This window comes from Burkholderia latens (assembly GCF_001718795.1).
GTDB classification, from domain to species: Bacteria; Pseudomonadota; Gammaproteobacteria; order Burkholderiales; family Burkholderiaceae; genus Burkholderia; species Burkholderia latens_A.
This window is the reverse complement of record NZ_CP013438.1, coordinates 980,163-1,441,535: the sequence shown is the minus strand read 5'-3', so window position 1 is coordinate 1,441,535 and position 461,373 is coordinate 980,163. Positions and strand designations below refer to the sequence as shown.

Annotated in this window: 395 protein-coding genes, 9 pseudogenes and 1 riboswitch (2 of these 405 running past the window's edge); of the genes and pseudogenes, 180 read left to right on the top strand and 224 right to left on the bottom strand. The window is 67.2% G+C overall.

Going from position 1 to position 461,373, the window contains the following annotated elements:
* From WK25_RS25730 to WK25_RS25710, 5 genes are all read right to left on the bottom strand, one after another.
* Positions 1-1,064, bottom strand: partial view of an NAD-glutamate dehydrogenase gene (locus tag WK25_RS25730; RefSeq protein WP_069243108.1) — the beginning only. It extends 3,778 nt beyond the left edge of the window; the window shows 1,064 of its 4,842 coding nt (coding positions 1-1,064); the start codon lies at positions 1,062-1,064; its stop codon lies beyond the left edge, outside the window.
* Positions 1,065-1,213: 149 nt separating this feature from the next.
* Positions 1,214-1,435 (bottom strand): hypothetical protein, encoded by a 222-nt coding sequence (locus WK25_RS25725; protein WP_069243107.1) that lies wholly within the window; start codon positions 1,433-1,435, stop codon positions 1,214-1,216.
* 243 nt (positions 1,436-1,678) lie between these two features.
* Positions 1,679-1,867 carry a 4-oxalocrotonate tautomerase gene (locus WK25_RS25720; RefSeq protein WP_014898956.1) on the bottom strand — a complete coding sequence of 63 codons (189 nt, stop codon included), beginning with the start codon at positions 1,865-1,867 and terminating at the stop codon, positions 1,679-1,681.
* A gap of 53 nt (positions 1,868-1,920) precedes the next feature.
* The gene (locus WK25_RS25715) at positions 1,921-2,697 is read right to left on the bottom strand and encodes a class II aldolase/adducin family protein (protein ID WP_069243106.1); all 777 of its coding nucleotides are present in this window, start codon (positions 2,695-2,697) and stop codon (positions 1,921-1,923) included.
* Positions 2,672-3,565: an urea transporter gene (locus WK25_RS25710; protein WP_069243105.1), complete on the bottom strand. Its 894-nt coding sequence runs from the start codon at positions 3,563-3,565 to the stop codon at positions 2,672-2,674. Before WK25_RS25710 ends, WK25_RS25715 begins: the two co-directional genes overlap by 26 nt.
* A 443-nt stretch (positions 3,566-4,008) precedes the next feature.
* Here WK25_RS25710 and WK25_RS25705 point away from each other — a divergent pair, with 443 nt between their 5' ends.
* Positions 4,009-4,563 (top strand): putative glycolipid-binding domain-containing protein, encoded by a 555-nt coding sequence (locus tag WK25_RS25705; RefSeq protein WP_069243104.1) that lies wholly within the window; start codon positions 4,009-4,011, stop codon positions 4,561-4,563.
* Here WK25_RS25705 and WK25_RS25700 read toward each other — a convergent pair.
* The 10 genes from WK25_RS25700 to WK25_RS25655 form a co-directional block, all read right to left on the bottom strand.
* Positions 4,524-5,435: an alpha/beta fold hydrolase gene (locus WK25_RS25700; RefSeq protein WP_069243542.1), complete on the bottom strand. Its 912-nt coding sequence runs from the start codon at positions 5,433-5,435 to the stop codon at positions 4,524-4,526. The two genes, WK25_RS25705 and WK25_RS25700, sit on opposite strands and share 40 nt — an antisense overlap.
* A 4-nt stretch (positions 5,436-5,439) precedes the next feature.
* A complete protein-coding gene (locus WK25_RS25695; protein WP_040140189.1) occupies positions 5,440-6,345 on the bottom strand; it encodes a metal-dependent hydrolase in 906 nt (301 codons plus the stop codon).
* Positions 6,342-7,277, bottom strand: coding sequence for an SDR family NAD(P)-dependent oxidoreductase (locus WK25_RS25690; RefSeq protein WP_069243103.1), 936 nt, complete (start codon positions 7,275-7,277; stop codon positions 6,342-6,344). The genes WK25_RS25695 and WK25_RS25690 overlap by 4 nt, the downstream gene beginning before the upstream one ends.
* 21 nt (positions 7,278-7,298) lie before the next feature.
* The gene (locus tag WK25_RS25685) at positions 7,299-8,882 is read right to left on the bottom strand and encodes a flavin-containing monooxygenase (protein WP_069243102.1); all 1,584 of its coding nucleotides are present in this window, start codon (positions 8,880-8,882) and stop codon (positions 7,299-7,301) included.
* A gap of 246 nt (positions 8,883-9,128) precedes the next feature.
* The gene (locus WK25_RS25680; RefSeq protein ID WP_069243541.1) at positions 9,129-9,800 is read right to left on the bottom strand and encodes a lysoplasmalogenase; all 672 of its coding nucleotides are present in this window, start codon (positions 9,798-9,800) and stop codon (positions 9,129-9,131) included.
* Positions 9,801-9,979: 179 nt separating this feature from the next.
* Positions 9,980-10,393 (bottom strand): VOC family protein, encoded by a 414-nt coding sequence (locus WK25_RS25675; RefSeq protein WP_040141184.1) that lies wholly within the window; start codon positions 10,391-10,393, stop codon positions 9,980-9,982.
* 286 nt (positions 10,394-10,679) lie between these two features.
* Positions 10,680-11,660 carry a sulfonate ABC transporter substrate-binding protein gene (locus WK25_RS25670; RefSeq protein ID WP_069243101.1) on the bottom strand — a complete coding sequence of 327 codons (981 nt, stop codon included), beginning with the start codon at positions 11,658-11,660 and terminating at the stop codon, positions 10,680-10,682.
* A 123-nt stretch (positions 11,661-11,783) separates the two neighbouring features.
* The gene (locus tag WK25_RS25665) at positions 11,784-12,623 is read right to left on the bottom strand and encodes a MerR family transcriptional regulator (RefSeq protein ID WP_040140180.1); all 840 of its coding nucleotides are present in this window, start codon (positions 12,621-12,623) and stop codon (positions 11,784-11,786) included.
* Between the two features lie 9 nt (positions 12,624-12,632).
* Positions 12,633-13,193: a GNAT family N-acetyltransferase gene (locus tag WK25_RS25660; RefSeq protein WP_069243100.1), complete on the bottom strand. Its 561-nt coding sequence runs from the start codon at positions 13,191-13,193 to the stop codon at positions 12,633-12,635.
* 80 nt (positions 13,194-13,273) lie between these two features.
* On the bottom strand, positions 13,274-14,230 hold the full coding sequence (locus WK25_RS25655; protein ID WP_069243099.1) for a LysR family transcriptional regulator: 957 nt from the start codon (positions 14,228-14,230) through the stop codon (positions 13,274-13,276).
* Positions 14,231-14,313: 83 nt separating this feature from the next.
* Between WK25_RS25655 and WK25_RS25650 the strand changes: the two genes are divergently transcribed.
* Positions 14,314-15,312 carry a quinone oxidoreductase family protein gene (locus tag WK25_RS25650; RefSeq protein ID WP_069243540.1) on the top strand — a complete coding sequence of 333 codons (999 nt, stop codon included), beginning with the start codon at positions 14,314-14,316 and terminating at the stop codon, positions 15,310-15,312.
* 84 nt (positions 15,313-15,396) lie between these two features.
* Here WK25_RS25650 and WK25_RS25645 read toward each other — a convergent pair whose 3' ends face one another.
* Entirely contained in the window at positions 15,397-16,911 is a 1,515-nt protein-coding gene (locus tag WK25_RS25645) for an MDR family MFS transporter (protein ID WP_069243098.1), read from the bottom strand.
* Between the two features lie 229 nt (positions 16,912-17,140).
* Between WK25_RS25645 and WK25_RS25640 the strand changes: the two genes are divergently transcribed.
* Positions 17,141-18,700 carry a methyl-accepting chemotaxis protein gene (locus tag WK25_RS25640; protein ID WP_069243097.1) on the top strand — a complete coding sequence of 520 codons (1,560 nt, stop codon included), beginning with the start codon at positions 17,141-17,143 and terminating at the stop codon, positions 18,698-18,700.
* A 61-nt stretch (positions 18,701-18,761) separates the two neighbouring features.
* Here WK25_RS25640 and WK25_RS25635 read toward each other — a convergent pair whose 3' ends face one another.
* The gene (locus WK25_RS25635; protein WP_040140163.1) at positions 18,762-20,429 is read right to left on the bottom strand and encodes an ATP-dependent helicase; all 1,668 of its coding nucleotides are present in this window, start codon (positions 20,427-20,429) and stop codon (positions 18,762-18,764) included.
* A gap of 117 nt (positions 20,430-20,546) precedes the next feature.
* Positions 20,547-21,401, bottom strand: coding sequence for a helix-turn-helix domain-containing protein (locus tag WK25_RS25630; RefSeq protein ID WP_040140161.1), 855 nt, complete (start codon positions 21,399-21,401; stop codon positions 20,547-20,549).
* A gap of 531 nt (positions 21,402-21,932) precedes the next feature.
* Here WK25_RS25630 and WK25_RS32370 point away from each other — a divergent pair.
* Both WK25_RS32370 and WK25_RS25620 read left to right on the top strand, forming a co-directional pair.
* Positions 21,933-22,142, top strand: a complete 210-nt coding sequence (locus tag WK25_RS32370; RefSeq protein ID WP_034195215.1) for a hypothetical protein — start codon at positions 21,933-21,935, stop codon at positions 22,140-22,142.
* A 157-nt stretch (positions 22,143-22,299) separates the two neighbouring features.
* On the top strand, positions 22,300-22,542 hold the full coding sequence (locus WK25_RS25620) for a hypothetical protein (protein WP_040140157.1): 243 nt from the start codon (positions 22,300-22,302) through the stop codon (positions 22,540-22,542).
* A 157-nt stretch (positions 22,543-22,699) separates the two neighbouring features.
* On the opposite strand, the gene WK25_RS32200 is transcribed toward WK25_RS25620, so the two are convergent.
* Complete coding sequence (locus WK25_RS32200; protein WP_226208954.1) at positions 22,700-23,014, bottom strand: hypothetical protein; 315 nt, start codon at positions 23,012-23,014, stop codon at positions 22,700-22,702.
* A gap of 635 nt (positions 23,015-23,649) precedes the next feature.
* On the opposite strand from WK25_RS32200, the gene WK25_RS25610 reads away from it, so the two are divergent.
* The 3 genes and pseudogenes from WK25_RS25610 to WK25_RS25600 all read left to right on the top strand — a co-directional run bounded on the left by WK25_RS25610 (position 23,650) and on the right by WK25_RS25600 (position 26,066).
* Entirely contained in the window at positions 23,650-23,967 is a 318-nt protein-coding gene (locus WK25_RS25610) for a co-chaperone GroES (protein WP_040141180.1), read from the top strand.
* A gap of 80 nt (positions 23,968-24,047) precedes the next feature.
* Positions 24,048-25,670 (top strand): annotated as a pseudogene (groL, locus tag WK25_RS25605) (chaperonin GroEL).
* Positions 25,671-25,787: 117 nt separating this feature from the next.
* On the top strand, positions 25,788-26,066 hold the full coding sequence (locus WK25_RS25600; RefSeq protein ID WP_040141178.1) for a hypothetical protein: 279 nt from the start codon (positions 25,788-25,790) through the stop codon (positions 26,064-26,066).
* 27 nt (positions 26,067-26,093) lie between these two features.
* Here WK25_RS25600 and WK25_RS25595 read toward each other — a convergent pair whose 3' ends face one another.
* The gene (locus tag WK25_RS25595) at positions 26,094-26,612 is read right to left on the bottom strand and encodes a ferritin-like domain-containing protein (protein ID WP_040141177.1); all 519 of its coding nucleotides are present in this window, start codon (positions 26,610-26,612) and stop codon (positions 26,094-26,096) included.
* Between the two features lie 63 nt (positions 26,613-26,675).
* A complete protein-coding gene (locus WK25_RS25590) occupies positions 26,676-27,581 on the bottom strand; it encodes a manganese catalase family protein (RefSeq protein WP_069243096.1) in 906 nt (301 codons plus the stop codon).
* Between the two features lie 252 nt (positions 27,582-27,833).
* Here WK25_RS25590 and WK25_RS25585 point away from each other — a divergent pair, with 252 nt between their 5' ends.
* Complete coding sequence (locus WK25_RS25585) at positions 27,834-28,334, top strand: low affinity iron permease family protein (RefSeq protein ID WP_156789100.1); 501 nt, start codon at positions 27,834-27,836, stop codon at positions 28,332-28,334.
* A 92-nt stretch (positions 28,335-28,426) separates the two neighbouring features.
* Positions 28,427-29,710: an Nramp family divalent metal transporter gene (locus tag WK25_RS25580; protein WP_040140152.1), complete on the top strand. Its 1,284-nt coding sequence runs from the start codon at positions 28,427-28,429 to the stop codon at positions 29,708-29,710.
* Between the two features lie 173 nt (positions 29,711-29,883).
* Here the strand turns inward: WK25_RS25580 and WK25_RS25575 are convergent, their stop codons facing one another.
* Positions 29,884-30,159, bottom strand: coding sequence for a hypothetical protein (locus WK25_RS25575; RefSeq protein WP_040140150.1), 276 nt, complete (start codon positions 30,157-30,159; stop codon positions 29,884-29,886).
* A gap of 399 nt (positions 30,160-30,558) precedes the next feature.
* The gene (locus WK25_RS25570) at positions 30,559-31,206 is read right to left on the bottom strand and encodes a hypothetical protein (protein ID WP_059547269.1); all 648 of its coding nucleotides are present in this window, start codon (positions 31,204-31,206) and stop codon (positions 30,559-30,561) included.
* A gap of 231 nt (positions 31,207-31,437) precedes the next feature.
* On the opposite strand from WK25_RS25570, the gene WK25_RS25565 reads away from it, so the two are divergent.
* The 9 genes and pseudogenes from WK25_RS25565 to WK25_RS25525 all read left to right on the top strand — a co-directional run bounded on the left by WK25_RS25565 (position 31,438) and on the right by WK25_RS25525 (position 43,155).
* Positions 31,438-32,772, top strand: coding sequence for an NAD(P)/FAD-dependent oxidoreductase (locus WK25_RS25565; protein WP_069243095.1), 1,335 nt, complete (start codon positions 31,438-31,440; stop codon positions 32,770-32,772).
* A gap of 60 nt (positions 32,773-32,832) precedes the next feature.
* The gene (locus WK25_RS25560) at positions 32,833-33,927 is read left to right on the top strand and encodes a potassium channel family protein (RefSeq protein ID WP_040140144.1); all 1,095 of its coding nucleotides are present in this window, start codon (positions 32,833-32,835) and stop codon (positions 33,925-33,927) included.
* 443 nt (positions 33,928-34,370) lie between these two features.
* A pseudogene (locus WK25_RS25555) lies at positions 34,371-38,045 on the top strand (filamentous hemagglutinin N-terminal domain-containing protein); the annotation flags it as partial.
* 25 nt (positions 38,046-38,070) lie between these two features.
* Entirely contained in the window at positions 38,071-38,433 is a 363-nt protein-coding gene (locus tag WK25_RS25550; RefSeq protein ID WP_040140142.1) for an immunity 8 family protein, read from the top strand.
* Between the two features lie 105 nt (positions 38,434-38,538).
* Positions 38,539-38,994: a hypothetical protein gene (locus WK25_RS25545; protein ID WP_156789099.1), complete on the top strand. Its 456-nt coding sequence runs from the start codon at positions 38,539-38,541 to the stop codon at positions 38,992-38,994.
* Between the two features lie 68 nt (positions 38,995-39,062).
* Positions 39,063-39,387, top strand: a pseudogene (locus WK25_RS32300) (hypothetical protein).
* A gap of 105 nt (positions 39,388-39,492) precedes the next feature.
* Positions 39,493-41,253 (top strand): ShlB/FhaC/HecB family hemolysin secretion/activation protein, encoded by a 1,761-nt coding sequence (locus WK25_RS25535; protein ID WP_069243092.1) that lies wholly within the window; start codon positions 39,493-39,495, stop codon positions 41,251-41,253.
* Between the two features lie 210 nt (positions 41,254-41,463).
* Complete coding sequence (locus WK25_RS25530; RefSeq protein WP_059547261.1) at positions 41,464-41,688, top strand: hypothetical protein; 225 nt, start codon at positions 41,464-41,466, stop codon at positions 41,686-41,688.
* 219 nt (positions 41,689-41,907) lie between these two features.
* The gene (locus tag WK25_RS25525; protein WP_174554699.1) at positions 41,908-43,155 is read left to right on the top strand and encodes an MFS transporter; all 1,248 of its coding nucleotides are present in this window, start codon (positions 41,908-41,910) and stop codon (positions 43,153-43,155) included.
* A 143-nt stretch (positions 43,156-43,298) separates the two neighbouring features.
* Here WK25_RS25525 and WK25_RS25520 read toward each other — a convergent pair whose 3' ends face one another.
* Positions 43,299-45,374 carry a putative bifunctional diguanylate cyclase/phosphodiesterase gene (locus WK25_RS25520; protein WP_069243091.1) on the bottom strand — a complete coding sequence of 692 codons (2,076 nt, stop codon included), beginning with the start codon at positions 45,372-45,374 and terminating at the stop codon, positions 43,299-43,301.
* Between the two features lie 379 nt (positions 45,375-45,753).
* Between WK25_RS25520 and WK25_RS25515 the strand changes: the two genes are divergently transcribed.
* The gene (locus WK25_RS25515; RefSeq protein WP_069243090.1) at positions 45,754-47,232 is read left to right on the top strand and encodes a sensor domain-containing diguanylate cyclase; all 1,479 of its coding nucleotides are present in this window, start codon (positions 45,754-45,756) and stop codon (positions 47,230-47,232) included.
* Between the two features lie 342 nt (positions 47,233-47,574).
* Positions 47,575-47,919, top strand: a complete 345-nt coding sequence (locus tag WK25_RS25510) for a cupin domain-containing protein (protein ID WP_040140128.1) — start codon at positions 47,575-47,577, stop codon at positions 47,917-47,919.
* A 5-nt stretch (positions 47,920-47,924) separates the two neighbouring features.
* Here the strand turns inward: WK25_RS25510 and WK25_RS25505 are convergent, their stop codons facing one another.
* On the bottom strand, positions 47,925-48,683 hold the full coding sequence (locus tag WK25_RS25505) for an SDR family oxidoreductase (RefSeq protein WP_040140126.1): 759 nt from the start codon (positions 48,681-48,683) through the stop codon (positions 47,925-47,927).
* A gap of 116 nt (positions 48,684-48,799) precedes the next feature.
* On the bottom strand, positions 48,800-49,744 hold the full coding sequence (locus WK25_RS25500; protein WP_059547252.1) for a LysR family transcriptional regulator: 945 nt from the start codon (positions 49,742-49,744) through the stop codon (positions 48,800-48,802).
* Between the two features lie 182 nt (positions 49,745-49,926).
* On the opposite strand from WK25_RS25500, the gene WK25_RS25495 reads away from it, so the two are divergent.
* Entirely contained in the window at positions 49,927-51,141 is a 1,215-nt protein-coding gene (locus WK25_RS25495) for an FAD-dependent oxidoreductase (RefSeq protein ID WP_069243089.1), read from the top strand.
* Between the two features lie 243 nt (positions 51,142-51,384).
* Here WK25_RS25495 and WK25_RS25490 read toward each other — a convergent pair whose 3' ends face one another.
* Together WK25_RS25490 and WK25_RS25485 are read right to left on the bottom strand one after the other, a co-directional pair.
* A complete protein-coding gene (locus WK25_RS25490; RefSeq protein ID WP_040140121.1) occupies positions 51,385-52,785 on the bottom strand; it encodes an LLM class flavin-dependent oxidoreductase in 1,401 nt (466 codons plus the stop codon).
* Complete coding sequence (locus WK25_RS25485) at positions 52,782-54,050, bottom strand: acyl-CoA dehydrogenase family protein (RefSeq protein ID WP_069243088.1); 1,269 nt, start codon at positions 54,048-54,050, stop codon at positions 52,782-52,784. The genes WK25_RS25490 and WK25_RS25485 overlap by 4 nt, the downstream gene beginning before the upstream one ends.
* A gap of 290 nt (positions 54,051-54,340) precedes the next feature.
* Between WK25_RS25485 and WK25_RS25480 the strand changes: the two genes are divergently transcribed.
* Complete coding sequence (locus WK25_RS25480) at positions 54,341-55,579, top strand: SfnB family sulfur acquisition oxidoreductase (protein WP_069243087.1); 1,239 nt, start codon at positions 54,341-54,343, stop codon at positions 55,577-55,579.
* Between the two features lie 123 nt (positions 55,580-55,702).
* On the opposite strand, the gene WK25_RS25475 is transcribed toward WK25_RS25480, so the two are convergent.
* Positions 55,703-56,647, bottom strand: coding sequence for an alpha/beta hydrolase (locus WK25_RS25475; protein ID WP_069243086.1), 945 nt, complete (start codon positions 56,645-56,647; stop codon positions 55,703-55,705).
* A gap of 61 nt (positions 56,648-56,708) precedes the next feature.
* Entirely contained in the window at positions 56,709-57,812 is a 1,104-nt protein-coding gene (locus tag WK25_RS25470) for an OpgC domain-containing protein (RefSeq protein ID WP_040140112.1), read from the bottom strand.
* Between the two features lie 378 nt (positions 57,813-58,190).
* Between WK25_RS25470 and WK25_RS25465 the strand changes: the two genes are divergently transcribed.
* Entirely contained in the window at positions 58,191-59,345 is a 1,155-nt protein-coding gene (locus WK25_RS25465; RefSeq protein WP_040140110.1) for a porin, read from the top strand.
* Between the two features lie 50 nt (positions 59,346-59,395).
* Here WK25_RS25465 and WK25_RS25460 read toward each other — a convergent pair whose 3' ends face one another.
* Complete coding sequence (locus tag WK25_RS25460; RefSeq protein ID WP_059547234.1) at positions 59,396-60,307, bottom strand: LysR family transcriptional regulator; 912 nt, start codon at positions 60,305-60,307, stop codon at positions 59,396-59,398.
* 144 nt (positions 60,308-60,451) lie between these two features.
* Here WK25_RS25460 and WK25_RS25455 point away from each other — a divergent pair, with 144 nt between their 5' ends.
* A complete protein-coding gene (locus tag WK25_RS25455; RefSeq protein ID WP_069243085.1) occupies positions 60,452-61,468 on the top strand; it encodes an aldo/keto reductase in 1,017 nt (338 codons plus the stop codon).
* Between the two features lie 200 nt (positions 61,469-61,668).
* On the opposite strand, the gene WK25_RS25450 is transcribed toward WK25_RS25455, so the two are convergent.
* The 3 genes from WK25_RS25450 to WK25_RS25440 form a co-directional block, all read right to left on the bottom strand.
* A complete protein-coding gene (locus WK25_RS25450; RefSeq protein ID WP_069243084.1) occupies positions 61,669-63,828 on the bottom strand; it encodes a hypothetical protein in 2,160 nt (719 codons plus the stop codon).
* Positions 63,829-64,298: 470 nt separating this feature from the next.
* Complete coding sequence (locus WK25_RS25445) at positions 64,299-64,685, bottom strand: ester cyclase (RefSeq protein ID WP_040140102.1); 387 nt, start codon at positions 64,683-64,685, stop codon at positions 64,299-64,301.
* A 53-nt stretch (positions 64,686-64,738) separates the two neighbouring features.
* Positions 64,739-65,635 (bottom strand): LysR substrate-binding domain-containing protein, encoded by an 897-nt coding sequence (locus WK25_RS25440; protein WP_069243083.1) that lies wholly within the window; start codon positions 65,633-65,635, stop codon positions 64,739-64,741.
* Positions 65,636-66,138: 503 nt separating this feature from the next.
* Between WK25_RS25440 and WK25_RS25435 the strand changes: the two genes are divergently transcribed.
* The 3 genes from WK25_RS25435 (at position 66,139) to WK25_RS25425 (ending at position 69,057) form a co-directional block, all read left to right on the top strand.
* Entirely contained in the window at positions 66,139-66,990 is an 852-nt protein-coding gene (locus WK25_RS25435) for a peptidoglycan DD-metalloendopeptidase family protein (protein WP_069243082.1), read from the top strand.
* A 197-nt stretch (positions 66,991-67,187) separates the two neighbouring features.
* Positions 67,188-68,087 (top strand): class A beta-lactamase, encoded by a 900-nt coding sequence (gene bla / locus WK25_RS25430; protein WP_069243081.1) that lies wholly within the window; start codon positions 67,188-67,190, stop codon positions 68,085-68,087.
* Positions 68,088-68,184: 97 nt separating this feature from the next.
* On the top strand, positions 68,185-69,057 hold the full coding sequence (locus WK25_RS25425; protein WP_040140094.1) for a LysR substrate-binding domain-containing protein: 873 nt from the start codon (positions 68,185-68,187) through the stop codon (positions 69,055-69,057).
* 26 nt (positions 69,058-69,083) lie between these two features.
* On the opposite strand, the gene WK25_RS25420 is transcribed toward WK25_RS25425, so the two are convergent.
* From WK25_RS25420 to sapR, 9 genes are all read right to left on the bottom strand, one after another.
* Positions 69,084-69,419 (bottom strand): hypothetical protein, encoded by a 336-nt coding sequence (locus WK25_RS25420; protein ID WP_040140092.1) that lies wholly within the window; start codon positions 69,417-69,419, stop codon positions 69,084-69,086.
* A 362-nt stretch (positions 69,420-69,781) separates the two neighbouring features.
* Complete coding sequence (locus tag WK25_RS25415) at positions 69,782-70,036, bottom strand: GlsB/YeaQ/YmgE family stress response membrane protein (protein ID WP_040140091.1); 255 nt, start codon at positions 70,034-70,036, stop codon at positions 69,782-69,784.
* 138 nt (positions 70,037-70,174) lie between these two features.
* Positions 70,175-70,936, bottom strand: a complete 762-nt coding sequence (locus WK25_RS25410; RefSeq protein WP_040140089.1) for an ABC transporter ATP-binding protein — start codon at positions 70,934-70,936, stop codon at positions 70,175-70,177.
* Entirely contained in the window at positions 70,933-71,847 is a 915-nt protein-coding gene (locus WK25_RS25405; RefSeq protein WP_069243080.1) for an ABC transporter ATP-binding protein, read from the bottom strand. The genes WK25_RS25410 and WK25_RS25405 overlap by 4 nt, the downstream gene beginning before the upstream one ends.
* 1 nt (position 71,848) lies before the next feature.
* Positions 71,849-72,763, bottom strand: a complete 915-nt coding sequence (gene nikC, locus WK25_RS25400; RefSeq protein WP_069243079.1) for a nickel transporter permease — start codon at positions 72,761-72,763, stop codon at positions 71,849-71,851.
* Between the two features lie 66 nt (positions 72,764-72,829).
* Positions 72,830-73,900 (bottom strand): ABC transporter permease, encoded by a 1,071-nt coding sequence (locus WK25_RS25395; protein WP_040140085.1) that lies wholly within the window; start codon positions 73,898-73,900, stop codon positions 72,830-72,832.
* 10 nt (positions 73,901-73,910) lie between these two features.
* Complete coding sequence (locus WK25_RS25390) at positions 73,911-75,512, bottom strand: ABC transporter substrate-binding protein (RefSeq protein WP_069243078.1); 1,602 nt, start codon at positions 75,510-75,512, stop codon at positions 73,911-73,913.
* A 64-nt stretch (positions 75,513-75,576) separates the two neighbouring features.
* Positions 75,577-76,140 (bottom strand): D-alanyl-D-alanine dipeptidase, encoded by a 564-nt coding sequence (ddpX, locus tag WK25_RS25385; protein WP_069243077.1) that lies wholly within the window; start codon positions 76,138-76,140, stop codon positions 75,577-75,579.
* A gap of 17 nt (positions 76,141-76,157) precedes the next feature.
* Positions 76,158-77,045 carry a sap1 transcriptional regulator SapR gene (sapR, locus tag WK25_RS25380; protein WP_040140079.1) on the bottom strand — a complete coding sequence of 296 codons (888 nt, stop codon included), beginning with the start codon at positions 77,043-77,045 and terminating at the stop codon, positions 76,158-76,160.
* A gap of 335 nt (positions 77,046-77,380) precedes the next feature.
* Here sapR and WK25_RS25375 point away from each other — a divergent pair, with 335 nt between their 5' ends.
* Both WK25_RS25375 and WK25_RS25370 read left to right on the top strand, forming a co-directional pair.
* Complete coding sequence (locus WK25_RS25375; RefSeq protein ID WP_040140077.1) at positions 77,381-78,637, top strand: oxalate decarboxylase family bicupin; 1,257 nt, start codon at positions 77,381-77,383, stop codon at positions 78,635-78,637.
* A 72-nt stretch (positions 78,638-78,709) separates the two neighbouring features.
* The gene (locus WK25_RS25370) at positions 78,710-80,017 is read left to right on the top strand and encodes an Nramp family divalent metal transporter (protein ID WP_069243076.1); all 1,308 of its coding nucleotides are present in this window, start codon (positions 78,710-78,712) and stop codon (positions 80,015-80,017) included.
* 76 nt (positions 80,018-80,093) lie between these two features.
* Here the strand turns inward: WK25_RS25370 and WK25_RS25365 are convergent, their stop codons facing one another.
* The 4 genes from WK25_RS25365 to WK25_RS25350 all read right to left on the bottom strand — a co-directional run bounded on the left by WK25_RS25365 (position 80,094) and on the right by WK25_RS25350 (position 85,240).
* Positions 80,094-81,683 carry an ABC transporter substrate-binding protein gene (locus WK25_RS25365; RefSeq protein WP_069243075.1) on the bottom strand — a complete coding sequence of 530 codons (1,590 nt, stop codon included), beginning with the start codon at positions 81,681-81,683 and terminating at the stop codon, positions 80,094-80,096.
* Between the two features lie 136 nt (positions 81,684-81,819).
* A complete protein-coding gene (locus WK25_RS25360; protein ID WP_040140071.1) occupies positions 81,820-82,152 on the bottom strand; it encodes a sugar ABC transporter ATPase in 333 nt (110 codons plus the stop codon).
* A gap of 243 nt (positions 82,153-82,395) precedes the next feature.
* Entirely contained in the window at positions 82,396-82,725 is a 330-nt protein-coding gene (locus WK25_RS25355) for a hypothetical protein (protein ID WP_069243074.1), read from the bottom strand.
* A 190-nt stretch (positions 82,726-82,915) separates the two neighbouring features.
* Positions 82,916-85,240: an FdhF/YdeP family oxidoreductase gene (locus WK25_RS25350; protein WP_069243073.1), complete on the bottom strand. Its 2,325-nt coding sequence runs from the start codon at positions 85,238-85,240 to the stop codon at positions 82,916-82,918.
* A gap of 160 nt (positions 85,241-85,400) precedes the next feature.
* Between WK25_RS25350 and WK25_RS25345 the strand changes: the two genes are divergently transcribed.
* A complete protein-coding gene (locus WK25_RS25345; RefSeq protein WP_059547202.1) occupies positions 85,401-86,822 on the top strand; it encodes a PLP-dependent aminotransferase family protein in 1,422 nt (473 codons plus the stop codon).
* Positions 86,823-86,946: 124 nt separating this feature from the next.
* Here WK25_RS25345 and WK25_RS25340 read toward each other — a convergent pair whose 3' ends face one another.
* The 6 genes from WK25_RS25340 to WK25_RS25315 form a co-directional block, all read right to left on the bottom strand.
* Positions 86,947-88,368, bottom strand: coding sequence for a DHA2 family efflux MFS transporter permease subunit (locus tag WK25_RS25340; protein WP_069243072.1), 1,422 nt, complete (start codon positions 88,366-88,368; stop codon positions 86,947-86,949).
* On the bottom strand, positions 88,365-88,928 hold the full coding sequence (locus WK25_RS25335; protein WP_069243071.1) for an isochorismatase family protein: 564 nt from the start codon (positions 88,926-88,928) through the stop codon (positions 88,365-88,367). Before WK25_RS25335 ends, WK25_RS25340 begins: the two co-directional genes overlap by 4 nt.
* Positions 88,929-88,995: 67 nt before the next feature.
* Positions 88,996-89,451, bottom strand: coding sequence for a MarR family winged helix-turn-helix transcriptional regulator (locus WK25_RS25330; RefSeq protein ID WP_040140059.1), 456 nt, complete (start codon positions 89,449-89,451; stop codon positions 88,996-88,998).
* 158 nt (positions 89,452-89,609) lie between these two features.
* Positions 89,610-89,846 (bottom strand): DUF7661 family protein, encoded by a 237-nt coding sequence (locus WK25_RS25325; protein ID WP_040140057.1) that lies wholly within the window; start codon positions 89,844-89,846, stop codon positions 89,610-89,612.
* A gap of 56 nt (positions 89,847-89,902) precedes the next feature.
* The gene (locus WK25_RS25320; RefSeq protein ID WP_040140055.1) at positions 89,903-90,979 is read right to left on the bottom strand and encodes a serine hydrolase; all 1,077 of its coding nucleotides are present in this window, start codon (positions 90,977-90,979) and stop codon (positions 89,903-89,905) included.
* A gap of 195 nt (positions 90,980-91,174) precedes the next feature.
* Positions 91,175-91,411 carry a hypothetical protein gene (locus WK25_RS25315; protein ID WP_052110979.1) on the bottom strand — a complete coding sequence of 79 codons (237 nt, stop codon included), beginning with the start codon at positions 91,409-91,411 and terminating at the stop codon, positions 91,175-91,177.
* A 93-nt stretch (positions 91,412-91,504) separates the two neighbouring features.
* On the opposite strand from WK25_RS25315, the gene WK25_RS25310 reads away from it, so the two are divergent.
* Complete coding sequence (locus WK25_RS25310; protein ID WP_069243070.1) at positions 91,505-92,380, top strand: LysR family transcriptional regulator; 876 nt, start codon at positions 91,505-91,507, stop codon at positions 92,378-92,380.
* A gap of 70 nt (positions 92,381-92,450) precedes the next feature.
* Positions 92,451-92,735: a transcriptional regulator gene (locus WK25_RS25305; protein ID WP_040141169.1), complete on the top strand. Its 285-nt coding sequence runs from the start codon at positions 92,451-92,453 to the stop codon at positions 92,733-92,735.
* Positions 92,736-92,788: 53 nt separating this feature from the next.
* Here WK25_RS25305 and WK25_RS25300 read toward each other — a convergent pair whose 3' ends face one another.
* The 4 genes from WK25_RS25300 to WK25_RS25290 form a co-directional block, all read right to left on the bottom strand.
* On the bottom strand, positions 92,789-93,016 hold the full coding sequence (locus WK25_RS25300; RefSeq protein ID WP_069243069.1) for a hypothetical protein: 228 nt from the start codon (positions 93,014-93,016) through the stop codon (positions 92,789-92,791).
* A 77-nt stretch (positions 93,017-93,093) separates the two neighbouring features.
* Positions 93,094-95,874 carry a magnesium-translocating P-type ATPase gene (gene mgtA / locus WK25_RS25295; RefSeq protein ID WP_083253080.1) on the bottom strand — a complete coding sequence of 927 codons (2,781 nt, stop codon included), beginning with the start codon at positions 95,872-95,874 and terminating at the stop codon, positions 93,094-93,096.
* A gap of 47 nt (positions 95,875-95,921) precedes the next feature.
* Positions 95,922-96,080, bottom strand: coding sequence for a hypothetical protein (locus WK25_RS31860; protein WP_167432674.1), 159 nt, complete (start codon positions 96,078-96,080; stop codon positions 95,922-95,924).
* A gap of 507 nt (positions 96,081-96,587) precedes the next feature.
* Positions 96,588-98,240 (bottom strand): S8 family peptidase, encoded by a 1,653-nt coding sequence (locus WK25_RS25290; protein WP_069243068.1) that lies wholly within the window; start codon positions 98,238-98,240, stop codon positions 96,588-96,590.
* Positions 98,241-98,865: 625 nt separating this feature from the next.
* Here WK25_RS25290 and WK25_RS25285 point away from each other — a divergent pair.
* A complete protein-coding gene (locus WK25_RS25285) occupies positions 98,866-99,762 on the top strand; it encodes a glutamate/aspartate ABC transporter substrate-binding protein (RefSeq protein ID WP_069243067.1) in 897 nt (298 codons plus the stop codon).
* 99 nt (positions 99,763-99,861) lie between these two features.
* Here the strand turns inward: WK25_RS25285 and WK25_RS25280 are convergent, their stop codons facing one another.
* A complete protein-coding gene (locus tag WK25_RS25280) occupies positions 99,862-100,401 on the bottom strand; it encodes a hypothetical protein (RefSeq protein ID WP_069243066.1) in 540 nt (179 codons plus the stop codon).
* Positions 100,402-100,752: 351 nt separating this feature from the next.
* Here WK25_RS25280 and WK25_RS25275 point away from each other — a divergent pair, with 351 nt between their 5' ends.
* Positions 100,753-102,000: a multidrug effflux MFS transporter gene (locus WK25_RS25275; protein WP_069243065.1), complete on the top strand. Its 1,248-nt coding sequence runs from the start codon at positions 100,753-100,755 to the stop codon at positions 101,998-102,000.
* A gap of 97 nt (positions 102,001-102,097) precedes the next feature.
* On the opposite strand, the gene WK25_RS25270 is transcribed toward WK25_RS25275, so the two are convergent.
* The 3 genes from WK25_RS25270 to WK25_RS25260 form a co-directional block, all read right to left on the bottom strand.
* On the bottom strand, positions 102,098-102,790 hold the full coding sequence (locus tag WK25_RS25270) for a hypothetical protein (protein ID WP_069243064.1): 693 nt from the start codon (positions 102,788-102,790) through the stop codon (positions 102,098-102,100).
* A 187-nt stretch (positions 102,791-102,977) separates the two neighbouring features.
* Complete coding sequence (gene pbpC / locus WK25_RS25265) at positions 102,978-105,230, bottom strand: penicillin-binding protein 1C (RefSeq protein WP_069243063.1); 2,253 nt, start codon at positions 105,228-105,230, stop codon at positions 102,978-102,980.
* Positions 105,231-105,240: 10 nt separating this feature from the next.
* Positions 105,241-111,276, bottom strand: coding sequence for an alpha-2-macroglobulin family protein (locus tag WK25_RS25260; protein ID WP_069243062.1), 6,036 nt, complete (start codon positions 111,274-111,276; stop codon positions 105,241-105,243).
* A gap of 304 nt (positions 111,277-111,580) precedes the next feature.
* Here WK25_RS25260 and WK25_RS25255 point away from each other — a divergent pair, with 304 nt between their 5' ends.
* The 5 genes from WK25_RS25255 to WK25_RS25235 all read left to right on the top strand — a co-directional run bounded on the left by WK25_RS25255 (position 111,581) and on the right by WK25_RS25235 (position 116,740).
* Positions 111,581-112,087 (top strand): sugar dehydrogenase complex small subunit, encoded by a 507-nt coding sequence (locus tag WK25_RS25255; RefSeq protein WP_040140039.1) that lies wholly within the window; start codon positions 111,581-111,583, stop codon positions 112,085-112,087.
* Positions 112,087-113,706, top strand: a complete 1,620-nt coding sequence (locus WK25_RS25250) for a GMC family oxidoreductase (protein ID WP_069243061.1) — start codon at positions 112,087-112,089, stop codon at positions 113,704-113,706. The genes WK25_RS25255 and WK25_RS25250 overlap by 1 nt, the downstream gene beginning before the upstream one ends.
* A 2-nt stretch (positions 113,707-113,708) precedes the next feature.
* Positions 113,709-114,986, top strand: a complete 1,278-nt coding sequence (locus tag WK25_RS25245) for a cytochrome c (protein ID WP_040140035.1) — start codon at positions 113,709-113,711, stop codon at positions 114,984-114,986.
* Positions 114,987-115,153: 167 nt separating this feature from the next.
* The gene (locus WK25_RS25240; protein WP_069243060.1) at positions 115,154-115,573 is read left to right on the top strand and encodes a DoxX family protein; all 420 of its coding nucleotides are present in this window, start codon (positions 115,154-115,156) and stop codon (positions 115,571-115,573) included.
* 63 nt (positions 115,574-115,636) lie between these two features.
* Positions 115,637-116,740, top strand: coding sequence for a porin (locus tag WK25_RS25235; RefSeq protein ID WP_069243059.1), 1,104 nt, complete (start codon positions 115,637-115,639; stop codon positions 116,738-116,740).
* A 248-nt stretch (positions 116,741-116,988) separates the two neighbouring features.
* On the opposite strand, the gene WK25_RS25230 is transcribed toward WK25_RS25235, so the two are convergent.
* The 3 genes from WK25_RS25230 to WK25_RS25220 all read right to left on the bottom strand — a co-directional run bounded on the left by WK25_RS25230 (position 116,989) and on the right by WK25_RS25220 (position 120,320).
* Positions 116,989-117,531, bottom strand: a complete 543-nt coding sequence (locus tag WK25_RS25230; protein WP_059547162.1) for a cysteine hydrolase family protein — start codon at positions 117,529-117,531, stop codon at positions 116,989-116,991.
* Between the two features lie 235 nt (positions 117,532-117,766).
* Positions 117,767-119,092 (bottom strand): MFS transporter, encoded by a 1,326-nt coding sequence (locus WK25_RS25225; protein ID WP_069243058.1) that lies wholly within the window; start codon positions 119,090-119,092, stop codon positions 117,767-117,769.
* Between the two features lie 43 nt (positions 119,093-119,135).
* Positions 119,136-120,320 carry a M20 aminoacylase family protein gene (locus WK25_RS25220; RefSeq protein WP_040140025.1) on the bottom strand — a complete coding sequence of 395 codons (1,185 nt, stop codon included), beginning with the start codon at positions 120,318-120,320 and terminating at the stop codon, positions 119,136-119,138.
* 191 nt (positions 120,321-120,511) lie between these two features.
* Here WK25_RS25220 and WK25_RS25215 point away from each other — a divergent pair, with 191 nt between their 5' ends.
* Together WK25_RS25215 and WK25_RS25210 are read left to right on the top strand one after the other, a co-directional pair.
* Positions 120,512-121,414 carry a LysR substrate-binding domain-containing protein gene (locus tag WK25_RS25215; RefSeq protein ID WP_040140023.1) on the top strand — a complete coding sequence of 301 codons (903 nt, stop codon included), beginning with the start codon at positions 120,512-120,514 and terminating at the stop codon, positions 121,412-121,414.
* Between the two features lie 198 nt (positions 121,415-121,612).
* Complete coding sequence (locus tag WK25_RS25210; RefSeq protein ID WP_040140021.1) at positions 121,613-121,933, top strand: pyrimidine/purine nucleoside phosphorylase; 321 nt, start codon at positions 121,613-121,615, stop codon at positions 121,931-121,933.
* 81 nt (positions 121,934-122,014) lie between these two features.
* Here the strand turns inward: WK25_RS25210 and WK25_RS25205 are convergent, their stop codons facing one another.
* The 4 genes from WK25_RS25205 to WK25_RS25190 form a co-directional block, all read right to left on the bottom strand.
* Positions 122,015-122,347 (bottom strand): hypothetical protein, encoded by a 333-nt coding sequence (locus WK25_RS25205; protein ID WP_174554698.1) that lies wholly within the window; start codon positions 122,345-122,347, stop codon positions 122,015-122,017.
* 494 nt (positions 122,348-122,841) lie between these two features.
* Entirely contained in the window at positions 122,842-124,629 is a 1,788-nt protein-coding gene (locus WK25_RS25200) for a chloride channel protein (protein ID WP_069243057.1), read from the bottom strand.
* A 31-nt stretch (positions 124,630-124,660) separates the two neighbouring features.
* Positions 124,661-125,074, bottom strand: a complete 414-nt coding sequence (locus WK25_RS25195) for a MarR family winged helix-turn-helix transcriptional regulator (RefSeq protein ID WP_040140017.1) — start codon at positions 125,072-125,074, stop codon at positions 124,661-124,663.
* Between the two features lie 118 nt (positions 125,075-125,192).
* Positions 125,193-126,368, bottom strand: a complete 1,176-nt coding sequence (locus WK25_RS25190) for an HPP family protein (RefSeq protein ID WP_069243056.1) — start codon at positions 126,366-126,368, stop codon at positions 125,193-125,195.
* 358 nt (positions 126,369-126,726) lie between these two features.
* Between WK25_RS25190 and WK25_RS25185 the strand changes: the two genes are divergently transcribed.
* The gene (locus WK25_RS25185; RefSeq protein WP_040140014.1) at positions 126,727-127,695 is read left to right on the top strand and encodes a LysR family transcriptional regulator; all 969 of its coding nucleotides are present in this window, start codon (positions 126,727-126,729) and stop codon (positions 127,693-127,695) included.
* Positions 127,696-127,735: 40 nt separating this feature from the next.
* Here the strand turns inward: WK25_RS25185 and WK25_RS25180 are convergent, their stop codons facing one another.
* Together WK25_RS25180 and WK25_RS25175 are read right to left on the bottom strand one after the other, a co-directional pair.
* Positions 127,736-129,121 (bottom strand): MFS transporter, encoded by a 1,386-nt coding sequence (locus WK25_RS25180; protein ID WP_069243055.1) that lies wholly within the window; start codon positions 129,119-129,121, stop codon positions 127,736-127,738.
* A gap of 70 nt (positions 129,122-129,191) precedes the next feature.
* Positions 129,192-130,130, bottom strand: coding sequence for a 2-hydroxyacid dehydrogenase (locus tag WK25_RS25175; RefSeq protein WP_040140010.1), 939 nt, complete (start codon positions 130,128-130,130; stop codon positions 129,192-129,194).
* A 113-nt stretch (positions 130,131-130,243) separates the two neighbouring features.
* Here WK25_RS25175 and WK25_RS25170 point away from each other — a divergent pair, with 113 nt between their 5' ends.
* Entirely contained in the window at positions 130,244-131,152 is a 909-nt protein-coding gene (locus tag WK25_RS25170) for a LysR substrate-binding domain-containing protein (protein ID WP_040140008.1), read from the top strand.
* Positions 131,153-131,287: 135 nt separating this feature from the next.
* On the opposite strand, the gene WK25_RS25165 is transcribed toward WK25_RS25170, so the two are convergent.
* Entirely contained in the window at positions 131,288-132,376 is a 1,089-nt protein-coding gene (locus WK25_RS25165; RefSeq protein ID WP_040140007.1) for a calcium:proton antiporter, read from the bottom strand.
* Between the two features lie 39 nt (positions 132,377-132,415).
* Positions 132,416-132,754, bottom strand: a complete 339-nt coding sequence (locus WK25_RS31440) for a hypothetical protein (protein WP_156789098.1) — start codon at positions 132,752-132,754, stop codon at positions 132,416-132,418.
* A 164-nt stretch (positions 132,755-132,918) separates the two neighbouring features.
* Here WK25_RS31440 and WK25_RS25160 point away from each other — a divergent pair, with 164 nt between their 5' ends.
* The 4 genes from WK25_RS25160 to WK25_RS25145 all read left to right on the top strand — a co-directional run bounded on the left by WK25_RS25160 (position 132,919) and on the right by WK25_RS25145 (position 137,502).
* Entirely contained in the window at positions 132,919-134,475 is a 1,557-nt protein-coding gene (locus WK25_RS25160; protein WP_069243054.1) for a 3-hydroxyacyl-CoA dehydrogenase, read from the top strand.
* A 58-nt stretch (positions 134,476-134,533) separates the two neighbouring features.
* On the top strand, positions 134,534-135,856 hold the full coding sequence (paaK, locus tag WK25_RS25155) for a phenylacetate--CoA ligase PaaK (protein WP_069243053.1): 1,323 nt from the start codon (positions 134,534-134,536) through the stop codon (positions 135,854-135,856).
* 41 nt (positions 135,857-135,897) lie between these two features.
* On the top strand, positions 135,898-136,698 hold the full coding sequence (locus WK25_RS25150; protein ID WP_040140002.1) for an enoyl-CoA hydratase-related protein: 801 nt from the start codon (positions 135,898-135,900) through the stop codon (positions 136,696-136,698).
* A 129-nt stretch (positions 136,699-136,827) separates the two neighbouring features.
* Positions 136,828-137,502, top strand: a complete 675-nt coding sequence (locus tag WK25_RS25145) for a MarC family protein (protein WP_040140000.1) — start codon at positions 136,828-136,830, stop codon at positions 137,500-137,502.
* 12 nt (positions 137,503-137,514) lie between these two features.
* Here the strand turns inward: WK25_RS25145 and WK25_RS25140 are convergent, their stop codons facing one another.
* The 4 genes from WK25_RS25140 to WK25_RS25125 form a co-directional block, all read right to left on the bottom strand.
* Positions 137,515-138,381: a CPBP family intramembrane glutamic endopeptidase gene (locus WK25_RS25140; RefSeq protein WP_069243052.1), complete on the bottom strand. Its 867-nt coding sequence runs from the start codon at positions 138,379-138,381 to the stop codon at positions 137,515-137,517.
* Positions 138,382-138,477: 96 nt separating this feature from the next.
* Positions 138,478-139,134 carry a VC0807 family protein gene (locus WK25_RS25135; protein ID WP_040139996.1) on the bottom strand — a complete coding sequence of 219 codons (657 nt, stop codon included), beginning with the start codon at positions 139,132-139,134 and terminating at the stop codon, positions 138,478-138,480.
* Between the two features lie 194 nt (positions 139,135-139,328).
* On the bottom strand, positions 139,329-140,393 hold the full coding sequence (locus tag WK25_RS25130) for a 2,3-butanediol dehydrogenase (protein ID WP_069243051.1): 1,065 nt from the start codon (positions 140,391-140,393) through the stop codon (positions 139,329-139,331).
* Between the two features lie 415 nt (positions 140,394-140,808).
* The gene (locus WK25_RS25125; protein ID WP_069243050.1) at positions 140,809-142,008 is read right to left on the bottom strand and encodes a GNAT family N-acetyltransferase; all 1,200 of its coding nucleotides are present in this window, start codon (positions 142,006-142,008) and stop codon (positions 140,809-140,811) included.
* A 163-nt stretch (positions 142,009-142,171) separates the two neighbouring features.
* On the opposite strand from WK25_RS25125, the gene WK25_RS25120 reads away from it, so the two are divergent.
* Complete coding sequence (locus tag WK25_RS25120; protein WP_040139989.1) at positions 142,172-143,644, top strand: PLP-dependent aminotransferase family protein; 1,473 nt, start codon at positions 142,172-142,174, stop codon at positions 143,642-143,644.
* Positions 143,645-143,764: 120 nt separating this feature from the next.
* On the opposite strand, the gene WK25_RS25115 is transcribed toward WK25_RS25120, so the two are convergent.
* The gene (locus tag WK25_RS25115) at positions 143,765-145,018 is read right to left on the bottom strand and encodes an MFS transporter (RefSeq protein WP_069243049.1); all 1,254 of its coding nucleotides are present in this window, start codon (positions 145,016-145,018) and stop codon (positions 143,765-143,767) included.
* Between the two features lie 156 nt (positions 145,019-145,174).
* Between WK25_RS25115 and WK25_RS25110 the strand changes: the two genes are divergently transcribed.
* The 3 genes from WK25_RS25110 (at position 145,175) to WK25_RS25100 (ending at position 148,429) form a co-directional block, all read left to right on the top strand.
* Complete coding sequence (locus WK25_RS25110; protein WP_040139985.1) at positions 145,175-146,047, top strand: LysR family transcriptional regulator; 873 nt, start codon at positions 145,175-145,177, stop codon at positions 146,045-146,047.
* 245 nt (positions 146,048-146,292) lie between these two features.
* Positions 146,293-146,532, top strand: coding sequence for a hypothetical protein (locus tag WK25_RS25105; protein WP_069243048.1), 240 nt, complete (start codon positions 146,293-146,295; stop codon positions 146,530-146,532).
* A gap of 268 nt (positions 146,533-146,800) precedes the next feature.
* Entirely contained in the window at positions 146,801-148,429 is a 1,629-nt protein-coding gene (locus tag WK25_RS25100) for a trypsin-like peptidase domain-containing protein (RefSeq protein ID WP_069243047.1), read from the top strand.
* A gap of 276 nt (positions 148,430-148,705) precedes the next feature.
* On the opposite strand, the gene WK25_RS25095 is transcribed toward WK25_RS25100, so the two are convergent.
* The 8 genes from WK25_RS25095 to cobA all read right to left on the bottom strand — a co-directional run bounded on the left by WK25_RS25095 (position 148,706) and on the right by cobA (position 154,822).
* Entirely contained in the window at positions 148,706-149,404 is a 699-nt protein-coding gene (locus WK25_RS25095; RefSeq protein WP_069243046.1) for a fumarylacetoacetate hydrolase family protein, read from the bottom strand.
* A 129-nt stretch (positions 149,405-149,533) separates the two neighbouring features.
* Positions 149,534-150,475, bottom strand: a complete 942-nt coding sequence (locus tag WK25_RS25090) for a helix-turn-helix transcriptional regulator (RefSeq protein WP_040139982.1) — start codon at positions 150,473-150,475, stop codon at positions 149,534-149,536.
* A gap of 146 nt (positions 150,476-150,621) precedes the next feature.
* Positions 150,622-151,416, bottom strand: a complete 795-nt coding sequence (locus tag WK25_RS25085) for a YkgJ family cysteine cluster protein (RefSeq protein ID WP_069243045.1) — start codon at positions 151,414-151,416, stop codon at positions 150,622-150,624.
* Between the two features lie 30 nt (positions 151,417-151,446).
* Positions 151,447-152,046, bottom strand: a complete 600-nt coding sequence (locus WK25_RS25080) for a uracil-DNA glycosylase family protein (protein ID WP_069243044.1) — start codon at positions 152,044-152,046, stop codon at positions 151,447-151,449.
* Between the two features lie 142 nt (positions 152,047-152,188).
* Positions 152,189-153,232, bottom strand: a complete 1,044-nt coding sequence (locus tag WK25_RS25075) for a CmpA/NrtA family ABC transporter substrate-binding protein (RefSeq protein ID WP_069243043.1) — start codon at positions 153,230-153,232, stop codon at positions 152,189-152,191.
* Positions 153,233-153,237: 5 nt separating this feature from the next.
* Complete coding sequence (locus tag WK25_RS25070; protein ID WP_040139974.1) at positions 153,238-153,831, bottom strand: ANTAR domain-containing response regulator; 594 nt, start codon at positions 153,829-153,831, stop codon at positions 153,238-153,240.
* Positions 153,828-154,049, bottom strand: a complete 222-nt coding sequence (locus WK25_RS25065; protein WP_069243042.1) for a hypothetical protein — start codon at positions 154,047-154,049, stop codon at positions 153,828-153,830. The genes WK25_RS25070 and WK25_RS25065 overlap by 4 nt, the downstream gene beginning before the upstream one ends.
* Positions 154,050-154,060: 11 nt before the next feature.
* Positions 154,061-154,822: a uroporphyrinogen-III C-methyltransferase gene (gene cobA / locus WK25_RS25060; RefSeq protein WP_059547460.1), complete on the bottom strand. Its 762-nt coding sequence runs from the start codon at positions 154,820-154,822 to the stop codon at positions 154,061-154,063.
* Positions 154,823-155,496: 674 nt separating this feature from the next.
* Between cobA and WK25_RS25050 the strand changes: the two genes are divergently transcribed.
* The 7 genes from WK25_RS25050 to WK25_RS25020 all read left to right on the top strand — a co-directional run bounded on the left by WK25_RS25050 (position 155,497) and on the right by WK25_RS25020 (position 168,807).
* Positions 155,497-156,822 (top strand): MFS transporter, encoded by a 1,326-nt coding sequence (locus WK25_RS25050; RefSeq protein ID WP_069243040.1) that lies wholly within the window; start codon positions 155,497-155,499, stop codon positions 156,820-156,822.
* Positions 156,823-156,843: 21 nt separating this feature from the next.
* Entirely contained in the window at positions 156,844-159,405 is a 2,562-nt protein-coding gene (gene nirB / locus WK25_RS25045; RefSeq protein ID WP_069243039.1) for a nitrite reductase large subunit NirB, read from the top strand.
* Positions 159,406-159,443: 38 nt separating this feature from the next.
* Complete coding sequence (gene nirD / locus WK25_RS25040; RefSeq protein ID WP_040141159.1) at positions 159,444-159,788, top strand: nitrite reductase small subunit NirD; 345 nt, start codon at positions 159,444-159,446, stop codon at positions 159,786-159,788.
* Positions 159,789-159,804: 16 nt separating this feature from the next.
* Positions 159,805-163,992: a bifunctional nitrate reductase/sulfite reductase flavoprotein subunit alpha gene (locus WK25_RS25035; protein ID WP_069243038.1), complete on the top strand. Its 4,188-nt coding sequence runs from the start codon at positions 159,805-159,807 to the stop codon at positions 163,990-163,992.
* Between the two features lie 88 nt (positions 163,993-164,080).
* A complete protein-coding gene (locus tag WK25_RS25030) occupies positions 164,081-164,515 on the top strand; it encodes a hypothetical protein (protein WP_040141158.1) in 435 nt (144 codons plus the stop codon).
* 423 nt (positions 164,516-164,938) lie between these two features.
* On the top strand, positions 164,939-167,533 hold the full coding sequence (mprF, locus tag WK25_RS25025) for a bifunctional lysylphosphatidylglycerol flippase/synthetase MprF (RefSeq protein WP_040139961.1): 2,595 nt from the start codon (positions 164,939-164,941) through the stop codon (positions 167,531-167,533).
* Positions 167,530-168,807 carry a virulence factor family protein gene (locus WK25_RS25020; RefSeq protein ID WP_069243037.1) on the top strand — a complete coding sequence of 426 codons (1,278 nt, stop codon included), beginning with the start codon at positions 167,530-167,532 and terminating at the stop codon, positions 168,805-168,807. Before mprF ends, WK25_RS25020 begins: the two co-directional genes overlap by 4 nt.
* Positions 168,808-169,175: 368 nt before the next feature.
* On the opposite strand, the gene WK25_RS25010 is transcribed toward WK25_RS25020, so the two are convergent.
* Complete coding sequence (locus tag WK25_RS25010; RefSeq protein ID WP_059547081.1) at positions 169,176-169,565, bottom strand: hypothetical protein; 390 nt, start codon at positions 169,563-169,565, stop codon at positions 169,176-169,178.
* A gap of 298 nt (positions 169,566-169,863) precedes the next feature.
* On the opposite strand from WK25_RS25010, the gene WK25_RS25005 reads away from it, so the two are divergent.
* Together WK25_RS25005 and WK25_RS25000 are read left to right on the top strand one after the other, a co-directional pair.
* Complete coding sequence (locus WK25_RS25005; RefSeq protein ID WP_069243036.1) at positions 169,864-170,988, top strand: extracellular solute-binding protein; 1,125 nt, start codon at positions 169,864-169,866, stop codon at positions 170,986-170,988.
* On the top strand, positions 170,985-172,760 hold the full coding sequence (locus WK25_RS25000; protein WP_069243035.1) for a sensor domain-containing diguanylate cyclase: 1,776 nt from the start codon (positions 170,985-170,987) through the stop codon (positions 172,758-172,760). The genes WK25_RS25005 and WK25_RS25000 overlap by 4 nt, the downstream gene beginning before the upstream one ends.
* Positions 172,761-172,856: 96 nt before the next feature.
* On the opposite strand, the gene WK25_RS24995 is transcribed toward WK25_RS25000, so the two are convergent.
* Both WK25_RS24995 and WK25_RS24990 read right to left on the bottom strand, forming a co-directional pair.
* Positions 172,857-173,156 (bottom strand): DUF4148 domain-containing protein, encoded by a 300-nt coding sequence (locus WK25_RS24995; RefSeq protein ID WP_069243034.1) that lies wholly within the window; start codon positions 173,154-173,156, stop codon positions 172,857-172,859.
* Between the two features lie 248 nt (positions 173,157-173,404).
* Positions 173,405-173,665 carry a hypothetical protein gene (locus tag WK25_RS24990; protein WP_006760082.1) on the bottom strand — a complete coding sequence of 87 codons (261 nt, stop codon included), beginning with the start codon at positions 173,663-173,665 and terminating at the stop codon, positions 173,405-173,407.
* A gap of 219 nt (positions 173,666-173,884) precedes the next feature.
* On the opposite strand from WK25_RS24990, the gene WK25_RS24985 reads away from it, so the two are divergent.
* Both WK25_RS24985 and WK25_RS24980 read left to right on the top strand, forming a co-directional pair.
* Positions 173,885-174,781, top strand: a complete 897-nt coding sequence (locus WK25_RS24985; RefSeq protein WP_040139946.1) for a LysR family transcriptional regulator — start codon at positions 173,885-173,887, stop codon at positions 174,779-174,781.
* 131 nt (positions 174,782-174,912) lie between these two features.
* Entirely contained in the window at positions 174,913-175,545 is a 633-nt protein-coding gene (locus WK25_RS24980; RefSeq protein WP_059547068.1) for a LysE family translocator, read from the top strand.
* A 95-nt stretch (positions 175,546-175,640) separates the two neighbouring features.
* Here the strand turns inward: WK25_RS24980 and WK25_RS24975 are convergent, their stop codons facing one another.
* Positions 175,641-177,326 (bottom strand): purple acid phosphatase family protein, encoded by a 1,686-nt coding sequence (locus WK25_RS24975; protein ID WP_069243033.1) that lies wholly within the window; start codon positions 177,324-177,326, stop codon positions 175,641-175,643.
* A gap of 320 nt (positions 177,327-177,646) precedes the next feature.
* Between WK25_RS24975 and WK25_RS24970 the strand changes: the two genes are divergently transcribed.
* The 8 genes from WK25_RS24970 (at position 177,647) to WK25_RS24935 (ending at position 183,839) form a co-directional block, all read left to right on the top strand.
* Complete coding sequence (locus tag WK25_RS24970) at positions 177,647-177,946, top strand: YXWGXW repeat-containing protein (RefSeq protein ID WP_069243032.1); 300 nt, start codon at positions 177,647-177,649, stop codon at positions 177,944-177,946.
* Positions 177,947-178,165: 219 nt separating this feature from the next.
* The gene (locus WK25_RS24965) at positions 178,166-178,909 is read left to right on the top strand and encodes an RNA polymerase sigma factor (protein WP_083253077.1); all 744 of its coding nucleotides are present in this window, start codon (positions 178,166-178,168) and stop codon (positions 178,907-178,909) included.
* On the top strand, positions 178,906-179,325 hold the full coding sequence (locus WK25_RS24960) for a hypothetical protein (RefSeq protein ID WP_069243031.1): 420 nt from the start codon (positions 178,906-178,908) through the stop codon (positions 179,323-179,325). The genes WK25_RS24965 and WK25_RS24960 overlap by 4 nt, the downstream gene beginning before the upstream one ends.
* Positions 179,322-179,825 carry a periplasmic heavy metal sensor gene (locus WK25_RS24955; protein ID WP_059547057.1) on the top strand — a complete coding sequence of 168 codons (504 nt, stop codon included), beginning with the start codon at positions 179,322-179,324 and terminating at the stop codon, positions 179,823-179,825. Before WK25_RS24960 ends, WK25_RS24955 begins: the two co-directional genes overlap by 4 nt.
* Before the next feature lie 168 nt (positions 179,826-179,993).
* A complete protein-coding gene (locus WK25_RS24950; protein WP_069243030.1) occupies positions 179,994-180,839 on the top strand; it encodes a GNAT family N-acetyltransferase in 846 nt (281 codons plus the stop codon).
* 148 nt (positions 180,840-180,987) lie between these two features.
* Entirely contained in the window at positions 180,988-182,382 is a 1,395-nt protein-coding gene (locus WK25_RS24945) for a DUF1800 domain-containing protein (protein WP_069243029.1), read from the top strand.
* Between the two features lie 2 nt (positions 182,383-182,384).
* Positions 182,385-183,548 (top strand): DUF1501 domain-containing protein, encoded by a 1,164-nt coding sequence (locus tag WK25_RS24940; RefSeq protein ID WP_069243028.1) that lies wholly within the window; start codon positions 182,385-182,387, stop codon positions 183,546-183,548.
* A gap of 72 nt (positions 183,549-183,620) precedes the next feature.
* Positions 183,621-183,839 carry a YXWGXW repeat-containing protein gene (locus WK25_RS24935; RefSeq protein ID WP_040141154.1) on the top strand — a complete coding sequence of 73 codons (219 nt, stop codon included), beginning with the start codon at positions 183,621-183,623 and terminating at the stop codon, positions 183,837-183,839.
* A 94-nt stretch (positions 183,840-183,933) separates the two neighbouring features.
* On the opposite strand, the gene WK25_RS24930 is transcribed toward WK25_RS24935, so the two are convergent.
* Positions 183,934-185,127 carry a tyrosine-type recombinase/integrase gene (locus tag WK25_RS24930; protein ID WP_069243027.1) on the bottom strand — a complete coding sequence of 398 codons (1,194 nt, stop codon included), beginning with the start codon at positions 185,125-185,127 and terminating at the stop codon, positions 183,934-183,936.
* Positions 185,128-185,394: 267 nt separating this feature from the next.
* Here WK25_RS24930 and WK25_RS24925 point away from each other — a divergent pair, with 267 nt between their 5' ends.
* Positions 185,395-185,775, top strand: coding sequence for a DUF4377 domain-containing protein (locus tag WK25_RS24925; protein ID WP_069243026.1), 381 nt, complete (start codon positions 185,395-185,397; stop codon positions 185,773-185,775).
* 28 nt (positions 185,776-185,803) lie between these two features.
* On the opposite strand, the gene WK25_RS24920 is transcribed toward WK25_RS24925, so the two are convergent.
* Positions 185,804-187,192, bottom strand: a complete 1,389-nt coding sequence (locus WK25_RS24920; RefSeq protein WP_069243025.1) for a DHA2 family efflux MFS transporter permease subunit — start codon at positions 187,190-187,192, stop codon at positions 185,804-185,806.
* A 181-nt stretch (positions 187,193-187,373) separates the two neighbouring features.
* Between WK25_RS24920 and WK25_RS31435 the strand changes: the two are divergent.
* Both WK25_RS31435 and WK25_RS24915 read left to right on the top strand, forming a co-directional pair.
* Positions 187,374-187,514 (top strand): annotated as a pseudogene (locus tag WK25_RS31435) (LysR family transcriptional regulator); the annotation flags it as partial.
* Between the two features lie 155 nt (positions 187,515-187,669).
* Entirely contained in the window at positions 187,670-188,053 is a 384-nt protein-coding gene (locus tag WK25_RS24915) for a hypothetical protein (RefSeq protein ID WP_040139921.1), read from the top strand.
* 819 nt (positions 188,054-188,872) lie between these two features.
* On the opposite strand, the gene WK25_RS24905 is transcribed toward WK25_RS24915, so the two are convergent.
* Positions 188,873-190,099 (bottom strand): acyltransferase family protein, encoded by a 1,227-nt coding sequence (locus WK25_RS24905; protein ID WP_069243023.1) that lies wholly within the window; start codon positions 190,097-190,099, stop codon positions 188,873-188,875.
* A gap of 224 nt (positions 190,100-190,323) precedes the next feature.
* Between WK25_RS24905 and WK25_RS24900 the strand changes: the two genes are divergently transcribed.
* The 7 genes from WK25_RS24900 (at position 190,324) to WK25_RS24870 (ending at position 195,692) form a co-directional block, all read left to right on the top strand.
* A complete protein-coding gene (locus tag WK25_RS24900) occupies positions 190,324-191,562 on the top strand; it encodes a glycosyltransferase family 87 protein (protein ID WP_069243022.1) in 1,239 nt (412 codons plus the stop codon).
* Between the two features lie 219 nt (positions 191,563-191,781).
* Positions 191,782-192,018, top strand: coding sequence for a FitA-like ribbon-helix-helix domain-containing protein (locus WK25_RS24895; protein ID WP_069243536.1), 237 nt, complete (start codon positions 191,782-191,784; stop codon positions 192,016-192,018).
* The gene (locus WK25_RS24890; protein ID WP_226208959.1) at positions 192,005-192,421 is read left to right on the top strand and encodes a type II toxin-antitoxin system VapC family toxin; all 417 of its coding nucleotides are present in this window, start codon (positions 192,005-192,007) and stop codon (positions 192,419-192,421) included. The genes WK25_RS24895 and WK25_RS24890 overlap by 14 nt, the downstream gene beginning before the upstream one ends.
* Positions 192,422-192,824: 403 nt before the next feature.
* Positions 192,825-193,028: a cold-shock protein gene (locus tag WK25_RS24885; protein ID WP_006483056.1), complete on the top strand. Its 204-nt coding sequence runs from the start codon at positions 192,825-192,827 to the stop codon at positions 193,026-193,028.
* Positions 193,029-193,487: 459 nt separating this feature from the next.
* On the top strand, positions 193,488-193,751 hold the full coding sequence (gene infA / locus WK25_RS24880; RefSeq protein WP_006483034.1) for a translation initiation factor IF-1: 264 nt from the start codon (positions 193,488-193,490) through the stop codon (positions 193,749-193,751).
* A gap of 430 nt (positions 193,752-194,181) precedes the next feature.
* Positions 194,182-195,447 carry an alkaline phosphatase family protein gene (locus tag WK25_RS24875; protein WP_069243021.1) on the top strand — a complete coding sequence of 422 codons (1,266 nt, stop codon included), beginning with the start codon at positions 194,182-194,184 and terminating at the stop codon, positions 195,445-195,447.
* Positions 195,444-195,692, top strand: a complete 249-nt coding sequence (locus tag WK25_RS24870; RefSeq protein ID WP_069243020.1) for a hypothetical protein — start codon at positions 195,444-195,446, stop codon at positions 195,690-195,692. Before WK25_RS24875 ends, WK25_RS24870 begins: the two co-directional genes overlap by 4 nt.
* Positions 195,693-195,802: 110 nt before the next feature.
* Here the strand turns inward: WK25_RS24870 and WK25_RS24865 are convergent, their stop codons facing one another.
* Positions 195,803-197,182, bottom strand: coding sequence for an MFS transporter (locus tag WK25_RS24865; RefSeq protein WP_069243019.1), 1,380 nt, complete (start codon positions 197,180-197,182; stop codon positions 195,803-195,805).
* Between the two features lie 390 nt (positions 197,183-197,572).
* Here WK25_RS24865 and WK25_RS24860 point away from each other — a divergent pair, with 390 nt between their 5' ends.
* From WK25_RS24860 to WK25_RS24845, 4 genes are all read left to right on the top strand, one after another.
* Positions 197,573-197,821, top strand: a complete 249-nt coding sequence (locus tag WK25_RS24860; RefSeq protein WP_069243018.1) for a hypothetical protein — start codon at positions 197,573-197,575, stop codon at positions 197,819-197,821.
* A gap of 217 nt (positions 197,822-198,038) precedes the next feature.
* Positions 198,039-198,683 (top strand): DUF1326 domain-containing protein, encoded by a 645-nt coding sequence (locus WK25_RS24855; RefSeq protein ID WP_040139899.1) that lies wholly within the window; start codon positions 198,039-198,041, stop codon positions 198,681-198,683.
* A 50-nt stretch (positions 198,684-198,733) separates the two neighbouring features.
* The gene (locus WK25_RS24850; RefSeq protein ID WP_264162586.1) at positions 198,734-199,471 is read left to right on the top strand and encodes a DUF2182 domain-containing protein; all 738 of its coding nucleotides are present in this window, start codon (positions 198,734-198,736) and stop codon (positions 199,469-199,471) included.
* Positions 199,472-199,507: 36 nt separating this feature from the next.
* Positions 199,508-199,858 (top strand): copper-binding protein, encoded by a 351-nt coding sequence (locus WK25_RS24845; RefSeq protein WP_040139894.1) that lies wholly within the window; start codon positions 199,508-199,510, stop codon positions 199,856-199,858.
* A gap of 163 nt (positions 199,859-200,021) precedes the next feature.
* On the opposite strand, the gene WK25_RS24840 is transcribed toward WK25_RS24845, so the two are convergent.
* Complete coding sequence (locus WK25_RS24840; RefSeq protein WP_040139892.1) at positions 200,022-200,432, bottom strand: VOC family protein; 411 nt, start codon at positions 200,430-200,432, stop codon at positions 200,022-200,024.
* Positions 200,433-200,496: 64 nt separating this feature from the next.
* A complete protein-coding gene (locus WK25_RS24835) occupies positions 200,497-200,958 on the bottom strand; it encodes an Lrp/AsnC family transcriptional regulator (RefSeq protein WP_040139890.1) in 462 nt (153 codons plus the stop codon).
* A 115-nt stretch (positions 200,959-201,073) separates the two neighbouring features.
* On the opposite strand from WK25_RS24835, the gene WK25_RS24830 reads away from it, so the two are divergent.
* Positions 201,074-201,712, top strand: coding sequence for a LysE family translocator (locus WK25_RS24830; RefSeq protein WP_069243016.1), 639 nt, complete (start codon positions 201,074-201,076; stop codon positions 201,710-201,712).
* A 58-nt stretch (positions 201,713-201,770) separates the two neighbouring features.
* Here WK25_RS24830 and WK25_RS24825 read toward each other — a convergent pair whose 3' ends face one another.
* From WK25_RS24825 to WK25_RS24805, 5 genes are all read right to left on the bottom strand, one after another.
* Positions 201,771-203,699: a TonB-dependent receptor domain-containing protein gene (locus tag WK25_RS24825; RefSeq protein ID WP_069243535.1), complete on the bottom strand. Its 1,929-nt coding sequence runs from the start codon at positions 203,697-203,699 to the stop codon at positions 201,771-201,773.
* Between the two features lie 343 nt (positions 203,700-204,042).
* Positions 204,043-204,235: riboswitch (cobalamin riboswitch) on the bottom strand.
* Between the two features lie 145 nt (positions 204,236-204,380).
* The gene (locus tag WK25_RS24820) at positions 204,381-204,614 is read right to left on the bottom strand and encodes a hypothetical protein (RefSeq protein WP_069243015.1); all 234 of its coding nucleotides are present in this window, start codon (positions 204,612-204,614) and stop codon (positions 204,381-204,383) included.
* A 130-nt stretch (positions 204,615-204,744) separates the two neighbouring features.
* Positions 204,745-205,719 carry a threo-3-hydroxy-L-aspartate ammonia-lyase gene (locus tag WK25_RS24815; protein ID WP_069243014.1) on the bottom strand — a complete coding sequence of 325 codons (975 nt, stop codon included), beginning with the start codon at positions 205,717-205,719 and terminating at the stop codon, positions 204,745-204,747.
* A 56-nt stretch (positions 205,720-205,775) separates the two neighbouring features.
* Positions 205,776-206,414 carry a helix-turn-helix transcriptional regulator gene (locus tag WK25_RS24810; RefSeq protein WP_040139882.1) on the bottom strand — a complete coding sequence of 213 codons (639 nt, stop codon included), beginning with the start codon at positions 206,412-206,414 and terminating at the stop codon, positions 205,776-205,778.
* Positions 206,411-206,941 carry a YbaK/prolyl-tRNA synthetase associated domain-containing protein gene (locus WK25_RS24805; protein ID WP_040139880.1) on the bottom strand — a complete coding sequence of 177 codons (531 nt, stop codon included), beginning with the start codon at positions 206,939-206,941 and terminating at the stop codon, positions 206,411-206,413. The genes WK25_RS24810 and WK25_RS24805 overlap by 4 nt, the downstream gene beginning before the upstream one ends.
* Positions 206,942-207,346: 405 nt before the next feature.
* On the opposite strand from WK25_RS24805, the gene WK25_RS24800 reads away from it, so the two are divergent.
* Together WK25_RS24800 and WK25_RS24790 are read left to right on the top strand one after the other, a co-directional pair.
* Positions 207,347-208,933: an isocitrate lyase gene (locus tag WK25_RS24800; protein WP_040139878.1), complete on the top strand. Its 1,587-nt coding sequence runs from the start codon at positions 207,347-207,349 to the stop codon at positions 208,931-208,933.
* 745 nt (positions 208,934-209,678) lie between these two features.
* Positions 209,679-211,544, top strand: a complete 1,866-nt coding sequence (locus tag WK25_RS24790; protein WP_069243013.1) for a phosphoenolpyruvate carboxykinase (GTP) — start codon at positions 209,679-209,681, stop codon at positions 211,542-211,544.
* Between the two features lie 159 nt (positions 211,545-211,703).
* On the opposite strand, the gene WK25_RS24785 is transcribed toward WK25_RS24790, so the two are convergent.
* The gene (locus WK25_RS24785; RefSeq protein ID WP_069243012.1) at positions 211,704-213,368 is read right to left on the bottom strand and encodes an acid phosphatase; all 1,665 of its coding nucleotides are present in this window, start codon (positions 213,366-213,368) and stop codon (positions 211,704-211,706) included.
* 404 nt (positions 213,369-213,772) lie between these two features.
* Between WK25_RS24785 and ftsH the strand changes: the two genes are divergently transcribed.
* Entirely contained in the window at positions 213,773-215,740 is a 1,968-nt protein-coding gene (gene ftsH / locus WK25_RS24775) for an ATP-dependent zinc metalloprotease FtsH (protein ID WP_059546992.1), read from the top strand.
* A 145-nt stretch (positions 215,741-215,885) separates the two neighbouring features.
* The gene (locus WK25_RS24770) at positions 215,886-216,353 is read left to right on the top strand and encodes an OsmC family protein (RefSeq protein WP_069243011.1); all 468 of its coding nucleotides are present in this window, start codon (positions 215,886-215,888) and stop codon (positions 216,351-216,353) included.
* A 28-nt stretch (positions 216,354-216,381) separates the two neighbouring features.
* Here WK25_RS24770 and otsA read toward each other — a convergent pair whose 3' ends face one another.
* The 3 genes from otsA to WK25_RS24755 all read right to left on the bottom strand — a co-directional run bounded on the left by otsA (position 216,382) and on the right by WK25_RS24755 (position 222,214).
* Entirely contained in the window at positions 216,382-217,788 is a 1,407-nt protein-coding gene (otsA, locus tag WK25_RS24765; protein WP_040139869.1) for an alpha,alpha-trehalose-phosphate synthase (UDP-forming), read from the bottom strand.
* Positions 217,789-218,078: 290 nt separating this feature from the next.
* Positions 218,079-219,704, bottom strand: coding sequence for a methyl-accepting chemotaxis protein (locus tag WK25_RS24760; protein ID WP_069243534.1), 1,626 nt, complete (start codon positions 219,702-219,704; stop codon positions 218,079-218,081).
* A 431-nt stretch (positions 219,705-220,135) separates the two neighbouring features.
* Entirely contained in the window at positions 220,136-222,214 is a 2,079-nt protein-coding gene (locus WK25_RS24755; protein ID WP_069243010.1) for a TonB-dependent receptor, read from the bottom strand.
* A 409-nt stretch (positions 222,215-222,623) separates the two neighbouring features.
* On the opposite strand from WK25_RS24755, the gene adhP reads away from it, so the two are divergent.
* Positions 222,624-223,652, top strand: coding sequence for an alcohol dehydrogenase AdhP (adhP, locus tag WK25_RS24750; RefSeq protein ID WP_069243009.1), 1,029 nt, complete (start codon positions 222,624-222,626; stop codon positions 223,650-223,652).
* 64 nt (positions 223,653-223,716) lie between these two features.
* Here the strand turns inward: adhP and WK25_RS24745 are convergent, their stop codons facing one another.
* From WK25_RS24745 to WK25_RS24735, 3 genes are all read right to left on the bottom strand, one after another.
* Entirely contained in the window at positions 223,717-225,171 is a 1,455-nt protein-coding gene (locus WK25_RS24745) for a sialidase family protein (protein WP_069243008.1), read from the bottom strand.
* A gap of 490 nt (positions 225,172-225,661) precedes the next feature.
* Positions 225,662-226,093: a MarR family winged helix-turn-helix transcriptional regulator gene (locus tag WK25_RS24740; RefSeq protein ID WP_069243007.1), complete on the bottom strand. Its 432-nt coding sequence runs from the start codon at positions 226,091-226,093 to the stop codon at positions 225,662-225,664.
* On the bottom strand, positions 226,090-227,007 hold the full coding sequence (locus tag WK25_RS24735) for a serine aminopeptidase domain-containing protein (RefSeq protein WP_069243006.1): 918 nt from the start codon (positions 227,005-227,007) through the stop codon (positions 226,090-226,092). Before WK25_RS24735 ends, WK25_RS24740 begins: the two co-directional genes overlap by 4 nt.
* A 274-nt stretch (positions 227,008-227,281) precedes the next feature.
* Between WK25_RS24735 and WK25_RS24730 the strand changes: the two genes are divergently transcribed.
* The 3 genes from WK25_RS24730 to WK25_RS24720 all read left to right on the top strand — a co-directional run bounded on the left by WK25_RS24730 (position 227,282) and on the right by WK25_RS24720 (position 230,160).
* Complete coding sequence (locus tag WK25_RS24730) at positions 227,282-228,250, top strand: ABC transporter substrate-binding protein (protein WP_069243005.1); 969 nt, start codon at positions 227,282-227,284, stop codon at positions 228,248-228,250.
* 52 nt (positions 228,251-228,302) lie between these two features.
* Positions 228,303-229,397, top strand: coding sequence for an LLM class flavin-dependent oxidoreductase (locus WK25_RS24725; RefSeq protein WP_069243004.1), 1,095 nt, complete (start codon positions 228,303-228,305; stop codon positions 229,395-229,397).
* 115 nt (positions 229,398-229,512) lie between these two features.
* Positions 229,513-230,160, top strand: coding sequence for a hypothetical protein (locus WK25_RS24720; RefSeq protein WP_156789097.1), 648 nt, complete (start codon positions 229,513-229,515; stop codon positions 230,158-230,160).
* A gap of 45 nt (positions 230,161-230,205) precedes the next feature.
* On the opposite strand, the gene WK25_RS24715 is transcribed toward WK25_RS24720, so the two are convergent.
* The 9 genes from WK25_RS24715 to WK25_RS24670 form a co-directional block, all read right to left on the bottom strand.
* Positions 230,206-231,141 (bottom strand): ABC transporter substrate-binding protein, encoded by a 936-nt coding sequence (locus WK25_RS24715; protein ID WP_069243002.1) that lies wholly within the window; start codon positions 231,139-231,141, stop codon positions 230,206-230,208.
* A gap of 31 nt (positions 231,142-231,172) precedes the next feature.
* On the bottom strand, positions 231,173-232,960 hold the full coding sequence (locus WK25_RS32310) for an amino acid ABC transporter permease/ATP-binding protein (RefSeq protein WP_083253075.1): 1,788 nt from the start codon (positions 232,958-232,960) through the stop codon (positions 231,173-231,175).
* A gap of 69 nt (positions 232,961-233,029) precedes the next feature.
* Positions 233,030-234,388, bottom strand: coding sequence for an LLM class flavin-dependent oxidoreductase (locus WK25_RS24700; RefSeq protein ID WP_040139860.1), 1,359 nt, complete (start codon positions 234,386-234,388; stop codon positions 233,030-233,032).
* 7 nt (positions 234,389-234,395) lie between these two features.
* Positions 234,396-235,454, bottom strand: a complete 1,059-nt coding sequence (locus tag WK25_RS24695; protein WP_069243001.1) for an LLM class flavin-dependent oxidoreductase — start codon at positions 235,452-235,454, stop codon at positions 234,396-234,398.
* Positions 235,455-235,494: 40 nt separating this feature from the next.
* Entirely contained in the window at positions 235,495-236,436 is a 942-nt protein-coding gene (locus WK25_RS24690; RefSeq protein ID WP_069243000.1) for an ABC transporter substrate-binding protein, read from the bottom strand.
* An 86-nt stretch (positions 236,437-236,522) separates the two neighbouring features.
* Positions 236,523-237,083, bottom strand: coding sequence for a GNAT family N-acetyltransferase (locus WK25_RS24685; RefSeq protein ID WP_040139857.1), 561 nt, complete (start codon positions 237,081-237,083; stop codon positions 236,523-236,525).
* Positions 237,084-237,404: 321 nt separating this feature from the next.
* Positions 237,405-238,439, bottom strand: a complete 1,035-nt coding sequence (locus WK25_RS24680; protein ID WP_059546967.1) for a succinylglutamate desuccinylase/aspartoacylase family protein — start codon at positions 238,437-238,439, stop codon at positions 237,405-237,407.
* 244 nt (positions 238,440-238,683) lie between these two features.
* Positions 238,684-238,959, bottom strand: coding sequence for a hypothetical protein (locus WK25_RS24675; RefSeq protein ID WP_040139855.1), 276 nt, complete (start codon positions 238,957-238,959; stop codon positions 238,684-238,686).
* A 338-nt stretch (positions 238,960-239,297) separates the two neighbouring features.
* On the bottom strand, positions 239,298-240,848 hold the full coding sequence (locus tag WK25_RS24670; RefSeq protein ID WP_069242999.1) for a sensor domain-containing diguanylate cyclase: 1,551 nt from the start codon (positions 240,846-240,848) through the stop codon (positions 239,298-239,300).
* Positions 240,849-241,348: 500 nt separating this feature from the next.
* On the opposite strand from WK25_RS24670, the gene WK25_RS24665 reads away from it, so the two are divergent.
* From WK25_RS24665 to WK25_RS24655, 3 genes are read left to right on the top strand one after another with little or no spacing between them, the layout of a single operon-like run.
* Complete coding sequence (locus WK25_RS24665; RefSeq protein WP_069242998.1) at positions 241,349-244,225, top strand: xanthine dehydrogenase family protein molybdopterin-binding subunit; 2,877 nt, start codon at positions 241,349-241,351, stop codon at positions 244,223-244,225.
* Entirely contained in the window at positions 244,222-244,923 is a 702-nt protein-coding gene (locus WK25_RS24660; protein WP_040139851.1) for a (2Fe-2S)-binding protein, read from the top strand. The genes WK25_RS24665 and WK25_RS24660 overlap by 4 nt, the downstream gene beginning before the upstream one ends.
* The gene (locus WK25_RS24655) at positions 244,920-246,182 is read left to right on the top strand and encodes a cytochrome c (protein ID WP_069242997.1); all 1,263 of its coding nucleotides are present in this window, start codon (positions 244,920-244,922) and stop codon (positions 246,180-246,182) included. The genes WK25_RS24660 and WK25_RS24655 overlap by 4 nt, the downstream gene beginning before the upstream one ends.
* A 103-nt stretch (positions 246,183-246,285) precedes the next feature.
* Here WK25_RS24655 and WK25_RS31855 read toward each other — a convergent pair whose 3' ends face one another.
* The 3 genes from WK25_RS31855 to WK25_RS24645 all read right to left on the bottom strand — a co-directional run bounded on the left by WK25_RS31855 (position 246,286) and on the right by WK25_RS24645 (position 248,668).
* The gene (locus tag WK25_RS31855) at positions 246,286-246,447 is read right to left on the bottom strand and encodes a hypothetical protein (RefSeq protein ID WP_040139849.1); all 162 of its coding nucleotides are present in this window, start codon (positions 246,445-246,447) and stop codon (positions 246,286-246,288) included.
* 194 nt (positions 246,448-246,641) lie between these two features.
* On the bottom strand, positions 246,642-247,130 hold the full coding sequence (gene pal / locus WK25_RS24650; RefSeq protein WP_069242996.1) for a peptidoglycan-associated lipoprotein Pal: 489 nt from the start codon (positions 247,128-247,130) through the stop codon (positions 246,642-246,644).
* A gap of 284 nt (positions 247,131-247,414) precedes the next feature.
* Positions 247,415-248,668 carry a porin gene (locus WK25_RS24645; protein ID WP_413464095.1) on the bottom strand — a complete coding sequence of 418 codons (1,254 nt, stop codon included), beginning with the start codon at positions 248,666-248,668 and terminating at the stop codon, positions 247,415-247,417.
* Positions 248,669-249,091: 423 nt separating this feature from the next.
* Between WK25_RS24645 and WK25_RS24640 the strand changes: the two genes are divergently transcribed.
* Complete coding sequence (locus WK25_RS24640) at positions 249,092-261,562, top strand: LWXIA domain-containing protein (RefSeq protein WP_069242995.1); 12,471 nt, start codon at positions 249,092-249,094, stop codon at positions 261,560-261,562.
* Positions 261,563-261,615: 53 nt separating this feature from the next.
* Here the strand turns inward: WK25_RS24640 and WK25_RS24635 are convergent, their stop codons facing one another.
* A complete protein-coding gene (locus WK25_RS24635) occupies positions 261,616-263,217 on the bottom strand; it encodes an AAA family ATPase (protein ID WP_069242994.1) in 1,602 nt (533 codons plus the stop codon).
* Between the two features lie 230 nt (positions 263,218-263,447).
* Here WK25_RS24635 and WK25_RS24630 point away from each other — a divergent pair, with 230 nt between their 5' ends.
* The 5 genes from WK25_RS24630 to WK25_RS24610 all read left to right on the top strand — a co-directional run bounded on the left by WK25_RS24630 (position 263,448) and on the right by WK25_RS24610 (position 266,120).
* Positions 263,448-263,918: a universal stress protein gene (locus WK25_RS24630; RefSeq protein WP_069242993.1), complete on the top strand. Its 471-nt coding sequence runs from the start codon at positions 263,448-263,450 to the stop codon at positions 263,916-263,918.
* Positions 263,919-264,022: 104 nt separating this feature from the next.
* Positions 264,023-264,298, top strand: coding sequence for a DUF1488 domain-containing protein (locus WK25_RS24625; protein WP_040139843.1), 276 nt, complete (start codon positions 264,023-264,025; stop codon positions 264,296-264,298).
* Positions 264,299-264,475: 177 nt separating this feature from the next.
* A complete protein-coding gene (locus WK25_RS24620; protein WP_040139842.1) occupies positions 264,476-264,910 on the top strand; it encodes an Hsp20/alpha crystallin family protein in 435 nt (144 codons plus the stop codon).
* A gap of 268 nt (positions 264,911-265,178) precedes the next feature.
* Positions 265,179-265,829, top strand: a complete 651-nt coding sequence (locus WK25_RS24615) for a BON domain-containing protein (protein ID WP_069242992.1) — start codon at positions 265,179-265,181, stop codon at positions 265,827-265,829.
* A 51-nt stretch (positions 265,830-265,880) separates the two neighbouring features.
* Positions 265,881-266,120 carry a hypothetical protein gene (locus WK25_RS24610; protein WP_040139840.1) on the top strand — a complete coding sequence of 80 codons (240 nt, stop codon included), beginning with the start codon at positions 265,881-265,883 and terminating at the stop codon, positions 266,118-266,120.
* A gap of 37 nt (positions 266,121-266,157) precedes the next feature.
* Here WK25_RS24610 and WK25_RS24605 read toward each other — a convergent pair whose 3' ends face one another.
* The 4 genes from WK25_RS24605 to WK25_RS24590 all read right to left on the bottom strand — a co-directional run bounded on the left by WK25_RS24605 (position 266,158) and on the right by WK25_RS24590 (position 268,856).
* Positions 266,158-266,352, bottom strand: coding sequence for a hypothetical protein (locus tag WK25_RS24605; protein ID WP_226208967.1), 195 nt, complete (start codon positions 266,350-266,352; stop codon positions 266,158-266,160).
* A gap of 171 nt (positions 266,353-266,523) precedes the next feature.
* On the bottom strand, positions 266,524-267,465 hold the full coding sequence (locus WK25_RS24600) for an LOG family protein (protein ID WP_080294500.1): 942 nt from the start codon (positions 267,463-267,465) through the stop codon (positions 266,524-266,526).
* Positions 267,466-267,487: 22 nt separating this feature from the next.
* Positions 267,488-267,823, bottom strand: coding sequence for a c-type cytochrome (locus tag WK25_RS24595; RefSeq protein ID WP_069242991.1), 336 nt, complete (start codon positions 267,821-267,823; stop codon positions 267,488-267,490).
* 25 nt (positions 267,824-267,848) lie between these two features.
* Positions 267,849-268,856 (bottom strand): Acg family FMN-binding oxidoreductase, encoded by a 1,008-nt coding sequence (locus WK25_RS24590; RefSeq protein ID WP_069242990.1) that lies wholly within the window; start codon positions 268,854-268,856, stop codon positions 267,849-267,851.
* Positions 268,857-269,029: 173 nt separating this feature from the next.
* On the opposite strand from WK25_RS24590, the gene WK25_RS24585 reads away from it, so the two are divergent.
* Positions 269,030-270,019 carry a zinc-dependent alcohol dehydrogenase family protein gene (locus WK25_RS24585; protein WP_069242989.1) on the top strand — a complete coding sequence of 330 codons (990 nt, stop codon included), beginning with the start codon at positions 269,030-269,032 and terminating at the stop codon, positions 270,017-270,019.
* Positions 270,020-270,044: 25 nt separating this feature from the next.
* Here WK25_RS24585 and fnr read toward each other — a convergent pair whose 3' ends face one another.
* From fnr to WK25_RS24570, 3 genes are all read right to left on the bottom strand, one after another.
* On the bottom strand, positions 270,045-270,818 hold the full coding sequence (gene fnr, locus WK25_RS24580) for a fumarate/nitrate reduction transcriptional regulator Fnr (protein ID WP_040139835.1): 774 nt from the start codon (positions 270,816-270,818) through the stop codon (positions 270,045-270,047).
* A 325-nt stretch (positions 270,819-271,143) separates the two neighbouring features.
* Positions 271,144-271,791, bottom strand: a complete 648-nt coding sequence (locus WK25_RS24575; RefSeq protein WP_040139834.1) for a response regulator transcription factor — start codon at positions 271,789-271,791, stop codon at positions 271,144-271,146.
* Positions 271,788-273,782 (bottom strand): PAS domain S-box protein, encoded by a 1,995-nt coding sequence (locus WK25_RS24570; protein WP_069242988.1) that lies wholly within the window; start codon positions 273,780-273,782, stop codon positions 271,788-271,790. The genes WK25_RS24575 and WK25_RS24570 overlap by 4 nt, the downstream gene beginning before the upstream one ends.
* 244 nt (positions 273,783-274,026) lie before the next feature.
* Between WK25_RS24570 and WK25_RS24565 the strand changes: the two genes are divergently transcribed.
* The gene (locus tag WK25_RS24565; protein ID WP_069242987.1) at positions 274,027-274,491 is read left to right on the top strand and encodes a universal stress protein; all 465 of its coding nucleotides are present in this window, start codon (positions 274,027-274,029) and stop codon (positions 274,489-274,491) included.
* Positions 274,492-274,542: 51 nt separating this feature from the next.
* Here WK25_RS24565 and WK25_RS24560 read toward each other — a convergent pair whose 3' ends face one another.
* From WK25_RS24560 to WK25_RS24545, 4 genes are all read right to left on the bottom strand, one after another.
* The gene (locus WK25_RS24560; RefSeq protein ID WP_069242986.1) at positions 274,543-275,376 is read right to left on the bottom strand and encodes a universal stress protein; all 834 of its coding nucleotides are present in this window, start codon (positions 275,374-275,376) and stop codon (positions 274,543-274,545) included.
* Positions 275,373-275,876 carry a universal stress protein gene (locus WK25_RS24555; protein WP_040139830.1) on the bottom strand — a complete coding sequence of 168 codons (504 nt, stop codon included), beginning with the start codon at positions 275,874-275,876 and terminating at the stop codon, positions 275,373-275,375. Before WK25_RS24555 ends, WK25_RS24560 begins: the two co-directional genes overlap by 4 nt.
* A gap of 69 nt (positions 275,877-275,945) precedes the next feature.
* Entirely contained in the window at positions 275,946-277,145 is a 1,200-nt protein-coding gene (locus WK25_RS24550; protein WP_069242985.1) for an acetate/propionate family kinase, read from the bottom strand.
* A gap of 8 nt (positions 277,146-277,153) precedes the next feature.
* Complete coding sequence (locus tag WK25_RS24545; protein ID WP_059546928.1) at positions 277,154-277,993, bottom strand: universal stress protein; 840 nt, start codon at positions 277,991-277,993, stop codon at positions 277,154-277,156.
* Positions 277,994-278,182: 189 nt separating this feature from the next.
* Between WK25_RS24545 and WK25_RS24540 the strand changes: the two genes are divergently transcribed.
* From WK25_RS24540 to WK25_RS24520, 5 genes are read left to right on the top strand one after another with little or no spacing between them, the layout of a single operon-like run.
* Positions 278,183-278,722, top strand: a complete 540-nt coding sequence (locus tag WK25_RS24540) for a hypothetical protein (protein WP_040139827.1) — start codon at positions 278,183-278,185, stop codon at positions 278,720-278,722.
* Complete coding sequence (locus WK25_RS24535; protein WP_040139826.1) at positions 278,712-279,458, top strand: beta-ketoacyl-ACP reductase; 747 nt, start codon at positions 278,712-278,714, stop codon at positions 279,456-279,458. Before WK25_RS24540 ends, WK25_RS24535 begins: the two co-directional genes overlap by 11 nt.
* Positions 279,455-281,275, top strand: a complete 1,821-nt coding sequence (locus WK25_RS24530) for a PHA/PHB synthase family protein (RefSeq protein WP_069242984.1) — start codon at positions 279,455-279,457, stop codon at positions 281,273-281,275. The genes WK25_RS24535 and WK25_RS24530 overlap by 4 nt, the downstream gene beginning before the upstream one ends.
* Positions 281,272-282,303 carry a bifunctional enoyl-CoA hydratase/phosphate acetyltransferase gene (locus WK25_RS24525; RefSeq protein WP_069242983.1) on the top strand — a complete coding sequence of 344 codons (1,032 nt, stop codon included), beginning with the start codon at positions 281,272-281,274 and terminating at the stop codon, positions 282,301-282,303. The genes WK25_RS24530 and WK25_RS24525 overlap by 4 nt, the downstream gene beginning before the upstream one ends.
* Positions 282,300-283,340: a zinc-dependent alcohol dehydrogenase family protein gene (locus WK25_RS24520; protein WP_040139823.1), complete on the top strand. Its 1,041-nt coding sequence runs from the start codon at positions 282,300-282,302 to the stop codon at positions 283,338-283,340. The genes WK25_RS24525 and WK25_RS24520 overlap by 4 nt, the downstream gene beginning before the upstream one ends.
* Positions 283,341-283,461: 121 nt before the next feature.
* Here WK25_RS24520 and WK25_RS24515 read toward each other — a convergent pair whose 3' ends face one another.
* The 7 genes from WK25_RS24515 to WK25_RS24485 all read right to left on the bottom strand — a co-directional run bounded on the left by WK25_RS24515 (position 283,462) and on the right by WK25_RS24485 (position 292,194).
* Entirely contained in the window at positions 283,462-284,865 is a 1,404-nt protein-coding gene (locus tag WK25_RS24515; protein WP_069242982.1) for an MBL fold metallo-hydrolase RNA specificity domain-containing protein, read from the bottom strand.
* A 116-nt stretch (positions 284,866-284,981) separates the two neighbouring features.
* Entirely contained in the window at positions 284,982-285,170 is a 189-nt protein-coding gene (locus WK25_RS24510; RefSeq protein WP_040139821.1) for a DUF2964 family protein, read from the bottom strand.
* A gap of 155 nt (positions 285,171-285,325) precedes the next feature.
* Complete coding sequence (locus WK25_RS24505) at positions 285,326-286,456, bottom strand: ABC transporter permease (protein WP_413169801.1); 1,131 nt, start codon at positions 286,454-286,456, stop codon at positions 285,326-285,328.
* The gene (gene rbbA / locus WK25_RS24500) at positions 286,453-289,254 is read right to left on the bottom strand and encodes a ribosome-associated ATPase/putative transporter RbbA (protein WP_069242981.1); all 2,802 of its coding nucleotides are present in this window, start codon (positions 289,252-289,254) and stop codon (positions 286,453-286,455) included. Before rbbA ends, WK25_RS24505 begins: the two co-directional genes overlap by 4 nt.
* Complete coding sequence (locus WK25_RS24495; protein WP_069242980.1) at positions 289,251-290,324, bottom strand: HlyD family secretion protein; 1,074 nt, start codon at positions 290,322-290,324, stop codon at positions 289,251-289,253. The genes rbbA and WK25_RS24495 overlap by 4 nt, the downstream gene beginning before the upstream one ends.
* Positions 290,324-291,823 carry an efflux transporter outer membrane subunit gene (locus WK25_RS24490; RefSeq protein ID WP_069242979.1) on the bottom strand — a complete coding sequence of 500 codons (1,500 nt, stop codon included), beginning with the start codon at positions 291,821-291,823 and terminating at the stop codon, positions 290,324-290,326. The genes WK25_RS24495 and WK25_RS24490 overlap by 1 nt, the downstream gene beginning before the upstream one ends.
* A gap of 182 nt (positions 291,824-292,005) precedes the next feature.
* A complete protein-coding gene (locus WK25_RS24485) occupies positions 292,006-292,194 on the bottom strand; it encodes a DUF2964 family protein (RefSeq protein WP_040139817.1) in 189 nt (62 codons plus the stop codon).
* 282 nt (positions 292,195-292,476) lie between these two features.
* On the opposite strand from WK25_RS24485, the gene WK25_RS24480 reads away from it, so the two are divergent.
* Both WK25_RS24480 and WK25_RS24475 read left to right on the top strand, forming a co-directional pair.
* A complete protein-coding gene (locus tag WK25_RS24480) occupies positions 292,477-293,124 on the top strand; it encodes a BON domain-containing protein (RefSeq protein ID WP_069242978.1) in 648 nt (215 codons plus the stop codon).
* A 421-nt stretch (positions 293,125-293,545) separates the two neighbouring features.
* The gene (locus tag WK25_RS24475) at positions 293,546-294,493 is read left to right on the top strand and encodes a 1-phosphofructokinase family hexose kinase (RefSeq protein ID WP_040141134.1); all 948 of its coding nucleotides are present in this window, start codon (positions 293,546-293,548) and stop codon (positions 294,491-294,493) included.
* A 198-nt stretch (positions 294,494-294,691) separates the two neighbouring features.
* Here the strand turns inward: WK25_RS24475 and WK25_RS31850 are convergent, their stop codons facing one another.
* On the bottom strand, positions 294,692-294,892 hold the full coding sequence (locus WK25_RS31850; protein ID WP_167432672.1) for a hypothetical protein: 201 nt from the start codon (positions 294,890-294,892) through the stop codon (positions 294,692-294,694).
* Positions 294,893-294,917: 25 nt separating this feature from the next.
* Here WK25_RS31850 and WK25_RS24470 point away from each other — a divergent pair, with 25 nt between their 5' ends.
* The 4 genes and pseudogenes from WK25_RS24470 to WK25_RS30845 all read left to right on the top strand — a co-directional run.
* Complete coding sequence (locus tag WK25_RS24470) at positions 294,918-295,310, top strand: DUF1924 domain-containing protein (RefSeq protein ID WP_226208969.1); 393 nt, start codon at positions 294,918-294,920, stop codon at positions 295,308-295,310.
* Between the two features lie 12 nt (positions 295,311-295,322).
* Positions 295,323-295,844: a diheme cytochrome c gene (locus tag WK25_RS24465; RefSeq protein WP_069242977.1), complete on the top strand. Its 522-nt coding sequence runs from the start codon at positions 295,323-295,325 to the stop codon at positions 295,842-295,844.
* On the top strand, positions 295,810-296,547 hold the full coding sequence (locus WK25_RS24460; RefSeq protein WP_069242976.1) for a cytochrome b/b6 domain-containing protein: 738 nt from the start codon (positions 295,810-295,812) through the stop codon (positions 296,545-296,547). Before WK25_RS24465 ends, WK25_RS24460 begins: the two co-directional genes overlap by 35 nt.
* A gap of 32 nt (positions 296,548-296,579) precedes the next feature.
* Positions 296,580-296,774 (top strand): annotated as a pseudogene (locus tag WK25_RS30845) (cation transporter dimerization domain-containing protein); the annotation flags it as partial.
* 35 nt (positions 296,775-296,809) lie between these two features.
* Here WK25_RS30845 and WK25_RS24450 read toward each other — a convergent pair.
* A complete protein-coding gene (locus WK25_RS24450) occupies positions 296,810-297,427 on the bottom strand; it encodes a hypothetical protein (RefSeq protein ID WP_069242974.1) in 618 nt (205 codons plus the stop codon).
* Positions 297,421-297,654 carry a hypothetical protein gene (locus WK25_RS24445; RefSeq protein WP_059546900.1) on the bottom strand — a complete coding sequence of 78 codons (234 nt, stop codon included), beginning with the start codon at positions 297,652-297,654 and terminating at the stop codon, positions 297,421-297,423. Before WK25_RS24445 ends, WK25_RS24450 begins: the two co-directional genes overlap by 7 nt.
* On the opposite strand from WK25_RS24445, the gene WK25_RS24440 reads away from it, so the two are divergent.
* Positions 297,653-299,944: a heavy metal translocating P-type ATPase gene (locus WK25_RS24440; protein WP_069243530.1), complete on the top strand. Its 2,292-nt coding sequence runs from the start codon at positions 297,653-297,655 to the stop codon at positions 299,942-299,944. The two genes, WK25_RS24445 and WK25_RS24440, sit on opposite strands and share 2 nt — an antisense overlap.
* 12 nt (positions 299,945-299,956) lie before the next feature.
* On the opposite strand, the gene WK25_RS24435 is transcribed toward WK25_RS24440, so the two are convergent.
* From WK25_RS24435 to WK25_RS24425, 3 genes are all read right to left on the bottom strand, one after another.
* Complete coding sequence (locus WK25_RS24435; protein ID WP_069243529.1) at positions 299,957-300,907, bottom strand: universal stress protein; 951 nt, start codon at positions 300,905-300,907, stop codon at positions 299,957-299,959.
* Positions 300,908-301,116: 209 nt separating this feature from the next.
* The gene (locus WK25_RS24430; RefSeq protein ID WP_069242973.1) at positions 301,117-301,683 is read right to left on the bottom strand and encodes a cytochrome b; all 567 of its coding nucleotides are present in this window, start codon (positions 301,681-301,683) and stop codon (positions 301,117-301,119) included.
* Between the two features lie 43 nt (positions 301,684-301,726).
* A complete protein-coding gene (locus WK25_RS24425) occupies positions 301,727-302,002 on the bottom strand; it encodes a cytochrome b562 (RefSeq protein ID WP_231748546.1) in 276 nt (91 codons plus the stop codon).
* Between the two features lie 262 nt (positions 302,003-302,264).
* Here WK25_RS24425 and WK25_RS24420 point away from each other — a divergent pair, with 262 nt between their 5' ends.
* The 4 genes and pseudogenes from WK25_RS24420 (at position 302,265) to WK25_RS24405 (ending at position 306,810) form a co-directional block, all read left to right on the top strand.
* Positions 302,265-302,927: a response regulator transcription factor gene (locus WK25_RS24420; protein WP_040141126.1), complete on the top strand. Its 663-nt coding sequence runs from the start codon at positions 302,265-302,267 to the stop codon at positions 302,925-302,927.
* 194 nt (positions 302,928-303,121) lie between these two features.
* Positions 303,122-304,600, top strand: coding sequence for an IS21 family transposase (gene istA / locus WK25_RS24415; RefSeq protein WP_249181359.1), 1,479 nt, complete (start codon positions 303,122-303,124; stop codon positions 304,598-304,600).
* Positions 304,593-305,390, top strand: a complete 798-nt coding sequence (istB, locus tag WK25_RS24410) for an IS21-like element helper ATPase IstB (protein ID WP_069240801.1) — start codon at positions 304,593-304,595, stop codon at positions 305,388-305,390. The genes istA and istB overlap by 8 nt, the downstream gene beginning before the upstream one ends.
* Positions 305,391-305,444: 54 nt before the next feature.
* Positions 305,445-306,810 (top strand): annotated as a pseudogene (locus WK25_RS24405) (ATP-binding protein).
* A gap of 38 nt (positions 306,811-306,848) precedes the next feature.
* Here WK25_RS24405 and WK25_RS24400 read toward each other — a convergent pair.
* Complete coding sequence (locus tag WK25_RS24400; RefSeq protein ID WP_069241414.1) at positions 306,849-308,387, bottom strand: IS3 family transposase; 1,539 nt, start codon at positions 308,385-308,387, stop codon at positions 306,849-306,851.
* A 264-nt stretch (positions 308,388-308,651) separates the two neighbouring features.
* On the opposite strand from WK25_RS24400, the gene WK25_RS31845 reads away from it, so the two are divergent.
* Together WK25_RS31845 and WK25_RS24395 are read left to right on the top strand one after the other, a co-directional pair.
* Complete coding sequence (locus WK25_RS31845; RefSeq protein WP_167432671.1) at positions 308,652-308,867, top strand: hypothetical protein; 216 nt, start codon at positions 308,652-308,654, stop codon at positions 308,865-308,867.
* A 205-nt stretch (positions 308,868-309,072) separates the two neighbouring features.
* Positions 309,073-309,891: a hypothetical protein gene (locus tag WK25_RS24395; protein ID WP_156789096.1), complete on the top strand. Its 819-nt coding sequence runs from the start codon at positions 309,073-309,075 to the stop codon at positions 309,889-309,891.
* A 123-nt stretch (positions 309,892-310,014) separates the two neighbouring features.
* Here the strand turns inward: WK25_RS24395 and WK25_RS24390 are convergent, their stop codons facing one another.
* The 8 genes from WK25_RS24390 to WK25_RS24360 form a co-directional block, all read right to left on the bottom strand.
* The gene (locus tag WK25_RS24390; protein WP_069243528.1) at positions 310,015-310,914 is read right to left on the bottom strand and encodes a rolling circle replication-associated protein; all 900 of its coding nucleotides are present in this window, start codon (positions 310,912-310,914) and stop codon (positions 310,015-310,017) included.
* A 501-nt stretch (positions 310,915-311,415) separates the two neighbouring features.
* The gene (locus WK25_RS24385; protein ID WP_226209074.1) at positions 311,416-312,609 is read right to left on the bottom strand and encodes a type II secretion system protein GspD; all 1,194 of its coding nucleotides are present in this window, start codon (positions 312,607-312,609) and stop codon (positions 311,416-311,418) included.
* 146 nt (positions 312,610-312,755) lie between these two features.
* Positions 312,756-313,820: a zonular occludens toxin domain-containing protein gene (locus WK25_RS24380; protein WP_069242969.1), complete on the bottom strand. Its 1,065-nt coding sequence runs from the start codon at positions 313,818-313,820 to the stop codon at positions 312,756-312,758.
* Between the two features lie 4 nt (positions 313,821-313,824).
* Entirely contained in the window at positions 313,825-314,118 is a 294-nt protein-coding gene (locus tag WK25_RS24375) for a DUF2523 family protein (protein WP_069242968.1), read from the bottom strand.
* 9 nt (positions 314,119-314,127) lie between these two features.
* Positions 314,128-315,507 carry a hypothetical protein gene (locus WK25_RS31430; protein ID WP_156789095.1) on the bottom strand — a complete coding sequence of 460 codons (1,380 nt, stop codon included), beginning with the start codon at positions 315,505-315,507 and terminating at the stop codon, positions 314,128-314,130.
* A gap of 165 nt (positions 315,508-315,672) precedes the next feature.
* The gene (locus WK25_RS24370) at positions 315,673-315,915 is read right to left on the bottom strand and encodes a hypothetical protein (protein WP_069242967.1); all 243 of its coding nucleotides are present in this window, start codon (positions 315,913-315,915) and stop codon (positions 315,673-315,675) included.
* 46 nt (positions 315,916-315,961) lie between these two features.
* Positions 315,962-316,237, bottom strand: a complete 276-nt coding sequence (locus WK25_RS24365) for a hypothetical protein (protein WP_156789094.1) — start codon at positions 316,235-316,237, stop codon at positions 315,962-315,964.
* The gene (locus WK25_RS24360; RefSeq protein ID WP_069242965.1) at positions 316,234-316,581 is read right to left on the bottom strand and encodes a hypothetical protein; all 348 of its coding nucleotides are present in this window, start codon (positions 316,579-316,581) and stop codon (positions 316,234-316,236) included. Before WK25_RS24360 ends, WK25_RS24365 begins: the two co-directional genes overlap by 4 nt.
* 424 nt (positions 316,582-317,005) lie before the next feature.
* Here WK25_RS24360 and WK25_RS30835 point away from each other — a divergent pair, with 424 nt between their 5' ends.
* Positions 317,006-317,425: a Cro/Cl family transcriptional regulator gene (locus tag WK25_RS30835; RefSeq protein WP_083253073.1), complete on the top strand. Its 420-nt coding sequence runs from the start codon at positions 317,006-317,008 to the stop codon at positions 317,423-317,425.
* A 174-nt stretch (positions 317,426-317,599) separates the two neighbouring features.
* On the opposite strand, the gene WK25_RS24355 is transcribed toward WK25_RS30835, so the two are convergent.
* The 9 genes from WK25_RS24355 to WK25_RS31425 all read right to left on the bottom strand — a co-directional run bounded on the left by WK25_RS24355 (position 317,600) and on the right by WK25_RS31425 (position 327,393).
* Positions 317,600-319,045: an NAD-dependent succinate-semialdehyde dehydrogenase gene (locus WK25_RS24355; protein WP_059546893.1), complete on the bottom strand. Its 1,446-nt coding sequence runs from the start codon at positions 319,043-319,045 to the stop codon at positions 317,600-317,602.
* 159 nt (positions 319,046-319,204) lie between these two features.
* Positions 319,205-320,533, bottom strand: a complete 1,329-nt coding sequence (locus tag WK25_RS24350; protein ID WP_069242964.1) for a c-type cytochrome — start codon at positions 320,531-320,533, stop codon at positions 319,205-319,207.
* A gap of 15 nt (positions 320,534-320,548) precedes the next feature.
* Positions 320,549-322,768, bottom strand: a complete 2,220-nt coding sequence (locus WK25_RS24345) for a xanthine dehydrogenase family protein molybdopterin-binding subunit (protein ID WP_069242963.1) — start codon at positions 322,766-322,768, stop codon at positions 320,549-320,551.
* 1 nt (position 322,769) lies between these two features.
* Positions 322,770-323,225 carry a (2Fe-2S)-binding protein gene (locus WK25_RS24340; protein ID WP_040139806.1) on the bottom strand — a complete coding sequence of 152 codons (456 nt, stop codon included), beginning with the start codon at positions 323,223-323,225 and terminating at the stop codon, positions 322,770-322,772.
* A gap of 134 nt (positions 323,226-323,359) precedes the next feature.
* Positions 323,360-323,659: a putative quinol monooxygenase gene (locus WK25_RS24335; RefSeq protein ID WP_040139805.1), complete on the bottom strand. Its 300-nt coding sequence runs from the start codon at positions 323,657-323,659 to the stop codon at positions 323,360-323,362.
* A 113-nt stretch (positions 323,660-323,772) separates the two neighbouring features.
* Positions 323,773-324,831, bottom strand: a complete 1,059-nt coding sequence (locus tag WK25_RS24330; protein WP_069242962.1) for an NADP-dependent oxidoreductase — start codon at positions 324,829-324,831, stop codon at positions 323,773-323,775.
* Between the two features lie 214 nt (positions 324,832-325,045).
* Positions 325,046-325,666, bottom strand: coding sequence for a TetR/AcrR family transcriptional regulator (locus WK25_RS24325; RefSeq protein WP_040139803.1), 621 nt, complete (start codon positions 325,664-325,666; stop codon positions 325,046-325,048).
* Between the two features lie 123 nt (positions 325,667-325,789).
* Positions 325,790-326,818: a DNA-binding protein gene (locus tag WK25_RS24320; RefSeq protein WP_069242961.1), complete on the bottom strand. Its 1,029-nt coding sequence runs from the start codon at positions 326,816-326,818 to the stop codon at positions 325,790-325,792.
* A 122-nt stretch (positions 326,819-326,940) separates the two neighbouring features.
* Positions 326,941-327,393, bottom strand: a complete 453-nt coding sequence (locus WK25_RS31425) for a hypothetical protein (RefSeq protein WP_156789093.1) — start codon at positions 327,391-327,393, stop codon at positions 326,941-326,943.
* Between WK25_RS31425 and WK25_RS24315 the strand changes: the two genes are divergently transcribed.
* On the top strand, positions 327,392-327,805 hold the full coding sequence (locus tag WK25_RS24315) for a helix-turn-helix domain-containing protein (protein WP_059546882.1): 414 nt from the start codon (positions 327,392-327,394) through the stop codon (positions 327,803-327,805). The genes WK25_RS31425 and WK25_RS24315 overlap by 2 nt on opposite strands.
* 2 nt (positions 327,806-327,807) lie before the next feature.
* Positions 327,808-329,142 (top strand): type II toxin-antitoxin system HipA family toxin, encoded by a 1,335-nt coding sequence (locus WK25_RS24310; protein ID WP_069242960.1) that lies wholly within the window; start codon positions 327,808-327,810, stop codon positions 329,140-329,142.
* Positions 329,143-329,260: 118 nt separating this feature from the next.
* Here the strand turns inward: WK25_RS24310 and WK25_RS24305 are convergent, their stop codons facing one another.
* Positions 329,261-330,388, bottom strand: a complete 1,128-nt coding sequence (locus WK25_RS24305) for a 4-hydroxyphenylpyruvate dioxygenase family protein (RefSeq protein ID WP_069242959.1) — start codon at positions 330,386-330,388, stop codon at positions 329,261-329,263.
* A gap of 357 nt (positions 330,389-330,745) precedes the next feature.
* Between WK25_RS24305 and shiA the strand changes: the two genes are divergently transcribed.
* The 3 genes from shiA to WK25_RS24290 all read left to right on the top strand — a co-directional run bounded on the left by shiA (position 330,746) and on the right by WK25_RS24290 (position 334,641).
* Positions 330,746-332,053, top strand: a complete 1,308-nt coding sequence (gene shiA, locus WK25_RS24300) for a shikimate transporter (RefSeq protein WP_069242958.1) — start codon at positions 330,746-330,748, stop codon at positions 332,051-332,053.
* A gap of 198 nt (positions 332,054-332,251) precedes the next feature.
* Complete coding sequence (locus tag WK25_RS24295) at positions 332,252-333,553, top strand: UDP-N-acetylglucosamine 1-carboxyvinyltransferase (protein WP_040139797.1); 1,302 nt, start codon at positions 332,252-332,254, stop codon at positions 333,551-333,553.
* A 314-nt stretch (positions 333,554-333,867) separates the two neighbouring features.
* Entirely contained in the window at positions 333,868-334,641 is a 774-nt protein-coding gene (locus WK25_RS24290; protein ID WP_040139796.1) for an IclR family transcriptional regulator domain-containing protein, read from the top strand.
* A gap of 33 nt (positions 334,642-334,674) precedes the next feature.
* Here WK25_RS24290 and WK25_RS24285 read toward each other — a convergent pair whose 3' ends face one another.
* From WK25_RS24285 to WK25_RS24270, 4 genes are all read right to left on the bottom strand, one after another.
* Complete coding sequence (locus WK25_RS24285; protein WP_069243527.1) at positions 334,675-336,975, bottom strand: ATP-dependent DNA helicase; 2,301 nt, start codon at positions 336,973-336,975, stop codon at positions 334,675-334,677.
* Positions 336,972-338,669: a VRR-NUC domain-containing protein gene (locus WK25_RS24280; RefSeq protein WP_069242957.1), complete on the bottom strand. Its 1,698-nt coding sequence runs from the start codon at positions 338,667-338,669 to the stop codon at positions 336,972-336,974. The genes WK25_RS24285 and WK25_RS24280 overlap by 4 nt, the downstream gene beginning before the upstream one ends.
* A gap of 127 nt (positions 338,670-338,796) precedes the next feature.
* A complete protein-coding gene (locus WK25_RS24275; RefSeq protein WP_040139794.1) occupies positions 338,797-339,675 on the bottom strand; it encodes a MipA/OmpV family protein in 879 nt (292 codons plus the stop codon).
* A gap of 206 nt (positions 339,676-339,881) precedes the next feature.
* Positions 339,882-340,193: a hypothetical protein gene (locus WK25_RS24270; protein WP_040139793.1), complete on the bottom strand. Its 312-nt coding sequence runs from the start codon at positions 340,191-340,193 to the stop codon at positions 339,882-339,884.
* Positions 340,194-340,730: 537 nt separating this feature from the next.
* Here WK25_RS24270 and WK25_RS24265 point away from each other — a divergent pair.
* The 3 genes from WK25_RS24265 (at position 340,731) to WK25_RS24255 (ending at position 342,306) form a co-directional block, all read left to right on the top strand.
* Positions 340,731-340,979, top strand: coding sequence for a hypothetical protein (locus WK25_RS24265; RefSeq protein WP_069242956.1), 249 nt, complete (start codon positions 340,731-340,733; stop codon positions 340,977-340,979).
* 339 nt (positions 340,980-341,318) lie between these two features.
* Positions 341,319-341,750, top strand: a complete 432-nt coding sequence (locus WK25_RS24260) for a CBS domain-containing protein (RefSeq protein WP_040139791.1) — start codon at positions 341,319-341,321, stop codon at positions 341,748-341,750.
* 67 nt (positions 341,751-341,817) lie between these two features.
* On the top strand, positions 341,818-342,306 hold the full coding sequence (locus WK25_RS24255; RefSeq protein WP_040139790.1) for a PRC-barrel domain-containing protein: 489 nt from the start codon (positions 341,818-341,820) through the stop codon (positions 342,304-342,306).
* A 32-nt stretch (positions 342,307-342,338) separates the two neighbouring features.
* On the opposite strand, the pseudogene WK25_RS24250 reads toward WK25_RS24255, so the two are convergent.
* The 4 genes and pseudogenes from WK25_RS24250 to WK25_RS24235 form a co-directional block, all read right to left on the bottom strand.
* A pseudogene (locus WK25_RS24250) lies at positions 342,339-342,911 on the bottom strand (DUF4142 domain-containing protein); the annotation flags it as partial.
* A 116-nt stretch (positions 342,912-343,027) separates the two neighbouring features.
* Positions 343,028-343,573, bottom strand: a complete 546-nt coding sequence (locus tag WK25_RS24245; RefSeq protein WP_059546874.1) for a hypothetical protein — start codon at positions 343,571-343,573, stop codon at positions 343,028-343,030.
* An 81-nt stretch (positions 343,574-343,654) separates the two neighbouring features.
* Positions 343,655-344,065 carry a BON domain-containing protein gene (locus WK25_RS24240; RefSeq protein WP_069242955.1) on the bottom strand — a complete coding sequence of 137 codons (411 nt, stop codon included), beginning with the start codon at positions 344,063-344,065 and terminating at the stop codon, positions 343,655-343,657.
* A 35-nt stretch (positions 344,066-344,100) separates the two neighbouring features.
* Positions 344,101-346,083: a hybrid sensor histidine kinase/response regulator gene (locus WK25_RS24235; protein ID WP_069242954.1), complete on the bottom strand. Its 1,983-nt coding sequence runs from the start codon at positions 346,081-346,083 to the stop codon at positions 344,101-344,103.
* A 424-nt stretch (positions 346,084-346,507) separates the two neighbouring features.
* Here WK25_RS24235 and WK25_RS24230 point away from each other — a divergent pair, with 424 nt between their 5' ends.
* Positions 346,508-347,485: a sigma-54 interaction domain-containing protein gene (locus WK25_RS24230; RefSeq protein WP_236857850.1), complete on the top strand. Its 978-nt coding sequence runs from the start codon at positions 346,508-346,510 to the stop codon at positions 347,483-347,485.
* A gap of 51 nt (positions 347,486-347,536) precedes the next feature.
* Here the strand turns inward: WK25_RS24230 and WK25_RS24225 are convergent, their stop codons facing one another.
* Both WK25_RS24225 and WK25_RS24220 read right to left on the bottom strand, forming a co-directional pair.
* Complete coding sequence (locus tag WK25_RS24225) at positions 347,537-349,336, bottom strand: methyl-accepting chemotaxis protein (protein ID WP_069242953.1); 1,800 nt, start codon at positions 349,334-349,336, stop codon at positions 347,537-347,539.
* Positions 349,337-349,513: 177 nt separating this feature from the next.
* Positions 349,514-349,771, bottom strand: a complete 258-nt coding sequence (locus tag WK25_RS24220; RefSeq protein ID WP_069242952.1) for a DUF3562 domain-containing protein — start codon at positions 349,769-349,771, stop codon at positions 349,514-349,516.
* Positions 349,772-350,359: 588 nt separating this feature from the next.
* Here WK25_RS24220 and WK25_RS24215 point away from each other — a divergent pair.
* Positions 350,360-350,776 (top strand): hypothetical protein, encoded by a 417-nt coding sequence (locus tag WK25_RS24215; RefSeq protein ID WP_069242951.1) that lies wholly within the window; start codon positions 350,360-350,362, stop codon positions 350,774-350,776.
* A 482-nt stretch (positions 350,777-351,258) separates the two neighbouring features.
* Here the strand turns inward: WK25_RS24215 and WK25_RS24210 are convergent, their stop codons facing one another.
* The 6 genes from WK25_RS24210 to WK25_RS24185 form a co-directional block, all read right to left on the bottom strand.
* A complete protein-coding gene (locus WK25_RS24210; RefSeq protein WP_069242950.1) occupies positions 351,259-352,194 on the bottom strand; it encodes a universal stress protein in 936 nt (311 codons plus the stop codon).
* Positions 352,195-352,655: 461 nt separating this feature from the next.
* Positions 352,656-353,534 carry a hypothetical protein gene (locus WK25_RS24205; RefSeq protein WP_069242949.1) on the bottom strand — a complete coding sequence of 293 codons (879 nt, stop codon included), beginning with the start codon at positions 353,532-353,534 and terminating at the stop codon, positions 352,656-352,658.
* A 266-nt stretch (positions 353,535-353,800) separates the two neighbouring features.
* Positions 353,801-354,313 (bottom strand): hypothetical protein, encoded by a 513-nt coding sequence (locus tag WK25_RS24200; protein ID WP_069242948.1) that lies wholly within the window; start codon positions 354,311-354,313, stop codon positions 353,801-353,803.
* Positions 354,314-355,073: 760 nt separating this feature from the next.
* Positions 355,074-356,099: a DedA family protein/thiosulfate sulfurtransferase GlpE gene (locus WK25_RS24195; protein ID WP_040139780.1), complete on the bottom strand. Its 1,026-nt coding sequence runs from the start codon at positions 356,097-356,099 to the stop codon at positions 355,074-355,076.
* 153 nt (positions 356,100-356,252) lie between these two features.
* On the bottom strand, positions 356,253-356,759 hold the full coding sequence (locus WK25_RS24190; RefSeq protein WP_040139779.1) for a cupin domain-containing protein: 507 nt from the start codon (positions 356,757-356,759) through the stop codon (positions 356,253-356,255).
* 349 nt (positions 356,760-357,108) lie between these two features.
* The gene (locus WK25_RS24185; RefSeq protein WP_059546856.1) at positions 357,109-357,582 is read right to left on the bottom strand and encodes a universal stress protein; all 474 of its coding nucleotides are present in this window, start codon (positions 357,580-357,582) and stop codon (positions 357,109-357,111) included.
* A gap of 318 nt (positions 357,583-357,900) precedes the next feature.
* Between WK25_RS24185 and WK25_RS24180 the strand changes: the two genes are divergently transcribed.
* Both WK25_RS24180 and WK25_RS24175 read left to right on the top strand, forming a co-directional pair.
* Entirely contained in the window at positions 357,901-360,012 is a 2,112-nt protein-coding gene (locus WK25_RS24180) for a PAS domain S-box protein (protein ID WP_040139777.1), read from the top strand.
* Entirely contained in the window at positions 360,009-360,656 is a 648-nt protein-coding gene (locus WK25_RS24175; RefSeq protein WP_040139776.1) for a response regulator transcription factor, read from the top strand. Before WK25_RS24180 ends, WK25_RS24175 begins: the two co-directional genes overlap by 4 nt.
* 72 nt (positions 360,657-360,728) lie before the next feature.
* Here WK25_RS24175 and WK25_RS24170 read toward each other — a convergent pair whose 3' ends face one another.
* The 7 genes from WK25_RS24170 to WK25_RS24140 form a co-directional block, all read right to left on the bottom strand.
* A complete protein-coding gene (locus tag WK25_RS24170; RefSeq protein ID WP_069242947.1) occupies positions 360,729-361,133 on the bottom strand; it encodes a lysozyme inhibitor LprI family protein in 405 nt (134 codons plus the stop codon).
* Positions 361,134-361,416: 283 nt separating this feature from the next.
* The gene (locus WK25_RS24165) at positions 361,417-361,746 is read right to left on the bottom strand and encodes a DUF4148 domain-containing protein (protein WP_069242946.1); all 330 of its coding nucleotides are present in this window, start codon (positions 361,744-361,746) and stop codon (positions 361,417-361,419) included.
* A gap of 304 nt (positions 361,747-362,050) precedes the next feature.
* Entirely contained in the window at positions 362,051-362,926 is an 876-nt protein-coding gene (locus WK25_RS24160; protein WP_069242945.1) for a PilZ domain-containing protein, read from the bottom strand.
* Positions 362,927-363,004: 78 nt separating this feature from the next.
* Entirely contained in the window at positions 363,005-365,572 is a 2,568-nt protein-coding gene (locus WK25_RS24155; protein ID WP_069243526.1) for a penicillin-binding protein 1A, read from the bottom strand.
* Positions 365,573-365,768: 196 nt separating this feature from the next.
* Positions 365,769-366,776, bottom strand: coding sequence for a trans-3-hydroxy-L-proline dehydratase (gene lhpH / locus WK25_RS24150; RefSeq protein WP_069242944.1), 1,008 nt, complete (start codon positions 366,774-366,776; stop codon positions 365,769-365,771).
* A gap of 56 nt (positions 366,777-366,832) precedes the next feature.
* Positions 366,833-367,954, bottom strand: coding sequence for a branched-chain amino acid ABC transporter substrate-binding protein (locus tag WK25_RS24145; RefSeq protein ID WP_069242943.1), 1,122 nt, complete (start codon positions 367,952-367,954; stop codon positions 366,833-366,835).
* A 130-nt stretch (positions 367,955-368,084) separates the two neighbouring features.
* On the bottom strand, positions 368,085-368,822 hold the full coding sequence (locus WK25_RS24140) for a FadR/GntR family transcriptional regulator (RefSeq protein ID WP_040139770.1): 738 nt from the start codon (positions 368,820-368,822) through the stop codon (positions 368,085-368,087).
* A 264-nt stretch (positions 368,823-369,086) separates the two neighbouring features.
* On the opposite strand from WK25_RS24140, the gene lhpI reads away from it, so the two are divergent.
* From lhpI to WK25_RS24125, 3 genes are all read left to right on the top strand, one after another.
* Positions 369,087-370,022: a bifunctional Delta(1)-pyrroline-2-carboxylate/Delta(1)-piperideine-2-carboxylate reductase gene (gene lhpI, locus WK25_RS24135; RefSeq protein WP_069242942.1), complete on the top strand. Its 936-nt coding sequence runs from the start codon at positions 369,087-369,089 to the stop codon at positions 370,020-370,022.
* A 208-nt stretch (positions 370,023-370,230) separates the two neighbouring features.
* Entirely contained in the window at positions 370,231-370,638 is a 408-nt protein-coding gene (locus WK25_RS24130) for a response regulator (protein ID WP_040139768.1), read from the top strand.
* 17 nt (positions 370,639-370,655) lie between these two features.
* Positions 370,656-371,429, top strand: coding sequence for a helix-turn-helix domain-containing protein (locus WK25_RS24125; protein WP_040139767.1), 774 nt, complete (start codon positions 370,656-370,658; stop codon positions 371,427-371,429).
* A gap of 18 nt (positions 371,430-371,447) precedes the next feature.
* On the opposite strand, the gene WK25_RS24120 is transcribed toward WK25_RS24125, so the two are convergent.
* The 6 genes from WK25_RS24120 to WK25_RS24095 form a co-directional block, all read right to left on the bottom strand.
* Complete coding sequence (locus WK25_RS24120) at positions 371,448-371,786, bottom strand: hypothetical protein (RefSeq protein WP_040139766.1); 339 nt, start codon at positions 371,784-371,786, stop codon at positions 371,448-371,450.
* Positions 371,787-371,958: 172 nt separating this feature from the next.
* Complete coding sequence (locus WK25_RS24115) at positions 371,959-372,198, bottom strand: hypothetical protein (RefSeq protein ID WP_040139765.1); 240 nt, start codon at positions 372,196-372,198, stop codon at positions 371,959-371,961.
* 16 nt (positions 372,199-372,214) lie between these two features.
* Positions 372,215-372,505 carry a DUF1488 domain-containing protein gene (locus tag WK25_RS24110; protein WP_040141116.1) on the bottom strand — a complete coding sequence of 97 codons (291 nt, stop codon included), beginning with the start codon at positions 372,503-372,505 and terminating at the stop codon, positions 372,215-372,217.
* A 125-nt stretch (positions 372,506-372,630) separates the two neighbouring features.
* Positions 372,631-373,029, bottom strand: a complete 399-nt coding sequence (locus tag WK25_RS24105; RefSeq protein WP_069242941.1) for a DUF488 domain-containing protein — start codon at positions 373,027-373,029, stop codon at positions 372,631-372,633.
* A gap of 145 nt (positions 373,030-373,174) precedes the next feature.
* A complete protein-coding gene (locus WK25_RS24100; RefSeq protein WP_069242940.1) occupies positions 373,175-374,377 on the bottom strand; it encodes an amino acid aminotransferase in 1,203 nt (400 codons plus the stop codon).
* 52 nt (positions 374,378-374,429) lie between these two features.
* Positions 374,430-375,815, bottom strand: coding sequence for an amino acid permease (locus WK25_RS24095; protein WP_040139762.1), 1,386 nt, complete (start codon positions 375,813-375,815; stop codon positions 374,430-374,432).
* Positions 375,816-376,133: 318 nt separating this feature from the next.
* Between WK25_RS24095 and WK25_RS24090 the strand changes: the two genes are divergently transcribed.
* Entirely contained in the window at positions 376,134-376,607 is a 474-nt protein-coding gene (locus WK25_RS24090; RefSeq protein ID WP_069242939.1) for an Lrp/AsnC family transcriptional regulator, read from the top strand.
* Positions 376,608-376,911: 304 nt separating this feature from the next.
* On the opposite strand, the gene WK25_RS24085 is transcribed toward WK25_RS24090, so the two are convergent.
* On the bottom strand, positions 376,912-377,823 hold the full coding sequence (locus tag WK25_RS24085) for an EamA family transporter (protein WP_069243525.1): 912 nt from the start codon (positions 377,821-377,823) through the stop codon (positions 376,912-376,914).
* Between the two features lie 351 nt (positions 377,824-378,174).
* Between WK25_RS24085 and WK25_RS24080 the strand changes: the two genes are divergently transcribed.
* Together WK25_RS24080 and WK25_RS24075 are read left to right on the top strand one after the other, a co-directional pair.
* Positions 378,175-379,848, top strand: a complete 1,674-nt coding sequence (locus WK25_RS24080) for a phospholipase C (RefSeq protein WP_040139759.1) — start codon at positions 378,175-378,177, stop codon at positions 379,846-379,848.
* A gap of 107 nt (positions 379,849-379,955) precedes the next feature.
* Positions 379,956-381,371: a cytochrome-c peroxidase gene (locus WK25_RS24075; protein ID WP_040139758.1), complete on the top strand. Its 1,416-nt coding sequence runs from the start codon at positions 379,956-379,958 to the stop codon at positions 381,369-381,371.
* A gap of 46 nt (positions 381,372-381,417) precedes the next feature.
* On the opposite strand, the gene WK25_RS24070 is transcribed toward WK25_RS24075, so the two are convergent.
* The gene (locus WK25_RS24070) at positions 381,418-382,149 is read right to left on the bottom strand and encodes a class I SAM-dependent methyltransferase (RefSeq protein WP_069242938.1); all 732 of its coding nucleotides are present in this window, start codon (positions 382,147-382,149) and stop codon (positions 381,418-381,420) included.
* 190 nt (positions 382,150-382,339) lie between these two features.
* Here WK25_RS24070 and WK25_RS32365 point away from each other — a divergent pair.
* A pseudogene (locus tag WK25_RS32365) lies at positions 382,340-382,528 on the top strand (MFS transporter); the annotation flags it as partial.
* A gap of 106 nt (positions 382,529-382,634) precedes the next feature.
* On the opposite strand, the gene WK25_RS24065 reads toward WK25_RS32365, so the two are convergent.
* The 4 genes from WK25_RS24065 to WK25_RS24050 all read right to left on the bottom strand — a co-directional run bounded on the left by WK25_RS24065 (position 382,635) and on the right by WK25_RS24050 (position 387,488).
* Positions 382,635-383,957: a TIGR00366 family protein gene (locus tag WK25_RS24065; RefSeq protein WP_059546850.1), complete on the bottom strand. Its 1,323-nt coding sequence runs from the start codon at positions 383,955-383,957 to the stop codon at positions 382,635-382,637.
* Positions 383,958-384,196: 239 nt separating this feature from the next.
* Positions 384,197-385,531: a chloride channel protein gene (locus WK25_RS24060; protein ID WP_069242937.1), complete on the bottom strand. Its 1,335-nt coding sequence runs from the start codon at positions 385,529-385,531 to the stop codon at positions 384,197-384,199.
* Positions 385,532-385,699: 168 nt separating this feature from the next.
* A complete protein-coding gene (codA, locus tag WK25_RS24055) occupies positions 385,700-386,950 on the bottom strand; it encodes a cytosine deaminase (RefSeq protein WP_069242936.1) in 1,251 nt (416 codons plus the stop codon).
* A gap of 73 nt (positions 386,951-387,023) precedes the next feature.
* The gene (locus tag WK25_RS24050) at positions 387,024-387,488 is read right to left on the bottom strand and encodes a VOC family protein (RefSeq protein ID WP_069242935.1); all 465 of its coding nucleotides are present in this window, start codon (positions 387,486-387,488) and stop codon (positions 387,024-387,026) included.
* 310 nt (positions 387,489-387,798) lie between these two features.
* Between WK25_RS24050 and WK25_RS24045 the strand changes: the two genes are divergently transcribed.
* Both WK25_RS24045 and WK25_RS24040 read left to right on the top strand, forming a co-directional pair.
* On the top strand, positions 387,799-388,941 hold the full coding sequence (locus WK25_RS24045) for a porin (protein ID WP_040139753.1): 1,143 nt from the start codon (positions 387,799-387,801) through the stop codon (positions 388,939-388,941).
* A 225-nt stretch (positions 388,942-389,166) separates the two neighbouring features.
* Positions 389,167-389,469, top strand: a complete 303-nt coding sequence (locus WK25_RS24040; RefSeq protein ID WP_040139752.1) for a DUF4148 domain-containing protein — start codon at positions 389,167-389,169, stop codon at positions 389,467-389,469.
* A 103-nt stretch (positions 389,470-389,572) separates the two neighbouring features.
* Here the strand turns inward: WK25_RS24040 and WK25_RS24035 are convergent, their stop codons facing one another.
* On the bottom strand, positions 389,573-390,520 hold the full coding sequence (locus WK25_RS24035) for a LysR family transcriptional regulator (protein WP_069242934.1): 948 nt from the start codon (positions 390,518-390,520) through the stop codon (positions 389,573-389,575).
* 189 nt (positions 390,521-390,709) lie between these two features.
* Here WK25_RS24035 and WK25_RS24030 point away from each other — a divergent pair, with 189 nt between their 5' ends.
* Positions 390,710-392,893, top strand: coding sequence for an FUSC family protein (locus WK25_RS24030; protein WP_069242933.1), 2,184 nt, complete (start codon positions 390,710-390,712; stop codon positions 392,891-392,893).
* Positions 392,894-393,070: 177 nt separating this feature from the next.
* Positions 393,071-393,283, top strand: a complete 213-nt coding sequence (locus WK25_RS24025; RefSeq protein WP_059546830.1) for a hypothetical protein — start codon at positions 393,071-393,073, stop codon at positions 393,281-393,283.
* A 138-nt stretch (positions 393,284-393,421) separates the two neighbouring features.
* On the opposite strand, the gene WK25_RS24020 is transcribed toward WK25_RS24025, so the two are convergent.
* Together WK25_RS24020 and WK25_RS24015 are read right to left on the bottom strand one after the other, a co-directional pair.
* Positions 393,422-394,522 carry a P1 family peptidase gene (locus WK25_RS24020; protein ID WP_069242932.1) on the bottom strand — a complete coding sequence of 367 codons (1,101 nt, stop codon included), beginning with the start codon at positions 394,520-394,522 and terminating at the stop codon, positions 393,422-393,424.
* A gap of 56 nt (positions 394,523-394,578) precedes the next feature.
* Entirely contained in the window at positions 394,579-395,985 is a 1,407-nt protein-coding gene (locus WK25_RS24015) for an APC family permease (protein ID WP_059546824.1), read from the bottom strand.
* 129 nt (positions 395,986-396,114) lie between these two features.
* On the opposite strand from WK25_RS24015, the gene WK25_RS24010 reads away from it, so the two are divergent.
* On the top strand, positions 396,115-396,915 hold the full coding sequence (locus WK25_RS24010) for a helix-turn-helix transcriptional regulator (protein ID WP_040139746.1): 801 nt from the start codon (positions 396,115-396,117) through the stop codon (positions 396,913-396,915).
* A 24-nt stretch (positions 396,916-396,939) separates the two neighbouring features.
* On the opposite strand, the gene WK25_RS24005 is transcribed toward WK25_RS24010, so the two are convergent.
* Positions 396,940-397,317, bottom strand: a complete 378-nt coding sequence (locus WK25_RS24005) for a nuclear transport factor 2 family protein (protein ID WP_040141113.1) — start codon at positions 397,315-397,317, stop codon at positions 396,940-396,942.
* A 488-nt stretch (positions 397,318-397,805) separates the two neighbouring features.
* Between WK25_RS24005 and WK25_RS24000 the strand changes: the two genes are divergently transcribed.
* Complete coding sequence (locus tag WK25_RS24000; protein ID WP_069242931.1) at positions 397,806-398,180, top strand: hypothetical protein; 375 nt, start codon at positions 397,806-397,808, stop codon at positions 398,178-398,180.
* A gap of 131 nt (positions 398,181-398,311) precedes the next feature.
* On the opposite strand, the gene WK25_RS23995 is transcribed toward WK25_RS24000, so the two are convergent.
* Positions 398,312-399,829, bottom strand: coding sequence for a CoA-acylating methylmalonate-semialdehyde dehydrogenase (locus WK25_RS23995; RefSeq protein ID WP_040139744.1), 1,518 nt, complete (start codon positions 399,827-399,829; stop codon positions 398,312-398,314).
* A 49-nt stretch (positions 399,830-399,878) separates the two neighbouring features.
* On the bottom strand, positions 399,879-401,237 hold the full coding sequence (locus WK25_RS23990) for an aspartate aminotransferase family protein (protein WP_040139743.1): 1,359 nt from the start codon (positions 401,235-401,237) through the stop codon (positions 399,879-399,881).
* A gap of 105 nt (positions 401,238-401,342) precedes the next feature.
* On the opposite strand from WK25_RS23990, the gene WK25_RS23985 reads away from it, so the two are divergent.
* Entirely contained in the window at positions 401,343-402,308 is a 966-nt protein-coding gene (locus WK25_RS23985; protein ID WP_069242930.1) for a LysR family transcriptional regulator, read from the top strand.
* A gap of 181 nt (positions 402,309-402,489) precedes the next feature.
* Positions 402,490-403,005, top strand: coding sequence for a 2,4'-dihydroxyacetophenone dioxygenase family protein (locus WK25_RS23980; RefSeq protein ID WP_040139741.1), 516 nt, complete (start codon positions 402,490-402,492; stop codon positions 403,003-403,005).
* Positions 403,006-403,121: 116 nt separating this feature from the next.
* Here the strand turns inward: WK25_RS23980 and WK25_RS23975 are convergent, their stop codons facing one another.
* Together WK25_RS23975 and WK25_RS23970 are read right to left on the bottom strand one after the other, a co-directional pair.
* On the bottom strand, positions 403,122-404,270 hold the full coding sequence (locus tag WK25_RS23975) for an epoxide hydrolase family protein (RefSeq protein ID WP_069242929.1): 1,149 nt from the start codon (positions 404,268-404,270) through the stop codon (positions 403,122-403,124).
* Positions 404,271-404,348: 78 nt separating this feature from the next.
* Entirely contained in the window at positions 404,349-405,311 is a 963-nt protein-coding gene (locus WK25_RS23970; protein WP_069242928.1) for a GlxA family transcriptional regulator, read from the bottom strand.
* Between the two features lie 142 nt (positions 405,312-405,453).
* Between WK25_RS23970 and WK25_RS23965 the strand changes: the two genes are divergently transcribed.
* Positions 405,454-406,254 carry an SDR family NAD(P)-dependent oxidoreductase gene (locus WK25_RS23965; protein WP_069242927.1) on the top strand — a complete coding sequence of 267 codons (801 nt, stop codon included), beginning with the start codon at positions 405,454-405,456 and terminating at the stop codon, positions 406,252-406,254.
* Positions 406,255-406,367: 113 nt separating this feature from the next.
* On the opposite strand, the gene WK25_RS23960 is transcribed toward WK25_RS23965, so the two are convergent.
* From WK25_RS23960 to WK25_RS23950, 3 genes are all read right to left on the bottom strand, one after another.
* Positions 406,368-407,717 carry an MFS transporter gene (locus WK25_RS23960; RefSeq protein WP_069242926.1) on the bottom strand — a complete coding sequence of 450 codons (1,350 nt, stop codon included), beginning with the start codon at positions 407,715-407,717 and terminating at the stop codon, positions 406,368-406,370.
* A 90-nt stretch (positions 407,718-407,807) separates the two neighbouring features.
* Positions 407,808-409,175 (bottom strand): MFS transporter, encoded by a 1,368-nt coding sequence (locus WK25_RS23955; protein WP_069242925.1) that lies wholly within the window; start codon positions 409,173-409,175, stop codon positions 407,808-407,810.
* Positions 409,176-409,346: 171 nt separating this feature from the next.
* Positions 409,347-410,306: an MBL fold metallo-hydrolase gene (locus WK25_RS23950; protein ID WP_069242924.1), complete on the bottom strand. Its 960-nt coding sequence runs from the start codon at positions 410,304-410,306 to the stop codon at positions 409,347-409,349.
* Between the two features lie 177 nt (positions 410,307-410,483).
* Between WK25_RS23950 and WK25_RS23945 the strand changes: the two genes are divergently transcribed.
* Positions 410,484-412,142, top strand: a complete 1,659-nt coding sequence (locus WK25_RS23945) for an IclR family transcriptional regulator (protein WP_069242923.1) — start codon at positions 410,484-410,486, stop codon at positions 412,140-412,142.
* Positions 412,143-412,404: 262 nt separating this feature from the next.
* Positions 412,405-412,548, top strand: a complete 144-nt coding sequence (locus WK25_RS30815) for a hypothetical protein (protein ID WP_226209086.1) — start codon at positions 412,405-412,407, stop codon at positions 412,546-412,548.
* 437 nt (positions 412,549-412,985) lie between these two features.
* Here the strand turns inward: WK25_RS30815 and WK25_RS23940 are convergent, their stop codons facing one another.
* A complete protein-coding gene (locus WK25_RS23940) occupies positions 412,986-413,468 on the bottom strand; it encodes an Lrp/AsnC family transcriptional regulator (protein WP_069242922.1) in 483 nt (160 codons plus the stop codon).
* A gap of 283 nt (positions 413,469-413,751) precedes the next feature.
* Here WK25_RS23940 and WK25_RS23935 point away from each other — a divergent pair, with 283 nt between their 5' ends.
* The 3 genes from WK25_RS23935 (at position 413,752) to WK25_RS23925 (ending at position 417,199) form a co-directional block, all read left to right on the top strand.
* Positions 413,752-414,399: a LysE family translocator gene (locus WK25_RS23935; RefSeq protein WP_069242921.1), complete on the top strand. Its 648-nt coding sequence runs from the start codon at positions 413,752-413,754 to the stop codon at positions 414,397-414,399.
* Positions 414,400-414,490: 91 nt separating this feature from the next.
* On the top strand, positions 414,491-414,922 hold the full coding sequence (locus WK25_RS23930) for a YqaA family protein (protein WP_069243524.1): 432 nt from the start codon (positions 414,491-414,493) through the stop codon (positions 414,920-414,922).
* 294 nt (positions 414,923-415,216) lie between these two features.
* Positions 415,217-417,199 carry a methyl-accepting chemotaxis protein gene (locus tag WK25_RS23925; protein WP_069242920.1) on the top strand — a complete coding sequence of 661 codons (1,983 nt, stop codon included), beginning with the start codon at positions 415,217-415,219 and terminating at the stop codon, positions 417,197-417,199.
* A gap of 44 nt (positions 417,200-417,243) precedes the next feature.
* Here WK25_RS23925 and WK25_RS23920 read toward each other — a convergent pair whose 3' ends face one another.
* Complete coding sequence (locus WK25_RS23920) at positions 417,244-418,896, bottom strand: acyl-CoA synthetase (protein ID WP_040139730.1); 1,653 nt, start codon at positions 418,894-418,896, stop codon at positions 417,244-417,246.
* A gap of 168 nt (positions 418,897-419,064) precedes the next feature.
* Between WK25_RS23920 and WK25_RS23915 the strand changes: the two genes are divergently transcribed.
* The 7 genes from WK25_RS23915 (at position 419,065) to WK25_RS23885 (ending at position 428,849) form a co-directional block, all read left to right on the top strand.
* On the top strand, positions 419,065-419,829 hold the full coding sequence (locus WK25_RS23915; RefSeq protein ID WP_069242919.1) for a Crp/Fnr family transcriptional regulator: 765 nt from the start codon (positions 419,065-419,067) through the stop codon (positions 419,827-419,829).
* A 228-nt stretch (positions 419,830-420,057) separates the two neighbouring features.
* Positions 420,058-423,225 (top strand): efflux RND transporter permease subunit, encoded by a 3,168-nt coding sequence (locus WK25_RS23910; protein WP_069242918.1) that lies wholly within the window; start codon positions 420,058-420,060, stop codon positions 423,223-423,225.
* 36 nt (positions 423,226-423,261) lie between these two features.
* Positions 423,262-424,494, top strand: a complete 1,233-nt coding sequence (locus WK25_RS23905) for an efflux RND transporter periplasmic adaptor subunit (RefSeq protein ID WP_069242917.1) — start codon at positions 423,262-423,264, stop codon at positions 424,492-424,494.
* A 5-nt stretch (positions 424,495-424,499) separates the two neighbouring features.
* A complete protein-coding gene (locus WK25_RS23900; protein WP_069242916.1) occupies positions 424,500-425,999 on the top strand; it encodes an efflux transporter outer membrane subunit in 1,500 nt (499 codons plus the stop codon).
* A 21-nt stretch (positions 426,000-426,020) separates the two neighbouring features.
* Positions 426,021-426,716 (top strand): heavy metal response regulator transcription factor, encoded by a 696-nt coding sequence (locus WK25_RS23895; RefSeq protein WP_040139725.1) that lies wholly within the window; start codon positions 426,021-426,023, stop codon positions 426,714-426,716.
* A complete protein-coding gene (locus WK25_RS23890; protein ID WP_069242915.1) occupies positions 426,713-428,158 on the top strand; it encodes a heavy metal sensor histidine kinase in 1,446 nt (481 codons plus the stop codon). The genes WK25_RS23895 and WK25_RS23890 overlap by 4 nt, the downstream gene beginning before the upstream one ends.
* Positions 428,159-428,252: 94 nt before the next feature.
* Entirely contained in the window at positions 428,253-428,849 is a 597-nt protein-coding gene (locus WK25_RS23885) for a LysE family translocator (RefSeq protein ID WP_040139723.1), read from the top strand.
* A gap of 145 nt (positions 428,850-428,994) precedes the next feature.
* Here the strand turns inward: WK25_RS23885 and WK25_RS23880 are convergent, their stop codons facing one another.
* Positions 428,995-429,843 carry an AraC family transcriptional regulator gene (locus tag WK25_RS23880; protein ID WP_069242914.1) on the bottom strand — a complete coding sequence of 283 codons (849 nt, stop codon included), beginning with the start codon at positions 429,841-429,843 and terminating at the stop codon, positions 428,995-428,997.
* A 159-nt stretch (positions 429,844-430,002) separates the two neighbouring features.
* Here WK25_RS23880 and WK25_RS23875 point away from each other — a divergent pair, with 159 nt between their 5' ends.
* Entirely contained in the window at positions 430,003-430,797 is a 795-nt protein-coding gene (locus WK25_RS23875) for an SDR family NAD(P)-dependent oxidoreductase (RefSeq protein WP_040139722.1), read from the top strand.
* A 39-nt stretch (positions 430,798-430,836) separates the two neighbouring features.
* On the opposite strand, the gene WK25_RS23870 is transcribed toward WK25_RS23875, so the two are convergent.
* From WK25_RS23870 to WK25_RS23850, 5 genes are all read right to left on the bottom strand, one after another.
* Positions 430,837-431,211 (bottom strand): hypothetical protein, encoded by a 375-nt coding sequence (locus tag WK25_RS23870; protein WP_040139721.1) that lies wholly within the window; start codon positions 431,209-431,211, stop codon positions 430,837-430,839.
* 220 nt (positions 431,212-431,431) lie between these two features.
* Positions 431,432-432,502: an AI-2E family transporter gene (locus WK25_RS23865; protein ID WP_040139720.1), complete on the bottom strand. Its 1,071-nt coding sequence runs from the start codon at positions 432,500-432,502 to the stop codon at positions 431,432-431,434.
* Positions 432,503-432,661: 159 nt separating this feature from the next.
* Positions 432,662-433,771 (bottom strand): NADH:flavin oxidoreductase/NADH oxidase, encoded by a 1,110-nt coding sequence (locus tag WK25_RS23860; protein WP_069242913.1) that lies wholly within the window; start codon positions 433,769-433,771, stop codon positions 432,662-432,664.
* Between the two features lie 145 nt (positions 433,772-433,916).
* Positions 433,917-434,603, bottom strand: a complete 687-nt coding sequence (locus WK25_RS23855; RefSeq protein WP_040139718.1) for a type 1 glutamine amidotransferase domain-containing protein — start codon at positions 434,601-434,603, stop codon at positions 433,917-433,919.
* 410 nt (positions 434,604-435,013) lie between these two features.
* The gene (locus WK25_RS23850; RefSeq protein WP_069242912.1) at positions 435,014-436,048 is read right to left on the bottom strand and encodes a substrate-binding domain-containing protein; all 1,035 of its coding nucleotides are present in this window, start codon (positions 436,046-436,048) and stop codon (positions 435,014-435,016) included.
* Positions 436,049-436,219: 171 nt separating this feature from the next.
* On the opposite strand from WK25_RS23850, the gene WK25_RS23845 reads away from it, so the two are divergent.
* Both WK25_RS23845 and WK25_RS23840 read left to right on the top strand, forming a co-directional pair.
* Positions 436,220-437,800, top strand: coding sequence for a glycoside hydrolase family 68 protein (locus WK25_RS23845; protein ID WP_040139716.1), 1,581 nt, complete (start codon positions 436,220-436,222; stop codon positions 437,798-437,800).
* 220 nt (positions 437,801-438,020) lie between these two features.
* Positions 438,021-439,601, top strand: coding sequence for a glycoside hydrolase family 32 protein (locus WK25_RS23840; RefSeq protein ID WP_226209101.1), 1,581 nt, complete (start codon positions 438,021-438,023; stop codon positions 439,599-439,601).
* Between the two features lie 81 nt (positions 439,602-439,682).
* On the opposite strand, the gene WK25_RS23835 is transcribed toward WK25_RS23840, so the two are convergent.
* Positions 439,683-440,432 (bottom strand): SDR family oxidoreductase, encoded by a 750-nt coding sequence (locus tag WK25_RS23835; protein ID WP_040139715.1) that lies wholly within the window; start codon positions 440,430-440,432, stop codon positions 439,683-439,685.
* 145 nt (positions 440,433-440,577) lie between these two features.
* Positions 440,578-441,488, bottom strand: a pseudogene (locus WK25_RS23830) (LysR family transcriptional regulator).
* Positions 441,489-441,775: 287 nt separating this feature from the next.
* On the opposite strand from WK25_RS23830, the gene WK25_RS23825 reads away from it, so the two are divergent.
* The 3 genes from WK25_RS23825 to WK25_RS23815 all read left to right on the top strand — a co-directional run bounded on the left by WK25_RS23825 (position 441,776) and on the right by WK25_RS23815 (position 444,225).
* Positions 441,776-443,257 carry a PLP-dependent aminotransferase family protein gene (locus WK25_RS23825; RefSeq protein ID WP_069242911.1) on the top strand — a complete coding sequence of 494 codons (1,482 nt, stop codon included), beginning with the start codon at positions 441,776-441,778 and terminating at the stop codon, positions 443,255-443,257.
* Between the two features lie 94 nt (positions 443,258-443,351).
* Complete coding sequence (locus WK25_RS23820) at positions 443,352-443,789, top strand: carboxymuconolactone decarboxylase family protein (protein ID WP_040139711.1); 438 nt, start codon at positions 443,352-443,354, stop codon at positions 443,787-443,789.
* A gap of 10 nt (positions 443,790-443,799) precedes the next feature.
* The gene (locus WK25_RS23815; protein WP_040139710.1) at positions 443,800-444,225 is read left to right on the top strand and encodes a cupin domain-containing protein; all 426 of its coding nucleotides are present in this window, start codon (positions 443,800-443,802) and stop codon (positions 444,223-444,225) included.
* 120 nt (positions 444,226-444,345) lie between these two features.
* On the opposite strand, the gene WK25_RS23810 is transcribed toward WK25_RS23815, so the two are convergent.
* The gene (locus tag WK25_RS23810) at positions 444,346-445,542 is read right to left on the bottom strand and encodes a porin (protein ID WP_059546788.1); all 1,197 of its coding nucleotides are present in this window, start codon (positions 445,540-445,542) and stop codon (positions 444,346-444,348) included.
* Between the two features lie 497 nt (positions 445,543-446,039).
* Complete coding sequence (locus tag WK25_RS23805) at positions 446,040-447,104, bottom strand: phytoene/squalene synthase family protein (protein ID WP_040139708.1); 1,065 nt, start codon at positions 447,102-447,104, stop codon at positions 446,040-446,042.
* A gap of 346 nt (positions 447,105-447,450) precedes the next feature.
* On the opposite strand from WK25_RS23805, the gene WK25_RS23800 reads away from it, so the two are divergent.
* The gene (locus tag WK25_RS23800) at positions 447,451-448,596 is read left to right on the top strand and encodes a glycerophosphodiester phosphodiesterase (RefSeq protein ID WP_040139707.1); all 1,146 of its coding nucleotides are present in this window, start codon (positions 447,451-447,453) and stop codon (positions 448,594-448,596) included.
* A 55-nt stretch (positions 448,597-448,651) separates the two neighbouring features.
* Here the strand turns inward: WK25_RS23800 and WK25_RS23795 are convergent, their stop codons facing one another.
* Both WK25_RS23795 and WK25_RS23790 read right to left on the bottom strand, forming a co-directional pair.
* Positions 448,652-450,277, bottom strand: coding sequence for a rhodanese-related sulfurtransferase (locus WK25_RS23795; protein ID WP_069243522.1), 1,626 nt, complete (start codon positions 450,275-450,277; stop codon positions 448,652-448,654).
* Between the two features lie 148 nt (positions 450,278-450,425).
* Positions 450,426-450,992 (bottom strand): cysteine dioxygenase, encoded by a 567-nt coding sequence (locus tag WK25_RS23790; RefSeq protein ID WP_069242910.1) that lies wholly within the window; start codon positions 450,990-450,992, stop codon positions 450,426-450,428.
* A 74-nt stretch (positions 450,993-451,066) separates the two neighbouring features.
* Here WK25_RS23790 and WK25_RS23785 point away from each other — a divergent pair, with 74 nt between their 5' ends.
* A complete protein-coding gene (locus tag WK25_RS23785) occupies positions 451,067-451,990 on the top strand; it encodes a LysR family transcriptional regulator (protein WP_069242909.1) in 924 nt (307 codons plus the stop codon).
* A gap of 61 nt (positions 451,991-452,051) precedes the next feature.
* Here the strand turns inward: WK25_RS23785 and WK25_RS23780 are convergent, their stop codons facing one another.
* A complete protein-coding gene (locus WK25_RS23780) occupies positions 452,052-453,470 on the bottom strand; it encodes an acyl-CoA dehydrogenase family protein (RefSeq protein WP_069242908.1) in 1,419 nt (472 codons plus the stop codon).
* 223 nt (positions 453,471-453,693) lie between these two features.
* Between WK25_RS23780 and WK25_RS23775 the strand changes: the two genes are divergently transcribed.
* The 8 genes from WK25_RS23775 to WK25_RS23740 form a co-directional block, all read left to right on the top strand.
* Positions 453,694-454,779, top strand: a complete 1,086-nt coding sequence (locus tag WK25_RS23775; protein ID WP_040139702.1) for an LLM class flavin-dependent oxidoreductase — start codon at positions 453,694-453,696, stop codon at positions 454,777-454,779.
* A gap of 20 nt (positions 454,780-454,799) precedes the next feature.
* A complete protein-coding gene (locus WK25_RS23770; RefSeq protein WP_040139701.1) occupies positions 454,800-455,645 on the top strand; it encodes a class II aldolase/adducin family protein in 846 nt (281 codons plus the stop codon).
* Between the two features lie 35 nt (positions 455,646-455,680).
* Positions 455,681-456,715 (top strand): ABC transporter substrate-binding protein, encoded by a 1,035-nt coding sequence (locus tag WK25_RS23765; RefSeq protein ID WP_069242907.1) that lies wholly within the window; start codon positions 455,681-455,683, stop codon positions 456,713-456,715.
* A gap of 4 nt (positions 456,716-456,719) precedes the next feature.
* The gene (locus WK25_RS23760) at positions 456,720-457,826 is read left to right on the top strand and encodes an ABC transporter permease (protein ID WP_069242906.1); all 1,107 of its coding nucleotides are present in this window, start codon (positions 456,720-456,722) and stop codon (positions 457,824-457,826) included.
* A complete protein-coding gene (locus WK25_RS23755) occupies positions 457,820-458,626 on the top strand; it encodes an ABC transporter ATP-binding protein (RefSeq protein WP_040139698.1) in 807 nt (268 codons plus the stop codon). The genes WK25_RS23760 and WK25_RS23755 overlap by 7 nt, the downstream gene beginning before the upstream one ends.
* A 50-nt stretch (positions 458,627-458,676) precedes the next feature.
* Positions 458,677-459,861, top strand: a complete 1,185-nt coding sequence (locus WK25_RS23750; protein WP_069242905.1) for a c-type cytochrome — start codon at positions 458,677-458,679, stop codon at positions 459,859-459,861.
* Positions 459,862-459,898: 37 nt separating this feature from the next.
* The gene (locus WK25_RS23745) at positions 459,899-460,861 is read left to right on the top strand and encodes an ABC transporter substrate-binding protein (RefSeq protein WP_059546775.1); all 963 of its coding nucleotides are present in this window, start codon (positions 459,899-459,901) and stop codon (positions 460,859-460,861) included.
* Between the two features lie 123 nt (positions 460,862-460,984).
* Positions 460,985-461,373, top strand: partial view of an MOSC domain-containing protein gene (locus WK25_RS23740; RefSeq protein WP_040139695.1) — the 5' end (the start) only. It continues 478 nt past the right edge of the window; 389 of the gene's 867 nt are visible here — the first part of the coding sequence; its start codon is at positions 460,985-460,987; the stop codon falls past the right edge of the window.

The following is a 461,373-nucleotide window of genomic DNA, read 5'->3' as shown; positions in this document are numbered from 1 at the left end:
ACGATGTTCGCGCATTTGCGGCGCACGATCGGAATCTCGGTGTATGAGCCGAAATAGGCGGTCGACGTATAGAGCCCGATGAAGCGGCGCTCGCCGACGATCTTGCCGTCGGCGCCGACCAGCTTCACGCCGACGTAGTCGAGATAGCCGGGCCGGTGCACGGTCGCGCGCGAGTTCGCCTTGGTTACGAAGATCGGCCACGGGCCGGTGATGATCTCGGCCGCGGCGGGTGGCAGCGGCGTGACGTCAGGTGCGCCGGGCGCGCGCAGCGCTTCGCGCAGCAGCCCGAAGCCGGAACCTTCGACGCCGCGCAGCCCGAAGCCGGTACCGTCCGATACCAGCGAGTAGTCGCGCTGGCCGAGGAACGTGAAGTGATCGGCGACCATCCATTCGAGGAATGCGCGCGCCTCGATGTCCTCCGCGGTCGATTCCCGCGCTTTCATGTCCTTGATCGTCGCGCGGGCGATGTCGACGATCTTCGGCCAGTCCTCGACGGACGCACGCACGTCGCGCAGCACGTGTGCGATGTCGTCGCGCAGCGTGTCGAGCAGCGCGGCGTCGCCGCAGCGGTCGACTTCGAAATGGATGAACGATGCGAGTTGCGACTGGCCGTCGCCGGGCGTTGCGCCGCCGGCGTCGACGCGCTCGATCCCGCCGCTGTTGCCGCGCCAGATGCGGAACACCGGGTGCAGCGCCGAGTGCAGCGCGAGCCCGAGGCGGTTTACCGCCATCGTCACCGAGTCGACGAGGAACGGCATGTCGTCGTTGACGATCTCGATGACCGTGTGGTCCGAGTGCCAGCCGTGCTGTTCGAGGATCGGGTTGTACACGCGCAGCCGCTCGCTGCCGGGCACGAACTTCTGCGCGGTCTGCCAATGCGCCATCGCGGCGCCGTACAGATCGGCGATGCTGCGATTCTGCAGATCGTCGGCGTCGACGAAATCGTAGTAATGATGCAGGAACGGTTCGACGATCCGGAACGTGGCTTCGGGCAGGCGCTCGCGTGCGAATTCGACGACATCGGAGAGCAGGTGTGCGACGACTTCCTCGTTCTTCGCTTCCATGGCGGTCTCCTGGGCGGGTGGCCATCGGCTGCTGCGTCTGTGCCGCATTATATGCGCCCATTGCGTGACAACGCGATGTGCGGGCGCACAACGCGGCGCAGAGAATGAAAGCCGCGTGCGACGCCGGCGGCCGGCGTCGCGCGGGCGGGTCACGCGAGGTCCGGCGGCTTCAGGTCGGGGTGCCGCGCGTAGAGCGGATTCATGAAATCGAGCAGCATCTTGGTCAGCAGTTGCGACACGAATTCGCGGCAGGCGACGAATTCCGAATCCGGACACGACGCCTTGACGGTCAGCAGGGAGCGATCCAGATCGGCTCCCATTTGGAAGATCATGTCGTTAAGGACACTTGCGATTTGCTTGTCGGCGATCACTTTTTTGCCTCTTTAGCATCCCGCCCACGCGTTACAACTGCTGACGTATTTATATTGAGAAAATGACCGAGCGTGTGTGCGCTTACGAGAGCTAATTGCGGCGACGCCGATCGTCGGCGGCAATATATCAGGATGGCTGCCGGCTTCGGCATATTCGAATTGCCGGCGCCAATTTCGAGATGACAAACTGGCTCCAAGTAGCATGCGTCCAATGGCTGGACGCACACCGATCCCGGGAGCTTTTCAGCGCTCGTCGCTCCACAGCTTGCCGGCCGTCGCCCAATTCTCCTTTTTCACGTCGGCGAGAATGATGTCGACCGAGCCCGGATCGCAGCCGAGCGTCTCGCACGTGACACGCGTGATGGCTTCGACGAATGCGCGCTTCTGTTCGACCGTGCGGCCTTCGAACAACTGGATATTGAAAGTCGGCATGACTGGGTGCTCCGGTGGTTGAGGTGGGAAAGTTCGTCGGGCCGCGACCTGCGTCAGTCGCGATACGTCGGATCGATCCGGTCGAGGCGGCGCAGCAGCGCCGGCCATTCCAGTTCGCCCTCGATCGCGCCGCCGTCGCGCAGTTGTTCGGCTGTACGGTCGGCGACCGTCGGCTCGGGCAGCACGAGCGGTCCGCCGCTTGCCTGTGCGCGCACCTGGATGTCGCACGCCTTGATCAGCGTATCCATCAGAACATACGCTTCGGCGACCGTCCGGCCGACCGTCAGCGTGCCGTGGTTGCGCAGCAGCATCGCCGATTTCGCGCCGAGGCTCGCCGTCAGCCGTGCGCCTTCGGCGGGCGAGAACGCGAGCGCCTCGTAGTCGTGATACGCGAGATCGCCGTGAAACCGCAGCGCGTGCTGCGACGCCGGCAGCAGGCCGTCGCGCTGGATCGACACCGCGATGCCGGCCGTATTGTGCAGATGCATCACGCAGACGGCGTCCGGCCGCGCGGCGTGCACGGCCGCATGCAGCGCGAAGCCGGTTACGTTGACCGCGTATTCGCCGTCGCCGATCCGGTTGCCGGCGAGATCGATCTTCACGAGATTCGACGCACGGACCTCGTCGAACGTCAGGCCGAACGGGTTGATCAGGAAATGGCCCGGCTCGCCCGGCACTGTCGCGGACAGATGCGTGTAGATCAGGTCGTCCCAGCCGTTCAGCGCGACGAGGCGATAGGCGGCGGCGAGATCGACGCGCAGCCGGCGCTCGGCGTCCGAGATCGGGCCGCCTGGCTTTACGGTGTCAGGACGGTGTGCGAATGACGACATCGGTTTCTCCGAGGGTAACGCGGCGCGCGATGGCGACCGTGATCCACGACGCGAGCGCGAACGGCGCGGTGAGCGCGACGATGCCGGCCTGCATGGCGAGCCATTGGATCAGCGCGGCCAGTGCGGCGGCCGCGAGCGCGGCACGCGCGCCGCGCGACATCAGCGCGAGCGCGGCGAGTGCGCCGTTGAAGCCGAGCACGCCGTCGGCGAATGCGCCGCCGCTCGCGCCGAGCGCGATCAGCAATACGGTCGACACGATCGCGCCGCCGAGCGCGAATGCGGCGGCGCGACGCGACGCGATCGCGATGCCCGCCACGATCAGTGCGCCGGCCGACGCGCCTTGCGCGAACGTGGTTTGGGCGACGCCGGATAGTAGCGCTGCGGCGAACGTATCCAGCGAGAAGGTGGCACCCTGACCGCTGCCGGGGGCGTGTTGCACTGCGACAAGCGGCAGCCACAACGCGGTGGCTGCGAGGCACGGGCTCGAATACGGACACTGGCGCCATTTCGCGAGCGGGGCGCGCATCGCCCGCTGCACCAGTGCGGCGCCCGTCGCGGCGAGCGGCGCCAGCAACAGCGCGGCGAGGGGTGCGCGGGCAAACAGCACCGCCACCAGCGCAGCGAGCGCCCCGTTGAAGCCGTGCAGCCCTTGTTCGACGTCGCGGCGCGCCGCGCCGGTCAGCACCGCGGTGAAATTGGCGGCGGCCGCGCCGATGAGCGCCGCGCACGCGAGCCGCAGATCGGTCATTGCGAGTGCGGCGACCAGCAGCGCGCCGGTGAACGCGTTCGCCTGCAGCACGATCTGGCCGATGCTGCGCAGCAAAGTGCGCAGATCGACGGACGGCGAGGCGGAACGGGCGGTATGCATGGCGGCGGCGGAACGGGATGAGCCGCGAGCATAGGACACTCTGCGATGCACCGGAATAGGGAATTCTGGATAGTCGGGATTTGTGGTTGATGTGGGAATGGGGCGGCGGCGGTTCAGGAAGCCGTGCAGTTTGATTTGAGCGCGGCACTGAGCGAGTTGCGACTCGAGGAAGTTGTCGAGATGCCGAACCCGGATGCAGGCCGGATCATTCTCTCCGTCAGGGAAAACGGCTGGGCAAATCACGCGCAAGCTCAAACAGCAGTATCCGCAGTTGGAGGATCGGCGCCGGGCGGCGCGAATCGTGGCAGCTATCCGGTCGGCGTTCGACGGGCCGGACATGGACGTCGAAGCCAAATGACACGCGCCGGACTCGACGGTGGCATTTTCGGCAGCCGGAATGTGTGTGACGATGTGCGGAAGCGGGATACCAAGGAGGCCGGACAATGCACGAACTGCGCTGGACGTCGCTCGAAGGCGACGGAATCGAGCATCTGACGTTCGACCGGAGCGAATCCGGCATCGTCGTCGAGAGCGCCGTGGTCGGTCAGCGGTACGGCCGTGCGTACGGGCTCGCGTACCGGGTCGAGTGCGATCCGCAGTGGCGGGCGAAGTACGCGGTGCTCAGGGTGATGGGCGGCGGCAGGCTGGAACTGCACGGCGATGGCGCCGGGCGCTGGCGCGACGGCGCTGGCCGCGAACTGCGCGAACTGGACGGCTGCGTCGACATCGACATTGCGGCGACGCCGTTCACGAATTCGCTGCCGATTGGCCGCCTCCGTCTCGCGCGCGGCGAGCGCCGGCCGATCGACGTCGCGTACGTCTCGACGCCCGACCTGACCGTCACGCCGGTCAAGCAGGCATACACGTGCATCGAGCCCGGCCGCCGCTATCGCTATGAAGGCATCTTCCGGAACTTCACGGCGGAGATGGACATCGACGCAGACGGTCTCGTGATCGACTACGAAACGCTGTTCAAGCGCCTTCCGTCGTTGCGCTGAGCGGCCGGCGGCGGCGCCGCGACCGTGAGCCTTTCATGCGCAGCCGCGAACCGGTCGATCCGCGCCGCGATCAAATCCGGATTGCGTATCACGACCCAGTGCGCACCATCGAGCTCCTCGCGTACGTGCTCGCCGAGCCAGCGGTCGAGACCGACCGACATCTCGGGCGTCACGTAGCGATCGCGCACCGGCACCAGAATCTGCACCGGCGCCTGCGCATACCGCTCGCGCGGCTTGCGCGCCCGCGCGACGAAGTTCGCGCGGTAAAGCTGCATCCCGTTCAGCGCGTTCTTCAACTGCGCGGGGTCGCGCTCGGGCCGCACGCGTTCGGTCAGTTGCAGCCAGCGCGGCCACAGCGCGGCGCCGCCCAGCCGCCAGATCAGCGACGGCACGACCGGCAAGTGAAAGAACGCGATGTACCAGGACTTCAGGCTCTGCTTGAGCCGCATCTTCGCGCGGAACACGTGATCGAGGCAGGGGCCGGAGATCGACGTATACGACGCGATACGGCCTCGGAACGCAGGATCGGTCACGGCTTCCCAGCACTGGATCGATCCCCAGTCGTGGCCGACCAGATGAAACGGCCGGTTGCCGCAGGTGGCGTCGGCGACGGCCTTCAGATCGTCGGCGAGCCGCGCGAGCGAATAGTCCGCGCGGCGGCGCGGCGCATCGGATGCGCCGGCGCCGCGCACGTCGTATGCGATCACACGGTAACGCTGCGCGAGCCGCGCGCGCACCGGCGCCCACACCGCGGCGGAATCGGGATAGCCATGCACCAGGATCAGCGGCGGCGCGCGCCGCGAGCCGCTGACATAAACGGCGAGTTTCACGTCGCCGGAGCGGACGGTCAGCATCTCGCGGGCACGCGCCATGACGTCACGCCTGCGCAACCGGATGCAGCGGCACGCGCCGCGGAGCGGCTTGCGCGGCATAACGCGCGTTGGTCGCGTCGATGTTCGCGAGCAGCGTGTCGAGCCCCTGCAGGTACCGATGGTTGTCGTGGTCCCACGGATGGAAGCCCGGACGGAAATAGTCGAGCCATTCTCGCGCGATGCTCGGGAACACGCCGGTCCTCGGGCTGTACAGATACTTCACGAGGCGCCACATGCCGCCGAACCGGCCATGCTTGCGGCGGTGCGACAGCATCAGCCGCACGTGGAAGTCGAACACGATCGTCCAGAACATCACGGTGGTCAGCAGCATCGTGCCGGTGCGCAGCAAGTAGCTGCCGAGGCCGGGCTTCATCACGACGTTCCATACGTCGTACGACACCGCCTTGTGCTCGGTTTCCTCCATCGCATGCCACATCCACATCTGCTGATAGCCTTCGACCGACCCGTCGATCCGGTGCTCGTGGCCCGACAGCAGCTGGTTCGCGAGAATCGCCGTGTAGTGCTCCAGCGCGATCGTGATCGCGAGCTGCATCGAATGCGGCAGCGTCTTCTTGAAGAAGCCGAGGATCGTCCACAGCCGCTTGTCGAGCTTGTGCGCGGGCAGGCCGGCGGACTGCAGCAGGTCGTTGTACTCGATGTGTTCGCGCGTGTGCATCGCTTCCTGGCCGATGAAGCCGAGCACCTGCTTCTTCAGTTCCGGATCCTCGATGCGGTCGCGGTAGTTGCGCACCGAATCCATGAAGAAACGCTCGCCGGCCGGAAACAGCAGCGACAGCGCGTTCATGAAATGCGTGACCGGCACGCCCTGCACGTGCCAGTCCTTCGCGCGTTCTGGTGGCAGCGCGAAGCGGATGTCGCGCCGCACGGGCATCATGTGCGGTGTCGTCATGATTGTTCTCCCTGATTGCCTGCGTTGTTGTACGTTGCTTGCAGCGGCGCCGCCGGCGGCGCGCCGTAGCGGGCGGCCGCGCGGCGGGCCTTTGCGGCCTCGCGGCGCGTTGCCAGCACGACGAGCGCCTGGTATGCGGCCGGCAGCACGCGCGCCATCCAGTCGGCGGCCTTCGCATCGCGGCCGATCAGCACGCGGCGCTTGTTCCTGCGCACGCCGGCGAGAATCGTGCGCGCGGCGTCGTCCGCGGTCGTGATGAAGAACTTCTCGAAGCTGTCCTTGCCTTGCTGCTCGCTCTCGACGATGAAGCCGACCATGTTCTTCGCGACGCGGCTCGACTGCGCGATGTTCGTGCGGATGCCGCCCGGGTGCACGCATATGGCCGATACGCCGCACTTCATCATGTCGAGTTCCTGGCGCAGCGATTCGGTGAAGCCGCGCACCGCGAACTTGGTCGCGTTGTAGCCGCTCATCCCGGGCTGCGCGAAGATCCCGAAGATGCTCGACGTGTTGATCACGTGGCCTTCGCCCGACGCCTTCAGATGCGGCAGGAACGCCTTCGTGCCGTGCACGACGCCCCAGAAGTTGATGTTCACGATCCACTCGAGATCGCCGTAGTCCATTCCTTCGATCGTGCTCGACAGCGCGACGCCCGCGTTGTTGAAGATCAGATTGACCTTGCCGTGTTCTTTCGCGGTGTCGTCGGCCCACGCGAACATCGCGTCGCGATCGCCGACGTCGAGCACGCGTGTCGATACGCGCACCTTTGGCGAGATCGCGCGCACGATCCGTTCGGTTTCGGCGAGGCCGACGCCGTTCTTGTCGGCGAGCGACACGTGGCAGCCGGCCTGCGCGAGCTGTACCGCGAGCGCGCGGCCCATGCCCGAGCCTGCGCCCGTGATCGCGGCGACCTTGTTGGCGAAATCTCTCATGTCGATGGCTCCTTGTGTGGCTCAGGCCGCTTCGGCGGAACGGGTCGGGGAAGCGGCAGGCGTGCTGGCGGGCCGTGCGGTCGTGTCGTGGCGCGGTGCGCGATACGCGTGGTAGTCGGCGATCGAGAAGTGCGCGGTCGCCTGGCGGAAGCGCCACGTGAAGCCCGGCCATAGCGTCGTGTTCTTGCCGGTGCGCGGATCGAGATACCAGCTCTTGCAGCCGCCCGTCGACCAGATCGCCTTCTTCAGCTTGCGCTGCAGGTCGTTGTTGTACTGCGCCTCGACGAGCGGGCGCACCTCGATCGCATCCGCGCGTTCGCGATGCATCGCCTGCAGCGCGCCGAGGATGTATTCGATCTGCGACTCGATCATGAACACCATCGAGTTGTGGCCCAGCCCCGTGTTCGGGCCGACGATCATGAAGAAGTTCGGATAGCCGGGCAGCGTCGTGCCGAGATACGCATGCGCGCCGTCGCGCCACGCATCGACGATGTCAAGCCCGCCGCGGCCGACGATGGCGCCGCGCGGATACGGATCGGCGACCTGGAAGCCGGTGCCGTATATCAGGCAATCGACTTCATGGCGCCTGCCGTCGGTTGTCACGACCGCGTCGGCTTCGATACGGTCGATGCTGGTCGTGATCACGTCGACGTTCTTGCGCGACAGCGCCGGGTAATAGTCGTTCGAGATCAGCACGCGTTTGCAGCCGAGCGTGTAGTTCGGCGTGACGACCTTGCGCAGCTCCGGATCGGGAATCTGCTTGCGGATATGGCGCAGCGCGAGCTTCTGCACGTTCTTCATCAGCGACGGATGGATCGCGAAGCCGAGCACGCGCGATTCGAGCATCCAGTAGATGCCGCCGCGCACCGCCTTCTGCGTGAACGGCAGCGTGCGGAACAGCCATTTCTCGAAGCGCGTGAGGTTGCGGTCGGGCTTCGGCATGATCCACGGCGGCGTGCGCTGGAACAGCGCGAGCGACTTCACGCGCGGCGCGATCTGCGGCACGAACTGGATCGCGCTCGCGCCGGTGCCGATCACCGCAACGCGCTTGCCTTCAAGCGGATAGTCGTGATCCCACTGCTGCGAATGGAACGCGCGGCCCTTGAACGTCTCGACGCCGGGAATCGCCGGCAGCGCGGCGCGTGACAGGCCGCCCATCCCCGACACCAGCACGCGCGCCGACAGCCGCTTGCCGTTCGCGAACGAGAGGCGCCAGCGTTGTGCGGCCTCGTCGTATTCGGCACGCTGCAGTTCATGGTTCAGGCGCAGGTGCGGCCCGATGCCGAAGCGTTGCACGCAGTCTTCCAGATACGCGCGGATTTCCGGCTGCGGCGCGAACATGCGCGTCCAGCGCGGGTTCGGCGCGAACGAGAACGAATAGACGTGCGATTGCACGTCGCATGCACACCCGGGGTAATGGTTGTCGCGCCACGTGCCGCCGACCGACGCGGCCTTCTCGAGGACGACGAAGTCGGTGACGCCTGTCTGTCGCAGGCGGATGGCCATCCCGAGGCCGGCGAAGCCGGTGCCGATGATGGCGATGTCGATGGCTTCGTCCGGGCCGTCATGGTCGGGCGGGCCGAAAGGCAACGTGCGAGCATTCATCCGGGTGTCTCCGATTTGGCTCATTTTTGAATGTTACATTGTTCGATGTAACGATAGTAGGTGAACCCGGAAACCGCAAGAGCCTAGAAGCGGCGCTCTAAGGGCCGGAAGCCGCGCGGGAAAAGGCGGAGCGGGGTTTGGAACGGCATGGTTTCCGCATTGCGGAATGCCCGGAATGCCGCGTCGGCAGGGCGTCGAGGAATAGGGATCCGACCGCCGGCGCGCGGCCGCCCGTTTGAAACACAATCAGGGACCGATTGAACGGGCCGCCGTCTCATGGAAAACCCCGGCGACGATCGTGACCTGCGCGAGCGCGTACAGGGCCCAGATCAGATAGTCGATGCCGGGCAAGGCGCCGAGAAATCGGCCGACGCCGATCAGCGTGTCGGAGCCGACGAAGACCAGGCTGCCGGCGGCTATCAGCGGGCTGCGTGTGCGGGCGGCGAGCGCGAAGCTGGCCATGGCGCACAACACGAGCATGTAGACCGCGACGGGCACGAGCAACTCGCCGAGGTGCGGAAGGAATGCCGCGTAGAACGCCGGTGCGGCGATCCACAGGCCGATCAGCGCGACGATGCGCCAGCCATGCGGACGCGCGCGCCAGCGGACAAAGATCGCGCAGTAGCACAGGTGCGTGAGCAGGAATGCACCGAGACCCAGCACAAACGACAGCGGCCAGTCTGGCAGGGCGAGCAGCACGTCGCCGAGCACGGCCGCAGCGAGCGCCGCGCACAGCCACGCGCGTTCGCGCGGGGCCGCGCAGGTGCTGCAGGCCGCGAGCAGCAGGATGCCCATCGCGGCCTTCGCGGCGGCCTGGCCGGGATAGGGCGCAGCGACGAGCGACAGTCCGTACAGCAGCGCGGCCGCGACGGCGAGCGGCCAGAGCCGGCGATAGGTGGCGGGAAGCGTGGCGATCAACGCGAGGGTCTCCGGATTGTTTTTCTCTGCGATGGACGGCGCGCCGGCGACGGCGCGGGTGCAGGCCATTATCCGGAAGAACGGGCGCCCGAAAACCGGCGAATCCTTCTAGTCGGCGGCGGAGACGATGCCGCCGCGCGTGAATGCTCGCGCGCGACGCATGCGCGGTGCAGGTGCGCTCAACCGTGCGGCGGGGCGGCCTCGGGATCCATCCACATCACTTCCCAGATGTGTCCGTCCGGATCCTCGAAGCTGCGGCCGTACATGAAGCCGAAGTCCTGTACGGGTGTGGGGTCCGCGCGTCCGCCCGCGCCGCTCGCGCGGTCGACGAGTGTCGACACTTCGCTTCGGCTGTCGGCCGACAGGCACAGCAGCACCTGCGCGTCCGCATGCGCATCGACGATCCGCTTGCCGGTGAACTGGCGCCACTTGTCGTGCGTGAGCAGCATCGCGAAGATCGTCTCGGAGAACACCATGCACGCGGCGGTGTGGTCGCTGAAGGCGGGGTTGTTGACCGCGCCGACTGCCTCGTAGAACGCTTTCGAACGCTTCAGGTCGGTTACCGGCAGGTTGACGAAGATCTTCTTGCTCATCGTTTTGTCCTTTGCGTGTCGCGGCAGCACGATTGCCGCCACTATTCCTGTCGACGGATGAACACGGACAAAATCGACAAGCGCGGCAAATTTTTTTCAGCGAGCCGGCGGGAGGGGATTCGGCGGCGCGCATTCGCACGCGCGCGTCGAAGCTGCCGACCGCGGGCGCACGTTGCGGCGAACGGTGCCCGTTCATTTCGCGTTTCCTGCCATTCCCGCGGCAACGAAAAGGCCGACGAGCAGCGCGCCCGTCGGCCTTGTCCTTTCAGCACGTGCGCGACCGCCGTTACTTCGCGGCCAGCGCGCTCGCGACGCTTTTGTCGGTCCACGCGTTCTCCGCGACGTTCAGCTTGCGCGGAATCAGATTCGCGGCGTAAAACGCATCGGCGACGCCTTGCTGAACTGCGACGATTTTCTCGTCGACCGGCACCGCGCCGAACGGCACGCGTTTGATCCACGTTTCGACCAGCGGCAGCGGCAAGCCGACCTTCGGTGCGATCAGCGCGGCCGTTTCGGCCGGATGCCCGTTGACCCACAGGCCCGTCTCGCGCAACTGCTTTACGATCGCGCCGACCACGTCGGCATGATGCTCGGCGAACGCGCGCGTCGCCTCGTAGAAGTTGTTGGCGGGCGTGAGCCCCGTGTAGTCGGACAGCGTGCGGATTTTCAGCGAATTCTGGGCGGCCGCGTAATACGGATCCCAGACGGCCCACGCGTCGACGTTGCCGCTTTCGAACGCGGCGCGCGCGTCCGCGGGCGGCAGGTAGACGGGCCGGATCTCGTCGTAGCGCACTCCCGCCTTCTTCAGCGCTTCGAGCAGCAGGTAGTTCGCGCTCGAACCCTTCTGCAACACGACCTTCTTGCCGCGCAGGTCGGCGAGCGAGCGGATCGGCGAATCGGCCTTCACGAAGATGGCTTCGTTGTGCGGCGACGGCGGCTCCGCGGCGACGTACACGAAGCGCACGCCGGCCGCCTGCGCGAACACCGGCGGCGGCGCGCCCGTGTAGCCGAAATCGATGCTGTTCGCGTTCAGCGCCTCGAGCAGTTGCGGGCCCGCCGGGAATTCGAACCACTGGACGTCGTAGCCGAGCGGCTTGAGCCGCGCCTCCAGCGCGCCTTGCGTCTTGACGACCGCCAGCAGGCCGGCTTTCTGGTAGCCGATGCGTACGAGCTTGTCGGGGCTGCCCTGCGCGAACGCCGACGTGGCGGTGGCGGCGACGAGCACGGTCGCGGCAAGGCGGGTAATCCAGCGGGCGAAACGAATCATCGAACGGACTCCATGCGAAATGTCTTCGGAGAACGGCAGACGCCGCTCGGTTGGAAGAATCGTCGCATGGGCGCTCAGGCCCGCAAACGAAGCATTGCCGATATGAATATGACGGCGGCGATCCTATCGTTCGTCGCCGTTGCGGTGTGTGTCGGGCGCACCGGCCTGCCGCGCCGCTTCGTCACTGAGCTTCTTGTCGAGGATCGTCGCGACGCGGCCGCCCAGATACGCGCTCGCCGCATTCTCCAGCGCGCGGTTCGTCTCGCCTTCGACGAACACGGCCGCGAGCGGGCGCAGGCGCCAGATCGCATCGACGAGCGCCGGCACGTCGGTCACCGGCGGCAGCGTGCCTTCGTCGTAACGGTCGAGCCGCTTCACGACGAGATCGACGAGCAGCCGCGCGATCGCGTCGAAGTGCGGCCGTGCGAGGCTGATCACGTCGAGCAGTTCGCGCGGCGGAATGCCTTCCTTCGTCATCGCGGCCGCCGCTTCGAGCAGCGCGGGGCTTTTCGCGACGAACGACAGACCGTGCCGCTCCAGCAGCCCCAGCTCGGTGACACGCGACAGTTGCGACGCGGTCTGCGGCCCGAACATTTGCGCGAGCGCCGCGAGCGAATAGGTCTTCGGCAGTTCGTGCGACCAGCGGCCGCCGATCGCGGTTTCCAGCCCGAGGATCGAGCGCAGGTCATGGCCTTCGTCGATCGCCTTGATCAGGTCCTGGATGTTCGACAGCGTGTAGCCGCGTGCGAGCAGGTGATTGATCAGCTTCAGGCGCGCGACGTGCGTGTCGTCGTAGATGCCGACGCGCCCGCGCTTTTCGGGCGGCGCCAGCAGCCCGCGGTCCTGGTACGCGCGGACGTTGCGCACGGTCGTGTCGGACACGCGCGCGAGTTCGTCGACCGTGTACTCGTTGCGGGATTCCGCTGCGGCCTCGTCAGGCATGGTTCGAGTCTGTTTTGACATGCGGCCATTCTAGCGCGACGCGACAGGCTCGGGCGACGCGGGGAGCGTGCGTGCGCCGTCGCCGAGCGCGCGCTGCATCAGTGCGGTATCGATCCAGCGGCCGTGCTTGAAACCGACCGCTTTCAGCATGCCGGCCGGTTCGAACCCGAACGCGCGATGCAGCGACGTTGACCCGCCGGTGCCGCCGTCGGCGATCACCGCGACCATCTGCCGCCACGGGCCGGCGTCGCACCGTGCGATCAGCGCCGCCAGCAGCGCGCGGCCGATGCCGCGGCCGCGCTGCGCATCGTCGATGTAGATCGAATCCTCGATCGTGTGGCGGTACGCGCTGCGGGTGCGATACGGGGTGGCATAGGCGTACCCGGCCACGCGGCCGTCGCACTCGGCGACCAGATAAGGCAGCCCGTCGCGCAGCACCGCGGCGCGGCGCGCGCGCAGTTCGTCGACGTCGGGCGGTATCTCCTCGAACGACGCGACGCTGTGGCGCACATGGTGCGCGTAGATCGCGTGAATGGCGTCGAGATCGGCGTCGGTGGCGTCGCGGACGACGCAGTCGGGGGTGGCAGGCATGGCAGCGGAGCGGGTGAAGGAAATCGCTACTATGCCGGGCGCGGGGCGGCGCGGTAAAGACGTGTGCGGCGCCGGCTGGCTTACAGATGGCCGTCCGCGTCGCGTACCGCGTCAGCGATCGCATCGGCGACGCGCTGCACGCGCGGCGAGCGCCGCACGTCCGGGTGGACGACGAGCCAGATCTCCCGCTCGATGTCGCAACGCGGCACGGACGTCAGTTCGACGAGCCCGGCGGCGGCCGCAACCGGCGCACCGGCAGGAGCGGGCGTATCCGAGCCCAGGGACGTGGCCGGAACGTCGACGAGAAAGCGCGGCAGCAGCGCGATTCCCGCACCGGCGATGCATGCACGATGCAGCGCGGCCAGATCGTTCGCGATGAACGCAAAGCGACCGCCGGCCGCGAAGCGTTCTAGCCACTGCTGTTGCGGCATTTGCGCGAGCGCGTCGTCGTAGCCGACGAACGCCCACGTGTCGGGCGGCGCGGCGGCCCAGTCGGGTGACGCGCACAGCGCGAAGCGCATCGTGCCGAGCCGGCGTGCGGCGAGCCCCGCTTCGCTCGGCCGCGACAGCCGCACCGCGAGATCGGCTTCGCGCGCGTACAGATTGGCCGCGTGCATCTCGCCCAGCAGGTCGATCCGCAGCGTGGGCCACGCGCGTTGCGCGCGGGCGAGCCGCGGCGCGAGGAAGTGGCTCGCGAATACCGGCGACGCCGACACGCGCACGACGCCGTCGAGCGTCGCCGCTCCCTGCGCGGCGCGCGCGAACGCATGCACGTCCGCTTCGACGCGGCCTGCATGCTCGGCGAGATGCAGCCCTTCGTCGGTCGGCGGCCAGCCGCGCGGCAGCCGGTCGAACAGCCGGATGCCAAGCGCCGATTCGAGCGCGTCGATGCGCCGGGCGACTGTCGAATGCTGAACCTGCAGCGCGCGCGCCGCCGCCGACAGGCTGCCGCCGCGCATCACGGCGAGGAAATAGCGGAGATCGTCCCAGCTCGCCGGTTGACCGGAGCCAGGCGTCGAATCGGTCGAAATTTGCACAGTAGATGGGCGCGTAACGGGAATTCCGATCGATTATGCACGATGGGATGATCGTGTCACTTCATTCGATTGCGAGGAACGTCATGACCCGACCCGCTACCGCCATCCGCATCGGAATCGACCGCTACGGCGATGCCGGCGTGCTGCGCCGGATCGACGCGCCCGTCGCGCCGCCCGGCGCCGGCGAGGTGCTGATTCGGCAAACCGCCGTCGGCGTGAATTTCGTCGACATCTATTTCCGTACCGGCGCGCATCCGTTGCCGGCGCTGCCCGATACGCTCGGTGTGGAGGCGGTCGGCGTGGTGGAGGCCGTCGGCGCCGGCGTGACGGCGCTTATGGCCGGGCAGCGCGTCGCGTATGCGGGACTGCCGACCGGCAGCTACGCGAGCTTCCGCGCGGTGCCCGCGGAACGCGTAGTGCCCGTGCCCGACGGCGTCGGCGACGACGTGGCCGCTGCCGGGCTGCTCAAGGGCATCACGGTCTTCATGCTGATGCACCGCGTGCGTCAGGTCAGCGCCGGCGATACCGTGCTCGTGCATGCGGCGGCCGGCGGTGTCGGGTTACTGGCAACGCAGTGGGCGCGCGCGCTCGGTGCGCGCGTGATCGGTACGGTCGGCTCGGCCGCGAAGGCCGCGCTGGTGCGCACGCATGGCGCAGAAGCGGTGGTCGATTACCGGGAGGCGGATTTCGTGGCGGCGGCCCGCGCGTTCGGCGGCGGCGCCGGCGTCGATTACGCGATCGACGGCATCGGCGGCGACGTGCTGATGCGCACGCTGGGCGCGGTCCGGCCGTTCGGGACGGTCGCGAGCATCGGTCAGGTGGCCGCGATCGGCACTCGTCAGACGATCGATCTCGACGAACTGGGGCCGGCACGCTCGATCGCGCTGGCGCGCCCGAGCGTGCTCGGCTTCATCGCGCGCGACGTCGACGGTTACCGGGAGGCGGCGCGCGCGACGCTCGAACGGCTGGCGGGCGGCATGCACGTCGAAATCGGTGCGCGGCTGCCGCTCGAACGGGCGGCCGATGCGCATCGGCTGCTGGAATCGCGGCAGACGACGGGCGCAGTGGTGCTGGTGCCGTGACGATGGCGCGCGCGACGGCCGCCCACGCGGTATCGGAGTGCGGACGGCGCCACGACGCGCCGATGCCGGCCCGCCGGCAGACGGTCAGCGCCGGTTGCGCAACGGCGCGCTCTCGACGAACCACGCAAGCACGAACGCGATCGCGATCACGCCGGCCGCCGCCAGGTACACCACATGCAGCGACCCGGAGAACGCGCGCAGATACGCGTCGCGAACCGCATCCGGCAACTGGTGCACGGCAGCGGGCCCCAGCGCGGGCGGCAAATCCGTGCCGGCCGCGAGCGCCGGTGCGAGCCGCGCCTGCAGCCCGTGCGAGAACAGCGCGCCGAACGCGGCGACGCCGAGCGAGCCGCCGATCGAGCGGAACAGCGTCGCGCCCGACGTCGCGACGCCCATGTGCCGGAATTCCACCGTGTTCTGCACCGCGAGCGTCAGCACCGGCATCACCATGCCGAGTCCGATCCCGAGCAGTGCCATGTACGCATAAATCGTGTGCAGCGGCGTGTCGAGCGACAGCGTGGCCAGCAGCGCCATCGCGACGCCGCCGATGGCCGTGCCTGCGATCGGGAACGGCCGATACGTGCCGAGCCGCGAAATCAGCCGGCCGCTTGCGACCGACATCGCGAGCATCCCGCCCATCATCGGCAGCAGCTGGATTCCGGCTTGCGACGGCGTCGATCCCTTCACGACCTGCAGATAGAGCGGAATGAACGTGACCGATCCGAACAACGCGATGCCGACGACGAAGCCGATCAGGCTCATCAGCACGAACGTGCGCTGCCGGAACAGCGTGAGCGGCATGATGGGCTCGGCCGCGAGCCGTTCCTCATAGATGAAACCGCCCACCGCGACCACGCCGAGCACCAGCGTCATCCAAAGCTGCGGCGACGACCACGGCAGCAGCGACCCGCCTTCGCTGGTGAACAGGATCACGCAGGTGAGGGCGGTCGCCAGGAACGCGGCGCCCATGTAGTCGATCCGGTGCTTCACGTGCGCGGCATGCGGTCGGAACGCGATGCCGATCACCGCGAGCGCGACGAAGCCGAGCGGCAGGTTGATCGTGAAAATCCAGCGCCACGACAGATGTTCGACCAGGAAGCCGCCGAGCAGCGGCCCGACGATCGTCGCGAGGCCGTATACGCCGCCGAACATGCCTTGATAGCGTGCACGGCGATCGGGCGGCACGAGATCGCCGATCGCGGCCATCGTGACGACCATCAGTCCGCCGCCGCCGAGCCCTTGCAGCGCACGCAGCACGATCAGCTGCGTCATGTCCTGCGCGATGCCGCACAGCGCGGAGCCGGCGAGAAACAGCACGATCGCGGCTTGCAGCACGACCTTGCGGCCGTACAGATCGCCGAGCTTGCCGTACAGCGGCAGCACGACGGTCGACGATAAAAGGTACGCGGTGACGACCCACGACAGCCGGTCGAGGCCGCCGAGTTCGCCGACGATGGTCGGCAGCGCCGTAGACACGATCGTCTGGTCGAGCGCGGACAACAGCATCACGAGCAGCAGCGCGGCGACGATCAGGCCGGCTGGCGCGTCGCGACGGGCCGCGTCAGCCGCGGCCGGCACAAGGAGGGGATCGGTTCGCATTAAAGTATCTGCCATGGCAGGGAATTGCTGGAAATATAGGCGCGAATGATTGTCTGGTCAATTTCTGTCTGGCCTCTAATTGTTGCAGCGGTAACGGAAGATTGCCGCGAGGAAACATTGATCGCGATCAGCCAAAGGAGCGGACGGGCTCAAGTTTTTTGCAGGCAAACCGTAATCCAGAATGCCGCGGATCGATTGCCGCGGCACTTTTCATCGCTCACGTGCCGTCATGAACCTGAACGCCCTGTTTTCCCGTTTCTCGATCCGTACGCGGATTTTCTCCACGCTCGGTCTCGTCGCCGTGCTGCTCGTCGTATCGGGCCTGATCGGCCTTGCCGGCATGCAGAGCTCGAACCGTGCGCTCGACGAGGCGTATACGCGCCAGCTGGCCGCAAAGACGGCGCTGTCCGCCGCGAGTCTGAACCTGACGATCGTGCGCACGACGCTCGACCGCGCGATGCTGCATCCGGAGGCGCCGGACGTGCCGGATCTCGTCAAGAAGGCCGAGGGTTATCTCGCGAAGGCCGACGCCGCGTGGCGCACCTATGCGGCGATGCCGCACGACGGCGACGAAGGCCCGCTTGCGACGCGCCTGGACGCGGCGCGCCAGGCGCTGATCGGCCAGGGGCTGAAGCCGATGATCGACGCGATCCGCACCGGCCGCCGCGACGACGCTGACCGGCTGCTGATGACGGTCGCTCCGCCGCTGTCGGTCGCGCTCACGCAGGCCACCGATGCACTCGATGCATACCAGGCGGGGCGCGGCAAGGACGTGTACGACACCGCGCAGACGTATTACGGCTGGATGCGGGCGGGCGCGATCGCCGGCATCGCGTTCGGGCTTGCCGCGTGCCTCGGCTGCGCGATCGGCCTGCATTTCGCGATCACGCAACCGGTGAATCGGCTGCTGTCGCATTTCCGCCGTCTGTCGGACGGCGATCTCACGTCGGAAGTGCGCTGGTCGTCGCGCGACGAGATGGCCGAATTGGTCAAGGGCGTGACCGGCATGCAGCGCAGCCTCGCCGATACGGTGCGCCAGGTCAGCCAGGGCTCGGAAGCGATCTCGACCGCGACGCATCAGATTGCGGCCGGCAACACGGACCTGTCGCAACGCACGGAGGAGCAGGCGGCCGCGTTGCAGCAGACCGCCGCGAGCATGGAGCAGCTGACGGCGACCGTGAAGCAGAACGCCGATCATGCGGTCGAGGCGCAGGCATGCGCGGACACCGCGAGCGAGATCGCGACGCGCGGCGCGACGGTCGTCGGCGAAGTGATCGGCACGATGAACGAGATCGACCAGAGTTCGCAGAAGGTGGCCGATATCATCGGCACGATCGAAGGCATCGCATTCCAGACCAACATCCTCGCGCTCAATGCGGCGGTCGAGGCCGCGCGCGCGGGCGAGCAGGGACGCGGCTTCGCGGTCGTCGCGGGCGAGGTGCGCACGCTCGCGCAGCGGTCGGCGTCGGCCGCGAAGGAAATCCGTACGCTGATCGGCGAATCGGTCGAGCGCGTGGCGACCGGCTCGCGGCTCGTCAGCGTGGCCGGCGCGACGATGCAGGACATCCAGCAGGCGATCGGCCGCGTGACCGGCATCATGACCGAGATCGCAGCCGCGTCCAACGAGCAGCGCGACGGGATCGAGCAGGTAAACCGCGCGGTGTCGCAGATGGATCAGGTGTCGCAGCAGAACGCGGCGCTGGTCGAACAGGCTGCGGCGGCTGCCGCATCGCTCGAAGAGCAGGCGGAAGGGCTGCGCCGGGCGGTTGGCGCGTTCCGCGTGGCTTGACCGGCAGCGGGGCGGGCCGCGGGCGGGGACTGCCGCGTGACGGAACGGTCGCCCCGCCGCGTCAGCCGGCCGTGAGCTGCGCGGCCGCGCGCGCCGACGCAACGAGCAGCAGCTTCATCGTCGCACGCGTCGCGCCGACGAACAGCTTGCGGGCCGCGCGCGCATCGAGCGTGTCGAAGTCGACTTCGGTGAGGATCACGCATGGCGCCGATTGCCCTTTGAACCGGTAAATCGAATCGAGCAGCACGTCGCCTTCCCGATATTCAGGGTTGCCGAACAGGTCATACTTGCCGGTGAAGCGCTTGACGCGGTGCGGCCCGAGCTGGTCGAGCGGCGCAAGTACCGAGCTTTCGCGGCCGCGATACGACAGCACCGCGATGTCCTGCTTGCGAAAGCCGAGCGACAACGCGTGCGTGATCGCGCGCTTCGTCGCATCGATGCAGGCTTGCGCGAGCGCGTCACCCGATGCGCCATCTTCTCCATATGACGACACCGACGGATCCGAACCGTCGAACGGGCTGCCCGAGCGCAGTTCGGCCGCGAGCGGCTCGACACGGCCGACGACGTCGCGCACGAATTCGAGCAAGTCGCGCGGGCTGCGGTAGTTCGTCAACGCCTTCAGCGTGACCCAGCCCGGCAGCGCGACGGGCTCGCGCAGATAGAGGTTCTGCAGCGGATCCTCGAGCCACCACCATGCGCCGTCTGGCGCGAGCAGGCGCTCCAGCGCGGCCGCCCATGGCGCATGGAAATCCTGGCCTTCGTCGACGATCAGCACGTCGAACTTCCAGCGTTGCGTCACCGGCGTTTCCGCGAAGCGCGCCTCGAGCCGCTCGAATGCGCCGGGCGTATCGAAGTCGGGCGTATAGCCGCCGTCGCGCGCCACCCAGTCGCACAGCTGGTGGTAGTTCGCGATCTTCGCGCCGGGCGGCGCGATCCGCGCGATGTAATCGGCGAGCGGCCGGTTGAAGCACACGTACAGCACGCGCTTGCCGGCCGCGACCGCGTCGCGCATCGCCTGCACCGCGAGCTGCGTCTTGCCCGAGCCGGCGGTGCCCGTCACGCGCAGCCGGAACGGCGTGAACTCGAGCTGGCGCGCCCATGCGGCGAGCCCGCCCGACAGCCGCGTGACCAGCGTGCCGGCCTGGCCGACGAGCGCGCTCGTGTCCGGCGTGAGCGCGAGTTCGTCGGCGAGAAAATGATGCAATTTCGCCGCGTTCGGCAGCGGTTCTTCGTGCTCCGGCAGGATCTGCCGGATCACGTCCGCGAGCTGCGCCTTGCGCGACGCGTCGACGATGCGGTCGGCCGCGACGCCGGCGATTGCCGCGTCGCGGATCGAGTAGTCGGGGCAGTACAGCAGCGCATCGACGCCGTAGACGCCTGCGCCGAGCGCGGCCGTCAGGCGGCGGTGCAGCGTTTCCTGCGTGCGCGCGAGCTGGATCGCGACGTTGCGTTCCTTCTGCAGGTAGACCTTCACGAGCCCTTTCGGCGTCTCGCGCAGGAAGCCGGCCTTCTGCTCGATCAGCAGCACGCGGCCGGCCGCGCTCACGACGACGAACGCCGCTTCGCCGAACACCGAGTAGCCTTCGTCGGCGCGCGTCCAGTGCACGCCGTGATAGACGGTGTAGGTGTCCGGCAGCGCGTGTTCGAGCGCGGCGAGCGTCTCGCGCTCGCGTTCGGCCGCACCGGTGGCGGCAAGGCTTTTCCAGTCGTCGGGAATCAGGCGGGCCATGAAGTCGGGCGGCGGATGCCGGTCGTGAACGGTCCGGCTATTGTACTGACGAACCCGTGCACGGCCGCCGTGCGGCGCGCAGGCCGGCCGTCCGCCGGGGATGCCGGCGGACGCGGCTTAGCCGCGTGCGAGCCGTTTCGCGAGATCGGCGCTCAGGATCGCCATGCGCGCGGGCTTCTCGTAGCAGACGACGTCGAATGCGCGGATTACTTCGCTGATGTCCGCTTCGCTCGCGCGGCCGGTGAGCAGGTCGCCCGTCAGCACGAAGATCGGCGCGCCCGGATTGTCGGACGTGCGCACTGCCTTGATCGCGGTGGCGGCCGTGCTGTCGTCGAACAGCCATTCGGTGACGACCGCATCGAACGCCTGACCCTGCAGCGCATCGACGAACGGCGCGAGGCCGTCGAACGCGGCCGTCGCGAAGCCCTGCCGTTCGAGATAGCGGCACAGCTCGGTCGAGCTGACACGATCGGGATCGATCACCGCGACGACCAGCTTGTCGCTCTCCGCGCGGCGCGGATAGATCTCGATCTTGTGCACGTCGTACGCGTTCTGATACAGCACGCCGGTATGGCGCAGCACGCGCCAGCGGCCGTTCTGTTCGTACGCGACGAACTCGGGGCGTGCGCCGGCTTCGAGCGGCGCGCCGATCCATGCGGTGCACGGAATCTCGGCGACGCCGGCATAAAGCACGGCCTCCTGGGAATAGGCGCCGACCATGCCGGGGTCGAGCGTCTGCGCGCCGAACAATTGAGCGGCGGGTTCGCCGTACGCTTCGGCAACTTTCTTGATCTGCGCGAGCGTCCAGGGACTGCTGCCGCGCAGTTTGCGGTGACCCTGCGAAAAGCTCAGGTCGAGGATGCGACACAGCTCGGTGGTCTGCTGGCGCTTGCCGATGCCGTTGCGGGTCATCAGCTCGCGCACGCGCTCGGCAACCGCGAGTGAATCCGTGGTGATTGCTTCAGTGGTCATGCTGCGGGAACGGATCGTGACGTTCAGAGCGACGCCTTGCGGCAGTCTCGGCGGACAGTCTTGACGACGTCCAGGGGCGAGCCGACCGGCCACGCGCGGAAAAGATAACTTTACCGCAAAACGGCTGTCATTCCATGTCGCGAAAAGTGCGTTTCTGTGAAAGGTGTGTCACGAAGTTACGTCGGCGACAGCGGCCGACAGTAGGGCGGTGGCCCGTTCGCAACCGTCCGGCGCTTATCGCCAGGAAACGGCAGCCGATTGCTCGCGGGGCGGCGCGCAATCCGGGCGGGCGTCCGCGCGAATGCACCAAGGCAGGGCGCACCGACGGGTTTGCCGCCGGCGCATCGTCCGCCCGCGCACGCGACAAATTTTTACATGCCGCTGCGCGCGGGCCCGGGCGGTGCCGCATCTTATACGCGGATCGGCCGACGGTTTACTCTAATCGCCGATGACGCCGGCCGCCCTCCGGCGGCTGTGAAAGCCGCGGGGGCCCGTGCTACGATTTCGCCGTCTCAAAAATGCGTTGAAGCGATGCAGAAGAAATTTGTGATGCGCGGGTACGAGATGAACTGCGAACCGCGCGTGACGGAAAACGGCAAATACGCGGCCCAGGTCGAGGTCACGAAGCTGGGTTTCAGCCGCGAGGCGGCGTTCCGCAAGCTGGGCGAATTCGATACCGAGGCCGAGGCCGTCGCCTATGCGAAGAAATTTTCCGAAGAGTGGTTGAGCCGCTACGCGTAGTGCGTGTTCCGCCCGTGCAACGCGGGCGCCGGCCGACCGGCACATCAACGGACGGCGACGAGCGGCGCGGTTCCACGTCCACGAATCGTTCCGGTGACGAAAGAAGCGCGCCCGGCGCGGTAGCACACCTGTTGCTTCGGGGGGCGATCGATTCGTATTGATCCTTGCCGGTTGCGAATACTGGTGGAAGAGTCGTAGCACCCGAATCGACATCGTCGATGACGAAGCGGGCAGTCACCCGCGTCGCACGATCAGCATCGAACCGTATCTGAACGCGGGCATGGCGGGTGACGTGATCGCCCGGCATGCCCGCGAAGTCGTATCGATGTCGATCGAGCAGTTGGCACGGCTTCGGCCGTTCGATCGCGCGGCCGGCAGCCGCGCCCGCCACACCCGCTGATTCCGCTCGGGTCGGGGGCAATCCGGCGGCGGCGCACCGACTTTCCTCGTTCCGAAGCGGCTTGCTGGCCGGCAGGCCGTCGTCCGTTTCTACCCGCTGCGTGTCGCGTGTGTGCTTGTCGCGCGCGGCGCCGCATTGCGCGCGGATTGCCGACGCGTCAGGTTTGAGGCTGCGCGTCGCGCATCGTGTCCGCCGCCGCGACCACGGGCGGGGACTCAGCCTGCGCATAGCCGGCTTCGTGGCTGCGCTCGCGCGCCTTGACGCGCGTGCCGCCGTGGCTGCCGGAGCCGAACACATCGAGCAACGCGCGTCCTCTCGGCGTCAGATGCACGCGGCGGTGTCCGTGGGCGCGATGTTCGAGCATGATCAATTGCCGCTCGAGCAGCGCGTCGATTTCGGCACGGGTTGTATCGAGCTGATCCGGCGCATGACGGATCAGCATCAATGTCGCGAATTCGTGTGGACTCAGCATGGTCGTCTCTCATGGTCAATGCATTGGGCACACGGCAACACCACGCGCGACGAACCGGTGCGCGATCGTGCCGCAGCCTGCGTGGGCGATAACGCATCGAAACACGCAGCGCGGGACGCGCGACTGCGTTGAGCGACACCTAAAGTAGAACAGGCGATGCAAATTTCAAGGGGCCGTTCGAGACATCGCGAATGGAGACGTCGCCGCACTTTCGACATCGCGAAAGAGCAGACGTCGGCCGCGGCCCGCATCGCGACGAACTCATTCAGCTGGCGGCGCGCAACGCGTATGCGAGGGGGCTGTTTCGCCCGCCCAGGCCGGACTCCGGAGCGGGCTCGACAAGCCCGTCGACACACTCGACGCCGTGCCGCCCGGAGCCGCCGTGTCCGTTGCTTTGCCGCTTCGGGCGCGACGCCGTTCGCGCCGCGCGCCGTATCGTCTGCGCACGCTTCCCCGCACCCCGTTTCGTTGAAACATTTTGTTACATACGCGTCGCCATCTGCCCCTTGAAGCGCGCGGCGCCGCCACTATTTCGCCTTTCGCCAAACGATGGCACGGCCGCGCAGCGTCGTTTCGCACGTGCATGCGCCGCCGGATTCCCTTATTCAGGTGATCTCATCGCTCAGGAGATGAAAATGCAGATTCGTCCCCTCTACGACCGGGTTATCGTCAAGCGAATCGAACAGCAGCGGACGACAGCCTCCGGCATCGTCATTCCCGACTCCGCTGCGGAAAAGCCCGAACAGGGCGAAGTTGTCGCGGTCGGCAGCGGCCGGCTGCTCCAGGACGGCTCGCAGCGCCCGCTGCAGCTCAAGGTCGGCGACCAGGTTCTCTTCGGCAAATATGCAGGCCAGACCGTCAAGGTGAACGGCGAGGAATTGCTCGTGATGCGTGAAGAGGATGTCATGGGCGTACTCGAACCCGAATCGCAGCCCGCGCGGAAAGCGGCCTGACGTCGATTCGGCCGCGCGGCGCCGGCGTGCGCCCGGTGTGCGCGGCATTCCGTTCAACGACTTTATCCGGAGCAATCAAAATGGCTGCAAAAGACGTGAAATTCAGCGACGGCGCGCGAAGCCGGATCGTCAAGGGCGTGAACGTCCTGGCCGATGCCGTCAAAGTGACGCTCGGGCCGAAGGGGCGCAACGTGGTGATCGAGCGCAGCTTCGGCGCGCCGGTGATCACCAAGGACGGCGTATCGGTCGCGAAGGAAATCGAGCTGAAGGACCGCTTCGAGAACATGGGCGCGCAGATCGTCAAGCAGGTTGCGTCGAAAACCGCCGACGTGGCCGGCGACGGCACGACCACCGCCACCGTGCTCGCTCAGGCGATCGTGCAGGAAGGCATGAAGCATGTGGCGGCCGGCATGAATCCGATGGATCTGAAGCGCGGCATCGACAAGGCCGTCGGCGCGGTGCTCGACGAACTGCGCAAGCTGTCGCGGCCGATCTCGACCCACAAGGAAATCGCGCAAGTCGGCGCCATCTCCGCGAACTCCGACGAGGCGATCGGCAAGATCATCGCCGACGCGATGGAGAAGGTCGGCAAGGAAGGCGTGATCACGGTCGAGGACGGCAAGTCGCTCGACAACGAACTCGACGTGGTCGAAGGCATGCAGTTCGATCGCGGCTACGTCAGCCCGTATTTCATCAACGATCCCGACAAGTAGGCCGCGTACCTCGACGACGCGCTGATCCTGCTGCACGACAAGAAGATCTCGAGCATTCGCGATCTGCTGCCGATTCTCGAAGCGGCGTCGAAGGCCGGCAAGCCGCTGCTGATCGTCGCGGAAGATGTGGAGGCCGAAGCGCTCGCGACGCTCGTCGTGAATGCGATGCGCGGGATTCTGAAGGTCGCCGCCGTCAAGGCGCCGGGCTTCGGCGACCGGCGCAAGGCGATGCTCGAGGACATCGCGATCCTGACCGGCGCGACGGTGATTTCCGAAGAAACCGGCAAGCAGCTCGACAAGGCCACGCTCGACGATCTCGGCCGTGCGAAGCGCGTCGAGGTGCGCAAGGACGAGACGATCATCATCGACGGCGCGGGCGACGCGGCGCGCATCGACGCGCGCGTGAAGTCGATCCGGGTGCAGATCGACGAGGCGACGAGCGACTATGATCGCGAGAAGCTGCAGGAGCGTGTCGCGAAGCTCGCGGGCGGGGTCGCGGTGATCAAGGTCGGCGCGGTGACGGAAGTCGAAATGAAGGAAAAGAAGGACCGTGTCGACGACGCGCTCCACGCGACGCGTGCGGCGGTCGACGAAGGGATCGTGCCCGGCGGCGGGGTCGCGTTGCTGCGTGCACGCACGGCACTGTCGGACCTCAAGGGGGCGAACGCCGACCAGGACGCCGGCATCCGGATCGTGCTGCGCGCGCTGGAGGCCCCGCTGCGCGTGATCGTGGCGAACGCAGGCGAGGAGCCGTCCGTCGTGATCTCGAAGGTGCTCGAAGGCAACGGCAACTTCGGCTACAACGCGGCGACGGGCGAGTACGGCGATCTCGTCGAAGCCGGCGTGGTCGACCCGACCAAGGTCACGCGCACCGCGCTGCAGAATGCCGCGTCGATCGCCGGCCTCGTGCTGACGACGGATGCGACCGTCGCCGAAGCGCCGAAGGAAGAAAGCGCCGCGCCGGCGGCGTCGCCGGAACTCGGCTATTGATCCGCACCGCAGGCAACGCCTGCGGTGATCGATCCGCCGCTGGCCGGAGCGGCACTGTTCGGCGCGCGCGACAATGGGGCGCGCGCGCCGTTTTTTGCGTTGTTGGCGACACCGATCATGAAACTCGAACTGCTGATCGATTCCAGGCCGCTCGCGATCGAGATCGACGACGTGGTGGCCGGGCTGCTCGTGGCTCGGCTCGGGCTTGCGCCGGACGGCGATCATCGCGACGCGATCGCGCGTTACCTCGGCGAAGCAGCCGGGCCGTGGACGCTCGACGACGACCATATGCGCAAGCGCGTGATGCGCCGGCTGATTCTCGATGTTGCCGATCCGACGCTCGTGATCCAGTATCTGATGGCCGATCAGCCCGATTCCGGCGCTGCGGGCGCCTGACGCTTGCCCGTCGCGCCGGAAGTTCGGCTATCGCTTCGCCGGCGCGTCCGCCTGATCCCGCGCGAGATAGGTGCGCACCACGCCTGCCATGTTGTGCTCCAGCCAGGCGGCCATCGCCTGTTCCTCGGGCAGGATCCGTTCGCAGATCTCCATCGTCTCGCGGTCGCCGACGAATCGTGCGGCCTCGATCAGGTTGCGATATGCGGCGATTTCGAAGTGTTCGAACGTGTAGCTGGCCATCCCGCCCTTGACTATCTCGTCGGTCGCGAACATGCCGGCCAGGCCCTGCACCCATGCCATCGTCTTCGCGCCGACGTCCTTCATCGTCGACACCGAGCCGCCGCGCCGCTCGATGCACGTGCGCAGAAGTCGCGCCTGTTCGCGCGTTTCCTCGATGTGCTGCTCGATGCGCCGCTTCAGATCCGGATAGTGATCGATCCGGCCGGCCATCGACGTGAGCATCGTCTCGGCCTGTTCTTCCATGGCGTGCGCGTCGCGCAGCCAGTCCATCAGATGTTCATCGCCTGCAGTCGTGTCGCTGGTCATTGCGTTCTCCATTTGGGGACGAAGAGGCGCCCGTCTCGACGAGCAGGCGCCCGACGTTGACGTTCATGCGCCGTCCGGCTTGCCGGCGGCGCCGTTCTGCGGAATCGGCGCACCGGCGCCGAGTTCGGCGCCGGTTTTCGGATCGCTGTCCGGATCCGACGCGAGCCGCTGGGCCATCGCTTCGATCGCGTCCGCCTGGCGTTGCTCCAGCATGCCTTCCGGAATGCCGGTGCCGCCGTCGACGGCCGGTTCGGCCGGGCGGATCTCGAGGTCGCCGCCGTGGTTCCACGGACCGACCAGCGGCTGCGCGTCCGGCTGCATCCGGAAATACACGCGGTCATACGGCTCGACCGGCGGCAGCTTGCCCGGCGGGAAGTTCGCGGTGATCGCGTACAGCGCCTTCTCGAACGACTTCTGGTGCGACACCTCGCGCGTCATCAGGAAGCCGAGCGCGTCGCGGATGCCCGGATCGTCGGTCACGTTGATCAGCCGTTCGTAGATGATCTTGGCGCGCGCTTCGGCCGCGATGTTCGAGCGCAGGTCGGCCGTCGGTTCGCCGATCGTGTCGATGTACGCCGCCGACCACGGCACGCCGCCCGAATTCGTCAGCGGCGAACCGGCGCCGTACAGCAGTTGTGTCACGTGGCTGTCGTTGCCTGCACCGTGCAGCTTGCGGTAGAGCTCGGCCTGTTCGTCGACCGCCTCGGCGAGTTCACCCTTCGCGCCGCGGTTCAGCATCGCGACCAGCGAGCCGATCACCTCGAGGTGACTCAATTCCTCGGTCGCGATGTCGAACAGCATGTCCTTGCGGCCCGGATCCTCTTCGGTGATTGCCTGCGTGAAGTAGCGCATCGCGGCGGCGAGTTCGCCCTGCGGTCCGCCGAACTGTTCGAGCAGCAGGTTCGCGAGCCCGGGGTTCGGTGCGTCGACGCGCACCGTGTACTGAAGCCGTGTGTTGTGGATGAACATGGAATCTCCATAAAAGAGGTTGCGCGAAGTTCGCGGTGTCGAAACAGCACGACGCGATCAGCACGAAGCGGTCCCGCGCGCGAAGAACGGCGCGGTACGCGAATCGCGCGCCGCAGGCACGCGCGATGCTCGGCGCTCCGGGCGGCACGTGCGGGCGACACCGTAGGGTTTGCTTCGTCCTGTCGCGCAAGACGCGTGCGTCGGCGCACCACGGGCGCCGCGACGACTTTCGATTCCGGAGACGACATGCAAATGGACAACGAATCACGCGGCGGGGAGCCGAACCAGCAAGGTGCCGGCGGGACCGATGCGCGCGCAGCCGGGAATCCGGTGACGCGCGCATTCGAGCGCTTCGCGACTGGCGTGACCGCATGGGCCGGCTCGCCCGTCGCGTTCGGCTCGGCGGTGGCGATCACGGTCGTGTGGCTCGCATGCGGGCCGATCTTTCATTACTCGGATGCGTGGCAGCTCGTGATCAATACCGGCACGACGATCATCACGTTCCTGATGGTGTTTTTGCTGCAGCGTAATCAAAACCGCGACAGCGTCGCGCTTCATCTGAAACTCGACGAACTCGTCGCGGCAACGCGCTCAGCGAGCGATCAGCTGATCGGGATCGAGAATGCGTCGGAGGAAGAGTTGCGCCGTCTGGCGAACGCATATCTGGAACTCGCGAAGCGCGCAGCCGTCGACGGCCGCGCGGCGGCATGCGACGCACCCGATGCGGCGCACGAGCCGAGCGGCGTGTCGTGACCGGCGACACACGCTGCCGGGCTTACAAGCGGTTGTCATTTGGATTGCATCGGCCATGCCGCGGGCGACGCCGATTTCTCGACGGAGGGCGGATGACGACGCTCGACAGGAACGCGCTGACCGAGCGCACTGCGACGGGCATGCGCGAGGTGTTCGCGGGCAGACGACGCGGACCGGGTGCCGCGCTGCTGTTCGCCGGGCCGGCGGTCGTCGCGTCGGTCGCGTACATGGATCCCGGCAATTTCGCGACCAACATCCGCGCCGGTGCGCAGTTCGGTTACGCGCTGCTCTGGGTCGTGTTGCTGGCGAACGTCATCGCGATGCTGTTCCAGGCGCTGTCGGCGAAACTCGGCATCGCGACCGGCCGCAACCTGGCGGAACTTTGCCGCACGCATTTCCCGCGGCCGGTGGTCGTCGGGATGTGGGTCGCGAGCGAGCTGGCTGCGATGGCGACCGAACTCGCGGAATTTCTCGGTGGTGCGATTGCGCTTGCGCTGCTGTTCAAGCTGCCGACCCTTGCCGGGATGGGCGTGATGGCCGTCGCGACTTACGGCATTTTGCTCGCCGACCGCAACGGCTTCCGGCCGATCGAGATCGCGGTCGGCGTGCTCGTCGGCGTAATCGGCCTGTGCTATCTCGCCGAGATGTTCATCGCGCCCGTCGCATGGGCCGAGGTCGGGCTACACGCGGTCGTGCCGGAGTGGCCGCGCGGCGAGGCGCTGACGATCTCCGTCGGCATCGTCGGCGCGACGATCATGCCGCATGCGCTGTATCTGCATTCCGGGCTCACACAGCGGCGCGTGGCGGGACTCGACACGGAGCAGCGCCGGATGATGGTGCGTTTTTCCAATTGGGAAGTCGTCGTTGCATTGTCCGTTGCCGGCGCCGTCAACATGGCGATGGTCGTGATGGCGAGCGCGGCGTTTCACGCGGGCTATCGCGACGTCGCCGAAATCGGCACCGCGTACCGGACGCTGACGCCATTGCTCGGAGCGGCTGCGGCAACGTGCTTTCTCGTGTCGTTGATGAGCTCCGGCATATCGAGCTCCGTCGTCGGCACGATGGCCGGGCAGATGATCATGCAGGGGTTCGTCGGCTTCCGGATTCCGGTGTGGCTGCGCCGGCTCGTCACGATGGCGCCGGCATTCGTCGTCGTCGGGTTTGGCGTCGATTCGATGCAGGCGCTCGTGATCAGCCAGGTCGTGTTGTCGTTCGTATTGCCGGTGCCGATGCTTGCGCTCGTGTACTTCACCGGCCGCCGCGACATCATGGGCACGTTCGCGAACGGACGCGCGACGCGCTGGGCCGCCATCGGCGCGATGCTCGTCATTGGTATGCTGAATATCGTTTTGCTCGCGCGCGAACTGTCGCAGTGATGTTGTCGCAGCGACGGGGTATTTTCTCGAAAATCGAATAACGATTCGCGAGCCATTTGAATAAGCGGGCGGGCGGAAAATATTGCGTGCCGGCAACGAGGCGACATGTCTTTTTTGCCGCGGCCTATGAAAAAGAAGGGAGCAGGCCCGCGTGGGGCGGCGGGCCCGGGCGCTTAGCGCGCTTTCAACATTTCGTCCGCGAGGCGATACGCGCCGAGCGCGCGCTTGGATTCGTAGTCGGCGATTGCCGAGACGTTGCGGCCGGCGTCTCGCGACAGCAGTCCCTGCAGCGCTGCCGCAGCGAAGAAATCGCGCAGGCCGGGTAGCGGCTGCTCCGATTCCGGCGCGGCCGGGACCACAGGATCGGGCTTCCAGAACACCGGCGACGGCGGAGGAGCCTTGTGTACGGAGGCAGTTTTTTTGGTGCTCACATCCTGGGACAACGACATCTTTCTTCCCCTTCGATCAGGTGTCAGTTGGCGAAGCTACATGAGGTCCTCGTTTACATGGCCGGCATATTTTTTCGTGTTTTGAGAAGTACTAACGACAGATCGACGCGAATATTGGCCGGTAACATTTAATTCGTCAAAGGAAAAAATTGGTTCCAGCCGCTTGTGCTTATTGAGCACGATTTGTTCCCGGCACAATGAAAAGCAATGCTTGACGAGTAAAACGATATCGATGGTATGCCCGCGCAGGTGACGTTGTAATGACGCGCGCAATGTGCGATGGCGCACTGAAGGCTTGTCCGTTTTTGGTATGGACCAGAAGCGGCAATTGAATTGGATACCGAAGTATTACGCTCGCATTACCGAGACCATTCATTCGTCGCGGCGGACTCGCTCGCGTTACGCGGGCTTGTACGTAAAGGGTTCGCCGTCCTCACGCTCGACGGACAGCAGACGCTTCAGCTGATCGAGCGCGAACAGCTGGTTGCCGTCGGCCGCCGCTTCGGCGATCGCGGCGTCGACGAGCTTCCTCGCTCGCGCGAGGATCACCGATCGCTGACGCACGATCTCGAGCACCATGCGCTGTTCGATGCTCTGCCGGTTCGATTGCCTGTCGCTCAAGTGACGCCAGCGATCGCGAAGCTCCGCCCAGGTCACGCGTTGAAATTCCGGAATCGTGCCCGGCAGCGTGCCCGCGCAGGCCGGATCGGGCTGGGCGCGCAATTCGCAGCGCAGTGCGTTGCGCGCGCGCCATTCGTCAGAAAACGGCGCATAGACGTCGCGCGGGCGGCCGATCGGATTGGCGCGTTCGATTTCCTTTTCGAGCAGGTAGCTGAGCCGCCGAAGCGCGGAACCATGCGCGAGCATGTCCGGATCGAGCACGCGGATTCGCCGCGCAGCATCGGCGACGTGCGCACGCAATTCCCACAGCGTCAGTCGCAGGTGCTGCACTTCGAGGATCAGCCGCTGCACGTCTGCATAGGTGCACTTCGTCCACCATTCGGTGAGGTCGTTCAGCTTCGGAGGATCGAATGGGGGGAGAATCATTTTTGCTGCGCAGGCACTGTATGGATATACAGTTTATCGCGCGGTAACATAGCGCCGTCAAGCCGAAAAAATGGGGACGGCCGCGACGCACGATTGGCCGGTTGCGGCGCCGTGCCGCGCCCGTTTCCGTTCCCATTCGGCCGTATCCGGAACCTGACAGCCCAGATCGGGCGCCCGTCATCGCGCACGCCGACGGCGGCGCCCGACGTATCGCGACGCCAACAGAGAACAATGACGACAACTTATCCGCTGCATCATGCATTGACCGACGCCGGTACGGCGTTCCCGGCCGAAGCCGACATCGTGATCGCCGGCGCCGGCATCATGGGCTGCGCAGCCGCGTACTATCTCGGCCTGCGCGGCCTGAAAGCCGTCGTCCTCGACAAGTCGCGCATTGCCGGCCAGCAGTCCACGCGCGCATGGGGCTTCGTGCGCCAGCAGGGCCGCGAATCCGCCGAAGTGCCGTTGATGATGGCAGGCATGCGGATCTGGGAAGGGCTCGAGCAGGCGCTCGGCTTCGATCTCGAATGGCGGCAGGGCGGCTGCCTCTACATGGCGGACAACGAAGACGACTGGGCGTCGTTCCAGGCGTGGCTCGCCGTCGCGCGCGAGCACGGCCTCGATACGCGTACGCTGTCGCGCGCCGAGATCGACGAGCGCGTGCGCGGCTTGTCCACGAGTGCGCGCACGTTCGGCGGGCTGTATACCGCGACCGACGGGCAGGCCGAGCCGCGTCGTGTGGCCGCTGCGTTCGCCGCCCGCGCGGTCGAAGCGGGCGCACGTTTCTTCGAAGGCTGCGGCGTGACCGCGATCGAAACGGCCGGCGGTGCGGTCGCCGGCGTCGTGACCGAACGCGGCACCATCCGCACGCGACGCGTGATCTGTGCGGCCGGCGCGACGAGCTTCCGGCTGCTCGACGGCGTCGGCATCCGGTTGCCGCAACAGGCGGTGCGCGGCACCTGCATGCGTACCAACGTGCTGCCCGAAGTGTCGGCGGCGACGATCTGGGGGCACGGCCTCGGGATCCGTCAACGCAAGAACGGCGCGATCAATCTCGCGGACGACATGCAAGTCGACGTCGAGCTGACGCTCGGCCATTTGCGCGGCCTGAGCCTGTTCTGGCCGGAGTTCTGGTCGCAGCGCGAAAAATTCCGCCTGCGTCTGAATGGGGCCGCGTGGCGCGATGCGTGCATGCGCATCGGCGGCGGCATCGGGCCGATCGAGCCGCGCGATCCGCAGCCGCAGCCGAATCGGGCGCATGCGCCGCGGGCGCTCGCGAAGCTCAAGGCGATTTTTCCCACACTGAAGGACGCGCAGATCGTCGAGGCGTGGGCGGGCCTGATCGACGTGCTGCCCGACGGGATCCCGGTGATCGACGCGCCCGGCACGCCATCCGGGCTCGCGATCGCGACCGGATTCTGCGGACACGGGTTCGCGATGGGGCCGATCGTCGGCCGGTTGCTGGCCGAATGGGTCGATACGGGCGCGCCGTCGCTCGATCTGTCGGCGTTCCGCGCGCGGCGTTTCGTCGACGGGACGATGGTGCGGCCGCGCAGCATGCTGTAGCGCACGCGCGGCTGTGTTCGCGCCGTAGAATCGAGCCCGCATTCGTCAGGAGAATTTCCGTTGGCCACGCCTTCCGCCAAGCGCCGCTCGTTGCGCTTACGTCTACGCCGTGCGCGCGATCCTTGGCAGGCGCCGCGTGCACGCACGCTGTTCACACGGCCCGCGACGTCGCCGCGGCGCACGTTGTTGTTTCGCCTCGGCGTAGTCGTGCTGCTGTGCATGCTCGCGTTTCTGGTGTTGTATCTCGACCGCGACGGCCTGCGCGATTCGACCAAGAGCACGCCGATGAGCGTCGCCGATCTCGTGTACTTCACGATGGTTACGGTCGCGACGGTCGGCTACGGCGACATCGTGCCCGTTACCGCGCGGGCGCGCCTGATCGATGCCTTCTTCATCGTGCCGATCCGCATCGGCATCTGGTTCATCTTCCTGGGCACGGCGTATCAGTTCGTGATCCAGCGCGTCATCGAGGAATTCCGCATGAAACGCCTGCAGAAGCAACTGTCCGATCACATCGTCGTGTGCGGCTACGGGCTGTCGGGGTCGATCGCCGTGCGCGAGCTGCTCGAGAGCGGTGTCGATCCGTCGACGATCATCGTGATCGATGCGCAGCAGCAGGCGCTCGAAGCCGCGACGTCGCTCGGCGTGACCGGGCTGCTCGGCGATCCCGCGCACGAGGATCTGCTGCAGCAGGCGCAGGTGCGCGCCGCAAAGGCCGTGATCATTTCGGTGACCGACGATCCGACCGCGATCCTGCTGACGCTGTCGGTGCGCAGCATCGCGCCCGACACGAAAATCGTCGTGCGGATCCAGGAGAACCTGTATCAGCGGCAGTTGCGCCAGGCGGGCGCGGACGTGATCGTGTCGTCGACGAAGATCGGCGCGCTGCTGCTGGCCGATGCGGTGCATAGTCGCTACATCGTGCCGTTCGTCAACGACATGCTGTCGACGCGCGGACGCGCGACGCTGCTGGAGCGCGAGGCGCTGCCGCACGAAATCGGCTGCATGACGAACGTCGTGCCGGGGGCGATCGTCGTCGGGCTCGATCGCTGCGGAAAGATTCATTCGTTCTATGAGGATCCGCCGTGCCGGATCGAGGCGGGGGATACGCTTGTCGTGATTCAGTCCGCGAGGATTCCGGATGCGGATGTTTGATGATGCGTATGTTTGAACGAATAACTACGGCTGTCGTCGGCACGCGCGATGCAGTAAGCAAGTGTGAGACGAATGAATTGCTGTCGTACGGAGGATGTTTCAGACGCGTCTGATAGCTGACCTATTTTGAATGTAATTTCGATGGAAATTTCGGTCGATCACGGGCCTCGCGCGAATTTGATCTCGAAATTGTGCCGGCGAATTTCGAGATGACGGATGAGGTAATATTCGGCCGATTGTCGCGGGGCGAATACCATCGATGCTTCGAATAGCGAGATTGCCGATCGGCATACTCCTGTCCGGTTGTGCGGCGGGGAAGCCTTCGCACGTCACAATTCGTCGCTTCTCGGCAACGCTTGACACTTGTTGACGCTGTTCTATTAGATTTCGTGCGATGTTCGAGACCCGGGAGAGCGGATCGGGCGAATCGCGAGTAGACCAAAATCACGAATAAAAACAATTACCGGCTGGTATTCAGCCGCGTGCGCGGTATGTTGGTTGCGGTGGAGGAAACCTCCAGTGCGTCAGGCAACGCAGGGCGGGGCGAAATCGGTTTCGCCGTTCCGTCGCCGTACGCATTCGCAAGCTTCACGCTTCGTCATGTGGCACTCGCCGTACCCGTTGCGGCCGGTGTGATGCCGATATGGGCCAATGCGCAGGTTGTTGCGGGCGGCGCGCACGCCCCGTCCGTGATCCAGACACAGAACGGACTTCAACAGGTGAACATCAACCGCCCCGGCTCGTCGGGCGTGTCGATGAACACTTACAACCAGTTCGACGTACCCAAGCCCGGGATTATTCTCAATAACTCACCGATTAACGTCCGGACTCAACTGGGCGGCATTATCGGCGGCAACCCGAATTTCCAGGCCGGCGACGCGGCGCGTCTGATCGTCAATCAAGTCAACAGCAACAACCCGAGCTTTATTCGCGGCAAAGTCGAGATCGGGGGCGCAGCCGCGCAACTCGTGATCGCGAATCAAGCCGGTTTGGTCGTCGATGGCGGTGGCTTCATCAATACGAGCAGAGCCACGCTGACAACCGGCAATCCGAACTTCGGGCCTGACGGCTCGCTCGCGAGTTTCAACGTCAACCAGGGCCTGATTTCGGTTGTCGGCGCGGGACTCGACACGGCCAATGTCGATCAGGTGGATTTGTTGGCCCGTGCCGTACAAATTAATGCCAAGGCTTACGCGAAGACGCTGAATGTGGTCGCCGGATCGAACCGGATCGACTACAACAGCCTGAACGCCACACCGGTCGCGGGCAACGGCCCCGCGCCCACCATCGCGATCGATGTTAGCCAGCTCGGTGGTATGTACGCGAACAGGGTGTTTCTCGTTAGTTCCGAGAATGGAGTCGGTGTTGCGAACGCGGGCGACATCGCGGCACAGGCGGGTGATTTGACGCTGCAGGCAAACGGTCGTCTCGTGCTCTCGGGCCACACCAATGCGGCCGGCAACATGTCGCTGTCGGCCTCGGGTGGCATTCAGAACAGCGGCGTCACGTATGGCAAGCAATCGGTCACGGTCAACACTGGCGCTGCTGATCTGACCAACAGCGGCGCGCTGACCGCCCAACAAAACCTGACCGCTAACGTAGGCAGTCTCAACTCGACGGGCACGCTCGGCGCAGGCATCAACGTCGACAGCACGGTCGGCACGAGCGGCGATCTGAACGTCACGAGCAGCGGCCAGTTGACCGCGACGGGGACCAACAGCGCGGCTGGCAACGCGACCTTCACCGGTAGCGGCGTCGATCTGTCGAACAGCGCAACGGCCGCCAACGGCAACCTCGCGCTGACCGCGACGGCGGGCGATGTGAACCTGACTGGCTCGACCGCCAGCGCCAAGGGCGCCGTGAGCGCACAGGCGAGTGGCACGGTCATCAATGACCGGGGCAATCTGTCCAGCGGCGCGGGTATGACGCTTGGCGGCGGCAACCTGTCGAATCAGGGTGGCCGCGCCAATTCGCAAGGTCCACTGTCGGTGCAGATGGCCGGCACCGTGTCGAACCAAAACGGCATGCTCAGTTCACAGAGCACGGCCGACATTCGCGGGAGTGCGATCCAGAACAATGCAGGGCTGATTCAAAGCGCGGGCAAGCAAACGATTGCTGGCGCATCGGTCGACAATTCGGCAGGCCGGCTGATTTCCCTGAACGCAGACGGCCTGTCGGTGACTGCAACCGGCGCACTCACGAACGCGGCCGGCGCGAACGTGAGCGGCGATCCGGGCGGCGTCATCGGCGGCAAGGGCGACGTGACCGTACAGGGGAACACGGTCACGAACAGCGGCTCGATGTCGGCCGACGCGAACCTGCACGTGATTGGCCAGAGCGTCGACAACGGTAATGGCGCGCTGCACGCCGGACAGACCACCACCGTCGACGCCGGCAATCATTTTTCGAATGCTGGCGGCCGGGTTGAGGGGCAAAGCGCCGTGTTGAACGGCGCGACGCTGGACAACTCCCAAGGCACGGTCAATGCGGTGTCGGTCTCGCTGAACGGTTCGACGCTGCTGAACCATGGCGGTACGGTCACGCAGACCGGCACCGGCCCGATGACGGTCGCGATCACCGACACGCTGGACAACTCGAACAACGGTCTGATCCAGTCGCGCAGCACGGACTTGTCGCTCACGCCTGCGGCGCTGATCAACGACAACGGCGGTACGATCACACACGTCGGCACGGGCATGCTGACGGTTGGCAACGCTTCAGGCTCCGTCAGCAACAAAGCGGGCTCCATCGCCAGCAACGGCCGAACCGTCCTGCAAGGCAAGACGATCGACAACTCGGCCGGTTCCGCGTCCGGCCAAACTGGCCTGAGCGTCAACGCCGCCGACTCGGTTACGAATCTGGGCGGCAAGCTCACGTCGAACGCCAACGTCGACGTGACCGCAGGTGGCGCACTGGTCAACGACGGCGGTGAACTCGGCTCAAAGACGGCAGCGACGACGATTCAAAGCGCCTCGCTCTCGAATCTGAACGGCAAGATCGTCTCCCCCACGCTGACGGCCACTGTCGCCGGCTCGATCGACAATAGCCAGAACGGCGACATCGAAGCCAATCAGCTTGCGTTGACGGCCGCGAACCTGAAAAACCAGAGCGGCCACATTTCGCAATGGCAGAGCGGCCCGACCACACTCGCCGTCTCTGGCACGCTCGACAATTCGAACGGCGGCGTCATCCAGACGAACAGCACGGACCTGACGCTCGCGCCGGCCGTTCTGGACAACTCGAAGGGCACCATCACGCACGGCGGCACCGGCACGCTGACGCTCATGCCCGGCAACGGTGCGGGGTACTTGAGAAATATCGGCGGCACGATCGGCTCCAACGGACAGGCCATCGTGAAGGCCGGCAGTGTGGACAATGGTAGCGGCGTCATCGCTGCGAAACTGGGGCTCGCAGCCACGATCGCCGGGGCGATGAACAACGCTCAGGGGCTGATGCGCTCGAACGCGGCGCTGTCGATCGTCAGCAACGGGGCGCTGTCGAACCAGCAAGGGCACATCGAGGCGGGCACGGCAGGCGATATGAGCACGCTGTCGATTCAGGCCGCGTCGATCGACAACACCGATGGCGCGGTGCACGACTTCGGCACCGGCAAGATGAATGTTCAAGGCGTCAGCCAGATCGTGAACAGTCACGCGGGCGGTGTCGACGGCATGGGGCAGATGACCGGTCAGGGCGACGTGACAATCGGTGCGGCTTCGATCTCGAACACGCAGGGCGGCCAGTTGATGGGCGCGAACCTGCTGATTCAAGGCAATACGCTGGACAACTCCGGAGGACAGGTCGGCAACGTCGCGAACGCCACGGGCGACGTGAACGTCGCGATGTCGGGCGCGGTGACGAATACCAACGGGTCGATCACCTCAACGCGTGACCTGTCGGTAGCGGCTTCCACGCTGCTCGGCGGCGGCGCATACAGCGCGGCGCGCGATGCGACGATCAACCTGCAGGGCGACTTCACGACCTCGCCGCAGACACAATTCAACATCGGTCGTGATCTGACGTTCACGTTGCCGGGCATGTTCGCCAACAGCGCGAACCTGCAATCGGCGTGCAGGCTAATTTCGAATCGAAGCTCACGCCTGGTAGTAGGCCCATTAGCAACGGACACTTGAATATCACACCATGAAAGCCGAAATCAAATCGCTGCATTCCTTGCAGCTGGAAGACACGCTGATTAACTACCTGCCGGATGATGTATCGAACTTCGGTACTTGGATTCGAGCCTATATCGGTCCGCAAGGCGAGGCAGGTTCGGAGGCATTCGACATCGAGGTCTGCACACCAGAGTGGCTTAAATCACAATGTGCTATCAAGGGGGCAATGTGGGGGAGGCACATGCTGATTGTCGAAGCCTACGATTACGATGCCATCAAAGCGTTCATTGAACGCTACGTCGCAACTTGCCACGGCGACGATTGGGCTACGATCGCGACCAAGTTGAGTCGAATGGGCGCATGGGAGTTTGAAGATTATCAGGACCGATAGTACTCCCGAGCAAGCGATGGCCGGTTGCTGAAACAGCAGCAGAATTTCGAACGTCTTGTCTAATATGCGACCGCTCCGAAGGTTGCCGACGATCTTGTTGCGGGCATGTCGAAGCCAATGGTGGTGGATGGGGCACGGAAGGCGCAAAGGCTACTGCGCGCCTCTAAGCTCGGTGTCGTTGTGGCAAAAGCGATGATTGCATGGAAAGATTTTGTTGCCGATTCGATGAAAATAGAATCTATTCGATTGGCTAGAGATGAAGCTGTTGAGGACTGGGGAGAGGATATTCCACCCACACTTCTCTTCGGGAAGTTAGGAAAGAGGGTGGCCGAAAGATTCGATGAATATTCCCTCGAGGATCGTACCTATATCTTCGATACTATCGAGCGTGGTATGAGGTCGGAGAGCGTTGATCTGAAGACATTCTTTGCAACGGGCCTGCTGGAGTCTCCGTATACGCAAGCTCGTGGGCATTATGCCCTTCTGGCGCGTATGGATGTGCAACTAGGGAGCACGTCAAAAGCGTACTTGAGAGATTGGGGAATGTGGCATCAATCTTAATATTTAGTACTGGAAATGCTGGGCTTGGCTCTCTGGTGAGTATTTTGTTCAGTCGGGTGAGCAGGAAAATGGCGGGATCGATAGTTATTTCTAAAGAAGTGCGCGTCCCTGTGACTACGAGTCAGTTCGATTATTTGGTCAATCGAATCGGTGATCAATTTCACTCGTCCGACATGTGGATTAAGGATGACGTTTACCATCCTATGGAAGAGGGGGAGCTTTATCTCAACGGAATCGTTGAACTCTAAGGGGCTGTCGATTTTTCTGACGGTTGTGATGCGGGCTAGAGCCGCTTCTCAGGCTGCGGAATTCTTTTCCCTATACGAGAATGTATGGAATCAATTGGTTGAGAAGTTGCGGCAGGATGCGCGGCTCGGAGTTTCGGGGAATTGATTTAAACCTCAGTCATGGTGAGGCGCCGATGCGGATTGATGATCAGTGTTGTATCGATAACGGGGATGTTTGTTGTCTATTCCCGCCAATTCAAAACATAATTAAATGAAAAAGACCAGACGGCTGGCGGTTTTGCCAATCACTACTCTGATCACGCTTGCTGCACAAGCACAACAGGCGCCGTCTCTGAGCGACCAGGCAGCAGCTGCTCGCGCGAACGCCGAGCAGAATCAGCAGGCGCAACAGCGCCGTGACGCCCAGCAGCGCGACGCCACCGTGCAAGCGCCGGGCGTGCGCTCGGACGTGCCGCGCCCGGAAGCCTATCCGGTATTGCCGACCGAAACACCGTGCTTTCGAATCGATCATTTCGCGCTCGACGTGCCCGACTCGCTACCGGCCGCATCAAAGGCGCAAGGCGCGGCAGCCTTGCCGATGGACCGCTTCGCCTTTGCGCGCGACTGGCTTGCGCACTACGCCGGCCAATGCGTAGGTAAGCAAGGCGTCGACCTGATCGTAAAGGGACTATCGCAAGCCATCCTCGCACGCGGCGACATTACGACCCGCGTGCTCGTGCCTGAGCAAGATTTGTCCACCGGCACATTGAAGCTCGCCCTGATTCCGGGCGTGATCCGCCACGTGCGTTTCGCCGACGAGAAGTTGCGCGGCACGTGGAAGACCGCATTCCCGACTCGCGACGGCGAAGTGTTGAACCTGCGCGACATCGAACAAGGGCTTGAGCAGATGAAACGCGTTTCAAGCCAGGATGTGTCGATGCGGATCGCACCGGGCGACATGCCTGGCGAAAGTGATGTCGTGCTCGACGTGAGGCGCGGTAAGCCATGGACCGTTGTTGCGTCCATCGACAATTCGGGCACGCGCGCGACCGGCAAACTGCAAGGCAACGTATCGCTTGGCATAGACAACCCGCTGGGCCTGAACGACATCTTCAACGTCGGTTTCAACCAGGACCTGGAATTCGGCGACAAGCGCGTCGGTTCGCACGGCTGGAACGCGTTCTACTCGATTCCTTGGGGCTACTGGACCGGCACCCTGTCGGCCTATACCAGCACGTACTTTCAACCGCTCGCCGCCGTGAACCAGACGTTCGTTGCCAGCGGCAACATGAAGACGGTCGACTTCAAGCTCAACCGCGTGTTGTCACGCAGCCGAAATGATGTGTTCGGTGCGCAGGTTCGCCTAACGCGCCGCTTCGGCGACAGCTACATCGAAGGTACGACGATACCGTCGTCGCACCAGAACGCGACCTTTCTCGAATTCGGGCTGAACGACCGGCACTATTTCGGCTCGTCGCAATTCGACGGTTCGCTTGCCTATCGCCAAGGGCTCGGATGGCTTGGTTCAACCGACAGCATGTTCGCGGCAGAGGGTGGACAGACTTACAGGTTCAAGATGGTCGTGCTCGATGCGAATCTGTCGACACCGTTCGTCATCGGTACACGGCCGTTCAAATATGTGACGACGTTTCATGGTCAGTACACCGGCAATACGGTTTCATACCTCGATAGCGTCACGATCGGCAGTCGTTATACCGTGCGGGGATTCGACGGTGAAACGCTACTGGCGGGATCGCGTGGATTCTACTGGCGCAACGAATTGCAGGTTCCCATCGCACAGACCGGGCTATCGGCCTATGCTGGTCTCGACTACGGTCGGGTCTGGGGGCCAGAGCCGGTTGCCTTGGTTGGCACGCAGCTCGCCGGTGCAGTGATTGGCGTCAAGGGCAGTGTCACGACTCGGTTCGGCGGATACGGCTACGATCTTTTCGCGGGCACCCCCGTGTATAAACCTTCCGGATTTGAGACCGCGCGCGTCACACTCGGATTTCAGCTTACCGCGCAGTTCTAAGGGCGCGTGTAACAGTCAATCAACGCTCGTGCGCTGCGCCGTCAGGCATATGGATCGGCCGGCCGAAATTTGTTAGCGGAGGCGATGCAACACGCAGCGCGGGTGAGTCAGTAATTGCTGTCGTGGAGATTTCAATGCTGGAGAATGCATTGGCCGGAACCGAGGCTCTCTGAGGTCTGGTGGGGACTGGGTATTCCCACTGGAGCGGCCATGATGTTGATTAACGTCTGTGTCAGATACGTCGTTCGCCTGCAGACGCCGAATTTCTACATAATGCTGCTGCCCGGTGCGCAGATGGTATTGATCGCCGCGTGGGTGCGCACGGCCTGGATTTGTGCTCCGAATGTGAAGCACCGTTTATGGATGTATCTTGTGCGAATCTGGCTTGTGATCTGGCTGCTTGCACTTGTTCAACAAGCGTTGCGGCATGGGTAAGCGCTTGCCCGGCGCCATAGCGGAATTTGCCCACGCTCGTCGATCACGCACGCGAGACCATGCCGACTCCGTCGCACCGGATGAGCGGCGGGCGTAACGCGCGCTGCGAATCGTTCCGCAAGACTGTTCGACCAACCGAGCGCCAACGTGGCGACGCGTGGAGAAGCGGCGTCGCTTCGCAAGCGCGGTAGCCGGTACACCACTTGATCCCGTTCCACGATGATTGATCGCACCGACAGCGCACCGAAGGACACGGCTTCCGTATCGCCCGACCCGGCGAGAAGCCGCTGGATGCTCGTTCGCTGGGTCATCTCGTCCGCCACGCTGAACGTTCCGCAAGCCGCGGGCCCCATCGCCTTTTCGTTGCTCGCACTGAGCATGACCGGAAAGGCGAGCGGCGGCGCGGCGATGATCCTTGCGATGACGCTCGCTCAAGTCGCAGGCGTCATTCCTCTCACACGGTTCGGTGCGCAACGGCCGGCCGCGGCGTTTCTCAGAGTCCTGGTCGGCGCCCGCTCGCTCGCGTTGCTGTCGATTGCAGTCGGCGCGTGGTGTCGCGTTCCATTTTCGGTGGCCATCGGTCTCGCAGCGTGCGCCGGGCTGGTCAACGGTGCGGCGCACGGCTACGTGCGTGTGGTGCTCAATCAACTGGGACCGTCGATCAAGCTTCCGCGAGCATTGGGTATCGCGGCCACGCTCAATGAAGTGACGTTCGGATTGGCGCCGGTTGCTGCGTCAGGCCTCGGCCTCGTGTCGCCGTCGTTCGCGATCGTGGTGATCGCGATGTTGGGGGCGATACCGGCGTTGATGATCCCCGACACGGGTCTCCATCATGCGCGAAGCGCGAACGCCGCGACGAGAGGCAACGTGCTGACGATGTCGATCGCGTTATGGCTCATCTGCTCGACAGCGGGAGCGTCGGCCGTGGCCGCGGTCGAAATCGGTGCCGTGGCGCTTGCATTGAGATTCGGCCACCAGCCGGCGTTTGCGGTGTTTTTTACCGTCCCGCTTTGTATCGCGTCAGTGGCGGGCGGGGTATGGGTCAGCATTCGGAACCGCATGTCGACGCGGAATACGGTCGTCGTGCAATTGTCGGTGATGATGACGGGTTCGTTGCTGACGGCGCTCGGCATATCGGCCTGGACTACGGTGCTGGGCGCCGTGCTGATCGGTTCCGTCGTCGCGCCGTTGGGCACGCATTATTCGCTCGCCCTGGACGCATTGGCGCCGCCGCAGCGCAGGGCGGAGGTGTTTGCGTGGCTGCGCACGGCCAATGCGACGGGCGTCATATTGACCAGCGCGGTGTTGACGACGGTTCCGTTGTCGACGGCATTGGTCGCGGTGACCAGCCTGGTGATGGCGACCGTCGCCGTGGTGGCGTGCGTTTCAATCAGCGAACGGCTTCGACACGGGCTCGGAATACAACCGGCGAACGCTACGCGTGCTTCGCGTACCGAGCCCGAGTGACACGAGGTGCGAACGCATGATGCGCGTGGGGGCGCGAACGGTGGAGGAGGCGACGCACATGCCTGCTGTTCAATGGCTTTACACGCGGCGCATCGTATGGGCCGTACCGAGGTGCTGACAATCGATCAACCGCTGCCGATCGATCAAGCGGTCTGTACGTGCGCGCCGTTTCGCAGCAGCCTGCCGAACGCATCCGGCTCGAGCGGATGGCCGAGCAGGAATCCTTGTACCTCGTCGCACATCAATATCCTGAGTTGGGCAAGCTGCGCCGCAGTTTCGACGCCCTCGGCGACCACATCCATTTTCAGCGTGTGCGCCAACGCAATGATGGCCCGAACGATCGCATTCCCTTCGGGATTGTGCTTGTCGAGCCCTTGAGTGAAAAAGCGGTCGATCTTCAGCTGCTTGGCCCGAAACCGTTGCAGATAGCTCAGGCTGGAATAACCGGTGCCGAAGTCGTCGATCGCGACCTCGAAGCCATTGGCCTGGAATTCGTGAATCATGGCCGTCGTGTGCGCGGCGTCATGCATCGCGACGCTTTCCGTAATCTCGAACATGAGTTGCGCGGGCCTCACACGCTCGGCGCCCAGGATCCCGAGAAAATTCGAAACGAGGCCCGCCTCCGCGATCTGCCGCGGCGACAGGTTGATCGCGACCTGCAGAGCCGGCAATCCGTCTGCGTGCCAGCGATTCAACTGGCGGCACGTTTCCCGGACGACCCAGTAGCCGATTTGCACGATCTGCCCGGTGCGCTCGGCGATGGGGATGAACTCCCCGGGCATCAACGTGCCGAGTTCCGGATGGTTCAACCGCAATAGCGCTTCAGCCCCGGTAATCGCGCCGCTGCGACCGTGGAATTTCGGTTGAAAATGCAGTTCGAAGTAGCCCGCGACGACAGCGTCGTGCAACGCACGCTGAATCTGCAGCGTGCGGTTTACCGCCACGTTCATGTCGCCCCGGAAGAAGCGGTAGGTGCTGCGTCCGGCGCGCTTTGCTTCGTACATCGCAACGTCCGCATGCTTGAGCAGCACTTCGACGGTATCGCCGTCACGCGGGTAGAGCGCAATGCCGATGCTCGGCGTGACCTGCAGCGGCTGTGCGTCGTTCCACAGGCCCTCGCGCATTCGATTCAATACGTGTTCTGCCGTACGCTCGACGTCGTCGATCGACGAGACGTTTTCCAGCAGCACCACGAATTCGTCGCCGCCCAGGCGCGCGACGGTGTCGGTGGCGCGCACGCATTGCTGCAATCGGCGCGCGAACGCCTTCAGTACCTCATCGCCCGCTGTGTGTCCAAGCGAGTCGTTGATCGTCTTGAAGCCATCGAGATCCATGAACAGCACGGCAAACTTCGTTTCGGACTGCCGCTCCGTATGGATCGCGGCCTCGATTCGCTCCATCAGCGTGCGGCGATTCGGGAGGTCGGTCAGTTCGTCGAACTGCGCCATGCGAACGATCTCGCCGTTAAGCCGCGATATCACGCTCGCGAGCAACGACGTTCGCGCGCCGGAGCGGCTGAGTACGAGCGTCACGATCAGGATCGTCAGCGTGGATAGCGTCACGGCCGTGGCGAGCAACGGCGTCGCGATCTGTTGCGCTGCGCCGCAGACCGAACCCGGCAGGAACGTGGCCGCGGCATTCGCCGTGTAGTGCATGCCGGTTATCGCGATGCCCATCACGCAAGCGCCGGCGATGCGTTTGGCGTTCAACTGGCGTTGATTCGCGGCGTTGAGAAACTGCGTAATCCATAGCGCGGCACCGGACGCGACGATCGCAATTCCGATCGATGCGGCTACCAGCAGCGGATCGTAAATGATCGCCGGCTGCATCTTCATCGCGGCGTCTCCGGTGTAGTGCATGCCGGCAATGCCCAGTCCCATCAGGACAGCGCTGGTGACGACGTGCACCGGGGATAGAGACGCGCGGGAGATGACGTACAGCGCAAACCAGGACACTCCGATCGCGATGGCGAGCGACGCGCTTGTAATCGCGAAGTCGTAGCCCAGCGGAATGGGCAGCGAAAACGACAGCACGCCGATGAAGTGCATCGACCAGATGCCGATACCCATCGCCATGCCGCCGCCGGCAATCCACGCCTGGCGCACCCGGCCCTGGCTCAGCAACGCAATTCGGCCGGAGAGATCAAGCGCCGTGTAGGCCGCGAGTGTCGCGACGGCCAGAGACAATGCAGCAAGCCATGGGTTATAGGTGCCGTGCACGATGAATCTCCCCGTTTTCCGCTACCGATGACATGCGCGCTACCCGAGCCTGGATTTTGATTTGCCACGCATTATACGGGCCGTTGATTCGTGTTATCCGACCGGAATTTGCTTTCTTTCAGTTGCGTGACGATGCGGCCTCCGAACGGCTTTTCGCGCAGTGGGCCGTTGCGTCGTTCGAACCGACCGCGCGCCGTTCGACGAAGCTCGTCGTGCCCTCGCGATCCGGCTACTGCGACTCACGCGGATCGCGATGCGTCGCCCAATCGTCTGACATAATTGCATTCGACACGCCCATGTCGCGCCGTGGTCGACGCTACACCCGCTTGCCGTGCCGCCGCGCGTTTGTATCACGTCATCGAGGTCACTGAGGAGACACATGAAAAACAGGTCGGCGGCTCCGTACACCATCGTCGCGATCGGCATCGTCGTCGCGTGCGCACTGATGGGCCTCTGCGTGCTACAGCTGTTGCAGAGCCGCCATGACGCGCTGGAGCGGGCGAGCGAAACGTCGCGCAATCTCGGCCTGATCGCCGAGCGCGACATCGAACGCAATTTCGAACTCTACGATTTGTCGTTGCAGGCGGTGATCGAAGGCCTCAAACGTCAGGACGTAATGAATGCGCCACCGAGCCTGCGGCGCGCGGTACTGTTCGACAACGCGATGACCGCGCAATTTCTCGGCTCGGTGCTGGTGCTCGATGCCGGCGGCAACATCGTGCTCGACTCCGGCAACGACGTGCCGCGTCACGGCAATTTCGCCGATCGCAAGTACTTCACGGTCCACCGCGACGATCCGAACGTCGGGCTCTACATCAGCGATCCGTTCGCGTCGCGCCTGCGCGGCGGCACGCCGAGCATCGGGCTTACGCGGCGGATCTCGAACCCGGACGGTTCGTTCGCCGGCGTCGTGCTCATTGCGGTGAATCTCGAGTACTTTCACCAGCTGTTCGCCGGACTGTCGCTCGGGCAGCACGGTTCGATCTCGCTGATCGGCAACGACGGCTTGATGGTGATGCGTCAGCCGTACGACGTACACACGATCGGCCGCGACATCAGCCACGCGGCGACCTTCAAGCGATTCCAGGCCGCGAAGGAGGGCGTGTTTTCGGAAACCTCGTCGCTCGACGGCGTGCGTCGTCTTTACTATTTCCGGCATTTGCCGAAGCTGCCGCTGATCATCATGGTCGCGGAAGCGGAGCAGGACATCTATGCGGCATGGCGGCATCGGGCCATGACGATCGGTGCGCTGGTGGCGACGTTCGGCGCCGCGTTCATCGCGGTGTCGGTGATGCTCGGCACGCAGCTGCGGCGGCGGATGCGCGCCGAGTCCGAACTCGTATTGCTCGCGCGCACCGACGGTCTCACGGGCCTGAACAATCGCCGCAGTTTCGCTGAAGTGCTGGACCGCGAATGGCGGCGTGCACGGCGCGCGCGATCCGTGTTCTCGCTGCTGTTCGTCGACGTCGACCGCTTCAAGGCTTACAACGACACATACGGCCACCAGGCCGGCGACGACGCGCTCGCGGCGGTCGCGCGTTGCATCGGCGACAACATCCGCCGGCCGCTCGACACCGCGGCGCGCTACGGCGGGGAGGAGTTCGTCGTACTGTTGCCCGATACCTCGCAGACCGGCGCCGCGCAGATCGCCGAGCGTATTCGCGCGGCGATCGATCAGCTGGCGCTCGAGCATGCGGGCAGCGAATACGGGCACGTCACGGCCAGCATCGGCCTCGCGAGCTGGGTGCCGAAGGACGACGAAGAGGCCGGCACCGTGATCAAGGCCGCAGACGAGGCGCTGTACTACGCGAAGGCGACCGGCCGGAACAAGGTTGCCGCTTTTCAGCCTCCGGCGTGACGCGTGACGCGTGACGCTTGACGCGAAATGCGCCCGCGCCGCTCCATGTGCCGCGAGCTATCGGCCGTTGCGGCAGCGGACGTGCGGGATCGTCACGCACGATCGCGGCGCGGCAACTTCGTGACGTACGTCGAATAATTTGTCGGGTTGTATCGGTCGCGATCCGATGGACCGTGCCGTCGGACACGCGTGGGCCGGCTGCGCGCGATAGCGACGACGGGCCGGCCGCCGCGTGAACGGGAGTTCAGCGGGACCAGGCAACGCGTTCGCCGCACATGGCGGTCTTCGCGCTACAGTGTGCGTCAATCGCCTTCGACCGAAGGCGGACGCGAGGGTCGAACCATGCAACTGCAAACCGGCAACCTGTTCAATGTCGAACGCACGCGCGGCCGCGACGAACGGATCGACGTGCTCGTCACGGGCGCCCGTCTGAACGTCGAGCGGATCGTATCGATGGGGCACACGAGCCCCGACGGCTTCTGGTATGACGATCCGCGCGCCGAATGGGTCGCGCTGCTGTCGGGCGCGGCGGTGCTCGAGTTCGAGGCGGATGCGACATTGCACGACATGCGCCCGGGCGACTACGTGCTGATCGAACCGCATTGCCGGCATCGCGTCGCGTGGACGCATCCTGACGAACCGTCGGTCTGGCTCGCGATCTACCACGATGCCGAACCGCGAGCTTGACCGCGTTATCCGCGTCCGACGAACGGCATCGTGGTCGCCATGATCGTCATGGTCAGGATGTTCGTATCCAGCGGAAGGCTCGCCATCTGAACGACCGCGTTCGCGACGTGCGCGACGTCCATCCGCGCCTCGGGCGCCATGCGCCCGTCGGCCTGCAATACGCCTTCCGTCATCCGGTCGGTGAGCGACGTCGCCGCGTTGCCGATATCAATCTGGCTGCAAGCGATGTTGTACGCGCGGCCGTCGAGCGCGAGCGACTTGGTGATGCCGGCCACCGCATGCTTGGTTGCCGTGTATGCGATCGTGTTCGGGCGCGGCGTATACGCGGAGATCGAACCGTTGTTGATGATCCGGCCGCCCTGTGGCGTTTGCGCCTTCATCAGACGCCACCCGGCGCGCGCACACAGAAAGACGCCCGTCAGGTTGGTCGCGACTACGTCGTTCCACACGTCGAGCTCGTATTCGTCAAGCGGCACGGCCGGCGCGTTGCGGCCGGCGTTGTTGAAGAGCACGTCGAGCCGTCCGAACTGCCGTGCGATCTGCGTGAACGCATGGTCGACGGACGCTTCGTCGGTGACGTCGGCCCGCAACACGTGCGCCTCCCCGCCGGCGGCCGCGATCGTGTCCTTCGTTTCTTGCAGCGATGCTTCGTGGCGCCCGATCAGCGCGACGGTGAAACCGGCGTGCGCGAGTGCGACTGCCGCGGCGCGGCCGATGCCGGATCCGGCGCCCGTGACCGCGGCGAACTTCTTCGTGACTGACATGGCTTGATTTCCTGCGGATAGAAGTGAGGAAAGCGGCGACGATCGCCGGCGCTACGCGACGTGCGCGTGGCGAAACGCCATGCTACCGCGCACGCCCGCACTCGCGACGAAAGCGCCTACTTCCGGCGCGCAGGCGCGGTCTTTCGGCCGCGTGTGCCGGCATCCGAAAACAGCGCGACCACGACATCGCGCAGCCACCGGTTCCCTTCGTCCTGGTTCACACGCGCATGCCACAGCATGTGGATCGGCGCGCCCGGCAGCGTGACCGGCAACGCCCGCCAGCCGAGCGAGAACGGCGCGGCGAGCTGCAGCGCGAGATGCTCGGGCACGGTCGCGATCAGGTCGGTGCGCTGCAGGATGTAGCCGACGCTCATGAAATGCGGCACCGTCAGCCGCACGCGACGTTTTACGCGGCGCCGCTTCAGCCATTCGTCCACCTGCCCGTGGCCGGTGCCGGCCGACACGACGACCAGATGCTCGGCGTCCCGCCATGCGTCGACGGTCAGCGGCGCGTCCTCGAGCGGATGGCCGCGCCGGAACAGACACACGTACCGCTGATCGAACAGCCGGCGCTGATAGAACCCGCCCTGCAGTTGCGGCAGCAGGCCGATCGCGAGATCGACGCGGCCGTCGGCCATCTCGTCGGCGAGATTGACGCTCGTGTTGCGCACCGTATTGAGCGCGATGCCCGGCGCCGTACGCGACAGATGTTCGAGCAACGCCGGCAGGAATACGACCTCGCCGATATCGGTCATCCCGATCGTCATCGTGCGCGACGCACGCAGCGGATCGAAGCCGGTCTCGGGATTAAGCGCCGCATGCAGCGTCGACAGCGCGTGCGCGACAGGCTCGGCCAGGCGCAGCGCGAACGGCGTCGGAACCACGCCGCCGGGGCCGCGCACGAACAGCGGATCGCCAAGCAGGCGGCGCAGCTTCGCGAGCGCGTTGCTGACGCCCGGCTGGCTCATGTTCATCTGCTCGGCGACGGTCGAAACGCGCCGCTCCTGCATCAGCCGCTGGAACAGCAACAGCAGGTTCAAGTCGATCTCGCTGAGTTCCATGATTTCCCGGCGTCTCCCGTCATTCTTTTCAGTGATGAAGCAGATTCCCTGCATTTTATTGTGGGATGACGGGGCGCTGCTGACAATACCGTCATGGCGCCTGCCTTCGACCGGCGCGCTGGCAGGGCCCGCGCTGCGGTGCGTCGGACCATCACCATCTGAATATCGGAGACACGTTCATCATGCAGACGAATCTGAAGATCGCGATCGTCGGTGCCGGCATCGGCGGACTGACGCTGGCGCTTGCGTTGCGCGAGCAGGGCATCGACGCGCAGCTTTACGAGCAGACCGACGTGCTGCGCGAGGTCGGTGCGGCCGTCGCGCTGTCGGCCAATGCGACGCGTTTCTACGAACGGATGGGATTACGTCCTGCTTTCGACGCGGTGTGCGCGGAAATCTCCGGCCTCGTCTATCGCGACGGACGCAGCGGCGCGGTGATCGGCCATCATCGCGGCGAGCCCGACTATCGACGGCAGTTCGGCGGCTCGTACTGGGGCGTGCATCGCGCGGACCTGCAGGCGATCCTGTCGAAGGCGGTCGGCGCCGCGCAGATTCATCTTGGCCATCGGCTCGTCGATCTCGCGCAGCATCCCGATCGTGTGACGCTGAGCTTCGCCAACGGCGAACGCGTCGATGCCGATCTCGTGATCGGCGCGGACGGCGCGCGCTCGATCACGCGGCGCTGGATGCTCGGCTACGACGACGTGCTGTATTCCGGGTGCTCGGGTCTTCGCGGCGTGGTGCCGGCCGGGCGGCTGAGCCTGCTGCCGGATCCCGAAACGATCCAGTTCTGGATCGGGCCGCACGGGCATCTGCTGCACTATCCGATCGGCGACGACGGCGACCAGAACTTCCTGCTGGTCGAACGCCATCCGTCGCCGTGGCCGTCGCGCGACTGGGTGATGCCGGCGCGGGAAGGCGAACAACTGCGGCTGTTCGGGGACTGGCATCCGGCCGTCGTGCAGATGATCACTGCGGTGCCGATCAGCCAGCGCTGGGGGCTGTTCCACCGGCCGCCGCTCGGTTGCTGGAGCCGCGGGCGCGTGACGCTGATCGGCGATGCCGCGCATGCGCTGGTGCCGCATCACGGGCAGGGCGCGAACCAGTCGATCGAGGATGCGATGGTGCTGGCCGCGCAACTGGCGAAGGCCGGGCCGGGCAACTGGCACGAAGCGCAGAAAGCGTACGAGCGGCTGCGGCGCGGCCGCACGCGCAAGGTGCAGTACGCGTCGATCTCGGCGGCCGACGTGTTGCATCTGCCCGATGGGCCGGACGCGCAGGCGCGCAATGCGCGGCTTGCCGAACGCGACAGCGTGCTGCGTCACCTGGACTGGATTCACGATTTCGACGCGCTCGCCGATGAACCGAACGAGCGGCAGGGCGGCACGTGGCTTTGAGCGGTTGACGGGCGCAGCCATCGGTCGCCGTCTGAATGAAATTCGCCATCGTCGCGCGTTCGTTCACCGCCGACAGGTCGATCGTGCGGCCCGAATGCCGCCCGGGTGCCGCCTGCGGCGACGTGCATCGCGCGCGTGCGGCCGACGCGCTTCGCGTGTCGTGCCGGATGACGCGCGCGGCGCCTGCGCTTGCCTGCGCGGCAGCCCGCCGGCCAGCACGCAAGCCGGCCACCCGCATCGCCGTCACGCGTAGTCGGCCACCCGTTGCGCGTCGCGCTTGACCTGCTCGATGTCGCGAAACCGTGCGGCAGGATGCGTGTCCGGCAACTTCGCCGAGCCGCCGAACAGCTTCTCGCGCAGCGTGCCGGGCGCGTATTCGGTCGGATACACGCCGCGCCGCTGCAACTCCGGCACGAGGTAGCGCACGATGTCCTCGAAGGTTTCGTGCGCAACGGCATACGCGAGATTGAAGCCGTCGACGTCGGTCGCGGCGACCCATTCCTGCAGGATGTCCGCGACGGTCTGCGCGGAGCCGACGAACACCGGCCCCATCCCGCCGATGCCGCCCCATGCGGCCAGTTCCTCGATCGTCCACGCGGTATCGCCGCCGGCCAGATGCTCGACAGCCGACACGATCGCATTCGTCTCGACGCGCCTGACGGGGTCGGTCGGCGCGTACTGGCCGAAATCGATGCCGGTCCAGCCGGACATGAAAACGAGCGACCCGTCGTACGACACGTAGCGGCGGTACTCGTCGAACTTCGCGTGCGCTTTCTCGTCGGTTTCGTCGACGATCACCGTGACGAGGTTGTAGATCAGCACGTCGTGCGGGTCGCGGCCTGCGGCGACCGCCTGCGCGCGCACGTCGGCGACGTAGCGTGCGAGCTGCGCCCGCGTCGGCGCGGCGACGAACACGCATTCGGCGTGCTGCGCGGCGAACGCCTTGCCGGGCCCGGATGCGCCGGCCTGGAACAGCACCGGCGTGCGCTGCGGCGACGGCTCGCACAGGTGATAGCCGGGCACGTCGAAGAAGCGCCCGTTGTGGCCGATCTCGTGCACTTTCTCCGGATGCGTGAACACGCGGCCGTCGCGATCGCGCACGACCGCGCCGTCTTCCCAGCTGCCCTCGAACAGCTTGTACAGCACCTCGACGTATTCGGCCGCCACCGCGTAGCGGTCGTCGTGCGTGCGCAAGCCGCGGTCGCCGACATTCTTCGCGCCGCTTTCCAGATATGACGTGACGATATTCCATGCGAGCCGGCCCTTCGTGTGATGGTCGGCGGTCGACAGCCGGCGCGCGAACGTGTACGGATGCTCGAACGTCGTCGACGCGGTGATGCCGATCCCGAGATGCTCGGTCGCCATCGCGATCGGCGCGGCGAGCTGCAGCGGATCGTTGACCGGGATCTGCGCGGCCTGGTGCAGCGCGTGATAGTTGCTGCCCTTGTACACGTCGTAGTAGCCGATCACGTCCGCGATGAAGATCGCGTCGAAGATTCCGCGCTCGAGCACGCGCGCGAGGTCGGTCCAGTAATCGAGATCCTTGTACTGCCACGAACGGTCGCGCGGATGCGCCCACAGGCCGGGCGACTGGTGGCCGACGCAGTTCATCTCGAACGCGTTGAAGCGAATGGTCTTGCTCATCGCGCAGCCTCCGTCGCCGTGGCGTCGGAATCGGCAGCGGTGCCATTGCCGACGCGCCACACGAATGGCGGTGTGCGTCCGTTGATGACCCAGTCGCCGACGATCCGCGCCTTATAGACGAGCGGATTGTGCGACGACACCGTGCGCGCGTTGCGCCAGTGACGATCGAGCGCGGTGGTGCTGCGCGTCGCGGACGCGCCGAGCGCATCGAACAGGCGCGTCGCCGCGCGCAGCACGAGTTCCGACACGACGAGCTGGCTCTGTGCGGACTCGATTTCGGCGGCGACGTTCGCCGCGCGTTCGGCTTCGTCGTCGTTGCCGAAGCGCGCGAGATAAGCCTGCTGCAGCGGCTGCGCGGCACGCAGCGCGAGCGCATCGGCTGCGTACGCCCACGATGCGATCTCGCCGATCACCTGCTGAAGCTGCGCATCGTCGCCCGCGCGCGCGGCGTTGCCGTGGCTGTACACGCGCGTGCGGTTGCGTACCAGTTCGCCCGCATCGCGCACGATCGCATGGCCGATGCCGGCCAGCGTCGCGACGTGGAATAGCTGGTAGAACGCGGTCTGATACTTGAAGCGGCGTGCGAAGTCGATCACGTTATCCGTGTCGACCGCTGCATCCTCGAAGCGCGTCGTGCCGCTGCCGGTCGTGCGCTGCCCGAAGCCGTCCCAGTCGTCTTCGAGTATCACGCCGGGCTGTGCGGTTGCGACCGCGACGATCACGTCGCTGCCGTCGCGTTCGCGCTGCGCGAACACGTCGATCCAGTCCGCGAACAGGCTGCCCGTGCTGTAGAACTTCCGGCCGTTCAGCACGAGCCGGCCGTTCTTTTCCGATACCTTGGTGATGGTCTGGCCGAGCGGGACGTCGCCGGCTTCCGACCACGCATTGCCGACGAGCTGGCCGCTCGCGAAGCGGTCGAGCCACGTCGTGCGCTGCGGCCCGGGCGGTGCGTTGAGCCAGTCCTCGACGAACGCGAAGTGGCCGCGCAACGCCTGCGGCAGATTGGAATCGGCCGTCGCGAGCTCGGTGAGCAGCCGGAACAGCTGCGGCAGCGATGCGCCCGCACCGCCGTCGCGAACCGGCAGCCGGACCGCGCCGAAGCCGGCGGCCTTCAGCCAGCCGATCGCTTCGTGCGGCAGTTCGCGGCGGTGTTCGCGTTCCGCGGTGCCGGCGGCGATCCGGTCGAACAGCGGGCGAAACCGGCTCGCGAGCGCGTCGTAGTCGGTACCGGTGGAGAGAGCGTGATCTGCGTGCGACGAAGTCATGCGATGGTCCTCGAAGGGGGCATTTGCACCGGGAGACCAGTATAGGAAGCGCGACCGATGCGTTCCAATAACGGATTCGCAGATCGTTATCGTCGCTGCGCATTACGGAAACGGGCGAGCAGAAGCGGCGACGCTCGTGCATCGGTTGCGCTGCGCGAGTGCAGCGTCGAGCGGCTTGCCGTGTCAAGTCGTTTGCTATCCGAAGGAATATCGTTACGAGAATCGCTCGGTTTGCCGGCCCGCCGCGCGCTGCTAGATTGAATGCTTTCGTCATTCGACAGGAGAGCCCGATGTCAGATACGAGTGCGACGATTCAAGATCGGCCGGCCGATGCGAGGCCGCGGGCGGCCCGCGTGATTACCGACGACGCCCAGGCGATCGCGGCCGCGCATGCGCTCGCGCAGCGGCTCGCGGAGGGCGCGTCCGAGCGCGATCGCGCGCGTCGCTTGCCGCGCGACGAGATCGAGTGGTTCTCGCAATCGGGGCTGTGGGCGATCACGGTGCCGAAGGCCTACGGCGGCGCGGGCGTATCGAACCTGACGCTCGTCGAGGTGATCAAGATCGTCGCGGCGGCCGATGCGTCGCTCGGCCAGTTGCCGCAGAACCACTTCGGGCTCGTCGACGTGATCGCGCTGATCGGCACCGACGCGCAAAAACGCCATTTCTTCGCGGAGGTCTTGAGCGGCAAGCGCTTCGGCAACGGTTTCTCGGAGAAGGGCACGAAGCACGTGCTCGACCTGAAGACGCGCGTGCGGCGCGATGGCGACGATTACGTCGTCGACGGCACGAAGTTCTATTCGACCGGGGCGCTGTTCGCGCACTACGTGCCGGTGCTCGGCCTCGACGATGCGCAGCAGGCATGGCTCGCGTATGTCCCGCAGCCGACGCCGGGACTCAGCGTGATCGACGATTGGTCGGGCTTCGGACAGCGCACGACCGCCAGCGGCACGGTCGTGCTCGACGGTGTGCGCGTGCCGGCGTCGCATGTGTTGCATGCGCAGCGCGTGTCGGACGAGCCGACGCTCAACGGTCCGCTGTCGCAGATCATCCAGGCGGCGATCGACGCGGGCATCGCAAAGGCGGCCATCGCCGACACGGAGGCGTTCGTGCGCACCCGGACGCGGCCGTGGGTCGACAGCGGCGTGGCGCGGGCGACCGACGATCCGTTGATCGTCCGCGAGATCGGCCGGCTGCATATCCAGCTGCATGCGGCCGAAGCGCTGCTCGAACGTGCGGCGCGCACGCTCGACGAGATCGGTGCGCGCGGCGCGGTGACCGACGACGATGTCGCGCACGCATCGGTGGCAGTCGGCGAGGCGAAGGTGCTGACGACCGAGATCGCGCTGTTGGCCGGCGAGAAGCTGTTCGAACTGGCCGGCACGCAATCGACGCTCGCCGAACACAATCTCGACCGGCACTGGCGCAATGCGCGCACGCACACGCTGCACGATCCGGTGCGGTGGAAGTATCACCTCGTCGGCAACTACTATCTGAACGGCGTGCGTCCGGCGCGCCATGCGTGGAATTGAATCGAATCGCGCGCGTTTCCGGTGCGGGCGCCGACGTATGCGTCGCGCCGGGAACGGCGGATTGATCGAGCGCGAATCGTCAGGCAGCCGGCGCGCGGCTGCCGGCAGCCCTACGCAGGTGGGTTACTTCACGCACTCCAGCGTGTATTTCAACCCGTACCCGAGCAAGCCCCGCCACACGTCCCACGTATGGCCGCCATCGACGATTCGCAGTTCTGCCGGATTCTGCGCACGGCGCAGTTGCGTATACAGCAGGCTCGATTCGGCCTGGATCGTCAGATCGTCGTCGCCGGCCGCGATGAACATCGGCACGCGCCACGTGCGTGCGAAATAGCCACGCATCAGCGCCGGGTAATTGAGCTCGTGCCATACGCGCGGGTCGAACTGCCGGTCGCCGAACACACCGACGTAGCGCGCCGCGGAATTGAGCGGCGGCTCGTTCGCATAGATCGCGGGGCTCAGCAGCATCGCGCCGCAGAACAGGCCAGGCTCGAGCAGCGAGAAGCGCAGCGCGCCGAAGCCGCCCATCGATACGCCGCCGATCGCGCGCCCCGCGCGCTGGTTCGACACCGCGAAATGCGCTTCGACTTCCGGCAGCAGGTCGTTCACGAACGCGCTCTGCATCTTCTCCTTGCGATCGACGTACCAGTCGGTGCCGCCTTGCGGCATCACGATCACGACGGGCGGAATCTCGTGGCGCTCGATCAGCGTGTCGGCGGTTGCCTGCAGCCGGCCCTGCGTGATCCAGTCGTTCGCGTTGCCGGCGTTGCCGTGCAGCAGGTACAGCACCGGATAGCGCGCGCCCTCCGGGTTGTAGCCGGGCGGCAGATACACCGTGTATGACCAGTCGCGCTTCAGCGATGCCGACCGGAACGAACGCAGCACGATGCTGCTGCCCGGATTGACCGACGGCTCCTGCGCGGCAGGCGCGGCCGTTGCGGGCGGCGCGATCGCGGCTGCGGGGGCGGAGCCGGCCGGCGACAGCGCGGACCCGCCCGGCGCGGCATGGGCGGTGGCGAGGAAGCCGGCGAGCAGCGCGGCGGCGAACGGAAGGGCGAGTCGGCGCATGGCGAAGCGTTTCAGGGGTGGCGGCCGCTATCGTAGCAGCGGCGCATGACCGCGCGGCGCATCATCGCCGCGCGCGGAACGGGAACGGCAGCCGCGACACCAGCGGCGCGTAGAGCTTCGCGACGAGATACAGCAGCCCCATCGCGACGACGTCGGCGGTCAGGCCGAGCGGCACGTCCAGGTAGCCTTCGGTCGCCTGGTAAAGCAGCGAGTCCACCGCGAGCGAGATGCCTGTGCCGGCGACGAAGCAGAGCAGTCCCTGGCGTCCGATCGTACCGATCCATGGCATCGCATGCGCGACCTTCTTCATCCATCCGAGGTGTACGAGCTTGGCCGCGAGCCACGCGATCGCGAGGAAGTTCGCGAGCCGCAGCGCGCCGAGATTCTGCTTGATCGACGGATCGGTGGGGAACGGCTCGACGCGCAGCCGGTAATACGCGCCGGCCGCGACGATCGCGAGCGCCGCGGCCGTCAGCAGCCAGCCTTGCGGCTTCGGCGCGAGCGTCTGGTAGACGGGCTGGCAGCGCGCGATCACGCCGAGCACGAACAGGAACTGCCACGCGAACGGATTGAAGTCCCACGGCGCGCCTTCGACGGTCGGCAGGAAGCGCGCGGCGTGCGGCGCCGCGTACCACAGCGACGCACTGAACGCGAGCATCAGCCACGGCTGCGTGCGCGCGAGCGGCAGCGCGAGCGGCACGAGCAGCGCGAAGAACGCATACATCGGCAGCACCGACGCGAGATACGGCTGGCGGCGGAACAGCAGGATGTCGCGCAGCGCGGCGAGCGGCTTGTGCAGCAGGCCGTCGAGATCGTTGGTCGGCATGTTCGGGCCGTCGATCGCGAACGCGTTCAGCACGGCGGTGATCAGCAGCATCAGGCCGGCCGTCACGAGAAACGCACGGTAGATCTCGAACGCGCGCCGGATAAAGCGCTGGCGCGCGGCGGCCTCGTCGTGGCGTTCGGCGAGCGAGTTGTACGCGATGGCGGTCGCGAAACCGCCGAGGAACACGAACACTTCGGCCGCGTCGCACAGCGCGTACGCATGCAGCGTGACGCGCGACAGGATGCTGCCGCCGATATGGTCGACGACGATCACGAGCAGCACCAGGCCGCGGAAGAAATCGAGCTCGGCGTAGCGGCCGGCCCGGGCTGCGGCGGTCATCGGGCCGCCTCCCTGCGCGTGTCGCGGGCGCGGCCGGCACGTGCCGCGGGTGAGTCGGGGTGAAGCATGACTTCGTGAAAAAATGACGAACGGATGCGCATTGTGCCACCGATGCGACGCTACCCGGGGTTTACGCGGATGGCTAGCCGGGAGCCCGCGTCCGGCAAGGCTGCCCGGACGGCGATGCGGCCCCCAGTTGGAGCGGCGCAATGCTTTGCACGGCTCGCCCACGTGCCGATGGACGAGCGATTTGCGACGTGACACCATTTTGTCCTCGCGGCCGCACACCGCGTTGTCCGCCCTGCGGGCCACCGACATAAACAGACCAACGATCGCCGGGCGAATGACATGCCCGGCCCCCGGCTCCGGAGATTCGTCATGAAGCAGCACGTCATTTTTGCCGCCGCGCTGGCCGCCTTCGCCGCGCCGGCGTTCGCGCAGGATAGCGTCACGCTGTACGGCTTGATCGACGAAGGCTTCAACTACACGAACAACGTGAACGTAAATGGGGTCGGAAAAACCGACTACCAGCTCGCAAGCGGCTATGCGCAGGGCAGCCGTTGGGGCCTGAAGGGCAGCGAGGATCTCGGCGGCGGGCTGAAGGCCGTCTTTACGCTGGAAAACGGCTTCGACGTGAACAACGGCCGGCTCAACCAGGGCGGCCGCATGTTCGGCCGCCAGGCATTCGTCGGGCTGAGCGCGTCGCGCTTCGGTACGCTGAGCTTCGGCCGCCAGTACGACGCCGTCGTCGATTACCTTGCGCCGCTGACCGCGAACGGCAACTGGGGCGGCACGCTGTTCTCGCATCCGTTCGACAACGACAACACGGACAACTCGTTCCGCGTCAACAATACGGTCAAGTACGCGAGCGCCGACTGGAACGGGCTGTCGTTCGGCGGCACCTACAGCTTCAGCAACAGCACCGGCTTCTCGGCCAATCGGCAGTACAGCATGGGCGCGCAATATTCGCTCGCCGGGCTGCAGGTCGCCGCGGCGTACCTGCAGGCGAACAGTCCGGGCGTCGGCAACGCGGGCGCGATCGCGGCCGACGACGCGAATTTCGTCGCCGACCGGCTGCGCATCTTCGGCGGCGGGATCAACTACACGTTCGGCCCGGCGACGGTCGGGTTCGTCTATACGAAGACCGACGTGAAGAACCCGGTGTCGACCGTTTATCTGCCGGCGTCGACGTTCTCGGGCCTCGGGCTGAGCGCGACCAAGTTCCAGAACTTCGAGATCAACGGCAAGTATCAGCTCACGCCCGATTTTTACCTGGGTGCGCAGTACGTGTACACGGACGGCAAGTTCGACGCCGCGGCCGGGTCGTTCAAGCCCAAGTACCACACGGTCGGGCTGATGGCCGACTACAGCCTGTCGAAGCGGACCGACGTCTATCTGCAGGGCGCATGGCAGAAGGTCGGCGGCGACAAGACGGGCACCGCGGCCGACGGCGGCTACGTGGTCGGCACGGACGGCCCGTCGTCATCGTCGAATCAGTTCGCGGTGCGCGCCGCAATTCGCCACAAGTTCTGATGTTTTGACCAGCCGGCGCGGCGCGACGGATCGCGCGGCGCCGGCGGCCGTCATCCCGCCCGGCCCGGATCGCCGAGCGTGTCCGCAAGCCAGTCGACGAAAATCCGCACGCGCGGCGCCAGATGCCGGCCGTGCGGAAACACGACCGATACCGGCAACGGCGGCGCCTGCCATTCCGGGAGCACCTCGACCAGCGAGCCGCCGTCGAGCAGCGGCGCGAGTCCTTCGCGCGGCGCCTGGATCAGCCCGAGGCCCGCGACACAGCACGCGAGATACGCCTGCGAACTGTTGACCGCGACGACACTGCGCATCTTCACCGTCTGCAGCGCGCCCGTATCCATGTCCGTATATTCCCACTCCAGTTCGCGGCCCGTGCGGCTCGAGAAATAGCCGATGGCGACGTGGTCCGGCAGATCGTCCGGCGAGCGGGGCGTGCCGTGCCGCGCGAGATACTCGGGCGACGCGCAGTTGATCTGCGCGAGCTCGCCGATGCGGCGCGCGACCAGCGACGTGTCGGACAGCACGCCGACTCGCACCGCGCAGTCGATGCCGTCGGCGACGAGATCGACGAAGCGGTCCGTCGTGCCGAGCATGACGCGCAGGTCGGGATAGCGCGCGTGGAAATCCGGCAGCGCCGGAATCACCTGGTTCAGCGCGAAGCGCTCGGGCAGATCGACGCGAATCACGCCGCGCGGCGATGCGCCCGCGTCGTCGAACAGCGTCTCGGCATCGTCGAGATCGGCCAGCAGCCGCGTGCAGCGTTCGTAGTAGGTCGCGCCTTCGGCGGTCAGCGCAACGCGCCGCGTGGTCCGTTGCAGCAGGCGCACCTTCAGGTGCTTTTCCAGATACTGGACGGCGTTGCTGACCGTCGGACGCGGCAATTGCAGTTGCTCGGCCGCTTTCGTGAAGCTGCCGAGATGGGCGACGCGCGCGAAGATGCGCATTGCATGCAGATGGTCCATGCGGGGGCGGGAGCGTGGCGGATTGGAACAGGCTCCATTGTTAATCAGCGTCGAATGAATTGGTTGAGGGTTTCGCGTTTATTGCGCGCCACGATGCGTCCAGAATCCGGTTCATTCAGTTACCACCCCAAGGACACGGACATCATGGACAAGCGTCAACTGGGCCGCACGGGCCCGCAGGTTTCGGCGATCGGGCTCGGCTGCATGGGGATGTCGGATCTGTACGGGCCGGCGGATCGGGACGAAAGCATCGCGACGCTGCACGCGGCGCTCGACAGCGGGATCACGCTGCTCGATACGGGCGACTTCTACGGAATGGGCGACAACGAGATGCTGATCCGCGACGCGCTGCGCGGCCGTACGCGCGACCAGGTGCTGATCAGCGTGAAGTTCGGCGCGCTGCGCGATCCTGCCGGCGCGTTCGTCGGCTACGACGCGCGGCCGCAGGCAATCCGGAACTTCGTCGCGTATTCGCTGAAGCGGCTCGGCGCCGACCATATCGACATCTACCGGCCGGCCCGGGTCGATCCGGCCGTGCCGATCGAGGACACGGTCGGCGCGATCGCAGATCTCGTGAAGGCCGGCTACGTGCGGCACATCGGGCTGTCGGAAGTGGGCGCCGACACGATTCGCCGCGCGGCCGCCGTCGCGCCGATCGCCGATCTGCAGATCGAATACTCGCTGCTGTCGCGCGGGATCGAGGCGGATATTCTGCCCGCGTGCCGCGAACTGGAGATCGGCGTGACCGCGTACGGCGTGCTGTCGCGGGGGCTGCTCGGCGGCGGCTGGAGCGCGGCGCGACAGGGCGCACGCGATTTCCGTGCGGCCAGCCCGCGTTTCCAGGGCGAGAACCTCGTGCACAACCTCGCGCTGGTCGATGCGCTGCGCGCGATCGCGGACGACAAAGGCAGCAATCCCGCGCAGATCGCGATCGCGTGGGCGCTGTCGCGCGGCGACGACATCGTGCCGCTGATCGGCGCGCGCAAGCGCACCCAGCTCCAGGACGCGTTGTCGGCGTCCAAGTTGCAACTAACGGTCAATGATCTGGCTCGCATCGAAACGGCGGTTCCCGCCGGGGCGGCCGCAGGCGAACGTTATCCGGCAGCGCAGATGGCTCACCTCGACAGCGAGCAGGAACGGGGGCCGGCGCCGCGTGCGTGAGCGGTGAAGGCTGGCGCGCGTCCACCCCGGCTGATGCACGCCGCGAAATGGTTCATTGACGCTCGGGATCGGGTTGGAAGTGAACGCGGGTGGGGCTGAATGATCCCGAAGCCGGTTTCGGCAACCGGCTTCGGGAACCGTCCACGGGACCGCGATTACCATGCTCACGGCGCTTACGGCGCTCACGCCGCTCACGCCGCTTACGCGGGGTCTGCGTACTTCAGCGTCCAGCCGACCGTGCGGGTCGCGCCCGCGCCGAGCGCGAACGGCTTCGTCGTGCACGCGAAGTCCGAATGCAGCTGCCCGATCGGTGTCGTCGACAGCGGATTTGTCGTGCCGTTTGCCGTGTCGAAGGCGGACAGCGCGCAGTTGTCGAAGCCGGATGCCGCATAGCCCGTCGCGGCGCCGTTCGCGTACGTCACCGACACGCCGTCGCCATTGACCTGCGTCGACGCGAAATCCGCGAACGACGTGAAGTCCGTCTCGACCGCGAGATTGCCGGCGAGCGTGCCCGAACTCAACGTATCGCTGCGCGAAATCGTGCCGTGCGCGAACGTCAGCACCGTGTGTACCTGAAGGTCGAGATCCGTCGTGTACGCGGCATTCTTCGACGCGAGCCGGAACTTTGTCGTATCGAACGACACGATCACCTGGCCGTTGCTTTGCTGCACGTTCAGGTTCTTGTAGTACGTGACGGGAATGTAGGTCTTCGCGTTGTAGGTCACCTGCGGCAGCAGCAGCGCATAGCCGAGGTCGGTCGTGCCGTAGATCAGCTTGTCGGAGAACGGGACCGGGTAATACGGCGTGTACGAGTTGTAGTCCGGCGCCTGGCTCAGGTTCAGGTTGATCACGCGCCGGCCGTCGCGCACCGTGAGCAGCGCGGCGCTGTACGGATGCGCGGCGTCGCCCGGCTGGTTGTACCAGGTGAGCGTGTAGCGCGGCAGTGCGTCGAGCCACGCGCGGTAGTCCGCGTCGGGCATCGGCGCTTTTCCGCCGAAGCCGAGCTTGTTCCACCACGCGTTCACGTACAGGTACTGGTGCAGCAGGCTGAAGTTTTCGCCCATCACACGGGGCTTGCCGCGATACGTGTCGGTGCCGCGGCCCTTGACCCACATGTTCACGGACGGCGTCGGCAGCGACGGGTCATACCAGTACGTGTCGAACCGGCGCGCGGCCTGGTAGATGAACGCATACGCAACCTGCTTCTCCCGCTCGGTCAGCACGCCGGCATTGGCCGCGGCCGTCAGCACTTCCATGAACGCGGAATCGCCGTACGGGCCGATCGACCGGCCGTAGTTGAAGCCCTGGCCGTCCGTGTTCAGCTGCGGCAGGATCAAGTCGACCGACTTGCGAAGATAGCCCTTCAGCTCCGGCGTGAGATTCGCTTCGTTGCCCATCTCGAACGTACGCTCGACCACCTCGCCGATCAGCAGCGTACTGTAGCGGTCGAAGCGCGCCTGGTCGTAGTAGGTCGTGTGCGTGTTCGATGCTTCGTCGGAGAATCCGCCGGACGAGTCGTTGCGGATGTGGTTCGTCAGCGTGTACAGCAGCGCGTCGCGTGCGCCCATCGTCGCGACCGCCGGATCGGTCTTGGAGGCGAACGACGGATTGCTCCAGCCGAGCTTTTGGCGCAGCCCGGCGATTCCATAGGACACCGCATAGTAGTTCTGCGCGGTGTTGAGCGACGCGATATCGATCGGCGTGCCGGCGGCCGGGCACGTATTGGTCTTGCCACTCGCATCGGGGCCGAACATGTCGCAGAAGGTGAGCCGCTGCTGTAGCGTCGCGAGCATCGCATCGCTGAACACTTCGTTCAGCATCCCGTGCGCCTTGAGGTTGTTCAACGCGACGAGGTAGTAGTACTCGCCCCACGACGTGTTCGCATACGCATAGTTGGTGCCGGACTGCGCCATCATCGCGGTCGTGATCGTCTGGTATGTCGCAAGGTAACTCGCGTATTGCGGGTCGTTCTTCGACTTCATGTCGATCAGGATGTACGACAGGCCGAGCGCGAGCTTGCCGGGCAGGAATTTGTCGCCGGTGTTCGTATCGAGCACGTGGACGGGCGTGCCGTCGCCGAGGTCCATCACGACCTGCGTGAAGTCGGGCGATTTCCGGATCAGGTCGAACAGCGCGCGCATCTGGCCCATCATCGTGACCGGAATGCTCGCGCCGGCCGGCACGCTGGTGTCGGGTGCGCCGTAGACCAGCGCCTGCAGCGAATTCGACGCAAGTGCGGGCGATGACGAGGGGAGCGTTGACGGCGTGTCGGTCACGTCGTTGCCGCCGCAGGCGCTGACGAACAGGACCGAAAGAGCGCTGAGCGCGGCGCCGAGCGCGAATCTGCTGCGCGGATGCATGGTGTCTCCAGTTTCGAATAATGGTGAAGGACGGGCTGGTTTGGCCGAGGCCGCGCGGTGCCCGTAACAGGTTTCCGCCTTGCCGATGCTTGAGGACGGACGACCTGAATCACGAATCGAGCGAGCGAACGTTCCCCTGCGCGGCCATGACGGGCGCCGTGCTCATGCATTGGAAAACGTTTTCTTAATTTAAGCAGCGGTCGGCGCGATGTCAATGAACTTTCACATCCGATGCGGCGGTGGAAACCCGAATGCGGTGACGGAGGAGCGTGGAGGCGTAACGAAGATTATTGCGAAATGCCGGCCTATTTTAGTCTGTTGGCCGTTCGAGAGGACGGCTCGAAGCGATGCACGAGTGGACGGCACCGAAGCAATTTCAGGATGCCGGTCAAGAGAAAACGTTATCCCTATGAATCGCGGCGCATTGCGCGGCCGGCCGCCGCGTGCCATAACGCGCCGTTTCGACGACGCTACAGCTGCTTCTCGATCGCCGCCTTGTCGATCACCGACCAGACTTGCCGGATCTTGCCGTCGTGAAATTCATAGAACACGTTCTCGGCGAACGTGACCCGGCGGCCTTCGACGTCGAGCCCCATGAACGTGCCCTTCGGCGAACACGCAAAGCGAAGACGGCATGCGACACGCGGCGGCTCGCACACCAGCAGACGGATCTCGAAGCGGAGATCCGGAATGTCGCGGAAATCCTGTTCCAGCATCGCGCGATAGCCGGCAAGGCCGAGCGGGCGGTCGTTGTGGATCACGTTGTCGGCGACGTACTCGCCGAGCGACGCCCAATCCTGCCGGTTCAGACAGTCGATGTATGCGCGGTAGCGGATCGCGAGGTCGGATTCGGTCATGACTGCGGTGCCTCCTCGGTTCGTGCCCGGTCGTTCCGGACGATATGCGTTGTTCAGCGCGGCGGCGTGCCGCCCGACAGGTACGCCACGAACGCCTGCGTGTACTTCGGCAGCGCGTCGAACGAGCGCGCACACAGCGTCAGCCTGCGGTGGCTCCACGCATCGGACAGTTCGACGAGCCGTACATTCATCGTCTGCATCGCGCGCTCTGCCGCATGGCGCGACACGATGCCGATCCCCACACCGCTTTCGATCACGCGGCAGATCGCGTCGAAGCTCTTCAGCTGCACACGGTAGCGGATCCGCTTGCCGAGCGCGCGCGCCTGATCGGCGAGATGAACCTGCAGCGCGCTGCCGTCGGTGAGGCCGATGAACTCCGCGTCGACGATTTCGTCGAATGCGACCTTGTCGCGCGCGGCGAGCGCGTGCGCGGCCGGCACGACCGCGATCAGCCAGTCCTCGCGAAACGGCTTCTGTTCGAGCCCGGCAAGCCCGACCGAATCGGCAACGATGCCGACCTCCGCCGTCTTGTTGCGGATCGCATGCACGATCTCCTGGCTCGAACGCTCCTCGACGCTGATCGACAGATTCGGGTGATGCGGCAAATACGCGGCGAGCGCATCGGGCAGATACTCGCTCAGCGATGCCGTATTGCACAGCAGCCGGATATGCCCGCGCAGCCCCTGGCCGTACTGCTGGAGCTCGCCGCGCATGTGGTCGATCTGCTGCAGCACCGTACGTGCGTGGTGCTCGAGCGCGCGGCCGGCGTCGGTCACCTGCGCGCCCGACTTCGTCCGGTGCAGCAGCGGCACGCCGAGTTCGTCCTCCATCCCGCGGATGCGCTCGCTCGCGGCCTGCAACGTGATGTGGGTGCGCTCGGCGCCGCCGGTAATCGTGCCGGCCTCGCAAATGTTCAGGAAGAGCCGCAAATCGGTCAAATCGAAGCGCATGGCGGGCGCATGGACGCGGAAACTGGTATGGCCGATACGTTAGCAGGAACGGCCGCGCAGGTCTCAGGCGCAGCCTGAGACGCCGTTCGCCGGTTCCGCATTTTCGGGGCGCGATCGATGCCGGAAGATGCCTGCATTTGGGACGGGGGAGACTGTCATGCGTATCGATTCGTCATGGGGCGTGTCGTTCAAGATCGCGCTGCACGTGTTGTTCCTGTGCATCGGCATCGCGTGGGCGTGCGCCGAACTCGCCGACTGGCTGCGGTGAGCGCGACCGCGCCCGCACATTGAAAGCCGTTCGAAATATTGGCCCGCACCGGAATTATTTGCGCGATGCGCGCCGCAAACCGTCAAGTTTTTCCGGATTCGACCGTATTACCGGTAGCAAGTGTCCGCCGGCGCCCCGTTCGTGATCGTTTGTCATCAATGTTTGCATCCGGTTACACGGCGGCCGTCCCGTTTTTGAGATGCTTGAAAGATTGTCAAACCGGAGTCGATCGTCCATGAAACAGCGCGAGATTTACCGCCATGCGGCCTGGCTGTCCGGCCTGGCCGCCGTGCTCGTCATGGCCGGTTGTGCAAGCACGGAGTCCGCTCCGCCGAGCGACACGCTCGCGGGATCGCCGGCCGTCCAGCCTGCCGCCGCGCCGTCGGGCACGACCGCGGTACCGCAGCCGGCCCCCATACTCGTCGCGCAGAAATACGTGGTGAAGCGCGGCGATACGTTGTCGGGCATCGCGTCCGCGAACGGCTGCAGCGTCGCCGATCTGCGCACGTGGAACAAACTGGGCGCGCGCGGCCGGCTCCGCATGGGGCAGGTGCTGCGCATCGTTCGGCCGCAGCCGCTGCAGGCGGCAGGTGCGAGCGGCAACACGCAGGTAGCCGCACCGGCCGCCGTGGGCAATGCGGCGGGCGGCGCGCAAGCGAGCGCGCCGACGGCGAGCGACCGGCAGGTCGTGCAGGAAACGAAGCGGCATGCGAGCGCGGTATCGCTCACCTGGCCCGCGCGCGGCAAGATCGTCGACGGGTTCCGGCCCGGCCAGAATCGCGGCATCCAGATCGCCGGCCGGCCCGGCGACCCGGTCCGCGCGGCGGCCGACGGTCGCGTGATGTACGCGGGCACCGGCCTGAACGATTACGGCAGTCTGATCATCGTCCAGCACAACGCGGATTTCCTGACCGCGTATGCGCACAACCGCAAGCTGCTCGTGAAGACCGGCGACATCGTGCGCCGGGGCGATGCGATTGCCGAGATGGGCGATCTCGACAACTCGCGGGTCGCACTGCTGTTCGAGGTGCGGCGCGACGGCAAGCCCGTCAATCCGATGCCGTACCTGCCTTCATCGCAGGGCTGACGCATACGGCGCGGCTGGAACGCGGCCGCGCTCGCTGCTACGCTACGGTCTGTTCATGCGAGTCCCGCTGCGTGCGCGGCCGACGGTGTCTCCGGGAATGCGCGGCGCAGGCCGTCGCAAGCCGTTCGTCGGCGTGAACGTGCGCATCGTGGATGCGTTGCTTCGTCCCACCGATTCCGACAGAACGCCATTCATCCATGGAACATTCTCCGACACGCCGTTCGCTGTTGCTCGCTGCCGTCGCCGCGCCGTTCGTCGCCGCATGCTCGTCGGCACCCGTCGCGGACCAGGGGCGCGCCCATGTCGCGCAGGCCGAACTCGCCGCGCTCGAAAAGGCATCGAACGGCCGGCTCGGCGTCGCCGCGCTCGATACGTCGAGCGGCACCCGCATCGCGCATCATGCGCGCGAACGCTTCCCGTTGTGCGGCGCCTACGCCGTCGTCGCGGCCGCCGCGATCCTCGCACGCGGCTCGCTCGATGCGTCGCTGCTGCCGCGCCGCGTCCTGTATCGCCGCTACGAAGTCGTGGCCGGCTCGCCCGTGACGGAAAGCCATGTCGACACCGGGATGACGATCGCGCAGCTTTGCGCGGCGATGCTGCAGGCGGGCGACAAGGGCGCGGGCAACCTGGTGATGGGCGTGCTCGGCGGTCCGCAGGCCGTCACGTCGTTCGCGCACGAGAGCGGCGACACCACGTTCCGGCTCGATCGCTGGGAACCGGAACTGAACCGGGCCGCGCCCGGCGACGAGCGCGATACGTCGACCCCGCTCGCGATGGTCGACACGCTGCAGCGGCTGCTGCTTGGCGACACGCTGCGCGAGCCGCAGCGCGCGCAACTCACCGAATGGATGACGGGCGGCGCGCGCGGCGCGACCGGGATCGCGGCCGCCGTGCCGCCGGGCTGGCGCATCGCCGACAAGGCAGGCTCCGGCGGCCACGGCACGACGACCGACGTCGCGGTGCTGTGGCCGCCGTCGCGGGCGCCGATCGTGCTGGCCGTGTCGTTCACGCAGCCGGCTGCCGACGCGGCTGCCCGCGCGGACGTCGTCGCGTCGGCAGCGCGCATCGTCACGAGCGCGCTCACCGCGACCGCCTGAGGAGCCGGCACAACTCGCGCAAAGCCGGCGTTTGGCTTATCGTGTCGGTCAGCGTGCGCCGTCGACGGCGCACGATGTTCCGTTTACCCGCTCCGTCATGCGCCGACTTCCGCCCCTGCACGCGCTGCAGATTTTCTCGACCGTGGCCCGCCACCGCAGCTTCACGCGCGCGGCCGAGCAGCTGTGCCTCACGCAGGGCGCGGTGAGCCGGCAAATCCAGACGCTCGAAGCGCATTACGGTTTCCCGCTGTTCAAGCGGCATGCGAAGGGCCTCACGCTGACCGCCGAGGGCGAGCAGTTGCTGCCGGTCGTCGACGAGAGCTTCGCGCGGATCGAGGACATCTCGATGAAGCTCACGCGGCAGCGCACCGATCTCGCGTTGAAGGTGCCGACTTGCGTGATGCGCTGGATGCTGCCGCGCATCATGCGCTTTCAGGGCGAGCATCCCGATCTCCATGTGCAGATCACGACCGCGTGGCAGCACGTCGTCGATTTCTCGACCGAGCCGTTCGACGCGGCGGTCGTCTATGGGACGTCGCCGGGGCCGGGCGTGGTCGCGCTGCCGCTGTTCGACGAGCGGCTGACCCCCGTCTGCGCACCCGAGCTACGACACGCGGCGCCGCTCGACGCGGTCGGCGATCTCGCGCGCCATACGCTGCTGCACCCGACGCGCGACCATCGCGACTGGCGTGCGTGGCTCGATCACGCTGGCGTACGCGCGGTGGACGCGGAGCGCGGGCCGACCTTCGACACGCTCGATCTCGCGACGAACGCGGCAATGCAGGGCTTCGGCGTCGCGATCGGCGACGTGACGCTCGTCGACGACGACGTTGCCGCGCGGCGGCTCGAACGGCCGTTCGACATCGTGCTCGAGACCGGCGCGCGCTATTTCTTCGTCTATCCCGAAACCGTCGGCAGCCAGCAGAAGATCCGCGCGTTCAGCGACTGGATCGCGCGCCATCGCGACTGATGCGCGAACGTCCGCCGCAACGCGGGTTACCGGTAGGTCACGACGGCGATCATCCGCGTGCCCGTGTTGTCCGGGCGATCCGGTAAAACGATTGCGGGCGAAGCCTGCGTAAAGGTCGTGGTCTTGATCGTGCGCAGGCTCGCCGCGTCGACGAACGCGACCTGTCCGCTGGCCGGCCGCGGGCAGTCGGGGCGCACGCGCAGATGCGCGGCGTCCGCCGTGTCGAGCGTGAACGAGCACGGCGGCTCGACGATCATGCCGGTGAAGTGGATGATGCCCGACACATCGGCGGCAAACGAAGAAGACGAGGCCAGAAGCGAGGCAGCCAGGGCAAACGACGCGGCAAACGAGCGATGCTTCATGACAGGCTCCAGAGAGGAAGCGCATCGCAGCGAGGCCGCTCGAATGGCAGTCCGTCAACGCTGCGGTGCTGTATGCGTAAACGGCAATTTCATCGGACCTCTTAAGGAAAACAGCCGAAATACCGGCCATTGGCAAATCAGGCCGTACTCGTTAAATCAATTTATCTCAAATTTGTGCGCGCACAAGTCAGGGTATTGCCGGTGGTGTACGCGCGTCCCGCGCGCGTCAGTGCACGCCGCGTTTGCCGGTAAATCGTTGAGGACTCAACGAATCGGCGCGCCCGCGAACCGGTTCGCCAAAAGAAAACGGCCGCTCGTGCATGACGAGCGGCCGTGCGGCATTGAGGCGCGCGATGCGGCGGTCAGCTTGCGCGCTTGCGTACTGCGCCGACGATCACGAGCAGCACGATCGCGCCGATGATCGACGCGATCCAGCCGGCGCCCTGGCCCGGTGCATACCAGCCGGCGGCGCGGCCGACGTAGCCGGCGATCAGCGAGCCGACGACGCCGAGCACGACGGTCATCACGATGCCCATCTTGTCGTCGCCGGGCTTCAGTGCACGGGCGAGGAGGCCGACGATGAGCCCGACTACCAGGGTTTCGATGAATTGCAGCATGGATGCCTCCCTGTTGCTGTTGAGTTGTTGACGAAACGACATGGACCCGCGCAGCGCGCCAGGGTTCCATTGCTCGGCACCCCGACACACCGGCGTGCAAGCGTGCCGAGTATCGCACGCCCGCGCGTCGTGTACGTGTCAGGCGACCGGGTCGAGCCGGCGATAGCCTTCGGTCGCGCGCAGCAGCGTGCGCGTGTAGTCGCGCGCGACCTGTCCGGCACGCACGTCCTCGATGCGAAGCTGTTCGACGATCTCGCCATGCTGCATCACCGCGACGCGCTGGCACAGAAAGCCGATCACCGCAAGGTTGTGGCTCACGAGGATCATCGTCAGGTTGCGTTCGCGATGCAGCCGGCGCAGCAGGTTCAGGATTTCCGCCTGCACCGACACATCGAGCGCGGACGTCGGCTCGTCCAGCAGCAGCACGCGCGGCTCGACGATCAGCGCGCGCGCGATCGCGACGCGTTGGCGCTGGCCGCCCGACAACTGGTGCGGATAACGGAAGCGGAACGATGGACCAAGCCCGACTTCGGACAGTGCGCGCGCGATGCGCGCGTCGGCATCGTCGATTGCATGGATCGACAGCGGCTCGCGCAGCGTCTGGTCGACGGTGAAGCGTGGATGCAGCGACGCGTACGGATCCTGAAACACCATCTGCACGTGCCGCCGGAACGCACGCTCGGGTGTGCCGCCGGCGGGCCGGCCGTCGATCGACAGGCTGCCGCCCGCGATGGGCACGAGGCCCGTCAGCGCGCGCAGCAGCGTCGACTTGCCGGAGCCCGATTCGCCGACGAGACCGAACACCTCGCCGTCGCGCACCGCGAAGCTCGCGTCGCGCACGGCGTCGACATGACCCGTGCGGGTCGGAAAACGAATCGAGACGTGATCGACGTCGATCATCGTGCGGCCTCCTGGGATACGCGGGACGCCGGTGCGGGCGCAGCGGCGTCGAGCCACGCCGGATCGCGCCGCAGCACCGGCAGTTCGTCGGGCGGGTTCGCAAGCGGCGGGTTCGCCGCGAGCAGCCCGCGCGTGTAGGGATGCGTCGCGTTGCGCAGGTCGCGTGCGGCGCAGATTTCGACCACGCGGCCCGCATACATCACCGCGACGCGATCGCAGAACGACATCACGAGCGGCAGGTCGTGGCTGATGAACATCAGTCCCGTGTCGTGCCGCGCGATCATTGCGTCGAGCACCGCGAGCACCTGCATCGACACCGCGACGTCGAGCGCGGACGTCGGCTCGTCGGCGATCAGCAGGCGAGGGCCCGTCGACACCATCATCGCGATCATCACGCGCTGGCCCATGCCGCCCGACAGCTCGTGCGGATACGCATCGGCGACGCGCGCCGGATCGCGGATCTGCACGGCCGCGAGCGCGTCGACGATCCGCTCGCGCAGCGCGCGGCCGCGCAAGCCCGGCTCGTGCCGCCGGAACGCTTCACCCATCTGCTTTGCGACGGTCATCACCGGATTCAGCGAATACTTCGGGTCCTGCAGGATCATCCCCATCTGGCTGCCGCACAGTCGCCGGCGTTCGCCTGCGGACATCGCGAGCAGGTCCTGGCCCGCGAAGCGCATCGTGCGGGCGGTCCAGCGCGCGGCTTCGGGCAGCAGGCCGAGCAACGCGCGGCCCGTCAGCGACTTGCCGGAGCCCGATTCGCCGACGATGCCGAGCCGTTCGCCGGGCGCGAGCGTCAGCGACAGGTCGCGCACCGCGTTGGTGACGACACCGTCGTGCCCGCGAAAGCCGATCTTCAGGCCGTCGATCTCGCAGAGCGGCGCGGCGGCGTGGGAGGAATTCAATGACATGTCATGCTCCATGACGCGGATCGAAGACGTCGCGCAGCCCGTCGCCGAGCAGGTTGAACGCGAGGCTGACGAGCAGGATCGCCGCGCCGGGCAGCGTCGCGACCCACCATGCGTCGAGCAGCACGTTGCGGCCGGACGCGACCATGAAGCCCCATTCCGGGCTTGGCGGCTGCGCGCCCAGCCCGAGGAAGCCGAGGCCCGCGACGGTGAGAATGATGCCGGCCATGTCGAGCGTCGCGCGCACGATCACCGACGACATGCACAGCGGCACGATGTAGCGCAGCAGGATCCGCGGGCCCGATGCGCCTTGCAGCCGGGCCGCGTGGATGTAGTCGGCCTGCGCGATGCGGATCGTCTCGGCGCGAGCAAGCCGCGCATAGGCCGGCCACGCGGTGATCGAGATCGCGACCACCGCATTGACCACGCCGGGGCCGAGCGCGGCCGCGAACGCGAGCGCGAGCACGATCTTCGGGAACGCGAGCGCAATATCGGTGATGCGCATCAACACGCTGTCGACGAAGCCGTCGCAATAGCCGGCGGTCGTACCGATCAGCAGGCCGATCGGCACGACGATCACGACGACGAGCAATGCGATGCCGAGCGTGAGGCGCGAGCCGCCGATCAGCCGCGACAGGATGTCCCGGCCGAGCTGGTCGGTGCCGAGCCAGTGCGATGCGGAACCGGGCGGCAGCAGGCGGTCGGACAGCACCTGGCGCAGCGGGTCGTGCGGCATGATTAGCGGGCCGACGATCGCGACGACGATCAGCGCTGCCAGGATCGCAAGCCCGAACAGGTTCAGCGGATTGGTCGCGAAACGGCGCCAGCGGCGGTATGCGAGGCCGAACGCGGCTTGCGAGCGCGATGCGGGCGCATCGGAAAGCAGCCACGCGCGCAGTGTGAGACGTTCGGCATTCATGGTCGGGCGGCCTCAGGCATGGGTGGAACGAGATGCAGGATGGAAACGGTCATGTCGAAGCGGCCCTCAGCGCGCACGCGGATCGAACACGCGGTACAGCGCGTCGGTCAGCAGGTTGACGGTGATGAACATCACGCCGATCACGAGCGTCGCGCCGAGCACGGCATTCATGTCGGCGTTCAGGAGTGCGCCGGTCAGGTACGAGCCCAGCCCCGGCCATGCGAACACGATCTCGGTCAGCACCGAACCTTCGAGCAGGTTGCTGTACGTGAGCGCGATCACGGTGAGCAGCGGCACCGCGATGTTGCCGAACGCATGCCGCCAGATCACCCGCCGCTCGGACAGGCCCTTCGCGCGCGCAGTGACGATGTATTCCTGGCTCAGCTGGTCGAGCATGAACGAGCGGGTCATCCGGCTCAGGTACGCGACCGAGTAGTAACCGAGGATCGCGGCCGGCAGCGCAATGTGCGACAGCGCATTACGGAACACGTCCCACTCGCCGGCAAGCGCCGCGTCGAGCAGCAAGCTGCCCGTACGCGGATCGACCATCCCGTCGTAGACGGGATCGAGCCGGCCCGGGCCGCCGACCCAATGCAGTCGCGCATAGAACAGCAGCAGCCCCATCAGCCCGAGCCAGAACACCGGCACCGAATTGCCGATCAGGCCGACGAAGCGGGCGATGTGGTCGATCGGCCGGTTGTGCTTTACCGCCGCGGCGACGCCGAGCGGCACGCCGATCGCGATCCCGATCAGCGTCGCGATCGTCGCGAGTTCGAGCGTAGCCGGAAACACGCGTCTGATGTCGTCGAGCACGGGGTTCGACGTCAGCAGCGACATGCCGAGATTGCCGTGGAGGACGTCGCGCGCGTAGATCAGGAACTGCGTGACGAGCGGCTTGTCGAGGCCGAGTGCGATGCGCTCGGCCGCATACGCTTCGGCCGATGCGCGATCGCCGAGGATCGCGAGCACGGGGTCGATCGGCACCTTGCGGCCGATCACGAACGTCAGCGCGAGCAGCCCGGCGAACGTGACGGCGAGCGTGAGCGCCCAGCGCAGCACGCGCAGCATCCAGCGTACGGCCGGGCTCCGCGCGGGCAGCGTGCGCAGCGTTTCGAGGGAGGAGGCGGGAGTCGACATGCGGGGAACGTTATTGCTTCTTCAGGTTACGGTACGACACGAGATCGTTGATCGGCCCGACTTCGAGCCCGCTCACGCCGGGACGCGTCGCGACCTGCGCGACCTTCTCGAACATGATTACGAACGGCGAGCGCGCGAGCATCTCCTTCTGCATCGCCTGGTAGCGCTGCGCGCGCTGCGCGGCAGTCGGTTCGGCGAGCGCGGCGTCGGTTTCCTTCGTCAGTCGAGGAATGTCCCAGCTGTTGCGCCAGGCCAGCATCTTGTAGCTGGACTTGTCGGAATTGTCGGGATTCCATGCGAAGCCCTGCGCGTTGCTGTGCGGATCGATGTAGTCTGCCGACCATTCGCCGATGTAGATGTCGTGCTGACGCGCGCGGTATTTCGCGAGCGTCTGCTTGTTGTCGCCAGGGATCAACTGCACCTTGACACCCGCCTGGGCGAAGTTCGCCTGCACGGCCTGCGCGATCTCGGTGTACGGATAGTCATTGCGCACGTCCATCGTCACCGAGAAGCCGTTCGGCACGCCGGCTTTCGCGAGCAGCGCCTTCGCCTTTGCGACGTCGAGCTTGTACGGATTCGAATTCAGCGTGCCGAGGAAGCCTTCGGGCAGGAACGTCTGGTGCACCTTGTAGGTCGTCTTCACGACGTTGGCCTGGATTCCCGCGTAGTCGACCAGCCACTTCAGCGCTTCCTGCACGTCGGGTTTCGCGAGCGTCGGGTTCTTCGTGTTCAGGCCGAGATACAGCAGCGTCGCCTGCGGCGAGGCCGCGACCTTCGCCTTGCCGGATTTGACGACCGATGCGAGATCGTCGGGGCTCAGGTCGCGCGCCGCGTCGACGTCGCCGTTTTCCAGCAGCAGCCGCTGGCTTGCCGCCTCCGGCACGTGGCGCAGCACGATGCGCTTCATCGCGAGCGGCAGCCGGTAGCCGTCGAAGCGCTGCAGCAAGATGCTGTCGCTCGGCGACCACTTGACGAGCTTGTACGCGCCGGAGCCGGCTTCGTTGGTCTTCAGCCATGCGTTGCCGAAGTCGTTGCCCTGCTGGTGCGACAGCAGCAATTTCTTGTCGACCACCGACGCGGGCCACGAGCCGAGCACGTTCAGCACGAAGGTCGGCGCGTACTTGTGGTCGGTCGTGATCGACACCGTCTGGTCGTCGAGCTTTTTGACGTTCGCCGTGACGTTGGCCTTCGTGAGCCCGATGCCGGTCAGCACCGCGGCCGGGCCCTTGTCGAGCAGCACCGCGCGCTGGATCGACCATGCGACGTCGTCGGCCGTCAGCGGGTTGCCGGAGTGGAACTTGAGGCCCTGGCGCAGCTTGAACGTATAGGTCAGCCCGTCGGCGCTCACCGTCCACGACTGCGCGACGTCGCCGTTGAATTTCGACGGGTCGCGCAGATCGACGCGCACGAGCCGGTCGTACGTGTTCGCGACGTATTCCTCCGGCACGAGCTCGTAGATCTCGCCGGGGTCGAGCGTCGTGAACTCGTCGAGCAGCGCGGCCATCACGAACATGTCCTTCGGGGTTTCCGCGCGGGCGGCGCAAAGCGGAACGGCGGCGAGCACCGATGCGGCGGCCAGCGCCGCGATGAGCCGGGTGGTCGTTGATTTCATGGGCGCTTCTCCATCTGTCGTTTGAGTCGTTGAACGTGCAGGAAAAAGGGGGCGTGCAGCGTCGTCACATCATCTGCCACGGGCCGCTGGCCGTGTTGTCGATCGGCGGCAGCGCGCGCGAACCGGGCAGCTCGTAGTGCCACCACTCGCTGTCGATATGCGCGAAGCCGGCCGCATGCATCACGCCGAGCAACAGCAGCCGGTTGCGTTGCACGGGTTCCGGCAACCCCGCGTGAAAGTGGCCGGAAGCGGCCACCATCTCGTCAAAGCCCGTGCCCATGTCGAGCGGGTCGCCGTTCGCGTCGACGAGCGTCAGGTCGATCGCGGTGCCGCGGCTGTGGTTCGACCCGCGGCCGAGATCGGCGACGAAGTTCGGATCCGGCAGGAAATCCCACAGCACCTGCTGCGCCTGCGGCGGCCGGTACGCGTCGTAGATGCGCAGCACGAAGCCGGCTTGCGCGGCGATGTCGACCGCGCGGCGCAGCGCCGCTTCGGCCGGCTCGAGTAGCAGACAGTGTGCGTTGCGGTAGATCGGCTTGCCGGTCAGGTTGCGCTCGGTCGCGTAGACGAGATCGATCTCGACGCGATGCGTGGCGGGCGTGATTTCAACGAGGTGGTGACGGTTCATCGGTGGTCCGGGTTCACTCAGGATTCGAATTGGTCGAACGTGCGCTGCAGCTCGCGGTTGCGCGCGACGCGCCGGTCGATCGCGGGACCGAGGCGGTCGACCACGGCGGTGATCAGCAGGTTGAACAGGCAGGTGAGCGGCGCGAGCGAATCCCAAAACTGGCCGACGTCGGTCTTCACCTGCAGCAGGTCGGCCGGCCATTCGCGCGCCCACGGGCAATACAGATCGGTGACGAGCGCGAACGGCTGGCCGCGTTCGGCAGCGGCCTCGCAATAGCGGCGCGCGGTGCGCGAATAGGCGCGCGTGTCCGTGACGATGCAGTACGGCCGTTCGAACTCGGAATTCAGCGAATCGACGTATGAGCCCGACTGGCCGTCCGAATAGAACACACGCGGGCGCAGGTATTCGAGATAGCTGCTGAACGCGTTGCTGATCCCGCGGGTCGACTGGATGCCGAGGATGAACACGGCATCGGCCTGCGCGATCCGGTCCGCGACCTGCGCGAACACCGGACCTTCGGCGAGCCGGTACACGTGCCGAATCGCGTCGAGTTCGCGATCGAGCGACGACGCGAGCGTGCCGCTGCTGCGATCGCTGTCGCGCGCGCCGGCCGTCGTTTGCGTGGCGGCGGCGCGGCGGTACTCGTCGAGGCGGTCGGTGATCATCCACGGGCGATCGCTGCTCCCGCGCAGTTCGCGTTTCAGATCGTCGAGATTTCGGTAACCGACGCTACGCAGAAAGCGCCCGACCGAAATGCCGCTGGTGCCGGTCTGCTGCGCGATCTGATCGGCGGTTTCGAGACCGAGCCGATCGAGGTTCGCGAGCATGTAGCTGGCGATCCGCTTCGCGGTCGGCGTCAGCTCGGCAAAGCGTGATTCGACGGTATGGGCGAAGGCGCAGGTCATCGGATGTTAGATCGTTGTCATTGGATGGTTGGATGACATGTATCTAACAAAGCCAAAATCAGCGGCGCCAGCGAATAAAAACTATGGACTTGTGCGGAGCGATAGGGGGTGGCGACCCCGCTTCTGTTGTTCTCGCTGCGAGCGCCGCTGCCCTCGCAATCATTACAAAACGCCGACCGGATAAGATTAAATCATTAATTCAGGTTAATAATTCATTTAATTTTTAAGTCGACTTGTATTTAACTTGCGTCACGGTCTGCCGCTTTTCGATAAATGGGAAAGTGGTGAGTGTCCGGAGTGAATATTCGATTATTTGAAATGGTGAAGAGGGAACCATGACGAATCTTTCTCGACGCAAGATGTTGACGAGTACGGCCGGTGCGATTGCTGCCGCGGGTATTGCCGTCACGGCGAAAGCCGCTTCGTTCGGCAACCCGGACAGCCCGCCGGAAGGCGCGATAAACGCGCGCAACAAGCAGGGATTGACCGATCCGGGGCCGCAAAATCCCGCATTGGCGAATCAATTTCCGTCTTTTCAGGATCCGCCGGCTACCGATATAAACGGCATGCCGTTATTCTGGGCGTCGTTCAATAATGCTCATAAACGCATTCAAAATGGCGGATGGGCGCGCGAAGTCACGCAGGACGATTTCGCGATTTCGGAAACGATATCCGGCGTCAACATGCGGCTGACGCGTGGCGGCATTCGCGAGATGCACTGGCACCAGCAGGCCGAGTGGGCCATCATGCTCGACGGCCGCTGCCGGATTACCGTACTCGACGAGCTGGGGCGGCCGTCGGTGCAGGACGTGAAAACCGGCGATCTCTGGTATTTCCCGCCGGGCCTGCCGCATTCGCTGCAAGGCATCGGCACCGACGGCGCCGAATTCCTGCTCGCTTTCGACAACGGCCGCGCATCGGAATTCAACACGCTGCTGTTGACCGACTGGGTCGCGCATACGCCGCCCGACGTGCTCGCGCTCAATTTCGGCGTGCCGGCCGACGCATTCAGGAACATTCCGCTCGACAACCTGTGGATCTTCCAGGGCGACGAACCGGGGCCGCTCGCGGACGCGCAGCGCGCATCGGCGTCGTCGGCCGGCGTGCCGCCGCACCCGTTCATCTTTTCGCTCGGCGCAATGAAGCCGTTCAAGAAGACGCGCGGCGGCGAAGTGCGGATCGCCGACAGCACGAACTTCAACGTATCGCAGACGATCGCGGCGGCACTCGTCACCGTGCATCCCGGCGGCATGCGCGAACTGCACTGGCACCCGAATGCCGACGAATGGCAGTACTACCTGCAGGGCGAAGCACGGATGACGGTGTTCGACACGGGGCCGAAGGCGCAAACGGCCGACTTTCGAGCGGGCGACGTCGGTTACGTGAAGAAGAGCCTCGGGCACTACGTGCAGAACACCGGCCATACCGATCTCGTGTTCCTCGAAATCTTCAAGACCGACCGCTATGCGGAGGTGTCGCTGTCCGACTGGCTCGCGCACACGCCGCCGAAGCTGGTCGAGGCGCATCTGAACATTGCACCCGACGTGCTCGCGCGGTTTCCGCGCAACCGTCCGGACGTCGTACCGCTGTAACGCCGCAGCGACAGGCCGGCCGCCGAGGGCCGCTCCGCGGCCGGCCATTCCCATTTCAACGGAAACCCGACCATGATTCCCGTCCCGAGCAAAACCGGCAGCGGCTATGCGCTGCCCGATCTCTCCACCGAGCGCGCCGGCGGCGCGGCGCGCGCCGCGCTGGAAGGGCGCCGCACCGGCATCGCCGCGCTGCTGCCGTTCGTCGGCCCGGCCGTGATCGCCTCGATCGGCTACATGGACCCCGGCAACTTTGCGACCAACATTCAGGCAGGCGCCGCGTACGGGTACCGGCTGCTGTGGGTCGTGCTCGTCGCGAACGCGATCGCGATGCTGTTCCAGGCGATGTCGGCGAAGCTCGGCATCGTGACCGGCCGCAACCTCGCGCAACTGTGCCGCGATCATTTTCCCGCGCCGCTGGTGTGGGCCATGTGGATCGCATCGGAGATCGCCGCGATGGCGACCGATCTCGCCGAATTTCTCGGCGGCGCGCTCGCGTTCGGGTTGCTATGTCACCTGTCGCTATTCGCGGGGATGATCGCGACGGCGCTGGCGACCTGCGCGATCCTCGCACTCGAGAAACGTGGTTTCCGGCCGCTGGAAGCGGCGATCGCGGCGCTGGTCGGCGTGATTGGCGCGTGCTATGTCGGCGAGTTGGCGATCTCGCCGCAGGACTGGCATGCAGCCGCATTCCATTTGCTGGTTCCACAGATTCCCGATCATGCGGCACTGGCGATCGCGGTCGGGATCGTCGGCGCGACCATCATGCCGCATACGCTGTACCTGCACTCCGGTCTCACGCAGGATCGCATCGCACCGCGCGACGACACGGAGCGGCGCCGGCTCATGCGGTTCTCGAACCGGGAGGTCATCGTTGCGCTGGGCCTCGCCGGGTTCGTGAACATCGCGATGGTGATGATGGCCGCGTCGGCGTTCCATGCAAGTGCGCCGGGCATGACCGATATCGGCGACGCGTACCACACGCTGATCCCCGTGCTCGGGCCGGCGGCCGGTGTACTGTTTCTCGTCGCGCTGCTGACGTCGGGCGTGTCGAGCTCGGTAGTCGGCACGATGGCCGGGCAGGTCGTGATGCAGGGTTTCATCCGGCGTCGCATGTCGCTCTGGATCCGGCGTGCGGTGACGATCGCACCGGCGTTCGCAGTGGTCGCGTGCGACTGCGACGTCACGCGCGCGATGGTGGCGAGCCAGGTCGTGCTGAGTTTCGTGCTGCCGATGCCGATGATCGCGCTGCTCGTTCTGTCGGCGCGGGCGGACGTGATGGGGCGCTACGCGATGCGGATGCCGCTGCGGATCGTCGCCGGTGCAGCCACGATCGTGATCGTCGGACTGAACGCGTATCTGGTGTGGGCGGCGTTCAACTGAACGGCCGGCGCGGCGCAGGCGGTGTCGTACGACCCGCGCGGCAAGCCGGAGCCGGCGCGCGGGCAGGGTCGCGAGCTTACTTCTTCAGCGTCCGGTACGACACGAGATCGTTGATCGGCCCGATTTCCGGCCCCGTCGTGCCGGGGCGCGTCGCGACCTGCACGACCTTCTCGAACATGATGATGAACGGGGAGTTCGCAAGCACGGCCTTCTGCAGAGCCTCGTAGCGCTGCGCGCGCTTCGCGGGCGACGGCTCGACCAGCGCGGCCTCGGTGTCGTTCGTCAGCTGCGGGACGTCCCAGCTGTTGCGCCACGCGAGCATCTTCGTCTTCGACTGGTCGGAATTGTCCGGATTCCACGCGAAGCCGCGCGCGTTGCTGTTCGGATCCATGTAGTCGGGCGACCATTCGCCGATGAAGATGTCGTGCTGGCGCGCGCGGTACTTGCCGATCGCCTGCTTCGCATCGCCTGCGATCAGTTTCACGCGGATGCCGCCTTGCGCGAAATTCGCCTGCAGCGCCTGCGCGATCTCGACATACGGATAGTCGTTCGGCATGTCCATCGTCACGTCGAAGCCGTTGGTCAATCCGGCCTTCGCGAGCAGCGCCTTCGCCTTCGCGACGTTCTGCTTGTACGGATTCGAATTGAGCGTGCCGAGGAAGCCTTCCGGCAGGAAGGTTTCATGCACCTTGTAGGTCGTGCTGACGATATTGCGCTGGATGCCGTCGTAATCGACGAGCCACTTCATCGCCTGCTGCACGTCCGGCTTCGCGAGATTCGGGTTCTTCGTGTTCAGGCTCAGGTACAGCAGCGCGGACACCGGCCACGACGCGACCTTGATCTTGCCTGCCTTGGTCAGCGCGGCGAGGCTGTCGGGGCTCAGGTTGCGCGCGGCATCGACGTCGCCGTTTTCCAGCAGCAGCCGCTGCGCAGATGCCTCGGGCACGTGGCGCAGTACGACGCGCTTCATCGGATACGGCGCGCGGTACTTGTCGAAACGCTGCAGCACGATGCTTTCGTTCGGCGTCCACTTGACGAGCTGGTACGGGCCCGAACCGGCGTCGTTGGTCTTCAGCCAGCCGCTGCCGAAATCGTTGCCCTGCTGGTGCGACGTCAGCAGCTTCTTGTCGAGGACGGATGCCGGGCACGCGCTCAAGACGTTGAGCACGAAGCTCGGGGCGTACTTGCGGTCGGTTTCGAGCACGAAGGTTTGCGGATCGACCGCACGCACCTTCTGCATCACGTTCGCCTTCGTGAGACCGAGATCCGCGAGCACGCCGGCCGGACCCTTGTCGAGCAGCACGGTGCGCTGCAGCGACCACGCGACGTCGTCCGCGGTGACCGGGTTGCCGGAATGGAACGGCTGGCCGGCGCGCAGCTTGAACGTGTAGGTGATGCCGTCGGCGCCGACCGTCCACGATTGCGCGATCTGCCCGTCGAAGCGCGTCGGGTCCTTCAGGTCGACCCGCACGAGCCGTTCGTAGGTGTTCGCGACGTACTCGGACGGCACGAGTTCGTAGATTTCGCTTGGATCGAGCGTCGTGAATTCGCCGAGCTGCGTGGCGACGACGAAAATGCCGGGCGGCGTCGCGGCCTGCGCCGGCAGCGCCGGAACGAGTGCGACGAGCGCGGCGCTGACGAACAGCCGGGACAGCAGATGCTTCATGCGGGCTCCGTGGAAAAGGAATCGTGGTGCGATTCTCTCATCGACGGCAGCCCGGATGAAAATATTCGACCGGCGCGCAGCGTAGCGCCCGCGCCGATACCGTTTCGCGGCGCCGGGCGCCCGGCGCCGCGAAAAATCAGATCACGCAGCGCGCGATCGCGAAGCGCATCGCTTCCTCGGCCGGCTCGCTGCCGGAGCCGCGCACGACCTTGACGACGGAGCCGCTGCCCGACGGCGTGAGCGTGACGAAGTACGAGCGCGAGCCGACGGTGATGTCGGTCACGCCGTTGTGCTGCGACTGCTCGGTGCCGGACAGACGGCTGTCGAGACAGTTCGCGATTGCATGCGCGGGGCGCGTCGACGACACGTAGATCATCGGCGCCGAGCCGGACGCGGCCGAGTCGGACGAGGGCGCGGAACCGCAGGCAGCGAGCAGGGCGGCGGGAAGGAGCAGCAGGAATCGTTTCATGATCGGAGTCGTCGTGTGTGTCGTGTCGACGCTGTGGCGCGGGTATGCGAAACGCGGCGCTTCGCGACGAAACCGCCGGCATCGCGCCGTTTGCTGACGGCCGATGCGGGAGGCGGCTGACGTCGAAGTATACCTGCGGCCTCCGGCGCACGCGGCGCGCTGAAACGATTCGATACAACAAGCGCCCGCTGTCGCCGTGCGGCAGCGGGCGTTTCAACGATGGCGAATCGACGCTTGCCGGCGTTACGGGCCGATCTTGTGGCTGACCGCGTTTTCCTGCTGGTTCAGCACGTGCTTTTCGCTCTGCGTGATGTGGCCGTGATCCTGCGCGGCCATGTCCCGCTCTTCCCGGCGGATTCTGCGGTCGTCACGGTGCAGGCGCGCGGCCTGCGCGTGCGACATCTCGCCTTCCTTCACTTCGTGACGGATCCGGCGATTTTGAGCGGCGAGGCGCTGGTTCACCTCCTCGCGGCGCGGATGCGCGTGTTGCCACGGCGTGTCGGCGAACGCGGCGCCGGTCAGCACCGACATCAGCATGGCGGCGACTGCGACTTGTCGGGTAACGGCTCGCATGATGTTTTCTCCTGTCGTTGCGCGCCGCGAATCGGGGCGCTTGTCGAAAAAACGCCGTGCCCCGCCCGGATGTTGACGTTTCCGGCCGTATCGATTGCAAGTCTTTATTACGTTCGGGGTTGCGCGCGGGCTGGTGCAAGATTGGGCGTTCAATGCGCGCCCGCGGCCGAACGACGGTCGCGGCGCGCCGTTACGCCGCCGCCGATGCACGCGCGGGCGCGCGGTGCAGCAGCACCGGCACCGACTTCGACGTCGGTGTATTGCACACGTCGCCGACGCTGTCGAGCGGCACCAGCGGATTCGTTTCCGGGTAGTACGCGCCGATGCAGCCGCGAGGGATGTCGTATTCGACGAGCAGGAAACCATCTGCGCGCCGCTCGATGCCGTCGTGCCACACCGTTTCCATGTCGACCCATTCGCCGGCCTGCAGCCCGAGCATCGCGAGGTCGTCGCGATTGATGAACACGACGCGGCGCTGGCCGTACACGCCGCGATAGCGGTCGTCGAGCCCGTAGACGGTCGTGTTGTACTGGTCGTGCGAGCGCGTCGTCATCAGCGTCATCAGCCGCTTGCCGTGCAGCGCGCGGGCACGCTGGATCGGCGTGTCGGCCGGCAGCGCATGCGCGATGAAGTTCGCCTTGCCTGTCGGCGTCAGCCATTCGCGGTCGCGCGATGCGACCCGCAGATGGAAACCGCCGGGCCGCGCAATGCGCGCGTTGTAGTCGTAGAAGCCGTCGAACGTCGCCTCGATCGCGTCGCGGATCTTCGCGTAGTCGCGCTTGTACGCGAGCCAGTCGATCTTGCCGCTGCCGAACAACGCATGGCCGATGTGCGCGACGATCGCGGGCTCCGACATCAGGTTCGCGGACGCCGGCTTGTTCATTCCGTACGACACGTGGACCATGCTCATCGAGTCTTCGACGGTCACGCCTTGCGCGACGTTGTCCTGCAGATCGATCTCGGTGCGCCCGAGAGTCGGCAGGATCAGCGCGTCGCGGCCGTGGATCAGGTGGCTGCGGTTCAGCTTGGTCGTGATGTGCACCGACAGATCGCAGCGACGCATGCCTTCCCACGTGCGTGGCGTATCGGGCGTCGCCATCGCGAAGTTGCCGCCGAGGCCGATCAACACCTTCACGCGGCCCTCCAGCATCGCTTCGATCGTTTCGACGACGTCGTAGCCGTGGTGGCGCGGCGGCTCGAAGTCGAACACGCGGCCAAGCCGGTCGAGAAACGCCTGCGACGGCTTTTCCTCGATGCCGACCGTGCGATTGCCCTGCACGTTGGAGTGGCCGCGCACCGGACACAGGCCGGCGCCGGGGCGGCCGATGTTGCCGCGCATCAGCATCAGGTTGGTGAGCATCTGCACGGTCGCGACCGAATGCTTGTGCTGCGTAATGCCCATTCCCCACGTCGCGATCACGCGCTCGCTGCGCGCATACAGTCGCGCCAGGCCGTCGATCTGCTCGTACGGCACGCCGCTTTCGGCGGTCAGCGCGGACCAGCTTTCGTTGCGCAGATCGTCGGCGAACGCGTCGAAGCCGGCCGTGTGCGCGTCGATGAAAGCGGTATCGAGCACGCGCGGCGCGCCGGCGGCGCGTGCTGCATCGTCGAGTTCGAGCACGCGTTTCGCCATGCCCTTGATCAGCGCGAAATCGCCGCCGATCGGCGGCTGGATGAACGTCGATGCGATGTTTGTGCCCGACATCGTCAGCATCTCGAGCGGGCTTTGCGGATCGGCAAAACGCTCGAGCCCGCGCTCCTTCAGCGGATTGATCGACACGATCGTCGCGCCGCGCTTCGCGCATTCGCGCAACTCGCCCATCATTCGCGGATGATTGGTCGCGGGGTTCTGGCCGAAGATCAGCAGCGTGTCCGCGTGCTCGAAGTCGTCGAGCGTGACGGTGCCCTTGCCCACGCCGACCGACGCCGGAAGCCCGCGGCTCGTCGCCTCGTGGCACATGTTCGAGCAGTCGGGGAAGTTGTTCGTGCCGTACAGCCGCACCAGCAGCTGATACAGGAACGCCGCCTCGTTGCTCGCGCGGCCGGACGTGTAGAACGCGGCCTGGTTCGGGTCCCGCAGCGCGCGCAGGCGGCGCGCGATCAGCTCGAATGCGTCGTCCCACGCGATCGGCACGTAGCGGTCGGTTTCCGCGTCGTACACCATCGGGTCGGTCAGCCGGCCGTGCTGTTCGAGTTCGAAATCGGTCTGCCCGAGCAGTTCGCCAACCGTGTGCGCGGCGAAGAACGCCGGCGTCACGCGCTTGCTCGTCGCTTCGGCGGCCACGGCTTTCACGCCGTTCTCGCAGAATTCGAACGTCGACGCGTGCTGGCGGTCCGGCCACGCGCAGCCGGGGCAGTCGAAGCCGTCCGGCTGGTTTTGCCGCAGCAGCGTCCGGTAGTTGCCGCCTGCGACCTTTTCCTTGATCAGGTTGATCGTGACGGCTTTCAGCGCGCCCCAGCCCGCGGCCGGGTGGGTGTACGGTTCGATGCGCGCGGCGGCGGATTTCTTTTTCATGATGCTGCGATGCGGGTGTCGGGAGCGATGCACGCAGCGTACGCGCGGCGAGGCGCCCGCTGTGTGTACACCTTTTGTCTTGAAAAAAGAGTACAGTTTCGGCCAGTCAGGTCGTGCGGAGCGCAACTGTGTTGTTGAAGGGACGTTGAAAGGGAGGCGCGTGAAGCGTTACGAACAACTGGCCGACGATCTGCAGACGCAGATTGAACGCGGGGTGTACCGGCCCGGCGAGCGGATTCCGTCGGTGCGGCAGGCGAGCCGGCAGCAGCAGCTCAGCGTGACGACGGTGCTGCGCGCGTATCTCGTCCTGGAGAGCCGCGGGCTGATCGAGAGCCGGCCGCAGTCCGGCTATTTCGTGCGCGCACGGGCTGCGGCGCCCGTCGAGGCCGAGCTGAACATATCGGCGCCGGCCGCCGAGCCGTCGGCGGTGGATGTGAGCCGGCTCGTGCTGTCGACGCTGCGCTCGATCTCGCGCGACGATGCGGTGCCGCTCGGCTCGCCGTATCCCGACGCGTCGCAGTTCCCGGTACAGCGCCTCGCGCGCCATGCGCAGGCGATCGGCCGGCGCCGCACGCGCTGGGGCGTGATCGACGATCTGCCACCCGGCAACCAGGAGCTGATCCGCCAGATCGCGCGGCGCTACGCGGAGCGCGGAATCGCGGTCGAGCCGGCCGAGATCGTCGTGACGATCGGCGCGACCGAGGCGATCAACCTGTGCCTGCAGGCGGTCGCGAAACCGGGCGACACGATCGCCGTCGAATCGCCGACGTTCTACGCGATGCTGCACGCGATCGAGCGGATGGGCATGCGCGCGCTGGAAATCGCCACGCACCCGGGCGACGGCATCGATGTCGACGCGCTCGAGCGGATCCTGAAGCGCGAGCGGATCGCCGCGTGCATGGTGATGCCCAATTTCCAGAATCCGCTTGGCTTCCGGATGCCCGATGCGCGCAAGCGCGCGTTGGTCGAGCTGCTCGCGAAGCACGGTGTGCCGGCGATCGAGAACGACGTCTATCACGAACTGCATTTCGGCGACGCGACGCCGAGCGCGTTGAAGTCGTACGACCGCGATGGGCTCGTGCTGCATTGCGCGTCGTTCACGAAGAGCCTGTCGCCGCGCTACCGGATCGGCTGGGCGATGCCGGGCCGCTACCGCGACCAGGTCGAGAAGCTGAAATTCCTGAACACGCTCGCGACGCCGGCGATCGAGCAACTCGCGATTGCCGAATACCTGAAGTACGACGGTTACGATTTTCATCTGCGGCGGATGCGCAAGCTCTATGCGCAGCAGGCGAACCTGATGAGCGCGATGGTGCGGCGCTTTTTCCCGGAAGGCACGCGGCTGTCGCAGCCGCAGGGCGGCTACGTGCTGTGGGTGGAATTGCCGCGCCAGGTCGATGCGATGAAACTGTATGCGCTTGCGCTCGCGCAGCGGATCACGGTCGGGCCCGGCCACATGTTTTCGGCGACGAACGACTACCGGCATTTCATCCGGCTCAACTACAGCTATCCGTGGTCGCGGCAGATCGAGGAGGCGCTGAAGGTGCTGGGGCGGCTCGCGGCCGAGTGCGCGAGGCGCTGAAAGGGCGCGTGGCGTTGGCGCGAACGATCGTCTGTTCGCGGCGCAAGTGATGGCGAGTTTGTCGACGCGTGCGCGGTGCCGGCGCGCTGGTTCATCGCCGACCCATGCGCGATCACCCGTCCCGCTACCCGTTCGCCACGCTCGACCACCGCGGCAGCCGCAGCGCCGTCACGAAACTTGCCGCGTGCAGCGCGCACAGCAGACCGAACGCCGCTGCGTACGCGGCCCCACGTGTGCCGCCCGCCGGCATCGATTCAGCCTGCAGCCGCCACGCAAGAAACAGCGTGCACATCGTCGTGAACGTCGGACCGCCGAGGCGCTGGACGATATTGAGCGACGTCGTTGCCATCGGCAGGCTACGGCGCTCGACTGACGCATACGCGGCCGAAATCGACGGCGCGCCGATCGCGCTCTGGCCCATTCCGCGCAGAAACAGCGCGGGTACGAGCACGTACGGATCGTACCCGGCGAATGCAAGATACGCGAACGGCAGCGTTGCCGCGAGCGCGAGCAGTGCGCCGGCGGCAGCCAGCCTGCGCACGCCGAACCGGCTCGTCAGCGCGCCCATCGATGGATAGGTCACCAGCATGCCGAGGCCGAGCGGTGCGAGCAGCCAGCCCATTTCGCCAGGCGAACGTCCGCATGACTGGATCAGAAACACCGGGATCAGCATCTGGCCCGCGTAGATCGCGCCATTCGACAGGAACTGCGTGGCGGCCGCCGCGCCGAACGCGCGCGAGCGAAACAGCGCGAGATCGATCAGCGCACGCTCGCCGTGGCGCTGCTCGACGCGCAGGAACGCCGCGAGCAGCAGCGCCGACACCGCGATCGCGGCGATGCCGGGCGCCGCGGCGACCCGCTCCGCGCCATACAGGAACAGCACGAGCGCCGGCGACAGCAGCGCAAGGCCGATCCAGTCGAGTTCACGCCGCTGCGTGTCGTCGCGATCGCCGGGCAGGAACCACACGGCCAGCGCGAGCGCGAGCGCGCCGATCGGCAGGTTCACGAGAAACAGCCAGCGCCACGACGCGTGCTGCAGAATCGCACCGGCGACGACCGGCCCGAGGATCGGCGCGATCAGCACCGGCACCGCCGCATAACCGATCACGCGCGCCATCTGCTGGCCGGCGACGCGTGCGATCATCATCTGCGCCATCGGCGCGAGCAGCCCGCTGCTCACACCTTGCAGCACGCGGAACGCGATCAGCGACGGCGCGGACCACGCGAGTCCGCACAACGCTGACGTCAGCGTGAACGCGGAGAAGCACCACAGATACAGCGCCTTCGCACCGATGCGATCGACCAGCCAGCCGTTCAGCGGCAGCACGAGCGTGAGCGCGAGCAGATAGCCGCTCGTCACCCACTGGATCGTCGCCAGGCTGGCGTGCAGATCGGTTGCAAGACTCGACAGCGACACGTTGACGATTGTCGCGTCGAGCTGCGACAGCAGCGAGCCGAGCGTCGCGACCGCGCTGACTTTCCAGATCGACGGATCGAGCCGGCTCGCCGCGCGGCCCCGCGTCGGCGGGATGCGTTTGTCGTTCACGCGCCGCGCCGGTCGAGCAGCGTGAGGATCTCCTGCGTCGAACCCGTCTCGCCGAGGCGCGGAAACAGCCGCTCGACGCTATTCGTGTGCGCGTGCGCATTGAGATCGGTCATCGCATCGACCGCGAGCGTCACGTTGTAGCCGAGTTCGTGCGCCTGCCGCGCGGTCGACTCGACGCCGATGCTCGTCGCGACGCCGGTCAGCACGATTTGCGTGACGCCGGCCGACTGCAGGTATGCGTGAAGATCGGTGCCGGTAAACGCGCCCCAGGTCTTCTTCGTCACCGTGTGGTCGTTCGGCTGGCGGTTCAGTTCGGGCACGAGTTCGGCCCAGTGGGCGGGAAGCTGCGCGGTGCGCGGCGGTTGCTCGGTGCGGCCTGGTGCGACTCCCGCGACGTTGACCAGCACGACCGGCAAGCCGCGGCTGCGGAATGCATCGAGCAGTTCGCGGGTGCGCGCGATCACCGGTGCGATCGGGTATGCGGTCGGCAGTGCGACGATGCCTTTTTGGAGATCGATGACGACGAGTGCGGTGTTCGTGTCGAGACGGGTCGTGCTCATGATGCGGATGCTCCGTGAAGGGCAGGGGGGACGCGTGCGCGCGTAAGCCGCGCGGCACGCGGGCGGCTTACTGCTCGCCGATGCGGCGGATCAGCGGGATTGCCGCGGCGAGCGTGGCGATGTCTTGCGGATCGAGTTTTCCGATCGCGGCGCCCAGCCACTCGTGTTTCGCGGCGTGCCGCTTGCGTCGTGCGTCGAGGCCGGCGGCGGTGAGTTTGAACAGAATCTGGCGGCCGTCGGTCGGATGCGGCTCGCGCTCGACGAGCGCGTCTTCCTCGAGGCTCGCGAGAATCGCCTTCATCGACTGCGGTTTCATCGCTTCGGCGCGTGCGAGTTCGGCGGTCGTCATCGGGCCCTGTCGCTCGAGTCGCGCGAGCGCGCTCGTCTGCGACATGCCGAGCCCTTCGGAATCGATTTCGGAACGCAGGCGACGAATCAGCTGGCCGACCGCGAGGGTCAGGTCAGCTGCGACTGTGTCGGCAGAAACGCCGGATTTGCGTGGCGGTGTCATGCGGCGAATCATAGAACACAACAGGCAAACTTGCAAGTTTGACTGTTTAAATGATTGGCGCGACACGGCGCGAGGTTACCGGTGCAACCGGCGGCAGGGGCAATGAACGCTCGTGCCTGCGGCGAATCTGCGGGATGCGGCGGGCAGCGAACGGCGCCCGGGCGCTGGCGTTACACGCGCCGCGGCAGCGGGACCGGTACGACGCCGCTGCACTTCGGCGACGCGTTCTCGTGCAGCAGGTCGCCGAGATATTGCGCGAGCTCGTCCGCGGCCAGCGCGGGTGGAATGTGCAGATTCGCCGGCCGCCGCTTGCCGTCGGTGCCGAGGTCGAACACGTTCCAGCGGCCATTCGATCGTACGACCGCGAGCAGGCGGCCGAACGCATTGAAACGGTATTCGTGCAGCATCGCTTCACTCCGCCGTGGATGAATGGGGCCGCCGCACGCGTCGTGAGCCGGCGTGGTTACTGGATCGAGCAGCTCAACCAGCGATGGATCTTCAGTGCATCGCTCGACACGCCGGCGCGCGTCGGTGCACCGAGCAGCACGATCGTTTCGCGGCGGCCCTTCACGCGCATGCGCATGACGACGCCATGCCCGGATTCGTTGATGAACCCCGTCTTTTGCAGCCGGATCGGCAGGCGACCATAGCGCACGAGCGGATCGGAGTTCACGTACAGCAGCTCGTCGTCGCCGGCCTGCACGGTAGTCGACGTGTCCGTCGAGAAATAGCGGATCAGCGGATCTTGAGCGGCGGCGCCGACGAGCCGCGCGAGATCCTCGGCGGTCGACACGTTGTGCGGCGACAGGCCGGTCGCCTCGCGAAAATGCGTATGACGCATCCCGAGCTGGCGCGCTTTGCGGTTCATTGCCTTCACGAATGCCGTGCGGCCGCCCGGATAGTCGCGGCTCAACGCGGCCGCCGCGCGGTTTTCCGACGACATCAGCGCGATATGGAACATCTGGCGGCGCGACAGTTCGGCGCCGATCGGCAGCCGCGAACCGGTGAACTTGATCGTGTCGCGATCGTGTGCGGTGACGCGCAGCACGCCGTTCAGCGGGCGGTCCGCGTCGCGCGCGACGACCGCCGTCATCAGCTTCGAGATCGACGCGATCGGCCGCACGGTGCGCGCGTTGCGGGCGAGCAGCGGCGTGCCGGAGTCGACGTCGAGCACGTACGCCGCGCGCGAATTCAGCGAACGAAGCGCGCGCGGCGTGTAGCCGCAACTCGCCAGGAGCCGCGGTTTCGGGGCAGCGCGCGAGCGGACCGCGGTCGTATGTTTGGCGCGCCGGTGCGGCGCGGGCGCCGCGTGGCGCTTGACCGCATGATGCTTCACGCGCGGGCGGCGGTGCTTGACAGCCTTTTTCTTGCGATGAGCGGGTTTTTTCTTGACGACTTTTGCATGCGCTTGCGGCGCCGCCGTGCGATGCGGCTGCGTGTGCTGCGCGGACGCGTTCGTTGCGAACGCAAGTGTCAGGAAGGACAGGGCGATGATCAGGATGGTCCTGGCGCGCGGCAGACGCGCGATGAAGCCGGTCAAGCGAAAGTCTCCTTTTCACGCGCGTTGCAGCGGCGCGAAATGCGTGGGCGGGCAGCGGGTGCGGGAAATTATACGGTCGTTCGAGGTGCGATGGCGTTGGATGCGCACGCGATGATGTGCGATACCGGCCGGTTCGCGGGGCTTATTCGGATGATCGACGGCGGTCTCGCGATGGTGCGCGCGTGACGCACGGGGTCAGCGCGGCCAGTTCCGCCTCGACACGACCGCGAAGCTGATCGCGATCGAACCGGTGACGGCGCGCGGCGGCGCGTCGTCGAGCGCGTCGCCGAAGCGAAAGCGGCGGCTGCGTCCGTCGGCGCGTGCGGCGCGAGGTTCGGTCACCGGCAGGGCGGCCGCGGCGCGGCGTTCGTCGGCGGCAACCGTGTCGGACGGAACAGCGGCCACGCACGCGGCCTCGAGATCGACGGACATGACAGTGAATTCCGGGAGGGGGATGTCCGTATTGAACGCCGCGCCGTTCGATCAGTAAAATGAATGTTTCGATCGATATGATTCCTTTGAAGAATGGAATTGAAACTGCTGCGCACGTTTCTGACCGTCACCGAGCTCAGTCATTTCAGCCGCGCGGCCGACGCGCTGCATATGAGCCAGCCGGCGCTGAGCAAGCAGATCGGCGCGCTGGAGGCGAGTCTCGGCGGCAAGCTGTTCGAGCGCGGCCGGCACGGCGCGGAGCTGACGCCGTTCGGTGAACGTTTTTTGCCCGATGCGCAGGCGCTCGTCCGCGATGCCGACGAGATCCTCGCGCGGGCGCGCGAGGCGACCAGCGGGCAGCGCGGGCATCTGCGGCTCGGCATCTGCCTGTCCGTGCTGACGCTCGTCCCGAAACTGATCGCCGAATTCCGCCGGCGCAATCCGGGTGTCGCGGTGACGCTGAGCGACCTGTCGTCGGCCGAGCAGACGCGCCGCTTGCGCGCCGGCAAGCTCGACGCCGGTTTTCTGCGGCTGCCTTCCGAAGAAGGTTTGTCGTCGTTCAAGGTGATCGACGAGGGGCTCGCACTCGCGGTGCCGCCGCACCTGGGTTTCAAGCGCGTGCCGGCCGATCTCGACATGCTGAACGAGATCGGTTTCATCGCGTTGCAGCGCGCGCGCGGCCCCGGTCTCGCCGCGCAGATCGACCGATGGTGCGTCGAGCGGCGTTTCGTGCCGCACGTGACGCAGCAGGCGGAAGACGTGCAATCGGTGCTCACGTCGGTCGCGGCCGGGGTCGGCGTCGCGTTCATTCCGTCGCGCGCGCAGTATCTGCTGCGCGATGCGACCGTCCTGCCGCTCGCCGGCCGCGACGCGAAATGGCGTGTCGGCCTCGCGTGGCTGGCCGGTCGCGACGATCCCGTGACGACGCGTTTCGTGTCGTTCATGCGTGCGGCGATCAACGGCGTGTGACGCGCGTATAGTGTTTGCGTCCGCATCCCCGACGAATGGCGGCTTCCACGCCGGCTCACCGCCTGAACCGATGACTTCAGAATCCGATGATTCCCCGCTCGATCCCGCCATCGTGGCCGCGCTCGCGACGCTGAACGAAGCCGCGATCGATCCGTCCGGCAAGACGTGGTCGCTGCCGAAGATCGCGAAGCGATCGCAATTGCCGATGAGCACGCTGCGCCGTGTGCTGACGCAGCTCGATGCCGCCGGCTTGAGCGCGACGACGCTGAACGACGACGGCACAGGCAGCGCGGCATTGACGCAAGAAGGGCGCGCGGTCTGTGCGGAGCTCTTCGGCGCGAACGACGGCGGTTGAAAAAAACGGGCCGCCCGAAAGCGGCCCGTGCCCGTGCGGTTCGACAGGCGGCGTCACCACCGCGCCGTCGCGCCGCCCATCACGGAGTGACGGTCGCTCTGTTCGTGCCGCCCGTGTCGATCGCCGACGTCGAGATCGAGCCAGCGCGTCGGCGAACAGATCGCACTCGCGATCACGAACGTCGGGTTCGCGCCCGCCGTGCTTTCGGCACTGCGCGACATGCCGACGTCGGCCACGCGTTGCAGCTTGTCCGTCGCCTTGTAAGGCGCCGCGGCAGACACCGCCGATACCGGGCTGGCTCGTATCGTGTTGAAGGCGGCCGGTCCGTGCGGACCGGCACGCCAACGTTCGAAGGCGTTCAGAACCACTGCTTGTAGCGACGCACGTAGACCGTCTTCACGATCTGCGCGAGCACGATGTAGCCGGCCATCGTCGCCGCGAGCCACAGCCAGTAGGTGCCCGGCAGTTGCATGAAGCCGAGCGAATCGGCGAACGGCGAGAACGGCAGCCAGCAGCCGATCGCGATCGCGGTAAACGTTGACAGCAGCACCGGCAGCGCGGCCGTGCTCTGCAGGAACGGAATTTTCTGCGTGCGCAGCAGGTGCACGACCAGCGTCTGCGATACGAGGCTCTCGATGAACCAGCCGGAGTTCATCACGATCTGTCCGCCGAATCCGCCGTGCAGCTGATACATCGCTCCGGCGCCGAACACGGTCCACAGCAGCACGTAGGTCGTGATGTCGAACACCGACGACGTCGGCCCGACCCACAGCATGAAGCGCCCGATGTTGCCGGCTTCCCACTTGCGCGGTTTCTTCAGGAACTCGGGATCCATCCGGTCCCACGGCAGCAGCATCTGCGACGTGTCGTAGATCAGGTTCAACACGAGCAGCTGCGTCGCGAGCATCGGCTCCCATGGCAGGAACGCGCTCGCGACGAGCACCGAGAACACGTTGCCGAAGTTCGAGCTGGCCGTCATGTTCAGGTACTTCAGAATGTTGCCGAACGTTTCGCGCCCCTTGATTACGCCTTCCTCGAGCACCATCAGGCTCTTTTCGAGCAGGATGATGTCGGCCGTTTCCTTCGCGATGTCGGCGCTGCTGTCGACGGAGATGCCGACGTCGGCATCGCGCAGCGCGGGGGCGTCGTTGATACCGTCGCCGAGGAAGCCGACCGTGTGGCCGTTCGCCTGCAACGCCTTCACGATGCGCGCCTTCTGCAGCGGCGTGAGCTTCGCGAACACCGTCGTGCGTTCGACGGCTTGCGCAAGCGTTGCGTCGTCGAGTGTTTCGATCTCGGCGCCGAGCATCGGCTTGCCCGGTTCGAGCCCGACCTGCCGGCAGACCTTCATCGTGACCGTCGGGTTGTCGCCGGTGAGCACCTTCACGGTGACGCCGTTTTCGCGAAGTGCGGCGAGCGCCGGCGCGGCCGATTCCTTCGGCGGATCGAGGAAGGTCAGGAAGCCGCGCACGACGAGGTCGCGCTCGTCGGCGGTGCGGTATTGCCCGCGTTCGTCGCCGCGCGGAATCAGGCGCGTCGCGAGCACCAGCACGCGGAAACCGTCCTCGTTGTACGCGTTCGCCTGTTCGAGCAGCCGCTTGCGCGCGACGAAATCGAGCGGACGCACGCCGTCTTCGTGCTGAACGTGAGTCGACACGGCGAGCATTTCCTCGACCGCACCCTTGCAGATCAGCATGTGCGCGCCGTGGGTGTCCTCGACGACCACCGACAGGCGGCGGCGCACGAAGTCGAACGGCAACTCGTCGATCTTCTTGTAGCCCTGCGGCTTAACGCGATCGCCGATCGCATCGGCGCGCGCGACGATCGCGATGTCGATCAGGTTCTTTTGGCCGCTCTGATGAAAGCTGTTCAGCCAGCCGAGGCGGAGAATGTCCTCGTTCTTGTGGCCGGACAAGTCCAGGTGGTGTTCCAGGATGATCTTGTCTTGCGTGAGCGTGCCGGTCTTGTCGGTGCACAGCACGTCCATTGCGCCGAAGTTCTGCACGGAGTTGAGCCGTTTCACGACGACCTTGCGGCGCGCCATCGCGACCGCGCCGCGTGCGAGATTCGCGCTGACGATCATCGGCAGCATCTCGGGCGTCAGGCCGACGGCCACTGCGAGCGCGAACGTGAGCGCGCTCAGCCAGTCGCCCTTGGTCAGTCCGTTGATCATGAACACGATCGGCACCATCACGAACATGAACTTGATCAGCAGCCAGCTCACGCTCGCAACGCCACGGTCGAAGCTCGTCTCGATACGCTTGTAGCTCACGACGTTGCGCGCGAGCGAACCGAAATAGGTGTCCTCGCCGGTCGCGACGACAACGGCCGTCGCCGTGCCGCTCACCACGTTGGTGCCCATGAAGCAGACGTTCTCGAGATCGAGCAGCGACGTCGATGCACCGTTCGCCGCGCGGCGTGCGCCCGACGCATCCGCCATGCTGGTGCCGGCCGACTTGCCGGCGACTGCGCCAAGCGTGTCGTACTTCTCGACCGGCAGCGCTTCGCCGGTCAGCACGGCCTGGCTGATGAACAGGTCTCGCGACGCGAGCAGCCGCACGTCGGCGGGGATCATGTCGCCGGCCGACAGATGCACGATGTCGCCGACCACCACTTCGCGCATCGGCACCTCGCGGCGTGCGGGCTCCGACGTGTCGGTGACCGCGCGCTGCACGGTCGCCGTCGTGCGGACCATTGCCTTGAGCTTCTCGGCCGCGCGCAGCGACCGGAATTCTTGTACGAAGCGCAGCAACGCGCTGATCGTGACCATCGTCAGCAGGATCGTCATGCCGACGTAGTCGCGATCGTCGGGTGCCGCGAAGTAGACGTCGGTGAAGAAGCTGATCGCGGCGAGCACCAGCAGCACGTAAACGAACGGGTTGTGGAACGCGTGCAGCAGCTGGCGCGTCCAGTGCGGCGGCTTGTCGTGCGCGATTTCGTTCGGACCGTGGTGCTGCAGCCTGTCGGCGGCCTCGGCGCAGGTGAGGCCGCGCGCGGTGGTGCGCAGCGACTTGAAGGTGTCCTCGAGCGGGCGGGCTGCCTCCTGCGCAGCCCGTATGACATGTGGTTCGTTCTGCTGACCGGGGCCGGCGTTGATGAAGCCGCGCTGTTTCTTCTGCGATGTGTTTTGTTGTGCCATGAGTCGCTCCTTGCGCACGATGCGGGTGGCGGGGAGCGAGCGTGACGTTATCGACGCACGAGCGCTCCCGGCCGCGTCGCGTCGGGCGCGATCGGCTGTGGATCGGTGGTGGTGGGAACGCTCGCCGGCGCGTGGCGCATGGGCCGACTGTTGGCGCGCGGCATCGCACCGGCGAGCGGTAATCGACTACTGTCGTCCGGGTTCATCTGCACTCCTGTCGGTTGCGGGTGGGCGGCACGGGCGATCACGGCTGCGCACGCACGACGGCGCGCGGCCGGACGGCACGCGAACGGAGTATGCATGCAGCTCGCGCTGCGCGCAGCGCGAATGCACGCACGCGGCAGCGTGCGGCTGCACGGCGCGGGCATTCGGCGATATCGAAAAATCGGCGGGGGATTCTGGCCGGTCAGGCCGGAAGGGCGCCGCATCCTGCTTCCCGGGATGCGGCAGAAGACGAGGCTCTGCGCGGTTTCCTCAGGCAGCAGTCAAGTTGGTCGAGGACCAACTACAACTCGCATCGGTGTTCACAGAACACTCCATGTAATCAGACGGGGGCGATGGTAATGGGTCGTCGTGCGAAGCGTCAACCCTTTTGCGGCCCTTCTTCGCACATTGCTTGCCGAGCGATGGTGCTTCGACACTCGAACGGTGCTTGAGAAACCGCGCGCATGCCCGATGAGCATGCGCGCGGTTGCCGCGGTGGAATGTGACCGCTACTGCGCGGCTGCCGCGACGGCAGCACCCGCATCCGCAATGCCGGATCCCGCCGGCAATGCGGTGCACGACGTGCTGGCCGGCAGCATTGCCGCACGCGCCCCACCTTGCAGTTTCTGCTGGATCTGCGCGGGTGTCAGATTGCCGTTCACCGACAACATCAACCCGACGATGCCCGACACTTGCGGTGTCGCGAGGCTCGTGCCGCTCGCGGTGGCATACGTGTCCGCGCCCGGCGTCGTCGTGCCGCTGTTGGCCGTCGACAGGATGCTCACGCCCGGCGCGCTCAGCGCAACGTCGGCGCCGAAGTTGCTGAACGATGCGCGGCGGCCGGTCGCGTCCGTCGCGCCGACGCTGATCACGCCGCGGCAGTTCGCGGGCTGATCGAGCCCGGTCGACAGCCCGTCGTTGCCGGCCGCGACCACGACGGTTACGCCCTTCGCATTCACGTCGTCGATGGCCTGCTGGAACGTCGTGCTGCACGCACCGACGCCGCCGAGGCTCAGGTTGATGATCTTCGCCGGATTCGGGTTCGTCGGCGCGCCGTTGACGGGAATGCCGGCCGCCCACCGCATTGCGTCTGCGATGTCGCTCGTCGTGCCGCCGCACTTGCCGAGCACGCGCACCGGCAGGATGCGGCCGAGCCACGACACGCCGGCCACGCCGATGCCGTTGTTCGCGGTCGCGCCGATCACGCCCATCACGCGCGTGCCGTGCCAGCTGCTGTCGCTCGGTTCGCTCGCGCAGTGATAGAACGGGCCGCTGGCGTTGTCGAGTTCCTGCTGCGTGACCCAGTCGCCCGGATCGGTCGCGTCGCTGCTGCGCGTCTGGCCGTTGTTGCTGGTGCTGGCGTTCGAGATGAAGTTGTAGCCGGGCAGCAGGTTGCCGACGAGATCGGGGTGCGGCCGGTAGCCGGTGTCGAGTACAGCCGTGACGACGGTCGGCGCCCCCTTGGTCCGCGTCCACGCGGGCGGCGCGTTGATGCCGACGCTCGCGTCGGACAGGTACCACTGCTGGCTGTACGACGGATCGCTCGGCGTGTCGCGAATCCGCATCGGGTGATCCGGTTCGGCATAGTCGACGTCGGCGTCGGCGGCGAACGTCTGCGCGAGCGCGGCCGCGTCATCCGACGCGATGCGCTGGCCGATCGACAGCACGGCGGCGCCGTCCGACAGCGTTCGCTCGACCTGCACGTTCAATGGCGCCTGCGACGTCGTCGCGGCCGCATACGCGCGGGCGGCGCCCGCTGCGGTCGGGGCCGTCCAGCGGGTCATCGAACGCTGGATCACCGCGTCGAGCCGCGTGCCGGTGTCGAGGGCCGCCATCGCGCGCGCGCCCGCCGGCGTCTTCAGCTTGACGATCAGGTGATCGACCGGCGGCTCGGTCGACGCAGTGGTCTGAGCCGCCATCTGCACGGCGGCCTGCTGCGTCGCGCACGCGTTGCTGCCGTTGGTCGGGGCCGGCGTCGTCGGCGCGGGAGCCGGGGCGGGCGCAGGGGCCGGCGCTGCGTTGGAAGAAGACGGATTGCTGCCGTCGCCGCCACCGCCGCCGCAGCCTGCGAGCGGAAGCAGCGCGGCGGCAGACAGCATGCCGGCGAGCATGCGCACATGAGCGGGGCGTGCCAGCGGGAAGTTCGAACGTTTGGCTCTCATGGTGAAACTCGATCCTCGAAGATGGCCGTCGTGCCGGCGTCGTGCTCGGTCCGGCGAACACCGGACCTGCTCGTTTTCGTCTGACGGTCGACCCAATGGTGTTGCGACGCGCCATGCACTGGGTAACGGCCGAAGAGGCGGTTTCTTGAATATGTTTTGTGTGAAGACAACGAGAAACGCAAACGATTGCAATGTCGCAATGCAGCATCGCGGCCGGTTGGAGCGATTGGTGGGATTGGTGCGGTTGGTGCGAGCGTGCGATGCGGGGCGCGACGCGATCAATAGGCGCATGCGGCGCCCGTGCCTTTGCGCGCTGCGGCGATCGGCCCCGCCGACCGGGCGCGGCGGACGTCGGTTGCTTGTCCGAATTCATTCATTCCGCGTCTGCGGACGTGTTGCTGTCGTTCAGCCGCCGCACCGGCGTCGTTGGATCAAGTCGTACCAACGAAGCCGCGCTGCCTGCCGAGCCGGCGACGAGCGGCGCGCAACGATCGCCACGGCCGATACCCGTTCTTGCATTCCGGCCAGGCGGCCAGCGACGAAGCGATGCTGATTCATATGCTTTAATGCAGGCCACACCGCGAACATCAGCGGACCCTCATCCCCGTTTCGTCAGGAGAAAAGCATGGATCGCCGCTTCCGTTGGCTGGCCGTTGCGCTGACTTGCGCGCTGGCCGGCACCGCGCACGCGCAGGCTCTTACCGGCACGCTGAAGAAGATCAAGGACACGGGTGTCGTGTCGCTGGGTATCCGCGAATCGTCGGTGCCGTTCTCGTACTCGGACAACCAGCAGAAGAACATCGGTTATTCGCGCGACATCGCGGCGCGCGTCATCGATCAGTTGAAGGCCGAACTGAAGATGCCGAACCTGACGGTGAAGGAGATCCCGATCACGTCGCAGAACCGGATTCCGCTGCTGCAGAACGGCACGATCGACTTCGAGTGCGGGTCGACGACCAATACGCTGGAGCGGCAGAAGCAGGCCGCGTTCTCGAACAGCATCTTTCTTTACGGCATTCGCTTCAGCACGCGCAAGGACTCGGGCGTGAAGGACTTTCCGGACCTGGCCGGCAAGACCGTCGCGACGACGGCCGGCACGTCGGACGAGCGCCTGCTGCGCAAGCTGAACGAGGAGAAGGGGATGAACATGACGATCATCAGCGCGAAGGACCACGCCGAAGCGTTCATGAACGTCACGACGGGCCGCGCGGTGGCGTTCGTGATGGACGAGCCGCTGCTGTACGGCGAGATCGCGAAAGACCGCAACCCGGGCGCATATACGGTGACGGGCACGCCGCTCGTCCATGAAAACTACGCATGCATGATGCGCAAGGACGACCCGGCGTTCAAGCACGTGGTCGATGGCGTGATCGCGAAGATGCAGACCTCGGGGGAGGCCGAGAAGCTCTACGATCAATGGTTCATGCAGCCGATTCCGCCGAAGGGCGTGAGCCTCAACTATCCGCTGTCGCCGGAAATGAAGCAGCTGTTCAGGAATCCGACGGATCAGGCGCAGTACTGAGCGCTGCGCCGTAGCGGTGTTGCGTTGCAAACAAAAACCGCCGGCATGTGCCGGCGGTTTGACTTTGCAGCCAGGGCGCTCGTGCGCCGGATTGACGCGTCAGGCCTTGATTTCCGGCCCGCGCGCGGCCGGCTGGGCCGGTGCCGACGGTGCCGGCGCCACCGCACGCGCGGCCGGCTGCGCCGGCACGAGCACGACGACCGGTTCCGGCATCGCCCACATCGGCGTCGCGAACGCGACGGGTTGCGGCATCGGCATCGCGAACGCGTTGGCGAGCGCGACGTGCTGCAGCGCGATCATCTGCTGCTGCAGCGCGACCATTTGCGCATGGGCCGCCTGCATCTGATACTGCGCGGCTTGCAACTGCCGCAGCGCAGTGGCCGGCGGCATGCCGCCCGACGACGACGTCTGCATTTCGAAGCTCGCACCGCCTTGCGGGCTCTGCCAGCTCCACGTGCTGACCTTCGTCGGGCCGAGCGCCGTCTGGACGACGCGCGTTTCGGCTTTGACGGGCACGGCCTGCCCGTTGACGTTGACGAACATTGGTTGCGCGGACGGGGGCGTGTCGGCTTGCCCGGCCATCGCGAGCACGGGCATCAGCGCCAGCGCGCCCGCCGCCATATACGAACGGAATCGCATATTCGTATCTCCATCAAACGAAGAGTGATCCAATCGACAATGAATGAAGCGTGCGGCTCACGGAATGAGCCACCCGCCACTATGCGAGCGCTGGCTTAAAGCAGGATTAAAACGCGGCGAGCCCACGGGGACGAGGCTGCGGCCGAATCTCGAAGCCGGGGTGCGACCGGCGCCGGCGGCCATCCTGGCGCGTTTCCGAAAGGCGTCCGATCGGCATTCAACCGCGCGCGCGCCAGGGGCTTCCGGTCGGATGACGCAACAACAGGCACAATACGGCTTCGCCGCGCACCGCTGTTCGTCAATCGAACAAGCTGGCGCGTGCCGCCGCCGTCCGAATCCTTCCCGGTTGTCATGAACGCCTCGCTCACTGCCGCGCGCGAATCGAATTCGCCGCGTTTCCTGTTGTTCCTGATCTGCCTGTTCGCGTCCGCCGGCCAGCTCGCGATCGACATCTACGTGCCCGCGCTGCCCGACATGGCGCGCTCGTTCGCGACCACGCCGCAGGCGATCCAGTCGAGCGTGTCCGGCTATATGGCCGCCTATGCGCTGGGGCAACTGATCTTCGGGCCGGTCGCCGATGCGTACGGGCGCAAGCGCGTGCTTGCGTTCGGGCTGGTGATCTATACGATCGGCTGCCTGCTTTCGCTCGGCGCACCGAACCTCGAGACGTTCGTGCTCGCGCGCTGCCTGCAGGGCTTCGGGATCGCGACGACGAACCTGCTCGCGAAGGCGATCATCACCGATTCGTTCTCGGGCCAGGCGCTGCTGCATGCGTTCACCTACATGTCGATCGCATGGGGGCTCGCGCCGATCGTCGCGCCGGTGATCGGCGCGCACCTGCAGGAATGGTTCGGCTGGCGCGCGTGCCTCGTGTTCCTGCTCGTGTATTCGCTCGTGATGTGGGCGCTGCTGTGGCGCTACCGCGAGACCTTGCCGAAACCGGTCCATCTCGAGCCGCGCACGCTGATGACGAACGCGGGCAAGGTGCTCGCGAGCCCGGTGTTCCAGAGCTGTTTCCTCGCGCAGGGGCTGTGCTACAGCATCCTGCTCGTGTTCAATATCGTCGGGCCGTTCATGGTGCAGACCACGCTGCACAAGCCGCCGACCTTCTTCGGTTACCTGGCGCTCGGGATCGGGCTGATGTATTTCCTCGGCGGGTTGTCGAACCGGATCCACGGACGCGGGCTGCCGAGCGCCGAGCAGCGGCTGCGCATCGGCGCGCGCGTGATGGCCGGCGCGGCGGTCGTGATGCTTGCGCTGGCGCTGACCATCGGCCTGCGCGTATGGACGCTTGCGACGCCGGTGCTCGTGATGGGCTTCTGCGCGGGCGCGATGTATCCGACGCTGATGGCCAAGGGCAATTCGCTGTTTCCGCATATCGCGGGGCTGACGAGCGCGATTCTCGGGTGTGCGCTGTTGCTCGTGTCGTCCGCGATGATGGGCCTTGCCGGTTTCGTGTCGATTCACGTGCTGACGCCGCTCGCGGTGTTCTTCGTCGCGCTGTCGTTCATCGTCGTGTGGATGGTGACGAAGCTGCTGAGGTATCTGACGCAGCAGCAGGCCGCGCGTGTCGCGTGCGGGAGCGGGGAGGCGGCGTAAGCGCCGTGCACGGGACGGGCTGCCGGCCGGTATCGATACCGTTGCGGGAAGCGGCGCGGACTGCCGGTGTTCGCTGGGTTCAGGGCGACACGCGCTGCTAGAGCGGGTGCGCCGCGCCCGCCTGCGTCAGCAGGGAAACCGCTGACGGATCCGGCATCCCGTTCGAATCGATTGCGCCGGCCTTTGCGAGCGCGTCGAGATCGGCGTCCACGCCCGGCTGCCCGACGACGAACGGCGTGGTGAGGAACGCGGGCGCGGTCAGTGTCACCGAATAGCGCTGTTGCAGATTCGTCACCACTGCCGATTGCGCGGCCTGTACCGTGCCCAGGCTCCCCATTGCCTGCTGGAAGCGTGCGCTGCCCTGAAAAGTGCCGATCAGCCCGGCCGTGTTCGTGCCGAGTTGCGCGGCGAGGTAGGCGAGCAGCAGCTCGGTCTGCGGCGTCGTATTGAATGTGCCGCCTCCGTAAGCGAGCGAATGCAGGCTCGTGCCGCCCGATGCGACGGTGATCACGCAAGGCAGCGCGGCATTGACCGTCACGCGGTAATTGCCGCCGCCGTCGGTCAGCGTGGTTGCCGAGCCCTGCGCGCAACTGACCGTGACCGACGCGCTCGCGAGCGCGCGGCCCGTGGCCGCCGTGCCGGACAGCGCGACCGGCTGCGTGTTGTTGTCGTTGAAACAGACATCTACGCCGAAACACGCGTCGCCGTTGCAGCCGGCAAGCGACGCGAGCGCGGCGACGCAGAGCGTGCGCAGTGCGGGGCGGATCAGGCGAGGATGGCGAATGTTCATGGTCGCGGGCAATCGAAAGTGGAGACAACCGCCGTGCGCCGCATGCGGGGCGCCGCTCTTATTCTAGGTCTCGAATCGGTGCGTTGCTTGGCCGTTTTCCGGTGAAGCGCGGAGCGTGCTGCCGATGGCGCGGTTTGCGCTGCGCAGCCCGCGAGTGCGGGCGCAGCGACCCAGTAAGCTGCGGCGCTCAGGGTTTGCGCGCCGCCGGCTTCGCGAACGCGCCGCGCACTTCGAAGCCGATCGCGTCCGCAACGTTGCCGCGCGCGTCGACGAGCTCCAGCCGGTGCCGGCCCGGCCAAGGCATCCACGCGATGCGGTCGCCGTGCCCGATCACCTTGTCGTCGAGCCGCCACGCGAACCGCGCCGCGTGCCCCGACGATCGCTCGAACCAGATCCGCTGATTCTTCGGCGGAATGTCCGGATCGATCGCGAAGATCGTGCCGTCGGTCGGCGCGCCGATCATCAGCGGCGCGCGTGCGCCGTCATTGCCCGGCGCGACGGGCGCCGCGAGCCGGATCGTGTCGAGCGCCGTGCCCGCGATGAACCACTCGTTGCGTGACGGCTCGACGTCGCGCTCGAACGCGATCCGGCGCGTTTCGACGCCGGCGGGCGGGCGAGGCGCGCGGCTCGGCGCGTCGCGATGCAGGTAGCCGACGACGGCCGACCACACCGGCGACGCACCCGTGACCCCCGACACGTCCCACATCGGCGAGCCGTCGGCATTGCCGACCCACACGCCGACCGTATAGCGCGACGTGAAGCCTATCGTCCAGTTGTCGCGCATATCCTTGCTCGTGCCGGTCTTCACTGCGGAGAAGAAGCGCGTCGCGAGCGGGTTGTCGAAGCCGAACGTGCGCACGCGCGCGTTGTTGTCGGACAGGATGTCGGTGACGACGAAGCTGGCCGCTTCGCTGAACACACGCGTGCCGTCGTCCGCGCGAGTCGATCCCGACGATGCGCCGGAAGCGGGCACCGCCGCGGGCCGATCGACGACGTTGCGCACGACGCCGCCGTTCGCGAGCGCGCGATACGCATTGGTCAGCGACAGCAGCGTGACGTCCGCGCTGCCCAGCGCGAGGCTGAATCCGTAGTAATCGCCTTCCTGCGCGAGCGGCAACCCGAGCGCCGTCAGCGTGCGCGCGAAGCGATGCGGCGTGACGAGCACGAGCGTGCGCACCGCGGGCACGTTCAGCGAGCCGCCGAGCGCGCTGCGCACGCTCACCCAGCCCTTGAAGTCCTTGTCGTAGTTCTGCGGAATGTAGAGGCCGCCGCCGGCCGCGAGGTTGATCGGCGCGTCGTCGAGCAGCGACGCGGCCGTCAGCCGCTTCTCGTCGATCGCCTGCGCATAGAGGAACGGCTTGAGCGTCGAGCCGGCCTGGCGCGGCGCGAGCACGGCGTCGACGTCGCGTGCGCTCGACAACGCGCCCGACGAACCGACCCACGCGCGAATTTCGCCGCTCGCGTTGTCGATCACGACGACCGCGCCGTCCTGCACGTTGCGCCGGTGCGCGGGCGCGTTGAGCTCGGTCAGCGCGCGCGTGAGCGTGTCGCGCGCGAAGCGCTGCAGCGGCGCGTCGAGTGTCGTGCGCACCTGTGCGCCGGCTGCCGGCTTGACCTCGGCCGCGATTCGGCGCGCGAAGTGCGGGGCGAGGGCGGCGCCGTCCGCCGCGACGTCGTTACGCACGACGGTGGCCGGCCGCGCGATCACGAGCTGCACGTAGCCGTCGAGCGACGCGCACGCGTGCTCCGCACGCATGTCGCGCAGGATCCGGCACGCACGCTCGGCGACCTTCGCGGGCGCCGCATTGGGCGCACGCACGAGTGCCGCCGCGATCGCGGCCTCGCGCGCGTCGAGGCCGGACGGCGCCTTGCCGAACAGCACCTGCGACAACGCGCCGAGCCCAACCGTCTCGCCGCGGAACGGCACGAGGTTCAGATACGCCTCGAGAATCTGATCCTTGCGCCAGCCGCGTTCGAGCAGCAGCGCGTTCATCGCCTGCGTCGCCTTTTGCGGCAACGAGCGCTGGCCGGAGCGTCGCGGCGAATCGCTGAGCAGCCCGGCGAGCTGCATCGTCACGGTCGACGCGCCGCGCGTGCGCTCGTTCCACAGGTTGCCCCACGCCGCGCCTGCAATGCCGCGCCAGTCGACGCCGCTGTGCTCGTAGAAGCGCTTGTCCTCCGACACGACGATCGCTTCGCGGAACGCGGGCGACACGTCGGCGAGCGACACCCAGTCGCCGCGCCGCTCGGTGAGGTCAACGCGCATGCGCTGCAGCGGCGTGCCGTCGCGCGCGAGCAGCACCCAGTCCGAGCTGCGCCAGCTGCGGCGCACGTCGTCGTAGCCGGGCAGCGCATGCGCGACGAGCGGCGCGGCGAGCACGGCGGCGACGAAGATGCGGCCGGCGTAGCGCGCCGGCCGCCGCAATACACGATCGATCATCACATACCCGTTACTTGCCCGCGTCGGCCGGTTTCACGGTCATCGGCGGGTTCGGCCAAAGCCCGTACACGGACGGCGCATACAACGCCTCGACGCGCGTCGGTGGCAGCCCGAACGTGCCGACGTTGTTCAGCCGCACCGTGTACTCGACCGAGAATTTGCCCTTCGGCAGATAGTCGTAATACGCGCGGTAGCCGTCGAAATCGCGCTCGATGAACGCCGGCCATGCACCGTCCGGCGATTTCTCGCCCTGCGTCGCGGCCTCGGAGTCGCGGCCGAGGCCCGAGCCGAGGATCGTCGCGCCGGACGGAATCGGATCGTTGACGACGACCCACGTCATGTCGCTCTGCGCATCGATGTCGAGACGCACGCGCACGACGTCGCCGCGCGTCAACACACCGCCGACCGCAGGCGACACGGGCGTGACGGTTTTCGCGATCCGGTAGCCGGCCGCGAACGGCGCGCGCAGCGGCACGGCGGCGAGGCTTTCGACGGTCGCCCACGGGCGGCCCGTGCCGTCCTGCGTGACGGACAGCGTCGCCGCCGCTTGCGCAGCGCGCGGCCACGGCATCAGCACACTGCGCGCGGCGGAGGTGCGGGTCGCGGCGGTGGCCGACGCGGGCGTGTCGGCGGCCGCAGCAGGGGCTTGCGACCACGAGATCGCGCGCTCGTTGCTGCCGAGCGCGACCTTCGTCGTGCCGGCGACGGGCGTGCTCTCGTAAGTGCGCGAGAATCGCTCGATCGCGAGCTGGCCGAGTGCATTCGACGTCGTCGTCTGCCATGCGCCCTGGCGTTGCAGCGCGAGCAGACCGGTCGCGACGCGCGGCATCTCGTCCTTCCACGCCGGGTCGCCGGCGAACTCCAGCGCGAGACGCGCGGCGTTGGTTTCGTTGCTCGTCATCAACCACCACAGGTCGTCGTCGCGCGCGGTCGAGAACACCAGTTGCGTGCCCTGGTATGTGAGGCGCGCACGCAGGATCTGCTCGACCTGCGCGCGCTTCTCGTCGCGCTGCGGGATGTCCTTCACGCGCGTGAGAATCGCGTGATAGTCGATGACCGCCGACGTCGGCCACTGGTTCGGCGCGATCTCGATCGAGCCGAGCATCCGGCCTTGCGCGGCGCCGTAACGCGACAGCGCCTCGATCGCGGCGAGCTTGCGCAGATCGCGGTCCTGGCGCGGCGCCCATGCGTTGCGCTCGATGCGGCCGTCGATGAAGCGCGCGAGCCCCGCTTCGAGCCGCGTGCGCACGTCTTCCGGCAGCGCGAAACGCGGGTCGAGCCGGCTCGCTTCGTCCGATACGACGAGCAGATACGACGACAGTGTCGGGCTGCCGTAGTGCGCATCATCGGACGACGGCGGGAAGTAGTTCGCGAGGCCGTCGCTGTCGAGATACACGGGCATGCGGGCGACCAGCGCCTGCCATTGCGCGGCATCGTGCAGGCCGATCGCGCGCGACGTCTGCTGTTCGAGGCAGCGGTACGGATAGCGCTCGAACCAGCGCCGCACGCCGGGCAGCCCCTCCGCGAGCTTCGACTGCAGCGACACGGCAATCCCGCCGCGCGGCATCCCCTGCGCGTTGTTGACGGCGCCGGCCGGCGCGGCGACGGGCACCGTAAGCGTGCCGTCGACCTGGGCGAGCGTCGCCTGCTGCACGGTCACCGGCAGCGCGGGCACGACCTTTTGCGTGACGGCCAGTGCGTCGGACGCGCGCTTGCCGCCTTGCTCCGCCGCGTCGATGCGCCAGTTCAGCGCGCCGCCGGCGTCGAGCGCCTGCTCGGGCACGGTGATCGTCCATGCGACCTCGGCCGCCGCATTGGCTGCGAGCGACACGGATTGCGGCGCGACGTCGACGCCCGTTACGTGTGGCGTCACGACGACCTGCATCGCACGCTCGGTCGTGTTGCGCAGGGTGACCTGCGCGCGGAACGCGTCGCCTTCGCGCACGAGCGGCGGCAAGCCGGAGATCAGCTGCAGATCCTGCGTGCTGCGGATCGACGTGCTGCCCGTGCCGAAGCGGTCGGCGCCCACCGCCGCGATCGCGACAATCCGGAAGCGCGTGAGCGCGTCGTTCAGCGGCACCTCGACGGTCGCACTGCCGTTCGCGTCGAGCGTCACGCGCGGGTTCCACAGCAGCAGCGTGTCAAACAGCTCGCGCGTCGGCGCGCTGCCGCCGCCGCCGCCCGCCGGCACGGCCTTGCGGCCGAAGTGACGGCGGCCCACGATTTCCATCTGCGCGGTGGCCGTCTCGACGCCGTACGCGCGCCGCTGCAGCATGGCGTCGAGCAGGTCCCAGCTGTTGTTCGGCATGAGTTCGAGCAGCGCCTCGTCGACGGCCGCGACCGCGATCTGCGTGCCAGCGGGGGCGGGCTGCCCGTTCGGCAGCGTGACCTTGACGTGCGCCTGCGCCTTGCTGCGCACCGTGTAGCGCGTCGCGTCGGTCGTTACGGTCACGCCGAGACGGTGCACGCCGGTGCCGACCTTGATCTCGCCCAGTCCGTAGCGGAACGCGGGCTTGGACAGGTCGACGAACGCGGTCGGCGCTTCGTAGTGGCGGCCTTCGCGCCAGAACGCGCGCGCCCATTCGACCGGCGCCTTCCATCCCCACGTGAAGAACGAATACCACGGCACTTCGCGAATACGGCCGCGCAGCGCGAGCACCGACACGTATACGTTCGGCCCCCACGATTCGCCGACTTTCAGGTCGACGGTCGGGTTCTTGCCGTTCAGTTGCACCACGTGCGTTTCCATCACGCCGCCGCGCTCGACCGCGACGAGCGCGGTCGCGTAGCGGAACGGCATGCGCACCTGGAAGCGGGCCGTCTCGCCCGGTTCGTAGGACGTCTTCTCCGGAATCACGTCGATCCGGTCGGTGTTGTCGCCGCCGAACCAGAGTTCGTCCTCGCGCGTGACCCATACCGACGTCGACGCGTTCGACGTGCGGCCGTCGCCGTCCTTCGCGACCGCGATCAGCTGTACGTTGCCGGCCTGTTCGAGCGTCGCGTCGCACGCCATGCGGCCCTTGTCGTCGGTCTTGCCCGAGCACAGCACGCCGAGGTCGCGCGTGTCGCTCTTGTTGTCGTACGCGTAGAAGCCGCCGACCATCCGCTTGCGCGACGACGTCGTGATGTGCGCGACGCCCTTGATCTCGATCGCGACCGATGCGCGCGGCTTGCCCTGCAGGTCGAGCGCGAGCGCCTGCACCGGCACGCGCTGGCCGACCGAGACCCAGCGGCCTGCCTTGATGCCCGCGACCACCGCGGCCGGCCACAGGATCGTGTCGCCGCGAATCGTCTGTACTTCGCCGTTCGGGTCGGCGAACGTCGCCTCGAGCGCGATGCGTTTCGGCGCGTCGACGTCGGGCAGGCCCTTGAGCGTGACCGAACCCGCGCCGTTGCGGTCGAGCGTCAGCGGCAGCTTGTCAGCGATCAACTTCGTCGCGTCCGGATCGTTGTTCGCGGCCGACGCGTTGTCGCCGTCCTGCGCATCGTCGTCGGCGTTTCCGTCGCTGCGCTCGGGACGATACGGCGTGAAGCTGAAGTCCTCGAAGCGATCCGCGAACGGCGGCGACGCCCACTTCATCAGCGCCGATACCTGCACCGGCAGATTCGACGCGCCGCCGCCCGACACGTAGTCGATCTGCACCGCGAGCGGCGCTTCCTTGACCGCGACAAGCGGGCTCTTCTGCGCGTCGCGCGCGCTGATCGTCCCCTTGAGCACCGGCAGGCGGAACGCTTCGACGCGGAAGCTGCCGCTGTAGTAACTCGCGGTCGGCGCATCGTCCGGGCCGCCTTCGAGCGTGACGCTGTATTCGCCGAGCCTGGCCGCCGGCGGCAGCGTGAACTGCGTATCCGCGCTGTGGTCGGCGGACCACGCAAGCGGCAGCTTGTACGTCTGGTCGGAGCCGAGATGACGGATCGTCACGCGCGCCGGAAATTGCGCGGGGAACGCGAGGCTCTGCAGCGTCTCGGTGCGCAGGAAGTGCTTCATCGAAACGGTTTCGCCGGCGCGCAGCAGCGTGCGGTCGAATACGGTGTGTGCCCGCACGGTCGGTGCGCTGTCGGTGTCGGTCGGCACGTTGAAGCGCCACGACTCGATCCCGCGGTTCCAGTTCGAACTGACGAACGCCATGTCCGGGCCCGTCTTCGGATCGTCCACGCGCGCCGACACGAAATAGTCGTCGAAGCGCTCCGTCTGGCTGCATTCGTGCTTCGGCTCGAAGGCCCCGTCGATGGTGAGCAGCCCCTGCGCGTCGGTCTTGCCGGACGCAATTTCATCGCCGTTGCAATCGGACACGCGGATCTGCGCATTCGGCACCGGCTTGCCCTTGTCGAGCGTCGTGACCCACACGAGGTTGTTCTCGCGCCCCTGCTTCAGGTGCACGCCGAGGTTCGTGACGAGCACGGCGGTGCGCACGTACATGTTCGACGGTTTCGCGAGCAGCGAGCGGCCGAGCGCGGGCGACGCGAGTTCGAGCACGTAGAAGCCGGGCTTGTCGATCGGCACACCGACGACCTCGAATGGGCGCAGGCCCTTCGGATCGGCTTTCGGTAGCGTCAGCGCCTGCACACCGGGTTCGCCGGTCAGCAGCGACAGCGAGCGCACGTCGATGCGGCGGTTCTGCGGCGCCGGCATCTTCTCGCCGGCTTCGAGCGGCACGTAGACCGGATGCTGGCCTTTGCGTTGCAGCAGGCCCGGAATGCGCTCATCGATCGTGCCGGCCGTCATCGACCAGTTGTCGAAACGCTCGACGGTTCGCATCCATTGACGGATCGCAGTGTCGTTCTCGACCTTCAGGTTCGAAAATTGCGCGCCGCCCGCGTTCAGGCCTGCAATGTGCAGATCGGCTTCGACGTTGCGCAACGTGACCGGCACGAGCGCCGGTGTATCGGGTTCGGCGAAGCGCTCGACGATCCCGAACGTGCCGGACGAGAACTTTGCAAGCGGCGGCATCGGCGCGGTGCGCGTCGCGAGCGGGAACAGGTCGGCGTTCGACAGCGAGCGGTCGGTCACGTCGCGCAGGCCCGACGGCAGCTCGATCGTCAGATTCGCCTGTGCGGGCAGCGGCGCATCGAACTTGACGGTCGTCACTTCGTCGCTGTGGTCGTCGGCCGCGAATGCCGGCGAAAGCGAACCGTCGGGGCCGCGCAGCTTGATCGCTTCGGCGTTCTTGCGCGAGATCGGCGCATTGAACGACAGCGTCAGCGGGCGCAGCGGCGTGCACGGCGCCTTCGCGTTCTCGCGCTCGCACGAGAAACTCGCGGCGAACGGCGCGCGCACGGTGAAGTCGAAGCGGCGCTCGGTGTCGTTCGCGATGCCGCTCGGGCTCGCGACGCCCTTGCCGTACACGAGCTGCATCTTCGCGCTTGCAGGAAGAGCCTGCGCGCACGACAGCGTCAGCACGCGCGCGGAGTCCTTCTTCAGCCCGAAGTGATCGAGCAGCGCGTTGCGCGTCGCGTCGTCGGCGGCGGTGACCGGGATGCGGTTGCCAATCCCGGCCGCCTCGCACCAGATGTTCGCGAGCGCCGAACGCGGCTCGGCCGGGCCGTTCAGCTTCAGCACGAAAACCTGGCGTTCCTCGATCTCGCGCGAGCCGGGACGCACCGTGACCGGGAACGGGCCGCCAGTCTGAAACGTGAAGCGGCGCGGGCCGCTGACCGCATTGCCGGCGACCGAGCGCAGCGTGTCGTTGAGCGCGACCGAGCAACGCACGCCCGGCGGCAGGTCGTTCTCGAAGTCGTACACCCACGTCTTGTCGTCGAGCCAGCGCCCCTGGCCGCGTGCGGCAGCGGAATCGTTGCAGGTCAGACGCGCCGGGTTCGGCGCGGATGCCGACCCGAATGCGACCATTGCCTCGTCGAATTTGACGACGCTCTGCCGGACTTCGGTGACGGTGCCTTGCGGCGACACGCTCACGGTGCGCGCCGCGCCCGCGTGCAGCGACAGCGCGGTGGCGGCCCCGAGCGCGGCCACCGCGCCGATGCGCAAGAGCAGCCGTGTGGTGTGGTGGATTGAACGCGTGTTGTTGTGTTTGTCGTGCTGCTTCATCGCTCGATGCCCTCGGAGGGAAGCTTTCTGTTTGATTGCACGCGATTCTAACCGACGCGCATGCGAGCGAATGGCCGAAGGTTGCGTGTCGTCGGGTTGCGACACACCGGCATCCCGTTGCAGAATTGTCGCGTCGACGACACAAAGATGAAGCGAAATGTCGATTGTCTCGGATTGCGGAACATTTAATGGACTATAAAAGCATTGTCCGATCCGGTTTGTGCGCGTACATTGCAGGGCCGCGCGATAGTTTGAGAAATATCAAGCGTGGTTTTCCCGAATCCGGTGTTCGAGAGAAGGAAACATGCACAACGACAACACCCCCCACTCGCGTCGCGATAGCGACGCAGCCGCAACAGGCATCACGCGGCGTCAATGGCTGCAGGGCGCACTGGCGCTGACGGCGGCGAGTCTCACCGGCTCGCTGGCGTTGCGGGCCCTGGCCGACAGCCCCGGCACCGCGCCGATCGACGCGTTCATGACGCTCTCCGAAGCACTGACAGGCAAGAAAGGGCTGAGCCGCGTGCTCGGCGAACGCTACCTGCAAGCGTTGCAGAAGGGCTCGTTCAAAACCGCCGACGCGCTGTCGCAACTTGCGGGCGCGCTTGCGTCCGGCTCGTTGACGCCCGATCAGGAAGCCGCCGCGCTGTCGACACTCGGCGCGTGGTATCTCGGCATCGTCGACAACGTCGTGATTGCCTACGAAGAAGCATTAATGTTCAGCGTCGTGTCCGATACGCTCGTGATTCCGTCGTATTGCCCGAACAAACCCGGCTTCTGGGCCGAAAAACCGATCGAGAGGCAAGCCTGATGGCCGATACCGATACGCAAAAAGCCGACGTCGTGGTCGTCGGGTCCGGTGTCGCAGGCGCGATCGTTGCGCACCAGCTGGCGATGGCCGGCAAGTCGGTGATCCTGCTGGAGGCCGGCCCGCGCATGCGGCGCGGCGAAATTGTCGAGCGCTTTCGCAATCAGCCCGACAAGACGGACTTCATGGCGCCGTACCCGTCGAGCCCGTGGGCGCCGCATCCGGAATACGGCCCGCCGAACGACTACCTGATCCTGAAGGGCGAGCACAAGTTCAACTCGCAGTACATCCGCGCGGTGGGCGGCACGACGTGGCACTGGGCCGCGTCTGCGTGGCGCTTCATCCCGAACGACTTCAAGATGAAGACCGTGTACGGCGTCGGCCGCGACTGGCCGATCCAGTACGACGACCTCGAGCATTACTACCAGCGCGCCGAGGAAGAGCTCGGCGTGTGGGGGCCGGGTCCCGAAGAGGATCTGTACTCGCCGCGCAAGCAGCCTTACCCGATGCCGCCGCTGCCGCTGTCGTTCAACGAGCAGACGATCAAGAGCGCGCTCAACGGCTATGACCCGAAGTTCCACGTGGTGACCGAACCGGTCGCGCGCAACAGCCGTCCGTATGACGGGCGGCCGACCTGTTGCGGGAACAACAATTGCATGCCGATCTGCCCGATCGGCGCGATGTACAACGGCATCGTGCACGTGCAGAAGGCCGAGCAGGCGGGCGCGAAACTGATCGACAGCGCGGTCGTCTACAAGCTCGAGACAGGGCCGGACAAGCGGATCGTCGCCGCGATCTACAAGGACAAGACGGGCGCAGACCACCGGGTCGAAGGCAAGTATTTCGTGGTGGCGGCGAACGGCATCGAGACGCCGAAGATCCTGCTGATGTCCGCGAATCGCGATTTCCCGAACGGCGTCGCGAACAGCTCCGACATGGTCGGGCGCAACCTGATGGATCACCCGGGCACGGGCGTGTCGTTCTACGCGAGCGAGAAGCTGTGGCCGGGCCGCGGCCCGCAGGAAATGACGTCGCTGATCGGCTTTCGCGACGGGCCGTTCCGCGCGACCGAAGCGGCGAAGAAAATCCACCTGTCGAACATGTCGCGCATCAACCAGGAGACGCAGAAGATCTTCAAGGCCGGCAAGCTGATGAAGCCGGAGGAGCTCGACGCACAGATCCGCGACCGCTCCGCGCGCTACGTGCAGTTCGACTGCTTCCACGAGATCCTGCCGCAACCCGAAAACCGCATCGTGCCGAGCAAGACGGCCACCGACGCGATCGGCATTCCGCGCCCGGAAATCACGTATGCGATCGACGACTACGTCAAACGCGGCGCGGTGCATACGCGCGAGGTCTACGCGACCGCCGCGAAGGTGCTGGGCGGCACTGACGTGGTGTTCAACGACGAGTTCGCGCCGAACAACCACATCACGGGCTCGACGATCATGGGCGCGGATGCGCGCGACTCCGTCGTCGACAAGGACTGCCGCACGTTCGACCATCCAAACCTGTTCATCTCGAGCAGCTCGACGATGCCGACCGTCGGTACGGTAAACGTGACGCTGACGATCGCGGCGCTCGCGCTGCGGATGTCAGACACGCTGAAGAAGGAAGTCTGACCGTGCGGAAATCTACTCTCACCTTCCTCCTCGCGGGCTGTGTCGCGCTGCCGGGCCTCGTGCGCGCGGCCGATTCCGCGGATCCCGCGCAGATCAAGCGCGGCGAATATCTCGCGGTCGCCGGCGACTGCATGGCTTGCCACACCGCGAAGGGCGGCAAACCGTTCGCGGGCGGTCTCGCGATGCCGGTGCCGAAACTCGGCAAGATCTATACGAGCAACATCACGCCGGATCCGGATACCGGTATCGGCAAGTGGACGTTCGAGGACTTCGAACGCGCCGTGCGTCACGGGGTGTCGAAGAACGGCGACAACCTGTATCCGGCGATGCCGTACGTGTCGTACGCGAAGATCAACGACGACGACGTGCAGGCGTTGTACGCGTACTTCATGCATGGCGTCGAGCCGGTGAAGCAGGCGCCGCCGAAGAACGAGATTCCGGCGCTGCTGAGCATGCGCTGGCCGCTGAAGATCTGGAACTGGCTGTTCCTGAAAGACGGCGCGTACCAGCCGAAACCGTCGCAGAGCGCCGAGTGGAATCGTGGCGCGTACCTGGTGCAGGGCCTCGCGCACTGCAGCACGTGCCACACGCCGCGCGGTATCGCGATGCAGGAGAAGTCGCTCGACGAGACGGGCGGCAGCTTCCTGTCCGGCTCGGTGCTGGCGGGCTGGGACGGCTACAACATCACGTCGGACCCGAACGCGGGGATCGGCGGCTGGACGCAGCAGCAGCTCGTCCAGTACCTGCGTACCGGCAGCGTGCCGGGCGTCGCGCAGGCGGCCGGCCCGATGGCCGAAGCGGTCGAGCACAGCTTCTCGAAGATGACCGACGCCGATATCGGCGCGATCGCGACGTACATCCGGACGGTGCCAGCCGTCGCCAACGGCGATGCAAAGCAGTCGCGTTCGTCTTGGGGCAAGCCCGCGGAAGACGGGCTGAAGCTGCGCGGCGTGCCGCTCGCGTCGTCGGGCATCGACCCGGCCCGGCTGTACCTCGGCAACTGCGCGACGTGCCACCAGATGCAAGGCAAGGGCACGCCGGACGGCTACTATCCGTCGCTATTCCACAATTCGACGGTCGGTGCGCCGAATCCGACGAACCTCGTGCAGGTGATCCTGAACGGGGTCGAGCGTAAAGCCGGCAGCGAAGACGTCGGGATGCCCGCGTTCCGCAACGAGCTGACGGATGCGCAGATCGCCGCGCTGGCGAACTACGTGACGGGGCAGTTCGGCAATCCGGCCGCGAAGGTGACCGAGCAGGACGTCGCGAAGGCGCGTTGACGCGTGCGCAGTCGCCGCAGCACTGACAGGAGGAGCACAGCACATCGGTTGGCCCCGATGCCGGTTGTTGCAGAGCGCGGCGGGCGGCCCAGACGGCCGCCCGTCCTGGTTCATTGGCAATCCGGTGCGTGCGGTTGCTTGCGCGCATCGCTTTCGTTGATCACACCATGACACCGAATCAACCGTTTCTCGCGTCCCAGCGCGATGTGCTGCTGCTGTTGTCCCGAATCCTGCTCGTGATCCTGTTCGTGATGTTCGGCTGGAAGAAGATCGTCGACTTCTCCGGTACGATCGCGTTCATGGGAAGCGAGGGTGCGCCGGCGCCGATCGTTTCGGCGGCGATCTCCGTCGTGATGGAGTTGTTCGTCGGCATCGCGCTGCTCGTCGGCTTTCAGACGCGGCCGCTCGCGCTGCTGCTTGCGCTGTACACGATCGGCACCGCGGTCATCGGCCACCACTACTGGACGATGGCCGGCGGCGAGCAGATCAACAACATGATTCATTTCTACAAGAACATCGCGATCTCGGGCGGCTTGCTCGCGCTGTGCGCGGCGGGCCCCGGACGTTTTTCGGTCGATCGCGGGTGAACGGACTGCCGGCCCGTGCACAGCGCGCGGGTCGGACGGTCGAGACTCCGAGGGGGCATCATTTTGCGACTCAAATACTTCGCATGGCTGATTGCGGCCGCCACGCCGGCGGCTGCGTTTGCACAAACGAGCGTCACACTGTACGGCCGGATCGACGGCGGCATCGAATACCTGAACCACATCGCGACCCCGAACGGCAGTTCGACGCGCTGGAGCGCGGAAGGCGGCGACTGGGGCACGAGCATGTTCGGGCTGAAGGGTTTCGAGGATCTCGGCGGCGGGATGTCGACGGTCTTCAACCTGGAAACCGCGTTCCAGGTGATGAACGGCACGACGGGCGGCGGACGCATGTGGTCGCGCCGCGCGTATGTCGGGTTGAAGAGCGATACGTGGGGGCAGCTGCAGGCCGGCCGCAATCTGTTCATCGATAGTGACGGCGTGTGGGAATTCGACCCGTTCGTGCAACAGGCGTTTTCGTCCGCGTCGCTCGTGCGCGGCCGTAACTGGCAGCAGAGCAGCAACAACATCGAATATCACAGCCCGGTGATCGGCGGCTTCGACGTGCAGGCGCAATATGCGTTCGGCAATCAGTCGCGCGGTTTCAACTACGGCGCGGCCGACGACTTCGGCCGCTCGGACGGGATCATGATCTCGTACCATTCGCCGGTGCTCGACGTGCGCGGCATCTACGACGAGCTGCGCGACAACAACGGCAAGTTCAGCAACATTTTCACGGCTTCGCGAGAGTATTTCGTCGGCGCGAACGTGAAGGTGTCGAAGTTCAAGATCCAGGGCGCGTATACGCACTACCAGACGCCGGACAGTCCTGCCGGCGTGGCCGATCGCGCGGATCATTACTGGCTCGGTGCGACTTATACGGCTACGCCGCAGTGGGCCGTGACGGGCGGCGGGTATTACGTGAAGGTCGGCGACGGCGGCGGCGATGCGTCGCACGATCCGTCGGGGCACGCGATCATGTACGTGCTCGGGACGACGTACAACCTGTCGAAGCGCACGTTCCTGTATGGGACCGTCGCGTACGTGCGCAACGGCGGGAATTCGAACTTCTCGCTGCTCGCGTCGCCGCGGGATGCGACGTCGGGCACGAGCCCGATGACGGGCGAGTCGCAGACGGGTGCGTATGTCGGGATGATGCATACGTTCTGAGCGCGGGCTTGGTGCAGGCAACGCACGGTGAGGGCGGCCCGTGCCTTTCCCGCTTGCGGGGTTTGCGGATCGTCGCGGTATCGACGCGGCTCGGCGAATCCCTGTCAGCAGACACAATGCCTTCGATGACGATCGTTTCAGTCCGCGGCGCATCGTCAAGCATCGAAGCAATGCACGCGGCCGATCTTTGCTGACGAAGCGATCGCAACGTGCGCCCTCATGTATCGTGGTCCGGCCAGCGTCGTGCATCAGAACCCGCACGCGTCGGTCGTCGTCAACGTCGCAAAGGGTCCGCCAAGCGTCGCATTGTGATGCGCGATGATCCGCCCGGCCGGAAGGTCGGGCGTATCCATGCAGGTGTGCGCATCGGCGACGAGCACCGCGCGAAAGCCGAGATCGGCGGCCGCACGGCAGGTCGTGTCGATGCAGTACTGCGTCTTCATTCCCGTAATCGCGATTTCGCCGATCCCGGCCGCGTGCAGCCATTCCGCAAGCCGCGTGCCGGCGAAGCAGCTCGGCCGAGTCTTGTTGAACACGATATCGCGTGCCGTATCGATCGCGAGGTCCGGCAGCAACGCGGCCAGCGGCGCATCGGGCGCGCTCGGTGAGCCGTCCGGGCCGGTGTGACGCACGGCAAACACCGGAGCACCGGCGTCATGCGCGCGGCGAATCAGCCGGTTGATCCTGGCCAGCACGCGTTCGCCGTCATGTGGACGATCGGGGCCGTCGAACAGACCGACCTGCATGTCGATGACGAGCAGCGCACGTTTCGGGGAAGGGGCTTCGGACATTGCGTTTCTCCTGAAGGACTGGCACGGACGGAGAAACGACGAGACCCCGTCCGGAACCGGCGGGGCCTGTGGGAATCGGGACGCTACGACCTTGCGCGCGATCGCGACACCGGCCCGCCGAAGGCGGTCGTGCGCGTGGTCGTCGGAAGAGGCGTCGTTGCGTTGTGCATGGGACGATCATGCCCGATGCGCGTTTGGCGCGTCAACGACTGCCGCACAGCGCATCGCGCGCCAGTCAATCGAGCGCCTTCCCGGCCTTCTCGTCCATGCACCGAATCGCGAGCAGCGTCAGCGCGCCACAGCCGATCGCATACCACGCAGGCGCATTCGGATTGCCTGTCGCCGCGATCAGCCAGGTGACGAAGAACTGCGCGAAGCCGCCGAAGATCGCGACGCCCACGCTATACACCAGCGCACCGCCCGTCGCCCGCACAGCACGCGGAAACAGCTCTCCGAGCATCGCGCCCGTCGCCCCGATGTTGATTGCATGCACGATCGACAGCGCGGCGATGATCGAGAGCAGCGATGCAGCACCCGGCCACCGGTTCAGCGCGATGAACGACGGATAGATCGCGACCATCAGCACGATGCGCGTCCACCATACGATCCGGTTGCGGCCGAACACATCGGACAGATGCCCGCCGATCGGCGTCACGAGCATCAAAATCGCACCGGCGACGCAGCCGGCCGTCATTGACAGCCAGGTCGGCAGATGCAGCACCTGCACGCCGTAGATCGCCATGTAGAACACGATGATGTAGTGGATCGACGTGCCGCCGATCGTCACGCCGTGGCCCGCAAACACGGCCTTGCCGTGATGGCGCAGCACGTCGGCGAGCGGCAGCGATGCGACCTTCTCGCCGGATGCGTGTGCGGCGGCGGGTGTCGCGGCGGGCACCTCCTCGACGGTGCGGCGCAGCCAGTAACCGAGCGGCACGAACAGCGTGCCGATGACGAACGGCACGCGCCAGCCCCAGCTTTCGAGCTGGGCGGCATTGAGCGTCGACGTCAGCGCGACGCCGGTAAGCGCCCCCGCGAGCGCCGCGAGCCCCTGGCTCGAGAACTGGAACGATGCATAGAAACCGCGGCGATGCTGCGGCGCCTGTTCGAGCAGCAGCGTCGTCGACGCGCCCACTTCGCCGCCCGATGCGAACCCTTGCACCAGGCGTGCAAGCACGAGCAGCAGCGGCGCGGCGATGCCGATCTGCGCGAAGGTCGGCGCGACCGCGATCGTCGCGGTGCCGAGCGCCATCAGCAGCAGCGTGAGAATCATCGCTTTCTTGCGGCCCGCACGATCCGCGTACATGCCGATCACGAGGCCGCCGAGCGGGCGCGTGACGAAGCCGACGCCGAAGCTCGCGACCGCCAGCATCAACTGACCGAACGACGAATGCACCGGAAAGAACAGCTTGCCGATCAGGATCGCGAAGAAGCTGTAGACCGTGAAGTCGTAGAACTCGAGCGCGTTGCCGACGGCGGCCGCCGCGATCAGGCGGCGTTTCTTCGCGGCGGCGCGGGCATCGGCCGGCGAGCCGGACAACGGAAGGGCGGACGTTTCCATGAGGTTCCCCTGCTGAGGCGCGGAACTGCGTGATGAAGGGCCGTCAGGCCGCGAGCCAGGCTTCGGCGACGCGGACCCAGTAGCTCGCGCCGATCGCGAGAATGTCGTCGTTGAAGTCGTAGCCAGGGTTGTGCACCATGCAGCCGCCCTTGCTGCCGATCCCGTTGCCGATGAACGCATAGCAGCCGGGGCGCGCTTCGAGCATGAACGCAAAGTCCTCGCTGCCCATCAGCGGCGCGGCGTCGGTCTCGACGCGCTCGGCGCCGAGCATCTGGCGCGCGATGTCGGCGGCGAACGCGGTCGGCTCGGGATGGTTCACGAGGACCGGGTAGCCGTAGTCGTAATCCACTTCGGCCGTGACGCCGAAGCTCTCCGCCTGGCCTTTCGCAAGCGCTTCGATGCGGCGTGCGAGCAGCGTGCGCACGTCGGCATTCAGCGCGCGCACCGACAGCTTCATCACGACGGATTCGGGAATGATGTTGAAGGTTTCGCCGGCCTGCACGCTGCCGACCGTAATCACGGCCGCATGCTGCGCGTCGACCTCGCGCGCGACGATCGTCTGCAGTGCGACCATGATGCTGCCCGCGGCCGACATCGGATCGCGCGCGAAGTGCGGCATCGCGCCGTGACCACCGACGCCGCGCAGCGTGATCGTCACGCGGTCGGCCGACGCCATTGCGGCGCCGCTGCGGAACGCCATGTCGCCGGCGGCGCGGCCCGGCATGTTGTGGATCGCGAAAATCGCGTCGCACGGAAAGCGGTCGAACAGGCCGTCGTCCATCATCGACTTCGCACCGCCGAAATTTTCCTCGGCCGGCTGGAAGATCAGGTTCAGCGTGCCCGAGAACTGGCGCGTCGCCGCGAGATGGCGCGCCGCGCACAGCAGCATTGCCGTGTGACCGTCGTGGCCGCACGCGTGCATCTTGTTCGCGTGGCGGCTCGCGTAAGGCAGGCCGGTGGTTTCGGCGAGCGGCAGCGCGTCCATGTCGGCGCGCAGCCCGACGGTGCGTGCGCTCTGGCCTTCGCGCAGCACGCCGACGACGCCGGTCTTGCCGATGCCGCGATGCACTTCGTAGCCCCAGCCGGCGAGCAGCTCGGCGACGAGATTGCTCGTCAGCGTTTCCTCGAACGCGAGTTCGGGATGCGCGTGGATGCGGCGGCGCACTTCGATCAGGTCGGGGGCGATCGCGGCGATGCCGGGGATCACGGGGTTCACGGCTTGCAGCATGGTGTCTCCAGTGGGGCGGGTGTGGCTGGATGGACGTTTGACGCGGATATGACGGCCAAGCATATAAATTTCTGTCGGGTACCAGAAGCTGCTAAATTGCTTTGGTGCTCACCACCGGTTGCCGCTCGGGAATACCCTGAGCCGCCGCGTCTGGCCGGGCGTCGCGTTTCCACGATTCCAGGCATGCGGTCATGAAATACCATCAGCTGAAAGCGTTTGTCACCGTCGCGGAAGAAGGGAGCATCCGCGCGGCCGCGCGTCGCCTGAACGTGTCGCCGGCGGCGCTGACGAAAGCCGTCAAGGAACTGGAGATCGCGCTCGGCGTGTCGCTCGTGGTGCGCACCGCGCGCGGCGTGCAGCTTACGGCGTTCGGCCAGCAACTGCAGGTGCGGGCGCGGTTGATCGTCGCGGAAATGCAGCGCGCGCGTGACGACATCGAACAGGCGCAGGGCGCGATGACGGGCTCGGTCGCCGCGGCCATCACGCCGGCCGCTGCGGTGACGATCCTGCCCGACGCATTCCGCGCGTTCCGGCGGCGCTTTCCGGTCGCGCGCGTCAATCTGATCGAAGGGTTCCCCGGCGTCGCGCTGCCGCGGCTGCACGACGGCTCGCTCGATTTCGCGGTGGCCGTCGTGGTGCCCGAGCTGCTCGCGGCCGAGTTCGATCATGCAGAACTCTATGCGAGCCGGTCGCTGATCGTCGCGCGCAAAGGGCATCCGCTCGCATCGGCCACGTCGCTGGCCGATCTCGTCGAAGCCGACTGGCTGATGAATCCGTCGCCGGAAAGCTCGACGCAGGTGCTGTTCAATTCGTTCGTTGCGTATGGGTTGCCGGTGCCGCAACGGGTCGTCGAATGTCCGAGCTTCGGGCTCGCGCATAGTCTGATGACGGGCGCCGACCTGATCGCATCGATGCCCGAGCAACTGCTGCAAGGCGAGTGGGCGCGCGACAAGCTCGCCGTGCTGCCGATCCGCGAGCGGCTGCCGGCCGTATCGGTGCAGGTGATTACGCGCCGCGACAGTCCGCTCACGCCGGCCGCTGCGATGCTGCTCGACTGCCTGCGCGATTCCGCGCGCCGCAAGGGGCTGGGATGAGCCGGAGCAGGTGTGCCCCGCTGGTGGATCGAATCGCAATCCTGATTATCTGGCGAGCGCCTTCCGCGGGGATTGCGCGCGGCAAGCAATTGCGGCGCGCTCGCCGCGAGCCGGTATCATAACGGCCGGCCTGCCGCCCTGGCCGGCCGCCGACAACACGCCATCCGGCATCCCGCATCCAGCAATCAGAGGTATCACATGACCAGTGCAACCCAATTCGACAACGTATCGGTCGTCAAGCGCGCGAACGTCTATTTCGACGGCAAGTGCGTGTCGCATACCGTGCTCTTCCCGGACGGCACGCGCAAGACGCTCGGCGTGATCCTGCCGTGCGCGCTCAACTTCGGCACGGACGCACCCGAATTGATGGAAGTGCAGGCCGGCAAGTGCCGCGTGAAGCTCGACGGCAGCAGCGAATGGCAGACTTACGGCGCCGGCGAATCGTTCTCGGTGCCGGGCAAGAGCCGGTTCGACATCGAAGTGATCGAGACGCTCGACTACGTCTGCAGCTATCTGTAAGCGCGGCGCGTCGACCAGTAAAAAGCCCCGCCGAAGCGGGGCTCGTCGCATGCGGACGGCGCAATGCCGTCCGGCGCAGGCTTACAGGCAGGCGTTGATGTCGCCGGCTGCAGCCGCGTCACCGCGCATGCCGACCCACGTCTTCGCGTCCGGCTTCCACGACGGGCGAACCATCGCGGCCGCGCCATTCGGCGGTTGCTGGCCCGGTGCGTACACGTCGGTCGCGAGGCCGTTGGCGAGCACGTTTTGCGAAATCACCTGTTGCTGCGACTTGTCGGCCCAGGTCTTCGCGATGCAGGCCGAGACGTCCTGAGCGGATTTCTGGCTTTGTCCCACGTTCTGCACGGCCGGATCGGCAGCATGCGCAGAAATTGCCACGGTCAATGCGATGAGCGGTAAGTATTTCACGTTCACGTTTTATCTCCCTCGAGTCGTGATTGATTGAGTGGGATGCGCAGCAGAAAGCTGCGTGTCTGTGAGATCGCATCCGCCAAATGCGGTTCCGGCAATTCCGAAACAAGTTGTTAACGCGCTTGCCAAACGCCGATGCGGATGCATGCCGTTCTGCTGCATGGCAGCATGATCGAGTGGCGCGACCGCACGAGGTCGTTCGCCGAGTGGCCGACGCACTTGTCCGTGGGTGTGGTGGATTGCCGGCCGCGGCGTACTGCATGTGTCTGCATGTCGCGCCGCGACGCTCGTTGTTGGTTGTCGCGCTGGAATGGCTGAATGGTGGCCCCGTCGCATGAGAACCATGATGACAAACTTTCGTCCGGTCGACTGTCAACCAAGTTTAAACGCCGGATGCGGCGGAATGCGCAACGGCGCGCAGCGCGCGCACCGCTTCGCGACGTGACGGGTGCGACGCGAGATGGTGCGTGCGCTGCGCGCCGCGCACGCGGTAACGGTCAGCCGGCCTTGCGGTTGGCGGCGGCGCGAAGATTCACCGGCACGATCGGGCGGAAGCGCTCGCGCTTCTGTTCGTCGTCGAAGTGCTGGAGCGCGGGCTTGATCAGGTCGCTGCGCGACACGATGCCGATGAGGCGCAGCGATTGCGGATCGTCGACGACGGGCAGGCGCTCGAGGCCGAGCATCGCGAGCCGCGATGCGACCACGCGGCACGTTTCGTGAGCCTGTGCGACGGCCGGCGCGCGATCGGCGAATGCGCTCGCGAACGTCGCGCCGGAGCCGGCCTGAGCGCGATGCGCGTCGAGCGTCGCACGATCGACGAGACCGAGCAGGCGGCCGTCGTGCACGACCGGATACGCACGGTGCGTCTGCTTTGCGCCGAAGTATTGCGACTCGACCGCATCGAGCGTCATGGCGCCGTCGATCGCGACGAGCGCGTCGGCCGCCGTCATCACTTCGGCAACGTCATGCCGCTCTAGCGGATCGACGCCGTATTCGCGGTAGATGTGATAACCACGACGCGCGATCTTTTCGGTCATGATCGAGCGCTTCATCGCGATCGTCGCGAACCCGTGCGCGACGAGCGTCGCGGCAAGCAGCGGCAGCAGCGCGTTCGCGTCATGCGTGAGGCCGAACGCGAACACGATCGCGGTCAGCGGCGCACCGAGCGTCGCGCCGAGCGTGGCGGCCATGCAGACGAGCGGCCACAGTGCCGGGTCGCCGCCGGGCAGTACCGGCGACAGCACGGTGCCGAGGCCCGCGCCGAGCATTAGCAGCGGGGCGAGCACGCCGCCCGACGTGCCGGAGCCGAGCGCGATCACCCACATCACGGCCTTCACGATCAGCAGCGCGAGCGCGATTTTCAGCGCGATATGCTGATGCAGCAAGTCGCCGATCACGTCATAGCCGACACCGAGCGCACGCGGTTCGACCCAGCCGCCGACGCCGATCACGATCGCGCCGAGCGCCGGCCACCACATCCAGTGCACCGGCAGCTTCGCGAAGCCGTCCTCGATGCGATACAGCGCTGCCGACAGGCCGCATGCGAGCCCACCGGACAGCAGGCCCGCGACGATGCACGACAGCAGCGCGACCGGTGTCGGCGACGCGGTGGTGAGCGGGAACAGCGGCTCGACGCCGAAGAACACCGCACGCGCGAACCCGGCCACCGCGCATGCGAGTGCGACCGGCAGGAAACTGCGCGGGCGCCATTCGAACAACAGCAGTTCGACCGCGAGCAGCACCGCGGCGACCGGCGTGCCGAACACGGCGGTCATGCCGGCGGCCGCGCCTGCGACGAGCAGCGTCTTGCGCTCGGCGGCGGTCACGTGCACGCACTGCGCGATCAGCGAGCCGAGCGCGCCGCCGGTCATGATGATCGGGCCTTCGGCGCCGAACGGGCCGCCGCTGCCGATCACGACACCGGACGACAGCGGCTTGAGCACCGCGACCTTCGGCGACATCCGGCTCTTGCCGAACAGGATCGCCTCGATCGCTTCCGGAATGCCGTGGCCGCGGATCTTCTCCGAGCCGAAGCGCGCCATCAGCCCGACGATCAAGCCACCGATCACCGGCACGACGATGACCCACGCGCCTAGCGTGTTGTCGGCGGGCGAGCGGTCGACGAACGAGAACTGCTGGAAGAAGAACAGGTTCGTGAACAGGTGAATCAGGCTCAACAGCACGAACGCCGCCAGCGTGCCGAGCAGCCCAATGACGGCAGCCAGCAACGCGATCCTGGGCAGGCGTTCGTTGGTCGAGAAATCGCGTTTATGTGGAGCGTTCATCGGTGTGAGGGAAAGGTTGAAAAAGCGAGGGTCAGTAATCGATCTGCGGAACCTGGAACGTGCCTTTCAACGATTTCAGTTCCGCGCGATGCATGGCCGCAAGGCGCGCGAGCAGCGTTTCGCCGGCCTCTTCGAGATGCACTTCGACCTGGCGGCGATCCGCTTCGCTCGTCTTGCGCTTCACGAGCCCGAGCGCCTCGCAGCGCGTCACCAGCGCGACCACACCGTGGTGCTGTGCCTGCAGGCGTTCCGCCAGTTCGCCGATCGTGGCCCACTCGCGGTGCGGGTAGCCCTTGATGTGCAGCAGCAGCAGGTATTGCAGCGGCGTCACGCCTTCGCTTTGCGCAGCGCGTTCGGAGAAGCGCTCGAAGCGGCGCATCTGGTAGCGGAACTCGGACAGTTGCTGGAAATCGCTTTTGTTGAGCGCGCGGCGGGTATCGGTCATTGCGGTCGGTCGGATAGTCGGTTTCGGTAGCGAAAAAATATATCGCAACATGATATAAAAGAGCGATTTTACGAGAAAAATCTGCATTTCGCTATCCGTTACACGGCATGCGCCCGCGTTATGCGGCCTGGAGCATCTGCGTTTGCCGATACAGGCCCGTGACGAGATCCGTCTGCGTGATGATGCCGACCAGACGGTGCGACGCATCGACGACCGGAATGTGGTGATGGCCCGAATGCGTAAACAGCGGCACGAGCGCGGTGATCGGCATCGTTTGCTGCACGCATGCGACGTCGCGCGTCATCACGGTGGCGACGCTGGCGGGCTGGCCACCGAGCGACTGCGGCAGCCGCGCGGACAGCCGCTGCCACAGCGGAGTCGGCCGGCGCAGCTGGCGCGTGAGGTCCGCGCGGGTGACGATGCCGATCAGGCGATCGTCGCCGTCGACGACGGGCAGCGCCTTCACGCGATGGCGGTCGAGCAGCGTCAATGCGCCCGTCACCGGCGTCGACGGCGCGACCTCGATCGCATTCTTCGTCATCAGGTCCGCGCACGTGAGCTGGCCGAACGTGCGCGTATACGCCTGCATTTCGGTTTCGCGCAGCAGCATCTCGAGGTCATCCGGATCGACGTCGAGCCATTCGCCGCGACGCTTCAGCACCGCGTCGAGATCGGCGCGCGTGAAGCCGCCGCGCGCGGGCGCTGCGCTGCCGCCTTGCGGCTTTGCGTCCGGGCGCACGCCGCCGTGCGGATAGCGGTGGCCGGTCAGTGCATGGTATGCGAGCGCGACCGAGAGCAGGATCGCCGATTGCAGCGCAATCGGCTCGACCACGAAACCGAAGCCGAGCGCATGGATCGCCGGCCCGCCGAGCACCGCCGTCAGCGCGACGGCACCCGACGGCGGGTGAACGCAGCGCAGCGCGAACATGCCGCCGATCGCAAGTGCGACGGCGACCGCGGCGGCCGTGATCGGATCGGCGATCCATTGCGCACATGCGACGCCAACGGTCGCCGCCACCAGGTTGCCGCCGATGATCGACCACGGCTGCGCGAGCGGACTCGCCGGCACCGCGAACAGCAGCACGGCCGATGCGCCCATCGGCGCGACGAGCAGCGGCACGAGACCCGGTACGCCGGGCATCAGCCGCATCGTCACGCCGACCGTCGCGATGCCGACGAGGGCCCCCATGCACGAGCGCATGCGCTCGCGCCAGCCTAGCGTCATCGGATGGGGAACGAAGCTGTGCAGCCATTGCCGGAAGGTGCGGCGCGACGGGGAGGAGCCTGACGACATGAAGGTAAGCGCAAAAAATGGCAACGCGGACGAGGCCGCGCAAGAAAGCCGGAATTATATCGTGTTGTGATACAAATTGTCGCGCTGCATCAACGTGTTGCACGCGCGCGATGCACTTGTCTTGCAAGAACCTTTCGTCGGATGAAAGCCTGGGAGCCCTGCAGCGCGCATATTTGTCTGCGGCGGCGTACAATTCGGCCACCCAATTCCCCCGACATGCCACGACCACGCACGCGATGCCCGCTCTCCCGCCTGTTCCCCGGCAAGGTTATCGCCCGCGTGTGGCTCGCGCGCCCGCCCCGGTTCCCGTCTGAAGCGAGCGCCGCCGACGTTTCCCCATACTCCCGAAGCCAATCCAATGGACATGCTCGAAAACATGCGCCTGTTCGTGCGCGTTGTCGAAGCCGGCAGTTTTACCGCGGTCGCGAAAGAAATCGACGCGACCACCGCGCAGGTGTCGCGCGCGGTATCGAATCTCGAAGCGCACGTACAGACGCGGCTGCTGCATCGCACGACGCGCCACCTCGGTCTCACCGAAAGCGGCGAACGCTATTTCGAGCGCGCGAAATCGATTCTTGCCGAGATCGACTACGCGAACGCCGAAGCGCGCAACGCGCTGCTGCGGCCTAGCGGCAAGATGCGCATCCACGCGATGACGGGGCTCGGGCAGAGTCATGTCGTATCGTCGATCGTGCGCTATCAGGAAGACAATCCGGACGTGTCGGTCGAACTGACGCTCGCGCAGCGCATGCCGAACCTCGTCGAAGAAGGTTATGACGTGTCGATCGTGACCGCGTCGCAGCTGCCCGATTCCGGATACGTCGCGCAGACCTGCGGCACGAGCTGCAGCGTGCTGGTCGCGTCGCGCGAGTACCTGGCGCGCCACGGCACGCCGAAGACGCCGGACGACCTGCCGAACCACGTGTGCCTGCGCCTCGACACGCCGGCGTCGCCGGCAAGCGAATGGCGGCTCGAGCGCGGCGACGGCGAGGAGACGGTCTACGAGCTGCAGCCGGCGCCGTTCCAGGTCAACGTGCCGGATGCGCTGTGCGTGGCGGTGCGCGCCGGGCGCGGGATCGCGTGCGTCGCGCTGTACACGGTGCTCGACGACATCCGCGAAGGGCGGCTGATCCGCGTGCTGCCCGAGTACCGGCTGCAGACTGTCAGCGTGTATGCGGTCTATGCGACGCGACGCTATCTCGACGCGAAGATCCGCACGTTTCTCGACCATTTGCGTACGACGCTCACGCCCGCGCTGGAGAACGACCTGCGCGAACTCGACCGGCTCGCGGTCGAGCAGCCGCCGGCGAGTCGCCAGCGCGCGTGATGAGGGCCGACGCTCGCGCGTCCGGCGAGCACCCCGCGCGTTACGCGCGCCGCGTGACGCGAATCCGCTCGAAGCGGCCGGCCAGCCACGCGTAGGCGGCGATGCCGATCAGCCCGTGCGCGGCCACGAACCACAGCGCACCGGCGAACGAACCGGTGTGCGCGACGAAGTAGCCGATTGCGAGCGGCGTGACGATCCCCGCGATATTGCCGAGCCCGTTGAACACGCCGCCGCTCAGGCCGACCATCCCTTCCGGCGCGGTGTCGGCGAGTACGGCCCAGCCGACCGCCGCGAGCCCCTTGCCGAAGAACGCGATGGTCATCAGCGCGATCACGACCGCGTTCGACGACGCGCCGTTGGCGAGCACGAGCAGCGTCGCCATCGCCATCCCGACAATGAAAGGCGTCTTGCGTGCGCGCGACGGATGCACGCCGCGCCGGATCAGCCAGTCCGACAGCACGCCGCCGATCACGCCGCCCGTGAAGCCGCAGAGCGCCGGCAGCGCGGCGACCCAGCCGGCTTCCATGATCGTCATCCCGCGCCCCTTGATCAGGTAGATCGGGAACCACGTGATGAAGAAGTAGGTGAGCGCGGTGATGCAGTACTGGCCGATATAGATCGCCCACAGGTTGCGGTGGCGGAACAGGTGTGACGCGTCGTGCCACGACACGCGCGAGCGCTGCCCGATCCGGTTCGCCTCGAGATCGACGAGCGCACCGTGCGCGCGCAGATGGTCGCGTTCGGCGTCGGTCACGCGCGGATGGCCATGCGGCTCGCGATACCACGCGAACCAGAACACCGACAGCGCGATGCCGAGCATCCCCATCCACAGGAACACGTGTTCCCAGCCGAGCGCATGCGTGAGCCACGCCATCGCCGGCGTGAACAGCACGACGGCCATGTACTGCGCCGAATTGAACAGCGCCGACGCGGTGCCGCGCTCGGCAGTCGGGAACCAGCACGCGACGATTCGCGAATTGGCCGGGAACGCCGGCGATTCGACGAGGCCAAGCATGAAGCGCATCGCGAACAGCGTGAGCGTCGCGGTCGCACCGGACGCGGCGAACCAGCCCACCGTGCCTTGCAGCATCGTGAACACCGACCACAGCAGCAGGCTCAGCCCGTACACGCGGCGCGCGCCGAAGCGGTCGAGCAGCCAGCCGCCCGGGATCTGGCCGATCGCATAGGCCCACGCGAACGCGGAAAAGACGATGCCGAGCTGTACGGGCGTGAGCCCCAGATCATGCGCGACGCCGGTGCCGGCAATCGACATCGTCGCGCGATCTGCATAGTTGACGACGGTGACGGCGAAGATCAGCGCCAGTACCGAAAAACGGACGCGGCCGAGCGTGCGAGACGCGGTGGAGGAACCGGACGCGGTGGGCGCGGTGGCGACGGCGGCGCTGCCGCTGGATCGATGGGGCATGTTTGTCTCCTGGCCTCCGTCGTGCGGAGGCTTGTCGTTTGATGTCGTAAAGAGGCGGCGGCCGCGGCGCTCAGCCGGTGACCGTGGTCGGCGGGCGTTGGCCGGCGAAGCATGCGGCGAGGTTCGCGAGCACGATCCGTCCCATGGCTTCGCGTGTCTCGTGCGTGGCGCTCGCGCGGTGCGGCTGCACCACCACGCGGTCGAGCTCGAACAGTTCGCGCGGCACGTGCGGCTCGTCGACGAACACGTCGAGTCCGGCGCCGGCGATCGTGCCGTCCGCGAGCGCGCGAACGAGTGCGGTTTCGTCGACAAGTTTGCCGCGCGCGACGTTGATCAGGAATCCTTTGCTGCCGAGCGCCGCGAGCACGTCGGCGGTCACGAGAACGTTGCCGTGGTCGGCCGATGCCGCGAGCACGAGCACGTCGCTGTCGCGTGCGAGCGCGACGAGGTCGCTGACGTAGCGATAGCCGCTGTCGCGGTGCTCGCGGGGGCCGAAATAGCTGACGGGCATCCGGAACGCCTGCGCGCGCTGCGCGATCGCGCGACCGACACGGCCGAGCCCGACGATCCCGAGCCGCTTGCCCGTCACCTGCGTCGCGAGCGGCTGCGCGGTCTTCCCCCAGCGTCCGGCGCGTACGATACGTTCGCCGGCGCCGAGGTCGCGCAGCGTCATCAGGATCAGGCCCATCGCCATGTCGGCGACGTCGTCGGTCAGCACGTCGGGCGTCGTCGTCACGTGGATGCCGCGCGCACGCGCGCGCTCGAGATCGACGGCGTCGGTGCCGATGCCGCTGATCGCGATGATTTCGAGCGCACTCAACCGGTCCATCAACGCGGTCGGCAGCCCGGTCGCGCCGCCGGTGACGACGCCGCGGATGCGTGGCGCCACGCGCTCGAGCAGCGCATCGGGGTGGTCGGCCGCATACAGGCGATGCACCGCGTAGCGGTCGGTCAGTTCGGCGTCGATGGTGTCCGGAAGCGGCTGGGTGAGGAGGATGTCGATGGGCATGAAGGTCTCGGTCGTTGCGTGCGGCGCGGGCCGCGCATCAGGTGAAACCGAGTATAGGAATCGGATCGATATGCGTCTAACATCAAAAGACTATTGATTGATCCAAAAATTGAATGATTGAATTGAACCAGCTGCGCTGCTTCGTCGCGGTGGCCGAGGAATTGCATTTCGGTCGCGCGGCGAAGCGCCTCTTCATGACACAACCGCCGCTGAGCAGGCAGATCCAGTTGCTCGAACATGCGCTCGGCATTGCACTGCTCGAGCGCAGCAGCCGGCAAGTGCGGCTGACCGCGGCTGGCGAGCGCTTCCTGCGCGATGCACGGCACATTCTCGAGTTTTCCGCACGAGCGGAGCAGGCCGCGCAACGTGTCGCGCACGGCGGGGCGGGGCGCATCACGCTCGGCTTCACGGCCGTCAGTGCATACCGGATGATTCCGGTGCTGCTTGCGCATGCGGCGCATGCGCTGCCTGACGTCGATGTCGAGCTGCGCGAAATGGTGTCGACCGTGCAGATCGATGCGCTTGCGTCGCGCATGCTCGACGCGGGCTTCGTGCGCCAGCGCGCCGCGCGGCATCCGCTCGAGTACCGGCTCGTGCAGCGCGAGCCGATGCTCGTCGCGGTCGCACAGGGCGCACCGCTTGCCGCGTACGAACGGATCGGACCGGACGAGCTCGACCGGCAGCCGTTCATCGCGTATTCGCCGAACGAGGGGAAGTACTTCCACGACATGATCTCGGGCATGTTCGCGAGCGCCGGGCGGCTGCCGAACTACCTGCATTACGTCGGGCAGACGCACACGATTCTCGGCCTCGTGCGCGCGGGGCTCGGTGCGGCGCTGGTGCCCGCGTCGGCCCGCGAGCTGCATGTGGACGGCGTCGTGTTTCGGCCGCTCGCCGGTGTCGACGTGGCCGCCGAGTTGTACCTCGCATGGCGCGCGGACAACGACAACCCGGCGTTGCCGGTGTTCAACGCGATGGTCGAACGGTTTTTGACGGAAGGGGCGGACGGCGCGGTTGTTTAAGGCGCGGCGCGCACCGGCCGTAGTCGCCGGTGGGCGCGCCTGTGCGCATGCCGTTCCGAACGATTGTGGCGCGTGCGCGCTTTCTCCGGCGCGGGGCGTCGCGCAGCGGAGCCGCCATGCCCGCGCCCGTGCGCATCAATGCGTGACAGACAGGAACAGATAAGCCGCGAACAGCGCGAGATGCACGACGCCATGCAGCACCGTCGTGCGCCCCTGGCTGAGCGTCAGCGTGCTGACGAGCAGCGTCAGCGCGAGGAGTACGGTTTCCATCGGGCCGATGCCGAGCGTGAGCGGCTGGCCGATCCAGATGAACACCGCCGCGACGGTCGGGATCGTGAGCCCGATGCTCGCGAGCGCCGAGCCGAGCGCGAGGTTCATGCTGGTCTGCAGGCGATTCGCGCGCGCCGCGGTGACGGCGGCAAGCCCTTCGGGCAGCAGCACCAGCGCGGCGATCACGATGCCGACGGCGGCCTCGGGCGCGCCGAGCTTCATCACCGCGTGCTCGACGGCCGGTGACAGCAGCTTCGCGAGCAGCACGACCGATACGAGGCTCGCGAACAGCAGGATCATGCTGATGGCCGCGGTGCGGTTGCTCGGCGCCGCCGCGTGGACCGTTTCGTTCGCGCTGTCGTGCTCGGCGAGGAAGTAATCGCGATGGCGCACCGTCTGCACGAACACGAATGCGCCGTACAGCACGAGCGAGGCGACGCCGGCGAACGCGAGCTGCGATTTCGAAAAGAACGGGCCGGGTGCTGCGCTCAGGTAGTTCGGCATCACGAGCGACAGCACCGACAGCGACGCGAGCACCGCGAGCGCCTTGCTTGCGCCGCGTCCCTGGAAGTCCTGCTCGCCGTGCTTCCACGCACCGACGAGCAGGCACAGGCCAACGATCCCGTTGCAGATGATCATCACGGCCGCGAATACGGTGTCGCGCGCGAGGCCCGATTTTTCGGGACCGGCGCCGAGCATGACCGACACGATCAACGCGACCTCGATAACGGTCACGGCGACTGCGAGCACGAGCGTGCCGAATGGTTCGCCGACGCGGTGCGCGACGACTTCGGCATGGTGGACGGCGGCGAACACGGCGCCGGCGAGGGCGGCGGCGAACAGCGCGATGACGACGCCTTCGGCCGGCACGACGCGCGACAGCGCGAGTACCAGCCACGCGGCAAGCGGGGCCCAGAGGGTCCAGCGCGGGAGCTGGTTGGACGAGATCGGCATGGACGGTTTCCTATGCGAGTGGCGGCGCGCAGCGCGCCGTCACGGGTTGACGAAGCCCGGCCGGATATTCCGAACGAGGACGATGATACTGACGGGCGGCAGCGGGAAACCGTGCTGCCCGGGGGCGCCGCCGCGAGACGACGGCGGGCGCGGGCGGACCGATGCCTGCCGCGCGATGAAACGGTTCGATGTGACGGGGTGCGGAAAAAAGCACGTTGCCGCATGGCGATGGCCAGCCCGGGCGATTCCAGACGGCCCCGACAGCGTTGCGGACGGTGCGCGGCAGCGGCGCGGCACGCGGTTCCCCTTGAAATCCGGCAATTTGTCGAATTTTATCAGGCGATCCGGGGTCACTATCTCATATTCAAACCCTTTCATGGACCTTTCGGTTTACAAAAAGTGCCCCGATCTTTCGATTTTTGTTCTTTGCAGTTCTCGTAACGGTCTCTTGCACGACAAATTCGGGCTCGCCCTGACATAAATCTACCGACCGGTCGGTTTATAATCGCTTGCACCTCCACTTTCATGACGGATCGCAAGCGATGGCTGTTTCTTCTGCACATTCGGTGAACTCGGGCGCATTGGCGCCGTCGGCGGTCGTCGGCGTGATCGGCGCAGGCGCGATGGGCGCCGGTATCGCGCAGGTCGCGGCGGCGGCCGGCCATACGGTGCTGCTTCACGACCTGAACGAAGCCGCGTGCGACAAGGCGCTGGCGGGTATCCGTGCGCAGTTCGCGCGGCTCGCGGAGAAAGGCCGGATGGACCCGGTTCACGCGGACGCCGCGGGCAGCCGGATTCGCGCGGTGCGCGCGCTGGCCGATTTCGCAGGCGCTGCGTTGATCGTCGAAGCGGCTGCCGAGCGGCTCGACGTGAAGCGCGAAATCTTCGCGACGCTCGAACGCCATGTCGACGATAGCTGCGTGCTGGCGACCAACACGTCGTCGATCTCGATCACGTCGATCGCGGCCGGGCTGCGCGCGCCGCAACGCGTCGCCGGCCTGCATTTCTTCAATCCGGCGCCGCTGATGGCGCTCGTCGAGGTGGTCAGCGGGCTTGCGACCGCCCCGGAAGTCGCGCAGACGCTGTACGACACGGCCGCCGCGTGGGGCAAGCGCCCGGTGATGGCGAAATCGACGCCGGGGTTCATCGTGAACCGCGTCGCGCGGCCATATTACGCGGAGGCGCTGCGCGTGCTGAACGAGCAGGCCGGCACGCCCGCGTCGATCGACGCGGTGATGCGCGACGCCGGCGGCTTCCGGATGGGGCCGTTCGAGCTGATGGATCTGATCGGTCACGACGTGAATTTCGCGGTGACCGAATCGGTGTTCCGTGCGTACTTCAACGACCCGCGCTACACGCCGTCGCTGATCCAGCAGGAACTCGTGAACGCGGGCTTCCTCGGGCGCAAGTCCGGGCGCGGCTTCTATTCGTATGCGGACGGTGCGGCACCGCCCGCGCCGGAACTCGAGGCGCCGTGCGGCGCGCCGGCCGACGTCGCACTGTTCGCGCACGACGGCCCGGCCGCCGCGCTGCATGCGCGCTTCGTCGAACGCATCGCGAACGCGCGGCAGAACGGCGCGCATGCGGACGGACTGATCGCCGTGGCCGGGCGCGCGTCGATCGCGCTGACCGACGGCCGCACCGCGACGGTACGTGCCGCCCAAACCGGCGTGGCCGACCTCGTACTCGTCGACCTCGCGCGCGATTACGCGCAGGCCGGGCTGGTCGCGCTGACGCGCGCACTCCAGTGCAGCGACGCCGCGTATGCGGACGCGGTTGGCCTGTTCCAGCAAGCGGGTTTGCGCGTCGTCGGCATCGCCGACGTGCCGGGCATGATCGCGATGCGCACCGTCGCGATGCTCGCGAACGAGGCAGCCGACACCGTGAACCAGGGCGTGTGCTCGGCCGCCGATCTCGATCTCGCGATGGAGAAGGGCGTGAATTACCCGTGCGGCCCGCTCGCGTGGGCGGATGCGATCGGCATCGGCTACGTGCATCGCGTGCTGTCGAACCTCGCGGCGAGCTACGGCGAGGACCGCTATCGCGTGTCGCCGCGCATCGCCGCGCTGCACGCGGCCGGCCGCACGTTTCATTCGTAGCCGCCGCCGCATTACTTCGAATACGACAACGACATCACTCCACTGGAGGAGCACCCCGATGACTCACCCGACGCATCCTGCTGCCGCCCTCGACCCGATCGAGACCGCCAGCCGCGACGAACTGCAGGCGCTGCAGCTCGAGCGCCTCAAGTGGTCGCTGCGCCACGCGTACGACAACGTGCCGCACTATCGCCGCACGTTCGACTCGGCGGGCGTGCATCCGGACGACCTGAAGTCGCTCGCCGATCTCGCGAAATTCCCGTTCTCGACCAAGAACGACTTGCGCGACAACTACCCGTTCGGCCTCTTCGCCGTACCGCGCGAGCAGGTCGTGCGCGTGCACGCGTCGAGCGGCACGACCGGCAAGCCGACGGTGGTCGGCTACACGGCACGCGACATCGACACGTGGGCGAACGTGACCGCGCGCTCGATCCGCGCGGCCGGCGGCCGCCCGGGCGACACGCTGCACAACGCGTTCGGCTACGGACTCTTCACCGGCGGGCTCGGGATTCATTACGGCGCGGAGCGGCTCGGCTGCATGGTGGTGCCGATGTCGGGCGGGCAGACGGAAAAGCAGGTGCAGCTGATTCGCGATTTCGAACCGAAGATCATCCTCGTCACGCCGTCGTACATGCTGAACCTGATCGACGAGATGGTGCGGCAGGGGATGGACCCGGCGGAGTCGTCGCTGAAGATCGGCATTTTCGGCGCGGAGCCGTGGACGCAGGCATTGCGCGAGGAAGTCGAGATGCGCGTTGGAATCGACGCGCTCGACATCTACGGGCTGTCGGAGGTGATGGGCCCGGGCGTCGCGTGCGAATGCGTCGAGACGAAGGACGGCCCGGTGATCTGGGAAGACCATTTCTATCCGGAGATCATCGATCCGGTGACCGGCGAAGTGCTGCCGGACGGCAGCGAGGGCGAACTCGTGTTCACGTCGCTGACGAAGGAGGCGATGCCGGTGATCCGCTACCGCACGCGCGACCTCACCGCGCTGCTGCCGCCGACCGCGCGCGCGATGCGCCGGCTCGCGAAGATCACCGGCCGCTCGGACGACATGCTGATCGTGCGCGGCGTCAACGTATTCCCGAGCCAGATCGAGGAAATCGTCGTCGCGCAGACGAAGCTGTCGGGCCTGTTCCAGATCACGCTCTCCCGCGACGGCCACATGGACCGGCTCGACCTCGCGGTCGAGCTGCGCTCCGAAGCCGCGGCGGGGATCACCGACGGCGATCGCGCGGCGATCGCGCGCGAGCTGCAACACCGGATCAAGACGATGGTCGGCGTGTCGGCCGGCGTGACCGTGCTGCCCGCGGGCGGCATTCCGGCGAGCGCGACCGGCAAGGCCCGGCGCGTGATCGATCGCCGGCAGGCGGCCTGAGCGGCGCCGTTGCCGTTCTACTTTTCGAGGAAACCTTTTCGATGGATGAATTGAAGACCCTGGCCGTCGCCGTCGACGCGCGCGGCATCGCGACTGTCGCGCTGCAGCGCGGCGACGTGCTCAACGCGTTCGACGAGACGATGATCGCCGAGCTGACCGACGCATTCACGACGCTTGGACGGCGCGATGACGTGCGCGCGATCGTGTTGCGCTCGGACGGCCGCGCGTTCTGCGCGGGCGCGGACCTGCAGTGGATGCAGCGCGCGAGCGCGAACGACGCGGCCGCGAACCTGCGCGACGCCGAGCGGTTCGCCGCGATGATGCGCGCGATCCGGCAGTGCCCGAAGCCGACGGTCGCGCGCGTGCAGGGCCACGCGTTCGGCGGCGGCGTCGGCCTGTGCGCGGCATGCGACATCGTGATCGCGAGCGATCATGCGCGTTTTGCGGTCAGCGAAGCGCGGTTCGGGATTCTGCCGGCGGTGATCGGCCCGTATCTGGTCGAAGCGGTGGGCCAGCGCCAGGCGCGCCGGCTCGCGCTGACCGCGACGCAGCTCGCGGCCGCCGAAGCCGTCGCGATCGGGCTGATCCACCAGGCCGTGCCGCTCGATGCGCTCGATGCCGCACTCGACAAGACGCTCGCCGAGCTGAGCCGCAACGGCCCGAATGCGCTGATGGAGATCAAGCGCTTCTTCGACGCGATCGGCGAGTATCCGCCGTCGGACGAACGCGCGGCGTTCACCGCACAGACGATCTCGCGCGTGCGCGCGACGCCCGAAGCGAAGGAGGGCTTCGCGGCGTTCTTCGCGAAGCGGCCGCCGGCATGGGAGCCGGCCGCCGAATAAGGCGGTGGCGCGGCCCGCCGGGCGCGGGCCGCGATTTGCGTCGCGGGCGACGGCGCTTGCTCTACAATGCGTGACCCCCGGCCCGACCCCGAGCGTGGCCGGCCCAGCTCCGACCGTCTCTTCGCCCCGATGATCGTCAACCGTCTAATCTCCGAGATCCTGTTCGGCTTCACCGGCCTGATCGGCATCATCAACCCGATCGGCATCGCGTTCCTGTTCCTCGAACGCACGGAGGCGCTGACCGAGCACGAGCGCGACCTGCTCGCGAAGAAGGTCGCGTTCAACGCGTTCGTCGTGTTGCTTGTCGCGTTCTTCGCCGGCACGCCGGTGCTGCATTTCTTCGGGATCTCGATGGAAGCGTTGCGGATCGGCGGCGGTTTCGCAGTGGCCGTCGCGGGCTGGCAGATGCTCAACGAGCCGGACGGGCCGGCGGCCGGCGGCGATACGCCGATCAAGCCAATCGATGCGAACGCGATCATGACCCGCGCATTCTTCCCGCTGACCGTGCCGCTGACGGTCGGCCCCGGGTCGATCGCGACCGCGATCGCGCTGAACGCGAACCGCACGCACAAGCTGTCGGAGTTCATGCTGTCGAGCATCGTGTCGATTTCGGTATCGGCACTCGTTGCGGTCGTGATCTGGCTGACCTACAGCCGTGCCGCACTGCTGTCGCGCTATCTTGGCACCGAAGGCACGAAGGTCGCGAAGCGCGTGTCCGCGTTCCTGCTGCTGTGCATCGGCGTGCAGATCATGTTGACCGGCTTCTCCGAATTCCTGCAGCCGCTTGCCGACGGGATCAAGTAAGCCATTGCGCGTTCAGCGCGCGGCCGCGAGCATCGGGTACGTGAACAGTCCGAAGTGCACGAGGTTCAGTCCCGCGTGCGCGAGCGCGGCCGCGAGCAGCCCGCCGCGCCGCCACGCAAGCCCGTAACCGATGCCGGCCGCCGTCCCGAGCACGATCCACTGCCAGCCGCCGGATGCGTGCGCGGCGCCGAACAGTACCGCGCCGATCGCGAGCGCGGCCCACGGCCCCCAGCCGAACCGGCCGAGCACGCGCGTGAGCCCGCCCTGCACGTAGCCGCGGAACAGCGCTTCCTCGGCGAGCGTCACGAGCAGTACGTTGTTGACGAGCCAGATCCACCCCGACGCCGGCCATTTCGGCGCCCAGCCGACCATCCCGAACGCGAGCGCGCCGGCCAGGCACGCGGCGGCCGTCGCGGCCGCCGCCACGGCGCCGGTGCGCAGCGCCCGCGCCAGCGGGACGTCGGGCGCGACCCACGGCAACGCCCACAGCAGCCACAGGCCAACCAGCGGCTTGTCGAAATTCAGATACATCGTGAACGGCACGGCGTCCGGCGTGAAACGCGTCGGCTCGATCACGCGCGGATTATGGAAACCGGGAAGCAGATGCAGGCTGAGCGCGATCGCCAGCGCCGCGAATACGACATGCGACGCAATCCGCACCACGAGCGGGCGGCCGGGCGCGACGCCCCAGGCGGCAGCCGCTAGCAGCGCGAGCGGAGCGAGCGCGATCGGTTCGAGCTTGCCGAACGCGAGCGCGCCGGCATAGCCGAGCGTGGCGGCGGCGATGCTCAGGCCGTGCAGCGGGCGCTGCCATGCGAATGCGGCGGCCGCGAACAGCGCGAGCCAGATCGTGGCGCACGGAAGAAGCGAAAGAGACATGGACGATGCATCGGACAAACGAAACGCCGCGCATCATACCGCAGCGGCCGCGACACGGTGCCGACGCCGGCGGTGCAGGATGGACGTGCCGACCGGTCAGCGGCCGGCGGTTTCGGTGACGCCGTCGCGGGTCGGGATGTCGACGCTGTTGCGCTCGCGCATGCGACGCCGGTACCAGAACGTCCAGACCATCAGCGTGCCGAATACGGTGTAGCCCATGATCGGCGACACGACGAGCACGCGCTCGACGGGCCACGTGACGACCATCCACAGGCGCACGAGCATCTCGAGCGTCATGCACGCGCCCCACACGAACGTCATCAGCCGCAGCATCTGGCGCAGCCCCGGCTGCTCGGCCCACACTGTCTCGAAACGCGCGGCGCCGCCCGTCATTTCGCGGGCGACCGTCGCTCGGGCGAGATAGAAGATCAGCGGACGATCGAGGAACAGCGACAGCAGGAACAACACGCCGATCGTGCCGGACGCGAGCGATTCGCGCATCAGCAGTGTGCGTGTGCTGCCGCCGAGCGCCATGCCGGCGATCGACAGCGCGATGCCGAGCAGCACGACGGCGGCGACGGCATCGACGCGGCGCGAGCGGATGAATTCGACGACCGACCAGACGATCGGCGGCACCGCGGACGCGTACAGCGCGCCGGTTTCGCCGAAATACGGGTGCGCGACCCGATACGCGACCCAGGGCAGCAGCAGGTTGACGACGAGTTCGAGGATCAGGCCGGCTCGTGGTTTCACGGAAGCGGGCGCGCGGGCGGCGCGCGGCGGTAATGTCGCTACGAGTATATCCAAGTCCGAACCCGCGCGTCGCGGGCTGCGTCGTTGTACGCGCATCGAAAACGGCCGGCACGCGTGCCGGCTTTTGGGGGCCGCGTGCCGGGGCGCGCCGGCCCGCGCGGCCGGCCCCCGAGCTGCGCGTTACCTGGCCGTGGTCACGCGGCTGCCGGCTGGACGATGATCTTCACGTTCCGGTCCTTGTGGTTGACCAGCTCCTCGAACCCGTGCGTGACGATGTCGCCGAGCGCAATGCGTCCGGTGATCAGCGGCTGCACGTCGATGCGGCCGTCCGCGATGAAACGGATCACGTCCGCGAATTCGCCGTTGTATGCGAGCGAGCCGATCACTTCCTTCTCGGTCGACACGATGTCGAAGAAATTGAACGACGTCGGCTCCTCGAAGATGCCGACCATCACCGACTTGCCCGCCTTGCGGATGACGTCGATCGCGAGTTGCGCGGTGGCCGTGTGCCCGATGCATTCGAACGACACGTCGGCACCGTAGCTGCCCGTCAGCGCCTTGACTTCCGCGATCGCGTCGGACGCCTTCGGGTCGATCACGGCCGTCGCGCCGACCTCCAGCGCCTTCTGTTTGCGCGCGGCCGACATTTCCAGCGCGATCACGCGGCCGGCGCCCGCGGCCTTCGCGCACATGATGGTGCACAGGCCGATCGTGCCGGCGCCGACCACGACGACGGTCTGCCCGACGATGTTGCCGGCCTTCTTCACCGCATGCAGCCCGACCGCGAGCGGCTCGATCAGCGCGCCGGCCTCGGTCGGGAAGTCGTCGGGCAGCTTGTACAGCAGCTCGGCAGGCACGTTCACGTATTCGGCGAATGCGCCGTTGTTCATCAGCCCGGTGAACGCGAGGTTCTCGCAGATGTTGTACAGCCCGTGCCGGCAGTACCAGCAGGTGCCGCAATGCTGGCACGCGTCGGCCGTCACGCGATCGCCGAGCGCGAAGCCCGTCACGCCGGCGCCGAGCGCCGCGATTTCGCCGCTGAACTCGTGGCCGAGGATGCACTGGCCTTTCAGGCCCGTCAACGGATGCGGCGCGTCGACCGGGATGAACACGGGGCCGGCGACGTATTCGTGCAGGTCCGAGCCGCAAATGCCGCACCAGTGCACGCGAATCTGGACCCAGCCTGCCGGCGGTTGCGCCGGAACGGGAACCTGTTCGACGCGGATGTCGTTGCGGCCGTGCCAGACGGCGGCCTTCATGCTCAGAGCGGTGTTCGGTGCCGGTGTACTCACGTTGCTGTCTCCGTCAGGTTGTCGTCGGGCGCACGGCAGGAGCCGTCGAGCCCGTCGCGCGAATGCGCGACCGACCGATATGCAGGAACGGGGCCAGCCCGGATGCGCGATCGGGCAGCGACGAAGACGCGCACGCGGCGTGCGGTGCAGCAGGCCGCGTGGCATTGGAGGCGGAGGAGAGGGGCGCATGCGGCGCGCCGAAATTGCTGCGATTGCGCCAATCGATCGGGATGAGACGCCGGGACATTCGTCTCACGGTATTGAGACGGAAAGCGAGACGCATCGCGACGGCGCGGGGTTCGGTCCCCTGCGCCGTCGCGCGTCGGCCGCGCGCGCGGGCCATCGCGGCGATCGGCGTCGCTCGCCCGACCGGGTCGCCGCGTTACTTGAGATCCTTCCGGTACTGGATGAACCCCGCGTTGTTCGCGAGCTTGTCGTACAGCGCGCGTGCGGTCGTATTGGTTTCGTGCGTGAGCCAGTACACGCGGCTCGCGCCGGCTTCGCGGGCCCGCTCGTACACGGCCTCGATCAGCGCGCCGCCCGCGCCCTGGCCGCGCGCGTCGGCCGCCGTGAACAGGTCCTGCAGATAGCAGTAAGGCCCTTCGGTCCAGCATGAGCGGTGATAGATCGCGTGCACGATGCCAACCAGCGTACCCGACGCGTCGAACGCGCCGAGCGCGAACATCGGTTCGTCGGGATCCGTCAGCCGCGCCCATGTCGTCGCGAACACCGCGTCGCTCAGCGCGGTCTCGTAGAACTTCTGATAGTCCCGCCACAGCGGGCGCCATGCTGCTTCGTCTGCTGGCGTGAGCGCGCGGACCGCGACGCGCGTCGCGTCGTTCGCGGGGCTGGCCGCGCGGCGCACTTGCGACTGCGCATTGCGAATCGCGACGAGCGATTCGCGCTGCGCGCCATTCGCGTCGAAGTTCTCCGGCGCGAGCCATGCTTCGAACGCCGCACGCACGTCCGGCCATTCGCCGTCGACGATCGAGAACCATGCGGTGTCGCGGTTGCGGCCCTTGTAGACGATCGCCTGCCGGAACGTGCCTTCGTAACGGAAGCCGAGCCGCGCGGCCGCCTTGCGCGACGGTCCGTTCAGATCGTCGCACTTCCATTCGTAGCGCCGGTAGCCGAGCGTGTCGAACGCATATTTCATCAGCAGGTACTGCGCTTCCGTCGAGACCGGCGTGCGCTTGAGCAGCGGCGAGAACGTGACCGAACCGACCTCGATCACGCCGTTGGCCGGATCGATGCGCATCAGCGCGAGCGTGCCGACGGCGCGGTTTGTCGCGCGGTCGATCACCGTGTAGTGCAGCGGATCGGCGCTCGCCGCCGCAGCGCGTGCGTAGTCGCGGTAACTCGACTCGTCGGCATAAGGGCCGTGCGCGAGATAGGTCCAGTCGCTGCCGTCGGGCGCAAGCGCGTACGCGGCGTACAGATCGGCCGCGTGGCGGTCGGCGTCGAGCGGTTCGAGGCGGCAGTAGCGGCCTTCGAGCACGATGCGCTCGGGGCGCGGGCGTGCGGACCAGTCTGGAACGGGGCGGCCGATCGGCTGCCGGAAGTCGTTGGTGAGCGTGGACAAGGTCGATCTCGCTTCGGTTGGCGGCCGGCGACATGCCGGCATGCAGACGATCGTAGTCCCGGCGAGGTACCATGAGAAGTGCCAGAGTACTGAATATTCATGGTGCCACGCGCGTGCTGCGCCGGGGCGCCCCCGTGTCCAGATTCCATGCCGTGACGACCCGATGACGACTGCCATTTCCCCCGGCGCTGCGCCGCCGCTGCCGCTCGATGCGCCGCTCGCACGCTCGGCCGGTGCGCCATCGCTGCAGCGGCAGCTGCTGCGCCGCGTGCGCGATGCGATTCTGGGCGGCGCGATGCCGGCCGGCACACGGTTGCCCGGCACGCGCGCGCTGGCCGAGACGCTGGGCGTGTCGCGCAACACGACGGCAGCCGTCTACGAACAGCTCGTCGCCGAGGGCTTCCTGCAATCGGATCGTCGCGGCACGCGGGTAGTCGGGCTGTCGCGGCCGGCCGCGCCGCGCCGGCGGGCCGCGCCGCCGGCCGTCGCGCAGCGGCTCGGCCGGATTCGTCCGAGCCTGATCGGCACCGGCGAATCGGAAGGTTTCCGGCCGGGCGTGCCCGCGCTGTCGCATTTTCCGGTGGATGCGTGGCGGCACGCGATCGACCGTGCGCTGCGCCGCGCGGGCCGCGACCTGCTCGGGTACGGCGATCCGCTCGGCGAACGTGCGCTGCGCGAGTCGATCGCCCGCCATCTGGCCGTGACGCGTGGTGTGCGGTGCGAGCCCGAACAGATCGTGATCACCGAAGGCGCGCAGGGCGCGATCGCGCTGTGCGCGCAGTTGCTGACGAACCCGGGCGATACGGTATGGGTCGAGGAGCCCGGCTATCGTGGCGCCCGCAGCGCGATGCAGGCGGCCGATCTCGACGTCGTGCCGATGCCGGTCGATGCGGAGGGGCTGCGCGCGCACGAGGCGGACTGGCGCGAACGCACGCCGCGGCTCGTCTATACGACGCCGTCGAACCAGTTTCCGACCGGCGCGGTGCTGTCGATCTCGCGCCGGCTCGCGCTGCTCGATGCCGCACGCCGGCATCGCGCGTGGATCATCGAGGACGACTACGACAGCGAATTCCGTCACACCGGCGAGCCGATCGGCGCGCTGCACGGGCTCGCCGCCGATTCGCCGGTCGTCTATCTCGGCTCGTTCAGCAAGACGATGTTTCCGGCGCTGCGAATCGGGTTTCTGGTGCTGCCGGACGCGTTGCTGGCCGCGGTGCGGCCGGCGTTGCCGGAAATGCTGCGCGGCGGCACGCGCCACGTGCAGCTTGCGCTGGCCGATTTCATCGAGACCGGGGAGTACGGACGGCATCTCGGACGGATGCGCCGGCTGTATCGCGACCGGCGGCGATTGCTGCTCGCGGCGCTCGACGACGCGTTCACCGTGCCGCACCGGGTCGAGGGCGGCCCGTGCGGATTGCATCTGGCGTTGCGGCTGCCGGCGCGCTATCGCGACCGCGCGATCGTCGAAGCGGCGCGCGAGCACGGTATCGGACCGTTTCCGCTGTCGGGGTTTTCGATCCATCCGGCGTCCCCGACGAACGGGCTCGTGCTCGGGTTCGGCAATACGTCGGCCGACGCGTTCGCGCCGATGCTGCGGACGTTGTCGGCGATCGCGCGGCGTGTCGCCGGCGATTGAATCGTGTCGCGCCCGCCCGATATGCAGGCCGGCACGCGGCGAACCGCTGCAGCGATCAGTGCAGCGCGGCAGCGGCGCGGATGGCTGCTTGCGCGCCGATGCGATGCATCGTGACCGGCTTTACTGCACGCGTTCCGCGCGCATGATCGTACGCGCCGCCGCGAGACAGAGCGCGAGCAATACCGCCACGTATGCGACCACCGCGCCCCACGCGCCGTGCTGCCAGAACGTGCCGCCGACCGAGCCGAGCACGCTCGATCCGACGTAATACGCGAGCAGATAGAGCGACGCCGCATGCCCCTTCGCGGAACCGGCGAGTTGTCCGACCCAGCCGCTCGCGACTGCATGGGCGATGAAGAAGCCGATCGTGATCAGCACGATTCCGACGATGATCGCGACGAGCGAATGCGACAGCGTCAGCGCGAGGCCGGCCGCGAACACGAGAATGCCGCTGACGAGCACGGGCGCGCGCCCGAGCCGATCCGCCAGCGCGCCCGCGCTGGAAGACGACACCATCCCGAACAGGTACGCGCCGAAGATCAGTCCGCACGCGGTCGCGCTCAGATTGAACGGCGCGGCGGTCAGGCGGAAGCCGGCGTAGTTGTAGACGGTCACGAACGCGCCCATCACGAGGAAGCCGATCGCGAACACGAACGGCAGCCGAGCGTGCCGCAGTTGCGCATTCCACAGCCGCAGGTGGTGGCGCAGCGTCAGGTCGGTCCGCTTCACGAAGCGTCGCGACGGCGGCAGCAGCATCACGAACGCGATTGCCGCGACGAGGTCGACGACGCCGATCGTCAACATCGCGGTGCGCCACGAGAAATACTCTTCGAGCGCGCTCATCCCGATCCGCCCGATCATCCCGCCGAACGCGGTGCCACCGACGTAGAGCCCCATCGACAGCCCGAGTCCGTCGGCGGCGATCTCCTCGGCCAGATAGGCCATCGCAACCGCCGGGACGCCGCCGAGCGCGAAGCCTTCGAGTGCGCGCCACACCAGAAGCCCGTTCCAGTTCGGCGAAATCGCGGCCAGCAGGTTGAACAGCGCGGCCAGCGTCATGGACGCGAACATGAGTCCGCGTCGGCCGACGCGTTCGGACAGCGCGCCGGCGCACAGGATCGACACCGCGAGCATTCCGGTCGACAGCGACAGCGACAGCGAACTCGACGCCGCGCCCATACCGAATTCGCGCGCGAACGCAGGCAGCAGCGGCTGCACGCAGTACAGCAGCGAAAAGGTGGCAAAACCGGCGAGGAACAGCGCGAGCGCGATGCGCTTGTACGCAGCCGAGCGCGGCGACACGCCGGCGGGCAGCGCATCGGCGGCGCCGCCGCCGGTGCGGGTCTCGGCGGATGACATCGCAGGAGAAGACATGGCATGCACCCGTTGGGCAGGAGAATGTCCAAATTCTTGCGCACGCTCAAACATATGTCCAATATATGAAAAGAACCGTGGCGATATGTTTTGCCACTGGCCTGCGGCGGGCGCCGCAGCCATCCATCCCGCATCAAAGAGAGATCCCTGTCGCGCATGGAACTCCGGCATCTCCGATACTTTCTGGCCGTTGCCGCCACATCGAACTTCACGAAAGCCGCGGAAACGCTCGGCATCGGGCAGCCGCCATTGAGCCAGCAGATCAAGGCGCTGGAGAACGAACTCGGCGTGGAACTGTTCAAGCGAACCGCACGCGGCGCCGAGCTGACGGTGGCGGGCCAGGTGTTCGCTGACGAGGCGCGACGCGTGCTCGACGACGCGCAACGTGCGGCGCGAGCCGCGATGCGGGCCGCGCGCGGCGAAATCGGCCAGCTCCGCGTCGGCTTTACGGGCACGGCGGCTTTCAATTCGAAGGTCGCCGATCTGATCCGCCGGTTTCGCGAAGCGTTTCCCGATACGGAACTGACGTTGCAGGAGGCGACTTCCGGTGTGCTGCTCGAGGCGCTGGAGTCCGGGCGTCTCGATGTCGCGATCGTGCGCCCGGAGCGCCGGATCGCCGATACGCTCGTGGCGGCCGACTGGGACGAAGAGCCGATGTTCGTCGCGGTGCCTATCGCACATCCGCTCGCGCAGCGACGGCGGATCGACCTCGCCGCGCTCGCCGACGAGGCGTTCGTGCAGGTGCCGCGCGAAGCGGGCAGCGCGCTGTTCGACGATATCGTCGCGGCGTGCAATGCCGCCGGCTTCGAGCCGCGGATGGCGCAGCCCGCGCCGCAGATCGCGTCGGCGGTGATGCTGGTCGCAGCCGGGCTCGGCGTGTCGATCGTGCCGAAGGCGATCACGCAGGTGCAGGTCGCGGGCGTCGCGTATCGGCCGGTTGCCGGCGACGGACTGCGCGCGAAGCTCGCGATCGCGTCGCGGCGCGACGATCCGTCGGCGGTGGTGCGCAATTTCCTGTTGTTGGCGTAGTCCTGCGCATGCGGTGTCCGCGGAAGTCGCGCGGGTCGTGGTCGCATTGCGTTGCCGATGACGGCGTCACGGTTGCCGGCGGCAAACGCGACTTGCTCGACATACCGGCCGATGCAAGCAAGTCGAAAAGTACGCGGCAACGTTCGATTTACCGACAGGACCTCCAAAAGTGCGCGCTTATAAGTGAATTACGCCCGCCGTACCCGCGCATACTGAGTTCATTACTCAATGATCGGAGACGCACGATGGGCTCTTTGAGCATGTGCAGGGTCGTCGGCACGCGAACGGTCCAGATATTTTTGCCGGGAGGCGCGGATACGGCCAAGATCTACATCGTCGACGACGAATGCGGGTCCCGCCAGCCCCGGTCGGTGAACGTGCGCGCATATCTGGATTCCGGGATGACGGAAGAAGAAGTCGTGCGGCACGTGCTGAACGTCGTCTCGGCGTCGCTCGAGCAGGTCGTGCAACTGAATGCACATTGATTTGAACAAGCGTGCGGTGTGCGCGCAGCGGGCATGAATATCGGCACCTGAATCCGCCGTGCAGTGGATGTTCGGATTGACGAACCGCGTACTTTGTCCGAAAGGCGCATGGTCGCGGTTCGGCCGCCGCGTGGTTGTGCCGCGTCCGGGTTTCGGTTCGTATTTTCCCAACGCGGCGTGGTCTATAAATGGAGAGGTGTACCAGTGCTTGTCGGGCGTCCGCGCGTGTTGCGCCGGTTGACGCGTCGACTGCCCAGGGAGGTGCGCCGTGGTTCGCCAGACGCTTGCTCGCGCCGTGCTTCGCAGCGCGCTGATCGGGGGCGTGTTTGCGGTCTTGTGGTCGGCGCCGCCGCCTGCCGTTGCCGCGACCGCCGCAACCGCCGCGCCATCCGCCGCATCGCCGGTCGCCAAGGAGCGGCCGGTCGCGCCACGTTACTCGATGCCGGTCGACTTCCCGGCGATCGTCGAGCGCTACGGCCCGGCGGTCGTGACCATCATGACCGCCGCGCCCGATCAGCAGGCCGGCGGCCCGTCCTTCGCAATTCTCGATCCCGACGATCCGCTCGCCGCATTCTTCCGGCGCGGCGCGCCGCTGCCGACGATGCAGAGCTCGCCGGCGCCGGCGCCCGATACGTCGCCGCGCGCGATCGCGGGCAGCGGCTCAGGCTTCATCGTCAGCGCGGACGGGCTGATCCTCACATCCGCGCACGTCGTCGCCGATGCAACCGACGTGACCGTGCGGCTGGCCGATCGTCGTGATTTGAAGGCGACCGTGCTGGCCGTCGATCCGCAGAGCGACGTCGCCGTGCTGCACGTCGATGCGACGAGGCTGCCGGTCGTGCGCATCGGCGATTCGTCGCGCGTGCGCGCCGGCGAACCGGTGATGACGCTCGGCGCGCCGGACGGGTCGGGCAACACGGTCACGGCCGGTATCGTCAGCGCGACCGCCCATGCGTTGCCGGACGGCAGCGCGTTTCCGTTCTTCCAGACCGACATCGCGGTCAATCCCGACAACTCCGGCGGCCCGGTGTTCAATCGCGCGGGCGACGTGATCGGCATCGCGATGCAGGTCTACACCGGCGCCGAACGCTACGCGAGCACGACGTTCGCGATTCCGATCGCGCTCGCGATGAAGGTGCGTGCGCAGGCGCAGGCGCAGATGCGGGCCAATGCGCAGGCGCAGCGCGCGTCGTCAGGCAACGTATTGGGCGTCGACGTGCAGGATGTCGGCGCGGGGCTGGCCGCAGCGTTCGGCCTGCGGCGCCCGGCCGGCGCGCTCGTCAACGGCGTCGACCCCGGCTCGCCCGCCGCCGCGGCCGGCGTGAAAGCCGGCGACGTGATCGTGAAGTTCGGCGACAGGCCGATCGGCCGGTCGGCCGAGCTGAATGATCTGGCCGCCGCGCTGCCGGCCGGCGCGAAGGCGCCGCTGCGGCTGATCCGCAATCGCACGCCGATGGTGCTGACCGTCACCGGGGCCGGAACGGGCGATGCAACCGGCGACGCAATCGACAACGCAGCCGTCGCGGGCGCTGCGGGCGGCATCGGTAGCGTCGACGGCGTTGGCGCCGCCGGCGCGGTCGGCACCGCTGCTGCCGCCGGCGTCGCGATGGCCGCCACACGACCGGTCGACACCGGCGACCGGCTCGGGCTGACGATGCACGCGCTGAGCGACACCGAACGACGCTCGACGGGCCTGGCGGTCGGGATGATGGTCGATGCGGTGCACGGGCCGGCCGCGAGGGCAGGTATCCGGCCGGGCGACGTCGTTCTCGAGCTCAACGACACGCTGCTCGAAACGCCGGACGACGTGCCGATGCTCGAAGCGAAAGGCGGTGTGATCGCGGTGCTGATCCAGCGCGACAACGCGCGCAAGTTCGTGTCGGTGCGGGCGCGGTAGTGCGTCGACGGGGCGCTGCCGATTGTTCGCGCAATCGGCTCGTGCGCGGCAAGCCGTGATGATGTTGCCGGCGCTCGTCCGGTGGGCGGCCACGTGCGGGCGAGGTTTGATGCGCGCGAGCATGACGCTTGATCGACCGGCTCGGAAGCACAGCCGCGATACACGCGCGCAGCGTTCGGCGTGGCAACCGGCGGGGGGCAGCTGCAACCGGCGCCAATCGACACCACGCGACGGCCGCCGAATGAACGTCCCGCCGCGCGTGCGTGCACAACCGCCTTACGGCTTGGCCCCCACCACGAACTCGAACGCGGCCACGCCATCGACGCCGCCCGTCACGCGATCGCCCGGTTGCAGCGCGCCGACACCGGCCGGCGTGCCGGTGAAGATCAGGTCGCCTGCCTTCAGCCCGACCGAGCGCGACACATACGCGATCACGTCGGGCACCGGCCAGATCATGTCGGCGAGATCGCCTTGCTGGCGCGTGTCGCCGTTGACGGCCAGCCAGATCCGGCCGCTCGCCGGATGACCGGTCGCGCTGGCGGCGCGCAGCGCGGTCACGGGGCCCGACGCGTCGAAACCTTTCGCCCAGTCCCACGGGCGGCTCAGCTTCTTTGCTTCCGCCTGCAAGTCGCGGCGCGTGAGATCGACGCCGACGCCGTAACCCCACACGTGCGTCAGCGCGTCGGCCGGATCGACCGACCGGCCGTCCTTGCCGATCGCGACGACGAGCTCGATTTCATGATGGAGATCGCCGGTCAGCGGCGGGTACGGGACGGTGCCGGCGGCCGGCACGATCGCATCGGCCGGCTTCATGAAGAAGAACGGCGGTTCGCGGTCGGGATCGGCGCCCATTTCGCGCGCGTGGTCGGCGTAGTTGCGGCCGACGCAGAATACGCGGCGCACCGGAAAGCGCGCGGACGACTGCTCGACTTCAATGGAAGGACGCTCGGCGGCGTCGATCACGTATGCGGACATCGGATGGCCTCGTTCGACAAGTGGACGGATGCCGGCGCCCGCGCAACGCGCCGCGGGCCGGCATGGATGGAACGATATCCGACGCGCGTGCGCAGGAATGCGACGAAACTGCGTTTTAACGGGACAAAACTACGCGTCGTCGACGGCCGGCGTTTCCGGCGGCGCCGGCAGCGCGGCGTTGGCGTCCCGGTACGCCTTCGGCGACACGCCGACCCGCGCGCGGAAGCGTCGCGCGAAATACCCTTCGTCGCGAAAGCCGACGGAGCGCGCGATGTCCGCGATGCGCCGGCTCGTATGCGCGAGCAGCGACTGCGCGAGCGCGATGCGGCGCTCGGTCACGAGATCGGTGAAGGTGCTGCCGGTTTCCTTGCGCACCAGGTGCGCAAGGTAGTTCGGCGACAGGAACGCGGCCTCCGCGGTTGCCGCGAGCGTCAGATCCTCGCGGGTCAGGTTCGCACGCACGTGGCGCAGCACGCGCGCGAGCGCGTCGCGCCTGCCCGCGCGCTGGGCGCCGCGCTGCGCGAGCTTGTCGAGCGCACCGGCGTATTGCGTGCAGACGAGCCCGATCAACTGCAACAGGTAGCCGCGCAGCAGCGTGGTAGAGCCGAACGTGCGCACGCGGTCGGCGTCGAGCATGCACAGCGCGAGGCGGCGCGCCTCGTCGAACGCATCGCCGGTCAGGATGAAGTCGAGATGCTCCTGGAAGCGGAACGGCGTCAGCTCGGGAAAGCGGTGAGCGGGCACATCCTCGAGATCGAGCGGATCGACGTCGAGATCGGCGCGCAGGAACGCCTGGCTGAAGTTGATCACGATGAAGTGTGCGCCCGCAGGATGCGGAATCAGATGCTCGCGATGCGGCAGCACGAACGCGAGCGCGCCGCGCGGAAACGGCCGCGTGACGCCGCCGATGCGCTGCTCGGTGTCGCCGCCGAGGTTGAACTGGATCTGGAAATACGCGTGCCGGTGCGGCTCGGTGATCGCCTGGCGCGACGCCTGGTCGCGAATGTAGAAGTCGAGCCGGTCGCTGCGTTCGGGCATCCCGTACAGGCGCGGCGGGGCGGTGGAGGGCATGAAGGATTCTGCTGGTCGTGACGCGGTTGAGCCGCGATGGTACAGCGAACCGCGCGTGGCCGGAATCCGCCCCGCAATGCGCGGATGCCGGCCGCGGCGGCCAGCGATCCGCGCCGTCAGTGCGCGCAGGGCGGCCGACCGGGCAATCAGGCGGCCGGATGGAAACCCAGATAGCGGCCGCGCGCGCCGGCTTCGTCGGACGCGAGCCGGCTTGCCGCGCCGACCGATCGCAGCGTGTCGGCGGTCACGGTGCGATTCGTCAGCAGCGTCCACCCTGTCGGCGCGGGCTCGGGCTCGGCGGCCGCCGCCGCGTCACTGCCCGCGCCAAGCGCGTGCAGCGCGGCCAGCAGCGCGTCGGCCGGCGGCGCGTGAATCGCGAAGCCTTCGTTCGCAACAGCCGCCGTATCGATTCCGAGCGCCGCGGCAAGTCGCGCGCGCAATGGCGTTTCGGCCTCGCTCGCGGCTCTTGCGCGCGCGACGTTCTCGCGTGTAAGCGCATCGACGATCGTGCCGCCTCGCATCAGCGGCGCATGCTGCCACGCGTCGGACGGGCACGCCTTGCCGTCCGGCGTCAACGGCACGAACGGATTGACTTCGGCCGGATAGATCCGGCACACCAGCGGCCGTTCGTCGTAGATCCCGCAGCGCAGGTCGCCGAGCAGGTTCGGGCATGGCCCCGCATGCGACGCGGTGATGACGACGGTGACGCGTATCGGCAGCGTGCCGCTGAGCGCAGGCGACGAACGCGCGCGCTTGTACGCGGCGAATGCATCGTCCGGCGCGGGCTCGACAGGCCATGGCATCGCGTCGCACAGCAGTTCGACGCGGCCGCCGCCGCGCTGCACCCATGCCGTGGCCTCGGCCACCGTCAGCGGAATACGCAGGTCATGGCAGCATCGGCCGCAGCCGGTGCAGGCGAAATCGATGTCGTTTCGGGTCATTCGCGTGGGGAGTGTGCGCGATCGCGCTCGTCAGCGTGCGACCAGCGGCGCGACGCGCCGGCGCAGTTCGGGCACGACCTCGGCATCGAACCACGGATGATGTTTGAACCATGCCTGGTTGCGCGGAGACGGATGCGGCAGCGGCAGCACGCCGGGGCCGTAGTCGCGCCACGCGCCGACCGTGTCGGTCAGCGTGGCCTTGCGCGAGTCGCGCAGGAAGTACCGTTGCGCGTACTGGCCGATCAGTAGCGTGAGCCGGAGCGACGGCAGTTCGCCGAGCAGCCGCGCGTTCCACCGCGGTGCGCATTCGGGGCGCGGCGGGTTGTCGCCGCCCGCGCCGCGGCCCGGGTAGCAAAACCCCATCGGCACGATCGCGAAGCGCGTGTCGTCGTAGAACGTGTCGGCGTCGACGCCGAGCCAGTCGCGCAGCCGCTTGCCGCTCGCATCGTCCCACGGGATGCCGCTCGCGTGGACGCGGGCGCCGGGCGCTTGGCCGACGATCAGGATGCGTGCGTCGCGATGCGCGCGCACGACAGGGCGCGGGCCGAGCGGCAGGTCGGCTTCGCATGCGCGGCAAGCGCGGATTTCGGTGAGCAGCACGTCGAGTGGCGTGCGCGGTGGTTTCGGCATCGAATCTGATCGGGAACGGAGTGGCCGCACGACACGCAATGGCGTCGATGCGGCGCGGCGCGCCGGTGCGGGCCGCGGCGTGTCGGTGCCGCCCGCCGCGCCGGACGGGTGCTGCGTTGCGGGACCGGCCCGAGGGGCGGGATCACATGGCCGCAGCGCCGCCTTCGGCGACCGCAGCATCATACAACGCCGTTTGCGCGATTGCCGCGGCGATCGCCGCGTCGTCATGCGCGGCGTCGAGCATGCCCCAACGCCGGTATTGCGACAGGAACCACATGCCGTCGCGCGGATCGGGCCGGTTCACGGCGCCGCCATCGTGGAACCGGATCGGCAGCGGCGGCTGCACGAACGGCCCCGCGCCGTAGTCGCCGAGCAGGCGCGGCGCGATCAGCCGCGCCGGTACGCCGAGCGCATCCGGCGACGCGAGCCAGCCGGCGGCTTCACGGCGATGGGCGTCGTCGTCGAGCCATGCGCATGCATCGACGAGCGTGCGGATCAATGCGCGCGCGGTGGCCGGATAGAGCGCGACGAATTCGCGTCGCGCGGCCAGCACCTTCTCCGGATGATCGGGCCAGATCTCGCTCGTGACGGCGACGGTCCGGCCAGCGCCGCACGCGTCGGCGACCGCGTGCCACGGCTCGCCCGCACAGAAGCCGTCGAGTTCGCCGCTCGCGAGCGCCGCAACCATCTCCGGCGGCGGGATCACGACGCTGCGCACGTCGCGCAGCGGATCGATGCCGTGCGATGCGAGCCAGTAGTTGAGCCACATTGCATGCGTGCCGGTCGGAAAGGTCTGCGCGAGCAGCGGTTTGCGGCCGAGCGTCGCGAACGCCGCGCGTGCGTCGCCGCTCGCGCGATAGGCGTCGGCTAGCCCGCGCGCGAACGTGATCGCCTGGCCGTTGCGGTTGAGGACCATCAGCGCGGCCATGTCGGTCTGCGGGCCGCCGATGCCGAGCTGCAATCCGCATACGAGCCCGTACAGCGCGTGCGCGGCGTCGAGCTCGCCCGTCAGCAGCTTGTCGCGCACGGCGGCCCAGGACGGCTGGCGGCTCAACGCGAGCGTCAGGCCGTGGCGCGCGCCGAGGTTCAGCCGCTGCGCGACGATCAGCGGGGCCGCGTCGCTCAGCGCGACGAACCCGAGGCGAAGATGCGCGCGTTCCGGCGCGGCGGGAAATGGAGTATTCATGGCGGTCAATGAGGTGACGCGTCGACCAGTTGCCGCGCGACGTCGACGATGCGCAGCCCCTGGTCCATTGCGCGCTTGCGCAGCAGCGCATACGCATCGTGTTCGGACAGCCTGCGCCGATCCATCAGCAGGCGCTTCGCGCGATCGATCAGCTTGCGTTCGGCGAGTTCGCGCTCGACGTCGGCGAGGCGGCGGCGCAATGCATCGTCGTGCGAGAAGCGCGCGAGCGCGACTTCGAGGATGGGCGCGAGACGCTCGGCCGACAGCCCTTCGACGAGATACGCGCTCACGCCCGCGCCGACGGCCGCATGAATCAGCGCCTGGTCCGCATCGTGGCTGAACATCAGCACGGGGCGCGGCGCGGTCGCGTGCATCACGGCCAGTTGCTCGAGCGTGTCGCGCGACGGCGAATCGGTATCGATGATCACGACGTCGGGGCGCTGCTCCTCGACGGCGGCGGGCAGGCGCGCGGGCGTCGCGACGTCGTTCAGCATTTCGTAGCCGAGGCGCGCGAGCGCATCGCCGAGCTCGCCGATCGGCTTGTCTGTATCCGTGACGAGCAGCACGCGCAGGCGTGCGGACGGGGCGGACGAACTCATGACGCGAACGCGGACGGACGGGCTTCGGGGCAGCGGGTGAGCGACGCGAGCACGGCGCGGCCGGATGTCGGCGCACGCCGGGGAGCGCGTCCGGCTTGCTCGTAGCCCGAGCGAGCGCCGCTGCGGCCAATGGTGCGGGCGTGCGGCGGGTACGGCACGGCGTCGCGCATGACGTGCTGCATCGCGTTCGGCATGACCTTCGGCATGACGTTCTGCATGACGTTTGGCATTACGCGGCCCGCGACAGCATCGCGAGCGCGGCAGCATCGGTCTGCTGCACGGACGCTTCGCCGATCGCCGCGCCGACGAGCATCACGGCCGGGCTGCCGAGTCCGGCCGCGGCGACACCGTGCGCGAGACCGCCGAGCGTGCCGGTCCAGCGGCGCTCGCGCGGCGTGCCGGCCCATTGCACGGCGGCGGCGGGTGTCGCGGCGGGCAGCGCGGCGAGCAGGCCGGCCGCGATGTTGTCGACGCGGCTCATGCCCATGTAGATCGCGAGCGTGGTGCCGGTGGCGGCAAGCGCCGCCCAGTCCGGCTCGCCGTGATCCTGGCGGTGCGCGGTGACGAACGTCACGCCCTGACAGTGCTCGCGGTGCGTGAGCGAGATGCCGAGGCTCGCGGCAGCCGCGAAGCCCGACGAGATGCCGTTGACGATGTCGACCGGAATCGCGGCGGCGCGCAGCGTCGCAAGTTCTTCGCCGGCGCGGCCGAACAGCAGTGCGTCGCCGCCTTTCACGCGCACGACGTGCGCGCCGCGCAGCGCGTAGCGGCGCATCAGCTTCTCGATGAACGCCTGGGGCGTGGAGCGGCAGCCGCCGCGCTTGCCGACGCGGATCACGCGCGCGTGCGGTGCGAGTTCGACGATGCCGGGCGCGACGAGATCGTCGAGCAGCAACACGTCGGCTGCTGCCAGCGCCTTCGCGGCCTTCAGCGTCAGGAGATCGGGGTCGCCGGGCCCGGCGCCCAGCAGCGTGACTTTGCCTGTCGTCATGTCGTGTTCCAGTGCCGCCTGCATGGGGCGGTCGATTGCGTGTCGCTGCGCGGCGGCGGGCGGTCGCGGGGACCACGGCATCCGGCCGTGCATGCACGGGAGGACGTCGTTGTCCTGATTGCGGATTGGCTGCGCCCACCTGCGACGGCGGGCCTGCATCTGCGGGGACTGCCCACCGGCGCCGTTGCCGGTGTGTGCAGCGAATTCAGCAATATCCGGGCCAACTCGGCCGACCGGGGAGCGCGCGGCCTGCGGCGTGACGCGCCGGCGCGGCGGCGTCGGCCGTCGACATGCATGCAGCGGTGGCGCCGCTGCGCACGCAATGCCGCATCGCTGTGCATCGCGTCCCGTGAGCGCGCACCGCGAAGTCGCACGCCGGTAGTGCTGCAGCGCACCACATCTGTGCCTCGATGCATCGCGACGGATAGCGCGCGACGCAGCACTGCGGCGCGCCCGATGCGCGGTGCGCCTTGTACGGCGCGGCTCGCGGCGCGATGGACGCCGACATGGCACGTCGCTTGCGTTAGGTCGTTCGGGCGGGTCAATGGCGATCCGTCCGCAGTACCGAATACCGACGCGCCCGGCAACGGGCTTCATGGGCAACGGCGTCCTACGCATCGGGTCTCTCGACGAGACCGGGTGCGCAGGACGCCGTTTTTCGTTTGGCGGATGACATGACCGACAAAGCAACCCGTATCGATCTCTTCAGCTTCCGCACCGCGCCGATGCGCGCGTTCCACATGACGTGGATGGCATTCTTCGTGTGCTTCTTCGCGTGGTTCGCGTGCGCGCCGCTGATGCCGCTGATTTCACGCGAATTCCATCTCACCGCCGCGCAGGTCGCGAACATCAACATCGCCGCGGTGGCCGCGACGATCGCGGTGCGGCTGCTGGTCGGCCCGATGTGCGACCGCTTCGGCCCGCGCCGCGTGTATGCGGGCCTGCTCCTGATGGGCGCGATCCCCGTGTTCGCGGTGTCGTTCACGCACGACTACCTGTCGTTCCTGATCTGCCGCCTCGGCATCGGCGCGATCGGCGCGGGCTTCGTGATCACGCAGTACCACACGTCGGTGATGTTCGCGCCGAACGTGGTCGGCACCGCGAATGCGACGACGGCCGGCTGGGGCAATGCGGGCGCGGGCGCGACGCAGGCGATGATGCCGCTGCTCGTTGCCGCCGGCGTGATGCTCGGCTTCGGCGACGACGCGTCGTGGCGTGTCGCGCTGATCGTGCCGGGAATCGCGATGCTGGCGATGGCCTGGGCGTACTGGCGCTTCACGCAGGATTGCCCGCAAGGCGATTTCGTCGCGCTGCGCAAGCAGGGCGTGACGGTCGACAGCGGCAAGAAGGGCGGCTGGGGGAGCTTCTTCACCGCATGCGGCAACTATCGCGTGTGGATGCTGTTCGTCACATACGGCGCATGCTTCGGCGTCGAAGTGTTCATCCACAACATCGCCGCGCTGTACTACGTCGATCACTTCAAGCTGTCGCTGAAGGACGCCGGTTTCGCGGTCGGGCTGTTCGGCCTGCTCGCGCTGTTCGCGCGCGCGCTCGGCGGCTGGCTGTCCGACCGCATCGCCGCGCGCCGCAGCCTCGACGTGCGCGCGATGCTGCTGTGCGCGCTGATCGTCGGCGAAGGGCTCGGACTCATCTGGTTCTCGCATGCACAGGGGATCGGCATGGCGCTCGTCGCGATGCTCACGTTCGGCCTGTTCACGCACATGGCGTGCGGCGCGACCTACGCACTCGTGCCTTTCATCGATCGCAACGCACTCGGCGGCGTCGCGGGGATCGTCGGCGCGGGCGGCAACGTCGGCGCGGTAGCCGCGTCCTTCCTGCTGAAGGGCATGGGCGACGTGCAGTACACGCTGAGCATGCTCGGCCTGATCGTCACAGCGACCGCGCTGTGCGCGATGGCCGTGCGCTTCAGCGAAGAACACAAGGCACGCGAGGCCGCGCTGCGCGATCGCGCGCTGGCTGCCGCCAACGCCGCGAACTGATCGACCGAGGGAGACGTCACCATGAAACTCATCGTCATCGGCCACGGGATGGTCGGCCACAAGCTCCTCGAATGCGTGGCGACGCATGCAGGCGCGGCCGACCCGCTGCAGGTCACCGTGCTCGGCGAAGAGCCGCGCCCGGCATACGACCGCGTACATCTGTCCGAATTCTTCGCGGGCAAGTCGGCGGAGGATCTGTCGCTCGTCGAGCCGGGCTTCTTCGACACGCATCCGCAGTTCGATCTGCGCCTGAACACGCGCGTCGCATCGATCGATCGCGCCGCGCACACCGTCACGCTCGCATCCGGCGAAACGCTTGCCTACGACAAGCTGGTGCTCGCGACCGGCTCGCGCCCGTTCGTGCCGCCGGTGCCGGGCCACGACCGCACGGGCTGCTTCGTGTACCGGACCATCGAGGATCTCGAAGCGATGCAGGCCGCAGGCGCGCAGGCGAAGCGCGGCGTGGTGATCGGCGGCGGGCTGCTGGGCCTCGAGTGCGCGAAAGCGCTGCGCGACATGGGGCTCGATACGCACGTGGTGGAATTCGCGCCGCGGCTGATGGCCGTGCAGGTCGACGACGGCGGCGGCCGGATGCTGCGCGCGAAGATCGAGGCGCTCGGCGTGACCGTGCACACGGGCAAGAACACGCTCGAGATCGTCGACGGCGAAGACGGCGCGCACCGGATGGCGTTCGCGGACGGGTCGCATCTGGACGCCGACATGATCGTGTTCTCGGCGGGCATCCGCGCGCGCGACGAACTGGCCCGCGCGTGCGGGCTCGACATCGGCCCGCGCGGCGGCGTCGCGATCGACGACGCATGCCGCACGAGCGACGCCGACATCTACGCGATCGGCGAATGCGCGGCATGGAACGGGATGGTGTATGGCCTCGTCGCGCCGGGCTACGACATGGCGCGTGTGGTCGCGAAGCACCTCGCGGGCGACGCCGGCGCCGTGTTCGCCGGCGCCGACATGAGCACCAAGCTGAAGCTGATGGGCGTCGACGTCGCGAGCATCGGCGACGCGCACGGCGCGACGGCCGGCAGCCGCACGTACCAGTACGCGGACGAGCGCCGCCAGGTCTACAAGAAGCTGGTGGTGTCGGACTGCGGCAAGTTCCTGCATGGTGCGGTGATGGTCGGCGACGCCTCCGAATACGGCACGCTGCTGCAGATGATGCTGAACCGCATCGAGCTGCCCGAGCAGCCCGAATTCCTGATTTTGCCGTCGTCGGACGGCGCGGCGAAGCCTGCGCTCGGCGTCGACGCGCTGCCGGAAGGCGCACAAATCTGCTCGTGCAACAACGTGTCGAAGTCGCAGATCTGCGCGGCGGTGGCCGACGGCGCGACGAGCCTCGGCGCGCTGAAGTCGTGCACGGGTGCGGGCACGTCGTGCGGCGGCTGCGTGCCGCTCGTCACGCAGATCATGAAGGCCGAGATGAAGAAGCAGGGCCTGGCCGTCAACAACCATCTGTGCGAGCACTTCGCGCATTCGCGGCAGGAGCTGTTCCATCTGATCCGCGTCGAGCGGATCACGACGTTCGACGACCTGCTGCGCAAGCACGGCCGCGGCCTCGGCTGCGACGTGTGCAAGCCGGCCGTCGCCGGCATCCTCGCATCGTGCTTCAACGAATTCGTGCTGAAGAAGGAGCATGCGGGGCTGCAGGATTCGAACGACTACTACCTCGCGAACATCCAGCGCGACGGCACGTATTCGGTCGTGCCGCGGATGCCGGGCGGCGAAGTGACGCCGGAAGGATTGATCGCAGTCGGCCAGGTCGCGAAGAAGTACGGGCTCTACACGAAGATCACCGGCGGCCAGCGCGTCGACCTGTTCGGCGCGCGCGTCGAGCAACTGCCGTCGATCTGGGAAGAGCTGATCGCGGCCGGCTTCGAATCGGGCCACGCATACGGCAAGGCGGTGCGCACCGTGAAGTCGTGCGTCGGCTCGACGTGGTGCCGCTACGGCGTCGACGATTCGGTCGGCCTCGCGATCGACATCGAACACCGCTACAAGGGGCTGCGCGCGCCGCACAAGATCAAGTTCGGCGTGTCGGGCTGCACGCGCGAGTGCGCGGAAGCCCAGGGCAAGGACGTCGGCATCATCGCGACCGAGAAGGGCTGGAACCTGTACGTGTGCGGCAACGGCGGGATGAAGCCGCGCCACGCGGAACTGATCGCGTCCGACCTCGATCGCGACACGCTGATCCGCTACATCGACCGCTTCCTGATGTTCTACGTGCGCACGGCCGACCGGCTGCAGCGCACGAGCGTGTGGCGCGACAACCTCGAAGGCGGGCTCGACTACCTGATCGACGTCGTCGTGCACGACAAGCTCGGGATCGCGGCCGAACTCGAAGCCGACATGCAGCATGTGGTCGACACGTACGAATGCGAATGGAAGAAGGCCGTCACCGATCCGGACACGCGCAAGCGCTTCCGCCACTTCGTGAACAGCGACGCGCCCGACACGACCATCGCGTTCGTCGAGACCCGCGGGCAGATTCGTCCCGCGACGCCCGACGAGCGCGTGCGCGGCAAGCCTGTCGCGATTCCGGTCGTCGCCGAACCCGCAACCGTTTGATCCCGACCGATACGAGCAACTTTGCGAAGGAGCCCATCATGAACGACCGTCTTCCGCTGTCCTGGATCCGCGTGTGCCCGCTCGACGACATCGTGCCGAACACCGGCGTATGCGCGCTCGTCAACGGCGAGCAGGTCGCGGTGTTTCATGTCGCGCATCCCGAAGGCGGGGTGTTCGCGATCGACAACGTCGATCCTGTGTCGCAGGCGGCCGTGATGTCTCGCGGGCTGATCGGCAGCGTCGGCGAGCGCATCGTCGTCGCATCGCCGCTGTACAAGCAGCATTTCGATCTGCGAACCGGCGAATGTCTCGAATCGCCCGAGCAATCGGTGAGCGCGTATCCGTCACGCGTCGAGGACGGTTTCGTGTGGGTGGCGGCGTGACCGTCGAGGAACGCGCATGACCGCCACTTCCGTCAAGAGCGTGTGCCCGTACTGCGGCGTCGGCTGCGGGATGGTGCTGCACGTCGAGGATGGTGAGGTCGTTAAGGTGTCCGGCGACTCCGACCATCCGGCCAACTTCGGACGGCTGTGCACGAAAGGCTCGTCCGCGCACGTCGCGCTGCGCCGCTCGGGCCGGCTCGAGCGCGCGTTCGTGCGGCATGCGCGCGAGGACGACCTCGTGCCGCTGCCGGTTCGCGACGCGATCACGCAGACCGCGCGCCGGCTGCGCGCGGTGCTCGACACGCACGGGCCGGATGCGCTGTCGTTCTATGTATCGGGGCAGATGTCGATCGAGGCGCAGTATCTCGTGAACAAGCTCGCGAAGGGCTTCGTCGGCACCAACAACATCGAGTCGAACTCTCGGCTGTGCATGGCGAGCGCGAGCACCGGCTACAAGCAGTCGCTCGGCGCCGATGGCCCACCCGGGTCGTATCAGGATTTCGACCGCGCGAACCTGTTCTTCGTGATCGGCGCGAACATGGCCGACTGCCACCCGATCCTGTTCCTGCGGATGATGGACCGCGTGAAGGCCGGCGCGAAGCTGATCGTCGTCGACCCGCGCCGCACCGCCACCGCCGACAAGGCCGACCTGTTCCTGCAGATCCGGCCGGGCACGGATCTCGCGCTGACGAACGGACTCCTGCACCTGCTGCACGCGAACGGGCGCACCGATGCCGCGTTCATCGACGCGTACACGGAAGGCTGGGACGCGATGCCGGCGTTCCTCGCCGATTACACGCCCGAACGCGTCGCCGAGATCACGGGCCTCGAACAGGCCGACATCCTGACGGCCGCGCAATGGATCGGCGACGCGCAGGAATGGACGAGTTGCTGGACGATGGGGCTGAACCAGAGCACGCACGGCGTGTGGAACACCAATGCGATCTGCAACCTGCATCTCGCGACCGGCAAGATCTGCCGCCCGGGCAGCGGGCCGTTCTCGCTGACCGGCCAGCCGAATGCGATGGGCGGGCGCGAGATGGGTTACATGGGCGCGGGCTTGCCGGGCCAGCGCTCGGTGGCGTCCGACGAAGACCGGCGCTTCGTCGAGAACCTGTGGCGCGTGCCGGCCGGCACGCTGCGCCGGGAAACCGGCAACGGTACGGTCGACCTGTTCGAGCGGATGGCCGCCGGCGACGTCAAGGCGTGCTGGATCGTCTGCACGAACCCGGTTGCAACCGTGCCGAACCGGCAGAGGGTGATCGCAGGGCTGCAGGCCGCCGAGGTCGTGATCGCGCAGGACGCGTTTCTCGACACCGAGACGAACCGCTACGCGGACATCCTGCTGCCCGGCGCGCTGTGGGCCGAGGGCGACGGCGTGATGATCAATTCCGAACGCAACATGACGCTGATGCGCGCCGCGATCGCGCCGCCCGGCGACGCGCTGCCGGACTGGCGCATCGTCGCGGAAGTCGCGCGCGCGATGGGCTTCGGCGATGCGTTCGACTATGCGTCGGCGGCCGACGTATTTGATGAAATCGTGCGCTTTTCGAATCCGGCGACCGGCTACGACCTGCGCGGCGCGAGCCATGCGGCGCTGCGCGACGGCCCGGTGCAATGGCCGGTCGCGCCGGGCGCCGCGCGCGAGCGGCACCCGATCCGCTACCTGAACGACGGCGTGAGCCAGACGCCGCGCGCGGCGGCCGACGGGCACGACGCGCCGCGCGTCGCGTTCCCGACGCCGTCGGGCAAGGCGCGCTTCTTCGCACGGCCGCACGTCGCGCCGGCCGAACTGCCGGACGATACGTTCCCGATCGTGCTGAACACCGGGCGGCTGCAGCATCAATGGCACACGATGACGAAGACAGGCAAGGTCGGGATTCTGAACAAGCTCAATCCGCGCCCGTTCGTCGAACTGCATCCGGATGACGCGAGCGCGCTCGGCATCGCGACGAAAGACAGTGTCGAGATCCGCTCGGCACGCGGGCGCGCGGTGCTGCCGGCCGTCGTCACCGAGCGTGTGCGGCGCGGCAACTGCTTCGCGCCGATGCACTGGAACGACGTGTACGGCGACGATCTGTGCATCAACGCGGTGACCCACGATGCGATCGACCCGGAATCGCAGCAACCCGAACTCAAATATTGCGCGGTCGCGCTGACCCGCGTCGACACGGATGCGTTTGCGTCCGCCGACCACACAGCCGCGCAACCCGATGCGTCCGCGGCCGGCGCGCCGCTCGTGCCCGCGACGGTGTCGAGCGCGGCATCACAGGAAACCGACATGGCAGACCTCGACACTTTCGCGGCCGCGCTCGGCGTGGCCGATTTTGCGCCGCCGCCGCTGTCCGACGCGGAGCGTCTGTACGTGGCCGGCTTCGTCAGCGGGCTGAAGGCGAGCGCCGGGGGCCGCGAAGGCGGCGTACCGGTGCTGCCGGCCGGCGCGCCGCTTGCGCCGCCGGTGCGGCTCTGGCTCGACGGGATGCTCGCGGGGCTGTTCAGCCGCGCGGTGGCGGCGCACGGCGCGGATGGCGCGGCGCCTGCGCTGCCCGGCGACGCCGCCGCGTCCGGCGGCGTACGCATCGTGCGCGCGCGGCCGAAGGTCACGCTGCTGTGGGCGTCGCAGACGGGCAACATCGAATCGTTGACCGAGAATTACGCGACGCAGTTGATGAACGCGGGCTTCGAGATTCGTACCGCGTGCATGTCCGACTATCCGGTCGCGTCGCTGGCCGGTGCGCAGTACGTGCTGCTGATGACGAGCACGTTCGGCGACGGCGATCCCCCTGACAACGGCAGCGAGTTCTGGGAAGTGCTGCAGGACGGCAGCGCCGCGCGCCTCGACGGTGTGCACTTCGCGGTGCTTGCGTTCGGCGATCGCAACTACGACCAGTTTTGCGGACACGGCCGCCGGCTCGATGCGCGGCTGGCCGAACTCGGCGCGGCGCGGCTGTGCGCGCGCGTCGATTGCGACGTCGAATTCCAGCGCGACGCGGACCAATGGCTCGAACGCGTCGTCGCGCGGATCAAGGAGGCGGATGCGGCGCTGCACGCGGTGCCGGCCACCGGCTTGAGCGCGTCCGGACTGTTGCCGACCAAAGCGCACCCGGCGCCGTCGAGACTCGTCGCGAACCTGCGGCTGAATCGCCCGGGCGCCGCGAAGGACACGCGTTACGTGTCGCTGTCGACCGAAGGCGCGAACCTTGAATACGAAGCCGGCGACGCGCTCGGCGTGTGGCCGACCAACTGCCCGGAACTGGTCGACGAGTTGCTGTCGGTCACCGCGCTGAAGGCCGACGCGCCGGTCTCGGTCGCGGGCGTCGGCGACATGCGCCTCGCCGACGCGCTTGCACGCCACTTCGACATCACGCGCCCGCACCCGGATACGCTTGCGTTCATCGCGTCGCGCAGCGCGAACGGCGCACTGAACGCGTTACTCGCCGACGACCGCAAGGCCGACCTGAAGCAATGGTTGTGGGGACAACAGCTTGCGGACGTGCTGCATGAATTCCCGGTCGAGTTGTCGGGCGCGGAATTGGTCGGGATGCTGAAGCGGTTGCAGCCGCGCCTGTATTCGATCGCATCGAGCCCCAGCGCGCATCGCGGCGAAATTCATCTGACGGTGTCGGCCGTGCGCTATCACAACGGTCGTCGTGCGCGCAAAGGCGTCGCATCGACGTTCCTCGCCGATCGCGCGGACGATGGCCGCGTGCCGGTGTTCGTGCAGAAGTCCGCGCATTTCCGGCCGCCGGTGAACGGCGACGTGCCGGTCGTGATGGTCGGGCCGGGCACCGGCGTCGCGCCGTTCCGCGGCTTCCTGCACGAGCGGCAGGCACGCGGCGCGCGCGGGCGCAACTGGCTGTTCTTCGGCGAGCAGCACGCGCAGACCGACTTCTACTACGGCGACGAACTCACGGCGATGCGCGACAGCGGGTTGCTCACGCGGCTCGATCTCGCGTTCTCGCGCGATCAGGCCGACAAGATCTACGTGCAGGACCGGATGCGCGAGCAGGGCGCCGAGCTGTACAGGTGGCTGGAAGAGGGCGCGCACTTCTACGTGTGCGGCGACGCCGCGCGGATGGCGAAGGACGTCGACACAGCGCTGAAGGCGATCGTGGCCGAGCACGGCGGGATGTCCGACGAAGCCGCGAACGACTACGTCGCGCGGCTCGCGAAGGCGCGCCGGTACATGCGCGACGTGTATTGAGCGCGTGCCCGCATCGGCCGGTTCGCTGCAACGATCGATCCGGTAGCGCATGATGGCGGCTTCCGCCACCAAGCAATGGAGTCGCGCGATGATCCTGTTCCCGAATTTTCCGATTCGAACGCTCGTGATGGTCGCCGCGCTGGCCGCCGCCGCGATTCCCGGCGCACCGGCCATCGGCGAGACATCGACGGTGCCGGCCGGCTCGGCTGTCGCGACGCCCGACAACGCGGTACTGCTCACCGTGTTCCTGAAACACGACGAGTCGCGCCCGCTCGCGGAGCTGAACGCGCAGCTGGCGAAACAGGGGTTCTACAAGGCGTTTCCGCCGCCGGGCGTCGAGGTGGTGAGCTGGACGGTAACGATGGGAATCGGGCAAATCGTCGTGCTGCGGCTGCCGGCGTCGCGGTTGCGCGAGGTCAATCGCGTGCTCGAGGATACGGCCTGGGGCGTGTACCGGACGGAGTTCTACCCGACTTACGATTACAAAACGATCGGGTTGGGGGAGCATGAGCGCGCGAAGTGACGCGTAGTGACGTCCGTCCGCGTCGGCGCCGCGCCGGCGGGCCCATCGAATCGACCCGCCCCCATTCCGAAACGCGCGGCGCCATCGTGCTTTCCTCCTCGTTCCACGGGCGCGGCCCGGCAGATTTCTCCCAAATGCATCGCAAGTCATTCATCGGATGAAAAAACCGCGCGCGTTCCCGGTATGATGCGCACCGTGCGTCCGTGGACGCCCTTTCTTTATGCGATTTTGATACGCACGACATCACAAATCCGCACAAAGCGAATGTGAAACATTCTGTAATATAAAGTCCGTATACTTGTAATTTCTGATCCAGGCGTCGCCTGCCTCTGCTTTCGGCCGACCGCCCACGCAGAACAACCCGATTCGTCGCCGCCCGGCCGTCCCGCGCCGCGACATGCTATGCACCTGCACGAATAACCTATGTCTTCCCGTCGCCCTGGTCCGCCCGGCCGTGCCGCGTCGGCGATCGCCCGTGTTTCGGCGCTGATCCGCCACGAGCGCGTGCTGTCGCCGCTGCTCGCACTCGGCATCGGCTTGCTGCTGATCGTGGTTTTCCAGCACTTGTCCGAATCCGTCGACTACCGGTCGGTGATCCGTCAGCTTCGCCACATGACCGTCGGCGAGTGGGGCGCGTCGCTCGCCGCGACTGCGCTGAGCTATCTCGCGCTCGTCGCTCGCGATGCGGTCGGCCTGCGCTACGTCGGCGCGAAAGTACCGCGCGCCGCGCTGTGGATCGGCGCGATCGCCGGCTCGGCGCTCGGCAACGCGACCGGGTTCGGCGCGCTTACGGGCGGCGCCGTGCGCGCGCGCGTGTACGGCGTGTCGGGCGTCACGCCCGCGCAGATCGGCCGGATGACGGTGTTCACGAGCGGCACGCTCGCGCTCGCGATGGTGTTGATGACCGCGATCGGCATGGTTTGCGTGCCGCAGACGCTTGCTGCAATGCTGCACGTCGCGCCCGGCGTGCTCACGTGGGGCGGCGCCGCGCTGCTCGTCGTGCTGGCCGGCATGGTCGCGCTGTGCGGCCACACCGCGCGCCCGGTCGTCACGCGCTTCAAATGGCTCGCATTCGACGTGCCGGCGCGGCGCGATCTCGTTGCGCAGGTCGTCTACGCGGTGCTCGACGTCGTGGCCGCCGGCCTCACGTTGTGGGTGCTGTTGCCGGCCGCGCCGGTCGGCTTCCCGACCTTCATCACCGTGTACGCGGCTGCACTGCTGCTCGGGATGATCGGCCATACGCCGGGCGGGATCGGCGTGTTCGAAGCCGCGATGGTGTTCACGCTGGGCCGCGAGGTGCCCGCGCACGCGATGGTCGCCGCGCTGATCGCGTATCGCGCAATCTACTTCGGCGTGCCGCTCGTGCTGTCGGCCGGCCTGCTGGCTGCCTTCGAAGGGCGCGCGCTGCGGCGCCGGCTCGTGTCGCGGCAGGCTGCGCGCGTGTCGCAACTTGCGCCGCTGTTCCTGAGCCTCGTGACGTTCGCGGTCGGCGGGATGCTGGTGATTTCGAGCGCAACGCCCGCGTTCTGGCACCGGATCGCGATCCTGCGCAACATCGTGCCGCTGTGGGTGCTCGAAGGCTCGCAGGTGATCTGCAGCGTGCTGGGCGTCGCGCTGCTGTTCGTCGCGCGCGGGCTGCTGCGGCGCCTCGACGGCGCATGGTGGATGACCTTCGCGCTGACGCTCGCGAGTCTCGCGCTGTCGCTCGCGAAGGGGCTTGCGTTCGTCGAGGCCGGCGTGCTCGGCACGCTGCTGGTGCTGCTGCTCGTCAGCCGGCGCCGCTTCAACCGTCATTCGTCGCTGCTCGCCGAGCGCTTCACCGTGAGCTGGTTCGTGTCGGTGACGCTCGTGCTGATCCTCGCGGTGTGGGTGCTGTGCTTCGCGTTCCGCGACGTGCCGTACACGCGCGATCTGTGGTCGCATTTCTCGTTCGACGCACGTGCGCCCCGCGCGTTGCGGGCGACGCTGGCAGCCGGCGTGTTCGTCGCGATGTTCGCGCTGTGGCAATTGCTGCGGCCGGCGCCCGGCCGCTTCGTGAAGCCGGCCGAGCAGGATCTGCTCGACGCGGAGCGGATCATCCGCGCGCAGGAATGCAGCGATGCGGGCCTCGCGCTGATGGGCGACAAGTCGTTCCTGTTCTCCGAATCGCGCCGCGCGTTCCTGATGTACGCGAAGAACGGCCGCACGTGGGCCGCGCTGCACGATCCGGTCGGACCGCGCGAGGAATGGCCGGCGCTGATCAGCAAGTTCATTGCGCTCGCGCACGCACACAGCGGGCGCGCGGCGTTCTATCAAGTGCGTGCGAACGCGCTGCCGCTGTATCTCGATGCCGGGCTCACGCTGATGAAGCTGGGCGAGGAAGCGCACATCGCGCTCGACCGGTTCGACCTGAAGGGCTCGAACCGGTCACATCTGCGTTATGCGCTGCGCCGCGGCGACAAGGATGCGCTGTCGGTCGAGGTGATCGCGCCGGCCGACGTGCCGGCCGCGCTGCCGGCGTTGCGCGACATCTCCGACGGCTGGCTCGACAGCCGCGACGCGCGCGAAAAGAGCTTCTCCGTGGCCGCCTTCCACGAGGGCTATCTCGCGACCCAGTCGGTGATGCTGGTGCGGCAAGCCGACAAACCGATCGCGTTCGTCACGTTCATGACGACCGACCTCAACACCGAGGCGACGGTCGGCGTGATGCGTCATCTGCCGGAAGCGTCGCCGTATGCGATGGAGTATTTGTTTACGCAGCTCGCGCTGCATCTGAAGGAAGCGGGATTCCGCAAGCTGAGCCTGGGCATCGCGCCGTTCTCGGGAATGGGGGCGGCGAAGATGCCGTCGCCGTGGCACCGGTTCGGGCTGATGGTCTGGCGCTTCGGCGGCCGCTTTTACAACTTCCGTGGCTTGCGTGCTTTCAAGAGCAAGTTCGAGCCGCACTGGGAGCCGCGCTATCTCGCGGCCTCGGGCTCGGTCGGCGTGTTCGTCACGCTCGCGGATCTGTCCCTGCTGGCTGGAGGTCGGCGCTCATGATGGTGAAGAAGGGTATCGCGCGGGCGGCAGTCGCCTGCGCGGGAATGATGCTGGCCGGCGCCGCGCTCGCCGCGCAGCCGGCGACGCAACCGGAAACGGTGTCGGGCGGCCGCTACGGCCCCGTGATGGTGACGAAGCCGAACGGCCCGCTGCGCGGTTTCGTCGTGCTGTTCTCGCGTGGACGCGGGTGGGGCGCGGCCGACCAGCAGGCGGCCGACACGCTCGCGAAGGCGGGTGCGATGACGGTCGGCGTGGATTCGGAGCGCTATGCGGCGAACCTCGCCGCGAAGCAGGAAACCTGTCACCACCTCGACGGCGACGCCGAGGCGGTCAGCCATCAGCTCGAACGGCTGATGCAATCGGCGCGCTATTACACGCCGATCGTCGCGGGCGTGGGCCAGGGCGGTGCGATCGCGAAGCAGATCCTGTCGATGGCGCCGGAGAACACGATTGCCGGCGTCGTATCGGTCGATCCGGCCGCGAAGCTCGATGCGCGCTTCAAGCCGTGCCCGCCCGATCCGACGATCGTGCGCCGCGCGATGCCGGGCTTCGTCGAAACGGCCGCGGCCGGCGACGGCGCGAAGCTCGTGTCGCTCGTCACGTCGCATCTGCACGACACCAGCAGCAGCGACGAACTCGACGTGTCGGATCTGCCGCTCGTCGAACTGCCGGCGAAGGGCGGCACGGAGCGTCTTGCGATCGTGATCTCGGGCGACGGCGGCTGGCGCGATCTCGACAAGACGATCGCCGAGGCGCTGCAGCGCGACGGCGTGTCGGTTGTCGGCATCGACAGCCTGCGCTACTTCTGGAGCGAGAAGCCGCCGGCGCAGGTGAGCCGCGACCTCGCGCGCGTGATGCGCACGTACATGGCGCGCTGGCATGCGAACCGTGTCGCGCTCGTCGGCTACTCGTTCGGTGCGGACGTGATGCCGTTCGCGTACAACCGGCTGCCTGCCGATCTGCGCGACAAGGTTTCGGTGATGTCGCTGCTCGGCTTCGCGCCGGCCGCGGATTTCCAGATCCGCGTGACGGGCTGGCTCGGGATGCCGGCGAGCGACAACGCGCTGAAGGTCGCGCCGGAAATCGCGAAGGTGCCGCCGCAGCTCGTGCAGTGTTTCTACGGCGCGCAAGAGAAGGACACGATGTGCCCGGCACTCGCGAATACCGGCGCCGACGTGATCAGGACCGGAGGCGACCACCACTTCGGCCGCGACTATATCGCGCTCGAGAAGAAGATCCTCGGCGCGTTCGGCAAGTCCGTCGCGGCGCGCTGAGCGGTGGCGCCCGCGGCACGGCGGGCGCCGGATGTGCGATTCATCGGACGGGCGGCCCGGGTGACGGGCCGCCCGTTTTCATTTCTCGTCCGCGCGGTGTCCGGCCGCGTTGCGCTCGCGTTTCAGCACCACGTCGTGACAGTTGCTCGCCGTGCGCTGCTCGGCCGCGCCGCTGATCGCGGTCGCGAACTTGCGCGGCCCGAACGCAAATGTCGGATGCAGGATGGTCCTGCTGTCGTCTCACGTCGGCGCACGGGCGCACATCGTCGATGCCGTCCGCGCGACACTTGCGTGCGCGTTGCACGAAATGTCGGGGATTCATTGAATTGCGCGCGCGTGTTGCGCGGGCGCGTGCGTGCTGATAACGCTTATGCGTCGACGATCAGCGCGTGATCGAGCGCGCGGATCCGCTGGTCGATGAAGTAGCCGCCACCTTCCTGATAGCGCAGGAACAGGCGCGCGCACGATGTGCAGCGGCTGACGTTGCAGCGGTTGTACGGGAAGTGGCGTGGCGCGATCGGCGCGTCGTCGGACCAGTAGCGCGTGCCGGCCGGATGGTACTCGTCGTAGGCGGGCTCCGGCTCGCCGGGCGGCGCGAGCGTCGCCACTTCGACGAGCTGCGCGTGTTGCAACGACAGCGGCAGGCTTGTCCAGCCGGCGAGCGACGTTTTCGTGCAGACGCACGGCTGGTCGATGGCGGCGGCTTCGGCCGCGAGCGTCAGCAGCGCGGCGTGATCGAGGTAGGGCAATGCGCTCATGGATTGGGAGTACGCAGAAGGAGCAAAGGGGCTAGCAATGTAACGCGTGTAGGCGCCCGCTGCACGACGGCGCATGGCGCAACGTCGTCTCGATCGGCGTGCAAACGCTTTCACCTGATCATTGCCGGTTCGTGCGTCGGTATGCGTGCGCACGCGACGATACGCAACCGAATGCGTGCACACGCGCCGCGTTGGATGGCCGCGAACACGGTGTTCGTGCGGCTTGTTCCAATTGCGCGGCAAAATTTTTTATGGTCTTGTTGCACGATCTCGCTTCGACTCAAAAAAGGACAGTCGAATGCATTCGGGGAATTCGGCCGGGGACCGACTACTTATCGACATCCGCGCGTGTCGGCGTGCGCGCCGTGCCGTATGCGGGGTGCTCGTCGTGTTCGCACTGGGCTTGTCGGGTGCGTCCGCATGCGCCGCTTCTCCCGAGACCAACACTGACGTCGTGCTGCGTGTGCTCGCATGGCCGGGCTATGCGGATACCGACGTCGTCAATGCATTTGAGACGCAATTTCATGTGCGCGTCGAAGTGACGTTCGTCGATTCCGACGAAGCGTTGTGGACGCGCATGCATAGCGCGTCGCCGCCGCCGTATGACGTGCTCGCGGCGAACACGGCCGAGATCCAGCGCTACGCGCGCGAAGGGCTGCTCACGCCGATCGACCTGTCGCAGATCCCGAACCGGCGTCGGCAACTGCCGAACTTCCAGCAGCTCGCGACGATCGGCGGGCTCGTGCACAACGGCGCAGCGTACGGGATCCCGTTCACGTATTCGTCAATGGGATTGATCTACGATCGCACGCAGGTGCCGGCTGCACCGCACTCGATGCTCGAACTCTGGAATCCCCATTACCGTGGCAAGGTGCTCGACTTCAACAGCGCGCAACATAATTTTTCGTTCACCGCGCTCGCGCTCGGCTACGCCGATCCGTTCCATCTGTCGCCCGCGCAAACGCTTGCCGTCGCACACAAGCTGATCGACCTGCGGCGCAACCTGCTTACGTATTACACGCTTCCGGAAGAAGCGACCGCGCTGTTCGTCCAGCATCGCGCGGCGCTGATGTTCGGCAACTACGGCACGCAGCAGGTCGAGCAATTGCGCCGCGCCGGCGCGGACGTCGGCTATGTGATTCCGGACGAAGGGGCGCTCGCTTGGCTCGATTGCTGGGGTGTCACGCGCGGTGCGGAGCGCCGCGCGCTCGCGTTCGCGTGGATCAACTACATGCTCGAGCCGGCGATCGGCGCGCTGCTGACCGAACGCCAGGGGCTCGCGAATACGCTCCGGTCGCCCGCCGGTCTCGACGCCGCTCGCTCGCATCTCGTATGGATCCAGCCGGTCGAGGACATCGCGCGGCGCGAATCGCTGTGGAGCCGCATCGTGTCGGGCGACCGGCCGGCGCAGTTCGGCAAATGATCAGGCTCGGGCTTACGTCGAAGCTGTCGGTGCTCTTTGCATGCATCGGCGTGATCGCGTCCGGCACGACCGGCTATTACGCGTACCGTGCGAACCGGACGATGCTCGTGCAGGAGGCGCAGCACAGCCTGTTGATGTCGACGCAATTGCTCGCGCAGCGCTTCACGACCGCGCTGTCCGACGTGGCCGACGATGCACTCGTGCTCGCGCAGTTGCCGTCATCGGCGCTTGTTGCAGGCACCGACGCCCCCGATCGCGCGGCGCGTGCGCGGCTCGAGCAGGTTTATTGCAGCTTCATGCGCAACCACCCCGAGTATCTGCAGATTCGCCTGATCGCACGCGCGCACTTCGGGCTTGAACGGCTTCGAGTCGACCGTGACGCGCGCGGCATCGTCGTGCTGCCCGAGAGCGCGTTTCAGGAGAAGGGGCAGTTTCCTTACGTATTCGAGACGTTCGCGACGGCGCCCGGCTATATTTACCTGTCGCCGATCGCGATCAACCACGAGACGGGGGCGCATGCGGCCGAGGGGCTGCCGATCCTGCGCGTGGGCACGCCGGTTGTCGACGCGGCGGGCCGCGTTGTCGGCGCGCTGATCGTCGACATCGAACTGTCACGCGTATTCGATCGGCTCGAGCGCGATTTGCCGCCGGACTATGTGGTGTATCTCGCGAACAAGTGGGGCGACTTCATCGTGCATCCCGATCCGTCGCAGACGTTCGGTTTCGATCGCGGGCGGCGCGTGCTGATGCAGGAGAGCTTTCCCGCCACGCGGCTGCTGTTCACCGGTTCGCGCACGAACGTGACGCTCGACGGGCTGGCGCAACCCGACGATGCGCCGGGGCAGATGCTGGCGTTCGTGCGCACGCCGTTCGGCAAAAGCAAGGGCAACCGTTTCGTCGTGCTCGGCATGGCGCGCCCGCTCATCGACGTGCTGGCGCCCGGTGCGATTCTCGGCGAGCGGATCATCCGGATGGTGTTCCTGATGAGCCTGGCCGCGGTGATCCTCGCGATCCTGTTCGCTCGCGCGATCACCCGGCCGCTGCAGATGCTCGCGCGCGCGGCGACCCATGTGTTCGACGATCCGGCCGCCGAGCGGCTGCCGGTCGCGCGCGCCGACGAGATCGGCGTGCTGGCGCGCTGCTTCGACAGCATGCGCGTCGAGATTCGCACGCAGGTCGCGATGCTGCGCGCGAAGCAACTCGAGCTCACGCATCTCGCCGGCCACGATCCGCTGACCGGGTTGCCGAACCGCCTGCTGTTCATGGAGCATCTCGATGCCGCGATCCGGCATGCAGCCGCGGTGCGTGAGGGGTTGGCGGTGATGTTCGTCGATCTCGACCGCTTCAAGCAGATCAACGACCAGCACGGGCATGCGGCGGGCGACCGGACGCTCGTCGCGGTCGCGAAACGGTTGAACCAGGTGCTGCGCAGCGGCGACATGGCCGCGCGGCTCGGCGGCGACGAGTTCATCGTGCTGATTTCGGACGTGCGCTCGCCGGCCGTGATTGACGATATCGCGTCGCGCATCCAGAGCGTGATGGCCGAGCAGCTCGAGTTCGGCGAGCGGCAGCTGGCCGTCGGCGCGAGCATCGGCGTGAGCGAATATCCGGCCGATGGCGCGTCGGCGGAGGAGTTGCTCGTCAAGGCCGACGCGGCGATGTATGCGGCGAAAGCGTCCGCGCAGTGCGCGTGCGTGCGTTATCAGGAATTGCTCGGCGGCGGTGCTGCCTCGGACGCCGCCGCTCGGATCGCGGCGGGCGGCAGCCGGTGACGATGCGCGCCGCAAGCGTGCCGCACAAACGCCGCGAGCCCGTCGCGGGACGGGCTCGTGGCGGCTGCACGGCCGCGCGCGTGCGCGGCGGCGGACTTAGTGGCCGAAGTAGACCGAATCGCGGGCGTTCTGGACCTTGACTGCCGGCGCGCCGCCCTGGACGGCAGGAGCCGGCTGCGCACCGTAGCCGCTGTTGTCGGCCGCGTGCACGCGCGCTTGTGCGGCCTGGATGTCGGCCGGGTAGTACGGGCTCGACTGCGCCGGCGTGTAACCCGCGTTTTCGAGCTGGACGAGTTCGTTGCGCACCTGCGCACGGGTCACGGTGCTTTGTGCAAAAGCGCCGAACGAAGCGGAAAGGGCGACAGCGGCAACGACTGCGGAAACGAGCGACTTCATGATGACCTCCGATGTTTTGTTGACTTCGCTGGCGACACCGTGTCGTGAGCGATTGATTTCATCGTAGGCGTCGGTGCTTCTAGGGTAAACGTGGATTCGAGCGAAAGATTCTTGCGAACCAGACAATAATTCATGAATAAATGTGGTCTGTCCCCGCTCGGCGTTGCGGAAACGGCAACCTTCGCGAACGTGCGCGAGACGGCGTCGGCACGCGCAGGCGCAGGGGTGGACGGGCTTACGGTGCGGGATCAGACGCCGTCGGCGTCGTCGATTTCCTTGCGCTCGCGGCGTTCCTCGTTGCCGCGTCGCGCGCGAAGGCGCTGGCGCGACAGGACTGCGATCACCTGCTGAGTCGGCGCACCGGACGGCAGCTCGTTGCGGATGCGATCGGGCACCATCGGCAGGCCCGCGCGCTGCCGGCGCAGTGCCTTCGCGATCGCACGGCGGCATTCGTCGCCGTGGCAATCCCATTCATCGCGGATTCTCTGGCAATAACGGCATTGTTCCATCGCGACAGTCTAACGCGTCTCGCGGATCGCGGCTGAGCGGGCGGCTGCGGCGCCGCGCGGGCGTGGCGATGCGGCCGGTCTCGCCGGCGCGCGAGGCGGTGGGCGTCGCCTCGTCAATGCGCGGCGAACGTCCCCCGATACGGTTGCGTCTGTTCAATATCGTTCATGATGTGCGACGCTGTCATGTGAAAAGTACATGCGTCGAAGCAAGGAGGGGAAATGACGCTTGCGCAGTTGCAGGCCCTGGCGGCCGTGGTCGAACTCGGCTCGTTGAGGGCCGCGGCCGAGCGGCTCAACCGCAGCCAGTCGGCGATCAGTCACGCGCTGACCGAACTGGAGGATCTCACGGAGGTCAAGCTGCTGTTGCGCGATCGCCAGCCGGTCGTGCTGACCGCTGCCGGCGAGCGCCTGTGGCCGTACGTACAGAACGTCGTCCGCGAAGCGCAGACGCTGCGCCAGCAGTTCGGTTTGTCGCGGGGCAAGCTCGAAGGCCGGCTGGTCGTGGCGTCGCTGCCGAGCGTGTCGTTGGCCTTCGTCGTCCCCGCGCTCGAGGCATTGAAAGCCGCGCATGACGGCGTGACGGCGGTGCTGCTCGAAGGCACGGACGCGGAAGTCGAAGGCTGGCTGGAAGACGGCACCGCCGATATCGGCGTCGTCGCCGGCACGAAGACGTTCGCTCACAACCTGACGCTGCTCGACGAGGATTTCGTCGCGGTGGCCGCGGACGGGATGTTCGACGGCCGCAGCAGCGTATCGCCGAAACTGCTGTCGACGCTGCCGTTCATCTTTTCGAAGGCGGGATGCGGGCCGGTGATCGCGGATTACTTCGCGCGCAACGGTGCGTTGCTGCACGCTGCGTTCAATGTGGTCGAGATGCGGACGATTCTCGCGATGGCGGAGGCGGGGATGGGCGTGTCGATCGTCCCGCGTATCACGCTCACGTACACGCGGTTCGGCGGATGCGTATTGGAGCTTTCGCCGCGGCTGCGCCGCTCCGTGCGGCTGTCGTGGAACGCGACCGGCAACGCGGTGGCCGACGCATTCGTGAAGCTGGTCGACGCGCGGCGCACGAAGGCCGGAAAAGCACGCCGGCCGCGCGCGAAAAAGGACAGGTAATGCGCCGGGAGCGCAGAACGGCGCGTTGAATCCCGTGCATGCGACGCTTGCAACTTATTCATGCCGCGTGCTTCCAGCATGAAATATATTGTTCGCTACTCGTCCGACTTCATCGCCTGAAGGAGCTCGCCGTGCCTGCCTTGCCCACCCTCGTTGCCTTCGGACTCGTGTCGCTCGGCATGGTCGTCACACCCGGCCCGAACATGATCTATCTGATTTCCCGCTCGATCTGCCAGGGCCGGCGCGCAGGGCTGATATCGCTCGGCGGCGTCGCGCTTGGGTTCGTGTTCTACATGTTCTGCGCGGCATTCGGCATCACCGCGCTGGTGCTGACGGTGCCGTACGCGTATGACGCACTGCGGGTCGCCGGTGCGCTGTATCTGCTGTACCTCGCATGGCAGGCGCTGAAGCCCGGAGGCCGTTCGGCGTTTCAGGTGCGGCAGTTGCCGCACGACAGCGGCGCGAAGCTCTTCACGATGGGCTTCGTCACGAATCTCGCGAACCCGAAGATCGCGGTGATGTACCTGTCGCTGCTGCCGCAGTTCATTTCGCCCGGGCGCGGCAGCGTGCTTGCGCAATCGCTGGCACTCGGCTGCGTGCAGATCGCGGTCAGCGTCAGCGTCAATGCGCTGATCGCGAGCATGGCCGGGTCAATTGCCGGGTTTCTTGCCGATCGGCCTGCGTGGGCGCGCGTGCAGCGCTGGTTGATGGGCACCGTGCTCGCCGGGCTGGCCGTGCGCATCGCGCTGGACTCGCGGAACTAGACGGCGCTGCCGTTCCCGCGTCATGCGTGCGCCGATCGATATCGGCCCACCGCGGCCGCCCGTGGCGCGCCGAAGCGCCGCGGGCGGCCGTCGTATCAGCGTTCGCCGCGCTTCTTGCTGAGCTCGATCGTCTCGAACAGTTCGTACTGCGCGGTCGGATGCTGATCCGCGCCCGGCGCATGGTAGTAGCGCATCGTGATCGTCGTGTGGCCGCCGGGCTTGCCGGGGTCGTGGTCGAACACGGCGATCCCGTAACCCGTGCCCGTATCGCGGCGCGCGGACCAGATCGCATCCTCCAGCGCGTCGGCCGGCTTGCGCACGAACGTGTTCGGCGCGGCGCCGGGCACCGGCCGGTTCGGTTTCGTGAAGACCTTCGCCTGCGCGTAGCCGGTCGCCGGGTTCTCGCCGTATACGTCGAGCGGCGCGCTGGTGCCGCCGCCGCCGAGTATCAGATGGATCGTACCGTGGCTCGTGTCGAACGTCGTCCGGTTCGGATCGGTTGCGCCGACCGGACGCGGCTGCAACGTCTCGACGACTTCACCGGTGGACGCATCGACGCCCGCGCGATGATTGCAGCCGCGCACAGGGTAGCTGCGCTCGTAGTCGTGATCGTGGCCGCACAGCACGAGGTCGACGCCGTAGCGATCGAACAGCGGCAGCCAGGCCTCGCGAATGCCCTTGTCCGATCCGTTGCCCGTCTTCGACGAACTCAGCGCGTCCTGATGCATCTGCACGACGATCCAGTCGATGTCGTCATCGTGCGCCGCGTGACGCAGCGTGTGCTCGAGCCAGCGGGTCTGCTCGCCGTTGCTGTAGCCACGCACGTAGAACGACGTGCCTGGTTCGATCGGCGGCCGGCCCGTGCTCGCAGCCGGCACCAGCGGAGCGGGACCACCGACGAACGCGGCCGCGTCCTGGTACACCACATCGTCGGCATCGAGCGAGATGAACAGCACGGAGCTCACGCGAAAGCTGTACCAGCGGCCCGGAAAGCGGGTGCCGTTCTCCGGCAGCGTGTAGCGCGCGAGGTACGAGTCGAGCCCCTGCGGACCGTTGTTGAATTCGATCTCGTGGTTGCCGGGGCACGGCATCCACGGGCGGTTCGCGGCCGACGTCTGGTTGTTGTTGCCAAAGTCGCGCCACACTTCCGGCTGATGCGCCGGGTTCAGGTTTGCATAGCAGAGGTCGCCGTTCAGCAGGTGAAACAGCGGCTGGAACTGCTCGACGGCCTGCACCGCGAAGCGGCTTTGCGGCGACGACAGCACCCACGCGCCGTTCGGTGTCGCGAGGTCGCCGTAGCTCGTGAAGCGGAACGGTGCGCGGCCGCGCGGCGCCGTCGCAAACGTCGCGGTGAACGGCTGCGCGGCGTTGCTGTCGTTGTCGGCGGTAAGTTCGTAGCGATAGCGCGTGTCCGGCTTCAGGCCGTGCACGCGTGCGTGATATGTGAACACGGTCTCGCCGTTCAGGCCGTCGGTGTAGAGGCGCTGCACGCCGTGCACGGTGCGGGCCGGCTCGCCGTCGGCGACGATGCGCGCGCGCGGATTGACGGCCGGCGCGAGCGACGCCCACGAGATCACGACCTCGGACGCCGGGTCGTTGCCCCACGTCAGGTGCACCTGTTCGGGCGTGCCGTCCGGCGCCGACGCAGCGGCACGGGCGGTCGCGAGCCCGCTCGCGGCGGTCGCGAGGCCGGAGACGCCGGCCAGTTTCAGGAAGCCGCGACGCGAGACGGAAGCGGCCGGCTCGTTCGGCTCGGCAGGGAAGTTGTCCTGGTTCGACATGATCGTATTTTCGTTCGATGGTACGCGAGATGTGGAACCGCGCGGCCGCGCGCGAGCGCGTCCGGGGCGTGGGCCGGAAACGAGCGGGATCCCGGTGACGTGCATTGTCGAAGCGCAGTTTTGCCGGGTTGTGACAGACGGTAATCGGGCCGCACGCCGCGCAAGCCGTGCACGCCGCATGCAATGCGCGCGCGGTCTGCCGCCGCGCTGCGAAAATTTTCTGCCGATGCAGCGACGGATTCGGATCGCATGCGCCGTTTAACGGATGAACGGCCGCTTCCGGCCATGGACATTCGATCCACGATGCTTCGGAGTCTTTCATGAAACCTTCCATTTCATTACGGTTTGCCGCGGGATGCGCGGCCGCGCTCGCAACGTCCGCCGTGTTCGCGCAGACGATCGTCGTTGCGCCCGTCGCACCGCCGCCGCCCCGCGTCGAAGTGATGCCGGCGCCGCGCGCGGGTTATGTGTGGGACCAAGGTCACTGGCACTGGCGGCACGGCCGCTACGTATGGATTCCCGGGCATTGGCAGGCAGTGCGTGCCGGTTATCACTGGGTGCCGGGGCACTGGGTCGCGCGCGGTCCCGACTGGCGCTGGGTGCCGGGACACTGGGCGTGACACGCACGACGCCGTGCGATGCGCCGCGTTCGCGCGATCGCATGCCCTCACGTAACCTTGCGAGTCGACCCATGCCCGTCAGAACCGTGTTGATCGTAATAGCCGCGGCCGTCGTGCTGACAGGTTGCGTCGTGGTGCCGGCGCGTCCGGTGTATTACCGGCCCGCGCCGGTCGTCGTATATTGATCGCGCCGGCCGGCGCGCGATCGACGGAATCGACATGCCGCTCGGAACGGATATCGATGAGACCGACAATGCCGAGCCCGCGCGCGTCGCATCACACGCTGTCGACGCGCCGGCCCGACGCATGCAAGGAGAGTACGACGATGAGCATCAGGCGGATCGCGGACGTGTCCGCCGGCAGCCTGCCGCATGCGTGCCGCACGTTGCGGAGCCGTGCGCGTTGAGCGACGCCGATCCGGACGCGGAACTCGTCGCGCGAGTCGGTGCGCGCGATGCATCGGCCGTGCGCGTGCTCGTCGCGCGCAAGCTGCCGCGTCTGCTTGCGCTGGCAACACGCATGCTCGGCGACCGCAGCGAAGCGGAAGACGTTGCGCAGGAAACCTTTTTACGCATCTGGAATCATGCGCCGCGCTGGCGCGACGGCGAAGCCCGTTTCGACACGTGGCTGCATCGCGTCGTGCTGAATCTGTGCTACGACCGCTTGCGCGGACGGCGCGAGGAGCCGGTCGACACGCTGCCCGACGTGGCCGACACGCAACCCGAGCCGGCCGCGCACGCGGAACTGCGCTCGCGCGACGTGCGCGTGCGCGCTGCGCTTGCCGCGTTGCCGCCCCGGCAGCGGGAAGCGCTCGTGCTCCAGTACTATCAGGAGATGTCGAACGTCGAAGCGGCCAACCTGATGGGCATCACCGTCGATGCGCTGGAAAGCCTGCTCGCGCGCGCGAGGCGCAACTTGCGCGCGCAACTGGCCGGTGACTCACCTAGCGAGGACAAGCGATGACACCCGAACGATTCCGTACCATCGTCGCCGCGTACGGCTCGGATGCGCGGCGCTGGCCGCAAGCCGAACGCGCGGCGGCCGAAGCGTGGGCGCACGCGCATCCGCGCGACGCACTGGAAGCGCTCGACGAAGCCGCCGAGCTCGATGCATGGCTGATGCAGGACACGGTTGCGCCGCCCGCGCCGGCGCTGGTCGAACGCATCGTCGCGACGGCGCCGGCGCCGCAACGCGCGCGACGTCGCGGCAGAGCGTGGTGGTCGGGCGCCGCGTTCGCGGGCGTCGGGCTGGCCGGTGCGCTCGCCGGCGCGGTGGCCGTGTCGATGCTGATGCTCGGCAGCGCGCCGATCGTGCAACACGAGCCCGTCTATCTGACGACGACGTTCGGCGGCCCGAGCATCGACGGAGCGGACGAATGAGTGAACGCAACTGGAAATTCGTTCTCGTCGGCTCGGTCGTGTTGAACGTGTTCATGCTCGGCGCGATCGGCGGCGGCGCGTATCAGTGGTTCTCGACGCATCGCGACCTGCATGCGGCCGGCGGTCCCGCGCCGCGCACGGCCCTGCGTTTCGCCGCGGACGAATTGCCCGACGCGCGTCAGCGCGAGTTCGCGGCGGCACTGAAGGCGGCGCGCAAGGACGGCCGGGATTTCGCGCGGGAAGGGCGCGACGGGCGTATCACGGTGCTGGACCTGCTCGCCGCGCCGCAACTCGATCGTACGGCGATCGACGCGGCGCTGGAACGGACGCGAGCGGCCGACAGTGCATTGCGTGCGCAGGTCGAGCGCAGTGTCGTCGACTTTGCGGCGACGCTGACACCCGACGAGCGCGTGAAATTCGTCGACGGCTTGCGGCGCAGCGGCACCTGGCGGCTGCCGGCGAAGTTGCAGCAGAAACGCGGTGCGCCGGCGAATGAGTAAGAAGCGGTCGTCGCATGGCGGCACGCCGCGTTTGCGAGCCGGGCGCGACATACGTTGCGAGCGTCGCCCCTATCGGCCTGCGGGATTATGATGACCCGATCGGCAGCAGAGGCGATGTATCGACCGTAACGCAAGCGGCAATTGCGAGCGCCGCGACAGGGGCGAACCATGAATCGCAGCGAAGAGTTTCTCGTACGCACGATGTCGGCCGACGAGATCGCGATGTCGATCGAATGGGCGGCTGCAGAAGGGTGGAACCCCGGGCGGCACGATCCGCAATGCTTCAGCGTAGCGGATCCGGCGGGTTTTTTCATCGGCGTCTGGCGTGGCGAACCGGTCGCCAGCCTGTCTGCGGTCGCCTATGACGCGCACTTCGGCTTCATCGGTCTCTATATCGTGAAGCCTGCGTTTCGCGGCCGAGGCTTCGGCATCCGAGTCTGGCAGCACGGAATGCACTACCTCGGAAACCGCAACATCGGTCTCGACGGCGTCGTTGCGCAGCAGGCGAACTACGGGAAGGCCGGGTTCCGGCTCGCGTATCGCAACATCCGCTATCAGGGGCGCGTGGACGGCATCGCGGGCGCGGACGCGGTGGCCGCGGCCGACGTGCCGCTCGAGCAGTTGCTCGCGTACGATCGCCGGTGCTTTCCCGCGGCGCGCGAGCGTTTCGTTTGCGCTTGGATCGCCCAGCCGGATGCCGTTGCGCTCGCAACGATCGATGCCGGGCGCGTTGTCGGATACGGCGTCGTGCGCCGCTGCAAGACGGGCTGCAAGATCGGCCCGCTATTCGCCGATCACGCGGACGTTGCCACGGCGCTGTTTCGCGCGCTCGCGGCGCGCATGCCCGGCGAGACGATCGTGCTCGACGTGCCGGAAACGAATCCGGCAGCGGTCGCGCTCGCGGAGCGGCACGGCATGTCTCGTGTCTTCGAGACTGCACGGATGTATACGAAAGAAGCGCCCGCGATCGAGATCGGCCGCGTGTTTGGCGTGACGTCATTCGAGCTGGGGTGAGCGGCGCGAACCTGGCCGCGCCGCGATTGAAAGCAAACGGAAAGTGAAGCGGCTTCGCGGCCGCGAATCGAAAATATTTCGCAGTTCGCGCGACGGATTTCCCGGCATCTCCCGTTAAACACGGGTACGCACCGCGAGAACTCTCGTCATGGACCACCCGAACGCCATCTCACCGGCCGCGATCGCGCTGAACCGCTTCGGTCTGGGCGCGCGCGCCGACGAAGCGCCGCCCGCCGATCCGCAAGCCGCGCTGCTCGCCGAATTCGACCGTTACGACGCACGGCCGGCCGCATGGGCCGGCGAACCGGACGCGATCGCGCTCGCGACGCGCTTCGCCGCTGCACGCGATGCGATGACCAGCGACGACGCATCGGCGAAGCGTGCGACCGAACAGTCGATCCGCCGCAACGGCTACGACGCGTATCGCAGCGCGGTCACGGCACGACTGAACAGTGCGCTGAACACGCCCGCGCCGTTCGTCGAACGCCTCGTCCATTTCTGGGCAAACCACTTCGCGGTGTCGGTCGACAAGGGGCAGGTCGCCGCGTACGCCGGCGCATTCGAGCGCGACGCGATCCGCCCGCACGTGCTCGGCCGCTTCGAGGACATGCTCGTCGCCGTCGAGCAGCATCTGGCGATGCAGCTGTTCCTCGACCAGGCGCGCTCCGTCGGCCCCGACAGTCCGGCCGCGCTGCGCGCCGAAGCGCGCAATCCCGCCGCGCGACGCGGCCTCAACGAAAACCTCGCGCGCGAAATCATGGAGCTGCATACCCTCGGCGTACGCACCGGTTATACGCAAGCGGACGTGACGGAATTCGCGCGTGCGCTGACCGGCTGGAGCGTTGCCGGCGGCCGCGGCCGGCAGCCCGACGGTGCGGTGCCGGGCGCGTTCGTGTTTCGCCCGGCGCTGCATGAGCCGGGGACGCGTACGGTGATGAGCCGAACTTACGCGCAGCCGGGCGACGCTCAGGCGCGCGCGATCCTGAGCGACCTCGCGCGTTCGCCTGCAACGGGCCGGCATATCGCGTTCCAGCTCGCGCGCCATTTCGTCGCCGACAATCCGCCGCCTGCGCTCACCGAGCGGCTGGCCCGCGCATTCGATGCGAGCGGCGGCGATTTGCCGGCCGTCTATCGCGCGCTCGTCGATGCGCCGGACGCGTGGTCGCCGGTCAATCGCAAGTTCAAGACGCCGTGGGAGTGGGCCGTATCGTCGCTGCGCGGGCTCGGCTGGCGTGACACCGGTGATCTCAAGGCCGCGCCGCTGCTCGCGCAGCTCGGCCAGCCGGTATGGCGGCCAGGATCGCCGGCTGGTTATGACGACGTCGCCGCGAGCTGGGCCGCGCCCGACGCGCTGGTGCGCCGTGTGGAGATCGCGCAGCGGCTCGCCGCGCGCACGGGCGACCGGCTCGATGCGCGCACGCTCGGCAATGCGCTGCTCGCCGGCTCGCTGAGCGCACCGACGGCGGCCGCGCTGTCGCGCGCCGAAAGCGCGACCACGTCGCTCGCGCTGCTGCTCGTGTCGCCCGATTTTCAACGGAGATGAACATGGCCCGATCTGTTACCCGCCGGCAATTCCTGAGCATCGCCGCCGCGGGCGCTGGCGCGATCCTGGTCGCGCCGCGCATCGTGTTCGCGAACGTCGAAACCGACCGGCGCTTCGTGTTCGTGATCCAGCGCGGCGCGGCCGACGGACTGAACATCGTCGTCCCGTATGCGGAGCCTGCGTATGCGGCGCTGCGCGGCCCGCTCGCGATCGATGCGGATAAGGCCATGCGCGTCGACGGCACGTTCGCGCTGCATCCATCGCTCGTGCAGACCGCACAGCTGTATCGCGACAAGCAGGCGCTGTTCGTCCATGCGATCGCATCGCCGTATCGCGACCGCTCGCACTTCGACGGCCAGAACGTGCTCGAGACGGGCGGCCGCGCGCCATACCAGGTGAAGGACGGCTGGCTGAACCGGCTCGCCGCGATGTTGCCGGCCACGCGCGATCGTGCGATCGCATTCGCGCCTACGGTGCCGCTCGCGTTGCGCGGCAGCGTGCAGGCCGCGTCGTATGCGGCGTCCGGCTTGCCCGCCGCGCCCGACGATCTCCTCGCACGCGTGACGGCGCTTTACGAGGCCGATGCGCAGCTCGGTCCGCTATGGCAGTCGGCGATGGCCGCGCGCGGTCTCGCCGGCGATGCGCATGCGCGCCAGGATCCGGCCGGTGTCGGCAAGCTGGCGGCGACGTTTCTTGCGCGCGACGACGGCCCGCGGATCGCGATGATCGAAACCGGCGGCTGGGATACCCACAGCGCGCAGAACGCGCGGCTCGCGAACCAGCTGAAGGCGCTCGACACGATGCTCGCCGCTTTGCGCGACGGGCTCGGGCCGGCGTGGCAGCAGACCACGGTGCTGGTCGCGACCGAGTTCGGGCGCACGGCCGCGGTGAACGGCACCGGCGGCACCGATCACGGGCAGGCGTCGGTCGCGATGCTCGCGGGCGGCGCGGTTGCCGGCGGCCGCGTGATCGCGGACTGGCCCGGCTTGCGGCCAGGTGATCTGTACGAAGGGCGCGATCTCAAGCCGACCGCATCGCTCGATGCGCTGATCGCGGGCGCGGCCGCCGAAAGCCTGCGGCTCGATCCTGGCCGTACTGCGTCGGCGCTGTTTGCGGAAAGCGGCGCGACGCGTCCGATGACAGGTCTCATTCGCGCAATGGCTTGATGCGCGGCTGGCGCGAAAACGCGCATGCGTCAACGCGCAGTCGAATCGATTACAAGACAGGGAGAAATGAAGATGAAGATCCGATCCGCATCGCTTGCCGTCCTGGCAACCGCGACCGCAGCGCTGATGTCCGCATGTGTCGTCGAACCGGCGCGGCCGCCGCAGCCCGCCCCGCTCGTCGAGGTCGCGCCGCCGCCGCCCGCACCCGGATATCGCTGGGTCAAGGGCCATTACCGCTGGGCCGGCAATCACTGGGCGTGGGTGCCTGGGCATTGGGCGGCCGTGTATTGATCGGAACGCGCGCCGGCCCGTGCCGTGCGGCCCGCGGTCAACGATGGCCGAAGCGCGCCCGCAATCCGGATCGCGTTGCGCATTGCCTCTACGACTACCAACCGATCCGGTGCTTGTCCTCGGTTTCGCGGTGCCGCCAGTCGTCGTCGGCGTGGAGATACTGGCTCGTCGTCGTTAGCGACACGTGTCCGAGGTTGTCGCGCACCAGCCGTAGATCGACGCGCCCGTCGGCCATGTGAGAACCCGCGCTGTGGCGCAGCCAGTGCGCGGACGCCTGTTCGAGCACGCGTGCGTGTTCTTCGCCGCCATCCGGTTGCGCACGCAACCGATCGGCTGCGAACCGGAACACCTGCTTCACGATCCGATGCAGCGCCGCGCGCGTGAGCGGCTTGCGTGACTGACCCGCGGGCAGCACGAGCGGAGTCGCTTCCCCATTGGCCGGCAGCGCCGGAAGGCCGTGCGCGTGCCGGTAGCGCCCGAGCTCGGTCATCAGTTCCGCGGTAGCCGGCACGAGCCGCTGCCGGCCGCCTTTGCCCGTCACGTCGAGCCACCAGCGATCGCGTCCGTTCGTATCGCGTCGCGCGAAGAATTGCCCCATCGTCGTGTCGGCGGCCTCGGTGATGCGCAGGCCGCCGAGATACAGCAACGTGAACACCCAGCGCGCGCGGTGCGCATGGAACGCGGCACGCGCATCGTCGCGCGGCATCGCGGCGATCGCGTCCTTGACCGCCTGCCACAGCGGTGGCGCGAGATGGCGCGTGACGCGCGGTGCGGGCCGCCGTTGCCGCTGTCGCGACAGTGCAAGCGGATTGCCGGCCAGATAGCCGGCCTGCACGAGCCACGAGAACATCACGTTCAGGACCACCATCGCCTGCCGCTGGCTGGCCGCCGACAGCGGTCCGTAAAACGGCCGCCAGCGCGGGTCGCCGCGCGGATGCTTGCGGCCGCCGTTCGCGCACCACAGGTCGGCTGGCGCGGGTGCGAGCAGGAATTGCCGGTAGACGACGAGGTCCTCGTGCGTCAGCGACGACAGCGGCTTGCCGCACGCGATCACCGCCCACAGCAGCAACCGCTCGGCTTCCTTGCGATAATTCTGGAACGTGGTCGGCGTATCGACAAAGCGCGCGAGCCATGCGCGTACCGCATCGAGATCGTTGGTCGCGGCGATCTGCGGATGCGCGCTGGTCGAGCGGTTCGTGCCCGCGCGTCCGTCCAGCGCGGCCGGTACGGTCAGCGTATCGATCGGCAGCGGGCGCAGCGTAGCGTCGGGCGGCAAGGGTGAAGTCATGCGAGGCGGAGGGGGCGCGCGGCCGTGGCGGACGGTGCGGGCAGTGCAAAGCATACGGGGAAGCGCCGATGGTAATACACGATCGCCACGCGGTGAACCCGCGATCGATCGCAATCCATTGAACGGCGAGGGCGGCGCGTCATCGTTTCAGCTCGTGCGGGGCGTTTGTTGAACGAGCGGTGCGGCACGCGCGCTGTAAGCGATTCGTGAACTTTCGCATGCGCTGTCCGTCAAACCGCCCCGCCAACGCTTCCAAAGGAATACCCGATGAATCGCAACACCAGAACGCTGCTGGGCGCGGCCGTGATCGCGGCCGCCACGCTGCTCGCCGGATGCCAGACCGACGCCGTCGCGACCGCTGCGCGCGCGGCCCGCGCGTCCGACGGACAGCCCGTGACGAAGACGGTCTACGTCGCGCCGCAGACGGCGCGCTGCATCGGTGTTGCGCCGATGGACTGCCTGCAGGTGCGCAGCAGCCCGGCCGAGCGCTGGAGCCTGTGGTACGCGGGCATCGAGGGTTTTGCGTACCAGCCCGGCTATGACTATGTGCTGGAGGTCGATGAATATCGCGTCGCGCAGCCGCCGGCCGACGGCTCGTCGATCCGCTGGGTGCTCAGGCGCATCGTCGAACGCCGCGCAGCGAACTGACGGCCGCGCCCGTCGCTGACGAAGCCGCTTACGCGGAAGGCCGCGGCGCGACCGGTGTTGCCGGCGCGGCGGTATCGATCCGCCGGAACACGACTGACGACAGCAGCGTGACCGCGCCCATGCACAAGAACGACAGGATGAAGCCGTTCGCCGTCGAGCCCCAATGCGCGGCGAACAGGTTGACGAGTCCGCCGCCGATCGACACGCCGAGCCCCATCGCAAGCATCTGCATCATCGTGAACAGGCTGTTGCCGCTGCCTGCGTCCGCATGCGACAGCCCCTTCAGCGTCGCGGCGTTCATTGCCGCGAACTGCATCGAGTTCGCGGCGCCGAACACCACCAGCAATGCGATCTCCAGCGCCGGCGCCGGCCGTGCCGAAACCAGCGCGAACCCCGCGATCGCGCAGCCGACGATCCCTGTATTCACGACCAGAAAGTTCGCGTAGCCGAAGCGTTTCGCGAGCGGTGCGATCCAGCGTTTTGCGATGACGCCGGCAATCGCGGCCGGCAGCATCATCATCCCCGACTGCAGCGGCGTATAGCCGAGCTGCACCTGCATCAGCAGCGGAAGCATGAACGGCACCGCGCTCGTGCCAATCCGGCACAGCAGGTTGCCGAGCAGCCCCGAACCGAAATTCGGTTCGCGGAACAACCCGAGCCGGAACAACGGCTGCGCGCGGCGGCGCGCATGGGGCAGGTAAGCGAGCGCGCTCGCCGCACCCAGCATGGCCAGCCCGAGTGCCCAACCGGCGCGGTGCGCGGACATCGGCGGATCGATCGCGAGCGACAGCGCGATCATCGCGGCCGACAGCAGCGCGCAGCCGATGAAGTCGAACGGCTGCCGCTGCGTTGCCTGATCGTGCGGCAGGAAGCGCTGTACCGCGATGAAGCCGACCACGCCGACCGGTACGTTGACGATGAACACCCAGTGCCAGGAAATCGCCTGCGTGAGCCAGCCGCCGAGCGTCGGCCCGACGATCGGGCCGAGCTGGCCGGCAATCGACACGAATGCGATTGCCGCGACGTACTGTTCGCCCGGCACGCGGCGCAGCACGGCGAGTCGGCCGATCGGCAACAGCATCGATCCGCCGATACCCTGCACGGCTCGCGCGACGACGAGTTGTCCGAGCGTGTGCGACGCCGCGCAGCCGATTGACGCGAGCGAAAACACCAGGATGGCGACGGAGAACACGCGGCGCGTGCCGAAGCGGTCGGCGAGCCAGCCGGACGCCGGCGTGAGCATCGCCATCGTCAGCGTGTAGACGACCACGACCGGCTGCATCGCGAGCGGCGAAGCGTGCAGGCTTTGCGCGATCGACGGCAGCGCGGTGTTGACGATCGTCGTGTCGAGCGACTGCATGAAGAACGCGGCGGCGACGATCCACAGCAGCGCGGAGTGAGAGGGTTCGCGGGGCATGACGAAATGGAAGGGCGGGTGACCGGAGCGGCGGCATCGCGCGCGGGCCGGGGCCACGTAAGTCTACGAGCATTCGATGGTACCGATTCCGCCGGTCGTCGGGAAGCTGCCTGAACGCATTGACTGTCATCGGAAGCGCCGATGACAATGCGGGATGCTCAATCCCGTCTGGCTAAAGACGCCGCCGGTGAACGGCGCCGCGCTGCCGGCGCTGCCCGACGTCGAATTCATCGCGCTCGCCGCGAAGCGGCTCAGCCAGCCGGCCGGCACGCTGCTCGAGTTGCTGGAGACGAGCGGCCTGCGCGCGGGCGCGGCGGCATGATGCGCCGAGCGTGCTTCGCTGGCATGATGCAGCCGCTGCGGCGGATTACGTGCTCGTGGGGCCGGGAAAATTGCGTCGATTGCCCCGTCCGGATCTCCCGCGCAATGCAGGCAGGACCCGTGCGATGATGCGCGACCACCAACATGAGGGATGCCATGACCATGACATTCGATGACGCGACGACGGCGGCGATCGACGCGTTTGCGCACCTGGATTTCTACACGGCCGTGCAGGCGATGCGCGCCGAGGCGGATTACGACCGCGAACTGGACCAGTGGATCTCGCGCTATATCGACGAGCACGGCGGCGGCGAGGACGACGCCGCATACGACGCGTTGCACGCGCAAGCGCAGGCAACACCGGAATACGCGCAGTTCGTCGACACGGTTCGCCGGGAGATTCGGGAATACTTCGGCGTGACCGACGATCAACTGGATTGGATGGTCGTGCTGCGCAATGACGACAGTGACGAGCTTTGGGCCGAAGTCAACCGGCGGCGCAGCGCGCTTGGAACCGGCGAAGTGCGCGGCGATCTCTGATCGGTTGCTTGCGGTCGGCCGCGCGGCCGCTCGATCGGGAGCAATGGGCCGATCCGCGGCGTGGATCATCCCGCATCGTCTGCATCAAAGCGCACGGGCATCCCGCTCGCTGGACACTGCGCGCACATCGTCCCCGGATTTACGCTGATACGCACACCGCAAGATCGAACATTCCGATCCGGCTTGAGCGACGCGTCGTCACGCCGATGAAACATTTGTCTCCGGGCGGCAGGCTGCACGCGTGGCCGATTGTCCCGATCCGCGCATGCAGGCGGCCGCGCGCCTGTGCCCGCGTGCGAGTCATGCCGACGAGACACTCGTTCGTATCGTGCCCGGCGCAACGTCCCGAAAAAAAGATGCGTTCGTGAATCATTTCCGCCGATTTCCCCGCACCTAGTCGCAGTCGTTCGATCGCGCCCGTTGTCCGGCGAGGGTCCGTGGCGCATGGCACACGCTTTGCGATTATGCCCGTGCCGCTCGACACGATCGCATGCAGGACGACGACGATTCGTGCGAGCGGCACGCAACGACATCGAAATATCGGGGATCGGAGCGAGCCGCGGGAGCGCGGCCCGTCGCGTCGGACGCACCGCGTCGTATCGGCGACACGAATGGGCATCGCATGTTCGCTCCGTCAAACAGCAAGCGTGCTTGCATGGTGTCGTGCCGGGAGACCCGCTGCGTGTGGCGGCTGGTGCTGCACGCGGCGGGGCGCTGCGTTCGTTTCGATGAGCCGGTTCGCACGACGTCGCGGCATCGCCGTTATCCGGTGCTGCGGTTCGGGATCTCGCAGCGAAACGGTTCCGGGTCGTGCGCGGGTCACATCACGGCTGTGCGATGCTCGCGCGCGGGTTCGAGGGCTCGGCGTGCACGCCGTGGCGCGTTGCGCTTCGCGATGAACGGATGTTCGATGTAGCGGTACGTCATCAGCGAGCAAAACACGGCGACCAGCGCGCATGCCAGCGACAACGTCCATACACCCGCGTCGTCGATCGAATCGATCGGGATCACGAACTTGTTGAACGCGCGTACGATCGTGTACACGATCACCATGTGGATCATGTAGATGCTGAAGCTGGCGGTGCCGAGCAGCGCGAGCGGTCGGGTCGTGAGCAGGCCGTAGAACGTGTTGCCGCATGCGATGCAAAGGAATACGGGAAGCAGCGGGAGCGCGCCCTCGATCGAATAGCGTTCGGCCGGGTACGGGCAGACGGCGAGTACCAGCAGCGCGACGGTGGCCGCCGTTTTCGTGCCGAGCAGCGCGCGTATCGCCGGATGCCGCGATACTTCGAACGCGAGCGCGCCGCAGGCGAACAGCAGCGCCATCGCGCCTGGCGGCCCGAACAACGCGGCACAGAGCGTGACGATCGCGAGCGCGACGAGCTTGCGCCATGCTCGTGTGGCGACAAACCACGCGAGGAGGGGAATGGCGACGTAGAACCGCCATTCGTATGCGAGTGTCCACCACACACCGCTCAACTGGCTGGTGTGCGGCGCGCCGTTCACCGGGAACGCGCCGAACCAGCCGAGCGAAGCTGCCTTGAGCAGATCGACGAGCAACCGGATCGGCGCGTGGACGACATTGCCTGGGAACCAGTACAGCGTGCACGCAACGATGATTGCCGCGTAGAAAAGGTAGAGCGGCGCGACGCGCCGCACGCGCGCGACGAGGAACGCGCGCACGTCGAGCGAGCCCTTGCACGCGCGCTCCCAGAACAGGAAGCCCGTCACCATGAAGAACATCGCGACGGGAATCGTGCCGAGATTGCGTTGAAAGTCGGAAGTCGGGCCCCACACGCCAGTCGACAGCAAGCCGAGGTTGCATGCGAAGTGATGGAACACGACGGAGGTCGCCAGCATGCCGCGGAAGCCGTCGAGATTGCGATAGCGCATCGACAGGGACTTGTCGACGGCAGCACGATAGAACGGTACGGGCCGGGCCGCGAGCCACGCGATGATCGCGACCGCCGCGACGCATGCGGGGAAGTAGAGCTGATCCGGAGTCGGGGAAAACAGGATATCGGGAGAAGGAACTGTCAGGTCCACTGGAGGGCGTCTCGTGTCTTGGATCGCTCGGATCGGGATTTCAGGCACGGATGGTCCGCGTCGATGCAAGGTCTTCCACGCGTCTGGTGCGGCGTTCGATCGCCGGTCTTCTCGATTGATGTTATCAAACGGTTGCGGCTGCAGGGCATGCGGAGATGCAACATGATGTTTCGTTGCACCCCGGCGCATGGACTTCACCGAGACGAAAAAGGGCGGGCTTGTCGATGGAGACACCGGGTGAACCGGCAGCGGGACGAGTCGATGCGGCGCGCGTCGCGACGTACGCGATCGCGGTGCTCGTGTTGCAGATCGCTTTTGTCGCCGTATGGGCGATTCGCTACTACGGATTGGACGACCGCTCCGCGCCGATGGTCGGATCGGACTTCGCGGTGTTCTGGGCTGCCGCGCGGGTCGCGCTCGAGCACGGCGCGACGGCGATCTTTTCGCCGCAATGGATGCAGCCGATCGAGGCAGCGCTTCGGCCCGTGAGGGACTTCTCGCCATGGCCGTACCCGCCCACGTTCCTGCTGGTCGTGGTTCCGTTCGGTCTGGTGTCGTTCGGAAGCGCGATCGTGCTGTTCGGCGTGCTTGCGACAGCCTGTTACGCAGCGGTAGTCGCGCCGCTGACGCGTTCGCTCGCCGGTCACTGGCGGATCGCGGCCGCGGCATTTCCGGGTCTGATCGGCGCCACGGTGCAGATGCAGAATGCGTTTCTGACGGTCGCGGCCGCCGGTGCGGCGTTGCTGTTGCTGCGGTCGCGGCCGGTCGCGGCGGGGGCGTGCATTGCGATGCTGTCCGTAAAACCGCAGTACGGCGTGCTGTTTCCGCTGGCGCTGATCTGCGCCGGCCACTGGAAAACGCTGATCTCGGCCGGCGTGTTCAGCGCCGCGATTGTCGCGATATCGGTAGCTGCGTTCGGTTGGCAGGCGTGGGCAGCATTTTTGACGTTCATGCCCACCTTCAACCGCGGGGTGATCGAGTACGGGGACGCGCTGTGGCGCGGCATGCCGTCGATATGCGGACTCGCGCGGGCCGCCGGCCTGTCGGTATCGATGGCGTACGTGATACAGGCGGCCATCGCCGTGCCGGCCGCGGCGGCGTGCATGTACGTGTGGACGCGTGCCGCGCGCTTCGAATTGCGTGCGGCGACGCTCGCTGCGGCGACACTGCTGGTACAGCCGTACTACATGTATTACGACCTGCTGTGGCTCGTGCTGCCGTTCGTGTTCCTGATGATCGACTTCCGGACCGTCAAGCCGAACCGGTTCGAGGCGATCGTGGTGGCGCTGGTTTGGATGGCGCCGGCGCAGGCCTTCGTCGCGATGATCAGCGGCGCGACCTGGCCGGCGGCGTCGGCGATCCTCATCGCGGTGCTTGTCGTGGCCGTGCTGCGCGCGTCGCAACCGGCGGCGCGACCGCTGGACGGCGGACGGCGGGGTCCGGTCGTGGCTGTCCGTCGCTGAATGGCCATTCGGCCGCCTTTTCCGTTCCGTGGATCCGGCTTACCTTGCTTACCAGTAATTCGACGCGTCGGCCCGTCGGCGCCCGATCGGCGAAGCCTGTCGCCGCCTGTGCTGCCGGGCTGCCGCCGACCCGCCCTTCATTCGATCATGACGGTGATAGCAATGATTGCAGTTCACCTTCGTGGTGCTATCATTGATAGCAATTGGATGGAGGTACTCATGGCAAATCTTCTGGTGCGTAACGTGGATGACAGTATCGTTCAGTGCCTGCGCGAGCAGGCCGCAGCCAACGGCAGGAGCGCCGAGGCCGAACATCGGGCCATTCTGGCCGATGCGCTCGGACGGCCCAAGCGACGGACATTTGCGCAAGTGCTGATGAGCATGCCGGATGTCGGAGAAGACGCGGATTTTCAACGTGTTCAGGATTCCGGCGAGGGCAGGCGTGTTTTTGATTGATACGAACGTCATCAGCGAGATCAGGAAGGGCAACCGGGCGAATCGCGGCGTGCGCGCATTCTTCAGGCAGGCCGAGGAAGCCGGGAACCCGCTTTACCTGTCGGTCGTGACGGTGGCCGAACTGCGGCGCGGCGTCGATCTGGTCCGCCGTCGCGGCGATCATCCGCAGGCATCGGCGCTGGATGCATGGGTGGCGACGATCCTGTCCGACTATGCATCGAACATTCTGCCGGTCGATATCGACACCGGTCAGATGTGGGGCCATTTGCGAGTGGCCGACCCGGCGCACGCACTCGACAAACTGATTGCCGCCACCGCGCTGATCAACGATCTCATTGTCGTCACTCGCAATGTCGACGATTTTGCCGGCACCGGCGTCCGGCTGTTGAATCCGTTCGATTGACGGTTGCGCCGCATCGTGGCAACTGGCCGGGTGCGACGTGCTTTTCATCGGGCGTCGGCGCGCACTGAGTTCGACGGGACGCTGCGCGACCGCGCGGCAGGCTCTGGCGGGCATCGTGCCCGAATCGCAGTAACGCACGCCGTTGCCAGCCCAAAAGCAGCGCACATTGCAGCACGGGCGCGCGGGCACGCCGATGCCCGCCGAAGCACGCGCGCACGCACGCTTCACCGAAAGAGCTTGACGGATCGACGCGCAACGCGTAGTGTCTGAGGTCTTCAAGAAGTCCGATTGCTCATCATTCGCCGCCCGTCACGCCGTGCGGCAGTCGTTGGTCTCTCCCTCTTTGATTCTCTCTGTGCCCGCCACGGGCGCATGTTCATTCATTCGTATTAAGGAAGTATTTGTGGATACCGGTACCGTCAAGTGGTTCAACGAAACCAAGGGCTTTGGTTTCATCTCCCCGGACAACGGCGGCGACGATCTGTTCGCCCATTTCTCGGAAATTCGCGGCACGGGCTTCAAGACCCTCGCCGAAGGCCAGAAGGTCAGCTTCGAAGTGAAGCGCGGCCCGAAGGGTCTGCAAGCGTCGAACATCACGCCGCAATAAGCCGTATCGGCACCGGCCGCCGATCGCGGTCGCTGCCCAGTGGAGTTTGCGCGGATGCCGGCCCTGGCCGGCGTTCCGCGTTTCGACGCACACGACCGATGCATCGCGGTCGTTACAATGCATCGGTCGTGTGCTTCCCTCATCCATCGCGAGTCCGTACGACCCGCGATTCAACGCCCTCGCGAAGCGCCCGCCGCTTCGCAAGCGGCCTGCGTTGCAACCCGAGTAGACCGTCGCCATGCCGCACGCGGCGCGGTCCCGATTGCGCGGTGCGGATCGCACCGTCGCTGCCACCGACCGCCCTAACGCGCATGGCGCCGGGCTCCGATTGAAGGACGGGCGCATTGTCCGTCCGAACGAATGGATACCCGGCATTGCGCCGGCCGCCGTCCCGCTGCAGGGCCTGACGCCGGCGAACCCGCCGCGGCCGCGGTCATCACCTTGTCTGGAGGAATTGATTTGGCAAAGGAAGAACTGCTGGAACTGGACGGAATCGTCGACGAAGTGCTGCCGGACAGCAAATACCGCGTCACGCTGGAAAACGGCGTCGTGGTCGGCGCGTACGCGTCGGGCCGCATGCGCAAGAACCACATCCGCATTCTCGCGGGCGATCGCGTGACGCTCGAACTGTCGGTGTACGACTTGACGAAGGGCCGTATCAATTTCCGTCACAAGGACGCAAATTCGCCGCGTCCGCCGCGCAGCGGCCAACCGCGTCGCTAAGCTGACACGATCGGGCGCGCGATGCGCTCCGATCGACAAACTACCGTCCGGCCCCCGCCGTATGGACGGACATACCGGACGGGCGGCGCGATCCGCGCCATTCGTCGGTCGCCGGCCGCCCAGCATGGCCGCAATGGCCAAGATCGCACCGGGTCAAGCCGGTCGGCCCATCCGGATCTTCATTTTCCCGCCCCCGTTTCATTGACACGCCTCGATGCGCTTCGACGCGCTGCGTCGATCATCGCCTGAATGGGGCTACCATGCCGCGCGCCGTATCGGGCTTTACGCGTCGGCCAGCATAGCCGTACACTCGTCGGCAATTCGCGGGCCGGCTACGTCGGAGCGTCTTCGCTTCAGTCGCTTTCAACGGCATTCGTTGCCGCCGCGATGTTGCCAGCCGGACATCCGTCGCGCGACGCCAGGAGGCGCCATGAGTGCAGACGCAGCCCCCGCATCTTCTTCGGTTCCCGCGGCCCCACCGGTTCAGGACCGGATCAAGCACGTGTTCGTGCTGATGCTCGAGAACCGCTCGTTCGATCATCTGTTCGCTCTGTCGGGCATCGCGAACATCACGGCCGCGTCGCCGCACGACAGCAACGCGTACGGCGGCGCCGTCTATCCGTTCGGCGGCGGCGCGCCCGACCGGATGCCCACCGATCCATGCCACGAATTCGACGACGTGCTCGAACAGTTGTGCGGCGCCGGTGTGCCGTTCGTGAAAGGGCGGCCTTATCCGCGCGTCGACAACTCCGGATTCGTGTCGAATTACGCGACGTCGCATTCCGAAGGCGCGCCGCCGCAGCCGGGTGCGCTCGGCACGATCATGCAGGGCGCCGACGTCCGCACGCAGGCGCCGTCACTCTATGCGCTCGCGAACGCGTTCGTGTTGTGCGACCGCTGGCATGCATCGATGCCGGGGCCGACGTGGCCGAACCGCTTCTTCCTGCACGGTGCGTCGTCGGCCGGGCTCGACCATTCGCCGACGAAGGAAGAAATGGCGGGATGGGATGCGTTTGACGGTTTCCGCTATCCGAACGGCTCGATCTTCGCGGCGCTCGGCGACGACAACTGGCGCATCTACCAGGACCAGTCCGGCGATCCACTCGGCCACGTGCCGCAGGTCGCATCGTTGAAGGGGGTGAGCTTCTTCGACGTCGACGACCTGTCCCACTTCGAAGCCGACCTCGCGGCCGGCTATACCGCGCGCTACACGTTCATCGAACCGGGCTACGGCGACATCGTGCACGGCACTTACCGGAACGGCAGCTCGCATCATCCGATGGACGGCCTCGCCGGCGGCGACCAGCTCGTCGCACGCGTGTACGACGCGATTCGCAATTCACCGGTGTGGGACAGCAGCCTGTTCGTGGTCGTCTACGACGAGCACGGCGGCTTCTACGATTCGGTCGCGCCCGGCGCAGCGCCGCCGCCCAACGATGGCGCGGGCGCGACGCTGAACGCGAGCGGATTCGAATTCGACGTGTATGGGGTGCGCGTGCCGGCGATCGTCGTGTCGCCGTGGGTCGCTGCCGCTCACGTCGATCACACGCCGTACGATCACAGCTCGATCGTCGCGACGCTCGGGCGGTTGTTCGGTCTCGCGCCGCTGACGGAGCGCGATCGGGCGGCGAACGACCTGCTGTCGCTCGTCACCGCGACGTGCCGCACCGACTGTCCCGCGAGGATCGGATCATGACGACGCCACCGACTGCCGACCCGCGCGATGCGCTGCCCGTGCGCGACGGCACGAGCCTGATCGCGTATCTGCACATTCTGAAGAAGGCGCATGCGGCGCTCGTCGGGCACGCGAAGGCACATCAGCGCTTCAGCGAGATCGTCACGCGCGGACAGGCGCGGCAGTACATCGCGGAACTGATGCCCGTGCTGCGGCAGGAGCGCGATGCACATCGGCGGCGCAGACACGGCGGGAAGCATAGCTGACGACGCAACTCGCTGCGTGTTGAGGCTCGATGATCGGCGGCGAATGGCCGACTGTTGACCGCCGCCCCCCGCAAACGACATACGCCAAAGGCGCATCCGCTCTCAACGGATCATGCGGACTGCCGCGCGCGCTGCACGCTGACGGCGGAGCTTGCCGCACCGGCGAGCTGAACCGCCGCACCGGTGAACATCGCGGCGCGCAAACCGGTGGCGCCGCCGTGCGCGACCGCGAACAGCGTGCCGAGCACGGCGATTCCGAGCGTCGCGCCGATCATCCGCGCGACGTTGACGAGCGCGCTCGCTGTGCCCGAGCGCGCCGAGTCCACCGAGCCGACCGCGACGGTCATCAACGGACCCGTCGCCACGCCCATACCGAGTCCGGTCAACGCGAGGCCGATTTCTGCGCCGAACAGGCTCCGAGACGCAGCCGACGCGCCGATCACCGCAAGCCCGCTCGCGATCACGGCGACGCCGCCGGCCGTCGTCGCCCGCGTGCCGACTCGCTCCGACAGCCACCCCGAACACGGCGACACCGAGACGAACACGAGCGCCATCGGGAGCAGCGCAAGGCCCGCGCCGGTGGGATCGAGCCGGCCGGTGCTTTGCCACGTCAACGGCAGCAGAAACAGCACGCCGTACATCCCGAATGTCATGCCGGTCGTCGCGGCGATCACGCCGCGAAATGCGCCGAGCCGGAAAAGCTCGAGCGGCACCAGGGCGGCGTCGCGGTGGTGCCGCTCGATCGCGATGAACGCGCCTAGCGACGCGATCGAGGCTCCGCCCGCGATCGCGCTGGCGAGCGGCGACTCGCGGAACACGATCGCCGCATACGCGAGCGTGCCGAGCGCGACCGCGCCCGCAACCTGCGCGCCGCCGTCGAAATGCCGGCCGCGCGGGTCGGACGACTCGGGCACGGCCGGCATCGCGAGCAGCATCGCCGCAATGCTCAGCGGGACCACGACGAAGAAGATGCTGCGCCAGCCGAAGTGCCGGATCAGCAGGCCGCCGAGTGTCGGACCGATCGCCATCGCGACGCCGTTGCAAGCGGCCCAGACGCCGAGCGCGCGGCCGCGCTCGACCGGGTCGTACCACACGACGCGGATGATCGCGAGCGACGCCGGCAGCAACAGCGCCGCGCCGACGCCGGCCAGCGCGCGTGCGGCGATCAGCACCGGCACCGACGGGGCGAGCGCGCATGCCAGCGACGCAGTCGTAAACACGGCCGTACCCGCGATGAAGATGCGGCGCCGGCCGTACAGGTCGGCGAGCAGCCCTCCGGTGAGCAGCAGAACGGCATACGTGAGGTTGTAGCCGTCGACGACCCATTGCAGCGCGCCGACGCCTGCATGGAAATATGAGCCTATTGCGCGCGTCGCGAGATTGACGACGGCCGTGTCGATCTGCGCGACGAGCACGGCGATGCACAGCGTCAGCAATGTCACGTTTCGGCATTCGAAGACAGGGTCCACGCGGTCTCGGGTACGGGTCATGGCGACATTCCTCGTCGGGCAATCCTGCAACCTTGCGCGTCGGCTGCTGCCAGCGTCGTGTCAGCAGGAGAGGGCAGCACGCGGTGCAAACGTCATGCCCGCGCGGCCGGGCCGATGCACACGGATGCTGGCCGGCGCGAAAGCCGTCGTCCGTCATGCCGCACGTATGCCGGACGCCGACGGCTATCTCCGGAATGCATGGCGCATGCGGAATCGACGACGAGCGCGATCGTGTGAGGATATGGGATGGTTTTTCATCGGGTTTATGCCGATGGCGTGGCGCGCGCATGGTTGTGTGTCCGATGATTTGCGCGCGACCGATTGCGTGATGCGACGTCGCTGTCATAAGATCGGCGTCAGCCCAGCTCCGTCCATCACCTTCGACGCCGAATGAAAACGCCCGTACGCTTGCGCGTCGCCATCATCGCTTCGACTTTCGCGTTCTATCACGTGTTCATGCACGTCCAGTGGATCGTCAGCGGCTGCATCGAATTCCATGGCAGCCGGTATTGCAGCTTCGAGAACACCGCCAATTTCGAAGGGATGATGGATTTCGACCTGCTGCTCACCTGCGCGTGGGTCGCGGGCGCGGTGATGGCATGGTTTGCCGTCGCACGCGCGCCGAAGAAACAAGGTTGATCGCGAGGCGGCCAGCCGTTGCGAGAGCGCCGGCGCGACGGTGCAGGACGCAGGGCGGCAGTGCCGCGAGCCCGCACGTCTCAATCCGCATGGGCAACACGCCCGTGCCAGCGCGAACCCTCGCCCGCCGACCGGCACGGAAGGCGTACTTTGCTTTCGGCTGTGCGGTGCACTAGATTCGAAGCGTTACGTGCCACCGATCGCGCGAGGTGATGCCATGACACCGTGGGAGATTCAGGGAACCGAGCTGATCAACTGCAATTGTTCATACGGTTGTCCCTGCCAGTTCAATTCGCTGCCGACGCATGGCCACTGCGAAGCGATGGGTGCGATTTCGATCGACAGCGGCCATTACGGCGACGTGGTGCTCGACGGCGTGCGGATCGCCGTCGTGTTCCAGTGGCCGGGCGCGATTCACGAAGGCCGCGGCCGTTGCCAGCCGATCGTCGACGAACGCGCGAGCCCCGCGCAATGCGACGCCGTGCTGAAGATCATGACCGGTCAGGATACCGATCCATTTGCGACGATGTTCGCCGTGTTCGCGTCGACGCTCGAACAGGCCTACGAGCCGATCTTCGCGAAGATCGACTTCGACGTCGATGTCGATGCGCGGCGCGGCCGGATCAGCGTCGACGGCGTGTTCGACCTCGTCGGCGAACCGATCCGCAATCCGGTGACGGGCGCCGAGCATCGCGCACGCATCGACCTGCCGCACGGCTTCGAATACGAGCTGGCGGAGATCGGTTCGGGCACCGGCCGCTCGCGCGGCCACATCGAACTGGATCTCGAGCGCACTTATGCGCAGTTCGCACGGCTGCACATGAACAACCACGGGCTGATCCGGCATCGCGCCGTCGCGTGATCGTGCTCGACGACGTTCTGCGGCGTGAGCGTATCGTCACGCTGCTCGGCATGGCGGCGCTGGTCGGCGTGTGCTGCGCATACCTTTGGACGGGCGCCGGCACCGGCATGTCGGCGACGGACATGACGGCGCTCGCGTTGTTCCCGCATCGGCTCGCCGACGACGCAGGCGCGATGGATCCGTCACCGGCCACCGTGGTCATGATGTGGTGGGTGATGATGATCGCGATGATGACACCCGGCGCGGCGCCGCTCGTGCTGCTGTACCGGCGTGTGCTGCGGTATCGCGGTACGGACGGATCGCGCGCGGCGATCGCGTCGACGTTGCTGCTGGCCGGATATCTGGTCGCATGGCTCGCGTTCTCTGCCGGCGCGGCCGCGATGCAGATGCTGCTGCAGCCGGCCGGCCTGATCTCCGGGATGATGCTGTGGTCCAAGAGCGCCGCGCTTTCCGCGTTCGTCCTCGCGCTGGCCGGCGTCTATCAGTTTTCTCCGTTGAAACGCGCATGCCTGCGTCAGTGCCGGTCGCCGGTGCGGTTTCTTACCATGTATGCGCGCCCGGGTGCGGCCGGTAGCTTCGTGCTCGGCGTGCGTCACGGCGCCTATTGCGTCGGCTGTTGCTGGCTGCTGATGGCGCTGTTGTTCGTCGGCGGCGTGATGAACGTGGTGTGGATCGTTGCGTTATCGCTTATCGTGCTCGTCGAAAAAGTGCTGCCTGGCGGCGAGCAGGTCGGCCGTGCGCTGGGCAGCGTGCTGATTGTGTGGGCGATCGCGACGTTGCTGGTTTGACGATCGCGTTCGTCATTGCCAGGTCGGGATGACTCCATGAAGATTCGCTGCGTTGCTGTCGCCGTGCTCGGCATGATGGCCGTTGCGCTGGCCATGCCTGTGCGCGCGGCCGGCGGCATGTCCGACATGAACATGGGCGACATGAAGGCATCGGCGCCCGATGCTGCGTTGACCGATGCGGAAGTCAAACGGATCGATGCGGTGCAGCGGACGCTGACGCTGAAACACGGTCCGCTCGCGAACGTCGGCATGGGGCCGATGACGATGACGTTCAAGGCCGGCGACCCGGCGATGATCGAGTCGCTGCATGCGGGTGACAAGGTCAAGGTGCGGATCGAGCGCGTGAACGGCGCGCTGACGATCGTGAAGCTCGTGAAGCAACGGTGATTCGATCGGCGTCGCGGCCGCCGTGCGTGTGCACGCGGAGTCGAGTCGCCGCATACGGCGGCATCGCTTCGGCTCGGGCCGGCCGCCGCGATATTCGCGGGCCGTCCTGCGGCCCGCGCAAGCGCGGCATGTGACCGCGACCGATATACGCGAGGCGGCGGCGCTAACCCGCATCGTCGCCGGAAATGTCTTCCGGCCGCGCAAAATTCAACTCGATACCATTCCCGGCCGGGTCGGTGAAAAAGAGCTGGAGCTGTCGCGTGAGCGGCACGTAGGTGCGCGAGTACCGGACCCGCGCGTCGGCGAGCCGCCGTTCCATCGCCGCCGCGTTTTCGCATGAAAACGCCATATGGTCGAACGTATTGACCGCGTGCGACGTCCGCACCTCGCCGGGCCGCGCTTCCGACAGATGCAGAATGGCGTGCTCGCCCGCATACAGCCAGTAGCCCGCGCTCTGGAACGGCGGCCGATAGCCGGGTTCAAGGCCGACGACATCCACGTAGAAATCGCGCAGCGTGTCGAGCGTCGCCCGGTCCGCGCGCAGGTTGTAATGATTGAGTCCGATGACTGGCATGGCAAGGGTATCCGGTTCGTGCAAGGTGCGCATTGCACAGCATCGCGCAGAGCGGGGCGTCCTGTCACGCCCGCGATGCTTTGCCCGCCGCGGCCGGACGCACGAGCCCGCGCGCGGGAAGCGGCGTCGACATGACGATCGACGTGCGCGTTTCGCCGTACAGGTTGATGCGTTCGATCAGTTGCTCCAGATGCGTCATGCTGACGGCGACGAAGCGCATCACGTACGAATCCGCGCCGGTCACGTGATGGCACTCGACCACTTCGGGGATCGTTTCCAGCAGTTTCAGGAATTTGGCCTTCGCCGGTTGCGGCACCGTGATGCCGATCAGCGCGCTCACCGGGTAGCCGGCCGCGGCCGGATTGACGCGCGCCGTGTAGCCGTCGATCACGCCGGCCGCTTCGAGACGCTTCACACGCTCCGTCACCGCCGGCACCGACAGGTGGACCTGGCGTGCCAGTTCCGTATAGCTGATGCGGCCGTTGGTCTGCAATTGCGCGAGTATCTTCCAGTCGAGTTCGTCCATCGTGGCGGAGCTTTTAAGGTGAAGCGGCCATTTTTCCTTAAAAACCGCGTTCAGCGGCGACCGGACTTTCCCTACGATAACGGTTCGAGTCATTGCATGTCGCGAGGAGCCGGCCATGCTGTTCATCAAGTCCGTCGTGATCGGGTTGTCGATCGCATTACCGGTCGGGCCGATCGGCATGCTGTGCATCCAGCGCAGCCTGAGCCGCGGTTTCCAGGCGGGCTTTGCGACCGGCATCGGCGCCGCGTGCGCCGACGCGATCTACGGGCTGCTCGGCGCGCTCGGCGTCGCGGGCATCGTCACGGCGTTTCCGATGTTGACCGTCGTGCTGAAGATCGGCGGCGGTGCGTTTCTCGTGTGGCTGGCCGCGGGCATCGCACGACAGGCGCCGGCGGCAGCGGCGGCACGGCGCGACGTGGCGCGCACCACCGTGCTGCGCGATTTCTTCACGACGTTCGGCCTGACGCTGTCGAACCCGATGACGATCCTGTCGTTCGTCGGGATCTTCGCGGCGCTTGGCCCGCTGGCGGGCCCGCAGCACGGCACGATCGGGCCGACCGTCGCGCTGATGGTCGCCGGCGTGTTCGTGGGGTCGGCCACGTGGTGGCTGTGCCTGAGCAGTGCGACCGCCGCATTGCGCATGAAGATGTCGCTGGCGTTCATGCACGGGCTGTCGCGCGCCTCGGCCGTCGTGATTGCGGGGTTCGGCGCGATCCAGCTGGTCGCGGGCGTGCGCGGCGTCGTGGGCGCCTGATGCACCGGTGCGGCGTCGACGCCCGTGATGGCGGGCGCCGACGCGTGCGCGGCGCGCGTCAGAACGTGTAGCTGACCTTGCCGAATGCGGTGCGGCCGAGCGTGTTGTACCCGTACGCGGTCATGTACTGACGGTCGAACAGGTTCGACAGCGACGCGGACACCGTCAGACGCGAGTTGATCCGGTACGACGCGCGCAGGTTCACGGTCAGGTACGACGGCAGATACATCGTGTTGGCCGGGTTGTCGAACGTCGTGCCGCCGTAGGTCAGCGACGCGCCCGTGCTCAGCGCGTGCAGCTTCAGCTCGTCCCACGTGTGGTCGATGTTGACGCTGACGGTCTGCCGCGGCCGGCGGCTCAACCAGCTGTCGTTGGTTTCGTCCTGCGGATTCAGAATCCCGATCGCGACGCTGACGGGCGTCGAACGGCCGATCGCGCCCTTGTACGACAGATCGATTCCGCGGATATGCGCGCGGCCGATGTTGATCGGCGAGAACGTCGCGGGGTTGTACGCGATCAGGTTGCTCACGCGCGTGTCGTAGATCGCGGCGCTGAACGTGCCGTACGCGGTGTTCGCGTCGAGCGCGGCCTCGACCGTATTGCTGCGCTCCGGATTCAGGTCCGGATTGCCATAGCCGGGGTAGTACAGGTCGTTGAATGACGGCAGGCGGAACGCGTTGCCATAAGACACGCGCGCCGTGTACACCGGCGTGATCGCCCACGAAAGCGCCGCGTTGCCGGTGTTTACCGCTTTCCCCGCGATGATTTCGTGACGGCCCGCGACGAACATCGTCACGCTGCCGAGCGTGGCCGATTGATGCAGCGAGAATGCGGAATCGTTGCGGGTCGGCACGCCGTCCGGCACGTCGACCGGCAGGAACGCCTGTTCGCGCGTAAAGTCGTACGCGAGCTTCGTCTCACCCGACAGCGGCAGGCCGAACAGATGGAGGCCGCGCTCCTGGTGCGTGAGCGACGTCGACGTGCTGATGCGCTGCGAGTTGATCTGGTCGGTCGGGATGGCCGGATCGCTCGCGTACAGGAACTGGCGGTCGTTCGCAAAACCGAACGACTGGTCGAACTGCGTGTCGGGCGTGATGTCGAGATGGAACGCGATGCCGGTCGTCAGCTGATGATCGAGCTCGCGGTTCGCAAAGCCGGCATTGTCGAACGACAGGTCGGAGCGGTGATACAGCGCGAACGTCGACACCGACCAGTTGTCGCGCGCGTAGCCGAGACGCGCGTCGAGATCCTGTGCGTGATACGGGTTGCGGCCGTTCTCGTGGTACGGCAGCACGGGCCGCGTCGAATCGATGCCGGCCGTGTTGTAGTCGTGCAGGCCGAGCGCATACGTGAGCCCGCCGAGCGCGGCGAGCGGCCCGGTCGACGGCACGGTGCCCGACGTGCGCAGCTGCGTGTCGAAGGTCTTGTTCGAGCCGCCGCCGAACGACGCCGTGGTCTGGTTCGGCTGGCCGGCCGCGCGGCGCGTGAACAACTGCACGACGCCGCCCATCGCGTTCGCGCCGAACGATGCGGCCGCCGGCCCCGAAATCACCTCGACGCGCTCGAATGCTTCGGTCGGCAGGTCTGCCCATGGCGCGACGCCGGTGGTCGGCGAGCCGATCCGGATTCCGTCGATGAATACGGCAACCTGGCTCGCGGACGAGCCGCGGATGCTCACCGACGCGGACGAGCCCGGGCCGCCGCTCTGCGACACGGTCACGCCCGGCAACGTCGCCAGCGCCTGCGTGATGCTCGGATCGCTCGGCGACAGCCGCTCGAGATCGGCGCGCGTGAGCACCTGCGTCGTCGCATAGCGCTGATCGAACGACTCTGGCAGGTGCCGCGTGTCGGTCACGCTGATCGTCGGCAGGGTGGGGGCGTCCGCGGACGGCGACGGCTGTGCGGGCGCCGCGTCGCCGGCGGCGTGGGCAAGCGGAGCCAGCAGCGCGGTGGCGGCGGACGTGGCGAGAAAGTGGCGAAGGTTCATGAGGCAGCGAAACGTGATCGTGTTGCGGGTACGGCGAGCGTAAGCGGGGCGCGCGGCGGCGCGCGCGGCGGGCTGGCGCATCATCGCGGAATGTGACGGCGTGGGCGCCGCGTGTCGTCATCGTGCGTGGGCCACGCGCCGGGCGACGCCGGTGCCGCGGCGCCGAACATGGGCGCGCCTCGACCGCGTGGGCGGGCGACGCGCCGGTGCAACGCCTGCGGCGCGCAAGCGATTACGAAAAGAATGGACATCTGAAGGGTCCTGAGGTCGGGCCGTCCATGCAACGGGGGCAACCGCCAAAGGCGGTGCCTGGCGCGCCGGGACACCCCGCCCGGTGCGGCTGCTTGGACCTCGGGTCGATGGCAGGTCTCCTGGCTCGCGGGTCGTTATGCGCGCCTGCCTTCCCGGTATCCCAGTGGCGTGCGGTGGCGCGGATTCGCCGCTTACAGTTGCGGGGGCAGCCGCAGATTCGAGGCATGGCCTCCCTGCGTTCCCTTTTAATCCCGTTGTCGGGAACCATCAGCGCGCAAGCGTAATGGCGAGCGCTTGCGCGCGTCAATTGCCGGTGGGAACGGGGTGCGAAAAAACGTCAGTGTGCGGGCAACGCTTCCCACAACCGTTCTTTTGCGCGTGCAGCGCGCGTTTCATGTCTGATGAAACGGCGCGTCGGCGGCTGCAGCACTACATATGCATGCCGGCGTGCGCGCGGCCCCCAGGATCGCCGCCGCGATCGGGCGGCGAATTGTTCTGATCGATCTTCGCGAGCACGAGGCCTGCGGATGAGTGACCGGCAGCCTGCTCGACGTGGTCGCGCGGCGCCGCGGCGGAAAAAACGGATGACGCGACATGCGGTTGAGCGAACGTCGGCATGGACGCTGTCGCGAGAGCGGCGGCGACGATCGCGTGCGTGTTCATGATGGCTCCTTCTTCACGACCGACTGCGGGATGATGCAATCAGTGTAGGGCGCGAAACTTAACGCGGCGTAAAGGAGCGGCGGCGCACGGACGACGCGGGCTTCATCGCGTCATCGGCGCGCCGCGCCGGTCATGCGTGCGCCGAGACGAGCGCGCAGAAGTTCTCGAGATCGACGTTGCCGCCGCTGATCACGATGCCCACGCGCTTGCCTCTCAGTTCGTCCTTCATCCGGCGCGCGGCCGCGAACGACAGGCAGCCGGTCGGCTCGACGACCAGCTTCATGCGGGTTGCGAAAAAGCGCATGCAGTCGACGAGTTCCGCGTCGGTCGCGGTCAGGATGTCGTCGACGTCGCGGCGCAGGATCGGGAACGTCAGGTTGCCGAGGTGCTGCGTTTGCGCGCCGTCGGCGATCGTGCGCGGCGTGTCGATGTGGACGATCGACCCGGACCGGAACGATTGCTGCCCGTCGTTGCCGGCTTCCGGCTCGACGCCGTACAGCTTCGCGTGCGGCGACAGCGCGCGCGTCGCGAGCGCCGTGCCGGACAGCAGGCCGCCGCCGCCAAGCGGCGTGAACACTGCGTCGAGCGGACCGGCTTCGTCGAACAACTCCTTCGCGGCCGTCCCCTGGCCCGCGATTACGTCAGGGTGGTCGTACGGCGGGATCAACGTGAGCCCGTGCCGCTCCGCGAGTTCGCGGCCGATCTGCTCGCGGTCCTCGGTATAGCGGTCGTATGTGACGACGTTGCCGCCGTAGCCGCGTGTCGCGGCCATTTTCGCGGCCGGCGCGTCCTGCGGCATCACGATCGTCGCCGGGATGCCGAGGATGCGCGCCGACAGCGCGATCGCCTGCGCATGGTTGCCCGACGAGAACGCGACGACGCCATGTCGGCGCTGCGCTGCGTCGAAGCGCGACAGCGCGTTGAATGCGCCGCGGAACTTGAACGCACCCATGCGCTGCAGGTTTTCGCACTTGAAGAAAACCTTCGCGCCGAGCGCTTCGTCGATCGTCCGCGACGTCATCACGGGCGTGCGGTGCGCGTGGCCTTCGAGCCGTGTCGCGGCGGCCGCGACGTCGTCATAGGTAGGGAGGGGCGGAGTGTGCATGAGTCGCTCGTCGGAAGGTCAGTCAACAGGTAAGCGGGGCGGCCCGAGGGCACGCGTCATTTTGCATCGTTGTATACGGTGGCGCGCGATACGCCGAGATGCTGCGACACGATCTCCATCGCGCGGCGCACGTCGAGGAAACCGTCCGCCTTCAGCGTCTGCATCAGCGCACGGCGCTGATCGGTCTTCAATTCGCGCGGTGTGGTCGCGAGGCGCGTAGCGAATGCGTCGATGCGTTGCCGGATCGCATCCGCGCCGGCCGGATCGAGCGTTTCCGCGACCGGCACGCCGTCGATGCTGCAGAACTGGTTCAGCATTCCCTGGAAGCCGCGGAACAGCGTGATGTCCGCGTTCAGGCACAACGCGGCCACGTAGCGGCCGCTCGAATCCTTGATCCCGACCGACGTGCTCTTCGCGGTGCGGCCGTCCGCGAAGCGGTTCGCGTAGTTCGCGAGCACCTGCGGGAAGTTGTCGTCGGCGATGCGCGCGAGCCCGAGTTCGGTCGCCGGGTCGCCGATCGCTCGGCCAGACAGGTTGTTGTGGATCGCGAGGATCGCGTGCTCGGGCGTGCGCAGGTCGTGCACGACCACCTCGGTGAACGGCGCGAGCATCGCACCGAGGCCTTCGGCGATGCGCAGCACCTGCTCGATCAGCGACGCCTGTTCCGATTGCGGCGTCGGGCTGGGCGCGGTCATGCGTCGGCCTCGAGCGCGCGCGTGGGGTTCGCGTCGACGGCTTGCGGCCGGGTGATGCCGGCCAGCAGCGGGCGCGCGATCCGCACGTAGTCGGATGCATCGAGCACGATCGAACGATCGAGCCGGCCCGCGTTGAACGCTATTTCGTCATTGAGTTCGATCAGCGCGGGATCGACGACGAGCGTCACGTTCGCGTCGAACACGAACGGCGGCACGGCGCCCATCACGCAGCCCGTGACCGCGGCCGCGAGTTCCGGTGGCGCGAGCGTCGCCTTGCGGCGGCCCACCGCGTCGGCGACCTTGCGGAAATCGATCTTCAGATGGCCGGGGATCACCGCGAGCGCGGTGGCGTCGCCGCCGTCCTTGAACGTGCAGAGCATCGCTTTCGCGCCTTGCTCGGGACGCGTGCCGCGGATCGCGGCGATCACGTCGGATTTGCCTTCGGCCGGGTGCTCGAGCACCCGGAAGCGCGCGCTGGCGGTCGCCAGCAGGTCGCACAGCGCATCGAAAACGGGGTAGTCGCTCATCGGGGGGCCTCGCGGGAGGAGCGGCGCCTCGCAATGCGCGGCGGACCGGTTTGGGTTCGAAGAATTGTCCAAGTATAGACGTTTTGTCATGACCGTGGCAAAGACAATGCCGGGGCCGCGAAAGCTGTCGTTTCTTCGAGTGCCGAAAGGCCGTTTCATATCGCGGAATGCAGCGGCGATTCGCGACGCACGGCCTTTCCGCCGCTTGAAAACCTGTTTTGCATCGCAAAAAGGCGCGCTTATCTCATTGAAAAACAAGAGAAATTTATATCTTATGTCTTATATAAGACTCGTTCGAAACCGCGATGACCGGCGTTAGTATTGAGTCCATGCAGTTCGCCTCGTCACACGCGGCGGGCACGCTGAACTCTTTACCCAAATGCGCTTCGTTCCCAGGAGATAGACATGTCCCAATATCAAGACGACATCAACGCAGTGGCTGCTTTGAAGGAAACCTACGGCAGCGCGTGGAATGCGATCAATCCCGAGTATGCGGCGCGCATGCGTGCGCAGAACAAGTTCAAGACGGGCCTCGACATCGCGCGCTACACCGCGAAAATCATGCGCGCGGACATGGCCGCCTACGACGCCGATCCTTCCAAGTACACGCAGTCGCTCGGCTGCTGGCACGGCTTCATCGGTCAGCAGAAGATGATCTCCATCAAGAAGCACTTCAACAGCACCGAACGCCGCTACCTGTACCTGTCGGGCTGGATGGTCGCCGCGCTGCGCTCGGAGTTCGGCCCGCTGCCGGACCAGTCGATGCACGAGAAGACCTCGGTGAGCGCACTGATTCGCGAGCTGTACACGTTCCTGCGCCAGGCCGACGCACGCGAGCTGGGCGGGCTGTTCCGCGAGCTCGATGCGGCGAAGGACGCTGCCGCGAAGGCCGCGATCCAGGAAAAGATCGACAACCACGTGACGCACGTCGTGCCGATCATCGCCGACATCGACGCCGGCTTCGGCAACGCCGAAGCAACCTACCTGCTCGCGAAGCAGTTCATCGAAGCGGGCGCATGCTGCATCCAGATCGAGAACCAGGTGTCCGACGAGAAGCAGTGCGGCCACCAGGACGGCAAGGTCACGGTGCCGCACGAGGACTTCCTCGCGAAGATCCGCGCGATCCGCTACGCATTCCTGGAGCTGGGCGTGGACGACGGCATCATCGTCGCACGTACCGACTCGCTCGGCGCCGGCCTGACCAAGCAGATCGCCGTGACGAACACGCCGGGCGACCTGGGCGATCAATACAACTCGTTCCTCGATTGCGAAGAACTGTCGGCCGATCAACTGGGCAACGGCGACGTCGTGATCAAGCGCGACGGCAAGCTGCTGCGTCCGAAGCGCCTGCCTAGCAACCTGTATCAGTTCCGCGCGGGCACGGGCGAGGCGCGTTGCGTGCTGGATTGCATCACGTCGCTGCAGAACGGCGCCGACTTGCTGTGGATCGAAACCGAGAAACCGCACATCGCGCAGATCGGCGGCATGGTTCGCGAAATCCGCAAGGTGATTCCGAACGCGAAGCTGGTGTACAACAACAGCCCGTCGTTCAACTGGACGCTGAACTTCCGTCAGCAGGCTTACGATGCGATGAAGGCCGAGGGCAAGGACGTGTCGGCGTACGACCGCGCACGCCTGATGAGCGTCGAGTACGACGACACGGAACTCGCGAAAATCGCCGACGAGAAGATCCGCACGTTCCAGGCCGATGCGTCGCGTGAAGCAGGCATCTTCCATCACCTGATCACGCTGCCGACGTATCACACGGCCGCATTGTCGACCGACAACCTCGCGAAGGAATACTTCGGCGACCAGGGCATGCTCGGCTACGTGGCCGGCGTGCAGCGCAAGGAAATCCGTCAGGGCATCGCGTGCGTGAAGCACCAGAACATGTCCGGCTCGGATATCGGCGACGACCACAAGGAATACTTCAGCGGCGAAGCAGCGCTGAAGGCGGCTGGCAAGGACAACACGATGAATCAGTTCGCGTAATCGTCCGACCTGCGGCACGACGCCAATCCGTTAATCACGGGTTGGCGTTTTTCCATCCGGGCAGTCGCGGCGGCGTTACGACGTGCCGGCTCGTCGCGGTCACGGAGGTCGCGTCGAAATCGACCGCACGTGCAGTGCTCCGCGCGAGCGCGCGACGCCGTTCATCGACGTTGAAATCGCCGAGCGCGTATTACCCCGGATTGCCCGGTGCGCCGTTTTGAGCGGTGCCGTACGCGGTGCTTCGCGACAGATGTTTGTGTACGCAACCTAATTCAGGGTTTGCCTGAGTAGCGAAAACGCCAATTCGCTCCGCACGCATTCGCGTGTGTCGCGTGCGCATCCATGACGCCAATTTTTCCGTCGCCCCGAAAGCCTTGCCGCACGGCCGTCCCGCCGGATTCGTCCCCAAAGCGTGCGCGTGGATGCAGTAAAAAGGACTTGTCTGCAACGCGCGTGCCGATACGTCGTCACAGTTGTTTCTTGTTGCAACGCAACGCCCGCCCAATAACGGCGATGGTATGCTGGCCGGCATGGCGTTGTACGGCAGGTTGCTTGCATGGCGAAACTCGCGTTCGCTCGCTTATACGAGACATCACATTCTCTCGCCCGCATCGCGGCATCGACACGCGCACCGTTCGCGCGTCCCGTGTTGCGCGTCGCTTCAACCTGCGCTCCGACCGCATTCCGCATCTCGCGGGCCCGCCCCGCATCCTCCATCCCCGCCCAATAATCTGGAGACATTTCCATGTCGCAAATCTCTTTGGCCGAAGCGACGCACGGCCCGCTGATCGCTCCCCCGGCATTCGTCAAACATCGCAAGCTCATCGATTGGGTGTCGCGCATCGCGGCGCTCACCGAGCCCGAGCGCGTCGTCTGGTGTGACGGTTCGCAGGAAGAATACGACGCGCTGTGCCAGGCGATGGTCGATCAGGGCACGCTGATTCGCCTGAACCCGGCGAAGCGCCCGAACTCGTATCTCGCGCAGTCCGATCCGTCCGACGTCGCGCGTGTCGAAGATCGCACGTTCATCTGCACCGACTCGCCCGACGACGTCGGCCCGACCAACAACTGGATCGCGCCGGGCGAAATGCGCGACACGCTGAACGGCTTGTTCCGCGGCTCGATGCGCGGTCGCACGCTGTACGTCGTGCCGTTTTCGATGGGGCCGCTCGGCTCGCCGATCGCGCATATCGGCGTCGAGCTGTCCGACAGCCCGTACGTGGCCGTGAACATGCGGATCATGACGCGCATGGGCCGCGACGTGTACGACGTGCTCGGCGAGGACGGCGATTTCGTGCCGTGCGTGCACAGCGTCGGTCATCCGCTCGAACCGGGCCAGCAGGACGTGCGGTGGCCGTGCAATCCGGTGAAATACATCGTGCACTTCCCCGACACGCGCGAAATCTGGAGCTTCGGGTCGGGCTACGGCGGCAACGCGCTGCTCGGCAAGAAGTGCTTCGCACTGCGCATCGCGTCGACGATGGGCCGCGACGAGGGCTGGCTTGCCGAACACATGCTGATCCTCGGCGTGACGTCGCCGGCCGGCAAGAAATATCACGTCGCGGCGGCGTTCCCGTCCGCGTGCGGCAAGACCAACTTCGCGATGCTGATTCCGCCGCAGGGCTTCGACGGCTGGAAGGTCACGACGATCGGCGACGACATCGCATGGCTGAAACCGGGCCGCGACGGCCGCCTGTATGCGATCAACCCGGAAGCGGGCTTCTTCGGCGTCGCGCCGGGGACCGGCGTGAAGACCAACCCGAACGCAATCGCGACGCTGAAGGAGAACGTGATCTTCACGAACGTCGCGCTCACCGAAGACGGCGACGTGTGGTGGGAAGGCCTGACCGACACGCCGCCCGCGAAGCTCACCGACTGGCAGGGCAACCCGTGGACACCCGAAATCGGCAAGGAGACCGGCCGCAAGGCCGCGCATCCGAACTCGCGTTTCACCGCGCCTGCGTCGCAATGCCCGTCGATCGACGCGGACTGGGAGAATCCCGCGGGCGTGCCGATCGACGCGTTCATCTTCGGCGGACGCCGCTCGACGACGGTGCCGCTCGTGACCGAAGCGCGCGACTGGGTCGAAGGCGTGTACATGGCCGCGACGATGGGCTCGGAGACGACCGCCGCGGCCGTCGGCCAGCAGGGCATCGTGCGTCGCGACCCGTTTGCGATGCTGCCGTTCTGCGGCTACAACGTCAGCGACTATTTCGCGCACTGGCTGAAGCTCGGCAAGCAGCTCGAAGCCGCGGGCGCGAAACTGCCGAAGATCTATTGCGTGAACTGGTTCCGCAAGGACGCGAACGGCAAGTTCGTCTGGCCGGGCTTCGGCGAGAACATGCGCGTGCTGAAGTGGATGCTCGATCGTCTCGAAGCCAATGGCGGCGGTGGCGAACACGCGTTCGGCGTGTCGCCCGCGTATGACGACCTGCACTGGGACGGGCTCGACTTCACGCGCGAGCAGTTCGATGCGGTCACGTCGATGAATGCCGACGAATGGCGCGACGAACTGAAGCTGCACGCAGCGCTGTTCGACACGCTGAAGCTGCGTTTGCCGACCGAGCTTACCGATACGATGAAGAAGATCGAACAGCGTATCGGCGCGTGACGGGCAGTATCGGGCTCACGACCTGAACGCGGCGGGGACGTCCCGCGCCGGCTTCGATGGCCGGCGCGGGACGTTTTCGCTTGCGCGATGCTCAGGGGCGACCGCGTTGCACCGCGGCGGCGCCCTTGCCGTTGAAGGCGAGCGTACGCCCGTCGTGCGTCAGCCGAGGTCGAGCGCGTTCGTCAGGTCGCCCGGCGGCGTCGCACCGCGCGACGCGAATGCCTTGTCGCGCGCGGCCACACCGTCGAGCGGCGCGAGCCCGTGCACGCGGCTGATGAAGCGCAGGATCGAGTTCGTGTCGTACATCGTGTGATCGACGTAACCCTTCTTCGCGAACGGCGAGATCACGAGTGCCGGAATCCGCGAGCCTGGGCCCCAGCGATCGCCAACCGGCGGCGCGACGTGATCCCACCAGCCGCCGTTCTCGTCGTGCGTCATCACGATCACGGTGTTCGCCCACTGCGGGCCGCGTCGAATCCGCTCGATCACGTGCGCGATGTGGCGATCGCCGGATTCGACGTCCGCGTACCCGGCATGCATGTTCAGGTTGCCTTGCGGCTTGTAGAACGCGACGGCCGGCAGGCGGCCCGCGTCGATGTCCGCGATGAAGCGATTGGTCGACGGCTCGTCGCCGAGGCCTGCATCGCGCAGGTGCCTGCGACGCGCTTCGGTGCCAGGTGCATAGTTCGCGAAGTAGTTGAACGGCTGATGGTGGTACTGGAAATCCGGCACCGTGCCCGTGTCGCGATGCTCGAGCGCGTACTGCCACGCGCCGCTGTACCACGCCCAGTCGACGTTCTTTTCCGACAGGCGATCGCCGATCGTTGCGTGGACTTGCGGCGGGATCACGCGGTGGTCGGACGGATCCGCATAGGCGGCGTTGCCGGGATCGGGCGGCGGCACGTAGCTCGGCTGATACGGCGGCGCCATCGTGTTCACGCCGTAACCGTCCGGTGTGAGCGGCCCGTCCACCGCGAACTTCGGCGGGCCGTCGAGCGCGGACGCGGGCGAATCGGCGGCGAGCGCGAGGCGCGTGCCGGCCGGATCGTCGCCGTCGACCTTCGACAACAGCTTCGCCGCGTGTGGATGCTTGTGCGCGTCGGGATAGATCGGCGGCTGCGCGGAAATCAGGAACATATGGTTCAGCCACGAACCGCCGAAGGCCGCCATGAAGAAGTTGTCGCACAGCGTGTACTGCCGCGCGAGATTCCACAGTCGCAGCGTGTCGGCGGAATTGCGGTAGTGACCCATCACGAGGCCGCCCGAATCGGCCCATGCGGCGAACTGGTTGTTGCGGCCTCCGGCGATCTGCATCTGGTTCTGGTAGAAGCGATGCCACAGATCGCGCGTGATCACGCCGTTCGGCAGCGGCTTGCCCTGCGCGTCGGCGATCCGGAACGGCGCGTTCGGCAGCTTGTCGATGTCGCGCTCCGCGATCGCGTAGCGCTTGCCGTCCACTTCCTGCGCCTGCGGCACCAGACCGCCCCAGATCTTCGGCAGCACCGGCAGCGGCGTCTTGCCGTCGCGATCCAGCTGCTGCGCATGCTCGGGCCGCACGTCGCTCAACGGATACTGGACGCCCGGAAAGTCGCCGTACAGGTTCGCGAAACTGCGATTCTCCGCATAGATCACGACGATGTGGCGCACCTGCCGCCGCAGCGCTTCGTCGAGCCGCAGGTCGGCAGCGGACCGCGGCGCGCTGCCGGGCGTGGTCTCGCAGCCGCCCAGCGCGACGCCCGCGCCGAGCGCGGCGAGGCCGCCGAGCATGCGGCGGCGGTCGGGATCGGCGGGCAGCTCGTCGGGGCGATCGGGGGTGTCGTTCACGTCGTGTGCTCCTCGAATGGGCGGTTGTCGTTCGATGCGCGGCAGCGTGTTCGCGCGTGCCGGGACCGGAACGGGGCGCAACAACCGGCGGCGCGAGCGATGCGATGCCCGGCGCGGCGCCGCTTGTCACAAAACTGTCACGAACGCGACTATAACGCGGGCCGCAGTGCCGATCAAAGCCGTTGGTCAGACGATGCGCGACGCGCACGCGCGAACTAGACTGAAAGCGTGGGCTGCGCGTCGCAGTGCACGGTCCGCCGCGAACGGCGCGCCGGTCGCACGTTCGCGCTGTCATTCATGCGATGAAACGCGGCAGCGGCAGTGTGCAGCCATTGCGTGCGCGCGCGGCGGGCGCTGCCGCGCGCCGCCACCCGCGCGTGTACGGGCCGGCCCGATGTCATGCCATGGACAGGAAATTCGACTACGCAGGATTGCTGATCGCCGCGGGCTTCTTCGTGCTGTTCGCCGCGCAGTTGCTGATGCTGCGTCCGGCGTCGACGATGATCGCGTACAGCGATTTCCATCGGCTCGTCGCCGCGCGGCTCGTCGACGATCTCGAGATTGGTTCGACGGCGATCACCGGCACGCTGAAGATGCCGCAAGCCGGCGCGCTGCTGCCGGCGTCCGAAGTTGCGGCCGTGAAGCACGACGGCGCGCCGCCGCGCTTTGCGACCAATCGCGTGACGGACCCGCAACTGATCGACTCGCTGAGCGCCGCCGGAATTCGTTTCCACGGCACGTCCGATACCGGCTGGATCACGGCGCTTGCATCGTGGCTCGTGCCGCTCGTCGCGTTCGTGTTCATCTGGAACCTGATGGTGCGCCGGCGCGGCGGGCTGCAGGACTTTACCGGGATGGGCAAGAGCCGGGCGCGCGTGTACGTGCAGCAGGAAACCGGCATCACGTTCGACGACATCGCGGGCATCGACGAAGCGAAGGCCGAGCTGCAGCAGCTCGTCGCGTTCCTGCGCAATCCCGATCGCTATCAGCGGCTCGGCGGCAAGATTCCGAAGGGCGTGCTCGTCGTCGGCGCGCCGGGTACCGGCAAGACGCTGCTCGCGCGCGCGGTGGCCGGCGAGGCGGCCGTGCCGTTCTTCACGATCAGCGGCTCGGCGTTCGTCGAGATGTTCGTCGGCGTCGGCGCGGCGCGGGTGCGCGACCTGTTCGAACAGGCGCAGCAGAAGGCGCCGTGCATCGTGTTCGTCGACGAGCTCGATGCGCTCGGCAAGGTGCGCGGCATCGGCCCGATGTCGGGCAACGACGAGCGCGAGCAGACGCTCAACCAGTTGCTCGTCGAAATGGACGGCTTCCAGGCCGGCTCCGGCGTGATCATCATGGCCGCGACGAACCGGCCCGAAATCCTCGATCCGGCGCTGCTGCGTCCGGGCCGCTTCGACCGCCACATCGCGATCGACCGTCCCGACGTGAACGGCCGCCGTCAGATTCTCGGCGTGCACGTAAAGCGCGTGAAGCTCGCGGCCGACGTCGATCTCGGCGAGCTCGCGTCGCGCACGCCGGGATTCGTCGGCGCCGATCTCGCGAACGTCGTCAACGAAGCCGCGCTGCATGCGGCCGAACTCGGCAAGCCGGCGGTCGGGATGGACGACTTCGACGAGGCGATCGATCGTGCGCTGACGGGCCTCGAACGCAAGAGCCGCGTGATGAACGCGCAGGAGAAACTGACGATCGCGTATCACGAAGCCGGCCATGCACTCGTTGCGGAAAGCCGCGTGCACTGCGATCCGGTGAAGAAGGTATCGATCATTCCGCGCGGCGTCGCGGCGCTCGGCTACACGCAGCAGGTGCCGATCGAGGACCGTTACGTACTGCGTCGCAGCGAGCTGCTCGACCGGATCGACGCGCTGCTAGGTGGACGCGTCGCCGAAGAGCTCGTGTTCGGCGACGTGTCGACGGGCGCGCAGAACGATCTCGAACGTGCAACCGCGCTGGCGCGCCACATGGTCATGCAGTACGGGATGAGCGAGAAGATCGGCCTGGTGAGCATCGACGACGGCGATGCGCGCACCGGCATGCCGGGCGTGTGGCATCCGGGCGAGGGCCGCTGCAGCGAGCACACCGCGCGGATGATCGACGACGAGGTGCGCACGCTGCTGACGGACGCGCATGCACGCGTCGCGGCGACGCTCGGCGAACGCCGCGACGTGCTCGAACGGCTCGCGCGGCGGCTGCTCGCGTGCGAGGTGCTCGAACGCGATGCGTTGCAGGCGCTGATCGACGGGCGTGTCGAGCCGGAATCCGCGCGCTCGCCGGCCGATCCCGCAGCCTGCACGAGTGCGAATGCGCCGGAACGGGCGTCGGCGGTCGAGCGCGATTTCGCCGCATACGGACGGCCGCACGAGCCCGAGCGCTGAAGCGCGAAGCTTCCGGCAGCCACCGGGTGGGGCTGCGATCCCGATATCGATCGCATCGCACCGGCGCCCGGCGCTGCGAATGATGTTCGCCGGCGCGGCGTCACGCCGGCTTTTCCTGTGCTCTTTTGCCAGTCACGGAGTCGCCATGAGCGAGGCGCACGTATCGGTCGATGTCGCGCAGCATGCGCGTTTCAGTTTCGAAGTCACGTTTGCCGGCACCGATCTGTCGCCGGTACTGACCGACGAACCGCCGCCGCTCGGAGCGGGCCGCGGGCCGAACCCGGTGCGGCTGCTGGCCGCTTCGGTCGCGAGCTGCCTCGCGGCGAGCCTGCTGTTCGCGCTGGAAAAACAGCGCGTCGATCCGCAGCCGGTCGCCGCGCATATCGACGTGGACATGGTGCAGAACGACGCGGGCAGGGTGCGGGTCGGCGCGATGGCCGTGACGCTGTCGGTCGGCAAGGCGTGGTCCGATCTCGCGGCCGCGACGCGCTTGCTCGACCGGTTCGACGCGTATTGCGTGGTGACCGAGAGCATGCGCGAAGGCATACCGATCTCGGTGGCGGTGCAGGACGTGAACGGCGCGGTGCTCGATCGCGAGACGACCGGCGTGTGACTGCGCGCGACGCGCAACAGCCGGGGCGTCAGGACGCCGTCGCGGCGGCGACTTCCGCAGCTTCGGCGAGCGCGTCGAGAAAGCGGCCGCGCCACCAGTGCACGTCGGTCTTGCGCACGATCGCCATCAGCGCGTCATGGCGCTGGCGGCGCTCTTCGAGCGGCATCGTCAGCGCGCGCTGGATTGCCTGCGCGGTGCCTTGCGTGTCGTACGGATTCACGAGCAGCGCAGGCTTCAGCTGTTCGGCGGCGCCGGCGAAACGCGACAGCACGAGCACCCCGGGATCGGCGTCGTCCTGCGCGGCGAGAAACTCCTTCGCGACCAGGTTCATCCCGTCGCGCAGCGGCGTGACGAGCGCGACGCGGCTCGCGCGATAGAGGCCCGGCAAGCGCTTGCGCGCGACCGTTCGGTGGATGTAGCGCATCGGCATCCATTCGAGTTCGCCGTAGTCGCCGTTGATCGCGCCGCACAGGCTGTCCATTTCGCGCCGCAGGTCGTCGTATGCGCCGAGATCCTCGCGGCTCGGCGCGGCGATCTGGATCAGCGTCGCGCGGTCGCGGTTCTCCGGATACTGTTCGAGCAGCTGGCGGAACGCGTGCACACGCTGCGGCAACCCCTTCGTGTAATCGAGCCGATCGACGCCGACGAGCAGCTGGCGGCGCGAATACTCGTCGCGCATCCGCTCGAACATGTCGATGCCGTCGCGATTCTCGGCGAGCGCGGCGAATTCGTCGACGTTGATGCCGATCGGGAACGCGTCGGCCGACAACGTGCGGCCGAACGCGCGCAGTCGGCCGTCGGGCAGCCGCGCGGCACCGGCTTCGGCCTCGACGTAGTGCTCGAAGTGCAGCAGGTCCGATTCGGTCTGGAAGCCGACGAGGTCGTACGCGAACAGCGAACGCATCAGCCACTCATGCTCCGGGATCGCGGCCATGATCGGCGGCGGCGGCATCGGAATGTGCAGGAAGAAGCCGATCGGATTCCTGCAGCCCATCGCGCGCAACTCGGCCGCGAGCGGAATCAGCTGGTAGTCGTGGACCCAGACCGTATCGTCGGGGCGCAGCAGCGTGCTCAGCTTGCGCGCGAACAGCTGGTTCACGCGCCGGTAACCGTCCGCGAAGCGGCGGTCGAACTGCGCGAGATCGAGCCGGTAGTGGAACACCGGCCACAGCACGTTGTTCGAGTAGCCGAGGTAATACGCGTCGTAATCCTGCGGATCGAGATCGATCGTCGCGAGCTGAATGCCGCCGACGTTCTGGATCTGCACGTCGTCTCCGTGCGCGGGACGCTCGCCTTCACCGCGCAGCCTGCCGCTCCATCCGAACCAGACGCCGCCTGTTTCCTGCAGGCTGTCTTTCACGGCCACGGCCAGGCCGCCGGCGGCGGCTTTACGGGGATCTGCAATGCGATTGGATACGACGACGAGTCGGCTCACCAGCTCTCCTGCGAATGGTTGGGGAAAGTTCGTGCGGCCAGGGCGCGAGGCGGACGCCGCCATCGACGCGAGGCGCGATGGGGCCGCGATACGATCGGACGGGAATCAGGGGCATGCGATTCGCCGTTCGAACGCGGAGTGCTTTTTAAGCATACTCGTCATTCGAATGATTTAAAAGTGCGAGTCTGCGTTTGAAGCGGTCGCGAATGGCCTCCAATGCGCGGGATGCCCGACATCGTGCGGCCGGGACCGAAAATTGCGCACGCGCGTGAAGGCCGCGCGTGTAGGCGTTACGCCGCAGCGGTTTGCCAGTGCGACACGGAGGCGGCCCGATGCGCGGAGACTGCGTGGTCGCCGGCCGGCATCCTGAACGCGGACACCGTTTCCGACAGCTCGCGACCTTGCGCCTCCAGCGATTTCGACGCGGCCGCCGCCTGCTCGACGAGCGCGGCGTTTTGCTGCGTCGTCTCGTCCATCTGCGTGATCGTCAGGTTCACCTGGTCTATGCCGCGGCTCTGCTCGGCCGAGGCTGCCGCGATTTCGCCCATGATGTCGGTGACGCGCGCGACCGCCTGCGTCACGTCCGCCATGGTCTTGCCCGCTTCGCCCGCGAGTGCGGAGCCGTCGCGGATCGTCTGCACCGACGCGGAGATCAGCTCCTTGATTTCCTTCGCAGCGGTCGACGAACGTTGCGCGAGGCTGCGCACCTCGCTCGCGACGACCGCGAAACCGCGGCCTTGTTCGCCCGCGCGCGCCGCTTCGACCGCAGCGTTCAGCGCGAGGATGTTGGTCTGGAACGCGATGCCCTCGATGATGCCGGTGATGTCGGCGATCTTCGACGAGCTGTGGCCGATTTCCGTCATCGTATCGACGACGCGGCCGACCACCGAACTGCCGCGCAGCGCGACGTCCGATGCATTCGCGGCGAGCGCGCTCGCCTGCTGCGCGTTCTCGGCGTTCAACCGCACCGTCGACGTGAATTCCTCCATCGTCGCAGCCGTTTCCTGCAGCGACGCTGCCTGTTCCTCGGTGCGCTGGCTCAGGTCGAGATTGCCCGACGCGATTTCGCCGACCGCGTGTGCGATGCTGTTCGACGAATCGCGCACACGGCCGACGATGCCGATCAGCCGCACATTCATCGTGCGCAGTGCGTCGAGCAGGTCGCGCGTCTCGTCGTTGCCGCTCACGTCGATGCGGCTGCCGAGATCGCCGTTGGCCACCGTGCGCGCGACGTCGACCGCCGTGACGATCGGCGCCGTGATCTTGCGCGTGAGCCACAGGCCGCCGCCCGCGGCGACCGCGATCGCGGCTACGCAAATTGCCAGCAGCACGTTGCGCTCGGCCGCGTATCGATCCGCAAATTGCTGCGCGATCGCGACTTCGCGCTCGTGCGTATACGTTGCGTACGCATCGGTCGCGCGAACCAGTTGCGCGAGCAACGGGCGGCAGCGGCTATTGATATCGGCAGTCGCTTCGTCCTTCTTGCCGGCCTGCGCGAGGCCGACGATATTGAGCGCGACCGGCCCGTAGCTCGCTTCGACGCGGACGATTTCGGCGACCAGTTCGCGCGCACGGTCGGTGGTATCGATCGCATTCGCCATCATCGTCTTCAGCTGCGCGAGACGGTCCTGCACGTCCTTGTGCGCCTGCTGGACTTCGGCCAGCTCGGTCTGGATATCAGAGGGCGCGCTTACGAGCACGAGATTGCGCGCGGCGATCGCGCGCCGGTCCACGGCCGTGCGGATTTGCGCGGCCAGGTTCGCTCGCGCGTTGATGCCGTTCATGTAGCGGGAAAACTCGTCGTTGGTGTCGGACAGCGCTTTTAGCGCCATGCCCGACACGATCACGACCACCGCGGCAAGCAAACCGAAGCCGCCAAGCAGTTTGGCCTTGATGGTTATTCTGGTGATTTTCACGATGCGCCCCTGTGCGAGTGTGGTTGGCGATGGGATTTGTTCTTCGATCGGGTACGGGCTCGTGCCGGTATTAACGGGCATTCAGAAAATTTTCTTTACCCTTCGAAAACCCTGATATCGATTTATTTTTTTGCCGAAATCCCCGGCGGGGCGGGCGTTTTTGATCCATGTCAAAAACGCAAAATCATCCATGGCGCGGCGCATTCAAATGCGGATTAAATGACCAGTCCAGCCGGTGAATTTAAAATGAACGCTCTAATTCCCGGCATTGGAATATTCATGATTTATCGATGAATACCGGCACGCGCGTACGAAACTGGGCCCGGGAAACGGTGCGCGCCAGCGGAATGAGCGCCGTTGGGAAAATAAAGCCGGCACCGGCCATTGGCGGTGCCGGAGAGTCGCGCAGCGAGCGCAACGGCGCCGGGAAATCAGAACGTGGTGCGCAGGCCGGCCATCACGCTGCGCCCGCCTTGCGGCGCGAAGCCCCGCACGACCGAGGTCGCATAACGGATCTCCTGGTTCGTCAGGTTGTCGCCGCGCAGATACGCGAGCCAGTGCGTTGCGCCGACGCGGAACTTGTACGTGAGCAGCACGCCGAGCGACGTGTAGCCGCCGGTCGGCACGTCGTTGTCGGGCACGCGGTGCTGCGACCACGCGTGCGTGACCTGTGCGCGCGCACCGAAAGGACCGTACCCGTAATCTGCCGCAACCGTCGCGCGCAGCGGCGCAATGCGGGGCAGCGGCTCGCCGGTGTCGACGTTGCGCGCGTGTGTGTAGTCGGCGGTCAACTCGAGGTCGACCGTATGACCGCGGCGCGAGAACGCGCGCCATTTGCCGTCGAGCTCGACGCCGTAAAACTCGGCGCGCACGCCGCGATAGACCGCTTCCGCGAGCGTATCGCCGGCGCCGGGCGCGACCGGCTCGCCGTCACCGTCGACGACGCGGCCGGTGTTGTACTCGGTCAGATAGTTCGAGAAACGGTTGTAGAACACGCCGACGCTGCCGCGATTCGGGCCGCTCGCATAGCGCAGCGACAGGTCGGTCGACACGGCTTTTTCCTTCGACGCATTCGGGTTGCCGATCAGGAACTGGCCGGTCGCGTCGTGCGGGCCGTTGGAGTACAGCTCGTAAAAGGTCGGCGCGCGTTCCGTATACGCGACGTTCGCCGCGACCGACCAGACGGGCGTGAGCGAGAACAGCGCGCCGGCCGATACGCTGCCCGCATTGAAGTCGCGCGGCCGCGCGCTGGCGAATTTCTCGACGCCGGCCGGATCGGGATCGACCTTCACGTGCTCGATGCGACCGCCGACGCTCAACTTCAGCGCCGGATCGACCTGCCATTCCTCGAGGCCGAACAATGCGACGCTGTTCGTGCGCGTGGACGGCACGAGCGTTTCGTCGCCGAGCGCCGAGAACGTGTTTTGCCCGAACTGCACGCCGATCGCGCCTTCGAACGGGCCGATCCTGCGATGCCGCGCCTCGATGCGCGCCTCGTAGCCGCGGTTGCGGAACGTGGTCGCCGTCTCGCCGTTGTCGACTTCCTTGTGCCGATAGTCGGTGTACGCGAAATCGAACTTCAGCTTTGTGAACGGGCCGCTGAGGTTGCGCACCTCGGACGCGAACGCGAGGCGTTCCTGACGCATCCGCAGGCGTACGTCGTCCTCGGCGACGGAGCCGTAGTTGGATTCGTAGCCGCTGTAGGACAGGCCCGCGAAGCCGTCGGCCCATGTGTACGACGCGCCGACTGCGCCGCCATGCACGCGGCCGTCGCTGTTCGGCACGCTGCCGACCGGCTGCGGCGTGTCGGGGTCGTCGGTCGCACGCTGCGCGCTGCTGCGCGCATAGCCGGGAATCCGCAGCTTGCTTGTTTCGCGGTCGAATGCATCGACATGGAACGCGAAGCGGCCGTTGCCGGCTTCGACCTGCGCGGCCCCCGCGCGCATCGAATTGGCCCCGCCGTAGCGCGCGTCGAGCGCGCCGGTCACGCCTTCGATCGCGTCGCGCGGAATCCGGTTGTCGATCGTGTTGACGACTCCGCCTACCGCGTTGCCGCCGTACAGCAGCGCGGCCGGCCCGCGCACGATCTCGACGCGCTCGATCGACAGCGGGTCCTCCGGCACCGCGTGGTCGTACGACAGCGACGACGCGTCGTACGCGGCGACACCGTTCTGCAGCAGCCGGATCCGGTCGCCGTCCATCCCGCGGATGATCGGACGGCCGACCATCGGCCCGTACGTGGTGGTCGACACACCGGGCAGGCCGTTGAGGGTCTCGCCGACCGAACCGGCCTGGCGCAGCGTGAGCGCGTCGCCGGACAGTTGTGCGGTCGGCGCGATGAGCTCGGCGTCGCCGAGCGGGTTCGCGGTCACGAAGATCGGCGCGAGCGACGTGCTCCGTGCCGGCGCCGGTGTGGTCGGCGTGTCGGCCTGCGCGTGTGCGACGGCGGCGAACAGCAGCAACGGAACGGGGGACAGCGGGCGAAGCGGTAGACGAGGGAGGTCGCGCATGGTCGTTGGATCGGTTGGAGTGGGATTGGCGAACGAGCGCTGCGGGAGCTGACGTCGGATACGATATATTGTTGCATTTCGCGGACGCAGAAACCCGTTCGGATAGCGCTCGGCGCAGCCGGGCCACCCGGACGGAAAGCATGGGATGAGGGCCGCGGTTGCGAAACGATATGTTATATCATTTCGCAACCGAAACGAAACGGTGGTGTGCAAGGGCGTGCGTGTAATCGGCCATGGCCGCGGCGACAGCGGCGCGCTGTCAGGCCGGCCCCGCGACCCGCGTCGGCCCTGCGATGCTTCGCGACGCAGCGGCCGCCGTCGCGCGCGTTTTCTGCCCGTTGATGCGTATCAAGGCGTCGCTGCTTCGAGCCCGGATACTTGGCGGTCATCGACCAGACAGGAGCGACGCATGACACAAACCATGAAAGCGGCCGTGGTACACGCGTTCGGCGAACCGTTGCGCATCGAGGAAGTGCCGGTTCCGACACCGGGCCCGGGGCAGATCCTCGTCAACATCAAGGCGTCGGGCGTCTGTCACACCGATCTGCATGCGGCCGACGGCGACTGGCCCGTGAAGCCGACGCTGCCGTTCATTCCCGGGCACGAGGGCGTGGGCGTCGTCGCGGCGGTTGGCCCCGGCGTCACGCACGTGCGCGAAGGCGACCGTGTGGGCGTGCCCTGGCTGTACACCGCATGCGGTCACTGCGAGTACTGTCACACCGGCTGGGAAACGCTTTGTCACGGGCAGCAGAACACCGGCTATTCGGTCAACGGCAGCTACGCCGAATACGTGCTGGCCGATCCCGACTATGTCGGCCATCTGCCCGCGCAGGTCGCGTTCGACGAGATCGCGCCGATCCTGTGCGCCGGCGTGACCGTCTACAAGGGGATTCGCGTGACCGACACGCGTCCAGGCCAGTGGCTCGCGATTTCAGGCATCGGCGGGCTGGGCCACGTGGCCGTGCAATATGCGCGCGCGATGGGGCTGCACGTCGCCGCGATCGACGTGTCCGCAGCGAAGCTCGCACTTGCGCGGGAACTCGGCGCACAGCTGACGATCGATGCGTCGGTCGACGATCCGGCGACGGTCATCCAGAAGGAAATCGGCGGTGCGCACGGCGTGCTCGTCACGGCCGTGTCGCGCAGTGCGTTCGCGCAGGCGCTCGGGATGGTACGGCGCGGCGGTACGGTGGCACTCAACGGCTTGCCCCCGGGCGATTTCCCGCTGCCAATCTTCTCGACCGTGCTGAATGGCATCACGGTGCGCGGCTCGATCGTCGGCACGCGCCGGGATCTGCAGGAGTCGCTCGATTTCGCCGCGGACGGCCTGGTGCGCGCGCATATTCATCGCGACCGGCTCGCCAACATCAACGACATATTCGCGCGCCTGCGCGCAGGGCAGATCGACGGGCGCGTCGTGCTGACCGACATGCATTGACGCGCAAGCGGTCGCGCTGCCGCGACGCAATGCAGGTCGCGGCAGCGCATGCGTCATGCGCGCATCACGGCGCGAAGAACACGTCGGTGCGATTCGTCAGGTTGCCCGCGTTGGTCTGGACGAACAGCGGGTGAAACGACGACGACGGCAACACGTCGAGCCCCTGGTAATCGCCGATGAAGTATCCCTCTGCGTTCGGCGCGAGCTTCATGTCGAACGGGCCGCCGACGCGCCGTTCGTCGGCGAACGTGGCGCCGCCGTCGTGCGAAATCTTGCGCCAGAATCCGGTCGGCAGCGTCGTCGTATTGCCGGCCTGCAGGTCGCGGAAGTCGTAGTGCGTGACCATCACCGCGCCCGTATTGTCGACGCGCACCGACGGATTGAACGCCGGGCGCCCGGTCGGCGTGTTGATCTGCATCGGCGCGCTCCATGTTGCGCCGCCGTCCTTCGACGTCGACAACGCGATCTCGTCGTAGTGGCCGCCGTTGAAGCGGCCGTCTTGCCAGACGACGTAAAGTTGCCCCGACGCGGGATCGATCGCCGGCTCCGGAATGATGTCGCCGGTGCGGACCGGTTCGCCGGTGTTCGGGTCCGTCACGCCGACCGTCTGCAATCCGGCGATTACCTGCGGCTTCGTCCACGTCGCGCCGTCGTCGGTCGACTTGACGAACGCGACCTTGCCGGCCGCCTTGTTGAACGGCGGCTGGATCAGGTCGAAGAAGTTGTAGAGCGTGCCGGTTCTCGGATCGACGACGATCTGGTTGCCGATCGTCTGCTGCCGCGACGGCACGTTGACGATGATCTTCGCGGCACTCCACGTCTTGCCGCCGTCGACCGTTTTCGAGAAGAACGTCGGCCCGCGATAGGCCTGCGTATGCAGGTTCGCGTACGGGTTGCCGTTCGGCAGTTCGAGACGGTCCCACACCGCATACGCGGTGCCGGCTTTCACCGGGTTCGCCGTCACCGATTCCTTGTCGCTGAAGAACTGCGTCGTCGGCTCGTCGTTCGCGATCAGCACGGACGGGCTGCTCCACGTCTGTCCGCCATCGGTCGACACCGACGCCGCGACCGCGTTGCCGTTGTTCGACTGGTTGAACGAGATCGATACCGAATAGGCGGTGCCGTCTGGCCCGAACGACACCCATGGATCGGATGCGCGCTCGTACTTGAGTCCGCCCGGCGCGCATGCGCTGAACGGCTGCGGCGTGCGCGCCCAGGTCGCGCCGCCGTCGAACGTGTAGCCGGCGACGAGCCCGTGCGCGCCGCCGTTCGACCAGCGGTCCTGCTGCCACACGCCGATCATGTTGGTCCGGTTCGCCGGATTGACCGACAACCACGGTTCGACCTCGGCATTCACGTAGTTCGTGCCCGGGCCGCCGATGGTGCACGCGGCGAACGGGCTTGGGCCGGATACGGCGACGGGATCGGCGTGCGCCGCGGCGGCGGCGATCATCGCCATTGCGGCGGACAGGCGGGTGACGCGGATGACAAGCGAAGGGGACACGATCGTGCGTCGCATGGACTGCTCCTCGGTGACGTGCGGTGACGATGGCGCGGCACGGCCGCGCAACGCGACCCGCCGCACGGCAACGGGTGCCGTGCGATGCGTCGGGTCGGGTTCGTTCAGGAGGCCGCTTGGGCCATCGCAATCCGCGTGCGCTGGATACCGCCAGCACTTCGGTCAAGACTCCTATTCGTTTTCACTGCTGGCCGGGCGAGCATCGCGCTGGAGACCCGACGGAAGACCTGTCCGTGCATACGACGAATGCGTCGAAGTGGATTGCAATGTAGGCGATCCGTCTGCGGCGCGGGAGGCACTTTTTTGTAACAGAGCGTAGCCGGAAAGCGTTGCCGAAACCGCGCGTCGGCAACGCGGGGCGACAACGCAAAATTTGCCGCGCATACGCGGCCGGAAACGAAGCGGAAACGCGAATCGGAATCGCTATCGCTCACATGCGATCGAGTGCGATGACGTGCGCGATCGCGCGTGGACGTGCGGAAGATGCAGTTCAGCGTTCGGCGGGAAACCGGTCCTGCAATGCGTGCAACCAGCGCGCGACGATGTCGAGTTCCGCGTCGGAAAAACCGTCGCACAGCTTGCCGTTCAGTTCGCGCAACACGACGCGCGCACGCTTGAGCGCCGCATGACCTTCGTCGGTCAGGAACAGGCGCGTCGCACGCCCGTCGTCGGAATCGGCGTGGCGCGCGAGCAGGCCCGCTTTCGCCATCCGGTCGGCGAGCCCCGTCATCGCGGACGGCGCCAGTTGCAGTGCCGCGCCGACCTCGCCGATCAGCGCGCCGTCCTGCTTCGCGAGGAAGAACAATGCGCCGGCCTGTGCTGCGCTTGCGCGCGCATCGGTCTCGGCCTTGCGGTCGACCCAGCGCTGCACGCGCCGCTGGCCGACGTTCAACAGGAAAAACAGTCGTCGGTCTTCGTTCAAGCTCGGTTCCCTGTTGCAATCGAAAATGACGGGCGGCCCGCTTCGCGCGGCGAGTCGAGCGCGCGAGCGAGCCAGTCGGCGACGCCGGGCCACAGCACGCCGCCGGGCCGGCTGCGGAAGAAGCCCATGTGCCCGATCGGCCCGCTGTCCGCCGCGTGCGGATCGATCTGGCGGCGTTCGACGGCCGCGCGCGTGAAGTAGCTTACCAGCAGGTCGATCGCTTGCGGGTTCGCCCACGGATCGTCGTCGAAGCCGATTGCGAGAATCGGCAACCGTTGTTTCCCGAAGCGTTCGGCCGCGCCGAGCGTCGGGTCGTCGAAGAAGTAGCGCGGCAGCGTCGTCCAGCGGCTCCATTCGCGAAACACGCCGGCTGGCAGATCCTCGCCGAGGCCGAGCCGCTTGCCGGGCACGTAGCCGAGCAGCGCTGCGGCGAGCGGGCCGATCACGCGCAGGATCAGCCGCACCTTCAGCCGCTCCGCGGCACGGGAAATCAGCCGCGTACTGCCCGCGTGTGCGGCGACCATCACGGCCGCACGCAGGTGCGCGGTGCCGGCCGACAGTCCGATCGCGTGGCCGCCGACGCTGTGGCCGACGGCCAGCAGCGGCAGCCCTTCATGAGCCTGCCGAGCCCATGCGGTCGCGGCGCCGACGTCGAGTTCGATCCAGTCGCGCATGCGCGCATGCAGTTCGTTCAGCCTTGGCGGCCGCGACGCGCCGATTCCGCGGTAGTTGTAGGTCAGTGCCGCGAAGCCGCGCCCGGTCAGAAACCGCGCAAAGCCTGCATACAGCCGCTCGGGCACCGCGGTGGCCGGATGGATCAGCACCAGCGCGCGCGGCGGCACGTCCGGCGACCACAGCGTGCCGCGCAGCGTATAGCCGTCGGCGGCGGAAAACTCGATCGGTTCTGACGTCATGGCCGTCCTCGCTCCGAGGGGTTATTTCGTATGCGAAATATAGCTGCCGTTTTACTTCGCGTGCGAAATATCAATCGAGGAAATCTTCGAATGGCCATCCGCGACGGCGCGCGGGCGGCGTCCTCGCGGAGACATCCTTCCATAAAACATTTGCATCTTTGAATAGCAGAATAATGCGTTTGTCTCATGGTCGGGATGAACGTATCGTCACGGATTCCATCCTGTCCGCCGGCTGTCGCACCGCGCGGGCCGTCATTCAACTTCCGGGGAAATCATGTCGTTGAGTCGAATCGTCGCCGCGCTGCTGCTCGCGCTCGCCGCGCAGCCAGGCATCGCGAAAGACACCGTCACGCTGCGTGTCGGTGAACAGAACTACTTCAACATCCAGGCGTCGATGGAGGCGTCCGGCGTGTTGAAGGACCTGCCTTACACGATCGAGTGGAAGCACTTCCAGGCCGCCGCACCCGTTGCGGAGAGCCTGAACGGCAATGCGATCGACATCGGCTTTCTCGGCGATTCCGCGCTGCTCACGCTGGCCGCGCGCGGCGCGCCGGTGAAGGTCGTCGCGGTATCGCGCCAAAGCCTCGACGGCGTCGCGATTCTCGTGCCGAAGAACTCGCCGGTGCGCACCGTCGACGACCTGCAGGGCAAGACCATCGCGGTGTGGCGCGGCGCCTGGAGCCAGCAACTCGTGCTGCGCGCGCTCGAGCACCCGGGCCTGCGCGCGGATTCCGTCAAGTACGCATACCTGATGCCGATCGATGCGACGAACGCGCTTGCGAACGGCTCGGTCGACGCCGTGTCGTTGTGGGAACCGTTCGTCAGCACGCTTGCGCTGCGGCAGGGCGCGCGAGCGGTGACGACCGCGCAGGGGCTGATGCCCGCGTTGAGTTTCGTCGCCGCGAACGAGCAGGCAGCCACCGCCAGACGTGCGGAGATCGCCGACTTCCTGAAGCGCGTCGTGGCCGCACGCCAGTGGGTCGACAGCCATCCGCGCGAGTACGCGGACCTGTGGGCCAAACGCGCGAAGCTCGAGCCGGACGTCGCATACCGATGGCTGAACAACGCGCACCAGCGCGTTGGCCCGATCGACGACACCGCCGCGAAAGACGCGCAGAACACCGCCGATTTCCTGCACAAGGCCGGCGTGATCCCGGTTGCTTACGACACGGCGAAGCTGCTCGACCGCTCGTACGCGGGCGCGTTCGCGGCGCCCGCGCAGAAGACGGCCGCCGTGCAGTGATCGCGCGGCGCCGCCCACGCATTTCCATCGACAACGAGAAGGACATTCCGACATGCCTGTCGACATCATCGGCATGATCACCGCGACGCCCGGCGCGGAGGTCGACGTACCGGGCGGGGCGGCCGTCCAGCCCGACTACGTGCGGCGCTTCGCGCAAGCGCACGAAGCCGCCGGCTTCGACCAGATCCTGGTCGGCCATTTCAGCAACGCGGCGGACGGCTTCATCGTCGCGTCGTTCGCGGCCGCCGCGACCGAACGCATCCGCATCCTGCTCGCGCACCGGCCCGGCGTGATCGTGCCGTCGGCCGCCGCGCGGCAGATTTCGACGCTCGACGTGTTCAGCGGCGGCCGGCTCGCACTGAATATCGTGTCCGGCGGCGACGACACCGACCTCCAGCGTGACGGCGACTTCGTGCCGCACGATGCACGCTATCGCCGCACCGGCGAATATCTCGACGTGCTGAAACGCATCTGGCGCGCCGACGCGCCGGTCGATCACGACGGCGAGTTCTACCGGCTGCGCGGTGCGTCGCCGGTCGTCAAAGGCGCGCAGCGCCCGCACGTGCCCATCTATTTCGGCGGTTCGTCACCGGCTGCGCTGGCCGTCGCAGGCGAGCATGCGGACGTCTACATGACGTGGGGCGAGCCGCTCGCGTCGGTGCGCGAGCAGATCGCGCGCGTGCGGGCGGCCGCGTTGCCGTTTGGACGCGCGCCGCGCATCAGCGTGTCGTTCCGGCCGATCGTCGCGCGGACCGAAGCCGCCGCGTGGGAGCAGGCCGACGCGATTCGCGAGCGCGTGCGCGCGGCGCGGCTCGCGAACGGCCAGCCGATCGACGGTCACGCGCCTCAGAACGCAGGCTCGCAGCGGCTGATGGCCGCGGCCGCGCAGGGCGACGTGCTCGACGAGCGGCTGTGGATGGGCGTCGCGAACCTGACGGGCGCGCGCTGGAATTCGACCGCGCTCGTCGGCACGCCTGAACAGGTCGCGAAGGCGCTCGGCGAGTACTACCGCCTCGGCGTGTCGACGTTCCTGATTCGCGGATTCGATCCGCTGCACGATGTGTCGGCGTATGGACGCGAGCTGATTCCGGCGATTCACGCGCATGTCGCGGAACTCGACCGGGAGCGTGCGGCTGTGAAGACGTAGGCCACGATCGGCTTCCGATATGGGTCGTGCGCGATCCGTCGCATGTGTCGTGCTGCATCTTCTCCGTCGCAACGATAAACCTCCGCACGTTACAATCCGCGATCGGTCATGGGCCATGACCGGCGAGTGCGATTGCGACGAGCCGCAGCGGATGTGCGTCGTTCGATCAGCATCAGAATCGACGATTGAAGCGACGAAATTCATGAGAAAGATTGCAGGGGCTTTACTGGTATGCGGGGTGCTGGCGGGCTGCGCCGGTAGCGGGGCAAAGCGCGGTGGCGTGTACGACCCTGCGACGCAAGCCCGGATCCGCGTATACCTGGGCGCCTATTCCCATTTCTACTTCAACACGACATGCGAGCCGGCCGACAACTGGTTCGCGAACGGGGCGCCCGGGATCGACGTCGCCGTGCCGGGGTTCACGCGTGCGTTTGCAGGTAACGAGACGATCGGCATGCCGGTGCCGGCCGACGCCTACAAATACTACGACGAGTACGTGATCAAGGCCGGCCAGCCGCTGACGATCACGTTTCGTGTCGGTGGCGATCGAGTCGTGGATCTCGGCATGGCGGGCAAGACCACGATCAGCCAGCGTGTCCAGCATATCGCGCGCTCGTTCGTCCCTCTGCCGGGCAACGATTACGAAGTGTTCCCGTACGATGCGGCATGGGGGCTCGAGGCGAAGCTGCGCCAATTGCATGTGGAAGGCAGTCGGGTATCGACGACCGACGTACAGCTCGCCGCGGCGCAACGCTGCCGGTGACACGTCCGTCGTCGCATGGCGTATCCGCCATGGCGCGCCACGCGATCAAAACGACGGCAACCCCGGCGGATTCGTCTCAGCCCGCGCGACCGCCTCGCTCTGCAATCCCCAGCGCGCGAGCGCCTGCCCGTAACGGCCGTTGCCGATCAGCGTATTGGTGGCGAGCGTCAGCGCCGGCGCAAGCCCGCTGCCGCGACGCGTCGCGATCGCGACATCGGCATTCGCCGGCCAGCCCGCATTCACGACACCGACCCGGCGGATCTTGCCGTCGCGCGCGGCCTCGTACGCAAGCGACGCGTTCGGATTGAGCTCCGCATCCGCACGGCCTGACAGCAGCGCGACGCGGGCGGCCGCATCGTCGTCGAAATACAGCAGCTCGGCGGCCTTCAGCCGCTGCGCGACATTGCGCCGGCTCCATTCGAGCAGGATGCGCTCCTGGCTCGTGCCGGCGCCGGTGATGATCCGCAGCCCTGCAATGTCCTTCGGTTCGGCGATCTTCGCGATCGGGCTCGCGGTGCGCACGTAGAAGCCGTGCAGCCCGAGCCGGTAGGTCGTGAAGTCGTATTTCTCCTTGCGCTTTTCGGTCACGCCGACGTTCGAGATCACCGCGTCGTACTTGCCGGACGTCAGCCCGAGCGGCCAGTCGGCCCATGCAACCGGCACCAGCACAAGCGTGCGGCCCAATGCATCGGCGACGAGCTGCGCATAGTCGGGATCGGCGCCGACCACGGTGCGCGCATCGGTGGCGTAGGTCGACACGGGCGGCGCGTGCGGTGAGATCGCGACCGTGAACGCGCCGTCGCGCACCCAGCGGTAGTTGCTTGCCGCGCGAATCGCGGCGTCGTCGCGCGCGGCGCGGATGCGGCCGGCCTGGCGCGGATCGAGATCCGCCGCCGCGAACGCGGCATCGGCTGCGTGCGATCGCATCGCGGCCGCTGCCGCCAGCGCGGCGGTCATGAACTGGCGTCGATCGATCGTCATCGGTTACCTCGCAGACACGAAGCGGCGTGCATCACAGCACCCGCGACAGGAACGCGCGCGTGCGCGGATGGGCCGGCGCGTCGAGCACGCGGGCAGGCGGCCCCGATTCGACGATGCGGCCGCGTTCCATGAACAGCACGTTGTCGGCGACTTCGCGCGCGAAGCCGATCTCGTGCGTGACGATCACGAGCGTGGTGCCCGAGCGTGCGAGCTCCTTGATCACGTCGAGCACTTCGTTCACCAGTTCGGGGTCGAGCGCGGACGTCGGCTCGTCGAACAGCAGAACCTTAGGGCGCAGCGCGAGTGCGCGCGCGATCGCGACGCGCTGCTGCTGTCCGCCGGACAACTGGCGCGGATATGCATCGGCCTTGTCGGCGAGGCCGACGCGTGCGAGCAGCGTACGGGCAGTGCGCTCGGCTGCGTCGCGCGTGACGCCCGCGACGGCAATCGGCGCTTCGATCAGGTTGTCGAGCACCGTCAGGTGCGGAAACAGGTTGAAGTTCTGGAACACCATGCCGACTGCGGTGCGCCGCTTCAGCACGTCGCGCTCCTTAAGCTCGTGCAGTACGTCGCCGTCACACCGATAGCCGATCAGTTCGCCGTCGATGTCGATGAAGCCGTCGTCGACGCGCTCCAGGTGGTTGATCGTGCGCAGCAGCGTCGATTTGCCGGAGCCGGACGGCCCGACGATTACCGTCACGCTGCCGCGCGGCGCGACGAACGACACGTTGTCGAGCACGCGCTGCATGCCGAACTGCTTCGACACGTTGTGTACGGCGACTTCGCCGCCGGTGCGCGGCGCGTGGGCGGCCGCGGTTTCGTCCTGCGTCGCCGCGGCGGCCGTCGCTGCATTGCGAATCGATGCGCGCCGCCACAGCGCACTCGCGCGCGCCAGCACGAATGTCAGCGCCGACGGCGGCGGATTGCGCAGCGCGCCTCGCGCGTAGTGGCGCTCGACCTGCACCTGGATCGCGGACAACACGGTGAGGATGATCAGATACCACACGGTTGCGACCATCAGCAGCGGAATCACTTCGAGATTGCGCCGATAGATCACCTGCACCGTATAGAACAGCTCGGGCATCGCGAGCACGTACACCATCGACGTGCCTTTCGCGAGCGTGATCAGATCGTTGAACGCGGTCGGCAGGATCGAGCGCATCGCCTGCGGCAGCACGATCCGCGTCGTCTGACGGCCACGCGGCAGCCCGAGCGCGGCGGCGGCTTCGAGCTGCCCCTGGTCGACCGCGAGAATGCCGCCGCGAATCACTTCCGCGGAAAACGCCGCGTGGTTGAGCGTCAGGCCGAGCACGGCGGCGAGGAACGGGCTGATCAGGTCGGTGGTGGGCGTGTCGAACCATACGACGTCGGTAAACGGCACGCCGAGCCGAACGTGTTCGTACAGATAGCCGAGATTGTTGAGGATCAGCAGCAGCACGATCAGCGGAATCGAGCGGAACAGCCACACGAAGGCCCACGCACTTGCCGACAGCAGCCGCGAGCGCGACAGCCGGGCCAGCGCGACGAACGCGCCGAGCGCGAAGCCGAACACGGCGCCGAGCAGCGTCAGCAGCAGCGTGCGTGCGAGCCCGGACAACACCGGCGGCGACAGGAACCATTCGGCGAATACGGGCCAGCCCCATTGCGGGTTGCCGAGAATCGAGTGCAGCGCGAGCGCAATCAGCCCGAGCGCCAGCACCGTGCCGGCCGTGCGCGACCGATGGCGGGCCGGCACGATCCGCACGTGCGCGCCGGCGTCGCGGACGCCGGAGGAAGAGAGCGGCGGCAGTGCGCCGCCGAGATGGGTCGTGTCGCTCATGTCGGTGAAGTCCTCGGTCGGGGTCGGTCGGACGCGCCGCGCGGTGTAGCAACGCGGCGGGCGTTGGCGTCACGCGTGCGCTTCGGCGGCGTCGTCCTGTCGTTGTGACGTGTCCGGCGCCGCATAGCGGCTCGCCTTGCGCGGCAGGCCGAGGTGATCGCGCAGCGTGCTGCCCGGCAGCTCGCGGCTGTAACGGCTCCGCGCTTCGAGCGCCGGAATCACGAGTTCGATGAAGTCGTCCACGCCTTGCGCCTGGACCGGGAAGCCGAGGATGAAGCCATCGCCGGCGCCGGCGTCGTGCCAGCGGATCAACTCGTCGGCAACGTGTTCGGCCGTGCCGATGAAGTTCGGGCGCGGCGTCGCGACGGCCAGGGCCGTCTCGCGCAGTGTGAGGTTGTTGCGCTTTGCGTCGGCCTTGATCCGGTCGGTGGTCGAGCGGAAGCTGTTGCGGCCGATGTCGCCAAGTTCGGGAAACGGCGCATCGAGCGCGTACCGGGTGAAATCGTGGTGATCGAAATAGCGGCCGAGATAGGCGAGCGCTTCGTCGATCGTCAGCAGGTCTCGAATCGCCTGGTACTTGTCTTCCGCTTCGGCGGGCGTGCGGCCGACGATCGGCCCGATACCCGGAAAGATCTTCACGTCGCCGGGTTGCCGCCCGTGCTCGATAGCGCTTTGCTTCACGCGCCGCGTGAACGCGGCCGTTTCTTCGAGCGACGGCGAATGCGTGAAGACGGCGTCCGCATACTTGCCCGCGAGCCCGATGCCGGTGTCCGACGAACCTGCCTGGAAGATCACCGGCTGCCCCTGCGGCGAGCGCTGGATGTTCAGCGGACCGGCCACGTTGAAGAAGCGGCCGTGATGGTCGAGCGTGTGCAGCTTGTCGCGGTCGAAAAAGCGGCCGGTCGCGCGATCGCGCACGAATGCATCGTCGTCCCAGCTGTCCCACAGCCCCTGCACGACGGCGAGGTATTCGTCGGCGATCTCGTAGCGCAATTCGTGATCGGGATGCGTCTTGCCGAAGTTCTTCGCGGTTCCTTCGAGCGGCGTCGTCACGACGTTCCAGCCCGCGCGGCCGCCGCTGATCGTGTCGAGCGACGCGAGCTGCCGCGCGACCGTGAACGGCTCGCTGTACGACGTCGAGATCGTGCCCGCGAGGCCGATCTTCTTCGTCGCGACCGCGAGCGCCGACAGCACGGTCAGCGGCTCGAAGCGATTCAGGAAGTGCGGAATCGACTTCTCGTTGATGTAGAGGCCGTCCGCGACGAACGCGAACGCGATGCCGGCCGCTTCCGCCTTGCGCGCGATGCCGATCGCGAAGTCGAGGTTGATGCTCGCGTCCGGCGGGTTGCTCGGATGCCGCCATGCGTTCATGTGGCTGCCTGCGCCTTGCAGCATCAGGCCGAAGGGTATCGATCGTCGGGTCGTCATCGGCGCGTTACGTGTTTTGGTCGAAAGAAAGGGAGCGGCCCGCATGGCCGGCCGCGAGGGCTGCCTGCAGCGGCGTGATCGACTGCGCGCCGCCGAGCCATTCGGCCGATGCGAGCCGAGCCGTGTAATCGGTCACCGGCGAATCGATCACGAACGCATCGACGTCGAGCCGCCGGCTCAGTGCGTCGAGCGCGCTGTGAATCCGCTCGGGCGTATCCGCGAGCACGGCCGGGCGCAGCTCGTCGATCCGGTAGCCGGACGCGCCGCTTTGGCGCGCGAACTCGGCCGCGGCCTGCGCGCTTGCGAGGTTGAAGCTCGGGCCGCCGGCGAACTGCAGCTTGAAGATCTTCAGCGGGCCGCTCAGTTGCTCGGCGGCTTCGCGCGTCGGCGCGGCGATCGCATACAGCGCGACGAGCGGCCGTGTGCCGCCTGCGTCGCGGTAGGCGGACAGCGAGCGCTCGAGGTTCGCGTCGTCGCCGTTGAAGTGGCCGGCGTAGCAGAAGCGCCAGCCGTGGCGCGCGGCGAGCTCGCCGCTGCCTGGCGAGCCGCCGAGCAGGATGCGTTCGGGCGCATCCGGCGGCACCGGCATCGCGACCGCGCCGGCGAGCGGGTGATCTTCGGCGACACCCCAGCCGAGGAACGCATCGAGCTCCGCGAGCTGTCCGGCGAAATCCGGCTTCCTCGCGTTGTCGTGAAACCACTGCAGCGCGCGCGTGGTCAGAGGCAATCCGCCGGGCGCCTTGCCGATGCCGAGATCGACGCGACCCGGCGCGAGCGCGGCGAGCAGCTTGAACGTCTCGGCCACCTTGAACGGGCTGTAGTGCTGCAGCATCACGCCGCCCGAGCCGACGCGAATGCGCGACGTATGCGCGAGCAGATGCGCGACGACGATCTCCGGCGCGGAGCTTGCGAAGCCCGGCGCACCGTGATGCTCGGCGACCCAGAAGCGCTCGTAGCCGAGCTGTTCGGCACGCCGCGCGAGCGTCGTCGTGAAGCGCAGCGCGTCGGCGGCAGTCGCGCCGTCGGCGATCGGGCTCTTGTCCAGCAACGAAAGCGAATAAGACATCGTGTTCGGCGCTCCTCTGCGCAACGTGAACGGGCGGCGCTCAGATCTTCGGCAAGCCGGGCGGATTCGTGCGCGACTGATCGATCGCCTCGGACGCGAGATTCCAGCGATCGAGAATCTGCTGATAGCGGCCGTTCCTGATCAGCCCGTTCAGCGCGAGGGTCAGCGGATCGGCGAGCCCGCTGCCTCGGCGCGTCGCGATCGCGATGTCGGCCGTGCGCGGCCAGCCGCCGCTGATCGCGCCGACCAGCCGCGTCTTGCCTTGCTGCGCGCTTTGGTACGCGAGCACCGAGTTCACGCTGAACACCGCATCGGCTCGGCCGGACTGCACGGCGACGATCCGCATCGCCTGGTCGTCGTAGTACTGAACCTGCACGGGCTTGAGCCCGTGTGCGACGTTCTCGCGGTCCCACGCGAGCAGGATCTTTTCCTGGTTGGTGCCGGCGTCGGTCACGATGCGCAGGCCCGCGACGTCCTTCGGCTCGCGGATCGACTGGATCTTGCTGTCATTGCGCACGTAGAAGCCGACCTGGTCTTTGCGATACGTCGAGAAATCGAACTTCTGCTTGCGCTCCTCGGTGACGGTGACGTTCGAGATCACCGCGTCGACTTTTCCCGATTCGAGCGCTAGCGGCCAGTCGGCCCATGCGAGCGGCACGATCTTCAGCTTGCGGCCGAGGCTGTCGGACACGAGCTGGCCGACGTCCGCGTCGAAGCCGATCACCGTGCGCGCGTCGGTCGCATACGAGCTGATCGGCGGCAGGCTCGGCGCGACGCCGATCGTCAACGTGCCGGGTTCGGCGAACTTGAACGACGCGGGCACCGCGCGTTCGACGGCCGCATCGGCCGCGCCGCGCGGGCGGCCGCGCTGTTCGGGGCTCAGGTCGAAGGTCGCGGCGGCCGCGGCGAGCGCGGTGACGCCGATCACGGCGGCGGCCAGCGTGCGCAGCGCACGCGGCGTGAAGAGAACGGCTCGTTGCATGGTTGCGTCCTGTTGTCGTGGTGTTGTTGTGATGTTGTCGCGGTGTCGCCGGAAGCCGGGAAGCCGAACCGGATGGCGCCACGCGTTCAGCGCGGCAGCACCGCTTCGGGCAGCGGTGCCCATAGGTCGGCGAGCGTCGACGTGCGCGACGGATCGGCGAGATCCTTGCCGAAGCGCAGGTGGAAATACGCTTCGGGATCGATCGACGCATCGAACAGCCGCGTGTAACCGGTGCGGTCGTACAGCGCCCACGCTTCGGGCTGGCGAAAGCCGGTGGTCAGGTACACGCGCCGGTACCCCTGCTGCGCGGCGCGCAGTTCGAGTGCGTTGACGATCACGCGTGCGAGACCCTGGCGGCGCAGGTCCGCGCGGGTCCAGATGCGTTTGAGTTCGGCGGTCTGCGCGTCGTAGCGCTTGAACGCGCCACCGCCGATCGTTTCGCCGTCGCGCAGCAGCAGCACGAACGCGCCTTCGGGCGGCGCGAACAGTTCGGCCGGGTAGCGCGCGAGTTCGTCGCGCGCGGATGCGCGACTGTCGGGGCGATACGCGTCGTAACGCGTCGCGTATTCGTCGATCAGCGCGTCGATCAGCGGTTGCGCGCGGACGTCGAGCGGTGTCGTGTCGATGAGGCGGTCGTTCGTGGCCATGGGCATCGCGAGGGGCGGGCGATGCGGACACCTCCGGCGGGCTCGCGGCACACGGGCCGGCCGGTCTGTTCCGTTATCGCGACGCGGTTGTCGTGATGACGGCGTGCGCGATGCCTGCTGCGATGCACCCGGCGCGCCGCCGCCGTTTCGAACACGTTAGCGGCGCGGCGGGCAAAGACGAACGAAGCAATTTCGATAAGGATTTCGTGCGGGGTGTTGGAAGGCTTGCAGCAGCGGCGCGATGGACAACGCGGCCGGTTTGGCAGCACCGCACGCCGTGCCTCTGATGTGGGTGATGGCCGGACGACCCGACCGAACGCGTTACCCGATGACTCGCGGCGGCGTCGACGGCTCCGCCAGCTGGAACAAGCAATCACCGCGTCGCACCTGCGCGGGCACACGCTTGCACACGACCTCGCCGTCGCCGTTGAACCGGTGCAGCACCGGCTCGCGCAACGGCGTATCGGGAAAATGCACCCACGCGGCCGGTTGCCCGGCCTTCACCTGATCGCCGAGTTCGACGAGCGGTTCAAACAGCCCGCGTTCGTACGCGTAGACGAAGTGCCGATCGCCATCGACACGCAGAAAGCGCGTGACGGTCGGCGGTGCGTCGGGCACGAGCGGGCCGCGCAGCAGACCGATATAGCCGAGATAATGCAGCAACCCGTGACGGCCGAGCCGGATCAGCGACGGATCGGCCATCCCCGCACCGCCGAGTTCGGTCACGATCGAGATTGCGCGTTGCCGGCGCGCCGCCGACGCCGAATGCACGGGATTTGGCGCGTGCAGCAGCGCATTCGGCAGCCCGAACGCAACGAGGAGCCCGTTGAGTTTTGCCGCTTCGTCATCGTCGAGCGGATCGATCGCGAGCATGTTGCCGCCCTGGTACAGCAGCGAGCTGCCGCCCGAATGCAGGTCGACCAGATACTGCGCGCGCGACAGCAGCGCGTGCTCGATGTAATGCGCGATCATCTGCGTCGGCGTGCCGGCCGGGTCGCCGGGAAAGCTGCGGTTCAGGTTGCCTTCGTCGAGCGGCGACACGCGCAGGCCCGCGTCGGCCGCGGGGAAATTCGCCATCGGCAACAGGATCAGTTGGCCGCTGACCATCTCCGGATCGATCTCGCGCATCAGCTGCGACACGATGATCTGGCCTTCGTACTCGTCGCCGTGGTTGCCGGCCATCACGAGCGCGACCGGGCCGTCGCCGTTGCGGATCGACGCGATCGGGATCGGCAGCCAGCCGTACGCGGAGCGGTGCACGGAATGCGGCAGGCGCAGGTAGCCCGCATGCTTGCCTGGCGCGTCCAGATCGATTTCGCAGTGGATGGGATTTCGGTGTGCGGAAGAGGCGGTCATGGCAACGTCGTTCGATGAACGGAATCTGCCATCTTATCGGGAAACGGCCGCCGCGCGGCGCGCGCGGTGAAGGGTTGGCCGAAGGCCGCCGCCGGGCCGGCACGCGAACGCGCGACACGTGCAATCACAGCCGCCGCGCGCGATGTTGCAGCGCTGAAACGCATGCCGGTGTGCGGGCCGGCTGCCCGCACCCGCCGGATGGCGCGTCAGCCCGTTGCCACGGCAGCGGCGGCGCGCGCGAGCGTCAGCGGCCCGACGTTTCAGCCTCGATACGGCCTTCCTCCCACAGTGCCCAGTACCGGCTGCCGGCGCGATACGGATTCGCGCGGCGCGCCGCGTAATCGGTCACGCCCTGGCGATACGCGCCGTACAGCGTGAGCGGCGGATTGTCGACGCACGCGGCTTCACGCGCGGCGGTCGTGCGGTGTTCGGAGACGAGCCGCCGGATCAGCGCGGCGCCGTCGATCACGTCGAGTCGATCGCTCGTTTCCGCGTGGCTGAGAACTTCGACGGTATTCATGTTGTGGCTCCCTGACGTGCTGTTTCATAGTCAAAGAGCAATAAGGGTGCCAGCCGTGAAATACCGCTCGCCGCGCCGATCGTGCCGGCTTCTGCGGCGAACGTGACGCGCGCGGCGGCCCGATGTTACGGAACACGTCACGTGACACGGGGGCGCGCGGCGAAACACCGGCCACGGATGCGCGCGTACGCACGCGCGCAGAATCGCGCAAAGCGTTGCGGGATCGAATCGCGGAAAGGGGGCGGCGGAATGCGTGCAACGCCGGGAGCCGGACCGACGTGCGACAGCCAACGGCGGACCATGCGCGTGCGTTGGCGCCGCTACGCGCCGCAGCGCGCTCAGCTTGCAGCCACGGGCGCGACGCGGCTGCTGCCCGCCGAGTAGAACCGATAGATTCCCTTGCCGGCCGACTTCGCGTCGTACAGCGCGCTGTCGGCTTGCCGGATCAGTTCGTCGGGCGATCCATGCCCGTCGTCGAGTGCGATCCCGATGCTGATTCCGAAAATGACGGTCTCGCCGATCGACAGCGTGTACGGCGCCGAAATCTGCTGGATGATCCGCTCGGCGACGAGCGAGCACGCATGCATCGTGGTCGCGTCGAGCGCGACGATGAACTCGTCGCCGCCGACCCGCGCCGCGAGTTCGCCGTCCGGCAGCGTCTTGCGCAGCCGCTGCGCGACCTGCATCAGCACTTCGTCGCCGGCCTGGTGGCCGAAGCGGTCGTTGATCGCCTTGAAGCCGTCGAGGTCGAGATACATGACGGCGAGCGACGGGCTCGGCATGCGCGGCCGATGCGCGAGCATTCGCTTCAGCTGCGCATGGAGTTCATGGCGGTTCGGCAATCCCGTCAGCGCATCGTGCCGAGCAAGATGGCGGATATGCTGTTCGGTGCGCCGGCGCGCGGTGACGTCCTCGACGATGATTACAGCGTTGCCGTCCGGCACGCGATGGCGCGTCAGTTCGAGCTGGCGACCGTCGGCGAGCACGATGTCGAAGGGCACGGGCTCGGCGCGCGTCAACCACACGGCGCACTGCGCGGCGAGCCCGCCATCACCGGGATCGGCTACCGTGCTCGAACCGAGCGTCGCAACGACGTCGGGCAGCGGCGTGTCGAGCATGATCTCGCGCGGCGAGCCGAACAGCTGTGCGGTGCGCCGGTTCGCGACGATCACGCGGCTTTCGCCGTCGATCATGCATAGCCCGTGCGGCATGTAAGTGAGCGCGGCGTCGAAGTGCGCGACGAGTTCGGCATTGCGCTGCCGCGCTGCGATCAGCGCGACCAGCACACGGTAATGACGCTGGACGACGGTGCGCATTGCGGCGAGATAGATCAGCAGCGGCGGCAGCAGCAGCCATGCGCCGGGCCGCTCGACCAGCAGCGCGCCGATACCGATCGGCACGACGCCGAGTGTGACCTGCGTCATCGCGAGCCGCGGCAGCGCCGAATTGCGCGACGCGATTCCGCCGAACACGCCGCCGGCGACCATCACCGCCAGCGTGCCGACTTCGACGTCGGGCGCATCCACGCAGCCCATCACACCGACGCCGAGCACGAAGCACGCAGCGAGCGACACGGGCGCGTAGCGCCGCGCCCAGTATTCGGCGCGATCGTCGCCGGCGGCGCGGCGAATCGCATAGGTGCGAGCGATCGCGAGCCGCGCCGCGAGCAGGCCGACGTCGACGACGAGCCACGCGAAGCACCACAGTTGTTGCAGCCGGATCAGCGCGATCGTCGCGACGAATGCGCTGGCGAGACCGGACAGCGCCATCGGACGCACGTCCTCGAACAGCGTGACGAGCATCGACGGACGCAGTTCGGCCGTCACCTGGTGATTGCCGGAAGGAGGCGTGGCGAGAACGGCGTTCAGGAGGCGTGCCTTGACTGCCATGGCTATTTTGACCTCGACACGATGCGACTCGTCGCCGGCACCCCGCGCCGGCACACGGCGGGATGACGGGTGAGCCCGATGCGCACGACATTACCATGAAACGCCGGCTGCGCGGGCCGTCCGGGGACGTCGACGCGTACTGGTCAATCACGCATGATCGCGCGTGACGAATCCGTCGGCACGTGCGCCGGATCGTTGCTGACGGGACGATCCGGGGCAACCGCTTGCATGCGGCCTTGGCCGCGCGCCGTGCGCCGTTCGTCGCCGTGCGGACGATGGAAGCGGCCGCCGACCGAACGGCAGACGCGGCATCCCGCCCGCGCACGCGTGCGGCTCGCGATCCGCCTCCGCCACGGTATGAATCTCGTTATAAGAAATTCAATAAGTATTTCATGCGAGAAATACTATAGGCGATATATCGAAAATAATGCCAGAATGCGCGCCGCTCCGAACGCCGCGACACCCGATCGCCGTCCGAGCCGTATCAGGAGATTCCCCCAATGAAAAACCACGGCCTGTCACGGCGGGGTTTTCTGAAAGCCAGCATGCTGGCGGGCGTCGCGGTCTACGTCGCGCCCATCGGCAGCCGCGCGTTCGCGGCGCTCTTCGAAGAAAAGCTCCTCACCCCGGTCAAATGGGATAGCGTCACCGGCATCCCCAAATTCCGCATCGACGGCATCGCGAAGGTCACCGGCTCGAAAGTGTTCGCCCGCGACGTGCGTGCCGCCGACATGCCGCACTGGCCTCAGCAGCAGTCGCATGCGCTGATTCTGCGCGCCACGCAGGCCGACCGCATCTACGAAGGCTTCGACCTGTCGCTGCTCGGCGATGAACTGAAACCGGACCGCGTGGTCACGGCGGACGATCTCGCGCGCGACGGCGTCGCGTTTCCCGCGTTTTACGGCGACGACATGCTGTTGCCTGCCGGCAAGACGCCCGCGTATCTCGGCCATGCGGTCGCGATCCTCGTCTATCACGACTTCGCGCGCTTTCGCTTCGCGAAGAACGCGCTCAAGTTCCGCGACGACGTGATCCGCTACGGCGCGGTCACGGGCCCGCTTGAGCGCGATCCGTGGGGCACGTTTCGCTACGTGCGGGTGGGCGGCAAGACCGCGTATGACGACGACGTCTATTCGAGCCTGAAGGACGCGCCGATCTTCCCGAGCATGATGCGCAAGCACCTGCCGGTGTGGCCCGACGGCAAGGAGCACGGCAAGCTCGACGAACAGGGCATGTTCCTCGCCGCGCAGATCGCCGGCGAACTCGATCATCCGCCGGCCGACTGGCTCGTGTTCGACCGCGAGTACAGCACGCAGTCGGTCGATACCGCTGCGCTGGAACCCGACAACGCGAACTGCTGGTACGACGCGGCGACGCAGTCGCTGCACCTCGTCGTGCCCACGCAGTCGCCGCTCGAAGTGGCAGAGAACGCGGCCGCGATGGTCGCGAAATGCCGCTTCCCGGTGAAGAAGCTGTTCGTGCATCCGTGCTACACGGTCGGCTACGGCTCGAAGGATCACTGCAACGTGCCGTTCTACGGGCTCGTTTGCGCGCTGTACGCGGACGGCCGGCCGGTGCGCTTCGCGAACGATCGCTACGAGCAGTTCCAGACGTCGCTGAAGCGCCACGCGTTCAACATGCGTTACCGGATCGCGGTCGATCGCAATACGGGTTTGCTGCAGTCGTTCAAGGGCGACTTCGAGGCGAATGGCGGCGGCCGCTCGAACTTCTCGCCGTCGGTCGCGATGGTCGGTGCAACCGCCGCGCAGTCGATCTATTACTTCCCGAAGAGCGATCTTGCGGCGGTCGCGATTGCGTCTCGCGCAATCGACGCCGGCTCGGCGCGCGGCTATGGCACGCTGCAAAGCATGGCCGCGACCGAGATGGCGATCGACGAAATCGCCGCGCAACTGCACATCGACCCGATCGAGTTTCGCCTGCGCAACGCGCTGCGTTCGGGGATGAAGAACACGCAGGGCGCGATTCCGGCCGGCGCGCTGCGCGTCGACGAAGTGCTCGAGCGCGCGAAGCAGCATCCGGTGTGGACGCGCCGTGCGGCGCGCAAGACCGAATTCGAGGCGGCAAACCCGGGCAAGCGCTACGGCGTCGGCTTCGCGTGCGTGCAGAAGGATTTCGGCACGGGCGCGGAGGCATCGTTCGCGAAGGTCGAGTTCGACGCGAACGGCAACGTGTCGCTGCATCACACGGCTGCCGAGATCGGCACCGGAATGTCGACGTCGCAGGCGGTCGCGGTCGTGAAGTGGCTGGGCCGCCCGGCGACCGACGTGCGCGTCGCGGTGACCGAATGGCCGGACCTGCCGATCGAGACGAGCGGCGACCCGTATCTGATGTCGCAGGCCGAACAGGACCGGCTGAGCGCGAATCCGCGCTGGTCGCCGGGCTATGCGTCGCCGTCGAGCGCGACGAATTCCGCGTATTACTTCACGCACAGCACGCGCGAAGCCGCGCGCGCGGTATTCCGCTATGGTCTGTGGCCGGCGGCGATGTCGATCTGGACGCGCGGCCTCGGCGGCGGCCAGGCAGCGCCGTACGCGATACGCATCGAGGATGCGCGCTGGGTCGACGGCAAGCTGACCGCCGACGGGCTCGAGCCGCTGACGTTCGAGCAGCTCGCGAAGCAGGCGCATGCGCTCGGCCTGCCGACCGGCGCCGTCGTGCACGTGTTCAATCGCTGGCAATGGACCGACGCCGAATTCGACGTCGGCGGCGCGATCGAGCGTCTGCCGATCGACGGGCTGTCGCTGCGCGTCGGCGCGCCGAAGACGGGCGACGACGGTCCGGTGCCGGGCACCGCCGCACCGGCCGGCGCGGCCGCGCTGCGCGGCACGCTGCCGCCGACCGCGAACGGTTATCGCGTGCTGGACCGCAAGCGCGTGTTCATCCCGCCGACGAGCCGCAATAACGCGGCGGTCACGTACTACACGGCGGTCGGCACGCTCGTCGAGCTCGCCGTGCATGAAGCGACCGGCAAGGTCGAACTGCTCGCGCATCACTCGATCATGGAGTGCGGCAACCAGATTTCGCCGCAGCTCGTGTCGGGCCAGTTGCAGGGTGGCCTTGCGATGGGTATCGGCCATGCGTTGCACGAGTATCTGCCGCTTTACGAAGACGGCCCCGGCAACGGCACGTGGAACTTCAACCGTTACCAGCTGCCGCGTGCGACCGACGTCGCCGTGTGGTCGCAGACGGGCGACATTCTGCCGCCGCTGTCCGAGACCGATCCGCCGAAGGGCGTTGCCGAAGTGGTGATGATCCCGGTCGTCGGCGCGATCGTGAACGGCATCGCGCACGCGATCGGCCATCGTTTCACCGATTTGCCGGTGACCCCGCAAAAGATTCAGGAGGTGCTCGCATGACGACTGCCCAAACCGCCGCGTCGGCCGCGAGCGCCAGTGCGGCCGCGACCGGCGCATCCGCGCCGAATGCGGCTTCGGCCGCACCCGGTGCATCCGCCGCGCCCGCTTCGTCCGCAGCCGCACCGGCGGCCGGCGAGCGTCCGCTCGTCCGGTTCCAGCAAAAGGCGCTGTCGGTCAGGATCAACGGCAAGACCGTGGGCCCGATGCCGGTGCCCGAAGGGCTGATGATGATCGAGTTCCTGCACGAGTATGCGGGCCTCACCGGCTCGCGGCTCGGCTGCGGGCAGGGCGTCTGTCACGCGTGCGTCGTGATCGTCGACAAGCCGGACGGCACCAGCGAGGAGATGCGCACCTGCATCACCGGTGCGCATTTCTTCCATGGCCGTTCGATTCGCACGATCGAAGGCCACGCGAAGCGCAACGAAGCGGGCGAGGTGGTCGAACTGTCGCCGATCCAGCAGAAGTTCCTCGAGCACTTCAGCTTCCAGTGCGGCTACTGCACGCCGGGATTCGTGAACGCGGCGACGGTGCTGATCGAGCGCCTGCATCGCGAGCCGGTCGCGAAGGCCGACGTCGAACGCACGATCACCGACGCGCTGAACGCGCACCTGTGCCGTTGCACCGGTTACGTCCGCTACTACGAAGCCGTGAAGGACCTGATCTTGACGACGCCTGGACTGGTGAAGGACGCCGCATGACACGCACATTCGCCCATCGTGCCGCGCGGGCCGCGCGCGTGCCCGCGCTCGCGGCCGCGTGCGCGCTGCTGCTCGCCGCGTGCGGCGGCCATGACGCGCCGGTATCGAGCGCGGCATCCGGCGCACCCGGCGCCGACCAGGTCGCACGCGGCCGCTATCTCGTGAAGGCTGCCGACTGCGCGGCGTGCCATACCGCGAAGGACGGTGCGCCGTTCGCGGGCGGTGCGCCGCTCGAATCGCCGTTCGGCACGTTCTACGGCTCGAACATCACGCCGGACAAGGATCACGGGATCGGCAACTGGAGTGCGGACGATTTCTACGCGGCGCTGCACGACGGCCAGGCGCCGGGCAAGCGGCTGTATCCGTCGATGCCGTACACGTCGTACCGGCAGCTCACGCGTGCCGATGCGGACGCGATGTTCGCGTACCTGAAGACGGTGAAGCCGGTCGCGCAGGGCAACCGCGCGCATGAACTGAGGTTCCCGTACAACCTGCGCTTCGGCATGGTGTTCTGGGACATGGCGTTCCTCAAGGACACGCTGCCCGACGCATCGGGCGGCCAGTCGGCAGACTGGCAGCGCGGCCGCTATCTGGCAGGCGCGCTCGGCCACTGCGCGGAATGCCATACGCCGCGCGCGTTCACGGGCCAGCTCGACGGCGCGAAGCCGTTCGCGGGCGCCGCGCTCGGCCGCGTGGCCGCACCGGACATCACGCCGGCGGGGCTTGCCGCGCGCGGCTGGACGGGCACCGACCTGCAGACGTTCTTCCGCGTCGGCATCGCGCCGCAAGGCTCGGCGTTCGGCGAGATGTATCCGGTCGTGCACCTGAGCACGCAGCATCTGACGAACGACGACCTGCGCGCGCTGTCGGTGTACCTGCTCGGCGACACGCCGCCCGCGCCGCAGCCGGTGAAGCCGGTATCGGCCGACGCCGCGCAGCTGGCAGCCGGCCGCTCCGTGTATCTCGCGGTGTGTGCAGGCTGTCACGGCATGAACGGGGAGGGCAAGCCGCACGTGGCCGTGCCGATGAATGGCAATTCGACGCTGCGCCAGCGCGATCCGCGCAATCTGCTGGTCGCGATGCTCGACGGCATCGACGAACAAAAGTTCGCCGGTGTCGAAAACATGCAGGCGATGCCGGGCTTCGCGCGCACGCTGGGCGACGACGAACTTGCGCAACTGGCGAACTACCTGCGCGCGATCTGGGGTGGCCAGCCCGCGAGCGTGACGCCGGCCGACGTGAAGGCCATGCGTCGATAAGCGGGGCGGCGACGCACGGAGTCGCACGGAATCGCACGCGAGCGCGGCCGAGTTACGGCCCCGCTCGCGCGCGGCTATCCGTTCGCCCCGATCCGGCGGCGCGTCAGTAGCCGCCCCCGCCGCCTCCACTCCCGCTGCCGCCTGCGCCGCCGTAGCGGCTCATACCCGGTCCTTGCGATGCGCCGCCGCCCGACGACGTGCATCCGGCCGACAGCACGAGCATCACCGCCGCGACCAGCGCCGCAGCCCATCTTGCCGATCTCATTTCGCTCTCCTTTTGCCGCGATGGCCTTGCGGTGGCGCGATTCGCGCGAACCGCAGGCCGCGCGATGACGAAACGTCCGGGGCGGGCGGTTTATTCCATGCTGTTTGCGGGTCCGGATAGCGGCACGGCGCGCGATACGGGTACGGACGATGCCGGGCCGCCATGCCGCCATCGCGGCGGCATGCGGCCCGCGATCAACGGTAGACGAGATCGGCGCGACGGTTCTGCGACCACGATTCCTCATCGTGGCCCAGCGCGACCGGCTTTTCCTTGCCGAGGCTCACCGCCTCGAGTTGCGACGCCTGCACGCCGAGCGTTTCGAGCGCGCTCATCACGGCCTGCGACCGGCGCTGGCCCAGCGCAAGGTTGTATTCGGACGTGCCGCGTTCGTCGGTGTTGCCCTGGATCAGCACGTGGCGCGACGGGTGGCTGCGCAGATAGTCGGCGTGTGCCTGCAGCAGCGACTGGTATTCGGGCTTCACCGAGTACTGGTCGAAATCGAAATAGACGCTGCGCTTCGCGAGCGGGCTGTTCGGGTTGTTGAGATCGTCGGCCGCGACCGTGGCGACGGCTTCGCTCGACGGCTCCGGCGCCATGCCTGCATTTTCCGGGGTTTTCGCCGCGTGGTGGCAACCCGCCAGCAGCGCGAAAACTGCGAGGACCAGTCGGTTCGTTTTGCTCATCGTGCGTCTCCTGCGGTTGACTGCGTGGACATCATCGAAAGCGTGATGCGCGAGAACTGTCACGGCACGGGGCCGACGACGCGGCGCGAAGGCGCCGGCCCGCGTGCGAGATGCACTTTCGTAAGCCGGCGATATGCGAGACGAAAGATTGTGTCGGCCGGAGCGCCAAATCACGGCGCCGCTGCAAGTAGAGTAGGAAAAATGTCACAACGTGAACAGTTTCTCCGCCTTTTTGTGAAAAAAACCACGCAGCACGCGATCTCCGTTGCGCGAACGCCCGATCGTCAGAACTTGTGTCGCAAGCCCAGCGCGACGACGACCTGGTTGCCGTTCGCGGACGGCGTCATCGTCCACACGGTCGCGTTGAACGCCGGATTGCCGTTGCCGCCGCTCACGCTTTGATAGACGGCTTCGAGATACGCGTCCGTGCGCTTCGAGAACGCGTAGTCGGCCTGGGCGACGACGTGGTTCCATTTCGGGCGGGTCTGGCCGGTGCGCGCGTCGAAACGGCCCATCGTGTACGTGTAGGCGGCGGCGACGCTGAACGCCGGCGTGGCGAAGAAGCGGCCGTCGACCGTGAAGTTGTCGAACACCAGCGATTCCCCCTTGAGCGGCGTGATGCCGCTGCCCTGAAGCACGCCGCTCACGCCATCGGTGGCCGAGTGCGACCACGCGGCGCCGATCGAGTGCGGGCCGAATGCGTAGCGCGCGGCCATCGCCCAGATCTCCTGGTTGCCGCCCGTGATCGTCGCCGAGCCGTCTACCGTGCTCAGCGCGCCGTCCGGATTCGGCGCATTACGGTCGCGGTTGATCTTCAGGTAGCCGGCGCCGAGCTTCAGCGGGCCGTTCGCATACGCGAGCCCCGCGCTCCACACGGCGTTGTTGGAAAACGCACCGGCCGTGTTCGAGAATCCGTAGAGCGCGCCGAACGTCAGCCCGCGATAGGCCGGACTCGTGTACTTCACCGCATGGTTGATGCGCAGATTGCGGTTCGAGTCGTCGTTGTCGTACGGGTGCACCGCGAGGTTGCCACCCCAGCCGGGCCCCGATGCGCCGAGCGGCGTGACGAAGTCGAGAATCAGATCGTACTGCCGGCCGAACGTCAGCGTGCCGGCCGTGCGCGAACTGATGCCGATCCATGCCTGGCGGCCGAACATGTCGACGCCTTTCTGCGACAGCTTGCCGGTCGTGCCCGAGAAGCCGTTCTCGAGCGTGAAGACCGCGGCCATCCCGCCCCCAAGATCCTCGCGGCCGCGCAACCCCCAGCGCGACGCGTTCAATGCGCCGCTCGTGAGCGCGACGCTGCCGCTGCCGGGCGAACCGGCGCCTTGCGTGCGCTGATTGGTCGCGTAGGTAATCGACGTGTCGATCAGCCCGTACAGCGTCACGCTGCTTTGCGCGTGCGCGACGCCGGGCGCCACGCCGGCGACGCACGCTGCGATGAAAGTGCCCGCGGCCGCGCGCGTGCGGGCGCGCGCGGCGATCGGCGTCGCGCGTGGCGTCGCGGGGGCGTGTCGGTCTGTTTGGTAGGAATGCACAGGATTTTCTTGTCGTTGGTCTCCGGCCGATTGCCGGTGGTCGCGTCGGCGCGCGGGGGCTCGACGCAGCGAGCGGCCATTATTGGAGATCGAGCGAAAGCCGATTAAGCCGCTGCACAGGAAAGGTTCTCTGCGAAATCGGGCGGAATCGCGGCAGCGCGCCGCACCCGGACGGCATTGGCAGCCGCCCGCATACGGACCGCAGCGCGCGCACCGACCCAATCAGCAAATTTTGCCGATTGCGTTTGCAGGGCCGCTGGCGACGGCCTGTTCGTAGCATGCGTCTGCCCGCACCGCCGCCAGCCGCGTGCCGACTACGTAATACGCGCATTTCCTCCGCGAGCCCGTTCGGCACAATGCATCATTGCGCGCGGCCCGCCTGCCGCCGTGCCGGCACGTCGCGCGAACCGCGGGAGAACGGACATGGTGTTGATGGCTGTGGGCGGAGGCGGGCCGGTCAGTGTGCCGCAGCCGCAGACTGACAACGATCCGGCGCCCGGCAACGGGGCCGGCAGCAATCCGCCGGCCCAGACGCCGGAGCAACAGGCGCTCGCGGCCGCGCAGGCCGAGACGCAGCGTCTGCTGCAAATTGCGCAGGCCGAAATGGCGACGCTCAAGCGTTTGCACGACCAGGGCGCGTCGCAGGCCGATCTCGACAATCAGGTAAAGAAGGCCGAATACGCGTGGGGCGCGGTGCAGGCGGCCGTCGAGAACCAGATGCGTTTCGCCGCCGACGGCGGCGGCGACGCGAACAAGGCGATCGCGGGCGTGGCGGCCGATCTGCGCAACGCATCGCCGAAGGATCCCGTGCTCGGCTCGGTCCTCGACGATGCGCAGAAGGCTGTGTCGGCCGAATCGGCGCCCGAGCGGGCAACCAACGAGAAGGCATTCGAATTCGCGCTGGCGATGCAGAAAGACCAGGGCGCGCATGCCGACGTGCAGAAGTACAACGCGTTGCCGGGCGGCGTCCGGCGCGCGGATCCCGACGCCGGCGCGCAAGTGCGCCAGGCGGCCGCCACGGCGGATACGAACGCGAACAACGCATACACCGCGCTAACCACCGCGTTGCGCCACGAATACGGCACGGCGGCCGCAACGCTGCGCCTGAAGGACGCAAAGGCCGACTACGCGGCATGGCAAAAGGAGCCCGGCGGTGCGCGCCGCGCCGACGAATCCGACATCACACGCGAGCTGTCGCAGGCGCAAAGCCAGTACGACAAGGTCGTGACGGGCGGCGACGACACGGCGCTCACGTACGTCACGGCCGACGAGCAGAAGCAGGTCGTCGCGGCCGTGAAGCAGAATCACGACGGCATGTGGTACACCGGCCTCGTCGACGCGCTCGGCGAGGAAAGCCAGCTCAAGCGCACGATCGCGACGATCAACCCCGACGACCCGTCGCTGTCGCCGCAGATGAAGCAGCTCGCGAAGTCCGACCCCGTCACGTTCGCGCTGCTGCAGGATACGGGCGTGAGCGTCGATCCGAACGATCCGAAGCTGTCGCCGCAGGAGAGGGCGCTCGCGCAACAGAATCCGCTCGCAGAAGCGTTCGTGAAGATGACGGGCATCAAGGTCGACACGGCCGGCCTGAGCGATGCGGACGCGAAGGCGCTGAACGCGAAGATCGACCAGGCGGGCGGCGTGTTCGCGTATGCGATGGCGCAGGCCCAGGCGCAGACGCAGGCGGCGAAGGACCCGGCCGAGGCGCAGAAGATCAATCCCGGTTATCAGCAGATCCAGACGCTGCTCGCGGCGGCCCCCGACGTGCGCCTGCAATACACGAAGCAGCAGGTCGCGCAGTTGATGCAGGACCCCGGCAGCAATCCGGGCGCGGCGCTGCAGGTGCTGAAGACGAACATGGACGCGTCGTTCTCGCTGGACGAGCGTCAGGCGCTGTGGACGCAGGCGGGCCAGCCGCACTTCGACGCGAAGTTCATCCATTCGCAGATCGACCCGCTGATGCAGAAGCCCGATTCGCGCGCGACGGATCAGGCGAGCATGCAGGCGCGCGCCGACGGCCGGATGAATGCGGACAAGGTCGGCAAGTGGATGCAGGACATCCTCGCGAACGCGCCGCCCGAATTCGCGGGCGCCGTGCTCGACACCGTCGAAAAGGATTTCGGCAACAAGTGGACGCAGTCGAACACGGGCACGCCGCAGCCGTACGGCGACGGCATCGAGTTCTACAAGGGCCTCAGTACGGCGGTCGGGCTCGCCGACCAGCAACCGACCGCGAGCGGCGTGCCCGTGCAGCGCGAGGACGACGTCGCGAACTGGCTGCTCGACGCCAACGGCAATGCGAAGACGCTGATCTACACGCTGCGCGGCAGCGACGCCGGCTACGGGTTCGACAGCGTGCGCCAGGCGCTGTCGTCGGGTGTCGATCCGGCGTTGTCGAAGGCGTTGCTGTCGAAGATGCAGAACGACGACCGGTTCAGTTCGGGTTTCGCGAACGACTTCCAGCTGCGTTACGACCAGGGCGTGAAGAGCGCGCAGAACACGCAGCAAAAGGCCGCCGCGAGCGCGAGCTACAAGTTCTTCCAGACCGATCCGGACAAGCAGCTGAAGGCGTATTTCGACGACTTCCAGAAGAACCTCGGCGACAAGTCGTACACGTTCGCGACCGATTCCGATCAGCTCAAGAACTTCGTCGGCGCGGGGCTCGGAATTCAGCCCGACGATTCGGCTGCGGTGCCGACCGACCGGAACGACGTGCCGTCGATGGCGCTGCTCGAGCAGTTGATCGTGAGCAACGGGCAATTGCAGAACGGCACGGGCGTCAACAGCCACTCGCTGTACGCGCAGAATTCGGCCGCGACGCAGATGATCCAGGCCGTGGTCGATCAGATCCGCAAGGTCGGCGGCGATCATGCGGTGGTGTCGCTGGTGCCGATCTACTACGTGTCGAAGCAATCGGGCACCGCGCCGAGCGCGCTGTTCAAGGTGCAGGTCGACGGCCATCCGGGCCAGTACAAGCTGATCGACGATCGCGGCTGGCAGTACGACAGCGTCGACAACTACCAGCACAACAACGCGCTGTCCGACGACGGCAAGCTGTACGTGCCGAAGAGCCTGATGAGCGACGCAGCGGCCGGCGACCTGTCGCAATACCAGTCGATCGACGCGCACAAGACGGAGTGGTACCAGCACCTCGAACACGCGCTCGAAATCGGCACCGGCATTCTCGCGGCGGCTGGCGGTGTCGTGCTGGTCGCGAGCGGCATCGGCGCGCCGGTGGGCGGCGCGCTGCTCGGCGCCGCATGGACGACGATCGGCGTGGGCATGGCGGTCGGCGCGACGGCCGCGGTGGGCGACCTGAAGAATCTGAGCGACCACGGGCAGTCGATCGGCTTCGGCAACGAACAGGCGCGCGGCGACTGGATCAGCCTGATCGGCAGCGGCGCCGGTTTCGCGGGCGGCGGGCTCGGCATGGCGGCGAAGTCGCTCGCGGAAGCGTCGTCGCTGCTGCGCACGACCGGACAGGTGTCGGACCTGCTCACGCTCGCGTCGCGCGGCGAGGGCGTGACGGCCGACGTAGCTGGGCTCGGCCGGTTCGCGCAGGAGGCCGACGCGTTCGAGTCGATGGCGCAGACGACGGGCCGCACGGCCGGCGTGTTCAACGTCACCGGCGGCGTGATCGGCGGCTACCAGATGGCCGACCAGGGCGTGTCGCTGGTGAAGAACTGGGACGCGATGTCCGACTCCGATCGCGCGCAGCAATTGCTGAACCTCGGGATCGGCGTCGCGCAAATGGGCCTCGGCTCCCACACGCTGATGGAGCGGCCGATCCGCGCGATCACGAAGACGCCCGCACCGTCGGCGATGCCGCGCCCGCTCGCGGTCAACGTCGTCGAGACGCTGTACGGCAACGGGCTCGCGAACCAGCGGCTCGCGGTGGGCGAGATCGGCAACCCGTGGCAGCACGCGGAGGAACAGGCGGCCAGCTTTGGCGAACCGGCCGACGAAGGCGGCGCGGTCGCCCCCGCCGACAAGGGGCTGCGGGCGCGCGTCGCCGCGTGGCTGCGTGCACGCCGCATGCAGGGCACGCCGGACGGCGATGCGCTCGCGCTGCGGCTCGCGCCCGATGGCGAACCGGTCGAAGGCGCCGCGACGCCGGCCGTCGCCGACGCGCTCGCAGCCGACGCAGCGTCGCCTGCCGAAGCCGGTGTGCCGGCCAGCGGCGCACGTCCCGCGTCGTGGGAGATCCCCGCGCGCATCGCGGCCGACCGGGCAATATTGAGCGACGTGGTCGCGCGGATCATCTCGAGCGGCAATCATCTCGAGGACGTCGAATACTACGTGTATGCGCTCGAGGACGCCGAAGGCAACGTGAGCAATCCGGAGGAAGACGGCCTGCCCGCGACCGACAAGGGCGATCTGCTCAAGGACATGAGCGCGGCGAAGGCCGACGAGCGACGCGCGAAAGCCGTCGCCGATGGACAGGCACGCGCGGCCGTCGCGCCGGATGAGGACGGCACGATCGGCGTGACGCGCTACGCGACGTATCACGATGCGCTGATGGTCGGCGCCGATGGCGTCGCGGGCGGCCGCTACCGGATCGCACTGGTCGATCAGCGCGCGCTCGCCGCGGACGGCACGGTGCCGCCGGAAGCGGTCGTCGGTCATATCGGGCTGACCGACGCCGGCGGTGCGTTCGTGCTGTCGATGAACGATGCGTACGACCGCACGCTGCGCGTGGTGTACCCGCACGGCTTCGATCCGCAGAAGCCGCTGATCCGCAGCGAGGACGGCCGGCGCGTCGACGTGATCAACGCGTCGTTCGGCATGAGCGAAACGCAGTGGGCCGCGTATCCGCGCCGCGAGGCCGACCTCGCGATCTATTCGGACAATCCGATCCAGCCGGAGAACCGGCTGCCGCCGGGCGAGCGGCCGCTGTTGCCGGTGCCGCCCGGATACTTCGCGGTCTATGCGCACGCGTGGGCCGACGCGTTCGCGAGCGCGACCGGCAAGGCGATGACCGCCGACGACATGGCCGAGATGATTCGCCAGAGCGGCTGGGACGGCAAATCGCCGGTGATTCTGTATGCGTGCGGCGCCGGCACGCGCGTGAGCCCGCTCGCGCAGCTGCTCGCGAACGTGCTCGGCGTCGACGTGTATGGCGCAAGCGGGTTCGTCGCGTGGCGTTCGCCTCGCTATCGCGCCGACGGTTCTCCCGATTCCGGCTATACGAGCGGCATCCTGATCGAGCCAGGCGCGCCGGACCAGGCCGGTGTGCCGGACCATTCGGTCACCAGCGGCCCGCGCACTTACCGGTTCTCGCCGGCAGTGGCGGTGATCGATCAGGGCGCGCATCCGGTCGACTGGAGCAGCGTCGCGCCGCGTCCGGTGTCGAACCAGTGGGGCGGCCGCACGGCGACGGGCGATGCGCGCGTGCCGATCGGCGTGTACGTGTGGCGGATGCTGACGAGACGGGGATCGATCATCAATCCGCGCAGCAACCGTCCCGCCAGCGCGCTCGAGATGACGCATGCGCTGGAAGCGCTGGCATGGAAAGGCTATACGCCCGGTACGCCGATCGCGCTCGACGGGCCGCGCAGCGGCGCCGACCCCGCATTGCTGCAGGAATTCGCAGACTTGATCCAGGCGCCGGTGTTCGGCCGGCTCGGCGACGACGACGCAGCCGGATGGCACCGCGCCGTGCCCAATCCGAACCGCCGGGTCGCGCGCTTCGAGATCGAGCCCGACGTGAACGGCAAGTTCTCGCCGGGCGGCGCGCAGCCGATCCGGATCAATCCGCTGGAACTGCGGCCGGTGCCGGGCACGAGCGTCGTGAACCTGCTCGGTCACGCGACCGCGCGCCAGTTCCTGAAAGTGTCGGGTTTCGATATCGCGGAATCGCACGGCACGCAGCCGCGCGACGTGAGCCTGGACAGCTCCGCTGCGATCACGCAGGGCGGCAAGACGATATCGCCGCGGCAATTCGCGCGTGCGCTGCTCGACGATCCGGCTTATACGGAAGGCAACGGCGTGCTGCTGACGGGCTGCTATCTCGGTGCCGGCGGCTATTCGTTCGCGCAGGAACTCGCATACGAGCTGCAGGTGCCCGTGATCGCGTCGATCGCATCGAACTCGGTGCGCGGCACCGGCGCACTGGAGCTGTATCCGCTCGACGAGTCGATCAAGGTGCCGGCCAACGATCCCGATGTCGGAACGCGGCTCTATCTGCACGTACCCGAGGCGCCCGATGCGAGCGACCCGCCGATGGTGTTCGCGCAGCGCGGCGAGCCGACGACCCACGCGCCCGCCCATGGCGACGCACCGGTCGAGCCGGTGCAGCCGGTCGAAGCGGAGATCGATCCGCACGGAGACAGCGGCCGGCGCGGCGCGGACGGCACGCCGGGCGGTGTCCCGCGCAGCGCGCCGGGCAATGCCGGGCGGCCGGACACGGTGCCGGGAGGCTCCACGCATCCGCGGCTCGCGCCCGAGCCGGACGCGGGCGAACCGCCCGTCCACGAACCGATTCCGCTCGTCGAAGTCGCGCCGGACCGGATCTACACGGTGGACGAATGGGCCGCGCGCGTCGAGCAGGCCGCCGAAGCGGAGGCCGACGACGGCTTGTCGGGCAAGACGGAAAAGATCTATCCGAAGACGAGCCGTGTCTATACCGACCGCAAGGTCGCAGACGGTGGAATCGTCACGACGACGATTCACGGCCGGTCCGTGTTGCAGCCCGGGTTCGACGACGTGACCGGCATCGACGCGACCCAGCATCCCGAATTCCTGCGCCCGGCCGATACGCTGCTGATGCCGGCCGACGATCCGCTGCACGCGGTCGGCGCGCGCGGGCTGATGTCGCCGCCCGGACATCATGTGGTATTCGGTCACGGGATCTCGGCCGACGCGATGCTGGGCCCGGACGGACGGCCGCTGACGCCGGACGAGGTCGCCGAGCGCGTCGCGCCGCACCTCGAACCGGAGCAGGACGTCACGCTGTATTCGTGCTACGGCGGATCGAACAAGCACGATCCGTTGCGGATCGCGCCGGGCCAGGTGCGCGCGGCCAGCACCACCTTCGCCGCGGCGCTCGCGCAGCGGCTGTCCGAGCTGACCGGCCGGCCGACGTCGGTCTGGGCGCCGCCGGACATCCTGCTCGTCGAACGCGACGGTTCGGCGACCGTGCGCGGCACGCGACTGACGGGCCAGGTCGACAAGGATCGCCTGCCGATGCAGCGCTTCCGCGGCGATCCGGCGCGCGCGGGCCGCGCGGCGCTCCCCGCCGGCGGCGACGCGCAAGCGGCGCCAACCACCGCCAGCACCGCCAGCACCGCCAGCACGCGTGGCGCCGGATCGCGCCCGCGCGGCGAGCGGCCGACGCGGCCGACGGTGCCGCGCGTGGCCGATCCGACGTTCGCCGATCCCGACTACGACTTCACCGCGATTCCCGACGATACGTTCGAATCGGTCACGCTCGATCATCCGTTCCGTACCGCGCTTGCCGACCGGCCGGGCGTGATCGGTGACGCGGCGCGCGTGACGCAGCCCGGCGGCACGGTGAGCCAGCGGTGGCCGAGCGAGTTCCTGGACAAAGCCGAGCCGACCCGCGTCATCGACGACGTGATGCAGGCGTTCCACGAGGCCGGGCTGACGAACCTGCGCGTCGAGTTCGTCACGCACGACGGCAGTGACGTGCTCGGCAGCGGCACCAATTTTGGCGCACTCGATCCGGAGGCGGGCTGGTTCCGGTTCAGCGGCACGGTCCCCGACGCACCGGCGGCCGCCACGCACGCACCGGGCCGCACGGCGGCCGATGCGCGGCTCGCGCTGCCGGAAGGCGCGCGCACGGTCGCGCAGGACGAACTCGGGCAGGCGCTCGACAGCGCACACACCGGGCCGCGCAATCACGCGTACGTGCCGACCGACGCGTTGCCGGATGCCACGACGTTTGCACAACCCGATTTGACGCCGCAGGAGCGTGTCTCGGCGAGTGCGGCCGCGAATCTCGACGCCGTCGAAAGTGCCGCACCGACCGACGTCGCGCTGCTGTCGGCGCTCGGTCACGATCCGGCCCGCGCGCTGCGCATCGCGACGCCCGACGGCGGCGAGTTGTACAAGCCGGCCGGCGTCGACATGTATGTGGTGCGCACCCGCGACCCCGCGACAGGCGCCGTGTCGTACCGGCTTGCCGGCATCGACGGGTCGGGCTTGCCGGAAGGCTATACGGCGGTGCATGCCGGCGGCACGCGCGCGGTCGGCGCGAACGACGGCCGGCCGACGTGGCCGACGCTCGGGCCGGCGGGGCCGGCGGGCGGGCGCCTGGCCGGTACGGCCGGCGACCCGTCCGGCGCGGCGACACCCGCGACCGTCTCCGGACACGCGAATCCGCCTGCGCCGCCGCAACGCACGACGCCCGCCGAAGCGACCGATCCGCAGGCGGTTGCCGCGACGTGGCTCGACAGCCTCGGCCGGCGCACGCTCACGCGCGTCGACGGCCGGCATGCGCCGACGCTTGACGGACTGGGGCGCAAGCTCGGCACCAACGCGCACGTGCTGATCACCGCGCATGCCGATGCGCCGAAGACGGGCGCCGAACACGCGGCGCCGACGTTCGTCGCGGTACTCGAAACCGATCAGTATGGCGTGCCCGGCCCGGTGCGGATGCTGGACGGCTCGCGCGTGCCGAAGGATCTGAACAAGGCGCTCGTCAAGACCGGCGCCAGCGGCCGCAAGGCACGCCGGCAATTCGATTTCTACGTGTCGCCGGTTGCGCACGACGAGCTGATGCGGTTCGGCGGCGCGTCGAAGATCGAGACGAAGGACGGCACGTCGTCGTGGCCGGTGGCAGCATCCGGTCATCCGGTCGACAACGCGCTCGCCGCGGACGTCGTGAAGCTGCACGATGCGCCGGGGTTCAAGCGGCCGCGTCAGGCCGTGCGCGCGGTCGAGGGCGATCGCCGCTGGATTCACGTGGTCGAGGAGGAAACGGGCAAGGTGCTCGGCTATGCGGAGCGCAACACGAACCACGAATGGAAGTATTACGAGAAGGCGTCGGTCGGCGACACGGAGATTCCCGAGCAGGATCTGCGCACGGTGTTCCGGCGGCGGCGGCGCGGCGGCATTCCGGTACTGCAGTCGCCGCGGCGCGGCATCCGCTTCGTCGTCAGCGACGTGAAGCCGGAGATCGTCGATCGCATCGGCGGCTTCCAGCCGACGAAAGACACCGCCGCAGCGGAGAAGCCGCCGCGCCGTACGCTCGGCGACGTGTTCCAGGCGAAGGTGCCGCTGCGCCAGCCGCTGACGCGCGCGGACCAGGGCCGAGCCAATGAGGCGGCGCCGCGCGTGCCGGTCGATCCGCACCTGCTGCCGTCGGAGAAGTCCGGGCTCAACGCGGTCGACTTCAGCGGCAACAGCGTGCCGCACTTGCTGACCGCGATCCGCAACGGCGCGGTCGACGGCAATCGCCACGTGATCTACGTGTTCAAGACGGACGGAGCGGTGGCCGAGTCGCTCGGCAATCCGCTCGGCGTGATCGCGGCGCGCAATGGCGAGATGCGCTGGTTCGACAACATCAGGCACGTGAACAATCTGGGTCGCCAGGGCGTGTCCCTCGATGAAATGCCGATCGGCAACGACCGCTTCGGCACGGACGTGCATTTCCTGCTCACCCAGTTGCGGCCGCGCGAGTTTCTGCGCAGCACGCGGCCGACCCGGATCGCGGCGCTGCAGGCGCGCGAAAAGGCGCTGCGCGAGCAACTGTCCGATGCGGAAGCGCGCGGCCAATCGTCGGCGCCGTTCCGCGCGCTCGCGGCGCGCACGCGCAGCCGTTACAACGAGGTGCTTGCCGACCTGCATCGTTTGCGGCACGCGAGCACCGCCGCGCCCGCGGCGCTGTCGATCGAGCCGTACCAGCCAGGGCTGTCGTCGTCGACTGTCGTCGCGTTCAACCTGCGCAACGGCGCGGCGAAGACCGAGCAGTATTTCCCGACGCACGATCAGATCGAGGCCTACAACAAGCAGGCGCAGCGCGCCGGGAAGGTCAAGCTCGTGCTGAAGGGCGAGCCGCAGGCCGTGATGATCGACCCGGGCATGTGGCGCACGCTGCTGAACAATCTGTATGTCGCGCGCGACGTGTCCACGTCGGCGTCGCGCTTCCTGCCGGTGCCCGGCAAGCTGCGCGCGCACACGCGCAAGTTTGGCGCGGCGACCGTCGCGGATCACCGGATCCAGCAGATCTTCACGCGCTCGGACCCGGCACTGCAGGACCGCATGGTGCCGATGGCGCGTTCGCTGTCGCTCAGCGACGATCCGGCGCTGATGCGCAAGATGGTCGAGCAATACGGCGGCGTGACGCCCGTCGTCACGCTCGTGGTCGATCCGAATCTGCTCGCGGCCGTGCTCGGCAAGGCGCACGATCCGGATTTCCTGCGTGCGGTGAAGGCGCTCGGCGACCAGAAGAACGCCGTGTTCGACGGCAAGAACGGCGTCATCCATCCGGCGCCCGGCACGGACGGGGAGGCGCTCGCGCTCGATCATCTCGCGCACCTGCATGCGTGGCTCGACGAAGCGGCGCGCACCGGCTTCGCGATCCGGCTCGAAACCGCACCGGCGCGCGCGCTCGTGTCCGGCACCGACTACCGGTACCAGTCGGGCACCAACCACGCGTACCACGATTACGTGAGGGTCATGACAGCGCTCGAGAAGTGGTCGAACGCGAACCCCGACAAGACCGCGCCGAACGTGATGATCACGTTCCACGGCTGGGATGCGGTGCCGGAGTCGGTGCCGGGCGCGGGGCACGAGAAGCTGCTGCGTGCGGTGCTCGAGCGCGAAGGGCTCGAATGGGTGCACGTCGGGCTGTCGTTCGGCACGCACGGCGCCGACTTCATCGGCAACCAGGACTTGACCGGCGCGCTCGCGAAATTGATCGTCGAGAATCGCAAGAATCCGTCGATCATCGATCGCCTGCACGGCGCCGACGCGCTCACGCGCGTGTTCGAGCGGGTCGACCGGCAGACGCTCGCGAATCAGCATCAACTGCTGTTCGCCGAAGTCGAGCGGATCGGCGCCGAGCGCGGGATGACGCCTGCCGAGATCGCCGAACTGCGCCACAAGCTGTACGAAGGCAACACGACCGTGTGGCTGAACCAGGCGCGCAAGGCGACCATCGAGCATGCGACGGAATACTGGAAGGGCGACGGTCGCAAACCGCGCGGCACCACGCAGAAGGGCGCGCGCTCGTTCGCCAGGCGCTGGCTCGACGCATATGGCGCCGGCATACCCGATCGCGTGACCACGCGCGCGCAGCCGTTGACCGCGAATCCGCTCGAGCACTGGAGTGCGGTCGTGCACGATCCCGCGCTGATCAACGACGGCACCAAGCCGATCGGCACGAGCCGCCGCGAGACCGCGCAGCTCGCCAACGTCGATATTCTCGATGCGAAGCGCGCGCAGGCCGAACTGCATGCGCTGCGCGTGCACGACGAGCCGATCGGCCCGCACCGGCCGCCGCCGTCGGGACGGCGGATTGCCGCCGACATGACCGGGGCCACGGCGGTTGGCGCGAGCGGCGCTGTCGTGCTCGAAGCGACGGGCAACGCGTTCGTCGGCCCGGCGACAAATTCGCTGTATGCCGGGCTGCGGGTCGGCCGCGTGTTCCAGGCGCTGCATCATGGCGCGGTCGCGAGCCTGAAGAACGCCGATCCGCGCGTGTTCGATCACGTCGTCGACCGGCTCGTGCGCGGGCTGCAGAAACAACTCAAGGCGAACGGGTTCGACGTCGACGCGCGCGGCACGCAGCTCGAGCAGATCGCCCATGAAGGCAAGGCCGCGGCCGCGCAACTGCGCGCGCTGAACAAGGATGGCGTGCTGACGTTCGACGAGACCGTCACGCACCTGAAGGCGATTGCGGACGACATGCTCGGGCAGATGCAGGGTGTGGTCGGCGGGACGTCGCTGAAACTGCTGCACCGGGGCAGCCCGCGGCACTCGGTCGGCCGCGTCGGGCGATTGCTTGCGCTCGGTGGTTACGGCGGCACGATCACGATCAACGGCTTCAAGTTCCTGCAAGGCAACTGGCTGGCCGGCGGGCAGGCGTTGGGCGGGATCATCAGCGCCGCCTCCACGGGTATCGTCTACAAGGGCGGCGCGCGCGGCGTGAACGCGGAGAATCGAAGCCAGATCGCGCGGCTCGCGAGCGCGACCGGCGACTACGTGACCTCCGCGGTGGGCCTCGCGACCGGCATTCACGGCGCGATGGCCGCGCATACGTTCGGCGACGGGATGACGGGCGTGCTCGGTGCGATGTCCGGTGCGCTGCTGGGCGCCGGGCGGCTGCATTCGCAATTCCCGAATGCGACGCCGTGGATGGCGCGGCTGCCGACCGGAGTCGCGCTGTTGCCGGTCGGGATCTTTGCGATCACGCAGGCGTACGGTGTCATCAAGGCGCTCGACGGGTCGGACGACAAGAACAAGAAGCCCGGCCTTGGCCCGTCGCCATCGCCATCGCCATCGTCATCGCCATCGTCGACACCGACGCCGACGCTGACACCGTCGCCGTCGGGTTCCGCCGGCGCGACGCCGACAGCGGGTGCATCGGTCGCACCCGCCCCGACGGCGGCGACCCGGCAGCCGGGCGCGACTGCGTCGCCGACGGCTAGGCCATCGCAACCGGCCCAGCCGTCGGCGGGTTCACGGAGCGCGACGCCTACACCGACGCCGCTGACCGTCGACGTGGTGGCCGGCGATTCGCTGTGGACGATCGCCGAAAATCACGAGGGAACGCTGCTCGACGCGGCGCACGTGCCGGCGGACGAACGGCAGCGGATGTCGGACGGACAGCGGATCGACGCGGCGTTCAACGAGATCCTGCAGTTGAACCGGAATCTGGCGAGCCACCCCGGCGACATCAATCCGGGGCAGCAGGTTATCGTCGGCTAAAACGCGGCGTCCGGGGACGACGAATGGCCGCGCGGCCGGCCGCCGCCGCGCGTTCACATGCGCAGCGCGGCGAGCAATGGCGTCCAGAACGCGGCGCTTTCATACGCGGCGGGATCGCAATCGGTGTCGAACCGGATCGCGATCGCCGCTTCGGCTTCGGTCAGCGGGGCGGCATGCTCGAGCTGCCGCGCCAGCACGGCGGTGTCCGCATCGGACGCATCGCGTCCGTGTGCCGCGCGGGCGGCGACACGCGCGGCGAGCGTTGCGCGGCTCGCGGTAAAGTCGAGAATCGCGACCGGCACGCCGCGCCGCGCGGCGAGCGACATGAACGCAGCCCGATTGTGCTCGCTGAGGAACGTCGCATCGACGATCGCGGCGTAGCCGCAATCGAGGACTACGGCGGCGTCCGCCAGCAGTCGCGCGTAGATAGCGTCCATCGCCTGGTCCGAATAGGCGCGTTCGGGCAGACGGGTCGCATCCGCGGCGCCGGCCGCACGCTTGCGGGCGATGTCGCTGGATAACCGGATTGCGCCGAGCCGCGCGGCCAGCGCCCGGCTGGCCTGCGATTTGCCCGACCCGGACACCCCGTGACACAGCAGCAACACCGGCCGCGCATTGCGTCGCGTGTCGGCCATCGCCGACGCAGCGCGCAGATAGCGGTTGCGCGCGGCGTCGTCGCCGCGCAACCGCGCGACCAGCGCGCGCACCAGCGCACGGTAGACGAAGTAGCACGGCAGCACGCCCAGCGCCGCGTGGTCTCCGGTGCGGGCCAGCCAGCCGGAAAGGAGGCGCTGCGCGCAATCCGCCCGGCCGCGCGCCGAAAAATCCATCATCGCGAACGCGAGATCGCTCGCGACATCAATCCAGCGCAGCGCATCGTCGAATTCGATGCAGTCGAACATCAGGATCCGGTTGCGCCACCGGACGATGTTGTCGAGATGCAGGTCGCCATGACACGCGCGCACAAAGCCATGCGCGTGCCGTTCGGCGAGCAGCGGCGCGATCCGGGTCAATTCGGCTTCGTACCACGCCCGCAACGCCGCTTCGTCGGGCACCGCGACGTCGAGTGCGTCGCGCAACGGCAGGCATTGCGCAACGACGCGCGCGCAGCTGCCGTGACGAGCGCTCGGCGCCCGGCGCGATGCGTGCAGGTGATGGCGGGCCAGCGTGTCGGCGAGCGCGTCCGCATCCGCGAGGCCGTCGTCGCGCGACGCACTGCGCGCCGACAGCATCGCATGCGCATCGAACCGCCGCATGCGGACCACGTACTCGCCCGGCGCCGCGTGCCGCCGACGCTGCGCGTCGATGCGCAGCGGTGCGTCGAACCCGCACCGGCGCCCGCGTGCGACGAGCGGCCAGACGCCGAGGTACAGCGGGCCGGCGAACGGCCGGTTGAACGTGCACTCGGCGAGCGCGCACCGGCGCCGCTGCGCGGGCCGCACGAGATCGGCGAACGGGAAGCGCACGGGCTTGATGCGCTTGTACGCATAGCGGCCGGCCAGGTAAACGACGGAGAGATGGGTTTCGATCCGCCGGATGCGTCCGGCGGGATGACGGTAGGTCGCGGGCCGGCGCAACGCACGATCGAATTGAATGGCCTGTCGGCGTGCGTTGGCGCGGCCGAGCGCGAATGGCAGATGTCGGGCGGTTGGCATGCTGGTCGATGGATGCGCGCGGCGTCACGCGTCGATGCCGCGTGCCGGCGCTGCACGTGACGCAGCGGGCGCCGGGCGCGCGGCTAGCGCGGTAGTCGTTGTTCGATCTCGAGGCTATCGCATGCCGATGCATCGGCGTTGACGCCGGTCAACGACGACGCGTCGCCAGCACCGATGATGGAAGCATATTCGAACGCCGCCGGCGCGTCCGGTCATCGAGTGAGGTCGGTATGTACACGAACATCATGGTTGCAGTAGACGGCAGCCCTTCGTCGCTGAAGGCGCTCGACGAAGGGCTGAACATGGCCCGAGCGTGTCGCGCGCGGCTATTCGCGGTGTTCGTCGTCGACAAATCCATCCTCTTTGCTTACGGCGGACGCATGGAGCCGGACGCGCTGCTCGAACAGATCCGGCACCACGGCAAGACGATCCTGCGCGGCGCTGACCGGGCGATCTCGCAAGCCGGCGTGAACGGCGAGACCGAGCTCGTCGAAACCCGGATCGGCGAGGACGTGGTGGAGCGGCTGCGGCGCTATGTCGACGATCGTTCGATCGATCTCGCCGTGACCGGTACACACGGCCGGCGCGGCGTTCGGCGCATGCTCCTCGGCAGCGTGGCCGAACGCTATTTGCGCGAATCCGCGTGCCCGGTACTGCTCGTGCGAGACGAAGGCTCCGCACCCGCGACCGTGGCGGCCTGATCGCGCCGTCCACGCGAGGATCGCGCGGGATACCAGGCAACACGCGCCGTGCGCCGAGCGGGTTGTCGCGCGCGGCCGATCGACTTCGAGTTCAGGTCACCATCATGCAAATATCGTTTCCGTTCGAGCCGCCCACCTATCGCGGCTTCGATCCCGCACTGAGTTTTCCGGCGCTCGTCGACGGGCGTCGCGTGCGATGCGCGATCACCGCCGAAGCGCTGGAAGATCACTTCCGCGCGATGTCGTCGCGCGAGCAGGATCTGGTCGATGCGTTTGCGCATCATCGTGCCGCCATCGAACAGGCCGCACGCTGCCTGCTCGAGGAAGTCGGCGGGCGGCCGATCGTGCTGCACAGCGGCTATTTCCGGTTCTGCGCGTGAGCGCCGTCGTCATTTGACACGCGTCAAGCAGGTGCAGGACCAGGCGCGTACGCTGATGCCTGAACGATCAATCGTCCGGCGCGCGGCCGGTCGTGCCGCGCGACGCGTTCTTCATCGCGGCGATGCTGCCGGGACGACGGTGCAGGCCGCACGTCAATTGTCGAAGGAGTGCGAACCATGAGCAACTTGTCGCGTTACGATCCGTTTTCGATCGAGCCCGTGTCTGACCTGTTTCAGGGGCTGTTCAGGCCGCTGCGCGGCATGACGCTCGCCGACGAGCCGGATCTTGCGTCGATGAAGATCGACGTCACCGAGAACGACAACGCGTATACGGTCAAAGCTGAACTGCCCGGCGTCGCGAAGGACGACATCGACGTACAGGTGGCCGGGAATACGGTTTCGATCAACGCGAAGGTCGAACGCAGCAACGAACGGAAGGACGGCGAGCGCGTGATCCGGCGCGAGCGCTACAGCGGCGCGATCAGCCGTTCGTTCTCGCTGTCCGGCGAAATCGACGATACGAATGCGACGGCCGCGTATGTGGACGGCGTGCTGTCGCTGACGTTGCCGAAGAAGGCGCCGGTCGGGCAGAAGAAGCTCCCGATCAGCTGACCGCACGGCGGGCATTGCGCGACGCGCGCACGCGTTGCCCGTCGGCCGGATTCCGGCGCGCGGCACGATTCGCGCGCCGTTCCATTGATGGTGTCGCAGCGGTCGCGGCGCATCGTCAGGGCCGCCGTCAGGCAAGCGCTGCAGCGTCGTGCCGCACGGTGCGGTGCAATGGCATCCGTTGACCTGCGTCAGCGGTCGCGGGACGCGGCCGTGCAAAGCTGGCCGTATGCGGCGGACACGCGTACCGAGGCTCACAGGAGAGCAGACGATGAAAACCGACAAGCAGTTGAAGCAGGACGTCCAGGATGAACTCGAGTCCGACCCGGCGATCGATGCAACCCGCATCGGCGTCGAAGTCGCCGACCGGATCGTGACGCTCTCGGGGCACCCGCCGAGCTATGCGGAAAAGCTCGCGATCGAGCGCGCGGCGAACCGTGTCGGGGGCGTCAGGGCGGTCGTCGTCGACATGACCGTGCATCTGCCGGACGACGACGTCCGCACCGACGAGGACATCGCGAAGGCGGTGCATTCCGTGCTGCACTGGACGTCCGGCCTGGACGACGACGCGGTCAAGGTGCAGGTGGAGCGCGGCTGGATCACGTTGTCGGGCAAGGTCGACTGGGCATACCAGAGCCATCTCGCCGTGCGCGCGATCTCGCAGATGCGTAGCGTGACAGGCGTGACCGACCACATCGCGGTGCAGGGGACGCTCGGTTCCGACGACATCGGCGCCAGCATCAAGCGTGCGATCATGCGCCACGCCGAGCGCGAGGCCAGGCACATCGCGATCGACGTGCACGACGGCACCGTGCGGCTATCCGGCAAGGTCGGCTCGTTTTCCGAACGCAAGGCCGTGCGCGGCGCTGCGTGGTCGGCGCGCGGCGTGCGCGCCGTCGTCGACGATCTGGTGGTCGAGTAAGGCGGATGGATGGCGGATGTGCGGCCCGCCGCGATCCGGGAGGACAGTCGGATGACAGTGTCAGGAGAGCTTCACGATACGGACTGGTCGGTCGCGATCGAAACGGCCGCGGCCGAAACGGGCGGCTTCCGCAGCCGCATTCACGTCGTGCTTGAATCGCCGGGCGCCGTCTGCGATCGAACGTTCTGTCGAAGCACCGTGCATGCGACCGAGCGCGACGCCGCCCTCGACGCGCTCCGCATCGGGATGACGTGGGTCGAGATGAAGAAGTCGAACACGTTTACCGTGTGAATTGCGATCCGCAACGGCGGCGTGCGTCGCGCCCGCCTTACGATCTCGCCAGCGCCGTTGCGAGTTGCAGCGCCTGCGCGAAGCGTGCGAGCGTGGCGATCGATCCGGTCACGCTTTCGTACCGCTCGCGTCCGATCTGCGCGTCCAGCGTCACCAGCATGCCGGCATCGCGCGCGAGTGCGACGAGGGCCACGGTGTCGAGCAGGGTGGTGTCCGACGTGGCCGCAGGCATCCCCGGGTCGGAACGATAGTCGACGTATGACATGGCGTGTCTCCTCGTTGTATTGCGATCGGGGCCGGGCGGCCGGAATCCGTGATTTCAGTATCGTCGGCGCGGGCCGGCGTTTCAATCAGCCGGCCCCGAAGTCGAGGTAGGAATCGCGAGCGTGCCGTCGGCGGATTCCTACACCGTACGCGACTTTGCGGACGCACGGCAGCGCGCCGGCCCGCGTTCCCGGCGCCGCGCATACCAGCTTCCGATCGCTTGCCAGATTTGGACGGCGGATTCGCAATACGTGAACAGTTCCAGGTCGCGGCGATCGATCATTCCTTCGTCCGCGAGAAACGCAAGATCGAGCGCACGGCGCCAGTATGCCTCGCCGACGAGGATCACCGGCAGCGGCGCGATCTTTCGCGTCTGCAGCAGCGTCAGCACCTCGAACAGCTCGTCGCACGTGCCGTATCCGCCCGGAAAGAACACCGCCGCCTTCGCGCGCTCCAGCAAGTGCAGCTTGCGGATCGCGAAATAGTGGAACCGGAAGCACAGCGCCGGCGTGATGTACGGATTCGGCGCCTGCTCCCGCGGCAGTTCGATATTGAATCCGATGCTGGGTGCGCCGCGCTCGTACGCGCCGCGATTGGCCGCCTCCATGATGCCGGGGCCGCCGCCGGTCACGATCGCGAGCCGCGCGTTGCGCGTGCACCGGTCCGCATGCGCGACGATTCGTCCGAATTCGCGCGCTACCCGGTAGTACACGCTGTGCTCGACGAGCCGGCTGGCGATCGTGACGGCGCGACGCCGGCTCGCGTCGTGCGGGCGTTCGGCGAGCAGACGGTTCGCTTCATCCAGGCGCGCGTTCGCGACCGCGGGCGCAACGACGCGCGTGCTGCCGTAGATCACGACCGCATGGCCGATGCGTTCGGTCTGCAGCCGCTCCTCGGCTTTCCAGTAGTCAAGCTGCAGCCGGATGCCGCGCATGCTCGCGCGCTGCAGCGTCGCCGCGTCGTCGTCGACTGCGCGGCGATTCACACGCGTGGCGACGCGTCGCGTGCGCCTTCCGATGCGCCGGATGCCGCTCGTGCGCTTCGCGTTGCCGGCAGGCGCCGGTTTGATCGTGGTCGACATGTGCGGAAGCAACGCGTGCCGGTTACTGGCTCAACACCCACCGGACGAGCCGATGCGCTTCTTGCGCTGACAACGGGCCACCACGCTCGAGCGCGGGCGGCATCGGCGTGTCGCCCCAATGCGCGGGGCCGCCGATGCGCAGCTTGCGCTCCAGTGCCGCAGGCGCGTCCGGATCGCCGCGATAGCGCGCGGCGATGTCGTGGAACGACGGTCCGAGGAACGTCATGTCCTGGGTATGGCAGAACATGCAGTGCTGCGCGTCGACGAGTTCGGTCGGCTCGGGCGCGGGCGCCTGCGCGGCGGCGATGCGTGCTGTCGCGGCAATCGCGCAAAGGGCGGCGCGGCGCATGATTGTCATGGCGATATCCTCGTGCGGATCGGAATCAGGAGAAGGAGACCACTTCATCGAGCGGGCGCCGACGCGAATGCGGCGTATGCGGGCCGCGTCCGACGCGCAGCAGCAACTGCGGTTCGCCGCGCAGCCCGAGCATGTGGCACAGGTGCGCACGCAACCCGGCCGTCTCGATCGGCTGGTTCAGATACGACGCGGTATAGCCCGCGCGCGCGGCGACGAGCAGGATCCGCTCGAGCGCCTGGCCGGCGGCGAGCCATGCTTCGCGATCGTCGCGCACCGTCGCGATGCAAACGATCAACGGCGACGCGCCGACGAGCTGATGATGCAGCGCGGCCAGCCCGTTGCCGAGATCGAAGGTCCGCACCGCCGTCGTGACGATCGGCGCCGAGAAGTCCAGCAACGCGGGCACGCCGGCCGCAAATGCCGGCATGCCGTCGTCGCGCCGGCGCGGATCGATCCAGCTCGCGAGCTCGCGCCGGAAACGCGGATCCGCGAACTGCTGACGATCGGCCTGCGCGACCAGCTCGGCGACGCGCGCGCGGTGCGCGATCGAGTCGACACACGCGATGTCGGCGCCTTCCGCGACGCCGGCGGCAATCAGATCCCGCTGGACGTCGTCGGGTACGGCCGTCGCTTCGAATGGCGCGCGCGTCGTGACCCGTTCCGCGATCGCATCGAACAACGCGCCGAGGGCGGCATCGGAATAGCCGTCGTCGCAGACCCGGACCAGCGCAAGCAGGTCGGGGTCGACCTCCGAAGGAAACGTGCTGATCGTGTACGCGAGCCCGGCGTGATCGAGCGCCACGCGCAGATTGAGCAACGCCGCGCCGCAACTGATGATCAGCTCGCGGTCGTACGGGTCGACCACGGGCAACGCGCGAACGCGGTCGGCGAAGACCGAGATCGTGGCGCCGTCGACGACGAATCGCCACGGCTGCGAATTGTGGCTCGATGGAGCCAGCACCGCATAGCTCAGCAGCGACCTCAGGAGCCGGTCGCGATCGGCGCTGGCGGCAAGCGGGGGAACGGCTATCATTTGATCGTCTCCAGGGGCGCCGCACTGGCGGCATCAAGCCCCTTCATCGTGTCAGCAACCGTGCGGCGGCCGTTGACCCACATCAAGCGCCTGTTTGGCGGGCGGTGCACGCGCCGGCGTGCTGCGACTAACCTTGACGAAGCTTGCGAAGACGATCGCACGGGGAGGCAAGCATGCTTGCGATGATGTTCGACGGCACGACACCGGCGTTGCGCGCAACGCAAGTGCCGGACCCGTCCCCTGCGGCGGGTCAGCTACTGATCGACGTGCATGCGTGCGGCGTATGCCGGACCGATCTCCACGTCGTCGACGGCGAACTCGCGCATCCGAAGCGGCCGCTGATTCCCGGGCACGAGATCGTCGGAACGGTGCGCCGGGTCGGTGAAGGCGTGACGGGCTTCGCGGCCGGCGATCGCGTGGGCGTTCCATGGCTTGGCTCGACGTGCGGACATTGCGCGTATTGCCGGTCCGGCCGCGAGAATCTGTGCGACAGCCCCGGCTTCACCGGCTACACGATCGACGGAGGCTATGCCGAGTGCACCGTCGCCGACCATCGGTATTGCGTGCACCTGCCGCAGCGCTATTCCGATCTGGAGGCCGCGCCGCTGCTGTGCGCCGGGCTGATCGGCTATCGAACCCTGCGCATGGCGGGCGATGCGCGCCGCATCGGCATCTACGGCTTCGGGGCGGCTGCGCATCTGGTCGCGCAGGTCGCGCATCGCGAAGGGCGCGACGTGTTTGCGCTGACGAAGCCCGGCGACGTCGCGGCGCAGCAACTCGCGCTGTCGCTGGGCGCGGCATGGGCGGGCGGCAGCGATGAAACGCCGCCGACGCCTGTCGATGCCGCGCTGATCTTCGCGCCGGCGGGTGCGCTGGTGCCGGCCGCGCTGCGCGCGCTGGACAAGGGCGGAATCGTCGTGTGCGGCGGGATTCACATGACCGACATCCCGGGGTTTCCGTACGCGTGGCTGTGGGGCGAACGCCGCATCGCGTCGGTCGCGAACCTGACGCGTGCGGATGCGGCCGAGTTCATGCGGATCGCCGCGGCGATGCCGCTGCGTGTCGAGGCTGTGCGCTATGCGCTGACCGATGCGAACCGGGCGCTCGACGACTTGCGCGGCGGGCGCGTGTCGGGCGCCGCCGTGCTGAGCATGCGCGGCTGACCCCCGCGGCGGCCGCGCGCCATCGTCAGATGCTGCGCAGGCCTTCCGAATCGACGATCCGGATCTGCTTGCCCTGCGCGGCGACGAGCCCCTTGTGCTGGAACTTCGACAGCATGCGGCTGACCGTTTCCAGCTTCATCCCGAGATATTCGCCGATCTCGTCGCGCGTCATCCGCAGCACGAACTCGGCGGCCGAGTAACCGCGCGCCTTGAAACGCGCCGACAGGTTCAACAGGAATGCGGCGACGCGCTGCTCGGCGGTCATCGTGCCCAGCAGCAGCATCTGCGACGATTCGCGGACGATCTCGGCGCCCATCATCTGATACACGTGATGCTGCATCGTTCGCACTTCGCGGCACAGCTGCTCGAGCTGGCCGAACGGGATGATGCAGACCGTGCTGTCCTCGAGCGCGATCGCGTCGCCATTGTGGTGGCCGGTATGCACGCCATCGAGCCCCAGCGATTCGCCGACGATCTGGAACCCCGTGATCTGCTCGTCGCCGTCGCGGTGCATCACGATGGTCTTGAACGATCCGGTCCTGACGGCGTAGATGCTGTTGAACGTATCGCCCGCGCGAAACAGCGTTTCGCCGCGCCGCACGTGACGCGTCGTGCAGATCATCGCATCGACGCGCGCGAAATCGTCGGCGGAAAGCTCGGTCGGCATGCAGACGGTACGCAACGCGCAGGTCGAACAGCGCGACGCGGCGCGCTTCGGCTGGTCCGTGGAGGCAACCGGATGCAGCGGGATGAACGGGCGTGACGGCATGGCCGTCGAGACATCGGCATTGCACTGCATGATCGGCTCCAGTGTTGCGGCAGCTGCGGTTCGCCGTCGGGCGGGGAGCGCGCTGACCGTTGTACCGGCGGCCTTGGTCTCTGCCGCCTTCGTGTAAGGGAACGCCCGGCCGGACGCGCCGGTAGACCGTTATGCCGGTCTCGACGAAGCCGTCGCCGTTGCGCCGGGAAGCATGCTGAATTGTTTTTCGTGATCTGCAGTATGGATGGCACGCAGCCTCGAGAAAATCAGCCGGAATTGAAGTTGCGGTAGGGAAGAGGGAAGTCTTGTAGGGCGATTCCTACAGAGATGCGGCGACTTGTCGCGAGCGCCGGCACCGCCGCCGTCACAGCTCGTCCGGGTCGTCGAACAGCTTGTGACGCATTGCATAACGCACGAGCGCCGTGTCGTTCGGCATCTGCATCTTTTCGAGGATCCGTGTCTTGTACGTGCTGACGGTCTTGACGCTGACGCACAGCGCCTGCGCGATTTCGGAAATCGACTCGCCGCTCGTCACGCGCCGAAATACGTCGAACTCGCGGTCCGACAGCCGCTGGTGCGGCAGCAGATCGGTCGGTTCGTTCAGGCTCTGCGCGAACTGCTCGGCCATGGTCAGGCTCACGTAGACGCCGCCGCCCGCGATTTTCGTGAGGGCCGCGACCAGTTCCGCGCTCGCGCTTTCCTTGGTCATGTAGCCGGAGGCCCCGGCGCGGAACGCACGCACCGCATATTGCTGCTCGGCGTGCATCGTCAGCACGAGGATGTGCAATCCCGGTTTCTCGTCCTTGATCTGCTTGATCAGTTCGACGCCGTTGCGGCCGGGCATCGACAGGTCGAGCACGAGCACGTGAGCTTCGTTGGCGCGAACGAGCGCGATCGTCGACGCACTGTCCTGCGCTTCTCCGACGACTTCGAAACCGCTCGCGTTTTGCAGGATGTGCCGCAGACCGTCCCTGACGAGTGCGTGGTCGTCGGCGATGAGTACCCTGATCATGACAGCGCGTCTCCTTGCTGGATGGCGTGCAGCGGCAGCACCACGGTGATCGTGAACCCCACGCCCGGGCGGTTGTCGATCGTCACCGTCCCGTCGAGCATGTGCGCGCGCTCGCGTATGCCGATCAGCCCGAACGATGGGCGATCCTGTGCGTCGCGGGCCTGCGCGGGCGCGCCGTGACCGTTGTCCGCGATGCGCAGCATGCAATAGCCGTCCGCCGCTTTCAAGGCCAGCGTCACGTTCGTCGCGTCCGAGTGGCGCGCGACGTTGGTCAGCGCCTCCTGCACGATGCGGAACAGCGCGGTTGCGCCCGCACTGGTCAACGCCGCATCCATGGGCCCGATGTCCCGGTCGACGGTGATCCTGTAGCGGCGCGTGAAATCGTTTGCAAGCCATTCGATCGCCGGCACGAGCCCGAGGTCGTCGAGCATCACCGGCCGCAGATCCGCGGCAATGCGCCTGACCGACGCAACCGTGGAATCGATCAGCCGGTGCATGCCGCGCAGCTGTTCGCGGATCTCGGTGCCCGGCGGCACGACGCCGGCCAGCCCCAGTTCGACAGCGGCCAGGTCCATCTTCAGCGCGGTGAGCTGCTGGCCGAGATCGTCGTGCAATTCACGCGCGATCCGCGTTTTCTCCTCCTCGCGCACGTTCTGAAGGTTGGCCGAGAGCTCGCGCAGTTCCTCGCGCGACTGCTTCAGCGCATTCTCCGCGCGCACCCGCTCGGTGACGTCGCGCAGCATCACCGTATACAGCTTGCCCGTGCCGTCGCGAATCTGCGAGATCGATGCCTCGATCGGAAACTCGGTGCCGTCGCCGCGCAGTCCGAACAGCACGCGTTGCCGCCCCATCTGGCGCTCCGATACGCCGGTGACGCCGAATTGCTCGACGTGGCGCGCATGTGCGGCACGAAAGCGCTCGGGGATGAAGCGGGACAGCGGCGCACCGACTGCGTCCATCGCGGATACGCCAAACACCTGTTCGGCCGCCGGATTGAAGATCACGATCGTCTGGTTTTCGTCGACGGTGATGATGGCCTCCATCGACGACCGGATGATGCCCATCATCCGGGCTTCGCCGGGTTGGGCGTCGCCGGCGGGTGTGCCGGGGCGCGGCCGGTTCGCGACGGCCTGCCGCACGAGTGCGGCCAGCGCGAGCGACAGCACGGCGCCGCCCAGCAGGGCCGCCATCGCAACGCGCGACGTGTCGGCGCGCGGCGCGCTGTAGCGGAGCGAGAGCGCGGTGCCGCCGAACGTCAATCCGTCGGTTCGTTCGAACGTGTCGCGCACGTCTGCGGCATCGTCGCCGCGCGGGCCGCCGGAATACACGGGCGCCGCCGGATTGCCGGCCGTGACGTCCATGTGCAGCCGTTCGAGCACCGACGGATCGACGAGTCGATCAGGAATCAGCGATGCATATACGTATCCGGTCGCCGTCGCGTGCGCCGGTTCGGGCGACGTGCCTTCCGCGGCGTTCGCATAAACCGGCAAATACAGCGTCAGCTCGGTGCGGGCGAGCGTCGCACCGGTGCCGTCCTGGATCGCAGTCGCGGCAAGCGCAACCCTGCCGGTTTGCGCCGCCCGATCGAGCGCCTGGCGCGTCGGCTGGTTGTCCTCGGCGGCGCTCGGCTCGATTCTCCCGACGCTGCGGACCGGTGACTGCAATCGGTCCAGATCGAGACTCGCGAGATAGCGGCGCCATCCGGTACCGGACGGCTGCGCCGATAGCGCCGACGCGAACCCGCGTGCACCGCCCACTAACGCCGCGGCGCCGAGAAGGCTGCGCCGCACGTCGGCGGTCGCGAGCGTCGCGGTTTGCTCGAACCTTGCGCGGGCCGCCCGTTGCATGTCGTTCTGCAGCGCCCGCGATGCAGCGAACGTCGCGGTCAGGCCGAGCGCGAGCGTGAGCAGCCCGGCGAGCGCGGCATATCGGGCAGGCAGCCTCCGGTGCGGGGTCGGTCCGGCCCTGGAAGGGGGCGCATTCACGGTCATTGCAGTTCATCCCGACGAATTTCGACGGCGAGGGCGCGGCCGGCACCACGCGGGACACGAAACGCGGGCCCGGCCGGCGCTGCGATAACGCGCTGATTGTGCGCGCTCCGCCGGCGTTCGCCAATCGGAACCGATACGTACGGAAAGCACCGCACGGGCTTGACGCGCGTCAACGGGAAGCTGCCTGCCGGGATCAGACTGGTTTCACGCATCGATCGAACCCGAACCACAGCAGGGAGGCGTCATGTACGAAAGGATCTTCGTGGCACTCGACGGCAGCCGCGGAGCGCGGCTCGCGCTCGACGAGGCGATTTCGCTCGCCTGCGGTTCGGGCGGTCTCGTCATCGCGTTGTGCGTCGTGTCGGACGCGCCCCGCCTGGCCGACTTCGACAGCGGCTATATCGACCAGCGCGACCGGTCCGGGTTGGACGCGGACAAGGCGGCGATTGCGGTTGCCGATGCCGAAACCGCGTTCCGGCTGTCGGGCGTGCGCGGCAGCGCGCAGACGATCGATGCGTGTGGGGAGGACATATCGGACGTGCTGGCGCGAGCGGCCGCCGAATGCGATGCGGATCTGATCGTGATGGGCACGCATGGCCGCCGAGGTGTGCGCCGTGCGCTGTTCGGCAGTGTCGCCGAGTCGCTGGTGCGTATCGCGGAGCGGCCGGTGCTGGTCGTGCGCGAGAGGCCGGGCGCCGGCATGCTGTGACCGTCGCGATGAGCGCGGGGCGGCCGCGGGCGGCGGCCCCCGTTCGCTCGCTCAGTGGGACAGCAGGACCGGCACCGTCATCGTTTCGAGGACGGTGCGCGTCGCGCCGCCCAGCACGCGTTCGTGCATGCGCGCATGACTGTACAGCCCCATCACGAGCAAATCCGCATGCAGGTCGGTCACGCGGTTCAGCAGCGTCGCGCCGACGCCGACCGAACGGTCGCGCGGCGTCGTCGAAAACGACGCGCGAATCCCGTGCCGTTCGAGATATGCGGCGACGTCGACGCCCGCCGGCGTCTTGTCCGGATCGGGTGGGCGGCGCGCGACCGTCTCGACGTTGACGAAGCGCGCGCGGGCGAGCAACGGCAGCGCGTCGGCCATCGCGCGGGCCGCCTCGCGTCCGCCGTCCCAGCCGATCAACACGTTCTCGCCAAGCGTGCGGACTTCGCCCGCATACGGCACGACGAGTGCCGGCCGGCCGCTGCCCATCACGACATCCTCGACGAAATGGCGGGCCACATACGTCATGCGGTCGTCCGGGTCCTCCTGGCCAAGCACCAGCAGATCGGCATGGCGCGCGTGCACGACCGCGGCGTCGGGCGCGTTGCCTGCCGGCGCCTGCCACTCGACGCTGCGTCCGGCGCGTTCGGCTGCGGCCAGGAACCGCTGTTCCGCGTCCTTGCGCCGCTGCTCGGACAAGCGCTCGTAGACGGCCAGCTTCAGCGGTTCGTCCGGTCGCCCCAACGGCTCGAGCAGGTCCTGGCAGACGACATAGAGACCGATCAGGTGGGCGTTCCAGCGGGCCGCGAGTTCGAGCGCGAGGTTGACGCGCGTCGCGCAGCGCGCGCTGTCGTCGAGATGGACGAGCAGGGTCTTGTAGCTCATGACGGCTCCTTTTCGGTCGATGCGGCGGTGGTCGTAACGGGCGCGTTCGCGGCGCAGCTCGCCGGAATCATCAGGACCGGACGCGTCGCATGGCGCAGCACGCGCTCGGCCACGCTGCCCAGGAACAGGCGGCGAAAACCGCGCCGGCCGTGCGTGCCCATCACGATCAGGTCGGCGTCGAGCTCGCCGGCGAGCGCGACGATGCGCTGCGCGACGTCTTCGCCCACCGGCGCGACGTCGACGATCCGCGGCGTGCCGGCCACGTCGCGCGCTTTCAGTCGTCGTGCCGCATCCTCGGTGACGCGCAGCCCTTCTTCACGGAATGCATCGACCAGGATCGACGGGTCGTATGCAAAGGTGTCGTACGCCGGCACCATGAAGTCGACGACGTAGACCGGCGTCAGCCGCGCACCCGTCTGCGCCGCGAGATTCAGCGCGGCGTCGAGTGCGCGGGACGACGTCTCGCTGCCGTCGAGCGCGACCAGAATGTTCGAGTACATGGCATTTCCCTTCAACGGATGTCGATGGAATCATCATCGGCGCACGCACGGCGATCGCGCTGATCTGGATCAATCTGCGCCGTTGCCGCGCAGCACTCGCACCGCGGCGCGCGCCGCGATCCACGCTTCGTTGGTCGGCTCGACGACCACCGCGACCGCGCTCGACGCGGACGACACCACGTGTGCGTGCGCGGCATTCGCGCGCGCGTCGAGTTCGATGCCGAGCCAGCCGAGCGCCGCGCAGATCCGCTCGCGCAACGGCGCCGAATGTTCGCCGATGCCGGCCGTGAAGACCAGCATGTCGAGACCGCCGAGCAGTGCGGTCAGCGCGCCGGTCTCGCGCACGACGCGATGAACGAACAGCGCCAGTGCGTCGCGGGCCGGCACGTCGCCTGCCGCTTCGCGCGCAAGCAGCACGCGCGGATCGCCGGATGCTCCCGATACGCCCTTGAGCCCCGCCTCGTGATACAGCAGGTGGCCCAGCGCGGCGCTCGACAGTTTGCCCGTGTCGAGCAGGTGCAGGACGACGCCAGGATCGAGCGTTCCGCAGCGCGTGCTCATCATCAGTCCGTCGAGGGCCGAGAAGCCCATGGTCGTCGCGACGCTGCGGCAGTCGCGCATCGCGCACAGGCTCGCGCCGCTGCCGAGGTGAGCGGCGATCACGCGGCCGTGCGCACGCGCGCCGAACGATTCGTCGAGCGCGACGGCGAGGTATTCGTACGACAAGCCGTGGAAGCCATAGCGGCGCACGCCGTCGTCGAACCATGCACGCGGCAACGGCAGCAACTGCTCGACACGCGGCAGCGTGCGGTGAAACGCGGTGTCGAACACGGCGATTTGCGGGACGTCCGGGAATGCGTCGCGCAGCGTGTCGATCGCATCGAGGCTGTGCGGCTGATGCAGCGGCGCGAGCGGCGTCAGCGTGCGCAGCGCGTCCAGCACGTTGGCGTCGACGAGCACCGGGTCCTCGTACCGCGCGCCGCCGTGCACCACGCGATGCGCGATCGCGCCGAGCGTGAGATGCGGCAAGCGCACGCGTATCCACATCGCGACCTGCGTGAGCACGGCGTGGTAGGGATTGCCCGCCGTCAGCGGCAGCGCCGCGTCCGGCTCCGCATCGAAGCGGATCGACACGCCGTTGCCGACGGCGACCGCTTCGCCCTCGTGCAACGGCCGCCGCGCGGGGTCGCCGTGCGGCGGATACGCGAAGACGGCGAACTTCACGCTCGACGAACCGGCATTGACGACGAGCAGCGCGAGCGTACGCACGGGCCGGCTCAGTGCGACATCAGCACTGGCAGCGTCATCGACGCCAGCACCGTGCGGGTCGCGCCGCCCAGCATCAGTTCGCGCCAGCGCGGGTGACCGTAGGCGCCCATCACGAGCAGGTCGGAGCCCGTTTCATATGCGTGTGACAACAACGTGTCGCCGATCGCCGAGCCGTCGCCTGCATCGATGTCGAGCACGGTCACGTCGTGTGCATGACGGGCCAGCATCAACGCGGCGTCGGCGGCCGGAATACGCGTGGCCGCCGCTTCCGACCTGCCGTCGACGACGGCCGCAACCGTCGTGCGTTTCGCATGTTCGAGAAACGGAATCGCATCGTGCGCGGCGCGGGTCGCTTCGCGGCTTCCGTCCCACGCGACGAACACGCGCTCGCCGAGCGACGGGAATTCGCCGGCGTACGGCACGAACAGTACCGGGCGTCCGGCGGACAACGCCAGGTTCTCCGGAAACTGGTCGTCGATATAGGTCTCCGGATCGTTCGGATCGCTCTGGCCGGCGATCACGAGATCGGCAACGCGTGCAGCGCGCGGCACCGCGAGGTTCGCGCGCTCGTCGACCCGCACCCACGTTGCCGACACTTTCGCGCGCGCCGTCTCGGCGTGAAACAGCCGTTCCAGCGCGGCAAGCCGGTCGTCGCGCTGGTCGCGGCGCTCGCGAAAGTAGTCGGCGGATCCGGCCATCACGTAGAACGAATGCGGTTCCGGCGTGTAGATCGCGGCAACGCCTGTCAGGTGGGCGCCGAAGCGGCGCGCGACGCGCAACGCGAACTCGAGGCGAGAATGCGCACGCAGGCTCGTATCGAGGTGCACGACTATGCTCTTGTAGCTCATCGGAATCGCTCCATCGACGGGTGATCCGCCAGTGCAATCCAGTCTACGGAGCAGGGTTTCCTCGCACTTGACTCAGATCAACGGCAGCCGCGCGCGATACCCGCACAGTGAAGCGGCCGCGATGCCGAACCGGGGCGGACGGCACGACGCGTGACGCCAATCCATTGATCCGATCGAAGGGGGAAGCCGATGAGCACGTACGCTTTGACGACACCGAATGACGCCTGGCGCGCGGGCTGCGATCTCGCATTGCGCACGGCCGCGCTGAACCGCGACTGGCAGCACGAATGGCACGCAATCGCCGGGCGGCGCATCGAGCGCGACCGCGACGCGCTGCGCCGCCTGCGGCAGACGCTGGCCGAAACGCCCGAGTGGACCGCGTTCGGCGAGGCGGCCACGCAGGTGATGCGCGACTATGCGATCACGAGCGTCGGGATCTGGCAGGACGCCACCGAACTCTGCATGCGCGCGCAATTCGAGAGCGCCGGCGCGTGGCGCACGTGGCTGCGCGACTACGGCGCGGGTGCGCTGTCGCGTTATCAGACCGACTGGTTGCCCGACCTCGGCCGGCTCGCAGCGGTCAATGAAGCCAGCATGCCGTGGGCCGACTGGATGGCGGCGCTCGAGCGCGGGATCGAAGGCGCGGCCGGCCCGCGCAGCGAATCGGCGGGCTCGACGCGGCGGCTGAACGGCATCGTCGGCGCACGGGAGAGCGATCATGTGCGCTGAGCGTGTCGCGTTCGTCACGGGGGGCATGGGCGGCCTGGGCGCCGCGATCGCCCGGCGCCTGCATGAGGCCGGGATGACGGTGGCGGTGTCGTACACGGAACACAATGACCATGTCGCGACGTGGCTCGCGCGCGAACGCGACGCGGGCCGCACGTTCCATGCGTTCGAGGTCGACGTCGCCGACTACGATTCGTGCCAGCATTGCGCGGCACGCGTGCTCGCCGAGCTCGGGCGCGTCGATGTGCTCGTGAACAACGCTGGAGTGACGCACGACGCCACGTTCGTGAAGATGACCAAGAGCATGTGGGATGCAGTGTTGCGCACCAATCTCGACGGCATGTTCAACATGACGAAGCCGTTCGTGCCGGGAATGATCGAAGCCGGCTTCGGGCGGATCGTGAACATCGGCTCGGTGAACGGTTCGCGCGGCGCATACGGGCAGGCGAACTACGCGGCCGCGAAGGCGGGCATCCATGGTTTCACGAAGGCGCTGGCGCTCGAGCTCGCGCGCCACGGCGTGACGGTGAACACGGTGGCGCCTGGCTACCTCGCGACCGCGATGCTCGAGTCGGTGCCGAAGGAAGTGCTCGACACGAAGATCCTCCCGCAGATTCCGCTCGGCCGCCTCGGCGACCCCGATGAGATCGCCGCGCTTGTCGCGTTCCTGTGTTCCGACGCGGGCGCCTTCGCGACCGGAGCGGAGTTCGACGTGAACGGCGGGATGTACATGAGATGAACGCATCCGTCACGCACGCACCGTTCAGGCCGGAGCGGGCACAGCCGGCGGGCGCAAGCGAGCCCCCGTCGTGCGAGCCCGGATGCGCACCCGTCCCGACGACGCCCGCCGACCGGTGGAACCGCGCCGCGCATGCGAACGTCGCCGCGATGACCTTCGGTCTGTCGCCTGTGTCGCTCGCGCTCGCGATGCTCGACTGGAGCGCGCATCTGGCCGTCGCGCCGGGAAAATGCTTCGAACTCGCGGCGCAGGCGTGGCTTGCGGCCGTGGCGCCGACGGCGCCCCCGAACGAAGGCGGCGCCGACGATGCGGCCGCCGACGGTCTCGCCGTGCACGCCGGCCACGCCGATCCACGCTTCGCCGCGCGCGAATGGACGGCATGGCCGTTTAGCGCGTATCGCGACGGATTCCTGTCGATTCAGCGCTGGTGGCGCGACGCGACGCGCGGCGTGCCGGGCGTCGAACGGCATCATCAGGAACTGGTCGGCTTCGTCGCGCGACAGTGGCTCGACGCGTGCTCGCCGGGCAATTTCCTGGCGACCAATCCGGTCGTGCTCGACGCGACGATACGCAGCGGCGGCGCAAACCTCGCGGCAGGGTTCCGGCACTGGCTCGACGACGCGAGCGCATTGCTCGATCGGGCCGGCGGCACGCCGGCCCGCGACGCGCGCGACTACCTGCCGGGCCGCGACGTGGCGATCACGCCGGGCCGCGTCGTGTGGCGCAACGCGCTGTGCGAGCTGCTGCAATACGATCCGGCGACGGCCGACGTGGCGCGCGAGCCGATCCTGATCGTGCCGTCGTGGATCATGAAGTACTACATCCTCGACCTGCAGCCGCACGATTCGATGATCCGCTTCCTGGTCGACTCCGGCTTTACGGTATTCGTCGTGTCGTGGCGCAATCCGGGCGCGGACGCGCGCGAGCTCGGGCTCGACGATTATCTGCGCGACGGCTGCATGGCTGCGCTCGACGCGGCCCGCCCGATCTGCGGCGAGGCAGTCCACGCGGTCGGCTATTGCCTCGGCGGCACGCTGCTCGCGATCGGCGCGGCGGCGCTCGCGCGCGATGGCCGGCAACACGGCGCATTGCGTTCGGTCACGTTGCTCGCGGCCCAGACCGATTTCAGCGAGCCCGGCGAACTGGGGCTCTTCATCGATGCGAGCGAATTGTCCGCGCTCGATGCGCTGATGTGGCGGCAGGGCTACCTCGACGGTGCGCAAATGTCCGCCGCGTTTCAGCTGTTGAACGCGCGCGACCTGATCTGGTCGCGGATGATGAGCGAATACCTGCTCGGCACGCGTACGAAACCGAACGACCTGATGTCGTGGAACGCGGACACCACGCGCATGCCGTACCGGATGCATACGGAATACCTGACGCGGCTCTTTCTCGACAACGATCTCGCGGCCGGGCGCTACTGCGTCGACGGTCGGCCGGTCGCGCTGTCCGACATCGACGTGCCGACGTTCGTGGTGGGAACCGAGCGCGATCACGTGTCGCCGTGGCGTTCCGTCTACACGTTCCACCTGCTCACGCACCACGCGCTGACGTTCGTGCTGACGTCGGGCGGCCACAATGCCGGCATCGTGTCCGAGCCGGGCCATCCCGGGCGCCACTATCGCTGCGCGACCCGCGAGCCCGGCGCGCCATACCGCAGCCGGCACGATTTCGTCAACGCAACGCCCGTCGTCGACGGCTCGTGGTGGACGTGCTGGCGCGACTGGCTGCACGCGCATTCGTCCGGCGACGTGCGGGCGCGCGTGCCGGCCGCCGGCTTCGGCGCGGCGCCCGGCACCTACGTACTGGAAACATGAACGATTCCCTGCATCCCGATGCGTCCGGCGGCGAGCGGCTGCCCGGCGTGCTGCCGCCGGCGGACGGCGCGCTGCCCGGACTGCTCGCGCGGGCGCGCCACGCGCCGCCGCTCACGGTGGCCGTCGTCCATCCGTGCGACACGGCGAGCGTCACCGCGCTTGCCGCGATCAACGCGTCGCCGATCGGCGCGTCGATCGAGCCGCTGATCGTCGCGCCGCGCGCAAAGGTGTTGCGCATCGCGGACGACGCGGGCATCGATCTGGCGGGCTGGACGATCGAGGACGTCCCGCACAGCCATGCGGCGGCGGCCCGCGCGGTCGAACTGGCGGCGAGCGGTCGCGCCGGTGCGCTGATGAAGGGCAGCCTGCATACGGACGAACTGATGGGCGCGGTCGTCGCCGTGGAATCCGATGTACGCACCGACAAGCGGATGTCGCACTGTTTCCTGATCGAATCGCCGGCGTATCCGCGGCCGTTCATCCTGACCGATGCGGCCGTCAACATCGCACCGGACCTCGCGCAGAAGGCGGCCATCACGCAGAACGCCGTCGACGTCGCACATGCGCTCGGCGTCGCATGCCCGCGCGTGGCCGTGCTGAGCGCGGTCGAGACCGTCAATCCGGCGATGCGTTCGACGCTCGACGCCGCGGCGCTCGCGAAGATGGCCGAGCGCGGGCAAATCACCGGGGCGGTGGTCGACGGGCCGCTCGCGTTCGACAACGCGATCTCGCAGCAGGCGGCGCACGAGAAGGGGATCGACTCGCCGGTTGCCGGTCGCGCCGACATCCTCGTCGTGCCCGATATCGAAGCGGGCAACATGCTCGCGAAACAGCTCGAATACCTGGGCGGCGCCGCGAACGCAGGTGTCGTCGTGGGCGCGCGCGTGCCGATCGTGCTGACGAGTCGGGCCGACGGCGTCGCGGTGCGGGTCGCGTCCTGCGCGCTGGCACTGTGCGTCGCGTGGGCGCGGCAAGCCGGTGCGCCGACGAACGATGCCGCCACTCTTTCAATGGAGGAACACCGATGAAAGCACTCGTATACCGCGGGCCGGGGCGCAAGTCGCTCGAACAGCGGCCCGCACCGGCGCTGCAGTCGCCCACCGACGCGATCGTCCGCGTGACGCGCACGACGATCTGCGGCACCGATCTGCACATCCTCAAGGGCGACGTGCCGACGTGCGAGCCGGGGCGCATTCTCGGCCACGAAGGCGTGGGGATCGTCGAGCAGGCGGGCGCCGCGGTCGACTCGCTGAAGCCGGGCGATCGCGTGCTGATTTCATGTATCTCGTCGTGCGGGCGCTGCGAGTACTGCCGCCGCGGACTGTATTCGCATTGCACGACGGGCGGCTGGATTCTCGGCCACCGGATCGACGGCACGCAGGCCGAATACGTGCGGATTCCGCATGCGCAGACGAGCCTGTACCGGATTCCGGCCGGCGCGGACGAGGACGCGCTCGTGATGCTGTCCGACATTCTGCCGACCGGCTTCGAGTGCGGCGTCCTCAACGGCAAGGTGCAGCCGGGCTGCACGGTCGCGATCGTCGGCGCCGGGCCGATCGGGCTGGCCGCGCTGCTGACCGCGCAGTTCTACTCGCCGGCGCGAATCATCATGATCGATCCGGACAGCAACCGGCTCGACGTCGCGCGGCACTTCGGCGCGACTGACTGCCTCGACGGCCGGGCGGCCGACCCGCTCGCGGAAGTGATGAAGCTGACGGACGGCGTCGGCGTGGATTGTGCGATCGAAGCGGTCGGCATTCCGGCCACGTTCGAAATGTGCACGTCGCTCGTGGCGCCGGGCGGGGTCGTTGCAAACGTGGGCGTGCATGGCGTCAAGGCCGACCTGCACCTCGAGAAGCTGTGGGACCGCAACATCTCGATCACGACGCGGCTCGTCGACACGGTCAGCACGCCGATGCTGCTGAAGACCGTGCACGCCGGGCGTCTCGATCCGAAGCGTCTGGTCACGCACCGGTTCTCGCTCGACGAGGTGGAGCGCGCATACGACACGTTCGCGCGCGCGGCGGAAACGCACGCGTTGAAGGTGATCATCGAAGTCGATTGACGTTGGGGCCGGATGCGGGCGGCGCATGACGCGAACCGGTGGCGCGGCGATTCTCCGTCACGCCGCCGGTTTGCCGGCCGCGTGAGCGGGCAGGGTAGGGCGGCCGGGAAGACCGACCCGGTCACGAGGAAAGCGCAGCAGGCTCCTGCGCACCGGCGGCTTCGACCTCGTCCAGATCGACGCACTGACCGTAAGTCGGCACCTCGCACGGCCAATGCAGGCTCTCCGAAATGCGCCGGCGCAACGCATCGGCGGCAGCGGGTTCTCCATGGGTGACGAACGTCCGCACCGGCGCGCCCTGCATCGTGCCGAGCCATTTGAGAATCTCTTCGTAGTCGCCATGGGCGGACAGCGTCGCGATCGACTCGACCTGCGCGCGGACGCGGACGTATTCGCCGTGGATCTTCAGCGTCGGTTCGTGCGCGGCCAACGCCGCACCGCGCGTGCCGGCGGCCTGGTAGCCGACCAGCGCGATCGTGTTGCGCGGGTCCGGCGCATAGCGGCTCAGGTGATGCAGCACGCGTCCGCCCGTCGCCATGCCGCTGCCGGCGATGATGACCATCGGGCCATGGTGCTCGGCAATCGCCTTCGACTGCTCGACGGACCGGATCATCGTCGCCGCGTGGCCGAGCGCGTTCGCTTCGGACACGGTCAGCCGATGCTCGACGATATGGTGGCGGTAGATTTCGGTGACGTCCGTCGCCATCGGGCTGTCGAGGAAGACGGGCACGCGCGCCATGCGGCCCGATGCCTTCAGCCGTGCGATGTAATGCAGGATTTCCTGTGCGCGGCCGACGGTGAAGCACGGCATCACGACGACCCCGCCGCGTGCGAACGTACTGTCGAACATCGCGGCGAGCTCGTTTTCGGGATCGGACGCCGGATGCAGCCGGTCGCCGTACGTCGATTCGACCACCAGATAATCCGCATGCGCGGGCGGCCGAGGCGGCTGCATGATCGGATCGCGATAGCGGCCGAGGTCGCCGGAGAAAGCCAGCACCTTGTGATCCCAGTGCATCACGACGCTCGCCGCACCGAGGATGTGTCCCGCCGGCAGCAGGCGGAACGCGATGCCGCCGCCCAGCGCCGTGCATTCGTCGAACGCGACGGGCTTCAGCAGGCGCAGCGCACGCTGCGCGTCGTCCAGCGTGTAGAGCGGTTGGGCGGGGTGGTGCTTCGAATAGCCGTGCCGGTTCGCGAAGTCGGCTTCCTCTTCCTGCAGCCGCGCGCTGTCGCGCAGCATGATCTCGCTGAGTTCGGCCGTCGCGGCCGTGCAGTACACGGGCCCGCGGTACCCGTCGCGCACGAGCACCGGAAGATAGCCGGTGTGATCGATATGCGCGTGCGTGAGCACGACCGCATCCACCGTGTCGGGCGCGACGGGCAGCGGCTGCCAGTTGCGCAGCCGCAGGTTCTTCGTGCCCTGGAACAGGCCGCAATCGACGAGGATGCGGCTGCTGCCGTGCTCGACCAGATACTTCGAGCCGGTCACGGTTTCGGTCGCACCGAGAAAAGTCAGTTTCATGGATCGCCTCACCGGGGGTCAATGGAGCAGTGAGTCGATTACACCCCGAACGGCACTGTCGCGCTTGACGGAAATCAGCAACCGCGGGATTCGCGTGCGGCTCGCCTGCACGCGCATCACGAACGCTCGACGTCGGCCGCATTCAGCTGCGCGACGAAGGCGGCGGATCCGGCAATCAGCGTCACGATTGCGTACGGCAGCACGCGCGCGCCGACCAGCATCGCATGCACGACGCCCAGTAGCGACGCGAGTGCGATGAACACGCCCAGCGTCGCAAGCGTGGTCCGGTACGAATGACGAATCATGACGTTCTCCCGTGGAGCGGCCGGTGTTCGTCCGCGTTGCCGCAACCGCGGAAGCTTGCGTTTTCGCAAGACATGGCGTGATGATCGCGCGCCGGCTGCCGGCGCGGTTGATCTGTATCAACAGACGGATTGCGGCTACGCGCGCAATTGGCCGCTCAGGCCATCTGGCCGATCGTCTTGCGGAATCGCATCAGCGACAACGCAAACAGCGCGCCGCCGATCGCGAACAGCGCCGCGAATTGCGGCCACACCGCATCGACGCCGGCCCCGCGATACAAAATGCGTTGCGCGAGCTCGACGAAATGCGTGGTCGGCGCGGCGAGCATGATGTCCTGCACGGCCAGCGGCATGCTCTCGCGCGGCGTGAGCCCGCCGGACAGCAGTTGCAGCGGCAGCAGCACGAGCACGAGCAACATCCCGAACTGCGGCATGCTGCGCACCAGCGTCGCGAGAAAGATGCCCATCGACGTCGTGGCGAACAGGTGCAGCGCCATTCCGGCCACGAACAGCGGGATGGAGCCGGGAATCGGCACGTGCAGCGCGCCGCCCACGACGCACGTCAGCGATGCGACGGCCGCCATCGTGACGACGAGCCCCATCGACCAGACCTTCGCGAGCATGATTTCGGCGGCGGTGACCGGCATCACGAGCAGATGCTCGATCGTGCCGTGTTCGCGCTCGCGAATCAGTGCGGCGCCGGTGAGGATCATCGACAGCATCGTCACGTTGTTGATCAGCTCCATCAGCGCACCGAACCACACTTCGTCGAGATTCGGGTTGAAACGCATGCGCATCGCGAGATCGACCGGCGGCAACGGCGCGCCGCGGTAGCGCCGCGCGAATGCGTCGATCTCGCCCGCCGCGATCTGCTGCACATACGCGCTGCCCGTGAACGCCTGCGTCATGCGTGTCGCATCGACGTTGAGCTGGATCGTCGCATGGCGGCCCGCGAGCACGTCGCGCTGCAGGTCGGGCGGGATGTCGAGCGAGAACGTGTAATCGCCGTTGTCGAGACCGCGATCGGCTGCGCTTGCGTCGACGATCGGCGGCGGTGTGAATTGCGGCGGGAAGAAGGCCGCGGCGATGCGCGCCGACAGCGGCGACGCGTCTTCGTCGACGACGGCGATCGGCACCTTGTGCAGCGTTTCGGGGCGCGCTGTGGCGGCCACGTAGATCGACGCGCTGAACGTGTAGACGATCAGCGCGAGCAGGATCGGGTCGCGCGCGAGGCTCCAGAGTTCCTTGATGCCGAGCCGGTAAATGGCGAGCAGGCGCGACACGCTCATCGCTCCTGTTTGCGCAGCAGCAGGCCGGTCGCGACCATGATCACCGGCACGGCGGCGAGCAGCGGCCAGAACCGGGACGACAGATCGGCCAGACCGAGCGCCTTGTTGTAGACGCCGCGGCTGATCGCGAGCATGTAAGTTGCCGGATAGACCGTACCGATCCACTTGCCGCTGCCTTCGAGCGACGACAGCGGCGTGAGCAGGCCGGAGAACTGCACGACCGGAATCAGCGTGCCGACGATCGTCATGAAAATCGCTGCGATCTGGCTGCGCGTGAACGTCGACGCAAACAGCCCGATGCCGGTGGCGACGACGTTGAAGATCAGCACCGCGGCAGCCAGGGTCGCGAAGCTTCCCTTGATGCGCACGCCGAACACGACGTCGGCGAGCACGACCATCAGCAGAAAATTCAGCATGGCGAGCATCACGTACGGCGCCTGCTTGCCGAGCAGGAATTCCGCACGCGTGACGGGCGTCACGTACAGGTTCACGATCGATCCGAGCTCGCGTTCCCGCACGACGGCGAGCGCGGTCAGCATCGCGGGCAGCATCAGCAGCAGCATCGGCATGATCGCGGGGATCATCGCGGGCAGACTCTTGACGTCCGGGTTGTACCGATAGCGGATCGCGATATCGACGGCCGGTGCGAGCGACATGCCGAGGCGGCGCCGGGCCTGATCGCGCAGCCAGTTTTCGTGCATGCCGGCCACGTAGCCGCGGATCGTTTCCGCACGCATCGGCATCGCGCCGTCGACCCACGCGCCGATCTCCACGTGCCGGCCGCGCGCGACGTTGCGGGCGAAACCGGGCGGGATCTCGATCGCCAGCGACAGCTGGCCGTTGCGCATGCGGCGATCGACGTCGCGATCGTCGGCCAGCTGTGCGCGCGGCACGAAATAGCGGGAGCCCGCGAGATTCTGCGCGTAGTCCTGGCTGAGCATCGACTGATCCTGATCGAGCACGGCGAACGTCAGGTTGTCCACGTCGAGACTGATGCCGATGCTGACCACGCACATCAGCACGAGCGAGCCAAACAGCGCGAGCGTCGCGCGCAGCGGGTCGCGACGCAGTTCCAGCAGTTCGCGCCACAGGTAGCTGCCGGCGCGCGCGGGACTGAACCATACGGTGCCGCGAGCGGAACCGCGCGCATCCGGCGGCGCGAGCCAGTCCGTGCTCGACGACGCGTCCGCCGGGGCGCCATCCGCGCGCTGCGCGTCGGTCAGGTAGCCGATGAATGCGGCCTCGAGCGTGTCGGCGCCCCGCACGCGGACCAGCTCGTCGGGCGCCGCGCTCGCCAGCACGCGGCCCGCGTGCATCAGCGAGATCCGGTCGCAACGCGCGGCTTCGTTCATGAAGTGCGTCGAAATGAAAATCGTGACGCGATCGTTGCGCGCGAGTTCGATCATCAGCCGCAAGAAATCGTCGCGCGCGACGGGATCGACGCCCGAAGTCGGTTCGTCGAGGATCAGCAGGTCGGGCTTGTGAACCATTGCCACCGCAAGCGAAAGCCGCTGCCGCATGCCGAGCGGCAGGCGTTCCGGCAGTGCGTCCAGCACGCCGGCGAGCCCGAAGCGCCCGACCATTTCGTCGATGCGCGCGGGCAGGTCCCGTTCCGGCACGCCGAACAGGCGTGCATGCAGCACGAGGTTCTGCCTGACGGTCAGCTCGCCGTACAGCGAAAACCCCTGCGACATATAGCCGACCCGCCGGCGCGTGTCGATGTCGTTTGCGGCGATGGGGCGGCCGAATAGCGTCGCCGTGCCTTCCGATGCGGGCAGCAGGCCCGTGAGCATCTTCATGGTCGTCGACTTGCCGCAGCCGTTGGAGCCGAGAAACCCGAAGATTTCGCCGCGACGGATCTTCAGGCTCACATGGTCCACGGCGACGAAATCGCCGAAGCGCATCGTCAGCCCGTCGGCTTCGATCGCATAATCGTCGGCTGCGCCGGGCTCGAACGGCGCCAGCCCGATCGGCTGATGCCCGTGCCGTCGCGCGTCCGGCAGCAACGCGATGAACGCGGCTTCGAGCGTGTCGCAACCGGTGCGCGCGAGCAGTTCGCGGGGGCTGCCGGTCGCCAGCACGTGGCCGGCGTCCATCGCGATCAGCCGGTCGAAGCGCCGTGCCTCGTCCATGTAGGCGGTCGCCACCAGCACGCTCATCGCCGGACGTGCGGCGCGGATGCGTTCGATCAGATCCCAGAACTGCGCGCGCGATAGCGGATCCACACCGGTTGTCGGTTCGTCGAGGATCAGCAGGTCGGGATCGTGAATCAACGCGCAGCACAGGCCGAGTTTCTGCTTCATGCCGCCGGACAGTTTGCCGGCAGGGCGGTCGAGGAACGGATGAAGGCCGGTGCTGTGCGTGAGCGCGTCGATGCGGCGGCGTCGCTCGGCCGCATCATGGCCGAACAGTCTCGCGAAGAACTGCAGGTTTTCGTCGACCGACAGCGTCGCGTACAGGTTCCGGCCGAGCCCTTGCGGCATATACGCAATGCGCGTGCACACGCGTGCGCGATGGCGGCGCGATGACAGATCGCCGTCGAGCGTCCAGACGCGACCCTGCTGGATCGCACGCGCGCCCGACACGAGCGCGAGCAGGCTCGACTTGCCGACACCGTCCGGCCCGATCAGCCCGATCATGAGGCCGGCGGGGATATCGAGCGTTACGTCGTCGAGCGCGTACGTATCGCCGTAGCGCAACGATACGCGCGCCAGCCGCGCGACCAGGCCCGATTGCACGGATGCCGGCGGATCGTCGGCCGCGCCGGCATCCGTCTCGACGGGCGCCGTTGCCTTCATTGCGGCACCTTGATCGCGAGGCGAGCAGGCCATGCAGCGTGCGAATCGGTCTTCAGCCACGCGACACCCGGCAGGCCGGTCTTGACGAGCTTCAGGTGGCGCTGCAGCAGATCGCGGTCGATGCGCGCCTTGACCCGAAACATCAGCTTCTGCCGTTCGGTCGCCGTCTCGACCGTCTTCGGCGTGAATTGCGCGGTGCTCGACACATACGACACGCGGGCTGGGATCACGTATTCCGGCGCCGCGTCGAGCACGATGCGCACGTCGGCGCCGAGCGGAACTCTGCCGACGACCGTTTCCGGCAGGAAAAACGTCATGTAGACGTCGAACAGGTCGACGACATTGACCACCTTGCCGCCTGCCGGCAGGACTTCACCCGGTTCGGCAACGCGATACTGCACGCGCCCGTCGCGCGGCGACGTGAGCTCGCTGTCCGAGATATCGGCCTGCACGCGTGCAACCGTCGCCTGCGCGGCCGTTACTGCGGAGCGCGCTGCGACGAGCTGAGCCCGGGTTGCGTCGATCCCGGCCTGGGCGGCTTCCACCTGGGCGCGCGCCGCATTCACCGTCGCCCGCAGGCTGCCCGCGCGTGCCCGATCGTCGTCGAGTTCCTGCAGCGACGACGCGCCGTCCCGCGACAGCGTTTCGGAACGCGCAAGCCGTCGCATCGCGGCGTCCAGCTCGCTTTCCCGCTGCACGACGAGCGCGGCCGCCGCGGCCTTGTCGCTGCGGCGCTGGGCCACCTGCGCGTCGATGCTCGCGGCCGTGTTCACCGCCTGCTGTTCGCGTGCCTGCGCTTCGTCGAGCTGCGCGCGCAGCACGACGACGTCCATGCGTGCAAGCGGCTGACCGGCCGTCACGAAGTCTCCCTCGTCGACGAGCATCGCAGTGACCCGCCCCGGCAACTTGGTCGCGACATCGATCTCGGTCGCTTCGATGCGGCCGTTGCCGCTGACGAGCCCGGCATCCGCCCGTGCGTCCCGCCAGCGCGTCCAGCCGTACCAGGCGACGCCGAGCGCGAGCACGGCCACGCCGGTACCGATCAGAAGAGGGTGCTTGATGGTTTTCATTATCTGGAGCCCGAATCGCCGGGAGAGTGGCCGCGCTCGGCGCTGGCGCCGCCGGCGTCGGTCGTGCCGCCGCCGAGTGCGTCGTACAGCGCAACGCGGCTCGACAACAATGCGCGACGCGTCATCACCCACTGCTGCTGCGCGTTCATCAGGTCGCGTTGCGCATCGAGCACTTCGAGAAAGCGCGTTGCACCGTTGTCGTAGCGCAGCTGCGCGAGACGCGCCCGCTCGGCCTGGGACGCGAGCGTCGCGCGTTCGATGGCAACCTGGTCGGCGAGCCAATAGCGCGCGGCGAGCGCATCGGATACGTCGCGGAATGCGCGCTGCGCGGTCTTCTCGTAGTTGGCCAGGGCTTCGTCGCGCTGCGCGCGCGCGAGGGCGAGATTCGACCGGTTGCGGCCGCCGTCGACAAGCGGCAGCGTCAGGTTCGGAATCACCGACCACACGCCCGCGCCGGACGACAGCAGGTCGTGCAGTGCGCTGCTTCCCGAACCGATCGCGCTCGTCAACGCGATGCGCGGGAAGAACGCGGCGCGGGCCGCGCCAATATTCGCGCGCGTTGCCTGCAATTCGTGCTCCGCCGCGATCACGTCCGGACGCCGGAACAGCAGCGAAGCGGGCAGGCCGGGGGCGAGAGCCGGCAGCACGGCGCCATCGTCGAGCGCGAGCGGCGTGTCGGCCAGATCCGGCGTCGCGCCGACGAGCAATGCCAGTGCATCGGCGGCCGACGCACGCGCCTGCTGCAACTGCGTCCCAAGCGACTCCGCCTGCTGCAGCAGGATTTCCGACTGCGTGAGGTCCAGGCGCGAAATCGCACCGGCCGCGTGACGCAACCGGAAAATACGCAGCGATTCGCGCCGCGTATCGATCGTCGCCTGCGTCAGCGCGATCCGCTCGTCGATCTCGCACAGGGACAGATACGCGTTCGCGACCCCGGTGATCACGCTCAACGCCACCGCTTGCCGGGCCGCGTCGCTCGCGAGAAAGCGCTGTCGCGCGGCTTCCTTCATGTTGCGCACGCGGCCCCAGAAATCGATCTCCCATTGCGTCTCGGCGAGCTGAATCTCGTAGAGCTGGCCGATGGCGGGCGCAGGGGTCAGGAAGCCGCCCGGAGTTCGAAACCGCGCATAGGCCGCACCGGCGCCGATCGTCGGCCACTGATCGGCAGCGCGGATGCCGTAGACGGCGCGCGCCTGTTCGACGCGCGCAACGGCGGCCTGCAGATCGCGGTTGTTCGCGAGCGCCTGGTCGATCAACGCGCGCAAACGCACGTCGACGAAGTAGTCTTGCCAGGCAGGCGGCGCGTTCGAAACGGGCGCTGCGCGCGCCGCGGGATCGGGAAACGCGGCGGGAATCGGCGCGGCGGGACGATCGTCGGAGGGCGCGAACGACAGGCATCCCGACAGCAGGCACGCGCTCGCCGCCAGCGCGACGAGACGGGAGCGCAGTGCAGACGCACACGCAGGCTGACACAGCGGGGCAAGCGCGACAACGCGCATCGGATGCCTCATCGGATACGGGAATACGGGAAGGCGCTGCCGTCGTGGCGACGCCGCTCAGGGTTCACTTATATCCGACGATTGCCGCGCGCTCCCTTGATCTGGGTCACTGCGGCGGGAATGCGTTTCGAATGAACCCTCGCTTGACACGCGCGGCGCGGATTGCGCAGTCGATGTTTCGTCTACGGGCCCTCGCCCGGCGCGAGATTGAGCAGCACGACGAACGACACGATGCTCAGGATCAACGTGCCGATCGAATACCTGAACACCCGCTCGTCGAACAGCATGCCGTGCACGATGCCGGCGAGCGACGCCAGCGCAACGAACACGCTCAGCGTCGCCAATGCGTAACGAAACTGCTTTCGGTTCATGACGATCTCCCGGGAGGGCGCGCTGCCGGCTCGGTGCCCGATGTTTACGTTGCCACGGCATTCGCAGCGTCTGCCGTCATGATCGAGTCGCGCTGCGAAGCACCGTTGATCTGCATCAACAGACGAATTACGCATGTGCATGCCTGCGTGCAATTGGAGTCACGCAGCAGACGATTGATCCGCGTCAAGCCACCGCTGGCGCCATGCGCGATGCTCAATCCGGCACGGCGCGCCGGCGGTCGCATCCTTCGCGATCGGCGCGCGTAGCGACGGGAGACCGACATGAAGTCCGATGCAGCACTCAAGCAGGATGTCGAGCAGGCGTTGTTCTGGAATCCGGCGATCGACGCGCGCCGGATCGACGTCGAGGTCCACGACCGGATCGTGACGCTGCGCGGCACCGTCGACAGCTGGGCCCAAAAGCTCGAGGCGCAGAAAACGGCGCTGCACGTCGCCGACGCACGCGCGCTCGTGCTCGAAATGAACGTCGCACCACCCGAAAACGCGTGCGCGGACCAGGCGCTGGCGATCGCGATCACGTTCGCGCTCAACTGGCAGGACGCATTGCGCGGTCACAAGATCAGCGTCGAAGTCGATCACGGTTGTGTGACCCTCGACGGCGAAGTGGATCACGCGTTCCAGAGCCGCGCGGCGGAAAAGGTGGTCAGCCGGATGATCGGCGTCGTCGGCGTGGCGAACCGCATTCGCGTGCGTGCCGACCACACCGTGCCGGACGTCGGCACCCGGATCGCCGAAGCGCTTGCGCGGCGCGCGCAGCGCGAATCCGCCGGAATTTCGATCGAAGCGGCCGACGGCATCGTCACGTTGACCGGTACGGTCGCGTCGCTCGCCGAACGGCGCGCCGCGTGCGGTCCGGCGGGATCGGTGCGCGGCGTTCGGGAAGTCGTCGACCGGCTGACCGTCGCCTGACCGTTGCGACCGGCTTCTGGTCGAGCGCGCGTCGCGCACGCCGCGCGCCCGACCTGCACGCGCAGCTCGACCGGTTCGGCGAGCGACGGCGGGCGGGCGACGTAAGGGAATACGGCCGCGCATGATGTTTCGCGCGGCTGCGCATGGCGTTCGGCGAACACGGTCGTGCAGAGCGGCTGCCCGTCCATGGCGAGGCTCGGCGACGACGAATGCTTCATTGCATGAGTTTGGCCGGACGCGTCGGTGGTCGAGCGCCACGGCGCGCCTTCGCGGCCCGGCTTGACCGCGGTCAACGCGGCGGCCGGCATCGAATGTAACGTGGAACCACGTCCGGCATCCGTCGGCTGTCGGGATTCGCCGCGCCGCCGGGCGTCGCACGAGCCGGCAGGGCGCGCATGCCGTCGACCGCAAGCCATCCATCATGACCGACATCGTTACCGTCACCTTGAATCCGGCCGTCGATGTCGCGACGTCCGTCGAGCACATCGTCGACACGCACAAGCTGCGCTGCGCGCGGCCGCGGCGCGACCCGGGCGGCGGCGGGATCAACGTTGCCCGCACCATTTGCCGGCTCGGCGGAGACTGCGTCGCGCTGTACCTGGCCGGCGGGCCGACCGGCGACGTATTGGCCCGCCTGCTCGAAGCCGAGCGCCTGCCCGCGCTGCGTATCGGGATCGCCGGCGAGACCCGTGAAAACGTCTGCGTGACGGAAACCTCGACAGCGCGCGAATACCGCTTCCTGATGCCGGGGCCGCTCGTCACGCAGGCCGAGTGGCGCGACTGCGCGGCGCGCATCGACGCGTTGCAGCCGCCGCCGCGCTATCTGGTGTTGAGTGGCAGCCTGCCGCCCGGCGCGCCCGACGATCTCTACGCGACGCTCGCGCGGACGGCGAAGTCGCGCGGCAGCCGGGTGGTCGTCGATGCTGCGGGCCGGGCGCTGCACGCGGCGCTCGAAGCGGGGGTTTATCTCGTGAAGCCGAGTCTCGGCGAGCTGAGCGCGCTGGCCGGCGAACCGCTCGACGAGACGTCGGCATGCCGGAAGGCCGGCGAGCTCGTCGCGCGCGGCCAGGCCGACATCGTCGCGTTGACGCTCGGCGCGCGCGGCGCATGGGTCGTCACGCGCGATCGGGCGCTGCGCCTGCCCGGCAGGCCTGCAACGGTGTGCAGCACGGTCGGCGCCGGCGACAGTTTCGTCGGCGGCATGGTCTGGGCGCTCGCGCGCGGCGTGCCGTTCGACGATGCATGCCGCTATGCGCTGGCGGCGTCGGCGGCATCGGTCGAACGTCCCGGGACGGCGCTGTGCACGCGCGACGACGTCGAGCGAATTCACGCCGAACTGGTTGCGCAGGCAAACCCGCGGACAGCCTGAGCCGTGCGCGATCTCGCCCGCGTGCGAGCGATCGCTGATCTGGCTCGGCGGCATGCACGCCGCGATGGCAAAAATGCGGCAAACGTTCCACCAGGTTGCCATGGCCTTTGCGCGTGATCGCCCGCCTGCTTCTGCTGTCGTTGTCGTGCGCTTGGCCGGTCCGGCGGATTCGACATCCAGTCCCATACGCGTATCGATTCAAACGCCGGATGTCGAGGTCTTGACTTGCGTGAATGTGGAATGACCGGCTGGCGGAATGCTCGCAGCAACAGCGGTCGAACCCGGTGCAACTCCCGGACCGGCCGCCGGCATCGCACTCGCGATGCGGTCCGGCATCAGTGCGTTAAGAATCCGATAAGGAATTCGCACGAAGATGAACGCATCGCTCAGGAGAACCACGATGCGCATATCCGACCCGGTTCGCATGCTTTGCCGGGCCTGCCTGGGGGCCGCCGTGTGCGTTGCCGCCAGCACAGGCGCCGGAGCCGAAACGCCGGCGCAGTTGCTGGCCGGCTACACGGCACAGTCAGGCGTGGATGCCGTGCCGTCGCGCGGTCAGCAGTTCTTCACGTCCCGGCATGGGCGCGACTGGAGCTGTGCGACCTGCCATGGCGGCACGCCGACCGGCGCAGGCAGACATGTCGTTACCGGCAAGGGCATCGAGCCGCTCGCGCCCGGTTTCAACCCGGCCCGGTTCACGGACGGCGCCAAGACGGAAAAGTGGTTCCACAGGAACTGCAAGGACGTCGTCGGACGCGAATGCTCGGCGGCCGAGAAGGCCGACGTGCTGAGCTGGCTCATGAGTCTGAAACCCTGACGGCGAACGATCATGAACGACATCGAACCGGCAACATCTTCCCTCGGGCTCGCCGCGCGGCAGCATGTACGACCAAGCATGCTCGCGATGCTGCTGATGTCGCTGGTGCCGTGCATGGCGCGGGCGGAAGACGAAATGCGCGGCGTCGCGACTCCGTTGCTGCCGAAGTACCGGCAGGAGTGCGCGACCTGCCATGTCGCCTATCCGCCCGGGGCGCTCCCGGCCGAGTCGTGGCGGCGCATCCTGAACGGTCTCGACCGTCATTTCGGCGCCGATGCGACGCTGGACCCGACGACGCTCGGGCAACTGGAAACGTGGCTGACGTCACACGCGGCGACGGGCGCCGCGGCGCGCCGGCCGCCGGAAGACAGGATCACGCGGTCGGCATGGTTCGTCGCCACGCATGACGAGGTTCCTGCGTCCGTGTGGCGCAGCCCCGCGGTGAAGCGGCCGTCGAATTGCGCCGCATGTCATGCGCAAGCCGACAAAGGAAATTTCGATGAACGATTCGTCCGCATCCCGAGCACACGGTGAACCGGCGCGCCCGCAGTCCGCGCGCATATTGGTCTGGGACGCGCCGGTGCGCGCATTCCACTGGCTGACCGCCATTGCGTTCGCCGGTGCGTGGCTGACCGCCGACAGCGAGCGATGGCGACTGATGCACGTCGCATTCGGCTACACGATGCTGGCGCTCGTCGCGTTTCGCCTCGTATGGGGCGTGGCCGGCACGCGTCATGCACGGTTCTCGTCGTTCGTGCGTTCGCCGGCTGCCGTGTTCCGCTACGTTCTGAGCGTGGCGAATGCCCGGCCCGAACGTCACGTCGGCCACAACCCGGCCGGCGCGGTGGCGATCGTCGCCATGCTGGCGATGACGGTCGTCACCGGAATGACCGGCTGGATGGCCTACACCGGAAACGGCGATTCCTTCGGCGATCTTCATGAGGGCGCGGCGAGCGCCATGCTCGCGCTCGTCGTCGTCCATGTCGCTGCCGTTGTCGTCAGCAGCTTCTTGCATCGCGAGAATCTGGCCGGCGCGATGGTGACCGGCTACAAGCGCGGTGCGCCGGTCGACGGCATCCGGCGAGCGTGGTGGGGGATCGCCATCGTGATGGCGGCAGCGGTGATCGGCTGGTGGTGGACGCAATGGCAGGCAGCACCGCAGCCTGCTCAAGCGGACCCGGCTGTCGCGACGGACACGGGCCGTCGTGCCGCCGGCGTTGCCCGAGACGACGACTGACAGCCGCCGGCAGCGCGCTCGATCGTGCGCATCGTGCTCGTGGCACCGGCGACCCGATCCTCGTCGACGCGCATCTCGACATCGACGCCGATCCAACCGTCGCACAAGGGCACGATATCGCCGTCGATGCGCGCGCGCGTGTGATGCGGCATCGCCGCGTGCCGAACGTGACGACCCACGTCGATCTGCGCAGGCGGGAGCGCATCGCCGAAGTCACGCCCGGGATGCATGGCCGGCAGGCGCCGCGGCGCGCATGCGGGCGTCATTCGGCGCCGCGCGGAGGATGGCCGCGCCTGAACGTCAGCCGGCGCTCGTCGAGGAGCGCGCGCCAGTCGAGCTTCATCAACGCGAATACGACGCCGAGCAGCACCAGTTGCGTGACGATGAAGTATCCGCCGAGGTAGGAGCCTTCCAGCCCGGATTCCACGTCCAGCCGGGTCGACGCGAAGCGGCCGACATGTGCCCAAATCGCATAGGTCGTGACGCGACCGACGAAGAACGCCGCGGCGATGATCCTGAGCGGCAATCCGGACAATCCGTATGCGATGAACAGATAGTTCGACGGCAGCGGGCTCAACGCATAGAAGAAAAACGCGCCGGCGGTGAGCGTACGGTGCTTGCGCAGCCACCGCGTGGCGACGTCGATGTTCTCGCGGTCCGAGTCCCGTATCCAGCGGGAGCGCAAGAGCGATCTCGCGAAGGTCGCCAGAATGACGCGGCCGGTCGTCGCCGCGCCGGCCGCCACGACGGCAAAGACCAGCGGATTGCCGTCGGGCAGGTTGAACCCGACCCACGACATCGCCATCCACGTGGGCGGCGCAAACGCCGGGATGAGATTCAGGAGGAGAATCAGCAAAAAGAGCAGGGCCAGCGTCAGCACGATATCGGCTCCACGTCATCGGGCGTCACGCTTCGATTGTGCTGACGAAAGGCGCCGGCCGCTTGATACACGTCAAGCAACGCGCCGTGCCGGTCGTTCGCGCGACGCGCTTCGCCGTGACGCAGGTCAAGGGCCGAACCGCGGCGTTTCCTAGACTGATGCCACACCGTCCCCAACCGGAACCGCACGCGGCGCCCGCCGTGCGCGGCGATCGGAACGATGATCATGTCCCGAATCCGCTGGTCGATCGATCTTGGGTTGCTGATCCTGGCTGCTTCCACGCTCGCTGCCGGGGGCATGTGCTTGGCGGTCGGCCGGCCTTCATTCGCGCGGCTCGCCTGGCTGCTGGGAACCGTGCCGGTCTTGCTGGCATTGACGTTGTCGCTTGCAAAGGCGGTGGCAAAACGGCAGGCCGGCATCGACGTGCTTGCATGGCTCGCGATCGGCCTGGCGATCGTGCTCGACGAAACGCTGACTGCCGCGGTCATCGCATTGATGCTTGCAAGCGGCCGGACCCTGGAGCGCTATGCACAAGACCGCGCGCAACGCGAGATGACCGCGCTGCTCGAACGAGCCCCGCGGCAGGCCACCCGGTTCGAGAATGGCGAATGGCGAGCCGTCGCGCCGGAAGCCATCGTCCCGGGCGACCGGCTGCTCGTGCGCAGCGGCGAATGCGCGCCCGTGGACGGCACGTTGACCGGCGACGCGGAACTGGACGAATCCATGTTGACGGGCGAGTCGGCTACCCAGCGGCGGCGCGCCGGGGAAAACGCATGCAGCGGCGTGGTCAATGCCGGCGCGCCATTCGAAATGGTCGCCCGCACCACGGCAGGCGACAGCACGTTCGCGGGCATCGTCCGCATGGTCGAACGCGCACGACACGAGCGCGGTCCGTCCGCACGTCTCGCGGATCGCTATGCCGCCTTCTTCGTGCTCGCATCGCTGCTCGTCGCCGGCGTCGCTTGGCTGCTGACCGGCGATGTCACGCGCGCGCTCGCCGTGCTCGTCGTCGCGACGCCTTGTCCGTTGATCCTCGCCGTGCCGGTCGCCATCGTGTCGGGCCTGTCGCGTTGTTCGAAGCGCGGGATCCTCGTCAAAGGCGGGGGCGCGCTCGAGCGGCTCGCACAAGCGACGATCCTGTTCTTCGACAAGACCGGGACGCTGACGGGCGGGCGCGCGCGCATCGTTGCGATCGAAGGCGGCGTGGGTGCCGGCACCGACGACGTGCTGCGCGTCGCGGCGTCGCTGGCCCAGGCGTCGGGCCATGTCATTTCGGATGCGCTGACGGTCGCGGCGCGAGAGCGCCGGATCGACTTGTCGCCGCCAACGGACGTCGTGGAAACGGCGGGCGAGGGCGTGACCGGCCGGGTCGGTAACCTGAGCGTCGCGATCGGGCAGTTCGAGTACGTCCGTGCGCGCTCGACGGTTGCCCCCTGGAGCGAAGCATTCCTGAAGCGGGTCGGCGGCGAGGGCGGCGCGGCCGTATTCGTCGGCGTCGACGGCGCCATGGTCGGTGCGATTCAACTGGCCGACCAGGTGCGGCTCGACACGCCGCGGGCGTTGCGGCTGCTCAAGCGCGAAGGCATCGAGCGCCTCGTCATGCTGACGGGCGACCGGCGCGACATTGCCCAGGCCGTCGGCGAACTGCTTGGTGTCACCGACGTGCGCGCCGAACAGGCGCCGGGGGACAAGCTTGTGGCGATCCAGGCGGCGCGCAAGGACGGCGTGACGATGATGGTCGGCGACGGCGTGAACGACGCACCGGCGCTGGCAGCGGCCGACGTGGGCATTGCGATGGGTGCGCGGGGCGCGGCCGCGTCATCCGAGGCAGCCGACGTCGTCTTGCTGGTGGATCGGCTGGATCGACTCGTGGATGCGATGCGCATCGCGCGTCGGTCGCGCCGGATCGCGCTCGAGAGCGTGCTGATCGGCATGTCGCTGTCGGTCGTCGCGATGGCGATCGCAGCGGCGGGATGGCTGCAGCCGATTGCCGGTGCGGTGATTCAGGAAGTCATCGACGTCGTCGTCATCGTCAACGCGTTACGCGTTCTGCTCGCGCGTTCGGGGCCGACGCAGGCACGGCTGACCGATGCCGACGTCGAGCAGCTCAAGCGCGAGCACACGGCATTGTCGCCGTTGCTGGATCGAATCACGGACCTCGCGGATCGCCTGCCGCAACTATCGGCGGCCGTCATCGTCCGCGAGCTTGTCGACGTCGTCGACGCGCTGGACCAACGGCTGCTGCCGCACGAGCGCGCCGACGACCGCGACGTCTACGCGCGCCTTGCGCCGCTGCTCGGCGGCGAGGATCCGCTAGCGGCGATGAGCGGTGCCCACCGGGAGATCTTCAAGATGGTCCGATCGCTCAGGCAGATGGTCGCCGACCTGCCGCGCGACGGAACGAACGCCATGCAGGTGCAGGCGATACAACGCCTGCTGTACGGGCTGGAGGCGATCGTCCGCCTGCATTGCGCGCAGGAGGAGGAACTGTTTCACGCAGTCGGCGCGGATGCGTGACGAGACGACGCGTCACGCATGCGGCGGGTTCACGAGCAGGACCGGCGTCTTGGCGATGCGCGCGACGCGTCCGGCCACGCTGCCGACGAGCCACCCCGTGACGCCGCGGCGCCCGTGAGTGCCCATGACGATGATGTCGGCATTCCACTCGACGGCGTCGCGGACGATCAGGCCGGGAACGTCAGCGCCCGTCCGGTCCGTCTGAATCAGTTGCGATCCCGCGCGCCCGGCCCTGTCGCCGAGCAGAGCGGCGGCCTTTTGCAGCGCGCGATTGCCTTCGCCGATCAATGCGGTTTCCAGCGTCTCGACCGGGACGAAATCACCCAGCGATACGGGGCGATCAAGCACGTGTATCGTCCGGAATTCGGTGTCCGGTCGCGCGAACTTCAACGCCGTTTGCAATGCGTTGAACGCGATCGGGCTTCCGTCGACGGCGAACAGCATGCGCCGCGGCAGCTGTTCGGCAACCGACGCGAAGCCGTCCGGAACGATGAGCAGCGGGCAACCGACGAGCTTGCCGAGCGGGCCGGATACCGTTCCTTCGACCCAGCCGGGCAGGCCGTGATGCTGGCGTGCGCCGACCATCACGAGATCGGCCTGCCAGACGCGCGCACAGTCGGCCAGCGCATGAACCACATCTCCGCCGCGAGTGGCCAGGTCGACGGTTTCCGTGTCGATGGCGAGGTCGTCTCGTGCGATGGCGGATTGCGCACGCAACAGCGCATCGGATGCGTCTCTGAGCAGCTCGTCACGCGCCGATTCGAGGAAGGCCAGCGTCTTCGAGCCGAGCGGGACGAGCGCTCTCGGGTTTTCCGCCACGCTGACGATGTGCACTGCGGCGTTCGCCGGGAGAAACGCTTTCGCGTACGCGAGTGCATATGCGGATGCAGTCGATCCGTCGACGGCGATCAGCACCCGCCACGGAGCGGGAATTGCCTCGACGATCGAAGCGCTGGTATTCATGAATGTCTCCCGGTCGCCACCGATGTTCGTGTACACGGCAATTGTTCGCGCGGGCGGCTTCCGCGGGGTTGACTTCCGTCAAGCCCCTTCGTCGTGGCCGTGCCGGGCGACGCTGCATTGTCGAAGACTCGATGGTCGCGGACCCGGGCGTTATTCATCAGACCTGACCGCGTCAACCGGTAACGCGGTGCGTGGTCCCGTGGCCGCCCTCAATTCCGGTCGCCGGACGGCATCCTCGGCCGGGCGGCGCGCGCCGGCAGCGGCAGAATGCGCGGCAACACGTTCTCCGACTTGAGCAGCTTGTGCGCTAACGCGCCAAGCACGTGCAATCCCACCAGCGCGGCCAGTCCGTAAGCCGTCAGCGCGTGCAGTTCTCCGAGCCAGTGCGACAGCTCGCGGCTCCTGGGCACCAGCGTCGGCAGCGAGAAGAGCCCGAAGCAGCTGGCGGGGTGTCCGGCCGCGTTCGTCTTCATCCAGCCGAGCAGGGGAATGGCGAGCATCAGCACGTACAGCGCCCCGTGGACGCAGCGTTCCGCGAGCCGGTTCAGCGAGCCAGCCGGATTGACGGACGGCGGCAGCCGGCGCCGCATGCGCAGCCGATTCGCGATGCGAATGGCCACGAGCACGAGAACGGCGATGCCGATCGACTTGTGCAGGTCGACCAGCGTTTCGTTGTCGTCGAGCAGCAAGCCGACGGTCAGGTTGCCGCTCAGGGCAATGGCCAGCAGCCAGTGCAGCAAGCTGATCGACAGAGGATATCGGGTAACGGTTTTCATGACGGGGATGCCTGTTCAGTGTCGAAAGCGTACGTGGCCGGGGTCAGCCGAGCAGGTCGTGATAGCGCTTTTTCGAATCGTCGATTCGCCGCAACGCCTGCTTCGCGGCCGACAGATCGTCGGCTTCGATCGCGCGATCAACGGCGACGAGTTCGTCGCGCAACGTGCGCATGCCTTCGTCGTAAGTGGGCTGATCGTCGCGATAGCGCTGCCGGCTCGCGAGTTGTGCGTCGCTTTCGAGTCGCGTCACGTAGCCTTTCATTTCCGGAATCGTCCGGCTTTCCATCGCGCCGCGCATCGCGTGCTTCATGTCCGTCATCAGCGTTTTGATTTCGCCTGCGCACGCGGACGCCGCCGCCAGTGAAAGCAGCAGGCCCAGCGTTGTGCAAAAACGCAGTCGGAACGGTAGGGTGTGCATGGTCGTCGATCGGTTGCTGGTATCGGTGAGCGCGACCATAGGGCGCGCACGTTAACGGATTCTTAAGGGCCGGATTTTTCGATGCGCCGCTTGATGCGTTCCCGCACGTGCGGTTATCGTGCGCGCATGGACGCCATGTCCGGACGAACAGGAACGCGACACCATGCGGGTGTTACTCGTGGAAGACGACAAGCTGATCGGCAGCGGAGTGGAAGACGGTCTGATCGAAGCGGGCATGACGGTCGACTGGGCGCACGACGGCAGGCATGCGCAGCTCGCGCTCGAAACGACGCCGTATGACCTCGTCGTGCTCGATCTCGGCCTGCCACGCATGTCGGGAACCGAGTTGCTCGACTGGATTCGCAAGCGGCGCGACCACACGCCGGTGCTGGTGATGACCGCCCGCGACACGGTCGCCGACCGCGTCAGCGGCTTGAGCGCGGGCGCCGACGACTACCTCGGCAAGCCGTTCGACCTGATCGAGCTGATTGCCCGCTGTCGTGCGCTCGTGCGACGCTCGCAGGGCCGCGGTACCGATACGATCGAATACGGCGACCTGATCGTCGATCCCGGATTGATGACGGTGACGCGCGGCACCGAACGGATCTCGCTGACGACGCGAGAATGCGCGTTGCTCGTCGAACTGCTGGCGAATCAGGGGCGTCCGCTGTCGCGCGCGCAGTTGCAGGACAGTCTCTATGGCTGGAACGAGGAGATCGAAAGCAATGCGATCGAAGTGCATGTGTCGAATCTGCGCAAGAAACTCGGCGCGGAATTGATCCGCACGATCCGCGGCGTCGGTTACGTCGTGGAGAAGGCGCCGTGACGGGCTCGATCCGGCAACGGCTGACCTTGCTGGTGCTCGCGGGTGTCGTCGCGTGTTGATGTCCACGCAGAACTGACCCACCTGAGGCTGTAGTTTTCATCGAATTTTGACCCACGTGATTGAATGCCCTGCTCAATCTTTGAGCAGGGGATACAGAGGTGATCACGGTGGGCATATTGGCCAAGATCAGGCGGATGTATTTCCGCGAGAAGGTCCCGCTGCGCGAGATTGCGAGGCGCACGGGCCTGTCCCGGAACACGGTGCGCAGCTGGCTTCGGCAGACGGATGCCGTTGAGCCGAAGTACCCGAAGCGCGTCAGCCCGAGCGTCGTCGACGAGTGGGCCGCGCAACTGACGGGCTGGCTGCGGGCAGACAGTCATCGCCCGAAGCGTGACCGGCGCACGGCCCGGTTCATGTTCGAGGCCATCCGCGGCGAGGGCTATGCCGGCAGCTACGGCCGCGTCAGCGCCTTCGTGAGACGCTGGCACGAGGAGCAGGCTGCAGCACCGCGCAGGAAGGCCTATGTACCGCTGGCCTTCGAACCCGGCGAAGCCTTCCAGTTTGACTGGAGCTGCGAATACGCCTTCATCGGCGGGTTGCGGCGACGCCTGGAGGTCGCCCACGTCAAGCTCAATGCCAGCCGGGCGTTCTGGCTGGTCGCCTATCCGACCCAGAGTCACGAGATGCTGTTCGATGCGCACGCCCGCGCATTCGCCGCGTTCGGCGGCGTGCCGCGCCGCGGCATCTACGACAACATGAAGACCGCCGTGGACAAGGTCGGCCGCGGCAAGGAGCGCGCGGTCAACGCCCGCTTCGAGGCAATGTGCGGCCATTACCTGTTCGAGCCGGAATTCTGCAACCGTGCCGCCGGCTGGGAGAAGGGCATCGTTGAGAAGAACGTGCAGGACCGGCGCCGCCAGATCTGGCACGAGGCTGCGCTACGACGCTGGGAAACGCTGGAGCTTCTGAACGAATGGGTCGCGGGCCAGTGTCGTCAGGCCTGGCAGATGCGGCACCCGCAGTGGCCCGAGCTGACGGTCGAGGACGTGCTGCAGGACGAGCGCACCAGGCTGATGCCCAATCCACGCCCGTTCGACGGCTATGTCGAGCAGACGCTGCGGGTGTCGTCGACCAGCCTCATCCACTTCCAGCGCAACCGCTACAGCGTGCCCACCGAGTACACGAACCAGCTGGTGAGCGTGCGCTGCTATCCGGCATATCTCAGCGTCGTCGCCGACGCCCAGGAGATCGCACGCCACGAACGCAGCTTCGAGCGGCACATGACCTTCTACGACTGGCGCCATTACATCACGCTGGTTGAGCGCAAACCCGGCGCGTTGCGCAACGGCGCTCCGTTCGTCACGATGCCACAGCCGCTGCAGCAGTTGCAGCGGCACCTACTGAAGCACCCGGGAGGCGATCGCATCATGACGCAGGTGCTCGCCGCGGTGCGCGAACACGGACTCGATGCCGTGCTGCTTGCCGTGCAGGCAGCGCTGGACTCGGGACGCCCCAGTGGGGAGCACGTTCTGAACGTGCTGAGCCGGTTGAAGGCACCCACCACGAGCACCAACCTCGCGACGACGAAACTCCAGCTTACCGAAGAGCCGGCCGCCGACGTGAGCCGCTACGAAACCCTGCGCGCCAACCCACCGGAGGACCGTCATGTCTAACGACATCGCCGCCCAACTCAAGGGGCTCAAACTGCATGGTATGGCGAGCACCTGGCCAGAGCTGCTGGCGCAGTCGCGTCACACGGAGTTCGCCCCGGAGCGCTTCATGAAGCAACTGCTGATGGCTGAGACGGCGGAGCGACAGGTGCGCTCGATCGCCTACCAGATGACCGCCGCTCGCTTCCCGGCTCACCGCGACCTGAAGGGCTTCGACTTCGCGCAGGCACACGTCGACGAAGCGCTGGTTCGAGAACTCAGTGACCTGTCGTTCCTCGCAGGCGCACACAACGTCGTGTTCATCGGTGGCCCCGGCACCGGCAAAACGCACCTCGCCTCAGCGATCGGAATTGAGGCCGTGCAGCGCCACGGCAAGCGCGTGCGTTACTTCTCGACCGTCGAGCTGACCAACGCACTGGAGCAGGAGAAGTCCATCGGAAAACAAGGCCAGATCGCCCATAAGCTGATGTACGTCGACCTGGTGATCCTCGACGAACTGGGCTACCTGCCGTTCAGCCAGACCGGTGGCGCATTGCTGTTCCACTTGCTCTCGAAGCTGTATGAACACACGAGTGTCGTGATCACCACCAACCTCAGCTTCGGCGAGTGGGCGACCGTGTTCGGGGACGCAAAGATGACGACGGCGCTGCTGGACCGCGTCACCCATCACTGCCACATCGTCGAAACGGGCAATGAATCCTGGCGCTTCAAGTCCAGTTCTGCCAAGGCGAAGACAACCAGAAAGAGAGCAGCAAAAGCAGCAGGCAGTGAGGAGTTATCCACACCGGAATAGATGTACTACGCTGTCTCGGGGTGGGTCAGATTTAGATGAAAACGGTGGGTCAAGATTCGGTGGAAATCAACAGTCGTCGCGATCTGGGCGTACTCGCTGGTGTCGAGCTATCGCCAGGCGGTTCACGAAGCAGAGGAGTGGGACGAGACGCGCATCGAGCAGATCGCAAGGGCGTTCGTCGTGCTCGACGCGGCCGATCTGTCAGGCTATGCGGATACCGTGCTCCGTTCGGCTCAGGACAACGACGGCGACAACGATGCATCGCCACGGATGCTCTATCAGGTCAGTGACGCAGGCGGGCGTATCCTGGCCGCGAGCCCGGGGCTGGCCGCCGAGCATCTCCCGGCGTTGCCGGTCGCGGCGTCGAGCCCGGTCCGGTTCGGCAATTCGAAGTGGCACGCGTACGTACTGACGGATCGCGTGCGCGGGCGTACCGTGCGCATCTTCGAGCAGCGCACGCACCGTTCCGATCTGTCTGCGGAGGTGGCGCGCCGCATCGCGCGACCCCTCGCATTCGCGCTGCCGGTGCTGGCCGCATTGATCTGGTTTGCGATCGGCCGCAGTCTTGCACCGCTGCGCGCGCTGTCCGAAGAGATCGATGCTCGTTCCCCCGGCAGCCTCGAAGCGATTGGCACGAAGGGAATTCCGGAAGAAGTGCGGCCGCTGGTTGCCGCCCTCAATACGTTACTGGGGCGCCTGCGCGGTGCGCTCGATCGCGAACGCGCGTTCACCAGCGACGCGGCACACGAGCTCAAGACCCCGCTTGCCGCGCTGAAGGTTCAGGCGCAGGTGGCGCTCACCGCACGCGATCCGGAGCGTCAGCGGCGCGCGATGCAGCGGGTCGTCGAAGGCGTCGACCGGAGCACGCATCTGGCCGATCAGTTGCTCGCGCTCACGCGACTCGACGAGGCGATGCCGGTGCCGGGCGAGGACGTCGATCTCGCGCGCGTCGTGCAAACGTGCCTGGACGACCATCAAACGCACGCGGACCGCAAGCAGATGTCGCTGGTGACGCGTGTCGACGGGCCGGTTGTCGCACATGTGCCGCCGGCGTGGGTGCGCGTGCTGCTCGACAACCTTGTCGATAACGCAATCAAGTACGGTCGCAGGCAGGGTCGCGTCGAAATCGCGGCGTGGCGAGATCGCGACACGATTTGCGTCGAGGTGCGCGACGACGGCCCCGGCGTCGCTAATGAGAACCTTCCGCGACTACAGGATCGATTCTTCCGCGGCTCGGATCATGACGAAAGCGGCAGCGGCCTCGGGCTGTCCATCGTCGCGCGTATCGTGGCAACGCTAGACGGTCGGTTGGCTTACATCGACGCTGGATGGAGCAGGCTTCGGCGTGCGCATCACGTTTCCTGTGGCGGCGCAACGTGTCGTGCAGGATGCCTGGCAGTCGCAAACACGACATCTGTAAATAGCCAGAAGGGGGTGCGGCGGAATTCTTGGACTGGTTTATGTGGTCAGCCCGAGGCTTGCTCGGTATTCGATCGGACTGCGTGCACCAAGCGAGATCTTGATCCGTTTCTCGTTGTACCAGCGAATGTACGAGTCAACGACCGCAATGAATTGGTCGGTGCTGACGGTCTGCCAGTCTCGAGGGTAAAACAGTTCCGTCTTCAGCCGTCCAAAGAAACCTTCGCACGCCGCGTTATCGGGCGAGCACCCCTTGCGCGACATTGAGCGCGTCAGATTGGCCTTGCGTATCCGAGTAAGCCAACCTGGCCAGCGATAGTGCGCGCCGCGATCTGAATGGACCACAGGCCGGCTGTTGCTACTTCCAATTGCTTCGATGGCGGCATCGAGCATCGTATTTACAAGCTCGGCGTCGGGGCGCGTACCGATCGACCAGCTGATCACCAGTCCATCGAAGCAATCAATGACCGGAGACAGATAGACTTTACCGGCAGGAATCTGGAACTCCGTGATGTCTGTGAGCCATTTTTCATTCGGTGCTGCGGCCCGGAAATCCCGATTGATCAGGTTTTCTGGAGCCGGACCTATTTCCCCGGCATAGGATCCGTATCGACGTCGCCTCGTTGTGGCTGCGCTTAGCTGCTCCTGCTTCATCAACCGCCGAACGACCTTCTCCGAGATGAAGACCTTCTGCCTGCCCAGTGCAGCGCGGACTCGACGATATCCGTAGCAGCGGTGATTCAGCTCAAAGATGTCTGCGATGGCACGGCGTACGCCAGCATACTTGTCGGCAGTTTGTATCCGTGCCCGGTGGTAGAAGTAGGAGCTGCGTGCGAGCCCCAATTGGGCAAAAAGCTCCGATAGCGTGTAGGTCTGTTTCAGGGCATCAACCAGCGCTGTCTTCTCCCGATTCGTCAGGAGTTGCGGGTTGATGCCCAGGCCTTTTTTTAATATTTCGTTGGCCTTCTTCAGGATGTCGTGTTCGATCTGGAGCTTTCGGATGTCTCGTCGGAGTGATTCGACCTGCTGCTCCAGCGTCGCCTTCTCGGAGCTCTGAGGCGAATCGTTGCGGCGTGTCATGGTTGAAACAGCCTCCTGACCGAGTAACCGAGTTCTCCAGTTGTACAACGTTGGGCGGCTCACGCCAATCTTTTTGGCAACTTCGTCTGCGCTTCCTCGTCGAGTGCACAGATCGATGACCGCTGTTTGCCTGAGCTCTGGTGTATGCCGAATACCCGAAGCCTTACCGAGGACGCGTTTCTTTCGCTCAGGATGCAGCTCATCAAGCCATGTGACGAGCGTCCCGCGTCCCGGATACCCCAAGGCCTTCGTCGTTGCTGCCAGACACTGGCCATGGGTCATAAAGTGGTCCGTGGCCGCCTGCTTTTGTTCCACCGAATAGCGCGGCCTCAGGCAGATACGTTTCTTCGGCAAGTCCAGACATCGCTCGTACATCTGATACCAGCGTTCGAGCGATTTCGTTGTTGGATAGCCAAGTTGACGAACGGTCGCGGTAAGGCGCTTTCCAAGCTTCAAGTAGAGCTTGACTGCTCGGATGCGTTCTTCGTATGAGTACATGGACTAGCTCCTGATAGTCCAAGAATTCCGCCGCACCCCCAAACGCGACATCTGAACTTGGGACCTACATCGTGACCGGTGATAATTCACGTTATGTCAAGTGCGATGGCGATGCTGCGCCGATCGCTCCGGGCAATCAAGGCAACCATTTCCACGGCAAAGCCTCGACCGGCAACAAGCTAGTAGGTCAAGTATTTCCCGCTTCGTTACGCCTGCCTCAAGCAGGCGTTTTTTTTGTACCGCTATCTGACGATAAATCCTCCGATGCCGAGCATCATTCACGCTACGCCGAAAGTTTCGAATGCCCCAGTAGAGATTCCGTATCTCACCAACGACCCGCGCAAGATCGGCCGGCGACAACGCAGGCCGCTCCCACAATTCAAGCTGAATCATGGCGCAAAAGCGAAGGAAAGTAGCAAACACGAAACGACGGCGGCGCTTTTTGCAACATTTTGTTACGTACCTTTCATTCACATTTGAACATCCGACATCCGCAAAGAATTTCCTGAACGCCGACTGCATCGCAATTTCGCTCAGTCATTCGCGAACCCGCACCACCTGGATGCATCGTCCGATTACGCTGCTGCCGGTCTCGACAGATCTTTGAACGTCGCAAGAGCAAATTTCCTCTGGACTACTGGTCGGGATGCGCAAATCTTCACTACCCGTACTGCTAGGAATCGAGATGGACGTCAATAGAAATTACAACGCCAACGCCGCTTACGACTGGAATCTTACCGAGCTCAATACCGGGGCGACGACACCTACACAAAGAGCATCCGGCGCCAATCATAGTGCAGCGCCCCACCTTCAAGGGCTACAACCATTGAACCGTGGTTCACGCGAGGCCGCCACCAATGCAACGTCCAATTACAACATGAACGCAGCTTACGACTGGAACTTCATGGACCTCAATACTGGGGCGACTCGACCGGCTGAGGCCACAAGGACGGCAGCGCGCACACACGACGTGGTGCACGAACACACCAACTTGATGGCCGCGCTGAATCCGTCGACCTCGGCGACTCACCGCAGAGCTATCCAAACCGTCCAGTGGCATCTGGACAAGCTGGGTATTGAGTGGTCGCAACTAGTGCCACCCGGGAACACCGATCGGCGCCCCCGCGCGCTTGAGCACGTGGTCAATACACTCATCGACGATTATGGCGTTAATCACTCTGCGCGGGCTGCGCTGAACCAAGCCTTCAATTTCGACCTGCGGGCAAAATCGGGAACCAATGTACCCGTGTTGCAGGAGCTCGAACACGCCAAATTGTACGACGCGCTCGCGGTATCCACGAGGTACCGCTCGTATATCAAACACTTCCTGGTTTATCTGGAAGGGCAGAATCTTAAGTGGTCCAAACTGGTGCGGCCAGGGAGCACCGATCCGTGTCCCGCCGCCCTACAGAATGAGGTCGATACAGCGATACAGGTTCATGAGCATCCCAGAGATCTACGGTACGCGATCAACAAGGCCTTCGGGTTCAAGTTGCAGGCGTAATCGAGCGAGGGGGAAAGTTGCCCCTCTACCCCCCCCACACGCTGAATACTGAGCAGACTCTCATTCAAGAAGTTGAGGCGGCGGAGAGGGAACTTTCCGTTAATCGCTGGAGCGAGACCGCCTCTAGATCGGATCGCTGCAAACCGTGTTGCCGGTCGCCATCCAAAACACGCCGATCCCACGGTTCCAAAATAGCTGAGCGCCGTCGAAATCCGCTCCATTGGCATCAACGCAGGCGTATGCCGCCGCGACAGCCTCACCACGCGACGATTCCGCCCCAAGGTGCGCATACGTCGTCACTTCCGGCAGCACGATGCCTTTGCTTGTCCAATACCGCTTTTTATTGAATCCGGCATCGTGCGCCCCTTTACCGACATACTTGGCGATATACGTAGCGATCCGATGACGCATCGCCCGCCCCTTGCCGCCAACCTTCCGGAACAGGCACTCCGCGCGGCCGATACTGTCGTTCACCGTGCCGTCCGTCCCGTCCTTCGAAATCACCGACAGCCAGATCGAGCGCAGCAGTTTCCAATTCTGACGCCCATGCACGGCCACATGGATGTGCCACGCGCCCCGCTCTTGCCGCTCCAACACCGCGACGTAGTGGAAGTCTTGCAGCTTGTTCAACCGACGCCGGAACGCGTCCCACCACCGCGCCCACACCTCTATACGCGTCTCATTCAGTCTGGTTGAAAGTGTCAACATTCGATCCGCACGAATTTGCTTGCAGCGCTTGCGAATCATCCGCTTCGACCGCTCGATCGACGTCCGAAGCGACTTGTCTGCCTGCGCCGTAACGTCGTCCTCACCCTCACTCACGACTCGCTTTCCACGCACCGCACGCGGCCGCAACCGAAGCTCGTTTAAGCGCCGCTGTACGGCTACGCTAAACGCCACGACCTCTTGCTGACCATCCTCGAAACGTTGCGTCCGTACGATGTACTCGTCGCTGAACGGCGAATAGTCGATCGCTTCGACCCCGACCATGCCCTCACTGCGCACCCGGTTCAGCGCCTGAATCGACTCGGCCTCGTTCACAAGACTTTGGAACGACCGTGATTCGTGCTCTACAATGCGTGCATCCACGTTGGATACCTCGTATATCCGATGTTGATCACCGCCCGGGATCGCTGCGAACGATCGCCGGGTTTTCTTTTTGCCGCGCTTGTTTCAGACCTTCACGCAGGTCGTTTCCGTTAAGTGTTAGAGGTACAAGTTTAGGGGCGCGCTGCGCGCGCCCCGGCTGTCCTCGCTGCCGCTGCGGGCAGGCGGGTCGCGTCGCATCACGCCCATTCCAGCGCCCGCAGACCACCACCGCATGAGAACGGCAGCTTTGCAGCGAGGCGGCCACTTGCACCGCGGTCGCCTACGTTCAGCCACACCGCTGATACCCGCTGCTCGGTCCGGCCGGCCGCGCTGAGCCGCGCGACAACCGCCACGACTCCGCAGTGCCGCCCCGCCCTACATCGCCCCGATCACGCGCCGGACACTCCCGACGCTGGCCGCCCTCACAACAACCCACTAGATCTTCTGGACCTGCAACAGCAACAAAATCTCAGTCTTGCCCGTCGACGCGGTATGTCCCGCCATCCATCGCGGCAAGAACGAAAGCCCCGAATTCGCCCGCGTACTCTTGTCTTGCGTCAACCCGCCTATCAGCAACACGTCGCCATCGGCCACGTTGAATGAACTCTCGACCTTGCGCGTGTTCTTTGTCGGCGAATTGTTCACGCCGGTCGTCGTGTTGACGAAATCGCTGATCTCCTCAACGAGCTGCAAATCGACCGTATCGCGCTTGACTGTAGGCTTCACACGAAAAATCACACCCGCATCCTGATATTGCACGCTCTGAACTGGCGCGGCCGTCGCACTGGGATACGACACCGAGCCAATCACCGGGACCGATTCTCCGACGTTCAGGCTCGCCGTTTCGCCCGAGCGCACCCGCAAATTTGGTGACGTCAGCACCCGGAACCGGGAGTCCGCATTCAACGCAGCCAGCGCCGCGCCAAAACCACCCACACTGAGACGGATCGCGTTATCGCTGTCACGCACACTACCGACATTCAACGCAGCGCCAAAGCGGCCACCAAGCAGGCTCAATGCAAGTTGAAACGCGGAGTTATTGCCGGTCGTCTCCGTCACCTCGTATACCCACGCCCGTATCGAGACATTGCTCACCGGCGTATCGAGTTGCGGCAACAGTTTTTGAAGTGTTGCCACTTCGCGCGCCGACCCAACGAACGCCAGCACATCCGCCGATTGGTCGATCAGTCCGGCGGCCGATGTTGGCGGCGAGTCACTAGCAACCTTGGCACCTTCAGGCGCGGCGACGGATCGGTTTTGCAGAAAACGGCCGCCAAACATCGGCTGCACGATGCGCGAGAGATAGTCCGCATTGCGATGCTTCGGCGCATATACGAACGTCTGCTGATCGGCCTCATCTTTGGAAATCGTTGCCTTTGCAACGTAATCAACACCATCGTGCCGCGTAACGGCGTAGCCGAGCGAATCAAGAAAAGACGCCAAGAAGGTCCGAACATCGCCCTGGGCTTTGTCAAACCGGAACGACACGGGACGGTTGTCGGTCAAGACAGCAGGGTCCAGCACATACGGCGCTTGGAGAAGCTCGGCATAAATCAGGTCAATCACTTGCGCCACGGGGACGAACCGCAGGTCAATCCGCGCACCACCTATATGCGGAAGTGCCAACATAGACGGCGCTGGAATCGTCGCAGCAAGCGAAGCTGATATCGGCATACCAGCAGGCAACGGAGGCAGCACCGGAACAGTTGGCACGCTGTCAGAAGATGCCGCACGCGCAATACTGGACGCAAGTAACAACACTAGCAATAGCCGCCTCATTTGGTCGCTCCAAACGCCACCGACACATTCAGCTTCGGCCCGGCCCATGTCGTTACCCGCTCACCGTCGACCACGCCCGCAGTCGCCAGTCCGCGCCCCATGAACCCACCCGGCGAAACCACGCGCAATCGATTCGTCGCGTCAGCCAGCACCACCCGCGCAAGCCCATTGACCGTATAGCTGCCGACCACACGCCACGACTCGGACACCGCCGCACCTACCGGCTTTGACGCCACCGATTGACCAACGGCCCCGCCCATCGGCGCAGCTATAACAGGATCCCTTTTCAACGTCGGATGAAAGAACCGCCATGCAAAGAATCCTGCACACCCCATCATCACAACAACACCCGCAACGAGCAGCCAAAGCGACTTACGAGCCAACACGTTTTGACGCTTATCCACCATGCTCTCGGTACCGCCAGCACCGGCATAGCTCTTGTACAGCGGGAAAATCTCGGCCTTGTACTTGCGAATGAACGTGCCGGTTTGCGTCGCTTTCGTTTGCTTCGAAGTCTCGTACATCTCAACGCGGTAGCCGCCCGACATGCCCAAGCTTTTGAGCTTGACCATCCGAAACGACAATTCGACCACCGCCTTAATCGACCGATGCAGGTCCGCAATGCTTTGGATCATCAGCACTACATCACAAGCAACGCCGGTTTCCTCATGAACGAAATGGCGATGCATGCGAAAAAACGACATATGCTCACTGCTAATCTTTTTACCGACCGACCACAGTTTCCATGCCTCATCAACCACAAGCAAATCACCGGGCTTCACAAACCCCGGAGTGACTGTCGCACCACCCGCCCCTTCGACCTCAACCGGAAAGAATCCATCCTGACGGATGTCATCCGTACGCACGTGCACAATAGCGCCAAGCGAATCGACAGCCAGACCGCGCCGTTCGTGCAAGTAGCGATGAATCGCATCCTCGCTCACCCCATCAATATTCGTGACTACCCGGCGGCCACGCGCAACCGCCTCGATGAGCGGACCAGACACGACCTCATATGACTTGCCCGACCCCATGACGCCACAATACGCATTGATTGCCATGGCGCTACCCAATCACTGGAATGCGGCGAATGATGAATCGCGTCGCAAAGGCAGAAACCACCAGCGGCACACCGTAGCTAAACGCGCACAAATCCATGAAGTACCACACCCCTGACGTGATGCCGCCGAACGCTCCAGCAAGTGCGGACGCAGTCGGCAAAATGCCCGCGCCTTGGAGCACAGCAATAAACTCGGTCGTGATGAAGTACAGGACGAAGTAAGCGAAGAAGCGACCGATGATCGAGCGCACGACGAACGCGAGCACGACATTGAACGCGCTCACCAAAATGCCAAACATAGCGCCCCCTTATGCCGTCAGAACGATGAACAACGCAGCAAGCGAAAACGCAAGCACGAACGTTGTATAAATCTGAGGCCGTAACTGCTCTGCAAGCGTGCAGTGCGACGTAACGGTATAGACACGCCCAAACAGCGAAATGCTTGGCTGCGGGCACTGACCGGTATGAGCGGGAACACCGAACGACTTCAAGTCAGGGAGCAAACCAAGAATCGGCGCAAGAATCTGCGCGGCGGTAGGAATCGTTTCGAGGGTAGGCGCCGCGACGCCCGGGTTAGGGCCAAGGTCAACGACAGTGGGCGGAGTAGCGGCAGGACTTGACGCGCCCGACGAACCAGACGACGTTGACCCGCTCGGGATCGCGTAAGGATTATTGCTAGCCGGAGCACCTGACGGCGACGAAACAGGCGACGTAGCGCCGCCTATCGTCGGCCACGACGAAGGAGAGGACGACTCCACTTCACCGGCGTCACCCGCCGTAATGGGGTTATCGACTGGATACGGAATGCCGTTATATCCCGGCTCTTGTGACGCGGATTGCCACAGAACATCGCTGATATCCGCAATGAAATCTGGCGCGAGGGGCAACGGCAAATCCGACGACGGAATCTGCGCGATCGCGTCAGACGGCGAAACAGTCTGCGGTTGCACCACCGGAGGCGAACCCGGAGGCGGTATATACGCCTGACAGGCATTGTTGTAATACAGACCAGATGCACATGTCCCATGGCTGAACGTTCCACTCTGCTGAACGCCCCCAGTCGGATTACCGATAAGGTTACCGGAAGCGTCTTTCTCCGTGTACGTGCAGTTCGCCACCGTCGGACTAATAGACGTACACGACTTGACGGCCATCGTCCACTTGGTACCAGACTGAGACTGAGTCGTCCAAGCTTGCGCCGCCGCTTGAGCAGCTGCGTTAGCACTTCCACCGTAACCGATCGGACCGCCGACGGAACCGCCCCAAAGCGGCGTACTGCTATTCAACGGCGGAAACTGAGGGGTGATCGTGCCGCCCGAAACTTTCGGATTGCCAGTAATGCTGATCGTCCCATCTTTGTTGTATTGCCATTGATCAACTGCCTGATCCGATAGCGCGGTCGGAAAGGCCATGGTCGCAGCAGCGACCGCCGCCATTGCAGCAGGAATGGCAAGCCATGATGCCGCCGCGCCCTCCGTTGCCGCCGCCCGCGCGGCCATTCTCCCCATTGCTTCCTCGGTCGCCTCAACCACCTGACTGAGCGACGTATAGCCCATTTGCGCGGCCTTTTTCTCGACCGTCGCCGCAATCACCTTGTTCAGCGACGCCGTCGCAGGCGGAAGCTGTTGCGAATGCGCGGCGTTAGCAACCAACAACGCACACAGAACCAGAACATGACGCAGCGACATGTCACCCCCTCATCCCCTGGACAACTGCCCAAGCACACAGCAGGCCCCAAGCGAACATCAGCAGATACCACGCGTTATTTGTATCGATCACGTTGAGGCCCCCTGCAACGAACAACGAAAAAGGCGAGCGTTAGCCCGCCTTGATCACCAACACAACACCGCGCCTTACGCTCCCCGCACCATGCTCAGCACGATCTTTGCGCCACGGACCGCCAGCCACAGACCGCCGGACAGCGCCGCAATCGCCATCACCGCAGCAATCGTCGACGTGTAGTCGATACCACCCGTCAGAGCCGTGTAATCGGGCCCCGTCCCGGCTGCAAACGTCATCGGCGCTGCCACCGCCCCGGAGACTCCGACCACCGCGACCGCGCAACGACGAACAACCGAATTCACACCTTTGAACATATCTCACCCCTTAGCTTCGAAAACCGGGAAGCGCCCGGTACGCATGTCACAGCCGCCGAATCGCATTGACGACCGTCCCAATCCCTTGACTCGCGAAATACAGCACCAGCACCGACGTAAAAGCCAGACTCCAGAAGCCAAACGCCTGCGTGTAATCAAACGGCGACGCGTCACCCGAGCTATCGACAAGCGCCAGATGCAGCACCGACACCGTGCCCGCCGTTCCATCGCTCGCCGTACATGCCACCGCCTGACCGCCCGTCGACACCGAAACGGCAGACGCCCCGCTCACGCATGCCGCCACATCGATACCGGTACTCACGGCGCAGATGCCGCAACACCGGCCCCCGGCTTAGCTACCGGCTTGGGCTTGTTCGCAGGCATCCACGACACGATGCGCGGCACCATCCGGCCTGCATCCTGCCCGTACCCCTCACCAAGCCGGTACGAAACGAGATATTCCTCACCCGCAACCACCTGAACCTTGTCATCGAACAACGTCGTTTTCGCAACGAACGAGCCGTCAATCAGCTCGCCGGACTCCGGGTCCTCGTAGCTCGATTCAACGAAGCAATGCAACACACGCATGTCGCGCACCTGTCCGGTTTTCTTGCTCGTGATCTTTTCGTTATCGATCTTCAACACACGGATTTTTTCGCTAGCCATCTTGTTCACTCCAAGTTAGGACTACTACGTGTAGTCGATTCGCTTAGTTGGTCGTCGGGCAACCCGACAGATTTAACGCTCTACATACTTCAGATCGCTACAGGCACCGCAACCGCCCGCACGGTCAACACCGCACCACGCGCACAACTCCTCCACCACCTCAGCCGGGACGTTGGTGAAATCCGCCCGACGAATCTCCGACGCCGCCGACCGGGCCGGCAAGCGCACCCGGCCATCGAACAGGTCAGGCGTTACAAAATCACGGGGGCACTTCGCCATGAGGGGTTCCATCTCTTCGTCACCAGCGGGCAGGCGCCGGTTTACCTTTCTGTCGAACCTGCTAGACTGCGGAGAATTCTCACGCAATGTGAATTCTCACAACCGTGAGTATTCTCACGGATCGTGAGAAAGTCAAGAGGAAATTATGCGAAGCGTGAAATATCTCGATCAGCTCATTGAAAAACGCGGACTGAAAAACGACCTCGCTCTGGCGAAATCGATGGGCTGGCCATCCAGTCGTATGAGTCAGTACCGCACTGGAAAGCGCGTAATGGAAAACGAGACATGCTTACAGGTCGCGCTAGCCTTAGAACTTGACAATCCGCTACCCATCATCATGGCAGCCGACGCCGACCGCGCGGAGCGGCTGGGACAACGTTCACTTTGGGAGGTTTTTTCACCGAGGATAGCGGGTATTAGCGCGGCGCTACTCCTCAGCATTGTCACAAATTTTGTGACGCCCTCACCCGCGCAAGCCGCGTCCAGCATGACAGGCAGCGGAACAATTCTTCACGTTATGTCAAATAAATGGGAGGGCCGAAAGCCCGGCGACCGGCGTTCTTGAGTTGGTCATGGCTTCATTCTCGTTTGCGGGGCTTCGGCGAGTTCATCGGGCGAAAAATGAGGCGGCGCGGCAAAGGAAGCGCGCGATGGACATCGTGCGACGCCTCCATTCGCCTTGCCTCGCTCGCGAAGACGCGCCGCATCGCCGGGCGCGCCCCCACTCACGCCGCGCCCGTCACACGGCCATCACCGTCACCGACTTCGTGACGAGATACGGCTCCAGTGCTTCCGGCCCGCCTTCCGAACCATAGCCGGAATCCTTCACGCCGCCGAACGGCATTTCCGGCCACGGGGTTGCCGGCTGGTTGATCCACAGCATCCCGACTTCGAGTCGCTGCGTCAGCAGGTGCACGTTCGCGAACGAGCGCGTGAACGCGTAGCCCGCCAGCCCGAACGGCAGACGGTTCGCTTCCGCGATCGCGTCCTCGAGCTTGTCGAATCCGCGGATCGCCGCGACCGGCCCGAACGGCTCGTTGTTGAACACATCCGCTTCCAGCGGCACGTTCGCGATTACGGTCGGCGCGAAGAAGTTGCCTTCCGAACCGATCCGTTCGCCGCCGGTCTCGATGCTTGCGCCGACCTTGCGCGCGTTGTCGACGACCGATGCCATCGCGGTCAACCGGCGCGGATTCGCGAGCGCGCCGAGCGTCGTGCCTTCCTCGAGCCCGTTGCCAACCTTCAGCCCCTGCGCGTGCTGGACCAGCGCGCGCGTGAACTCGTCGCGGATGCTGTTGTGCACGAGGAAACGCGTGGGCGAAATGCACACCTGGCCCGCGTTGCGAAACTTTGCGCCACCGGCGGCCTTCACGGCCAGCGCGACGTCCGCATCCTCCGCGACGATCACCGGCGCGTGGCCGCCGAGTTCCATTGTCGCGCGCTTCATGTGCTGGCCCGCGAGCGCGGCCAATTGCTTGCCGACCGGCGTCGAACCCGTGAACGTCACCTTGCGGATCACCGGATGCGGAATCAGGTACGACGAAATTTCAGCCGGATCGCCGTACACGAGGCCGATCACACCGGCCGGCACGCCCGCATCGACGAACGCGCGCAGCAGCGCGGCCGGTGACGCCGGCGTTTCCTCGGGCGCTTTCACGAGGAACGAGCAACCGGTCGCGAGCGCGGCGCTCAACTTGCGCACCACCTGGTTGACCGGAAAATTCCACGGCGTGAATGCCGCGACCGGGCCGACCGGCTCCTTCACGACCGTTTGCTGCGCGCCGAGATTGCGCGGCGGCACGATCCGGCCGTACACGCGACGGCCCTCGTCCGCGAACCATTCGATGATGTCGGCGGCCGACAGCACTTCGACACGCGCTTCCGTCAGCGGCTTGCCCTGCTCCTGCGTCATCAACTGCGCGATGGTGTCGGCGCGTTCGCGCACCAGCGCGGCGGCCTTGCGCATCGTCGCCGCGCGCTCGTGCGCCGGCACCTTGCGCCATGCTTCGAAACCGCGCTGCGCCGCGGCCAGCGCGCGATCGAGATCGGCGATACCCGCGTGGGCGACCTTGCCGATCACCTTGCCCGTTGCCGGATTCACGACGTCGATCGTCTTGCCGCTCGCGGCGTCGACCCACTCGCCGTCGATCAGCAATTGCGTATCCGTATAAGTCACGTTAGCCATCCAGACACCCCTACTTGCGTCGATAAAACGCGCGCGGCCACCAAGGCCGCACACAGGTTGACAGAAAAAGCTGCATTGTCGCGCGCGTTGCACCCGGCAACGTGCGCGCACGGGCACGCACGCCGCGTGCCCGTCGTCAAGCGCAGCGGCGGGCCGCGCTCAACGCGCGGCTGCCGTCGCCTTGCGCAGTTTCGCGACGTCCGCCGCCTGCACGGCCGGCGCGCCGTTGTTCCAGCCGGCACGCATGAACGTCAGCACGTCGGCGATTTGCCGATCGTTCAGCTCGTTCGCGAACGCCGGCATCGGATATGCGGACGGCACGCCGCCGATCACGAGTGTGTCGCTGCCGTTCAGCGTCACGTTGATCAGCGACGATGCATCGGCCTCGAGCACGTTCGGATTGCCGGCGAGCGGCGCGAGCAGCGGCGCGTAGCCGCGCCCGTCGACGCCATGGCAATGCAGGCAGTAAGCGTTATACACCTTTGCGCCCGGATCGTTCGCCGGCCGGCCCAGCGCGACCTGCGTCGCCTTCGGGTCGTAACGATACGGCGGCGCACCGGTGCCGCCCGCCGCCGGCAGCGATTTCAGGTAGCGCGAGATCGCCGCCAGATCGTCGTCGGTCAGCTCCTGCGTGCTGTGATTGATCACGCTCACCATCGAGCCGAACGCGGTCGCGTGCCGGTTCGCGCCGGTCTTCAGGAACTGCGCGACGTCGGCCTCGTTCCAGCGGCCGAGCCCGGTGTTGTGCTCGCCGGTCAGGTTCGACGCGAACCAGTTGTCGATCGCAGCCCCCGACAGGAACGCCGCACCGCCTTCATCCAGCGCCTTTTCCTGGAAGCCGACGCCACGCGGCGTATGGCACGACCCGCAATGCCCGAGCCCTTGCACGAGGTACGCGCCGCGGTTCCACGCCGCGTCCTTCCCCGGCTTGTCGGCATACGGCGTCGTGTCGAGGAACACCGCGTTCCACAGCGCCAGCGGCCAGCGCATGTTGAGCGGCCACGGGATGTCGGACGGACGGTTCGCCTGCTTCACCGGCTCGACGCCGTGCATGAAGTACGCATACAACGCCTTCACGTCGTCGTCCTTCAGCTTCGCGTACGACGGATACGGCATCGCCGGATAGAGGTTGTGCCCGTCCTTCGCGACGCCCTTGCGCAGCGCGCCGGCAAACTCCGCTTCGGTATAGCCGCCGATGCCCGTTTCGGGGTCGGGCGTGATGTTCGTCGTGTAGATCGCGCCCATAGGCGTGACCATCTTCAGGCCGCCGGCGAACGGCGTGCCGCGCGGCGCGGTGTGGCACGCGACGCAGTCGCCGGCCTTCGCGAGATACGCGCCGCGTGCAACCAGCGCGCTGTCGGGCGGCGCCGTTTGCGCGGCTTGGCTTCCCGTCGCGGTCATCAGTGCGAACAGCGCGAGCAGCGATCGGCCGAGCGTGCGAGCTGCGCGATTCACGCGGATCGGACGATTCTGGGTGACGTTTCGCATGGTTCGTCCCTCCCCTCAAGCCGTCTTCAACTGGCTGCCGACCGGCAGCTTGCGCAGCCGCTTGCCGGTCGCCGCGAAGATCGCGTTCGACAATGCCGCGGCGGTCGCGGCGGTGCCCGGTTCGCCGATTCCGCCCGGCGCCTCGGCGCTTTTGACGAGATGAACCTCGATCGGCGGCGTCTCGTTGATGCGCATCACACGGTAATCCGTGAAGTTGCTCTGAACGACGCGGCCGTCCTCGATCGTGATCTCGCCGTACAACGCACCGGTAATCCCGAAGATGATGCCGCCCTGCACCTGCGCCTCGATCGTGCTCGGGTTCACGACCATCCCGCAGTCGACCGCGCACACGGCGCGCTTGACCTGCACTTCGCCGTCTTCCACGGCGACGTCGATCACGATCGAGAAAAAGCTGCCGAACGCATGCATCACCGATACGCCGCGCCCTTGCCCCTTCGGCAACGCCGCGCCCCAGCCGGCCGCCCGGGTCGCGACGTCGAGCACATTGCGGGCGCGCGGCGTCTTGTCGAGCAGTGCTCGGCGATATTGCACCGGGTCGGTCTTGGCTTGCGCGGCAAGCTCGTCGATGAAGCTCTCGACGACGAACGTGCTGCGCGTCGGCCCGACGCCGCGCCAAAATGCGGTCGGCACGTGGCGCGGCTCCTGGCGCACGTAGTCGACGAGCTGGTTCGGCAGGTCGTACGGCAGTTCGGCCGCGACTTCCACCGCGTCGGGATCGACACCGTCCCTGACCGCGGGCGGCGCGAAGCGCGCGAGGATCGACGAGCCGACGATCCGGTGCTGCCACGCGATGGGCTTGCCGTTCGCGTCGAGACCGGCCGAGATCTTGTCGTAGTAGCACGGCCGGTACATGTCGTGCTGGACGTCTTCCTCGCGCGTCCAGATCACTTTCACCGGTGCGTTGACCTGTTTGGCGACCTTCACCGCCTGGCCGATCATGTCGGTTTCGAGCCGCCGGCCGAAGCCGCCGCCGAGCAGGTGATTGTGTATGACGATCTTGTCGGGCGACAGCCCGGTCAGCTGCTGTGCGGTGTCGCGTGCGCGCGTCGGCACCTGCGTGCCGACCCAGATCTCGCACGCGTCGCCGCGTACGTGTACCGTGCAGTTCACCGGCTCCATCGTCGCGTGCGCGAGCAACGGCTGTTCATAGACCGCGTCGACACGCGTCTTCGCTTTCGCGAACGCGTTGCCGACGTCGCCCTCCTTGCGGGCGACCGCACCGTTGCCGTTTGCCGCTGCATGGGCGAGATCCGCGAAAAGATCCTTCGTCGACACCTTCGCGCCCGCGCCTTCGTTCCACTTGACGACGAGCGCCGACGCGCCGCGCTTCGCGGCCCACGTGTGATCGCCGACCACCGCGACCGCGTTGTCGACGCGCACTACCTGGCGCACGCCCGGAATCTTCTTCGTGGCCGTGTCGTCGACGCTCGCGACCGTGCCGCCGAACACCGGGCTATTGACGATCACCGCATACACCATGCCGGGCACACGCACGTCGAGCCCGAACTGCGCGGTGCCGTCGACCTTCTCCGGCGAATCGAGCCGCTTCACCGGCTTGCCGATCAGCTTGAAATCTTCCGGTTTCTTCAACGCGACGTCCTTCGGCACCGGCAGTTTCGCCGCGGCGTCCGCGAGCTGCCCGTACGCTGCGCGCCGGCCGCTCGGCGGATGCTGCACTTCGCCGTTTTCGGCGCGGCACGTGGCCGGATCGACGTTCCATTGCTTCGCGGCGGCCGAAACGAGCCGCGTGCGTGCGGTGGCGCCCGCGCGGCGCAGCGGTTCCCATGCGTAGCGCACCGACGTCGAGCCGCCCGTAAGCTGGCCGCCGAGCAGCGGATCGAGGAACAGCTTCTCGTTCGGCGGCGCATGGTCGAGCGTCACGTTCGACAGCGGCACCTCGAGTTCCTCGGCGATCAGCATCGGCAGCGCGGTGTAGACGCCCTGCCCCATCTCGACCTTCGGCATCACCAGCGTGACCTTGCCGCTGCGGTCGATCTGCACGAACGCGTTCGGTGCGAAAACGCCCGGCGGTGCCGGTTCGGCTGCGTCGCCTCCAATCACCGAGCGCCGCGCATCGTCACCCGCGGCCGGCATGCTGAAACCGAGCAGCAGGCCGCCGCCGACGGCCGCGCCGAGCGACATGCCCAGCTTGATAAACGAACGGCGCGACACGCCCGCGCCGGCCCGACCGGCTTCGATCAGTCCTCGCGACATGTCAGCTCCCCTTCGCGGCGTGCTTGATCGCCGCACGAATTCGGTTGTACGTCCCGCAACGGCAGATGTTGCCGGCCATTGCCGCGTCGATGTCGGCGTCGCTCGGGTTCGGGTTCGATGCGATCAGCGCGGTAGCCGCCATCACCTGGCCGGACTGGCAGTAACCGCACTGGACGACGTCGAGCTCGCGCCACGCGTCCTGGACTTTCTGCCCGGCCGGCGTCGCGCCGACGGCTTCGATCGTCGTGATCTTGCGGCCGGCGACCGCCGCGACCGGCAGCACGCACGAGCGCGCGGCAACGCCGTCGAGATGGACGGTGCACGCGCCGCATTGCGCGATACCGCAGCCGAATTTCGTGCCGGTCAGGCCGACGACGTCGCGCAGCGCCCACAACAGGGGCATGTCGTCGGGGGCGTCGACCGTGTGGTTCTCGCCGTTGATATTGAGGGTGACCATTCAGCCTCCGGGGGCCGGTGTATTGGGGAATCGGCGCGACCGGGGCGCCGGATCGTTCATCGCCGTTGCGCAACGCAGCGGCTGAAGCGCGGCCCGCGTGGACGCGGGCCGCGACGGGAATGCGTCACTGCGGCTTATTCGGCCGCATCGATGCCCGACAGCACCTTGATCACGGGCGGCGCCGAGAACCAGTCGGCCGACTTGCTGCGAAACGCGGTGAAGTGCGGGCTCGCGAGATGTGCGTCGAATGCGGCCTGGTCGTCGTATACCTCGAACAGGTGCAGCGCAGGCGAACCGTCCTGCTCGCGGAACAGGTCGTAGCGGCGGTTGCCGGGTTCTGCGCGGGTGGCCGCGACCATGCTGCGCAACTCAGCCTCGACGGCCTGCGCGTGTTCGGGCTTCGGGAACACCGAGGCCATTACGTAAAGCGCCATGTTTTCGCTCCTTGAGGAAACGGAACCGAGCATGCCACAAGCCGGCGTCGCGCGACGCCAACGTGCAAATGACCGGAAAATGAACGGAAAAGAATGGAATGGAACGGATCGCGTCAGGCCAGTTCATCCGGTCCGACACGCACGACGACCTTGCCGAAATTCCTGCCGGCGAGCAAGCCGATCAGCGCATTCGGCGCGTCGGCGAGATCGGGGATCACATCCTCGCGCGTCTTTACCTTCCCCTGCGCGACCCACTCGCTCATTTCCTTCAGGAACGACGCATAGTCCGTCGCATAGTGATCGAGGATGATGAAACCCTGCATCCGGATGCGTTTGCGCAAAATCGTGCCCATCAGCGCGGGCACGCGGTCGCGGCCGGTCGACACCGCTTTGTCGTCGTAAGCCGCGTCGTTGTAATGCGCGATGATTCCGCATACGGGCACGCGCGCATGGTCGTTGAGCAGCGGCCACACGGCATCGAACACGGCGCCGCCGACGTTCTCGAAATAGACGTCGATGCCGTTCGGACAGGCCTCCTTCAGCTTGGCCGCGAACTGCGGATCGCGGTGATCGATGCACGCGTCGAAGCCGAGCGTGTCCTTCACGTACGCGACCTTGTCGGCGCCGCCCGCGATGCCGACCACGCGGCAACCCTTCAGCTTCGCGATCTGCCCGACGACCGCGCCGACCGCCCCGCTCGCGGCGGCCACGACCACGGTTTCGCCCGGCTTCGGCTCGCCGATTTTCAGCAGCCCGGTGTATGCGGTGAATCCGGGCATGCCCAGCACGCCGAGCGCATACGACGGATGCGCGAAGTCGCCGCCGAGCGGAATCAGATCGCTGCCGTCGGACAGCGAATAGTCCTGCCAGCCGCCGCCCGCGACGACCAGGTCGCCTTCCCGATACGCGGGCAGATTAGACGCGACGACGCGGCTGACGGTGCCGCCGACCATCACGTCGCCGAGTTCGACCGGCGGCGCATACGACGGCGCGTCGCTCATCCGGCCGCGCATGTACGGATCGAGCGACAGCCACACCGTGCGCAGCAGCACCTGGCCGGGGCCGGGCACCGGCACGTCGCCGGTCTCGGTGCGGAAATCGTTCGGGGTGGGCGCGCCTGCGGGGCGCGAATTCAGGACGATTCTGCGGTTTGTTGTCTTGCTTTGCGGCATGGGACCTCCGTCAACAGGAATGGACGTGCAACGGGCACGAACGGATCAACGTTGGACAATCGTGTGCGCATCGCGCGCGGTTGTGCCGGGAGGCTATGCGGACAGCAGGCCAGCCGGTTGGATCGCGACGATACGGTCAGGCATTTTGTTTTCCCGTAAGTAGACCAGTCGTCTAGTGTTCGCGGAAAAACAAGGCGCGCAAAGCGCGCCCGAATTACGCGTGCTCGCCGTCATCCGCGACGGGCGGCAGATTCAGCATCTGCCGCGTTTCGCGCATGGCCCGTTCGAGCGGTTTGCGGTTACGGTGAATCTTCTCCAGGAGCGTCGCACCGAGCCACAGCTCGTACAGGATCGCGGCCGTATGCGCTGGATCGTCGACGCCGCTCAGCGAACCGTCGGCCAGCCCGGCCTGGATGCCGCTCGCGAGCCGCTCGACGATCTGGCTGGTGCCGCGCCGCAAGACCGCACGCATCGCCTCGGACAGATCGGACACTTCCGCGCCGAGCTTGACCACGAGACACTTGCCTTCGGGGTCGTCCGCGCATTGCGTGTACAGCCAGTTGCTCCAGTACGTCATCAAGCGCTGCGCGCCCGTGCCGGCGTGGTGCTTCAGCAGGTTGTCGAGATGCTCGAGATAGCCGTCGAAATACGATTGGAGCAGCGCCTCGCCGAACGCCTCTTTCGAGCCGAAGTAATGGTAGAACGAGCCCTTCGGGATGCCCGCCGCTGCGAGAATCTCGTTCAGCCCGACCGCCGAAAACCCCTTGTGGAGCATGATCGGCTTCGCGATATTCAGAATGTGCTGGCGGACTTCCGCGCCTGAAGATGCATTCATGATGGCGTATGTTAGCAACGATTAGACCGGTCGTCTAGTAAGGTCGAGCCGGGGAATTGAGCGGCACTTTACCCGAATCGCGGCGCGTCAAGACGGCGTTGTTGCGGTTCCGCGAAGCCCGCGTCATGCGAGTTTGGCGGCGCGTTTGCGTGCGGCCGGCTTCGGTGGGCGCGGAGCGCTGCCAACCGCGCGGCCCACGGTCCTGCGCACCTGCCCTCGCGTGGCTCGTTCGACCCGTTCGGCTCGCTCCGCACGCAATGCGCCGAGCTCGGCGACGTATGCGGCATTGGTCGCGCGGGCGCCGTCGAGTTGACCTTCGAGCATCCCGCATCGATGTTGCGTGTCAACCAGTTGCGCCTGCAACGTCGCGAGATCCCTCCTGTGCTGGATGTCGCGCTGTTCGGCGCGCGCGGCGGCTGCGTCGAGCTCCTTTTGCAGCCGGGCGGCGGCGACCCGCTCGCGATCGATCTCCTGAAGTGCGCGTTTCTCCGACGCGCGCAGGCGGTCCTCGGCGCGGCTTGCGTCGCCGCGCAAGCGATCGAGCTGCGACGTGAAATCGGCGCGCGCCTGCGCCAGTGCGCGATCGGCGGCGTCGTTGTCGGACTTCAGCCGGTCGATTTCGGCTTGCAGGGCGCGGCGCGAGGCTTCGTCGGCGGCCCTCGCCTGTTCGAGCTCATGGATGCGCACCTGCGCCGACAGCAATGCCGCCGTGCGTTGCTCCAGCGCGGTTTCGGTGCGGGACAGATCCTTTTGCACCGCGGCGACCTCGGCTTTCGCCGCCGCACGCTCGGCCTCCACTTCGGCGCGCAATGCATCGAGCGCGGCGGCCGCTTCCGCGCTCGAGCGATTCCACAACGCCGCGACCAGTTCGCCCGCCGTCGCCTGCAGATCGGCGGGCAAGTCCGGATGCTCGATGCGAACGCGGCTCTTTTCCCGCAATTCGGCCCAAAACTCGCCGAGCACTGCCGTCGGCGTGCTCATGCTGCCTTTGCGCACGAGTTGATAGAGGCGGTTCGCGGTCGGCGTGATGCCGAAACGGAAAAACATCAGTGCGCATACCTCGCGGTACAGCTCGCGCGTTTTCGGGAACTCGGCCTTCAGGCGTTCGATTTCGGCAGTTAGGCGGTGTTCGTCTGCGGACGTGTCGGGCATGGCGGATTGCAGGAGGAAAATTTTGTTAATAATATAACGTAAACCGTTAAATTTCCAACTAATGCACCCGTATGTTTTGACATTATTTATATAATGTCGAGTTTGAATTGGTGCGTGCAGTGTCAGGTGTCCTTGCGACTTAACCACCGGCGCTCATCGGCGTTCGCATTGCTTTCCGCGTCGAGGTGGTCGGCGCGGGCGAGTCGTTCGCCGCGGGTTGTGACGACCGATGAAGTGCGCAGAATCGATCCGCGTGCTCGCTGGAAACGGCCCGCTTCGTTCATCTGCTGCGCATCAGGCGAGCGAGGCGCGCCGCTGCTTGCTGCTCCTTTTTGCTTCCGCAACAGATGCATGGTCGTGCTGCCGCACCGAGGTCCCGACGGACGGACCAGCAGGCTTTTGATCGATATCGCGTGATGCGACGCGTAGCCATCCATTGATCGCTCGCCCCGCCCTGACAGGCTATCTTTTGTTTTTGTGATGTACAGCCTTTGGTTTGTATTTTCACAATACATGCCATAGACTGTATTTTTAAAATACAAGCGACCGCCTGTCATCTCGCGGAGAGAGCCCATGGGATTCCCTGTCCAGACCTTGAGCCAGCTGCGTCCGATCCTCGTCGGCTTTCGGAAGTCGGCGGGACTTACGCAGGCGCAGCTCGCCGCCCGCCTCGGCGTGACGCAGCAGTCGTATGCGCAGCTCGAAGCGAATCCGTCCGCGGTCAGCATCGACCGGTTCTTCAGGGTGCTGAACGTACTCGGTGTTCGCTTGACACTCGAGCCCGGTACGCCGGACGTCGTGTTGCCGCCCGATCTGGCGCCCGCGCCCCCGCGCAAACGCGTTGCGGCCGCGCGCCGGCGTTCGTCCGATACGCCCGATACACCGGCTCGCGCGCCAGCCGCCGTGAACGGCCCATCCAGCGTAGCGCGCAAGCGCGCCGCCGCCGCGCCACGAAAGCATCGCGACATTAAGCGGGAGGACTGGTGACGATGGCCCGCCGCCCTCGTCACGACCGGCTCGACCTGTGGATGAACGGCATCGCGGTCGGTTATTGGGAAGTCCGGCGCGGCGTGGAGCGCCTCGTCTACCTGCCGGCTTGGGTCGACGATCCGCAGGGACGTCCGCTGTCGTTGTCGTTGCCGTTTACGCCCGGCAACCAGCCGCATCAAGGCGCGATCGTCGCCGACTATTTCGACAACCTGCTGCCGGATAGTCAGCCGATTCGTCGTCGCATCGCACAGCGCTACCGGCTCGGGTCGATCGCACCGTTCGAGTTGCTCGCGTCGATCGGCCGCGATTGCGTCGGCGCGCTGCAACTGTTGCCGCCCGATGACGCACCGGTCGACCTGCAGTCGATCGACGGCACCGTGCTCGACGACGCAGCCGTCGCCGACGTGCTACGCCAAGCGACCGCCGCGCCGCTGCCCGGCCACCCGGAGCACGAAGGCGAGCTCCGCCTGTCGATCGCCGGCGCGCAGGAAAAGACCGCGCTGCTGCGTGACGGCAACCGCTGGCTGCTGCCGTCCGGCAGCACGCCGACCACGCATATCTTCAAGCTGCCGCTGGGGCGCGTCGGTAACATGCAGGCGGACATGCGTACGTCGGTCGAGAACGAATGGCTGTGTTCGAAGATCGTCGCCGGCTATGGCCTGCCCGTCGCCGCTTGCGACATCGGCCGCTTCGACGACCAGAAGGCGCTGATCGTCGAGCGCTTCGATCGCCGGCCGTCGCGGGACGGCACGTGGATTCTCCGGCTTCCGCAGGAGGACATGTGCCAGGCGACCGGCACGCCGTCCGCCGCGAAATACGAATCCGACGGCGGCCCGGGCATCGCGGCGATCATGGGCATCCTCGCGAATTCCGCCGAGGCCGCGCAAGACCGCATGAACTTCTTCGTCACGCAGCTCGTGTTCTGGGTGCTCGCGGCAATCGACGGCCACGCGAAGAATTTCAGCATCGCGCATCTGCCGGGCAACACGTATCGCAGCACGCCGCTGTACGACGTGCTGTCCGCGCATCCGATCATCGGCACGCGGCGCAATCAGCTGTCGCCGCGGCGTGCGAGGCTCGCGATGGCCGTGTGCGGCAAGAATCGCCATTACGTGATCGCCGACATCCAGCCGCGCCACTGGATCGCGCAGGGCGCGCGTGTCGGCCTGACCGAGGATGACGTCCGCGCGGCGATGGCCGGCGTGGCAGCACGCACGGAACCGGTAATTCAGGATGTGGGGGCGCGCATTCCGCCGGACTTCCCGATGGACGTAGCCGATGCGATCTTCGACGGGATGCGCCGCCACGCGCGCAAGCTGGCAGCGGCCGATTAGGCGGCACCCTCGCGGCCGCGGCCCGGGCGGCACGTCCTCCATGCAGCGCAGACGCCGTGTCCGATTCCGCCGCTGCGGCACGGGGCGCGGACGCCGGCGCTGCCGTGGCCGTTGTACGTCAACCGGCGTCGCGCGCGCGAGCAAGCGCCGCGAGGTTGCCTTCCCCGAATCCGTGATGCCCCTGCCGCTGCACGATCTCGAAGAAAATTTCGCCGGGCCTCCGTTTGACGAACGTCTGGAAAAACAGCCGCGCCACGCCGTCGCTGCCCACCTCGCCGTCGACCAGCACCGCACGGCGGCGCAGCGCATCGAGATCGACGCCATGCCCCGGCAATCGCGCATCGACTTCGTCGTAATAGCGCGCCGGCGGCTCGATGAACTCGACGCCGTTCGCACGCAGCGCGTCGACGCTCGCAAGAATGTCGTCGGTCGCCAGCGCGACGTGCTGGACACCTTCGCCCGGATGGTCCGGCAAATACGCGTGCATCAGCTCGGTGCGGCGCGTACCCTCCTCATACACCGGGATCCGCACCGCGCCGCATGGCGACACCATCACGCGCGATTCTTCCGACACATGCCAGTGCGCGTCGATCTCATGGATTTCGCGGAAGTGCAACAGATCGTGGTAGAAGTCGAGCCACTCGCGCATGCGCCCCGCGCCGACCGTCTGCGTGAAGTGGTCGACCTGCTGCAGGCCCGTGCCCGCGCAGTCGAGATCGGCATGCGCGGTCGCGATGTCGATCGGCCGGAAATCGATGTCGAAAATCGAGATGTCGCCGACACCGCCGCGCTGGCCGTCCCGCCCGCGCCAGCGGTCGACGAAATAGAGGTGCGAATCGCCGATTCCCTGAATCGCGGGGATCTTCAGCTCGCCGACCCCGATGCGCTCGCCCTCGAACGCCCATTCGCCGAGGTCGATTGCGCGCTCGAAAGCCCGCCGCGCGCTGGCCACCCGCAGCCCGATCGCGCAGACCCCCATTCCATACTCCTCCGCGTAGCGCGCAGCGAACGAATCGGGCTCGGCATTGATCAGGAACTGCATCTGCCCTTGCCGGTACAGCGTGACGTTCTTGCTGACGTGGCGCGCGACCGCCTTGAACCCGAGTTGCTCGAAGCGTTGCGCGAGCGCGTCCGGCACCGGTGCTGCGAATTCGACGAATTCGAGCCCCGCCATCCCGAGCGGATTGGCGGCCGGATCGGCAACGGGCGGCGTATCGCTGGACAAAGGGTGGGAAGTGCCGGGCATTCCAGTCTCCGGGGACATGCTGTCGATGGGGATGACGCCCGGCGCGTGCGGCACGCCCGGCCGATGTGACGGCCGGACAACCACCCGATCCGGGCGAGGTTTCGATGGTCCAGATTTTAACCAGATCGTTCAGGACGGCACACCCTGGCCGAACGGGGGATGGGTGCCTGGCCTAGTGCAAACCCGGAAACCGTTCGATAATCGCACACAATCGAACGATAATCGCGCACTTTGGCGGATCGGCCAATTGCCGGGATGCAGCGCGCGCCCTATTCTCCGTTCACCCTTCGACTTCAATGCAGCATCGGACGCGGCGCCGCCGCGATTCCACGATGCGCGGTGCCAGGAGACGCCTTCATGACCCCCACCTTCGATACCCTTGATGCGGCCGCGAGTACCCGCGCGCGCAGCCAGGCCCGCAAGGCCGCAATCGGCAGTTTCGTCGGCGCAGTCGTCGACTGGTACGACTTCCTGTTGTACGGGATCGTCGCCGCGCTCGTGTTCAATTCCGAGTTTTTCCCGAAGGTCAGCCCGACGATGGGCACGCTCGCGGCGTTCGCGACCTTCGGCGTCGGATTCCTGTTCCGTCCGCTCGGCGGCATCGTGTTCGGCCATTACGGCGACCGGCTCGGCCGCAAGCGGATGCTCGTGCTGACGGTGATGCTGATGGGGCTGTCGACCGTCGCGATCGGCCTGTTGCCGAGCTTCGCGACGATCGGCTGGTGGGCGCCCGTGTTGCTGGTGCTGATGCGCGCGATCCAGGGCTTTGCGGTCGGCGGCGAATGGGGCGGCGCGGCGCTGATGGCCGTCGAGAGCGCCCCGAAGCAGAAGAAGGCGTTCTACAGCAGCGGCGTGCAGGTCGGTTACGGTGTCGGGCTCGTGCTGGCCACGGGGATCGTGTCGATCCTGAGCCATACGCTCGGCGACGCCGCGTTCAAGTCGTGGGGCTGGCGCCTGCCGTTCGTGTTCAGCATCGTGCTGGTGCTGATCGGGTTGTGGGTGCGCAACAGCATGGACGAATCGCAGGAGTTCGTCGAGAAGGTCGAGCACGGCAACCGCAAGCTGCGCCTGCCGGTGCTCGAGGCGCTGACGCGCCATCCGAAGGCGTTCCTGCTGATCGTCGCGCTGCGGCTCGCCGAGCTGTTCACGATGTATATCGTTACCGCGTTCGCGCTCAGCTATTCGACGTCGAACCTCGGCCTGTCGCGCGACCTGTTCCTGAACATCGGCCTGCTGGTCGGCGCGATCAGCTGCGTGACGATCCCGTGCTTTGCATGGCTCGCCGACCGTTTCGGTCTGCGCCGCATCTACCTGATCGGCGCGCTGATCGGTCTCGTTTCGGCGGTGCCGTTCTTCGTCGCGCTGGAGTCGCGCTCGATCGCGTGGATCGTGCTGTTCTCGATCCTGCTGGCCAATGCAGCACACGACATGGTCGTGAGCGTTCAGCAGCCGCTTTTCACCGAGCTGTTCGGAGCCGAATACCGCTACAGCGGTGCGGGCGTCGGCTATCAGTTCGCGAGCGTGGTCGGCGGCGGATTCACGCCGTTCATCGCAGTGGCGCTCGTCAGCGTGGGCGGCGGTTCATGGCACCTCGTCGCCGGTTATCTCGCGGTGGGCTGCCTGATCTCGCTGGTCGTTGCCGCGCGGATGCGCGCCGCGCGGTGATCGCGTGACTGCATGGCCGGCCCGATGCGCGGCCGGCCGTTTCGGCAACGGGCGGGGTCGCGGCGAGTCGCGTCGCCCAACGTCAAACACCGTCAATCGTGCGTGCAGAAGCCCTTTTTCCGTTCTGAACATTCCACGCCGCCCGCCGACCAATGGCATCATATGGGCCTACGTCAGTCACCGATACGCCCCCATATCATGTCGAATCTCATCGTCCACGGCGGCACCCCGCTGCGCGGGGACATCAAGCCGTCCGCGAACAAGAACGCCGTCCTGCCGATCCTGTGCGCGACCCTGTTGACCGATCAGCCGCTGCGCCTCGTCGGCGTGCCGGACATCACCGACGTGCGCAAGATCCTCGACATCTTCCGCACGCTCGGCAGCGACGTGTCGGTCGATTTCACGACCGGCATCCTCGATCTCCACCATCGCAACACGACGTTCGATCCGGCCGTTCATCGCCTGCCCGAAGCGATGCGCTCGTCGATCATGCTGATTCCGCCGCTGCTCGCGCGCTTCGGCGTCGCGCGCCTCGAGAACGACGTGAAAGGCTGCACGCTCGGCGTGCGCGAAATCGATCCGCACGTCGAGGTGTTCGAGCGCTTCGGCGCGCATATCCAGCGCACGCCCGATTCGCTGATCGTCCGCGCCGACGGTCCGTTGACGGCCAACGATCACTGGCTCGACTACGCGTCGGTCACGACCACCGAGAACTTCGCGTTGTGCGCGACCGCGGCGAGCGGTACGTCGACGTTGATGAATGCGGCGTCGGAGCCGCACGTGCAGGAGTTCTGCAAGTTCCTCGCGATGATCGGCGTCGCGATCGAAGGCATCGGCACGTCGCGCCTGTGCGTGACGGGCGGCGGCAAGCTCGGCGGCGGCGAATTCCGGTTCGCCGAGGATTTCCACGAGATCGCAACGTTCCTCGCGCTCGGCGCGATCACGGGCGGCGACATCACGGTTCGCAATTCGTCGCCGGAGCATTTCCCGCTGATCGACCGCACGTTCGCGAAGTTCGGCGTGAACGTCACGCATCGCGACGGCTGGTCCCGCGCGGAACGCGACGGCCCGCTGCGCGTGCGCCGGCCGTTCACGCAGAACATCCTGACCAAGGTCGAAGCCGCGCCGTGGCCGTACCTGCCGGTCGACCTGCTGCCGATCTTCATCGCGCTCGGCGTGCGCGCGGAAGGCAGCGCGATGTTCTGGAACAAGGTGTACGACGGCGCGCTCGGCTGGTCGGGCGAACTGTCGAAGTTCGGCGCGCACGTGCTGCTGTCCGATCCGCACCGGCTGATCACGTTCGGCGGGCTGCAACTGACGCCGGCGCGTGTCGAGAGCCCGTACATTATCCGCGTCGCGATCGCGCTGCTGATGGTGGCCGCGAGCATCGAGGGCCGCTCGGAAATCATGAATGCGCTGCCCATTCGACGCGCACACCCGCATTTCGTCGAAAACCTGCGTTCGGTCGGTGCGAACGTCGAGTGGACGAGCAGCGAGTAAGGCTCGCACGGGTGCGGCGCGCGTGACGGTCGCGCCGCATCCCGTTCCGGGGCTTTGCGTGCGGTGTCCGCGATGTCAATCAATCAGGAGGCGTTTACACCCTTCGGGCAAAGCAGTCGCCGCAATGCATGCATCGTAGAAGGACAACCGATGCCGCCGTGCGCAGTCATGCTCATCGATGAGCGGCACGACATGGCACGAACTTCCGACCAGCCCCGGAAACTTCCCCGCCTCGCGCCAAGACATCTGCAGTTTGCGGTTGCAGACAATCGCCCATTCCCGCGCGAACACCGCGCCTCCACCGCCCGCCCGCGATGACGAAAAAGCCCGACCTGGACCGACGCGACTGGATCGCCGGCCTCGAAAAAGGCCTGATGATCCTTGAAGCATTCGACAGCCAGCACGCGCGCATGACGCCCACCCAGGCCGCCGCCCGTACCGGTCTCACGCGCACGGCCGCGCGGCGCTACCTGCTGACGCTGGAATCGCTCGGCTACGTCCATTCCGACGGCAAACTGTACGGCCTCACGCCGCGCGTATTGCGGGTCGGCTGGTCGTATTTCGATTCGGCGCGCCTGCCGCGCACGGTCCAGCCGTATCTGCAGCAGCTGAGCGCATCGCTGAACGAATCGGCGTACGTGAGCGTGCTCGACGGCTGGGAACTCGTGTTCATTGCCCGCAACGGCGTGTCGCGCGTGATGACGACCGGCTTCGTGCTCGGCGCGCGCGTGCCGGCCCCGCTGACGTCGCCCGGCGTCGTGCTGCTCGCGCATCATCCGGATCGCGAGGCCGTGCGCGCGTGGCTCGACGAGGCCGAACTCGCGCCGTTCACGCCGCACACGATCACGAACAAGCCGCGCCTGCTCGAACAGGTGGACCGCGCGCGCGACGCCGGCTTCGCGGTGATCGAACAGCAATTGCAGGTCGGCGTGCGCGGAATCGCGGTACCGCTGAAGAATCGCCACGGCGAAGTCGTCGCCGCGCTGAGCACGAACATGCCCATCGGTGCGGAATCGACCGACGCGGCCGTGCGCCGCGTGCTGCCGCATCTGCAGGAAACCGCGCTGGCGATGCTCAACGTGCTGTAGCCACGCCCGCAACGTCCGGCCCGTGCGACGGCGTCACCCGATCCGCCACCATCGCGGCAACAGATCGCGCACCTCCCGTCGTCGATAGCGATCGTCGATCAGGTGCACGACGCCCTCGTCGTGTTCGGTGCGGATCACGCGTCCGGCCGCCTGCACGACCTTCTGCAGCCCCGGATAAAGGTACATGTAGTCGTACCCGTTGCCGAAACGCGCATCCATCGCGCGCCGCATCTGTTCGTTGACGTCGTTGACCTGCGGCAGCCCGAGCGTCGCGATGAATGCGCCGATCAGCCGCTCGCCGACGAGATCCACCCCTTCAGAAAACGCGCCGCCCAGCACCGCGAAGCCTACGCCGCGCCCGCGCGCGTCGAAACGCGCAAGAAACGCGTCGCGCTCGCTTTCGCCCATGCCAGGCGCCTGCGCCCATACCGGCACGTGAGGATGACGCACCTGCATCAGCGCGACGACACGCGCCAGATAGTCGAAGCTGCTGAGAAAACCGAGGTAGTTGCCGGGTCGCGTCGCATACTGCGCGGCGATCAGGTCCGCGATCGGTTCGAGCGAACGGTCGCGATCGCGCCAGCGGGTCGACACATGGCTCGCGACGCGCACGGTCAGCTGCTCCGCGCGGAACGGCCCGTCGACGTCGAGCCAGCCCGTATCGGCCGGCAGCCCGAGCGTGTCGCGATAGAAATGAAACGGGCTCAGCGTGCCGGAAAACAGCACCGTCGCGCGCGCTGCTTCGTAGCGCGGTGCAAGAAACCCGGCCGGGATCACGTTGCGCACGCACAGCGTCGACTGGATGCGTCGCCGGCGGCCGGCCGGCACGACGCCGTCGAGCGCCGGCTGGCGCGGCAGCGGTTCGCCGTGCAGCGTCGCGTCGAAGATGGACGCGCTGTCGAACGCGTCGGCAAGCATGCCGAACTGGATCGCATCGAAATGGAAGCGCAGCAGCGCATCGTCGTTCGCGCGCGGGGCGTCGGCGAGATGTTCGCCAATCGTCGCGACGAGGTGCTGAACCGCCGAGACGATCGGCCCGGGGATGTCAGGATACGCGGCGTAACGCTCGGCCTGCGCGCGATTGAGCGCCCCCCACGCCCGTGCGAGCCGGTCGAACGCCTTGCGCAGCGCCGCGGGCGCCGCGTCCCGCGCGGCCGCGAACGCGAACGGGTCGAGCGACGCGCTGTACATCTTGCGCGCGCGATCGAGCAGGTTGTGCGCTTCGTCGACGAGCACGCCGACGCGCCACTGGTTCTGCTGCGCGAGCGTGTGCAGCATCGCGCTGCCGTCGTAGTAATAGTTGTAGTCGCCGATCACCATGTCCGACCACCGGGCGAGTTCCTGCGCGAGGTAATACGGGCAGACGTCGTGCGCGAGCGCCGCCGGGCGCACGGTGCCGCGATCGAGCAGCCCTGCACCGATCGCCGCATCGCGCGCGGCCGGCAGCCGGTCGTAGAAGCCTTGCGCGAGCGGGCAAGACTCGCCGTGACACGCGCGGTCCGGATGCTCGCACGCCTTGTCGCGCGCGACGAGTTCGAGCACGCGCAGCGGCAGCGCCGGCGTGCCCGCGCCGAGCGTCGCCGCCGCGTCGAGTGCGAGCGCGCGGCCGGGCGTCTTCGCGGTCAAAAAGAACACGCGATCGAGCTCGCCCTCGCCGCACGCCTTCAGCAACGGGAACACCGTGCCGAGGGTCTTGCCGATGCCGGTCGGCGCCTGCGCCATCAGGCAGCGTTCGTCGCGCGCGGCCCGATAGACGGACACGGCCAGTTCGCGCTGCCCGCTGCGGAACTGTCCGTGCGGAAACGTCAGCGCACGCAGCGCCGCATCGCGCGCCGCTCGGTGCGCGGTCTCGCGCTCGGCCCAGCCGACGAAGCACGCGCACTGCTCGGCGAAAAACTCGGCAAGCGCGCTTGCGCTCAGCGTTTCCGTCAGCACGGTCTCGCGTTCGGACACGATGTCGAAATACACGAGCGCGACGTCGATTTCCGCGAGACCGCGGGCGGCGCACATGAGGTGCGCATAGACCTTCGCCTGCGCCCAGTGCAGCGCGCGATGGTTGGCCGGCATCGCATCGAGGCTGCCGCGGTAGGTCTTGATTTCCTCGACACGGTTCGCGACCGGGTCGTAGCCATCCGCGCGCCCGCGCACCGTGAGCGTGCCCCAGGTGCCGGTCAGCGCGATTTCGGTTTCGTAGCGCGCGCCGCGTTTCGACGTGACTGCGCCATGTCCGGCGATGCCTTCGAGCGCGGTCGGCGCGGGCGTGAAGCGCAGGTCGAGATCGCCGCGCCGCGCGGTGAACTCGCACATCGCCCGCACCGCGACGACATAGCTCATGCCGACAGCCCCGCCGCTTCGGCCGGCTCCACGCCGGCACCCGCCGCCCATTCGACATCGACGACACGCACCGGCATCCCGTGCGCGATGCAGTACGCGAGCCAGCGTGTCTGGTTGTCCTGCAGCCGGTCGCCGGGCCCTTTTACCTCGATCAGCTCGTAGCGCCGCTCGCCAGGCCAGAACCGGACCAGGTCGGGCAGCCCCGAACGGTTGCTGCGAATGTCCGCAAGCAGGCGCGTGAACCACAGCCGCAGATGCTCGGGCGGCAGGCACGCGAGCGCCTGGTCGAGCAACTCGTCAGTCAGCACGCCCCAGAATACGAACGGCGACTGCAGCCCCGCCTTCGTCGCGTAGTGGCGGCGGATCGTGTCGCGGTACGCGCCCGAATCGAGTTGCGCAAAGCATGCGGCAAACGCATCGCCGCGGCGCAGCGCGAAATCGGGTGCGTGCAGATCGGCCGGCCCGCGCTGGAACGGGTGGAAGAACGCACCGGGCACGGCCGCGAACACGGGCTCCCAGCACAGCAGTCCGAACAGCGAATTGATCAGCGTGTTCTCGACGTAATGCACCGGCGCATCGGGCAGCGCGAGATGGTCGCGCACCGCGAATTCGACGCTCACGAACGCTTCGGGGCGCGCCAGCACGAGCGTTTCGCGAGGCGCGCCCGGCACGGCGGCCGTCCGCTCGACCGGCTGCCCGACGCGGCGCTGCAGGCGCGGCAGCATCCGCTCGATGCGCTGGCGCTCTTCGTCGCTCTCGAACGCGCCGCGCGCGTCGAGCGCCAGCGCCAGCGCGTCGTCGTCGCGCCCGCAGCGCTCGAGCACGCGAATGCGCCGATGCCGGCTGCCCGGCCACGCGCTGCGCGCATAGGCGTCGAGCGCGGTGCTCCAGTCGGCGCGCCGTTCGCAGGCCTGCCCGAGCGTAAACAGCAACTTCGCGCGGCGCGTCGCCAGCCACGGCTGCGCGCAGCCGACCGCGTCGATCGCGTGCAGCAGGCCGTCGAACGGCAGCTCGTCGGGCCACGCGTCGAGTGCTTCGCGGCACGCGTGCAGCGCGAGATACGCATCGACGTCGTCGCGATGCTGGAACGCGCGCGACGACGGCGCGATCGGCACGCTTTCATACTGGAACACGCCGAGATCGGCGAGCACGAACTCGCTCCAGTCCTGGTGCAGATTGCCGAAGAACATCAGCCGCAGGCGCTCGCACAGCGGGCCAACGGTCACGCGCAGCACGCGATCGCCCGCGTGCTCGCACCATGCGTCGAGCGGCTGCGCGTCGGTGTGCCCGGGCCGCAATCGCTCGAGCCAGTCGAGCTTGCGCTCGCCTGCATGCGCGGCGAGCGACGGGAACACCTTCAGCAGATCGGCCTTGGTCGACAGCGCAAACAGTTCGTCGAGCGTAAGCGCGGGCGCCGGATCGACCCAGCCCAGTGCGACGAGCGGCGCGGCCGCGTCGAGCGTGCAGCCGATTTCGTCGTACACGAGCTTGCTCGCGCGGAAGTCGGAGCCGGTGCGCATCAGCATCCGCACGAACAGCGCGCGCGACGCTTTCGGCAACTGCGCGAACTGCGCGAGAAACGCGTGTTCGTGCGCGTCGAGCAGGTCGTCGTAGCGCTCGCCGAGCCAGGCCAGCGCGCGTTCGAAATTGGTCAGGTAGTAAAACGCCGGGGGCGTCGGCGATGCAGGCGTCACGGGAATCGATCACTGTACGTTTGTACAGGTTCGAATCATATCAAATGTGAAGAACAACGCCGCACGCGCCAGCACCGCGGGCAAGCCCCCGGCTTCGTCCCGGGCAGGATCAGCCCGGCTCAGAGGCTCAGAACTGGTAATTGACCGACATGTCGAACACGCCGTTCGTCGACTGCTGCGTGATCGGGCTGCGCCGTGCACGGCCGACGAGTTGCTCCACAGCTCCGTCCACCGTCAGGAACCAGTGCTTGTTGACGAACCAGACCATCGTCACGCCCGCGCCAAACGACTTCATCCCCGCGCTCGCCGAATAGGCCGGCAGCCCGGAACGCGCGGACGCGCCCGGATTCACGCCGAACCAGCCGTTCATGTAGCGCGAGTCGGCGAACGACACCGTCGGCCCCGCAAACCAGAAGAAGTGCTCGTTGCTGCCCGGCATCGGCATGTATGCGGAAAAATCGCCGACCCAGCCGTTCGAGCCGCCGATGCTGCGCCGCACGTCCGCGCGCAGCACCAACGGGAAATCCTTCGAGATCACGTAATCGGCCGCAAGCTTCATCACCGGGGCCGCGTTGATGTTGTCGAGGCCGTTCAGGTGGTCGAGATCGTCGGCCGAGCGGCGTCCCAGGTCGTAGCCGACGGACAGGCTCACGCGCCAGTTCGGCCCGCGCAGCACGTTCGCGCCGAGTCCGTCGCCCGTCGACAGAAAGAACAGGTCGCGATAGCGGACGTCGAGGTTCGGGCCGCCCATCACGCGGTAGCGGTCGGAACCCGCGTAACGCGGCTGCAGCGTCATCGCGGCGCCGACGCTGACCTGCCAGGTCGGCACCGTCGGGTTGAACAGCTTCTGCAGCGGAACGCCCGCCGAATACTGCCATTCGCCGAGCGGCGAAGGCGTCTGGGCCGACGCATCGCGTGCGCCGGCGGCCGCGAGTGCGGCGAAGGCCGACAGGCCCGTAACGAAGCGGCGAGCACCGGCTGACAGCAACGGGCGAGCAACGGTCATCAAGATGGTCTCCGTCGGTTGCGCAAAGGCGCCTGAAGAAAAACGCGCCGCGTCTGTCCGGCTCCGCCGGCAGGCAGTCGACGGCGTGAACGTAGCGTACGCTGAATAAGTGAATATCCTACGCGACGCGCGTGAAGCCGCAAAGCGCCCGTCTGGAACGGGCACTTTGCCGGTGTCCGGCTGGCGCCGGGGGGAAGATTGCCGAATCAGAAACGCTCGACGTGATAGTCGCCGGCGAGCGCGGCGGGGCTGCGGCTCGCCATCATCCGCGAAAAGCCGTCGGCGAGCCGCCCGAGCGCGAGCTGCTTCTGGCTCGCGTCCCAGTGCGTGTAGGTGTCGTACGCGGAGTCGTCGAACGACACGGTGACCGCAACCGGCCGCCCGCTTGCGCGAAAGCCGATATGGAGCACCCCGCCGGGCAGTTCCTCGATGTGGTAGCGCAACGAACGCGATTCGAAATAGCGGCCCAGCACCTGGGCGATCGCGCGCTTGTCCGGCGATTGCACGTGAATGTCCATGATGGTCCTCCTTTCAGTGATCGCGCGGCCGGCCGCGGTTCGCTGCGTCCTCCCGGCATCCGCATCGGTTGCGGCTGTGACGGCGGATCGCCGTACGGCGGACCCGATGGCACGGGCGGATCGACCGGATCGTCGTGCTCGGGCAGCGCCGGGTCGGGATCGACGTCGGGTATCGGTTCGGGACGGTGCAGCATCGATTGGGTATTCATGTCGCTCCTGCGCGGCGGCTCGCGCGTGTCGATTGGCGCGGCGACCGTACGCAATCGGCGTGCCCGCTCGCGCCGCTTGGCGGACCGTCGCGCCGGGCAGGCCGCCGTTGCGAGCGACATCGTCCGGCCTTCGGCGCTAGGCGGACAGCAAGTCCGAATGGGATCGGGCCGCACGCCGCTGCGCGGTCACTCGCGGGCCCGGTCGGCTCATGTGTCAATAAATGCCGGCTATCCTGGAGCGTCCGGCCGGGGGGACGCTATACGCGTGACGCCGGCGGGATCATGGGTACGGGGCTTGCGCCCTCTCAACGTGTAAGGAGGTTCGATCATGACCGCTCACGCACCCGGCCGCCGCGATGCCGTGTTACCGGCCGCCGGACCCGGCCTCTTCGCCGCGTCGCACAAACCGTCCGACGACAAGACGGAAGAGCGCATCGACGAAGGGCTCGAGGAAACGTTCCCGGCCAGCGATACGCCCGCCGTCGGCGGCGCGACGCGAATCGACCCCGCCAAGCCGTCCGGCGAACGCGCCCCGCGCAAGCCCGACGCCCCACCACCGCCCCGCGATCACGGCTGACGGCGGCACCCGGCTCTGCACGCGCGGCAGCGCCGCGCCGGGCCGGCACAACCGGAGTGAACTGATGAAACGCATGGAACGCGCGTGGCACGAAGTGAGTGGCGCCGCCGGCGTCGCGGCGCTTGCCGCGATCGAGAGCGCGCTGGTATTCGCGATCGTCGTGATGACGGGGGTCGGCCACTGACCGACGCGTGCGGCCCCGCCACGGCTGCCGCCGTGGAAGATGTACAACCCGGCTGGCAAATTTCTCCGTGGCGGCGCAGCGCACGCGCGACGCATGCCGATCGGGCGCGGCACGCGTCCTGCTACCGGATCGTCTCGCTCACGAAGGAGGCGTTCATGTATCGCGTCAACGAGATCATGTCGCGCGACGTGGTGTGCGTCGCGCCCACCGACACGATTCGCCATGCGGCCGCATTGATGCAGCGTTTCGACATCGGCGTGCTGCCGGTCTGCGACGGCAACGAACTCGTCGCGATCGTCACGGACCGCGACCTCGCGGTGCGCGCGCTGTCGCACGGGCACTCGCCCGACACGCCTGTGAAGGCCGTCGCGTCCGCCCCCGTCCAGTGGTGCGTCGAGGACGACGGCGTCGGCGACGTCCAGAAACGCATGGCCGACGTGCAATTGCACCGGATGCCCGTACTCGATGCGCAGCACCGGATCGTCGGCATGCTGTCGCTCGGCGACATCGCAACCCGCGCCGGCGGCCCCGCCCGCGACGAACTCGCGAACACGCTCGAAGACGTGTCGCTGCCGCGGCGCCGATGATCGCCCGTTCTCTCACCCGCGCCGTGCACGGCTCGTGCGCCGCGCCGCTTCGACCAGGAGGCAATCGATGACAACGGACACCCCGTCGCGCATCGTCGGCGACACCGGCCGCTCGTCCGGCGGCCCCGGCCCGGACGTGATGGCCGCCGGCACGCTCGAAGACGATCGCGTGCTGACGATCGACGGCGACGACATCGGCAAGGTCACGAACATCATGCTCGACGTGCGCGCCGGCCGGATCGCATACGCGGTCGTGTCGTCGGGCGGCTTTCTCGGGATCGGCGACAAGCTGCTCGCGGTGCCGTGGAGCCTGCTGACGCTCGACGTCGAGCGCCGCTGCTTCGTGCTGCCCGTGCCGACGGAGCGCGTGCGCGCGGCGCCGGGCTTCGACAAGGACCACTGGCCGGCAATGGCCGATCCGGGCTGGGCCGAAGCGGTGCACGCGTACTACGGCGCTTCGCGCTACTGGCTGATCGAGGAAGGCGAAACGGCGCTCGACGCGCCACCGCACGAGGCCTCGCCTGGCGGCCCCGAAAGCGACGCCCCGCGGCGCTGATACGCGCATTGTGCGCGGGGCGCTGATCGGTGCGCGGCGTCGACCGATTTCGCGAGCGCGCGCGCGGCGCTCAGGTGCGCGTTCAAGGTAGGCAGCGCGGCGGCCGCGAACGCGCGAAGTTGCGGGTCGCGGCCGTCGCGCGCTTCGGCTTCGTACAGCTTGATCGCCGATTCGTGCGCTGCCGGCCCCGCGATCGCGACATATCCGATGTCGAATGCGTGCCCGGTTCTGGCGCGCAACGCCGTCACCGCCGGATCGACGAGCATCTTCGCCTGCACCGGCAAGCCCTTGCGCGCGCCGAGCTTGCGCAACTCCGCGGTCATGCGATCGTGATCGTCGAGCATCTTGCGCGCGAACGCTTTCACGTCCGGATTCGACGACCGGTCGAGGGCCAGCTGGCTCGCCCGCAATTGCGTCTGGCCGACGATGCCGGCCTTGTCGACGAATTCCGCATCGATGCCGGTCGGCCGCCGCGCCATGTCCGCTTCGTCTGCCGTCTCGCCGGGACGAATCACGCCCGGTGCGACTTGCACCGACGATGCGAGCGGCGCCGGCGCATCGATCGCTGCGCCGAGCACTGGCGAGACCATGCGCGATACCAGCATGCATGCGGCGGCGGCGAGCACGACGGGACGGTACGCGTCCCAATCGCCCCGTGCCTGGCGCACGTCATCCGCTGCGCGCCGATTCGGTCCGGCTGCGCGCCCCATGAACATGCGTGTCATGCCGGACGATGCGCGGACGTGAAGAAATCCGTCCACGCGCCCTTGCTCCACGCGCCTTCGACGCGCTCGATCGATAATGCACCGGCCGCGAGCAGCGTGCGCTCCGCAAACGTCGCGGTGCGGCGCGTCACGTGCGCGGCGAGTACGACGCCGTTTTCGCACGCTTTCAGCGCACCATGCCCTTCCGGCGCGTCGCCGCGCATCTTGCCGAGCGCGCCGCACAACGCGCCGACGTAGCCGCCGACCAGCGGCACGCCGAACCATGCGAGCGGAGAATGGAGCCCGCCCAGATACAGCAGCGCGGCGCCGATCAGTCCGACGATCGCGCCGACGGCCACGCCTTCGAGCGCGCCAAGGCCGCCGGGACGCGCCGCCGAATCCGCATAAACGTCGCCGCCGAGCCAGAACAACGCATGCTGGCCGGGCGGGTTCAGAAAGAAGACTTTCACGTCGTCCCGATGAATGACGTGGCCGCGCAGCTGCGCCGCGCAACGCTCCGCCTGCTCGAGTGTCGAGAAGCGGCCCGCGATAATGGTGTCCATGTCGAACCCTCCTGCACGGTGCCGCGCAGGGCTGCAAGGCGCGCGACGCCCAACCGGCCCGACGCTTGCCCGCGCATCACGTTACTTCCGGCGAATCTGCAGCCTGTCGCGCACGCCGCTGACGCCGTCGACGTCGTGAACGACGCGCACCGCGGCCGCATGCTGCCGCTCGTCGGGCACGCTGCCCGTCAGCTCGGCCACGCGGCCGTGCACCTGCACGTCGATGTCGTCGGAGGCGAGCCCGCGCTCGGCGACGAGCGCCGCGCGGATACGGGACGCGAGGGTCGCATCGCGCAACTGGCCGCCCACGGCGGACGCCTGGCTCGCGAGCTTCGTGCGCACGCTTTCGTCAGCCGATGCGATGCGCGGCGTCGCAATCCACGCACACGACAGCAACAGTATGCTCGCGATCGGCACGACCGGCCGCATGCGCATGATGCGCGCCGCACGTGCGCCGATGCCGTCGCACCGCGTATTGTCCGATCGTTTCATCTCGCCTCCCGTGGTTGAACAGTGGCCGCCGTACGTCAGTGTCGGCGGTCGTCTCGCGGCGTGTCGACCGGCGATATGTCCGCGATCACGCTTGCGAGCGTCGGCACGTCCACCGGTTTGCACAGATACGCATCGAAGCCGGCGGCCATCACCCGGTTTCGGTCCGCCAAGCCCGCATGGGCAGTCACCGCGACGACGGGCACGCGCCCGCCGCTGTCCGGCAATTGGCGGATGTGGTCGAGCAGCCAGAAGCCGTCGCCGTCGGGCATCGCGAGATCGGACAACACGACGCTCGGATGCTGCCGCGCGATCGCGTCGAGCGCGTCGTGACCCGAGCGCGCGGTAGACACCCGCGCACCGAGCGTTTCGAGCGCGGCCGCGAGACTTGCGAGCGAAGTCGCGTCGTCGTCGACCACGAGCACGCGCTGGCCGTCGAGCGCGACCGCGGTCGATGCGCCGCCGGGCCGACGCGGCTGGACTGTCGGATCGTCCGTGCTCAACTCCGCCGGCAGCGTGACCGTCACGGTCGTGCCGCGTCCGGCGCCGTCGCTGGTCGCCGCGACCTCGCCGCCATGCAGCCGGGCGATGTTGCGCACGATCGACAGGCCGAGGCCGAGCCCGCGTTTCGGCGATGCGGACGCGCCTTCCGGCCGGTTGAACGTATCGAACAAATGCGGCAGGCGTTCCGGGGAAATGCCCTGCCCGGTATCGGCGACCGCCAGCCGCACGCGCGCACCGGCGCGGGTCAGCGACACCGTGATGCGACCGCCTGCCGGCGTAAACTTGATCGCGTTCGACAGCAGGTTCGACAGCACCTGGCGCATGCGCTCGCCGTCCGCCGAGATCACGCAAGTGGGCATTGCGCAGTCGGCCGACAACTCGAGGCCGTTCGCCTCGGCCGTGCCCGCGAGTTCGCGCACTGCGTCGAATACGATGCGCACCAGATCGACGGGCGCCCGTTCGAGCCGCATCCGGCCTGTCGCGAGCGACGACGCGTCGAGCAGATCGCCGACCATCCGCGACAGCGAGCGCGCGCTGCGGTCGATTGCGTCGATCGCCTGGTGCGCGAAACTCTGGCCCTCGACGCTGCGCAGCACTTCGACCCAGCCGTAGATCACGTTCAGCGGCGTGCGCAGTTCGTGCGACACGGTGGCCAGCAGCTCGTCCTTCATCCGGTTCGATTCGTCGGCCTGCACGCGCGCGTCGCGCGCGCCGTGCAACGAACGCAGGTCGCGCCGTTCGTCGCTGCGGCGTTCGTGCGCGTCGCGCAGCGTGATCGACATGCCGGTGCAGTTACCTTGCGCATCGACGATCGGCGATGCCGCGAAGGTCGCGCGAAAGCATGTGCCGTCGTGACGCACGCACAGAATGTCGAGCGGGCCGGTCGTCGCGGGGGCGCGTGCGAACGAGGCCGGAACCGGATGCAGCCGCAGCCAGCGCGGTGCAATCAGCGTCGTGACGTCGCGTCCGGCCACCGACGCGGCGTCGATGCCGAAGATGCGCCGCGCGGCCGGATTCCAGCTGGTGATCCGTCGCGCCGCATCGACGCCGACGATCGCGTCCGGCGACGCGTCGACCACGCGCCGCAGCAGCACGTCGTCGAGCGAGCGCGCGGCGGGCGCCGGCTCGCGGCGCTCGGGAGCGGCGGCGCCCTGCTCGGCGTCGTCAGCCCCATGCAGCCGGTCGTTCGCGAGCAGCGGTTTGACGACCGTCACCAGCACGCACTCGATGAAACCGATCGCGACGAACGCGCCCGCCTGCGCGATCCAGCCCGGCAGCGGCGCGGCCCGCCACCACAACGCGGTGAGCACGGCGATGCTCGCGGCCGTCGCGGCCAGCCCGCCGACGAAAGACGTCAGCCAGGCCGCGGCCGCGACGGCGGCGTAGAGAGGCAGCGGCGCAAATGGCGCATGCACGCCGACCACGCGAATTGCCCACACCTGCAGCGCGGAGGCCACCGCGACGGCCAGCACGACCCATGCGCCCTGCCGATATAGCTCACGGGTAAAGGTCCTCATCGTTTTCCCTGCATCGCGCCGGCGGCCGTTGCTCGACGGCCTGCCGCCCCTGCGGTCGGCATACCGCGAAGCGTGCCGGGCGTGCGAGCGTGCGCGCGCAACGGGCGTGCCCGCAGCGAGTGTGCGCCGGACGAGCAGAAAATCGCGCCCGCCGGCCTGTTAACAGCGCGTGCCGCGCTTCACCGGGTAAATATTGCCGGCGTGTTTCGCGTTTTTATAGGATGAATGTAAAAAGGCAGCGGCACGGACGCGCGAATGCCGAAACGGCATGGCTGCGCGGTAATCGGGGTTTTCTAGGCGCTCGGCGGCCGGCATTGGAAATTTCTATATCGCGGCACCTTCCGCGGCGGTCCGCTGTCGGTGATAAATATTGCAACGAAGGGAGTATGCGGTGCCGATTTTCAAAACCGGGCCGCCAACGCCTATGGGAGAAACCGCAAACCGTCCGAAGCAACGCGGCGACGTGCGCGCGCTGACCGGCCGCTCAGCGGCGATGCGCACGCTGCTCACCCGTATCGAGAAAATCGCGCCGACCCGCGCGAGCGTGATGATCGCCGGAGAAAGCGGCGTCGGCAAGGACATCGTCGCGCGCCGGCTGCACGATCTGAGCGCCCGCTGCAACGGTCCGTTCGTTCCCGTGAATTGCGGCGCGATCCCGGCAGACATTGCCGAAGCGCAGTTGTTCGGCCACGAAAAAGGCAGCTTCACCGGTGCGTTCGCGCAGCGCGAAGGCTTCTTCGAAGCCGCGTGCGGCGGCACGCTGCTGCTCGACGAAATCGCCGAAATGCCCGCGTCGCTGCAGGTGAAGCTGCTGCGCGCGCTCGAGTCGAACACGATCCTGCGGGTCGGGGGCACCGAGTCGATTCCGCTCGACGTGCGCATCCTGTCCGCGACCCGCCATAATCCGGCCGAGGCCGTCCGCGACGGACGCTTGCGCGAAGATCTGTTCTACCGGCTCGCCGCATTCGCGCTATACGTGCCGCCGCTGCGCGAGCGAAGCGGCGACGTCGAAGCGATCGCCCACGAGTTCGTCGACGCGCTCAATGCGCGGCATCGCTCGCACAAACGGCTGACCGACGCGGCGATTGCCGCGCTGCGCGCGTATTCGTGGCCCGGCAACGTGCGCGAGCTGCACAACACGATCGAGCGCGCCTACATCCTCGCGGACGACGGCATCGACGTCGTGCTGCCGGCGCCGACGATGCTGCCCGACCGCACGTCCGACGGTGCCATGGCGCTGCCGCTCGGCGCAACGCTGCACCACGTGCAGCAACGCTTCATTGCGGCAACGCTCGAGCACTTCGGCGGCAACAAGCCGCGAGCCGCCAAAGCGCTCGGCATCAGCCTGAAGACGCTGTACAACCGGCTCGCGCTAATGCGCGACAACGACGGTCACGGTTGAGCATCGCCGCACGCGCGGCGGTGCGGGTAGCGGTCGATCAGCCGATGGAAATCATGCGACCTTGAATTGCCCGACCGTCGTCGCGAGCGCGTTCGCCTGCGTCTGCAACGCGGAGGCCGCCGCGGTCGACTGTTCGACGAGCGCCGCGTTCTGCTGCACCATCTCGTCGAGCTGCGTGACCGCGCGGTTCACTTCCTGAATGCCGCGCGTCTGCTCGTTCGCTGCATGCGTGATCTCGGAGATGATCGTCGTCACGTTCGCGACGTTCGCGACGATCTCGCGCATCGTTTCGCCGGCCTGACGCACCTGCCCCGATCCGGCCGACACACTCGCGACCGTCGATTCGACCAGCACCTTCACTTCTCGCGCGGCCTGCGCGCTGCGCTGCGCGAGACTGCGCACTTCCTGCGCGACGACCGCGAAACCGCGGCCCTGCTCGCCGGCTCGCGCGGCTTCCACCGCAGCGTTCAACGCGAGGATGTTGGTCTGGAATGCAATCCCGTCGATCACGCCGATGATGTCGCCGATCCGGCCCGACGCTTCCTCGATCTTCTCCATCGTCGCTACCACGTCCGACACGACCACGCCGCCGTGCGACGCGATCCGCGACGCGGCGGCCGCGCGCTCGTCGGCCTGCCCCGCGGCGGCGGCCGACTGGCCGACCGTCGCGGTGATCTCTTCCATCGATGCGGCCGTTTCCTCCAGGCTCGCCGCGGCCGATTCGGTGCGCGACGACAGGTCCTGGTTGCCCGCGGCGATTTCGTTCGCGGCCGTGCGCACCGATTCGCTGGCGTCCCGGATCTGGCGCATCACGTCGTTCAGCTTGTCGACGAAGGTATTGAACGAACGCGCGATGTCGGCGACCTCGTCGCGGCCTTCGGCCGGCAGGCGTTGCGTCAGGTCGCCCGTGCCCGAGCCGATCGACGCCATCGCCTGGCGCACCTGCGACAGACGGCGGAAGGCGGTCGTGGTGATTGCGCCGACGATCAGCGACGCAACGCCGACGATCACCACCAGCGTGATCAGCGAAGCCGTCAGCAACGAGCGCATGCCGGCCGTCGCTTCGGATTTGTCGAGCAGCACCAGCGCATACCAGTCGGTGCCCGGCACGGCCTGCGCACGCACGAGCTTCGCGTCGCCGCCCACGTGCACTTCGACCGGCGCGGTGGCCGCGGCCAGCGACGCGACGCTCATCCCGCCGAGATCCGCCGACACGTCGGCGACCGGCTTCAGCGTGAGCTTCGCGTCGGGATGAGCGACGACGTGGCCATTGCTGTCGATCAACATCCCGAAGCTCGCGGGCGTCGGGTGGATCGACTTCACGTTTGCGATCACGCTGTCCATCGCGACGTCGGCGGCGACGACGCCTTTCAGCCCGCCGTCGCGCAAGATCGGCGCCGCGAACGTGACGACGAGGTTGCCGGTGCCCGCGTCGACGTAAGGCGGCGTGACGACCGGCTTGCCGGCCTGTGCGGCCTGCTTGTACCAGGGCCGGCCGGTCGGATCGTAATCGGGCGGGATCCCGGTCGGATCGGAGAAATGGAACGCCTTGTCCGCGTAGCCCGCGTACACGTTCGTGAAGCCGCCTGCTGCGGCCATCTGCTTGAACACCGGCAACGGATCGGGCGACAGCGCGGCATCCTGGAGCGAGGCGATCATCCGGCTTTTGGTCGCGACCCAGTCGCCGATGCCGACCACGTGACCGCTCGCGACCGACGTCAGGTTGCGGTCGATCGCGTCGTCGTTGTACGAACGTGCGATGAAGTAATTGATCAGCGTGGTGGCGGCGAGCGCGAATACGACGATGGCGACGCACGCGGCAAGAATGCGGGTGCGGATGGACGAGAACATGGTGACGACTCGGTAAGGAAGCGCGAATGCGCGGTGGACGAATTCACCGGGTAAACGGCATTTGCGCGCCCGACTTGAGATCGTCGTGACGATTCGATGAAAAGTATGAGGAAACGCGGCCGTGGCTGTACACGTCCTGTCGGCACGCTTTCGCGCCTCGGCCGCGACTCCGGCACATCATGGACGCGGGCGCGTGCCGGCATCCAGGGCGTCGTCGCGCTGCGTTCCGGGCGACGTGTCGCGCTCGCTTTCGTCCTGCCTGCGCATCCGTTCGCGCAGGTGCCGGATCGCGAACACGTGGATGTAATCGTGCACGCGGGCATCGGACGACAACGCGCGGACTTCGTCGTCGAGCATCGTACGCAACTGGTCGGCGCCGATCGCGCGCTGTTCGGCGACGGCCTTCAGCGATTCAAGCAGATTGTCCTGGGACATCAACGGGCTCCTGACGGTCGAGGAACGAAAGGAAACTGACGTTATGGAAGAGTATGGTATGGATCGCCGCCCGGCGTGCGATGCGCCGGCACGTGTTTGCGCACGGTCAACGGCACGTTGCGTGCCGCCGCGCCGATCCGTCGCCGGATCGGCACGCGCGCAGGATTCGCGGCGCACATGGCCGCGAACGACTGGAAGGATTTACCACGCCACCCCGAGGCGCGGCACCGCCGGTCGCGCTGATGATTCAACGTCGCGCGACGTCGATGCACGACGGAACTTAGACCGGCCGAAATCCCGCGTCAAGCGCCGTGCGCGGGCCGGCTTTCGTCAGTTCGAATGTGTCGGATCGCGATGCGCGGCATCGCGCGCCGGCGCTGCCGCGGATGCAGCGGCCGCGGATCCGCACTGCGGCGTGTCAGCCGATTCCGATAGCCGGCACGCAACGGCTGACAGCGGCTTCAGCGCACGCCGATTGGCAGCGCGATCTTCGCGGCGGATACTGGCGACATGAACGATGCGTTCATACCGGTCATCGCTCAGCCGGCCATCGAGCCGGCGCGCGGGGTCCGGCGCAGGAGACCAATCATGTCACATCGCTACTTCCCCGCCCCGGACGGACAGCGGCGCGCACGCGCGGCGTCCGCTTCCGCGACGCCTGCCGCTGTCCGCCCGCCAGCGGACCTCGACGCATTGCTCGCGCTCGCGTGCGAAGCCGGCTTGCTGGTCACGCTCGACGGACAGATCGGCAGCGAGAAATACCAGAGCGTCGCGGGGTCGGTATTCGCGCTGCAGCGGTTCGCCGCCGCACTCTGCGCGCGTGCCGGCGCGGACGCGTCCGCGTCCGTCAAGCCGACGCCGCGCCGCAAGACGCGCCCCGGCTGGCCGCGACTGCGCAATCGCACGCCGCTCGGCCGAGGACGCCTGCGCGGCGTAAGCCGGCACGCTCGCGCAACTCGCGGCGCCCACTGCCGACGCGAGCTTCGCGCGCTTCGCGCCGCGTAACGGCGTGACATCCGGCAGGCGCGGCACGGGCGGCATGCCGTGCCGCCCGGCCATTTCCGCGCCGCTGGACGCGCGCCGAATGCGACGGTATCGCCGAGTCGTCCATACCGGTTGACGATCGCGGCTCACGTGCCGCGACGCGCCGCTACACGCGACGACATCGCTACAAAAATATCCTGCGAGGAAAGTGGTTTGCACGGGGCCAGGAAAGCGGACGGGGTGCGATGCACCCCGTCCGTTGTCCAAGGCAGCCGCCGGCTGCCTACCCTCGTGCCAGAGAGTTCATTGACCGGCTCACGTACGGTGCGCGGCCCGGCGCCAGAAGACAACCGAATCGCCGCGGCACTGAATGATTGCGATGCGTTCCGATGCGAGCGGTGCTCCGCGCGCACCAGCGCGTTGTGCCACTGTGTCACGTGATGCGCGCAGCGTTTCTGATGCAGGTCAAGCAACGTTCGCTTTGCTTGATCCGCCGCAACACTTCAATCGGCGCCGCGCACGAGCAGCACCGGCACCTGAGCGAGATGCGCGAGCCGGCGCGCGACGCTGCCGATCAGCCAGGCTGCGATGCCGCGGCGGCCGTGCGTGCCGACCACCAGCAGTTCCGCGTGCCAGTGCACCGCTTCGCGCATCAGCGCATGAGCGACGTCGTCGCTGGTCGGACGGGTTTCGACGATTCCGCGCTTGGTGGGGTTCCCGGCCGCATGGAATAGCGGCGCCACTCGCGCGAGCGCATCCTCGCCCTCCGCGCGATACGCATCCTCGAGGGCGCGCACCGGCACGATATCCGTCAAGCGAACCGCACGATCGACGACGTAGGCTGCGTACAGCAGTGTCGTCGGCGCAGCGAAGCCGAGGCCGACGCGCACGGCGTGCAGCGATGGCTCGCTGCCGTCGACCGCGAACATCAGGCGTTGCAGCGGGCCCTCCGTCGGGCGCGCATAGCCGGCAGGCACGATCAGCAGCGCGCAGCGTGCGCGTGCGGCCAGCGTGTCCGACATCGCGCCTTCGACGAGCCGCAGCAGGCCGTGGTGCGGATTGGCGCCGACCACCAGCACGTCGGCATGCCATTCCGACGTATCGTTCGCGAGTGCGTTGGCCACCGTACCGCCGGTGATCGACGTATCGATAACGACCTGCTCGATCTCCGCGCCGCTGTCGGCGAAGAACCCGGCGGCACGGGTGAGCGTCGCCTGCGCTTCGCGCGTCATGTCGTCCCGCGCTGCGCTCAGCAGCGCGTCGATGCGCGGAATGTCGGGCAACACGAGGCGCGGGTTGTCGATCCCGCAGACGATGCGTACGCGCATGCCGGGACGCAATAGCGTGCACGTGTAGCGGATCGCGGACAGCGACTCCGGCGTCGGGTCGACGGCAAGCGCGATTCGTGCGAGCGCGGGAATGGTCGAAGTGGATTGCATGGCGAAGGCCTCGTTGTGGACGCGTCGTCGCGGAGACGACCGGAACTTCGCGAGGATGCGGCCGCGCCGGCCAGACAGCCGGCGCGGGCGCGCGAATCGGCGGATGACCGCGCGAAGCGCGGACCAGCGATTCAAACAGCATATGACGTCGGGCCAACACGTGCATGATCGGGATCAAACACCGGTAGGCCGCGCTGCAAGGCACGCGCATGTTCCATGCGTCCGGCGCAGCGCGGCGGGCGTCGACTCGATGGTTTATTACGGCCAGACCGGGCGAGGCGGTGCGCGCGACTACGAGCGACTACCACGCACACGACGCCGCGCTGCACGATTCACACCTGGCCGATCGCGAGCGCGACGCGCATGTCGAGCGAGACCGTACTACCACGGCAGTCAGCGCGAGAAAGCCGCGCCCGACGTCCGGCGCTCGCGGCGACCGATTGATTGCGCCGCGAACGCGATCACGTGCACGAAAGCACCACGACGCCCCCAATGGTGTCACTGTTCGGCAGCGTGGCCGTGTAGCCGACTGCGATCAACGGCCGCGTTGCGTCGTGCCCGACCACTACCGACTGGAGCAGCAACTGCCCCGTAGTCGATGCCCCGTTCAACGGCGCCTGCGTGCTCGTCAACGTATATGGCCTGTCCATCAGGTTGATCGACAGGGTCAGGTTGTTGAGCGTGCGCGTCGCGAGATCGACCGTAGCGGAACTCGTTCCGAGCGTGCCTGCCGCGCCGCCGTCCGCGTTCGCGACCGTATCGGCGAGCAGTTGGGTGCATGCCAGCGTGCCGCTCGTCGCCTGCAACGACAACGGCGTGCCGACCGCGTAGTGGACGCCTTGCTGACTGGTATAGGTGTTGCCGTCCGTATCCATCGCCTGATTCCAGCGGCCGATCGCGACATCGGTCCCCACGCTTTGAATCTCCGTTACGGCGCCGTGGTCGAGCCCCAGGCAGTCGGTCTCCGCGGCCGACGACGCAAGCGCCGTAAATGCGCCCCCTGGCTGCTGAAGCTGACTGGACGCGGGCGCGTTCGGCGCGGTGAAGTTGCGGTTCTTCGCATAGGCGGCAGGCAGGCTGGGCACGACCACGATAGCCAGTTGGCCGTTGTTGGCGGCGATCTGGGATGCCGAGCCCGAATAGGTGAACTTCCCGCTCGGCCGACATGCCGTCTGAGTAGACGGTTGGGAAGGCTGCGGCGATGAAGGCGTCGCGGTCGACGCAGGAACGGCCGCGTCCACGCTGGCCGTGTTGGCGTCGTCGCCGCCTCCACATGCCGAAAGCACCGCCGTGACAAGCGCTGTTGCCATCAGGCTGGGCAAACGTACTGATCGATTCATGATATAGCCCCTCGAATTATCCCGATCTAATCGGGATTTGTTGATAAAACAGCTTCTTCGTACTGCAATTGCGGACGTCCACGCGAGCGGCCGCCGCGCGGGAATCTACCGGAGATTTGCCTGGGAAAGCAGGGAGTCAGCGCTGCGCTGACGGCTGAAACCCCATCGACGCGCTAGCCTTCGGGCGGCGATCGTCAGGAACAGATAGAGCGCAAGCGTGCCGGTAAATTCGGCGGACACCACCAGCGCCAATGAAAACGCCGATGTCAGCAGGAGCGCTGCGCATGCGATCCCTTGATTGATCGACAACACCCGCTCGCGAAAGGACGATTGCGCTTTGCTGGATGTCTGCGATCGCTGTCCAGGTCCCACAGATCGTTGCCGATGTAGGTCGCCGACGTGCCGAGCGACATCGACAAGAACGCCAGTGCGAGTGTGCCAACCGTGTCCGCATCAAGGAATGCGAAGGCGGTCAGCAGTGGGACGAACAGCAAAAGATTCTTTAGCCATTGATGAACGATTTTTCGGCCGCTCTCATGTTCGCGGGTGTGGTAGTCGACAAGCGGCTGCCGATATGGAAGTGTTTCCGGTCGAAAATCGGCGCACGCTGCGACCTTGGCCTTAAACGCCGCGGGGCCGCCCGCGAGCCAGAAAGGCAGGCGCAGCAGGTTTGCAGGCTTGTGCTTGACGACACGTATCACTGATTCCGTCAGGGTATCCGATACCGTCAACGTGCCGTCCAGATCGACGACGAGCGGAAGCTTCCTGGTCTCTCGCATTTTTTATGACTTAACCTTAACCGACCGGACCGGTGATTTCACTTACCCGAACTGATCGATCATTCTTTTAACCCGCATTCAGACGAATCTTTCAAACAATCGGTCCGAAGTTGCGATATCCGACGCAAGAATCTGAGTACTTTTTTACATTGCTCATTAAAATATCGAACGAACCCGACAAGTTCGACGTTGCCTTTATGCTATCCGGCTGCCGCCGGGATCGTCGTTCGCGATCATATCAGACGCGCAGCATCCGATTTTATGAGATTTACTTTCTCACAAAAGATTTTTAAACTGATCTGCTCTGGACGATCGTGCCCGCAAGAGATCTTGGCTTCGGGCACACATCATGCCGAGCACACGCTTCCTGGCTGGACAGCTTCGAGGGGCTGAGCTATCGGGATAAAATGGATTATTTCCGGGGCGACTTGATTTATTGTATTTATCAATTCAAATCGAGGTCGCGACTTCTCCGCCATTCGATGCGGATGCACTTCTCCAGTGGCAGTAAAAATTGAAGACGCCGAGAACCGGTGCGCCGGCCTCGATTACGTGCCAACTTGAGACGCGATGCTCTTTGCCTATCCGCCAAGGTCGAATTGCGAGATATTAGGCCGACATCGCCGAGAAATCTGCGACACGTTACTTCACGGCAACATGTCGAAACGGCCCGCGGCCGCAGCCGCGCGACGGCTTGACGCCGCCGCGTATGCACGATAGCAACGTACGCGTGCCGATAATCGGTAACTACGCCGCGGCATCACTTCGACAACGTCGCCCTCACCGTATATTCGCCGCCGAGCGCCGCATGCTCGGGCCGTACGAAATACCGCGACGAATCCAGATCGGCCGGCAGGGGCTCGACCGGATAACCGTGTTTCTCCCACGCATCGAGCCCGCCTTTCAGCGCCTTGATGTTGTGAAGCATTTTCTTGCGCTGCATCTTCGCGATGAGCCGCTTCGCGGTAGCCTCGTTCGGGCACACGCAATACACGACGATCGGCCGCTTCAGCAGCTCGGGATCGAGCAGGTCCGGCGAATCGAGATCGACCGGCACCGCGCCGGCGATCCGGTACGGTTCGCGTTCGCGGATCGCACGCGGCCGCGCATCGAAGATCAGCGGCGGCTCGTTCGACGTCATCATTTCGACGAGCTGCGGCGGCGAAATGCGCACCTGCGCGAGGTAGCGGCGGAACTGCACGCGGCGCACCCAGCGGTACAGCAGGAACGTAATGAAGATCGCGAGGAATGCGTCGAGGATCGTGCCGCCGCTCGCGCGCACCCATAGCACGAACTGGACGATCTGGTCGTGCACGGCCGCGCCGCCGATGAGCCAGAACGCGGCCCACAACGAAGCCCCGGCCAGATCCCAGAACAGGAACACGCCGACGCCGATCGCGGTCGTGCCGAGCAACGGTGCCGACACCAGCCCGAGGCCCGGAAGGAACTTGGAGAGGACGAGCAGCGGCGCGCCGTATCTTTCGAAAACATTACGCGCGAAACGCAGCGTGGTGTCGAGCGACAACGAAAAACGTACGAGCCCGTTCAGTAGACGCCGGCCGCGGGTGCGGCCCATGAAGAACCACAGCGAATCGGCGAGCATCGTCGCGCCGATCGCCGCCGCAAACATGCTCGCCCAGGATGCCTGCCCCATCGCCGCCATCGTACCGCCGAGAATGAGCATCGGCACGGCCGGCACCGGCACGCCGAGCTGCGTGATCAGTACGCTCGCGAACACGGCCCACGGGCCGAGCGACGAGGGAATCGCGATGGGAAAGTGCCACACGGCGGCGCTCCTGGAAGACATGCGGACCGTGCGACGGGGGCGCCGCCGATACGGCTGGCAGCGATCGCCGCGGCACGTCCGCGCCGACCCTGCACCATGCTGCATTCTAAACGGGTTTGGCAGGGACCGCGCGGAACGGTCGGCTTGCTGCGCCTACGCGTCGCCGCGCTGCGCGAGGCCTGCGACGTATTCCGCGTACGCGGGGAAGGCGGCGGCCAGCGCCGTCGCGTCAGCCAGCTCGAATTCGGCAAACTCGAATCCCGGCGCAACGGTGCAACCGACGAGCGCGACATGTTCCGGCGACGCGCATCGTGCGCCGAACCAGCGTCCGGCCGGCACGACCGCCTGGAACACGGTGCCGGGATGCGTGAGCGGGTTGCCGAGCCGGTGAATGGTCAGACCATCGTGTTCGTCGAGCACCCACACCTCGAGCGGATCGCCCGCGTAGAAATGCCAGACTTCGTCGGAACGGATCCGGTGCCACGACGAATACGCGCCGTCGCACAACAGGTAGTAGATCGCGGTCGACGCCGCGCGCGGCGCACCGTCGGCAGGACGTACGACCGAATCGGTCGCGCGATAGGTTTCCCGGAAATAGCCGCCTTCGGGATGCGGCTGCAGGTCGAACTGGCGAATCAGGTCGGCGGCGGAAATCGGCATGGCGGATGATATCGGTAAAGGGAAAGCCCGGGCACGCGGCGGATAGCCAGGCCGATCGACAAAGCGATCGGCCGCCGTCGCTTGCCGCTGTATCGATCGCCGCGGCCATGCGCGCGGCGACGTGGATCGCACGCAACGCGGCGCGCGACGATGATGCGGATACCCGGCCGATGCTGCCAGAACTGTGGGCCGCGATGCAACCGCCGCGCCCGATCGTGCGTTGCGCATGCGCCGCATGTGCGGCGTGCATATCCTTTTCGCAGGCGCTGCGCGCCACCGCACGCGTCATCTGCGCGCAGCCGACGGGCCGCGCACCGCAAGCGCAGCCCGCGGCACCGACTACCGCGCGTCAGCGCGCCCGTGCCGCCGCAACCGGCTCATCGTGCCGCACCAGCAACACGGGCCGGTCGGCCGCGCGCAGCAGCGATTCCGCCACACTGCCGAGCAGCAACCGACGCAAGCCGTGCCGCCCGCTCGTCCCCATCACGATCAGGTCGGCGTCAGCCTCGGCCGCGGTGCGCATCAACACCGCCGCGACGTCCTCGCCATACGCGTCGAGCGCGCGCACGATGCCCGGCACGTGTTGCTGCGCGAGCACCGCTTTCGCGTCATCGAGCACGGGCGTCGCCGCGTCGACGGCCGACACGTCGCCGTCGTGTTCGGCCGCAAACCCCGCATCCACATCGACGAGTTGCGGCCTGCGTTCGACGACATACGCACACGTGACTTCGCCGCCGGACGCCACCGCGATCCGAATCGCCTCGTTCAGCGCGAGACGCGCACTCGGGCTGCCGTCCAGCCCGACGAAAATCCGCTTGTACATTGTTCGCCCTCCGACCGGTCACCGATCGCGCACCGGCGCGACGGTGAACCTCCACCGCGAGCCAACCCGATGCCGGCTCGCCTGCCGAACAGTCTGCCCCACGCCCCGGCGCGTGCGTTGACGCGCGTCAATCGCTGCCGGAACGCCCCCTGCTCCGCCCGGCAAGCGCATTTTTTGCTGACCCTATTACAAAAAACGTGTAAAGCGCGCACAATTTCGTCTTCAAAACAGACTTCGCATGCGGCCTGTGCGAGTTTTCCCGGCTTTGCCGCGCTGCCCCAGTGCCACGGGCGGTCCCGACATCAGAATGGCCATCGAATGAACGCTAGTGGAACCCCGTCGCGTGACGCCCGAGGGCCCACGCGCTTCCAGCCCATCTTACGCCAGCCGCTCGCGGCCGCTGTCGTCACGCTGTTCGCCGGCGCGGCGCTGTCGCTCTGCGTCGCGCTGCTCGTGCGCGAACAGTGGCAAGGCGCCGTCCATACGCGCTTCGAACGCCGCACGACTCACGTGACGGCGATGTTGCGCCACGAACTGCAGGCGGGCGTCGCTGTCCTCAAGGGCGCGCGCGCCACATTCGCGCTCGCGCCGCAGATGACGCCGGATCAATGGCGCCGCTACGCGGATACATTGGATTTCGACAGCGGACGCTCGCCCGTCCGGCAAATCGGCTACGCGCCGTTGTCGCCGGCGGCCCGCGCCGCGCTCGGCGGCAATGGGCCGCTGCCAGCCGGCCCGCTCGCGGTCGCGGCGCTCGCCGCGCCCGCGGCCAACTCGCCCGGCGTGCGCTTCGGCGCGCAGGACCAGGCCGCGCTCGCGCAGGTGCTGCGGACCGGCGATGTGGCGCTCGGCATTCATTCGACGGACAACGACACGTCGCGCGACACGCGCACGCTCATGCTGTTCCTGCCCGCGGCCGCGGCCTCTCGCACCGCCGTCACGCCTGTCCGCGCCGCTGAATCCGCTGCCGACGGCGTGCTGTTCGCGGAAATCAGCCCGAGTCGCATCGTGGAGCGCGCACTCGATGCGGAACGCGGGCTCGACCTGCGGCTGAGCGCGGGCGACGATCCGCACCCGATCGCGAGCGCAGAGGCGACGACCGACGAGGCGTCCGCGTCGCCCGACCTGCTGCGGCGCACCGACCAGCTGAATTTCGGCGGCACGATACTGACGCTTGCCTATTCCGCGGACGGCCGGCCGAGCGCGACCGGCGCGCAACGCGCGGCGGGCACGGTGCTCGCCGCGGGCCTGATCGCTTCGTTCGCGTTCGCGGCGCTCGTCCATGCGCTGCTGCGCGGGCGCGCGGGCGGCGCCGACACGGGCGCGAGCAGCCGCGGCATCCTCAACGAGGCGCGGATGATGGGCATCATCCGTTCGTCGATGGAAGCGATCATCACGATCGACGAGAAGCAGACGATCGTGATCTTCAATCCGATGGCCGAGCAGGTGTTCGGCGTGTCGGCGATGGAGGCGATCGGCGCGCCGCTGTCGCGCTTCATCCCCGAACGATTTCGCGCCGCGCATGCGAAGCACGTCGACCAGTTCGGCGTGACGGGCGTGTCCGAACGGCAGATGGGCCGCCAGCGTGTGCTGTTCGGGCTGCGCGGCAACGGCGAAGAATTCCCGATCGAGGCGTCGATCTCGCAGATCCGCGACGCATCCGGCAAGCTCTATACGGTGATGCTGCGCGACATCACCGAGCGGCAGCGCGCGGAAAATGCGCTGAAGCAGTCGCGCGAGGAACTGCGCGAGCTCTCGGCGAACCTGCAGAACGTGCGCGAGGAAGAAAAGACGCGCATCGCGCGCGAACTGCACGACGACCTCGGCCAGCAGCTCACCGCCCTGAAGATGGACCTGTCGGTCGTCGAGCAGCAACTGCGCGCGCCGGCCGACGCACGGCCGGGCGACGGCGTGCTGTCGCATCTGCAAGGCATGCGCCGGCTGATCGACGCGACGGTCGCGTCGGTGCGCCGGATCGCCGCCGATCTGCGGCCGGTGATGCTCGACGACCTCGGCCTCGTGCCCGCAATCGAGTGGCTCGCGAACGACTTCACGAACCGCTACGGCATCGACGTCGAGCGGCACATCGAAACAGGCGGCCTCACGTTCACCAGCGCGGGGGCGACCACGCTGTTCCGGATCGTCCAGGAGGCGCTGACGAACGTCGCACGCCACGCGGACGCCACGCGCGTTGCATTGCGGCTCGACATCGAAGACGGCGTCTGCGTGCTGCGCGTCGCGGACAACGGCCGCGGCGCGGCGCCGGGCGGCGCTGCGCACGAGGACAAATCGTTCGGCCTGATCGGCATTCGCGAACGCGCGCACATGCTGGGCGGCAGCGTGACGATCGACACGGCGCTCGCGCGCGGCTTCTCGATTACCGTCGCATTCCCGCTCGCCACCGTTCAACAGGAAACCACCCTCACATGATCAAGGTGCTTATCGCCGATGACCATACGCTCGTGCGTGACGGTCTGCGCCACATTCTCCAGAACGCCACCGGATTCGAGGTCGCCGGCGAAGCATGCGACGGCGCGTCGACGATCGCACTGGTTCGGTCGGTGCCCGCTCAGGTGCTGGTGCTCGACCTGTCGATGCCCGGCCGCAACGGCGTCGAACTGATCAAGCAGATCAAGGACGAGAAACCGGCATTGCGCGTGCTCGTGCTGACGATGCATGCGGAACAGCAGTACGCGGTGCGCGCGTTCCGCGCCGGTGCGTCGGGCTATCTGACGAAGGAAAGCGCGAGTGCCGAACTGGTCGGTGCGGTGACGAAGGTTGCGACGGGCGGCGTCTACGTCAGCCTTGCGATGGCCGAGCAGTTCGCGCAGAGCCTGAACGAGCCGGCGGAGACGCTGCCGCATCAGCGGCTGTCCGATCGCGAATTCGACGTGTTCCGCCGGATTGCCGCCGGACAAACGCTGACCGAGATCGCGCAGGCATTATGCGTGAGCGCGAAGACGGTCAGCACCTACAAGACCCGCATCCTGGAAAAGATGCAGATGCCGCACGAAGCGGCGCTGGTTCGCTATGCGATGCGGCACAAACTGCTCGACGAAACGGACGACGTATAAGCGGTCGGGCCGGCAAACCGTTTCGATCGCGCCAGCCGCGCAACATGCGATCGGCCGGATTCGCTCCGGTCTTTACTTCGCCGGAACCGGGCACGCGAGATCGCCTTCCTCGCACGACAAATAACCCCTCAGCGTTTCGTTGCGCGTCTTCGTCAGATCGTCGAGGCAGGTCGACACGACCATTGGATACACGGTGCCGCCTTCGGCATTCGCGCTGGAGAAGCTGCATTCGGCATCGCGGTACGCGATCCATGCGCGCTGCGCATTCACGAGCTTGTCGGCGAGCGGCTTTGCGCCGCGCAGGCGCGCGATGACGGCCTCGTAGGTGCGGTTCAGTTCCGCGTCGGATTTCTTGTACGCACGATCGGCACACGCCGTCAGCGTCGTCTGGTCTGTCGCGTTCGCGCAATTCGCCTGCGCATGGGCAAGGTTGGCCGTCAGCGCGAACGCGCACAGCAGGCCGGTCGAGACACGCATGGATGCTCCTGTTTGTTTTCGTTGAAGTCGTGGAACGTGGTGCCGGGCTTGCGCCGCGCCTCGGCGCGCGGCGTTGCGAGCGTGCCGGCGCTATTCCAGCCGGCGCGGCCGCCGTCGCTCGGCGATGCCGACCGCGATGCTAGCGCACGCGCGGGCAATTGTCAGCCGGCGCGCCGCCGGCCGCAGATGCAAGAAAGCCCGCACTCGACACGCGAATGCGGGCTTTCCGGTTTGGCGTCACGGGCGGCCGTCGGGCCGCGCGGCAAACAGCTTGGCGGCCGACTTAATTACCGAAGTAGACCGACGAGCGATCGGCGGCGGCGGGCACCGCCACGCGCTGCCCCGACTGCGACGCCGCGACCGGGTTCGAGCCGTAACCCGTTGCATCGGCTTGCGCGCCGGTGTTCTGTGCGGCGGCGATCTTCGCCTGGGCGGCCTGGATATTTTCCGGATAGTTGATCCAGTCGTTCGGGTTGTAGCCGGCCTTTTCGAGCTGGACCAGTTCGGCGCGCACTTGGGCGCGCGTGAGCGGCTGCTGGTTCGATTGGGCAAACGAAACGACCGGTGCGGCCACCAGAGCGGCCAGTGCAACTGCCTTGATCAGCGATTTCATGATGCGTTACCTCCAGATTGTTTTGTCAGGCGCTTCCGACTCGGTCGTCGTTGCGCATGAGTAAAAGTCTAGGCGGCACCGCTATCAGGGTAAATACTTAAATCGCAAATTCACTGTTGACCGAATCCGTACAATTGCCGCGCATTCGGCTAAATCATCAGAAGATTATCTCGGCATCCGCATCCAATAGGCGGCGGCGCGTCTGCGCGGGCCTGCCGGCGTCCGCAGAGCAAAAAATTGAGCCGCAAACCGGACCGCAGAAAGCCGGCGCGTGCCGCCGGTTCCGCGGTGTTTGAACGAGGCTTCAGCCGATCCGCTCGGTATCCGCCGCCCCGGTGGACAGGTCGAACAGCAAGGCCTTGAGGCGAGTCCGTTCGGCCGCAGCGGTGTCGCCGAAGGCCACGTGATGGAGGGTCCAGCCCGGTGCAGCCGGGTCGGCATGCGCCGCGCGGACCGTAGCGTCGAGCGTCAGCAACGCGACACGATCGCCGTCCGCATACGGCAGCTGTATGCTCAACGGCTCGCCGGCCGCCGCGAGCGGGCTATCGACCGCGACCGACAGACCGTTCAGGCTCAGGTCGCGCACGATTCCGATACCGTCGGCGGACGTTCGAGCGCCGCTGCACCAGGCAGCGATCCGGACCGGCACGCGCGGCTCGGCGCGCGTGCGCAACCGGTCGACAAAACCGGGCCGCGACAGCACCAGGAAAGGCGCCCCGCCGGCTGCGTGCACGGCTTCGACCGTCGCACCGAAGCGCGACACCGCCGAGCGGCCGATTGCGACCGCCTCGACGTCGTCGCCGCACGCAAATTCCAGCTCCACCGCAGGCTGCGGCTCGACGAACAGGACGCCGGATGCGCCCACTCCGATCAACCGGCACCGTTGCAGCGCGCGCGTGGCGCCGACGCGCCGGCGGATCCCGATCGCCGCACCGGCCGACAGCCCCAGGTGTCGGGCCGCCGGCACCGGATCGTGCGCGGTTGGGCCGGGTTCGGCGTCGTCGCGTCTGCGAACGGGCCTGAAGTGGTCGAACAGGAGCGCATGCTGGGCCGGATCGCGCAGCACCGTGCCCGCAGGCAACAGCGCGGCGCCGCCCGCGTCGTAGAGATCGAAGCGGAGCGGGACGCCTGCACAGACGTCATCGCGCGCAAGCGCGACATGTTCGTGGATGAGCCGCATCGGAATGGCGCGGAGCGACCGCGCGGGCTGTCGTGACAACGGTATTACGGCAGCATCGCGCGAAAGCTGAACGGTTCGCTACCGCGAAGTGCCAGCGGCCTCCGGCGAAGCCGGTTCAGGTGCGGAGGAATCCGAAGGCGCCGGCACCGGCGAAGGCACGGCGGCCGGTGCGGAGACGACGCTACCGGCGCTCGCGCTGGACGGGCTTGTCGAGCCGCCGGTCGCCGCCGGCGGCTGAGCGGGCTGTGGCTGCGACGCGCCCGCCGACAACGCGGCCGCGGATGCCGCGACTTCCGACGCCGGCACCCATTCCTCGACGACGCCGCCGGACGCCGCTTCCGCCGCCGATGCAGCAGAAGCGGCCGACGCCGCACCTTCGTCCGCCTCCGGTTCCGGCTCGATCCGTTGGGTCCTGACGGGCGCCGACGCTTTCTTCGAGTCGGGTCCGAACCATCCGTCGAACAGGTCCGTCACGCGTTCGCGCACCGACGCGAACCAGCCGGGCGATGGTTCGGTATCGAATTTCAGCTTGGTGTCGACGATCCGGGCACGCTGCGCGCGTTGGAAGAAGTCGCCGACGATCGGCAGCGCGCTGTGCGCGCCCTGGCCCCAGTAGTCGCTACGCAGCGTCACGCGGCCGTCGTCGAAGCCGACCCACGCGCCGGCGACGAGCCCGGGCTGCATCAGGATGAACCAGCCGTCCGCGTTGTCCTGTGTGGTGCCGGTCTTGCCCGCCACGTCGCCGCGAACGCCGAAGCGCGTGCGGATACTGCCGCCGGTGCCGCGCGTCACGACGTCGCGCATCACGTCGAGCAGTGTCTTGTCGGTTTCGGCATCGAGCGCGCGCTCGGGCGGGGCCGGCGCGTATTCGGCGAGCACGTCGCCATGACGATTCTCGATCCGCGTCACCATTTGCGGCGCGATGTACAGCCCGCCGTTCGCGATCGTCGCATACGACGCGACCATTTCCTTCAGCGTGACGGGGCTCGTGCCGAGCGCGAGCGACGGCACGCGCTCGAGCGGGCTTTCGCGCACGCCCATGTCGCGGGCAAGCCGCGCGACGGCCGACGGACCGACCTTCTCCATCACCTGCGCGGTGATCCGGTTGCGCGACAGCGCGACCGCGTCGCGCAGCGTCATCGGCTTGCCGGTGGGCGGCACGTCGTCGTTCGGGCGCCAGATCTCGCCGCCCTTCAGCGGAATCTCGACCGCCTGGTCGATGAACGTGTCGTCGGGCTTCATCCCGCTCGCGAACGCGGCGCCGTAGACGAACGGCTTGAACGTCGAGCCCGGCTGGCGCCGCGCCTGCGCGACATGATCGAACGGCTCGGTCGTGAAGTCGCGGCTGCCGACCCACGCGCGGATCTGCCCGTCGCGCGGATCGATCGCGACGAAGCCGGCCTGCACGTCGGTCTTTGCCTTGCACAGTGCGCGCATGAAGCCGCGATCGGCGGCGAGCTGCTTCATCGCTGCAGCGTCGTCCTTGCCGGCCTGCTGCGCGGCCTTGTACTCCGGCGACTCGCGCATGAACGTGCGGAACAGCTCGTTGTCGGTACCGCAGCCGTCGCGGCCGCTCCATGCGTTGTTCGCAATCCCCTGCAGCTGGTTCGCGTGCTGCGTCAGCGCCTGGGTCGCCATCTGCTGCAGCCGCGCGTCGATCGTGGTGCGCACGATCAGCCCGTCCGAATAGATGTTGTAGTCGTTGCGGTCGGCCCAGCCGATCAGCCATTTGCGCAGTTGCTGCGCGAAATGCGGGGCGGGCCCCGGCGGTTCTTTCTGGCGCTCGAAATCGATGCGCAGCGGCCGGCGCTGCAATTGCGCGAACTGTGCGGGCGACAGCTTGCCGTACTTCACCATCTGGCCGAGCACGATGTTGCGCCGCTGCAGCGCGCGCTCGGGGTTCAGCACCGGGTTGTAGTAGCTGTTGCCCTTCAGCATCCCGACGAGCGTCGCACTGTCGAGCACGTCGAGCTCGTCGGCCGACTTGTCGAAATAGGTGCGCGCGGCCATCTCGACGCCGTATGCGTTGTACAGGAACGGCACCGTGTTCAGATAGGTCTCGAGGATCTGGTCCTTGCTGTACACGGCCTCGATCTTCAATGCGGTGATCGCTTCCTTCAGCTTGCGCGTGAGCGTGGGCGCGCGGCCGATCTCGTCCGGATACAGATTGCGCGCGAGCTGCTGCGTGATCGTCGAGCCGCCCTGGCGGTCGCCCGAGAACGTATGAAGCGCGGCCGACGCCGTGCGCTTCCAGTCAAGGCCGTGATGTTCGTAAAAACGATGGTCCTCGGTCGCGATCAGCGCGTCGACCATGTGCGGCGAGATGTGCGTGAGCGACACCCATTCGCGATTCGACGGCTTGAATTCCGCCAGCAGCTTGCCGTCGGCGGACAGCACCTGCGCAGGCTGGTCGACGCGCGCCTTGCGGATGTCGCCGATGCCCGGCGTAAACGGGATCAGCACGAGCACGTACAGAAGGAACAGCGCCGGCACCGCAGCGGCGGCAAGCAGCACGCCGCGGCGCGTCGGATGACGGACATGGTGCGAGGCAACGGCCAGCACACGCTTGATGGATACGGCGGCAGCGGCCGCGACCGGCTGGGCGCGCGCGACCCATTTGGTACAAAGGTCACGCACTGACGACACGTTTCGGCGATTCACGCGGGTGGGGGATCTGCTGGAAAGGCTGCATCGTACCAAAAGTCGCGCGGCCGACCGGCCGGCGGGCGTCCCCGCTCATACGAATCGCGTCGATCGCGCGCCGTTCCACCGAAAAAAGGCGCGCGCCCCGCTACGGGACGACGCGCCAGGCCTGGTACGACCGCGTATCGTGCGCCAACGCTCAGCGCACGAGGAAACCGTAGGTCAGCGGATCGCGCTCGTCGACGATCCAGTTCGCGAACCCGCAGATGTATGCGCTGCCCTCCACTTCCGGGATCACGGCCGGGATGTCGCCGACGGTCGTTTCGCGCAGCACGCGCGCGTTGAACACCGTACCGACGATCGACTCGTTGACGAGCGTCTCGCCGGCCGCGAGCAGGCCGCGCTGGTACAGCTGCGCGACGCGCCCGCCGGTGCCGGACCCGGTCGGCGAGCGGTCGACCTCGCGATCCGCGAACACGCAGCAGTTCGCCTGCGTCGAGCCGGGATGGCGCGGCGCGTTCGCGATGATCGTGCCGTAGATATGGTTGATTTCCGGAATCTCCGGATGGACGACCGGGTACTTCGCGTTCGCCGCGGCCTTCACTTCCGCGCCGAAGCGGATCAGCCGCTCCACCGCTGCCTCGCGCACCGGCAGGTCGAACGGCGCGCCGTCGACGTAGAAATAGAACGCACCGCCATACGCGATGTCGCCGGTCACGCTGCCGAACGACGGCGTGTCGACCGACACGTCGCGCCGCCAGATGAACGACGGCACGTTCACGAAACGCACGGAGCCGGCGTGTTCGCCGTCCCATTTGACGAACGCCTCGATGAAGCCGCACGGCGCGTCGATGCCTACGCGCGTCTCCGGCGCCGTGCGCTGCACCCAGCCGAGCTCGACCGCGGCGGTCGACAGCGCGATCACGCCGTGCCCGCAATGGTCGCTGTAGCCTTCGTTGTGCACGAAGATCACGCCGAAATCCGCGTTCGGCGACACGGGCTCGGTCAGGTAGCCGCCATACATGTCGGCGTGGCCGCGCGGCTCGAACATCAGCGCGCGGCGGATCTCGTCGGCGTTCTCCTTGAGCCACGCGCGGCGCTGGACGATCGTGTCGCCCGGCAGGCGCGGCAGCCCGCTCGTGACGATGCGAAACGCTTCACCGCCGGTGTGGACTTCGACGGTGGAAAGGGATCGGGAAATTTTCATCGAGAATCGAAAGCGTGAAGACGAAGGACGGCGCGTTTGCGCCGTCCCGGTGACGATTACTTCGCGTACGGCACGGGCAAGCCGTTGCGGATCACGTAGACGGTGGTCGGCGCGCCCTTCAGGTCGCCGTGTTCGTCGAACGAATAGGTGCCCGCGACACCCGCATGGTTCGACTTCGCGAGCTGCGCGATCAGCTTCGCCTTGTCGGTAGTCGTGCCGGCCTTGACCATCGCATCGGCGAGCAGCTTCATCCCGTCGTAGTAGTTGACGCCGTAGACCTGCGTATCGGTGTGATAGGTGTCGTGGTATTTCTTCAGGAACTCGCGGCCGGCCGGCGTCTTCTCGAGCGCGACGCCGCCCTGCGCGCAATAGACGATCGACGCTGCGTCGCCCGCGACCTTCCCCATGTCGGCCGAACAGATGCCGTCGCCGCCGAGCAGCTTCGCGCGCAAGCCTCGCTGCTTCATCTGCTTCGCCATCGGCGCGCCCTGCGCCGCATAACCGCCGAGGAAGATCACATCGGGGTTGCTGGCCTTGATCTTGGTGAGAATGCCGAGGAAGTCGGTGGCCGACGAGTTCGTGTATTCCTGGTCGACGATCCTGATCCCGTTCGCCTTCGCGACGTTCATGAACTGCTCGGCGACGCCCTGCCCGTATGCGGTGCGATCGTCGATCACGGCCGCGGTTTTCGCGTTCAGCGTCTTCGCGGCGAACGTCGCCATCGTGCCGCCGAGCTGTTCGTCGCTCGCCCCGATCCGGAAGATGTTCTTGAAGCCCTGGCGCGTGAGCGCCGGATTCGACGCGACCGGCAGCATCGGCACGCCGGCATTTGCGTACACGCGCGACGCGGGAATCGCGACGCCCGAGTTGTATGGGCCGAGCACCGCGACGACGCCCTTGTCGACCAGATTCTGCGCGACCTGCACACCCGCCTTCGGGTCGGCCTGATCGTCCTCGGAGACGAGCCTGAACGTGACCGTCTTGCCGGCCACCTTTACGCCCGCCTTGTTCAACTCGTCGACGGCGAGGCGCGCACCGTTTTCATTGTCCTTGCCGTTCGCGGCCTGCGGCCCCGTGAGCGGCGCCGAATGGCCGATCGTCACAACTTCCTGCGCTCGGGCGCACGTCAGCCCGCCGGCAGCGGCGGCCACCGAAAGCGCGATTACGAGGTGTCGCATGCTGTCTCCTGATTGGTTTTATGAAAAACCAATGTAGGACACAGGTGGTTTCGTTGCAAGCAATTTCAAAATGCGCGCCGCGTTTTTGGTCTTTTTAAAACCAGAAGGATGGCGCCAAGCCGGCGCAGCATCACTTCGGCGCGATATCGCGCCGCACGCGCCGAATGTGCTGCTCGACGTAGAACGCGGCCGCGTCTGCGTCGCCGGAAACGATCGCCTCGTAGATCAGCCTGTGTTCGGACACGTAAAGCCGGATCCGGCCCGCGTCATAGATACCGTCATCCTTCAGCCGCTTCCACAGCGGCTGATCCATCGTCTTCGCGACTTCGTCCGCGATCTTCACGATCAGCGCGTCGCCGGTCATCAGCGCGAGCTGCCGGTGGAACAGCCGGTCGCTTTCGTTCCACAGCGCGCGCTGCTGCGGATCGTCGATGTCGGTGATCGTCTCCATCTGCGCAAGGTAGCGCTCGGCGACGGGATCGGCGCAGCCGCGCGACGCGGCGAGCCGCGCGATTGCCGGCTCGAGGATCAGCCGAACGTCGAGCGTGGACGTCGGGCTGAAGTCGGCATCCGGCGCGCTGCGTGCGTCTCCGCGCTGCGCGAGCACGTCGAGCGGCGCCGCCACGACGTAGGTGCCCGAATTGCGCTTGGTGAACACGAGCCCTTCGTTCTGCAGCGCGCCGAGCGCCTCGCGCACGGCCGGGCGGCCGACCTGGAACAGCGCCGCGAGCTCGCGCTCCGACGGCAATCGCGAGTCGGCCGGATAGCGGCCCGCGCGGATCTCGTCGCGGATCTTCTCGGCGACCTGTTCGTAGATCTGCAGTGGCCGGAAACCGGCTTCGAGCGATTCGGGACGCGCGGACATCATCTGGAGCTCCTGCCCGGTCGGGACGGTGGTTCGGGAATGGGTTCGCACTATACCGAAGCCGCCGCCGCACCGGTATGTGCGCGCCCCATCTGGACGGATATTAGAACCAAAACCGGCGATCCACGTGAATTTCCGGATTGCCGCGCGTCCATAAACTGGTATAAATTCGATCCACAATGGCTGCCGCTGGACCGAGCGGCAGCTTTCCGTGGCGAGCGCGACGCGCCCGTCGCTCACGCTGACACGACACCACCGACCGACACGATGACCGCCCCCTCCCGGATTCCCGCGTTCGACGCCGCCGAAACGGCCGCGCTGCTCGATTACCCGGCGCTGCTCGCCACGCTGACGCACACCGTCGCCGAATATGCGGCCGGCGAAATCGTCAGCCCCGAACGACTGGTCGTGCCGCTGCAGGCAGGCGGCGTGATGCTGTCGATGCCGTCGAGCGCGCGCGACCTTGCCAGCCACAAGCTCGTGAACGTATGCCCCGGCAACGGCGCACGCGGACTGCCGACGATACTCGGCCAGGTCACCGCCTACGACGCGACGACCGGCGAGCTGCGCTTCGTGCTCGATGGCCCGACGGTCACCGGACGCCGCACGGCAGCCGTCACCGCGCTCGGCATCCACGCGCTGCACGGCGCCGCCCCGCGCGACATCCTGCTGATCGGCACCGGCAAGCAGGCGGCCAATCACGCGGAAGCGCTCGCGGCGATCTTTCCTGACGCGCGTCTGCATGTTCGCGGCTCGCGCGCCGGCAATGCGGCGGCGTTCTGTGCCACGCACCGCGCGATCGCGCCGCAGCTCGCACCGCTCGACGGCGACGCCATCCCCGATGCGATCGACGTCGTCGTCACGCTGACCACGAGCCGTACGCCCGTCTATCGCGAAGCGGCGCGCGACGGCCGCCTCGTCGTGGGCGTCGGCGCGTTCACCGCGGATGCCGCGGAGATCGACGCCGACACCGTACGCCACAGCCGGCTCGTCGTCGACGATCCGGCCGGCGCGCGCCACGAGGCCGGCGACCTGATCGTCGCGCAGGTCGACTGGCGGCAGGTCGCATCGCTGGCCGACGTGCTGGCCGGCCGGTTCGAGCGCCGCGGGCCGCTGCTGTTCAAGACCGTCGGCTGTGCCGCATGGGATCTCGCCGCGTGCCGCACGGCGCGCGATGCGCTGGCCGCGCGCCAGCGCGGCTGATTCACCGGCAACGGCAGCGAACGCAACAACGACGCTGGCGGCCGGCGGCGCCGCGTGCGCACCTCCCCGCGCGCCGGTGCGGGATGCGCACAGCCCGCCGGTTTTCCGTACGCGTTGTAGGAAACGCCCTACAACGCGGCGAAGCGGCCTACACAAACTTCCAGTTCGGCCGATTTTATTTTTGGCGGCGCAACACGATACTGGCCGCATGAATGCCAGCCTGCCACCCGATGCCGCGCTCAGGGTGTTTCTCGTCGATCACGCTGTCGCCGTCCGGCAACGGATCGCGCTGCTCGTCGGCGCGATCCGCGGTGTCGTGATTGTCGGCGAAGCGGAAGACGGCGAGGACGCGTGGACGCAAATCGTCAGCAGCCGCGCCGACGTAGTGATCGTCGATCTGCGGCTCGCGGACGGCAGCGGTTTCGACCTGATCGGGATGCTGTCGAAGGCTGCGCCGCCGGTCGTCACGATCGTGCTGACCAATCACTCGGCGCGGGCATTCAGAGAGGCATGTGCGGCAGCCGGCGCCGATCATTTCTTCGACAAAACCGCCGAATTCGACGCTGCATGCCGCGTCATCGAATCGCTGGTGCACGCTCGCGCGCACCATCCCTGACCGAGCCGGAGTGACTCATGTCTACAGCCACCGCCTGCGCCCCGTCCGTCGCGCGTCAGCCCGCGATGCCGCTTCATGCGGTTGCGCGCAGCGACGTCACCAAACATCCGGCTGCGCGGTGCTCGGTCTGCGCGATGCGCTCGATGTGCCTGCCGCCGGATCTCACCGCGGACGACTACGGCCGGCTCGACGCGATCATCTGCTCGACGCGGCACGTGCGCCAGGGCGACGCGCTGTTCCGCACCGACGATCCGTTCCACAGCATCTATGCGGTACGCGCGGGGTCGTTCAAGACGGTGATGATGCACCGGGACGGCCGCGAACACGTGACCGGTTTCCAGATTGCGGGTGAAACGCTCGGGATGGACGGGATTGGCGGCGGCCACCACTGCTGCGACGCGATCGCGCTCGAGGACAGCGTCGTGTGCATCATTCCGTTCGGCGCGCTCGAGGCCGCATGCCGCGAGATGAAGTCGATGCAGCACTTTCTTTATCAGATGCTGAGCAGCGAGATCGTCCGCGAGTCGAGCCACATGCTGCTGCTCGGCACGATGTCAGCCGAGCAGCGCGTCGCGCATTTCCTGCTGAACCTGTCGTCGCGCTTCGAGGCGCGCGGCTATTCGGCATCGGAATTCAATCTGAGGATGACGCGCGAGGAAATCGGCTGCTATCTCGGCATGAAGCTCGAGACGGTCAGCCGGATGTTCTCGCGTTTTCATCGGGATGCGCTCGTCGAAACACGCGGCAAGCGCGTGCGGATCATCGACGCGCACGCGCTCGCACAAGTCTGACGCTCGCTGCGGCGCGCGTCATCGCGCGAGCGTCTGCAGCCCGGCCGCGCCGGGCGCTCCCGCCTGCCATGCGGACAGCACCGCCTCGGCCTGCGCGAACGCGCGGCGCATCGTCTCGGCCACGTCGTCGCCGGTCGCGGCCAGCGGCAATGCCGGCGCACGATCTCTCATCAGCAACTCGAGCCGCACGTCGTACATCCGGCCGCCGTCGGCGGTCGGATGCGATTCGATCGCCAAACGGCAGTCGCCGAGCCGCGCGCGAAATCGTTCGAGCCGCACCAGTTGCACGCCCGCTTCCGCTTCGAGTGCGGCGGAACCCGCGAATCCGACGCAGACGATCTGCATGCCCACGCCCATGTCGTTCCTCCTGACGGGGCCGCACGCTCGTCGACCGCGTTACCTGTTCAAGTGTCCGTCCGTTCCGTGCGCAGCGGAACCGTGCCTCGCGCGTTTCGTGCAGTCCGGCGCCGCACGCGGCGGTCGCCGCGCGGGCATCCGCGCCGTCGCGCATTCGCCGACGTGAAGCCGTTCAGACGCTGAATGTCTGCGATGCCTTCATTTCGATCCACGTCATCCCGGCCCGGAGCCCTTCGATCGCCGCTTCGTGCTCGGTCGGGTACGCGTGACTGTGCTCGAACGTATGATGAAAGCGCCCGGGCCCCGAACCATGCTCGACCGACACCCGGCAGCGGAATTCGCCGGATTCGCACGGCCGCGTCTCGATTTCGACCGACCAGTCGCGTTCATGAAGCGTGCCTTGCAGTGTCATGCGCCCTCCTGCGGTGTCAGTCGCCGATCCGGAAGTGGCCGCTGTGCAGCAGCACCGGCCGGCCGCCGATTTCTTCGAGCATTCGTCGTGCCATCGCCTCGATCGCCGGCCGGTGCGCGCCGAACGCATCCAGCAGGTCGCGCTCGAGCAGCGACGGCGCACCGAAATGGTCTTCCAGCGCTTCGGCCGTGATCGCACACTGCACGCAGCGGCCGTCGACCAGCGCCGAAAATGCGACAACCAGATCGCGTGCGCAATATTCGGGCGGTTCCGGTGGAAAGGCAATCTGCATCTGTCCGCCTGTCATCGTCGGGAGATCCCGCGGCATCCATGTCATGAGCATAGCGGCCCGCGCCGCCTGGCGCTTGACTCACGTCAACCGGCTCGCTGCGGCGCGCAACACGGCGCTGCTTCGGGCGGGGCGACGGGCGTTCAGCCTGCGTCGGCGTCGAGCGTTGCGCCGCGCTCGGCCAGCAGTTCGCGCAGCACGCTGCGATGGCACCGGTGCTCGTCGTCGCAATAGCAGCCGATCGAGAACGCACTCGTCGCCGACAGCGCGGCGAGGAGGTCGAGCACCTTCGGTGCGTCGCCATGCGCCATCTCGGCGCGGAAACGGCGCGTGAACGCACGCCATTCGGCGTCGGTGTCGGCCGCCTGCGCCTGTGCGACGAGCTCGGCGCTCGGCGACAGCGTCGGCAACCATACATCGTAATAGTCGCGCGTCGCAAATTCCGACTTGGGTACGCCCCGCGGCGGCCGCCGCACCGTGCCGATCCTCACGCCCTCACCGGCCGCGCGCGGCGAGCCGAGCCGTACGATTCGAATTGCCATCCCGTTCCTTCATCGTTGCGAATGCGATGCGTTCGATCCGTCATATCGTAACGCCGCGCCGCAGACGCGCAACAAAAAACCGGCTGCCTCCGCGCGGGAAGCAGCCGGTTTCGGCGCTGTTGGGAGCACGCGCGAACGCGCGTGCTCAGACGCCGCTCTTCAGCACCTTGCCGATCGCATCCGCGACGATGCCGACGTTCGAATCGTTCAGGCCCGCGACACACATGCGGCCCGAACGCAGGATATACACGCCGTGCACGTCGCGCAGCGCGTCGACCTGCGACTCGGTCAGGCCCGTGTACGTGAACATCCCGCGCTGCTTTACATAGCGCGTGAGCGCTTCGCCGCTGACGTGATCGCGCAGGCCGTCGTGGATCGACTGGCGCATGCGCGCGATGCGGCGGCACATCGCGGCGAGCTCTTCTTCCCACTGCTTGCGCAGCGCGGGCGTGTTGAGCACGGTCGCGACAACTTTTGCGCCGTAGGTTTGCGGGTTGCTGTAGTTCGAGCGCACCGCGCCGGCAAGCTGGCCCAGCACGCGTTCGGCAGCCGCCGCATCCTCGCAGACGACGCTCAGCCCGCCGACGCGCTCGCCGTACAGCGAGAAGTTCTTCGAGAACGAGTTCGCGACGAGCGTCGGCACGCCGCGGCGCGCCAGCTCGCGCACCGCAAACGCGTCCGCGTCGAGACCCGCACCGAAGCCCTGGTACGCCATGTCGACGAACGGCAGCAGCCCGCGCGCCTCGATCACGTCGATCAGCTTCTCCCACTGCCCTTCGTCGAGATCGACGCCGGTCGGGTTATGGCAGCACGCGTGCAGCAGCACGATGCTGCGCGCCGGCAGCGCGTCGATCGCGGCGAGCATCGCGTCGAACTTCAGGCCGCCCGTCGCTTCGTCGTAGTACGGGTACGTGTTCACCGTGAAGCCCGCGCGCTCGAAGATGAAGCGGTGGTTTTCCCAGCTCGGGTCGCTGAGCCATACCTGCGCGTCCGGGAAGTAGCGCTTCAGGAAATCCGCACCGACCTTCAGTGCGCCCGAGCCGCCCAGCGTCTGCACGGTCGCGATGCGGCCGGCCGCGCGCGCCGGATGATCGGCGCCGAACACGAGCGCCTGCACCGCGTCGCGATACGCGGCGAGGCCGACCATCGGCAGATACGGCTTCGGGCCGAGGTCGCGCTGCAGCGCCGTTTCGGCTTCGCGCACGGCATTCATCACCGGAATCCGGCCTTCGGCATCGAAATAGATGCCGATGCTCAGGTTCACCTTCTGATCTCGCGGATCTTTCTGGAAGTTCTCGTTGAGCGTCAGGATCGGATCGCCGGGGTACGCGTCGATGTGTTCGAACATGGCTATGTCGGTCTCGTTTGGAAGAATGGTCGTGGGGCCCGTGTCGGCGACGTCAGCGTGCGGACGCGCGGCCGCTTACCGCGTAGCCGGCATTCTTCTGACGGAAGCGATACCCGATCGCGAGCACCGCGAGCCATACGGGGATCAGATACACCGACAGGCGGAGGTCCGGCGTCAGGTACATCACGACGAGAATGCCGGCCATGAAGGCCAGGCACAGGTAATTCGTGAAAGGATAGCCCAGACTGCGGAAGGACGTCTGCTCCCCGGCGACGCGCTTGGCCTGGCGGAATTTCAGGTGGATCAGCGTGATCATCGCCCAGTTGATGATCAGCGCCGACACGACGAGGCCCATCAACACCTCGAACGCCTTGCCCGGCATGAAGTAATTCACGAGCACGCACACGCCGGTTGCGAGCGCGGAGGCGCCGAGCGCGGCGAGCGGAATGCCGCGCTTGTTCACCGAGCACAGCACCTTCGGCGCGTTGCCCTGCTTCGCGAGGCCGAACAGCATCCGGCTGTTGCTGTACACGCCGCTGTTGTAGACCGACAGCGCGGCCGTCAGCACGACGACGTTCAGCACGTTCGCGACCAGGTTGCTGCTCAGCGCATGGAAAATCAGCACGAACGGGCTGCCGCCAGTGACGACCTTCTCCCACGGATACAGCGACAGCAGCACAGCCAGCGCACCGATGTAGAAAATCAGGATCCGGTAGATCACCTGGTTCGTCGCGCGCGGAATGCTGCGTTTCGGATCGTCGGCCTCGGCCGCGGTGATCCCGATCAGTTCGAGCCCGCCGAACGAGAACATGATCGCCGCCATCGACATCACGAGCCCCGACACGCCGTTCGGAAAGAAGCCGCCGTGCTGCCACAGGTTCGCGATGCTCGCCTCAGGCCCGGCATGGCCGCTCACGAGCAGCCAGCCGCCGAAGCCGATCATCCCGACGATCGCGGCGACCTTGATGATCGAGAACCAGAATTCCGTCTCGCCGTACGACTTCACGCTGGCCAGGTTCAGCAGGTTGATCGCAACGAAGAACACGAGCGCCGACACCCAGGTCGGCACGCCGGGCCACCAGTACTGCACGTAGATCCCGACGGCCGACAGTTCGGCCATGCTGACGAGGATGTACAGCACCCAGTAGTTCCAGCCGGACAGGAAGCCGGTGAAGTGGCCGACGTACTTGTCGGCGAAGTAGCTGAACGAGCCGGCGACGGGCTCGTCGACGACCATCTCGCCGAGCTGCCGCATGATGAAGAACGCAACGATGCCGGCCACGGCGTAACCGAGCAGCACGGACGGGCCGGCCATCCTGATCGTCTGCGCGATGCCGAGGAAGAGCCCCGTTCCCAGCGCGCCCCCGAGCGCAATCAGCTGGATGTGCCGGTTCTTCAGCCCCCGCTTGAGGCCGTCCTTCTCGTTTCCAGAAACCATGTCTTCTCCACTCTGTCCGCCTCCGCCGGAAGCGGTGCGGCGCGCCTCGGTGTGCCGGGCGCTGTTTTACTGTGCCGGCCGCCGCTCGTGGAGCGGCCGGGTTGGGGACTGCAATTTTCGCGCGCCGACGCCCGATGCCTGTCCGCGGGCCTGCCGGACCGCCGCCGACCGTCGCTTTCGCCCGCGTTGCTGCGGCCGCACACGAAAATCCGGCGTCAGTTTAGCGTCGCGACGGCGAAATCGGGTTGCGTAACCCGCTCATGCAAACCCTACATTATGAGATAAGATTGCATTCAGGAGACATCTGAGGAAACAAAAATGCCTGAACCGCTTCTCGATCGCATCGATCGTCACTTGCTGTCGGTGTTGCAGGAGAACGGCCGCGCGTCGAACCTCGACCTGGCGAAGGCCGTCGGCCTGTCTCCGGCCCAGACGTTGCGGCGCCATCGCCGGCTCGAGGAAATCGGTGCGATCCGCCGTTACGAAACGCGTCTGTGCCCGGAGACGCTCGGCTTCGGCGTCACGGCGTTCGTGCACGTGACGATGGAGCGCGGACATATCCGCGACCTGTCGAAGTTCCAGAAGCTCGTGTCGGATCTCGCGCAGATCCAGGAATGCTTCTCGGTCACGGGCGACATCGATTACGTGCTGAAGGTCGTCGCGCACGATCTCAAAGGGCTGTCCACGTTTCTGCTGGAGACGCTGATGCGCATTCCCGGCGTGAGCGGCGTGCATTCGAGCGTGTGTCTCGACGAAATCAAGTGCACGAGCGCGATGCCGGTGGAGGCGTAATACGCCGCGCGGGGGCGACGGGTTCGGCGGAAGGCCGCCGCGGCAAGCATCATCATGCGGCGCTTATCGGCGCGGGTCGTTGCGCAGGCGGGAATCGCGTTCCTTGCCGCTACGCCGTCAGCCGTTTTTTTCATCGTGCGCGCTACGCTGCACCCTCCGCGGGTGTTTTCGGCTGAGTCGCACCGACGAGGCGTCACACTGCCGACCCGCTTCTTTCACCATCCCGTCGGGTAACACGCCGTTTTTTGGCGGCACGCTGTAGCGAGTGCTCTGCGCGCGTTCAAATCGCCGCTTTTCGCAAGTTCTACCGCACCGCCTCGAGCGCGCCGATCAGCAACGCGCCGCAAGCAATCACGAGACACCCGCCCGCGCGGCGCGGCGTCAGCCGCTCGCCGAGATAGACGCGCGCGATCAGCGCCGCGAACACCACGCTCGTTTCGCGCAGTGCGGACACCGGCCCCATCGGTGCGCGGTCCATCGCCCAGATGACGATCCCGTACGCAAGCGCCGCGAATACGCCGCCGCATGCGGCCTTCGCCGTTTCGCCGGCATCCTGCGCAAGCCGTAACGGCCCGGCGCGCAGCCGGTAGTACACGGCCATCAGCAACCCGGTCAGCACGAACGTCCACGCCGTGTAACCGACCGTGTTGCCGCTTTCCCGCACGCCGATCCCGTCGACTACGCTGTACGCGGCGATCGATACGCCGGTCGCGAACGCGGTCGGCAGCACCTGCGTGATCCGGTGCTGCGTGTTGCGCCGACGCTCGAGCCCGATCGCCATGATCCCGGCGCAGATCAGCACGAGCCCGCATTGCGCGCCTGCGTTCAAATGCTCGCCTGCGAACGCCGCCGCGCCCAGCGTGACGAGCAGCGGCGCGGTGCCGCGCGCGACCGGATACGCGATGGTCAGGTCGCCGTGCTCGTACGCGCGCACCAGCAGCAACGTATAGACGACATGGATCACCGCCGACGCGACGACGCACGTCCAGCTCGCCGGCGCGATCGGCGCAGCCGCCGGCAGGAACAGCAGCGCGAACAGCCCGATCGCGATCTGCAGCACCGTCGCCGACCGCAGTCGGTCGCCGCTGCTGCGCACGAGCGCATTCCATGACGCATGCAGGAACGCAGCACACAGGACCGCGAAAAGGACGGGAATCGGCACGCCGGATACTCGCTGAGGGGCGGCAACGCGAAATCGTTGCCGCAGGTCGATCATCGTATGAATGCGCAACTGGATTGTCAAAACCGCGCCGACCGATCCGGCTGCAGAACCGGCGCCCCATGTCCGCGATACCCGGCGCGCATGGTTACGCAGTCCGCCGCCACGCGCGCCGCAGAACGTGTCGCCACGATCACTTCGCCGCATCCCTTTCCGCTGTCTTTCGGCGCATTGCGGGCCGTAATGGAATCGATACCGCGGCGCAACCATCGCGAAACCGCTCCGCCCCCATATCTTCATACCGGACTGTTCCAATGCCGGTGCTCTTTCGCGATATCGCGTTCCGCACCGAACCGACACGGCGACGGGGCCGATCTCCACCATCGAACACCTACCTGGAGTTTCCCGATGTTCCGTCAAGCCTTGCTCGTCACTGCCTGCGCCGGCGCAGCGCTGGCGCTGTTCGCCTGCGGCGGCAGCGACGATCCCACGTCGACGCCTCCCGTGTCGTCGCAGGATGCGCTGCAGACTGCCACGCCGATCAAGCACGTCGTCGTCATCTACGGCGAAAACGTGTCGTTCGACCACTACTTCGGCACCTATCCGAACGCGTCGAATCCGGCCGGCGAACCGGCGTTCACTGCGAAGGCCGGCACGCCGACGGTCAACGGACTGACGGGCACGCTGCTCACCGCGAACCCGAACTTCACGAACACGGCCAACGGCACCGATGCCGCGAACCCGTTCCGCCTCGATCGCACGCAGGCCGCGACCGCCGACCAGAACCACGCGTACACGGCCGAGCAGCAGGCCGAGGACAACGGCCTCGCCGACCTGTTCCCGAAATACACCGGCAAGGGCTCGTCCGGCGGCGCCGGCGCGTTCGGCACGAAGGGCCAGGTGATGGGCTACTTCGACGGCAACACCGTCACCGCGCTGTGGAACTACGCGCAGCGCTTCGCAATGAGCGACAACGCATACACGACGGTGTACGGCCCGTCGACGCCGGGCGCACTGAACGTCGTGTCGGGCCAGACCAACGGCATGCAGATCGTCAAGACGTCGAAGCAGCCGTCGACGCTCGCCGCCAGCTCGTACTACATCAACGACGGCCAGGGCGGCTTCACGATGATCAACGACGTCGATCCGGGCTACGACGTGTGCTCCAGCACGACCGACCAGGCGATGATGAGCGGCAAGAACATCGGCGACCTGCTGAATGCCGCGAAGATCACGTGGGGCGGCTTCATGGGCGGCTTCAACCTGTCGACGACCAACAGCAACGGCACGACCGGCTGCGCGCGCAGCACCGTCGCCACCGCCGTGAACGCCGCGACCGCCGACTACATTCCGCACCACAACTGGTTCCAGTACTACGCGTCGACCGCGAACCCGCAGCACACGCGCCCGAGCTCGGTCGCGGCGATCGGTTCGAGCGTCGAAACCGACGGCAAGACGCCCGAACCGGCGAACCACCAGTACGACAGCGACGACTTCTTCGCTGCCGTGAAGGCCGGCAACTTCCCGTCGGTCAGCTTTCTGAAGGCGCCGGCCGCGCAGGACGGGCACGCGGGCTACTCGGATCCGCTCGACGAGCAGGCGTTCGTCACGAAGGTCGTGAACTTCCTGCAGCAGCAGCCCGACTGGCAGAACACGGCCGTGATCGTCACGTATGACGACTCGGACGGCTGGTACGACCACGCGTACACGGCGCCGACCCATGCGTCGTCCGATGCCGTCGATCAGCTCAACGGCAACGGCGCGTGCGGCTCGGGCGGCACCACCGGCGTGAACGGCGGCACGGTGAACGGCCGCTGCGGCCCGGGTGTGCGCATTCCGCTCGTCGTGATCTCGCCGTACGCGAAGCAGAACTACGTCGACCATACGATGATCGACCAGGCGTCCGTCGTGCGCTTCATCGAGGACAACTGGCTCGGCGGCCAGCGCATCGGCGGCGGTTCGTTCGATGCGACCGCGGGCGACCTGCGCGGCCTGTTCGACTTCGCGTCGAAGCCGAACACGGCGCCGCTGTATCTCGATCCGACGCAGGGCACCGTGCTGAGCGCGGCACCGTCGATCTGACCGGCATCACGCAACCGGTAGCGGCAAGCAGCAGGCCGGCGCATCGCGCGCCGGCCGTTTCCGTTTAACGCGCCGCCGTTGGGCGGCACCGACTTTCGACCGACAGCATGACAGCTCGTCCCTTCCCGTCTCCCGATGCTACCCGCGCCGCCGCGCCGCGCGCGCGTGCCCGCTTGCTGCGCCGTGCGGCGTACGTACTCGGCGCCGCCGTGCTCGCGTATGGCGCATTCGCGATCGCGTTTCCGGCGCGCACGCCTGCGGCAATCGGCGACGTCGTCGCGGACTGGACGGGTGCGAACGCACATCCGGTCGTGTTGCAGCGCCCCGCCGCGCAGCCGTTGTCCGCGGTCGCGCAGCTGGGGCGCGCGCTGTTCGTCGATCCGTCGCTGTCGGCGTCGGGCAAGCAGTCGTGTGCGTCGTGCCACAGCCCCGACCATGCGTACGGGCCGCCGAACGCGCTGGACGTGCAGCCGGGCGGACTCGCGATGACGCAGCACGGCTATCGCCCGCCGCCGTCGCTGATGTACCTGTACCGGCAGCCGAACTTCAGCATCGGCCCGGATGCCGGCGAAAACGACGCGGCGCCGAGCGTCGCGCAGCAGGCTGCGTCGGCGGCAGGCGTGGTCAAGGCGCAGAAGGTGGCCGGCACGGCGGCCGCGCCGCAGCTCGTGCCGCAAGGCGGAATGTTCTGGGACGGCCGCGCCGATACGCTGCAGCAGCAGGCGTTCGGCCCGCTGCTGAATCCGGTCGAAATGGCAAACGCAAGCATCGACGATGTTGCGCGCAAGCTCGCGCAGTCGCCGCATCGCGCGCAGTTCGAGCAGCTGTTCGGGCCGCGCGTGTTCGCCACGCCGCAGCTCGCGGTGTCGGAGGCGATGTTCGCGATCGCGCGGTACCAGGTCGAGGATCCGTCGTTCCATCCATACAACAGCAAGTACGATCGCTGGCTCGAGGGCCGCGCACGCCTCACGCAGGCGGAGTTGCGCGGCCTGCGGCTGTTCAACGATCCGGACAAGGCGAATTGCGCCGGCTGCCACCTGTCGAAACCGGCCAAGGATGGCTTGCCGCCGATGTTTACCGACTACCAGTACGAGGCGCTCGGCGCGCCGCGCAACCGCGCGCTCGCGCAGAACCGCAATCCCGCGTTCTACGATCTCGGCGTGTGCGGGCCGTTCCGCGACGACCTGAAGGACCAGACGCAATATTGCGGGATGTTCCTCACGCCGACGCTGCGCAACGCGGCGACGCGCCACGTGTTCTTCCACAACGGCGTGTTCCATACGCTCGACCAGGTGATGGCGTTCTACAACGAACGCAGCATCTCGCCGCAGAAGTTCTATCCGCGTGGCGCGGACGGCAAGATCGACGTGTACGACGACATTCCGGCGAAGTACCGCGCGAACGTCGACGTGACGGATGCGCCGTTCGATCGCAAGCCCGGCGACAAGCCGGCGATGACCGAGCAGGACATCAAGGATATCGAAGCGTTTCTCGGCACGCTGACCGACGAGCCGGCGCGCTAACGGTTCGCGATCGGTTATCGGCCGCCGTTCGTGCTCGCGTTGCCGGTCAGCGTTGCGCGCGGATGCACAGGAACGCGGGCGCCAGCGACAGCTCCGCATGAAGCCGCTCCGACACGGCCTTCATCTGCGGCAGCGGCGTCGGTTCGACGAAGCGGTCGAGCCGCCAGCCGGCGTCGGCGAGCGCGTTCAGGATGTCGGCAAGCGGCCGCCGCCATGCTTCGACGTAGGGCTTCGGTTCACCGAAACCCGACCAGTGAAAGCCGAAGCGGCTTGTATCGAAGTACGTGCCGTCTCCACGCGTGCGCTCGTCCAGCCAGTCGCGCATCGGGTGCGCCATCGAGAATACGAGCGTGCCGCCCGGCCCGGTGACGCGCCTGAACTCGCGCAGCGTCGGCGCGAGATCGCGCACGTAGTCGAGCGCAAGCGAGCAGAGCACCTTGTCGAACGACGCGTCGGGCAACCATGCGAGCGGCGCCTCGAGGTCGCCTTCCACGACGTCGACCGCGAGCCCCGCGCAGCGCGTTCGCGCAAGCGCGACCATCTCCGGCGTCACGTCGAACGCATGCACGGTCGCGCCGCCGTGGGCCAGGTGCGCGCTGCAGATGCCGGGTCCGCAGCCGGCATCGAGCACGGTCACGCCGCCGACGTCGCCGAGCAGCGCCATCGTTGCGGGGCGCTCGTAGAGCGCGTTGTGCGCCTTCGTCGGCGCGATGTCCGCATAGCGTTGCGCGAAGCTCGCGTAAGCGCGGCGGCCGGGAGGTTCGGTCGGTTCGGTCATGCGACGTCCGTCGGTGTACAAGTGGACAGGCCGATTTTGCCCGATCGGACAATGGACGGCGACCTGCCGTCGCCCCGGCGTCAGGACAGGCCGGCGGGCGGACGATACCAAGCTCACCGGCCGCGATACCGAAGCGCTGCAGCCCGAGCGACGGAACCTGCCGGATCGACGTGTCCCTGAATGGCATCGGCAGTGGCGGTTCGTCATCGAACGCATTCCGGCCAGCCTGCTCGCGTTCGTCGCAAGGGCACGGTTGCCAAGCCGCCTGCGCGCCGCGCCGTGACGCGCACCCGAATCCGGCCGCGCGCCCGGACGCGAGCTGGCCGCCGAACGGGACGCAGGTGTCGGCGCGCACGGTGGCCACGCGTTCGGCGCGGCGCGAGCGATCCGCGAAGCCGGCTCGCACGCACGATCGAAGGCGAGCGGAATTCAGGTCGGCGAGAGACGCGCTGCGCTGCGCCCGCCGCTCGCGTCACTTGATCCGATCAGAACAGATACATCCCCGCGACGAACACCACGCCGGAGAACAGCAGCGTCGTTACGCAATAGCCCATGATGTCGCGCACGCCGAGGCCCGCGATCGCAAGCGCGGGAAGCGCCCAGAACGGCTGCGCCATGTTGGTCCATGCCTCGCCGTACGCGATCGCCATCGCAGCCTTGCCGAGATCGGCGCCGAGCGCCTGCGCGGCCGGCATCACGAACGGTCCCTGCACGACCCAGTGGCCGCCGCCCGACGGCACCGCGAAATTGATCACTGCCGAGCTGAGGAAAGCGAGCAACGGGAACGTGTGCACGTTCGCGATATCGACGAACCATTTGGTGATTACGCCCGCGAGCCCCGAGTGATCCATCAGCGCCTGGATGCCCGCATAGAACGGAAACTGGATCATGATCCCCGACGCGCCGCGCGCCGCACCGGCCACCGCGCGTGCATAGGCCATCGGCGTGCGGTGCAGCAGGATGCCGGCTGCGAGGAACGCGAGGTTTACTGTATCGATGTCGAGCGCAAAGCCCTTCTGGATGAAACGCAGCACGAGGAACGCCGCGCACAGCGCCGCGACGAAGAGCGACAACGCACGGCTTTCTTCCAGCCGCTCCGCGAACGTCGCGTCGGGCCCGAGTTGGCGCTCGACGCTCGGCGGCTCGGCGAGCAACGCCGGATCGACGCTGACGACGTCCCCCGGCTTCGGCATCATCATCCGCGCGAGAAACGGCAGCATCACGATCAGCCCGATCGTGATGAACGCGTTGTAGCCGGTGAAGATCGTGTCCGACACGGGAATCAACCCGATCGTCTTCTCCATCGGATTGCCTTTCGTCGCGGCGACGAGCGGCACCGAGCCGGACAGCCCGCCGTGCCAGCTCAGGAAACCCATGTACGCGGACGCCACGAGCAGCCGGTAGTCGCTGCCGGCAACGCGGCGCGCAACCTCTCGCGCGAGCATCGCGCCGAGCACGAGGCCGAAGCCCCAGTTGATCGCGCATGCGAGCGCGCCGACGAACGCGACGAGCATCACGCCCTGGCCCGGCGTGCGCGCGGTGCTTGCGAGCGCAACCAGCAGCCGCCGCACCGGCGGCGAACTCGCCAACGCATGGCCGGTAACGAGAATCATCACCATCTGCATCGAGAACGCGAGCAGGTTCCAGAAGCCGGAACCCCACATCGTCGTGAGCTGCACGGGGGTATTCGGCGTGAGGCCGAACGCGAGCGCGAAGGTGACGATCGTCAGCAGGATCGCGAAAATCAGCGGGTCGGGCAGGACGCGGTGGACGACCTGCGTGAAAAAGCGGGAAATGCGTTGAATCAAGTTGTGCTCCTCGGTTCCTGTTTCTGATCGGGATATCCGCGCATGTGGTTGATTGTTCGGTGGCGCGGAATCGCGCGGATTCTTGCACAGAACAGCAACGTGCGCTTCGGCGCGCCGTGGATCGGGATCGCCAGGCGATACATCTCGCAAAACAGGTCAAGTCGAGGAGCGGGAAAAAATAGCGTCGCGCGGCCCGGCCGAGCCGCGCGCAACAGCCGAAGCGACGAAGCCGGCGCGGATCAGCGAGTTGCCGTCAGCGGCGTGGTTGCCAGCGCGCTCGCCTGCGCACGCCGCTCCGCTACTTGCTGCGCGAACCGGTACGCGACGAGCGAACCCGCCACGGCGAGCAGCATCGGCACGAGGCTGTCGTGATTCGCGCGCGTGAATTCGAGCAACAGCACGACGGCCGTGATCGGCATCTGCATCGACGCGGCGAGGAACGCGGTCGCACCGATCAACGCGCAGCCGCCGATCGACGCGCCCGGCCATACGACGCTCCACAGCCCGCCGAGCACGACGCCGAGCAGCGCGCCATTTGCGAGACCGGGCGTCAGCAGTCCGCCCTCGGCGCCGGCGCGCAGGCTGCCCGCCTCGATCGCCACCTTCAGTACGAGCAGCGTCGCCGCAAGCCCGATCGTCAGCGAGCCGTCGAATCCCAGTGAAGCCGGCCCCTTGCCGTTGCCGAGCAGTTGCGGAAAGCGCATCGCCAGCACGCCGATCACCGCAAAGTTGATCAGCGCAAGCAGCGGCAGTTGCCGGCCCTTCGGCGCATCCGCGCGTGCGCGACTCGTGAGCCGCACGAAGCCGTATGCGGCGAATCCGAACAACGGGCCGCAAACGATGGACCACGCGACGAGCGGCGTGCTCAGCACGAACGCGGGCACCGTGTACTGATGTTCGTTGCCGAGGCCGATCCATGCGACCGCCGCCGCGAGCGCCGACGTGACGACGGCCACCACCAGCGCGCGCAGTTCGAACGTGCCGAGCAGCACTTCGAGCACGAACACCGCGCCGCCGAGCGGCACGTTGTAGACGGCTGCGAGCCCGGCACCGGCGCCGCACGCGACCATCAGCCGGCAGTCGGACGGCGTCAACCCCGCGCGGTGCGCGAGTCGCCCGGCCAGCAGCGAGCCGATCTCGCGCGGCGCGACTTCGCGGCCGAGCGGCGAACCGAGCGCGACGGTCACGATCTGCAGCAAAGCGTGAACCGTCGTGCTCACGAAAGGCATCCGCGGATCCGCGGCGCGCACCGCGCGGCGGATGCTCACGAGCGGCCGTCCGTACCGGTACAGCGCCCACCAGCCGCCGCCCGCGACGAGCCCGCACACGACGAGCACCGCAACGCGCCGCAGCGGATCGGCCCGGCTCACGCCGGTCAGGAAGCTCTCGGTGCCGACCACGTGCGCGAGGCTGTAGCCGTACGCCAGATGCTGGATCGCGTGCAGCAGCAGCGCGAGCAGCATCCCGCCGAATCCGGCGCCGACGCCGGTCAGGATCGTGACGGCAGCGATCCGCGCAAACGGACTGGCGGACGGCGAAACAGACGCGGGAGCGGACGGGAGATCGAAGCGCATGGTATCGGCGAAACGGTAGGCCAAGGGACGGCGTGCCCGTGCACGCCGCTGTCAGCACCGAATCGTAGGCCTCGCCGTCTCATGAAACAAACGTATTTTTCTGATCGACTCATGAGTTTCGTGCATTCGACAAGCCACGCGACGCGGGGCGCCGCCACCGCACCCGCGTCATGCCGGGTACGTCACACGCTCGGGGTCCCGCCGCATGATCACCTTCCCGCCGCGTATCGACAGCGCCGCTTTCGCCTGTCGGCGCACCGCTTCGTAGTCGCTGTCGGCATCGAGCACGACCAGGTTCGCCGGCCGGCCGAGCGCGATTCCGTAGCCGTCGCCGAGGTGCATCGCCGTCGCGCCGTGATCGGTGACGAAATCGAGGCAACGCTGCAGATCCTGATAGCCCATCATGTGGCAGATGTGCAGGCCGGCATCGAGCACGCGCAGGATATTGCCGTTGCCGAGCGGATACCACGGATCCTTGATCGAATCCTGCCCGAAGCACACGTTCAGGCCCGCGCGGTCGAGTTCCGCGACGCGCGTGACGCCGCGGCGCTTCGGAAACGTGTCGAAACGCCCCTGCAGATGGATGCTCTCGGTCGGGCACGACACGAAGTTCAGGGCGGCGCGCTTCAACAGCCGGAACAGCTTCGAGCAATACGCGTTGTCGTACGAGCCCATCGCGGTCGTGTGGCTGGCCGTCACCCGCGCGCCCATGCCGCGCACCCGCGCTTCCTCCGCGAGCACTTCCAGAAAGCGCGAATGCGGATCGTCGGTCTCGTCGCAGTGCACGTCGACGAGGCAGCCAGTGCGCTCGGCCAGGTCCATCAGGAAGCGGATCGAGCTGACGCCCTGCTCGCGCGTGTTCTCGAAATGCGGAATGCCGCCGACGACGTCGGCGCCGAGCTCGATCGCCTGCTCCATCAGCGCGCGGCCGCCGTCGAACGACTCGATGCCCTCCTGCGGAAACGCGACGATCTGCAGATCGATCAGTCCGCGCGCCTCGTCCTTCACTTCGAGCATCGCCTTCAGCGCGGCAAGCGTCGGATCGGTGACGTCGACATGCGTGCGCACGTGCTGGATCCCGTGATCGCGCAGCATGCCGATCGCCGCATGCGCGCGCGCCTTCGTGTCTTCGTGCGTGATCGTCGCCTTGCGCTCGGACCAGCGTTCGATCCCTTCGAACAGCGTGCCGCTCATGTTCCATGCCGGCTCGCCGGCCGTCAGCACGGCGTCGAGATGGATATGCGGCTCGACGAGCGGCGGGATCGCGAGGCGGCCCTGTGCATCGATATCGTCTGCATCGGGCGGGCTGGCCGGTGTGATGAGCGCGGGCTGCACGTCGATCCGCGCGATCTTGCCGTCGTGGATGCCGATCGTAAACAGCCCGTCGCGACCGCGCAGGCGTGCATTGAAGAGATTCATGTGGGTCTCGGCGTCAGGCGGCGCCAGCGCGCCGCGTAGTGGGGAAAACCGGCGTCGGCAAGGCGCGCCGCACTCAGTCGAAGGATTCGATCGTCAGCCCGGTCGCCGCGCTCATCTCGTCGTTCGTCACGTCGCGCACGTGCTTGCCGAACGTCCAGACGTGCCGGCCGGGATCGCGCGCGCGATACATCCGATCGCCGTAGAACGCGTCGGCCGGCGCCTGCAGGATCTCCGCGCCCGCCGCGCGCGCGTGTTCGCAATGCGCGTCGATATCCGCGTCGTCGGGCAGATGCACGTGCACGTGCTGGGTATTGCGGCCGTCGGTGTCTTCCGGCGACGCGATGAAGTCGGCCCACGTGCCGCCGATCATCACGAGACTGTCGCCGAATTTCATTTCCGCATGCGCGATGTCGCCTTCCGGCGTCGTGACGACGAGCGAGCGCGCGAAACCGAATGCACGTTCGAGCCACGCAAGCGCGGCTTTCGGATCGCGGTAGCACAACGCGGCACTGAAGGAAGGACGGTGATGCGTGGTCATCGAAGTCTCCTTGGCTCGGCAGGGGTCCGCCCATTCTCCACGCGCACGGCACACCGATCAACTCCCGTGGCCGCCGGCGCGCATGTTGTCCATGCGCGACACGGCCCGCGCGGCGGCGGCCCGGCAAGGCTCGCGCGATTCGCTCGAACGCCCGCCATTCGGCTGCCGCGGCGGATTGTGAACGCCGTATGACGCACTGTTGCGCACATCGCAATGGAGCGCTCGCGGGCCGGCGCGCGGAATCGGGCGCACGCGCCCCTACACTTGCGCCGAACTTTGATTACCCCGTTCCACACGCAGGAGTCCCCGCATGAATAAAACCCTGATTGCCGGCGCATGTGCCGCCGTGCTGTTCGCCCCGCTCGCGCACGCGCAAAGCGCGGTCACGCTGTATGGCCTGATCGACGCCGGCATCGCCTATACCAACAACGTGAACGGCGCCGCGCAGTGGCGCATGGCGTCCGGCACGATCAACGGCAGCCGTTTCGGCCTGCGCGGCAGCGAAGATCTCGGCGGCGGCCTGAAGGCGCTGTTCGTGCTCGAGAACGGCTTCAACGTGAACAACGGTTCGCTCGGGCAGGACGGCAAGCTGTTCGGACGGCATGCTTACGTCGGCCTCAGCCAGGCCGGCTACGGCACGCTGACGCTCGGACGCCAGTACGACACGATGGTCGACTTCGTCGCGCCGCTGTCCGCAACGGCCGGCGACTTCGGCGATGCGGGCTTCGCGCACCCGTTCGACAACGACAACCTGAACCACTCGGTGCGCATCAACAACGCGGTCAAGTACACGAGCGATACGATCGCCGGCTTCAAGGTCGGTGCGCTGTACGGCTTCTCGAACTCGGCGAACTTCGCGGGCAACCGCGCGTACAGCGTCGCCGCAAGCTACACGAACGGCCCGCTGAAACTGGCCGGCGCATACCTGCAGATGAACGGCACGAAGGGCTCGACGAGCGCGAGCCCCGGCGCGACCGACGTGGCCGAAGCGAAGAGCGTGAGCCAGGGCGGCTGGTCGGTGGGCGCGGACCGCATGCGCACGTATGGCGGCGGCATCAGCTACGTGTTCGGGCCGGCGACGGTCGGTTTCGTCTATACGCGCTCGCAGTACGACAACACGGGCTCGTTCGGCTCGACCGGTCAGGTCGCATTCAACAACTACGACGTCAACGTGCGCTACGCGGTGACGCCGGCCGTCAGCCTGGGCGCTGCGTACGTGTATACGGATGGCAGCGTGTCGAACCCGGACAGCAAGCACGGCACCGATCCGAAGTGGCACCAGGTCGACCTGCAGGCCGTCTACAAGCTGTCGCGCCGCACCGACCTGTACGCGGAAGCGATGTATCAGCACGCGTCCGGACGCGGCTACCAGGCGTTCATCAACACGTCGGGCGGCGCATCGAGCACCGCGAATCAGATCGTCGGCACGATCGGGATGCGCACGCGGTTCTGATCGCGACGGCGCAGCCTCTGACCGCGCGCCGGCCGCCTGCCCTGCCCGTGTCGCATGAAACGGGTTCGATCGATGCGGACGGCGCGCCAATGTTGTGTCATCTGGAAAGCTGCGTGCCTGGAATCGGGGTTTTTGCGGCCGCACGTGCTGCATAGACTGGCTTCGACGGTTCGGATCGGTCGTCGATCGACGAGCCGGCGTCACACCCGCTTACAGGAGAACATCGTGAAATCGCTCGCCGTCACCGCTGCTGCTGCCGTCCTGCTTGCCGCACCGGCCCTGTCGTTCGCGCAGTCCGCCCAGTCGCCCGTTACGCGCGCGCAAGTGCTGCAGGAGCTGTACGACCTCGAGTCGGTCGGCTACAACCCGTCGCTCGGCGACGCGGGCAACTATCCCGACGACCTCATGGCCGCGCAGGAGCGCCTCGCGGCAAAGCGGCTCGCCGAGCGCAAGGCCGCGCAAGCCGCATATGGCCCGGCCAATGGCGGCGCGACCGAGTCGGGCGTCGCCGTGAAGCCCGCGCTGTAAGCACATCGCGCCCGCATGACGTCGGTCATGCGGGCGCGGTTTGCGTCGCCGAGGGCGACCGGTGTGCATGCGCCGCCGCATGCGACACGCGCATGAACTTCGCTCAGGCGGCCTGCGGTTCGCGGCCGATCGCGTTCAGCGTCTCGACGTCGTGCGCGATCATCCCCGGCACCTGTGCACGCAGCATCTCGACCCACGTGCGCACCTTCGCATCGATGAAGCGGCGCGACGGGTACAGTGCATACACGTTCATCTTCTGCAGGATGTGGCTCGGCAGCACGCGCACGAGCGTGCCGTCCTGCAGCGCATCGATCGCCGAATACAGCGGCAGCATGCCGATCCCGATACCGTCGCGAATCGCGAGCGCCAGGGACTCTGCGGTGTTGGTCTGAACCGGCCCGGCAACATGGATCTGCTCGACGCCGTCCGCGCCTTCCAGCACCCATTCGTGGGTCGGGAATGCGGGGGTGCAGAGCGTCAGGCAAGCATGTGCGCCGAGCTCCTGCGGGCGCGCCGGCGCGCCGTGGCGCTTCACGTACTCGGGCGACGCGCACAGAATGCTGAACGTCGAGCCGAGCAGGTGCGACACGAGTTCGGAATCGGGCAGCGACGATGCGGTCACGACGGCCATGTCGCTCGTGCCGTCGAACAGGTCGGGCATGCGCTGCGACAGCGACAATTCGATCGACACGTCCGGGTATTGCGCGTGATAGCGCGTCAGTGCGGGCATCACGTAGTGGTGGCCGACGCTCGCGAAGCTGTGCATGCGCAGCACGCCGGCCGGCCGCTCGTGCGCGCAGCTCGCTTCTTCCTCGGCGCGATCGACGTCGGCAAGGATCTGGCGGCAGCGCCGCAGATAGTTTTCGCCGGCCGACGTCAGCGCGAGACGGCGCGTCGAGCGATTCATCAGACGGGTGCGCAAACGCGCCTCGAGCTCCGACACCGCGCGCGACATCGCGCCCGTCGTGGAATTCAGCGATTGCGCGGCCGCGGTGAAACTGCCCGTCTCGACGACGCGCGTAAACACCCGCATGTTTTGTAGCGTATCCATTCCTGTGAACCACCTGTAGCGGAGCCGCTATTTTCCTCCAGCAGGGGCGACAGATTGTTACGCGGCATGCAACTATCGTTTCCCCGCAGCTGCGTTAATGCGCACGCGCCGCCCTCCTACAATCGGCGCCTCATCAGTCGAACGGACCCGTCCGGACGCGCCGCGACACCGCACGCGCCCCTTCTTTTCATGAAGCCACAACCTGCGATCGAGCAACCGTCCATCGAACCGGCACGATGGAGAACCTGGCTCGATCCGCTGGGCGGCGCCGCGCGCGACTGGGCCTCGAGCGACGGATTGATCTGGCTGCACCTCGCGAAGACCGTGCTGGCTGCACTGCTCGCGATGGGCATCGCGATGCGGCTCGAGATGTCGCAGCCGCGCACGGCAATGACGACCGTGTTCGTGCTGATGCAGCCGCTGTCGGGAATGGTGTTCGCGAAGAGCTTCTACCGCGTGCTCGGCACGGCGGCGGGCCTCGTCGCCGCACTCGCGCTCGGCGGACTGTTCGCGCAACAGCCGGAGCTGTACATGACCGGCATCACGCTGTGGATCGGCGCATGCATCGCGCTCGCGGTACGCAATCGCCACTTCCGCTGGTACGGGTTCGTGCTCGCCGGCTATACCGCTGCGCTGATCGGCCTGCCGGCGGTGATGACGCCGCAGACGCTGTTCCAGTCCGCGCTCACGCGCGCCGCGGAAGTCGCCCTGGGTATCGCGTGCTCCGGCGCGGTCAGCGCGCTGATCCTGCCGCTCAGCTCCGCGAAGGCACTGATGCGGTCATTGAGCACCCGCCATGTGACGTTCGCGGCGTTCGCGGCCGGCGCGCTGTCGGGCGAGCTCGCGCGCGGCGATTTCGAACGGCGCTTCGCCGATTTCGTCGACGAGATCGTCGGCTTCGAAGCCAATCGCGCATTCGCGTCGTTCGAGGATCCGCACATTCGCGCACGCAGCCGCCGGCTCGCGCGGCTGAACAGCGAGTTCATGAACGCGTGCACGCGGTTGCATGCGTTGCACCAGCTCGTGAAGCGCCTGCGCGCGAACCGGTCGGACGCCGTGCTCGAAGCGCTCGCGCCGCACGTCGACGGGCTCGCGCAGCGAGTCACCGCGTTGCGCGACGAACGGCAGCGCGGGATCGCGTCGACGACGGGCGCGCTGCTCGAACTGCGCCGCTTTCATCGTGCGTTGCCGAAGGCTGCCCGCGCGTCGCGTCGTGCGATCGAAGAGCATGCTGCCGGTGGCGTGCTCGATTTCGATACGGCGATCGAGCTGATGTATCGCTTCATCGGCGAGTACGTCGGTTATGCGGATACCTATGCATCGCTCGACCGCGACGATCGCGCGCTCGAACGCTCGGTCACGCGCTACGCGGTGAAAACCAATTCATTCTTTGTCGGCTTCGCGTTCCTGCGCACGCTGGTCGCCGTCGGTGCGATGAGCGCGTTCTGGATCGCGTCCGAATGGCCGAGCGGCTCGCTCGCCGTGATCGCCACCGCCATCGCGTGCGCGCTGAGCTCGACGTCCCCGCGTGCGCCGAAGTTCGTCGCGCAAATGGCGGTCGGCGCGGCGTTCGCGACGGCCGCCGGCTACGTGTACCTGTGCCACGTGTATCCGAACATCGACGGCTTTCCGCTGCTGTGCGCGGCACTCGCGCCGGTGCTGGGCCTCGGTGCGTTTCTCGCGATGCGGCCGGGCCTGTCCGGCTACGGGATCGGCTTCGCGGTGTTCTTCTGCCTGCTGGCCGGCCCCGACAACACGATCGCGTATACGCCCGAACTACTGGTCAACAACGGCTTTGCCATCGTCGTCGCGATGCTCGCGTGCTCGCTCGTGTTCGCTGTCGTGTTTCCGACCCACATGCCATGGCTCACCGCGCGCATCGCACACGATCTGCGCCGCCAGGTGACGCTCGCGTGCGAAGGCCCGCGAGACGGCCTCGCCGCGCGCTTCCAGTCGAGCACGCATGACCTGATGGCGCAACTGCGCACGCTGCTCGTCAGACGTACGCGTCAGCATCGCGATGCGCTGCGCTGGATGCTGTCGACGCTCGAAGTCGGCCATGCGGTGATCGACCTGCGCGACGAACTGCATGGTTTCTGCGCATCGAAGCCGCCGCAGGCGCTGCGCTGGACCACGGCCGTCGATCCGGTGCTGCGCGAGCTGCCGCGCTTCTTCGACGATCCGACGCCCGTGCATCACGCGCGGACGCTGAAGTCGGTGAACCTGGCGATCCGCGCCGCGCAGCACGCGCTGCACGCGTGGTACGCAGTGCCCGATGCGCGCCACCAGATGCAGCGCATCGTCGGCTGTCTGCACTTCATCCGCAGTGCGCTGCTGGACAAGGACGCACCGTTCAACCGCCATCGTCATTGACGACCGTCTCCTGCCGACCGTGAGCAACCGGGAAGACCCGGAATCGATGCGCACGCAACATGATCCTTGTTCCGATTGGAAATAAGCTCTCCACCCGCGGTGCTTAATCCTTAAGCAGTGCGAGCCTATAGTTGCGTCACTGCCACCGAGACTGGCACCGACCCTGGAGAAACCAAAATGAAGCCGCTGCACCTCGCCCTCGTTGCCCTGTCGCTCACCGCCGCCGTCGCGCATGCCCAGCCTGCGCCGGCCGATGTCGCGCAGCAGCCGGCGAACCGAGCCGAAGCGACGCAGGCCGCCGGTCGCGTCGATCGCAATCGGCCGACGCAGGAAGACCCGAACGCATGCGTCGGCCCGGTCAGCTTCTGCAACGTCTACTTCGGCAGCTGAGCATGACGCCGCGTCGTCACGGCCCGGCCCGCCGCGCGCGCGTTGCACGCATCGCCAGTGCACGCGCAAGACGGGCCGGCCGGTCGCCGCACCGTCACTGCGCGCCTCGCCGCTTCGACTGAGGCGGCGCATGCCGTTTCACGCACCGCGCGCCGGCCGCCAACCGACTTCGCGCAACGCATCGAGCAAGCGCGCCGGCCCAAGGCCTTCGACGCGCGCGCCGCGCGATTCGACGTCGGTTCCGGCCACCAGCGCATTCACGATCGCTTCCTCCACCGCGTCGGCCGCCGCGACGAACAGCGCGGAGATATGGTCGTTGTTCACCATTTTCACGGCCGTCGCCGGCGCACCCTTGCTGCCGTAGTTCGCGGCCGGCAGCCCATCGTTGCCGGTGGCGAACGCAAGGAAAATGTCGCCGCTCGAATCCTCGGTGCCGCCGCCCGCGCGGGCGAGCCCGACGCTCGCACGTTGCGCGAGCCGCGTGCATTGATGCGGCAGCAGCGGCGCGTCGGTCGCGAGCGTCACGACGATCGAGCCCATCCCTGCTTCGCCGTGCGCGTGCGCGGCGCGGAACGGCGAATGCACGTGCCGCAGCACTTCGCCGACCGGATAGCCGGCCACGCGCAGCATCTCGCGCACACCGTGGTTCGCCTGCACGAGCGCACCGACTGTCCAGCCGCCCGCGACCACGCGCGATGCGGTGCCGATCCCGCCCTTGAACTCATGGCAAATCATCCCCGTGCCGCCGCCGACGCCGCCTTCGGCAACGGGCCCCGACTGCGCGGCGGCCAGAGCGCGCTCGACGTGTGCGGCGCTCACGTGCTGTCCCCAGATGTCGTTGAGCACACCGTCGTAAGTTTCCATTACGACAGGCATGCACCAGTAAACGCGGCCGGCCGCCGCTTCGCGTTCGTTCGCGACCAGCGCGTCGCGCACCGCGCCGATGCTGTGCGTGTTCGTATAGGCGATCGGCGTCGTCAGCAGGCCCGCTTCGCGGATCCATTCGAGCCCGGTCGCGTCGCCGTTGCCGTTCAGCACGTGAACGCCCGCGAAGCACGGTGAATCGTGCGCGGCGCCCGCGCGCGGCTCGATGATCGTGACGCCGGTGTGGATCGATGCGTCGCCGTTCTCGACGTTCAGCGTGCAATGCCCGACCCGCACACCCGGGACGTCCGTGATCGCGTTGAAGCGGCCCGGCGTACCGAGTCCGATGCGGATGCCGAGATCCCTCGTGCGCATGATGCAATTCCTCCAGTGTTTTTGCGGTGTTTTGGCGGTTCGGTGTGCCGGTACGGTCACAGCGAACGGAACGTCTCGCTGTGACGCGCCCACACCGCATACATCGCAAGCGCAGCCGCCAGCAGTCCGCCGATGATGATCAGGTCGGTCGGCTTCGTCGCGGTGGCGAGCGTCGTGTACAGCGTGTACGCTGCCCCGGCGACCGCGACGAGCGGCGTCAACGGCCACAGCGGCATCCGGTAGTGATGTTCGACGTCGCGGCGCACGAAGCGGCTTGCGAGCGCGGCCAGCCCGACGACGAGGTAGATCAGCAGCAACAGGTCGACCGTGAACGCGGTCAGCTCGTCGAGGCTTGACACGAACACGAGCCCCGACGACGGCGCCGCCAGCGCGAGCGTCGCGAGCCAAGGGGATTCGAAGCGCGGATGGATGGTAGAAAATGCGCGATTGCAGCCGCGCGACCAGAGCGCATGGCGGCCGCTGCTGTACAGCAGGCGCCCCATCGTGATTACGATCGCGATGATCGCGTTGAACACCGACAGGAAGATCCCGCCGCTGACCACGCGCGACACCGCCGGATTGCTCAGTGAGCGCACGACGTACCCGATCGGATCCGCGCTCTTCGTCAGCTCGGTCAGCGACGGCGCACCGAGCACGATCGCGGTGAGCGGCACCAGCTCGACGACGAGAATCACCAGCAGCGAATAGATCACGGCTTTCGCGACGTTGCGGTTGCCGCCGCGCAGGTCCTCGGCGAGATACGCGGCGGAGCCGAAGCCGTTGTAGCAGAAGATCGCCGTGCCGATCGCGGGCACGATCGCCGCGAGCGTCGCTGGCACCAGCGCGGTGCCGCTCGCGACGACCGGCGCGACGAGCACGTCCGCGCCGCGATGCGGCGAGCCGAAGCCGAGCGCCGCGATCAGCATCAGCACGCCGATTTCGACGACGAGAAACGCGCCGGTGATCCACGCGTTCGTCTTGATGTTCAGCATCCCGAGCACGTAGCTGAGCAGCACGATCGTCAACGCGACCGACTGATTGCTGAAGTGCGTGCCGAGCGCGTTGTTCAGGTATGGCGCGGCGCCGCTTGCGAGCACGGCCGGAATGAACACGCTGACGGACAGCACCGTGATGAAGGTCAGGTAGCCGGGCAGCGTGCCGAACACGCGCTTGGCCATCACGTATTCGCCGCCCGCGCTGCGGTGTGCGGCGCTGAGCTCCGCGTAGCAGAGCGCGAACGCGAGCGCGAGCACGCCGCCGAGCACGAACGACAGCACCGCGCCGCTCCCGGCCTGCTGGATCGCGAACGGCGCGATCACGAAGATCGAGCTCGCGGGCGTCACGCCCGACACGGTGATCATCACCGCATCGCGCACGCTGAGCGTCTGTGACAACGCGCGCGGCCCGTCTTGCGTGGCAGGCGCCGCTTGCAGCGTGCCCGTCGATTCCGACATCATCGCCATTTCGTTCTCCTGTTGCTTTGCTGCCGTTTTTTGAACGCCCATACTCGGGCCCGAATCATTGCGTGGCAGTCTAGGAAGCCAAATTCAGGACCGCTATTCCCCGTTCGTGTTACGCCCTCCGGTGGTGGTATGGATCGACTCTTCTCCGAAATCGCGATGCATCAGGCGCTCGGCCGCGCGATCGATCATCTCGGCCAGCCGCGCTTTTGGCGCTTCCTGGTGCTGCTGCTCAACGAGATGGTGCCGTTCGACAACGCGCTCGCAACCGCGATCGGCCGCGACGGCGTGCCGCTCGTGCTCGACGAATACGACACGGGCGGCGCCGACTGCGCGTCGCCGGTACCGCTTTACCTCAATGGGTTATATCTGCTCGATCCGTTCCTGCAGGCCGCGCACGACGGGCTCGCCGACGGCTGCTACCGGCTCGAGGAAGTCGCGCCGGACCTGTTCCGGCAGAGCGAGTATTTCCTGAGCTATTTCCGCGATGCGGTCGGCGACGACGAAATCCAGATCCTGCTGCGCCCGACTCCGGACCTGCTGCTGTCGCTATCGCTCGGCGCAGCCACGCGCTTCGACGTCGAGCCGCTCGGCAAGCTCACGGCGGCGATGCCGTGGGTGCTCGCCGCGATGCGCCAGCACTGGCGGCTGATCGGCGACGCCGCGCGCGCGACGCCCGACGACGATCTCGGTGTGCGCGTCGAGCAGGCGCTCGCGCGCTTCGGCGCGGGTGTGCTGACCGATCGCGAAATGGCGATCGCGAGAATGGTGCTGCGCGGCAATTCGTCGAAAGCGATCGCCGAGCGGCTCGCGATTTCACCGGAAACGGTGAAGGTGCACCGGCGGCATCTTTACGCGAAGCTCGGGATCTCGTCGCAGCCGGAGCTGTTCTCGCGATTCATTCGGGCACTCGGCGACGATGCTGCCGGATAGGCGCTGCAATGCCGGCGCGCGTCGTCAGCGCGCCGGTTCGATGAAGCCGCCATCGGGCGCCTGGTGCGGCACGTACCAGCCGAAATACACTTCGGCCTCGACGATCCGCCCGTCGCACACGCGCAGGCGTTCGGCGTTTCGGAAACGCCGGCCGGCGGTCGTCGCGGCTTCGTAGACGACGAACACGTATTCGCCCTGCACCGCGACGTCGACGAATTCGAAGCCGGCGAGCATCGTGCTGTTCGGCCAGCAGCGCGCCAGATACGCATCGCGGTCGAGCCGGTTGTCGAGCGGGCTCGTGAAATGAAAGTCCGGCGCGATCAGCGCTTCGATCGCGTCGCGGTCCTTGTCGACGTACGCACGATAGCTCGCACGCGCGACGTCCCCGGGATCGTCTGGCATCGTCGTTACCTCCGCGAAGTAGCGGCGCGTACGACCCGCCGCTCGCCACATCGCAAGCAATCCACGTGCCGCGCCGCCGGCCCGTCATTGCACGTGCACGTATCGTGCCGGCATGCCGGCCGACGCGCTTCGCGCCGCCATTCGAGTTCGTTGCCCTTCGTGTCGCTCGCCGGGCGTTGGCGACACCGACGCCGCGCGGCACGCATGTGGCGGTTCGTGCAAGTCGGGGCCGGATCTCGCACGCGGCTTCGCAGAGACGCACGCCTGCGTTGCATCGGACATACGGATCGGGCGATACGCCCCCGGTTCGGCTCGCGGCGCTGCCAAAAACCGCCTATGGTGAAAGAAGCGGGGCCGTTGCGCCGCCACCCGACTTCACGTCGCTCGCACCGGCGGCCACGGCGCCGCGTTCCGGCACCATTCCACGCGATCGCGCACGCCCGGCCGTGCATGCAATCGCGCCGCCAACCGGACTATCAGGAGGTCCCATGAAAGCCGCGCTGCTCGTCAGTTCCGCCGTGCTCGCCATGGCGTCGGTTTCGGCCTCGGCTCAAGGCTCGATCACGAAAGCCGAAAACGGCCTGCTCGTCGCCGCGAACGGGATGACCGTCTATTCGTTCGACAAGGACAAGCCCAACGCCGGCACCAGCGCATGCACGGGCCAATGCGAAACCCTGTGGCCGCCGTACAAGGCCAGCGCGACGGACGTTCCGGCCGGCCCTTACACGATCGTCAAGCGCGACGACGGCAGCCCGCAATGGGCATACAAGGGCAAGCCGCTGTATTTCTTCTCGAAGGACATGAAACAGGGCGACCGCAATGGCGACAACTTCAACAACGTGTGGCACGTGGTCACGCCATAGACGTTCGTTCTGCGCGTTCCGCGCGGGCGCCGCCGCAGCCGCCGCGCGCGTAAAAAAACCCGCTCCGGCCGGAGCGGGCCTGCGGCGTTCGTGCAGGCTGGCGCGCGTCGCGCCAACCTGCCGGCCGCGCATCAACGGTTCGACGGGAAGCTGAACACCGCGCCTTCGCGCACGCCGGCCGACGGCCAGCGTTGCGTGATCGTCTTTCGCTTCGTGTAGAAGCGCACCGCATCCGGGCCGTACGCGTGCAGGTCGCCGAACAGCGAGCGCTTCCAGCCGCCGAACGAGTGATACGCGACCGGCACCGGCAACGGCACGTTGATGCCGACCATGCCGATCTGGATGTTGTCGCTGAAATAGCGCGCCGCTTCGCCGTCGCGCGTGAACAGGCACGTGCCGTTCCCGTATTCGTGCGCGTCGATCAGCGCCATCGCGTCGTCGAGCGACTTCAGGCGGATCACGCCGAGCACCGGCCCGAAAATCTCGTGCTGATAGATCGGCATGCCCGGCTTCACGTTGTCGAACAGGCACGGGCCGAGGTAATAGCCGCCGTCGTGGCCGTCGACCTTCACGCCGCGGCCGTCGACCACGAGCGTCGCGCCCGCCGCCACGCCCGCGTCGACGAACCCCGTCACCTTGTCGAAATGCTGCTTCGTGACGAGCGGCCCCATGTCGACGCCCGCACCGTTGCCCGGCCCGACCTTCATCTTCTCGATCTCGGCCTTCAGCCCGGCGACGACCTGGTCGCCCGTTTCGTCGCCGATCGCGACGACCAATGGGATCGCCATGCAGCGCTCGCCGCAAGAGCCGTACGCGGCGCCCATCAACGCGTTCACCGCGTTGCCGATGTCGGCGTCGGGCATCACGACCGCGAAGTTCTTCGCGCCGCCGAGCGCCTGCACGCGCTTGCCGTGCGCGCAGCCCGTCGCGTAGATATATTCGGCGATCGGCGTCGAGCCGACGAAGCTCACGGCCTTCACGCGCGGGTCGGCGAGGATCGTGTCGACCGCTTCCTTGTCGCCGTTCACGACGTTCAGCACGCCTGGCGGCAAGCCGGCCTCGAGCGCGAGTTCGGCCATGCGCAGCGTCGACGACGGCGTGCGCTCGGACGGCTTCAGCACGAACGTGTTGCCGCAGGCGACGGCCATCGGCCACATCCACAGCGGCACCATCACCGGGAAGTTGAACGGCGTGATGCCGGCTGCGACGCCGAGCGCCTGGAATTCGCTCCACGAATCGATCGCGGGGCCGACGTTCTTGCTGTGCTCGCCCTTCAGCAGCTCCGGCACGTACGTCGCGTATTCGACGTTCTCGATCCCGCGCTGCAGCTCGCCCATCGCATCGGCCAGCACCTTGCCGTGCTCGGCGGTGATCAGCGCGCACAGCTCGTCCGCGTGCTCTTCGAGCAGCGTCTTGAAGCGGCTCATCACGCGTGCACGCTTCAGCGGCGGTGTATTGCGCCATGCAGGGAATGCGGCCTGCGCCGACGCGATCGCGGCCTCGACGGTCAGCTTGTCGGCGAGCGCGACGCTCTTGCCCGATTCGCCCGTCGCCGGATCGAACACCGGCTGGACGCGACTGCCGCCGTCGACGCGCTTGCCGTCGATCAGGTGGCCGATGGTGGAAGTAACGTTGCTGTCGTGTTTCATGTATCTGGCTCAGTCGTGAATTCGGTTGTCGCTGGAAACGGGGCGCGGCTCAGTCCACTTCATTCAGCGCATCGGACAGCGCATTCACGAGATTGTCGATCTCGCGCTTCTCGGCGATGAACGGCGGCGCGAGCTGGATCGTGTCGCCGCCGTAGCGCACGTAGAAGCCCTTCGCCCAGCAGCGCATCGCGATCTCGTACGGGCGCCGTGCCGGCTCGCCCGGCAACGCGGCGATCGTCAGGCCGGCCGCCAGCCCGTAGTTGCGGATGTCCGCGATGTGGCGCTGGCCCTTCAGCCCATGCACCGCTGCCTCGAAATGCGGCGCGAGATCGCGCACGCGGGCCACCGCGTCTTCCTTCACGAGCAGGTCGAGCGCCGCGATGCCCGCCGCGCAGGCGACCGGATGCGCCGAGTACGTGTAGCCGTGCGGAAACTCGAGCATGTACTCGGGGCCGCCCGCGGCCATGAACGTGTCGTAGATTTCCTTCGTCGCGACCACGCCGCCGAGCGGCTGCGCGCCGTTCGTGACCTGTTTCGCGAAGTTCATGATGTCCGGCGTCACGCCGAATGCGGCGGCGCCCGTCATTGCGCCGGCTCGGCCGAAGCCCGTGATGACTTCGTCGAAGATCAGCAGGATGTCGTGCGCGGTACAGATGTCGCGCAGTCGCTTCAGATAGCCCTTCGGCGGGATGACCACGCCTGCCGAGCCGGAGAACGGCTCGACGATCACAGCCGCGATGTTCGATGCGTCGTGCAGCGTGATCAGGTCGAGCAGGCGGTCGGCCAGCTCGGCGCCGTTGTCCGGCATCCCGCGCGAGAACCGGTTTTCGGCAAGCTGCGTATGCGGCAGGAAATCGGCTTCCACGCCCTGACCGAACAGCTTGCGGTTCGCGCCGATGCCGCCGACCGAGATGCCGCCGAAGTTCACGCCGTGATAGCCCTTCTCGCGGCCGATCAGGCGCGTCTTCGTGCCCTTGCCCTTCGCCCGCCAGTAAGCGCGGGCCATCTTCAGCGACGTGTCGGCCGCTTCCGAGCCCGAGCCGGTGAAGAACACGTAGTCGAGGCCGGCGGGCGTCAGTTCCTTGATCTTGTTCGCGAGCTCGAACGACTTCGGATGGCCGAACTGGAACGCCGGCGCGTAATCGAGTTGCGCGATCTGGCGGCTCACGGCTTCCGTGATTTCCGCGCGGCCGTGGCCGAGGCCCGTGCACCACAGGCCCGACAGTCCGTCGAAGATCTTGCGGCCTTCGGCGTCCGTGTAATACGCGTCCTTGGCCGACACGATCATGCGCGGGTCGGACTTGAACTGGCGGTTTGCGGTGAACGGCATCCAGTGGGCGTCCAGCCACGCGGCGTCGGTGCGGAGGTTTGTCTCTTCCTGTTGCTTGGCGATAGTCGTATCGGTCATGTCGGTCGGCGCCGCGCGCCCCTCCTTCCTGTATTGATCTTGCGCATTGTCGGTACGCCAATTAGTCTTTTGAATATCGCAATATCAATGTTTACTTGCGCAACTATGCAAGCAAAGAAACCGAAGAGCCGCGCGCTGCTGGGGCAGCTCAGCGACATGGATCTGCGGCTGCTGCGCGTCTTCAAGGGCGTCGTTCAATGCGGCGGGATGGCGGCGGCCGAGCTCGAGCTGAATATCGGCATCTCGACGATCAGCCGGCACGTGAAGGATCTGGAAACGCGTCTGGGCCTGGTGCTGTGCCGCCGCGGCCGCGCGGGTTTCACGCTGACCGCCGAGGGACAGACCGTCTACGAGGAAACCCTGCGGCTGCTGGCCTCGATGGAGGCATTTCGCAGCAGGATCGACGGCATTCACGACAAGATGGGCGGAGAACTGCACGTCGCGGTGTTCGACAAGACGGCCACCAACCCGAACGCGCGGCTTGGCGACGCGATCCGCCAGTTCGCGGACGAGGCGCCCGACGTCGCGCTGAACCTGCACGTCGCGTCGATCAACGAAGTCGAGCGCGGGATCATCGACGGCAGCTATCAGGTCGGAATCATTCCCGCGCACCGCAACTCGGGCAGCCTCGTATATTCGGAACTGTTCGACGAGCGGATGCTGCTGTACTGCGGCCGCCAGCATCCGCTGTTCGACGCGCCGCACGGAAAGCTCACGTGGACGACGATCCGCAACCACGCATTCGCCGGCCTCGGCTTCCACTCGCCGAACATGGAGCTCAGCCATCGTGCGAAGCTCACGCGCAGCGCGACGGCGTCCGACCAGGAATCGATCGCGACGCTGATTCTCTCGGGCCGCTATCTCGGCTTCCTGCCCGACCATTACGCGGAAAGTTTCGAAAACAAGGGGTTGATGCAGCCGATCGCGCCGCACCGGTTCAATTACCGGTGCCGGTTCGTGAGCCTGCTGCGGCGCTCGCCGCGACCGTCGCGCGCGGCGCTGCTGTTCCAGTCGTGCCTGGAGGCCGCGCATTCGGTGGTGCGGCCGGGCGGCAATGGCGGCGACGCCTAGAGCGGTCCGGCTCGGGCTGCGCGGCCGCCGTCTGCGGGTTGCGGCTGGGGCGGCATCCGCCTTGCATCACGAAACAGACGGCGGCCGATGCGGCCGCGAACCCCGGCGCCGCGCCGCTCCCCGCCGGCCGATTTCCGTCTGCGATAATGCGCGCTTCCCGTTTTCCGCTTCGCCTTTCGCCATGACGCAGCCGTCCGCCCCGCTACCCACCGACCTGCCGCCGATCTCTTGCCTGCCCGGCGACGCGCTGCCGTGGCTGCCGATGAGCGCTGACTTGCCGGGGCTCGCGATCAAGTATCTGCATATCAATGCGGCGGAAGACACGTTGACCGCGCTGCTCAAGATGCCGGCCGGCGGCACGCTGCCGCGCCACCGTCACGACGGCGAGGTGTTCGTTCATACGCTGCAGGGCGCATGGCGTTACCGCGAGTACGAGTGGATCGCGCAGGCCGGCTCGACGGTGCTTGAGCCGGCAGGCTCCGTGCATACGCCGGAGACGCTCGGTGCGCCGGGGGAAGACGTGATCACGCTGAACGTGATGCGCGGCGACCTGGTGCTGCTCGACGACGACGGCCGCGAAACCGCGCGCGAGAATTGCCGCGTCGCGCTGCTGCGCCAGCGCAAGCACGCACGCGCGGCGCCGCACGACGCGACGGCGTTCGTCACGCGGCAAGACAAGCAACGGGACATGCGATAAGCCATGCATCCTCGCCGGCTCACCGCGCGCCGTTGCGGCGCTTGTCGCTGGCGTGCGGATGACCGCAATGCAGTGCAGTGCGGGCAGGTCGCGCACTTGCGCCGCCATCCCGTTCGCTAGCGAAAACGCCGGAAAAATCGCCGAATGTCGTCGGCGAGCAGCGCCGGCTCTTCCATCGCCGCGAAATGACCGCCGCGCGGCATGTCGGTCCACTGCACGACATCGAACACGCGCTCGAGCCAGGTGCGCGGCGGCCGGCTGATTTCCTTCGGGAAGCGCGCGAATGCGACGGGCGCCGTCACGCGTTGCCCGGCCTCGAAGCGCATCGGCTGCAGACGGTTTTCCCAATACATCTGCATCGACGAGCCGATGCAGCCGGTGAACCAGTAGAGCGAGATCCCGGTCAGCAGCGTGTCGTGCGAAAAGCGCCGCGCGACGTCGCCGTCGCAGTCGCTCCATGAGCGGAATTTCTCCGCGATCCATGCGGCCAGCCCGGCCGGCGAATTGTTGAGCGCAACGGCCAGCGTCTGCGGCTTCGTCATGTGCACGTGCGCATAGCCGCCTTCGAGCGCCGCCCATTCGCCGCGCTGCGCGACGAACGCCCGCTCATCGTCGGTCAGCGGCGAAGTCGCGTCCGTCGGCGGCTCGTAGCTGCCGGGCAGATAGTTCAGGTGGACGCCATCCACCACGTCCGCATGTCGTGCGCCGAGTGCGATCGACACGGCCGCGCCCAGATCCCCGCCTTGCGCGCCGAAGCGCCGATATCCGAGGCCGGACATCAACGCGGCCCAGCAGTCGGCAACCTGAAACGCCGACATGCCCGACGCCGCTGGAGCGGGCGAAAACAGGAAGCCGGGCAATGACGGCACGACGACGTCGAATGCGTCTTCCGGATCGCCGCCAAACGCCGCCGGGTCGCACAGGCGGTCGAGCAGCGCATCGAATTCGAACACGGACCCCGGCCAGCCATGCGTAATCACGAGCGGATAAGGCGCTCGCCCGGTACCGCGCCGATGGATGAAATGCACGCGCTGGCCGCCTGTGTCCGCGACGAATTGCGGGAGCCGGTTCAATGCGCGCTCGGCCGCGCGCCAGTCGAAGCGCTCTGCCCAATATGCGGTCAGCTCGCGCAGCCACGCGCCGTCGATGCCCTGCTGCCACGGCTCGGCGGGTGTCAGGCGCGGCGAGCGCACGTCGCGCAGGCGACGCCGCAGGTCGTCCAGCGCGTGATCGGATATCGCAATGTCGAACGGCTCGGGCTGCATCGTCGCTCCTGGTCAGGCATGTCGACGCATTCTGCGCGATTTTCGCGGCGCGCGCCGGCGCGCGTCGCGCCGCCCGTATCAGCCCGTTTCCCGTGCATCCGCACGCGCTTCGCGCCGCACCGCCTGCGGCGGCACGCCGAAACCGCGCACGAACGCGTCGCGCAGGTGGCGCCGGTCGCGAAAGCCGTTTTCCTTCGCGATCACGTCGAGCGGATGCCGGCTCTGCTCGATCATCAGCCGCGCGGCTTCGAGCCGCAGCCGCTCGATCGCCTTCGCCGGCGACTGTCCCGTCTCGAGCGTGAACACGCGGCTGAACTGGCGCGGGCTCAGGTGGACCGCGCCAGCCAGCTCGTCGACGGTCAGCGCACGGCCCAGGTTTCGCCGCGCATAGTTCAGCGCGTCCTGGATCCGGTCCGATTTCGGCGCAAGATCCAGCATCTCCGAATGCTGCGACTGCCCGCCCGCACGGCGCTGGTGCATCACCAGCTTGCGTGCGACCGCGCGCGCGACGTCCGCGCCGAGATCCTTTTCCACCATCGCGAGCGCGAGGTCGAGGCCGGCCGTCATCCCGGCCGAGGTCCAGACCGGACCGTCGACGATGTAGATCCGGTCCTCCTCCACGCGAATGTCCGGAAATTGCTTTTGCAGGTCGCGGCCGTACGCCCAGTGCGTGGTCGCGCGCCGCTGCGCGAGCAGCCCCGCCTGCGCAAGCACGAACGCGCCCGTGCAGATGCCGGCGATGCGCCGCGCACGCGCGTTCGTGCGGCGCAGGAACGCGACGACGTCGGCCGGCGCCGGCGATGCGAGCGGATCGTTGACGCCCGCGACGATCCAGGTATCGACGTCGATGCGCCGACCGCGCAGCGCACGCGTGGCGACCGGCAAGCCGAGAGACGACCGTACGTCGCCGCCGTCGACGGAATAGTTGCTCATCGCGTAGAACGGTTGGCCCGCAGTCAGGTTCGCGTACTCGAACACGGATTGCGCGGCGAGCGCCATGATCTGGAACCCGTCGCTGATCAGAAAGCCGATTCGGTGCATGGATATCTCCGGTGCCGGGCACGCCGGTCGTCGCCGTCGGCCCGATGTCCGAAATCATACCTATCTACGTCATTTGTGTCGCCGCGATTCGAAGCCAGAATGCACTCACGCACTCACCCTTTCCCCGACATGGAGCGACATCATGACTGAAGCACATCGCGGTACCGCCGTCATTACCGGCGCATCGTCCGGCATCGGCGCGATCTACGCCGACCGGCTCGCGCGCCGCGGCTACGACCTGATCCTGGTCGCGCGCAATCGCGACCGGCTCGCCGCCCTCGCCGAGCGCATCACGAACGACACGCAGCGCAGCGTCGAGATCGTCGGCGCAGACCTCAACGACCGCGCGGCGCTCGGCGCCGTCGAAGCGAAGCTGAAGGAGGACGCGAGCATCACCCTGCTCGTGAACAACGCGGGCGTCGGCACGCATGCGCCGCTGCTCGACAGCGACGTCGACGCGATGACGCGCATGATCGACCTGAACGTGACCGCGCTCACGCGCCTGACGTATGCGGCCGTTCCCGGCTTCGTCGCGCGCGGCCGCGGTGCGGTGATCAACATCTCGTCGATCGTCGCGATCTCGCCGGAAACGCTCAACGGCGTGTACGGCGGCAGCAAGGCGTTCGTGCTTGCATTCAGCCAGTCGCTGCATCACGAGCTCGCCGACAAGGGCGTGCAGGTGCAGGCCGTGCTGCCCGGTGCGACCGCGACGGAATTCTGGCAGACCGGCGGCCTGCCGATCGAGCACCTGCCGAAGGAGATCGTGATGTCGGCATCGGAGCTCGTCGACGCGGCGCTGGTCGGCTTCGAGCGCGGCGAACTCGTGACGATTCCGTCGCTGCACGCGGTTGCCGAGTGGGATGCGTACGAGGCCGCGCGGCGCACGATGGCGCCGCATTTGTCGACGAATACGCCGGCGCCGCGCTACGCGGCCGTGCGCTAGTCGGCAGTATTGGCGGCGCCCGGCCCGCGAGTATTTCACCTGACCGAACCCCGGCACTCGGGCCGGACGGCATCGTCCGGCCTGACACGTCGCTGCCTCCACGCGAAGGCCGATCAACGCCGCGCGTGCGCCGTCTCGCGCGAAGTCGCGCGCACTCCCATCAGCATCGCGACCGCACACGCGGCCAGCAATCCGGCGATCATCAGCATCGCGGAATCCATGTTGCCGGTGCGCGTGCGGATCACGCCGACGATCCACGGCGTGATCATTCCGCTCGACACGCCGATGCTGCTGATCAGCGCGATCCCGCCCGCCGCGCCGGCTCCCGAGAAATACGCGGACGGCACGGCCCAGAACACCGGATGCGCGGCAAAGATCAGCATTGCCGCGATCGACAGCAGCGCCATCATCGCGACGATGCTCGGCAGGTGCAGCGTCAGCAGCGCGAGCGCCGCCGCGCCACCGAATGCGCACGCGGCGAAATGCCAGCGACGTTCGCGCTTGCGGTCCGAGCGCCGCGCGATCGCGATCAGGCCGGCTGCGCCGATCGCGTTCGGTACGATCGACAGCAGGCTGATGTGGACCACATCGTGAATGCCGAACTCGCGAATCATCAGCGGCATCCAGAACAGCAGCATCAGCAGCGCGGTCGTCAGCGAGAAATAGATGAACGCGAACAAATACGTGCGAGGCTCGGCCATCACCTGCCGCAGCGAAGACGCCGGGTGCGCGCGTGCATCCGAGCGATCGGCGGCCAGGTCGGCCGCAAGCCGCTGCCGGTCGTCGTCGGACAGCCAGCGTGCATGTTCGGGGCGGTCGCACAGCCAGAACCACGCGATCACGCCGAGCAGGATCGCGGGCGCGCCCTCGATCGCGAACATCCATTGCCAGCCGTGCAGCCCGAGCACGCCGGCCATCCCGCGCATCAGCCATCCGGACAGCAGCCCGCCGACCATTCCCGCCACTGCGACGCCCGCGTAGAAGATCGACAGCACCGATGCGCGCCGACGCGCCGGATACCAGTACGTCAAATAGAACACCACACCGGGGAAAAAGCCGGCTTCGAACAGCCCGAGCAGGAAGCGCAGCACGTAGAAGTGCGTCGCGCTGTCGACGGTGATCATCGCGACCGACACCGCTCCCCACAGAACCATGATCCGCGCGAACGTGCGGCGCGCGCCGAAGCGGCGCAGCAACGCGTTGCTCGGCACCTCGAACAGCACGTAGCCGACGAAAAACAGAACCGCGCCGAGGCTGTACATCGCGTCGGTCAGCCCGAGGTCCTGACGCATCTGCAACTGTGCGAAGCCGATATTGCTGCGGTCGAGAATCGACACGATGTAGCAGATGAACAGGAACGGCACGATGCGCATGCCGATGCGGCGATACAGCGCGTCGTCGCCGGACGCACGGGAACCGGACGCTTCCGCTTGAACGGCGTCCGCTTGCACAGGGATCGACATCGATCGTCTCCTCGATGGAATGCGAATATGACGGGCGCGCGGGAAACCCGACGCCGGCCGCCGCCGCCCGCTCGCGGAGGCCGGCCATGTTCACGCGCGTCGCGCGGCTTCGCCCTTCACGCCGAGCATCAACGCGGCGCCGCTCAGCGCGAGCAGCGCGGCCAGCAGGTACACGGCGAGATCCATGCTGCCGGTGCGTGTGCGGATCAACCCGATCGCCCAGGGGCTGACGATCCCGCTCGTGATCCCGATGCTGCTGATCAGCGCGATCCCGGCCGCGGCCGCGTTGCCCGACAGATAACGGGTCGGCACTGCCCAGAAGATCGGCAGCGCCGCGAAGATCAGCGTCGCGGCAACCGACAGGCACGCAAGCATCGCGGCGAAGCTGTGCAGGTGCAGCGTCAGCGCCGCGAGCGCGAGCCCGCCGCCGATCGTGCAGCACGCGAAGTGCTTGCGACGCTCGCCGGTGCGATCGGAGCGGCGCGCGATCAGGATCAGCCCGATCGCGCCGACCGCGTTCGGCACGACCGTGTAAAGGCTCACGGCCAGGACGTCGGTCACGCCGAAGTCGCGGATCATCAGCGGCATCCAGAAGTTGAGCGTCAGCGACGCGCAGGTCAGCGAGAAGTAGATGAACGCGAACAGATAGACGCGCGGGTTCGCGAGCGCGGCCGCCACGCTGCGCTTGTCATGCGCGCCATGCGCGCGGCCATCGGCGCACAGTGCGGCCACGCGCGCTTTTTCGTCGGATGTGAGCCACGCGGCATCCTGCGGCCGGTCGACCAGATACGTGAACGCGAAAAACGCGAGCACGATCGCGGGCGCGCCTTCGATCGCGAACATCCACTGCCAGCCGTGCAGCCCGAGCACGCCGCTCATGTCGCGCATGATCCAGCCCGAAATCAGGCCGCCGAGCACGCCCGCAACCGCGACGCCCGCGAAGAACACCGAGATCGCTGCCGCACGGCGGTTCGCCGGAAACCAGTAGGTCAGGTACAGCACGATGCCGGGGAAAAAGCCGGCCTCGAACACGCCGAGCAGGAAGCGCAGCACATAGAAATGCGACGGCTGCGACACGAACATCATCCCGGTCGACGCGACGCCCCACAGCAGCATGATCCGCGTGAACGTGCGGCGTGCGCCGAAGCGCGCAAGCAACAGGTTGCTCGGCACCTCGCAGAACACGTAGCCGACGTAGAACACCGCGGCACCGACGCCGTACATCGCATCGCTGAAGCCGAGGTCGTGCTTCATCTGCAGCTGTGCGAAGCCGATGTTGATGCGGTCGAGGAACGACACCACGTAGCAGAGGAACAGGAACGGCACGATGCGCCACGCGATCTTGCGGAACAGCAGCGCGTCGCCGGCATCATCGGCGGATGCGGATGCGGATGCGGAAGCCGGCGCCGCGACGCTCGCGTGCGCGACCGCTGCTTCGGCGGGAAGCGATTGGGGCATGTCTGTCTCCAAACGGGCCGCGCGATGCGAGCGCGCAGCAGTCTCCGAGGGCGTGCGTGCGCCCTGCTTTCTTGTGAGATCGGAATTCGGCTCCCCGGACGGCTGCGCAATACCGTCAGCGCCCGGAGAGCCTTCAGGAAAACGGCGGAACGTGCGCCCGCCGCAACCCGGTCAGTCCTGCAGCGCGTCCCACATTTCCTTGTCGCGCTGCGCGGTCCAGATGCGCGGATGCGTGATCCCGCTCGCCTCGTCGAACGCGCGCGACACGTCGAACGGCAGACAGTGCTCGTAGATGAACACGTGGCCGAACTTCGGATCCATCGCTTCGCGCGTGAGCGCCATCGACGCCTTCAGGTCGAGCTTGCGCTCGACGGCCTTGCGGCCCTGCTCGAGCAGCGTCGTCACGAAATCCTTCGTGTAGTCGAGGCCCTTGTTCACGTCGGCCGGATTCAGCAACGCGGGGCCGCGGCCGGGCACGAGCTTTTCGGCGCCGAGCGCGCGCAGCGCTTCGAGCGTGGCCGGCCACTGCTCGAGCTGTGCGTCGCCGCAATAGCAGGCCGCGTCGTATTCGACGAGGTCGCCCGAGAACAGCACCTTTTGCGACGGCAACCACACGATCGTGTCGCCCTTCGTGTGACCGGAGCCGACGTGCATGATCTTCACTTCGAGCTTGCCGAGGAACAGCGTGATCTCGCGCTCGAACACGAGCGTCGGCCACGTCAGTCCCGGTACCGTCTCGACGCCCGCGAACAGTCGCGGGAAGCGCTCGATCTCCGACTTCATGTCGGCCTCGCCGCGCTCGACGATCATCTCGTAGGTGCCGCGGCTCGCGATCACGTGCTGCGCGCCTTCGGCGAAATACGCGGACGCGCCGAGCACGCGCACCGCGTGGTAATGCGACAGCACGACGTGCTTGATCGGCTTGTCGGTCACGCTGCGGATCTTCGCGATCAGGTCCTGCGCCATCGCCGGCGTCGCCGTCGTATCGACGATCAGCACGCTGTCGTCGCCGACGATCACGCCCGAGTTCGGGTCGCCTTCGGCGGTGTATGCGTACGCATTCTCGGACAGCTGCGTCCAGGTGATTTTCTTCTCTTCCAGATCGGCTTGGGAGGCGAATGCTTTGGCCATTGTGCGTTCCGTGGCTGCGAGCCATGTGTTGAGGGGAATGCACCGATCATCGGCTCGCATCGATAATTTGTCAATGCCAAAGTCACTTGCTATTTTCTAATACGGGTAAACCTCCGGGCTGGCGCGTGAAATGGCGTCGGATACCATGCGGGGTTTCGTCAACGGAACACTCATCGCGTGCAGAACCACGAAGTCAGCGCAGACGACGCGCCAGCCAAAGCGCAGCGCGGGATCCAGAGCGTCGAGGTCGGCGGCCGGCTGCTGGAGGCGCTCGCGCGCCGGCGCAAGCCGCTCGGGCTGTCGGAGCTGGCGGCCGCGGCCGACCTGTCGACCGCGCAGGCACACACTTATCTCGTCAGCCTCACGCGGCTCGCGCTCGTGAAGCGCGACGCGCTCACCGGCAACTACGAACCGGGGCCGCTGGCGCTGCGGCTCGGGCTGATGTCGATCGAACGGCAGCCCGCGTATCGCGCCGCGCTGCCACACGCGGCGCGGCTCGCGGAAACGGTCGGGCTCAGCGTCGCGCTGTCGGTGCCCGGCGTGCTCGGGCCGACGATCGTGCGGATCGAGCACGGCGGCTATCCGCTGCACGTGAACCTGCACGTCGGCTCGGTGATGTCGCTCGACACGACGGCCACCGGCCGCGTGTTCCGCGCGTTCGGCGAGCCCGCGCAGATCGACGCGATGGCGGCGAGCCAGGCCGGCGCCGGCGGTACGCTCGCGGGCGCCGACAGCGATCGGCCGGCATCCGATGCCGATGCGTGGCGGGCCGAACTCGACGCGATCCGTGCACGCGGGATAGAGCGCGGCGTCGATCGGCCAAGCCCGGGCGTGAGCGCGATGAGCGTGCCGGTGCTGGATGCGCACGGACGGCTGCAGCTCGCGCTGACGGTCATTGGTTCGACCGGCTCGATCGACGTCGGCTGGGACGGCCCGATCGCGACGGCGTTGCGCGATGCGGCGCGGCAGGCGACCGCGTCCCTCTATGCCGAACGTGACGCCTCGACGCTTGTGCCGGCGCCGGCGTCGCCGTCGGCTGGCCAGCGCATGCCGCCCGCGCTCGCCGACGACACGAAGACGCAACGCGGCATCAACGCGCTCGACAGCACGGGCGAACTGCTGCTCGCGCTCGTATCGACGGGCCGTGCGCTGCCGCTGCGCGACCTCGCGGCGGCGGCCGGCATGCCGGCCGCGAAGGCGTTTCCGCATCTGGTGAGCCTGCAGAAGATCGGCTTGCTGAGCCGCGATGACGCCGGCTGCTTCGGCGGCGGCCCGCTCGGCCAGGCACTCGGGCTGATCGCGATGCAACGCGTATCGCCGACGCGCGACGCGGAGGCGGAAATCGTCGCGCTGGCCGCAGCGACCGACATGAGCGTGGCCGCCGCGACGCTCGGGCCGCTCGGCCCGACCGTGATCCGGCTCGAGGAATCTTCGCGGCCGCAGCACGTGAGCCTGCAGGTCGGCACGGTGATGTCGCTCGTGAATACGGCGATCGGGCGAATCTTCGCGTCCGGCATGTCCGACGACGTGCTCGCCGGCCTGCTCGCGGACGAACCGGTGCGCCTCGCGGGCGTCGCGACGCAGATCGACGACGCGTTCCGCGCCCGGCTCGCGGCGATTCGCGCGGATGAACTCGATTTCGCGTTCGATGCCCCGGTGCCCGGCATCGGCACGATCGCTGCGCCCGTGTTCGACCACACCGGCAGCATCCGGCTCGTGATCGCGATCATCGGCTCGTCGCGCGGCTTTCCGCGCGGGCCGGACAGCCCGCTCGCGCACACGCTGCGCGCCGCCGCGCGCCGCCTGTCATGGCGGTTCGGGTGGATCGGCGGGTAATCGCCGTCCCCCGCCGCCGCGCACATTCGACGGCTTCATTCCGGTTTTCCAGCCCTGTTGCTCGTCAATGCGCGGCCCGTGCACACCCGCACGGGCCTCGCCACGCCTGGCGCGTCCTGCGGACGGCCGTCCTCACGGCCGTTGCGCGCCAGCAACATCAATCGTCAGAAATTCTCATATAACGAAATCGCATTTCACAAAGCGGTGACGTTCCTCTATGATTAGGGTTATCCCTAACTCACCACCTACATGGGGCTTCGTCATGCAAACGTCTAATGTCTCCGATCGTTCCACCCAATCCGCTGGCTGGCTCGCACGCATTGGCGAGCTGCTCGCAGAAGCATGGGCGCTGCACCTCGAGAACTGCGAAGTCATCGCTGAAGCACACGCACGCCTGCCGCGCTAAGCGCACCGACTGGCCGCCGCCGGCGGCACGATATCCGGCTCACCCGCCGCCGGGACGCGCGCCGAAAGGCCGTCGCGTCCGGCATCGGCGCATCTGACGGCTGCAAGCAAGAAGGCTGAATGGCGCTGACCTGAAGCGCTCGCGCGACGTGAGCGCTGAGCGGCAATTGCGGGGGCTGCCCAGCGTATGTCGGCACGATGCAAGCCGCCGGGTTGCCGGATTGTCCGGCTTCGCGCGTGAGCAGCGCGCCAGCGCCGCGTCGCGCCGCGTCCTCGTCGTGACGGAAGAATCATCCGTCTTTCTGCCCCCGCTGACGCGTTCATCGCGTGTCGTGCGCCAGGGTTGGCCCACCGGTCGCTACAGCCCGATTACGCACACTTCCGCCCCTCGCCGCGAACCGGTACTCCACGACGCTGCGCCGCTTTCCACCGCCGACGTCAAACCTGAATCGACGGCACGTCCTTCATGCAGCGCAGCGCGAACATCGACCGGCTGTGACGAATGCTCGAAATCTTGTACAGCTTCTCGCGCAGAAAGCGCTCATAGCCCGCCGTCCCGTCCACCGCGACCTTGATCCAGTAGTCGTACTCTCCCGACACCAGATACGCCTCCAGCACCTCGGGCAGCGCCGCGAGCTCCGCGCCGAAACGCGCAAGCGCGTCGTCTTCGTGGCGATCCAGCGTGACCTCGAGGATCACGATGTCCGCATAGCCGAGCATGCGCTGGTTGACGAGCGCGACGTAGCCGTCGATGTAGCCGTCAAGCTCGAGCTGCCGCGTGCGGTTCCAGCATGCGGTGGTCGACATGCCGATCTGCTCGGCGAGTTCGGCGTTCGACAGGCGCGCGTTTTTTTGCAGCGCAGCGAGGATCTTGCGGTCCTGGTTGTCGAGGGTTTTCGGCGCGCGTTCGCGGGTTGCCATGATAGAAAGAATCTTCTACTGAAAATCGGCATTCTATCTGAACGGCATTCCGGTTTCGGCGCAGTTTTGCTGGAAAACAGGAAGCCTTTTAACCGGGCTGCTTGATACATTTTCTCCATGCCTGTCGTCCGGCACGCTCCCCGCGACAACCCCTTCGCCCGGGACGCCCGGCCGCAATCACGAGTTGCGGCGCCGGACACGCAGGCATGCATTGTCCCGCCATCCGCGCGCCTATCCGGTTGCACGGACCGGCGCCTGATACTCCGTTTTTCGCACCTCCGTCATGTCGTTCAGGCTTTATCTGTCGTTCCTCGCCGCATCCGCCGTCCTTATCTACGCCCCCGGCCCCGTCAACCTCCTCACGATGAACCATGCGTTGCGCGCCGGCTGGCGTCGCGCGCTGCCGTGCGTGTGGGGCGGCACACTCGCCGTGCTGCTGCAGCTCGCGCTGACCGCGCTGTGCCTGAATTCGCTGGTCCACCTCGACGAACACGCGCTCACCGTGCTGCGCTGGACCGGCGCCGCTTATCTCGTCTGGCTGGGCTGCAAGCAATGGCTCAGCCGCGCGCCGGCCGCTGCCGCCAACGCACCGGCGGAAACCGGCGCTACGGCCGCCGGCGGCACCGACACGGGGCGCGCATTGTTCTGGCGCGGCGTCGCGACGTCCGGCCTGAACCCGAAGACGCTGCTGTTCTTCCCGTCGTTCTTCCCGCAGTTCATCGTTGCCGACGCCGACTGGAGCCTGAACGCGCAATTCCTGCTGCTCGCGGCGACGTTCGCGGTGCTGTTTGCCGGCGGCGTCGCATCGATGGCGCTGTTCTCGCACCGGCTGAGCCGCGCATTGCAGCGTCCGGCGCGGATGCGCGCGATGAATCGCGTGACGGGCGGGCTGCTGGTCGGGATGGGCGCGATCATGGCCGGCTGGAACTGAACGGCCGCGCGCGGCCGCCCGGACGATGTCGTCGGGCGCCGCCACCGTGCGTCGCGCCATCCGGGGCGGCACGCGCCGGTACAATCGCGCGATGTCCGAATTGCTCACCTACGGCGGCCTGTTCGCCGTGTCGATGGTCGCCGCGACCTTGTTCCCGCTCCAGTCCGAAGCCGTGCTCGCCAGCCTGCTGCTTGCCGGCCGCGAGCCCGTATGGGCGCTGGTGCTCGTCGCGAGCGTCGGCAACGTCGCGGGCTCGGCAATCAATTGGGGGCTCGGCCGCGGCATCGAGCGCTTTCGCGACCGTCGCTGGTTTCCGGTGAAGCCTGCCGCGCTCGCACGTGCCGAAGGCTGGTACAGGCGCTACGGCCGCTGGTCGCTGCTGCTCAGCTGGGCGCCGGTGATCGGCGATCCGCTGACGGTGATCGCCGGCGTGCTGCGCGAACCGCTGCCGACCTTCATCGCGATCGTCACGCTCGCGAAGGTCGGGCGGTATCTCGCCGTCGCGTGGCTCGTCACGTCCTGACGCTGCCCGCGCCGACACTGCTTCCTCCATCGCTGGTTCACGTCGGCACTTCGGATCGCGCCTTCGTGTCGCCCCTTCGCCTCACCACTTCGCCTCACCCCATCGTCGCGCCCCATCGTCTTGCCCTTCGTCTTGCCCCTTCGTCTTGCCCCTTCGCATCGCCCCTTCGCCTCGCCGCGGTCGCCTCGCCGGCCGCATCGCACCGCTAAAGATTTCGCCGAAGCTGCCGTATTCCTTACAGTAGTGCGGTGACGCGTGCGTTCCGCCTCTCTCCCTCCCCACTCAGGATGCCGCATGAGATTGAAACAATTGGGCCGGGCGAGCGTCGGCGCGCGCCTGGCGGCACTCGCGTGTGTGCTCGTCGCGCTGCTGTTCACCGTCTTCTCATGGGCGCTCGCCCATTTCGCCGGTCAGCAACTCGCCGATGAGGCCCACGCCCGCATCGCCGACAAGGAGCAGTCGATCCGCGCAATGGTCGAGGTGTTCGACAAGGCGCTGTCCGCCGAAGCCAGCCGCGCGATGTCGCTGTTCGCGAGCTTCCTGCCGGCCGATTTCGCACTCGATGCGACGCGCACCGTCGACATCGGCGGCGTTGCCGCGCCCGTGCTGTCCGCGGGCGGCCAGCCGCTGAACCTCGATTACGCGATTCCCGACCAGTTCCTGAAGAAGAGCGGCGCGATCGCGACGATCTTCGCGCGCGACGGCGACGATTTCTTGCGCGTCACGACGTCGCTGAAGAAACAGGACGGCACGCGCGCGGTGGGCACGCGCCTCGACCGCGCCGGGCCCGCGTACGCGCCGCTCATGGCCGGACGCAGCTACACGGGGCTTGCGAAACTGTTCGGCCGGCCGTACATCACGCAGTACAAGCCCGTCACCGACGCGACGGGGCGCGTGATCGGCGCGCTGTTCGTCGGCCTCGACGTCGGCGCCGAACTGCAGGCCGTCCAGGACGGCATCCGCGCGCTGAAGATCGGCGACAACGGCTACTACTTCGTGCTCGATGCGTCGCAGGGCGCGGCGCGCGGCACGTTCGTCGTGCATCCGGACGCGGCCGGCCAGCGCGCCGACGACACCCGTGCGCCCTACGCGCAGATGCTCGCGGCCGGCGAAGGCCGGCTCGCGTACACGTCGGCCGATCCGGCCGCTCACGACACGCGGCCCACCGCGAAATTCGTATCGTTCACGACGATTCCGCAATGGCAGTGGCTCGTCGGCGGCATTGCGCTCGACGACGAACTGCTGGCCGACATGCGCACCACCCGCAACCGTTTTCTGCTGATCGCGGCCGTGCTCGTCGCCGCGTTCGCTGCGCTGTTCGTCATCGTCGTGCGACGCGTCGTGAGCCAGCCGCTCGACGCAGCCGCCCGCGCATCGGAACGTTATGCCGCGGGCGACCTCAGCATCCGGATCCGCGACGGTTCACGCGTTCGCGGCACCGCGGGCAACGACGAAATCGGGCGGCTCGTGCAGGCGGTCGACGGCATCGGCGACGGCCTCGCGCGGATCGTCGCGCAGGTGCGCAGCGGCGCGTCGGACATCGCGCGCGGCACCGTCGGCATCGCGGCGGGCAGCGGCGACATCGCCGCGCGGATCGCGACGCAGGCGAGCAGCGTCGAACAGACGGCCGCGAGCATGGAGCAGATCACGGCCGCCGTGCAGCAGAATGCCGAGCACGCGGCGCAGGCGAACGCGCTGGTCGCGGACGCATCGGCCGCCGCGACCGACGGCGACACGGCGGTGCAACGCGTGGTCGCGACGATGGACGACATCGGCCGTGCGACGCGCCGGATCGCCGAAATCACGAGCACGATCGAAGGCATCGCGTTCCAGACCAACATTCTCGCGCTGAATGCGGCCGTCGAAGCCGCACGCGCGGGCGAGCATGGCCGGGGCTTCGCGGTGGTCGCGGCCGAGGTGCGCGCGCTCGCTCAACGCAGCGCGGCCGCGGTCAAGGAAATCGACGCGCTGAGCGCCGAATCGTCGACGACCGTCGAACAGGGTTACCAGATCGCGGACGCCGCGCGCGGCACGATGCGCGACATCGTCCAGCGCGTCGAGCAAGTCAGCACGCTGATCGGCGAGATCAGCGCCGCGTCGCGCGAGCAGTCGACCGGCATCGAGCAGGTGAACCACGCGATCACGCAGATCGGCGAGGCGACGCAGCAGAACGCGACGTTGATCACCGACGCGGAGCGCGCGGCCGTCGCGTTACGCGACCAGGCCGCACAACTGGCGGAAGCCGTCAGCGTGTTCAGGCTCGAGCGCGCCGCTTGACAGGCGGCGAACGGCCGGGCCGCCGCCCGGCCCGCGCGTCACTGTCACTTCTTGTCGCCGGCGAGGTCGATCGCCTTGTCCGAACCGACCGCGTTGCGCAACTGGAATTTCTGGATCTTGCCGGTCGACGTCTTCGGCAGTTCGCCGAAACGCACGGCCTTAGGCACCTTGAACCCCGCGAGCAACTGCCTGCAGTGCGCGACGATCTCCTCCTCGGTCGCACTCGCGCCATCGCGCAGCTCGACGAACGCGCACGGCACCTCGCCCCACTTCGGGTCCGGCATCGCGACGACCGCCGCGACCGCGACGGCCGGATGCCGGTACAGCGCATCCTCGACCTCGATGCTCGAGATGTTCTCGCCGCCGGAAATGATGATGTCCTTGCGGCGATCCTTGATGCGGATATAGCCGTCCGGCGTCAGCACGCCGAGATCGCCCGTATGGAACCAGCCGCCATGGAACGCTTCGTCGGTCGCCTTCGGATTCTTCAGATACCCCTTCATGCAGATGTTCCCGCGGAACATGATCTCGCCGAGCGTCTCGCCGTCGGCCGGCACCGGCGCCATCGTGTCCGGGTCGAGCACCGTCGCCCCCGCTTCCAGGTGATAGCGCACGCCCTGACGCGCATTGAGCCGCGCGCGTTCGTCGTCCGGCAAGTCGTCCCAGTGCGCCTGCTTCGCGCAGACGGTGGCCGGCCCGTAGACCTCGGTCAGCCCGTACACGTGCAGCAGGTCGAAGCCGATCTCTTTCATCTTCGCGATCACGGCCGGCGCCGGCGCAGCCCCGGCGACCATCGCGTGCACCGTGTGATCGATCCCTTCACGCAGCTCGGCCGGCGCGTTCGCAATCGCGCTCTGCACGATCGGCGCGCCGCAGTAGTGCGTGACGCGTTCGCGGCGAATCAGGTCGAACACGGTTTTCGCGTCGAACTTGCGCAGGCACACGTTCACGCCCGCGCGCGCCGCGACCGCCCACGGGAAGCACCAGCCGTTGCAGTGGAACATCGGCAGCGTCCACAGATACACCGCGTGCTTCGGCATGTCCCATTCGAGGATGTTGCTGATCGCCGCGAGATACGCGCCACGGTGGTGATAGACGACGCCCTTCGGGTCGCCCGTCGTGCCGGACGTGTAGTTCAGCGCGATCGCGTCCCACTCGTCGGCGGGCAGCGTCCATGCGTGGTCGGGATCCCCGCCGGCAACGAACGCTTCGTAATCGGTCGCACCCGCGAAGCGGGCGGGGTCGGCGGGCATCGCGTCGGCGACGCTGACGATCTTGAGCCCCGGCACTTCGAGCGCCGCGCGCTGCGCGAGATCCGCGTATTCGGTATCGACGATCAGCACCTTCGCCTCGCCGTGACGCAGCATGAACAGCACCGACGCAATGTCGAGCCGCGTATTGATCGTATTGAGCACCGCGCCGGCCATCGGCACGCCGAAGTGCGCCTCGACCATCGCCGGAATGTTCGGCAGCAGCGCCGCGACCGTGTCGCCGCGCGCGACGCCGGCCTGCGCGAGCGCGCTCGCGAGTTGTCGGGCACGCGTGTACGTTTCGGCCCACGTGCGGCGTACGTCGCCGTGCACGATCGCGAGGCGCTCGCCGTAGACTTCGGCCGCGCGGACCAGAAAATCGATCGGCGTGACCGGCACGTAGTTGGCATCGCGGCGGCCGAGTCCGGCCTCGAACATCTGCGTCATGATCCTGTCTCCCGGTTTCTGTCGACCGGCGTGCACGCACCCCGGATCGTTTTGATGTGGTTCAATTGGCGACAGCCTAACGGGCGCTATTGTGAGCCGTCTGTCATCGAAACGACAGAGTGCGCGCCAAGCGCTGCGCGTTATCCCTATCCTCGCAAACCCGCATCCATGCACGACCGCTCCGTTGCGCCGCCCGACGCGGCCGCCCTCGCTTCCAGCCCGGCCGACATACCGCCCGAAGCGGGGCCGCTGCCACCGCTGTCCGCGCTGTTCGGCCAATGCGCGTGGTTCCGCGCGCTCGCGCCGGAACACCAGGCGCTCGTGCTCGCGCAGTCGCGCGCCGAGCAGCGCGAGGCCGGCGACGTGATCGCGCAGCGGCTCGCGCCGTCCGAATACTGGATCGGCGTGCATCGCGGGCTGTTGAAGCTCGCGATCTTCAATGCATCGGGCCGCGGCTGCACGTTTTCCGGCGTGCCGTCGGGCGGCTGGTTCGGCGAAGGCAGCGTGATCAAGCGCGAGCTGCGCAAATACGAAGTGGTCGCGGTCCAGCGCTCGACCGTGCTGTTCGTGCCGGTCGACACGTTCCACGCGCTGCTCGACACGAGCCTGCCGTTCACGCGCTTCGTGATCCACCAGCTGAACAACCGGATGGGCGAATTCATCGCGTCGATCCAGAACAGCCGGCTGCTCGACGTCGACGCGCGTGTCGCGCAGGCGCTCGCACAGCTGTTCAACCCCGCGCTGTACCCGGACACCGGCCCGTCGCTCGCGATCTCGCAAGAGGAACTGGGGATGCTCGTCGGCGTGTCGCGGCAGCGGATCAACCAGGCGCTGCAGCAGCTCGAGAAACTCGGCGTGCTGCGGCTCGCGTACAACCAGATCGACGTGGTCGACCTCGCCGCGCTCGCGCGGGTCGGGATGGAGCAGATCTGAGCGGCGCGCGGTGAACCGAATCGTCTATGCGGGGGATTGGCCGGCCGGTGCGACAGCGACGCGCCGGAGGGTGCATACGCGCGCATTTGATCCGATGAATCGGCCGGCCGTCGACGCATCCCAATCTGACAATCCCGCCAGTTTCGCGCCAGTAACCCGATCCGCCCCGACGCCTATCATTCGGGTTCCCTTCACCGCCGCCTGAACACCGCCTGTCCCGCCGCCTCCATGTGGATCGTCAATCTCGCGCTCAGGCGCCCCTACACGTTCATCGTGATGGCCATCATGATCGTGCTGGCCACGCCGCTCGCGCTGATGCGCACGCCCGTCGACGTGCTGCCCGCGGTCAATATCCCCGTCATCAGCGTGATCTGGAATTACAACGGCTTCTCCGCATCGGAGATGACCAACCGGATCACGGCCGTCCATGAGCGCGTGCTGACGACCACCGTCAGCAACATCCAGCACATCGAGTCGACGTCGCTGCCGGGCATCGCGGTCGTGAAGGTGTTCCTGCAGCCAGGCGCGAACGTGCAGACCGCGATCGCGCAGACGGTGTCGTCCGCGCAGGCGATCGTGCGGCAGATGCCGCAGGGCGCGACGCCGCCGCTCGTCATCACGTACTCGGCGTCGAGCATCCCGGTGATCCAGCTCGGGCTGTCGAGCAAGACGCTCAGCGAACAGTCGCTCGCCGACATCGCGCTCAACTTCCTGCGCCCGCAGCTGATCACGATTCCCGGCGCGCAGATCCCGTTCCCGTACGGCGGCCGCACGCGGGTCGTCGCGATCGATCTCGATCCGCAGGCGCTGCTCGCGAAAGGCTTGACGCCCGCCGACATCGTCAACGCGGTCAACGCGCAGAACCTCGTGCTGCCGACCGGCACCGCGAAGATGGGCCGGACCGAATACCGGATCGACACGAACGCGTCGGCCGACACGATCGCCGACATCGGCAACCTGCCGGTGCTGACCGTCGGCGGCGCGACGACCTATTTGCGCGAAATTGCGTCGGTGCGCGACGGCTTCGCGCCGCAGACGAACGTGGTGCGTCAGAACGGCCAGCGCGGCGTGCTGATGTCGATCCTGAAGACCGGCGACGCATCGACGCTGAAGGTCGTGTCGGACCTGAAGGCGCTGCTTCCGAAGGTGATCCCGACGCTGCCCGAAGGGCTCACGATCACGCCGCTGTTCGACCAGTCGGTGTTCGTCAACGCCGCCGTGCAGGGCGTGATCCACGAGGCGCTGATCGCCGCCGTGCTAACGGCGATGATGATCCTGCTGTTCCTCGGCAACTGGCGCAGTACGCTGATCATCGCGATCTCGATTCCGCTGTCGATTTTCACGTCGCTGATCGCGCTGTCCGCACTCGGCGAGACCATCAATATCATGACGCTCGGCGGCCTCGCGCTTGCGGTCGGGATTCTCGTCGACGATGCGACGGTCACGATCGAAAACATCGAGCGGCACCTGCATCTCGGCACGAACCTGCACGATGCGATTCTCGAAGGCGCGGGAGAAATCGCGGTGCCGGCATTCGTGTCGACGCTGTGCATCTGCATCGTCTTCGTACCGATGTTCTTCCTGACGGGCGTCGCGCGCTACCTGTTCGTGCCGCTCGCCGAAGCCGTGGTGTTCGCGATGCTCGCGTCGTATGTGCTGTCGCGCACGCTCGTGCCGACGCTTGCGATGCTGCTGTTCCGCCCGCAGCAGGCGAGCGCCGGCCCGCACCATTCGACGTCGCGTTTCGCGCGCGTCCATCACGCGTTCAACGACGCGTTCGAGCGGCTGCGCGCGTGGTATATCGTGCTGCTCAGCATGCTGCTGGTGCGGCGCCGCTTTTACGCGACATGCTTCCTCGGCTTCTGCGTGCTGTCGACCGGGCTCGTGTTCGTGCTCGGCCGCGACTTCTTCCCAAACGCCGATTCCGGCAACATCCGGCTGCACATGCGCGCACCGACCGGCTACCGGATCGAGGAAACCGCGCGCCTCGCCGACCAGGTCGAACGCACGATCCGCGAAGCGGTGCCGCCCGACGAGCTCGGCGCGATCGTCGACAACCTCGGGCTGCCGGTGAGCGGGATCAACCTGTCGTACAGCAACAGCGGCACGATCGGCACGCTCGACGGCGAACTCATGATCGCGCTGAAGCCGGGCCACCGATCGACGCAGCACTACGTGCAGACACTGCGCACGCTGCTGCCGCAGCGCTTCCCGGGCGTCGAGTTCTTCTTCCAGCCGTCGGACATCATCACGCAGATCCTCAACTTCGGTCAGCCGGCCGCGATCGACCTGCAAGTGCTCGGCAACGATCTCGCGAGTAACATGGCTATCGCGGGCAGCCTGATGAAAAAGATCAGGCAAATCCCCGGCGCCGTCGACGTGCACGTACTGCAGCGCAACGACGAACCGACACTGGTGGCCGACATGGACCGTACGCGCATGCAGCAGCTCAGCCTGTCCGCGCAGAACGTCGCGCAGAACATGCTGATCTCGCTGTCCGGCAGTTCCCAGACGACGCCGTCGTTCTGGATCAATCCGCGCACCGGCGTCCAGTACCCGCTGCAGATCCAGACCCCGCAATACGACATCGCGTCGATCGACGACCTGCTCGGCACGCCGGTGTCCGCGGCTGGCCGCACGGGCACGCCGCTGCAACTGCTCGGCAACCTCGTGCAGATCCATCCGGTTGCGAACCCGGCCGTGGTCACGCACTACAACATCCGCCCGGCGATCGACCTGTACGTCAGCGTTGAGGGCCGCGATCTCGGCTCGGTCGCGGGCGAGATCGACCGGATCGTGTCCGATGCGCGCGCGAAGCTGCCGCGCGGCACCGACCTGTCGATCCCCGGCCAGGTCGAAACGATGCGGACGTCGTACGTCGGTCTCGGCGCGGGCGTCGCGATGGCGATCGTGCTCGTCTACCTGCTGATCGTCGTGAATTTTCAGTCGTGGCTCGATCCGCTGATCATCATCAGCGCGATGCCGGCCGCGCTCGCCGGCATCGCATGGATGCTGTTCGTCACCGGCACGCACCTGAGCGTGCCGGCGCTGACCGGCGCGATCATGACGGTCGGCGTCGCGACCGCGAACAGCATTCTCGTCGTATCGTTCGCGCGCCAGCGCATCGCCGCCGGCGCGCCGCCGCTCACGGCCGCGCTCGAGGCCGGCGCGACGCGAATCCGCCCGGTGCTGATGACGGCGCTGGCGATGATCATCGGGATGGTGCCGATGGCGCTCGGTCTCGGCGAAGGTGCGGAGCAGAACGCGCCGCTCGGCCGCGCGGTGATCGGCGGGCTCCTGTTCGCCACCGTTTCGACGCTGCTGTTCGTGCCGCTCGTGTTCGGCGGCGTGCATGCGCGGCTGGCCCGCCGGCGCGCGCGCCAGGCCGGACGCTGATTTTCGCCCTACTACCCGGTTGAATTGGTTGAATTCATGGAAGAGAAACATCACAGCTCCGTCGGCATCCAGGTGAACGAACACGGCATGCACCTGCCGACGCGCACGTCGGTGTCGCGGCGCGGGCGGCTCGTCCTGATCGTGATCGGCGTGCTGCTGGCCGCCGGCGCGGCGCGCACGATCGTCGTCAACGTGCTCAACCGCCATCACCTCGACGCGGTCGCCGAGCAGAACACGCGCCAGTACGTGAGCGTCGCGCATCCGGTCGATGCGGCAACCGGCGGCAAGCTGACGCTGCCCGGCACGCTGCGCGGCTTCGTCGAGGCGCCGATTTATGCGCGTGCCAGCGGCTACGTACTGCGCTGGCAGGCCGACATCGGCGCGCACGTGAAACAGGGGCAGGTGCTCGCCGAGCTCGATACGCCCGAGCTGAACCAGGAACTCGCGCAGGCCACCGCGCAGCGCCAGCAGGCGCAGGCCGCGCTCGCGCTCGCGAAGACGTCGTTCGAGCGAGCGCAGCAGTTGCGCCAGCGCGATGCGGTGTCGCAGCAGGAGTTCGACGACCGGCAAGGCGCGTTCAACCAGGGCACGGCGACGCTCGCGGCGGCCGACGCGAACATGCGCCGGCTCACCGAGCTGAAGGGCTTCCAGCGCATCGTCGCGCCGATCGACGGGATCGTCACGCAGCGCAACGTCGACGTCGGCGATCTCGTCAGTTCCGGCAACGCGGGCCGCTCGCTGTTCACGGTCGTGCAGGCCGACCGGCTGCGCCTTTACGTGCAGGTGCCGCAGGCCTATGCGCAGCAGATCAAGGTCGGCCAGCACGTGAGCGTCGCGCAGGCCGAGCTGCCCGGTCAGACCTTCGACGGCACGATTACCCGCACGTCGCAGGCGATCGACGTCGCGACCCGTTCGCTGCAGATCGAGATCACGCTGCCGAACCCGGACGGACGGCTGCTGCCCGGCGCGTACGTGCAGGCGACGCTGCCGATGACGCCGGTCGGCCGCCTGCAGATTCCGGCCAATACGTTGCTGTTCCGCGGCGAAGGGCCGACGGTCGCGACCGTCGACGCGAACGGCCGCGTGCATCTGAAAGCCGTGACCGTCGTGCGAACGATCGGGCAGACGCTCGAAGTCGACGGCCCGCTGACGCCGAACGACCGCCTCGTCGAAAACCCGGGCGACGCGCTTGCGAACGGCGACACGGTCGTCGTGCAGGCCGCGCCGCCGGCAAAACCGGCGTCCGCGGTTGCCGGAGCGAAGTCGTGAGCGCGATGCGCGCCCGCCTGCGCTCCGCCGCGATCGGCGCCGTCGCGCTCGGCGCGGCCGCGGCGCTGGCCGGCTGCATGGTCGGCCCCGACTACCGGCGCCCCGCCGTCGACACGCCGGCCACGTGGCGGCTCGATCCGGCCGACGCGTATTGGCACCCGGCCGCGCCGGCCCGCGCGCCGCTCGACCCGGCCTGGTGGACCGCATTCGGCGACGCACAGCTCGATGCGCTCGAAGCCGACGCGCTGCGCAACAACCAGAACCTGAAGGCCGTCGCCGCGCGTTACGAGCAGGCAAAGGCGACACTCGCGTCGGTTGCGTCCGCGCAATATCCGGCCGTCGGGCTGAACGCGAGCGGCCAGCGCTTCAAGATCTCCGGCGACCGGCCGCAGACCAACTACGCGACGAAAAGCATGTCGACCGTGCAGAACGAGATCCAGGTCGGCGCGAGCGTCAGCTACGAGCTCGACCTGTTCGGCCGCGTGCAGCGCAACCTCGAAGCCGCGCAGGCCAGCTCCGAGCAGGCGCGCGACGATTTTGCGAACGCGCGCCTGGTGCTGACGGCCGACCTCGCATCGAGCTATTTCGCGTTGCGCGAGCTCGACGCCGAGATCGACGTCGTCAGGCGTTCGATCGACCTGCAGCAGAAGGCGCTCGACTACGTGAGCGCGCGCCACGATCTCGGCGCCGTGTCCGGCCTCGACCTGCTACAGCAACGCGCACAGCTCGATGCGACGCGCACGCAGGCGCAGTTGCTGATTCAGCAGCGCGCACAGGTCGAAACGGCGATCGCGACGCTGGTCGGCACGCCGGCCCCCGCATTCTCGCTGCCGCCGCGCGTCGTGCCGATCAACGCGCCGGCGCTGCCGACCGGCATGCCGAGCGACCTGCTGCAGCGGCGGCCCGATGTCGCGTCGGCCGAGCGCGCGATGGCCGCTGCGAATGCGCAGATCGGCGTCGCGCGCGCCGCGTATTTCCCGCGCATCGCACTGTCGCCGGACATCGGCTGGGATGCGACGCGCTTCTCCGCGCTGTTCACCGTGCCGGCGCTGCTGTGGTCGGTCGGCGCGTCGGTAAGCCAACCGCTGTTTCAGGGCGGCAAGCTGAAGGCCGGCGTCGACTTCGCGCAGGCCGGCTACGTGGCCGCGCAGGCCGGTTACCGGCAGACGGTGCTCACCGCGTTCCAGGAGGTGCAGAATGCGGTGACGGGGCTGTCGGTGCTCGCGCAGGCGGCGCAACAGGCATCGGCGGCCGTCGACGACGCGCGCAAGCTGGTCTCGCTCGCGCAGGACCGCTACGCCGGCGGCCTGACGCCGTTCATCGACGTGCTGACGGCCCAGCAGCAGTTGCTGACGAGCGAACGCCAGGCCGTGCAGATCCAGGGCCAGCGCGCGGCGCTCGTCGTGTTTCTCGCGAAGGCGCTCGGCGGCGGCTGGGACGGCGCCGCCGCATCGACCGACGTCGCGGCGGCCGGCCCGCAGCCCGCCGCGAGCGTCGGCCCCTAACCCGGTTACGCAAATACGCCCATGAAAGTCCTGATCGTCGAAGACGAACCGAAAGTCGTCGAATACCTGAAGAGCGGCCTGACCGAGGAAGGCTGGGTCGTCGATACCGCGCTCGACGGCGAGGACGGCGCATGGAAGGCCGTCGAATTCGATTACGACGTCGTCGTGCTCGACGTGATGCTGCCGAAGCTCGACGGCTTCGGCGTGCTGCGCGCGTTGCGCGCACAGAAGCAGACGCCGGTGATCATGCTGACCGCGCGCGACCGCGTCGACGATCGCGTGCGCGGGTTGCGCGGCGGCGCCGACGATTATCTGACCAAGCCGTTCTCGTTTCTCGAACTGATCGAGCGGCTGCGCGCGCTGACCCGCCGTGCACGCGTGCAGGAATCGACGCTGATCTCGATCGGCGACCTGCGCGTCGACCTGATCGGCCGCCGCGCGACCCGCGACGGCACGCGCCTCGATCTGACCGCACAGGAATTCCAGCTGCTCGGCGTGCTCGCGCGGCGCAGCGGCGAAGTGCTGTCGAAGACGACGATCGCCGAACTCGTGTGGGACGTGAACTTCGACAGCAACGCGAACGTCGTCGAAACCGCGATCAAGCGCCTGCGCGCGAAGCTCGACGGCCCGTTCGCGGAGAAGCTGCTGCACACGATCCGCGGGATGGGCTACGTGCTGGAGGCGCGCGACGAAGGCGACGCGGAGCGGCACGCATGAAACGCTCGATCACCCTGCGCCTGTCGGCGATGTTCGGCATCGTGTCGCTGCTCGTGTTCACGCTGGTCGGCTGCGGGCTGTTCGTGATGATGGAGCGCCAGTTGCTCGCCGAGCTGCGCGCAACGATCGACACGCGTGCGAAGGTCGCGCAGATGATCGTGTCGCACGCGACGACGGCCGTGCGCGGCCGGCTGATGCAGGAAAAGCTTGCCGACCTGGAACCGCCCGACGGGTCGACGCGCTACCACGTCGACAGCCCCGACGCCGATTTCCGCTACGGCCATCCGGTCGACGGCGTGCCCGTCGGCCGACCTTTCGGTGCATTCCAGCAGTACGCGCTCAACAACAGCAGCTACGACGTGATGACGAAGACCGTCGCGATCGCAGGCAGCGGCGAGCGTCCGGACGTGAAGCTGATCGTTGCGTCGTCGTGCGAGCGCACGCAGCGGATGCTGCGCCGTTTCGCGTGGACGCTCGCGGCGCTGATTGCGACGGCGACCGTGCTCACGCTGCTGCTGAGCCGCGCGGTTGCCCGCTTCGGGCTCGCGCCGCTCGAGCGGCTGTCGCAGGATGCCGCGGCGATCAGCGCGACCAATCGCCGCCAGCGGCTGCACACCGACGCGCTGCCGACCGAGCTGCGCGATCTCGCGGCGTCGTTCAACGGTGCGCTCGAGCGCATCCAGCAGACTTATGCGCGGCTCGAGGCGTTCAATGCCGACGTCGCGCACGAGTTGCGCACGCCGATCAGCATCCTGATCGGCCAGACCCAGGTCGCGCTGACGAGCCGCGACCGCTCGGTCGACCGGATGCGCCAGACGCTGCAGTCGAACCTCGAGGAATTCGAACGGCTGCGCGTGATCATCAATGACATGCTGTTTCTGTCGCGCAGCGATCGCGGCGAACGCGCGACCGATCTGAAGCAAGTGTCGCTCGCCGACGAAGTGCGGCGCATGCTCGATTTCCTCGAGATCCCGCTCGACGAGGCGCAACTGCGTGCCGAACTGCATGGCGACGCGCGTGCGGCCGTCGATCCTTCGCTGTTCCGCCGCGCGATGACGAACCTGCTGATCAACGCGATCCAGCATTCGGCGCCCGGCTCGACGCTGACCGTGACGATCACGCGGCACGACTCGCTCGTCGACGTGTCGGTCGCGAATCCGGGCGAGCCGATCGACCCCGTGCAACGCTCGCACGTGTTCGAGCGCTTCTACCGCCTCGAAGAGGCGCGCGCGAACAGCAAGGAGAATCACGGGCTCGGGCTGTCGATCGTCAAGGCCGTCGCGGAAATGCATGGCGGCAGCGTGTTCGTCGCATGCTCGGGCGGGATCAATACGTTTGGTTTCTCGGTGTCGACACAACCGGGCGGCGGCCCGATGCGCACGAACGACGCCGACGATCCGCAACCGCTGCGCCCGGCGCCCGCGCCGCGCGCATTGCATTGACGGCGGCGGCGCGCCGAGGGCAGTTTTCTTCAATACCGGCGCGCTCGGCTTCTTTAGTCTCGATGCGACTTTGACTATCGCATGGAGGCATTTGATGAGCATGCTGGTTTCGATGGCCGCGTTCGCGCTGGCGTCGTCGATCACGCCCGGTCCCGTCAACATCGTCGCGCTCAGCGCGGGCGCGCGCCACGGTCTGGGCGCGAGCCTGCGGTATGCGGCCGGCGCGACGCTCGGCTTCGTCGCGCTGTTTCTGCTGATCGGCCTCGGGCTGCACGCGGTGCTCGCGCGCTGGCCGATGCTAACCACCGCGATCCAGTGGTCCGGGATCGCGTTCCTGCTGTACCTTGCGCTGCGGCTCGCGCTCGATGACGGCCGGTTGCCCACCGATGACGACGCGCGGAATACGGCCGGCCCGTCAGCGGCGGCCGGCGCGGCGATGCAATGGCTGAATCCGAAAGCGTGGCTCGCGTGCGTGGCCGCGATGGGCGCGTATGCGGCCGACGGCGATCGCGCGCAGGTGTGGCAGTTCGCGGCGCTGTACCTGGTGATCTGTTTCGCGTCGATCGCGTGCTGGGCGTATGCGGGAGCGTCGCTGCGGCATCGGCTCGCCAATGCGCGGCGCATGCGCTTGTTCAACCGCGCGATGGCGTTGCTGCTGGCAGGCAGCGCACTTTATCTGCTCGACGTTTAGGATCGTCGCGGCGGATGTCGTTGTCGCAGGTTGCACAGTTGCGCAGGTGCCGCCGGCGAATGACGATGTAACGCGTCGCCCGACGTGGCGCATGCGGTCTGCGGTGTGCGATCTGCATGCCGCATCGGCCCGCCGTTTCCGCCGCTCAGTTTGCCGCGCTTCGATACTGCCCCGGCGTCGCGGCCGCGATGCGCCGGAACGCGCGCTGGAAGTGCGCCTGGTCCGCGAAGCCCGCATCGAGCGCGACGTCGGCGATCGGCCGGCCGCGGCGCAATTCGGCGCGGCCGTATTGCACGCGCCGATCGATCAGGAAAGCATGCGGCGTCATCCCGTAACGTGCGTTGAACGCCCGGATCAGGTACGACGGCGACAGGTCGGCCGCCGCGCAGATCGCATCCAGCGTGACGGCGTCGCGGCAATGCGACGCAATGTAGTCGGCCGCGCGCGCGAGCTTCGCGTTGTCGGTTCCGCGGCGCGCGTCGTTCGGCAACGTGCGGTCGAGCGCGCCGTGCAGCTGCGTGAAGAATTCAACGGCCGCGCTTTCCTTGCCGAGCGGATCGATGCCCGGCGCGACGAGCGTACGGTAAAAACGGCCGAACTGCGCGAACAGATCGCGGCGCTCCGTCAACTTCGGCGAAAACCCGTGAAAATCGCGATTCGGGTCGTGTCCCAGCGAATGCTGAAGCCGTGCGAGCCACGGCACGTCCACGTAGACCATTCGGTACGCCCACGCGTCCGGGCCATACGGATTGCACGCATGCACCTGCTCCGGATCGATGATCACGAGCACGCCGCGCCCGACGTGTTCCTTCGTCGCGCCGTTCAGATAGGTGCTCGTGCCGCCGACGATCGCGCCGACCGAAAACGTGTCGTGCGTGTGCTTCGCGTAGCAGATCGCGCGCCCGTCGTCGACGGTGCGCACCTCGATGAACGGCAACGCGGCGTCCCGCCAGAACGGCGACGGCACGGTAACGGTATGGGCGGAACGGCTCACGCGACGGACTCCCGGATCGGACGGCGAACGCACACCGTACAAGAGCGCGCGGCGCGATGCAACCGCGAGCCGACAATTCGCCGCCGAATCGCCTAAGCTTCGAATTCCGGCCCCGCGGCACGCGCGGCGGGTTTCGTTCCCTCTTCAACCGGTACGCTCATGCACATCGATCTGAAAGGCAAGACCGCGGTCGTCACCGCTTCCACCGCCGGCATCGGGCTGGCAATCGCAGAAGGGCTCGCGCGCGCGGGCGCACGCGTCGTCGTGAACGGACGCAGCGACAAATCGGTCGAGTCCGCACGCGCACAGCTGCGCGCCGCGGTGCCCGACGCGGACGTCGACGGCGTCGCCGCCGACCTGTCCGATGCCGCCGGCGCCGCACGCATCGCGCAGCACACGCCGGACGCGGACATCCTCGTCAACAATGCGGGCATCTACGGGCTGAAGGCGTTCTTCGACATCGACGACGCCGAGTGGGAGCATTACTTCCAGATGAACGTGATGTCCGGCGTGCGGCTCGCGCGGCATTACCTGAAGGGCATGCTCGCGCGCAATACGGGGCGCATCGTGTTCATTTCATCCGAATCGGGCCTGAACATCCCGGTCGACATGATTCACTATGGCTTCACGAAAACCGCGCAGCTGTCGATCGCGCGCGGCCTCGCAAAGCTCGCGGCCGGCACGAACGTGACGGTCAATTCGGTGTTGCCGGGGCCGACGATGTCGGAAGGCGTGCGCGAGATGCTGAAGGCGCAGGCCGACGAAACGGGCCGTAGCATCGACGACATCGCGGTGGAGTTCGTGCGCAGCGAGCGTTCGAGCTCGATCATCCGGCGGCCGGCGACGACGGAGGAAGTTGCGAACCTGGTCGTGTACGTATGCTCGCCGCAGGCATCCGCAACGACGGGCGCGGCGTTGCGGGTGGACGGCGGCGTGGTCGACACGATCGCGTGACGGCAACATGACACGCTAGCGCAGCGCGTTGCCGCCGTGCTATCGCGACGCGCTCTTGCGCGACTGAAGCGCGCCCTTGCGGTCTGCGTCCATGCACGTATCGAAGCCGTGTTGCGTGACGGCGCCGGCGTTGTCGAATACGACGAAGAAAGCACGGTGATCGTTGCCGTGCTCGATAAAGTAGTTGTAGCAGACGCCGCTGCCGTTGCGCACCATCCAGACGCTGCGCGGGTTGCCCCCCGCACGGACGACGTCGGCGCGCGTCGCGCCGTGCCTCGACGCGGCCCTCGCCAGCGGCGTGCGCGAATACGAGAACGGCAGCCACGAGTCGAACCATGCGCAGCCATGCAGCATCAGGCAACTGGCGGCCACGGACAGCGCGGCTGCGGGACGGGACATCGGAATCAATCGCATGCTTGGGGAAATCTGCTGCGCCACGGCGTGATCGAAAGCCCCATGCTACTAGACCTTTGGGTCCGGATCGAAAAGAAATGTAGAGACTTGTGTCCGATGTGCCGCAGTCCGCGGGCCGGTGCGTGCGCAATCGTCACGAACCGTTGCGGTGCCGCGGCGGTCCGCGCACGCGTTCGCACCGCCCAGCCGATGCGGAGAATCGGCGCGGCCGGGCGCATCGTCATGCGACCCATTCGGCCCACAGCATCGTCAACACGGTCATCAGCGCGGGACCCACGAACAGCCCGATCAGCCCGAACGTTTCGGCGCCGCCGAGGATGCCGAACAGCACGAGCAGAAACGGCAAGCGGGTCGAACTGCCGATCAGCACCGGCCGCACGAAATGCTCGGCAACGAACACGACCACGACGCCAACCGTCAGCACCACCACGGCCCACATCGTCGCGCCTTGCACGAACAGCCAGAGTGCCGCGCCGCAAAACACGATCGGCGCGCAGAACGGCAGCATCGCCGCGACGGCGGTGACGAGGCCGAGCAGCGCCGCATGCGGCACGCCGGCCAGCGCATACGCGACGCCGAGAATCGCGCCTTCGCCGATCCCGACGACGACGAGCCCCGTTACAGTGCCGTACACGGCTGCAACCATTCGCTCGATCAGTTCGCCGCCGCCGGCGCCGAACGCGCGCCGCACACCGTGCTGCAATGCGCCGGACAACTTGTGGCCGGCCCGCATGATCACGAACAGCGTGACCAGCATGAAGCCGAATTCGAACAGCGCATGCGCGAGCTTCGATCCGAACTGCCGACCGAACGCAATGACCTTCTCGCCGCTCGCGCCATGCATCGCCGCGCCGGCGTGCAGCGGATGACCGAGATTGGCCTGCCACCATTCGGTGATCTGCGCGGCGCCGTATGGCAGGCGGCTGATCACGTCGGGCAGCGCGATCCCGTTGTCCTGGATCGACTGCAGCCAGATGCGCAGGTCGTGCGCCTGCGCGATCGCCTGCCCGAGCGCGATCGCGACCGGCAGCACGATGAGGAGCGAAACGCCGGCGGTGATCACGGTCGCGATCAGGGTCGGCCGGTTGCGGAACCAGCGATCCGATTCGAAGCGTTTCAGCAGCGGCCACAGCGCGATCGCGATCACGCAGGCCCATGCGATTGCCGGAAGAAAATCGCGGATCACCCACAGCGCGAGCACCAGCAGCGCCGCGTACAGCACGGCGCGGGCGACCTGCTGAACGCGCGGCCGTGCGGCGGAATCGGAAGACGGCGGGACGTGTGCGCCCATGGCACCTCTGTCGAATTGAAAAATGACGGTTCGCGCAGGCTGGAAGCCTGATCGAACCGCCATTCTATCCATCGATCCCGCAATCGCATGCGCGCGGCATGCCAAGCATTGTCAAATGCGCGCCGCCGACGCGGCGGCGTCGCGCGGCGCGAGCGGCGCTCAGGCCGCCTTGTCGGCGACGCGGTAGCGCTCGAGCCAGTGCGCGTACGGCGCAGGCAACGTCCACGACGGACGTTCGACGCCGAGCTGCTTGGCCGCGTAGTACGGCCAGTGCGGGTCGGCCAGATGCGCGCGGCCGACCATCACCAGGTCGAGCTGCTGTTCGGCCACGACGCGATTGGCGAGTTGCGGCGTGTCGATTCCCCATGCGGACGACACCGGCAGGCCGGCCTCGCGCCGCACGCGCTCGGCGATCGGCGCGAGGAACGCCGGTCCCCACGGAATCTGCGCATCGGGCGTCGAGAAGCCGACCGACACGCTGAGCATGTCGAGCCCCTCCTCCTTCATCCGTCGCGTGAGCGCGATCGATTCGGCGAGCGTCTCTTCATCGCGGCCGTCGTATTCGATCACGCCGAGACGCGCAGTCAGCGGCAGGTGCTCCGGCCACACCTGACGAACGGCCTTCAGCGTGTCCACGAGGAAACGGCCGCGGTTCTCGGCCGAACCGCCGTACTCGTCGTCGCGCCGGTTCGAGTGCACCGAGAAGAAGCTCTGGCCGAGATAGCCGTGCGCGAAGTGCAGCTCGAGCCATTCGAAACCGAGGTCGCGGGCGCGCTTCGCCGACGCGACGAAGTCGGCCTGAACACGGGCGATGTCGTCGTGCGTCATCGCGCGCGGCGTCTTCGGCAGGTGCGCGCCGAACGGGATCGCCGACGGGGCGATGGTCTGCCAGCCGCGCGGATCCCCTTCAGGAATATGATCGTCGCCTTCCCACGGACGGTTCGCGCTCGCCTTGCGGCCCGCGTGCGCGATCTGGATGCCGGGCACCGCGCCGGCCGCCTTGATCGCCGCGACGGACGGCGCGAATGCGTCGGCCTGCGCATCGGTCCACAGACCGGCGCAGCCCGGCGTGATGCGGCCTTCCGGCGACACGGCCGTCGCCTCGGCGATCACGAGGCCCGCACCGCCGCGCGCGATGCCGGCCAGATGCACGTGATGCCAGTCGTTGACGACGCCGTCTTCGGCGACGTACTGGCACATCGGCGGCACCGCGATGCGGTTGCGCAGCGTAACGTCCTTGAGTTTGAACGGTTCGAACAGGGCAGACATCCACCACTCCTTTGATTGGTTCTGCGAAACGACTGGATGAGCCGCCGCGCAGTACGCACGACGGAACGATTCGGGCCGCCGCGGGGTGAATCGAGCCCGGCGGCGGAAACGGCCTGACGCCGGCGGCGCCGGCGCCGCGGCCGGCTTACGGGCGGCCGAGCTTCGCGAGCAGCGCCTCGGCCGCGGGCGCCGACGATGCGGGGTTCTGCCCCGTGATCAGCAGCCCGTCGGTGACGACATGCGGCGCCCAGTCGGCGCTGCGCTCGAACTGCGCGCCGTTGGTCTTCAGCATGTCCTCGACGAGAAACGGTACGACTTCCGTCAGCTCGACGGCCGCTTCCTCGCTGTTGGTGAAGCCGGTCACGCGCTTGCCGCGCACGACCGACTCGCCGGTTTTCGGGTCTTTCACGTGGCGCAGCACGCCGGGCGCATGACACACGGTCGCGACCGGCTTGCCGGCCGTCAACGCACGCTCGATCAGGCCGATCGAGTGCAGATCTTCGGCGAGATCCCACAATGGGCCGTGCCCGCCCGGGTAGAACACCGCGTCGTAATCGTCAATCGACACGTCGGCCAGCTTGCGCGTCGCGGCGAGCTCGGCCTTGGCAGCCGCATCCGCGTCGAAGCGGCGCGTCGCGTCGGTTTGCGCGGCCGGATCGCTGCTTTTCGGGTCGAGCGGCGGCTGGCCGCCCTTCGGCGACGCCAGCGTGAGTTCGACTCCGGCATCCTTGAACGCGTAGTACGGCGCGGCCAGTTCCTCGAGCCAGAAGCCGGTTTTCTTGCCGGTATCGCCGAGCGTGTCATGCGATGTCAGAACAACCAGAATCTTCATGATCGGACACTCCTTCGAAATGGGAGAACGGGGCCGCGTCGCTGCGGCAGCGCAGCGCATCCGGCGTGCCCGCCGCGACGGCGGCCTCGCCTGCCGGTTAGGCTGCGCGCATGCGCCAACGTGCGACGCGTCTGCCGAAAAATTTGAACCGCCTATTAGACCAGTCGTCTAGAAACGGACCAGAAAAAACGAGGGCGGGATGCGATCGGCGGCGGCAATGCACTGCATTGTCGCGCCACAACTGCATGCTGGAGGAGCAGCCTCGCGTTCACGAGAACGGATGATAGCCTCGGATTAGACCGGTCGTCTAGAAACATCCCTGCGTTCGATATGGCTTTGGCGGCCGGCGGACTCGTAAGCAGCGGCTCGCGGGCGCGCGCGCCGCGCGCCTCGCCCCGCCGCCGCCCCGGTCAGCCGTGCGGCGGCCCGTCCGTATCGCCCGCCTCGATTACCGGCGTCTCCAACCGCTCGCCATGAACGCCCTGCGTGAGCAGCCCGAGCATCAGTTCCGCCAACGCACGCCCCGTCGCGTGGCCGGTTGGCTGCACGACCGCCGTTACGCGATGCGGATACGCGACGTCCGCCGGCACGCCGTCATAGACGATCAGCGACATGTCCGTTCCCGGGCGCACGCCGCTGTCGAGCAGCGCCCGAAACGCGCCGCCGCCCGCGATGTTGTTGTCGACGAGCAGCGCGGTCGGGCGTTCCGCCAATGCGAGCAGCGCGTGCGCGCCCTGCTGCCCGCCGTCCCGCGTGAACGCGCATTCGACGAGGAGCGCCGGATCGGGCGCGATGCCGGCTTCGCGCAGCGCCGCGAGATAGCCCGCGCGACGCTGCATCGCGAAGTTCAGCGACAGCGGCGCACTGATCATCGCGATCCGTCGATGACCGAACCCGATCAGCCGCCGCACCGCATCGCGCGCGCCCGCCTCGTTGTCGAAGTCGAACCACGCATACGGCTCGGCGGTCTGCGTGCGGCCATACGCGACGTACGGAAACGCGTTCGCCCGCAGGTACGCGAGCCGCGGATCGTCGACAAGCGTGCGCGCAACGATCAGCCCGTCGACCAGCTTGCCGTCGACGAGCCGCCGATACGTATCCAGTTCGGCGTTCGGCCGCGCCGCTGCGATGATGAAGTCGAGATTGCGTTCGGCGAGCCGCTCGGTAATGCCCGCGACGACTTCGCCAAAGCGCGGATCGCCGAGATCGCCTGCGCCGAACGGATAAATGATGCCGATCGTATCGGCACGCCCCGTTGCGAGCCGGCGCGCGGTCGGATCGGCGACATAGCCGAGCTCGCGCGCCACCTTCATCACGCGCGCGCGCGTCACCTCGCTCACGTCGTCATAGCCGTTCAGCGCGCGGCTGACTGTCGTGCGGGACAGGCCGAGCGCGTCCGACAGCGCCTTCAGATTCACCTTCACGTCGCTCCTCGCGTTGTGCATCCCATCCGGCCGAATACCGTCGAATCGGCAATTATTTCCTGGATGGCAGTTATTACCGTCAAATATTTATCTTTTGACGTCCAAACCGGTTTGAAATAGCATCCAAACCGGTTTGGGCATCAATGCCGCCGCAGCCATTCCCATTCACCGTCAACGTAAGACAACGCCGACATGACTTACTTCCCCTTTTGCCGCGCGACTGCGGCCAAACGTTTGCTGTTCGCCGGCACCGCAATGGTCGCCTTCGCGTCGGTCGCGCACGCGCAGACCGCCGGCGCTCCCGCGCCGACGCCGCATACGCAGCAGGCCTACGATCCCGAAAGCAACTTCACGATGCGCTGGACCCGCGCCGACATTCGCCAGATCGTCGCGCAGTCGCACACCGCCGGCGCGGACCGCAACTCGCTGCCGCAAGCGCTGACGATGCCGGACATCCCGCAGGATTTCCCGCTGATCAACCCGAACGTCTGGGTGTGGGATACGTGGCCGCTGGCCGACCTCCGCGCGAACCAGCTCAGCTACAAAGGCTGGGAAGTGATCTTCTCGCTGACCGCCGACCCACACGCGGGCTACACGTTCGACGATCGCCACGTTCATGCACGCATCGGCTTCTTCTATCGCCGTGCCGGCGTGCCCGCGTCGCAACGGCCCGCAAACGGCGGCTGGACCTGGGGCGGCCACCTGTTCCCGGACGGCGCGAGCGTGAAGGTGTTCGGCACGTCGCCGATGACCAACAACGCCGAATGGTCGGGTTCCGCGCGCCTCACGCACGGCGATAACGTGAGCCTCTACTACACCGCGACGTCGTTCAACCGCTCCGCGCCCGGCGGCGCCGACATCACCCCGCCGCAGGCGATCATCACGCGCGCCGACGGACACATCCACGCCGACGACAAGCACGTGTGGTTCACCGGCTTCGACGATCACAAGGCGCTGCTGCAGCCGGACGGCAATTACTACCAGACGGGTCAGCAGAACACCTACTTCTCGTTCCGCGATCCGTTCGTGTTCACCGATCCCGCACATCCGGGCAAGACCTACATGGTGTTCGAAGGCAATACCGGCGGCCAGCGCGGCGCGCGCACCTGCACCGAGGCCGACCTCGGCTATGCGCCGAACGATCCGTCCAGGGAGGATCTCAACGCGGTGATGAACTCGGGCGCAGTGTATCAAAAGGCCAATGTCGGCCTGGCCGTCGCGACCAACCCGCAACTGACCGAATGGAAGTTCCTGCCGCCGATCCTGTCGGCGAACTGCGTCGACGACCAGACCGAGCGGCCGCAGATCTATCTGAAGGACGGCAAGTACTACCTGTTCACGATCAGCCACCGCACGACGATGGCCGCGGGCGTCGACGGGCCGGACGGCGTCTACGGCTTCGTCGGCAACGGCATCCGCAGCGACTTCCAGCCGCTGAACGGCGGCAGCGGGCTCGTGCTCGGCAATCCGACCGACTTCTCCGCGCCGGCCGGCGCGCCGTATGCGCAGGATCCGAACCAGAACCCGCGCGAATTCCAGTCGTATTCGCACTACGTGATGCCGGGCGGGCTCGTCGAGTCGTTCATCGATGCGATCGGACCGCGCCGCGGCGGTACGCTCGCGCCGACGGTGAAGGTCAACATCAACGGCACGTCGACGGCGGTCGACCGCTTCTACGGCCGCGGCGGCCTCGGCGGCTACGGCGACATTCCGTCGAACCTGCCGGCAACCGGCGCCGGTCACAACGACGGCGGCCCTGGCACGCGGCCGTAACGATCGCGGCTGCATAGTCCAGCCCGTTGCGCAGGTGCGCATCGCGCGTGTCGCGTGTGCGCCTGCTTTTTTTCGATTCGCGAGCGCGGATGTCGCCGGTTCCGGCTGCATCCGCGCGTCGCTCCGTTCGCGCGAGGAGCTGCACGATTTGCGCACGACATCGACGTTTTTCCGCTTTTCATTCCGGCTCGCCAAACTGGCGCTGCTGTGTGCCGCCGGCATGCAGACTGCGCACGCGGCATGCGCGGCGCCGCCCGCGGCCGCCACGCCGCAATGGCGGCCCGCGCTGCACTACACGCCGCAACGCAACTGGATGAACGATCCGAACGGCCTCGTCTACGAACACGGCCGCTATCACCTGTTCTACCAGTACAACCCCTCCGGCCACGACTGGGGCAACATGTCGTGGGGTCACGCGACCAGCACCGATCTCGTCCATTGGCGCGAGCAGCCGGTCGCAATGCGCGCGAACGCGACGGAAGAAATTTTCTCCGGCTCGATCGTCGCCGATACGCGCAACACGTCCGGTCTCGGCGCGCCGGGCAGCACGCCGCTCGTCGCGCTTTACACGAGCGTCTACACGGCCGGTTCCGGCCACGCACCGGGCACGCAGGCGCAATCGCTCGCGTACAGTCTCGACCACGGCGCGACGTGGCAGCCGTATGCGCACAACCCCGTGCTCACGCTCGATCCCGAATCGAAGCAGTTCCGCGACCCGAAGGTGTCGTGGTACGCGCCCGGACGCTACTGGCTGATGACGACGGTCGTCGCCGACGCGCAGGTCGTGAAGCTCTACCGCTCCGACGATCTGATCCACTGGTCGTTCCTCAGCGACTTCACGCTGCCGGACGTGCCGCACGCCGGCGCGCTGTGGGAAATGCCCGACCTCGTGCCGCTGCCCGTCGACGACGATCCGCGGCGCATCAAATGGGTGATGATCGTGAACGTCAATCCATGGTCGATCGCGGGCGGGTCCGGCGCGATGTACTTCGTCGGGGACTTCGACGGCCGCACGTTCGTCCCGGACCGCGTCGCACCCGCCGGATCCGATCCCGCGCAGTTCCGCTGGGTCGATCATGGCGCCGACTTCTATGCGGCCGGCACGTTCTCCGGTGCACCGGGCGCGCGCCCGGTCGCGATCGCGTGGATGAGCAACTGGGATTACGCGGCGCACGTGCCGACCACGCCGTGGCGCGGCGCCGCGACGTTGCCGCGCGAACTCGCGCTGAAAACGATCGGCGGCGAACCGACGCTCGTCGTCACGCCCGCCGCCGCATTCGATGCGTGGGCCGACCGGCAGCCCGCCGTGCACGCAGGCGATCTGACCGTCGACTCGGCCACGCGCGTGTTGCCGGCCGCGACGCGCGGTATCGTGCAGCGCATCACGGTGACGCTCGAACCGCGGCGCGCGGCCCGTGCCGGATTGATCGTCCGCGGCTCGGCGGACGGCGCGATCGGCACGCGGATCGCATACGACACGGCGAAACGCACGCTGACGCTCGACCGCTCACGTTCGGGGGCCACGGATTTCAGCGGCCGGTTCAGCAGCGAGCACATCGTCGACCTGCCGCTCGACGATGGGCGGTTGCGGCTTGAAATCGTCGTCGATCGCGGTTCGGTCGAAGTGTTCGCGAACGGCGGCCGCACGGTGCTGACGGACCTCGTTTTTCCGCCACGCGACGCCGATCGCGTCGCCGTATTCGCGGAGCACGGCAGTGCAATGTTCTCGGGGCTGACGGTGACGCAACTCCACGGCGGCGATCGTGCCGACGACGCCCGCGATGCCTGTGCTTCGCGCTAGCGCGCAGCGGCCGCACGGCGACGCGGCACCGCCCGACATCGCGTCGGCCGATGCCGCGTCGCCGGATCCGCGCTTTCACGCTCAGAGCAAGCCCATCCCGCCCGACGCAATGATCTCCGCGCCGACGATGAACGCGGACTCCGGCGCGCTCAGGTGCAGCACCGTCGACGCGATTTCGTCCGGCGTGCCGAACCGGCCGATCGGCACGAGGCCCTTGATCTTGTCGGCGGTTGCGTCGAGCGTCGCCGCGTCGAACCCGAGCTTGCCGTACAGCGGCGTCTGCACCGGCCCGGGGCTCACCACGTTCACGCGCACGCCGTGCGGCAGCAGCTCGGCCGACAGCGTCTTCGCGAACGAATTGACGGCCGCCTTGCTTGCCGCGTAGACGGACGAGCCCGGCATCCCGATATGCGCGTTGATCGAGCCGTTGATCACGATCGACGCGCCGCGATTCAGCAGCGGCACCAGTGCCTGGATCTGGAAATACGCGCCTTTCACGTTGGTGTTGAACACGAGATCCCACAACGCCTCGTCGCTATCCTCGAACGGCGCGAGTTTCGCGACGCCTGCGTTGACGAACACGGCGTCGAGCCGCGCACCGGACGCCGCAATCGCATCCGCGAGCGCCCGCGCCGACGCGACGCTGCCGGCCTCGTTGCGAATCGCGAGCGCGCCGTCGCCCAGCGTGTCGCGCGCCGCGGCAAGCGTCTGCTCGTCGCGGCCGGTGATGATGACGCGCGCGCCCTCTGCCGCGAATGCCCGTGCGGCCGCCAGGCCGATGCCGCTGTTGCCGCCCGTGACCAGTACCGTCTTTCCTTCGAAGCGTTGCATGATGTTCTCCTTGAACCGGTGAGTTGACCGTGAACACAGGATGCGCGCCGCGTTTCGCCTTGCCGTACGACAGCGGTGACGGACACGTTCGAAATCTTCGAACGTGTTGACCGGAACCCGCCCGCCACTCGCGTGTGCTGCCGGATCAGACCGACACGTCGATCCCGTCGAGCAGCCGCTGCGCGAGCCGCGGTTCGCGCAGTTGCTCCAGCCACCATTGCAGCGCACGGCCCTCGCGCTCGCCGCGCCACGCGACGTACAGCACATTCGGCTCGCGCGGATCGGCCGTTTCCTTCTCGACCAGCTCGCCGCGCGTCAGCAGCGACGCCACGCGCCGGCGCGGCACCCAGCCGACGCCGAGCGCGTCGCGCTGCGCGAGGATCTTCGCGCGCATCGACGGCACCGCGAGCACCGGCTGGCCACCAAGCAGCCCGTATACGCGCCCGACAGCCAGCCGCGACGAATCGGCGACGACGATTGCGCGATGCGCGCCGATCGCGTCGCGGGTCAGCGGGCCGGCCGCCGACGCAAGCGGATGACGCGGAGAAACCGCGAACACCCAGTCCATCGCACCGAGTTCGAACCACTTGAAGCCCGGAATTGCCGGAGGCTCGTTGGTCGCGCCGACGACCAGATCGGCACGGCCGTCGCGCAACGCCTCCCACGTGCCGGCGAGCACCTCGTGCGTAAAGCGTAGCGACACGCCCGAATCGAGCGCGTCGAACGCGCGGATCACCGGCAGCAGCGTGTCGAACTCGAGCGCCTCGTCGCTGACGATCCACAGCCGGTCCTCCCAGCCGCTCGCAACCTGCCGCACGCGCTGCGCGAGCCGCGCGACGTCCAGCGCGACGCCTCGTCGGTCAGCAGCTGGCCCGCGGGCGTCAGTCGAAGCCGATAGCCGCGGCGGTCGAACAGCAGCGCATCGAAGCGCGCTTCGAGCTGCCGCGCCGCATGCGACACCGTCGACGGCGCCTTGCCGAGCCGCGCGGCGGCCCGCGACAGGCTGCCGGTGGCGCGGATCGCATCGAGCAGCGCGAGTTCGTCTTGGGACAACATCGGGAGCACTCCGGTCGGGCGGTTGGGTGGATCGTAAGGCAGCGGCGGGCGGCGGTCCAATCGAATGGCGCGGCCGTGCAGCGAGCGGCGCGACGCGCGAGCCGGCCGCATCCCGAACATGCGCCGTGTTGCGGAATCGATGCAGGGCGCCAACAGGCGTCCAACCGCGGCGCGGCGCGCGCCGCATTGGCTGGATGGACGCCACCGCGCGCGAGGTCCGTCGTTCGCGCCCCCGGTTCCGGTATGCTGATCGCCGTCAAATTCCGCATTCCGAGGTAACCACTGCGATGGACATCGCGATCCTAATCGAAGGCCGTCACGACCTGACCGGGCAGATCTTCCGGCAACTGCGCACGGCGATCGTCGACGGGCGGCTCGAAGGCGGCGCCCGGCTCCCGTCTACGCGCGATCTCGCGAAACAGCTCGGCGTGTCGCGCAAGACGACGCTCGACGCGTTCGAGCGCCTCGTCGCGGAAGGCTATCTGACGACGCGCGCGGGCGACGGCACGTTCGTCGCCGGCGGGCTTGCGCGCGTGCCGCATGCGGAGCGGGCGGCGCCTTCGCTCGTCGACGACACGCCGGCCGTCCACGCGGTCGACGCACGCGCGCTGTGGAACGAGCTGCCCGACGCGCTCGCGATGCCCGCGCCGCAGCACACGCCCGCGTTCGATTTCCGCGGCGGCGTGACCGACAAGGCACTGTTCCCGTTCGACGCATGGCGCCGCTGCCTGCATCACGCGTTGCGCCAACAGGCCCGCGGCCCCGGCCAGTACCACGACCCGGCCGGCGATCCGCAACTGCGCGGCGCGATCGCACGCTACGTCGCGTTCAGCCGCGCGGTCGCATGCGGCTGGGACGACGTGCTCGTTACGCAAGGCGCGCAACAGGCGCTCGACCTGATCGCGCGCGTGGTCGTGCGGCCGGGCGACGTCGTCGCGGTCGAAAATCCCGGCTACCCGCCGGCACGCGCGGCGTTCGCGTCGCTGGGCGCGACGGTGATCGGCGTGCCGGTGGATGCGCACGGCATCGTCACCGAACGGCTGCCCGACGAAGCGCGCCTCGTCTACGTGACGCCGTCGCACCAGTTCCCGCTCGGCATGCCGATGTCGCTGGACCGGCGCATCGCCCTGCTCGAATGGGCGCAGCGCCGCCGCGCGGTGATCATCGAAGACGACTACGACGGCGAATTCCGCTTCGAGGGCCGGCCGGTGGAATCGCTGAAGAGCCTCGACCGCACGGGCCTCGTCGCGTACGTCGGCACGTTCTCGAAGACGATCTTTCCGGAGCTGCGGATCGGCTACGCGATACCGCCGCGCGCGCTGCGCGGCGCGCTCGCGAAAGCGAAGCAGCTCGTCGACTGGCACACCTGCACGCTGACGCAGGCCGCGCTCGCGCGTTTCATGCTCGAAGGCGATTTCGCACGCCACCTGCGGCGCGTGCAGAAGCACTACGACGCGCGCCGCAAGATGCTGCTCGCGCATTTGCGCGGCGGCCTCGCGCCGTGGTTCGACACGATCGCGCCGACGGCCGGCATCCATCTCGCCGCGCACCTGAAACCGGGGCTCGACGAAGCCGCGTTGATCCGCACGGCCCGCACGCACGACATCGGGCTGTACGGGATCTCGGCGTTTCACGTCGGCTCGACAGCGCGTGCGGGGCTGCTGTTCGGCTATGGCGGGATCGACACGGTGCGCATCGACACCGCGCTTGCGAAACTGGCCGCGCTGCTCGATGCAGCGCATCCGACCGGCTCGTCACTGGTTACCTGATTTTTCTTGAAATTGGCCATTCAGGCAGTCCAGTCGAATGCTTAAAGTGGGTTCTGTCGCGCCACCGTGCGCACCAACCGAAAGAGGACCTGCCATGCAACCGCGCCTGAACTTCTATGCCGCCAGCCCGAACGCGATCAAGGTGATGCGCAACGCCGAGGAATTCCTCGCGAAGAGTTCGATCGAAAAGCCGCTCGCCGAACTCGTACGGCTGCGCGCGTCGCAGATCAACGGCTGCGCGTTCTGCGTCGACATGCATACCGCCGATGCGCGCAAGGGCGGCGAAACGGACCGCCGTCTCGCGACCGTGGTCACGTGGCGCGAAACGCCGTTCTTCACCGAGCGCGAACGCGCGGCGCTCGAATGGACGGAAGCGCTGACGCTTATCGCCGACAACCACGTGCCGGATGCCGTGTGGGAAGCCGTGAAACCGCATTTCAGCGACGAAGAGCTGTTCGACCTGTCGATGCTGATCGCGACGATCAACTCGTGGAACCGCCTGGCGGTCGCGTTCCGCAAGATGCCCGAGTAAGGGGGCGACGATGATGCGCTCCCGACCCACGCTCGGCCGCGCGCTGGTGTGTGCGGCGCTCGCGCTCGGCACTGCGCTGCCGGCCGCCGCCGATGCGCACGACGACGGCGGTAACGTTCACGCGATCATGCGGCGGCCCGTGCCCGACGCGCCCGGCAAGCTCGCCGTCGTCGCGACTGTCGACTACGCGCCCGGTCAGGCGTCCGAGCCGCACCGGCATCTCGGCTCGGTGTTCGCGGTCGTGTCGAAGGGTGAAGTGCTGTCGCAGGTGAACGACGGCCCCGTGCAGCGCTATCGTGCCGGCGAAGGCTGGTACGAACCGCCCGGCTCGCGCCATCAGGTGTCGCGCAACGCCAGTGCGACCGAGCCCGCGCAGCTCGTCGTGTTCGGGCTCACCGGCGAACACGATCCGCTGAAATCGCCGCTCGATCGGTAAGGCCGCTGCAGGGGCGCGTGCCGCATCGGAGACGCAAAGCACGCGCCCATGAAAAAACCGGCCCGAAGGCCGGTTCGCGGATACCGCATGCCATGAGCGGCGCTTGCGCGCCGCGCGACATCAGAAGCGGTGGATCAGGCCGACGCCGGCCGCGATCTGGTTCTGCTTCGAACCTGCGCCGACGCCGTCGCCGATCGACGTCGTTGCCGCCTGGATGCCGCCGGCCTTGTTCAGCGTGTTGCCGCTAGCGTGCTGGTAAGCCTCAACCGCGTACAAGCCCGTGCGCTTCGACAGGCTGTAGTACTGCGACAGCGTGACCTGGTGGTACTTGGCCGCGCTCGAGATGCCGTTCGACTGCGTCGCTGCCGTGTACGAGTAGCCTGCCGCGAAGTCCCACTGCGGGGCTGCCTTCCAGTGCAGCACGGCGCCTGCCGTGTTGAAGATCGCCGTGTTGTGGAAGCCCGAACCGATGCCCGGCACGTACTGGACGTTCGTGTACGACACGGACACGTCCCACGCCGGCGTGAACTGGTAGCCGGCCGTCACACCCAGGCGCTGCTGCGTTTGCGCCGTTTGGTAGCCGCTGTTGATCGACGTCACCGCCGGCTGGCCGCCGCTCGTGACCGTCGAGTTGTCGCCCCACGCGCCGCCGCCGAGCGTCGAGTTGTTGACCTTCTGGAAGCCGACCGCGATGCCTGCCGGGCCGTTCAGGTACTGGATCGCCGCGCTCCAGGTCGAGCCGCGGTTGAAGCTGCCCGGAACGCCGCCGAGCGAGTACGAGCCGCCGACCGTGAAGCCGTAGAACTTCGGCGACATGTAGACGAGCGAGTTGTTCGCACGGTAGGTGGTGTCCAGCGAGTCGATATCGCCCGGGTGCGCGCCGTAGTAACCGGTCAGCCACGTCGTCGGGCTGTACGGCGACAGCAGCGTGTAGTACGCGGTGTACTGGCGGCCTGCCGTCAGCGTACCGTACGTCTGGTTGGTCAGGCCGACCCACGCCTGACGCGTGAAGATGCCGTTCGCCCATTGCGACGAACCGTTGTTCGCGTTGAAGCCGGCTTCCAGCTGGAAGATCGCCTTCGTGCCGCCGCCGAGGTCTTCGCTGCCCTTCAGGCCGAAGCGGCTGCCTGCCCAGATGCCGGTGGCCATCTGCACCTTCGAGTGACCGCCCGTGGTCGCGCCGACTGCCGACGAGTTGTTCTGCCACGCGATGGCGTTATCGACGATGCCGTACAGCGTCACGCTGCTCTGGGCGTGGGCGGCGGTAGCGGCTGCGAGACCCGCTGCCGTCATGGCGAAAGCGACGCGCTTTTTCATTGATTCTCCGTCCTCAAAGAATGATTTCTTTTCTGGTGTGGTTTTATGACTGACACATGTGCGAGTACATGCCGGAGCGATTCTGACGGATTACCAACCGTTTCCCAATACGCGCAGTCGGTCATCGTATGATCGACGCAACGCGAGGGTTCACCAAACGGTTACATGACACCTGAAAACGCTTACGCGACGGGCGTCTCCGGCATTTCCCGGTGAAAACCCTAGCTTTACATTTTTACGGGTGCGGCACGACCGTCCGATGTTGTCAGACGCCTCCGGCGGGACCTTCTTGCAAATGCGCGACCGCAACCGGTGTCGCGGATCACGCCGCCGCGCAGGATCGCCGACATTCATGACACCCACGTTTCCGGAAACGAAATCGTGAAAACGTTTCAGCGCCTGTGGCGGGAATCGGACGGGAACGGGCCCGCGAGCGCGAGCCGGAGGAGAACGGGCGAAACCGGCGCCGGGTCGCGCGCCGGATTCGCCACCGCGCTTCAGTGCGCTGCCGGTTGCGCGATCCGCGCATTCACCGCGCCGATCAGCGCGTCCATCCGCGCGCGGATCGCCACGTTCGAGCCGACGAGCGCGAGCGACGATGCCATGATTCGATAGATCCGCTTGCGCGGCACCTTTGCCGGCCGCGCGGGGTCGAGCCATGCGTCGTGGCCGGCCAGCAGTTCGAGCGTTTCCAGTCCGATCATGATCGGCCACAGGCACGCGAGCCGCAGCCGGACGAAGCGGCGCGGAATCGCGAGCGTGTAACGGCACGCGTCGCGATACTGGTCGAGCGCCACGCGCAGGAGATCGACCAGCACGCCGCGTGCGCGCGCCGACGCGTCCGGCGACATCAGCTCGGCGACGCCGACCCGGTGTGCGGCCAGCACGTCGTCAGGCAGATAGCAGCGGCCGATCCGGAGATCCTTCGCGCAATCGCGCAGGATGTTGGTCATCTGCAGCGCCTTGCCGAAGCGGATGCCCTTGTCGCGCATGCCGGCGAGATCCCAGCCGCGCGCGGCCCGCGTGTGCGCCGCGGTCATGTCGGTCCAGAATTCGCCGACGCAACCGGCAACCAGATACGTGTAGCGATCGAGCATGTCGCGGTTCGGCAGCGACGCGACCAGCCCCGATTGTTCGTCGGGGAATGTGCGCAGGTCGAATTCCATTCCCGACGTGAGCGTCGCGACGACTTTGCGGATCGATGCGCGATCCGCTTCCGGCTGCGCGTGCAACAGCGCGAGCATCGGCTCCATCGACCCGAGCAGCACGTGCTCGTGCGAGTCCGTCTGCATCCGCGTGACGTCCTCGAGCGCGCGCGCCAGCGCCGCGCCGTCGCCGAGCCGCTCGACGTCGTCGCGCAGCGCGGTCAGCAACGCCGCGCGGCGATCGGGCGCGACGAGTGCCGTGTCCGCGATCGTGTCGGCCGCGCGCGCAAGCAGGTAGGCGAGCCCGACCGGATCGCGCATGCCGTCGGGCAGCACGCGCAGCGTCAGGTAAAAGGAGCGGGAAACGTTCTTCAGCAGGTCGCCGAGCAGGTACGCGGAATCGGTATGAGTCGTCATGGGTCGGTAAAAATCGGCCGGCGCGAGGCCCGGACGCACGCGCGCGCCGGGCGCCCGCGCCGGCCCGCGAGTCGCCGCATCGCCGTGCGCAGGCCGAGTGTCGGCCGGTGCGGCGACGCAAAAGTCCCGCAAGTTTAGTGCATCCGCTGCGCCGGCTCCCCAGCGACGGGCCGAAGCGTGCTCGCGCACCGCCGCGCTCGCCGCTCGCCCAACCCGCCGCAGCCCGAACGAAACGGAAAGGCGCGAGTAATACATATGTGATTATCGAATGCGACGATCGCGTCCCGTTCGACTCCGCGCGGCTCGCCCGCCCTTTCCCCCACTCCCCGTTCGAAGGTTCATCGACATGTTCTTCTCGCGTCCGAGCGCGCTGCGCTGCATTCCGTTCGCCTGTGCCGCCGCCGTTCTGCTTGCCGCCTGCGGCGGCGACGACATCGCGGCCGCCGATCTCGCCCAGCCGATCGCCGCGAAGGTCCAGGTCGTCGGCCATCGCGGCGCCAGCGCGCTGCGCCCCGAGCACACGCTCGCGTCGTACCGCAAGGCGATCGAGGACGGCGCCGACGTGATCGAGCCCGACCTCGTCGCGACCCGCGACGGCGTGCTCGTCGCGCGGCACGAGAACGAGATTTCGGGCACGACCGACGTCGCAACGCTGCCGCAGTTCGCGAGCCGCAAGGCGACGAAAACGATCGACGGCACGCAGCTGACCGGCTGGTTCACCGAAGATTTCACGCTGGCCGAGCTCAAGACGCTGCGCGCACGCGAGCGCATCCCGCAGATCCGCGCGGCGAACACCGCGTACAACGATCGGTTCGAGATCCCGACTTTCGACGAGATCGTCGCGCTCGCGAAACAGTTGTCCGAACAAACGGGCCGCACGATCCATCTGTATCCGGAAACCAAGCACCCGACGTATTTCCAGTCGATCGGCCTGCCGCTCGAGGACCGTCTCGTCGACGCGTTGCTGAAGGATCCATACACCGCGCGCACGGCGACGGTCTACATCCAGTCGTTCGAGGTCGCGAACCTGAAGACGATTCGCAACCGGATCCGGTCGAGCCAGCCGAACTGGAAGCTCGTGCAGTTGATGGACGAAGCCGGCCAGCGGCCGTACGACTTCGTGAAGGCGAACGACAAGCGCACCTATGGCGACCTGTCGACGCGTGACGGAATGCGCGAGATTGCGTCCTATGCAAACGGCGTCGGCCCGTACAAGACGTCAATCATCGCGGTGTCCGCGGACGGCACGCTGCAGCAGCCGACGCCGTACGTGCGCTACGCGCACGAAGCCGGACTCCTCGTGCATCCGTATACGTTCCGGCCGGAGAACAACTTCCTGCCCGCCTCGCTGAAGGACGGCGGCACGCCGGCCACCCGCAATACCGCCGGCTCGGTGCGCGAGATCCAGGCTTACCTGCGCGCGGGCATCGACGGCTTCTTCACCGACGATCCGGCCGTGGGCCGCACGGCCGTCGATACGTTCAAGCGCTAGCGCCCCGAACGCGCGGCAGCCGGCGCGCCGCGCATGTCGCGGCGCGCCGGGCCCGTCAGATCACGCGGAAGTGGTGCGTGCCGTCGCGCTTGAGCTGGTCCACCAGCCCGTATTCCCAGTCGAGATACGCCTGCATCGCGGCGGCGGCATTGTCGGTGCCTTCGTACGGCCGGCGGTAGCGGTCGATACGCGGTGACGCCAGATGCGTGTCGCCCTGCTCCAGCGGCAACCCGGCATCGATCCACGCGGCCGTGCCGCCCGTCAGCACCGAGATCGACGCTGACGCCGGCAGCAACGCACGGGCGTCCGCGGCGGCGAAGCGCGCGAGCAGACTCGAGCCGCACGTGAATACGTAGCGCTTCGCCGGCGGGATCGCCGCGAGCGCGTCGCGCAACTGCGCGCGCACGGCGAACCACGCGCCCGGAATATGACGCTTCACGTAGTTCGCGCTGGCCGTCACGTCGACGATCGCGATCTCGTCCGCCGCAGCTTCCTTCAACCAGCCCGCGAGCGTCGCCGGCGATACCTCTGTCACCGGCGGCGGCGCCGGCACGTCGCGCGGCGGCTGGCCGCGCTCGGTGAACGCGGCGGTGCCGGCCGGCTCGACCACGCGCACGTCCCAGCCCATCTGCGCGAGCCACGACGCGGTCATGTCCGCGCGCACGCCGTCGTCGTCGGCCAGCACGATTCGCGCGCCGCGCACGGCCGCGTGATGGTCGGTCTCCTGCACGAGCTGACCGCCCGGCGTGCTCAGGAAGCCCGGCAGATGGCCGGCCTCGTATTCCTCCGGCGTGCGCACGTCGAAGCGGTACAGCGTGCGGCCCGGCTCGTCGAGCGTGGCGAGGTCGTCGAGCGCGATGCGCGGTACGCCCGCGCGCTCGGCCACTGCGCGCGCCGCACGGCGGGCGTCGTCGCGTTGCGCGGGGTCGATGTCGACCGGAAAACGCCGTGCGGCACCGCGCTCGAGCGTCTGCCCGGCGAGCGTCCAGCCGATCGTGCCGTTGCGCAGCGCGGCGACCGGATTCGGCACCCCCGCGTTGATCAACGATTGCGTGCCGATGATGCTGCGCGTGCGGCCCGCGCAATTCACGACGATCTGCGTGGCCGGATTCGGTGCGAGCGCGCGCGCGCGCAGCACAAGCTCCGCGCCCGGCACGCTCGTCGACGTGGGAATGTTCATCGTCTGATATTCGTCGAACCGGCGCGCGTCGACGATCACCACGTCGGCCTTCGCGTCGATCAGCGCCTGCACTTCCTGCGCGGACAGCGAAGGCGTATGGCGCTCGGCCTCCACCCATTCGCCAAACGACTTGCTCGGCACGTTCACGTCGATGAACAGCTCTCCGCCCGCGGCGCGCCAGCCCGCGAGGCCGCCGTCGAGCAGCCGCACGTCGCTATAGCCGAGCCGCGCGAGCGTGTCGGCCGCGCGCGGCGCGAGATCCTCGCCGCCGGCTTCGCCGAACACGACGATCGGCGTGTCGCGGCGCGGAATGCGCGTCCACGCGTCAAGCTCGAGCTTCGACAGCGGGAAGTTGGCGGCCCACAGCGGATGGCCTTGCGCATAGGGATCCTCCTCGCGCACGTCGATCAGCGCGATTTCGTCGCGAGCCAGCAGACGCGCGCGTACGTCGTGGTACGACGCGACGGGGAAACGGGAAGTGGAATCGGCGAATTGCGTCACGATGTCTTTGTCGGATTCGGTGGAAAGTCGGTGAAGAAAACAAACGGGGCGGTCGTGCGTGCTGCGGGCCGGCACCGGCTGCGGCGCCGTCAACGGCGCGCGGCGCCGAATGCCGGGCGCCGAGTACGGCAGGCGCTGGCACGGCCGGTCATGCGTTCGAATAGCCGGAAACGAACGGCTTCACGGTGCCGTCGTCGAGAAATACCGCGCGCTCGACCTTGCCGATGTTCGCGCCGTACACGTGAATGCTGATCGATACCTGATCGGCGAACGCATTGGTCACGCGGTGGATGTCGCCGATACGCGGCGACACCGCCTCGACGTCGCCCGGACGCAGCCGCACCGCGTCGCCGCCCGGCACCGGTATGCCGGCCGCATCGAGCCGGTACGGCTGCGAAAACTCGCCGCCGCGCAACATCCCGATCAGCCCCCACACCGTGTGGTTATGAACCGGCGTCGTCTGGCCCGGCCCCCACACGAAGCTGACGACGGAAAACCGCTCGGCGGGGTCGAGATGCAGCAGGTACTGGCGGTAGCGCGCCGGATCGGGCTGCGCGAACGCGTCGGGCAGCCAGTCGTCGCGCGCGACGAGCGCCGCGAGCAGCGCACCGCCGTCGTCGAGGATGCGCGCCTCGTTCGCGCCGGACGCGAGCAGCGCGCCGAAGCGATCGACGAACGGGCGCAGCGGCGTCTGCTGCAACGAAAGCGTACTCATCGGCTGTCTCCTCGAATATGATGCCGAATATGATGGATAGTCATGATGCACCCGAAATACCATGCAGAACAAACATGAAAATTAGCGATATCGACGCTTTTGCAGCGGTCGTCCGCTGTCAGAGCCTGAGCCAGGCCGCGGCGGAGCTCGGCATGACGCAGCCCGCGATCACGCGGCGCGTGCAGAATCTCGAGGAAGCGCTCGGCGTGACGCTGCTCGACCGCAACACGAAGCCGCCGCGTCCGACCGACATCGGCCGTCGGGTGTTCGAGCAATGCCGCTCGATCCTTCGCGAGGTCGATGCGCTGCGCGAGCTGACGGCGGGCCAGCGGCCGCCCGAAGGCGAATTCCGCGTCGGGCTCACGCAAGGGCTCGGCGAGCCGATGCTGCCCGGCCTGATCGCGCAGCTCGCCGCGCAATGGCCGGCGCTTGCGACGCAGGTCACGACCGCATGGGGCGGCGTGCTCGTCGACCGCATCGCGCACCGTGAACTCGACGCGGCACTCGTGTTTCTCGCCCGCGAGATGGTGCTGCCGCCGCAGGTCGATGGCATGCGGTTGCTCGGGACGCGGCTCGTCGCGGTCGGCCGCAAGGGCGACTGGCCGCGCCGCAGCTACCGGCTCGCCGACTGCCACGCGCGCGGCTGGGTGCTCAATCCGGACGGCTGCGGCTTTCGTGCCGGCCTGCGCCGCGCACTCGACGCGCAGGGGTTGCCGATGCCCGTCACGCTCGATGCCCACGGCCGCGACCTGCAATTGCAGAGCGTCGCAAACGGGCTCGGCGTCGGGCTGATGCCGCTGCCGCTGCTCGAAGGCAGCCCGCTGCGCGACGCGCTCGACATCGTGCCGCTCGCCGATTTCAAACCGCAGATCGATCTGTGGCTGCTGCACCGCCCCGATGCCGCGCGGTTCGCCGCGCCGCTCGCGGCCGTCGCCGCGCATGCGCGCAACGTGTTCGCGCTGCCGCCGGATGCCGGCCGGCACGACCGGGCTGCTTGATCCGCGCGCGCGCTGCGCGGAAGGCGTCGCCGCGCCGGCATTCACACTCACGCAGCCGAGCTCACGCATCGTTTCGACCGGAGCCACGCGCGTGGTAAGACGTGCGGCCCGTATCCGTATCGTCCCCGCTCGGGGTTGCGGTTTGCGCCGGCGCGGGGCGTGACGTCGCATCCGCGTGCCCGGCGGCGTTCGCGGTGCTGCTGCTTGCCGCAGCTGCCGCGTCGAGTGCCGCACGCCCGGCGGCAACCGCGATCGCGTCGTCCTGCGGCGTATGCACGCGGCTGCACAGCACGTCGCGGTAGTGACGTTCCAGCGGATTGTGGCGGCTCAGCCCGTGATTGCCGGACAGCTTCAATGCATGCTCGACCGCACGGATCGCGTGCTCCGTCACGGTTCGCTTGACGAGGCCGCTCGTTGTCACGGCCGGCGCGTCGCCCGCATCGGTGCGCGCGATGTGGTCGTCGAGCAGCACGCGGTTCGCATGCAGCCACCCTTCGATTTCGCCGACGGCCTCCTGCACGCGAGGCAGCGTCGCGAGCGGCGCGCCGAGGCCGCTCGGCGTGCGCGTCGTCGCGAAATCGAGCAGCCAGTCGCGCGACGCACGCGCCACCGCATCGTAAAGACTGCCGAGCAGCGCGACCATCCACGCGTGCTGATCGGCCTGCGCATCGGCGTCCGGATGGCTCCCGGCCGACACCGCCCACGCGTCCGGCGTGCGCACGTCCACCGCGTGGTCGGCGGGCAGCCACACGTCGTCGAACACGACCTCGTGGCTGCCCGACGCGCGCAGGCCAAGATGATTCCAGCTTTCGATCACGCGGATGTGCGCGCCATCGGCCGCATCGCGCTCGCGCCGCACGACGAACACGCCGACGCGCGGCTCGCGCTCGTCGGTGCGCGCCCATACGGCCAGCCAGCGCAGCGCCGGAATGCCGGTGCTGTACAGCTTGTGGCCGGACAGCCGCCAGCCGGCGCCGTCGCGGCGCGCGATCGTGTCCGGCAGCCCGCCGCGCGACGGCGAGCCAAGCGCCGGCTCGACGCGCAGCGCATTGATCAGCGCGCCCTCTTCGACCGCGCTGCGGAACACCGCACGCCGCACCGGCTCCGGCCAGCGGTTGTCCGCGCGGCCGAGCGCGCGATGCTGCAGATACGTCATCGTCAGCACGAGCGCGGTCGCGGGATCGGCACGCGCGACCGCGGCCACGATCCGGCTCGCCTGGGCGAGCGTCGCACCCGCGCCGCCGTACTCGCGCGGCACGACCTGCGCGATCAGCCCCGCGCGGTGCAGCCGCGCGAAGTTCTCGTGCGGAAAGCGGCCGTCGACGTCGTTGCGGGCCGCGTCTGCCGCGAGCTCGGGCGCGAGACGGTCGAGCAGCGCGGCAACGCGTGCGTCGTCGGCAGGCAGGCGGCGCAGCAACGACTGTGGCGGATGTGGCGGGTGTAGCGGCTGCGGCGAAGAAGCAGCAAGGCTGGCGGACATCGGTGCGGGTTCCCTCGGTCACTGGGTGGCTCGGTGAAGATTCTTGCGGTCGCGAGACCACAGCGTATGCGCACCGCCGGCCCGCCCAAACCATGCAAATCTGATATTCAAATCCGGATTGATTATTTCCGTTCCGCATGATCTCGGCGGTAATCTGCGCTGCATCCCCGCCCCGGCCGGCCGTCGCTGGCCGTGCCGGGCCGTCCTCGCATCGGAGACCCAGATGAGCGTCGAATTCATCGGCATGATCCAGAGCCAGAAGCAGTCGGAAATCCATCCGCCCGCCGGCCCCGTCGTCGACCCCGACTATGTGCGCGACTTCGCCCGCGCCCACGAAACGGCCGGCTTCGACCGGATCCTCGTCCCGCATCACTCGACGGGCCCGTCCGCGACGCTGACGATCGCGTTCGCGGCCGCCGCGACCGAGCGCATTCACTTCATGCTCGCGCATCGCCCCGGTTTCACTGCGCCGACGCTCGCCGCGCGGCAGATCGCGACGCTCGACCAGTTCAGCCGCGGCCGGCTGGCCGTGCATTTCATTTCCGGCGGCTCGGACAGCGAACAGCAGCGCGATGGCGACTTCCTCGATCACGACGCGCGCTACGCACGCACCGACGAATACCTCGGCATCCTGCGGCGCATCTGGACCGAAGCGCAGCCGTTCGATCACGACGGCACGCACTACCGCTTCAAGCAGGGGTTTTCGGAAGTGAAGCCGTTGCAGCAGCCGCATGTGCCGATCTACTTCGGCGGTGCATCGGAAGCCGCGCTTCAGGTGGCCGGCAAGCACGCGGACGTCTACGCGCTGTGGGGCGAATCGCTCGACCAGGTGCGCGACCTGACCGCGCGCGTGCGCGCCGAAGCCGCGAAGCACGGCCGGCAGGTGCGCTTCTCCGTGTCGTTCCGGCCGATCCTCGCGGCGACCGAAGACGAAGCGTGGGCACGCGCGCACCGGATCCTCGACGAAACGCGGCGGCTGCGCGAGGCGGCCGGGCTCGGCGCCGGCGGCCCGCAGCAGAGCGAAGGCGCGCGGCGCCTGCTCGCCGCCGCGGACCGCGGCTCGCGCGTCGACAAGCGGCTGTGGACCGAGATCGCGAAGCTCACCGGCGCGCGTTCGAATTCGACCGCACTGGTCGGCACGCCCGAACAGGTCGCCGATGCGCTGCTCGACTATTACGACCTCGGCGTGACGACGTTCCTGATACGCGGCTTCGATCCGCTCGAAGACGCGATCGACTACGGCCGCGAACTGATCCCGCGCGTGCGCAGCGCCGTCGCGGCACGCGACGCGGCGCGCCGCGCCGCCTGACGCAAACGGAGCCGCGCCCCATGTCCGCCGTCCTGTCCTCTTCGTCGCCGGTACGCACTGCGTCTGGTCTCGTGCTCGCCGACACGCCGCGCCAGCACTTCTGGTTCGACCCGCCCGCACCGCGCATCGATGTCGCCGCCGAACGCCGCCACCGGCAGGAGCGGCTCGCGGCCGCGTTCCGGCTGTTCGCGCGCTACGGCTTCGCGTCGGGCCTCGCCGGCCACATCACCGCGCGCGATCCCGAGCTGCCGGATCACTTCTGGGTGAATCCGCTCGGCGTGCATTTCTCGCAGATCAAGGTGTCCGACCTGTTGCTCGTCAACGCGCGCGGCGAGACCGCGATCGGCAACCGCCCGCTGAACAAGGCCGCGTTCGCGATCCACGCGGCGATTCACGATGCGCATCCGCATATCGTCGCGGCCGCGCATACGCATTCGACCTACGGCAAGGCGTGGTCGACGCTCGGCCGCCCGCTCGATCCGCTGACGCAGGACGCATGCGTGTTCTACGAGGACCACGCGCTGTTCGACGACTTCACGGGAATGGTCGTCGACACGAGCGAAGGCGCGCGGATCGCGGATGCGCTCGTGAAGGCCGACGGCAGCACGCACAAGGGCGTGATCCTGAAGAACCACGGGATCCTGACAGCCGGCCCGACCGTCGAGGCAGCCGCGTGGTGGTACATCGCGCTCGACAACGCCGCGCACACGCAACTGCTGGCCGAAGCGGCCGGCACGCCGCAACCGATCGACCACGCGACCGCACGACACACGCACGGGCAGATCGGCGGCCCGGAAGGCGCGCTGCATGCGTTCGACAGCCTGTTCGCGCGTGTCGTCGCCGACGAACCCGACCTGCTCGACTGAGCTCCCGCCGCACGACCGGAACCGGAGACCCCACGATGACCGAATCCACCGCACTCGCGCCGACCGGCGCGCATGACGACACACGCCGCCGGCTGCTGCGCGCGGCCGGCGCGGCCGCGCTCGCCGTGCCGGCGATCACGCTCGGCCGCAACGCATGGTCCGCCCCGCCGCTGAAGAAGCTCACGTTCGCGTGGAACCAGAACGCGTTCTGCCTGACGCCGATCGTCGTCGCGCAGGAGAACGGCTTCTTCGAAAAGAACGGGTTGAAGGTCGAGCTGATCAACTACAGCGGGTCGACCGATCAGCTGCTCGAATCGATCGCGACCGGCAAGGCCGATGCGGCGGTCGGGATGATCCACCGCTGGCTGAAGCCGCTCGAAGCCGGCTTCGACGTGAAGATCATCGGCAGCTCGCACGGCGGCTGCGTGCGGCTGCTCGGCTCGAAAACGGCCGGCGTCACGACGCTGCAGGCGCTGAAGGGCAAAACCGTCGGCGTCAGCGACCTCGCCGCGCCGGGCAAGCACTTCTTCTCGATCCTGCTCGCAAAGAACGGCATCGATCCCGAGCGCGACATCACGTGGCGGCAATATCCGGCCGACCTGCTCGGCGTCGCGGTCGACAAGGGCGAAATCCAGGCGATCGCCGACGGCGACCCGAATCTGTACCTGCTCGAAAAGCGCAGCAACGGCGCGTACACCGAACTCGCGACAAACCTGTCCGGCGAATACGCGCGCAAGGTGTGCTGCGTGATCGGCGCGCGTGGCGACCTGGTGCGCAACGACCGGCCGGCCGCCGCCGCGCTCGCGCGTTCGATCGTGCAGGCCACCGAATACACGCACGACAATCCGAACGAGGCCGCGAAGGCGTTCGCGAAGTATTCGCCGAAAATCAATCCGGACGATCTGCGCAAGCTGTACGCGACGCTGACCTACACGCATCACCCGACGAACGTCGACCTGCAGCAGGAAATCGCGTTTTATGCGGACGATTTCCGCCGGATCAGCGTGCTGAAGAAGAGCACCGACCCGCAGCGCTTCGCGCAGCAGGTCTATGCGAACGTGCTGGGGTAACGCGATGTCGACGATCGAACACGCCTCCCCCGCCCGCGGCGCCTCGGCGGCGGCCGGCGCCGCCTCCGCAACCGCCGCCGCGGCCGCCGCACCGCGTGCCGCGTGCAGCGCCTGCGACGCGACACTTGCGGCCGACGCGCGCCGTGCGCGCACCTGGCCGACCGGGATCGGCGCGGCGCTCGCGTGGGCCGCGCTCGGCGCGACCACGCATCTGTGGCCGAACCGCATCGTCGGCTTCACCGACTGGGCGTACACCGACACGTTCGGCACCGCCGCCTGGGTCGCCGCCGCGCTGCTGCTGATCGCCGCGACCGTCGGCCATCGCGTGCCGGCCACGCGCGCCCGGCTCGCCCGCGTGCGCGCGGCCGGCCCGTGGCTCGTCGCGCTTCCGCTCGTGCTGGCCGCGTGGGAAATCGTCACCGCGAAGACAGGCTGGCTGCCGACGCCGTTCTTCGCGCCGCCGCAAGCGCTGATCGAAGTCTATGTCGACGACTGGCCGCGCCTCGCGGGCAGCGCCGCCAATACGCTGAAGCTGCTCGCGCTCGGATTTGCATACGGCGTCGCGGTCGGGTTCGCGGTCGGCGTGTCGATCGGCTGGTCGCGCCGCATCGGCTACTGGGTGCATCCGGTGCTGCGCCTGCTCGGCCCCGTGCCGGCCACCGCGCTGCTGCCGCTCACGTTCTACTTCTTTCCGACGAGCTACTCGGCCGCCGCGTTCCTGATCGCGCTGTCCACCGGCTTCCCGGTCGCGGTGCTGACGTGGTCGGGCGTCGCGAGCGTGAACCGGCAGTACTACGACGTCGCCCGCACGCTCGGCGCGAACGCGCGCTTCCTCGTGCTGCGCGTCGCGATTCCGGCCGCGCTGCCGCATGTGTTCGTCGGCATCTTCATGGGGTTGAGCGCGTCGTTTACCGTGCTCGTCGTTGCCGAGATGATGGGCGTCAAGTCGGGGCTCGGCTGGTACCTGAGCTGGGCGCAGGGCTGGGCATCGTACGTGAACATGTATGCAGCGCTGCTCGTGATGGCGCTGCTGTTTTCCGGGCTGATCGCGTTGCTGTTCGCGGTGCGCGACCGTGTGCTCGCATGGCAGAAAGGAACCGTCAAATGGTAAGCGCCGCCGTTCTGGAACCGTCCGTTTCGGCACCGCCGGTCGCGCGCGGCGCGCGCATCGACATCCGCCGCGTGAGCCACGCGTTCGACGGCCCCGCCGGCCCGCTGCCGGTGCTCGACGACGTGACGCTGTCGGTCGCGGCCGGCGAATTCGTCGCGCTGCTCGGCCCGAGCGGTTGCGGGAAATCGACGCTGCTGCGGCTCGTCGCCGGCCTCGACGCCGCGCGGCAAGGCACGATCGCGCAAGACGGCGCGCCGATCGAGCGGCCCGATCCGTCGAGGATCGTCGTGTTCCAGGATCCGACGCTCTATCCGTGGCGCCGCGTGCGCGCGAACGTCGCGCTCGGCCTCGAGGCGCGCGGTGTCGCGCGTACCGAACGGCATCGCGTCGACGACGCGCTCGCGCGTGTCGGACTGCAGGAATTCTCGAACGTGTTTCCGCATCAGCTGTCGGGCGGGATGGCGCAGCGTGTCGCGCTCGCCCGCGCGCTCGTCAACGATCCGCGCCTGCTGATCCTCGACGAACCGCTCGGCAAGCTCGATTCGCTGACGCGAATGACCATGCAGGCCGAACTGACCGCGCTGTGGCAACGCGACGGGTTTTCCGCGCTGCTCGTCACGCACGACGTCGAGGAAGCGCTGTATCTCGCGCAGCGCGTGATCGTGTTCGGGCCGCGTCCCGCGCAGATCGTTGCCGAGCTGCGTGTCGGCCTGCCCTACCCGCGCCATCGCGGCGATCCGCGTCTCGCCGAGCTGCGCCACGAAGCACTGCGGCATCTCGGACTCGATGCGAGCTGGTAGATGCGCGGTGTCGTTCGCAGGCTCGCCAGTGCGCGGCAAAGGCCGCGCCGATGAATGCGCCGCCGTTCGCCGATTGGGCGCTGCTGTTCCTGCAACTGCTGTATCGCGCGCAGAGCGCGTTCGCGCGGGCACTGCATGCGGCCGGCTTGACCGGCGACGCCGACGGGCAAGCCGCATGGCCGTGGGCGCACCGGATCGCGCTCGAAACGCTGCGCATCGACGCCGGTCTCACGCGGCAGCTCGCGTTCGCGATCGCGGTGACCGCGCTCGCCGTGGCGCTCGGTTGCGTCGCACTCGTGTCGCGCAAGTGGCGCGTAGCATCGGCAATCGCCGCGCTGGCCGCTGCATGGTTCGCGCCGTGGCCGCCGGCGTCGCTGTGGCTCGCACCGGCCGTTCCCACCAGCTTTCAGCGCAATCCCGAGCCGTTTTCCGTCGCGAACCTGATGCGCGGCGCGCACCTGTATGCGCAGCATTGCGCGGCCTGTCACGGCGCGGACGGCCGCGGCGAGGGACCGCTCGCGGCCACGCTCGCGCATTGGCCGCCGACCTTCGCCGGCACGCTGCTCGCGCGCCGGCTCGACGGCGAACTGTACTGGCGCGTACAGCACGGCACGCGCGACGTACGCGGCGCGTCGACGATGCCCGGCTTTGCCGCGACGCTCGGGCCGGCCGACACGTGGGCCGTGCTCGATTACCTGAAAGCGCTGTCCGCCGGCAGCGGCGCGCGCTCGGAAGGCGCGTGGCCCGTGCCCGTGCCGCTGCCGGCGCTCGACGTGCGCTGCGGCAACGCCGCGCCGCAACCGCTCGAGCGCTGGCGCGAAGGCCAGCGCGTGCGCATCGTCGCGCTCGCACCGGGCGGCACGCCGCCGCGAGAGGACCCGCGCTGGCAGACGCTGCTCGTCGCAGCCGACGATACGGCCGCGCCGCTGCTGACGGCCGGCACACGCGCGGACTGCTTCTCGGCGACGCCCGGCGCATGGCAAGCATTCGCGACGATCGCAGGCGTGCAACCCGAAGCGTTCGGCGGCACGCAACTGCTCGCCGACCGGCGCGGCTGGTTGCGGGCGCGCGCACTGCCGGGCAGCGCGGGCTGGTCGGCCGACGACCTGCTGTGCCGCGCCGATGCCACCGGTCGACCCTCGGCTGCCGCCGCGAACGCCGATCCGCTGACCACGCTGCTGCTGCGCGTGGAGGCCGAACCCGTGCGCGACGTGCAGGCCGGACTGCCGCATTGAATCCTTGAACCGTATCCCCGACCGATCGAACGACACGATGAATCCGACCCGACGCCACTTCCTCGCACAAGCCAGCGCCCTCGCCGCCGTCGCCACCGTCGGCGCCGCGCCGGCCGCGGTGCACGCGCAATCCGGCCCGCGCCCGCTGCTGCGGGCCGGCGACCAGAAAGGCGGGCTGCGCGCGCTGCTCGAAGCCGCCGGCGAGCTGAACGGCCTCGCCTACGACATCGCGTGGACCGAGTTCCCGGCCGCAGCGCCGCTCGCCGAAGCGCTGAATGCGGCGGCCGTCGACTGCGGGCCGATCGGCGATGCGCCGGTGATCTTCGCGCTCGCATCGGGCGCGCGCATCAAGGTGATCGGCGCGAACCGTTCCGACCCGTACGGCACCGCACTGCTCGTGCGGCCCGATGCGACGCTGAAGGATGCCGCCGACCTGAAAGGCAAGCGCATCGGCACCACGCGCGGCTCGATCGGCCATTTCGTCACGCTTAAGGCGCTCGACGCGGCCGGCCTGCCGCCGGACGCCGTGTCGTTCCGGTTCCTGCCGCCAGCCGACACGATGCTTGCGCTTGCAACCGGTTCGATCGACGCATGGGCGACGTGGGAACCCTATACCGCGCTCGCCGAAACGAGCGGCCGCGCGCGCGTGCTCGTCAACGGACGCGGGTTGTGGTCGGGCCTCAGCTACGTGGCGGCGACCGACGCGGCGATTGCGTCGAAGCGCGACGTGCTGCGCGACTTCGTGCAGCGCGTCGTGCGCGCGCAAACGTGGTCGTACCGGCACGTCGATGCGTATTCCGCGGCGCTCGCGCGCATCATCGGCATTCCGCCGGCCGCCGCGAAGCTGCAGTTCGAGCGCCGGCGCACGCGCTGGCAACCGATCGATGCAACCGTGATCGCGGAGCAGCAGCGCACCGCCGATTTCTATCTGAAGGCGGGACTGTTGCGCCAGCCGCTCGACGTGCGCACGACATTCGACCTCGGCTTTCCGCTGGCGTGATGCGCCGGCGCCCCCGCAGCCGCCGCGCGCGATCCCGCACCGGCCGCGCACAACCGCCCAAACGGCTTTCGCACGATCTGGCACAATCGCGATTCGATCATCCCGTCCGTGTCAGCCAGCGTCATGCCAGCCATCTCCGAACTCTTCGTCTACCCGATCAAATCCTGCGCGGGCATCGCACTGCCGCGCGCGCAACTGCTCGAAACGGGCCTCGCATACGACCGCCACTGGCTGATCACGACCCCGGACGGAATGATGATCACGCAGCGCACGCACCCGCGGCTCGCGCTGATCCGCACCGCGCTCGACAGCGACGCATTGGTATTGAACGCGCCGGGCATGCCGGAGATCCGCACGCCGCTCGACGGTGACGCGACGCCCGCCACGCCGAAGATGGCCGCGACCGTGTGGCGCGACACCGTCGACGCGATCGACACGGGCGCCGAGACCGCCGCGTGGCTCACCGAATTCCTCGGCACGCCATTGAAGCTCGCGCGCTTCAGTGCCGACGC

Excerpts from the sequence above, each read along its gene's own strand:
- WK25_RS25720 (WP_014898956.1), bottom strand. The coding sequence starts at position 1,867 with ATGCCGACTTTCAATATCCAGTTGTTCGAAGGCCGCACGGTCGAACAG.
- WK25_RS25715 (WP_069243106.1), bottom strand. The coding sequence starts at position 2,697 with ATGTCGTCATTCGCACACCGTCCTGACACCGTAAAGCCAGGCGGCCCG.
- WK25_RS25710 (WP_069243105.1), bottom strand. The coding sequence starts at position 3,565 with ATGCATACCGCCCGTTCCGCCTCGCCGTCCGTCGATCTGCGCACTTTG.
- WK25_RS25705 (WP_069243104.1), top strand. The coding sequence starts at position 4,009 with ATGCACGAACTGCGCTGGACGTCGCTCGAAGGCGACGGAATCGAGCAT.
- WK25_RS25700 (WP_069243542.1), bottom strand. The coding sequence starts at position 5,435 with ATGGCGCGTGCCCGCGAGATGCTGACCGTCCGCTCCGGCGACGTGAAA.
- WK25_RS25695 (WP_040140189.1), bottom strand. The coding sequence starts at position 6,345 with ATGACGACACCGCACATGATGCCCGTGCGGCGCGACATCCGCTTCGCG.
- WK25_RS25690 (WP_069243103.1), bottom strand. The coding sequence starts at position 7,277 with ATGAGAGATTTCGCCAACAAGGTCGCCGCGATCACGGGCGCAGGCTCG.
- WK25_RS25685 (WP_069243102.1), bottom strand. The coding sequence starts at position 8,882 with ATGAATGCTCGCACGTTGCCTTTCGGCCCGCCCGACCATGACGGCCCG.
- WK25_RS25675 (WP_040141184.1), bottom strand. The coding sequence starts at position 10,393 with ATGAGCAAGAAGATCTTCGTCAACCTGCCGGTAACCGACCTGAAGCGT.
- WK25_RS25670 (WP_069243101.1), bottom strand. The coding sequence starts at position 11,660 with ATGATTCGTTTCGCCCGCTGGATTACCCGCCTTGCCGCGACCGTGCTC.
- WK25_RS25665 (WP_040140180.1), bottom strand. The coding sequence starts at position 12,623 with ATGTCAAAACAGACTCGAACCATGCCTGACGAGGCCGCAGCGGAATCC.
- WK25_RS25660 (WP_069243100.1), bottom strand. The coding sequence starts at position 13,193 with ATGCCTGCCACCCCCGACTGCGTCGTCCGCGACGCCACCGACGCCGAT.
- WK25_RS25650 (WP_069243540.1), top strand. The coding sequence starts at position 14,314 with ATGACCCGACCCGCTACCGCCATCCGCATCGGAATCGACCGCTACGGC.
- WK25_RS25645 (WP_069243098.1), bottom strand. The coding sequence starts at position 16,911 with ATGCGAACCGATCCCCTCCTTGTGCCGGCCGCGGCTGACGCGGCCCGT.
- WK25_RS25640 (WP_069243097.1), top strand. The coding sequence starts at position 17,141 with ATGAACCTGAACGCCCTGTTTTCCCGTTTCTCGATCCGTACGCGGATT.
- WK25_RS25635 (WP_040140163.1), bottom strand. The coding sequence starts at position 20,429 with ATGGCCCGCCTGATTCCCGACGACTGGAAAAGCCTTGCCGCCACCGGT.
- WK25_RS25630 (WP_040140161.1), bottom strand. The coding sequence starts at position 21,401 with ATGACCACTGAAGCAATCACCACGGATTCACTCGCGGTTGCCGAGCGC.
- WK25_RS32370 (WP_034195215.1), top strand. The coding sequence starts at position 21,933 with ATGCAGAAGAAATTTGTGATGCGCGGGTACGAGATGAACTGCGAACCG.
- WK25_RS32200 (WP_226208954.1), bottom strand. The coding sequence starts at position 23,014 with ATGCTGAGTCCACACGAATTCGCGACATTGATGCTGATCCGTCATGCG.
- WK25_RS25610 (WP_040141180.1), top strand. The coding sequence starts at position 23,650 with ATGCAGATTCGTCCCCTCTACGACCGGGTTATCGTCAAGCGAATCGAA.
- WK25_RS25600 (WP_040141178.1), top strand. The coding sequence starts at position 25,788 with ATGAAACTCGAACTGCTGATCGATTCCAGGCCGCTCGCGATCGAGATC.
- WK25_RS25595 (WP_040141177.1), bottom strand. The coding sequence starts at position 26,612 with ATGACCAGCGACACGACTGCAGGCGATGAACATCTGATGGACTGGCTG.
- WK25_RS25590 (WP_069243096.1), bottom strand. The coding sequence starts at position 27,581 with ATGTTCATCCACAACACACGGCTTCAGTACACGGTGCGCGTCGACGCA.
- WK25_RS25585 (WP_156789100.1), top strand. The coding sequence starts at position 27,834 with ATGGACAACGAATCACGCGGCGGGGAGCCGAACCAGCAAGGTGCCGGC.
- WK25_RS25580 (WP_040140152.1), top strand. The coding sequence starts at position 28,427 with ATGACGACGCTCGACAGGAACGCGCTGACCGAGCGCACTGCGACGGGC.
- WK25_RS25575 (WP_040140150.1), bottom strand. The coding sequence starts at position 30,159 with ATGTCGTTGTCCCAGGATGTGAGCACCAAAAAAACTGCCTCCGTACAC.
- WK25_RS25570 (WP_059547269.1), bottom strand. The coding sequence starts at position 31,206 with ATGATTCTCCCCCCATTCGATCCTCCGAAGCTGAACGACCTCACCGAA.
- WK25_RS25565 (WP_069243095.1), top strand. The coding sequence starts at position 31,438 with ATGACGACAACTTATCCGCTGCATCATGCATTGACCGACGCCGGTACG.
- WK25_RS25550 (WP_040140142.1), top strand. The coding sequence starts at position 38,071 with ATGAAAGCCGAAATCAAATCGCTGCATTCCTTGCAGCTGGAAGACACG.
- WK25_RS25545 (WP_156789099.1), top strand. The coding sequence starts at position 38,539 with ATGTCGAAGCCAATGGTGGTGGATGGGGCACGGAAGGCGCAAAGGCTA.
- WK25_RS25535 (WP_069243092.1), top strand. The coding sequence starts at position 39,493 with ATGAAAAAGACCAGACGGCTGGCGGTTTTGCCAATCACTACTCTGATC.
- WK25_RS25530 (WP_059547261.1), top strand. The coding sequence starts at position 41,464 with ATGATGTTGATTAACGTCTGTGTCAGATACGTCGTTCGCCTGCAGACG.
- WK25_RS25525 (WP_174554699.1), top strand. The coding sequence starts at position 41,908 with ATGATTGATCGCACCGACAGCGCACCGAAGGACACGGCTTCCGTATCG.
- WK25_RS25515 (WP_069243090.1), top strand. The coding sequence starts at position 45,754 with ATGAAAAACAGGTCGGCGGCTCCGTACACCATCGTCGCGATCGGCATC.
- WK25_RS25510 (WP_040140128.1), top strand. The coding sequence starts at position 47,575 with ATGCAACTGCAAACCGGCAACCTGTTCAATGTCGAACGCACGCGCGGC.
- WK25_RS25505 (WP_040140126.1), bottom strand. The coding sequence starts at position 48,683 with ATGTCAGTCACGAAGAAGTTCGCCGCGGTCACGGGCGCCGGATCCGGC.
- WK25_RS25500 (WP_059547252.1), bottom strand. The coding sequence starts at position 49,744 with ATGGAACTCAGCGAGATCGACTTGAACCTGCTGTTGCTGTTCCAGCGG.
- WK25_RS25495 (WP_069243089.1), top strand. The coding sequence starts at position 49,927 with ATGCAGACGAATCTGAAGATCGCGATCGTCGGTGCCGGCATCGGCGGA.
- WK25_RS25490 (WP_040140121.1), bottom strand. The coding sequence starts at position 52,785 with ATGAGCAAGACCATTCGCTTCAACGCGTTCGAGATGAACTGCGTCGGC.
- WK25_RS25485 (WP_069243088.1), bottom strand. The coding sequence starts at position 54,050 with ATGACTTCGTCGCACGCAGATCACGCTCTCTCCACCGGTACCGACTAC.
- WK25_RS25480 (WP_069243087.1), top strand. The coding sequence starts at position 54,341 with ATGTCAGATACGAGTGCGACGATTCAAGATCGGCCGGCCGATGCGAGG.
- WK25_RS25475 (WP_069243086.1), bottom strand. The coding sequence starts at position 56,647 with ATGCGCCGACTCGCCCTTCCGTTCGCCGCCGCGCTGCTCGCCGGCTTC.
- WK25_RS25470 (WP_040140112.1), bottom strand. The coding sequence starts at position 57,812 with ATGACCGCCGCAGCCCGGGCCGGCCGCTACGCCGAGCTCGATTTCTTC.
- WK25_RS25465 (WP_040140110.1), top strand. The coding sequence starts at position 58,191 with ATGAAGCAGCACGTCATTTTTGCCGCCGCGCTGGCCGCCTTCGCCGCG.
- WK25_RS25460 (WP_059547234.1), bottom strand. The coding sequence starts at position 60,307 with ATGGACCATCTGCATGCAATGCGCATCTTCGCGCGCGTCGCCCATCTC.
- WK25_RS25455 (WP_069243085.1), top strand. The coding sequence starts at position 60,452 with ATGGACAAGCGTCAACTGGGCCGCACGGGCCCGCAGGTTTCGGCGATC.
- WK25_RS25450 (WP_069243084.1), bottom strand. The coding sequence starts at position 63,828 with ATGCATCCGCGCAGCAGATTCGCGCTCGGCGCCGCGCTCAGCGCTCTT.
- WK25_RS25445 (WP_040140102.1), bottom strand. The coding sequence starts at position 64,685 with ATGACCGAATCCGACCTCGCGATCCGCTACCGCGCATACATCGACTGT.
- WK25_RS25440 (WP_069243083.1), bottom strand. The coding sequence starts at position 65,635 with ATGCGCTTCGATTTGACCGATTTGCGGCTCTTCCTGAACATTTGCGAG.
- WK25_RS25435 (WP_069243082.1), top strand. The coding sequence starts at position 66,139 with ATGAAACAGCGCGAGATTTACCGCCATGCGGCCTGGCTGTCCGGCCTG.
- bla (WP_069243081.1), top strand. The coding sequence starts at position 67,188 with ATGGAACATTCTCCGACACGCCGTTCGCTGTTGCTCGCTGCCGTCGCC.
- WK25_RS25425 (WP_040140094.1), top strand. The coding sequence starts at position 68,185 with ATGCGCCGACTTCCGCCCCTGCACGCGCTGCAGATTTTCTCGACCGTG.
- WK25_RS25420 (WP_040140092.1), bottom strand. The coding sequence starts at position 69,419 with ATGAAGCATCGCTCGTTTGCCGCGTCGTTTGCCCTGGCTGCCTCGCTT.
- WK25_RS25415 (WP_040140091.1), bottom strand. The coding sequence starts at position 70,036 with ATGCTGCAATTCATCGAAACCCTGGTAGTCGGGCTCATCGTCGGCCTC.
- WK25_RS25410 (WP_040140089.1), bottom strand. The coding sequence starts at position 70,936 with ATGATCGACGTCGATCACGTCTCGATTCGTTTTCCGACCCGCACGGGT.
- WK25_RS25405 (WP_069243080.1), bottom strand. The coding sequence starts at position 71,847 with ATGTCATTGAATTCCTCCCACGCCGCCGCGCCGCTCTGCGAGATCGAC.
- nikC (WP_069243079.1), bottom strand. The coding sequence starts at position 72,763 with ATGAATGCCGAACGTCTCACACTGCGCGCGTGGCTGCTTTCCGATGCG.
- WK25_RS25395 (WP_040140085.1), bottom strand. The coding sequence starts at position 73,900 with ATGTCGACTCCCGCCTCCTCCCTCGAAACGCTGCGCACGCTGCCCGCG.
- WK25_RS25390 (WP_069243078.1), bottom strand. The coding sequence starts at position 75,512 with ATGAAATCAACGACCACCCGGCTCATCGCGGCGCTGGCCGCCGCATCG.
- ddpX (WP_069243077.1), bottom strand. The coding sequence starts at position 76,140 with ATGAACCGTCACCACCTCGTTGAAATCACGCCCGCCACGCATCGCGTC.
- sapR (WP_040140079.1), bottom strand. The coding sequence starts at position 77,045 with ATGACCTGCGCCTTCGCCCATACCGTCGAATCACGCTTTGCCGAGCTG.
- WK25_RS25375 (WP_040140077.1), top strand. The coding sequence starts at position 77,381 with ATGACGAATCTTTCTCGACGCAAGATGTTGACGAGTACGGCCGGTGCG.
- WK25_RS25370 (WP_069243076.1), top strand. The coding sequence starts at position 78,710 with ATGATTCCCGTCCCGAGCAAAACCGGCAGCGGCTATGCGCTGCCCGAT.
- WK25_RS25365 (WP_069243075.1), bottom strand. The coding sequence starts at position 81,683 with ATGAAGCATCTGCTGTCCCGGCTGTTCGTCAGCGCCGCGCTCGTCGCA.
- WK25_RS25360 (WP_040140071.1), bottom strand. The coding sequence starts at position 82,152 with ATGAAACGATTCCTGCTGCTCCTTCCCGCCGCCCTGCTCGCTGCCTGC.
- WK25_RS25355 (WP_069243074.1), bottom strand. The coding sequence starts at position 82,725 with ATGCGAGCCGTTACCCGACAAGTCGCAGTCGCCGCCATGCTGATGTCG.
- WK25_RS25350 (WP_069243073.1), bottom strand. The coding sequence starts at position 85,240 with ATGAAAAAGAAATCCGCCGCCGCGCGCATCGAACCGTACACCCACCCG.
- WK25_RS25335 (WP_069243071.1), bottom strand. The coding sequence starts at position 88,928 with ATGAGCACGACCCGTCTCGACACGAACACCGCACTCGTCGTCATCGAT.
- WK25_RS25330 (WP_040140059.1), bottom strand. The coding sequence starts at position 89,451 with ATGATTCGCCGCATGACACCGCCACGCAAATCCGGCGTTTCTGCCGAC.
- WK25_RS25325 (WP_040140057.1), bottom strand. The coding sequence starts at position 89,846 with ATGCTGCACGAATACCGTTTCAATGCGTTCGGCCGCCTGCTCGCGGTC.
- WK25_RS25315 (WP_052110979.1), bottom strand. The coding sequence starts at position 91,411 with ATGTCCGTCGATCTCGAGGCCGCGTGCGTGGCCGCTGTTCCGTCCGAC.
- WK25_RS25310 (WP_069243070.1), top strand. The coding sequence starts at position 91,505 with ATGGAATTGAAACTGCTGCGCACGTTTCTGACCGTCACCGAGCTCAGT.
- WK25_RS25305 (WP_040141169.1), top strand. The coding sequence starts at position 92,451 with ATGACTTCAGAATCCGATGATTCCCCGCTCGATCCCGCCATCGTGGCC.
- mgtA (WP_083253080.1), bottom strand. The coding sequence starts at position 95,874 with ATGGCACAACAAAACACATCGCAGAAGAAACAGCGCGGCTTCATCAAC.
- WK25_RS31860 (WP_167432674.1), bottom strand. The coding sequence starts at position 96,080 with ATGAACCCGGACGACAGTAGTCGATTACCGCTCGCCGGTGCGATGCCG.
- WK25_RS25290 (WP_069243068.1), bottom strand. The coding sequence starts at position 98,240 with ATGAGAGCCAAACGTTCGAACTTCCCGCTGGCACGCCCCGCTCATGTG.
- WK25_RS25285 (WP_069243067.1), top strand. The coding sequence starts at position 98,866 with ATGGATCGCCGCTTCCGTTGGCTGGCCGTTGCGCTGACTTGCGCGCTG.
- WK25_RS25280 (WP_069243066.1), bottom strand. The coding sequence starts at position 100,401 with ATGCGATTCCGTTCGTATATGGCGGCGGGCGCGCTGGCGCTGATGCCC.
- WK25_RS25275 (WP_069243065.1), top strand. The coding sequence starts at position 100,753 with ATGAACGCCTCGCTCACTGCCGCGCGCGAATCGAATTCGCCGCGTTTC.
- WK25_RS25270 (WP_069243064.1), bottom strand. The coding sequence starts at position 102,790 with ATGAACATTCGCCATCCTCGCCTGATCCGCCCCGCACTGCGCACGCTC.
- pbpC (WP_069243063.1), bottom strand. The coding sequence starts at position 105,230 with ATGATCGATCGTGTATTGCGGCGGCCGGCGCGCTACGCCGGCCGCATC.
- WK25_RS25260 (WP_069243062.1), bottom strand. The coding sequence starts at position 111,276 with ATGAAGCAGCACGACAAACACAACAACACGCGTTCAATCCACCACACC.
- WK25_RS25255 (WP_040140039.1), top strand. The coding sequence starts at position 111,581 with ATGCACAACGACAACACCCCCCACTCGCGTCGCGATAGCGACGCAGCC.
- WK25_RS25250 (WP_069243061.1), top strand. The coding sequence starts at position 112,087 with ATGGCCGATACCGATACGCAAAAAGCCGACGTCGTGGTCGTCGGGTCC.
- WK25_RS25240 (WP_069243060.1), top strand. The coding sequence starts at position 115,154 with ATGACACCGAATCAACCGTTTCTCGCGTCCCAGCGCGATGTGCTGCTG.
- WK25_RS25230 (WP_059547162.1), bottom strand. The coding sequence starts at position 117,531 with ATGTCCGAAGCCCCTTCCCCGAAACGTGCGCTGCTCGTCATCGACATG.
- WK25_RS25225 (WP_069243058.1), bottom strand. The coding sequence starts at position 119,092 with ATGGAAACGTCCGCCCTTCCGTTGTCCGGCTCGCCGGCCGATGCCCGC.
- WK25_RS25220 (WP_040140025.1), bottom strand. The coding sequence starts at position 120,320 with ATGCTGCAAGCCGTGAACCCCGTGATCCCCGGCATCGCCGCGATCGCC.
- WK25_RS25215 (WP_040140023.1), top strand. The coding sequence starts at position 120,512 with ATGAAATACCATCAGCTGAAAGCGTTTGTCACCGTCGCGGAAGAAGGG.
- WK25_RS25210 (WP_040140021.1), top strand. The coding sequence starts at position 121,613 with ATGACCAGTGCAACCCAATTCGACAACGTATCGGTCGTCAAGCGCGCG.
- WK25_RS25200 (WP_069243057.1), bottom strand. The coding sequence starts at position 124,629 with ATGAACGCTCCACATAAACGCGATTTCTCGACCAACGAACGCCTGCCC.
- WK25_RS25195 (WP_040140017.1), bottom strand. The coding sequence starts at position 125,074 with ATGACCGATACCCGCCGCGCGCTCAACAAAAGCGATTTCCAGCAACTG.
- WK25_RS25190 (WP_069243056.1), bottom strand. The coding sequence starts at position 126,368 with ATGTCGTCAGGCTCCTCCCCGTCGCGCCGCACCTTCCGGCAATGGCTG.
- WK25_RS25185 (WP_040140014.1), top strand. The coding sequence starts at position 126,727 with ATGGACATGCTCGAAAACATGCGCCTGTTCGTGCGCGTTGTCGAAGCC.
- WK25_RS25180 (WP_069243055.1), bottom strand. The coding sequence starts at position 129,121 with ATGCCCCATCGATCCAGCGGCAGCGCCGCCGTCGCCACCGCGCCCACC.
- WK25_RS25175 (WP_040140010.1), bottom strand. The coding sequence starts at position 130,130 with ATGCCCATCGACATCCTCCTCACCCAGCCGCTTCCGGACACCATCGAC.
- WK25_RS25170 (WP_040140008.1), top strand. The coding sequence starts at position 130,244 with ATGATTGAATTGAACCAGCTGCGCTGCTTCGTCGCGGTGGCCGAGGAA.
- WK25_RS25165 (WP_040140007.1), bottom strand. The coding sequence starts at position 132,376 with ATGCCGATCTCGTCCAACCAGCTCCCGCGCTGGACCCTCTGGGCCCCG.
- WK25_RS31440 (WP_156789098.1), bottom strand. The coding sequence starts at position 132,754 with ATGAAAGGGTTTGAATATGAGATAGTGACCCCGGATCGCCTGATAAAA.
- WK25_RS25160 (WP_069243054.1), top strand. The coding sequence starts at position 132,919 with ATGGCTGTTTCTTCTGCACATTCGGTGAACTCGGGCGCATTGGCGCCG.
- paaK (WP_069243053.1), top strand. The coding sequence starts at position 134,534 with ATGACTCACCCGACGCATCCTGCTGCCGCCCTCGACCCGATCGAGACC.
- WK25_RS25150 (WP_040140002.1), top strand. The coding sequence starts at position 135,898 with ATGGATGAATTGAAGACCCTGGCCGTCGCCGTCGACGCGCGCGGCATC.
- WK25_RS25145 (WP_040140000.1), top strand. The coding sequence starts at position 136,828 with ATGATCGTCAACCGTCTAATCTCCGAGATCCTGTTCGGCTTCACCGGC.
- WK25_RS25140 (WP_069243052.1), bottom strand. The coding sequence starts at position 138,381 with ATGTCTCTTTCGCTTCTTCCGTGCGCCACGATCTGGCTCGCGCTGTTC.
- WK25_RS25130 (WP_069243051.1), bottom strand. The coding sequence starts at position 140,393 with ATGAAGGCCGCCGTCTGGCACGGCCGCAACGACATCCGCGTCGAACAG.
- WK25_RS25120 (WP_040139989.1), top strand. The coding sequence starts at position 142,172 with ATGACGACTGCCATTTCCCCCGGCGCTGCGCCGCCGCTGCCGCTCGAT.
- WK25_RS25115 (WP_069243049.1), bottom strand. The coding sequence starts at position 145,018 with ATGTCTTCTCCTGCGATGTCATCCGCCGAGACCCGCACCGGCGGCGGC.
- WK25_RS25110 (WP_040139985.1), top strand. The coding sequence starts at position 145,175 with ATGGAACTCCGGCATCTCCGATACTTTCTGGCCGTTGCCGCCACATCG.
- WK25_RS25105 (WP_069243048.1), top strand. The coding sequence starts at position 146,293 with ATGGGCTCTTTGAGCATGTGCAGGGTCGTCGGCACGCGAACGGTCCAG.
- WK25_RS25095 (WP_069243046.1), bottom strand. The coding sequence starts at position 149,404 with ATGTCCGCATACGTGATCGACGCCGCCGAGCGTCCTTCCATTGAAGTC.
- WK25_RS25090 (WP_040139982.1), bottom strand. The coding sequence starts at position 150,475 with ATGCCCTCCACCGCCCCGCCGCGCCTGTACGGGATGCCCGAACGCAGC.
- WK25_RS25085 (WP_069243045.1), bottom strand. The coding sequence starts at position 151,416 with ATGACCCGAAACGACATCGATTTCGCCTGCACCGGCTGCGGCCGATGC.
- WK25_RS25080 (WP_069243044.1), bottom strand. The coding sequence starts at position 152,046 with ATGCCGAAACCACCGCGCACGCCACTCGACGTGCTGCTCACCGAAATC.
- WK25_RS25075 (WP_069243043.1), bottom strand. The coding sequence starts at position 153,232 with ATGAATACTCCATTTCCCGCCGCGCCGGAACGCGCGCATCTTCGCCTC.
- WK25_RS25070 (WP_040139974.1), bottom strand. The coding sequence starts at position 153,831 with ATGAGTTCGTCCGCCCCGTCCGCACGCCTGCGCGTGCTGCTCGTCACG.
- WK25_RS25065 (WP_069243042.1), bottom strand. The coding sequence starts at position 154,049 with ATGCAGAACGTCATGCCGAAGGTCATGCCGAACGCGATGCAGCACGTC.
- cobA (WP_059547460.1), bottom strand. The coding sequence starts at position 154,822 with ATGACGACAGGCAAAGTCACGCTGCTGGGCGCCGGGCCCGGCGACCCC.
- WK25_RS25050 (WP_069243040.1), top strand. The coding sequence starts at position 155,497 with ATGACCGACAAAGCAACCCGTATCGATCTCTTCAGCTTCCGCACCGCG.
- nirB (WP_069243039.1), top strand. The coding sequence starts at position 156,844 with ATGAAACTCATCGTCATCGGCCACGGGATGGTCGGCCACAAGCTCCTC.
- nirD (WP_040141159.1), top strand. The coding sequence starts at position 159,444 with ATGAACGACCGTCTTCCGCTGTCCTGGATCCGCGTGTGCCCGCTCGAC.
- WK25_RS25035 (WP_069243038.1), top strand. The coding sequence starts at position 159,805 with ATGACCGCCACTTCCGTCAAGAGCGTGTGCCCGTACTGCGGCGTCGGC.
- WK25_RS25030 (WP_040141158.1), top strand. The coding sequence starts at position 164,081 with ATGATCCTGTTCCCGAATTTTCCGATTCGAACGCTCGTGATGGTCGCC.
- mprF (WP_040139961.1), top strand. The coding sequence starts at position 164,939 with ATGTCTTCCCGTCGCCCTGGTCCGCCCGGCCGTGCCGCGTCGGCGATC.
- WK25_RS25020 (WP_069243037.1), top strand. The coding sequence starts at position 167,530 with ATGATGGTGAAGAAGGGTATCGCGCGGGCGGCAGTCGCCTGCGCGGGA.
- WK25_RS25010 (WP_059547081.1), bottom strand. The coding sequence starts at position 169,565 with ATGAGCGCATTGCCCTACCTCGATCACGCCGCGCTGCTGACGCTCGCG.
- WK25_RS25005 (WP_069243036.1), top strand. The coding sequence starts at position 169,864 with ATGCATTCGGGGAATTCGGCCGGGGACCGACTACTTATCGACATCCGC.
- WK25_RS25000 (WP_069243035.1), top strand. The coding sequence starts at position 170,985 with ATGATCAGGCTCGGGCTTACGTCGAAGCTGTCGGTGCTCTTTGCATGC.
- WK25_RS24995 (WP_069243034.1), bottom strand. The coding sequence starts at position 173,156 with ATGAAGTCGCTCGTTTCCGCAGTCGTTGCCGCTGTCGCCCTTTCCGCT.
- WK25_RS24990 (WP_006760082.1), bottom strand. The coding sequence starts at position 173,665 with ATGGAACAATGCCGTTATTGCCAGAGAATCCGCGATGAATGGGATTGC.
- WK25_RS24985 (WP_040139946.1), top strand. The coding sequence starts at position 173,885 with ATGACGCTTGCGCAGTTGCAGGCCCTGGCGGCCGTGGTCGAACTCGGC.
- WK25_RS24975 (WP_069243033.1), bottom strand. The coding sequence starts at position 177,326 with ATGTCGAACCAGGACAACTTCCCTGCCGAGCCGAACGAGCCGGCCGCT.
- WK25_RS24970 (WP_069243032.1), top strand. The coding sequence starts at position 177,647 with ATGAAACCTTCCATTTCATTACGGTTTGCCGCGGGATGCGCGGCCGCG.
- WK25_RS24965 (WP_083253077.1), top strand. The coding sequence starts at position 178,166 with ATGCCGCTCGGAACGGATATCGATGAGACCGACAATGCCGAGCCCGCG.
- WK25_RS24960 (WP_069243031.1), top strand. The coding sequence starts at position 178,906 with ATGACACCCGAACGATTCCGTACCATCGTCGCCGCGTACGGCTCGGAT.
- WK25_RS24955 (WP_059547057.1), top strand. The coding sequence starts at position 179,322 with ATGAGTGAACGCAACTGGAAATTCGTTCTCGTCGGCTCGGTCGTGTTG.
- WK25_RS24950 (WP_069243030.1), top strand. The coding sequence starts at position 179,994 with ATGAATCGCAGCGAAGAGTTTCTCGTACGCACGATGTCGGCCGACGAG.
- WK25_RS24945 (WP_069243029.1), top strand. The coding sequence starts at position 180,988 with ATGGACCACCCGAACGCCATCTCACCGGCCGCGATCGCGCTGAACCGC.
- WK25_RS24940 (WP_069243028.1), top strand. The coding sequence starts at position 182,385 with ATGGCCCGATCTGTTACCCGCCGGCAATTCCTGAGCATCGCCGCCGCG.
- WK25_RS24935 (WP_040141154.1), top strand. The coding sequence starts at position 183,621 with ATGAAGATCCGATCCGCATCGCTTGCCGTCCTGGCAACCGCGACCGCA.
- WK25_RS24930 (WP_069243027.1), bottom strand. The coding sequence starts at position 185,127 with ATGACTTCACCCTTGCCGCCCGACGCTACGCTGCGCCCGCTGCCGATC.
- WK25_RS24925 (WP_069243026.1), top strand. The coding sequence starts at position 185,395 with ATGAATCGCAACACCAGAACGCTGCTGGGCGCGGCCGTGATCGCGGCC.
- WK25_RS24920 (WP_069243025.1), bottom strand. The coding sequence starts at position 187,192 with ATGCCCCGCGAACCCTCTCACTCCGCGCTGCTGTGGATCGTCGCCGCC.
- WK25_RS24915 (WP_040139921.1), top strand. The coding sequence starts at position 187,670 with ATGACCATGACATTCGATGACGCGACGACGGCGGCGATCGACGCGTTT.
- WK25_RS24900 (WP_069243022.1), top strand. The coding sequence starts at position 190,324 with ATGGAGACACCGGGTGAACCGGCAGCGGGACGAGTCGATGCGGCGCGC.
- WK25_RS24895 (WP_069243536.1), top strand. The coding sequence starts at position 191,782 with ATGGCAAATCTTCTGGTGCGTAACGTGGATGACAGTATCGTTCAGTGC.
- WK25_RS24875 (WP_069243021.1), top strand. The coding sequence starts at position 194,182 with ATGAGTGCAGACGCAGCCCCCGCATCTTCTTCGGTTCCCGCGGCCCCA.
- WK25_RS24870 (WP_069243020.1), top strand. The coding sequence starts at position 195,444 with ATGACGACGCCACCGACTGCCGACCCGCGCGATGCGCTGCCCGTGCGC.
- WK25_RS24865 (WP_069243019.1), bottom strand. The coding sequence starts at position 197,182 with ATGACCCGTACCCGAGACCGCGTGGACCCTGTCTTCGAATGCCGAAAC.
- WK25_RS24860 (WP_069243018.1), top strand. The coding sequence starts at position 197,573 with ATGAAAACGCCCGTACGCTTGCGCGTCGCCATCATCGCTTCGACTTTC.
- WK25_RS24855 (WP_040139899.1), top strand. The coding sequence starts at position 198,039 with ATGACACCGTGGGAGATTCAGGGAACCGAGCTGATCAACTGCAATTGT.
- WK25_RS24850 (WP_264162586.1), top strand. The coding sequence starts at position 198,734 with ATGGCGGCGCTGGTCGGCGTGTGCTGCGCATACCTTTGGACGGGCGCC.
- WK25_RS24845 (WP_040139894.1), top strand. The coding sequence starts at position 199,508 with ATGAAGATTCGCTGCGTTGCTGTCGCCGTGCTCGGCATGATGGCCGTT.
- WK25_RS24840 (WP_040139892.1), bottom strand. The coding sequence starts at position 200,432 with ATGCCAGTCATCGGACTCAATCATTACAACCTGCGCGCGGACCGGGCG.
- WK25_RS24835 (WP_040139890.1), bottom strand. The coding sequence starts at position 200,958 with ATGGACGAACTCGACTGGAAGATACTCGCGCAATTGCAGACCAACGGC.
- WK25_RS24830 (WP_069243016.1), top strand. The coding sequence starts at position 201,074 with ATGCTGTTCATCAAGTCCGTCGTGATCGGGTTGTCGATCGCATTACCG.
- WK25_RS24825 (WP_069243535.1), bottom strand. The coding sequence starts at position 203,699 with ATGAACCTTCGCCACTTTCTCGCCACGTCCGCCGCCACCGCGCTGCTG.
- WK25_RS24820 (WP_069243015.1), bottom strand. The coding sequence starts at position 204,614 with ATGAACACGCACGCGATCGTCGCCGCCGCTCTCGCGACAGCGTCCATG.
- WK25_RS24815 (WP_069243014.1), bottom strand. The coding sequence starts at position 205,719 with ATGCACACTCCGCCCCTCCCTACCTATGACGACGTCGCGGCCGCCGCG.
- WK25_RS24810 (WP_040139882.1), bottom strand. The coding sequence starts at position 206,414 with ATGACCGCGCCCAGCCCGACGCCGCAATCGGAACAGGCGTCGCTGATC.
- WK25_RS24805 (WP_040139880.1), bottom strand. The coding sequence starts at position 206,941 with ATGAGCGACTACCCCGTTTTCGATGCGCTGTGCGACCTGCTGGCGACC.
- WK25_RS24800 (WP_040139878.1), top strand. The coding sequence starts at position 207,347 with ATGTCCCAATATCAAGACGACATCAACGCAGTGGCTGCTTTGAAGGAA.
- WK25_RS24790 (WP_069243013.1), top strand. The coding sequence starts at position 209,679 with ATGTCGCAAATCTCTTTGGCCGAAGCGACGCACGGCCCGCTGATCGCT.
- ftsH (WP_059546992.1), top strand. The coding sequence starts at position 213,773 with ATGGACAGGAAATTCGACTACGCAGGATTGCTGATCGCCGCGGGCTTC.
- WK25_RS24770 (WP_069243011.1), top strand. The coding sequence starts at position 215,886 with ATGAGCGAGGCGCACGTATCGGTCGATGTCGCGCAGCATGCGCGTTTC.
- WK25_RS24755 (WP_069243010.1), bottom strand. The coding sequence starts at position 222,214 with ATGCGCGACCTCCCTCGTCTACCGCTTCGCCCGCTGTCCCCCGTTCCG.
- adhP (WP_069243009.1), top strand. The coding sequence starts at position 222,624 with ATGACACAAACCATGAAAGCGGCCGTGGTACACGCGTTCGGCGAACCG.
- WK25_RS24745 (WP_069243008.1), bottom strand. The coding sequence starts at position 225,171 with ATGCGACGCACGATCGTGTCCCCTTCGCTTGTCATCCGCGTCACCCGC.
- WK25_RS24735 (WP_069243006.1), bottom strand. The coding sequence starts at position 227,007 with ATGACGTCAGAACCGATCGAGTTTTCCGCCGCCGACGGCTATACGCTG.
- WK25_RS24730 (WP_069243005.1), top strand. The coding sequence starts at position 227,282 with ATGTCGTTGAGTCGAATCGTCGCCGCGCTGCTGCTCGCGCTCGCCGCG.
- WK25_RS24725 (WP_069243004.1), top strand. The coding sequence starts at position 228,303 with ATGCCTGTCGACATCATCGGCATGATCACCGCGACGCCCGGCGCGGAG.
- WK25_RS24720 (WP_156789097.1), top strand. The coding sequence starts at position 229,513 with ATGACCGGCGAGTGCGATTGCGACGAGCCGCAGCGGATGTGCGTCGTT.
- WK25_RS24715 (WP_069243002.1), bottom strand. The coding sequence starts at position 231,141 with ATGACGATCGATCGACGCCAGTTCATGACCGCCGCGCTGGCGGCAGCG.
- WK25_RS32310 (WP_083253075.1), bottom strand. The coding sequence starts at position 232,960 with ATGAGCGACACGACCCATCTCGGCGGCGCACTGCCGCCGCTCTCTTCC.
- WK25_RS24700 (WP_040139860.1), bottom strand. The coding sequence starts at position 234,388 with ATGACGACCCGACGATCGATACCCTTCGGCCTGATGCTGCAAGGCGCA.
- WK25_RS24695 (WP_069243001.1), bottom strand. The coding sequence starts at position 235,454 with ATGTCTTATTCGCTTTCGTTGCTGGACAAGAGCCCGATCGCCGACGGC.
- WK25_RS24690 (WP_069243000.1), bottom strand. The coding sequence starts at position 236,436 with ATGCAACGAGCCGTTCTCTTCACGCCGCGTGCGCTGCGCACGCTGGCC.
- WK25_RS24685 (WP_040139857.1), bottom strand. The coding sequence starts at position 237,083 with ATGGCCACGAACGACCGCCTCATCGACACGACACCGCTCGACGTCCGC.
- WK25_RS24680 (WP_059546967.1), bottom strand. The coding sequence starts at position 238,439 with ATGACCGCCTCTTCCGCACACCGAAATCCCATCCACTGCGAAATCGAT.
- WK25_RS24675 (WP_040139855.1), bottom strand. The coding sequence starts at position 238,959 with ATGAATACCGTCGAAGTTCTCAGCCACGCGGAAACGAGCGATCGACTC.
- WK25_RS24670 (WP_069242999.1), bottom strand. The coding sequence starts at position 240,848 with ATGGCAGTCAAGGCACGCCTCCTGAACGCCGTTCTCGCCACGCCTCCT.
- WK25_RS24665 (WP_069242998.1), top strand. The coding sequence starts at position 241,349 with ATGAAAAACCACGGCCTGTCACGGCGGGGTTTTCTGAAAGCCAGCATG.
- WK25_RS24660 (WP_040139851.1), top strand. The coding sequence starts at position 244,222 with ATGACGACTGCCCAAACCGCCGCGTCGGCCGCGAGCGCCAGTGCGGCC.
- WK25_RS24655 (WP_069242997.1), top strand. The coding sequence starts at position 244,920 with ATGACACGCACATTCGCCCATCGTGCCGCGCGGGCCGCGCGCGTGCCC.
- WK25_RS31855 (WP_040139849.1), bottom strand. The coding sequence starts at position 246,447 with ATGAGATCGGCAAGATGGGCTGCGGCGCTGGTCGCGGCGGTGATGCTC.
- pal (WP_069242996.1), bottom strand. The coding sequence starts at position 247,130 with ATGAGCAAAACGAACCGACTGGTCCTCGCAGTTTTCGCGCTGCTGGCG.
- WK25_RS24640 (WP_069242995.1), top strand. The coding sequence starts at position 249,092 with ATGGTGTTGATGGCTGTGGGCGGAGGCGGGCCGGTCAGTGTGCCGCAG.
- WK25_RS24635 (WP_069242994.1), bottom strand. The coding sequence starts at position 263,217 with ATGCCAACCGCCCGACATCTGCCATTCGCGCTCGGCCGCGCCAACGCA.
- WK25_RS24630 (WP_069242993.1), top strand. The coding sequence starts at position 263,448 with ATGTACACGAACATCATGGTTGCAGTAGACGGCAGCCCTTCGTCGCTG.
- WK25_RS24625 (WP_040139843.1), top strand. The coding sequence starts at position 264,023 with ATGCAAATATCGTTTCCGTTCGAGCCGCCCACCTATCGCGGCTTCGAT.
- WK25_RS24620 (WP_040139842.1), top strand. The coding sequence starts at position 264,476 with ATGAGCAACTTGTCGCGTTACGATCCGTTTTCGATCGAGCCCGTGTCT.
- WK25_RS24615 (WP_069242992.1), top strand. The coding sequence starts at position 265,179 with ATGAAAACCGACAAGCAGTTGAAGCAGGACGTCCAGGATGAACTCGAG.
- WK25_RS24610 (WP_040139840.1), top strand. The coding sequence starts at position 265,881 with ATGACAGTGTCAGGAGAGCTTCACGATACGGACTGGTCGGTCGCGATC.
- WK25_RS24605 (WP_226208967.1), bottom strand. The coding sequence starts at position 266,352 with ATGCCTGCGGCCACGTCGGACACCACCCTGCTCGACACCGTGGCCCTC.
- WK25_RS24600 (WP_080294500.1), bottom strand. The coding sequence starts at position 267,465 with ATGTCGACCACGATCAAACCGGCGCCTGCCGGCAACGCGAAGCGCACG.
- WK25_RS24595 (WP_069242991.1), bottom strand. The coding sequence starts at position 267,823 with ATGACAATCATGCGCCGCGCCGCCCTTTGCGCGATTGCCGCGACAGCA.
- WK25_RS24590 (WP_069242990.1), bottom strand. The coding sequence starts at position 268,856 with ATGATAGCCGTTCCCCCGCTTGCCGCCAGCGCCGATCGCGACCGGCTC.
- WK25_RS24585 (WP_069242989.1), top strand. The coding sequence starts at position 269,030 with ATGCTTGCGATGATGTTCGACGGCACGACACCGGCGTTGCGCGCAACG.
- fnr (WP_040139835.1), bottom strand. The coding sequence starts at position 270,818 with ATGCAGTGCAATGCCGATGTCTCGACGGCCATGCCGTCACGCCCGTTC.
- WK25_RS24575 (WP_040139834.1), bottom strand. The coding sequence starts at position 271,791 with ATGATCAGGGTACTCATCGCCGACGACCACGCACTCGTCAGGGACGGT.
- WK25_RS24570 (WP_069242988.1), bottom strand. The coding sequence starts at position 273,782 with ATGACCGTGAATGCGCCCCCTTCCAGGGCCGGACCGACCCCGCACCGG.
- WK25_RS24565 (WP_069242987.1), top strand. The coding sequence starts at position 274,027 with ATGTACGAAAGGATCTTCGTGGCACTCGACGGCAGCCGCGGAGCGCGG.
- WK25_RS24560 (WP_069242986.1), bottom strand. The coding sequence starts at position 275,376 with ATGAGCTACAAGACCCTGCTCGTCCATCTCGACGACAGCGCGCGCTGC.
- WK25_RS24555 (WP_040139830.1), bottom strand. The coding sequence starts at position 275,876 with ATGTACTCGAACATTCTGGTCGCGCTCGACGGCAGCGAGACGTCGTCC.
- WK25_RS24545 (WP_059546928.1), bottom strand. The coding sequence starts at position 277,993 with ATGAGCTACAAGAGCATAGTCGTGCACCTCGATACGAGCCTGCGTGCG.
- WK25_RS24540 (WP_040139827.1), top strand. The coding sequence starts at position 278,183 with ATGAGCACGTACGCTTTGACGACACCGAATGACGCCTGGCGCGCGGGC.
- WK25_RS24535 (WP_040139826.1), top strand. The coding sequence starts at position 278,712 with ATGTGCGCTGAGCGTGTCGCGTTCGTCACGGGGGGCATGGGCGGCCTG.
- WK25_RS24530 (WP_069242984.1), top strand. The coding sequence starts at position 279,455 with ATGAACGCATCCGTCACGCACGCACCGTTCAGGCCGGAGCGGGCACAG.
- WK25_RS24525 (WP_069242983.1), top strand. The coding sequence starts at position 281,272 with ATGAACGATTCCCTGCATCCCGATGCGTCCGGCGGCGAGCGGCTGCCC.
- WK25_RS24520 (WP_040139823.1), top strand. The coding sequence starts at position 282,300 with ATGAAAGCACTCGTATACCGCGGGCCGGGGCGCAAGTCGCTCGAACAG.
- WK25_RS24515 (WP_069242982.1), bottom strand. The coding sequence starts at position 284,865 with ATGAAACTGACTTTTCTCGGTGCGACCGAAACCGTGACCGGCTCGAAG.
- WK25_RS24510 (WP_040139821.1), bottom strand. The coding sequence starts at position 285,170 with ATGATTCGTCATTCGTACCGGACCACGCTTGCGACGCTGGGCGTGTTC.
- WK25_RS24505 (WP_413169801.1), bottom strand. The coding sequence starts at position 286,456 with ATGAGCGTGTCGCGCCTGCTCGCCATTTACCGGCTCGGCATCAAGGAA.
- rbbA (WP_069242981.1), bottom strand. The coding sequence starts at position 289,254 with ATGAAGGCAACGGCGCCCGTCGAGACGGATGCCGGCGCGGCCGACGAT.
- WK25_RS24495 (WP_069242980.1), bottom strand. The coding sequence starts at position 290,324 with ATGAAAACCATCAAGCACCCTCTTCTGATCGGTACCGGCGTGGCCGTG.
- WK25_RS24490 (WP_069242979.1), bottom strand. The coding sequence starts at position 291,823 with ATGCGCGTTGTCGCGCTTGCCCCGCTGTGTCAGCCTGCGTGTGCGTCT.
- WK25_RS24485 (WP_040139817.1), bottom strand. The coding sequence starts at position 292,194 with ATGAACCGAAAGCAGTTTCGTTACGCATTGGCGACGCTGAGCGTGTTC.
- WK25_RS24480 (WP_069242978.1), top strand. The coding sequence starts at position 292,477 with ATGAAGTCCGATGCAGCACTCAAGCAGGATGTCGAGCAGGCGTTGTTC.
- WK25_RS24475 (WP_040141134.1), top strand. The coding sequence starts at position 293,546 with ATGACCGACATCGTTACCGTCACCTTGAATCCGGCCGTCGATGTCGCG.
- WK25_RS24470 (WP_226208969.1), top strand. The coding sequence starts at position 294,918 with ATGCTTTGCCGGGCCTGCCTGGGGGCCGCCGTGTGCGTTGCCGCCAGC.
- WK25_RS24465 (WP_069242977.1), top strand. The coding sequence starts at position 295,323 with ATGAACGACATCGAACCGGCAACATCTTCCCTCGGGCTCGCCGCGCGG.
- WK25_RS24460 (WP_069242976.1), top strand. The coding sequence starts at position 295,810 with ATGAACGATTCGTCCGCATCCCGAGCACACGGTGAACCGGCGCGCCCG.
- WK25_RS24440 (WP_069243530.1), top strand. The coding sequence starts at position 297,653 with ATGTCCCGAATCCGCTGGTCGATCGATCTTGGGTTGCTGATCCTGGCT.
- WK25_RS24445 (WP_059546900.1), bottom strand. The coding sequence starts at position 297,654 with ATGATCATCGTTCCGATCGCCGCGCACGGCGGGCGCCGCGTGCGGTTC.
- WK25_RS24435 (WP_069243529.1), bottom strand. The coding sequence starts at position 300,907 with ATGAATACCAGCGCTTCGATCGTCGAGGCAATTCCCGCTCCGTGGCGG.
- WK25_RS24430 (WP_069242973.1), bottom strand. The coding sequence starts at position 301,683 with ATGAAAACCGTTACCCGATATCCTCTGTCGATCAGCTTGCTGCACTGG.
- WK25_RS24425 (WP_231748546.1), bottom strand. The coding sequence starts at position 302,002 with ATGACGGACATGAAGCACGCGATGCGCGGCGCGATGGAAAGCCGGACG.
- WK25_RS24420 (WP_040141126.1), top strand. The coding sequence starts at position 302,265 with ATGCGGGTGTTACTCGTGGAAGACGACAAGCTGATCGGCAGCGGAGTG.
- istA (WP_249181359.1), top strand. The coding sequence starts at position 303,122 with ATGTATTTCCGCGAGAAGGTCCCGCTGCGCGAGATTGCGAGGCGCACG.
- istB (WP_069240801.1), top strand. The coding sequence starts at position 304,593 with ATGTCTAACGACATCGCCGCCCAACTCAAGGGGCTCAAACTGCATGGT.
- WK25_RS24400 (WP_069241414.1), bottom strand. The coding sequence starts at position 308,387 with ATGTACTCATACGAAGAACGCATCCGAGCAGTCAAGCTCTACTTGAAG.
- WK25_RS31845 (WP_167432671.1), top strand. The coding sequence starts at position 308,652 with ATGCCGAGCATCATTCACGCTACGCCGAAAGTTTCGAATGCCCCAGTA.
- WK25_RS24395 (WP_156789096.1), top strand. The coding sequence starts at position 309,073 with ATGGACGTCAATAGAAATTACAACGCCAACGCCGCTTACGACTGGAAT.
- WK25_RS24385 (WP_226209074.1), bottom strand. The coding sequence starts at position 312,609 with ATGTTGGCACTTCCGCATATAGGTGGTGCGCGGATTGACCTGCGGTTC.
- WK25_RS24380 (WP_069242969.1), bottom strand. The coding sequence starts at position 313,820 with ATGGCAATCAATGCGTATTGTGGCGTCATGGGGTCGGGCAAGTCATAT.
- WK25_RS24375 (WP_069242968.1), bottom strand. The coding sequence starts at position 314,118 with ATGTTTGGCATTTTGGTGAGCGCGTTCAATGTCGTGCTCGCGTTCGTC.
- WK25_RS31430 (WP_156789095.1), bottom strand. The coding sequence starts at position 315,507 with ATGTCGCTGCGTCATGTTCTGGTTCTGTGTGCGTTGTTGGTTGCTAAC.
- WK25_RS24370 (WP_069242967.1), bottom strand. The coding sequence starts at position 315,915 with ATGTTCAAAGGTGTGAATTCGGTTGTTCGTCGTTGCGCGGTCGCGGTG.
- WK25_RS24360 (WP_069242965.1), bottom strand. The coding sequence starts at position 316,581 with ATGGCTAGCGAAAAAATCCGTGTGTTGAAGATCGATAACGAAAAGATC.
- WK25_RS30835 (WP_083253073.1), top strand. The coding sequence starts at position 317,006 with ATGCGAAGCGTGAAATATCTCGATCAGCTCATTGAAAAACGCGGACTG.
- WK25_RS24355 (WP_059546893.1), bottom strand. The coding sequence starts at position 319,045 with ATGGCTAACGTGACTTATACGGATACGCAATTGCTGATCGACGGCGAG.
- WK25_RS24350 (WP_069242964.1), bottom strand. The coding sequence starts at position 320,533 with ATGCGAAACGTCACCCAGAATCGTCCGATCCGCGTGAATCGCGCAGCT.
- WK25_RS24345 (WP_069242963.1), bottom strand. The coding sequence starts at position 322,768 with ATGTCGCGAGGACTGATCGAAGCCGGTCGGGCCGGCGCGGGCGTGTCG.
- WK25_RS24340 (WP_040139806.1), bottom strand. The coding sequence starts at position 323,225 with ATGGTCACCCTCAATATCAACGGCGAGAACCACACGGTCGACGCCCCC.
- WK25_RS24335 (WP_040139805.1), bottom strand. The coding sequence starts at position 323,659 with ATGGCGCTTTACGTAATGGCCTCGGTGTTCCCGAAGCCCGAACACGCG.
- WK25_RS24330 (WP_069242962.1), bottom strand. The coding sequence starts at position 324,831 with ATGCCGCAAAGCAAGACAACAAACCGCAGAATCGTCCTGAATTCGCGC.
- WK25_RS24325 (WP_040139803.1), bottom strand. The coding sequence starts at position 325,666 with ATGAATGCATCTTCAGGCGCGGAAGTCCGCCAGCACATTCTGAATATC.
- WK25_RS24320 (WP_069242961.1), bottom strand. The coding sequence starts at position 326,818 with ATGCCCGACACGTCCGCAGACGAACACCGCCTAACTGCCGAAATCGAA.
- WK25_RS24315 (WP_059546882.1), top strand. The coding sequence starts at position 327,392 with ATGGGATTCCCTGTCCAGACCTTGAGCCAGCTGCGTCCGATCCTCGTC.
- WK25_RS31425 (WP_156789093.1), bottom strand. The coding sequence starts at position 327,393 with ATGGGCTCTCTCCGCGAGATGACAGGCGGTCGCTTGTATTTTAAAAAT.
- WK25_RS24310 (WP_069242960.1), top strand. The coding sequence starts at position 327,808 with ATGGCCCGCCGCCCTCGTCACGACCGGCTCGACCTGTGGATGAACGGC.
- WK25_RS24305 (WP_069242959.1), bottom strand. The coding sequence starts at position 330,388 with ATGCCCGGCACTTCCCACCCTTTGTCCAGCGATACGCCGCCCGTTGCC.
- shiA (WP_069242958.1), top strand. The coding sequence starts at position 330,746 with ATGACCCCCACCTTCGATACCCTTGATGCGGCCGCGAGTACCCGCGCG.
- WK25_RS24295 (WP_040139797.1), top strand. The coding sequence starts at position 332,252 with ATGTCGAATCTCATCGTCCACGGCGGCACCCCGCTGCGCGGGGACATC.
- WK25_RS24290 (WP_040139796.1), top strand. The coding sequence starts at position 333,868 with ATGACGAAAAAGCCCGACCTGGACCGACGCGACTGGATCGCCGGCCTC.
- WK25_RS24285 (WP_069243527.1), bottom strand. The coding sequence starts at position 336,975 with ATGAGCTATGTCGTCGCGGTGCGGGCGATGTGCGAGTTCACCGCGCGG.
- WK25_RS24275 (WP_040139794.1), bottom strand. The coding sequence starts at position 339,675 with ATGACCGTTGCTCGCCCGTTGCTGTCAGCCGGTGCTCGCCGCTTCGTT.
- WK25_RS24270 (WP_040139793.1), bottom strand. The coding sequence starts at position 340,193 with ATGGACATTCACGTGCAATCGCCGGACAAGCGCGCGATCGCCCAGGTG.
- WK25_RS24265 (WP_069242956.1), top strand. The coding sequence starts at position 340,731 with ATGACCGCTCACGCACCCGGCCGCCGCGATGCCGTGTTACCGGCCGCC.
- WK25_RS24260 (WP_040139791.1), top strand. The coding sequence starts at position 341,319 with ATGTATCGCGTCAACGAGATCATGTCGCGCGACGTGGTGTGCGTCGCG.
- WK25_RS24255 (WP_040139790.1), top strand. The coding sequence starts at position 341,818 with ATGACAACGGACACCCCGTCGCGCATCGTCGGCGACACCGGCCGCTCG.
- WK25_RS24245 (WP_059546874.1), bottom strand. The coding sequence starts at position 343,573 with ATGGACACCATTATCGCGGGCCGCTTCTCGACACTCGAGCAGGCGGAG.
- WK25_RS24240 (WP_069242955.1), bottom strand. The coding sequence starts at position 344,065 with ATGAAACGATCGGACAATACGCGGTGCGACGGCATCGGCGCACGTGCG.
- WK25_RS24235 (WP_069242954.1), bottom strand. The coding sequence starts at position 346,083 with ATGAGGACCTTTACCCGTGAGCTATATCGGCAGGGCGCATGGGTCGTG.
- WK25_RS24230 (WP_236857850.1), top strand. The coding sequence starts at position 346,508 with ATGGGAGAAACCGCAAACCGTCCGAAGCAACGCGGCGACGTGCGCGCG.
- WK25_RS24225 (WP_069242953.1), bottom strand. The coding sequence starts at position 349,336 with ATGTTCTCGTCCATCCGCACCCGCATTCTTGCCGCGTGCGTCGCCATC.
- WK25_RS24220 (WP_069242952.1), bottom strand. The coding sequence starts at position 349,771 with ATGTCCCAGGACAATCTGCTTGAATCGCTGAAGGCCGTCGCCGAACAG.
- WK25_RS24215 (WP_069242951.1), top strand. The coding sequence starts at position 350,360 with ATGTCACATCGCTACTTCCCCGCCCCGGACGGACAGCGGCGCGCACGC.
- WK25_RS24210 (WP_069242950.1), bottom strand. The coding sequence starts at position 352,194 with ATGCAATCCACTTCGACCATTCCCGCGCTCGCACGAATCGCGCTTGCC.
- WK25_RS24205 (WP_069242949.1), bottom strand. The coding sequence starts at position 353,534 with ATGAATCGATCAGTACGTTTGCCCAGCCTGATGGCAACAGCGCTTGTC.
- WK25_RS24200 (WP_069242948.1), bottom strand. The coding sequence starts at position 354,313 with ATGCGAGAGACCAGGAAGCTTCCGCTCGTCGTCGATCTGGACGGCACG.
- WK25_RS24190 (WP_040139779.1), bottom strand. The coding sequence starts at position 356,759 with ATGCCGATTTCCGCCGCCGACCTGATTCGCCAGTTCGACCTGCAGCCG.
- WK25_RS24185 (WP_059546856.1), bottom strand. The coding sequence starts at position 357,582 with ATGTACAAGCGGATTTTCGTCGGGCTGGACGGCAGCCCGAGTGCGCGT.
- WK25_RS24180 (WP_040139777.1), top strand. The coding sequence starts at position 357,901 with ATGAACGCTAGTGGAACCCCGTCGCGTGACGCCCGAGGGCCCACGCGC.
- WK25_RS24175 (WP_040139776.1), top strand. The coding sequence starts at position 360,009 with ATGATCAAGGTGCTTATCGCCGATGACCATACGCTCGTGCGTGACGGT.
- WK25_RS24170 (WP_069242947.1), bottom strand. The coding sequence starts at position 361,133 with ATGCGTGTCTCGACCGGCCTGCTGTGCGCGTTCGCGCTGACGGCCAAC.
- WK25_RS24165 (WP_069242946.1), bottom strand. The coding sequence starts at position 361,746 with ATGAAATCGCTGATCAAGGCAGTTGCACTGGCCGCTCTGGTGGCCGCA.
- WK25_RS24160 (WP_069242945.1), bottom strand. The coding sequence starts at position 362,926 with ATGCGGCTCATCCACGAACATGTCGCGCTTGCGCGCGATGACGTCTGT.
- lhpH (WP_069242944.1), bottom strand. The coding sequence starts at position 366,776 with ATGAAAATTTCCCGATCCCTTTCCACCGTCGAAGTCCACACCGGCGGT.
- WK25_RS24145 (WP_069242943.1), bottom strand. The coding sequence starts at position 367,954 with ATGCGACACCTCGTAATCGCGCTTTCGGTGGCCGCCGCTGCCGGCGGG.
- WK25_RS24140 (WP_040139770.1), bottom strand. The coding sequence starts at position 368,822 with ATGATGTCCGCGCGTCCCGAATCGCTCGAAGCCGGTTTCCGGCCACTG.
- lhpI (WP_069242942.1), top strand. The coding sequence starts at position 369,087 with ATGACCGCCCCCTCCCGGATTCCCGCGTTCGACGCCGCCGAAACGGCC.
- WK25_RS24130 (WP_040139768.1), top strand. The coding sequence starts at position 370,231 with ATGAATGCCAGCCTGCCACCCGATGCCGCGCTCAGGGTGTTTCTCGTC.
- WK25_RS24125 (WP_040139767.1), top strand. The coding sequence starts at position 370,656 with ATGTCTACAGCCACCGCCTGCGCCCCGTCCGTCGCGCGTCAGCCCGCG.
- WK25_RS24120 (WP_040139766.1), bottom strand. The coding sequence starts at position 371,786 with ATGGGCGTGGGCATGCAGATCGTCTGCGTCGGATTCGCGGGTTCCGCC.
- WK25_RS24115 (WP_040139765.1), bottom strand. The coding sequence starts at position 372,198 with ATGACACTGCAAGGCACGCTTCATGAACGCGACTGGTCGGTCGAAATC.
- WK25_RS24110 (WP_040141116.1), bottom strand. The coding sequence starts at position 372,505 with ATGACAGGCGGACAGATGCAGATTGCCTTTCCACCGGAACCGCCCGAA.
- WK25_RS24105 (WP_069242941.1), bottom strand. The coding sequence starts at position 373,029 with ATGGCAATTCGAATCGTACGGCTCGGCTCGCCGCGCGCGGCCGGTGAG.
- WK25_RS24100 (WP_069242940.1), bottom strand. The coding sequence starts at position 374,377 with ATGTTCGAACACATCGACGCGTACCCCGGCGATCCGATCCTGACGCTC.
- WK25_RS24095 (WP_040139762.1), bottom strand. The coding sequence starts at position 375,815 with ATGGTTTCTGGAAACGAGAAGGACGGCCTCAAGCGGGGGCTGAAGAAC.
- WK25_RS24090 (WP_069242939.1), top strand. The coding sequence starts at position 376,134 with ATGCCTGAACCGCTTCTCGATCGCATCGATCGTCACTTGCTGTCGGTG.
- WK25_RS24085 (WP_069243525.1), bottom strand. The coding sequence starts at position 377,823 with ATGATCGACCTGCGGCAACGATTTCGCGTTGCCGCCCCTCAGCGAGTA.
- WK25_RS24080 (WP_040139759.1), top strand. The coding sequence starts at position 378,175 with ATGTTCCGTCAAGCCTTGCTCGTCACTGCCTGCGCCGGCGCAGCGCTG.
- WK25_RS24075 (WP_040139758.1), top strand. The coding sequence starts at position 379,956 with ATGACAGCTCGTCCCTTCCCGTCTCCCGATGCTACCCGCGCCGCCGCG.
- WK25_RS24070 (WP_069242938.1), bottom strand. The coding sequence starts at position 382,149 with ATGACCGAACCGACCGAACCTCCCGGCCGCCGCGCTTACGCGAGCTTC.
- WK25_RS24060 (WP_069242937.1), bottom strand. The coding sequence starts at position 385,531 with ATGCGCTTCGATCTCCCGTCCGCTCCCGCGTCTGTTTCGCCGTCCGCC.
- codA (WP_069242936.1), bottom strand. The coding sequence starts at position 386,950 with ATGAATCTCTTCAATGCACGCCTGCGCGGTCGCGACGGGCTGTTTACG.
- WK25_RS24050 (WP_069242935.1), bottom strand. The coding sequence starts at position 387,488 with ATGACCACGCATCACCGTCCTTCCTTCAGTGCCGCGTTGTGCTACCGC.
- WK25_RS24045 (WP_040139753.1), top strand. The coding sequence starts at position 387,799 with ATGAATAAAACCCTGATTGCCGGCGCATGTGCCGCCGTGCTGTTCGCC.
- WK25_RS24035 (WP_069242934.1), bottom strand. The coding sequence starts at position 390,520 with ATGGATACGCTACAAAACATGCGGGTGTTTACGCGCGTCGTCGAGACG.
- WK25_RS24030 (WP_069242933.1), top strand. The coding sequence starts at position 390,710 with ATGAAGCCACAACCTGCGATCGAGCAACCGTCCATCGAACCGGCACGA.
- WK25_RS24025 (WP_059546830.1), top strand. The coding sequence starts at position 393,071 with ATGAAGCCGCTGCACCTCGCCCTCGTTGCCCTGTCGCTCACCGCCGCC.
- WK25_RS24020 (WP_069242932.1), bottom strand. The coding sequence starts at position 394,522 with ATGCGCACGAGGGATCTCGGCATCCGCATCGGACTCGGTACGCCGGGC.
- WK25_RS24015 (WP_059546824.1), bottom strand. The coding sequence starts at position 395,985 with ATGGCGATGATGTCGGAATCGACGGGCACGCTGCAAGCGGCGCCTGCC.
- WK25_RS24010 (WP_040139746.1), top strand. The coding sequence starts at position 396,115 with ATGGATCGACTCTTCTCCGAAATCGCGATGCATCAGGCGCTCGGCCGC.
- WK25_RS24005 (WP_040141113.1), bottom strand. The coding sequence starts at position 397,317 with ATGCCAGACGATCCCGGGGACGTCGCGCGTGCGAGCTATCGTGCGTAC.
- WK25_RS24000 (WP_069242931.1), top strand. The coding sequence starts at position 397,806 with ATGAAAGCCGCGCTGCTCGTCAGTTCCGCCGTGCTCGCCATGGCGTCG.
- WK25_RS23995 (WP_040139744.1), bottom strand. The coding sequence starts at position 399,829 with ATGAAACACGACAGCAACGTTACTTCCACCATCGGCCACCTGATCGAC.
- WK25_RS23990 (WP_040139743.1), bottom strand. The coding sequence starts at position 401,237 with ATGACCGATACGACTATCGCCAAGCAACAGGAAGAGACAAACCTCCGC.
- WK25_RS23985 (WP_069242930.1), top strand. The coding sequence starts at position 401,343 with ATGCAAGCAAAGAAACCGAAGAGCCGCGCGCTGCTGGGGCAGCTCAGC.
- WK25_RS23980 (WP_040139741.1), top strand. The coding sequence starts at position 402,490 with ATGACGCAGCCGTCCGCCCCGCTACCCACCGACCTGCCGCCGATCTCT.
- WK25_RS23975 (WP_069242929.1), bottom strand. The coding sequence starts at position 404,270 with ATGCAGCCCGAGCCGTTCGACATTGCGATATCCGATCACGCGCTGGAC.
- WK25_RS23970 (WP_069242928.1), bottom strand. The coding sequence starts at position 405,311 with ATGCACCGAATCGGCTTTCTGATCAGCGACGGGTTCCAGATCATGGCG.
- WK25_RS23965 (WP_069242927.1), top strand. The coding sequence starts at position 405,454 with ATGACTGAAGCACATCGCGGTACCGCCGTCATTACCGGCGCATCGTCC.
- WK25_RS23960 (WP_069242926.1), bottom strand. The coding sequence starts at position 407,717 with ATGTCGATCCCTGTGCAAGCGGACGCCGTTCAAGCGGAAGCGTCCGGT.
- WK25_RS23955 (WP_069242925.1), bottom strand. The coding sequence starts at position 409,175 with ATGCCCCAATCGCTTCCCGCCGAAGCAGCGGTCGCGCACGCGAGCGTC.
- WK25_RS23950 (WP_069242924.1), bottom strand. The coding sequence starts at position 410,306 with ATGGCCAAAGCATTCGCCTCCCAAGCCGATCTGGAAGAGAAGAAAATC.
- WK25_RS30815 (WP_226209086.1), top strand. The coding sequence starts at position 412,405 with ATGCAAACGTCTAATGTCTCCGATCGTTCCACCCAATCCGCTGGCTGG.
- WK25_RS23940 (WP_069242922.1), bottom strand. The coding sequence starts at position 413,468 with ATGGCAACCCGCGAACGCGCGCCGAAAACCCTCGACAACCAGGACCGC.
- WK25_RS23935 (WP_069242921.1), top strand. The coding sequence starts at position 413,752 with ATGTCGTTCAGGCTTTATCTGTCGTTCCTCGCCGCATCCGCCGTCCTT.
- WK25_RS23930 (WP_069243524.1), top strand. The coding sequence starts at position 414,491 with ATGTCCGAATTGCTCACCTACGGCGGCCTGTTCGCCGTGTCGATGGTC.
- WK25_RS23925 (WP_069242920.1), top strand. The coding sequence starts at position 415,217 with ATGAGATTGAAACAATTGGGCCGGGCGAGCGTCGGCGCGCGCCTGGCG.
- WK25_RS23920 (WP_040139730.1), bottom strand. The coding sequence starts at position 418,896 with ATGACGCAGATGTTCGAGGCCGGACTCGGCCGCCGCGATGCCAACTAC.
- WK25_RS23915 (WP_069242919.1), top strand. The coding sequence starts at position 419,065 with ATGCACGACCGCTCCGTTGCGCCGCCCGACGCGGCCGCCCTCGCTTCC.
- WK25_RS23910 (WP_069242918.1), top strand. The coding sequence starts at position 420,058 with ATGTGGATCGTCAATCTCGCGCTCAGGCGCCCCTACACGTTCATCGTG.
- WK25_RS23905 (WP_069242917.1), top strand. The coding sequence starts at position 423,262 with ATGGAAGAGAAACATCACAGCTCCGTCGGCATCCAGGTGAACGAACAC.
- WK25_RS23900 (WP_069242916.1), top strand. The coding sequence starts at position 424,500 with ATGCGCGCCCGCCTGCGCTCCGCCGCGATCGGCGCCGTCGCGCTCGGC.
- WK25_RS23895 (WP_040139725.1), top strand. The coding sequence starts at position 426,021 with ATGAAAGTCCTGATCGTCGAAGACGAACCGAAAGTCGTCGAATACCTG.
- WK25_RS23890 (WP_069242915.1), top strand. The coding sequence starts at position 426,713 with ATGAAACGCTCGATCACCCTGCGCCTGTCGGCGATGTTCGGCATCGTG.
- WK25_RS23885 (WP_040139723.1), top strand. The coding sequence starts at position 428,253 with ATGAGCATGCTGGTTTCGATGGCCGCGTTCGCGCTGGCGTCGTCGATC.
- WK25_RS23875 (WP_040139722.1), top strand. The coding sequence starts at position 430,003 with ATGCACATCGATCTGAAAGGCAAGACCGCGGTCGTCACCGCTTCCACC.
- WK25_RS23870 (WP_040139721.1), bottom strand. The coding sequence starts at position 431,211 with ATGCGATTGATTCCGATGTCCCGTCCCGCAGCCGCGCTGTCCGTGGCC.
- WK25_RS23865 (WP_040139720.1), bottom strand. The coding sequence starts at position 432,502 with ATGGGCGCACACGTCCCGCCGTCTTCCGATTCCGCCGCACGGCCGCGC.
- WK25_RS23860 (WP_069242913.1), bottom strand. The coding sequence starts at position 433,771 with ATGTCTGCCCTGTTCGAACCGTTCAAACTCAAGGACGTTACGCTGCGC.
- WK25_RS23855 (WP_040139718.1), bottom strand. The coding sequence starts at position 434,603 with ATGAAGATTCTGGTTGTTCTGACATCGCATGACACGCTCGGCGATACC.
- WK25_RS23850 (WP_069242912.1), bottom strand. The coding sequence starts at position 436,048 with ATGCACAACGCGAGGAGCGACGTGAAGGTGAATCTGAAGGCGCTGTCG.
- WK25_RS23845 (WP_040139716.1), top strand. The coding sequence starts at position 436,220 with ATGACTTACTTCCCCTTTTGCCGCGCGACTGCGGCCAAACGTTTGCTG.
- WK25_RS23840 (WP_226209101.1), top strand. The coding sequence starts at position 438,021 with ATGCAGACTGCGCACGCGGCATGCGCGGCGCCGCCCGCGGCCGCCACG.
- WK25_RS23835 (WP_040139715.1), bottom strand. The coding sequence starts at position 440,432 with ATGCAACGCTTCGAAGGAAAGACGGTACTGGTCACGGGCGGCAACAGC.
- WK25_RS23825 (WP_069242911.1), top strand. The coding sequence starts at position 441,776 with ATGGACATCGCGATCCTAATCGAAGGCCGTCACGACCTGACCGGGCAG.
- WK25_RS23820 (WP_040139711.1), top strand. The coding sequence starts at position 443,352 with ATGCAACCGCGCCTGAACTTCTATGCCGCCAGCCCGAACGCGATCAAG.
- WK25_RS23815 (WP_040139710.1), top strand. The coding sequence starts at position 443,800 with ATGATGCGCTCCCGACCCACGCTCGGCCGCGCGCTGGTGTGTGCGGCG.
- WK25_RS23810 (WP_059546788.1), bottom strand. The coding sequence starts at position 445,542 with ATGAAAAAGCGCGTCGCTTTCGCCATGACGGCAGCGGGTCTCGCAGCC.
- WK25_RS23805 (WP_040139708.1), bottom strand. The coding sequence starts at position 447,104 with ATGACGACTCATACCGATTCCGCGTACCTGCTCGGCGACCTGCTGAAG.
- WK25_RS23800 (WP_040139707.1), top strand. The coding sequence starts at position 447,451 with ATGTTCTTCTCGCGTCCGAGCGCGCTGCGCTGCATTCCGTTCGCCTGT.
- WK25_RS23790 (WP_069242910.1), bottom strand. The coding sequence starts at position 450,992 with ATGAGTACGCTTTCGTTGCAGCAGACGCCGCTGCGCCCGTTCGTCGAT.
- WK25_RS23785 (WP_069242909.1), top strand. The coding sequence starts at position 451,067 with ATGAAAATTAGCGATATCGACGCTTTTGCAGCGGTCGTCCGCTGTCAG.
- WK25_RS23780 (WP_069242908.1), bottom strand. The coding sequence starts at position 453,470 with ATGTCCGCCAGCCTTGCTGCTTCTTCGCCGCAGCCGCTACACCCGCCA.
- WK25_RS23775 (WP_040139702.1), top strand. The coding sequence starts at position 453,694 with ATGAGCGTCGAATTCATCGGCATGATCCAGAGCCAGAAGCAGTCGGAA.
- WK25_RS23770 (WP_040139701.1), top strand. The coding sequence starts at position 454,800 with ATGTCCGCCGTCCTGTCCTCTTCGTCGCCGGTACGCACTGCGTCTGGT.
- WK25_RS23765 (WP_069242907.1), top strand. The coding sequence starts at position 455,681 with ATGACCGAATCCACCGCACTCGCGCCGACCGGCGCGCATGACGACACA.
- WK25_RS23760 (WP_069242906.1), top strand. The coding sequence starts at position 456,720 with ATGTCGACGATCGAACACGCCTCCCCCGCCCGCGGCGCCTCGGCGGCG.
- WK25_RS23755 (WP_040139698.1), top strand. The coding sequence starts at position 457,820 with ATGGTAAGCGCCGCCGTTCTGGAACCGTCCGTTTCGGCACCGCCGGTC.
- WK25_RS23750 (WP_069242905.1), top strand. The coding sequence starts at position 458,677 with ATGAATGCGCCGCCGTTCGCCGATTGGGCGCTGCTGTTCCTGCAACTG.
- WK25_RS23745 (WP_059546775.1), top strand. The coding sequence starts at position 459,899 with ATGAATCCGACCCGACGCCACTTCCTCGCACAAGCCAGCGCCCTCGCC.